The sequence below is a fragment of the Streptomyces desertarenae genome (assembly GCF_042681365.1).
Classification (GTDB): domain Bacteria; phylum Actinomycetota; class Actinomycetes; order Streptomycetales; family Streptomycetaceae; genus Streptomyces; species Streptomyces desertarenae.
The window spans coordinates 1-344574 of record NZ_JBHUFU010000007.1 but is presented as its reverse complement, the minus strand read 5'-3'; the positions used below and the strand labels follow the sequence as shown (position 1 = coordinate 344574).

Below are 344574 nucleotides of genomic sequence, written 5' to 3'. Positions count from 1 at the left end.
TGGCCCTCCGCGCGCAGCCGGTCGGCCAGCGCCCGGGCGATGGTGGTCTTGCCCGCGCTCGGCAGGCCGGTCAGCCAGATCGTGGCTCCGGTGGCCGTTTCGGGCGCCGTGCCGGTCGCGTCGGCGCCGGAGGCGGTGGCCCCGCTCATGTGCCGCTCCTCAACTGTCTGGACCCGTCCGGCCGGTGGCCTCCGGGCGGGATCCGGTCGGTGGGTTCTCCGTCAGCCGTGCAGTCCGCACTCGGTCTTGGACCGCCCGGCCCAGCGTCCGGCCCGGGCGTCCTCGCCCTCCAGCACCCGCCGGGTGCAGGGCGCGCAGCCGATGGAGGGGTAGCCGTCCATCAGCAGCGGGTTGGTGAGCACACCGTGCTCCGCGATGTAGCCGTCCACGTCGTCCTGCGTCCAGCGGGCGATGGGCGAGACCTTCACCTTGCCCCGCTTCTCGTCCCAGCCGACGACCGGAGTGCCCGCCCGGGTCGGCGACTCGTCGCGACGCAGGCCGGTGGCCCAGGCGTCGTACCCCTCCAGGCCCTCCCGGAGCGGCCCGACCTTGCGCAGGGCGCAGCACAGGTCGGGGTCGCGGTCGTGGAGGCGCGGGCCGTACTCGGCGTCCTGCTCGGCGACGGTCTGCCGGGGCGTGAGCGTGACGACGTTGACGTCCATCACGGCCGCCACGGCGTCGCGGGTGCCGATGGTCTCGGGGAAGTGGTAGCCGGTGTCCAGGAAGACGACGTCGATGCCGGGCGCCACGCGCGAGGCGAGGTGCGCGACCACGGCGTCCTCCATGGAGGAGGTCACGCAGAAGCGCGGCCCGAAGGTGTCGGCGGCCCAGCGCAGGATCTCCAGCGCCGGGGCCTCCTCCAGTTCGCGGCCCGCCTCCTCGGCGAGCCGGCGCAGCTCGTCGGCGTCCGGCCGCGGGGTGGACCGGGTCCGGGTGGTGTTCATCGTGTGGGGTCCCCCTCATCACCGGTACCGGGCCGCCGCACTCCGGCGGCCAGCAGTCCGAGGAACGACAGCGTGAAGGCGCGGTTGCAGGCGGCGCACTCCCAGGCGCCGCGGCCGCCCGCCTCGGACGGCCGCAGGTCCTCGTCGCCGCAGTAGGGGCAGTAGAACGGCGCGGCCCGCTCGCTCACTTCAGCGCCCCCTCGTCGGCGCGCGCCGCCCACTGGGCGAACCGCTCGCCGTCCTGCCGCTCGGCGCGGTAGCGGCCCAGGACGCGCTCGATGTAGTCGGGCAGCTCGGCGGCGGTGACCTTCAGGCCGCGGACCTTGCGGCCGAAGGCCGGGTCCAGGCCCAGGGAGCCGCCCAGGTGCACCTGGTAGCCCTCCACCTGGTTGCCGCTCGCGTCGGTGACCAGCTGGCCCTTGAGGCCGATGTCCGCGGTCTGGATGCGGGCGCAGGAGTTGGGGCAGCCGTTGACGTTGATGGTGACCGGCTCGTCGAAGTCCGGCAGGCGGCGTTCGAGCTCGTCGATGAGGGAGGAGGCCCGGCCCTTGGTCTCGACGATGGCCAGCTTGCAGAACTCGATGCCGGTGCAGGCCATGGTGCCGCGCCGGAAGACCGACGGCCGCACCGTCAGGTCCAGTGCCTCCAGGCCCTCCACCAGCGAGTCCACCCGGTCCTCGGCGACGTCGAGGACGATCATCTTCTGCTCGGGGGTGGTGCGCACCCGGCCCGAGCCGTGGGCCTCGGCCAGGTCGGCGATCTTGGTGAGGGTGGCGCCGTCGACGCGGCCCACGCGCGGCGCGAAGCCGACGTAGAAGCGGCCGTCCTTCTGCGGGTGCACGCCGATGTGGTCGCGCCAGCGCTGCGCGGGGAACTCCGGGGCCGGGCCGTCGGTCAGCTTCCGCTTCAGGTACTCGTCCTCCAGCACCTGCCGGAACCTCTCCGGGCCCCAGTCGGCGACGAGGAACTTCAGCCGGGCGCGGTTGCGCAGCCGGCGGTAGCCGTAGTCGCGGAAGATCGACACGACGCCCTCGTGGACGTCCGCGACCTCCTCCAGGGGGACCCAGGCGCCCAGCCGGACGCCGAACCTGGGGTTGGTGGACAGGCCGCCGCCCACCCACACGTCGAAGCCGGGACCCAGCTCGGGGTGGCGCACGCCGACGAAGGCCACGTCGTTGATCTCGTGGGCCACGTCCAGCAGCGGGGAGCCGGAGACGGCCGTCTTGAACTTCCGCGGCAGGTTCGAGTAGGCCGGGTTGCCGACGACGCGGCGGTTGATCTCCTCGATCGCGGGCGTGCCGTCGATGATCTCGTCGGCGGCGATGCCGGCCACCGGCGAGCCGAGGACGACGCGCGGGGTGTCGCCGCACGCCTCGGTGGTCGACAGGCCGACGGCCTCCAGACGGCGCCAGATCTCCGGCACGTCCTCGATCCGGATCCAGTGGAACTGGACGTTCTGCCGGTCGGTGACGTCCGCGGTGCCGCGGGCGAACTCCTGGGAGAGCTCCCCGATGACACGGAGCTGCCCGGTGGTCAGCCGCCCGCCGTCGATGCGGACGCGGAGCATGAAGTACTCGTCGTCCAGCTCCTCCGGTTCCAGGACGGCGGTCTTGCCGCCGTCGATCCCGGGCCTGCGCTGGGTGTACAGCCCCCACCAGCGCATCCGGCCGCGCAGGTCGCTGGGGTCGATGGAGTCGAAACCGGCGCGGGCGTAGATCGTCTCAATGCGTGTCCGCACGTTGAGACCGTCGTCGTCCTTCTTGAACTGCTCGTTGCCGTTGAGCGGGGTGAAGTGCCCGGCGGCCCACTGACCTTCGCCGCGGTGGCGGCCGGCCTTGCGGCGGGTCGGGGCAGCGCTGGCAGGCTTGGTGGTGTCGGCCATGACGGTGTTGACGTCCTTCACTGGACTCGGCTGCGCTGGAAGCGGCCCGGGTCCGCCCGTCCGCGCTGACGTGCGCGGATCCGGATGCGGACGCGGGACGGGGGCGCCTGCCCGCGACGACGGGGGCGGCGGATGTGCGGCGGTGCTGGGACTGTCAGCCCGCCGGACAGATGGCGCTGGACATGCGGCCGAGGTCGACGTGGCGCCGACTCACCAAGGCGATTCCAGCTCTGGACATGGCAGAAGCGTGGCATGCAGATCTCGCGACAGTCCACCGATGTCCGTGATGCGGACAAGACTGTCTCACGCGACGAGACGATGTGGTGCCGGTCACATCGCTTTCAGGTCAGTGGGCCGGCTCCCGGCCACGGCCCCGGCGCCGGGACGAGGGGCTCCTCGGCCGTCTCGGTGCGGAAGACCCGGAAGCCGCGCCGCTCGTAGTTGGCCAGCGCGTGGGGGCCGTCCTTGGAGCAGGTGTGCAGCCACACCCGCCGGGTCGGCTCCCGCCCCGGCCACCGCTCCGCCAGGTCCCAGGCGCGCGCCGTCCCGTACGACAGCAGGTGCCCGCCGATCCGCCGGCCGCGGAAGGCCGGCAGCAGCCCGAAGTAGACGATCTCCACCGCGCCCTCCGGCTGCGCCTCCAGCTCGACGTACCCGGCCGGAGTGCCGCGCTCCCAGGCCACCCACGTCTCCACCCCGGGCCGCTCCAGGAACTCCCGCCAGCGCGCGTACGACCAGCCCAGCCGGTCCGTCCAGGTGACGTCCCCGCCGACGGCGGTGTAGAGGAAGCGGCTGAACTCCGGACTGGCGACCTCCGCCCGGACGACCCGGACACCGGAGGCGGCGTCCGGGGCGCGGGCGGGGACCAGGTCCCGCGGCGAGGTCTGCTCCAGCGACCAGGTGGTGACGGTGACGGCTCCGCTCATGCCGGGCAGTCAAGCACGCCGCGCCCTCGCCCCCGCCCGCCGGGGCACCGGGGCGGGGGCGAAGGCGCTGGCCACGGTGTGAACCGCGCCGGGCGGGCCGGATACGTTGGAACCGTGCAACCGGCCCCGTCATCCCCGAAGCGCTCCCCGTCCGGCACCCTGCACAGGGCCCGCGCCCTGTACCGCGACGTCCCCAAGCGGAGACTCGCCTGGCTGCTGCTGAAGGACACCGTCAACTCCTGCATGGAGTACCGCGTCCTCGGGCTCGCGGCGGAGGCCGCGTTCTTCACCCTGCTGTCGCTGCCGCCGCTGCTGCTGGGCCTCATCGGCCTGCTCGGCTACCTCGACACCTGGATCGGCACCGACACCATCACCAGCGTCCGCGCCAACCTCCTGGAGGCGTCCGCCGCCGTCCTGTCCGACCGGGGCGTCACCCAGCTCGCCGAGCCGCTGATCGACGACGTGATCGAGGGCGGACGGCCCGACGTCATCTCCTTCGGCTTCGCGCTGGCCCTGTGGTCCGGATCGCGCGCGGTGAACGTCTTCATCGACACCATCACCGTGATGTACGGGCTCGACGGCCACCGCGGCATCGTGGCGACCCGGCTGCTGGCCTTCGGGCTCTACCTGGTGGCCCTGCCGCTGGGCGCGGTCGCCCTGCCGCTGATGATCGTCGGACCGGACGCGGTGGTCGGCTGGGTGCCGCAGGTGGAGCCGCTGGTCGCGATCTTCTACTGGCCCGTGGTGGTGGTGCTCTCCGTCGTCTTCCTCACCACGCTCTACCACGTCTCGGTGCCCGTCCGCTCCCCCTGGGTGGAGGACGTGCCCGGCTCGCTGGTCGCGCTGCTGATGTGGATCGTGGGCAGCTTCCTGCTCCGCTTCTACCTGGTCCGCACCGTCGAGGGCCCGTCGCTGTACGGGTCGCTGGCCGCGCCGGTGGCCGTGCTGCTGTGGATCGGCGTCTCCGCCTTCGCCGTGCTGGTCGGCGCGGCCGTCAACGCCGCCATCGACCACGTGTGGCCCTCGGTCACCACCGCCGCCGCCCGCCGCGCCAGCGAGCGGGCCCGGGAGCAGGCCGCCGCCGAGGTCGTCGCCGCGGCGGCGCGGCGCGCGATGCGGGAGGCGGAGAGCGGCGGCGAGGAGGCGGTGGAGCCCCCCGCGGAGTTCCCCGAGCGCTGGACGAAGTTCCTGCCCCCGGGGGACGTGCGCTCCCGGCTGCGGTCGCGCCACGGGAAGTGACGCGGACCCGGGGCGGACTCCGCCCCGGGCCTGCGCCGGCGGGCGGCGGCCGGGGTCACCCGCTCGTCTCCCCCTTCCGGTGCGCCCGGGCGCCCTTGCCGCCCCTCCTGCCGACGGCCAGGAGCGCCAGGCCGAGGAGGAAGAGGATCCCCCCGGTGATCACGTTGGTGAGGATCGTCCGGATGGTGTCCACGTTGCCCGTCACCAGCCAGGGGGACAGCACCGTCCAGGCGCCGATCGCGCACACGGCCATGCTCAGGCCGTAGGTCCGCTCGAACGCCACGGCGAGGGTCAGGCCGATCACCGCGAGGGCGATGCCGGTCACGAAGTTGTTGACGGTCAGCGCGTTGAACCGGGTGAACCCCACGATCCAGGGCGAGATCAGCAGGAAGACGCCGGCCAGCATGGTCAGCGCCTCCAGCCCCTGCGCCGTGGGCGTCGACGCCGCTCGCGCGTAGCGTGCGCGCATCTCCACCAGGTCGGGGTGCTCCTCGATGCGCGACGTGGGTGTGGCCATCTGCGCCACCTCCTCCGAGAGTCTCATCTCTATGACCTAGTTTTCACCCTTACGGCAGGTTCTGTCTCCTGTGGAAGTCCTCCTTCCTTCCAGACCCTCCCCCGCCCGCGCGGGGCCGCCGGCGGAGCGCGGGAAAACCGGTGGCGGCCGGCCGCCGCCCCGCCTACAGTCCGTTCCGCGAGGAGGGCGCCGCCCTCCTCCCGCCGCGCGGCCGAGGACCGGCCGGCGCCGGCCCACGACCGGAAGAGGACGAAGGGGAGGTGGACACGATGACCGTCGCTGTCGCCGTTGCCGCCGCGGGCGCGTCCCGCAGGCATCCGACCGTTCCCACCACCCCCGCGGCCTCCGGCTGAGACCGGCGTCCGGGCGGCGCCGCCGCGCGCCCGCCCGGACCGCCCCGCACCCGCCGGAGCCGCCCTCCCCGAGAGGTCCTTCCGCGTTGAGCCCCCTCGACGTCACCGGCGCGTCCGGCGCGCCCGCCCACCCGCTCGCCCCCTACGGCTGGGACGAGCACACCGCCGAGGCCTTCGCCCCCCACGGGCGGCAGGGCCTGGTGCCCGCCCGCGTGGTCCGCGTGGACCGCGGCCGCTGCGAGGCCGTCACCGCCGACGGGACCGTGCGGGCCGACACCGCGCCCGTCGCCGCCCCGGACCCGGTGCGCGCCGTCTGCACCGGCGACTGGGCCGCCCTCGGCCCCGGCCCCGGGCCGCTGCCCGAGGTGCGCGCCCTGCTGCCCCGGCGCACCGCCATCGTCCGCTCCACCTCCTCCAAACGCTCCCAGGGGCAGGTGCTGGCCGCCAACGTCGACCACGCCGTCGTCGCCGTCTCCCTGGCCGCCGAGCCCGACCCCGGGCGCCTGGAGCGCTTCCTCGCGCTGGCCTGGGAGAGCGGCGCCCGGCCGCTGGTCGTCCTCACCAAGACCGACCTCGCCCCCGACACCCACCACGCCGTCGCCGACGCCGAGGCCGTGGCGCCGGGCGTGACGGTGCTCGCCGTCAGCGCCGTGACCGGGGAGGGCCTGGACGTGCTCGCCGCCGTGCTCTCCGGCGGCACCGCCGTGGTGTTCGGCCAGTCCGGGGCCGGCAAGTCCACCCTCGTCAACGCGCTGATCGGGCAGGACGTCCTGACCGTGGCGGAGACCCGCGCCCGCGACGGCAAGGGGCGGCACACCACGACCACCCGGGAGCTGTTCGCCCTGCCCGGCGGCGGGGTCCTCATCGACACCCCCGGGTTGCGCGGCGTCGGACTGTGGGACGCCGAGGAGGGCCTCGGCCGGACGTTCGCGGACGTCGAGGACCTGGCGCGCGGCTGCCGCTTCCACGACTGCGCGCACGCCACCGAGCCGGGCTGCGCCGTCCTGGCCGCCGTCGACGACGGCGTCCTGCCCGAACGGCGGCTGGAGAGCTACCGCAAGCTGCTGCGCGAGAACCAGTACCTCGCGGCCCGCACCGACGCCCGGCTGCGGGCGGAGCTGCGGCGGGACTGGAAGCAGAAGCAGGCGCTGGGGCGCCACATGGTGGAGCGCAAGCGCGGCCCGCACCGGTAGGCCCCGGCGGCGGACGACCGTCCCGCCCCCGCCCCCGTCCGCGCCCTCCCGGCCGGACGGGGGCGGCTACCGTGGGCGGCGTGACGAACGACGCGCCCGCCCCGCCCCTGGGCCCCCGGCAGTTCCAGCTCGTCCTGCTGCGCCGGATGGCCGACTTCCAGCCCGAGAAGGTGCTGGACGCCCTGCGCGAGCTGGGCGCCGACCGGGCCGAGATGCGTGAGGCCAACCGCCGCTGGCAGGCCGCGGTCCGCTCGCCGCGCGCCCGCGGGGCCCTCGCCCGCTACCGCTCCGTGCTCGGCGAGCCCGAGGCCGCGGAGCCGCGCCGGGTGGGCGACCTGGACTGCCGGGCGCTGCGCTGGCCGGTCCCGCTCTGGCCCGACCTGCGCCTGGAGGTGCTGACCGCGCCCGGGGGCGCGGTCTGGAACGAGTGGCTGGTGCGCGCCCCGGACGCGCCCGGTCCCGTGCTGCGCACCGTCGAGGACCTGCTGCCCTGGAGCTGCACGGTGGACGAGGTCGCCCGCGCCTTCGCGCCCGCCCGTCCGATGGAGGGCTCCGCCCCCACCCGCTGGCGGCTGGCCTTCACCGCCCCCGACCGGGCGGGGACGCGGCACGAGGTGATCGCGGAGTTCGGCTGGGGACTGCTCCAGCGCCTCCCGGAGCGCTGATCCCGCAGCCCTCGGGGGCCTCCGCCGGCTCCCGGCCTTCCCGGCCTTCCCGGCCTTCCCGGCCGTCGCGCGCCGGACCGGGAGGACCGGCGGTCACGGCGACGCCACGCCGCGGCCGGAGTGGACCAGACGCAAGCCGGTCTCCACCAGGACCCAGCCGAGCCGGCGGCGCACGGTGGCCACCCGATGCGCGCCCGGCAGTGCCGGGCGCGGGGCGCGGACAGCGCGCGCCAGGCGCTCGCGAGCTGCTCGGCGCCGTAACTCGGCGGAGTGTGTCCGCAGGAGGACGAGGTGGATGTCGGGGTGGTGGTGCACGGGACTCTCCGGTGGGGTCGGGGCGGTCAGTCGTCGGCGCGGGGAAAGGCGTGCAGGTGGACGCGGAAGCGGGCGGTCTGCTCGCCCTCGGCGGCCCGCTCCCGGTAGCTCTCGACCAGCGCGTGGAGGCGTTCGTTCAGCTCCCTGGCGAGTTCGGGGGACAGCCGCAGGGTGAAGTCGCTGAGGGCGGAGGCCTGCCACCACTCCCCGGGCCGGTCGTGCACCGTGCTCAGCCAGGTGTGCAGTTCGCGGACGTGGGTGGTGGCCACCTCGTGCATGAGCAGCATCAGAGCGCCCCGCACCTCCGCGTCGGGGTGGCGGAAGAACTCCTCGACGTCGCCCGGTTCCGTCCCCTGCTGCGCGGCGCGCCACCAGCGCTCCCGCGCGGTGCCGCGCCCGGGTTCCTCCTCGATGAAGTGGTGAGCGGCCAACTGCCGCAGGTGGTAGCTCGTCGCCCCGCTGGACTCGTGGAGCCGCTCGGCCAGCCGGGAGGCGGTCGAGGGCCCGTACTCGCGCAACGCGCCGAGGATCCGGATGCGCAGCGGATGGGCCAGGGCGCGCAGGGAGCGGGGATCGAGGGTGCGGACCGAGTACGGGGGCGTCCGGAGGGATCGGCCATGGGGTGACCGCAGACATGCAAAGGAAGGTTTGCATGGGGTCGTTTGCAAAATACCCCTTGCATGTCGGGGCGGGCCGCCGGAGCCGCCCCACGACCGCGTCCCATTTCCGCCAGTGGCGGCCCCTCCCGCGGCGCACACTGGAACGCGTGATGGACGACGACACCAGGTACGAGGCGGTCCGCAGCCGGGACGAGCGGTTCGACGGCGTGTTCTTCACCGGTGTGCTGACCACCGGGATCTACTGCCGGCCCAGCTGCCCGGCCGTGACCCCTCTCCGGCGCAACGTGCGCTTCTTCCCCTCGGCCGCCGCGGCCCAGCGGGCCGGTCTGCGGGCCTGCCGCCGCTGCCGGCCGGACGCCGTGCCCGGCTCGGCCGAGTGGAACGCCCGGGCCGACGTCGTCGGCCGCGCGATGCGGATGATCGCCGACGGGGTCGTGGACCGCGAGGGCGTCGAGGGGCTCGCCCGGCGGCTGGGCTACAGCGTCCGCCAGGTCCGCCGCCAGCTCACCGCCGAACTGGGCGCCGGGCCCGTGGCGCTGGCCCGCGTGCAGCGGGCGCACACCGCCCGGGTGCTGCTCCAGACGACGGCGCTGCCGGTCACCCGGATCGCCTTCGCCTCCGGGTTCGCCAGCGTGCGGCAGTTCAACGACACGGTCCGCGAAACCTACGCGTGCACCCCGCGGGAGCTGCGGGCCCGCACCCGCGTCCGGCCCGAGGCGGTGCCCGCCGAGGGCGGGGGAGTGGCCCTGCGGCTCGCCCACCGGGAGCCGTACGACGCGGCGGGGGTCTTCGCCTTCCTCGCGGCGCGGGCCGTCCCCGGGGTCGAGGAGGTCACCGGGGAGCCCGGCGGGCGCGTCTACCGGCGCACCCTCGCCCTGCCCCACGGCCACGGCGTCGCGGAGGTCCGGGAGGACGGGGGCGGCGGCTGGCTGCCGTGCCGGCTGCACCTGGCCGACTTGCGGGACCTGACCACCGCCGTCCAGCGGATGCGGCGGCTGTTCGACCTGGACGCCGATCCCCGCGCCGTCACCGACCGCCTGGGCGGCGACCCGCACCTCGGCCCGCTGGTCCGCGGGCGGCCCGGACTGCGCTCGCCGGGCGCGGCCGATCCCCACGAGCAGGCGGTGCGCGCCGTGCTCGGCCAGCAGGTCACCGTCGGCGCGGCCCGCGCCCTGGCGGGCACGCTCACGGCGGCGTACGGCAAACCGCTGCCGGCCCCCGACGGCGCCCTCACCCACCTCTTCCCCGAACCCGCCACCCTCGCCGAGGCGCCCCTGGACGAGCTGCGGATGCCCGACGCCCGCCGCCGCGCCCTCCGCACGCTCGCCGCGGCCCTGGCCGACGGCACCGTCGTCCTGGACCCCGGCGCCGACCGGGACGAGGCCGAGCAGGCCCTGCTGGCGCTGCGCGGCATCGGCCCCTGGACGGCCGGCTACATACGGATGCGCGCGCTGGGCGACCCCGACGTCTTCCCGCCCGGCGACGCGGGTGCCCGGCACGGGCTGGAGCGGATCGGGGCCGGCACGGAACACGCCGAGGGCTGGCGGCCCTGGCGCTCCTACGCCCTGCACCACCTGTGGAGCGCGGTCGCGTGCCCCCCGCACCCGCCCCGCGCTCCCCGCACCCCTTCCAGGCACACGACACCGGAGACACCATGAGCACTCTCTACACCACCCACCCCAGCCCCCTGGGCGAACTGCTGCTCGCGGGGCCCGAACCGGGCGTCCTGGCCTCGGTCACCGTGCCCGGCCAGAAGGGCGGCGCCCGCGTCCTGCCCGACTGGCGGCGCGACGACGCCGCGTTCGCCGGTGTGGTGCGGCAGTTCGACGCCTACTTCGCCGGGGAGCTGAAGGAGTTCGACGTCCCGCTGGCGGTGCGCGGGTCGGAGTTCCGCAGGCGGGTCTGGTCGGCGCTGGAGCGCATCCCCCTCGGGGCGACCGTCACCTACGGCGAGCTGACCGCGATGGCGGGCCTGGGGCCGCGGGCGGTGCGCGCCGTCGGGGGAGCGGTGGGAGCCAACCCGCTGACGGTGGTGCGCCCCTGCCACCGCGTCATCGGCGCGAACGGGACGCTCACCGGGTACGCGGGCGGTCTGGAGCGCAAGCGGTGGCTGCTGACCCACGAGGGGGTGTTCTGAGAGGCGCGCGTCCGCAGACCGGGTCGTGACGCCCCGTCACAGGCGCGAGTGGCCGAACCGTGCGCCCCGTTCTTCGGGGTGTGGACAATGAGGGGATGAGCCAACAGGGTGAGCGTGCGGGCGGGCCCGACTGGTGGAGCCGGCTCTACGACGGCGACCCGCCGGACACCGGACGGGCGCCGGCGCGGGACAGCGTCGACGAGCGGTACGACTCGGCGGCCCGTGCGGTCGGCGGGCCCCCCTCGCCGGCGGCGCGGGGGGAGGAGCCCGGGGAGACCGGGGTCCCCGGAGGGACCGGTGGGCCGCGGCCACCGGGGGAGGGCGGGACGGTGCCGCCCGGCGGCTCACGGGACGCCTCGGAGCCCGCCCCCGGGTCCGGCGGCGGCCCCGCTCCCGGACCCGAGCCCGTGCCCGCCCCTCCGGCGGCCTCCGCAGTCCGGCCGGAGTCCGCGCCGGCCTCCCCGGCCCCCGGCCCGCCGGCCGCCGAGCCGTTCGCGCTGCCCGCCGCCGATCCCGCCGGACTGCCCCACCTGCCGTCCGACACCGCGCTCGACGGGGCGCGGTACGGCCCCTTCACCCTGCGTGCCGTCTCCACGCGCGGCGACGGGGCGCGCCGCCGGGGCGAGCCGCGCCGCGAGGCCCTCCTCACCGCCCGCTTCGGCGACGGGGACGAGGCCCTGGTGCTGGTGGCGCTCGCGGCCGGGACCGGGACGGGCACCGCGGCGCACCGGGCGGCGCGGGAACTCTGCCACCACATCGGCGCCTCCGTGGGGCGCAGCCACGCCCGGCTGTCGGAGGACATCCGGGAGGCCCGGCGCGGTGCCCTGAAGTCCGGACTGCACCGGCTGACCGGCCGCGCCTACGGCCGGCTGCGGGCCGACGCCGGCGCGCGCGGCGCCGAGGCGGGGGCCTCCACGGCCGCCGTGCGCTGTCTGCTGCTGCCCGTGGACCCCCGGTGCCGCATACGGGTGTTCTTCGGCGTGGGGGAGGGCGGCCTGTTCCGGCTCAGGGACGGCGCCTGGCAGGACATCGAACCCGGCGGCCACGGCACCCGTGCGCGCGAGGCGGCCGCCGCTCCGGGAGCGGAGGCGTCCGGGGCGGCCGGCGGGGACGGGGGGACCACCGCGGCGGGCCCGAGCCCGATGCCCGGCCCGTTCCGCTTCCGCGCCTCCCTGGCCCGCCCCGGCGACACCCTGCTGCTGTGCGGGGAGGGCCTGGCGGAGCCGGTGCTCGGCGCGGAGGGCTTCGCCGACCGGCTGGCCGGACGCTGGTCCGGTGCCCGGCCCCCGGGGCCGGCCGGCTTCCTGGCCGACGTCCGGCCGGATGCCGGGGAGCACGAGGAGGACCGGACGGCCGCCGCGGTCTGGGAGCACTGACCGCGGCGGCCGTCGGGCGCACGAGGGGGGCCGGCGTCCGGCCGGGCCGCCCGGCTCAGCCGAACTGCTTCTCGATCGCGGCGAGCTTGGCCTCCAGCGAGTCCAGCCGGGGGCTGGTCAGGCTCTCGTCCGCGCCGAGCGGGTCGGCGGGACGGGGCGGCTCCACCTTGCGCAGCCCCTCCGCCCCCAGCCCGCCGCCGGCGGCAGGGTCGTCGCCGGCGGGCCGGAGCGCGGCGCGCGGGCGGGCGGCCGGCTGCGGGGTACCCGCGCTGACCTCCAGCTCCAGCTGGGCGTCGCCGCCCCGGCGCCCCATCCGGCTGATCGCCTTCAGCCGGGCCCGCTCCAGCTTCTTCTGCTCGCGCCGGCGGTCGCGCTCCTGCTCCTTGCGCCGCCGGTCCTCGCGGACCTCGTCGACCGCCTCGTCCAGCGTCCGCACGCCCTCCAGCAGCATCAGCGACCAGGCCGCGTAGGTCTCGCGCGGCGCGCGCAGCCACCGCACGACGCGGATCTGCGGAAGCGGGCGGGGCACCAGGCCCTGCTCGCGCAGGGCGGCGCGGCGGGTCTGCTTCAGGGCGCGGTCGAAGAGGATGGCCGCCGCGATCGACATGCCGGCGAAGAACTGCGGGGCGCCGGCGTGCTCGTCACCGCGCGGCGCGTGCACCCAGTTGAACCACGCCGCGGCGCCCGCGAACAGCCACACCAGCAGCCGGGAGCCGAGGGAGGCGTCGCCGTGGCTGGCCTCGCGGACGGCGATGACGGCGGAGAACATGGCCGCGCCGTCCAGACCGAAGGGAACGAGGAACTCCCAGCCGCCCGAGAGCCCCAGGTTCTCCCGGCCGAAGCCGACCAGGCCGTGGAAGGAGAGCGCGGCGGCGACGCCCGCGCAGCAGAACAGCAGGACGTAGGAGGCGATGGCGTAGACCGTCTCCTTGCGCCGGCGCCGTTCCTCCATGCGCTCCCAGGAGTCCGAGTTCTGCTCCTCCTCGTTGCGGTGGCGGCCGCGCCCGCGGCCCATCAGCACGACCGCGGCCAGGGCGCCGACGAGCAGTACGGCACCCGTCAGTACCCAGTTCACAGATATCTCCGTCAGTCTCATCCGGGGGTGTCCCTTGCCTGGCGGCATGCCGGGGAAGGCTCCGCCGTGCTCGCGTTGGCTTCGTTGACGCGCAGCATCCTGGCGGAAAAAGGATTGTGGGGCAGGCGCTTTGCACCCGGAATACCGCCGATGGTGGCCAGAACGTGCGAACAGGAGTGTAGCGAGTCGGACTTGCTGTCGGCTCCCCGCCGGGCGATCGAAACCAAAGGGTGTCCGACCGTTCCCGGGCGGTCAGTTGACGGCGGTTCCGCTCAGACGCTCGATCCGGTCCGTGTCGCACGTCCGCGGGCAGGTGACGCAGGTGTCCTGGGGGCGCAGCGTGTAGAACAGGCAGCAGCTCGCCCGGTCCCGGGTGGAGTAGGTCTCGCCGCCGGGGCCGGACAGCTCGCGGAAGCCCGCCCCGGCCGGATACGGGGCGACGGAGCCCGGCAGCAGCAGCTCCGCCTCGGCCATCGCGCGCCGCTCCTCGCCCAGCAGGTGGCCGATGTACCACAGGCCCTCGGTGATCTCGTCCGTCACCATGCCCCACAGCGCGCGCGGTCCGCGGCGCATGCGCGGCCGGAAGCCGTCCAGGACCGGGCCGATGTGCTCGGCCACGGACTCCCGCACGGCCGCCCGCAGCTCCTCCTCGCCGGAGACGGTGCGGGCGCCGGGCAGCGCGGCGGCCGGGTCGTCCGGCAGGCAGGAGAACTCCTCGATCCGCACCGCCAGCCGGCCCGAGGAGCGGTCGAAGGAGGCCGCCCCGGCCGGGACGCGCGGCACCCGGCGGTGCAGGAACCAGGGGAGCGTCACCAGCAGGCAGGCCGACCAGGCGTAGCGGTGCAGGCCGAAGCTGGCGATCACGTCCGGCCGGGCGCGCTGCCCGTAGTCGCGCAGGGTCTGCTCGTCGTCCCAGGAGAGGAAGGCGTCCAGCGCCTCGCCGCCCCGGGCCAGCTCCGCGGCCCGCACCCAGCCGCCGCCGCGCGGCAGGTCGCCGTCGGCGGCCACCTCCAGGACGCGCAGGCCCGGGAAGACCTCGGCCAGCCGGTCGTACGCGGCCGAGAAGGGCGATGCGGCGGACGCCGTGGGCGCCGGAGCGAGGGTGCACATGGCCATGCGGGTACCACCGAATCGAGCGCTATAACAGGTAAGGCTTACCTTAGCCCAGATGATCGCCGGTGGCACCACGGATCCGCCGCAGGAGTGACGCGGGTCACGCGCCGGCCGCCCCCGTCCCGTCCGCTCCGCCCGCCGCGCTCCCCCCGCCGCCCTGCTCGTCCCGTCCGTCCTGCCCGCCGTCCCGTCCGCCCTGCCCGCCGTCCTGCCCGAGCCGGTCGGCCAGCCAGCTCGGCACTCCGCCCAGCAGGCGGAACAGGCGTCCGGCCTCCGCCCTCAGCCGCTCCGCCTCCGGCTCCGGCTGGACGTCCGCCAGGGAGACCAGGGCGGGGGCCATGCCGACCAGGAAGCCCAGTTCCTCGCGGATGCGCAGCGACTCGGTGAAACCGTGCCGTGCCTCGGCCAGGTCCCCGGCGCGCAGCGCCAGCCCGGCCAGGTGCCGCCAGGTGAAGGAGCACAGCAGGGCGTCGCCGTGCTCGGTGGCCGCGGCGTGCGCCCGGCGGTAGGCCGCCCGCGCCGCCTGCGGGCTGTCGCCGAAGTGCTCGGCCATCAGCCCGCGCCGGAAGTCCAGCAGCGCCCGCCGGCGGGAGGCGGGCGGCAGCAGCGCGGCCGCCCGGCCCAGCGCGGAGCGGGCCTCGTCGGCCCGGTCGCGCACGCCCAGCACCGCGGCGGCGTACGCCAGGTACCCCCGCTCGCAGGCGGCCGCGGCCCGCTCCTCGTCGGAGGAGGCCAGCGCCTCGGCCGTGCGCAGCGCCTCCTCGGCGCGCTCCCAGCCGCCGGCGGTGAACAGGCACTGCTCCACCAGCAGCCCGGCCCGCCGCAGCGCCGCCGGGGCGTCGTCCTGCGCCACGCGCGGCTCCAGCAGCGCCGCCGCGTCCTCCCAGCACCCCCGGGACCTCAGTCGCCACACCGCGTGGTCGAGCGGATCGCCGGCCACCTCACCCGTACCCCCCAGCCGTGCCGAACGTGACATGGCGGTCTCCGCCACAGTGCCCTCCCATGCGCGCCGCGAGCCGGATGTGAGCGAATCTCAGCACGAACCCGGGAGCCCGGCCAAGAGGAAAGTGTGAACCAATTCACAATCTTGGCGCTTTCTCGGGGGGCTTGTTCAAGGGGCGCTTGGTCCCCTCTTGTGCGCTCCCTTGTGCGCCCTTTCGGGCACCCCGGTGCGCCCCTGCTCCGGTCCGGTGCGGCCCGCCGGGGGCCGCCGTCAGCGCCCGGCGGGGTCCAGGTGCGCACCGTCGCCCGGCACCAGCAGCGCCAGCCGCCCGCCCTCGTCCAGCGCGGTCGGCAGGGCGATCCCGGCCCGCTCGGTGCCGCCCGCGGCGTCGATCAGGTGGACCTCGCCGTGCCCGCCGCGGGAGACGGCCACCCACGGCGCGCCCGGCGAGGCGGCCAGGGCCCGCCGCTGGACCCCGTCCCAGGGGGTGCCGCCGCGGCGCGGTGCGCCGTCCATCGGCGGCAGCGGCACCCGCGCGGTGACGGCGGGACGCCCCGTGCCGGAGGGGTCGGCGGCCAGGACGACCAGCTCGTCGCCGTCGGGGTGGCAGCGCGCGAACGCCACGTGGGCCGCGGCGACGGCCATGCGGAACACCAGGCCCTCGCCCAGCTCCACCCGGCCGGTGCGGCTGGTGTCGAGGTGGTGCCACCAGGCGTCGTTGGTCCAGGAGGGCCAGTCGGCCGGGTCCGGCGGCCCGCCACGCAGGCAGGACCACAGCAGCCGGCGCCGCGCGTCGATCCGCAGGAAGTAGCCGCGCCCGCCCGACCGGCCGTCCGCCGCCCAGGGCAGCGGGGGCTCGGCGGCCAGGCCGCGGTCCGACCGCCGCGCCCGGTGCACTCCGGAGCCGGTGGCGGCGAACAGCCGCCCGGTGGCCGGGTCGTGGGCGTCCCCGTGCCCGTCGCCGGGGAGGGGCAGCTCCGCGAGCGGGGCGGGGGCGGGCGGGCAGCCGGGGCCGGCCGCCAGCAGGTCGGCGTGGCGGTACGCGGCCAGGGAGCCGGGCTCGCGGTGCCGCAGGACGACCAGCGGCCCGCCGCCGGCGCGGTCCCCGCCGGGCGCGCCGTCCAGGACGGTCGCCCCCGGTTCGCCCGGCCGCACCCGCACCCGCACCGCGTACGGGCCGCCGGGCGCCTCCAGGTCCACGGCGGTCAGCAGGTCGCTCCACGGCTCCTCGTTGCGGCCCAGCCCGGTGGTGACGACCAGGCGCCGCCCGTCCGGGGAGGCGGCCAGGTGCTCGGCGGGGGCGGCGACGGGCACCGTGGCGGCGACCGGGTCCCCGCCGCGCACCGCCTCGAAGGGCGCGAGCACCACCAGTTCCCCGGCCCGGTCGTCCACGAAGGCCACCCGGTCCCCGGGCAGTGCCAGGAAACCGGCGTGCTCGCTGACGTGGCGCCCCGTCAGCGAGGCCAGGAGCGCGCCGCCGGGCAGGGCCAGCAGGTGGACGGCGCCGGCGACGTGGTCGGCGGCCAGCAGCAGGGGCGGCGGGGGCGGTGCGGTGGCCATGCGGAACCTCCGGAGGGGTGGACCCGGTAGATGAATCTGATAATGATTATCGTGTTTTACCGGCGGACGGGTGACCCGGGGGGCCCGCACCGTGTCCGGCCCCCTTCCGCGCCCCCGGACCAGGAAGAACCGGGAGTCGCCCATGACGCGCCCACCGACGCGCGCCGCCCGCCTGCTCGCCGCCACCGCCGCACTGGGAGTCCTGCTCGCCGGGTGCGGCACCGGCACCGGCCCGGAGACGTCCTCGGCCGGGGACGGAACGGACCGCGGGCCGGGGGTCGAGACCACGGTCGAGCCCATCGAGCCCGCCCGGAAGGTCACCGGCCCCGACGGCGCCTCCGTCGCCACCGACGCCGAACCCCGGCGCATCGTCTGCCTGGTGGCCCTGTGCGACGACATGCTGACCGAGCTGGGCATCACACCGGTGGCCACCAACTCCGCCCTGCTGGCCCACCCGGACTTCCTGGGACCGCGGAAGGCCAAGGAGGTCCCCGTGGTCCCCGGCGGCTTCCTGGCCCCCGAGGTCGAGGCGATCCTCTCCCACAAGCCCGACCTGGTGATCGGCCTGGGCGACACCCACGGAAAACTCGCCCCCGCCCTCGAGGGCGCCACCGTCTTCTGGCCCGTCCAGCCCGAGAGCTGGCAGGACAGTGTCGGCTACCTGCGGGCCCTGGCCGCCCTGACCGGGCGCACCGAGCAGGGCGAGGCCGCCGAGAAGCGCTTCCGCACCACCCTGGCGGAGGCCCGGAGGCAGCGCAGCGACAAGACCGCGCTGATCATCTTCGGCAGCGACGAGAACTTCGGCGTCGCCACCCCCGGCACCGACGTCGCCGCCGGGCTCTTCCCCGGCCTGGCGCACTACCCGTGGCAGTCCCGCGGCGTGGAGGGGAGCTACAGCATGGAGGAGATCCTCGCCCGCGACGTCGACGTGCTCTTCGTGGAGACCCTCTCCTTCGGCGGGGGCGGCGGGAAGCTCTCGGAGAAGCTGGCCGACAACCCCCTGTGGTCGAAGATCCCCGCCGTGCGCAACGGCGACGTGCACGAGGTGGACCCCGAGGTGTGGGCCAAGGGCCGCGGCACCCGGTCCCTCGGCATCGTCGTCGACGAGGCCACGGCCGCGCTGCGGTGAGCGCCGCGGTGCAGTGGACGGGCGTCGCCCTCCTGCTGGCGGCGGCCTCGGCGGCCGCCCTGTGCCTGGGCACCCCCGCCCTGCCGCCCTGGGAGCTGCCCGCCGTGCTGGCGGGCGGCGGGGACGGCGGCGCGGGCGGCCTCGCGGGCGTGGTCGTCACCGAACTGCGGCTGCCCCGGCTGGTGCTGGGCCTGGTCGCGGGGGTCTGCCTGGGCGCGGCCGGACTGGTGCTCCAGGAGGCCCTGCGCAACCCCCTGGCCGTCCCCGAGATGCTCGGCGTCTCCTCCGGGGCGGCCCTGGGGACGGCCGCGCCGCTGGTGCTCGGCCTGGCCGTGCCCGCGCTCCTGCAGCCGGTGCTCGCACTGGCCGGAGCGGCACTCGGCGGCATGCTGACGCTGCTGGCGGCCGGGTTCGGGCGCAGCCCCTCGGCGGTGCTGCTCACCGGGGCGGCCGTCGCGGCCGCCCTGCAGGCCGCCCTGCTGGTGCTGATGGTGATGGCCGACCAGCTCGACCTCCAGCTGATCTACCGCTACCTGCTGGGCAGCCTGTCCGCCCGCACCTGGGGCGACGTGGCGGGCCTGGGGCCGTGGCTGCTGCTCGCACTCCCCGCGCTGGTCGTCTGCGCGCCGGTGCTCGCCGTGCTGCGGCTGGGCGACGACGACGCGCTCGCCCTGGGGGTGCGGGTGCGCCGGGCCCGGCTGGCCGCGCTGGCCGTCGCCGTGGTGCTGATCGCCCCGGTGGTGGCGGTGTGCGGACCGGTCGCCTGGGTCGGTTTCCTCGCCCCGCACCTGGCCCGGCGGATGCTGCCGGACGCCGGCGCGGTGCGGTGGCTGCCGGCCTCGGCCGCCCTCGGCGCGGTGACCGTCGTCTGCGCCGACCTGCCGGCGCGGCTGGCCCTGGCCCCGGTCGAGACCCCGGTGGGCGCCTGGACCGCGCTGCTGGGCGTACCGGTGGGCGTGGTGCTGCTGCGCACCGGCCGGCGGACGGGGGCGGCCGGCGCCGCGGGCGCCCCGCCGGCCGCGCAGGCGCCGCGCGGCGCGCGGGCGGCCGTGCCCGCGCCGCGGTCGGGGAAGGGGGCGGTCCGGTGAGCGCGCCGCACGAGGCGGCCGGGGCACCCGCGGGGGAGCGGCGCCCGGCGGCCCGGCCGGTGCTCCGGCTGGCCCTGCTCCTGGTGCTGGTGGCCGCGGCCGCGTGCGCCGCGCTCCTGGCCGGCCGGGCCGTGCCGCCCGACCGGGTGGCGGAGGTGCTGGCGGGCGGCGGCGACCCCACCGCCCGCCACGTCGTCCTCCGGCTGCGCCTGCCCCGGCTGCTGGTGGCACTGGTCGCCGGGGCCTGCCTGGGGACGGCCGGACTGGTGCTGCAGTCCGCCCTGCGCAACCCCCTGGCGGGCCCCGAGGTCACCGGCGTCACGCCGGGGGCCGTCCTCGGCGCCGTGACCGCGACCGGGCTCGGGCTGGCGGGCTGGGACTCGCCCGCCGCCGTGGTGGCGGCCGCGTGCCTGGGCGGTTTCGCCGGGGCGGGCCTGCTGTGGCTGCTGACGGGGAAGGACCGGGGCGACCCGGCCGCGACCGCCGTGAACGGCGTGCTCGTCTCGGCGGTCCTGTCGGGGCTCACCGCGATGGTCCTGCTCGTCGCCCCCGGGGAGCTGGGCAGCGTCGTGCAGTGGCTGGTCGGCACCACCGAGGGGCGGGTGTGGGAGCACTGGCACCTGCTGTGGCCCTGGGCGCTGGCCTGGGGCGCGGCGGCCTGGCTGCTGGCCGCCCCGCTGACGCTGCTGCGCTGCGGCGACGAACAGGCCGCGGCGGCCGGGCTGGCCGTCGGACGGGCCCGCGCGGCCGCCCTGGTCTGCGCGGTGGCGCTGACCGCCGGCGCGGTCTCGGCCGTGGGGGCGCTGGGGTTCGTCGGGCTGCTGGTGCCGCACCTGGCCACCGCCCTGACCGGCGCGGACCTGCGGCTGTCGCTGCCGGGCGCCGCGCTCACCGGCGCCGCCGTGGTCTGCGGCGCGGACGCCGCCGCGCAGCTCCTCTCCCGGCCGGCGGCGGCGGTGCTGGGGGCCGACCGGCTCGCCCTGCCCGTCGGCGCGCTCACCACCTGCCTGGGCGCCGTCCTGCTGCTGTTCGTGGTGCGCCGTGCGCCGGGGCGGACGTACTGACGCCGGGCGTGGGCGTGCGGGCCGACGCGGCGCGCCGAGGCACGGGCACCGAAGCGTGCCGCGCGGGCGGCGCGGACGCACGACGGAACAAGGAGACGAAGGACATGACCGATCCCGCACTCCGGGGCGGCCCCGGAACCCCGCACACCCCCCGGCCGCGGCCGGCGCCGCCGTCCCCGCCGGCCCCCCTCGGCGAGGGGGGCGCCGAACTCGCCGTCGAGGGGGTCGGCTTCGGCTACCCCGGACGGCCGGTGCTGCGCGGGGTGGACCTGCGGATCGCGCCGGGGGAGCTGGTGGCGCTGGTCGGCCTCAACGGCTGCGGCAAGTCCACGCTGCTGAGGCTGGCCGCGGGGCTGCTGCGCCCCTCGGCCGGCCGGGTGCTGCTGGGCGGCGACGACCTCGCCCGCCTCCCGCGCCGGGCGGTGGCCCGGCGGGTGGCGCTGCTCCACCAGTCCGCGCCCGCCGTGCCGGGCATGACGGTGCGCCAGCTGGTGCGGCAGGGCCGGTACGCGGCCCGCGGCCCGCTCGGCATGCTCCGCGAGGGCGACGACGCGGTCTGCCGCCGGGCGATGGCCGACGTCGGGGTGGCCGGCTGGGCCGACCGCCCGGTCGACTCCCTCTCCGGCGGCGAGCGGCAGCGGGTGCGGCTGGCGATGGCGCTCGCCCAGGACACCCGCGTCCTGCTGCTGGACGAGCCCACCACCTACCTCGACCTGCGCCACCAGCTGGAGGTGCTCCGGACGGTCGTCCGGCTGCGCGCGGAGCGGGGTCTGACGGTGGTGATGGTCCTGCACGACCTCGCCCACGCGGCCCGGTTCGCCGAGCGGCTGGTGGCCCTGCGCGAGGGCCGGGTGGCCGCCGACGGCCCGCCCGCCGAGGTCGTCACGCCCGGTCTGCTCGCGGACGTGCTGGGCGTCGCGGGGCGGGTGGGCCGGGATCCCGAGGGCGGCTGGCCGGTCTGCTACCCGGATCATCCGATCACCCTTGAGTCTGATAATCATTTTCATTAGAGTGTGCGTGCGGCGTTCGAACGGATGCCGCACCATCCGACGATTCCCCAGGAGGCTTCCGTCATGGAGCACATGGAGCAGGAGAAGGTCTTCACCCCCATCGCCGACCCGGGCCAGCTCGCCCACGCCTCGGCCACCCACTCCAACGCCCTCGTCGAGAACCCCTTCGACGACGGCGAGGAGTAAGCACCACCCCAGGGCCCGCCCGGTTCCCGCCACCACCGGGCCGGGCGGGCCCGCCCCGCCGACCGCTCCCGCACCGCCTCCAGGAGGAACCGTGACCCGCAGCCGGCTCGCCCCCGGCGTCGCCGTCGTGACCGTCCCCGGCCGGGGCCCGGCCGTCCGCACCGCCGACGGGGAGTTCCTGCACGTGGCCACCGGTGAAGTGCCCGAGCCGGTCCTGCTGGAGCACCTGGCGGACGCGGACGCCCCCGCCCCCGACGACACCGGGGCCCGCGCGGTACCCGGACTCGGCGCGCTGCTCGGCGCGTTCGCCGCCGCCGGATACACCGTCCCCGAGCACCACGGCCGTCCTGCGGACCTGGACCCCCCGGGCTCCCGCACCGTGTGGCTGCTCGGGGACGGCCTCCTCACCGCCCCGCTGGCGGACCGGCTGCGCGAGGCCGGGGCCGAGCCCCGCGCGGCCGCCCCGGAGGAGGTCACCGCCCTGGTGCGGTCCGACGCGGGGAGGACGGGATCCGCCGGCGGGCGGCCCGCAGCCGTGGTGTGGTGCCTGGACGGGCCGGTGCCGCCGGGGCTGTGGGACGACGCCGACCGGCTGCCCGCCCTCGGCACCGCCTGGCTGCGCTGCCACCGGGAGGGCTGGCAGGTCTGGGTGGAGCCGCCCGCGCTGACCGCGGGCGACGTCACCTCCGCCCACGTACGGCTGCGGCGGCTGGCCGCCACCCCCGCCCACCGCGAACTGGCCGCCTACTGGAGCGGCGGAGGCGTCGCCGGCGACGACCGGCTGACCTCCCCGGCCGCGGCCGCCCTGGTCACCGCGCTGCTCGCCGACGACCTCACCGGTCTCACCGGTCTCACCGGTCTCACCGGCCTCGCCGGCTCCGCCGCCCGGGCCGCCGCGGGGCCCGCCCCCGGAGCGCTGCCCGCGCGGCGCCGGCTGCGCCGGGTCGACCTGCGCGGCCTGACCGTCACCGAGCACCCCGTCCTGCCCGTGCCCGACGTCGCGCCCCTGCCGCCGCCGCGGGACGCCGCATGACCTCCCCCGGCCGCACGGCCCCGCCCGCCCGCCCGGCTCGCACCGTCCGCACCACCCTCGTCCCCGCGCCCGACGGCACCGCGCTGGCCACCGACCACTGCCTGCCCGACGGCGACGGTCCCTTCCCGGCCGTGCTGCTGCGCACCCCCTACGGCCGCCGCCGGCACCACGCGGAACTGCGCGCCTGGGCCCGGCACGGCTTCGCGGCCGCCGCCCAGGACGTCCGCGGCCGGCACGGCTCGCAGGGGCGGTGGCAGCCCTACCGGCACGAGGCGCGCGACGGCGCCGCCACCGCCCGCTGGGTGCGCCGGCAGCCCTGGAGCGACGGCACCCTCGTCGCCTGCGGCGCCTCCTACGCCGCCCACTGCGCCCTGGAACTCGCCCTCGCCGCCGGCCCGGAGGCGCGCGCCGACGCGGTGATCGCCGCCGTGCCCGCCCTCGGCCTCGCCGAGACCGCCCGGGAACCCTCCGGCTGCGAACGGCTGCTGGCCCGCGCCGGATGGTGGGCCGCCCACGGCGACCGCCGCGACAGCGACGAGGACGCCCTGGCGCGCGCCCTCGGCCGCGACCCGGACCTCCTCGGCCACCTGCCCGTGGTGGAGCTGCCCCGGCGGCTGGGCCGCGACCTGCCCTCCTGGCCGGAGGTGTGGCAGGCCCGGCGCGCAGCGGACGGCTCCCGGCTCCCGAGCGGCCTCCCCGCCGCAGCCGGGGCGGCACGGGTCCCGCTGCTCGCCGTCGGCGGCACCCACGACCCCTTCGCCGCCGACACCGTGGAGCTGTGGCGCCGCTGGGGCGGCCGGGCGCGGCTGCTGCTGGGCCCGTGGGGGCACCGGCTGACGGCCGGACCCGGACCCGACGCCTCCCCGGCCGCCCACCGGCCCGACCTGGGGCGGCTGTACGTGCGCTGGGCCCGCGCCGCCGTCTCGGGCCGCCTGGCGCCCGGACGTGCCGGGGCGGTGGCCCTGGGCGGCAGCGACCTGTGGCTGCCGGCGGACGCCCTCGCCGCCCCGCACGGGGGCGTCCCGTACCGCTTCCTCGGCCCGGACGCCCCGGAACCGGCGGACGCGGCCCTGCGGCTGCTGCGGGGAGCGGAGTTCACCGCCGATCCGCGGCGCCCGGTGCGCTCCGACGACCTGTCCGTCCCCGCCGACGGCGCCCCCGACCGCTGCCTGCTGGTCTCCCCGCCCCTGCCCCGCCCGCTGGACCTGCTGGGCGACGCCGTGGTGCGGCTGGCCGCCACCGCCGACACCCCCGACGCCGACTGGGCCGTCCGCCTGGTCGCCCTCGCCCCCGGCGGGACGGCCGCCCCGCTCGCCGCCGGCGTCGAGCGCGTCCGCACCGCCCCCGGGCGGGAGGCGGAGGTCCGCGTCCTCCTCGGCCCCCTGGCCAGGCGGCTGCCCGCCGGGACCCGGCTGCGGCTGGAGATCGCCGGACACCACTTCCCCGCCCACGCCCGCAACCCGCACACCGGCGAGGACCCCGTCACCGCCACCGTGCTGCGCCCCTCCCGCAGGACCGTGCGGCCGGACGGCAGCGTCCTGCTGCTGCCGGCGGCCGAACCCGGTCCGGCCCCCGCCGACCCCCTTACGGAGATCTGCCGTTGAGCACCCCGACGCACCCGGCCCCGGCCCCCGAGACCGCCCCGGCCGCCGCCCCCGGGACCACCCCGGTACCGCCCCTGCCGCTCGACGCCCTCGTCGACCCCGTGTGCGGCATCGTCCGCGCGGTCGCACCCGTCGAGCACCCCGAGGGGGCGCCGCCCCGCTACACCGCCGTGACCGCCGAGGTCTCCGACGCCCGGCGGCTGGGGGCCTGGCCCGCCGACCGCGTCGCGCTCGGCACGACCTTCGGGGACGCCGACGGCGCCCGGACCGCCGCCGTCGCCGAGGCGGTCGAGCGCTACTGCGGCAACCGCGTCCCGCCGCCCGGCCACCCCGGCGCCCCGCTGCGCGCCACCGCGCGGGAACTGGCGGAGCGGGGGCTGCGGCTGTACGGGCCCGACGACGTGCCGCGGTACGCCGACTGGCAGTACGCCCGCCCCGGCTTCCCCTACCGCCCCCTCACCCCCGACACCCCCGCGCTGTGGACGCGCGGCCGGGAGACCGCGGGCGAGGGCGCCGCCGGGGAGCGGGAGTGCTGGGCGCCGGTGTCGCTCACCCACCTCAACTGGCGGCAGGGCGAACTGCGTTCGCTGCCCCGCACCCACCACCTCAACTACGCCGGGATCGCCACCGGCCAGGGCCTGGCCGACGCCGCCGAGCGCGCCCTGCTGGAGGTCGTCGAACGCGACGCCCTGGAGCTGTGGTGGCACCTGGACGGGCCCGCGCTCGGCATCGACCCCGACAGCGTCCCCGGGCTCACCGCCGACCTGGCCGGCTCCGGCCTGGAGACGTGGATCGTGCAGATGCCCTCGGAGTTCGCACCCTGCATGGCGGCGCTTGTCCGCGACCCGCGGCGCGGCATCCACGCCGCCGGGTTCGCCTGCCGCTTCGATCCGGCCGAGGCCGCCCGCAAGGCCGTGCTGGAGGCCGTCCACACCTGGGTGTTCACCCTCGGCCTCACCGACGCCGACGGCTGGGTGTTCCGCGCGATCGACGCCGGGCTCCTCGCCCGCGGCCTCTACCTGGACCACCGCCCCGACGGCCGCTACCTCGACGACTGCGGGACGGACTTCGCCGCCGTGCGCGACCTGGGGGCGCACGTCCAGGTGTGGCTGGACGACCGCACGGCGCCGCTGGCCGAGCGCTTCACCCGCCCGGCGCTGGGCACCGCCGGCATCGGCGAGGTGCCCCCCGGCAGCCGGGCCGACCTGGACGCCCGCCTGCGCGAGGGCGGCCACCGCACCGTCACCGTCGACCTGACCACGGAGGACGTGGCCCAGACGCCGCTGCGCGTGGCGCGCGTCCTGGTCTCCGGGCTCGTTCCCAACGCGCCCGCCGCCTTCGCCTACTACGGCTGCCCCCGCTTCGCCGAGGCCGCGCTCGCCCGCGGCTGGCGCACCACGGTCCCCGGCGCGCCGGACGACTTCACCCTCGCCCCGCCGCCGCACATGTGAGGCACGAGAAGAGATGACGGAAGAACAGAACGGGCCCGCGCGCCGGCTGGTGGCGGCCGCGCTGGAGCGGGCGCGCTCGGCCGAGGAGCCCGGACCCGACCGCGACCCCGGCCCCCTCGTCCCCGAGCGGCCCGGACCGGCGCTGCCCGTCCCGCCGGCCGCCCCCGGGGAGGTCGCCCTGGAGGCCGTGCTGCGGCTCTCCCTGGCCGCCGCCCCCGGCACCGGCCGGCGGGGCGGCGGACACGGCGGCAGACTGCGGCCCCACGCCTCGGCGGGCGGCTGCCACCCCGTCGGCGCCCACCTCCTGGTCGGGCCCGGCTGCCCCCTGCCGCCCGGCCGCTACGCCTACGACCCCCTCACCCACCGGGTGCACGCCCGCGGCCCGGCACCCGGCGACGCACCGGCCGGCGCGGTCGCCGTCCTGGCCGTCACCCCGCGGCGGACCGCCGCCCACTACGGCCACCGGGCCGTTCCGCTGCTCCTGCTGGACGCCGGGCACGCGGCGGCGTCGCTCGTCCTGGCCGCCCGGGCCACCGGAGCGGACGGCCGGGGCGGGGAGGTGGACGCGGCCGTCGCCCCGGACGCGGCCGGACCGCTCCTGGCCGCCGCGGCCGGCCTGGACCGCCCCGGCCGGGAGGAGGACGAGCACCCCCTGCTCGCGGTGCGGCTGGCACCGCCCGGCACCCGCCCCCGGCCGGACGACCTGCGGCGCTGGGCGGCCGGGGCCGCCGGCGGCCCCTGGCCCCTCGACGGCGAGGACGCCGGCGCCGTCCTGCGGGCGCTCACCGCCCCGTCGCCGGACGCGCCGGCCGAAGGGGGCTGGTGGACGCCGCCCCCGGCCCGGCCCGCCCCCTCCGCCCGCGACCTGCCGGCCCGGCGCAGCGCCGCTCCGCCCCTGGCGGACGCCGTGGACGGCACCGCGCTGGCGACCGTCCTCGCCGCGGCCGCCGGCGCCGGCTCCGGCCCCGGCGGTCTGGCGTGGTGCGCGGCCGTCGGCGGCCCCCGGCCCGGACTGCTGGAACCCGCCCCGCGGCCCGGCGGGACCGGCGGCCTGCGGCGGCTGGCCGCGGGGGAGGCCCGCCCCACCCTCGCCGCCTGGGCCGCCCGCCAGGGCTGGATCGCCGGGGCCGGAGCCGTCCTGCTCGCCCGCGGCTGCCCCGCGGGAGCCCCGCCGCGCCGGGTGCGGACCGCGCACCTGGCCGCCGGGTACGCCGTCGGGACGGCCCAGGCCGTCGCCACCCGGCTCGGGCTGCGCTCGCGGCCCGTCGGCTCGTGGCAGGGCGCGGACCTCGGCGCCGCGCTCGGGGGGCCGCCCGGCCGGGACCGGGTGGTGCACGGGCTGGCGCTGTCCGGCTCCGGGGGCGCCGAGTCGGACGGGCGGGAGGGGGAACGGGCATGATGCTCCACCGGGAACTGCTCGCCGCCGCCCGCCCCGCGCGGGGCCCGCTGGCGGGCGCCACCGCCCTGCTCGTCGCCGTCGCCGCCTGCCACCTGGCGCAGGCCGTCCTGCTCGCCCACGCCCTGGCCGCCCTCGCACGGGGCGCGGCGGACGGGGTGGCACCGCTGCTGGCCGCCGTCCTGGGCACCGTCGCGGTGCGCGCGGTACTGGGGTGGTGGCAGCGGCGCACCGCCACCCGGGCCGGGGCACTGGTGCGCGTGGAGCTGCGCGACGCGCTGCTGGAGCACCTCGGGCGGCTGGGACCGGCCCACCTCGCCTCCGCCCGGGCGGGCGGGGTGCGGGCCACGGTGGTGGACGGGGTGGAGGGCGTGGACGCCTACGTCTCGCGCTACCTGCCCCAGCTGGCCGCCACCTGCCTGCTGCCCCTGCCGCTGCTGGCCGCCGTCGCGGCCGTCGAACCGTACGCCGTGGCCGCGCTGGTGCCCGCCCTGCTGCTCGCGCTGCTGGTGCCGCGCTGGTGGGACCGGCTGCTGGCCCGGCGCGGCACCGAGCACTGGGACACCTACGAGGCCCTGGGCGCCGACTACCTGGAGGCCCTCCAGGGCATGCCCGCGCTGCGCGCGGCCGGTGCCGTGGGGCGGGTCCGGGCACGCCTGGAGCGGCGGTCGGCCGCCCTGCACCGGGCCACGGTCGCCAAACTGCGGGTGTCGCTGGTGGACACCGCCCTGACCGACCTCGCCGTCCAGGGCGGCACGGTCGCCGCCGCCCTGCTGGCCTGCGCCTCGGCCGCCTCCGGACGCACCACCGCCACCGGCACCTACCTGGTGCTCCTGCTCGCCTCGGAGTGCTTCCGGCCGGTGCGCGACCTGGCCCGGGAGTGGCACGCCGGCTACCTCGGGGTCTCGGCGGCCGACGGCATCGCCGCCCTGCGCACCGCGCGGCCGCCGGTCGCCGGCGGGTCGCACGCGCCCGCGTGGCCGGGGCCGCCCGAGATCCGCTTCGAGGACGTCCACCTGACCCACCCCGGCGCCGCCCGGCCCGCCCTGCGGGGGGTGACCTTCACCGCCGAGGCCGGACGCACCACGGCCGTCGTCGGCCCGTCCGGCGCGGGCAAGTCCACGCTGCTGGCGCTGCTGCTGCGGCACCGCGACCCGGACCGGGGCCGGATCACCCTCGACGGCGTGCCCACCACCGACCACGCGCTGGAGGCGCTGCGGCGCGGCATCGCGGTCGTCTCGCAGGAGACCTACCTTTTCCCCGCGAGCGTCGCCGAGAACCTGCGGCTGGCCCGTCCGGACGCGAGCGACGCGGAGCTGGAGGGCGCGGCGCGGGCCGCGGGCGTCCACGAGGAGATCGCGGCCCTGCCCGACGGGTACGCCACGGTCCTCGGCGAGCGCGGCGCCACCCTCTCGGGCGGGCAGCGGCAGCGGCTGGCCCTGGCCCGCGCGCTGCTGGCCGACGCACCCGTCCTCGTCCTGGACGAGGCGACCAGCGCCGTCGACGAGCGCCGCGAGGCCGCCGTCACCGCGGGACTGCTGCGCGCCGGGCGCGGCCGCACGCTGCTGGTGGTCGCCCACCGGCTGCGGTCGGTGCGGCACGCGGACCGCATCGTCGTCCTGGACGGCGGGCGGGTCGAGGCGGTCGGCGACCACGGCGGACTGCTGGCCCGGGGCGGGACGTACGGCGAACTGGTCGCCGCCGGGGCGACGGAGGGCCCGCCGGCCGCGGCGGCCGCGGCCGGACCCGACGGGCCGGCCGGCGACGGGAAGAGGGGGCGGGCCGCGTGAGCACCGCATCGACGAGCGCACCGACGAGCGCACCGGCGAGCGTGCCGGCCGCCTGCCGGCCCCCCGGCGCCGCCCCGCCCCGCGGCGCCCTGCGCGCCCTGCTGCCCGCCCTCGCCGGGCACCGGGCCATGGCCCTGCGCACCTGCGCGGCGGCCGTGGCCGACCACGCGGCCCTGGTCGCTCTGGTCACCCTGGCCGCGCACACCACCGGCACCGCCGTGCTGGAGCGGGCCGCCCCGCACCCGGCCGCGGTGGCCGCCCTGGCCGCCCTGGTGCTGGTGCGGGCGGTGGCCACCTGGCGCGAGATGGACCTCTCCCACGACCTGGCCTACCGGGTGCTGGCCGCGCTGCGGGTCCGCGTCCTCGACGGCCTGGCCCGCAGCGCGCCCGCGCGGATCGCCGGACGCCGCAGCGGCGACCTGGCGGCCACGGCGATGGCCGACGTGGAGGCGCTGGAGTTCCTGTACGCCCACACCGCCGCCACCGTCCTGGCCTCCGGCACCGTCCTGGCCGCCGGAACGGCCCTCCTGGCGGCCGTGGAGCCGTGGCTGGCGGCCGTGGTCGTCCCCGCGGCCGCCGCGCTGGTGCTGCTCCCCCCGGCCGACCTGCGGGTGCGGGCCGAGCGCGGGGCGCGCACCCGGCGGGAGGCGGCACGGCTGTCGGCGGAGGCCGTGGAGACGGTGGACGGACTGCGCGAACTGCTGGCCTTCGGGGCACTGGACCGCCGGCGCGCCCGGCTGGCGGAGCGCGGCCGGACCCTGGGCGCCGCGCAGCGCGCCGAGGCGTCCTGGGAGGCGGCCGCGGCGGCGGTGCGGGAGGCGCTGGTGACGGCGGCCGTGGTCGCCACCGTCGCGGTGGCCGCCTGGTCCGCCGGGGCCGGGCGGCTGACCGGCGCCTGGGCGCCGGCGGCGGTGGCCCTGGCACTGGGCGTCCTGGCGCCGGTCGCCGAAGCGGCCGCCGCGCTGGGGCGCGCGGGAGGGCTGCGGGCCGCCGCCGCCCGGGTGGGCGCGGCGATCGGGGCTCCGGCCCTCGCCCCGCCGCCGTCCGCCCCGCGCCCGGTGCCCGACGGCCCCCTCGGGATACGGATGAGGGGAGTCCGTTTCGACTACGGCGGCGCGCCCGTCCTCGACGGCGTCGACCTGACCGTCCCGGCCGGGCGCACCACCGCCCTGGCGGGTGCCTCGGGAGCGGGCAAGTCCACCTGCGCCCACCTGCTGGCCCGCTTCTGGGACCCCTCCGGGGGCGCGGTCGAACTCCTGCCCGCCGGGGGGCCGCCGCTGGACCTCCGCGAGGTCGGCGACGCCGAGCTGCGGCGCACCGTCGCCGTCGTCGGCCAGGACGCCCCCCTCTTCCACGGCACCCTCGCCGACAACCTCCGGCTGGCCGCGCCCGGCGCCTCCGACGCCGAGGTGGCGGAGGCCGCCCGCACCTGCGGGGTGGACCGGATCGCCGCCGCCCTGCCCGACGGCATGGAGACCCTCGTCGGGGAGCGCGGCGCCACCCTCTCCGGCGGCCAGCGCGCCCGGGTGGCCCTGGCCCGCGCCCTGCTGGCCCGCCCCCGGGTGCTGGTGCTGGACGAGACCACCGCGCACCTGGACACCGCCTCCGACGCCGAACTGGCCGCGGCCCTGGCGCGGGACGCCCCGCACCGGGCCACCCTGGCGATCGCCCACCGGGCCGCCACCGTCCGCCGCGCCGACCGCGTCGCGGTCCTGGAGGGCGGGCGGATCGCGGCGGAGGGCACCTGGGAGGAGCTCACCGCGCCCGGCGGGGCCCTGCTGCGGGTGATGCCGGGCGCGGGGAGCGGAGACCGGGACGGCTGACGACGCGCGGGGCGCGGGCGGGGAGGCGGGAGACGGGCCCGCCCCCGCCGCGGGCCGCCCGGCGGGGGGGCGCCCGGTGCGGGCCGCCTACCGCGGGCCGCTCCCGCCCCACCGGCGGTCGTCCTCGTCCCACCGGCGGTCGTCCGGCTCGCGGCGGTTGGCGACGACCGCCGCGACCGGCGGGATGACCATGGCCACCAGGCACATCCCGATCGCCAGCGGCACCGACCACAGGCGCACGAAGGCCCCGGCGCCGACGAACAGGAGCAGGCAGAGCCCCATCAGCGCGAAGTAGCGGCGACGCCTGCGCGCGTACACACCCCCAGGGTAGGTCCGGGGCCGGGACGGCGGCGGTCAGCCCATCCGCAGGGCCAGGAAGAAGTCCACCTTGTCCTCCAGCCGGGACAGGTCCCGGCCCGTCAGCTGCTCGATGCGGCCCACCCGGTAGCGCAGCGTGTTGACGTGCAGGTGGAGGCGGGCCGCGCAGCGCGTCCAGGAACCGTCGCAGTCCAGGAACGCCTCCAGGGTGGGGACCAGCTCGGCCCGGTGGCGGCGGTCGTAGGCGCGCAGCGGGTCCAGCAGCCGGGCGGTGAAGGCGCGGCGCACGTCGTCGGGGACGAACGGCAGCAGCAGCACGTGGGAGGCCAGCTCGTCATGGCCCGCCGCGCACACCCGCCCCGGCCGGGCGGCGGCCACGCGCCGGGCGTGACGCGCCTCCTCCAGGGCGCCGTGCAGCCCCTCGGCGGAGTGGACGGGGGCGCTGACACCCAGGGTCAGCCGTCCGCCGGTGCCGTCCTCCGGGCCGCCGGCGCCCCCGTCGCCGCCCAGCCCCCGCTCCAGCGGGGCGCGCAGGAAGCGCAGCAGGGCGGCGGCGTCCAGCGCGGCGTCCCCGGCGGTCCCGTCGCCCCCCGTCTCCTCCGCTCCGTCCGCTCCCTCCGTCCCGTCCCCGGCGTCCGCCCCCTCGGAGCCGGAGCCGCCGCTCCCGGCCCCGGCCGGGAGCGGGACGAGCGCCACGGCCTCGCCGTCCACCGCCGCCACCGCGATCCGGTCCGACGGCTGCTCCCGCCCGCCGCCCCCCGGCCCGCCGGGACCGGCCAGCGCCTCCTCCAGCAGGGCTCCGGCGGCCCGGGCCCGCTCGGCCCCGGCGCCGTCCCGGTCGTCCTCCCACTCCAGGCGGGCGACGACCACCTGCCACAGCGGCGCGGTCCCCGGTCCGGGCAGCAGCACGGGAGCGGTGACGCGCAGCCGGGCGGCGATCTCCGCCGCCGGGGCCCCGGTGCGGACCAGCTCCAGCACCTCCTGGGCGAGCCGGCGCGCCACCGTGCGGGAGGCGTCGCGGCGGTCGCGTTCGACCGCGATCAGCTGGGTGACGCCGTGCAGCAGGTCCAGCCGCTCGGCCGGCCAGTCGCCCGCGTCGGCCTCCACGGCCAGCAACCAGCCCGGCAGCGCCGACAGCACGGCACGCCGCGGGTCCCGCCCGCCGGTGCCGTCCTCCGGGCCGGACGGCACCGGGAACAGCGAGTAGACGGTCCCCTCCGCCGCCACGCGGTGCGGTCCGCCGCGTCCGGCCCGTGCCGCCGCCAGGAACTCCCCGGCCAGCGCGGTGCGCACCGCGGCGGACAGCCGGCCCACCCCCGGCCCGGCGACCGGGCGGCCGGTGGAGGACAGCACCCACGCCCGCAGGTCCAGGTCGGTGCCGAGCAGGTCGAGCACCACGTCCGGGCCCCCGCCCGCCGGACCGGAGGACATCAGCCGGCGGTGCCGCTCCACCACGGCGGCCAGGTCTCCGGCGCGCTCGCCGGAGACCTGCCGCACCACGTGCTCGGTGATGGTGGCGAAGGCGACGTCCTCGTCCACCGAGAACAGCGGCAGCCGGTGCCGCGCGCAGGCCGACACCAGGTCGTCGGGGACCGGTCCCAGCTCCGCCTCGCCGGCCGCCAGCCCGGCCACCCCGGCGGAGGTGAGGATGCGCACGAACGGTTCGGAGTCCTCGGGGGAGCGCCGCCAGGCCAGTCCGGTGAGGACCAGTTCGCCGCCCGACAGGTAGCGGCTGGGGTCGCGCAGGTCGGTGGTCATCACGCCCCGCACCGGCCGGTCCAGCTCGTCCGCGCCGCTCAGCAGGCGCAGACCGAGGGAACCCGTCTCCAGCAGCGCGCGCAACCGCATTCTCGTCGTCCGCCGATCTCTCGTACCGCTCGTGTGGGGTGCCGGGGCGCACCCCGGGCCTTGTTCGAATCTACAAGACCGGGGTGCGCGGCCGGCGGCCGCTTCCCGCCGGCCGCGGCGGGGAGCCGCCCCGCCGGCTCCGGCCCCGAGGACCCCCGGCGGATCGAGCGGCGCGGGATCGTGCGGACCGGCCTCCGGCGCTCCGCCGTCACCGCCCGCGGCTGCCCGGCCCCGCGCCCCGCGCCCCGGACGCCGGCCGGGCGTGTGCGCCCGCCTCCCGGGCGGAGGAAGATCCGTTCCCGTCCGTCCGGGCCCTTCCCCGCCCGGCCTCCGCAGTGATGGGATCGGTGCAGACACCACACAAGGTCGCGCGGGACCGTACGACGGGGTGCGGTTCCGGGCGGCGAGGAGGACGCATGACGGCACCCGCCCCTGAGGAAGCGACTGCGGCCCCGGCCCCGGCCCCGGCCGAGGCCTTCCGCGCCGCGCGCGACGTCCTGCTGCGGCACCGCGAGGACCCCGCCGCGGCGCGCGCGGAGTTCCGCTGGCCCGCGCTCGAGCACTTCAACTGGGCCCTGGACTGGTTCGACCGGATCGCGGAGGGCAACGGCCGCACCGCCCTGCGCATCGTCGAGGAGGACGGCACCGAACTGGCCGTCTCCTTCGAGGAGATGCGCGTCCGCTCCAACCGCGTCGCCAACCGGCTGCGGGAGCTGGGGGTGCGCGCGGGCGACCGGATCCTGGTGATGCTGGGCAACCAGGTCGAGCTGTGGGAGACGCTGCTGGCCGCGATGAAGCTGCGGGCCGTCGTCATCCCCGCCACCCCGCTGCTGGGCCCCGCCGACCTGGCCGACCGCATCGAGCGGGGCCGGGCCGCGCACGTGGTCGCACGGGCCGCCGACGCCCCCAAGTTCGACGGCGTGCCCGGCGACTACACCCGCACGGCCGTCGGGGGGACCGGCGGTGCGGCACCGGGCTGGCTGGAGTACGCCGAGGCCCACGGCGCGTCGGCGGAGTTCGAGCCGGACGGGCCGACCCGTGCCGACGACACCCTGCTGCTCTACTTCACCTCCGGCACCACCGCCCGGCCCAAGCTCGTCGAGCACACCCACGCCTCGTACCCGGTCGGGCACCTGTCGACGATGTACTGGATCGGCCTCCGGCCGGGCGACGTCCACCTCAACATCTCCTCGCCGGGCTGGGCCAAGCACGCCTGGAGCAGCTTCTTCGCGCCCTGGTCGGCCGAGGCCACGGTCTTCGTGCACAACTACACCCGCTTCGACGCCGCCCGGCTGATGGCGGAGATGGACCGGGTGGGCGTGGACACCTTCTGCGCCCCGCCGACGGTGTGGCGCATGCTCATCCAGGCGGACCTGACGCAGCTGCGCACCCCGCCGCGCGAGGCCGTGGCCGCCGGCGAGCCCCTCAACCCGGAGGTCGTCGAGCGGGTGCGCGAGGCGTGGGGCGTGACCGTCCGGGACGGGTTCGGCCAGACCGAGACCACCCTCCAGATCGGCAACTTCCCCGGGCAGCCGCTGAAGCCCGGCTCCATGGGCCTGCCCGCCCCCGGCTACACCGTGGAACTGGTGGACCCGGTGACCGGTGAGGCGGGTGTGGACGAGGGCGAGATCTGCCTCGACCTCGCCCACCGGCCCGCGGCGCTGATGGCCGGCTACCACGGCGACCCCGAGCGCACCGCCGAGGTGATGGCGGGCGGCTACTACCGCACCGGCGACATCGGCGCGCGCGACGCGGACGGCCGGCTCACCTACGTCGGGCGCGCCGACGACGTCTTCAAGGCGTCGGACTACAAGATCTCGCCGTTCGAGCTGGAGAGCGCCCTGCTGGAGCACGAGGCCGTGGCCGAGGCCGCCGTCGTGCCCTCGCCCGACCCGGTGCGGCTGGCCGTGCCCAAGGCCTACGTGGTTCTCGCCGACGGGTGGCAGCCGGGGCCGGAGGCGGCGGAGGCGATCTTCGCGCACTCGCGGGCCGTCCTGGCGCCCTACAAGCGGATCCGGGTGATCGAGTTCGCGGAGCTGCCCAAGACCGTCTCCGGCAAGATCCGCCGCGTCGTGCTGCGCGAGCACGCGGCGCGCGCCGCCGCCGGCACGGACGGCGGGGGCGAGGCGGGAACCGAGTACCGCGAGCGGGGCCGCTGACCGTCCCGGGCGGGGAGGTGCGGCGGGCGGGCCGGGCCGGGCGGGAGATGGACGCGCCGCCGGCGGGCACCCGCAGGGGAGGCCGGACCCGGCCCCCGGACCGGATGCCCCCGCGGGCATCCGGAAGGGGGACGGCCGCGTCCGGCCCGCCCGCCGCACCGCCGAGCACCGAGAGGGGACGACACCGCCCATGGCCGCTCCGTCCGCCGCCCGCACCGTCATCGAGAACTGCGCCGTCGCCACCGTGGACGCGGACGGCACCGAGTACGCCCGGGGCCACGTCGTCGTGGCGGGGGAGACGATCGAGTCGGTGGGGGCCGGCCCCGCGCCGGCCGGTCTGCGGGACGTGGTCCGGCGGGTGGACGGCACCGGCCACCTGCTCACCCCGGGCCTGGTCAACACCCACCACCACGTCCACCAGTGGCTCACGCGCGGATGGGCCCTGGACGGCGACCTGGCCGGCTGGCTGTCCGTCCTCTACCCGGTCTGGGTCCACCTGGACGAGGACATGGTGCACGCCGCCGCCGGGGCCTCCCTGGCGGCGCTGGCCCTGGGCGGGGTGACGTGCGCCGCCGACCACCACTACATGTTCCCGCGCGGCTCCGGCGACGTGCTGGGGGCCGTGGTCCGGGCCGCGGGGGAGGTGGGCCTGCGCCTGACCGCCGCGCGCGGCTCGATGGACCTGGGGGAGTCCCGCGGCGGTCTGCCGCCGGACGCGGCGGTGGAGTCCACCGACGAGGCGCTGGAGGGCACCGAGCGGGCGATCGACGCCTACCACGACCCCTCCTTCGGGTCGATGCTCCAGGTGGCGGTCGCCCCCTCCGCGCCCTTCGCCGTCTCCGGCGAACTGATGAGGGAGGCCGCCGCGCTGGCCCGCCGCCGGGGGGTGCGGCTGCACACCCACGGCCTGGAGACGGCGGACGAGGAGGGGATCTGCCGGGAGCGGTTCGGGATGGGCCCCGTCGAGTACTTCGAGTCCGCCGGGTGGCTGGGCGAGGACGTGTGGATGGCGCACTGCGTCCACCTGGACGGCCCGGGCGTCGCCGCCTTCGCCCGCACCGGGACGGGCGTGGCCCACTGCCCCTCCTCCAACGCCCGGCTGGGCGCCGGGCGCGCTCCGGTCCCCGGTCTGCTGGAGGCCGGCGTGCCGGTGGGGCTCGGAGTGGACGGCGCCGCCTCCAACGAGGCCGGGGACCTGCGGACCGAGCTGCGCAACGCCCTGCTGGTGGCCCGGCTCGGACCGCGCCGCCAGCAGGCCCTGACGGTCCGCCGGGCGCTGCGCATGGGCACCCGCGAGGGCGCGCGGGTGCTGGGCCGCGCCGGGGAGATCGGCTCGCTGGAGCCGGGCGGGCTCGCCGACCTGGTGCTGTGGCGGCTCGACGGGCTGGGCCACTCCACGATCGCCGACCCGGTGGCGGCTCTGGTGCTGGGCCCGCCGGCCCCCGTGGCGCTGTCGCTGGTGGGCGGCCGCCCGGTGGTGGAGGACGGCAGGCTGGTCGGCGTGGACGAGGAGGGCGTGGCGCGCCGGGCCCGCGAGCAGGCCCGGCGGCTCGCCCGGCGCGCCGGGGCGGAGTGAGCCGGGCGTCCGCCGCAGGAGGGCCCGGAGGGCTTCGGAGGAGCGGTGGGGGAGCGGTGGAGGCCCGGCCGGGCGAGGCTCGGGTCCGCACCCTCCGGCATGCCCGGAGGATCAACTTCCGGTCATTCTCGGAATCAGCGCCTCCGTTCCGTCGCCGCCACCGGTCCGGCCGGGCCGGCGGCGGCGACGCGGACGGCGGGAGGGGAAGGCGGGGGCGGAGCGGAGCCCCGCACGCGCCGCCACGGGGGTCCCGTCCCCGCGGTGGAGGCTCCGGGAACGCCGGTTCGAATGGCCTGAATCCCGCCCTGAGTTTCGCCCTCTGTGTAGCGCACGGTGCGGAGAGTGGCGTTTACTGTGCGGACCGCTTCCCGCCGCACGGCGCCGGAAGGGGAGTCCGCCGCGGCGGCCCGGTGGAGACGGGCGGCCGGTGGGGAGGCGGCGGGGGCCGGAACGACGGCGGGAACCAAGGCGGAAACGACACCGGCACAGCATCCGTGTGGGGGGAGCTGCGTTGCGAAAGGAAGCCACAGGACGCCGTACGGTCGTCCACGGCCAGGAGGATCCCCGGATCATCGGGCTGCAGCGGGCCGTCACCCGCTTGCGCCGCGAACTCGCGGGCCACCGTGCGAAGCTGGCCGACCGGCAGATAGCCGAGGAGGAGCTGGCCGCCGTGGACGCGATGGCCCGGGCGGGCGTTCCGGAGATATCCCGGCTGCGCGGATCGTTGCTGCTGATTGCCGGAGCGATCGGTTCGGTGAGCGCGCTCGCCGGGGCGCTGGCCGAGGTGCGCAAGGCCGTGGAGCTGTTCGGCGGTCCGCCGGGCTGAGCGGTCCGCCGCGGACGGCGCGCCGGCGCGCACCACGGGGGTGCGGCGCGTCCGCCGGTGCGCGGCCCGGTCCGCGCGAGCCGGGCGGATGTCGGCCAGGCCCGCGGGGTTCCGGCGGATCTGCCGGAACCCGGCGCAACTCCCGCCCTGCGGACGGGCGTTGCTCCGCGCTGTCCGCGCGGGGCGCCCTGTCCCGGGCGCGGCCCGGCACCTAGGATCGGCCGGTGACGGCCCGGCGACGCGATGGGGAGGCGTGGCGATGAGCACCAGCGCACTGGAGAGCGAGCCGACGGACGGAGCGGCCGGCGCTCCGCCCGGTGCCTCCGCCGACGGGCCCGAGCCCATCGACCTGGCGGCCCTGGGCGAGGGCTTCGTCCGCGACCCCTACCCGTTCTACGCCGAGCTGCGCGCCCGCGGCCCGGTCCACCGGGTGCGCCTCCCCGAGGGGCCCGTGGCGTGGCTGGTCGTCGGGTACGAGGAGGCGCGGGCGGCCCTGGCCGACCGGCGGCTGTCCAAACAGTGGGCGAACGCCTCGCCCGCCCTGGGCATGGAGTCGGTGGCGTCCGGGCTCAGCATGCTCAGCACCGACCCGCCGGACCACACGCGGCTGCGCAAGCTGGTCGCCCGCGCGTTCACCGCGCGCCGGGTGGAGTCCCTGGCGCCCCGGGTGAGGGAGATCGCCGACGGCCTGCTGGACGGGATGCTCCGCGCCCCCGGGCGGCGGGCCGATCTGATCGACGCCTACGCCTTCCCGCTGCCCATCACGGTCATCTGCGAGCTGCTGGGCGTGCCCTTCCTGGACCAGGACGCCTTCCGCGCCTGGACGGCCACCGTCGTCGGCGACGCCCCCATGGGCGAGAAGGCGACGGCCCGGAACGCCGCCACCGAGTACCTCGTCGGGCTGCTGGAGCACAAGCGCAGGGAGCCGGGCGAGGACCTGGTGAGCGCCCTGCTGCACACCGCCGACGAGGACGGGGACCGGCTGTCGGCCGAGGAGCTGCTCGGCATGGCCTGGCTGCTGCTCGTCGCCGGCCACGAGACCACCGTCAACCTCATCGCCAACGGCACCCTCGCCCTGCTCACCCACCCCGACCAGATGGAGCTGCTGCGCTCGGACCCCTCCCTGGCCGAGGGGGCCGTCGAGGAGATGCTGCGCTACGACGGCCCGGTCGAGACCCCCACCCACCGCTTCACCACCGAGCCCCTGGAGATCGGCGGGACGGTGATCCCCGGCGGCGGGGAGCTGGTGCTGGCCGTCCTGGCCGACGCCGACCGCGACCCGTCCCGCTTCCCGGAGCCGGACCGCTTCGACATCCGCCGCGACGCGCGCGGGCACCTCGCCTTCGGGCACGGCGTCCACCACTGCCTGGGCGCCCCGCTGGCCCGGCTGGAGGGCCGGATCGCCGTCACCGCCCTCCTGGAGCGGCTGCCCCACCTCGCCCTGGACGCGCACCCCGCGGCCCTCACCTGGCGGCAGGGGATGCTCATCCGCGGCCCCCAGCGCCTGCCGGTCCGCTTCTGACCCGGCCGCCCCCTCCGTCCCGGACCCGTACCGGAATCCCACTCGGCACCCCTGATACCTCCGCGAGCTGCGGTGACGGATACTTGTGCGTCCGGGGCCGGAACACATCCGCGCCCCGGACGCATGAAGCAGGGCAGTCGTCGGTGAGAGGGCGGATACCGCGTGGTCACGTCAGGAGGAACCCGCACGGGCATACGGAGGGGTGTGCGCAGGACGGGCGCGGTGCTGGCGGCGGCCCTCGTCCTGGTGCTGGCCGCGTGCAGCAGCACCGGCGGCAAGCGGGCCGAGGAGGAGCGCGAGCGCGCCGGCGGGCGGCCCGCGGTGGACACCCCCCGCTGGACGATCGCCATGGTCACCCACTCCGGGGACGGCGACACCTACTGGGACATCGTCCAAAGCGGCGCGGAGCAGGCCGCCGCCAAGGACAACGTGGAGTTCCTCTACTCCCACGACGAGGAGGCCGGCCGCCAGGCCCAGCTCGTCCAGACCGCCGTCGACCAGAAGGTGGACGGCCTGATCGTCACCCTGGCCAAGCCCGAGGCCATGGAGGCGGCGGTGCGCAGGGCCGTGAAGGCCGGGATCCCGGTGGTCACCATCAACTCGGGCCAGGACCGGTCGGCCGGGCTCGGCGCCCTGGCGCACATAGGGCAGGACGAGACCGTCGCCGGCGAGGCCGTCGGACGGGAGCTGGAGGCGCGCGGCCACTCCAAGGCCCTGTGCGTCCTGCACGAGCAGGGCAACGTCGGCCACGAGGAGCGCTGCGCCGGAGTGCGCAAGGGCTTCGGCGGCGAGGTGGAGAACCTCTACGTGGACGGCACCAACATGCCCGGTGTGGAGTCCTCCATCGAGGCCAGGATCCAGTCCGACCCGGACGTGGACGCCGTCGTCACCCTCGGCGCGCCCTTCGCCCCCACCGCGGCCAAGGCGGTGAAGCAGGCCGGCAGCGACGCCGAGGTCGACACCTTCGACCTCAACGCCCAGGTCGCCCGCGGCCTGAAGGACGGCAGCATCGGCTTCGCCGTCGACCAGCAGCCCTACCTCCAGGGGTACGAGGCCGTCGACCTGCTCTGGCTCCACCTGTACAACGGCAACATGCTCGGCGGCGGGCAGCCGGTCCTCACCGGCCCGCAGCTGGTCACCGGGGACGACGCCGCGGACCTGGAGAAGTACACGGACCGGGGGACCCGATGACCGCCACCCCCGCCGCCCTGTCGAAGCGGACCGCCGCCCGCGGCCCGGTCGCGCGGCGCCTGCTCATCCGGCCCGAGCTGGGCGCGCTGGTCGGTGCCGTCGCCGTGTTCGCCTTCTTCGCCGTGGCCGCCGACAGCTTCCTGCGCGCCTCCAGCCTCTCCACCGTCCTGTACGCCTCCTCCACCATCGGCATCATGGCCGTCCCCGTGGCCCTGCTGATGATCGGCGGCGAGTTCGACCTCTCGGCGGGCGTCATGGTCACCAGCTCCGCCCTGGTGTCCTCGATGTTCAGCTACCAGATGACGGCCAACGTGTGGGTGGGCGTGGCGGTGTCCTTGCTGGTCACCCTCGCCATCGGCTTCTTCAACGGCTGGATGCTCACCCGCACCCGGCTGCCGAGCTTCATCATCACCCTGGGCACCTTCCTGATGCTCACCGGCCTCAACCTGGGCCTGACCAAGCTGATCAGCGAGACCGTCTCCACCAAGGCCGTCGGCGACATGGAGGGCTTCCCCGCCGCCCGCGCGGTCTTCGCCTCCCACCTGGACCTCGGCGGCGTCCGGCTCCAGATCACCGTCGTGTGGTGGCTCGCGCTGATCGCCGCGGCCACCTGGATCCTGCTGCGCACCAGGGCGGGCAACTGGATCTACGCCGTCGGCGGCAACGCCGACGCCGCCCGCGCCGTGGGCGTCCCCGTGGACCGGGTCCGCATCGGCCTCTACACGGGCGTGGCCCTGGCCGCCTGGATCTCCGGCCAGCACCTGCTGTTCAACTACGACGTCGTGCAGTCCGGCGAGGGCGTGGGCAACGAGCTGATCTACATCGCCGCCGCCGTCATCGGCGGCTGCCTGCTCACCGGCGGGCACGGCTCGGCGGCCGGTGCCGCCGTCGGCGCGCTGATCTTCGGCATGACCAGCAAGGGCATCGTCTACGCCCAGTGGAACCCGGACTGGTTCAAGTTCTTCCTCGGAGCGATGCTGCTGCTCGCCACACTGCTCAACGCATGGATCCGCAAGAGGGCGGAGGCACCGGCATGACCAGGGACGACCGGACGACCGGCGAGGCGCGGCCCGGCGGGGCCCCCGGGGCGCGGCGGACCGCACCGGACGCGGCCGGCGCGGCACCCCCGCTGGTCGAACTGGAGGACGTCGGCAAGGACTACGGCACCGTCCGCGCCCTCGACGGGGTCTCCCTCACCGTCCGCGCCGGGGAGATCACCTGCGTGCTGGGCGACAACGGCGCCGGCAAGTCCACGCTCATCAAGATCGTCTCCGGTCTGCACCAGCACGACGGCGGCACCTTCCGCATCGACGGCGAGGAGGTCCGCCTCACCTCGCCCCGCCAGGCCCTGGACCGGGGCATCGCCACCGTCTACCAGGACCTGGCCGTCGTCCCGCTGATGCCGGTGTGGCGGAACTTCTTCCTCGGTTCCGAGCCCGTCCGCGGCCGCGGCCCCCTGCGCCGCCTGGACACCGCCGCCATGCGCCGCACCACCCGCGAGGCGCTGCTGCGCATGGGCATCGACCTGCGCGACGTCGACCAGCCCATCGGCACCCTCTCCGGCGGCGAGCGCCAGTCGGTGGCCATCGCCCGCGCCGTCCACTTCGGCGCCCGGGTGCTCGTCCTGGACGAGCCGACCGCCGCGCTGGGCGTCAAGCAGGCCGGGGTGGTCCTGCGGTACGTCGCCGCCGCCCGCGACCGGGGCCTGGGCGTCGTCCTGATCACCCACAACCCCCACCACGCCCACCTCGTCGGCGACCGGTTCGTCCTGCTCAAGCGCGGCACCATGGCCGGCAGCCACACCCGCGACCGGATCACCCTGGACGAGCTGACCCGGCAGATGGCCGGCGGCAGCGAACTGGAACAGCTCGGTCACGAACTGGCCCGCACCCCGGCGCCGGGACCGGGCGACGGCGAGGGGTAAGGCACAATCGACCCGATGAGTACCTACCGCGAACGGGCGCACCGGGGCACCGCCAGGGCGACGGTGCTCAGGACCGTCGCCACCCGCGAGCGGCGCTCGTACGCCTCGGCGCCGCGCGTGCCCACGGTCGGCATCGACATCGGCGGCACGAAGGTGATGGCAGGCGTCGTCGACGCCGACGGCAACATCCTGGAGAAGGTCCGGGCCGAGACCCCCGACAAGTCCAAGAGCCCCAAGGTCGTCGAGGACACCATCGCCGAGCTGGTGCTGGACCTCTCCGACCGCCACGACGTGCACGCCGTCGGCATCGGGGCGGCCGGCTGGGTCGACGCCGACCGCTCCCGGGTGCTGTTCGCCCCCCACCTGGCCTGGCGCGACGAGCCGCTGCGCGACGCCCTGACCACCCGCCTCGCCGTCCCCGTCATGGTCGACAACGACGCCAACACCGCCGCCTGGGGCGAGTGGCGCTTCGGTGCCGGCCGCGGCGAGGACCACCTGGTGATGATCACCCTGGGCACCGGCATCGGCGGCGCCATACTGGAGAACGGGCAGGTCAAGCGGGGCAAGTACGGAGTCGCCGGCGAGTTCGGCCACATGCAGGTCGTGCCCGGCGGGCACCGCTGCCCGTGCGGCAACCGCGGCTGCTGGGAGCAGTACAGCTCCGGCAACGCCCTGGTCCGCGAGGCCCGCGAACTGGCCGCCGCCGAGTCGCCCGTCGCCTACGGGATCATCGACCGCGTCGGCGGCCGCATCCCCGACATCACCGGTCCGCTCATCACCGAGCTGGCCCGCGAGGGCGACGCGATGTGCACCGAGCTCCTCCAGGAGATCGGCCAGTGGCTCGGCGTCGGCATCGCCAACCTGGCCGCCGCGCTGGACCCCTCCTGCTTCGTCGTCGGCGGCGGGGTCAGCGCCGCCGACGAGCTGCTCATCGGACCGGCCCGGGACGCCTTCCGCCGCCACCTCACCGGCCGCGGCTACCGCCCCGAGGCCCGCATCGTCCGCGCCCAGCTCGGCCCCGAGGCCGGCATGGTCGGCGCCGCCGACCTCGCCCGGCTGGTCGCCCGCCGCTTCCGCCGCGCCAACCGCCGCCGTGTGGAGCGGTACGAGCGCGCCGGCACGGGCCTGCTGCCGCCGCGCGCCTGGGGGGTGGGACGGTGACCGCCGGACCGCCCCTCCCGCCGCACTCCGGCCGGCCGCCGCACCGCCCCAAGCACCGCTGGCTGGCCGCGGTCGTGGTGGTGCTGCTGATCGCCGTCCCGGCGGGCTACCTGGTGCTCTCGGCCCACCAGAGCCGCGACAGCGGCAAGGACAAGCAGCGGGCGGCCGCCGCCACCGGACTGGTGTGGCAGTGGCCCAGCAAGCTGGAGCGCCGCATCTACGAGGTGCCCGTCCCCAGCGGGTCGAGCTACGTCGCCCACTACGAGGCCAACAGCTGGCAGCGCAGCTCGTTCTACGTGCAGTTCCGCACCTCGCAGCGGGGCCTGGAGACCTTCCTGGAGAAGGCCGGCGGCGACCCGGGCGCGCTGCGCGAGGGCGGTGCCGGGGTCGCCGAGCGGCAGGCCGACGTGGTCGGCTGGGAGCTGGACCTGCCCGGCCGCCGGTACGCGAGCACCCGGATCGACCGTCCCGGCGACCGGCCCGACCTGGCCGTCACCGTGGATGTCACCAGCGCCGAGCGCCCGCGGGTCTACGCGGTCTCCACCGTCGAGTTCTGAGCCGTCGCGCCCGGCGGGCGCCGGAGAGGGCACCCCGCCCTCCGCCGGCGGAAGGCGGAGAGCGGGAGCGGCACCGCACGGGCACCGCGGCCGGCCGCCGCGGCGCCGGGGACGACCGGGGTGAAAGGACGTCATCCATGTGGCACGGCTGCACGCCGCTCCTCGGCGAGGAACCCGGCCGGTCCGGGCGGGAGATCTCGGGCTGGCTCGTCCCGGGCGTCGGCGAGCTCGACATCGAGTCGGAGGGCTTCGGGCTCACGGTGCTGCCCGCCGGGGAGACCCTGCGGGTGGAGCTGGAGTTCGCCGCCGCCTACACCGAGTCGGAGACGGAGCCCTACCGCGCGCTCGGACCTGTGAGGCTGTCCCTGGAGGGCGTGCTGTCCGTCTCGCTCGAAAACCCCGGCGCGCCCGCCGGTCCGCTGTGGAGGAGGGCGCTGGAGGGGGATCCGCGCGACGAGGTCCTGCGGATGGAATGGGAGGAGGCGGCCGACGTCCTCCACGTACGGGACGCCGGTGCCGCCCTGTCCTGCCGGGGCGGCACCTGGCGCTGGGTGCTCTGAGGCCCGGCCCGCGGGGGAGGCGCGGTACGGCCGGGAGCGCACGGGGAGGGGGCGGCGCCCCGGTCCGCGCCCCGCTTGTCCGGAGGAGGGGTGCGGGCTCCGTGAACCCCGGGGAGCGGCCGGCGATGCCGGTCTCCGGCCGCCCGGCGGCCGCGGCCGAAGCCCTCGCGTGCGCGGCCCTGGCCGGAATGTGCATCGCCGTGCCCTGGCAGGGGACCACCTCGCGTGGCTGCACGGCTTCGGCAGCCTGAGCTTCGCCCGGGACCTGCGGCGCAGGCTCGGCGGGGCGGAGGCCGGTGCCGCCCCGGCGGGGCGGCACCGGCCGCTGACCCCCTCCGGCGGGATGTGGGAGCGTGAGCGGGTGAGCGAGACGAACACCGAAACCCTGCAGTACCGCGTCGACGGGCCGGAGCGGGCCCCGGTCCTGGTCCTGGGCCCCGCGCTCGGCGCCACGTGGCACATGTGGGACCGCCAGGTCCCCGAACTCGCCCGCCACTGGCGGGTCCTCCGCTACGACCTGCCCGGCCACGGAGGCGCCCCCGCCCGCCCCGCCGCCGGCGTCCCCGAGCTGGCCGCCCGGCTGCTGGCCACCGTCGACTCCCTGGGGGCGGACCGCTTCGCCTACGCGGGCTGCTCCCTGGGCGGAGCCGTCGGCGCGCAGCTCGCCCTGACCGCACCGGACCGCCTCACCTCCCTGGCGCTGATCTCCTCCGCGCCCCGCTACGCCACCCCCGACTCCTGGCGGCAGCGCGGCGTCGTCGTCCGCACCAACGGGCTGGACCCCATCGCCCGCTCCACTCCCGAGCGCTGGTTCACGCCCGGCTTCGCCGCCGCCCAGCCCGCCATCGTCGACTGGGCCGTCCAGATGGTCCGCACCACCGACCCCGGCTGCCACATAGCCGCCTGCGAGGCCCTGGCCGCCTTCGACATCCGCCCGGAGCTGGGCCGCATCGGCGTGCCGACCCTCGTCGTCGCGGGAGCCGACGACACCTCCACCCCGCCCGCCGACGCCCGCGCCCTGGTCGCCGGCATCCCCGACGCCCGGCTCGCCCTCGTCCCCGACGCCTGCCACATGGTGCCCGTGGAACGGCCCGCCGAGGTCACCGAGCTGCTGGTGCGGCACTTCTCCACCGCGCCCGCCCCCGCCCGCCACGACCTCCCCGCCGCCGTCCCGGCCGTCCCGGCCGCCCCCGCGGGCGGGCCGGACGCCCCGCCGCGGGGCGCGGCCGTCGCCGCCCTGCCCGCCGGCGGGGACCGCCCCTCCGGGCCCGGTGCCCTGTACGGCACCGGCGACCGGCTCCGCCGCGAGATCCTCGGCGAGGCCCACGTGGAGCGGGCCGCGGCGGAGACCGACGCCTTCACCGAGGACTTCCAGGACCTCCTCACCCGCTACGCCTGGGGGGAGGTGTGGTCCCGCCCCGGCATCGACCGCCGCACCCGCTCCGTGGTCACCCTCACGGCCCTGACCGCGGGCGGCCACCTGGACCAGCTCGCCGTCCACACCCGCGCCGCCCTCCGCAACGGCCTCACCCCGCAGGAGATCAAGGAGGTCCTGCTGCACGCGGCCGTCTACTGCGGGATGCCGGCCGCGCACGCGGCGTTCGCCGTCGCCCGGCGTGTCGTCCGCGAGGAGACCACACCGCGCGACTAGGCACGCCACCGGCGCCCCACGCAGCACAATGACCCCATGGAACTCACCAAGAAGGGCCATGCCTGTGTCCGCCTGCACCGCGACGGACGCACCCTCGTCATCGATCCGGGCGGCTTCAGCGAGGAGGACGCCGCGGTCGGTGCCGACGCGATCCTGGTCACCCACGAGCACCCCGACCACTTCGACGAGGGCCGGCTGCGCGCCGCGCTGGAGGCCGACCCGGCCGTGCAGGTGTGGACCCTGCGCAGCGTCGCCGAGCGGATGGCCGCGGCCTTCCCCGGGCGCGTCCACACCGTCGGCGAGGGCGACACCTTCACCGCCGCCGGGTTCGAGGTGGAGGTCCACGGCCGGCTGCACGCCGTGATCCACCCCGACATCCCGCGCGTCACCAACGTCGGCTACGCCGTCGAGTGCGGGGGCCGCACGGTCTTCCACCCCGGTGACGCGCTGACCGTCCCCGGACGCCCGGTCGACACCCTCCTGCTGCCCGTGCACGCCCCCTGGAGCAAGGCCGCCGAGATCGTCGACTACCTCCGCGAGGTGCGGCCGCGGGTGGCGTACGACGTCCACGACGGACTGCTGTCGGACCTCGCGCACCCGATCTACGGTCGGCTGCTCGGCCCGGACGGACCCGGGGTCGGCGGCGCCGAGCACGTCCGCCTGGAGCCGGGGCGGAGCGTCACCCTCTGAGGGGGGCGCCGGGCCCGAGGGGGCGCCGGCGGACGGGGAAGCGGCCCGCCGTCCCCCCGCCGTCGGCGCCGGGCGGTAGATTCGCTGCCATGCGCATCGCCACCTGGAACGTCAACTCGATCACCTCCCGGCTGCCGCGTCTGCTGGCCTGGCTGGAGAGCACCGGCACCGACGTGCTGTGCCTGCAGGAGCTGAAGTGCACGGCGGAGGCGTTCCCGGCCGGGCCGCTGCGCGAGCTGGGCTACGAGGCGGCCGTCGCCGCCACCGGGCGCTGGAACGGAGTGGCGGTCCTCTCCCGGGTCGGCCTGGAGGAGGCGGTGGCCGGCCTGCCCGGCGCCCCGCAGTACGAGGGCGCCACCGAGCCGCGTGCGGTCGGCGCCACCTGCGGCGGGGTCCGCCTGTGGTCGGTGTACGTGCCCAACGGCCGCGAGGTGGACCACCCGCACTTCGCGTACAAGCTCCAGTGGTTCGCCGCGCTCAGGGAGCTGGTGGTGCGGGAGTCGGGGGAGCGGCCCTTCGCCGTCCTGGGCGACTACAACGTCGCGCCCACCGACGAGGACGTCTTCGACCCGGCCGTCTTCGAGGGCGCCACGCACGTCACCCCGGCCGAGCGCCGGGCGCTGGCCGACCTGCGGGAGGCGGGCCTGGCCGACGTCGTGCCGCGCCCGCTGAAGTACGACCGCCCCTACACCTACTGGGACTACCGCCAGCTCGCCTTCCCCAAGAACCGGGGCATGCGCATCGACCTGGTCTACGGCAACCCGGCCTTCGAGTCGGCCGTGAAGGACGCCTACGTCGACCGCGAGGAGCGCAAGGGCAAGGGCGCCTCCGACCACGCCCCGGTCGTCGTGGACCTCGACCTCTGACCGCGGGGGCGGCACGGCTCCGCGCGCCTGTGGCGTTCGTCACGCCCGTGATGTCACGCTGGAGGGCATGAACATCCCCTTCCTGGACAACTGGCGCAGACGGCACGGCATGTCCCGCGGGGTGGCGGTCATGATGCCGGCCTCCTCGGACACCGAGGGGGTGGCGCAGCTGCTCTCCGAGTGCGAGCTGCTGCGCGGGCAGGCGCGGGCGGCGGGGTTCGAACTGGAGGACACCCCCGCGTCCCTGGCCGCCCTCGACCAGCTCATGCCGCTCTGGCGCGACGGCGACCCCGAGGTGCTCGCCCGGCTGGGCAACGACGCGGGCCTGTACCTGGGCACGGTCGTGGTCCGCACCGTGCCCGGCGCCCGCTGGCAGGTGTGGCCGAACGGCCGGCCGGTGGTGCGGCTCGCCTCCGGCCGGGAGATCGACGTGGTGGCCGCCGGCCGGGACTGGGTGTTCGACGGCGCTCCGGAGCTGTCCCAGGTGTACGCGGAGGCCTCCGAGGCGTGACGGCCGCCCGGGGGCGCGCGGCCGGCGGTGTCCGGGCGCCGGGGCGTCAGCCGGGGAAGGAGATACGGTACTCCAGCCGCCAGCGGTCCGTCCGCACCACGATGTCCGAGGTCTCCACGGCCCGGCCGTCCGCCGCGTGGTGCGTGCGCTCGACGACCGTCACGCACTGCCCCGGCGAGCAGCCCAGCGCCTCCGTCTCCAGCGTGGTCGCCGGACGCGAGCCCACCAGCTCGGTCGCCCCCGTCACCCGGACCCCGATGGCCGCGAACCGCGCGCGCACTCCGCGCCGGGCGTACGGGCCGCGCTCGGGGAAGACGACGTCGGTGCCCTCGGTCAGCGCCAGCGGCTCCCAGCTGGTGGCGAGCTGGAGCGGGCGGCGGTCGGCCAGGTACTCGTACTGCGTGCACATCACGCGGTCGCCCGGGGCGATCCCCAGCCGCTCGGCGACGCGCGGCGGGGCGGCCGTGGCGGTGGAGGTGGCCTCCCACAGCAGCGGCGCCGGCGGGCCGCCGGCGCTGATGCGGGCCGCGAGCGGGGAGTCCACCGGCTCCCCGGTGCGCAGCAGGCTCCCGATGGGGCTGCGGTCGGTGACGAACACCCCGCGCCCGAACTGGCCCTCCGCGTACCCGGCGGCCTTCAGGACGCGCACCGCGCGGTCCACGGTCTGGTCGCTGGCGGCGTAGGTGCGCTTCAGCTCCGAGCGCGACGGTATCCGGGTGCCCACGGCCAGCAGCCCTTCGTCGATCTGCTGCCGCAGGTCGTCGGCGATCCGCTGGTAGACCGGTCTGCTGTCGCCCATTCGGGACTCCTCTCCGTGCTGCCGTCCGACACCGGGTACGGGGAGCGGTCCGCCACACCTGGACCAGTACCTGGGTCAACAGGGTAGAAGGACGCTCCCAGGTGTGTGGGACACCGCGGACGACGGCGGCGCCCGCACCGCGGGGACGACCGGGGCCGGTCCGGCGGGGCCGCCCCCGTCCACCGCGGCCCGCGGTCCGGCGCTGCCGGCGTCACCCCGCCGCGGGCACGGGCGGCGCGCCGGTGGCCGCCTGGGTGACGTCCCCCACCAGCTCCACCACGTCGGGCCCGTACGCCTGGGAGTTGACCACCCTCAGCAGCAGGCAGAAGTCGCCGTCCGGACCGTACCTGCGGGCCAGCTCCGCGTGGTGGCGGGCCAGGTAGCGCACGGCGGCCTGGTTGGTGACGCCCCGCTGGCCGCAGGCGAGGAAGACCGGCCGGGAGGCCTCGCCCGCGGTGAGCCGGGCGAGCAGCACGTGCTCCACCGAGCCGCGCTCCATCCGGTAGCACTCGCCGCCGACGGTGAACGCCGCCTGGTCCGGCCCCGGTTCGGCGGAGGCGTCCACGTGCACCCCCGGCAGCAGGGAGCGCAGGTGGGCCGCCGTGCGCCGGTTCGACACCGGGCCCCCGATGCAGAACTCGGTCACCTCGCCGAACCCCTGGCGGACCGCGTCGTGGAACGTCACCTGCACGTGCGCCCCGCACTCCTTGGCCAGGGCGGAGAGCTCCAGCAGCGCGAGGACGTCGCCGCGGGAGACCGTTCCCTCGCCCGCGCCGGGCTTGCGGCCCACCACCAGCAGGCACGCGGAGTGGTTCGGCAGCCCGAGGAACCGCTGCCTGCGGCGGAGCGCGCGGCGCCACAGGTACGTCCGGGCGAACCAGCCGAGCGACGCGGTGAGCCCGGCCGCCAGCACGCCCAGCACGATCTCGCGCAGGTTGTCGTCCATGGGCCGGAAGCGTAGCGCCGCCAACGGCGCGGTGGTCGGCGGGCGTTGGGAGGGGAGGAGGGAGGAGGGGAGGAGAGGGGGGAGAGGGGGGAGGGAGGGGGTGGAAGGGGGCCGGGCTGTGAAAAACGTTCGTAGCACCGCGGTCACACCCGTCGAAACACAGGTGGTGTGGCATGGCCCCATGCCAGTGCCGCAGATTCCCGGCGGTGTCCGCGGCGCGCCCGCCGGAGCGGACGTGCCCGAGGTGGCCGAGTTCGCCGCCGCGCTGACCGCCCTCACCGACGCCCTCGACCCCGCCACGGGCTGGTACGGGGTCTTCGTCCGGCGCGACCCCGAGGGCCTGGCGGCCTGCCTGGCGGGCCGCCGGCTGCCTCCCTGGGACGTGGTCGCCTCGCTGCTGGACGACCTCACCGCGCGCTGCGGTCCCCGGCGGGCCCGGCCCCGGGCGGCGTGGCTGCGGGCCCTGCACCGGGTGGCGGTCGCGGCGTACGACGAGGCGGCGGACGATCCGGGCGGGCTGCGGGCCCGGTTGGAGGAGATGCTGCGCGAGCAGCGGCACGCCGCCCACCGGGAGCAGGCCCTGGCCCGGGCCCTGGCGGCGGGCCCGGTGCCGGGCGGCGCGGACCGCCTCGCCACCGGCCTCGCGTGGGCACGGGACGACCGGGCCCGCGCCGCGGCCCGCTGCCGGGAGCTGCGCGAGCGGCTGGCCGTGCTGGAGAGCAGGCGGACCGGGGACGGCGAGCGGCTCCCGGACACGGCCGGCCCGGCACCCGCGGGTCCCGGCGCCGGGCCGCCGCGGGAGGCCGGGCACCGCCCCGCGCCTCCCCGGCCGGCCCCGCGCGGCGCCCGGTTCGCCGGGGCGGAGGAGGCCGGACCGCAGGGCGCCCCCGCCCCCGCGGCGGGCCCGCCCCCCGCCCCCGACGCGGTGCCCGCGCCCGTGCCCGCCCCGCGCGGCGCCCGGTTCGCCGGGGCGGAGGAGGGCCCGGGGGCGCCGGGGCACCGGGCCGCCGGGCCCGGGCCGCGGGACGGCGAGGAGGCGGTCCGGGCGCGCCGGGAGTGCGACGCGCTCGTCGCGCGCCTGGCCGGGCTGCGGGCCCGGGGCCGCACCGGTGAGGCCCACGCCCTGCTCTGCGAGGCCGCGCACCTGCCCGCCCGCCGGCTGCCCGTGCTGGTCGCGCGCCTGGAGGACGCGGGGATGGCCGACGACGTGGCCACCCTGCTGTGGGAGGCGGCCTCGCTGCCGCCCGCACCGCTCGCGGCCGCCGCGGGCGCCCTGGCCGCCGCGGGACGCGGCGAGGAGTGCGGGCGGCTGCTGCGCCAGGGGGCCGCCGGCCCGGCGCGGGAGGTGGCCGCCACCGCGCTCGCCCTGCACGGGGCCGGGCGCGGCCCGGAGGCCGTCGAACTGCTGTCGGCCGTGGTGCGGGCCAGGCCCCCGGAGGAGGCGGCCGAGGTGGCGTCCGCCGACCCCGCGGCCCTGACCCCGCTGCTGCTCGCCGCGGCGGCGCGGGTCTCCGACCGGCGGCGCGGGGACGTCGAGCGGCTGCTGGCCCGCGGAGGGACCGCCGCCGGGCGGTGACGCCCCCGGCACCGCCCCGGCCGGACGCTCCCCGCGCTTGCCGGGGGGCGGGGCCGGGCTTACGGTCGCACTCGGGGCGCCGTCCGCCCCGCCCGGCCGGCAACCGGGGCACCCGCACCCGGCCGGGCCGAGTCCCGCGAGGAGCACCGATGGCCGAGGCACCCGCGTCCGGCCGCACGACGACCCCGCCCCGGGCCCCGGCGCGCACCGGCAGGGGCGCTCCGGCATGAGCGGCGGCCGCACGCTCGTCCGCGGCGGGCTGGTCGTCACCGCCGCCGAGGAGCTGTACGCCGACGTCCTGGTGGAGGGCTCCCGCATCGCCGCCCTGGCCGCCCACGGCAGCGCCTGCGCCGCGGGCTGGACGGCCGACCGCACCATCGACGCCACCGGCCGCTACGTCGTCCCCGGCGGGGTCGACGTCCACACCCACCTCGACCTGCCCTTCGCCGGCAGCTTCTCCGCCGACACCTTCGCCGGCGGCACCCGCGCCGCCGCCTGGGGCGGCACCACCACCGTCGTCGACTTCGCCGTGCAGACCCGCGGCCGCCCCCTGCGCGAGGGGCTGGACCTGTGGCACGCCAGGGCCGACGGGCGGTGCGCCGTCGACTACTCCTTCCACATGGTCCTCACCGACGTGCGCGACGCGACGCTCGCCGAGATGGACCTGCTGGTCGAGGAGGGCATCACCTCCTTCCGCACGTACATGACCCACCCGGAGGCCCTCCACTGCGACGACGGGCAGATCCTGCGGGCCATGCAGCGCACCGCCGCCGACGGGGCGCTGCTCATGGTGCACGCCGAGAACGGCCCCGCCGTGGACGTCCTCACCGCCCGGGCCCTCGCCGAGGGCCGCACCGCGCCGCGCCACCACGCCGGGGTCCGCCCCCCGGAGCTGGAGGCCGAGGCCGTCCACCGGGCGGTGCGGCTCGCCGAGGTCGCCGGGGCGCCGCTGTACGTGGTGCACGTCTCGGCCCGGCAGGCCGCGGAGGAGGTGGCGGCGGCCCGCGGCCGGGGCCTGCCGGTGTACGGCGAGACCTGTCCGCAGTACCTCCACCTGACCTCGGAGGAGCTGGACCGGCCCGGCTTCGAGGGCGCCAAGTACGTCTGCACCGCCCCGCTGCGGCCCCCGGGCCACCAGGAGGCCCTGTGGCGGGCGCTGCGCACCGGCGACCTCCAGGTGGTCTCCAGCGACCACTGCCCGTTCGACTTCGCGGGCCAGAAGGAGATGGGGCGCGGCGACTTCTCGCGGATCCCCGCCGGGCTGCCCGGCGTCGAGCACCGGCTGGACCTGCTCCACCAGGGCGTCGTGGAGGGCCGCATCTCCCGCCGCCGCTGGATCGAGCTGGCCTGCGCCGCCCCGGCCCGGATGTTCGGCCTGGCGGGACGGAAGGGCACCCTCGCGCCCGGCGCGGACGCCGACGTGGTCGTCTACGACCCGTCCGCCCGGCACACCCTCTCGGCCGCGGCCCACCACATGGACGTCGACTACTCCGCCTACGAGGGCCTGCGCGTCACCGGCCGGGCCGAGACCGTGCTGCTGCGCGGCGAGCCGGTCGTCCGAGGCGGCGAGTACACCGGCCGGGCCGGGCAGGGCCGCTTCCTGCCGCGCGGCGCCTCGCCGTGCCCGCACTGACCCGCCGTGCCCGCGCCGGCTCCCCGGTCCGCCGGGTCAGTCCTCCGGGCCCGCCGCGGCCAGCTCCTCCAGCAGGGCGGGCAGCGCCCGCCCGATGGGGTCGCGGACCACCCGGTCGGCCAGGGCGTCGTACGGCGTCGGCTCGGCGTTGACGATCACCAGCCGCGCCCCGTGCCCGGCGGCGATCCCCGCCAGCGAGGCGGCGGGCTGCACCTGGAGGCTGGTGCCCACCGCGACGAACACCCCGCACGCCTTGGCGATGCCCACCGCCTCGCCCAGCACCACGGGGTCCAGCGCCTCCCCGAACATCACGGTGGCCGACTTCAGGATGCCGCCGCACCGGTGGCACGCCGGGTCCGCCACCCCGGCCCGCACCCGCTCCAGCGCCTCCGCCATCCCGGAGCGGGCATGGCAGCGGGTGCACACCACGCTCCGCGCGGTGCCGTGCAGCTCCAGCACCTTCCGGTCGGGCATCCCGGCCATCTGGTGCAGCCCGTCCACGTTCTGCGTGATCACCCGCACCGGGACCCCGGACCGCTCCAGCCGCACCACCGCCTCGTGCGCGGCGTTGGGCCTGGCCCCCAGCACCGGGCCGGTCAGCCGCATCTGCCAGGAGCGGCGGCGGATCTCCGGATCCGACATGTAGGACGAGTAGGTGACGAGCTTCTCGGCCTCGGGGTCCTTGCGCCACACCCCGTCCGGGCCGCGGTAGTCGGGGATCCCGGAGTCGGTGGAGACGCCCGCGCCGCTGAGGATCGCCACCAGCGGGCGCCGTCCGCGTCCCTGCTCCGTGCCGTCGGTGCTCATACGACGAGCCTAGGCGGACCGCGCCCCGGGCCACGACCGCGTCCGCGCGCGGAGCCGGCCGTCCTCCGCCGACGGGGACCGTTCACGCCGCCGCCGCCCGCCGTCCGCACGGAGGGACCGGCGGCGTGGTTCCATGGGAGGATGATCAGTGACGCTTTGGTGACAGGAGTCGAGGAGGCGGTCCGCAAGGCCGCGGCCGCCGAGGTCATGCCCCGCTGGCGGCAGCTGGCCGCGGACGAGGTGACCGAGAAGACCGGCCCGCACGATCTGGTCACCATCGCCGACCGGCGCGCCGAGGAGCAGCTGACGGCCGCCCTGACCGGGCTGCTGCCCGGGTCGGCCGTCGTCGGCGAGGAGGCGGTGCACGCCAACCCGGCGGCGTACCGGGCGCTGGAGGGCGACGCCCCGGTGTGGATCGTGGACCCGGTGGACGGCACCCGCCAGTTCGTGCACGGCGAGGCGGGCTTCTGCACCCTGGTGGCCCTCGCCCACCGCGGCGAGGTACTGGCCTCCTGGACGTACGCGCCCGCCCGCGACGAGATGGCCGTCGCCCTGCGCGGCGCCGGCGCGCACCTCAACGGCGAGGCGGTCCGCTCCGGCGCGCCCGGGCCGGGCGCGGTGCTGGAGGTGGCCCACTCCCACCCGGACTTCACCACCGACGAGCAGAAGCGGGCCCTGCGCGGCCTGAGCGCGCAGGGGGTCGCGCCCCGGCCGTGCGGCTCGGCCGGACTGGAGTACCTGAACGTGGCGCGCGGCGCCCTGGACGCCGTCGCCTTCTCCTGGGAGAGCGCCTGGGACCACGCCGCCGGCCTGCTGCTGGTGGCCGAGGCGGGCGGCGGCCACGCCACGCTCACCGGCGAACCGTTCCGCCTCGCGGGCGGCAACGCCCTGCCGTTCACCGCGGCCCGGGACGCGGCGACGGTGCGTCGTATCCTCTCCCTGCTGGCCGACGCCAGTTGACCTCACCGACGAGGGGAGCGCCGAGGGTGCCGTCGATGCGTGACGCGGTCGTGGTGGGAGCCGGGCCGAACGGGCTGACCGCCGCGGTCGAGCTGGCCCGGCGCGGCCTGTCCGTCGAGCTGTTCGAGGCGATGGGGACGGTCGGGGGAGGAGCCCGCACCGAGGAGCTGACCCTCCCCGGCTTCCGGCACGACCCCTGTTCGGCCGTCCACCCGCTGGGCGTCGGCTCGCCCGCCTTCTCCGCCATGCCGCTGACCGAGCGGTACGGGCTGGAGTGGCTCCACCCCGAGCTGCCCCTGGCCCACCCCTTCCCCGACGGCACCGCCGTGACCCTGGCCCGCTCGGCGGCCGAGACGGCCGCCTCGTTCGGGCCGCGCGACGCGGGGGCGTACCGCCGGCTGGTGGCGCCCTTCCTCGGCCGCTGGGCGACGCTGGTCGGCGACTTCTTCAAGGTGCCCTGGGACGGGCTGCCGCGCGACCCGGTCACCCTGGCGCGCTTCGGGCTGCTGGGCCTGCAGCCGGTGGACTGGCTGGTGCGGCGCTTCCGCGACGACAGGGCCCGCGCCCTGATGTTCGGGCTGGCCGCCCACGCCATCGGACCGACCACCTCGCCCGCCACCGGCGGCATCGCGCTGGTCTTCGCGCTGGCCGCGCACGAGGTCGGCTGGCCGGTGCCGCGCGGCGGGTCGCAGTCCCTCTCCGACGCGCTCGCCGCCTACCTGCGCGACCTGGGCGGCACGGTCCACACCGGGGTGGAGGTCAGGCGGCTGGACGAACTGCCGCCCGCCCGCGCCTACGTCTTCGACACCTCGCCCACCGCCCTGGCCAGGATCGCCGGGCTGGGCGACGCCTACCGGCACTTCCGCTACGGCCCCGGCGTCTTCAAGATCGACTACGCTCTGGACGGCCCCGTCCCGTGGACCTCCGCCGACGCCCGCCGGGCCGGGACCGTCCATCTGGGCCCCTCCAGCGGCGAGATCGCCGCCGCGCTGCGCTCGGCCGTGGACGGCGCCCAGCCCAGGCCCCCGTTCCTGATCACCGCGCAGCCCAGCCTGCTGGACCCCTCGCGGGCCCCCCGGGGCAAGCACGTCTTCTGGGCGTACGGCCACGTGCCGCGCGGCTGGAGCGGGGACGCCACCGAGGAGATCGAGCGGCAGATCGAGCGCTTCGCGCCCGGCTTCCGGGACCTGGTGCTGGCCCGGGCCACGGCGGGCCCGCCCGAACTGGCCCTCCGCAACGCCAACTACGTCGGCGGCGACATCGCCTGCGGCGCCTTCAGCGGGCTCCAGACGCTGCTGCGCCCCAAGCTCGCCCGCGTTCCGTACGCCACCGCCCACCCGGCCGTCTTCCTGTGCTCCTCGGCCACCTGGCCGGGGCCGGGCGTGCACGGGATGTCGGGGCACAACGCGGCAAAGGCGGTCTGGCGCCGGCTGCGCGCCGCGGGCTGAGGCGCGGGCCCCCCGCGCCGGCGCGGCCGGTCACGCCGCGCGGCGCGGGTCCGCGAGGGCGCGGGCGCGCGTGGCCCGCGGGTCCGGGCCGAACCGGGCGAGCAGGTGGCGGGTGGGCCGGTCGCCGGAGCACGGCGGCCGCCCGCACTCCCGCGCGGGGGTCGCGGTCCAGGGCGGTCCGCGCGGTGCCGACCGCATCCCCTGTGCCCGGCCCGGCCGTGCCTGTCAGTATGGCGGTCCGAGTGCGCCGACCGCGGTCGGCGCAGGGGAAGGGAGGGGTCGTCATGGCGAAGGTGGAGGTCACGCTCGACGCGGAGCTGGTGGTCGAGGTGATGGTGCTGAGCGGGATCGGCAACCCGCGCGACGCGGTCGAGGCGGTCGTACGCGACTACGTCGCCCGCGGCCACCGCACGGAGGCGCGCACGGGCGGGACGGACGCACGGCTGCGGGAGATCGCGGGCGAGCCCAAGGTCGAGGAGGGCTGACGGCCCCCGGGGCCGCCCGAGCGGCCCCGGGGGCCTGCGCGGGCGCGACCCCCGGCTGCGCGTCCCGGCGGCGCGGCGCCCGGCCCGGGAGAGCCTCCCCCCGCGGGCACCGCGCGTCCCGGGCGGGACGGTGCCTCAGCGCGTGTCGGAGCCGCCCTCACCGCCCTTGTCCCGCGTGGCCGACTCGGCGGCCCGGCGCAGCCTGGGGTGACGGGTGGTCTGCTCGCCGATGGCCTCGCCGACCATCGCCCGGACGGCGTCGCGCATCCCGTGCAGGGGGTGGTGGCGGGGCGGGCCGGCGCCCGGGTCCGCGCGCAGCTCCTTCAGCAGCGCCCAGCACAGGGCGATCATCACCAGCGTGAAGGGGAGCGCGACCAGGATCGTCCCCGTCTTCAGGCCGTCCAGGCCGCCGGCGAGCAGCAGCACGGCGGCCACCGCCGCCATCAGCACGCCCCAGGTGACCACCAGCCAGTTGCGCGGGTGCAGGGCGCCGCCGGAGGTCAGCGAGCCCATCACCAGGGAGGCGGAGTCGGCGCTGGTGATGAAGTAGGTCATCACCAGGATCATCGCGATCACCGAGGTGACCGTGCCCAGCGGCAGCGCGTCCAGCAGTCCGAACAGCGAGGCCTCCACGCCCCCTTCGAGCTTCCCGGCCATGTCGGCCTCACCGGTGGCGTCCAGGCGCATGGCGCTGCCGCCCATCACGCAGAACCACACGATCGTCGCGCCGCTGGGCACCAGCAGCACACCGGCCAGGAACTCGCGGATGGTGCGGCCGCGGGAGATGCGGGCGATGAAGGTGCCCACGAACGGTGCCCACGACAGCCACCACGCCCAGTAGAAGATCGTCCAGGCGCCCAGCCACTCCTTGTTGCCGAAGGCGCCGGTCCGGGAGGAGAGCGTGACCAGGTCCTGGAGGTAGGCGCCGAGCCCGGCGGGGATCGCGTCCAGGATGAACACCGTCGGGCCGAGCAGGAAGACGAAGAGCATCAGCAGCGCGGCGAGCACGACGTTGAGGTTGCTGAGCCACTTGATGCCCCGGTGCAGGCCGGTGAAGGCCGAGGCGACGAACGCGGCCGACAGCACCACGATGACCGTCAGCTCCAGCTCGCGGGTGTCCTCCCAGCCTGCCGTCAGGTTCAGGCCCTTGGCCACCTGGAGGGCGCCCAGGCCCAGACTGGTGGCGGTGCCGAACACGGTGGCGAAGACGGCCAGCAGGTCGATGGCCCGGCCCGGCCAGCCGCTCGCGCCGCGCTCGCCGAGCAGCGGGACGAACACCGAACTGATGCGGTTGCCGCGGCCCTTGCGGAAGGTCGCGTAGGCCAGGGCGAGACCGGCCACGCCGTAGATGGCCCAGGGGTGGAGCGTCCAGTGGAAGAAGGAGTACTCCAGGGCGGTGCGCTCGGCGGCGCCGGAACCGCTCTCGATGTTGCCGAAGGGCGGCGGATCCGTGTAGTACGTCAGCGGCTCGCCGACGCCGTAGAACATCAGGCCGATGCCCATGCCGGCGCTGAACATCATCGCGATCCAGGCCAGGTTGCCGAACTCCGGCTCGTCGGTGTCCCTTCCGAGCCTGATCCGGCCGAAGCGGCTGACCGCGAGGACCGCGCACAGCACCAGGAAGAGGTTGGCCGCCAGCGAGAACAGCCAGCCGAAGTTCTCCAGCACCCAGTCCAGCGCGGTGGTGGACACCGAGGAGAAGTGGTCCGTTCCGATCGCCGCCCAGGCGACCACGGCCAGCACCGCCACCACGCCGACGGCGATGACCTTGGCGTCCGGTGGCGGGTCCTCGCGCTGGTGCTGTGGTGCCGGTTCCTGGGGGGGTGTGGTCACATCGGTGCTCATATTGCCCAACTATGGAGTGGTTCTACCTTTTCTTCGTACGGGCACGCCGGATCGGCCGGCGGCCTCCGGCAGTGTGCCGTGGTGCCACCTGCCCGGTATCGGTAGGGTCTAGACGGCGCGACAGCCTGTTCGAGACACAAGAGAGACCACGTGGACACATCACACATCGACACAGGCCGCGTGCTGATCGCCGCGGACAAGTTCAAGGGCTCCCTCACCGCGGTGGAGGTCGCCGAGCACGTCACCGCCGGACTCCGCCGGGCCCGCCCCGGGCTGGAGGTCGAGGCGCTGCCCGTGGCGGACGGCGGCGACGGCACCGTCGCGGCGGCGGCCGCCGCGGGCTTCGCCCTGCGGCAGACGGCGGTCACCGGGCCGCTGGGCAAGGCGGTCACCGCCTCCTACGCGCTGCGCGAGGGCACCGCCGTGGTGGAGATGGCCCAGGCCTCCGGCCTCCAGAAACTGCCGGCCGGAGTCCTCGCCCCGCTGTCGGCCACCACCTACGGCACCGGCGAGCTGATCCAGGCGGCCCTCGACGCGGGCGCCCGCACCATCGTCCTCGGCGTCGGCGGCTCGGCCACCACCGACGGCGGGGCCGGCATGCTCACCGCGCTCGGCGCCCGGCTGCTGGACGCCGGCGGCGCGCCCGTCGGCCCCGGCGGCGGCGCGCTGCGGAACCTGGCGGCGGCCGACCTCACCGGGCTGGACCCGAGGCTGGCGCGGACCGAGATCGTCCTCGCCTCCGACGTGGACAACCCGCTCACCGGGCCGGCGGGCGCCGCCGCCGTCTACGGCCCCCAGAAGGGCGCGAACGGGGCGGACGTCGCCGCCCTGGACGCCGCCCTCGCCCACTACGCCGCCGTGCTGGAGACCGCCGTCGGCCCGCGCGCCGCCGAGTGCGCGCGCCGACCGGGGGCGGGCGCGGCGGGCGGCGTCGGCTACGGCGCCCTGGTCGGCCTGGGCGCCTCCTTCCGGCCCGGCATCGAGGTGATGCTGGAGGTGCTGGGCTTCGCGGAGGCCGTGGCGCGCGCCGGCCTGGTCGTCACCGGCGAGGGCTCGCTCGACGCCCAGACCCTCCACGGCAAGGCCCCGGCCGGGGTGGCCGCCGCCGCGCGCCGCGCCGGCAAGCGCACCGTCGCGGTGTGCGGGCGCCTGGAGGTCGGCCCGGCGCAGCTGCGGCAGGCCGGCATCGAGGCGGCCTACGCGCTCACCGACCTGGAGCCGGACCCGGCCGTCTGCATGGCGCAGGCCGGTCCGCTGCTGGAGCGGACCGCCGAGCGGCTGGCGGCCGAGCGGCTGGGGTAGCGGACGGCCGCGCGGCACCGCCCGCGCAGGAGAGCCGGGAGCCCGGACCACCCGAAGGCGGCGGTCCGGGCTCCCGCGCGTCCCGCGCCGCGGCCCTCCCGCCGCCCCGCCCCGCACCACCACCGCCGCGGAGGCCGCGGGTCCGCTGTGCCCGCGCACAGTCCCGCCCCCGCTCCCGTTGGTCACCGGCAGCGGATCGGCCCGCCGCCCGTGGACGGGCGCCCCGGCCGGTGCTGGGGTGAGCGCCATCCCCGGCGGAGTCGGCCGGGGAGCAGGACGCACAGAGAGGGAGGGCCGATGACGGCCGCTTCGCTGGAGGTCCGGGAGGTGTCCGTGGGCTACGGCCCGGTACGGGCGCTGAACCGGGTCTCCGTGGACGTACCCGAGGGCGCGGTGGTCGCCGTCCTCGGCGGCAACGGCGCCGGCAAGACCACCTTGCTGCGCGCCGTCTCGCGCACCCTGCGCTTCCACGGCGGGACGATCTCCTCGGGGACGATCACCTTCGCCGGGCAGCGCCTGGACGGCCTCACCCCCGACCGGGTGGTCGCCGCCGGGGTGGTGCAGGTACCCGAGGGACGGCAGGTGTTCGCCCGGATGACCGTGGCCGACAACCTCCGCGCCGGAGCCCTGGGCGCACGCGGCGCGCACCGGGGGCGCCGCGCGGCGGCCGAGGCCCGGGAGCGGGTGCACGAGCTGTTCCCGGTCCTGGCGAAGCGGGCGCACCAGCGGGCCGGCCTGCTCTCCGGGGGCGAGCAGCAGATGCTGGCCATGGGGCGCGCCCTGATGGCCCGCCCCAGGCTGCTGCTCCTGGACGAGCCCTCCCTCGGCCTGGCCCCGCAGATGGCCGACCGCATCGCCGAGACCGTCCGGGAGATCAACGCCCGGGGCACCTCGGTGCTGCTGGTCGAGCAGAACGCGGCCATCGCCCTGCGGCTGGCCTCCTCGGCCGTCGTCCTGGAGGTGGGCGAGGTCGCCCTGTCCGGGCCGGCGGGCGAACTCGCCGCCTCCGACGAGGTGCGCCGCCGCTACCTGGGCGTCGCCGACGACACCGCTCCCGCCGACGACGCCCCCGCCCCGCCCCGGCCCGTCCTGAGCCGGTGGCCGGGATGACGGCCCCCGAGCCCCGCCGGGCCGCGCCCGGCGTCCCGCCGCTGCGGGTGAGCGACCTGACCGTCCGCTTCGCCGGCCTCACCGCCCTGGACGGCGTCTCCTTCACCGTCGAGCCGGGCAGCGTGCACGCGGTCATCGGCCCCAACGGCGCGGGCAAGTCCACCACGTTCAACGTCCTGTCCGGCGTCTACCAGGCGACCTCCGGCAGCGTCCGCCTCGGCGACGAGGAGCTGACCGGTCTGCCCCCGCACCGGATCGCCGCCCTCGGAGTGGCCCGCACCTTCCAGAACCTCGCGCTCTCCGCACGGACCACGGTCTTCGACAGCCTGATGCTGGGACGCCACCGGCTGACCCGCACCGGCTTCCTCTCCGCCGGGCTCCACCTGCCCGGCGCCGCACGCGAGGCGGCCCGGCACCGCGAACGGGTCCGCGAGATCGCCGCCTTCACCGGTCTGGAGGCGCACCTGGACCAGCCCGCCGGATCGCTGCCCTACGGACTCCAGAAGCTGGTGGAGCTCGGCCGCGCCCTGTGCACCGAGCCCCGGCTGCTGCTGCTCGACGAGCCGGTGGCCGGCATGACCGCCCCCGAGCGCCGCCGCACCGCCGAGGTCGTCGCGGCCGTCCGCGAGGGGCTGGGCATCTCGGTCGTCCTGGTGGAGCACGACATGGGGGTGGTGATGCGGCTCGCCGACGCGGTGACCGTCCTGGACTTCGGCCGCCGGATCGCCGACGGCCCGCCCGAGGCCGTGCAGCGCGACCCGGCGGTCGTCCGTGCCTACCTGGGACAGGAGGCGGCGGCATGACGACCTTCCTGGAACTGCTGCTGAGCGGGCTGTCCATCGGCTCGGTCTACGCGCTGATCGCCCTGGGCTTCGTGGTCGTCTTCCGGGCGACCGAGGTGGTGAACTTCGCCCACGCCTCCCTGCTCCTGGCCGGCGGCTACCTCACGGCCGTGCTGGCGGACGACATCGGCTTCCTCCCCGCCCTGCTCGCGGGCGCGGCGGGCGCGGCCGCGGTGGGCGCCCTGGTGGAGTTCGCCGTGATCCGCCGCTACCGCGGCCGCGACCACAGCGTGCTGGCCATCGTCACCATCGGCGTCGACATCGTCCTGCTCACCGAGCTGACCCGGCAGATCGGCACCCGCGTGTACCCCATGGGCGACCCGTGGGGCGGCGAGGTGCTCGCCTTCGGCGGGATCAGCGTCCCGCAGACCCGGGTGGCCGCGTTCGTCACCGCGAGCCTGGTCATCGGGGCCTTCCTGCTGGCCTTCCGCCTCACCTCCTGGGGTGTGGCGACGCGCGCGGCCGCCGAGCACCCCGAGACCGCCGCGCTGATGGGCGTCCGGCTGGGCCGGGTGTCGACGTCGGCCTGGGCGGTGGCGGGCGCGCTGGCCGCGGTGGCCGCCCTGTTCCTGGCCGTCTTCCCCACCCCCGGTCTGGAGCGCGGCACCGCAACGGCGGCCCTGAAGGCCTTCCCCGCCGCGATCCTGGGCGGTCTGGACTCCACCACCGGGGCCCTGGTGGGCGGACTGGTCGTCGGCGTCACCCAGTCCCTGGCCACCGGCTACCAGAGCGAACTGACGTTCCTAGGCCGCGGCATCGGCGACCTGGCGCCCTACCTGGTGATGCTCCTGGTCCTGCTGGTGCGCCCGGCGGGCCTGTTCGGAACGAGGGAGCTGTCCCGTGTCTGAACCCACCGCGCCCGGAACCACCGCGCCCGGAACCACCGCGCCCGGGGCTCCCGCGCCCCCGGAGAGGCCCGCCGCGGCCCGCCGCGCCCTGTACGGGTGGGCGGCGGGAGGGGCGCTGCTGCTGGCCCTGCCCTTCTACCTGGACCGCTTCTGGCTCCAGGCCGGGCTGCTGGCGATGGCCGCCGCCATCGGGGCCATCGGCCTCAACCTGCTGACCGGCGCCACGGGCCAGCTCTCCCTGGGGCACTCCTTCTTCCTCGCCGTCGGCGCCTACGGCTACTGCGTGCTGGCCGGCGAGGGGGACGGGGAACTGACCGGGCTGGGGCTGCCGAGCTGGCTGGCGGTCGTGCTCGCGGTGCTGCTGGCGGGCGCCGCGGGCGGGCTGTTCAGCCCGATCTCGGGGCGGCTGCGCGGCGCCTACCTGGGCATCGCCACCCTGGCGCTGGTCTTCGTCGGCCAGCACCTGCTGTTCAACGCCCACGACCTGACGGGCGGTTACAACGGCCGGCCCGTCCCGCCGCTGTCCCTGTTCGGCCTCACCTTCGACGACACCGAGACCGTGGTGGCCGCCGTGCCGTTCCAGGCGATGGAGAAGCTCTGGTACGCCGGCGTCCTCCTGCTGGCCTGCTGCGCCCTCTTCGCCCGCGGGGTGCTGCGGGGCCGTCCCGGGCGGGCGATGAACGCCATCCGCGACCACCGGATCGCAGCCGGGGTGATGGGCGTGCCCGTCGCCCGCTACCGGGCGGGCGTGTTCGTGCTGTCCTCGATGTACGCGGGTCTGGCCGGTGTCCTGCTGGCACTGGCCTTCCAGCAGACGGTGCCCGAGTACTTCGGCATCGCCCTGGCCCTGGAGTACCTGGCGATGATCGTCATCGGCGGTCTGGGCTCGGTCGCCGGCGCGGTCGCCGGAGCCGTCTTCGTCACCCTGCTGCCCCAGGTCCTGACCCGCTACAGCGAGTCCCTGCCCCTGGTCTCCGCCCCCGGCACCGGCGGGGTCGCGCCCGGGGAGGCCTCCCGCTACCTGTACGGCGCCGCGATCGTCGCCGTCGTGCTGTTCCTGCCCGGCGGTCTGGTGCGGCTCGCCGCCCGCCGCGCACCCCGTGAGAAAGCCGAGGGACGAAGACCATGAAGACGCGCACCGTGAAGACGCGCACCCCCCGCACCGCCGCCGCGGCCGCCGCGGCCGTCCTCGCCCTCGTGGCCGGCGCCGGATGCAGCGGCAAGGCCGGCGGCGGCGCCTCCGGAGGCACGGACGACAAGGGGGTGCGGACCGACAAGGGGGTGACCGGCGAGGTCATCCGCATCGGCGCCCTCACCGACATGACCGGGGTCTACGCCTCCCTGGGCAAGAGCGTCACCCAGGCCCAGCAGCTCTACGTCGACCGGATCAACGAGGACGGCGGCATCTGCGGCCGCCGCCTGGAGCTGGTGGTCCGCGACCACGGCTACGACGCGGGCAAGGCGATCCCCGCCTACAACGACCTCCAGTCCCAGGTCGTCGGCTTCGCGCAGTTCCTGGGCTCCCCGTTCGTCAGTGCGGTCAAGGAGCGCATCGAGACCCGGCACAAGCTGCTGGTGCTGCCGCAGGCGTGGTCGGCCGACCTGCTGGGCAGCCCCTACGTGCGCACCATCGGCGCCACCTACGACGTGGAGACGGTCAACGCGGTGGACTTCCTGCTGGAGGAGGGCATGATCGCCGAGGGCGACACGATCGGCCACGTCTACTTCGAGGGCGACTACGGGGAGAACGCCCTGGAGGGCTCCCGGTACGCGGCGCAGAAGGCCGGGCTGAGGCTCGTCGAGCAGAAGATCAAGCCGACCGACGAGGACATGTCCGCCCAGGTCGCCGCGTTCCGCAAGGCCGGGGTGAAGGCCGTCGTGGTCAGCGCCGGACCCCGCCAGGCCGCCTCCCTGGTCGGCGTCGCGGCGGCCGGCGGCCTGGACGTGCCGGTGATCGGCAACAACTCGGCGTTCGCGCCGCAGTTGCTGGACACCCAGGCGGGCCCGGTCCTGCAGAAGAACTACTACGTGGCGGCCTCCACTCTGCCCATCGGGGCCGAGGAGCCCGTCCCGGCCAAGCTGGCGAAGGAGTACGCCGCCGCCTACCCCGACGACGTCCTGGACAACGGCGTGGCCGCCGGCTGGAGCGCGGCCACGGCCTTCGGCGCGGCCCTGAAGGCCGCGTGCGACGACAAGGACCTCACCCGGGAGGGCGTGGTGAAGGCGCTGCGGTCCCTGAACACCTACGAGGCGGGCTTCGGGATCACCCACGACTTCTCCGACCCGGCGCTGCCCTCGACGCGGGAGAGCTTCGTCCTCAAGCCCGACGCGAAGGCCACGGGCGGGCTGACGGTGCACCGCGAGGCGGCGGTGTCGCAGAACGCCGAGGAGTTCCCCTTCGGGGAGTGAGCCGGCCGGGCGCGGGCCGTGTGCGGTCCGCGCCCGGGAGCCGGGGGCCGCACGTCCGCGGGCCCGGACCGGACGGTCCGGGCCCGCGGACGTGCCCGGGCGCGGCGGGGAGGGCGGCAGGGGGAGGGGCCGGGCGCACGGCGGCCGCCCGGACGGTGCCGCGGGCTCCGGGAGCCGGGCACGCGCCCGGCCCGGGGCGCTCCCCGGACGGCTCCGAGGGTCCCGCGCATCGGCAGGTGTGCCGTCCCCCGTCCGGGGCAGGGGGGAAAGCGGACGAGAAGGCCCCGGGCGCTGCCGGGATCCGATCGGATCCCGGCAGCGCCCGGGGCGGGAGAGTCCTCCGCGGCGGACCGGGGCGGCTAGGGCTGCGCCGCCGCCCGCGCCTCGCGCCGGTGGTCGCGGAAGGCGTTGACCCGGCGCGCCGTCGCGAACAGCGGGATCACCGCGCCCAGCACCAGCTGGAGGGCGCAGCCGCTCTGCAGCAGCAGCTCGCCGCCGGGGGCGTCGAAGGCCCAGGCCGTCAGCAGCCCCATGCTCAGCGCGATCCAGCCCAGCATCGCCACGGCCAGGAGGCCGCGCGGCTTGGGGTACTCCACCCGGCTGACCATCAGCCAGGCCACCCCGACGATCGCCAGCAGCGTGGGCACGAACGGCAGCTCCAGCAGCACGATCGAGACCACCGTCAGCGCCCCGAAGGGGCTGGGCATGCCCTGAAAGACCCCGTTGGGCAGGGTGAGGCAGGAGAACCGCGCCAGGCGCAGCACCACCGCCAGCAGCACCACGATCCCGGTGAGCGCCGAGACCCCCTGGTGGGCGTCGTTGGCGACCATCCCCCAGACCAGCACGAAGTAGGCGGGCGCCAGTCCGAAGCTGATCAGGTCGGAGAGGTTGTCCAGCTCCGCCCCCATCGCCGAGCTGCGCAGCTTGCGCGCCACCAGCCCGTCGAAGAGGTCGAACACCGACGCCAGCAGCATCAGCATCACGGCGGTCGCGGCGCTGTGCCGCGCCATGCCGCCGTCGCCGTTGCCGGTCAGGTGCGGGATGAGCACGCCGGTGGTGGTGAAGTACACCGCCAGGAAGCCGCAGGTGGCGTTGCCCAGGGTGAGCGCGTCGGCTATCGACAGCCGCATGGACAGCGGCATGTCGCCCATCTCGTCGGTGTCGTCCTCGAGCTCCGCCTCGGGGACCCACTCGGCCTTGGGGTCAATCACGGTCAAGGCGAGTCACCCCCGCGGTCGTGGGCTGGCCGACCTCGACGGCGACCTCGACGCCCTCCGGGAGGTAGAGGTCCACGCGGGAGCCGAACCGGATCAGGCCGATCCGCTCGCCCTGCTCGACCTTGGTGCCCTGCTCGACGTACGGCACGATCCGCCGGGCCACGGCGCCGGCGATCTGGACCATCTCGATGTCGCCCAGCTCGGTGTCGAAGTGCCAGACGACCCGCTCGTTGTTCTCGCTCTCCTTGTTGAACGCCGGGACGAAACCGCCGGGCACGTGCTCGACGGACGTCACGGTGCCGGCCAGGGGGGCGCGGTTGACGTGGACGTTCAGCGGGCTCATGAAGATGGCGACGCGGGTGCGCCCGTCCTTCCAGGGCATGATGCTCTGCACCACGCCGTCGGCCGGGGAGATGACGCGGCCCTGGGCGATCTCCCGCTCGGGGTCGCGGAAGAACCACAGCATGCCCGCCGCCAGGGCGGTGGCGGGCACGGCCGTCACCGCCGCACCCCGGGAGCGTCTGGCGCGGGCCAGGCTGAGGGCGGCGGTGGCGACGGTCGGGAGGAGCCACGGCGATGCTCCGCGCGCGAGACGGATTCGGCCGCGTGGTGCAGAGGATGAGCTGTGGGGCATGGATGACCTTCGTAGCGGAGGGTGCCGCGTATACACGGGGGACGGCGGCTTTCCCGGGATGCTATCGGTTACCGGTGGCAACTGGGCAAGCCAGAGCACCAGTCGGGATCGGGAACCCCCCGGAAAGCCTCGGTTCGGAGCGCTGTCCCAGTCTGCGGAAAAACACCCCGAAGAAGACATTCTACCCCTGGATCCGGTATTCCTCCAGGAGGCGGCGTCCCACGATCATCTTCTGGATCTCGGCGGTGCCTTCGCCGATCAGGAGCATCGGGGCCTCGCGGTAGAGCCGCTCGATCTCGTACTCCTTCGAGAAACCGTAGCCGCCGTGGATCCGGAAGGCGTCCTCGACGACCTCCTTGCAGTACTCCGAGGCGAGGTATTTGGCCATGCCCGCCTCCAGGTCGTTGCGCTGCCCGGAGTCCTTCTTGCGGGCGGCGCCGACCATCAGGGCGTGCGCTGCCTCCACCTTGGTGGCCATTTCAGCCAACTTGAACTGAATCGCCTGGTGCTGGGCGATGGGCCTGCCGAAGGTGTGGCGCTGCTGGGCGTAGGCGATGCCCAGCTCGAAGGCGCGCAGGGCCACGCCGCAGCCGCGCGCGGCCACGTTCACCCGGCCGACCTCGACGCCGTCCATCATCTGGTAGAAGCCGCGGCCGGTCTCGCCCCCCAGCACCCGGTCGGCCGGGACGCGCAGGCCGTCCAGGACCAGCTCGGTGGTGTCGACGCCCTTGTACCCCATCTTGTCGATCTTGCCGGGGATCGTCAGGCCCGGCTTGACCTGGCCGAACCCGGGTTCCTTATCGATCAGGAAGGTGGTCATCGACTTGTGCGGCGGGGTGCCCTCGGGGTGGCCCTCGTCGGTCCGGCACAGCACCGCCACCAGCGAGGAGGTGCCGCCGTTGGTCAGCCACATCTTCTGGCCGGTCAGGACGTACCCGTCCCCGTCGCGCACGCCCTTGGTGGTGATGGCCGACACGTCCGAGCCCAGGCCCGGCTCGGACATCGAGAAGGCGCCGCGGACCTCGCCGGCCGCCATCTTCGGCAGGAAGTACTCCTTCTGCTCGTCGGTGCCGTGCTGCTTGAGCATGTACGCGACGATGAAGTGCGTGTTGATGATGCCGGACACGCTCATCCAGCCGCGGGCGATCTCCTCCACGCACAGCGCGTAGGTGAGCAGCGACTCCCCGAGGCCGCCGTACTCCTCGGGGATCATCAGGCCGAAGACCCCCAGGTCCTTCAGGCCCTCGACGATCCGGACCGGGTACTCGTCCCGGTGCTCCAGCTCGGTGGCGACCGGGAGGATCTCCTTGTCGACGAAGTCGCGGACGGTGGAGACGATCTCCCTCTGGACCTCCGTCAGCCCCTCGGTCTGCGCCAGGCGCCCCATCTCACTCGCCGCCCTTCTTCTCGGTTCGGGCCGGTTCGGGCCGGCCGGGCTGCTCGCCCCCGCGCTTCTCGACGTACTCGGCGGTGGGCACCATCACCTTGCGGCGGAAGACGCACACCAGGGTGCCGTCCTGCTTGTAGCCCCTCGTCTCGACGTGGACGACGCCGCGGTCGGGCCTGGACTTCGACGGGGTCTTGTCCAGGACGGTCGTCTCGCCGTAGACCGTGTCGCCGTGGAAGGTCGGCGCCACGTGCCGCAGCGACTCGACCTCCAGGTTGGCGATCGCCTTGCCGGAGACGTCCGGCACGGACATGCCCAGCAGCAGGGAGTAGACGTAGTTGCCGACCACCACGTTGCGGCCGAAGTCCGTCGCGCCCTCGGCGTAGTGGGCGTCCATGTGGAGCGGGTGGTGGTTCATCGTCAGCAGGCAGAAGAGGTGGTCGTCGTACTCGGTGACCGTCTTGCCGGGCCAGTGCTTGTAGACGGCACCGACCTCGAACTCCTCGTAGGTGCGGCCGAACTGCATGGTGTGACTCTCCGGTGGTGTGGCGGTCCCGCCGAACCGGGCGGGACCGGGGCCTGGGTGGGCGTGCGGGGGCGTGGCGCACGCGGCGGCGGACGGGTCCGCCCGCCGGGCCGGTGCGCCCGGGGCGGGGCGCACCGGCGGACCGGCCGCAGCGCGGGGCCGTCAGGCGGCCGGCGGCTCGAACACCGAGGTCCGCCTCATACCGGCGGCCCGCCCCTTGCCCGCGATGACCAGCGCCATCTTCCGGCTGGCCTCGTCGATCATCTCGTCGCCGAGCATCGCCGACCCCTTCTTCCCGCCCTCCTCGGAGGTGAAGTACTCGTAGGCGTCGAGGATCAGCTCGGCGTGGTCGTAGTCCTCCTGGGAGGGGGAGAAGATCTCGTTCGACGCCTCGATCTGGCCGGGGTGCAGCACCCACTTGCCGTCGAAGCCGAGCGCGGCGGCGCGCCGGGCCACCTCGCGGTAGCCGTCCACGTTGCGGATCTGCAGGTAGGGCCCGTCGATCGCCTGGAGGTCGTGGGCGCGGGCCGCCATCAGGATGCGCATCAGGATGTAGTGGTAGGCGTCGGCCGGGTACCCCGGCGGCTGCTCGCCCACGACCAGGGACTTCATGTTGATGGAGGCCATGAAGTCGGCCGGGCCGAAGATGATGGTCTCCAGGCGCGGCGAGGCCGCCGCGATCTCGTCGACGTTCACCAGGCCCCGGGCGTTCTCGATCTGCGCCTCGATGCCGATGCGGCCGACCTCGAAGCCCATCGTCTTCTCGATCTGGGTCAGCAGCAGGTCCAGCGCCTGCACCTGGGAGGCGTCCTGCACCTTCGGCAGCATGATGCAGTCCAGGTTGGGCCCCGCCCCCTCGACCACCGTGACCACGTCGCGGTACGTCCAGTGCGTCGTCCAGTCGTTCACCCGCACGACCCGGGTCTTGCCCGTCCAGTCGCCCTCGTTGAGGAACTTCACGACGGTGTGCCGGGCCTCGGGCTTGGCCAGCGGCGCGCAGGCGTCCTCCAGGTCGAGGAAGACCTGGTCGGCGGGGAGGCCCTGGGCCTTCTCCAGGAAGCGCGGATTGCTTCCGGGGACGGCGAGGCAGGAGCGGCGCGGGCGCAGCCGGTCGTAGCCGGCGCCGACGGTCCGGGCGGAACGGTCGGTGGTCATGCGGGGACCTCCAGGGGGTCGAGCTCGTTGGCCTTGCGGATCTCGTCGACGATACGGCCGATGATCTCCGTGATGCCGAAGTCCTTCGGGGTGAAGACCGCGGCGACTCCGGCGGAGCGCAGCGCCTCGGCGTCGGCGCGCGGGATGATGCCGCCGACGACGACGGGCAGGCCCGCCGCGCCCGCGCGGCGCAGCCGGTCCAGCACGTCGGGCACCAGCTCGGCGTGCGAGCCGGAGAGGATCGACAGCCCGACGCAGTGCACGTCCTCGGCGACGGCCGCCGAGACGATCTGCTCGGGGGTGAGCCGGATGCCCTGGTAGACCACCTCGAAGCCCGCGTCGCGGGCCCGTACGGCGATCTGCTCGGCCCCGTTGCTGTGCCCGTCCAGGCCGGGCTTGCCCACCAGCAGGCGCAGCCTGCCGCAGCCCAGCTCGGCGGCGGTCGCCTCCACCTTGCGGCGCACCCCGGCCAGGGCGGAGCCCGCCTCGGCGGGGGCCGCCACGGGCGCCGAGCTCACCCCGGTGGGGGCCCGGTACTCGCCGAAGACGTCCCGCAGCGCCCAGGCCCACTCCCCGGTGGTCACCCCGGCGCGGGCGCACTCGACGGTGGCCGGCACCAGGTTGCCGTCCCCCGCGGCGACCCGCTTCAGCTCGGCCAGCGCCCGGTGGGCGCGGGCCTCGTCCCGCTCGTCCCGCCACCGCTGGAGCGCGGCGACGACCTCCCGCTCCACCGCCGGGTCCACGGTCGTGATCGCCGCGTCCAGGTCGGCGGTGAGCGGGCTGGGCTCGGTGGTCTCGAAGCAGTTGACCCCGACGATCTTCTCCTCGCCGGACTCGATGCGCGCGCGCCGCTCGGCGTGCGAGGCCACCAGCTGCGACTTCAGGTAGCCGGACTCCACCGCGGCCAGGGCGCCACCCATCTCCTGGATGCGCTCGATCTCGGCGAGCGCGCCCTCGGCCAGCTCGGCGGTCCTGGCCTCCACCACGTGCGACCCGGCGAACAGGTCGTCGTACTCCAGCAGGTCGCTCTCGTGGGCGAGGACCTGCTGGATGCGCAGCGACCACTGCTGGTCCCAGGGCCGGGGCAGGCCGAGGGCCTCGTTCCAGGCGGGCAGCTGCACGGCGCGGGCGCGGGCGTCCTTGGAGAGGGTGACGGCCAGCATCTCCAGCACGATCCGCTGGACGTTGTTCTCCGGCTGCGCCTCGGTCAGCCCCAGGGAGTTGACCTGGACGCCGTAGCGGAAGCGCCGCTGCCGGGGGTCCTCGATCCCGTACCGCTCGCGGGCGATCCGGTCCCAGATGCGGGTGAAGGCCCGCATCTTGCACATCTCCTCGACGAAGCGGACGCCCGCGTTGACGAAGAAGGAGATGCGGGCGACGACGTCGCCGAACCGCTCCGGCGGCACCTGCCCGGAGCCGCGCACGGCGTCCAGGACCGCCATGGCCGTCGACATCGCGTACGCGATCTCCTGCACCGGAGTGGCCCCGGCCTCCTGCAGGTGGTAGCTGCAGATGTTGATCGGGTTCCACCGGGGCGCGTTCGCCACGGTATAGGCGATCACGTCGGTGGTCAGGCGCAGGGAGGGGCCCGGCGGGAAGACGTGCGTCCCGCGCGAGAGGTACTCCTTGACGATGTCGTTCTGCGTCGTCCCCGAGAGCCGGGAGACGTCCGCGCCCTGCTCCTCGGCGACCACCTGGTAGAGCGCCAGCAGCCACATGGCGGTGGCGTTGATGGTCATCGAGGTGTTCGTCCGCTCCAGGGGGATGCCCCGGAACAGCCGCCGCATGTCGCCCAGGTGGGAGACCGGCACCCCGACCCGGCCGACCTCGCCGCGGGCGAGGACGTGGTCGGGGTCGTACCCCGTCTGGGTGGGCAGGTCGAACGCGACCGACAGGCCGGTCTGGCCCTTGGCGAGGTTGCGCCGGTACAGCTCGTTGGACGCCTCGGCGGTGGAGTGCCCGGCGTACGTCCGCATCAGCCACGGACGGTCCTTCTGGCGCTCTGCCACGGCGGCCTCAGACGTTCCGGAAGCGGTTGATGGCGGGGAGGTGCTTCTCGCGCGTCTCCCGGTCGCGCACGCCCATGCCCTCCCGCGGGGCCAGGCAGAGCACGCCGACCTTGCCCTGGTGCAGGTTGCGGTGCACGTCGTAGGCGGCCTGGCCGGTCTCCTCCAGGGAGTACGTCCGCGACAGCGTGGGGTGGATCTTCCCCTTGGCGATGAGGCGGTTGGCCTCCCACGCCTCGCGGTAGTTGGCGAAGTGGGAGCCGATGATCCTCTTCAGGGACATCCACAGGTAGCGGTTGTCGTAGCTGTGCATGTAGCCGGAGGTCGAGGCGCAGGTGACGATCGTGCCGCCCTTGCGGGTGACGTAGACGGAGGCGCCGAAGGTCTCCCGCCCCGGGTGCTCGAAGACGATGTCCACGTCCTCGCCGCCGGTCAGTTCGCGGATGCGCTTGCCGAAGCGCTTCCACTCCTTCGGGTCCTGGGTGTTCTCGTCCTTCCAGAACCGGTAGTCCTCGGCGGTGCGGTCGATGACCGCCTCGGCGCCCATGGAGCGGCAGATCTCGGCCTTCTGCGGGGAGGAGACCACGCAGATGGGGGTGGCGCCGCCGGCCAGGGCGAACTGGGTGGCGTAGGAGCCCAGGCCGCCGCTGGCGCCCCAGATCAGGACGTTGTCGCCCTGCTTCATCCCGGCGCCGTTGCGGGAGACCAGCTGCCGGTAGGCGGTGGAGTTCACCAGGCCCGGGGCCGCGGCCTCCTCCCAGGACAGGTGCTTGGGCTTGGGCATGAGCTGGTTGGACTTCACCAGCGCGATCTCGGCCAGGCCGCCGAAGTTGGTCTCGAAGCCCCAGATGCGCTGCTCGGGGTCGAGCATGGTGTCGTCGTGGCCGTCGGCGCTCTCCAGTTCCACCGACAGGCAGTGGGCGACGACCTCGTCGCCGGGCCGCCAGGCGTTGACGCCGGGGCCGGTGCGCAGCACCACGCCCGCCAGGTCGGAGCCGATGACGTGGTAGGGCAGGTCGTGGCGCTTGGCCAGCGGCGAGGTGCGGCCGTAGCGCTCCAGGAAGCCGAAGGTCGACAACGGCTCGAAGATCGAGGTCCACACCGAGTTGTAGTTCACGGAGCTGGCCATCACCGCCACCAGCGCCTCGCCCGGGCCCAGTTCGGGCACCGGCACCTCGTCCAGGTGGAGCGACTTGCGGGGGTCCTTCTCCCGGGTGGGCAGGCCGTCGAACATCTCGACCTCGTCCTTGTGCACGGTCACCGCGCGGTAGGACTCGGGCAGGGCGAGGTGGGCGAAGTCTGCGGGCGTGCTGTCCGACGCGAGGATCGCGTCCAGGATTTCCTTCACGTGGGCCTCCGGCGAGCGTGTAGACGCTTGAGGGATCGCTGGGGTCTTGAACGGTGTGAGCTGCTGGTGCCGTCGGTTCGGCGGTGGTGCTGCGGCTCGGCGCGGTAGCGCTGAAGGCCTGTGACGCAGGCGTCCGGACACGCGGCAGTGACCGCGGGGACAGTGCCCGGACACCGAGCACGTTATGGCACTGCGTGCCAGCGCACAAGGCACTACGTGCCAACAATTTCCCTCATCTGTCGCCACGGCTGCACGCATGAGCGAGCGCGGCCGCTTCCCTGGGGAAGCGGCCGCGCTCGCTCGTGCCGTCCGCGGTGCCGTCCGCCGCCCCTCGGGGCGGGCGGAGGCGGGGGCGCCCGGAGATCACCCCTTGCGCAGGGCCTCCTCGATGGTGCGCATCACCTGCTCCAGCGGCGCGTCCGTGCGCGCCACCGCCACCAGCACCGCGTCGTCCCCGCCGGCGCGGCCGAGCGCCGCCGCGGGCTCCGGGGCGGCGGCCACCGCCCGGCCGGCCGTGAAGCCCGTGCCGAAGGTCCGCCGCACCGTGGCGAAGGCCCGGTCGAGCTGGGCCTCCACGTCGCCCCGGCCGCCGGCGCGCAGCCAGCGCCGCAGCACGTGGTTGTGCGCGGTGACCACCGCCGAGGCGGCCACCTCGGCCAGCAGCGGCTCGTCCAGGCCCGGGTCGTCGCCGTCCCGGTGGGAGACGGCGGTCTCGTCGAAGTGGCCCAGCAGATAGCGCGTGAACAGCCGCTCGTAACGGGCCACCGAGGCGATCTCCCGCTCCCGCAGGGTGGGCACCTTGCGGGTGAGCTTGTACCGCTCGACCGAGACCGCCGGGGAGGCCGCGTACATCTTCATGACCTCCTTGATGCCCCGGCACACGGTGTCCAGCGGGTTCTCGTGCGGGGGCGCGGCGTCCAGCACCGCCCGGGCGCGCTCCAGGGTGTCGTCGTGGTCCGGGAAGATCGCTTCTTCCTTGGAGCGGAAGTGCCGGAAGAAGGTGCGCCGGGCCACGCCGGCCGCCGCGGCGATCTCGTCGACCGTGGTCTCCTCGTATCCCTTGGTGGCGAAGAGTTCCATCGCGGCGGCGGCCAGCTCACGGCGCATCTTCAGACGCTGGTTGGGCGCCTGCGGGCGGGCGGGCTTCACGGTCTGGGACATGTGGGGAACGTTACACGGCGGGCCGCCGCGGACGGGCGGGCCGCCGGGGGCCGGCAGCCCGCCCCGCCCGGGCCCGCGCACGGCGGGAGCGCCCGGTCCGCCGGGCTCACCGCCTGGCGTACTCGCGGAAGCCGCGGCCGCTCTTGCGGCCCGTGCACCCCGCCGCCACCAGGTGCTCCAGCAGCGGCGCGGGAGCCAGGCCCGGCTCGCGGAACTCCCGGTGCAGCACCCGCTCGATCGCCAGCGACACGTCCAGGCCGACCACGTCCAGCAGCTCGAACGGCCCCATCGGGTAGCCGCCGCCGAGCCTCATGGCCGTGTCGATGTCGTCCATGCTCGCGTAGTGCTCCTGCACCATCTTGACCGCGTTGTTCAGGTACGGGAACAGCAGGGCGTTGACGACGAAGCCCGCCCGGTCGCCGCAGTCCACCGGGTGCTTGCCGATCTCCGCGCACACCCCGCGCACGGTGGCGTGCACGTCGTCGCCGGTCAGCACGGTGCGGACCACCTCGACCAGCTTCATCGCGGGCGCGGGGTTGAAGAAGTGCATCCCGACGACGTCCTGCGGCCGCGAGGTGGCGCGGGCGCAGGCGACCACGGGCAGCGAGGAGGTGGTGGTGGCCAGCACGGCGCCCGGCCTGCACACCCCGTCCAACGCCGCGAACAGGTCCTTCTTGACCTCCAGGTCCTCGGCCACCGCCTCGACCGCCAGGTCGACGCCGGACAGCGCGGACAGCTCCCCGGCCGGGGCGATCCGGGCCAGGGCCTCCTCGCGGTCCCCGGCCGTCATCCGCCCCTTCCGCACCGACCGCTCCAGCGAGGAGGCGATGCGGGACACGGCCCGTTCGGCCTTCTCCGCGCCGCGGGCGGCCACCACCACCTCGTAGCCCGCCCGGGCGAACACCTCGGCGATGCCGCAGGCCATGGTGCCCGAGCCCACCACGCCGACCGAGCGCACCGCGCGCGGCGTCCCGGTCGTGCCGTCCTCCCGCGGGGTCAGCGCGTCCGGCACGACGGCCGCCGACCCCGGCGCCTCGTAGGTGTAGAAGCCGCGTCCGGCCTTGCGGCCCGTCAGACCGGCGGCGGCGAGCTGGCCCAGGATCGGCGCGGGCGCGTGCAGCCGGTCGCGGGACGCGGCGTACATCGCCTCCAGGACGGTGCGGGCGGTGTCGACGCCGATCAGGTCCAGCAGGGCCAGCGGGCCCATCGGCAGGCCGCAGCCCAGCCGCATCGCGGCGTCGATGTCCTCGCGGGTGGCGTACTTCGCCTCGTACATCGCCGCGGCCTGGTTGAGGTAGCCGAACAGCAGCCCGTCGGCGACGAACCCGGGCCGGTCGCCGACCGCGACCGGCTCCTTGCCCAGGTCGTGGGCGAGGTCGGTGACCGCGGCGACCGCCTCGGGGGCGGTCAGCACGCTCGAGACGACCTCGACCAGCTTCATCGCGGGCGCGGGGTTGAAGAAGTGCATGCCCAGCACCCGCTCGGGGTGCGCGGAGTCGGCGGCCAGCCGGGTGACCGAGAGCGCGTTGGTGCCGGTGGCGATGACGGCCGACGGTCTGACGATGCCGTCCAGTTCGGCGATCACCCGGTGCTTGGTCCGGTAGTCCTCGGGCACGACCTCGACGACCAGGTCGGCCCCGGCGGCCGCCCGGAGGTCGCCGGAGGTGCGGAAGCGGGCGAGCGCGTCCCGCCGCTCCCGCTCGGTGATCCGCCCGCGCTCCACGGCGCGCGCGGTGGACGCCTCCAGGGCCGCGGCGGCCCGGCGGGCGGCGTTCTCGTCGGTGTCGATGCCGATGACCTCGCGGCCGGCGCGGGCCAGGACCTCGGCGATGCCGGTGCCCATGGTGCCCAGGCCGACCACGGCGACGGTGGAGAGGGTGGGACGGTCCATCACGGGACTCCAGATGAGGAGGGGGAACGGTGACGACGGGAGGGAGGCGGGGGAGCCCTGGGCGCCCGGGGGCGCGGGGCGGGCGCGACCGCGCCGCCGTGTGCGGCGGGCGACGAGCCGGACGGCCCTGTCCCGGGGCCGCGCTCGTCCTGTCTGCGTGCGTGCTGAACCGACTGCACCGCGGACGGCTGCGTCACCAGGCCGTCCGGTCGAGCGGGGGTACCGCTTGGACGAGGAGGCTAACTTGTGGGTAACAAGACCACCAGAGGGTAGACCGCTTCCAGGGGTGTGGCACATACCACAGGGAGGTGGCGTGCCGGTGGAAGCTGCGGGGAACGCCGTGGAGAGGGTGGACGGCGAGCTGGTGGAACGGCTGCGGGCCGAGGCCGAACCGGCCGCGTACGAACGGCTGCTGGCCCTGGCCCGGCGGGGCGCCCCCGGCGACCGCGACGCGCTCGCCGCCGAACTCACCGCTCCCGGGCGGCCGTTGTGGGCGCGGGAGCTGGCCGCCTGCTCGCTGGGCCGGGCCGGCGACCGGCGCGCCTTCGAGACGCTGGTGTTCCTGCTCAACCACCGCGACCCGGCCCGCTGCGCGGCCGCCGCCCGCGCCCTGCTGGCCCTGGGTGACCCGCGCACCGCACGGGCCGCCGCGGCGCTGGCCGACAACGAACTGCGCGTCTCCTACGCCCTCCACGCCGTCAGACTGCTGGCCGCGCTGCGCTCGCCGCTGTCCGCGCCCACCCTCATCCGCGTGCTGGACCGGCTGCTGGCGAGTCCCTGCCGCCCCTGGCCGGTGGCGCGGGCCTGCGTGGAGGGGCTGGGGGAGCTGGGCGACGCGCGGGCCCGCCTGGTGCTGCTCGCCGCCCGGGAGCGCGAGGAACTGCGCGCCGCGGCGGACGGGGCGCTGCGCCGGCTGTGAACCGGGCGCCGACCGTGAACCGGGCGCCGGCTGTGAACCGGGCGGCGCGCGGGCGTCAGCCCGCCGCCCGCACCACCCGGCCCAGGGCGGCCACCGCCTCGCGGATCTCGCCCGGTGTCCGGGCGGCGTAGCCCAGGACGAGCCCCGGCGGGCCGGGCCGCTGCGCGTGCCAGGACAGCGGCTGGGTCTTCACGCCCCGCTCGAGCGCGGCGGCGGCCAGGTCGGTGTCGCGGAAGGCGGCGTCGAAGACGACCGTCAGGTGCAGCCCCGCCGCCGCGCCCCGCACCACCGCGCCCGGCAGCCGCTCCCGGACCGCGGCGGCCATCGCGTCCCGGCGGCGGCGGTGGCGGACGCGCAGCAGACGCAGGTGGCGTTCCAGCTCGCCCGAGTCCATCAGCCGCGCCAGGGTCAGCTGCGGCAGCGCGGCACTGCCCAGGTCGGCGTACCGCCTGGCCTCCACCAGCGCCTCCCGGTGGCGCGGCGGCGCCACCGCCCAGCCCAGCCGCAGGGCGGGGGCCAGCAGTTTGGAGACGCTGCCGCAGTGCAGGACGCGGTCCGGCAGCACCGACCGCAGCGCGGGGACCGGGGGCCGGTCGTAGCGGTGCTCGGCGTCGTAGTCGTCCTCCACGACCAGCCCGCCTCCGGCGGCCCACCGCATCAGCGCGCGGCGCCGCCCGCCGCCGAGCACCACACCGGTGGGGAACTGGTGGGCGGGCGTGAGCAGGACGACCGGGGCGCCCGTGGCGCGCAGCACGTCGACGCGGACCCCCTCCTCGTCCACCGGGACCGGCGGGGTGGCCAGCCCGCGGGCGTTCAGGTGCATCCGGGCCCCCAGCGCCCCGGGGTCCTCCACCGCCACCTCCCGCACCCCGCCGTCGTGGAGGACCTGCCCGAACAGGGTGAGCGTCTGGGCGGTGCCGGAGGTGATCAGCACCTCGTCCGGGTCCACCCGCAGCCCCCGGTTGCGGGCCAGCCAGCCGGCGACGGCCGACCGCAGGGCGGGCGCCCCGCGGGGGTCCCCGTAGCCCAGCTGGGAGGAGGCCGCGCCGTCCAGGACGCGGCGCTCGGCGCGCAGCCAGGCCGCCCGGGGGAAGGCGGACAGGTCCGGTGTGCCGGGGGTCAGGTCGATCCGCGCCGGCACCGCCCGCAGCAGGTCGAAGACGTCCGGTCCGGGCTCGGCGGCGAACACCTCCGCGGGCGGGGGCGGTGCGGCGGGTGCGGAGGGCGGCGGGGGAGCGCAGGGCCGCACGGGCGCGGCGGCGACCACTGTCCCGGCCCGCCCCCGTCCCGCGACGAGGCCGTCCTCGCCCAGCCGCCGGTAGGCGTCGGTGACCACGCCCCGGGACACGCGCAGCTCCGCCGCCAGCGTGCGGGTGGCGGGCAGCCGGGTGCCCACCGGAAGGCTGCCGTCGAGGACGGCGGCCCGCAGCCGGCGGGCCAGCCAGTCGGCCAGTCCGCCGGGTGGGGCCTGGCGGGGGTCGAGCTGGAGGAAGTCCGCTCCGGCGGCGCCGGCCCGCCCCGGTCCGCGTGTCGTCTCCCCGGTCCCGCCGGTCCCGCCGGCGCCCGGCCCGCTGGTCCTCTCCACGGTGCCATTGTGGGCCGGGCGGGCGGGTGCCCGCGGCCGGGTCCGTCCGCGGGCTCCGCCGCCACCGGCGCGGCGCGGCGCCGCGCCGGACGGGGTGCGCGGGCCCGGGGCCGGTGCACCGCCGGGGACGGGCGAACCTACCGCGATGTAAGAGTTGGGAGCGCCCGACAGCCTGGGAATCGCAGGCGCGGACTTTCCGCTTCCTGTGATTCACGGCACACGGGCCGGTGATCCCGGTCCGGAGGCTCCGATGGGCGCGGCGGCGCGGCGGCCCGGGGCGGGGGACCGGGGGGAGGAGGGCTCAGTACCGCCACCAGCGGCCCTCGACGGGCTGCGGGATCCAGGTGTAGATGCCGCTCTCGGCCGGGCCGCGCCGGTAGACGGCCGCCACCTTCTCGGCCGGGTACTCCTCCAGGCAACCCCACACGCCCAGGGAGTCGGTGTCCTCGATGACGATCTGGCCGTCGGCGGTGCGTCCCGCCCGGCCGGCCTCGATCAGTCTCTCCCGGCCATCTGTGAGTCGCAGCTTGAAGACGGCCATCGTCGTGTGCCTTTCTCCCGTGGGCCCCGCGGGGGGCGGTCGTTCAGGGGCGAGGTGTGCCGGGGCGGCCACCCCCGAGGCTCCGGACGACGACGGAGCGGTGGCCCCGGAGGTGGCGTGGAAGCAGGCCGATCATGTCGGCGAGCAGCCCCACTCTAACGCAGTGGGAGGGTTGCGGCAGCCGCTCGAGCCCGGACGGAGGCGTCCGTACGGGGGTGGGGAGAACCGGTGAACGGGCGGATTCCGGCGCGTGTACGGAAGGCGGCCGCGGCGCGGGCGGTGCCGCGGCCGCGGGGACGGGGGGCCGTCCGGGGCGCGAGGGGTGCCCGGAGCCGGGGCCCGCCGCGCGGGAGGGGGCGTCTCACAGGAGGGTGAGCTGGGTCGGGCCCGGTTCCGGCCCCGGCTCCGGTCCGGGGGCGCGGCGCGGGGGAGCGGCGCCCCGGTGCGCGTCCGGCCGGGAGGGGCCGATGCCGTACTCCTCGGCCAGTTCGTGCACCTGGCGGGTGATCTGGCGCTGGTACCACCGGGGGGCGTAGGCGCCCTCGGAGTACAGCGCCTCGTAGGGGCGCACCAGGCCGGGGTGGTTGCGGGCGAGCCAGGCCGTGAACCACTCGCGGGCGCCGGGGCGCAGGTGCAGGGCGAGCGGGGTGACGGAGGTGGCGCCCGCCGCGGCTATCGCCCGCACCGTCGCGCGCAGCTGGGCGGGGCTGTCGGAGAGGAACGGGATCACCGGGGCCATCAGCACCCCGCAGCCGATGCCGTGCTCGCCGAGGGCGCGCACCACCTCCAGCCGCCGCCCGGGGGCCGGGGCCCCGGGCTCGACGGCGCGCCACAGCTCCTCGTCGAGGAAGGCGACCGACACCGACACCCCCACCTCCGCCACGGCGCAGGCCGAGCGCAGCAGGTCCAGGTCGCGCAGGATCAGGGTGCCCTTGGTGAGGAGGGAGAAGGGGTTCGCGTGGTCGCGCAGGGCGGCCAGGATCTCCGGCATCAGCCGGTAGCGGCCCTCGGCGCGCTGGTAGCAGTCGACGTTCGTCCCCATCGCGATGTGCCGGCCCGGCCAGCGGGGCGAGGACAGCTCGCGGCGCAGCAGCCGGCCCGCGTTGGTCTTCACCACGATCTGCGTGTCGAAGCCGATGCCGGTGTCCAGGTCCAGGTAGGCGTGGCTGCGGCGGGCGAAGCAGTACACACAGGCGTGGGAGCAGCCCCGGTAGGGGTTGACGGTCCACTCGAACGGCAGCCGGGAGGCGCCGGGCACCCGGTTGATGATCGAACGGGCCCTCACCTCGTGGAAGGTGATGCCCCGGAACTCGGGGGCGTCGAACGTGCGGGTCACCGCGCCGGCGCCGAAGAGGGCGGCCGTGGTGCCGCCCGCGTCCGGTCCGTCGCTGCCGTCGCCCAGCCTCTCCCAGCGCATGCGGCCTCCTCGCTCTGCCGTCAAAGAATAGAACACCTGTTCCCTTCGTGGGGTCAACCCGGCCCGTCCCGGTGCGCCGCGGGGTGGTTGGCTTGCCGTGCGGACCCCGCGGCACGGGCGCGGGGCGCGGGACGGAGGGAGACCAGGGCCGTGGCGTGGTTCGAGTCCACCGTGCAGTGCGAGATCGGGGCCGGGGCGGACGAGGTCTTCGCCGCGCTCGCGGACTACGCCGGCACCCGCGGCGGGCTGCTGCCCGCCCGGTGCGGCGGATACGAGGTGCACGCGGGCGGCGACGGCGCCGGCACGCTCGTGCGCTGGGAGGCGGCGGGTCCCCCCGGGGGCGGGCGGTCCTTCCTGCTGGAGGTGGACGAGCCGATGCCGGGGCAGCTGGTCGAACGCGACCGGTGCTCCTCCCTGGTCACCACCTGGACCGTCACCCCGGCCGCGGGCGCGGGCACGGCACGGGTCACCGTCACCGCCGTCTGGGAGGAGCCGCGCGCCGGCGCCCTGCTGAGGGCGGGCGGCCGGCGCCTGGCCCGCCGCCTGGGGCGGGACCACCGGGAGGTGCTCGGCAACCTCGCCGCCCGCCTCGCCGCCCCGCCGCCCCGGCGGACGGCTCCCTGAACGGCCCGGACCGGCCCCCCGAGCGGGCCCCCGCCCCCCGGAGCCCCGGCTCGGTCCCCGCGCCGGGCGGGCCGCGAAGACGCCGGGACGGGGAGGCACGAACGGAGCCGAACGGGGTAGGCGGGTCTCCCGGCGGCCGCACCCCGGCGGCCCGCCGAGCACGACAGCGAAAGAGGAGAGACCCGTGAGCGCCACCCCGCGAACCGGCGGCGACACCTGGGAAGGCGCGTGGAGCACCGATCCCGCGATCACGGCCGCCGTCCACCTGCCGATCTTCGAGGAGTACTTCGACCCCGGCCTTCCGCTGGTCGACGTCGACTGCGGCAGCGGCGCCCGGACGGTCTTCCTGGCCGGCCGCTTCCACCCGTGCGTGGGCACCGACCGGTCCGCCGAGGCGCTGGAGCGCGCCCGGACCGTGGTGGGGGAGGGAGCGGGAGGCCGCTCCGCCCCCGACTTCCGGCAGCTCGACGCCGCCGACCCCGGCGCCATGCGCCGCCTCCACGACGAGCTGGGCGACGCCAACGTCTACCTGCGCGGCGTCCTGCAGCGCAGCGAGCCCGGCGACCGCCCGCGCGTCGCGGAGTCCGTCGCGGCCCTCGTCGGCGAGCGCGGCCGCGCCTTCGTGGTGGAGGCCGCCCCGGCGGCCCGGGAGGCCCTGGCCCGGGGAGCCGGGGCCGAGAGCGCCGGGGACCTCCCCGGGCCCCTGGACTCGCCCGGCCTGACCGACCTCTCCCGCCTCTCCGAGGCGCCCGGCCCGGTCGGCGGCCGGGAGGAGGGGCGGGACGCCGGCGGGGCGCCGGCCGGGACCGCCGCCCCGTTCGAGGCCGCCGGGCTGCGGGTCGTCGCCGACGGCGCGCTCCCGCTGTCCACCACGGACTTCGAACCGGACGGCTCACGGCTGGACCTGCCGGCGACCTGGCTGGTGGTCGGCCGCTGAACCGGCGCCCGCCCGCCCCGGCGGCCGGACCCGCCCCGCCCCGGTGGACGTCACCGGTATGGTCCACCGGCGGTGCCGCGGGGGTCTTTGACCGCGGGCGGGCGGCGCGTAACGTGACCTGCCATGACGAAGATCCTGATCAGCGCCGACATGGAGGGCGCCACGGGGGTGACCTGGCCCGCCGACGTCCTGCCCGGGACGCCGCAGTGGGAGCGCTGCCGCCCGATGTTCACCTCCGACGTCAACGCGGCGATCGCCGGGTTCCTGGCCGGCGGCGCCGACGAGGTGCTGGTCAACGAGGCCCACTGGACCATGCGGAACCTGCTGCTGGAACGGCTCGACGACCGGGCGCAGATGATCACCGGCCGCCACAAGTCCCTCAGCATGCTCGAAGGCATCCAGCACGGGGACGTGGACGGCGTCGCCTTCGTCGGATACCACACGGGCGCCGGTGAGGAGGGCGTCCTCGCCCACACCTACCTCGCCAACTCCGTCACCGGCGTCTGGCTGGACGGCGAACGCGCCGGCGAGGGACGGCTCAACGCCGCGGTGGCCGCCGAGTACGGCGTGCCCGTCGTCCTCGTCACCGGCGACGACCGCACCTGCGCCGACGCCGGCGGCTACGCGCCCGGCGCGCGCACGGTCGCCGTCAAGGACTGCGTCTCCCGCTACGCGGCCGTCTGCCGCACCCCCGCCCGCACCGCCGCCGACATCCGCGCCGCGGCGGAAGAGGCGGCGGCGCTGGCCGTCCGCCACGAGCCCGCCGCGCGCCGGCCCCGCACCGTGGAGCTGGAGTTCGACGCCGAGCACCTGGCCGGCGCGGCGACCGTCGTGCCCGGCGTGGAGCGCACCGGCGAGCGCCGCGTGGCCTACACCTCACCCGACATGTACGAGGGGATCCGCACCTTCAAGGCGGTCACCACCGTCGTCTCTGCCGCAGTGGAGGAGCAGTATGGCTGAGCAGCACGGCGAGGGCGCCGGCGGCGGCCTCGCGCCGGACGCCGGACGGATCGACCGGCAGGCGCTCGACGAGGCGGTCGCCTTCACCTCCGAACTGATCCACATCGACTCCGTCAACCTCGGCAACGGCGACGGCACGGAGCGGAAGGCCGCCGAGTACGTCGCGGAGAAGCTGGCCGAGGCCGGCATCGAGCCCGCGCTGCTGGAGAAGGTACCCGGCCGCACCAACGTCGTCGCCCGCATCGAGGGCACCGACCCGGGCGCCGACGCGCTGCTCGTCCACGGCCACCTGGACGTGGTGCCGGCCGAACCCTCCGACTGGACGGTCCACCCCTTCTCCGGCGAGGTCCGCGACGGCGTGGTCTGGGGCCGCGGCGCGGTCGACATGAAGAACGCCGACGCGATGGTGCTCTCCGTGGTCCGTGCCTGGCGGCGGGCCGGGGTGCGCCCCCGCCGCGACATCGTCCTCGCCTTCACCGCCGACGAGGAGGACACCGGCCAGTACGGCGCCGACTTCCTCGCCCGCGAGCACCCCGAGCTGTTCGAGGGCTGCACCGAGGGCATCAGCGAGTCCGGCGCCTACACCTTCCACGCCGGCGGCGGGCTGCAGCTGTACCCGATCGCGACGGGCGAGCGCGGCACCGCCTGGATGGAGCTCACCGCCACCGGCCGCGCCGGGCACGGCTCCAAGGTCAACCGCGCCAACGCCGTCAGCCGGCTGGCCGCCGCGGTGCACCGCGTCGGCGAGCACACCTGGCCCGTGCGGCTCTCGGAGACGGTGCGCGCCGCCCTGACCGAGCTGTCCCGGCTGGCCGGGCTGGACGAACCGGACTTCGACGCGCCCGACTTCGACGTGGACGACCTGCTGCCCAAGCTGGGCCCGGCCGCCAAGCTGGTCGAGGCGACCGTGCGCAACAGCTCCGCCCCCACCGGGCTCAAGGCCGGCTACAAGATCAACGTCATCCCCGGTGCCGCCACGGCGTACGTGGACGGGCGGATGCTCCCCGGCACCGAGGAGGAGTTCGTCGCCACCATGGACGAGCTGACCGGCCCGGACGTGGAGTGGGAGTTCTACCACCGCGGCCCGGCCCTCCAGGCCCCGGTCGACTCGCGCACCTTCGCCGTGCTGCGCGAGTCCCTGGAGCACTTCGACCCCGACGCCCACGTCATCCCGTTCTGCATGACCGGCGGCACCGACGCCAAGCAGTTCGCGCCGCTGGGCGTCACCGGCTACGGCTTCACCCCGCTCAGGCTCCCCGAGGGACTGGACTACCAGGCGATGTTCCACGGCGTGGACGAACGCGTCCCCGTCGACGCCCTGCACTTCGGCGTGCGCGTCATGGACCGCGCCCTGTTCTCCCTCTGACCCCGCTCCCCGCCCCGCACCGGTCCGCGACGCCCCGAGGAGCCGCACCGATGATCCCCGTCACCGCCCCCTACGGCACCTGGGAGTCCCCGATCGACGCCCGCCTGGTCGCCGCGCACGACGGCCGGCCCGAGTACGTGGGCGCGGTCGGGCAGGAGGTGTGGTGGACCGAGCCCCGCCCCACCGAGGACGGGCGCCGCACCCTGATGCGGCTGCGCCCGGACGCCACCGGGCCGGCCGAGTCCGTGCTGCCCGCCCCGTGGAACGTCCGCAACCGGGTGATCGAGTACGGGGGCCGCCCCTGGGCCGGGGCCGAACGCGCCGCGGGCGGGCCGCTGATCGTCTTCACCCACCACGCCGACCAGCGGCTCCACGCCCTCGAACCCGACGCGCCCGGCGCCGTCCCCCGCCCGCTCACCCCCCTGTCCCCGGTCGGCGGCGGCCTGCGCTGGGCCGACCCGGTGGTGCTGCCCGGCCGGGGCGAGGTGTGGTGCGTGCTGGAGGAGTCCACCGGCCCGGCCCCCACCGACGTGCGCCGCGTGCTCGCCGCCGTCCCCCTGGACGGCTCGGCCGCCGAGGACCGCACCCGGGTGCGGGAGCTGACCGACGGCACCGACCGCTTCGTCACCGGCCCCCGGCTCTCCCCGGACGGGCGGCACGTGGCGTGGCTGGCCTGGGACCATCCGCGGATGCCCTGGGACGGCACGGTCGTCCGCCTCGCCGACGTCACCGCGGAGGGCGCCCTGGAGGCCGTGCGGCCCGTCGCCGGGGGGACCGGCGAGTCGGTCGCCCAGGCCGGCTGGAGCGCGGACGGCTCGCTGCTGTTCACCGGCGACCTCGGCGGCTGGTGGAACCTCCGGCGCATCGCCCCCGACCTGCTTGCGCCCGGCGTCCCGCGCGAGGCCGCCGCCGGCACCGGCCTGTGCCCCCGGCAGGAGGAGTTCGGCGGGCCGCTGTGGAAGATCGGCCACCAGTGGTTCGAGCCGCTGGAGAACGGCCTGGTCGCCGTCCTCCACGGGGTGGGCGCCCAGCGCCTGGGCATCCTCGACCCCGCCACCGGCGAACTGGCCGACGCCCCCGGCCCCTGGACGGAGTGGACCCCGACGCTGGCGGCCGCCGGCACCCGGGTCGTCGGTGTGGCCGCCGGCCCCCACCGCGGCCACGAGGTCGTGGAGCTGGACACCTGCACCGGCCACGCCCTCGTCGTCGGCGCCGGGCACACCGACCCCGTGGACCCCGCCTACTACCCCGACCCGCGGGCGCGCGTCGTCCGGGGCCCCGGCGGACGCGAGATCCACGCCCACCTCCACCCGCCGCGCAACCCCGCCCACCGGGCCCCCGACGGCGAACTACCGCCGTACGTGGTGTGGGCCCACGGAGGGCCCACCGGGCGCGCCCCGCTCGTCCTGGACCTGGAGATCGCCTACTTCACCTCGCGCGGCATCGGCGTCGTGGAGGTCAATTACGGCGGCTCGACCGGCTACGGGCGCGCCTACCGGGAGCGGCTGCGGGAGCAGTGGGGCGTGGTCGACGTCGAGGACTGCGCCGCCGTCGCCCGAGCGCTGGCCGACGAGGGCACCGCCGACCCCGCCCGGCTGGCCATACGCGGCGGCAGCGCCGGCGGCTGGACCACCGCCGTCTCCCTCACCTCGCCGCTCACCGAGGGCCTGTACGCCTGCGGCACGATCCTCTACCCGGTCCTGGACCTGGAGGACTGGGCGGCCGGCGGCACCCACGACTTCGAGTCGCAGTACCTGGTCTCCCTGGTCGGCAGCCCCCGGGAGCACCCCGAGCGCTACCGCGACCGCTCGCCCCTGCGCCACGCCGACCGCGTCACCGTGCCGTTCCTGCTGCTCCAGGGCCTGGACGACGCGATCTGCCCGCCCGCCCAGTGCGAGCGCTTCCTCGCCGCGGTCGCCGGGCGCGGAGTGCCGCACGCCTACCTCGCCTTCGAGGGGGAGGGCCACGGCTTCCGCAGGGCCGGGACCATCGCCCGCGCCGTCGAGGCCGAACTCTCCCTCTACTCCCGGGTGTTCGGCTTCGACCGGCCGGACGTGCCCCGCCTGGAGCTGGACGGATGACCCCCGCCGGCCCCGCCGGGCCCAGGCGCGGCCTCCTGCGGCCCCGGCGGCTGCGTCCCGGCGACCGGGTGGCGATCGTGGCGCCCAGCGGCCCGGTCCCCCGCGAGCTGCTCGACGCGGGCCTGGACATCCTGCGCGGCTGGGACCTGGACCCGCAGGTCATGCCGCACGTCCTCGACGTCCACCCGCGCCTGGACCACCTCGCCGGCACCGACGCCGACCGGGCCCGCGACCTGACCGACGCCTGGTGCGACCCCGCCGTCGCGGCGGTCCTGGCCGCACGGGGCGGCTACGGCGCCCAGCGGACGGTGGACCTGCTGGACTGGGAGGCGCTGCGGGCGGCCGGCCCCAAGGCGTTCGTCGGCTACAGCGACATCACCGCGCTCCACGGGGCCGTCGCCGCCCGGCTGGGCCAGGCCACCGTGCACGGCCCGATGCCCGCCACCGCCTCCTTCCTCAAGGACGCCGCGACCCAGGACCACCTGCGCCGCACCCTCCTGGCACCGGAGACGGTCACCGGGATCGCCCCGGCCGGTGCGCGCACCCTGGTGCCCGGCCGCGCCCGCGGCACCACCTTCGGCGGCTGCCTGTCCCTGCTGGCCGGCGAATCCGGCGTCCGCGGGCGGCGGCCCGCCTGCCCGGACGGCGGCGGCATCCTGCTGCTGGAGGACGTCGGGGAGAAGCCGTACCGCATCGACGGGTACCTCACCCACCTGCTGCGCTCCGGCGAGCTGGACGGCGTGACGGGGATCGCGCTGGGCTCCTGGCACGACTGCGGCCCCTACGAGGAGGTCCGCGCGGTGCTGCTGGACCGGCTCGCCCCGCTGGGCGTCCCCGTGGTGGAGGAGCTGGGCTTCGGGCACGGCCCGGCGACCCTGACCCTCCCCCTCGGCGTGCCCGCCGTCCTGGACGCCGACGCGTGCGTCCTCACCCTGGAGGAGACAGCCCTGGCATGACCGGACCGACCGCGGAGACCCCGCTGCCCGAGCCCCCGCCCGACACCCCGCCCGACGCGCACCGCCTGCTGCTCGCCTACCTCGACTACTACCGCGACACCGTGCTGCGGAAGCTCGCCGGGCTCCCCGAGGCCGAGCTGCGCGGCAGCCGCCTGCCGTCGGGCTGGACCCCGCTGGAGCTCCTGCGGCACCTGGCCTGCGTCGAACGCCGGTGGATGCGGTGGGGCTTCCTGGCCGAGCCGGTCGAGGACCCCTGGGCGGACCGGGACGACGGCGGCCGCTGGCACGTCCCCGACGGCACGGCGGTGGAGGAGGTCGTGGCCCACTTCCGCGCCGAGTGCGCCCGCTCCCGCGAGATCGCCGCCTCCGCCGCCCTCACCGACCGCGCCGCGCCCGGGGGCCGCTTCGCCACGCGGGAGGAGGCGCCCACCCTGGCCTGGATCCTCTTCCACCTGCTGCAGGAGTACGCGCGCCACGCCGGGCACCTCGACGTCGTCCGCGAGCTGGCCGACGGCGAGGTGGGGGAGTGAGGCCGGGGGGCTACAGGCCCGCCAGGTCCGCCAGCGTCCGCACCTGATCCATCACCGCGGCGCCGCCCTCCAGGTCGCCCTGCTCGGCCACGGTCCACAGCGCCGACTCCACGCGCCGCGCCACCGCCCACGCCCGGAGCCGCGCCGCGTCCTCGCCGAGCGCGTCGGCGACGAGCGCGGTCCGCGCGGCGGCCACCGGCCGCGGCACCGGGTGCCCGAAGGGGGCGTCGATCTGCTCGATCAGCGGCCACGGGTCGTACAGCGGATCGCCCACCATCGGCTTGGCGTCGATCGCCAGCCACGGCTCGCGCTCGGCGGCCAGCACGTTGCCGGGGTTGGCGTCGCCGTGCACCACGACCTCGCGGCCGGCCGTCGCGGGCAGCTCGCGCAGCAGCCGCACCCCCAGCGCCACCAGGACGGGGTCGAAGCCGGGGGGCCGCAGGCGGTCCATGCGCTCCTCGGCGGTCCCCGCCCACCCGGCGGTCACGTCCGCCATCCGCTCCAGGCCCGTGTCCGGCGGCACGGGCGCGCTCCACAGCCCGCGCAGCAGCCCGGCCCCGATCACCAGCCGCTCCTCGGCGGGCAGTCCGTCCGCGTCCCCGAGTCCGGTGCCGGGCGCGCAGCGCTCCAGCAGCAGGGCGTACCGCTCGGTGTCGTGTTCGTACACCCGCACCGCGCCCCGGCCGTCCCACAGCCGCAGCGCCTCGCCCTCCCCGGCCGCCTCCGGGTGCGGCCAGCCCACCTTGAGCACGGCCCGGGAGCCGTCCGCCCGCCGCGCCGGCGCCACCCACGAGCAACTGCCCCCGGCGTACGGCTCCCCGAGCACCAGCCCCCAGCGCTCGCCCAACTCGCCGACGAGGCCGGGGAGCCGGTCCAGCCACGCCCCGCCGCCGGGGAGGCGGGAGACGGTGCGGACGACGGGGAGACCGGGCGGCACGGGCTCTGCGGGGGCCATGGCCCCGAGCCTAGGGGCCACGGGCGCGGGACACCCGATGCGATGTCCGAATGCCGCCGGACTCCGAGGCCGCACCGCACGAGGATCGACTCATGCCCAGGACAATCACCGACACAGCCGACATGAACGACATGAACGACCTGTACGGCAAGGCGGCCCTGGTGACCGGCGGCAGCCGCGGCATCGGCGAGGCCGTGGCGCTGCGGCTCGCCCGGGCCGGGATGGGGCGGAACCGCGCGCGATGGCCGGGAAGCACGGCCGCTCGACGCACCCGGCCCCGGCGAGGACGCCGTCGGGCAACCCGCCTGGCGGCGGCCGACGGCCGAACACGGCGCCCGGCCGGCGGAGGTCGTGGACGGGCGCGGCCGGCCGTGCGCCGACCCGGCCGCATGGACGGACGGCGTGCCGAGGCCGGCATCGCGCCCTCCGCCGGGACCACGGCCCGCCACGCGCCCGGCCGGTCCGGAAAAACGGTGGGCGGCCCGGCGGCGGCCGTGCCACGATCGGCCGCATGACCGACGCACCGGGCACCCCGTCCACCATCCCCGGGTCCTGGACGATCGACGAGTCGGCGCACGCCGGCCCCGAGCACCTGGATCCCGCCTTCGTGGCGGGGTTCGACCGCAAGCAGGGGTATCCCGACCCCGCACCGGACGTCGCCGCGCTGCGCCGCCGCGGCGTGGGGGAGGACGCCGCCGTGGTCGACCTGGGCGCCGGAACAGGACGGTTCGCCCTGGCGGCGGCGCGGGAGTTCGCCCGGGTGGTGGCCGTGGACGTCTCGCCCGCGATGCTGGAGCACCTGCGGGCCCGGGCCGCCGAGGAGGGGGCGGTGAACCTGGAGTGCGTACGGGCCGGCTTCCTCGGCTACGAGCACTGCGGTCCGCCCGCCGACGCCGTGCACACCCGCCACGCCCTCCACCAACTGCCCGACTTCTGGAAGGCGGTGGCCCTGGACCGGATCGCCCGCCTGCTGCGGCCCGGCGGGGTGCTGCGCCTGCGCGACCTCGTCTTCGACTTCCGGCCGGCCGAGGCCGGGGCCGTCCTGGAGGAGTGGATGGCGGGCGCGGCCGGCGACCCCGCGCGGGGATACACCCGGCAGGACTACGCCGAGCACCTGCGCACCGAGTACAGCACCTTCCGATGGCTGCTGGAGCCGATGCTGGACGCGGCCGGGTTCGAGATAGTGGAGACGGAGTACAAGGGACGCCTCTTCGGCACCTACACCTGCCTCCGGCGCCCCTGAACCGTCCGAGCCGTCCCGCCGCGCCCTGGAGGAGACCGTTGAAGCTGCACGTACTGCGGGTGTCCGAGCACGCGGCCGACGTACGCGACGGCGCGGTGCTGTCGGAGGAGGAGCGGGCCCGGTGCGCCTCCTTCGTCCGCGAGGAGGACCGCGACCGCTACCGGGTCGCCCACACGGCCCTGCGCCGCGAACTCGCCGTCCTGCTGGACACCGACCCGGCCGCCGTGCCCCTGACCCGCGAGGCGTGCCCGCTGTGCGGCGGGCCGCACGGCCGCCCCGCGGTCCCCGGCACCCCGGTGCACTTCTCGCTGTCGCACGCCGGCGACCTGGTGGTGCTGGCCTTCGACGACGCCCCCGTCGGCGTCGACGTCGAGGAGTACCCCACGGCCACCGTCGTCGCCGAGGCGGCCGCCGCCCTCCACCCGCGCGAGCGCGCCGAGCTCGGCAGCCTGCCGGCGGCCGACCGGCCGGCCGCGTTCGCCCGCTGCTGGACGCGGAAGGAGGCGTACCTCAAGGGCACCGGCACCGGTCTGGGGGAGGACCCGTCGGTGACCTACGTCGGCAGCCTGGCGGTGCCCGCGGAGGTGCCCGGCTGGTCGATCGGCGACGTGGAGGTCCCGGAGGGCCACGCGGCGGCCGTCGCCGTCCGCGTCCCCCGCCCGGCCGGCCGGGCGGCCGTCCCGGGCCCGCCCCCTCCGGTGCCCCGCCCGGACCCCGCCCGGCGGCGGCAGGAATGAACGAGCCGGGCGGGGAAGTTGTGCCGGGCATGAAGGCAATCGCTCTGAACAAGTACGGCGGCCCCGGCGACCTGGAGCTGATGGACCTGCCCGAGCCCAGGCTCGGCCCGGACTCGGTCCTGGTGCGGGTGAAGGCCGCCGGGGTGAACCCGGTGGACTGGAAGGTCGGGGCGGGCTACCTCGACCCGGTCCTCGACGCGCACTTCCCGCTGGTCCCGGGCTGGGACGTGGCGGGCGTGGTGGAGAGGACCGGCCCGGACGCGGGGGAGTTCTCCCCCGGGGACGAGGTGATCGGGTACGTCCGCAAGGACTGGGCGCAGAACGGCACCTACGCCGAGCTCGTCGCCGCCCCGGTGCGCACCCTGGCCCGCAAGCCCGCCGCGCTGGACTGGCACCAGGCGGCCGGACTGCCGCTGGTGGGCCTCACCGCCTACCAGTCGCTGGAGCGGCTGGGCGTGGGCGAGGGCCAGACGGTGCTGGTCCACGCCGCGGCCGGCGGCGTGGGCTCGCTGGCCGTGCAGATCGCCGCCGCCCGCGGCGCCCGCGTCATCGGCACCGCCAGCGAGCGCAACCACGACTTCCTGCGGACGCTGGGCGCCGAGCCGGTGGTGTACGGGGAGGGGCTGGCCGACCGGGTCCGCGAGCTGGCCCCCGACGGCGTGGACGCGGCGTTCGACTTCGTCGGCGGCGACGCGGTGGACGTCTCGCAGCAGGTGCTGCGCGACCGCTCGCGGGTGCTGTCGATCGTCGACCACGACGTGGCGGCCAAGGGCGGGCACTACCTGTTCGTGCGGCCCGACCCCGAGGACCTGGCCGCCCTCGCCGACCTCGCGGACGCGGGGAAGCTGACGGTCGAGGTGGACCGGGTGGTGCCGCTGGCCGAGACCGCCGAGGCGTGGCGGCACAGCCAGTCCGGGCGCACCCGCGGCAAGGTCGTGATCGAGGTCTCCTGACGGACGGCCGGGCGCCTGCCGGGCGCCCGGCCCCGGCCCGCCACCGCCGGCCCGCCACCGCCGGCCCGCCACCGCCGGCCCGCTACCGCCGGCCCGCCTCCCCGCGGTCGACGTACTCGAAGACCGAGCCGTCGGGGTGGCGGGCCATCAGGCTGCCTCCGATCGGGGTGGCCTGGGGCCCGGCGATGATCTCGGCGCCCACCTCCCGCAGGGCGGCCGCGGCCTCGTGCACGTCCCGTACCGCCAGGGTGGCGGTGACCTTGCTCAGGATCTCCATCGGGCCCGGCGGGCCGCTCATCAGCAGGAAGGGGCCGACCGCCGCCGCCGAGACCGGCCCCTGGGCGAACCGCACGGCCCGTGCGCCGGTGAGGCGCTCGTACACGTCCACCGCCGCGTCCAGGTCGTCGACACACACGCGCAGCGAAGTCCCCAGAATCTCCATGCCGGCGAGCCTAGTTGGGGGCGTGACCGGTGTCAGGCGCGCCGGGCGGGGAGCAGGCCGCGCCCCGCGGCCGCATCCCCTGTCCCGCGTCCCGCCGGCCGCACGGGACTCACGCCGTCGGCGCCTGCCCCCCGGCCGAGCCCTCCGCGGGGGGACCGCCGTACGGCCAGCGCAGCAGCGCGCCGAGCCCGCCCACCGGCAGCCCGTCGGGGGTCCCGGCCTCGTCCGCGACCGGCTGCACGGAGACCACCTCGGCCCCGCTCGCCACCGCCGCCCGCAGCAGCGCGTCGTCGGCCCGGGCGCTGACGGGGTGGGTGTCGCCCAGGTACTGGACGTCGTTGCGGCGCACCGCCACCTGGTCCGGGCCGCCGCCCACCCACACCTCGCGGTGCAGGTCGGGCCCGTCGGGACGGACCAGCAGCGCGGCGACGCGGTGCTCGCGGAGCGCGTCGACGAGGGCGGGGACGCCCTCGGCGGCGCCCACCCGCCCGTCGTCGGTCGGCACCCGCCACGCCTGGAAGCGCTCCATGACCTCGGCGGCGTGACGGCGCACGTACTCGGTGCGGGCCGCCTCCACCTCCCGGTCGAGCCGCCGCTCGCTCTCGGCCTGGTTGCGGCCCGCGCCCCGCACCCCGTGCTCGGCGAGGACGCACGCCTCCCTCAGCTCGGGGGTCAGCCGCTCCCGGACGGAGCGGCACTCGCGCCCGTCGCCGGCCAGCACCACCAGTTCGGCTCCGGTCTCGGCGCGGCGTTCGCGCAACGCCTCGGCGATGACCGAGGCGTTGCGCTCCCAGGTGTTCTCCACCGAGTTCTGGAAGTGCCGCTCGTGCCAGGAGGCGGAGGGGGTCACGTGCAGCGGGTGGTCCTCGCCCTGCACCTGGCCCAGGTCGCGCCTCCCCTCCGGACCGCGCAGCTCCAGGTCCGCGCCGGTGCGGTCGATGCGGGCCACCAGGCAGGAGGGCGCCGCGTCCATCAGGTCCAGCAGGGGAGTGATGTGCGGCAGCGGCTGCCAGACGGCCTGCTGCCCGCCGGGCGGCGGCGAGGCCAGCGGCTCGTCGAGCACCACCTCGCCCCCGGCGGCGAACAGCGCACGGCCCGGCGTGCGCGACTCGCGGGGCAGGGCCGTCAGCGCGTCGTAGACCGCGCCGCAGGTAGCCTCGTCTGCGCCCTGCTCCTTCAACTGGTCGCGGACCCGGCGGGCGCTCAGCTCGCGGCGGGCCGCCGCGTCCTCGGTGATCCAGGTGGTGTCGAAGTAGACCGACGCCCACGGGCCGGGCCGGTCGATGATCGGACTGAGGAATCCGAGTTCCATGGCTCCCTCCTAGATGGCGTGGTCCGCACGCGGGTACCCGGACCGGTACGAAGAACACGGAGTGACCGGAGCCGGATCCCGGGGAACCGGATCGGGGTGACACCGGAAGGACGACGACCGATGACCGAGGAGGCCACCGGAATGGGCATGGGGATCGACCCGGAGAAGCTGACGGAGAACGAGCTGATCGAGGAGCTGGAGTCCCTCCACCGCACCCGGCACGACACGCTGCTGCACGGCTCGTCCGACGCGCTGGCCGCCCACACCCGGCGCACCGCGGAGCTGGAGGGCGAGTACCTGCGGCGCCACCCCGACCGCGCGGTCTCGCCGGGCCGCACCCGCGACGGCGCCCGGGCGCGCACGCAGTGACGCGGTGAGGGCACGGCCCGCCCGGCGGCGGTCCGGCCGCGGCCGTCCGGTGGATCGGGACGGGGCCGGGGTGTTTGCCCCCGGGGGGTCAGGGCACCCGGACCGCGGCCGAGCGAGCGGCCTGTGGGGGAGCGGAAGGCTCCGGGCACGGTGGTCAGGGACCGTGCCCGGAGCCTCCCTTCCGTCCGCGCCTCCCCGCCGGCCCGGTTGGCACCGGGCGTCCCCGGGTAGGCGGGCCCCATGAGCGAGACGAACGGCGAGACGAACGAGCGGAGCACCGGAAGCGGCGCCGGGAGCCTCGTCCCGGGGCGGGGACCCGAGCAGCCCGCGACCCCGCCGAAGGTGCCGCCGACCGGCCCCTACGGGGGGAAGCGGGAGCGCACCGAGGACGGCGACCGCGACCGCGACGGCGACCGCAGCGGCGGACACGGCGGCGCGGACGGGGACGCACCCCCGCGCTGACCGGCCGCGGCGGCCCGCGAGCGGCGCCGCGCCAGGGGTGCGCCCGGAAAACCGGGTGCGCCCCTTTGCCGTGCCGCAGCAGAGTGGGGACATGACCGACACGCCCCCCGAACCCCCTCCCGCGCCCGCCGCGGTCCTCCTGGAACCCGGCACCGAGGTGACGGTCGTCCTGGTCAAGTCCCGCGGCCGGCAGGTGACCTATCCGGCGGTGGTGGAGCGCGACGACGGCGTCCACGCCGTGGTCCGCGCTCCCTGGGCCGGGCCGCCGGTACGGGACTTCGGCTTCGTGCGCTTCGAGTCCGGTGACGTCTTCACCGAGCACTACTGGCGCGACCGCTGGTTCTCGGTGAAGGAGGTGCGCGGCGCCGGCGGGGCCCTCAAGGGGTGGTACTGCGACATCACCCGCCCGGCGGTCGCCGGGGAGGGCACCCTGACCACCTGGGACCTGGAACTGGACCTGTGGGTGTCGCCCGACCGGTCCACCGTGCTCCGCCTGGACGAGGACGAGTTCGACGAGAGCGGGCTGCCCGAGCGGGAGCCGGAGGCGGCCGGGCGCGCCCGGCGGGCGCTGGACGAGCTGGAACACCTGGCCCGGAGCGGGGACTTCGCCGCCCTGCTGGCCTGACGGACCCCTCCGGCGCGGCCGCGCGGGGGGGAGCCGCGCGGTGCGGGGGGACACGGATGAGGGGGTGTGGAGAGCCGCACCCTCTCCACACCCCCGTCCGCGGGCGGCGCGGAGTCCTCCGCGCCGCGCGCCCTGCCGCCCGCGCCTCACTCGCGCAGGCGCGGCAGGACGCTCGTCCGGTAGAAGTCGAAGAACCCCTGCAGATCCGGTCCGATCTGGTTGACGTGGACCACGTCGAAGCCGGCGTCGGCGAACTCGCGCAGGGCCTGGACGTGCTCCTCGGGGTCGTCCCCGCACACCGGCCCGGAGCGGGCCACCTGCTCCACGGTCACCAGCTGCGACGCCTGCTCGAAGTGGGCCGGGGTGGGCAGGATCTGCCCCAGCTCGCCGGGGAGAAACATGTTCGGCCAGCGGTGGTGGACGGTGCGCACGGCCGCGTCGCGGTCGGTGCCGTAGCAGACCTTCGTCCCGGCGAAGGCCGGTCCCTGCCCGGAGCCCCGCCCGCCGCCGCTGCGGCGGAACCGCTCCAGCCCCTCCACGTCCGGCATCGTGGTGATGAACCCGTCGCCGATCCGCCCGGCCAGCTCGATCGCCGCCGGGCCGAAGCCGGAGACGTCGATCGGCACCGGCCGCCCGGGGACGTCGTACAGCCGGGCGTTCTCCACGGTGTAGTGCTTCCCGTGGTGGCTGACCTCCTCGCCGGTCAGCAGCCGCCGGATGATGCCGATGGCCTCCTCCAGCATCTCCATCCGCACCGCCGCCTGCGGCCAGGGGCCGCCCAGGATGTGCTCGTTCAGAGCCTCCCCGGTGCCCACGCCCAGCCGGAAGCGGCCCTCCAGCAGCACCGCGCTGGTGGCCGCGGCCTGGGCGACGACCGCCGGGTGGAGGCGCACGGTGGGGCAGGTGACCGCGGTCTGCACCGGCAGTGAGGTGGCCTGGGAGACCGCCGCGATGACGGACCACACGAACGGGCTGTGGCCCTGGACGCCGTTCCACGGGTGGTAGTGGTCGGAGATCCACAGGGAGGTGAAGCCCGCCTGCTCGGCCATCCTGGCCTGCTCGACCAGCTCCTTCGGCCCGTGGTCCTCGCAGGCGAGGAAATAGCCGTACTCGGTCATCGTCGGGTGCCCTTCCGCACGCCGGGTGATCCGGGCACCGGGTAACCGGGTCCCGGTGTGAAAAACATCGTTTGAAGGGATTGGCCCAGGGCATCCGAACCCTCGTGCTTCGGACCGCAGGCACATCCGCGGGAGCGGCCCGGTCGGCGCGGACTCGCGCGACCCTCCGCCCCGGGTGCTCACGCCCGGTCCGGCCTGCGCCCTCTCCCGCGGTAGTTCCCCCACAGCCCACAGTCCACAGTCCGGGAGAGACCGCACATGACCCCCGTACGAGCACGAGCACAGCACGCGCGGCACCCGCACGACGACGCCCCTGACACCACCGCCGAATTCCAGCGCATCGCCGAGCTCCCCGACGGACCGGAGCGCGACGAGCTGCGGCAGAAGGTCGTGCAGGCGTGGATGCCCATGGCCGAGCGGCTGGCCCGGCACTTCCGCAACCGCGGCGAGTCCCTGGAGGACCTGGAGCAGGTGGCCGCCCTCGGTCTGGTGAAGGCGGTCACCCGCTACGACCCCTCGCGCGGCTGCGCCTTCGAGAGCTTCGCCGTGCCGACCATCGTCGGCGAGATCAAGCGGCACTTCCGCGACCACATGTGGGGTCTGCACGTGCCGCGCCGGGTGCAGGAGCTGCGCAACCGCGTCCGCGCCTCCGCCCGCCAGCTCAGCCACTCCCTCGACGGCCGCACCCCCGGGGTCAAGGAGATAGCGGAGCACAGCGGCCTGACGGAGGAGGAGGTCCGCATCGGCTCCGAGGCGCTGGAGAGCTACAGCACCCTGTCGCTGGACGCCGAACTGCCCGGCGCCGACGACGGCTACGCCCTGGTGGACACCCTCGGCAGCTCCGAGCCCGGCTTCGACCTGGTCGTCTACCGCGAGTCGCTCAAGCCCCGGCTGCGCAAGCTGCCCGAGCGCGAGCGCAAGATCCTGTACCTGCGCTTCTTCTGCGACATGACGCAGAGCCGCATCGCCGAGCAGCTCGGCATCTCCCAGATGCACGTCTCCCGGCTGATCAGCCGCACCTGCAACCGCCTCCACGCCGAGGTCGAGGCCGACCAGGAGCGGGAGAGCCAGGAGCGGGAGGAGAAGGCCTACGCCGGCTCGCACGCCGCCTGACCGGGAGGGCGCCCGCGTCCGTCCGCACGCGGCCCCCGTACCGCGCCGTCCGCGCACGGCCGTACGGGGGCCGCGCCGTCGTCTTCCGCCGCCTGCCCGCCCCGGCCCGAAGCGCTCCCGGCGCCGCCCCCGGCGGTCACATGCCGCGCATGGCCAGGGCCATGTGCCGGGCGATCCGGTCCACCGCGGCGGCCTCCGCCAGCTCGAAGGCCCGGCGCCCGCCGGCGCGCAGCAGCGTCAGCGCGCCGAGCGCGGGCCCGCCGGCGCCGTCCGCCAGCGGCACGCACAGCAGGGAGCCGATCTCGGCCCGGGCCAGGACGGGAGCGCCGGCCGGGTCCCGGCCCAGCAGCCCGGGGTCCTCGGGGCGCACCTGCAGGAACGGTTCACCGCGCCGTACGGCCTCGGCCACCGGCGACCACGACAGGGGGTCCTGCGCGGCGACCGCGTCCCGCAGCCGCCCGGCCGGGGCGAGCACCGCCGCCCGCCGGAGCACGCCGCCGGGCACGGCGACGTCGACGACCACCCAGTCCGCGAACCGCCCGTAGAGGACCTCGGCCGCCCGCTGCGGCACGTCCTTGGGGGAGTCCGCCAGGAGCAGCGCCTCCGTCATCCCGTCCATCAGATCCATCAGCTCCGCGCTGCGGGCGGGCTCGTCCGGGCCGGGTCCGGCGCCCGGGAGCGCCCGCGGGGGCTCCCCGGCCGCGTCCGGGCCGAAGACCGCGAGCACCACCGAGCGCGGCTCGTGCGGCGGGCGCAGCGCGGTCAGGGTCGCCCGCAGCCCGCCGCCGGCGCCCGTCCCGGCCCCCTCCGCGGGGCCGCCCCCGGGCTCGGGCGGGTGGAGCGGGCGGACCACCAGGCTGCGGTCCCCGCCGCCCCGGGCCACGGCGGCCACCTGGGAGCGGAAGACCGCCCGCGACTCGTGCGCCAGGGAACCGGTCAGGGCGCGTCCCGTGGCGTACCCGGCCCGCACCCCGAACAGCCGGGCGGCGGCCGGGTTGAGCCGCCGCACCACGCCGTCGCGGTCCAGCAGGGCCACCGCGACCGGCAGCCGCTGGAACAGGACGCGCAGCAGCCGGTGCTCGTGGTGCTCCTCCCGGGCGCCCCGGTGGCGCTCGGCGCCCGCCAGCTCCTCGTAGCGCGGCCACAGCACCCCCGCCGCGTGCTCCAGCTCCAGGAGGGCGGCGTCCAAGGCGGCCTCCAGGGCGGGGGGCCGGCCGGCCCCGGGCAGGGCGCGCGCCGACCGCAGCTCCTCCACCCGCCGGCGGAAGTCCGCCAGCTCGGCCCCGAACTCCTCAGCCTGCGCCATGCGCTCAACGTAACCCGGCGGACGCCGCAGGTCTCGTTGGTCGTACGGAAGCGCATGACTCGTCACCCTTCGCCGGGAAGGCGAAGATGTGAGGGAGGCGGGGCGCGGAACAGGGCGCGGGGAGGCCGGAGGGCACCGGCCCGCACGCCCCGGACCGCTCCGCCCGCGCAGAACCACCGCGCCGTTTCCCGGCCGTCGCCCGGGGCAGCCGATCCCTCGGGACCGGGAGCCCGGTGCCCGGCCCGCAGACGGGGAAAGGACCGAACCAGCCGCCATGCCGGACCGATGCGAAGCGCTTCCGTTCGAGCCCGCCCCGGCCCAGCCGGAGCCGGCGCTCGACGCCGCCTCGTCCGCCCGGAGCCTCGCCCGGCTGGCCGAGCAGGCCGTCCGGTGCACCCCCGGCTGCTGCGGAGCCGCCGCCACCGTCCACACCGGGGAGGCGGAGGACGAGGCCACCACCGCCGTCACCCATCCGGACCTGTCCGCGCTGCTGTCCCTCCAGTGGGAGGAGGGGGACGGACCGGTTCCCCAGGCGCTGCGCACCGGACGCCCCGCCGGCTCCGGCGACCTGCTGCTGGAGGACCGCTGGCCGCGCTACCGGGCCCGGGCCCTGGAGATGGGCCTGCGCTCGGGCGTCACCCTGCCCTACCGCCGCGACGGCCTGACCCTCACCGTCACCACCTACGGCTTCCGCCCGCGCCCCCTGGCGGAGGCCGCGCGCTCGCCGGCGGCCCTGCTGGGCGACCTGGCGGCCACCGGCCTGGCCCGCGACCTGCGCTACCGGGAGGCGCTGGCGGAGGTGGAGCAGCTGGAGGGGGCGCTGCGCAGCAGACCCGTCGTCGACCAGGCGTGCGGGATCGTGATGTACGTGCTGGGCTGCGACGCCGAGGAGGCGTTCGCCCTGCTCCGCAGGATCTCCCAGCACACCAACCGCAAGCTGTCGGACCTGGCGCGGGCGCTGGTGCGCACCCGCGGCCGGGGCATAGAGCAGGAACTCCAGCGGTTCCGGCAGCGACCCTGACCGGCCGTGCCCTCCGCCCGCCGGGCGGCGGGCACGGCGGGCACCGACACGGACCGGCAGGCCGGCGGACCGGCCGAGGACCAGCGGAGGCACGGATGCAGCAGACCCGACCGGAGGACCCCGCGTCCGCGGTGCCCCCCGGGGCCGCCCCCGGGGAGCGGGACGCCGTGGCCGAGGCGGCCCGCGGCTACTGGCGGCGGCGCGGTCTGCCCACCGGACCCGAACAGGTCGTCACGGCCCCCACCGCCCCCCTGCTGCTCGCGGCGCTGCTCGCGGCCGCCTGCGCGGACGGCGCCCGCGGCCCCGGCGGGGTGGTGCTGCCCCGGCCCGGCCCCGCCTGGCACGCCGACCAGGTCCGGCTGCTCGGCCTGCCGTCGCACCCGGTGCCCGTGCCGGCCGACTGCGGCGGGGCGCCCGACCCCTTCGCGCTGCTGGAGGCGGTGGGCCGGGCCCGCGCGGCCGGCGGCGACCCCCGGGTGCTGCTGCTGTCCGTGGCGGACGGCCTGACGGGGACGGCCGCGCCCCCCGAGCTGCTGCACGAGGTGTGCGAGGCGGCCGAGCAGGAGGGGCTGCTGGTCGTCAGCGACGAGAGCTGGCGCGACACCGCCCACGACCCCCGCGGCACCGTCCTGGCCGGACCGGCCGAGATCCTGCACTGCTCCGTGCCGTACACGGCCCGCGGCACCCGTCCCGGCCCCGGGCCCCTCGCCGTCGCCCACCCCCGCCCGCTCGGCGGCGGCAACGACTCCGTCGTGGTGCTCGTCGACCCCGGCACCGCCCTGGACGCCGCCCCGGGCACCGCCCTGGCCGCCGCTCCGGCCGCCGCCCGCCTCCCCGCCGGGGACCGGGGGCGGCACCTCGGCGCCGGGACGCGCGCCGCCCTGGCCGCGCTCCACGCCCGCCCCCGCGGACCCGCCGCCGCCGCCGCGGCGGAGGCGTGCGGCGAACCGGAGGGGCTGCGCGGGCGCCGCGCCGCCGCCAACCGCCTCCACGGGGCGCTCGCCGCCGCCCTCCACCGCGCCCTCACCGCGGCCGGCGCGGTCTGCCGCCGGCCGGGCGCCGGCCGGCACCTGTACCCCGACTTCGAGCCGCTGCGCCCGGCCCTGGCCGCCCGCGGCATCACCGACGCACCCGGCCTGGAGGCCGAGCTGGTGCGCAGGCTCGGCCCGTACGCGGCGGGCGGCCACCGCTTCGGCGACGACCCGCGCGCCCTGCGGGTGCGGCTCTCGACCGGCCTGCTGGCCCGCGGCGCCCCCGCGGGCGCGGCGCCCCCCGGCCCCGGCGCCGGCCCGTCCGGGCCGCCGGACCCCCCGTCCCCCGGCGACCGCGCCCCCGGCGTCCCCGGGCACCCGGGGACGGCCGCCGCGCTGGCCGCGCTGGCGACGGCCCTCGACGAGATGGCGGCCGGCGGCCCGGGTGCCGCGGCCCCGGCGAAGTCCCCGGACACCGATGGGAGCCCCGTATGACGGAACAGACGCACGAGCCCTCCCCCGCCGTCCTCGACGCCCCCGGGGCTCCGGGCGCGCAGGGCCTGCGCACCCGCCCCGGCCCTCCCGGGGCGGCCGGGGCCGCCGCGCCGGCCGCGCCCCGGTCCGTCCTCCGCCCGGTCGGCGAGCGCCGCACCTGGCCCCGCTCCTTCGCCGACCGGCTCACCGAACCGCTGCCCGGCATCCGCTCCCTGGCGCGCATAGCCCGCGAGGGCAGCACGCGCCCCGACCCCGCGTCGCTGGACGACGTCCCCCTGCTGCCCTGCGAGCCCGGCCCGCTGCCCGAGGCCGCGCCCGGCACCGTCGCTGTCACCTGGGCCGGGCACGCCAGCTGGGTGGTGCGCACCGGAGGGCTGACCGTGCTGACCGACCCCGTCTGGTCCCGCCGGATCCTGGGCACCCCGGCCCGCGTGACCCCGGTCGGCGTCCCCTGGGAGGACCTGCCCCGCGTCGACGCGGTCGTGATCTCGCACAACCACTACGACCACCTCGACGCCCCCACCCTGAAGCGCCTGCCCCGCGACACCCCGCTGTTCGTCCCCGCCGGGCTCGGCCCCTGGTGCCGGCGCCGCCGCTTCACCTCCGTCACCGAACTGGACTGGTGGGAGGCGGCCGAGCTGCCCTCGCCGGACGGCGGCACCGTGCGGTTCGACTTCGTCCCCGCCCACCACTGGTCCCGGCGCGGCCTGACCGACACCTGCCGCTCCCTGTGGGGCGGCTGGGTGCTCACCGACCGCTGCGGACGGCGGGTGTACTTCGCGGGCGACACCGGCTACGGCCACTGGTTCGCCGAGATCGGACGCCGCCACCCCGGCATCGACCTCGCCCTGCTGCCGATCGGCGCCTACGCGCCGCGCCGGATGCTCCGCCCCGTGCACACCGACCCCGAGGAGGCCGTCGCAGCCTTCCTCGACCTCGGGGCCCGCCGCATGGCCCCCATGCACTGGGCCACCTTCCTGCTGTCGGCCGAGCCGCCCCTGGAGCCGCTGACCCGGGTGCGGGCCGCCTGGGCCGCCGCCGGGCTGCCGCGCGAGGACCTGTGGGACCTGCCGGTCGGCGGCTCCGGGACGCTGGGCCCGCAGCAGTAGGCGCGGGCGCGGGGACGCCCGGAAGCGGCGGCGGGACGGCCGGCCGCCGCCGCTTCCGGACGTGCGGCCCCTACCCGGCGGACCGCGCGGAACGCAGCCGGCGCCACACCGGGGGCACCCCGCCGACCAGCAGCGTCAGCCCCACCGCGGCGGCCACCCCCTGCCACGGCTCGGGGAACAGCGACCCGCCCAGCACACCGATCAGCTGGTAGGTCGCCGTCCACGCCAGGCAGGCCGGCAGGTCGCCGCGGACGAAGGAGCGCACCGGCAGCCGCGCCAGCAGGCAGGCCACCATCACCGGGAGGCGCCCGGCCGGCAGCAGCCGGGAGAGCACCAGCACCGCCACCCCGTGCTCGTCCAGCTTCCGGCGGGCGGCCTCCAGCCGGTCCGGCGCCGCCCGCTCCCGCATCCGCTCCAGCCAGCGCGAGCCGCTCCGCGACCGGCCGCCGCGCTGCCCCAGCCAGTACAGCGCCAGGTCGCCGAGGAACGCCGCCAGCGCCGCCACCCCGAACACCAGCACCAGGGGCAGCGCCGGCGGGCTGCTGTGGAAGGCCACCGCGGCCGCCCCGCTCACCACCGCCCCCGTCGGGACCACCGGGACCAGGGAGCCGAGCACGACCAGCAGGAACAGCGACGGATAGCCCACCGCACCGGCCGGCGCCGCCTGCGCCGGTATCTCCCGCACCGCGGCGAGCAGCGCCTCGATCACCCGGCCGCCTCCAGCCGCACGCTCTCGCCGTGGCCCAGCCGGCGCACCGTCGCGCCCGGCGCCGCCCGCGCCGCCAGCCGCACGAACTCGTCGCCGGGGGAGTGGAACTCGTGGGGCCGCACCGCGTCCAGGCCGATCGGCCAGTACGTGCCGTAGTGCACCGGGACCGCCAGGGCCGCCCGCAGCCGGGCCAGCGCCTCCGCCGCCCGGCGCGCGTTCATGTGGCCCTCGCCCAGCCGGGGCCCCCACCCGCCGACCGGCAGCAGTGCCGCGTCGATCCGGCCGACCTCCTCGGCCATGGAGTCGAACAGGCCGGTGTCGCCCGCGAAGTAGGTCCTGGCCTCGCCCTCCACCACGTAGCCCAGCGCGGGCGCCAGCCGCGGCCCGTACGGCAGCCGGCGGCCGTCGTGCAGTGCGGGCACCGCCCGGACGGTCACCTCACCGATCCGCACCCGGTCGCCCACGCCGACCTCCTCGATCCGCAGCCGGTCCGACAGCCGCCGCAGCCCCCGCACCGAGGCGAGCGCGCCGCGCGGCACCACCACGCGGGTGCCGGGCGCGAGCCGGGCCAGGGAGGGCGGGTGCAGGTGGTCGGCGTGCAGGTGGGAGACCACCACCGCGTCCACCCGCGCCAGCGACTCCGGCGGCAGGGCGCCGCGCCTCCTGCGCAGGTGCACCAGCCGCCGGGCGAACAGCGGGTCGGTGAGCACGGTGACGCCGCGGTCGCGCACCGTCGCCGTCGCATGGCCCCACCACGTGATCTCCACCGGCACCAGGTCCTCCTCCCGCCGGACGCCACCGGGTCCTCCGGATCCCTTCATCCTGCCCGCTCCCCGCCGCCTTCCCGCAGGGTTTCGCGGTTCCGCCCCGGCCGCCTGCCCACGCCCCGGCGCCCGTCCGCCCGCCTGCGCACGCCCCCAGCGGGCGGACGGAGTGTGGAAAGGTGGAACGTGCCGCCGGACCCGGGTGTTCTCCGGCCGCGGAACGACAGCCGCGGAGCGGCGGTGAGCGGCCCCGGGGAGGAGTCCGGCCGGGGTCCGGGGGACACAAGAGGGCGGGAGCGGCGGAAGGGACCGGAGGGAGGCGGAACGGCGTGCGGCTGGCACCCTGGCGCAGGGCGGGAGCGGCGGTGCTGCGCATCCTGGTCGTGTGGGCGGTGAGCACCCTCACCCTGCTCGTCCTGGCCGGCGCGCTGCCCGACTTCCGGCTCCAGTCCGAGCACGGCGACACCGCCACCCGCATCGGGATCACCGCCGCCCTCGGCGCCGGCGCCTTCGGCCTGCTCAGCGCGCTGGTGTGGCCCCTGCTGGTCAGAGCCCTGCTGCTGGTGCCCGCCCTGGTGCTGGGCCTGCTGGTGTTCTTCCTCAACGGCTCGCTGCTGTGGCTCGCCCTCGCCCTCGTGCCCGACGGCCGGGGGGAGGCCGACCCCCGCACGGCCGTGGTGGTCGCCGCCGTGATGTCCGCCGCCTCCTCGGCCGCCAGCACCTTCCTCGCCGTCCGCGACGACGACGCCTACCGGCGCCGGCTGGCCCGGCTCGCCGACCGCCGCCGGCTCCGCGCGGGCGGCCCCGGAGTGACCGGCGCCCCCGGCACCGTCTTCCTCCAGCTCGACGGCCTCGGCCACGACGTGCTGTGCGACGCGATCGCCCCCGGCGAGGACGGCGAGCCGCTGATGCCCACCCTCGCCGCCATGTGCCGCGACACCCACCGCCTCACCGTCTGGCACACCGACTGGTCCAGCCAGACCGGTGCCAGCCAGCTCGGCATCCTGCACGGCTCCAACGAGGACGTGCCCGCCTTCCGCTGGTACGAGAAGGAGACCGGCGAGGTGGTCGTCAGCAACCGGCCCAGCAGCGCCGCCACGCTCCAGCGCCGCGCCGCGGAGCGGGCCGGGCACCCCGGGCTCCTCGCCGACGACGGCGCCAGCCGCGGCAACCTCTTCAGCGGCGGCGCCGCCCAGGTGGCCCTGGTGCTCTCCGTCTCCGCCCGGCGCGGCCGGCACAACCGGTCCCGCGCCGGGTACTTCGCCTACTTCTCCGACCCGGCCAACGCCACCCGCACCGCCGTCTCCTTCACCGCCGAGGTCGTCCGCGAGGTCGTCCAGTCCACCCGCGCCCGGCTGCGCGGGGAGCGGCCGCGGGTCTCGCGCGGCGGCCTCTACCCCTTCATCCGCGCCTTCGCCACCGTCGTCCAGCGGGACGTGGTGGTCGCCGCCGTCCTCGGCGACATCCTCAACGGCCGCACCGCCGTCTACGCCGACCTCGTCGCCTACGACGAGGTGGCCCACCACTCCGGGCCGCGCGGCCGCGACACCCGCCAGGTGCTGCGGCGGCTGGACCGCTCCGTCGCGCTGATCGCCAAGGTCGCCGCACGGGCCCCCCGGCCCTACCGCCTGGTGCTCCTCTCCGACCACGGGCAGAGCCCCGGCGAGACCTTCGCCGCGCGCTACGGGCTGACCCTGGAGGACCTCGTCCACGCGGGGTGCGGCCTGCCCGTCTCCCGCCGCGCCCGGCGCTCCGCCAGCGGCGCCGAGGCCCGCGCCGCCGCCCGCGCCGCCCTCCACCGGCCCGAAGACGGGCACGGCGCCGAACCCCACCGGCCCGCCCGGACGAGCGAGCCGGTGGTGCTGGGCTCGGGCAACCTCGGCCTGGTCTCCTTCCCCGACATCCCCGGCCGCGCCTCGCGCCAGGAGATCGACCGCCGCCACCCCGCCCTGCTGCCCACCCTCGCCAACCACCCCGGCATCGGCTTCCTGCTCGTCCTGGACGAGTTCCACGGGCCGGTGGTGCTCGGCCCCGACGGCGGCGAGAGGCGGCTGGAGACGGGCCGGGTCGTGGGGAAGGACCCGCTGGAGCCCTACGGGCCGCTCGCCGCGGACGCCGTGCGGCGCACCGCCGGCTTCCCCCACGCCGCCGACATCATGGTCAACTCCGCCCTGGACCCCGCCACCGGCGCCGTCCACGCCTTCGAGGAGCAGATCGGCTCCCACGGCGGCCTCGGCGGGGAGCAGTCCCGCGCCTTCCTCCTCCACCCCCGGCTGCTGTCCCCGCCCGACGCGGACGGCGAGCTGGTCGGCGCCGAGCAGGTCCACCGGGTGCTGCGGCGCTGGCTGGAGGAGGCGCGGGCCGTCTCGGCGCCGCCCGGCGGGCTGCCCGTCCGGGCCCGCCTGCGCTGAGCGCCGCGCCCCGGCACGGCTCTGCCGCGGCCCACGGAGCCCCGCCGCCCGCGTCCATCCCACTGGGGCGGCGGAAAAATACGGTGCCAAGCACCACGCGGCAGGCCCCGGGCCATGACCTGGCCGGTCATCGACGGGAGGGAAGGCGTCCGGGCAGGGTGGGACCACCGGGTCCCGGGCGGCGCACTCCGTCCGGGGTCCGGCTCCGACCAGTGCCCGCGCGGCCCGGCACGCCCGCCGCGCACCCGACCGACGGAGGGTGATCCACCATGTCCGCGACCCCGCTCGGCCTGTCCACCGCGCCCGCCGCCCCCGGAACCGCCCCCGGGGCGCTGCGGCTGCTGCGCCGCCTGCTGGCCCTGGACGCGGCCGTCACCGCCGCCAACGCCCTGGCCTACCTCGCCCTGCCCGGCACCCTGGGACGGCTGCTCGGGGTGGACGCCGGGCTGCTGACGGGGGCCGGCCTGTTCCTGCTGGTGTACGGCGCCGCGGTCGGCCTGCTGGCCTCCCGGCCGAGTCCGCCGCCCGCCGGGGTGGGCGCGGTGGTGGAGGGGAACCTGCTGTGGGCGCTGGCGGGGGCCGCCGCCCTGGCCGCCGGAGTGCTGGAGCCCACCACCGCCGGCCGGGTGTGGATCCCGCTCCAGGCCGCGGTGGTGGCGGCACTGGCGGCGGCCCAGTACCTGGCGCTGCGCGCGGTGCGCCGCGCGGGCTGACGGGCCGCGGCCGGCCGGGGCGGCTACCGGCTGTCCCGGCCGACCACCTCCGGCAGCAGGGCGGCCGTCTCCGGATCGGCCGGGACGAACGTCTCGATGGCCAGCTCCGAGACGGTCACGTCCATGGGGGTGTTGAAGGTGGCCATGGTGGAGAAGAACGACAGGACCCGCCCTTGGTGCTCGATCACCAGCGGCAGGGCGAAGGGCCCCTCGGTGCCGCGCCGTTCGGTGCCGCCCGCGGGCAGCGGGTAGCCGGCGACCTCCTCGTACAGCTCGCGCAGGGGCTGCGAGCGCAGCAGCGCGAGCTGCCGCTGCATCTGCTCCAGCAGGTGCTCGCGCCACTCCAGGAAGTTGCGGATGCGGGGGGCCAGCCCGTCGGGGTGGAGGGTGATGCGCATGGCGTTCGGGGGAGCCTGCAGCAGGTGTCCGGCCACGCCCTCCAGCAGCGCGGCGAGCCCCCGGTTGGCGGCCACCACCCGGTAGCGGCCGTCGACCACCAGGGCCGGGTAGGGCTCGTAGGCGGCCAGCATCCGCTCCAGCCCGCCGCGCAGGGGGGCCAGCGAGGGGGCGTCGAGGGGGGTCTCGGGGTAGTGGGGCGCGTACCCGGCGGCCACCAGCAGCGCGTTGCGCTCGCGCACGGGGACGTCGAGGTGCTCGGCCAGCCTCAGCACCATCTCGCGGCTGGGGCGGGTGCGGCCGGTTTCGACGAAGCTGATGTGGCGGGCCGAGGAGTCGGCCCGCAGCGCCAGTTCGAGCTGGCTGAGGCCGGCGCGTTCGCGCCAGTGCCGCAGGAGGGGGCCCACTCCGCCGGCCCTGGTGTCCGCGTCGGCGACCGATGATCCCATGCGGCGACCCTAGGCTGGGAGGGTCGTCTACCGGAAGTGGGTTTCTGCCATGGCACCTCGACCGCTGTCCCGCGAGGAGATCGACGCCGCGCTGGCGGAGCTGTCCGGCTGGGAGCTGGACGGCGACCGGCTGAGGAGGACGTACTCCTTCGCCCGGCACCTGCAGGCGGCGGCGATGGTCGTCCACGTGGCGCGGATCCAGGACGAGCTGGACCACCACGCCGACCTGCTGCTGGGCTACAACACCCTGGCGGTGTCGGTGAACACCCACAGCGCGGGTGGGAAGGTCACCGGGCTGGACGTGGAGCTGGCGCGCCGGATCGAGGCGGTCGCCCCGGCGCACGACGCCCGCCCCTGACCCCGCAGCCCCCGGGCCCGGTCGGGTCCGGGGGCGGGGGAGGGGGGAGGGGTCAGCCCATCTCGTCCGGGTCCGGGCCCAGGCGGGTGCCGTTGTCCAGGGTGGCCAGGCCCGTCATGTCGTCGTCGTCCAGGGTGAAGGAGAAGACGTCGATGTTCTCCTCGATCCGGGCCGGGGTGACGGACTTGGGGATCACCACGTTGCCGAGCTGGAGGTGCCAGCGCAGCACGACCTGGGCGGGGGTGCGGCCGTGCTTGCGGGCGACGGTGCCGACGACCGGGTCCTCCAGCAGCCCCTTGCCCTGGCCCAGCGGCGACCACGCCTCGGTGGCGATGCCGTGCTCGGAGTGGAAGGCGCGCGACTCGGCCTGCGGGAAGTTGGGGTGCAGCTCGATCTGGTTGACCGCCGGGACGATCTCGGTCTCCTCCATCAGCCGCCGCAGGTGGGTGGGCTTGAAGTTGGAGACGCCGATGGCCTTGACGCGGCCGGCGGCGTACAGCTCCTCGAACGCCTTCCAGGTCTCGACGTAGCGGTCCTGCTTGGGCGCGGGCCAGTGGATGAGGTAGAGGTCGACGTAGTCCAGGCCCAGCCGCTCCAGGGAGGCGTCGAAGGCGCGCAGGGTGGCGTCACGGCCGTGGTGGTTGTTCCAGACCTTGGTGGTGACGAAGAGTTCCTCGCGCGGCACCCCGGACTCGGCGATGGCCTTGCCGGTGCCCTTCTCGTTCTCGTAGATCGCGGCGGTGTCGATGCTGCGGTAGCCCGAGGCGAGCGCGTGCCCGACGGCGGCGGTGGCCTCCTCGTCCGGCACCTGCCACACGCCGAAGCCGAGCTGCGGCATCCGGACGCCGTTGTTGAGGATGATGCTGGGAACGTTGCTCACGGGATCGGTCCTTAAGTGAAGTCGGTTGGCCAGACGTGTACCCGGGGACACAACGATCATCGCAACGTTGTCATTCCCGCTCCGGAGGAATTCCGCCTGTGGACCGCTCCGGCCGCGAACGGGTGCGCTCTCGCCGTCCCGGTCCAGGTCAGGTCTGGTAGAGAGCCTCGATCTCCATGGCGTACATCTTCTCGATCGCCTTCCGCTTCAGCTTCAGGGAGGGTGTGAGCAACCCGTCCTCCTCGGTGAACTGCGAGCCCAGTATCCGGAAGGTGCGGATGGACTCGGCCTGGGAGACCAGGGTGTTCGCGGCCACCACCGACCGTCTGATCTCGGACTCCAGGTCGGGGTCGCGGACGAGCTCGGCCGGGCCCATCTCGGGCTTGTTCCGCATGGTCAGCCAGTGGTGCACGGCGTCGGGGTCGAGGGTGACGAGCGCGGCGACGTAGGGGCGGTCGTTGCCGACGACGATGCACTGCGCCACCAGCGGGTGCGCCCGCACCCGGTCCTCCAGCGGGGTCGGGGAGACGCTCTTGCCGCTGGAGGTCACCAGGATGTCCTTCTTGCGCCCGGTGATCGTCAGGTAGCCGTCCCCGTCCAGGGAGCCGAGGTCGCCGGTGGCCAGCCAGCCGTTGTGCAGGACCTCCCGGGTGGCCCGGTGGTCGCCCAGGTAGCCGGTGAAGACCTGGCCGCCGCGCAGCCACACCTCGCCGTCCTCGGCGATGCGCACCGCGGTGCCGGGAATGGGCACCCCGACGGTGCCGAAGCGGGTCCGCTCGGGCGGGTTGGCGGTGGCCGCGGCGGTGGACTCCGTCAGGCCGTACCCCTCGATGATCCGGATGCCGGCGCCGTCGTAGAAGAGCCCCAGCCGCCGCTGCATCGCCGAACCGCCCGACATGGCGTACCGGCAGCGTCCGCCCAGGGCGGCGCGGAGCCGGGAGAAGACGAGCCGGTCGAAGAACCGGTGCTGCACCCGCAGGGCCGCGCCGGGCCCCGGACCGGTGCCGAAGGCCTTCTGCTCCACGGCCTCGGCGTAGCGGACGGCGACCTCCACCGCCCGGTCGAACGGTTCGAGCCGGCCCTCGGCCTCGGCCCGGCGCCGGGCGGCGTGGAAGATCCGCTCGAAGATGTAGGGCACGGCCAGGACGAAGGTGGGGCGGAACGCCTCCAGGTCGGGCAGGAGCGCGGCGGCGGACAGGTCGGGCTGGTGGCCGAGCCGGACCCCGGAGCGGATCGCCCCGACCTCGATCATCCGTCCGAAGACGTGGGCGAGGGGGAGGAAGAGGAGGGTGGAGGCCTGCTCGCCGGACCGGGAGGGGAACACGGTCTCGTAGCGGCGGACGACGTTGTCGCACTCGGCCATGAAGTTGCCGTGGGTGAGCACGCAGCCCTTGGGACGGCCGGTGGTGCCGGAGGTGTAGATCACGGTCGCGGGGGTGTCCGGGGTCAGCGCGAGCCGGTGCCGGTGGACGACCTCGGTGTCGATGTCCGCCCCGGCGGCCGCGAGCCGGTCCTCGGCGCCGGCGTCGAGCTGCCACAGCCGCCTCAGGCGCGGCAGCCGGTCGATGACCGAGCCGACGGTCATGGCGTGGTCCTCGTGCTCCACGACGGCGGCGGTCACCTCCGCGTCGTGCAGTATCCAGTGGACCTGCTCGGCCGAGGAGGTGGGGTAGACCGGCACCGGCTGGGCGCCCACGGACCACAGGGCGAAGTCGAACAGGGTCCACTCGTAGCGGGTGCGGGACATGACGGCGACCCGGTCGCCGAACCGCACGCCCTGGGCCAGGAGCCCCTTGGCCAGGGCCAGCACCTGGTCGCGGAACTCGGCCGCGGTCACGTCCCGCCAGACGCCGGAGGGATCCCTGCGCGCCAGGACGACGTGGTCCGGGGCCTTCTCGGCGCGCTCGAACACGACGTCGGCCAGTCCTCCTGCCGGAGGGGTCGTGACCAGGGCCGGGACGGTGGACTCGCGCAATTGCCGCTCCTCGGTGCACTGTGCGGGGGGTCACAGCGGGGCGACCGTATCCGATCCGCGAGGCGCCGGGGAAGGAGAGACGGCGGCGCGCGCCGGGGCAAACGGGGGCGCTTCGGAACGGGCGCACGGGGCCGTCACCGTTCGGCCCGGAAATCCGCACGGAACGTCCCGGCGACGGCCGGTTCCGGCGGCACCGCTTCCGGCCGGGCCTGCCCGGGGGCGCCTGCGGAGGGGCGTCAGCCGCGCGCGCCGGCCAGGGCCAGCCGGTGCTCGCCGGAGTAGACGTTCATCGAGGTGCCGCGCAGGAAGCCCACCAGGGTCAGCCCGGTCTCGGCGGCCAGGTCCACGGCGAGGGAGGACGGCGCGGAGACGGCGGCCAGCACGGGCACGCCCGCCATCACGGCCTTCTGCGCCAGCTCGAACGAGGCCCGGCCCGAGACCAGCAGCACCGACCGCGACAGCGGCAGCCGGCCCTCGGTCAGGGCGCGCCCGACGAGCTTGTCGACGGCGTTGTGGCGCCCCACGTCCTCGCGCAGGTCCAGCAGTTCGCCCTCCGGGGAGAACAGCGCGGCCGCGTGCAGGCCCCCGGTGCGGTCGAACACCTTCTGGGCGGCCCGGAGCCGGTCGGGGAGCGCGGCCAGGACGGCGGGGTCGATCCTCAGCGGCCCCCGGCCGCCGGGCCCGCCGCCGTCCCCGACGGGCCAGCGGGCGGTGGTGCGCACCGCGTCCAGGCTCGCCTTGCCGCACAGCCCGCACGAGGAGGTGGTGTAGACGTTGCGCTCCAGGGTGATGTCGGGGACGGGCACGCCGGGGGCCAGGCGCACGTCGACGACGTTGTAGCTGTTGCGGACGGTGCCGTCGGCCTGCTCGGTGGCGCCGGCGCAGTAGACGATGTTCGCCAGCTCCTCCGGCCGGCCCAGCACGCCCTCGCTGACCAGGAAGCCGGCCGCCAGGGCGAAGTCGTCGCCGGGCGTGCGCATGGTGACCGCCAGTGGCCTGCCGTTGAGGCGGATCTCCAGCGGCTCCTCGGCCACCAGGGTGTCGGGGCGCTCGCTCACCGCGCCGTCGCGGACGCGGACGACACGGCGGCGCTCGGTGACTCGGCCCATGGATCGGTTCCCGCCTCGCTCGGTGCCGGCTGGTGCTCGTTCGGTGGTCGTGCCGCGCGCCCGCGGGGCGGCGACCGTCCCATTGTGCTGGTACCCCTCCTGGATACCCGGGCGCGGCCCGCCCAAGGCACCGGGCGGCTCCGCCCTCCTCGCCCCGGCCCCTCCCCGTCCATCCCCGCACCCTGCCGGACCACGGCTTATGCGGGTGAGAGCCACCCCGAAACCTTGGTATGGTGTTCCCCGTCGCCGCGGCCGGAAGGCCGCGAGTCGCACACCGGTCCGGGTGGCGGAATGGCAGACGCGCTAGCTTGAGGTGCTAGTGCCCTTTATCGGGCGTGGGGGTTCAAGTCCCCCCTCGGACACAACCACTCACCAACGGGGTGCGGGTCGGGATCGGTCTCGGCCCGCATTCTGCGTTGTCCGGGCCCGTGGGGCGCGTACAGCCCGAACTCCCGGCGCAGGCGGTCCTCTCCGCCGCCTGCCGGCGTCGCGGAGCGCCCCGGCGACGTCCTGCACCGCGCCGACGACCCCGGCTGTCCGTCCGCGCGAGGGGACGGTCCGCCTGCGCGGCCCCGCCGGGCCGTGGCGGCGGCCCGGCGTGCGGAACCCGTGCCGGGCGCGTACGGCCCGTGGCGGCCGACCGGAGGACGCCCGAGCGGCCGGTCACTCGGGAAGCCCCCTCCGAGGGCCCGCCACCGGCCCCGAGCGGCAGGACGGCAGGCAGTTGCCGGACGAGAGGCACCAGCCGGTCTTCTGTCGTGAAGAAAGCTGCGGGACGCCTTCCGGCGACCTGATCGTCCACCAGGACCACCGGTTCGACCACCAGAAGCCGGGGGAGCCCGGCCATCAGCCGCCCCCTGTACGCGTGGGGCCGTTCGACGCCCTGCGGAACGGCCGGATTCCCGGTTGGTGAGGAACACTGTTGCCATGAACCGAAACTGGGGCGAATGCGTCAGGAATGTCGACAAGTTGAACGAGTTCTATCCCGGCGGCATCCCCTCAGGGCCCGTGGTCGTTCGTTCAGTGAACCTCAACCGGCGAGGGCCCGCTGTCGTCATGCGCCTTGACCTGGCGGAGTTCCCCGCCTTCCCGCGCCCGGAGTGGGCCGAGGTCGGCTGCGACCGCATCCAGTGTCACGTCGTCTTCCTCGATGTGGCGGACTTCCGTCTGGAGCGGTGGTCCGGTGCAGGCGAGGTGGAACTTGCGGTGACCTCCCTGGAGCCGCGGCGACTGCGCGTCCTTGCGGAGGGGACGACCGTACGGTGCGGTTTCACGAGTAGCGACGCGCTCACGGTCAGGCACGTGAGCGCCTATGACTCGACCGGAGAGCAGGAGAAGCAGTTCTTCGCCGGCCCGTTGGACCGCAGGAAGTTCACCAACCGACTTCCGTGGATCGATGAGAGGACGTTCTATGGATGACGGGGACTGGCGTACTGCCTTCGAAGGAGCGGAAGAAGTCGGAAACACCTTCGCATCTCCCCCCGTTCTGAGCGGAAGGAACCTTTCGCGCCTGCATGTCGATGACCGTGGCGGGAATGTCGCCGTGGCGATGGGGTTCGACTTCCGGGTCTCCTCCGAGGACGCCCCTCAGGAGTGGGTCGAGCAGCAGTTCAACGCGTTCGAGGTCTCACTCGAGTTCACACGCGTACAAGACCTCAGGATCGACGGATGGGCGGGGGAGCCGGACTGCCGCGTCGCATTCTCGAAGAACCCGCGAGGCTCCGTCGATGTGCGAATGTCCGGGACCGGCGAGCACATCTCGTTCACCGCCGAACGAGCCCGCATCTCGCGCTTCCGGGCGTACCGGGCATCGGCGGCCGGGCACTGAGAGGACGAGTGCGGCTTGGGCGACGGCTCCGATGCGGTTGGGGCTGAGGGCGACGTGCCGCAGTGCTCGTCGGAGTCGGGCGGGCGGCAGGAGGGAAGCGCGGGAGACGGGGCGTGCTCGGCGAGCCGGTCGGCTGCGGGCGCGGCGCCGGCCGGACGCCGGATGCCGACCGAGGTGGACGCGATGTCCGGCCCCGAGTCGAGGAACCGGTGGCCGAGCTGTGCCGCGGGGACGGCTGCGCGGAGGTCCGGTGCGTGGGCGGCTCCCACGGCAGCGGTGCGGACGTGGTCGGCCGGCGCCGGACGGCCGGGCGATGGTCGTCCGCCGCGCGGAGCGGTGCCGAGCGGGGGCCGCCTCCGCCCTGGACATCCGGCCCCGGCGAGCCCTGCCCCCGCACGACGTAACATCACGGTGACAAGCACGTCCGGAGGCCCGCGCCGCCCGACGGCGACCCGGCCTTCCGGCACCGGACGACACTGGTGGGGGAATCCAGGACATGACGGCCGAGACGTTCGAGTTCCAGGTGGAGGCGCGGCAGCTCCTCCAGATGATGGTCCACTCGATCTACTCGAACAAGGACGTGTTCCTCCGGGAGCTCGTCTCCAACGCCTCCGACGCGCTCGACAAGCTCCGCATCGAGGCACTGCGCGACGACGCACTGGACGTCGATGTCTCCGACCTGCACATCGAGATCGAGGCGGACAAGGACGCCCGCACCCTGACCATCCGCGACAACGGCATCGGGATGTCGCGCGAGGAGGTCGTGGGGCTCATCGGGACGATCGCCAAGTCCGGCACCGCGGAGTTCCTCCAGAAGCTCAAGGAGGCCCAGAGCGCCCGGGACGCCGGCGCCGCGGAAGGGCTCATCGGGCAGTTCGGCGTCGGTTTCTACTCCGCCTTCATGGTGGCCGACGAGGTCACGCTGCTGACCCGCCGCGCCGGTGAGGCCGCGGGCACCCGGTGGACCTCCACCGGCGAGGGCACGTACACCGTCGAGACGGTCGACGACGCGCCCCAGGGCACGTCGGTCACCCTGCGGCTCAAGCCGGTGGACAACGACAACCGGCTCTTCGACTACACCTCCCCCTGGAAGATCAAGGAGATCGTCAAGCGCTACTCGGACTTCATCACCTGGCCGATCCGGCTGGTCACGGCGACCGGTGAGAAGAAGGACGAGGACGGCAAGGACGGCGAGGAGCCCGAGCCGGAGACGATCAACTCCCGGCAGGCCCTGTGGGCGCGGCCCAGGAACGAGGTCTCCGACGAGGAGTACCACGAGCTCTACAGGCACCTCAGCCACGACTGGACCGACCCGCTGGAGACCATCCGCATCCACGCGGAGGGCACCTTCGAGTACCAGGCGCTGCTCTTCCTCCCCGCGCAGCCGCCGCGCGAGATGTTCTCGTCGGGCAGGCGCGGTGTGCAGCTCTACGTGAAGCGCGTGCTGATCATGGAGGACTGCGAGGAGCTGGTCCCGACCTACCTGCGCTTCGTCAAGGGCGTCGTCGACGCCCAGGACCTGTCGCTCAACATCTCCCGCGAGATCCTCCAGCAGGACCGGCACATCCAGATGATGCGCCGGCGGCTGGCGAAGAAGGTGCTGTCCACCGTCAAGGAGATGAGGGCCAAGCAGCCCGAGAAGTACACGGCGTTCTGGCGGGAGTTCGGCCCGGTCCTCAAGGAGGGGCTGCTCAACGACGCCGAGAACCGCGACGCGATCCTCGCGGCCTGCTCGTTCGCCACCACCCGCGACGCGGAGGAGACGGCGACCCTCCAGGAGTACGTCGAGCGCATGAAGGAGGGGCAGGAGCACATCTACTACATGACCGGCCCGTCCCGCGCCGCCGTCGAGAACTCGCCGCACATGGAGGCCTACCGGGACAAGGGCCTGGAGGTGCTCGTCCTGACCGACCCCGTCGACGAGCTGTGGGTCGACGCGGTGCCCGAGTTCCAGGGGAAGAAGCTGCGCTCCATCGCCAAGGGGGAGGCCGACCTCGGCACCGACGAGGAGAAGGAGGAGGCCAAGGCGGAGCGGGAGCAGAAGCAGCAGGAGTACGGCGAGCTGCTGGCATGGCTGGGCGAGCAGCTCGGCGACGAGGTGAAGGAGGTGCGGCTGTCCTCCCGCCTCACCACCTCGCCGGCGTGCGTGGTCTCTGACTCCGACGACGTGACGCCCGGCCTGCGCAGCATGCTCCGCGCCATGGGCCAGGAGATGCCCGAGAGCAAGCGCATCCTCGAACTCAACCCCGGCCACCCCCTGGTCGAGGGGATGCGCAAGGCCCACGCCGCCGACGCCTCCGCCCCGGAGCTGGCGGGCATGGCGGAGATCGTCCACGGGATGGCGCTCCTCGCCGAGGGCGGCCGCCTCGACGACCCGTCCCGCTTCACCAGGCTCCTCGCGGAACGCCTGGAGCGCACCCTGTGACGGGCTGAGCGCCGCGCCCGGGGCGGGAGGTGCGGTCCGGCCGCGCCTCCCGCCCCGGTCCGGCGCACCGGGGCACCCCGGGTGTCAGTCCTCCGGGGGGAGGAAGGGGATCGTGCGCCAGGGGCTGGACGGCTCGGTGGTCAGCAGGCGGTGCGGACCGACGGCGGAGGCGTACATGTGGCCGAAGTCGCCGTCGTCGAAGCGCAGGGCGCGGCCGAGGACGTAGGCGGCGGAGAAGTCGGATCAGTCGACGTACACCTCGCGGCAGAGCCGGCCGGCCAGGACGATGGACTCCTCGACCTCCTCCCGCTCCGCCAGGCGGGCGCCGAGGCCCCAGCGGGCGAAGCTGACGGCCCGCCCGTAGTCGTAGGCGCGGGCGGAGAGGACGAAGTCGTCCCCGGCCAGCAGCCCGTCGGCCCGCATGCGGGCCTCGTAGCGGAAGATGCGGTCCGACAGGTGCAGGAGCGGCAGGATCTCGTCCCGCTCCAGGCCGTCCTTGCGCAGGAGCTCCTCCAGGACGGCCCCGAACACCTCCGGGTCCCCGGCGTACTCCGGGAAGTGCTCCCACACCTGCCGGCGTTCGGTCAGCACCGCCTCGGGCTCCGGGGGGCTGTTGCGGGCCTCCAGCAGGTGCGTCAGCTGCTCCAGCCACTGCTCCCGCGTGGTGACGCCCCAGGAGTCCCGCAGGCTTCCGACGTCGCCGGGGAAGTCCCGGAAGCCGTCCGTGAGGTCGTTCCAGGGCACCTGGTTGTGCACGGCCAGGTGCGCGCCGCAGGCCAGGCCGTGGGCGAGGTCGCCGGTCAGGGGGCCGGTGGCCAGGGTGACCAGGGCGTCGTCGCCGTGCCCGGCGTGCGGCAGGGTGGGCCGCAGCCCGCTCCACAGGGACTCCACGGCCGCCAGGTCGTGGAAGACCGCCTCGGCCGGTGTGCCGGGATTGACGATCAGGCCGTGCAGGGGCTCGCCGGGTTCGGTGTCGGCGGGCAGGGGCAGGTCGACCGCGCAGGGCACGACGTCCGGGCGGCGGGGGAGGAGCGCGCCGCGGGTGTGGACGGGGAGGTACGCCCGGCCGTCCGGCATGCGGTGCAGGACCCAGCCCCCCGGCGCGTCGTCGCGTTCGGCGCCGTCCAGCACGGCGTACGCCATCGTGTCGGTGCCGAGCAGCACCATCGTGTAGGTGTCCCAGTCCCCGCGGGCGACCGCATCGGCCAGCACCCGCTCCACGTCCGTGCCCGGCACCCAGCCGGTGCCCGCCCCCGCGTTCGGCGTCCCCATGCCGGTGATCCTAGAGGGAGGGGGTTCGGCGGCGGGCGGGGACCGGGGCGCAGTGCGGGCCTCCTCCGCGCCCGCTGGGGAGGGGGAGCGGTGGGTCCGGACACGCCTGTGTCCGCGGTGCGGGGGCCGGTGCACCACCCTTGACCCCCTGAATGAAACGTTGCAATACTGACGTGCTCATGAAAGCGCTTGCCGCTGTTCTCCGCCCCCGAGGCGCTCCCGTCCCCCCACCCTCCCCCTGGTAGCACTCCGGGACGCCTCCGGCCGCCGCGGCGGGCGTCCCCCCACGAAGGGAGAACAGGGATGGGAAGCGAAACCGCCGAATCCCCCAGGAGGCGCCGGGCCGCCGCCGTCGCGGCCGGAGTGCTGTCCGCCGCGCTGCTGGCGACGGCGGCGACCACGGCCGGGGCCGCGGAGCCCGGCACCGGACCGCAGCAGTCCCGGCAGGCCGCCGCCGTCCGCGACGCCCGCGCCGCGGGCACGGTGTCCATGGCGGCCTGCGGCGAGGGCGCCTACCACGCGGAGGCGGTGCTCAGCGGCGGCACCTGGACCGCGCGCCGGGGCGGCAGCACCGTCTACACCGGCGGCAGCATGCGCGACGCGATGCAGGCGGCCGTCAACAGCCTGACGCCGAACCGCGGTTCCAAGGAGCGGGTGGTCGTGCGCGGTTCGGGTTCGATCAGCGCCGGCACCCGGGTGTCGCTGCCCAGCAACACCGCGATCGACGTGTGCGGCACCGTCAACGTCACCGGATCCGGCTCCGGCGACCAGGCGCCGATCTACTCCCGCGGCACCTCGAACGTGGAGGTCGGGCACCTGACCGTCACCGGTACCCCGCGGTACGGGATCTTCCTGCGCAACGTGAGCAACGTGGTGCTCGGGCAGATCGAGATGCGGCTGTCGGGCGGCCTGGGGATCCGGATCGACAACCACGGCGACCGGTCGGTGCGCTCGCGCGCCGTCCGCATCGACGACGTCTTCATCTCCGGGGCCGGCGACCAGGGCGTGGAGACCTACGGGGTCGACGGGCTGACGGTCGGCACGGTCACCACCCGCGACGTCGCCTACTCGGGCCTGCTGCTGAACGACACCGTCAACGCCACCGTGGGCAGGGTCGACGCCGAGGACACCGGGACCGGCACCGGCTACGCGGCCTTCCGCATGGCCAACCGCAACGGCCGGATCGGCGGCGGCTACCCGGTCAACATCCGCGTCGGCGAGGTGGTCGCGCGCGGCGGCGGGCGCGGGGTGTTCTGCGTCTCCGAGAGCGGCGGCGCCGTCATCGACCGGGTGACGCTGACGAACACCGGCGGCAACGCCATCCTGATCGAGAACTGCTACAACGTCACCGTCGCCGGCCTGAGCGGCACGGTCAGCGGCGGCGGGGAGGTCCGGCTGGCGGCCCGCAGCGAGTTCCCCGGCAACCGGGACATCACCCTGCAGAACCTGACGCTGTCCAACACCGCGCTGCGGGAGAGCCCCTGCGGCACCAACATCACCTACCGCAACCTGACCCTGCACAACACCAGCCGCAGCACCTGCTGAACCGCGCGGCGCGCGCGGGTGCGTGAACCGCGCGGCGCGCGCGGGTGCGTGAACCGCGCGGCGCGGGCGGACGCGGGGAGGACCGGAAGGCCCCTCCCCACCCGGTGGACGGGTGGGGAGGGGCCTTCCCGCCGGTGCGCGCCCGCCCCTGCCGTCAGCGGTCGGCCGCGCCGCCCCGCACGACGCAGGACCGGTCGCCCTCCCGGCCCCGGCCCCAGCCGTCGCCGCCGGGGTCGGAGGTGCCGCCGCCGACGCGGTACGGGTAGCCGTTCGGTGCGGTTCCGCCGCTTCCGCCGCCCCGCGTTCCCCCAGGTCGGGCCCACCGTTCCCCGCGGCGGGGCAGCCGGCCCGCACCGGCCCGCACCGGCCCGGCCGGGGCGGGCGCGGCGTGTAACGTTGCGACCGCCGGGGCGCCGGCCCTCACGCACGCCCAGTACCCCTCCGGAGGAGCACCATGACCTACCTCGCCGCAGAAGGGCGCTACGACACCATGCCCTACCGCCGGGTCGGCCGCAGCGGGCTGAAGCTGCCGGCGATCTCGCTGGGGCTGTGGCACAACTTCGGCGACGACCGCCCGCTGGAGACCCAGCAGGCGATCCTGCGCCGCGCCTTCGACCTGGGCGTCACCCACTTCGACCTGGCCAACAACTACGGCCCGCCGCCCGGGGCCGCCGAGGCCAACTTCGGCCGCCACTTCGCCCGGGACTTCCGCCCCTACCGCGACGAGATCGTGGTCTCCACCAAGGCGGGCTACCTCATGTGGCCCGGCCCGTACGGCGAGTGGGGCTCCCGCAAGAGCCTCCTGGCCAGCCTCGACCAGAGCCTGAGCCGCATGGGCCTGGAGTACGTCGACGTCTTCTACTCCCACCGCCCCGACCCGGACACGCCCCTGGAGGAGACCATGGGCGCCCTCCACTCCGCCGTCCGGCAGGGCAAGGCGCTGTACGTCGGCGTCTCCAACTACAGCCCCGAGCAGACCCGCGAGGCCGCCCGCATCCTGGCCGACCTGGGCACTCCGCTGCTGATCCACCAGCCGTCGTACTCGATGTTCAACCGCTGGGTGGAGGACGGGCTGCTCGACGTCCTGGACGAGGCGGGCGCAGGCTCGATCGCCTACTCCCCGCTGGCCCAGGGCCTGCTGACCGACCGCTACCTGTCCGGCATCCCCGCCGACTCGCGGGCCGCCGGCGCCAGCCCGTTCCTGACCGCCGAGGGCATCACGGAGGAGACCCTCGCCAAGGTCCGCGCGCTGAACGGGATCGCGCAGCGGCGCGGCCAGACCCTGGCGCAGATGGCCCTGGCCTGGGTGCTGCGGGGCGAGCGGGTGACCTCCGCGCTCATCGGGGCCAGCAGCGTGAAGCAACTGGAGGACAACGTCGCGGCCGCCGCCGGCCTCGACTTCACCGACGAGGAACTGGCCGAGATCGACCGGTACGCCACCCGCTAGCTCCGCAGGGGCGCCCGCCGCCCCGGCGCGCGGCGGCGGGCGTGCCCGGTGCTCGGCGGGCGGGGCCGTCTCGCGGAGGAACCGCGTCGGCACGCCGGCCACCGCGCCGGGCCGTTCCAGGCTCGGCAGGTGGCCGGCCCAGGGCGGCTCCAGGTGGCGGGCGCCGGGGATCCGCTCCGCCGGGCGGGCGGCGATCCCGCGGAAGTCCGCCGGGTCGTGCGCGCCCGACACGGCCGGGCAGGGCGCCCCCGATCCGCGGGGGATCGACCGGAGCCTCGGCCGGAGCGAACTCCTCCGTCGCCGCCGACCGCACCGTGAGGGCGTGCCGCCGCATCCGGCGGACCCGCCGCCGCACCGCGCCGCCGGCCTCCGGCCCCAGCCGCGTCCCCGCGTTCAGCTCGACGGCCCCGGTGGGACCGCCGGCCCCGGGCAGCGCCTCCTCCCGCCCGTCGAAGGAGCGCGGCGCGGCCCCGGGTGCGTGCCCGGGCATTCCGGAGCAGAGCGGCACCAGGGCCGTGACCGCCTCCGGGCGGGGTCAGCCGCCGGCCGCCAGCCGGCCCGAGGCCAGGCCGTCGCTGAGGTCGCGCACCAGGCGGGAGCCCAGGTCCTCCAGCCGGGCGCGGTGCTCCTCGAAGGCGGTGAGCCGGCGGAACACCTCGCCGTAGCGCTGCTGCTCGTCCGGCGGGAGCTGGAGCACCTGGAGCCTGCGGACGTCCACCCGGGAGGCGCTGGAGGCGTGGGTTCCCGCCTGCCGTCCGTTGGCGGGCGCCCGCAGGCAGCCGGCCAGGAACCAGGCGTCCAGCTTCCCGGGGTCCACGCGCAGGGAGTGCAGCTGGGCGCCGAGGGCGGTGGGCGGCCCCTGGTGGACCCAGGCGGTGAAGGCGCGGGCCACCCCGGCCACCACCACGTCGCCCGGTTCGGCCACCAGCAGCCCGCGTGCGGCGGCCTCCGCCCGGCTCAGCCGGCCCGTCGGGCCGCCCGCCCGGAGCAGGTCCGGCACGGTCAGCAGGGGCAGGACGTCCTCCTGCGGCGCGCCGGGCGGGGCGAGCGCCTCGTCCGGCGGCTGCCGGCCGGCGCGCAGCACCAGGGCCCCGGCGCGGACGAGCTCGCCCACGGTCGTCGACGGGGGCCTGCGCCCGCCCGCGGGGACGGGCTCCAGGGCCTCCAGCGCCCGGCCGGCCTCGCGCAGCCCGTCGACGGTCCCGGTGAACTCCCGCCAGGTGTCCGCGAGACGGAGCCCCCCGTCCTCGGCCGCCGGGGAGACGTGCCGTCCAGGGGTGAGGTCGACCTCCTCGTCCAGCAGGTCGATGGCGGGCGTCAGGCGGGCGCCGTCGGGCGGTCCGCCCTCCCCGCCGCAGGCGGCCGCCACCGCCGAGCGCACGAAACCGTCCAGGGCCTCCCAGTCCACCCCGCCCTCCCGGGACGCCGCGTGCTGCGAGGCCGCCGCGTCGGCCAGCAGCACCCCGGAGCCCCCGGAGGGGGGCGCCCCGGCGTCGGGGGAGCGCAGCAGCCACAGGTGCAGGGAGACGCTGTGCGGCTGGGCGCAGCCGGGGGGCAGGGCGATCACGCCGCGCAGCAGTCCGGCGCGCAGCAGCGCCCCGCGAATCCTGCGGCCGGCCCGGCGGGAGGCGACGGCCGGCGGCAGCAGCAGGACGGCGGTGCCGCCGGGGCGCAGCCGGGCCAGGCAGTGCTGGACCCAGGCGAGTTCGGACTCGGTGCGCGGCGGCAGCCCGTGCACCCAGCGCTGGTCGGTGGAGAGCTCCTCGTAGCCCCAGTCGCGCTCGTTGAACGGCGGATTGCACAGGACGACGTCCGCGGTGACCGCGGCGTGCGGATCGGCGCGCAGGGAGTCCCCCTCGCGCACGTCCGCCGTCACCCGGCCGTCCCCGTGCCCGTCCTCGCCCCCGTGCCCGTCCTCGCCCCCGTCCTCGTCCCCGCTGCCGCCCTCGTCCTGGGTGAACGCCAGCCGGGCGGCGGCCAGGGCGGCCAGGGCCGGGTCGATCTCGCAGCCCAGCAGCGAGACCGGCCGGGCGCCCGCCTCCACGGCGGCGCGGGCGGCGGCGTCCAGGACGTGGGCCGCGCCGCAGGCCGGGTCCAGGACGGTCAGCGGGGCGCCGGGCGGGGGCGGCCGGAGGGCGAGGGCGACCCGGGCCATCAGGACGGCCAGGGGGCGCGGGCTGGCGCTGACCTGGCGGACGTGGACGTCCAGCCAGCGCTGCAGCAGGAACTCGAAGGTCTCCCGGGCGCCTTCGCGCTCCCCCAGGGCCACCGCCTCCGCGGCCAGTTTCCGGGCCCGTTCCGACAGGTGCGGACCGGACGGGCGGGCCCGGCCCCCGCGCATCCGCCGTCCGGCCTCGGCGATGGCCATGCCCGCCTCGTCCCGGCTGCCGAGCGCCTCGAAGCCGGGCCACAGCAGTTCGCGGCCGCCGCCGTCCCCGAGCTTGCCGTTGGCGCGCAGCCACGCCTCGACCTCGGCGAGGGAGAACTGGGGGCTGGTGTCGGTGCCGCCGATCCGGGCGGGGAACGAGTCGTGCCGCCGCCGCCAGTTGCTGACGGCGGCCCGGCCCACCCCGGCGATCCGCGCGATCTCCGCCAGTGTGACCGGGACTGCGCGTGTGGGGGGCATGGGCGTCTCCGGGTCGTCTGCGGGGCACCGCGGGGGCTGTTCGAACGCGGGGCCGTGGGGAGCCCCTCGAATCGAACAGGCGGTGTCATGGGCAGCGTACTACGTTCGTTGACTGCGTTCACGATGCCGTTCTCCGCGCTCGGCCGCGGGAGCGGCCCGTCCGGTCCCCGCCCGGCTCCTCCCGGGACTCACCCGCGGCCGCGCACCTCGGCGAGCACCTCCTCGGCGGCGCGCCGCCCGACGGCGGCGAGCGCGGCGTCGGTGGCGATCCCGTCGGCGTGCATCCTGGCGGCGGGCACGGACCGGCTCCTTCCGGGGGGCGGAGGGGATGTCAGGACAGCAGCCCGGGCCGCCTTGCGTCCACCGTTTTCCACCGCCCCGCTGTCCCGCCCCCGCTGTCCCGCCCGCCCGGCCCTCAGCCGCGCTCGGGGAGCGGGTCGGCGAGGTGCCACCCGCGGGCCAGGAGGTCGTCGACGGCCGCCACGGCGGCGCGCAGCCGCTCCCGGTGGGCTCCGGTGACGAGGAGGTGGGGCAGGCCGCGCCGGGACAGCTCCGCGCGGAAGCGGCCGGTCATCCAGGCGCGCAGGTGCTCGCCGTCGCGCAGTCCGTCGTCCTCGAACGGCACCCCGGTGTGGTCGGTGAGCAGCCACAGGTCGTGCCGCGCGCCGGCGGCGACCGCCTCCACCGCCGCGCTGCGGCCGCCGACGTAGCGCTCGTACCACACGGTGGTGGCCAGCGGGTCGGTGTCGCAGAACAGCACCGGCGAGCCGACCCGGGCGGCGGCCTCCTCGGCGGCGAGCTGGCGCCGTGCGATCAGCTCGAACTCGTGCGGCTCCCACACCACGTCGCCGAAGGCCGCGCCGGGCCGCTCCGCCCGCAGCCGCGCGTACTTCTCCGCGCTGTGCCGGCGCCCGTACTCGGGCACCCAGCCGGTCTCCCCCCACACCCCGCCGCGCGCCCGGTAGTGCCCGGCCAGGGCGCGGGCCAGGGTGGTCGTCCCGGTGGACTCCGCGCCCAGCACCACCACCCGCCGGGCCAGCGCCGCCCGCACCGGCCCGGCCAGGTACGGCCAGCAGCCGACCGGATCCTTGCGGACGGCGGTGCCGGAGACGGGGTGCGCGGTGCGGTCGGCGTCGACGGTGACCGCCGCCGCGCCGAAGCGGCGCCCCAGCTCCGCGCCGTAGGCCTCGGAGGTGAACACGGCGTCGACCGGCCCGGGGACGGCGGCGCGGAAGACGGCCATGTGGGCGTCCCAGACGGCGGGGTCGGAGTAGTCGACGGGGACGTCGTCCACCGTGCCGACGACGTCGACGTGCCCGTCGGGGTGGACCTCGCGCATCCAGGCGACCCGGTCCTCCAGGGGGATCGACTCCACGGACGAGGCGCACACCAGCACCGTCAGCCGCCGGCAGCGGGCGGCGGCGGTGCGCACCAGGTGGTGGTGGCCGGCGTGCGGCGGGTAGAACTTGCCCAGCACCAGCCCGTGCCCGAACTCCCGGCCCGGCCCGCCCGCGGTCCCGCTCACGCCGCGGCTCCCACCGGGGGCGCCGGGGGCCGGCCGGTGTCCGCGCGCCCGTCCAACTCGCGCCGCCAGCCGCGCAGTCCGGCCACGCACAGGGCCATGAAGCCGACGTAGAGCAGCGAGGTGAGGTACAGCTCCTTGTAGGCGTACAGGGGGACGTAGACGACGTCGGCGGCGATCCACAGGTACCAGCACTCCACCTTCTTGCGGCACTGGCCGTAGGTGGCGGCCAGCGACAGCGCGGTGGTCAGGGCGTCCCAGAAGGGGACGTCGGAGTCGGTGGCCCGGTCCAGGAACAGCGTCAGGGCGGCGGTGGCGACCGCGGCGGCGGAGAGCAGCACCCACCAGGTGCGGGCACCGGTGCGGCTGACCGGCAGCCGCCCGGCGGCGGCCTCCGGACCGCCGGCGACCCACGCCCGCCAGCCGTAGAGGGCCAACGCGATGTAGACGACCTGGAGTCCGGCGTCCGCGTACAGGCCGGCGGTGCCGAACAGCAGGATGAAGAACAGGTTGTTGGCGATGCCGATCGGCCAGTTGGCGATGTGCTGCCGGGCGACGAGCCACACGCACAGCGCGCCGCTGCCGAAACCGAGGACCTCCGTCCAGGAGACGGGGGTGTCCAGCAGGGTGAACAGGGGCTGCTGGAGGGGGGCGAGCAGGTCCGCGACGTCGTCCACGCGACGACCTCCTTAAATGTCAAAGTGACGATAACGGGGGCCGTCCGGTGGCGGCAAGGGGGGTCCGCCCGTTCGCCGGGCGGGCCGGGCCGGAACGCCCGCCCGCCGGGGCGGCCCTACCGGGCCCGCGGGTAGCCGATGGCCGCGATGTGCCCGGCCAGCCCGGCGAGCGTGGCCGCGGGGTTCAGGGCGGCGACCGCCTCGTCGGTCAGCGGACGCAGGGCCAGCACGTGGCGGACGGCCGCCGGGTCCACCGGCCTGCCGTAGTAGTCCCGGGCGAAGTCCGCGAACGCCTCCGGCGAGCGGTCCACCAGCAGGCCGAACAGGTACGCGGAGCCGTCCGGGTCGTCCGCGCCCTCGGGGAAGGCGATCGTCCCCGCCCGCCAGGCGCCGTCCCCCCGCTCCCGCCACAGGCAGGCCGTGACGTGGGGGAGCCCGTCCTCGCCGCGGAACGCCGGCTCCCCGACGTACCGCCGGAAGACCTCCGGGACCTCGTCGAGCACGCCCGGCCACGGCCGGTCGTCCACGTAGGGGCTCATGGGCGACTCGTGGTCGAATCCGCGCACCCAGGCGCCGGCCGGTGAGAAGACGACCGAGTACTCGTCCCCCGAACCGGTCTCCATCGAGGCCAGCTCCTCCGTGCGGGACCAGTGGGCGGCGAAGTGGTGGCGGCGGTAGGACCCCTCCGGCTCCAGGACGGCCTCGGCCATGGCCAGGGCGCGGCAGTGGTCGCGCAGCGCGGCGATGTCCGGCAGGCGCCGGGCGATGTCGTGGACGGTCATGCGCCCATCCAAGCGGACACCGCCGACAACCGGACGGCCCCCGCCCCGGCCCCGGCCCCGGTCGGCCCGGTACCACCGCCGCGCGGTCACGGACCGCCCGGCAGCCCGGCCGCCGCCAGGAGCGCCTGCGCGGAGGCGAAGGCGGCGGCGCCCGGCGCGGTGCAGGCGTGGGCCCCGGCCACCGCGCCCAGGCGGGCGCACTCCGGCACGTCCCGGCCGGTGAGCCTGCCGTACAGGAAGCCGGCGGCGAAGGCGTCGCCCGCGCCGTTGGAGTCCACCACCGGCCCGGGCGGGACGGCGGCCGGGACGTGGCGCGGTTCGGGGCCGCCGTCCCGGGTGAGCACGTGGGCGCCGTCCGCACCCGCCGTGGCGACCACCGTCTGCGCCCGGCCCTCGCGCAGGATCTCCCGCATCAGCTCCGGCGTGCGCTCGCCCGCGCCCGCCGCGCTGAGGAAGACCGGGTCGGAGCGGAGGGCGAACTCCCGGTGGTGGTCGGCCACCCCGTCCCAGTCGTGCAGGTCGGTGGAGACGGGGACGCCGAGTCCGGCGAGGTCGTTGTGGAGGAAGCGGGCGAAGTGCGGGATGCACAGGTGGACGTGGCGGGCGCGCCGCAGGTGGGGGAGGTGGAACTCCCGGGGCATGCGCAGGCCGGCCGGGTCGCGGCCGTCGTAGAAGGACGTGCGGCGGCCGGCGGGACGGGCAGGGAGGCGACGCGGACGACGGTGTCGACCCCGCTGCCCCCGACCACCAGGACGTCGTACGGCCCGTTCCCCCCGGGCACCGCCTCGGGCACCACCGCGCCTCCCCGCCTTCGCCGTCGCCCCAGTACGGGGTGCGGCCGGGCGGGGCGCCGCACCGCGCCCGCGGCGGCGGATCAGGGCGCCGCTGAGGCGGCCGCCAGACCCGTGGGGCACACCACCGGAGTGCCGTGGACGGGATCGGTGAGGATGGTGCTCTCCACCCCGTACAGGGTGCGCACCAGGTCGGGCGTCATGACGTCCGCCGGGGCGCCCCGCGCCACGATCCGCCCGTCCAGCATCGCCAGCACGTGGTCGGCGTACCGGCAGGCCGTGGTCAGGTCGTGCAGCACCAGCACCACCGTGCGCCCCCGGGCGGCCAGGGAGCGCACCATCTCCAGCACCTCCAGCTGGTGGCCGATGTCGAGGGCGGAGGTCGGCTCGTCCAGCATCAGGATGTCGGTGTCCTGCGCCACGGCCATCGCGATCCAGGCGCGCTGCCGCTGCCCTCCGGAGAGCGTCTCCAGCGGACGGTCCGCCAGCTCCCGCAGGTCCGCCGCGTCCAGCGCCGCCTCCACCGCCTCGGCGTCCGCCCGCGACCACTGGCGCAGCAGCCCCTGGTGGGGGCGGCGGCCGTGGCGCACCAGGTCGCGCACCGTCAGCCCGTCCGGCGCCGCGGCCGACTGCGGCAGCAGGCCGATCGTGCGGGCCACCTCCCGGGTGGGGATCGAGGCGAGCGCCCGGCCGTCCAGCAGCACCGAGCCGCCGCGCGGCGCGAGGAGCCGCGCGAGTCCGCCGAGCAGCGTCGACTTGCCGCAGCCGTTGGGGCCGACGATCGCGGTGACCCGGCGCGGCGGCAGCTCGACGTCCAGCTCCCGCACCACGGGGGTGCGGCCGTGGGCGAGGGTCAGGGACCTGGTCTGGAGCCGGGAAGCCTCGGCCACGGTGTTCACGGTGTCCTCCTGGTACGGGTGGTGAGCAGCAGCCACAGCAGGTACGGGCCCCCGACGACGGCGGTGACCAGACCCGCGGGGATCTCCAGCGGCGCCAGCACCGTCCGGCCGACCAGGTCGGCCGAGAGCGTCAGGACGGCTCCGGCGAGCGCGGAGGCCAGCACGGGCACGGGCCCGGGGCCGGTCAGGCGGCGGGCGGCCTCGGGCGCGGCCAGGGCGATCATGCCGAGCGGACCGGCGACGGCCACGGCCAGTCCGGCGCAGACGACGGAGGTGAGCAGCACCGCCGCGCGCAGGGGGCGCACCCGCTCGCCCAGGGCGGTGGCGACGGCGTCGGAGAAGCGGAGGGCGTTGAGCCGGCGGCCCAGGACCACCGCGAGCGGCAGGCAGACCAGCAGCCCGGCCTGGAGCACCGTCACCGCCGTCTGGGAGCGGGCGTTGAGGGTGCCGACGGTCCAGGCGAACGCCGCGTTCGCGGCGTCGATCTCCGCCCGGGCCAGGATCAGGTTCGCCACCGCGCCGAAGACCGCGCCGACGCCCAGCCCCACCACGAGGAAGCGGTAGCCGCGCTGCCCGGCCCCTCCGCTGAGGACGAGGGTGAGCACGGCGGCCGTGGCCGCACCGGTCAGGGCCGTCGCCGACGGCAGCAGGCTCGCGGGGGCGGCGACGATCCCGGCGACGGCGAACGCGGTCGCGCCGTTGTTCAGCCCCACGGTGTCCGGGGTGGCCAGCCGGTTCCCCGAGAGGGTCTGCATCAGGCAGCCGGCCGCCCCCAGGGCCGCGCCGACCGCGATCCCGGCCTCGACGCGGGGCATGCGCAGCTCCTCCACCACCAGCAGGTCGCGCGGGCTGCCGGTGCCCAGCACCGCCGCGCGCAGCGCGTCCGGCGGCGCCACGGCGATCTCGCCCACGGACAGGCACACCGCCGCCACCGCGGTCAGGACGGCCGCGAGCGCGGCGCCGGCGAGCAGCGGACGGCGGGGGACGAGGACGGACAGGCCCCCCGCGGCCAGCCGGAACGTGCCCGGCGGCGCGGCGGGCACGGGCGGCGCGGCCGGTCCGCGCGGCGGGCGCGGCCGCGGGACGGATCCCCTGCCGGCCGCCGGGCCGTGCGGCGCGGCGGGCGGCCCCGGCGGGGTCTTCGGCGGAGTCTTCACAGTGCGGGCATCCTCGAGGAGCGGACGACGGCGACCAGGACCGGTGCGCCGAACAGCGCGGTCATCACGCCCAGGGGCATCTCGTAGGGGCGGACGACCAGCCGCGAGACGACGTCGGCGAGCAGGACCACGGCCGGCCCCAGCAGCACCGACACCGCCAGCAGCCGCCGCAGGCCCGGGCCGACCAGGGCGCGGGCGGCGAAGGGCACGACCAGGCCGACGAAGGCGATCGGACCGGCGACGGCGGTGGCCCCGCCGACCAGCAGGGCGACGGAGGAGACGGCCACCGCGCGCACCCGGCGCGGGCGGTGGCCCAGCCCGGTGGCCACGTCGTCCCCCAGGGCCAGCGCCGACAGGGCGGGGCTCACCGCGGCGGCCGCGGCCAGACCGGCGGCCAGCACGGGCAGGACGGCGAGGAACTCCTCGGTGCCGCGCCCGGCGACCGACCCCACGGTCCAGAACCGGATCTCGTCCGCGGCCCGCTGGTCGACCAGGAGCAGCACGGAGGAGGCCGCGCCCACCATCCCGCTGAACGCCGCGCCGGCCAGGACCAGCCGGACCGGGTCGTCGCCCGCCCCGCGCAGCCGGGCGGCCCCCAGGGCGAGCAGGCAGCCGGCCGCCGCGCCGAGCACGGCGACGTAGGGGCCCACGGTCGCGGCGCTCGCGCCGAGCACGATCGCCAGGACGACGGCGAAGGACGCTCCGGCGTTCACCCCGAGCAGCCCGGGCTCGGCCAGCGGGTTGCGCGCGGTGGCCTGCAGGACGGCGCCCGCCGCCCCGAGCGCGGCGCCGACCGCGACCGCCACGGCGGTGCGCGGCAGCCGCAGCTGGAGCACGGTGAAGCGGGCGTCCGCGTCGCCGCCGCCGAGGAGCACGGAGGCGGCCCGGGCGGGCCCGACGTCCCCGGCGCCGACGAGCAGGCCGGCCACCGCGGTGACCAGCAGGGCGCCGGCGGCCGGGAGCAGGCCGCGCAGCAGGAGCTTACGGAACGTCACAGGAACCTCTTGATGGTCGATGCATCGGTTAGGTTAGCCTAAGCTCCATCGCTGGCACCATCCCCGCCCCAGGAGGCGCATCATGCCCGGCTTCGCCCTGCCCGGAATCAATCGTTCCGCCCCCGCTTTGGCGGCTTCGGCCCTGATCATGGCGGTGAGCGCCTGCGGAGGTTCCGCTTCCGGTGACGAGGGCGCGGACGGCGGCGCGCAGGCCGGCCGCACGGTGCAGACCGCCTACGGGGCGGTGGAGGTCCCGGCCGACCCCCAGCGCGTCATCACCCTCAGTGACACGTCGTTGGACACCGCCCTCTACCTCGGCGTCGAACCGGTCGGCACGAGCAGCGCCCGCGGCGGCAACAGCGCCCCCGGCTACCTGGGGGAGAAGGCGCGGTCCGTCCCCCTGGTCGCCACCGTGCGGGAGCCGAACATCGAGGCCGTCCTCAAGGCCGAGCCCGACCTGATCCTCGCCGCACCGAACCTGGAGAAGTCCCAGTACGAGGCCCTCAAGGCCGTGGCGCCCACCGTCGTCCCGAAGAACGACGGCTGGCGGCAGCCGCTGGAGACCTACGCCGAGGCCCTGGGCGAGAAGGAGTCCTTCGAGGAGAAGTTCGACGCCCTCCTGGACCGCGCCGCCGGGGCCGCCGGCGGGGGCGACCCCGGCACGGCCGTGGTGGTCCGCTGGATGCCCTCCGGCCCGCTGGTGATGAACGCCGCCAACATGCCCAGCGACCTGCTGAAGGAGGCGGGGGTCACGATCATGCCGATAGCGCGGGAGCTGGAGGCGCCCCACTCCGACCCGCTCTCCCTGGAGAACCTCGACCGGATCGACGCCGACCGCATCTTCGTCGCCACCCTCAACGCCGAGGGCGAGAAGGCCCTGGAGGCCGCGGAGAAGCAGGAGTCGTTCACCCGCCTGAAGGCGGTGGAGAGCGGCCGGGTCAGCGGCGTCGACGGCCAGGTGTGGAGCAGCAGCTCCGGTCCGTACGCGATGGAGAAGGTCCTGGAGGACATCGAGGCCGCCTACCGCGGGTGAGCCCGGCGGGGCCGACGGCCCGGAAACCGTCGGCCCCGCATCGCAAACGCTTGTGCGCAACCCCGCGACATGACGGCTCGTCACCGCCTGGGACACCGGGGAATCTCTGTGAAAGCCCTTGCTCGCAAGGCGTCCCCCCACTAGGTTCCACCGCGACCTTCCCGCCCCCGCGTCCACCGGTTCCCGGCCCCCTCCGGCGTCCGGACCGGTGGGCGGGGGCGGCCCCCCGGCCGAGGGACACGCGCATGGCACGGATCAGGAGAAGGGCCTTCACCGCCCTGGCGGCGCTCGCACCGGCGTACCTGCGGCCCGGCCCGGCCGCCGCGGAACCGCCCCCGCCCACCGGGCCGGACGCCGGGCCGTCCACCGGGCCGGACGCCGCCGGCTTCGAGTCCCCGGGCCTGGCCGGCGACCACCTCCCCGCCTTCCACCGGCGGCTCCGGGACGAGCTGGCCTTCCCCCTGGCCTGGGGCACCTCCCCGATCCGGGACTTCCCCACCTGGCGCCGCACCGCCCGCGCCACGGTCGAGGAGCACCTCGTCCACCCGGCCGACGACACCCCGTTCGACGCGGAGGTCGTCGACGAGCGGCCGGGCGGGGGCTGCCGCCGCCGGATCGTGCTCTTCAACGTGACGCGGTACAGCCGGGTGCGGGCGACGATGCTGCTGCCGAAGGGCAGGGGTCCCTTCCCGGCGGTGCTCCTGCTCCACGACCACGGCGCGAGGTTCGACATCGGCAAGGAGAAGCTCGTCCGGCCCTGGTACGACGAGGCGAGGCTCCCCTCGGCCCTCGCCTGGGCGGACCGGCACTTCGGCGGGCGCTTCGTGGGCGACGAACTCGCCCGGCGCGGTTGGGCCGTGCTCGCCGTCGACGCCCTGGGCTGGGGCGACCGCTTCGGGCTGGCCTACGAGGGGCAGCAGGCCCTGGCGAGCAACCTGTTCAACCTCGGCTCCTCACCGGCCGGCCTGATGGCCCGCGAGGACCAGCGGGCCGCGGCCCTCCTCGCCTCCCTGCCCGAGGTGGACGGCGACCGGATCGCGGCGCTGGGCTTTTCCATGGGGGCGTACCGGGCCTGGCAGGTGGCCGCCCTCTCCGACCACGTCCGCGCCGCGGTCTCCGCCTGCTGGATGACGGGCCTGAAGGAGATGATGGTGCCGGGCAACAACACCCTGCGCGGCCAGTCCGCCTACTTCATGCTCCACCCCGGCCTCCCGCGCCACCTGGACATCCCCGATGTGGCGAGCATCGCCGCCCCCAAGCCGATGTACTTCACCGACGGCGAGGACGACCCGCTGTTCACCGCCGCCGGAGTCGAGACGGCCTACCGGAAGATGCGGGCCGTCTGGCGCTCCCAGGGCGCCGGGGACCGTCTCCACACCGAGGTCCGGCCCGGCCTGGGCCACACCTTCACGCCCGCGATGCAGGACGACGCCTTCGCCTGGCTGGACCGCTGGGCGGGCGGCCGCTCCCGCCGCTGAGGCCCGCCCCTCCCTCCGGCGTCGTCACCCGGACCGCGCCGCCCCCGCCGGTCCTCCTGGCGGGGCGGCGCGGTGGGAGGCGGCGCCGGGGAGTCAGCACCCCTCGTGCGGGCCTTCCCCCCGGGTGAACCGGGCGTCCCCCCACGCCCCGTACCCGCCCTTCGGGACCTCCCCCGCCTCGATCGTCTCGGTCACGAGCTTCAGCTGGCTCCCTCCCGCCACCGGGACATCGATCTCCACCGCCTCCCGGTCGGACAGTTCGCGGACCGCGGCCTGCCGGTCGTCCACGTACACGGTGAAGCGCATCCGGTTGCCGGAGGGCGGGGCCGTGTCGATCCCGGCGACGGCCCGGAAGGTGTCCCAGTCCGGTTCGATCGCGTACTCCAGGGACTTGGTCCTCTGGAAGAGGTGGGCCGCGATCATGAGGCTGTTGGGGCACCGGCGCTGCCGGCCCTCGTGCACGAGCGTGGCGCTCTTGTGGCGCGTGCCCTCGATGTCGCCGAGGTACCGCACCGTCGGCGGTTCCGCCTCCGCCGGGGGCGGGTCCGCCGGGCCGGACCCGCGCTCGGAGCGCCCGTCCCCACCGCTGCCTCCGCCGCCGCCCCCGTCCGCCGGCTCACCGGACCGGGTGTCGCTCGGAGCGGGCTCGGGGGTGGGGGACGGCTCCTGGCCGGGCACCGGCTCCGGGGAGGGGGCGGCCGACGCCGGGGGCGGGGCGGAGTCGGACTTCTTGTCGCCGCCCCCGAGTTGCGCCGAGGCGATCTGGAACACGCCGGCGATGAGCGCTCCCACCACGGCGGCCGAGATCGTCCCGATCGCACCGAGTTTCGCGGCCTTCAATGCGTCCGCTGCCATACCATCCCCCCGGAACCGGCCAAAAATGATCAATATGACGAACCGTCACGTAGTCGGCAGATGCTACACGTCTCCGGCGAGCGGCGCCCGGAGTCGGAGTTCGGCCCAGACGGTCTTGCCCGACGGCGGGCGCGGTTCGGTGCCCCAGGCGGTGGCGAGGGCGGCGACCAGGTGCAGGCCGCGCCCCGACTCCCCGTCCTCCGCCGCCTCGGCGAGGACCGGCAGCCGCTCGCCCCGCGCGTCGGAGACGGCGATGCGCAGCACGTCGCCCTCCAGCGTCAGCCGCACCTCGAAGTCCCGGCCCGGTACGCGCCCGTGCACCACCGCGTTCGCGGCCAGTTCGGCCACGACCAGTGCCGCGGCCTCTGCGGGCCCGCTGCCGTACGGGACGCCCCAGGCGTCGAGCTGCTCGGCGGTGAGGAGGCGGGCGAGGCGTGCGCCGCGGTGGGTGGAGCTGAACCGCACCGCGAACACGTCTCCGGCGAGCGGCACCCCGGTGCCCGCGGTATCCGCGGCGCTCACGGTGTCCACGGCGTCTGCTGAATGCGTCATGCGCCCACCGTGGCGGGGCCGCCGCACCGCACGCCATGACCGCGGCCCGCCCGGGGCGCTCCGTACGAGTTAGGCCCCCGCAGCGTACGAGCACCCCGGTCCCCCCGGCTCGTTGAGCCGTGCGACGAGTCAGGCAGGCGCGATGAGGGGGTCGCCCATGGCGAGCAGCAGTACCGAACCGGGGACGTCCGACAGCCTCAAGGTCTTCGGGGCCGTTCTGAAGGCCTTCCGCGAGCGGGCATCGCTCACCCAGGAGCAACTCGCGCCGCTGGTCTGCTACTCACCGCACTTCGTCGCCTCGGTCGAACAGGGCCGGCGGCTGCCGCCGGACGACCTCGTGGAGCGCGCGGAGGAGGCCCTGGACGCCTTTGGCGTGCTGCGGGCGGCGGCGCGGCACATCGCGCGGCAACCGGGGCTGGCGTCGTGGTTCCGGCTGTGGGCGCAACTGGAGGCGACGGCGGTGAGCCTGTGCACGTACGAGTGCCGGGTGGTGCCCGGTCTGCTCCAGACGGAGGCGTACGCGCGGGCGGTGATGCTCAACGTCCCGCCCCCGCCCACCGAGGAGGAGCTGGCGGAGCGGATCGCGGCGCGGCTGGAGCGGCAGGAGCTGCTGCGGCGCGAGCCGCCGATCGCGTTCAGCTTCATCGTCGAGGAGGCGGTGCTGCTGCGCCGCACGGGCGGCGACGCGGTCACGCGCGAGCAGCTCGACCACCTGCTGGAGTGCACGGAGTTGTGGAACGTGGAACTCCAGGTCATGCCGCTGTGCCAGCCCCACCACGCCGGCTCCGACGGACCGATGCAGCTCCTGGAGACGCAGGACCACAAGTGGCTCGGCTACTCGGAGGGTCAGAAGACCGGCCAACTGGTCACCGGGCCGAAAGAGGTCAGCACCATGCAGATGCGCTATGCCAAGATGCGTTCCCAGGCCCTGTCCCCGGCGGACTCGGCCGACCTGCTGGAGCGGATGCGAGGAGCGCCATGAACGGCACCGGCGACGAGCTGAACTGGTTCAAGAGCAGCCACAGCGGCTCCGAGGGGGACAGTTGCGTGGAGGTCGCGCTGTCCTGGCGGAAGTCCACCCACAGCGGCTCCCAGGGGGACGACTGCGTGGAGGTCGCGTACCGGCCGGAGACCGTGTACGTCCGCGACTCCAAGGAGCAGGACGGCCCTATCCTCCCCGTCTCCCCGGCCGCCTGGACGAACTTCCTCACCCACACCGCCCGCTGAAGTCCGCCGACGCAGGGGTTCGCGGAGAGAGCCGGCCCTCCCCGCGGATCCCGTCCGCGCTTGTTCACTCTTTGTCAGATCATCAACTAGCATGATTCGGGGGCGCGTTGGCCTGCCCACGGTGAGTGACCGCCGGCAGGCCGAGCGAGCGGATCGACAGGCGGGGACGGCACATGCGGGAAGGCCGGTGGGTCACGGTCACCGAGTCCGAGTTCGATCACGAACGACGCGGCTTGGAGGCGATCCGGGAACGGTTACCGGACGCCGACCCCTGGCGGGCCTGGTCCAACTTCACCTTCACCGCGAACACCGGTCACGTCCGCGAGGTCGACCTGCTGGTCGTCGCGCCCGGCGGCGTGTGCATGGTCGAGCTGAAGGACTGGCACGGCTCGGTCACCTCCGAGAACGGCACCTGGGTGCAGACCACGCCCGGCGGCCGGCGCCGCACCCACGGCAACCCGCTGCACCTGGTCAACCGCAAGGCCAAGGAGCTGGCCGGCCTGCTCGCGCAGACCAGCGGCAGGCGGGTGTGGGTCGCCGAGGCCGTCTGCTTCACGGACGACGGCCTGCGCGTACGGCTGCCCGCCCACGACCAGAACGGTGTGTACACCGTCGACGAGCTGGTCGAGATGCTCAGGCAGCCCCCGCGCGACGAGCGCCGCCGCATCACCGCGACCGGTTCCCGCGAGATCAAGGCCGCCCTGGACAGGGTCGGCGTGCGGCCCAGCGACGCCCAGTACAAGGTCGGCCCCTACGAGCTGGAGCGGAAGTCCTTCGACTCCGGCCCCACCTGGGCGGACTACCTCGCCCGCCACAGCGACCTGCCCGAGGCCGTCCGCGTCCGCATCTACCTCAGCGAACGCGGTTCCGACGCCTCCCTGCGCCGCTCCGTCGAGAACGCCGCCCGGCGCGAGGCCGCCGTGCTGGGCCGCTTCCGGCACCCGGGCGCCGTCCAGCTCAAGCAGTACTTCCCCTCCGGCCACGCCGCCGGCCCCGCGCTGATCTTCGACTACCACCCGCGCACGCTGAAGCTGGACGAGTACCTGGTCCAGTACGGCGAGAAGCTGGACATCCTCGGCCGGATGGCACTGGTGCGCCAGCTCGCGGAGACCGTCCGCTCCGCGCACGCCAGCCGCATCCACCACCGGGCGCTCGCCGCCCGCTCCGTGCTCGTCGTCCCCCGGCCGCCCGGCGGCAAGGGCCGGGCCGTCGGGGAGGAGGCCGCCTGGCTCGCCCCGCAACTGCAGATCTCCGACTGGCAGATCGCCACCCAGCGCAGCGGCGACTCCTCGCAGGGCCAGGGCGTGACACGGTTCGCGCCCACCGCGCTGTCCGCGATGCACCTGGCCGACGACGCCGACCCCTACCTCGCGCCCGAGCTCACCGCCCTCAACCCCGACCCGGTCTACCTCGACGTGTACGGGCTCGGCGTCCTCACCTACCTGCTGGTGACCGGCAAGGCGCCGGCCGCCGGCCAGGCCGAGCTGCTGGCCCGTCTGGAGGCGGGGGAGGGCCTGCGCCCCAGCTCCCTGGTGGACGGCCTCTCCGAGGACGTGGACGAGCTGGTGCAGGCCGCCACCGCCTACCGGCCCGGCCAGCGCCTCTCCAGCGTCGACGAGTTCCTGGAGCTGCTGGAGGTCGTCGAGGACTCCCTGACCGCCCCTGCCACGGCCACCGGCCCCGACGGGCCGGGCGAGGAGGATGCAGCCGCCGCCGACAAGGACCCGCTGGAGGCCGTCGCCGGCGACGTGCTCGCCGGCCGCTGGGAGGTCCGCCGCCGCCTGGGCACCGGTTCCACCAGCCGCGCCTTCCTCGTCCGCGACCTTCAGGCCGAGGCCCGCAGGACCCGCCCGCTGGCCGTGCTGAAGGTGGCCCTCTCCGACAGCCGCGGCGAGATCCTCGTCCGTGAGGCCGAGGCCATGCGCCGCCTGCGCCCCCACTCCGGCATCATCCGCCTGGTCGAGCCCGAGCCGCTGCACATCGGCGGCCGCACCGTCCTGGCACTGGAGTACGTCGGCGACGAGCGCGACGACGCAGGCCAGGGCACCGAGGGCGCGGGCCGCCCGCGCCGCCGCGAGGAGACCGTCGCCCGCCAGCTCCGCGAGCACGGCCGCCTCCCGGTCGACCAGCTGGAGGCCTACGGCGACTACCTCTTCGGCGCCGTCGACTTCCTGGAGGGCGAGGGCATCTGGCACCGCGACATCAAGCCGGACAACATCGCCGTCCGCATCCGCCCCAACCGCACCCGCGAACTCGTCCTCATCGACTTCTCGCTCGCCGGCTACCCGGCGAAGAACACCGACGCGGGCACCGAGGGCTACCTCGACCCCTTCGTCGACGTCATCACGCGCGGCTCCTACGACTCGCACGCCGAGCGGTACGCCGTCGCCGTCACCCTGCACCAGATGGCCTCCGGCGAGCTGCCCAAGTGGGGCGACGGCAGCGTCCCGCCCCGCATGACCGATGCGAAGGAGTGGCCGTACCCGACCATAGCGGCCGAGGCCTTCGACCCGGCCGTGCGGGACGGGCTCGTCGCCTTCTTCCAGAAGGCCCTGCACCGCGACGCGGCCAAGCGGTACCCCGAGCTGAAGCCGATGCGGGACGCCTGGCGCAAGGTCTTCCTCGACGCCTCGCAGACCGTCCCCTCCAGCCACCGCACCCGCCACCCGGCCGTCGCGGACACCGGGCAGGGGGCGCCCGCCGAGGGCACTGCCGCGGGGATCGCGGACGCCGAGCCGGAGACCGCCGAGCAGCAGCGCGACCGCCTCGCCGCCGAGGCCGCCCTCGGCACCCCGCTGACCGTCTCCGGCCTCACCCCGGCCGCCCAGTCCTTCCTCTACGGCCTGGGCATCACCACGGTCGGCGAACTGCTCGACTACAGCCGCCGCAAGCTCGTCAACGCCCCCGGCCTCGGCGCCAAGACCCGCAACGAGGTCCAGCGGCGGCAGCGCGAGTGGGGCGAGCGGCTGCGCGAGGCCCCCGTCTCACCGCTCACCCCGCAGGGGCGGGCGGAGGCCAAGGAGGAGCTGGAGCAGCTCACGGCCGCCGAGTCGGCCCTCGTCGGGCAGCTCACGACGGGCGGGCCGGCGGGCGCGCTGTCCGCCCGCACCCTGCGCTCGGTCAGCCTCGACACCCTCGCCACCGTCTTCGTGCCCGCCGTCAACAACAACGGCTCCAACCGCAACAAGGCGGAGATGGTGCGGCTGCTGCTGCGCCTGCCCGACGAGCACGGCGTTCTGCCCGACATCGGGGTCTGGCCGAAGCAGAAGGACGTCGCCGAAGCGCTCGGCCTCAGCCACGGCCGCATCCCGCAGATGCTCAAGGAGGAGCGCAGGCGCTGGAAGGCGGAGCCCGCCGTCCAGGCGCTGCGCGAGGAGATCATCGGCCTGCTGGTGAGCATGGGGCGCGTCGCCTCCGCCGTGGAGATCGCCGACGCCCTCGCCGTCCGGCGCGGCACCCACCTCGCCGGACGCGAGCAGCGGCGCGCGATGGCCCTGGCGGCGGTGCGGGCCGTCGTCGAGGCCGAGCAACTGGTGCCGCAGGAGGCGGAGTTCCAGCACCAGCCGAACCGCAAGGCGACCGACGAGTCGCTGGGCGCCGGCCTGCTCGCCCTCGACGTGCGCGAGACCGACGGCCCGGACACCCCGACCGCCCCCGGCCTGCTGGAGTACGCGACCCGCCTCGGCAGGACGGCCGACCGGCTCGCCCGGTTGGACACCCTGCCGACGGCGGCCACCGTGCTGGCCGAGCTGGGCGCGCTGACCGTGCCGCCCGGCACGATCGACTGGGACGAGCGGCGCATGGTGGAGCTGGCAGCCGCTGCGTCCGCGAACGCCGCCGCCACCCCGCGCCTGGAGATCTACCCGCGCGACCTGCCGCTCGTCCGCGCGCTGCGTCTCACCCAGGCCGGCCTCGTCCGCTGGATCCCGGGCGTGCCCGAGGGCCGGCAGCCCGGCCTGACCGCCGAGGACATCCACGAACGGGTCCGCGTCCGCTTCCCCGAACTGGTCGTCCCGGACGGGCGCGGCGGCACCACCCACGAGCTGCCCACCGGCGGCCCGCTCACCAAGGCGCTGCGCGACGCGGGCTTCGAGCTGTCGCTCGGCACGCGCGAGGACACGGGCACGCTGCGCTACCTGCCGGCGCGGGTGGACGACGCTTCCAGCTACCTCACGACGGGCGTGTGGCGGCAGTCGACGCGCACGGGCGCGGTGACCCGGTACGCCGACGACCCGCAGCTCGCGGGCGCGGTGCGCGCGGAGGAACGGCTCCTCGCCTCGGCCCGCCGGGACGGGTTCCGGGTGCTGACGGTGGGGCAGCGGTCGGTGCGGGAGGCCGTGAACGGGCTGCGGAGCGAGCGCCTGGGAGCGGAGGTGGTCTCGGTGACCGAACTGTTCCTCGACGCCCTGCGCGCACAGGTCACGCCCGGCACCAAGCCCACCTGGGAGACCCTGCTCAAGGCGGACGCCGCCGAGCCGGGCTCGAAGGGCGCGGTGCGGTTCGCGGAGTACGCGCGCACGGCGTGGGGCTCGGTCGAGCCCCGGATCGCCGAGCTGCTGGGCAACGGCGGCAGCGGTCCCGTCCTGCTGACGGAGGCCGGGGCGTTCGCCCGGTACGACGCGATGGGCGTCCTGGACCGGCTGGCGTCGGCGGCCCGGCAAGGCGGGCGGGGGCTGTGGCTCCTGGTCCCGCAGAGCGACCCCTCGCGCGAGCCGAGGCTCGGGCAGGTGGCCGTGCCGTACCAGGCCGGCCTGGGGGAGTGGATCCAGCTTCCGGACACGTGGGTGGGCAACCGCCACCGCGGGTCCGGCGAGAACGTGGCAAGTGGTGTCGAGGGAGACGCGAAGTGATCGACCGCAAGGCTCTGTTAAACGACCTGAAGCAGCAGGTCAAGGCGGTCGAGGCCGACCTGGGCAAGCAGGTGAAGGCGCTTGGTGAGGTCGGCGTCCGGTTGCGGACCGAGTACGACCGGGCCCGCAAGCTCGGGCGTACGGCGGCGACGTGGAACTCGTGGCTGGACGAGCGGGTCACGCAGGTCGCGGTGGCGTGGGTGCTGGGGACGGTCTTCGTGCGGTTCTGCGAGGACAACCGGCTGATCCCCGAGCCGTACCTGACCGGGCCGGACGGCGACCGGCGGGAGCTGGCGGAGGCCCGGTACGACGCGTACGTGGAGACGGACGAGGATCCGACGTACCGCGGCTGGCTGGAGAAGGCGTTCGATGAGCTGGGCCAGGGTCAGGCGGGCCGGCTCCTCTTCGACAAGCGGCACAACCCGCTGTACCAGATCCCGCTCTCCCACGACGGTGCACGCGAGCTGGTCGAGTTCTGGCGGCAGCGGGATGAGGCTGGCGTCCTCGTCCACGACTTCACCGATCCGTTGAACGAGGACGGCACCGAGGGCTGGGACACGCGGTTCCTGGGCGACCTGTACCAGGACCTGAGCGAGTCCGCCCGGAAGACGTACGCGCTGCTCCAGACACCGGAGTTCGTGGAGGAGTTCATCCTCGACCGGACGATGAACCCGGCGGTGCGGGAGTTCGGGTACGAGGAACTGAAGATGATCGACCCCACGTGCGGGTCGGGGCACTTCGTGCTGGGGGCGTTCCGGCGGCTGGTGCGGCTGTGGGCCGAAGGGCAGCCGGGGCGCGATGCGCATGAGCGGGTGCGGAAAGCGCTGAACTCGGTGCACGGCGTGGACATCAACCCGTTCGCGGTGGCCATTGCCCGGTTCCGACTGCTGGTTGCAGCTATGGCGGCGAGCGGGGTGCGAACGCTGGAGGAGGCGGCGCGGTACGAGTGGCCGGTTCACCTGGCGGTGGGCGACTCGCTGATCAAGGCGCGGCAACTGGGTCTCTTCGATGGTGTTGACGGCGAGGACGAGCTGGCGGAGTTTACGTACACAACGGAAGACGTGCACGAGCGTCCAGGAATTCTACAACAAGGGCGCTATCACGTGGTGGTGGGAAACCCGCCGTACATCACGGTCAAAGACAAGAAGCTGAACGACCTGTACCGAGAGCTGTACGACGCCTGTGGCGGAACATACGCACTCTCGGTGCCATTTGCTCAGCGATTTTTCGAGCTCGCCAGATGCGGTAATTCCGAGGGGCGAGGGTACGGCATCGTCGGGCAGATTACAGCTAGCTCGTTCATGAAGCGTGAGTTCGGCACAAAGCTCATCGAGGGGTACTTCCGTGACCGAGTTGAGTTGACGGAAGTCATCGATACTTCGGGTGCCTACATTCCCGGACATGGAACCCCGACCGTCATCCTGGTAGGCAAGAGGCGGGAAGGTAGCAAGCGTTCGGCGACCATTCGAACGGTGCGAAGCGTTCAAGGAGAGCCTACTGCCCCGGAGAATGGCGAGAATGGCTTGGTGTGGAGCGCCATCGTGGACCAGATTGACAAGCCTGGCTCAGTGAGCCAGTGGGTCTCTGTGGATGACCTAGAGCGGGGTCGGTACTTCGGTAAGCAGCCATGGATTCTCGCAGATGGTGGTCTCGAAATGGTCGAGCAACTCCAGTCTGCCAGCCGACAACTTATGAAGGTTGTGATTGATCCGCCCATTGGGCGTGCCATCCGTGCTGGTGCTGATGAAGCTTACATTCGTCCACTCCGTGACACCTACCGGACCATGGGTGACCGAAAGGGGCTTAGGCCCCTAATGATTGGCGAAATCATCCGTGACTGGAGCGCGACACCTGAAGAAGCGATTTGGTTCCCTTACGCGAAGGAACTTCAGCCGGGTGATCTAAAGGGTGACCTGTGGCCATTGCGGCGCGTGCTTGAAGTGCGGCGCACCTTTCAGGGGGATATGGCAGACGCTGGTCTGCGCTGGTGGGACTACATGCAGTTCACATCCTCTGCTTATGAGACGGAACTATCTATCGCGTTTGCGTTTGTAGCCACGCATAACCATTTTGTGCTGGACCGGGGTGGGAAGGTGTTCAAACAGTCCGCGCCGGTGATCAAGCTGCGGGAGGGGGCGAGCGAGGAGGAGCACCTGCGGTTGCTCGGGCTGCTCAACAGTTCCACCGCTGGTTTCTGGCTTCGGCAGGTCAGTCATGACAAGGGGCGCCCCGGCGCGGATGTGGCGGGCGCCGACGAACCGTGGGAGCACCGTTTCGAGTTCACCGGAACCAAGCTCGAAGAATTCCCGATCCCGGCCGAATTCCCTGCAGAGCTCGGCGCCTCACTGGATGGCCTTGCCCAAAAACTTGCCTCTACTGCTCCTTCCGCCATCGTGTCCGTTGCTGTACCCACTGTGGCTGCCTTGCGCGCTGGGCGCGAGAAGTGGGAATCCACCCGAGCACGGATGATCGCGTTGCAGGAGGAGCTGGACTGGCAGGTCTATGCCCTCTACGGACTCTTGGACGAGGAGATCACAGCACCCGTCGAGGAGATCCCGGAGATCGCTCCCGCTGAGCGTGCCTTCGCGATCGTGCTGGCACGCAAAATTGAACGCGGCGAGGTCACCACAACCTGGTTCGAGCACTACAATCACCGGTTCACCCCTGTCACCGAGATCCCCGCTCACTGGCCCGCCCCCTACCGGGAGATCGTTCAGAAGCGCATCGACGCCATCGAGTCGAACCGTGCCATCAACATGGTCGAGCGGCCCGAGTACAAGCGACGCTGGGCCACCGAGGGCTGGGACGCCCTTCAGGAGAAGGCCCTGCGCTCCTGGCTGCTCGACCGCATGGAGAAGCGCGACCTCTGGTTCGACGAGAACGACCAGCCCACCATCCTCACCTTGGCCCGCCTCACCGACGCCCTCTCCCGTGACGAGGACTTCGTCTCCGTCGCCAAGCTTTACGCGCCCCGCAAGGACCTGCCCAAGGTCGTCGCCGAGTTGATCACCAACGAGCACGTGCCGTTCCTCGCCGCCCTGCGCTACAAGCCCTCCGGTCTGAAGAAGCGCGCCGACTGGGAGCACGTGTGGGACCTCCAGCGCAAGGAGGACGCCGAGCCCGACGAGCTGGTCAAGCGGAAGATCCGGGACTCCATACCCGTGCCGCCGAAGTACACCTCGGCCGACTTCCTCCGCCCCTCCTACTGGAGGGCGCGCGGCAAGCTGGACGTGCCCAAGGAGCGGTTCATCTCCTACGGGCAGACCAACGCCGCCACCCCGGACCTCTACGGCTGGGCCGGCTGGGACCACAAGGAGCAGGCGCAGGCGCTGGCGACGTACTTCACCAACACCGCGCTGTCCACCGAGGAGATCACCCCGTTCCTCGCCGGCCTGCTGGAACTCCAGCCGTGGCTGTACCAGTGGCACAACGAGTTCGACATGCTCTACAGCGGCTCCCCGGCGGACTTCTTCGCCGGTTACCGCCAGCAGATGCAGGGCGAGCACGGACTCACCGACGACGACCTCCGCGTCTGGCGGCCCCCGGCCGCGACCCGGGGACGTCGCGCAGCAGTGAAACAGTAGCCAGGAGTAGATCGACATCCGTCGGTTCAGGGGCCACCCGGTGCGTCAGCGAGTGGCCCTGGTGCTGCACGCGCAACTCCGCCCACACGGTCTCGCCCGGGGCGGCCCGGCGGGGGCTGACGCCCCAGTCGTCCGCGAGGGTGGCGACCAGAAGCATGCCCCGGCCGGACTCGGAAAGCGAGTCGGTGGCCGGGGGGTTGGCCGGAGGCTGTTTCTCGGCGCGGGTGTCGGTCACCTCGATACGGAAGGTGCTCCCGGCCAGGGTGAGCTGGACGTGGAAGTCCCGGCCGGGGACGTGGCCGTGGCGTACGGCGTTGGCGGTGAGTTCCACCGTGATGAGGGTGAGCGTCTCGTTGACCGGGGTCGTGTAATCGTGGCCCCAGTCGTTCAGGCGGTGCCTGGCCGTAGAGCCCACGGCTTGGGCCGCCTTCGCAGGGTTCGCGGCACGCTGACAGAAATGGCGCCGATCGCGGAGCCCCTCCGGCGGGCGTGTTCCTGTCGAGGGGCCCTGCGCATGTCCGCTCCCGCAACACCTTCAGCAACCCTGGCACGTTGCTCGCCGAATGCCCGCGCCGCAGGCTGCCACGCCAGTCAACGTCCGCCACAGCCGCTCGCCTCCCGACGACCGCGATCGCCTTGGCGGGTGGCGACCGGCAGCGTGGCGGACCCGGCCCGCACGCCACCGGCCCGCACCCGACGGGGCGTCACCGCAGTTGACTCGGACCGGCCCGGGGAACGCGGAGCTGTTGTAGGTTCCTGCCATGAAACCGGGCAAAGACATCGAGAATCCCGAGTCGCGCTTCTTCGCGGTGCTGGTGGCGGCGGCCAAGCTCCCCGGTGTGCGTATCCACCGGGAGGCGTACCTCCGGACGGCGCTGGCGCGCCACTGCACCGAGGACGAGATACGCCGGGCGATCGAAGAGACCCCCGCGGCGGCGGGTATCGCCGTCGACGTTCTGGAGAAAGCGGCCAACGACTCCATCCACTACGAGACGGCCAAGGTCAGCGCACTCTCCGCCGCCGCAGGGATACCCGGCATCCTCGCCCTTCCCGCCACGGTGCCCGCCGACACGGCCCAGTACGTCGGCCACATGCTGCGCATCGCCCAGAAGCTCGCCTACCTCTACAGCTGGCCCGAGCTGTTCTCCGACGAGGGCGGTGACGTCGATGACGCGACCAAGGGGATGCTCACGCTGTTCTTCGGCGTGATGTTCGGCACCCAGTCGGCGAACGCTGCCGTGGGGAAGGTCGCGGGGATGCTCGCGGAGCAGGTCGCCAAGGAGCTGCCCAAGAAGGCGCTCACCCATGGGGTCGTCTACCCCATGGTGAAGAAGGTCGCGAAGTACCTCGGCGTCAAGATGACGACGCATTCCTTCGCCAAGGGTGTCTCCAAAGCCATCCCCGTCATCGGGGCCGTCGTGTCCGGCGGGCTGACTCTCTCGACCTACCTTCCGATGGCCAAGAGGCTCAAGAAGCACCTCGCTGGCCTGCCCCTGGCGGACCCGTCACACCGAGCATCGGAGGGAGACGTCGTGGACGGCGAAGTCGTGGAAGAACACGAGACGTTCGCCCCGGCGGACGCTGAACTGCACGACGCGGACACCACTGCCGTTAAGCTGGAGCAACCCAGGCCCTGACGCCGCGAGTGCCCTCCTGGCTGCCTGAGGGAGCGGCCTTCCGCCTTCGACGGAGGTACGGGCCCGGGTTCGCCGGCGCCACGCCTGCTCGTGACGCGTTCTGTCCCGGACACACGCCCGCAATGCCGTCACCGCGGGTTCAGGGACCGGTGGGCCGAGGTGATGAGGTTGTGGGCACCGGCCCCGTACACCGCCGACTCGCTGAGGGTCTTCCAGACCTTCTTGTACAAGGCGATGTTGTCGGCGTCGTCCAGCCACAGCTCGGCGTGCCAGTCCTCGGCGACGACCAGCCGGTCGTCGAGCACCCAGAAGCCGTTGGCGGGCACGATCTTGACGGATGCCGTGAAGGGGATGACACCCAGCTCGACCGTGTCCATACCGATCATGCCGTTGAGGCGGTCGTCCTCTCCGGCTTCCTGGATCTGGTGCCCGACCCGCGAGGCGTCCGCGACCGCCGAAGACCCCTGACCGCCCTCGGTCTCACCGGATGAATCCGGACGGATCTCGATCGTGCGAGAGGCCCTGGGTGGTACCGGGGAGTTGTTTCAGCCTTGCCGGGCTTCGCCGGCAGGACCGGCTGTGCGGATTGCTGGTGAAGGCGCCCCTTGGGGCAGGAAACCGAGTGTCACGCAGGCACAATGACGGCTCGTCACGCGGGAAGGCATGCCTGTGCGAATCCGGATCACTGGCCGGAAATCACCCTCTCTGGATCCGATCACAGATGTAAGAATGTCTGTTCGATTACCGTCCCGTGCAATGGGGCCGAATCGCAGGGGGGGAGAGTGGCTGGACGCCGTCCAGGACTCATTGGTAGAACCGGCGTGGCGTTCGCGTTGGCCGCATCGCTCGCTGTCGCCGGGGGCAACGCACAGGCCGGCACGAGCGCAATACCGATATGTCCGACCACGGATGAGTTATCGGTATACGAATTGCCGGCTGGTCTGAACGTGCACACCTGCGATGTGGAGGGGCTCGTCGTCACCTATGACGGCACCGGAATAGAGATGCCGGAGGCCGACATCGCGGTAAGCATCGACATGCTGGCCGAAGACGGTACGGAGCACGGATTCACGCTGATCGTCACCTCGGACGGCAAGGTCTCCTATGACCTGTCCGAGGCCAACACGGAGTCGCCCACCGCAGGCGAGGACCGTGCCGACGTCGTGAGCCCGCGGCTGACGGCGGGTGACCTGACAGAGGAATCGGACTCACCGGTGTCCGAGCCGCCCGCACCCGACGGCCTCGAAGTGGCCGAGGTGGACGCCGCGAGCTCCCCCGGCGAGTGCCAGGACGGCGCCTACTCGACACTGGACCGGAAAGAGTACGGCATCTACAACTGGTACCTGGGGGACGGGGCCTACCCCGCAGGCATGACACGCTCTCAAGCGCTGGAGTATTTCGAAGGCTCGATCGGACGGATCACGGCCAGCACCAACAACTGTGGCCTGACCGACCAGGTACCCGCCAAGAGTCACTACGCGGGTACGACCACGTATGAAGCGGACGTGAGCGCCAAGGGGACGTGCACCGCCCGGGACGGCAAGAGCACGTGGGACGCCGGTGACCTGGCCGCCGGGGCCGTCGCCTCGACATGCGCGTGGACATGGCCCAACCCGGCTGGCAAGAACGACCTCCGGGAAGCGGACGTGAGGTTCAACATCGCGGACTTCGACTTCACGAGGAATCCGACGAGTACCTGCAACGGCGGGTACCACGATGTACTCAACACCGGCACGCACGAGGCCGGTCACGTCTTCGGGCTGGGCCACGTGGGTTCCGGGCACTCGAATCTCACCATGTACACCAAAGCGGACCGCTGCGAGGTGAAGAAGAGGACACTCGGTAAGGGTGACGTCATGGGGCTTCGCAGCATCTATTAGGAGGACTCCGTGAGCTGGGTCGGATCACGTGCGATTGCGGTGGGATTGGCAGCCGTGGCGTTCACCGCGGTCGGGTGTGGATCAAAGGGGTCCGAAGGTGCCGGCGCGAACAGCGAGAGTGTGTGCGCGAGCGACGTCGTCTACGAAGGTCGCACGTATATAAGGCTCTCGAATGTCGAGTTCAAGGCCGGACGGAAGCTCGGTACCGCCACGAGTCCGCCGTGCCGTGACACCAATGACGAAGGCGCCGAAGTGCCGGAGACCTCGGAGAACGCCTATGCGGTGAGCGGCATCTCTCCGGACCTGGCCATAGCGATCGGCTCATCTCCTGAACAGGCGGAAGCCTTCAGGGTCCTCCGCTCCGACAAGAAGATTCCCCCCGAGGTGCAAGAGTTGATCGACGGATCGTGAGGTGAGGCGTGGAAACGGGCTTCGCCCGGCCCGCGCCTCCCTGTCACGGCTCCCCCATGAAGAGCGCCAAGCCGACCTCCACAACGACGCCGGAACCTGTCCCGGCGCGCGCTAACCGATGAGTTGATGTGAAGCCCCGGGGCGAGTGCCCCGGGGCTTTCCGCTGTGCGGCGTGCATCTTCCTCACCCGCACTCACCGCTGGACGCGGTGGAGTCCTGCCGGAAACGCTGCTGGAGGAAGGACCGGGTGGTCGAGCTCGACATCGAGAAGTCCTGGCGGTCGGACGGCGGTGGAGGCGCGATCCCCTGTGTGGTCAGCCGTGTCATCACACCGCGTAAGGCATACCTCAGGCGTAGGGAGTGCTCCCCCTGTAGGCGGATGGAGGTCGTTCCGACAGTTGATGTCGCGCTGCTGCGGTCGATGCGAGGGTCGGTGCATGGTCGGTGCGACAGGGACGACGAGGGCGCCTTGGCACACATGGTGGCAACGGTGGCCGTGCTGGGTGGGACGGGCCACGACGGCGTGGGCGGTGGTGTACGCCGGTTTCGGCCTGGCATGCGCGCTGAGCGGGAAGCCGCCGCTCTACCTGGGCAGCGCCCCGGGGCCCTCGACGCTGGGCTGGGGGGTCGCGGGGGTGGGAGCAGTGGCGGCCTTGGCCTGTGGTGCGGTGACGCGGTACGGACTGCGGCCGGCGTCGCGGGTGCTGCTGTGGGTGGTCTGCGCGCTGGCCGGGATCGCCGCGTTCGGTCTGCTGATGGACGTCATCACCCTGGTGTTCGGCCAGGGGGTGGACAACGGCGTGGCCGCGGCACACCACGCGCTGGCGGCGACCGGGGTTCCGCTGCTCGCGGCCACTGCCCGGTCCGGCCGCCGCCCGCCCGCCGCGCCCGTCGCGCAGGCCCCTTCCGCCGCACCCGGACCGGTCCAGCTCGCCGCCTGCGCCGGTACTGCGGCCTTTCTCCCCTACGCGGCGATGAAGCTCCTCTGGGCATCCGGCGGCACCTTCGCCGGGATGACCGGAGAGGAGATGCTCGCGATCTCCCAGCGCAACGGTGCGTCGGGAATCTGGCTCACCCTGGAGTCCTGGGGCCTGGACGGCACCGTGCTGCTGGCCGCGCTCGGCGTCTTCCTGCTGTGGGGCCTGGTCCGCCCGTGGGGCCAGGTCTTCCCGCGCTGGACGCCGTGGCTGCGCGGCCGGCGCGTCCCCCGCTGGCTCCCTCTGGCCCCGGCCTTGATCGGCGCCGCCACGCTGGCTCCGTACGGGGTGTTCGGCGTCGGCTACGTGACCCTGGCGACGGCCGGCGTGGTGACGATGCGGCGAGGCGACTTCCACTCCTCGAGCGACGCACTGCTGGTCGCCTGGATCGGCATGGTCGCATTCGCCGTCTACGGAGTCGCGCTGATCGTCGCTGCCCGCTCGTACTGGCTCCGGACCCGTTCCACCCGCCGGACCCACGTCGACGCGGAGTGACCGTTCGCGGCCGGTACGGGCGGTGCGCGAGGGGATAAGGCACGGGGCCGGTGGGAGTGCCGATGTAGGGTGCTGTGCGCAGGCCGTACGGGTGATGTTCGGTACGAGGGGGACGAGGACTGCAGACGCCGCGAACCCGTTTGACCCGAACCGGCCGACGCCGTGAGCGTCGTTCCCGTCCGGTCGCCGCACGACCGGATCCGTTCTCGCCGCCGGCGAGAACGGCCGGCCCACCGCACCGGCCATCCCTACCTCCGAGCCCCGTCCCACCCCCGGACCGGCTTCGGGCCCGGGCGGCGGATCCGGCACGACACCGTGTACGAGCAGCAGCACCGACCACCGTCAGGGAGAGCGAGAACCTGCAATGGCCCAGCAGCCCCTCCTCCGCGATGTCATCGACATCAAGGAGTCCATCTCCACCTCGGACTTCGTGCTGTCCCTCGCCGAGGCCACGACGCCCGAGGGCGCTCAGCACGCGCTCAAGGACTACGTCGTCACCGAGCGGCTGCTGGAGAACTTCGACGAGGCGCTGGCCCTCATCAAGTCCGCCCTGGACGGGCACCGCTCCAAGGCGGCGTACCTGCACGGCTCGTTCGGTTCCGGTAAGTCGCACTTCATGGCCGTGCTGTACGCGCTGCTCAGCGGCCACCAGGCCGCCCGCGCCCGCACCGAGTTCGACCCGGTGCTGACCAAGCACGAGTGGCTGCAGTCGGACGGCAAGAGGTTCCTGCTCGTGCCGTACCACATGCTCGGCGCGAAGGCCCTGGAGCAGCGCGTCCTCGGCGGGTACGTGCACCACGTCAAGAAGCTGCACCCGGAGGCCCCGACCCCGCAGGTGTACCGGACCGACTCCCTCTTCGACGACATCCGCGCGCTCCGCGCCAGCACAGGCGACGAGGCCGTCATCCGCGGCCTGGGCGGCAGCGACGCGGACGACGGAGAAGAGGACGAGTGGGGCGAGGGCTTCGCCTGGACCCCGCAGCTCCTCGATACCGCGCTCGCCGCCGAGGAGAACCACGAGGCGGACGTCCCGCTCAACCTCACCAACCCCTCCACCCCGGCCGAACTGCGCGCCAAGCTGGTCAACGACGCCAGCACGAACCTCCTGCCCGGCTTCGCCAGGAACGCCGCCGAGGACGAGCACGGCTTCATCTCCCTGGACGCCGGTCTGTCCGTGATCGCCGAGCACGCCAAGTCGCTCGGCTACGACGGGCTGATCCTGTTCATGGACGAGCTGATCCTGTGGCTGGCCACCCTCATCCACGACCAGAAGTTCGTGGCGCGCGAGGCCAGCAAGATCACGAACTTCGTGGAGGGCGGCGACGCCCGCCGCGCCATCCCCGTCGTGTCCTTCATCGCCCGCCAGCGCGACCTGCGCGAACTGGTCGGCGAGGAGGTGTCCGGCGCGGCCGAGTCGTCCATCCAGGACACCCTGAACCTGGCCTCCGGCCGGTTCGACAAGATCACCCTGGAGGACCGCAACCTCCCGCAGATCGCCCACGCCCGCCTCCTCAAGCCCAAGGACGCCGAGGCGGAACGGCTCGTCGACGCGGCCTTCGAGCAGACCAAGCGGGTCGGCACCCAGGTCTGGGACACCCTGCTCGGCTCCGAGAAGGGCACCACCGGCGCGGACGCGGAGTCGTTCCGTCTGACGTACCCGTTCTCGCCGGCGTTCATGGACACCCTCGTCCACATATCCTCCGCCCTCCAGCGCTCCCGCACCGGTCTGAAGCTGATGGGCCAGCTCCTCGCCGACCACCGCAACGAGATACGCCTCGGCCAGCTCATCCCCGTCGGCGACCTCTACCCGGTGATCGCGCAAGGCGGCGACAAGCCGTTCACCGACAGCCTGAAGGTCGTCTTCGAGGCCGCCGACAAGCTCTACCGGACCAAGCTGAGGCCGTATCTGCTCAGCTCGTACGACGTCACCGAAGACGACATCGAGCAGTACCGCAACCGGCCCGAGTCCATCACCGACCCCAAGCGGCTCAACGGCTGCCGCATGTTCGTCGGCGACAACCGGCTCGTGTGCACCCTGCTGCTGTCCGCGCTCGCGCCCAGCGTGCCCGCCCTGTCCGACCTGACCATCCGGCGGCTCGGTGCCCTCAACCACGGATCGGTCCTCGCCCCCATCCCGGGCGCCGAGGTCGGCATCATCAAGAACAAGGTCGCCGAGTGGGCCGCCCGGTTCCCCGAGATCAAGGAGACCGGGACCGACGCCAACCCGGGCGTGCGGCTGGAGCTGTCCGGCGTCGACGTGGACTCCGTCATCGCCAACGCCCAGGTCAACGACAACCCCGGCAACCGCGTCGCGCTCGCCCGCCGTCTGCTGTCGGAGGAGCTGGGCGTCGAACACGGCCAGTTGAGCGACCAGCTCCACTTCACCTGGCGCGGCACCGCCCGCACCGCGGAGATCGTCTTCGGCAACGTCGCCGACGAGGACGAACTGCCCGACCACGACCTGATGCCGCAGGAGGAGGGCCGCTGGCGCATCGCCATAGACCTCCCCTTCGACGAGGGCGAGTGGGGCCCGGTCGAGGACGCCAACCGGATCCAGCGGCTGCGCGAGCGCCAGCAGGGCGAGCGGTCCCGCACCGTCGCCTGGCTGCCCGCCCACCTGTCCGCGCAGCGCTTCGCCGACTTCCGGCGCCTCGTCGTCATCGACAAGGCGCTCGCCGACGAGCACCGCTTCGACACCCAGTACGCCGGCCACCTCAACGCCGACAACCGCAGCCGCGCCAAGGGCCTGCTGGAGACCCAGCGCGAGGCGCTGCTCAAGCAGGTCAAGGGCGCCTTCAAGCAGGCGTACGGCCTCGCGCAGAAGCAGGCCGCCGACGTCGTGCCCGACTTCGACGACCACCTCGTCGCGCTGCCCGACGTCGACGGCCTCACCCTGTCCTTCGGCCAGAGCCTGCGCGACGGCCTCCGGCACATCGCGGGCACGCTGCTCGCCCACCAGTACCCGGCCCACCCCGACCTCGACCCCGACGCCACCGGCACCGCCGTCAGGCCCGCCGACGCCAAGAAGGTGTTCACCCACGTCCGGGCCGCCGCCGAAGCCCGCGACGGCCGGGTGGAGATTCCGGCCGGCGACCGCAGGCTCATGCAGCGCATCGCCGGGCCGCTGCGCCTCGGGCAGCAGAAGGAGGCCTACTTCGAGCTGTCCCGCTACTGGGCCGACCACTTCCGCCGGCAGGCCAGCTCCCAGGGCGTCACCGGAGACCTGTCCCTGATCACGCTCACCGACTGGACGGACGAGCCCGACCCGCGCGGCCTGCCCGACTTCCTCGCCCGGCTCGTCGTCGCCTCCTTCGCCGAGATGGACGACCGGGTGTGGGTGCGCGGCGGCACCGTCCTCGACCCGGCCCCCGAACTGTCCGCGATCAGGGACCACGACGCGCTGCGCAGCCAGCCGCTGCCCGCCGAGTCCGACTGGGACACCGCACGGCAGCGCTTCGAGGTGATCTTCGGGGAGAAGCCGCCCGCGCTGCGGCGCGGCCGGATGGTCAACCAGTTCGCCCGCCAGATCATCGAGGCCGCCCGCGCCCACCGGGAGCACGCGGCCGACCTGGTGCACCAACTGGAGACCCACGCCTCCTTCCTCGGCCTCGACCAGACCGCCGACACCGGCCGGCTCGCCCTCGCCCGCCGCTGTCTGCACCTGCTGGACACGCTCACGGCGGAGGCCGGCAAGGGCGCGGCCGGAGCGAAGAAGACCGTGGAGGCCCTCGCCGCCTTCGACCTGGGCGAGACCAGCGCCGACCGGTACGGCACCTCCATCAAGAAGGCCCGTACCGTCGCGGAGGCCATCGCCTCCGCGCCCTGGAGCACCCTGGAACTGGCCGCGGGGCTCGGCCCCGAGGGCGAGGCGCTGCTCGACTCGCTGCGCGGCATCGCCCGCGACGACCAGCGCACCGCCGACCTGCGCGACGCCCTCGCCCGCGCCCAGCGCGAGGTCGTCGCCCTGGTCAAGCGCAGCCAGACCGCGGTCGCCCCGCAGCCCACGCCCGCCGGGTCCCAGGACAGGGCCGACGACCAGTCCCTGAGCACCCCGTCCAGCGACCCGCGGATCTCGTACACCCAGACGCAGGAGAAGCCCTCGCCCTCCCCGGCGAGCGGTGGCACGGCGCGGACGTCCGGACGCCGCAGTACGACCGCGGCGCGGGCCATCGTGGACCTCCAGGCGGAACTGTCCGAACTGGCGACCCGCCACCCCGACGCGACCATCGAGATCACCTGGCAGGTCGTCGAATGACGGACACCGCCACCGCCGCACCGGGCGCGGTCCGGCTGAACACCGCGACCGTCACCCAGTACCTGTCCTCCCAGACGCACCTCGCCGCCTCCCTGACAAGGGACGGCGGGGGCAGGCGCCGGGTCGTGCTGCTGCGGTCCGCACCCCGGTGGGACGGCCCCGCCGAACCCGTCTGGGGCGAGGGCCGCACGGCCGGCGTCGCGGTGGCGCCGTCCCCGCTCGCCGTCCACGAACTCGTCCTCGACCACCTGGCGGGCCGCCGCCCCGGCCCCGCCGTGCTGGTCGTCCTCACCGATCGCGAGCAGCACGAACTCGACCCGGCGATCCTCGCCCGCGTCCACAAACTGCGCATCGACACGGTCGACAGCTGGGAGGTCGTCGGTGAGGCGTTCGGCGCCCGGCAGATCGACCCCCGGCTCAAGGACGTCAACTGGGCCGCCGAGGCCCTGCTCGACGCCACTCCGCCCGGCGGCTGGCCGTCCGTGCCCGGCGGCTGGCTGTCGAGGCAGTACGCCCTCACCGCACTCGCCCAGCGCCGCCTGCGCCTCGGCCGCCACGACACCGAGGGCGGCACCCACCGACCCGGCGACGACCGGCTCGACGCGCAGGCCCTGCTGCACTGGTCGACCCGCCCCGGCGCCCCCGAACGGCTGCTGGGCCTGCGCGGCCCCGAACGCGCCGGACTGACCGCCTTCCTCGGCGAGGAGGACCAGGCGGGCCTCGCCGGACGCGCCCTGCTCGCCCTCGTCGACGCCGAGCGCGGCGCGGACGCCGCCGCCTTCGGCCTGGTGTGCGCGGCCCTGTGGCAGCACGCCGAGCCCGCCCCGGAGACGTACCGGGCGCGGGGCCGCGCCGAGCGCTACTTCGGCGACCGGCCCCCGGCGCTCGGCGACCGGCTCGACGCCCTGGTGACCGTCTTCGGCCGGGCCGCCGAGGAGTACGTCACCACACTGCTGGCGGCCGGGCACCGCACCGGCGGCGCCGACGCCGACCGGGCCCGCGAGGCACGCCGCACCACCGGCACCGTGCTCGACCGGGCCGCCACGCTGGCCCGCCAGTTCGGCGCCGAGCAGGCCGCCGCGGCCAGCCCCGTCCTGCGCGGCGGACTGGAGGCCCGGTTCACCGCCGTCGGCCGCGCCCTCGCCGCCGGCGACCCGGCCGCGGCGGCGGACGCCGTACGGAGACTGGAGGACCACCGGCTCGCCGCCGATCCGGAGGAGTCCGCCCGCATCGAACGCGCCCGCATGGGGCAGCGCCTCGCCCGCTGGCTCGCCACCGACCCGCCCGCCGACACGCCCACCGTCGCCGACGCCCTGCAGCGGCACATCGCCGAGACCGGCTGGGCCGACCTCGCCCTGGAGCACATCGAGGCCGGCGGCGACCCGGACCCCGTCCTCAAGGCCGCCTACGACACCCTCGGCACCCGCGCCAGGGACCGGCGCCGGCAGATCGACGCCTCCTTCGCCCGCTCCCTGGCCGCCTGGACGGAGGCCGGCACCCAGCCCGGCTCCATGCTCACCGTCGAGACCTTCCTCGACCGCGTGGTCGGGCCGATCGTCCGGCGCGGCGAGGAACGGCGGGTGCTGCTGCTCGTGCTCGACGGCATGAGCGCGGCCATCGCGAACGAGCTCGGCGAGGAACTGCGCCACTCCTGGGCGGAGTTCGACCCGCTGCCCGAAGGCGGCGCCCCGCGCCGGCGGGCGATGGCCGCCGCCCTGCCCACCGTGACGTCCGTGTCCCGCACCTCGCTCCTCACGGGCACCCTGACGAAGGGCGCCCAAGCCGACGAGAAGCGGCTCTTCCCCACGCTGAAGCTGTGGGGCGGGGCCCCGGCCGCCGTGTTCCACAAGGACGACCTGCGCACCGAGACCGCGGGCGACACCTTCGGCCCGGCGCTCACGGAGGCCCTCACCGACGGCCGGACCCACGTCGCCGTCGTCCTCAACGCCATCGACGACCGGCTCGCCAAGGAGCAGAAGCTCGGCGACGGCGCCTGGCGGGTCGACGACGTACCCGGACTGCGCGACCTGCTGCGGGTGGCGGCGGCCCAGGGCATGGCCGTCCTCCTCACCAGCGACCACGGCCACGTCGTGGACCGGCACGGCACCAGGGTCGACCCTGCCGCCGAACCCGCCTCCGCCCGTCACCGCCTGCCCGGCGGCGGACCGCTCGCCGAACGGGAGATCGCCCTCACCGGGCCGCGCGTGGTGTGGCCCGAGCCCGGCGCGTCCATCGTCGCCCTGTGGGACGCCGACTCCCGCTACACCGCCCTCAAGGCCGGCTACCACGGCGGTGCCTCCCTCGCCGAATTCACCATCCCGGTCCTCGCCTTCCTGCCGTTCGGGGCGGAACCCCCCAGGGGCTGGCGGGAACTGGGCGACCAGCGGCCGGCCTGGTGGGCACCGGAGGAGGCCGGAAGGACACCGCTGCCGAGTGGGCGCACCGCCCAGCCGGTGGCCGACGCGACTCCTGCCGCTCCCAGGAAGCCGGCGGGGAAGCCCCAGAAGAAGCAGGCGGAACTCGCGCGGACGCACGAAGCGCTCTTCGAGGTGGAGCTGACCGCCGGGGGAGACGACGCCCTGCTCACGCCGACGGTCGTCTCACGGGCCGAAGCGCTCGTGAAGGCGCTGCTCGACTCGGAGACGTACCGGGCGCAGCTCGGCGGACTGGCCCGCAAGCCGCAGCAGGAGCAGGTCCACAAGGCGCTTGCCGCGCTGCTCGACGCCGGCGGCACCCTGCCCGTCACCGCGCTCGCCCAGCGCGCGGGCATGCCCACCAGCCGGGGCGACGGTTTCGCCGCCGTCCTGCGGCAACTGCTCAACTACGACGGCGTGCAGGTCCTGGAGACCCTGCCGGACGGCCGCACCCTGCGGCTCCACGAGGCGCTGCTGCGCGAGCAGTTCGCCCTCGGAGCGGACTGACGACACGATTCGGGGTGCCCCGGGCCCTGGTCCTGGGGCACCCCGACTGGTCCGTCGTCAGACGGTGATCTCACGGGCGTAGGCGGTGAACGCGGCCCACTGCTCCCGGTGGAAGGCCGGCACCGCTTCCGCCTGTGCCTTCGAGCCCCGGGCATGGACGGCGCCGGACGCGAGGGCGACCTCCACGCGGCCACCACCTGACCCGCTGTGGCTGCTCTTGCGCCACCTGAGCTCGATCTCGCCGTGGTCGGCGTTCCGATCGACGATCATGTGGCTTCTGGTCTGAGCCGAGGTCGCATGCCCGCACCGACGAGTCCCGCCCCACTGTCCCGGGCCCCTCACGGTGCGAACGCCCGCAGCACCTTCGCGAAGGTCGTCAGCTCGTCGAGCATCTCCTGCGGAAGCGGCTTCTCATCGAAGTGGGCGATCCGGTTGCGGATGTCCTTCACCCGCTTCAGCAGGCCGATGAACTGCTCCCGGGGCATGTTGGGCCACTTCAGAGCCTCCCAGTTGCGGTCGGCCCGTTCGGCGAGGGACTGTTTCGTCTGGTCACCGTCCAGGAGCTTCAGGTAGTCGCCGAACATCAGGTCCGACACCTGGCCGCTGCGCTGCTCCGGCTTCCTGTTCGTCTGGACCGCCCTGATGGCCTCCCCGTCCAGTGCGGCGCCCAGGCAGCGGCGCAGCAGCGACTCGATCTCCCCGACGATGAAGAAGGGACGCGCCGCCCCCTCGAAGCGCTCCGTGACGTCCGCGGCGGTGACGATGCCGGACAGGCAGCCGTCGTCGCCGCGGACGAGCAGGTAGCCGTGCTCGCGGATGACCGGGAGGGCGGTGAAGAACTCCTGGCGGGCGTCGGCGACGGGCAGCGAGTCCTTCTCCATCGCGTTGTCCAGCGTGGCCGGCTTTCCCGCCTCGTACATCTTGGCTACGGACCCCCAGGTGACGACCCCGTGGACCTGTGCCATGCCGGTGGTCACCGGTACCTGGGAGAGGCCCTTCGTACGCATGAGGAAGGTCGTCTGGGACAGGGGTGTGCCGGGGCCCACGGACAGCAGGCCGCGTCGCGCCGAAGGAATGTCGCCGAGCAGCAGTCGCTGAGGCAGGGCGTGCGAGGGCAGTGCATCGTCGGTTTCGTCGTCCGCCTCTACGGACGTGCGCTGCGCGGGAACGGACGCCAGCGGCACGACCTCGACGGTGCTGCGCAGGCCGCAGACGGCGAAGTCCGGCAGTGTGGTCAGTCCGGCGTCCGCCAGCGCCTGCGAGATCCGGTGCACGGAGCGGTGGTCGCGGACCCTGACCTGGAACAGGTCGAGGATCTCCCGCACGGACACGGTCCTGCCCTTGAGCGAGGCGACGTCCCGCTCGTCCGGCCTGGTCGTCATCGGACGTCGCCCTCCGGCAGGTCGCGGAGCATCGTCCTCTTGCCCATGGCGGAGTGCACCAGGTCCTGCAACTGCTTGGAGCGGTCGCGGTAGAAGCGCTCGTAGTCGTTCTCCCGCAACGCGCCCGGATCGATCAGGTGGGTCGACAGGACGTCGTCGAACCACTCGGGCCGCATGTCGGACGCGGCGATCATCGTGGACAGGTACGACGACGGCGCCCCCGTCATGTCCATCGCGGCACGGTAGGACAGGGGCGTCTTGTTCACGATCGAACTCGTCGGCAGGCCGTGGCTGTCACCCCGCCGGAACCACGTCCTGGGGAAGATCTGCCGCACGTCCACGCCGTACTCGTCCAGCCTGCCGGGACTGAGCGGGGCGTCCGTGTAGTGCCAGTCCACCGCGCCCTGCTTGATCAGCAGGGCATAGATGCCCTTGTAGGCGGCGCTGTTGCGGGTGGTGAGGGTGTCGAGGCGGTCGTTGAAGAAGAACGCCTCCGTGACCGTCTCGGGTGCCCTCTCGTCCTGTTCGATCCAGGGGACGAGCTGCTCGACGTCCTTGGTGAAGCGCGTCTCCGTGGAACCGCCGTACATTTCCCCCAGCACGCCGCACCAGTACCACTGCTCGACCTTCTCCTGCGCCCCCATGCCGTCGATCGCCGTGCCGAGGATGGCGCGGACGGCCGCGAGCGGAATGAGCTGTGTCCGGTACGGCAGGTCGGCCGGGCGGACGATGCACTGCCGCTCCAGGAAGTCGCCCACCCACGCGAAGGCATCGGCCAGCTTGGGCGCCAGCCGGACGAAATCGGCCAGGGGGAGGTCCAGCAGATCACGGCGCTTGCAGGACACCGTCGCCCCGGTGCCCGTCTGCTTCCGCTCCCAGGTGCGCACCAGCGCGATGGCCTGCAGGAAGTCGATGCTGCTCAGCCCGTTTTCGAGGCCGCTCTCCAGGCGGCCGAAGACCGGGTACTTGTTCGCCAGCCCCTGCTTGATCTCCCGCCACACCTCCGGAAGTTGGTAGTAGTCCCCGTTCTGCTCGACGTAGTCGCGGTCCCCGGCATAGGTCGCGGTGAGCAGTTCGAAGACGTTCAGGGGCACACCGCCCGTGTTGACCCGCTCGAACACCGCGCAGACGGCGTCCATGGAGGTGGAGGCGGCCAGCCGGATCATCGGCACCTGGAAGGCGCGGACCTGCTGGAGGACCGCCTCGTCGAACTGGCCCCACAGGTCCCAGTTCCGGTCCTCGTCGGCCTTGATGTACGCCCTCTTCCACTCGTTCACGCGCTGCGCGTCGAAGACGAGGTGCAGGGGGAAGAGGCCGGCCGCGCACTCGGCCTCGGTGGTGCGCAGATCCAGCACCACGGTGCGGTTGAAGTCCGTCCGCAGCACCTTGTCGGCCGGGACGGACACGATGGCCTCGTCGCGGTCCGCGGACGGCCCGACGGCCTTGGAGATGTCGACGTAGTACCACCGCTGGATGGGCTTGCCCCGGGCGTCCGCCGTCTCCACCGGGGCGTCCAGCCACAGGGACTGGAAGAGGGAGGTGAGGCGCTGCTGCCCGTCCAGCAGCAGGAGGTCGGCCTCCGGGTCCCCGTCCGGCCGCGCGCCGGTGAGGGTCCGGGAGCGGAACCGGGTGGCACCGCCGGTCTGCAGCGTCATCACCACGCCGAGCGGGTAGTCCAGTGTGACCGTCGCGATGATCGCTCGGATCCGGTCGTCGTCCCACTTCCAGTTCCGCTGGAAGTCGGGCAGTTGTAAGGAGCCCGAGGCGACGTCCGCCAGTACGTCCCTCAGCTTCACGTTGTCGAGCGCCGCCATGTGACTCCACTTTCGATCCTGTTGCCTGTACGGAGAGTGATTCCAGCAGCGCTCTCCGGCGGTCGTCAACCGATTCACCGAAGCACGGCTGCGCGGGCCGTGACGCGACACACGGCCGTGAAACGGCTCGAGGTCCACCGGCCCCGCACGGCAGCGCCCGGGGAATGGAAGACTGGTTCCCGTGAGCACCACCGGATCCACGCGCCCCACTCACGTCAGTGCCGCCCGCCGCCGCACCGTCATCGACGCGCTGCGGCGCGGCGCCGTGCCCGAGAGCGGACTCGACCTGCTGGCCACCGGACTCGACCGTTTCGAGGCGGCGCTCGACGCGGAACTGGAGGCCGTCGCGTCGGGAGCCTCGGTGTTCAAGGCGGTGCGAGGCGAGTACGGGTCCGGCAAGACCTTCTTCACCCGCTGGCTGGGGGAGCGGGCCAAGCGGCGCAACTTCGCCGTGGCCGAGATCCAGGTCTCGGAGAACGAGACCCCGCTGCACAGGCTGGAGACCGTCTACCGGCGGCTCACCGAGCGCCTCACCACCTCCAGCTTCCCGCCCAGCGCCCTGCGCCCGGTGGTCGACGCCTGGTTCTACGCACTGGAGGAGGACGCCCTCGCCGCCGGCGCGACCGAGGAGGAACTGCCCGGCGAGGTGGAGGAACTGCTCGTCGCACGCCTCGCGGAGGTGTCCCGGCACGCCCCCTCCTTCGCCACCGCCCTGCGCGGCTACCGGGCCGCCCTCGCCGCCGGCGACGAGGCGACCGCCGCGGCCGTCCTGGCGTGGCTCGGCGGCCAGCCGCACGTCGCGGCCTCCGCCCGCAGAGCCGCCGGGGTGCGCGGCGACCTCGACCACTTCGGAGCGCTGGGCTTCCTCCAGGGACTGCTCACCGTGCTGCGCGACTCCGGGCACGCCGGTCTCTTCGTCGTCCTCGACGAGGTGGAGACGCTGCAGCGGGTCCGTTCCGATGCCCGCGACAAGGCGCTCAACGCGCTGCGGCAGCTCATCGACGAGGTGCACTCCGGGCGCTTCCCCGGCCTGTACCTGGTGATCACCGGCACGCCGGCCTTCTACGACGGGCAGCAGGGTGTCCAGCGCCTGGCTCCGCTCGCCCAGCGGCTCGCCACCGACTTCACCACCGACCCGCGTTTCGACAACCCCCGCGCGGTGCAGATCCGGTTGCCCGGATTCGACCAGGAGTCCCTGGTCGGCCTCGGCGTCACCATCCGCGACCTGTACGCGGCGGGAGCCGCGGCGTCGGAGCGGATCGGGGCGGTCGTCGACGACGCCTACGTCGCCGACCTCGCGCGGGCCGTCGGCGGGGCGCTGGGCGGGAAGGTCGGGGTGGCGCCCCGGCTGTTCCTGAAGAAGCTCGTCGGTGACGTCCTCGACCGCGTCGACCAGTTCGACGACTTCGATCCGCGGCAGCACTACCGTCTGACCGTCGCGAGCCGGGAACTCACCGATGTCGAGCGGAACCTGGCGTCAGGCACCTCGTCCGCCGACGACGTCGACCTGGAGCTGTGATGACGGCGGCCGGCGGTACCGCCGACCCGGTGGAGCGGCTCGATCCCGTCGTGCTGCACCACATCGTCAACACCCTCGGCTGGCCCGACCTACGGCCTTTACAGAAGGCGGCGATCTCGCCGTTGGTGGACGGCGAGGACGCCGTCCTGCTGGCCCCGACCGCCGGCGGCAAGACCGAGGCGGTCTGCTTCCCGCTGCTGTCCGCGATGGCGGAGAAGAAGTGGACCGGCACCTCGGTGCTGTATCTGTGTCCGCTCAAGGCACTGCTCAACAACCTCGTCACCCGCATCGACTCCTACGCGCAGTGGGTGGGACGGCGCGCCGTCCTCTGGCACGGCGACACCAGGGAGTCCCAGCGGCAGCGCATCCGCACCGAGGCGCCGGACATCCTGCTCACCACACCCGAATCGCTCGAAGCGATGCTGATCGGCGTCAAGACCGATCACGCGCGGCTGCTGGGGAGCGTACGGGCCGTCGTCGTCGACGAGGTGCACGCCTTCGCCGGCGACGACCGCGGCTGGCACCTGCTCGCCGTACTGGAGCGGCTGGAGCGGATCACCGGACGAGCCGTCCAGCGCGTCGGGCTGTCGGCCACGGTCGGCAACCCGCACCACCTGCTGGAGTGGCTGCAGGGATCGGGCAGGGGGACGCGCCCTGGCCGGGTCGTCGCCCCCGAGGCTCCGGCCGCCCCCGGCGGGTCGCGGCCCGCCGGCGAGGTCGAGCTGGACTACGTGGGATCGCTGGAGAACGCGGCCAAACTGATCTCCGCACTCCACCGGGGCGAGAAGCGACTGGTCTTCTGCGACTCGCGCAGCCAGGTCGAACAGCTCGGAGCGGCCCTGCGGGCGCGCGAGGTGACCGTCTTCCTCTCCCACGCCTCCCTCTCCGTCGACGAACGCACCCGCTCGGAGCGGGCGTTCGCCGAAGCGCGGGACTGCGTCATCGTCTCCACCTCCACCCTGGAACTCGGCATCGACGTCGGCGACCTGGACCGCGTCATCCAGATCGACTCGCCCGCCACCGTGGCGTCCTTCCTCCAGCGCATCGGACGCACCGGCCGCCGCGCCGACACCGTGCGCAACTGCCTGTTCCTGGCCACGCGCGAGGAGACCCTGCTCCAAGCCGCGGGACTGCTGCTGCTGTGGGGGCGCGGCTGGGTCGAACCGGTGACCGCGCCGCCCGAGCCGAGCCACCTCGTCGCCCAACAGCTCCTCGCCGTCACCCTGCAGCAGCACAGGCTCGGCGACCGGCTCTGGTCCGAGCAGTGGAACGGTCTCGCTCCCTTCGACCGATCGGCCGCCCCCGTCCTGCGGCACCTGCTGGAGGAGGGCTACCTCGACCGGGACGGCGGGATGCTGTTCGTCGGACCGGAGGCCGAACGACGCTTCGGGCGACGGCACTTCATGGAGCTGACCGCCTCCTTCACCGCGCCGCCGCAGTTCACCGTGCTCTCCGGGCGCCAGGAGATCGGCCGGACCGACCCGTCCGTCCTGACCGAGGAACGCCCCGGACCCAGGCGGCTGCTGCTGGCCGGGCGGAGCTGGCAGGTCACCTTCGTCGACTGGAAACGCAGGCGGGTCTTCGTCGAACCCGCCGACGGCGGCGGCGTCGCCAAGTGGACGGGCGGCGGTATCGCCGGACTCTCGTACGAACTGACACGGGCCATGCGCGAGGTGCTGCTCGGCGCCGACCCGCCGGTGTCGCTGACCCGTCGCGCCGAGGCCCGGCTGTCCGAGGCGCGCGAGGCCGACGCCCCGGACAGGGTGCACCCGGGCGGAACGCTGGTCACCCGGGCCGGAAACGACGTGCGCTGGTGGACCTGGGCCGGATACCGGGCCAACGCCACCCTGGCCGCCACCCTCCCGTCGATCGCCGATCCGGTGCAGCGGCCGGACGACCGAAGCGTCCGACTGCGGGAGGACCTGACCCCCGAGATGTGGCGCGCGGCCTTCGACAGTGTGGGCGAGCACCTCGTCTTGCCCGACGTGGACCGCCGCGCCGTGCGCGGACTGAAGTTCTCCGCCGCCCTCCCCGAACGCCTCGCCGTCGCCACGGTCGCCGGCCGCCTGGCGGACTTCGACGGTGCCCGGGCGGTGCTCGCCGAGCCGGTGCGCTTCCACCACATGGGCTGAGCCCGTCGGAGGCCGTGCGCGTCCGTGACTCCAAGGCGGGGGTCGGCTCGGCCTTCCCCATCCCCACGGCCGCCCGGGCGGACTTCCCCGTCCGCACCGCTCGTCGAGCCGCACCGGGCCGGGACATGCGTGGTCCGTGCGTCGAAACTCCGCCGCACGGACCACATGCGCTTCCCCCGTTCACTTCTCCGTCGTGAAGGGTGTCGCGAGGCGCGTGGCACGGCTGCTCCGTGGCGCTCGGCGCTCACGCGACGGCTCGGGCAATGGGTCGGTGATGTTCCCGAACGGCAGGAGACCGTACCTTCGGTTCACCGACTCCGCTCCGGACGGTGAGACCATCCACCTGCGCGAATGAGTGTTGCCCTGACTCCTCTGTCGAAATCCTGCCGGGCCGGCAGGTGTGTCACAGCCCCTTCCAGGGGAGCCGTACCGGACGGCGGTGCCACCACCAGCCTTTGTTCACCATGGAGATGGGGGAGGTGCCCAGGGACGCCGCCAGGGCTTTTCCCCCATCCCCCTGCGTGGCCTCCCTGAAACGCTCGTCCAACCGATTCACCGAATTTCGAAAAGTTTCACGGATTTCCTGTGGCAGGCCGTGGAGCAGTTCGTCGATCTCGTCCCGAACGTGGAGGTCCTCGGCGTACATGTCCACCGGGTAGCGGCCACCGGGCTGCCAGTCGTTCTCGACGCGGTGCACGCTTTTTTCCCACGCGCCCAGGCTGTTCCTGGCGTACCAGAGAGAGCTGCCGGGTTCCAGGGCGGAGGGTTCCGTTCCCTTCCCCTCCCGGCTCCGGGCCTCCCACCACGCCTCGACGGCTGCGGAGAAGCCCTCGGCGATCGGGACCGGAACAGGCTGCTCCCTGATGACTTCCCGCATCAACTCGACGCGCACGTCGGGGAGCTGGGGAACCGGATCCTCCACCGCGTCGATGGTGTGGAAAGGCTCGTCGTCGTCCGATTCGAGCAGTCTGGCGCGGGTGACGAGCCCGTCCGGTGTCACGAGCCAGTAGGCGCTGGGGCGCATCGCCCCGCCGGACGGGTAGAGGACCACGCACCGCAGTTTCTCGGCCAGTAGGCGCGCCAGCTCCGACTCGTCGGGATGTTCGACCACTGTTTCCCGGGCGTAGATGTCCAAGGCCCACGAGACATGGCCCAGAACGGCTGTGTACTCGCAGGAGACGAGCGCGTCCCAGCTCCGTTCCTCCGGGCTCGCCTCCTCGGCAACCACCTCGACAACCTCCGGAGGTGTCCGGAAAATCTCGGCGAGGGCGATCGAAAGACGATCGGTACGCAACTCCCCCGTCATGAATAGATTGCACATCACTGGTAGGTCCCGTTGTAGACGGCGATGGCTTTCTGTACCGCTTCGGGGTTGTTCGCGAACCTCGGATCCATCGTCAGTCGCTTCTCGATGGAGGCCATGTCGCCCTTCGCCTTGGAGATGAGACTCAGGGCAGCGTATTCGTTTCTGTCCAACTTGACGATTCCCGGCCCGGAGTCCGGATATATGGTTCCGCCGGATTCCACGCCGTAGGAGCGGCCGTTTATCTCATACCGGTCGGTTTCTTTGTTGTATCTGGCGTTCCCCTTGGCTATCTCTTCTATATCCTTTTTGACCTCCCCTTCTTTCCCCTTCAGGATCACGCTGTTCTCTTCACGGAAATTTTTGTTCCTGCCTGCTCCGGATATCGTATGACGAGGGTTGTACGAACGGAGGTCTTTCCCCGCCGCCGGGCCGCGTATGTCATCCGAGGCTTTCCAGCTCTCCCTGAACAGCGGCTGCCCGGAGGGGCCGACAGGAACGGTGACACCAGGCATCGCCGGGCGTAGGCCGCCGAAACCGGGGGCGAAGGCGAAGCCGTCGACGATGTTGCGGATGCCGCCCGCGTCGTTGATTCCGCGGGCGCCGCTTCCCACCGCGCCGACTCCGGCTCCGAAGAAGGCGCCATGCCTTCCAGCCTCTTGGGCCTGGTTGAGGTTGAAGCCGTCCTGGAGACCGGCGTGGATGCGCATGGGCTGGGCGACGGCGAGGTTGACCGCGACGGATTCCACACCGCCGAAGGCGGCGCCGGTCAGAGTGGTGGCGGCGATCCGGGCGGCGGTGGTGGAGACGGCCACGCCCAGGGAAGCGGCGAGCCTGGTGATGGTCGCCGCGGCGGCCACCGCCGCGCCCGAGGCGGCTCCGGCGGTGACGACGGCCAGACCGATGCCGGCGGCGATGGTCGCCGCGGAGATCGCGATCTGGGTGTCGATCTCGTCCTTGACGTCCTCGATGTCGTTCGCGAAGTCGTCCAGGGCGGTGGCCAGGTCGCGGGCGGCCTGCTCCAGGTCGTTCAGCCAGCCGCTGCCGCCGTGGCAGTAGCGGTGCCAGAAGACCTCGAAGGCGTCGATCGCCTCGCCGGAGTTGTTCTCGATGAGGGGGCCGGCCTTGCCGTTGGTGGCCTGGCGCACGTCCTGGACGGCGTCGGCGAAGTCCCGCCAGGCGGTCGCGGCGTCGCGCAGCTTGCCCTCGTCGGCGTCGGGCCACCACATGCCCATCGTCTCGACGAGCCACTCCTTGGCCTCCTCGAACGCGCCCATCAGGGCATTTCCCGTCCTGGCCCCTGATGGCGGTCGGAGGGTTGCGGGGCGGGCGGCGCGTAGGGGCCGTAAGGCTGCTGGTCGGCGGGAGGCTGAGGCGGGAAGGGGCCGTACGGGGCGGGAGCTTTGGTGAACATGCCCTCGATGGCGGCCTCGTTGTCCACGTGTCCGTCGGCCATGTCCTCCATCGCCTGATGGATGCTGGCCAATCCGGCAACCAGGATGCCCACGGAGCGTTCGATGGTGGCGCGGTGCGGTTCGTAGGAGTCCCCGAACGTCCGGCCCTGTTCGTCCGCACCCCAGGGGGCGCCCAGCGCATCCAGCTTCTCCTTCAGCGTGGACACGGCCTGGCGTAACTTCTCGCTCTGGGTGTGGAAGGCCGGCGCGGACGCCTTCAGATCCGCCGTCGATATGTCCAGTACCCTCTTACCGTCGCTCACGGAATCCCTCCCCCGGACCGAAGTCGCAGTCGACGTCACACTAGCGGCCGGAAACGGCAAACCGTCCGGAGCCGGCCGGCCGGGCCGAAGAACCGACACCCGGACCCCCACCACGACCGTCGGACGGCCCCGCCACCGGTCGGTCCCCCATACGCCCCACCTTCCACAGATCCGGGACCGAGCCTCGACGCACGGGGTGAACCGCGGCCTCAGCGCGGGGGAAACCGCGCGAGGTGCTGGTCCCACTCCTGTGCTGCCCGCATCAGTTCGGCCCGGTCCGTCTCGACCTCGATCGCGTACGGGCAGGGATCCGGGTTCTCGTCGTGCCGGTGTCGCGGAGGCGCGACCTCTGCGAGGGGTGGACTCGCAGCACTCCCGCGCCGTCGCGCCACCGGACCCGGTTGAAAGCGAGGGCCGGTTCGAGGAAGGAAAGGTCCGGGTCGAGGTGCCCCTCCGGGTCAGGCTTCGCGTCCGGCCTCCGCCCGTCCGCGACAGCGCGCAACCATGCGGACAGCTCGCGAGCCTTGTCGACCAGCAGGCACGAGTCCGCGAAGGACCAACTGGTCGCCGGTGTGGTGACGTCGGCCCCGATGACGAGTCAGTTGTCGTCCCAACGGTCGCCCCTGGCCACCGGGAACCGGTAACGGAGCGGCCGCAGGACGATGCCGCCTGCTCGGTCGGTGAGTCGCATGGCCGGAGGATGCCACGCACCGCAGGTCCCCCGGAGAGTGAAAGGCAAGCCGAAAGGCGCGGGTTGAGGTCATCGGTGCTCGCCGTCGGGCCGCGGCCCCCGGTCCGTCCCACCGTCCAGCAGAGGTCACGCAGCCAGGCCGCGGGGCGGGACACGCCCGGCGGACGGAACCCTGCTGCGGACGGGGCGGAGGGGTGGGAGGGTGGAGATCACGCCGGAGTGGCCGGGGAACGACCGTTGTCCGGAAGGGGAGAACCGCCTCCGGGCGGGAGTGCCGTGGGGCGCGCGGGGCCGTGTCGCCGCGCGTTGATCGGATGTTGATGGTTCGTTGATCCGTGCTGGGCAGGGTTGCCCGCATGGCAATCGATTACTCCGGCCCGGTGCGGCAGACGACCGGTTGGTGGGACCGCGCGCTGTGCGCGCAGATCGGCTCCGAGCCCTTCTTCCCGGATCCGGGGAGAACGCCCGTGGAGGCCAAGCGGATCTGCCAGTCGTGCGAGGGGCGTGTCGAGTGCCTGGAGTACGCCCTCGCCCACGACGAGCGCTACGGCGTGTGGGGCGGGCTCTCCGAGGAGGAGCGGCGCAGGCTCAAGCGCAGCGCCTGACGGTCCGCCGGGCCCACGGGGGGTGCCCGGCGGCCCCGCTCGGTCGCAGGGCTCGCCGCCGACGTGGAACGTGCCGTCGCGGTGGCGGGGGACCGGTCGACCTGGAGGCGGTGGGTGGTGTCCTTGCTCGCCTCGCCGCCCAGACCGGCCGTCGCCCTCGCGCTGCGCGGCCGTCAGGTCCGCGCGGATCTGACGGATCACGTCGGCCGGTCCTCTCCGTCTCCCCGGCCGCCTGGACGGATTTCCCCACCCGCGCCGCCCGCTGAGGCCGACCGGAGCTGCGGGAGTTCCAGCCACGTACATGCCCGCGGGGAGGGCATCGTCCGCCGGTTCCGCAACGGCTCGCCCGGCCGCGATCGGCAGGGCGAGCCGTGCCCCCGCTTCCAGGAGCCGGATGACCTCGTCGAACACCCCTCCGCCGTAGAGATCGACGGGTTGCTTGCAACCTCCGGCAGCGGTGTGCCCGGTTCGGCTTCCACGGTGCCGCGCCCCTGCCGAGGGCCGCGGCCCTGGAGAGGCGGTGTCTTACGGCCCTGCCGGGAATTCCCCGTCCGTCTCCGTGCCGCCGATGCGTTTGCGGATCCCTTCGGGCAACGGGTACGGGACCTCCCGGGGAAACCTGGACGCCGCCTCGTCGGGACGCCCGGCCCCGACGTCTCGGTGAACCGTCCGGGCGAGGTCGGTGACGTCCGAGATCCGGACGATCCAGTCCTCGACGCACCGCCCCACGGCCTCCCCCGAGAGGCCGACCTGAAGGGCGCGGTGGGGCAGGGGTTGGAGCGTGACCGAACGCTTTGGATCCCACTGGACCCGCACGGGGCTGGTCCGCAGCTGCGCCTTCCAGGCGTCGGCGTCCGTGTGGACCGTCGGCGCGTAACGACCGGGACTCGCGTGGGCGAGTGCCCACTCGAACCCCTGCCGCGTCGTTTCGATGGCGAGGACCCTCTCCTACCCGGGCTTGGTGGCCCACCCGGAGCGGTACATCATCCACAGGAACGACGGTTTGATCCAGGTCATCCGCTCGCGCCTGAAAGGCGCCACGAACGTACCAGCGGCGAGTGCGGCGTCGGCCATCGCCGGCGTGTACGCCTGGTACACCGTGATGGCCTCCTCCGTGAAACGTGCCCTCACCTGCCGGTCCGCCACGAGCCGCGACGCGTCCGTCGCCGTCATGCCGGCCTCTCTCCCGCCCAGACGCCAAGGTTCCAGACGGCGGGCCCGTCGACGTACAGGGCACCGGCGGTGTACGCGGCCCAGCGCAGCTCCTGGCAGCCGAAGAAGGACTCCCCCCGGCTGTCCACCCAGATCCGTACCCGGGACGGTCCGACCCGGGTGATGTCCCACCACTGCCACCCCCGGGAGTCGTCGTCGGGGTCGAACCGGTGGAGCCAGTTCCGGAGCGACCACGGCCGGCTTTCCGTGTGGGCCTGGTACGCGGCGCGGCCGTTCCTCGCGAAGTCGGGCGCCCCGCCCCCGTCCGGAGAGCAGACCGCGACGAACCAGTCCGGTACGCCGTCGGTGGGCAGGTCGTCCCGGGCGAAATCCGCGGTGATCCCCAGGTCCACCGCGGCCGAGAGCACCGGGCGCAGGCGCTCGGCGTACGGTTCCGGGGCACCGGGGAGGTCCACCGTGAACTCGCAGAGGACCGGTGGAGCCGATTCGGCGGCCGGGCGGCGTCGCAGGCGGTCGAACTCCGCTGCCAGGCTTTCCTCGCTGTGCATCATCGTGTGGGAGATCATCCTTCGTGGATGACGCAACCCGATCCGGGGGTGATCGCGTCCTTGAGGTGGCCGAGCAGCCTACCCGGGATTCCGTAGAGGTCCGGGCTCTTGGCGGGGTCCGGGATCTCGGGGTACTCCTTGAGCAGTTGCTTCCATTCCTGCCGGGTGAACGCGGAGCCGTCGGGGTGGTCGTCCTTGTCCTGGGGCAGGGCGGCTTCCCTGAGGGCATCGCGGTATGCCCGGGGATGTCGAAGGCGACGATCTGCCCGCTGTCGCCACGGAACTCGGTGGTGTGCTTGATGCCTCCGCTCATGTTCACGTGGAGCTTTCCGTTTCCCGCGATCGTCACCTCGCCGTTCCCTCCGATGTGCACACGCCGACTCAGCGGGTGTCGGGTCTGTTTGCGGTAGACGGTCACGACGTCCTCGTCACCGCACTTGGGCGCCGGGCCGCGGCGACCCGGGTCGGTGGCTCCCGGACACCGGTGATCAGGAGGTGCGTCGCTGCCACGGGGCAACCCTGACGCGGCGGGCCGCAGCGTCAGGCAGAGCCGTTGCCCGCAGGAGACGCGACCGGTAGGAAGGCCGCATGACTGCTCTCGGTGTGGTGTTCCGGCCCCAACTGCCCCCCGAACGGCTGCGGGGCGTGGCCCGCGCGGCCGACGAGGCCGGGCTGGAGGAGCTGTGGCTGTGGGAGGACTGCTTCCTGGAGAGCGGCGTCGCCAGCGCCGCCGCTGCCCTGGCCTGGACGGAGCGGCTGCGCGTCGGGATCGGCCTGCTGCCGGTGCCCCTGCGGAACGTCGCGCTGACCGCGATGGAGGCCGCCACCTTGCACCGCATGTTCCCGGAGCGCTTCGCCCTGGGTGTCGGGCACGGCGTGCAGAGCTGGATGGGGCAGGTCGGCGCGCGGGCCGAGTCGCCCGTCACGCTGCTGCGCGAGTACCTGGAGGCGCTGCGGGCGCTGCTGCGGGGCGAGAAGGTCACCACCGGGGGCCGCTACGTCAGGCTCGACGGCGTCGCCCTCGACTGGCCGCCGCCGACGCCGCCCGCCGTGCTCGCGGGGGCGGCCGGACCGCGCACGCTGCGGCTGACCGGTGAGGCCGCCGACGGCACCATCCTCGACGCCAGTGCCTCGCTCGACGCGGTGCGCCGGGCCCGCCGGGCCGTCGACGAAGGGCGCGCGGCGGCCGGTCGCACCGGCCGTCACGAGCTGGTCGTCTACCTCCACACGGCGACCGGGCCGGACGCGTCCGAGCGCCTGGCGGCGGAACTCGGACGCTGGGGTGGCACCCCGGCACCGGACCTCGGGGTGGCCGGGGACGCGGAGGCGGTCGCGGAGGCCGTCCGGCGGCTGGCGGAGGCGGGGGCCGACACCGTGGTCCTCCAGCCCACCGCCGACGAGCCGGACATCGAGGGCTTCGTGCGCTTCGCCGCCGGGGAGGTCCGCCCGCTCGTCCCCTGAACGGGGCCCTCGCCCGGAGGGCGCGGGGGCGGCGGTCCGGTCCGTGAACGGCGGGCCGTGCCCGGTCCGCCGGCCGGGACCCGGCACGAAGGCCCCGGCCCGGCCGGGGTCCGCCCCGTCAGTCGCAGGGCTCGCCGCCGACGTGGAACGTGCCGTCGCGGTGGCGGGGGACCAGTTCGACCTGGATGCGGTGGGTGGTGTCCTTGCTCGCCCCGCCGCCCAGATCGGCCGTGACCACGCCGATGCGCAGGCCCGTACGGCCGCTGCCCTCCTTGCGGACCTGGACGGCCACCTCCAGGCACACCCGCTCCACGGTGAAGCGCAGGCCGCCCTCGCGGCCGTCGCCCTCGCGCTGCGCGGCCGTCAGGTCCGCGCGGACCTGACGGATCACGTCGGCCAGTCCGATCCCGCCGTCGTCGGTGGCGTCGCGTGCGTCGGCCATGGCTTCCCCCTGCCCGTCTACGAATCGACACCGAGAGGTTACAGAGAGAAGCGGTTCGCGCGTATGCTGCGGGCCCATGGGGGACGGTGTCACAGGGGGAATTTCGGACACCACGAGCCGCGCCGCGCGAGGGGCGTGGCGTGTCCGCGTACGGTCCCGAGGGTCGCGCCGGGTCATCGGGTCGGGTGTGCTGCTCGGCGGTGACACGGTCCTGACCTGCGCTCACGTACTGGGGAGCCGGGTGTCTCCCGTCACCGTCGACTTCCCCGAGATCGAGGGGGCCGAGAGCTCCACCGCGACCGTCATCGACGGCTGCTGGGTCCCGCCGCAGGGGGAGGACCGCGGGGACGTGGCCCTGCTGCGCCTGCACCGGCCGCCGCCCGGCCGCCACTCCGCCCCCCTGCTGCGGGCCGTGGCGGTCCGGGGCACGCGGGTGGACCTGTGCGGGTACGCCGACTCGCTCCGCGGCGCCCTGGGCGTGGCGCTGACGGCCACCGTGAACCTGTCGTTCGGCGAGCGCGTCCAGTTGGACCTGCCGCCCTCGCACCTGCCGCGGCGCGGCTTCAGCGGCGGCCCGGTGCTCGACATGGACGACCCGCCCAGCGTGCTGGGCATCACCGTCGCCCGGTACCTGAACGCCTCCGAACCGGAACCGCTGGCCATGGCGCACATGATCCCGGTGGAGACCATCGCCAGGTACCTGCCGGGCGTGCGGCCCTGGGTCGGGGGGCTCCCGGCCGTGCAGCGGTCCCTGACCGCCTCCGCCTCCTCGGGGCGGGCGACCGACTTCGGCTACGCCGAACGGCTCGCCGCCTGGTTCGGGGGCCGGAACCCCGCGCCGGTCTACGTCACCGAGGTGGAGCGCGGCTCCGGACGCGACCGCACCCTCCAGCGCGCCCTGGCCCTGGCCGACCGCGAACTGTCCGTCGACGCTCCCGCCGTGCTCTCCACCGACCCCGCCGGGACCGTGCCCCCGGTCGGCAGCCTCGACCTGGCCGTCGGCGCGCGGGGCGCGACGGCCGACGAGGTGGTCGTGCAGGTCGCCGAGCGCATGAACCTCAAGGAGCCGGACCCGGCGCGGGCGCGGAAACGGCTGCGCGCCGGCCGCGTGCCGCTGACCGTCGCGGTGCTGGGCGTGAACGAGTCCGCCGAACCGGACCGGCTGCTCGGACTGTGCGGCGAGTTCGCCGAACGCGGCTGCCGTCTGCTGCTGGTCTTCCACGGCCGGAACACCCGCGTCGACCAGGCGACCGAGGAGGACCTGGCACTGCGGCACCGCATGGGCGCACTGGCCGAACGCCTCGACGCGCTCGACGGGCGACTGCGCCGGCTGGCACCGGCCAAGGCCCGGCTGGCCGGCGTGGAGCCGCCGGACGACGCCGTGACGGACCTCCACATGAACCTCTCCCTGCTGCGGCACGCCCACGGCGCCGACGGGAGCCCGGCGACCGGGTGGACGCGGACCGCCCAGGACCGCCTGGACCGCCTGGACCGCCGCACGCGGCGGGCGGAGCGGGACACGGCCGCCGCGGAGGAGGCGGCCCGCAGGGGGTACGAGCGGCGGACGGAGCTCCGCGGGGAACTGCGGGCCTACCGCCAGATGGCCGTCCGGCACGGCCGGATCGAGGACGTCGAACTCGACGGGGTGTACCGCGCGGCCCACGAGGCCCTGTACCGGGGGCGGTTCGCGGCGGAGAGCGCGGCGGAGGCGGTCGCCGGCTACGTGGACGCCGTCCGCCACGCGCTCGGCTGGCCGCCGCAGGACCGCGCCGGGCACGGGGAGCCGGGTGCGCACGGGGGAGCGGGGGAACCGGAGGGGGAGCGGTGAGCGGCCGGCGCACGGCGCACGGCACGGGACCGGAACCCGCCGGGGAGGGCCGCGCGCTGCTGGACCTCCCCGAGGTGCCCCCGCCCGACGCCCCCGAGGCCCTCGTCCTGGCCGACCCCGTCCCACCCCGCCAGGGCCGCCCCTGCGGGAACCGCAGGTGCCGCCGACCGGTCGGCACGCCCTACCCGGGGACACCCGTCCGGTACGAGGGCTACTGCCCGCACTGCGGCACCCGCTACTCGCTGCTGCCCCAGCTCAGGCGCGGGGAGCCGCTCGACGGCGGCCGCTACGAGGTGCGCGGCCCGCTGGCGCACGGCGGTCTGGGCTGGGTCTACCTGGCGGTCGACACCCGGCTGCGCAACCGCCCGATCGTCCTCAAGGGCGTGCTCAACCCCCACGACCCCGAGGCGCGGGAGCGGATGCTGGAGGAGCGGAACCAGATGATCGCCATCGGCCACGAGTCGATCGTCCGCATCTTCGACTACGTGCCCCACCGGCCCGACGACGGCAGGACCCCGGCCGACTACATCGTGATGGAGTACGTCGGCGGCAGGTCGCTGCGGGGGATCCTGGAGGCCGCCGGGCGGGAGGCCGGCCCGTTCGGCTCCGGCGAGCCCCTCACCCTGGAGCACGTCGCCCGCTACGGCTGCCAGATCCTGGGCGCCCTGGCGGTCCTGCACGACCGCGGCCTGGTCTACTCCGACATGAAGCCCGACAACGTCATCCACCGCGGCGACCGGGTGGTCCTCATCGACCTGGGCGGGGTGCAGCGGCCCGACGACCCCGACCGCGCGCCCGTCACGACCAAGGGCTACGCGGCGCCCGAGGTCGAGGACGGCGGGGGACCGACCGTCGCGCACGACGTCCACACCGTCGGCAGGACGCTGGCGGAGCTGGCCGGGGCCGCCGCGGACGGCGGGCCCGGCGCCGCCGGCACCGGCCTGGGCCACGACTCCTTCCACCGGCTGGTGGATCGCGCCACCCACGCCAGGCCGGAGCGGCGGTTCTCCTCCGCCGCGGAGATGTCCGGCCAACTGGAGGGCGTCCTGCGGGAGTTGGTCTCGCTGCGGACGGGGCGGCAGTACACCCGGCCCTCCGACGTCTTCGCCCCCACCCACGCCCTGCTGGACGCCGGGCTCGGCGCCGTCCCCGACCTCGGACGGTGGCGGGGCCGCCGCGCCAGGGCGTACCGCGGGACCGTCGCCGCCCCCCTCCTGGACCCCGGCCGCCCCACCCCCTCCCGGGTCGCCGCGGGGCTGCCGGTTCCGCTGCCGCGCCGCGACGACCCGGCCGGCGTCCAACTGCGCCTGCCCGCGCCGCAGGACCCCCGCGCGGTCGTGCGGCAGATGGAGAGCTTCCTGGACGGGGACGAGGACGGATACCGGCCCAGCGTGGAGGTCCGGCTGCGGCTGTGCCGCGCCCACCTGGAGGTGCACGGCCACCTGCCGCCGGGGGACCGGGAACGGGACGGGAGGCTGCGCGAGGCGGAGGACCGCCTGAGGGAGGCGGAGGAGATCCTCGGCCTGCCCTCGGGGCGGGACTCCGTCCCCGACTGGCGCATCGCCTGGCACCGCGGCCTGGTCCGTCTCGCCCGGGACGAGGTGGAGGCCGCCGAGGAGCACTTCGCGGAGGTCCACGGGGCGCTGCCGGGGGAGTACGCGCCCAAGCTGGCCCTGGGGTACTGCGCCGAGCACCGCGGCGACCTGGACCGGGCCGAGCGCTTCCACCACGCGGTGTGGCGGCGCAACACCCAGCAGGGCAGCGCCGCCTTCGGCCTGGCCCGCGTCCACCTGGCCCGGGGCGAGCGCGAACGGGCCGCCGGCGTACTCGAACGGGTGCCGCCGATGTCGCGGCACTACGACGCCGCCCGGATCGCCGCCGTGCGGATCCGGGCCGCCCGGCTCTCCCCCGGACGCGACGGCCTGCCCGACCGGCGCGGCCTGGCGGCCGTCCGGCGGGAACTGCCCCGCCTGGTCCTCGACGCCGGGGAACGCGCCCGGCTGGAGGCCGAGATCCGGGAATGGGCGCTGGACTGGCTCCAGCGGGCCGCCGCGGCGGGCGGGACGGAGACCGGGGACACGGCGGAGCCGGCGGAGGCGGACGGCGCGCACCCGGCGGAGCTGGGCGGTGACCTGTTCGGCGGAGGCCCGGGGGAGCCGCCCACCGAGCGCGGCCTGCGCACGCTGCTGGCGCGCTCCTTCCGCGACCTGGCCCACCAGCCCGGCGTCACCCGGAGCCGGAGCGAGCACCTCGTGGACTGCTCCAACGCCGTCCTTCCCCGCACCTGGTTCGTCCGACCGGCCGAGGAGCCGACCCGATGACCGATCCCGCGGCCGACCGCGCCGCCCGCCCCGCACCCGGCACCCCCGGCCCGCCGGCGGCCGGCGCGGACCCCGGGCGGCCCCGCGTCCACATGACCGTGGAGCACGCCCGGGAGCAGTACCTTCCCGGCGGCGGTCCCGGGGCCCACGAGGTGCACGTGCCCGTGCGGATCCGGGTGGAGGGCCTGGAGGCCGCCGCGCCGCGCCGCCCCCCGCAGCGGTCCGAGGTCGTCATCATCGACTGCTCCGGCTCCATGGCCCACCCCACGCCCCGCAAGATCGCCGCCGCCCGGAAGGCCGCCGCGGCGGCGATCGCGGGGCTCCCGGACGGCATCCACTTCGCCCTCGTCGCGGGAACGGACACCGCCCGGCTCGCCTACCCGACCCGGGAGCGGCTCGGGAACCCGGCCGAGCCCGCCACCATCGCCGCCACCAGGGCCTCCCGCGAGGAGGGCAGCCGCACCGCCCGCACCCTGGAGGCCCACGGCGGCACCCGGATCTCCGCCTGGCTCTCCCTGGCCCGGCGGCTGCTCACCGCACGCCCCGACGCCCCCTTCCGGCACGCCCTGCTGCTCACCGACGGCAGGGACGAGCACGGCCGGGCCGACGAGCTGGAGCGCGTCCTGGACGCCTGCGCGGGCGAGTTCACCTGCGACGCGCTGGGCATCGGCGAGGACTGGGACGCCGCGCAGCTCCAGCGGATCGCCGACCGGCTGCACGGCCGGGCGGAGGCGGTCGTCGAGGACGGCGCGGAGGAGTTCGAGAGGCGGCTCACCGGGCTGTTCCACACCCTGCTCGGAGCCTCCACCCGCCGGACGCTGCCGCGGCTCGCCCTGGGCGTGCGCACCGCGCCGTACCTGTCGGTCACCCTCTTCCGGCAGGTCTACCCGACCGTCCTGGACCTGACGGACACCGCCGTCGGCGAGGGCGACCGCACGTTCTTCCCGACCGGGGCCTGGGGCGACGGGACCCGCTGGTACGAGTTGAGGATGCGGGTCGACCCCGGCCACCCCGACCACCCCGGCGACCGGGAGCCGCACGCCGCGCGGATCGCCTCCGTGCGGCTGGAGGCCCGCGACACCGGGGACGTGGTGCTGCCCGCGGAGGAGCACGTCACGGTCCGGTGGGCCGGCAGGGAGTCGTCGCCGACCGACCTGGGCACCGCGGGGTGGCACTTCGCCCGCCAGGACGAACTGCGGGAGGCCTGCCGCGCGGGCGCCGCGGCCCTCTACCGGGGCGGGACCGCCGAGGCCGAGCGGGAGCTCGGCCGGGCGGTGCGCCTGGCGTACGAGCTCGGGGACGAGACCCGCCTCGCGCAACTGCGCGACCTGGTGACCGTCGAGCAGGCGGCCCGGGGGGAGGTGCGGATCCGCGACGACATCACCCCCGGACGCGTCCAGGCGCTGATCGTCTTCAGCGGCCACACCTCGGCCCCGCCGGGCGGGGACGGCGGGGACGGGGGCCCGCCGCCCAGCGGAGGCCGGCCGCTGCGCTGCGCCCGGTGCACCGAACAGGTGCGGCCGGGGCGGTTCTGCGAGAACTGCGGGCATCCCCTGCAGGCCCGCTCCGGCACCCCCGGCACGGGAGGGCGGTGATGGGCACCCGACGTCTGCTGCGGCTCCAGCTCGGCGTGCTGCTGGCCCTGACCGCGGTCGCCTCGGTGGCCCTGTCCGTCGCCTACGACGACACTCACCGCCGCCCCGGTGCCGTCCGGGACCGGACCGCGCCGGCGATCCTGAAGGTCGCCGCCGCCCGCAGCGCGCTGATGAGCGCCCACCTGGCCGCGCGCGACCACATGGACTCCGGGTTGACCGACGAGGCCGGCACCGACGAGACGTACCGCACCCAGATCGCGGCGGCCGCCCAGAGCCTGTCGCAGATCTCCGACCAGCAGGTCGCCGGCGAGGCCGGCGAGCGCACGCTGAGCACCGTCATCTCCCTGCTCGACGTCTACCGGGAGGCGATCGTGCAGGCGGTGCGGCACGCCGAGCGGGGCGCCCTGGGCAGGGCGTGGTTCCACAGCGCCGACACCATCCTCAACCGCGGGGAGACCGGCGTCCTCTCCCGGCTCGACGAGCTCCAGGACGACCAGCTCCGGGAGCTGTCCGGGCAGACGGTGTTCACCGGCTCCCGGCGGGCGGCCTGGCAGGTGGCGGTGGCGGCCCTGATCGCGCTCGCGGTGGCGCTGGTCGCCGTGCAGTGGCAGTTGGGCGGGCGCTTCCCGCAGCGGCTGAACCCCTGCCTGCTGGCGGCGTGCCCGATCCTCCTCGCCTCGGTGTGGCCCGTGACGTGGGCGCAGGGCACCCAGCGGCTGCTGGAGGAGGCCCGCGGGGAGCTGGCGGGGGTCGTCGAGCGGCAGAGCGGGGTGCGGGCCGGCCGGGGTCTGCCGGAGGGGGAGCCGGACGCGGCGGGGGCCGTCATCGCCGGGGCGCCGGAGGCGGTGACGCGCGCCATGGACGCCACGGCCGACCGGGGGACGGGCGTCGCGGTCATCGTCGCCGGCGGGCTCGCCGTCGCGGCGCTGTCCCTGGCCGGACTGCAGCGCCACCTGAGCCAGTACAGGTTCCCGTCGTGAGCCGGCCGGGACGCGCGGGCCCCGCGCGACGGGCCGTGCTCGGCCTGCTGTGCCTGCTGCTCGCGGCGGGACCGGCAGGCTGCGCCCGGCAGCCCGACGCGTCCCGCCACGTCCTGACGGTCCTGGGCCCCTGGACGGGGCGGGAGGCGGAGTCCTTCGGGGAGCTACTGGACCGCTTCGAGGAGTCGAACGAGGGCGTCCGCGTGGACTACCAGGGCACCACCGCCACCCGCGAGGTGCTGCTCTCCGGAGTGCTGGCGGGCGACCCGCCGGACGTCGCGGTGCTGCCCGTCCTCGGGGACCTGGCCGACTACGTCCAACGGGACCGGCTGCGGCGGCTGGACGAGGACGTCGTCGACGACGGCGACTACGCCGGCCCCTGGCTGTCCCGGCCGGCCGGGATGTCCGAGCGCTACTGGCTGCCGGTCAAGGTCGACCTCAAGAGCATCGTCTGGTACGAGAAGGGGAACCCGCCCGACGCGTCCGCCCGGGAGGACGTGACCCGCTGGTGCGTCGGCATGGGCTCCGACGCCACCTCCGGCTGGCCCGGCAGCGACTGGATCGAGGACATCCTGCTCCAGCGGTCCGGCGCCGCCGCCTACGACGCCTGGGCCACCGGCGAGATGGAGTGGACCGCCGACCCCGTGGTGGACGCCTGGCGCGTCTGGGGGACGTTCATGGCCGGCGACGACCGGGCGGCCGAGACCGCGCTGACCACCGACCACCGCGGGCCGGGCGGCGGGAACGGGCTGCTCTTCGACCCCGGCCGCGCCTGCGACCTGGAGCACCAGGGCAGCTTCGCCCGCAGCCTGTACGGCGACGACGCCCCGCGCGCCGACTTCGCGCCCTCCTCGGCGCTGCTGCCCGGAACGGACGGCCGCGGCGACGCCCGCGAGGTGTCCGGGGACTTCGCGGCGATGTTCGCCGAGAGCGAGCAGGCCAGGGCGCTGATGCGCTTCCTGGCCTCCCTGGACGCCCAGCGGGCCTGGGCCACCGGCGTCGACCCGCCCTTCTTCTCCGCGCACCGGGGCGTCACCCAGGAGGCGTACCCCGAGGACGACACCGTCAGCCGGCGCATCGTACGGGAGTTCCGGCAGGCCGAGCGGCTGTGCCTGGACGCCTCGGACGTCATGCCGCCCACGATCCGCAGGATCTTCCACGAGAAGGTCCTGGAGTTCCTCGCCGCCCCCCGGCAGGACCCCGTCCGGCTGCTGGAGCAGATCCAGCGGGTCAAGGAGGGGCTGCCCGGCGACACCCCCTGGCTGGAGGAGGCGTGCGGCTGACGCGGGACGCCGTGCCCCGCGCCGCTCACTCCGGTTCGGCCGTCCGCACCGACCGCAGCGCCCGCGACAGCGACACCAGCTGCCGCACGTCGGCGTCCAGGTCGCCCTCGTCCGGCACGACGACGGGGACGGCGGCCGTGGCCACGGGACGGCCCTCGGCGTGCGCCCGCAGCGCCTCCCGCAGCCGCAGCGCCAGCTCTCCGGGCGACGCGCCGGACAGGCCGCCGCCGGCGGCGGTGTCCGCGCCCCCGCCGAGCGCCGCCAGGTAGGGGCTGACGCGCACCAGGCCGTCCCGGCACTCGATGACCCGGCGGTAGTAGCGGCGGTGCACCCCGCGCAGGCTCAGGGCGTCGCGCCAGGGGCGCGCCGGAACCCGGTGGAGCGCGTCCTCGGGGAAGTGCCGGTGCAGCGCCGTCCACAGCGGCTCCAGCCGCCGGTAGGCCCTCAGGTGCCGCCACCACACGCGCAGCGCGGCCAGCCGCATCACCGCGGCCGGGTAGGTGACGCCGACCAGGATCAGCACGATGCCCGGCAGGAGGAAGAACACCGCGCCGAACCAGCCCAGGGTGGTCTCGGCGGCCCCGGCGGTGTCCAGCGACTCGTCGGCCCGGCCGCCGCCGGCCCAGCGCATCAGCACCGCGGGCACGAACAGGGCGTCGGCCACCACGATCGCCGCCATGCCGAAGGAGGTGATCCGCAGCCCGCGCGCCAGCCGGGGCTCGGCGATGCGCGCGTAGCGCCGGGTCCACAGCCAGCCCAGGGCGAACCCGGCGGCCAGGTAGAGGTCGGCCGTCACGTAGAACGCGGCCACGCTGGTGACGGTGTGGTCCCGGGTGCGGACCCCGTCGGGCGTCGCGGCCGTCGCGGCGGTCAGCGCGGCCACCCCGGCCAGCAGCGCCAGGCCGTACCAGGCGGCGCGGTTGCGGGCCCGGTGGGGCTCCAGCGTGGAGAAGAGGTAGAAGGAGACCATGCAGTTGACCGCGGCCAGCACCAGGACGTGCTGGACCAGCCGGGAGGTCATGGGGGCCAGCTCCAGGAACACCTCGTTCCGGTCGGCCGCCAGGCCGAAGGGGTAGGCCGCGGCCCAGCAGGCGATCAGCCCGGTGACCGACCACAGCGGCACGTCGCGCGGCGCCCGCACCAGCCGGTGGGCCATCCACGCCAGCACCAGGAGGGAACCCGCGCCGTACAGGGTCAGCAGCAGGCTCACAGCCACCCCAGCCGGTCGCCCAGCGAGGCCCCCATGCGGTCCGCCGCCGCGTCGGCCGAGGACCGGGGCGCCACGTGGTCCAGCACCGAGGCCCACTCCAGGATGATCGTGGCCACCGTCTCCGCCTCCCGCTCCTGCTCGCTGTCGTAGGCCGTGCGCCGCAGGGCCCGCCGTACGGCGCCCGGATCGATGCCGAGCCCGGCCGGTCCGCCCGGCGGGCCGTCCCCGCTGCCGCGGCGCATCCGGGTCAGCAGCTCGTCGTCGAGGTCCCCGCTGCGGTGGTCGGCCAGGATGTGGCCCAGCTCGTGCAGGACGATGTGCCGCTGGTGGGCGCGGCTGGTCTCCTTCTGGAAGACGATGTAGTCGGCCGTGGGCGCACCCACCCACATGCCGAACGGCCCCGGGACGGGAATGGGGTAGGGCACCAGCCGCAGGGGCCTGCCGCGCCGGAGCTCCACCCGCCGGCACAGCTCGGCCACGTCCAGGGGCGGCCGGATGTCCAGTTCCTTGAGGAGACGCCGGCAGCGGCGGCGCAGCTCGCGCTCCCTCACGGTGCCCGCCCCCCTTCACCCCCGGGCCCGTCCCCGCCTCCGGCCGGGCCCCTGCCGTGCCGGCTGTCCAGCTCCAGGACGTGCTCGACGATCTCCGTGGCCGCGGCCAGGGCCTCGGGGGAGAGCTCCAGGGCGCGCAGCGCCAGGTTGCGGACGCCCATGTTCTCCGCCACGCGGGCCAGTTCGGCCTCCGCGCCCCGGGCGGCCCCCGCGCCGGGTCCGCCGTCCAGCAGGGAGGAGGCCGGGACGCCGAAGAAGCGCGCCAGGGCTCCCAGCAGCTCCGTGGACGGGTTGCGCTTGGTGCCCTTGCGCAGGGCCGAGAGGTAGGCGCCGCCCACGCGCACGCCCGGATTCGCCCCCCGGACCGCCGCGGCCACCTCCTCGTTGGTGTACCGGCGTCCCCCCGGGCCGTCCGGGCGCACCTGGTCGAAGAGCCGGTCGAGTCTCTCGGCCAGCGTCGCCGGGCCTCCTGCCTCGGGCACCGATCCCACCTCCACAGCACGAACCCGGCCGGGGCGCGCTGTCCCTCCCGAGCCCCAACGGCCTTGACAGGAACAGAGGTTTGCAGGAGCCAGGGTGTGAGTCCAGTCGTACGGGCCGGTGGGGGCGCGGGAGGGACAGCGCCGGGGACGGGGGAGGCAGCGGGGCGGCGCTACGCGGTGCGGGCGCGCTCCAGGATCGCCGCGAGGTCCGTTCCGGGCGGGAGGGTGCCGAAGGCGCGGCCCCACGCGCCGCCCAGCCGGGAGGCGCAGAAGGCGTCGGCGACGGCCGGGTGGCCGTACCGCACCAGCAGACTGCCCTGGAGGACGAGGGCCAGCCGCTCGGCGAGCTCCCGGGCGCGCAGCTGCGCGCCCACCGGGTCCTTCAGCTCCGGCAGGACGGCCCGCACGCCGGCGGCGGCCGCGTCCAGCCGGGCGTCGGCGCCCGCGGCGGCGTCCACCTCGGCCAGGACGGCGTCCAGGGAGGCGGGCTCCCGCTCCAGGGCGCGCAGGACGTCGAGGGCGGCGACGTTGCCCGAGCCCTCCCAGATCGACAGCAGCGGCGCCTCGCGGTACAGGCGCGGCATGCCCGACTCCTCGACGTAGCCGTTGCCGCCCAGGCACTCCAGGGCCTCGGCCGCGTGGGTGCTGCCGCGCTTGCACACCCAGTACTTGGCCACCGCCAGCGCCAGGCGCCGGAAGGCCGCCTCCCGCTCGTCACCCGCGTGGGCGGCGTCCACGGCCGCGGCCAGCCGCAGCCCGAGGGTGGTGGCCGCCTCCGACTCGACCGCCAGGTCCGCCAGGACCTGGCGCATCAGCGGCTGGTCGGCCAGCGCGGCGCCGAACGCCCGCCGGTGGGCGGCGTGGTGCAGGGCCTGCCGCAGACCGGCGCGCATGCCAGCGGCCGTGCCCAGGACGCAGTCCAGGCGGGTCATGCCGACCATCTCCACGATGGTGCGCACCCCGCGTCCGGGCTCGCCGACCGGCCAGGCCACGGCGCCGTCGTACTCCACCTCGGAGGAGGCGTTGGAACGGTTGCCCAGCTTGTCCTTGAGCCGCTGGAGGTGCATCGCGTTGCGGGTGCCGTCGGGCAGCACGCGCGGCAGCAGGAAGCAGCTCGGCCCCTCGGGGGCCTGGGCCAGGACCAGGAAGACGTCGCTCATCGGCGCGGAGGTGAACCACTTGTGGCCGGTGAGCCGGTGGCTGCCGTCGCCGGCCGGGACGGCCCGGGTGGTGTTGGCCCGCACGTCCGAGCCGCCCTGCTTCTCCGTCATCGACATGCCGGCGATCAGGCCGGCCTTCTCGAGCGGGGGCCGCAGCCCGGCGTCGTAGGCGCGGGCGGCCAGCAGCGGCTCGTAGACGGCGGCCAGCTCCGGCTGGGCGCGCAGCGCGGGGACGGCGGCGTAGGTCATCGAGACCGGGCAGCCGTGCCCGGCCTCGGCCTGCGACCACAGGTAGAACTTGGCGGCCCGCACCAGATGGGCGCCGGGGCGGTGGTCGGCCCAGGGCGCGGCGTGCAGCCCGTGCTCCACGGCGGTGGCCATCAGGCGGTGCCAGGCGGGGTGGAACTCCACCTCGTCCACGCGGTGGCCCCAGCGGTCGTGGGTGCGCAGCCTCGGCGGGGACTCCTCGGCCATCCGGGCCCACTCCTGCACCTCCGGGGAGCCGGCGAGGCCGCCCAGCTCCCGCACCTCGGCCAGTCCCCACTCCGCGCCGTGGCGGCGCAGCGCCTCGGTCACGGCGGGGTCGTCGGCCGCGGTGAAGGGCGCCAGGGGCGGGGGCTGGTTGATCACTTCGTGGGTGGCGCTCATGGCGGCGACCTCCGGCGGTGGGGGCGGGACCGCGCGGGTCCCGTACCCTGACATTACATATCCGGCGCACGCGGCGGAAGACTGTAACGGGACGGTTGGGATCGTGCCCCTCGGAGACGGCGGAGGCGGTGTGGACGGCACGGACGGCACGGACGGCACGCGGCGCGGGGAGGCGTCCCCGCGGGGGCCGCAGGAGACCGGGCTGCGGCCCCTGACGGCCCGGTCGATCGTGCTGAGCACCCTCCTCGGCCACCATCCGCCGGCCCTGCCCGTCAGGGCCCTGGTCCGGGTGGGCGAGCTGTTCGGGATCGCGGAGGGCACGGTCCGGGTGGCGCTGTCGCGGATGGCCGCGGCCGGTGACCTCCTCCAGCGCCCGGACGGCTCCTACGCCCTCACCGAGCGCCTGCTCGCCCGCCAGGCGCGGCAGGACGACAGCCGCTCGCCGAGCACCCGCGACTGGCACGGGCAGTGGGAGATCGCCGTCGTCACCGCCGAACGCCGCGCCGCCGCCGACCGGGGCGCCCTGCGCCAGGCCATGGCCGCCCTGCGCCTGGCCGAGCTGCGCGAGGGCACCTGGCTGCGCCCCGCCAACCTCGTCCGCGTCCGCCCGGCCGTCGTCACCGGGCAGTGCACCCTGCTCACCGGAGTCCCCGAGGGCGATCCGGCGGCGCTGGCCGCCGCCCTGTGGGACCTGGACGGCTGGGCGCAGCGCGCCCGCGCCCTGACGGCGGCGGCCGACGCCGCCGAGGAGGCCGGCGACCTGGCCCGGCGCTTCACCGTCGCGGCCGCCGCGCTGCGCCACCTGCTCGCCGACCCCCTGCTGCCGGACGAACTGCTGCCCGGCGGCTGGCCGGGCGCCGCCCTGCGCGACCGCTACGCCGCCTTCGAGGCCGACCTGCGGGCCGTCCTGCGGCACCACACCGCGCTCTGACACCGCGCCGCGGCCGCCGCGCCGCGCGCCGTCACCGGGCGGGGGCGAGCACCACCCACACCGGCCCCTCGGCGAAGTCCACCGGATCCCCCTGCGGGGTGGTGAACTCCGTGCCGTCCTCCGCAGCCGGCCGCGACCATCGGGCCTCGTACGCCCGGCCGCCGCGCAGCACCGTCGCCTCGCCGGAACCGGTGGTCTCGGAGTAGGGGGTGATGTTGCCGCCCCGGTCGCCGAAGCGGGAGTCGCGGATCGTCACCCGCTGGACGACGACCGTCGGGGCACCCAGCCGGTCGCCGCCGGAGGTGGTGGCGGCCCTGCCGTCCATGGACACCAGCCAGCGGTCCTCCCCGCCGGACCAGGTGAAGGAGACGGCGGCGTTCGGGAAGCGGACGGTCTCCCCGGTGTCGGGCCGGCCGCCCTTCGGCGCGGCACCGAAGCGGAACCCGATGTCGCCGGCGCCGCCGACCCCGTCGGGTGCGGCCTCCAGCGCGGCCCCGGGATCCAGGTACATGTTGTGCGGCGCGGGGCGCTCCCGGTCGCGGGAGTACGCCTCCGGCGCCTCACCGGGCGGCAGCAGGTGCACCGGGGAGTCCTCCAGGACGGGGACCAGCTTCGACTGCGCTCCGGAGTAGGCCAGTGCGGGCTCGCCGAACTGCCGCAGCAGTTCGAGGTCGGACTCCCGGGCGCTGCGCACCGGGCCGACCGAGGGCGGCAGGTCGGAGGAGTAGACGGCCACCAGCCGGGTCAGGCCCGCCTCGACCTGCTCCACGTACACGATGTCGGCCCGCTCCAGGCCCGTGGGGGGACGCGCGGCCGGCACGTTGTCGACCTTCACCGCCAGCACCGGCGCCGACGGGTCCGCGACGCGCTCCCCGGTGAACGGCGAGCGGTCCGCCCCGCCGCCGTCCCCGCCCTGGCAGCCCGCCAGCACGACGGCCGGCACCGCCAGCGACGCCAGCGCCCTCGCGACCCGCCCCGGCCTCCGTCCGCTTCCCATCGCTCGCCGTCCCTCCGGCCGGGCGCGCCCACGCGCCGCCTGGATCCTCTCCTCATTCCTGACCGGCACGGGCGCTTTTCATGTCCGTTTCGTCCCCCGAGCTCGCCGGGGCGCCTCCCGCCCCGGGGCGGGGCGGGCAGGCCACGGGGCGTGTGTTCAGCAGGCGCACACCCCGGCTCCCCGCAACGGTCACGCCGAGTCCGCCCGGCGCGGCCATGAAGGAGGGGAGCCGGGCCGTCCCAGCGGCGGCCGGGCGAACCGTCCGCCGTCCGGACCAGGAGGACCTGCCGTGTCCGTCCCCACCGCACCCGTCCCCGCCGGATCCGTCGCACCCGCCGGATCCCCCGCACCCGTCCCGGCCGTCCCCCGGCCCGCACCCGTACCGGCCGCCGAGCGGGGCGCCACCGCCTACACCGTCCACCTCGCCCGCGACGAGGCCGACGTGCGGGCCGCGCAGCGCCTGCGCCACGAGGTCTTCGCCGGGGAGATGGGCGCCCGGCTCACCGGCCCCGAACCGGACCTGGACACCGACGCCTTCGACGCCCACTGCGACCACCTGCTGGTCCGGGAGCGCGCGAGCGGACGGGTGGTGGGCACCTACCGGCTGCTGCCGCCGGAGCGGGCCCGCGCCGCCGGGGGGCTGTACTCCGAGGGCGAGTTCGAGATGGACGGGCTGCTGGACGGCGCCGGCCTGCGCTCCGAGCTGGTCGAGGCGGGGCGCTCCTGCGTCCACCCCGGGCACCGCGACGGCGCCGTCATCGCCCTGATGTGGGCGGGCATCGCCCGCTACCTGGCGGACACCGGGCACAACTGGCTCGGCGGCTGCTGCTCCCTGCCGCTGGCCGACGGCGGGACGACGGCCGCGGGGGTGTGGGACACCGTCGCCCGGCGGCACCTCGCGCCCGCCGAGCACCGGGTGCGGCCCCGGCGGCCGTGGCGCCACGAGGAGGTGCGGCGCCCGGCCCGCACCGTGCTCCCGCCGCTGCTGCGCGGTTACCTGCGGCTGGGGGCCAAGGTCTGCGGGGAGCCCGCGCACGACCCGGAGTTCGGCGTCGCCGACCTGTACGTGCTGCTGTCGCTGCGCGACACCGATCCCCGCTACCTCCGCCACTTCCTCTCGCTCGTCCCGCGGTGACGGTGACGGTGACCGCCGCGGCGGCGGCCCCGGCGGCGGAGGCGGCGGTCCCCGCGGGGCACGGCGGCGGCCGGGCGGGGACGGCGGCGGCGGGCGGCACTCCGTGGCTCCCCTTCTCGGCGTGCACCGTCACCGGCTGCCTGCCGCGCCGCCCGCCCGCGGTGGGGCCGCTGCGGCGGGTGTGGCGCTGGACGGCCCTGGCCGCCGTGCTGTCGGCCGGGGTGGTGCTGTCGCCCGTGGTGCGCCGGCTCGCCCCGGCCCGCCGCGGGAGGCTGGTGCGGCACTGGGCGGGCGCGGTCGTCGCGGCGCTCGGCGTGCGGGCCCGCGTCACCGGCGCGCCCGTGACCGGACCGGCGCTGGTGGTGGCCGACCACGTCTCCTGGCTGGACGTCCCGCTGCTGGCCTCCGTCACGCCCGGCCGGATGCTGGCCAAGCGGGAGATCGGGCAGTACCCGGTGCTGGGACGGCTGGCCGCCCGTGGCGGCACCCTGTTCATCGACCGGGAGCGGCTGCGGGCCCTGCCGGCGACGGTCGGGGAGATCACCGCGGCCCTGCGCGCCGGGTCGACCGTGGTCGCCTTCCCCGAGGGCAGCACCTGGTGCGGCAGGGAGCGGGGCGCCTTCCGGCGCGCGGTGTTCCAGGCCGCCCTGGACGCCGGGGTGCCCGTCCAGCCGGTGGCGATCCGCTACCGGACGGACGGCGGGCGGCGCGCCCCGGACGGGCCCGGGGGGAGGGGGGCGGAGGCCACTCCGGCGGCCTTCGTCGGCGACGACACGCTGGCGGCCTCGCTGCGCAGGGTGGTCGCCGCCCGCGGGCTGGCCGCCGAGGTGACCGTCCTGCCGCCGCTGCGGCACGGGGCCTGCCTCGACCGCCCCGGGTCGCCCGGCCGCCGCGTGCTGGCGCGCGCGGCCCAGGAGGCGGTGGAGGCGGTGCGGCCGGGGGAGGCGGCGGGGACCGCGGACGGCGGTGGGGGCGGGCACCCGCCCGCCCCCACCGGACCCGCCCCGGCCGCCCCCTCCCCGGCCGGACCCGCGGGCCCCCGCCCCGCGGCCCGTCAGCCCTCGGCGGCCTGACGGGTGAGCCGGATGGTGTCCCGGTACCACAGGCCGCTGTCCTTCACCGTCCGGCGCTGCGTGGCGTAGTCGACGTGGACCAGCCCGAACCGCTTGGCGTACCCGTAGGCCCACTCGAAGTTGTCCATCAGCGACCAGGCGAAGTAGCCGCGCACGTCGGCGCCGGCGGCGCGGGCCGCCGCCACCGCGCGGATGTGGTCGGCCAGGTAGGCGGTGCGGTCGGCGTCGTGCACCGCCCCGTCGCCGGCCACCGTGTCGTCGAAGGCCGCACCGTTCTCGGTGATCACCATGGGCAGGCCGTAGTCCCGCTCCAGCCGGACCAGCAGCTCGGTCAGGCACTCGGGCACGATCTCCCAGTCCATCGCGGTGCGCGGCCTGCCCCGGGGCACGACGCGGGTCACCGGCAGGCCGTCCTCGCCGGTGGGCGAGCCGTCCTCGGTGGTGCCGGAGAAGACGTGCCCCGAGTAGAAGTTGACGCCGAGCACGTCCAGCGGTGTGGAGATCACCTCCAGGTCGCCGTCCTCCACGGGCAGGGCCGCCCCCCTGGCGGACAGGTCCTCCAGCACGTCCTGGGGGTAGCGGCCGTGCACCAGCGGGTCCAGGTAGAGCCGGGTGCCCATGCCGTCGGCGCGGCGGGCGGCGGCCCGGTCGGCCTCGCTGTCGCTCGCCGGGGTGGCGGTGCCCAGGTTCAGGGTGATGCCCAGCTCCTCGGGCGCGTGGCGGGCGGCCCGCAGCCGCTGCGCGGCCAGCCCGTGGCCCAGCAGCAGGTGGTGGACGGCCCGCATGGCGTCGCCGACGTCGCGGCGCCCGGGCGCGTGCACCCCCTGCTCGTAGCCGAGCACCGCCGAGCACCACGGCTCGTTCAGCGTCGTCCAGTGCCGGACGCGGTCGCCGAGGGCCTCGTGGGCGATCTCGGCGTAGTCGGCGAACCGGAGCGCGGTGTCGCGCGCCGGCCAGCCCCCGGCGTCCTCCAGCTCCTGGGGCAGGTCCCAGTGGTAGAGGGTGACCCACGGGGTGATGCCGTGCTCCAGCAGCTCGTCGACGAGCCGGTCGTAGAAGGCGATGCCGCGCGGGTTGCCCGTGCCGCGCCCGCCCGGCTGGATGCGCGGCCACGCCAGGGAGAAGCGGTAGGTGTCGACGCCGAGGGAGGCGATCAGCTCCACGTCCTGCGGCATCCGGTGGTAGTGGTCGCAGGCGGTGTCGCCGTTCTCGCCCCCCACCACGGCGCCGGGGACGCGGCAGAAGGTGTCCCAGATGGAGGGGGTGCGGCCGTCCTCGGCGGTGGCTCCCTCGATCTGGTACGAGGAGGTGGCCACGCCCCAGCGGAAGTCCGCGGGCAGCCCGGGGATCGGCTCGGCGGCGGGGGCGGTCAGGGGGGACGCGGATGCGGTGGTCATGCTTCTCCAGGTCGGCGGTCGTCGTTGAGCCAGCAGGCGACGCTGCGGCCGGTGTCCGAGTCGGCGGGCGCCAGGTGGGGCGTTCGCCGGTCGCAGGGGTCGAAGGCCTTCGGGCAGCGGGGGTGGAAGGCGCAGCCGGGCGGCATGGCCCTCAGGTCGGGCGGCGAGCCGGGTATGCCGGTCAGCTCCCGGCGCGGGCCGCGCAGCGCCGGGAAGGAGTGCAGCAGCCCGTCGCTGTAGGGGTGGCGGGGGTCGCGGTAGATGTCGGCGGCCCCGGCCTGCTCCACGATCCGGCCGCCGTACATGATGGCGATCCGGTCGGAGAACTCGATCAGCAGCGAGATGTCGTGGGTGATGAAGACGACCGAGAAGCCCAGCTCCTCGCGGAGCCGCACCAGCTGCCGCAGGATCTGCCGCTGCATCACCACGTCCAGCGCGGTGGTGGGCTCGTCCATGACCACGATCTCCGGCTCCAGGGCCAGCGCCATCGCGATCATCACCCGCTGCCGCATCCCGCCCGAGAGCTGGTGCGGGTAGGCGCCCAGCCGGTCGGCGGAGATCCCCACCAGCGCCAGCAGCTCCTCCGCCCGCGCGGTGCGCGCGGCGCGGGACATGCCCGGCCGGTGGGCCCTGAGCACGTCGGTGAGCTGGGTGCGGACGGTGTGCACGGGGTTGAGGGAGTTCATCGCCCCCTGGAAGACGATGGAGATCTCCTGCCAGCGGAAGGCGCGCAGCTCCCGCGGCGTCATGGCCAGCACGTCCACCGGACCGCCCTCGCGGGGGTGGTAGCGGACGTCCCCGCCGGTGATCACCCCGGGCGGGGAGAGCAGCCGGGTGACGGCGTAGGCCAGGGTGGACTTGCCCGAGCCGGACTCGCCGGCCAGTCCCAGCACCTCGCCGCGGCGCAGGGTCAGATCGACGTCGTGCAGGGCGCGCACGGCGCCGTCCCCGACGCCGTAGTCCACGGACAGGGAGCTGATCTCCAGCACGGGCGGCGCCGCGGTGGCGGGCGCGGCCACGGCCGGGGTGGCGGACGTGCTCATGCGGGGGTGTCCTCCGTCTTCTCCGTGGCCGGCCGCGCTCCGGCGGCCTCCTCCGTCTGCCTCCCGGGCGTGCCCGCCTCCTCCCGCCGCCCCGGCCCGCCCGGTCCGGCCGCGCGCTCGCGGGGAGCGCGGACGACGGGGGTGAAGCCGACCCGCATCCGGGCCGCGCCGCGGACGCGGGCGGTGGTGCGCAGGCGGGGGTTGACGAACTCGTCGATGCCGAAGTTGATCAGCGACAGCGCCGTGCCCAGCAGGGCGATGCACAGCCCGGCGGGCACGAACCACCACCACGCCCCCTGGCCGAGGGCCTGGTTGCTCTGTGCCCAGAACAGGATCGTCCCCCAGTTCCAGTGGGAGATGTCGGCCACGCCGATGAAGGCGAGGGTGATCTCCGAGAGCACGGCGAAGATCACCGTGCCGATGAAGCCGGAGGTGATGACGGCGGTCAGGTTCGGCAGGATCTCGAAGACGATGATCCGCCACGTGGACTCGCCGGTGGCGCGCGCGGCCTGGACGTAGTCCCGGTTGCGCAGCGACATCGTCTGGGCGCGCAGCACCCGGGCCCCCCACGCCCACGCGGTGAGGCTGATGACCACCGCGATCACCACGTCGCCGGAGTCCGGCAGGAAGCTGGCGATGATGATGATCAGCGGCAGCCCGGGGATGACCAGGAAGATGTTGCTGAGCACGGAGAGCAACTCGTCGGCGATCCCGCCGAGGAAGCCCGAGCTCACCCCGACCAGCACCGACAGCAGCGTGGCGAAGAAGCCCGCCGTGAAGCCCACCACCAGCACGCCCCGGGTGCCCACCAGCACCTGGGAGAAGATGTCCTGCCCGGTCTGGGTGGTGCCGAACGGGTGCTCCGCGGACGGCGGCTGGAGGATGTCGTCGCTCATCGCGGACGGGTCGTGGGGTGCCAGCCACTCCCCGGCGACGGCGAGCAGGACGAACAGGCCCAGGATCGCCAGCCCCGTCGCGGTCTTGCCGTTGCGCAGGAAGCGCAGTCTGTCGCGGCGGGCCGCGGGCGGTGCGGCGGCGCCGACGACGGCGCTCTCGGTCGCCTGTACGGCCATCGGTCAGCCCTCCTTCCGGGTACGCGGGTCGAGGAGCATGTAGAGGAGGTCGGCCAGGAGGTTGGCGGCCAGCACGGCGAGGGTGATGATCAGGAACACGCCCTGCATCAGCGGGTAGTCCTTGGCGTTCACGCCCTGGAAGAGGACGTAGCCGATGCCGGGGTAGGAGAAGACCATCTCCACCAGGAGCGTGCCGCCGACGATGAAGCCCAGGGAGAGGGCGAAGCCGGAGACGTTCGGCAGGATCGCGTTGCGGGCGGCGTAGGAGAACATCACCCGGCGCTCGGACAGGCCCTTGGCGTGGGCGACCGTCACGTAGTCCTCGGAGGAGACGGTCACCATCATGTTGCGCATCCCCAGGATCCAGCCCGCCATCGCGCTGAGCACGATGGTCGTGCCGGGCAGCACCGCGTGGTACAGGGCGCTGCCGGCGAACTCGGCGCTGAGCCCGGGGACGAGGGAGGTGTCGTAGCCGCCCGCGGCGGGGAAGAGCGGCCACTGCACGGCGAACAGCGCGATGGCGATCAGGCCCAGCCAGAAGTACGGGATGGCGGAGATGAACGTGGTCACCGGCAGCAGCCCGTCCAGCCAGGAGCCGCGCTTCCAGCCGGCGAGGATGCCGACGCCGGTGCCGACCAGGAAGCTGATCAGGGTGGTGGTGCCGACCAGGGCCAGGGTCCACGGCAGGCTCTGCGCCATCACCTCCGAGACGGGGGTGGGGAAGAAGGTGAACGACAGCCCCAGGTCGCCGCGGGCGAGGTTGGCCCAGTAGTCCAGGTACTGCTGCCACAGCGAGCTGTCCCGGTCGAGGCCGAAGAGGGTCTCCAGGGAGGCGATGGACTTGCTGGAGAGCTGCCCCTGGTAGCGGGCGATCAGCGACTGCACCGGGTCGCCCGGCATCAGGCGCGGGATCAGGAAGTTGATGGTGATGGCCGCCCAGGCGGTCAGCAGGTAGAAGGACAGGCGCTGGAGGACGAACTTCACGACGCCGCCTCCGATCCGGCGCCGGGGCCGCCGGGGCCCCGCGACGCTCCGGGGGCCCCGGCCGTCCGCACGGTGCCGGCAGTGTCGGCGGCGTCCGCGGCGTCCGGGGTGTCGTACAGCCAGCAGGCCGCCCACTGCCCGCCGTCGAGGTCGAAGCGCGGCGGGGTCTGGGTGCGGCAGCGCTCCATCGCCAGCGGGCAGCGGGGGTGGAAGCGGCAGCCGGGCGGGGGCGAGATCAGGCTCGGCGGCTCCACGGAGGACGGGTCGGCGTCCGCGGGGAGCGCCTCGTCGTCCCGGCCGTCCGCGCCGCCGCCGGTGCCCTCGACCCGGTCCGGGTCGGGCGCGGAGGACAGCAGCAGCCGGGTGTAGGGGTGGGCGGGGCGCTGGGTGACGGTCTCGCTGTCGCCGCCCTCCACCATCCGGCCCGCGTACATCACCAGCGTCTCGTCGGCGAAGTAGCGGGCGGAGGCGATGTCGTGGGTGATGTAGAGGACCGCCAGGTCCAGCCGCTCCTTGAGGTCGCGCAGCAGGTTCAGCACGCCCAGCCGGATGGAGACGTCCAGCATCGACACCGGCTCGTCGGCCAGCAGCACCCGGGGGGAGGCGGCCATGGCGCGGGCGATGGCCACCCGCTGCCGCTGGCCGCCGGACAGCTCGTGCGGGAAGGAGTCCAGGTAGCGGCCGGCCGGGGTGAGCTGCACCTGGCCCAGCAGTTCCGCCAGCGCCCGCTCCAGCTCCTGCCGGCCGTCGCCGGCCCGGCCGTGGATGCGCAGCGCGCGTGTCAGGTGGTAGCGGACGGTGTGCACGGGGTTGAGCGAGGCGAAGGGGTCCTGGAAGACCATCTGCACGTGCCGGCAGTACGCGCGCAGCGCCCGACCCCGGCCCGCCCGCACGGGCCGGCCGTCCAGCAGGATCTCGCCGGACGTCACCGGGTACAGCTGGGCGAGGAGCCGGGCCACGGTGGACTTGCCGGAGCCGGACTCGCCCACCAGCGCGGTGACGGAGCCGCGGCGCAGCCGCAGCGAGACGTCGTCCACGGCGTGGACGGCACGGCGGGGGCCGCCGCCCAGCAGCGACCGCGCGCCGCGCCGCAGGGGGAAGTGCTTGCTCACGGCGCGGGCCTCCAGCACCACGCGCTCGTCGTGCCCGCCTCCGGCGCCGGGGCCGGGCCCGGGGGGCGGTGGTGGTGCGGTGTGTTCTTCGGGCATGGCTGTTCCTGTCATCCCTGTCGGGTCGTCCCCGGCGTTCCCGCCGGGCCCTGCGCGGGGGCCGGGCCGGGCGGGCCCGCCGCGTGCCGGACGGGCCCGCCGGCGGGCTCGGGTGGATCGGGTGGTCGGTCGGTTCCTCGCGGGTCCGCGGTGCCCGCCCCGCCGCTGCGGCGGGGACCGTCTCGGTGGTGCGGCGGGGCGGGCGGTCGGCGGGCGGGCCGTCAGGAGGCGGGCCGCAGGTGCAGGACGACGTCCAGCGAGTTGGGCTGGGTGGGCTGCGGGGGCGCGTACGGGTCGCTCTCGGTCGGCCAGCCGACCCAGTTGCGGGTGCTGTACTCGGCGCCGATCGGGGCGGCGGCGGTGGCCACCAGCGGCACCTCCTCGACCATGATCCGCTGGAGCTCGTGGAGCGCCTTGGTGCGGGTGGCCTCGTCCTCCGCGTTCGCGTACTCCTTCAGGGCCTTCGTGGCGTCCTCGTTGCGGAAGCGGCCGAAGTTGCCGCCCGGGGAGGCCTTGCCCAGCGGCTGGTACAGCTCCCCGTCCATGACGTGCTGGTACATGTCGTAGGGGGTGGCGCCGCTGTTGGTCCAGTGCAGGGTGGCGTCGAAGTCGCCCTCGTTGACGGCGGTGGTCCAGGCGTCCACCGTCTGGGTCCTGACCTTGGCCTCGATGCCGATCTTCTTGACGTTGTCCTTGATGATCGACAGTCCGGTGAGGTAGTCGGACCAGCCCGCCGGGTCGGTGAGGGTCATCGTCACCGGCTTGCCCGAGGGGTCCTTCAGGACGCCGCCGGACAGGGTGTAGCCGGCCTCCTCCAGCTCCTTCTTGGCCGCCTCGACGTCCACCTCCTGCTTCTTGCCCTTGTACTCGGGCGCGATGAAGGACTCGCCGGCCGGCAGCGGGATGCCGGTGACGCTCTCGATCTCCGGGTAGAGCGTGGCCTGCGCCCGCACGTGGATGGCCTCGCGGTCGACCACGTGGTTGATCGCGCGGCGCAGCGCCGGGTCGTCGAAGGGCTTCTTGGCGGTGTTGAACCACAGCCCGTGGACGCCCAGGCCGGAGGGGAACCAGAGCTTGTTGTGCTCGGGGTCCTTGGCGACGTAGATCTTCTTGTAGTCGGGGGTGAAGACGAAGGACCACTCGCAGGTGCCGTTGGCCAGGGCGGTGGTCTGCGCGTTGTTGTCGTTGTAGGAGGTGTAGCGCAACTCCCTGACCTTGGGCTCCTCCTGCCAGTAGGTGTCGCGGGCGGTGAGCGTGATGGTCTGCGGGGTGAAGCTCTTGAGCGTGAACGGACCCGTGCCCACCGGCTCCTTGTTGGGCCAGGTCTCCGGGTTCTCCACCTTCGACCAGATGTGCTCGGGCACGACGAAGGTGCTCAGGATCTTGCTCTGGTTGACGAACTGCGATTCGGGGAAGGACAGTTCGACCGTGTCGCCCTTGCGGCTGATGTCACCGAAGGGGATGGCGTTGGTGTTCAGCGCCTGGTTCTTCTTGATCAGCTCGAAGGTGAACTCCACGTCCTCGGCGGTGAACTTCTCGCCGTCGGACCAGGTGGGTCCGGACTGCACGGTGAGCCGGAGCTTCGTGTAGTTGTCCGACCACGTCCACTCGCTGGCCAGCCAGGGCGTTCCCTTGTCGGCGGGACGGACGCCGTTCACCATCACCAGCGGCTCGTAGATCATGTGCCGGTAGCCCAGGGAGGCGCCCGCGGAGGTGCCCAGGAACGGGTTGCTGTTGTTGGTCTGCGGGCCGTTGGGCATGCCGACGGTCAGCACGCCCTCGTCGCCCCCGGGCTGCGAACCGCCCGCTCCGGGGGCGCCGGCGGTGCAGCCGGCGAGCAGGACGGTGGTGCCCAGGGCCGCCGCGGCGGCGGCTCTGGTGCGGGGCCGGACTCTCATGGTGTCTCTCCTCCGTGGGTCTTTCCGGGTGTCGCGGTGGGTGAGGGAGGGGCCGGGAGTTCTGAGAGCGCTCTCACGCTCGTGAGAGCGCTCTCACGACGGTTCCGCGGCGGTGTGGGGCTCGGGGTGGGGCTCGGGGTGGGGCGGGGTGGCGGCCGGTCAGGGGACGGGGGCGGGTGCCGAGTCCCGGACCACCAGCTCGGTGGGCAGGACCACGGGCTCCGCGGGCGGCGGCTTCCCGTCCAGCCGGGAGAGCAGCAGGTCCGCCGCCGCCGCGCCCAGCTCGCGCAGGGGTTGGCGGACGGTGGTCAGGGGCGGATCGGTGCAGGCGGCGAGCGGCACGTCGTCGAAGCCGACCACGGCGACGTCCTCGGGCACCCGCCGCCCGGCGGCGCGCAGGGCCTGCAGGGCGCCGGCCGCGCCGAGGTCGTTGTGGGCGAAGACGGCGTCCAGGTCCTGGCCGTCGGCCAGCAGCTTCTCCACCGCCTCCGCGCCGGAGCGCACCGTGAAGTCGCCCTCCACGGTGCGCCGCGGGTCGTGCTCCACGCCGTGCGCCTCCAGGGTGCGGACGAAGCCGTCCAGCCGGTCGCGCACGGAACCGAACCGCTGCGGCCCGGTGACCACCAGCGGTGCGCGGCGCCCCAGGGCGAGCAGGTGGCGCGCGGCCAGCTCGCCGCCGAGGGCGTTGGTGGTGGCCACGCAGGGGAAGGACGGGTGGCGGGCCCGGTCGTCGACCAGCACCACGGGCAGGCCCGTGCGGTGCAGCGTGGCGGCGGCCTCGATCTGCCACTCCGGCTCGACCACCAGCAGGCCGTCGAAGGCGCTGGCCGACACCTGCCCGGCGAACCGGGCCATCGACTCCCGGCCGCGGCCCCGGGTGAACAGCAGCAGCCCGTAGCCGGCGGCCTCGACGGCGTCCACCGCGCCCTGGAGCACCTCGGCCGCCCAGGGCCAGGAGAGCGACGGGGTGAGCACGGCGAGGGTGCGGCCGCGGCCCCGGGCCAGCCCGACGGCGCGCGAGCTGGGCACGTACCCCAGCCGGTCGATGACGTGGCGCACCCGCCGGGCGGTGCGGGCGTCGACCTCGCCCTTGGAGTTGAGCACCCGGGAGACCGTCGACTTGCTGACGCCGGCGGCGCGGGCGACGTCGGCGATGGTGACGCGCATGGCACTCCTCGGCGGTTCGGCGGGATCCGGTGGTTCTGCGGGGGCCCGGCGGCCGGTCCGGCAGGGCGCGCGGGCGGGGCCGGGCAGGAGCGGCGGCACCGGTTCCGGGACCGGTGCCGGGCATGGGCAGGGAGTCAAACGGCAGTTGGACCAGTCGTCAAGACTTCACACCAAGATTGATGAGGAATGTGTGAGAGCGCTCTCAAGAGCGCTCTCTTGTTCATTTCTTGAAGACGGATTGGTCTCGTCCAAGGGCTTGACGCCGTGCTTCCCCCGGGAGTTGACTCACGCCCCGAAGCAAGCCCGGAGAGCGGGCATCCGGTGTGCCGAGAGCCGTCCGCCCGCCCTCGCCGACCCGGTGCCCCCGTCCCGCACGAGCTGACCCCGCGCCCCGCGGCGGTTCCCCGGCTCCTCCCGCCCCACCCGGGGAGACGGCCGCCGCGGCGGACCCGCGCGGACGGGGGCGCCACCCGACCACCGAAACCTTTCGACGACAGACGGAAGCGATGTGGCCATGAACCCCACCCCCCACACCCCCGGCACCGCCGAGGCGCCGCCGCGGCCCGGCCGCGGCAGACGCCGGACCCGCCCCTGGGCCTCGGCGGCGGCGCTGCTGGGCCTGGCCCTGACCCTGGCCGTCACCGGGACGGCGACGGCCGGACCGGCGGACGGCGCAGCGTCCGCGGCGACGGCGGAGCGGAGCGCCGGCCCCGCCGAGGCGGCCGGCGCCGCGCCCATGGCCGTGCTCTTCGAGGACACCTTCGACGGGCCGGCCGGAGCGGCCGTCGACGGCTCCAAGTGGCAGCTGGAGACCGGCGACAACAGCGGCAACAACCACGAGCGGCAGTACTACACCCCGGGCAACGCCAACGCCGCCCTCGACGGCGGCGGCAACCTGGTGATCACCGCCCGCAAGGAGAACCCCCGCAACTACCAGTGCTGGTACGGCCGGTGCGAGTACACCTCCGCCCGGATGAACACCGCGGGGAAGTTCACCACCACCTACGGGCACATCGAGGCCCGCATCAAGATCCCGCGCGGCCAGGGCATGTGGCCGGCGTTCTGGATGCTGGGCGCGGACATCAACAACCCCGGCGTCGGCTGGCCCAACAGCGGTGAGATCGACGTCATGGAGAACGTCGGCTACGAGCCGGGCACGGTGCACGGCACCCTCCACGGCCCCGGCTACTCCGGCGGCGAGGGCATCGGGGCCTCCTACACCCTGCCGGGCGGCCGGGCGTTCGCCGACGACTTCCACACCTTCGCCGTCGACTGGGCGCCGAACTCCATCACCTGGTCGGTGGACGGCCAGGTCTACCAGCGCCGCACCCCGGCCGACCTGGGCGGCGACCGGTGGGTCTTCGACAAGCCGTTCTTCCTGATCCTCAACCTCGCCGTGGGCGGCGACTGGCCCGGCCTCCCCGACGGCAGCACCGTCTTCCCGCAGCGGATGGTCGTCGACTACGTCCGCGTCACCGGTGGCGACAGCGGCGGCGGCGGGGGACGCACCGGTACGATCACGGGCCTGGCCGGCAAGTGCCTGGACGTGGCCTGGGCGGACAGCACCAACGGCACCCCGGTGCAGATCCACGACTGCAACGGCAACGCCGCGCAGCAGTGGACCGTGGGCGCGGACGGCACCATCCGGGCGCTGGGCAAGTGCCTGGACGTCTCCGGCGCCGGGACGGCGGACGGCACGCCCGTCCAGATCTGGGACTGCAACGGCACGGCCGCCCAGCAGTGGGTGGTCACCCCGGCCCGGGACATCGTCAACCCCCGCGCCGACAAGTGCCTGGACGTGAGGGACCACAACTCCGCCAACGGCACCAAGACGCAGATCTGGACCTGCACGGGAGCCGCCAACCAGAAGTGGAACACCCCGTGAGCGCGGCCCGGGCCGCCCGGCGGCCCGGGGACTGACCCGCACCGCCCGGCCGGTGGGCGCGCGCCGCCGCGCGGCCACCGGCCGGGCCCTGTCACCCCCGTCCGCCGGCGGCGCCGGTGCCGGGCTCCCCGGCCACCAGGTCCCGGTACTCGGGGTTCAGCGCGAGCCACTGCTCCACGAAGGCGCAGGCGGGCCTGATCCGCAGGCCGCGCCGCCGGGCGTCCTCCACGGCGGTCCGCACGAGCCGGTCGCCGATGCCCTGCCCGAGGAAGGGCCGGGACACCACGACCCGCGGGTAGGACACCAGGTCGCCGGCGCGCACGTAGTCGGCGAAACCGGTGAGTGTCGTGCCGATCCGCGCCTCGAACCGGCTGTGGGCCGGTGCGTCGGTGATCGACACCGGACGGTTGGTGGCTGCCGTGGGCATGCTGCATTCCTCCCGGAACGACCGGAGAACGGCCGGAATGTCGAGACTTCCGGACGTCCGAGTGCCACGCCACGGCGTTCCTACCCCTCCCGTCCCCCCCGACCGGGCGGCGGGGACGGCGGACCCGCCGCGGCGGAGCCGCCGGGGGCCGGGAGGGACGGGCCGTACCGCGCGGTTCCGGGGGAGCGCGGGGCCCGCGGACTACTGCCCCTCCTCCAGGCGGAAACCGACCTTCAGACAGACCTGGTAGTGCTCGACCGCACCGTCCGCGATGTTGCCCCGGACCTGCGTCACCTCGAACCAGTCCAGGTGCCGCAGGGTCTGCGAGGCGCGCTCGAGCCCGTTGCGGATCGCCTGGTCGACGCCCTCGTGCGAGGTGCCGACGATCTCGGTCACCCGGTAGGTGTGGTCGCTCATGGTGGCCTCCTGCGGTGGGTGGGGGCGCGTTCGGTTCTCGTTCCACCGTGCCTCAGGGCCGGGCCGCGCGCGAGTGCTAGGCTCGGCGGCGGGCCGTGACTGGCGCATTCGGATGGAACCGACCATCGGGGAGCGGCCCTCGCCGCGGACCGTCCCGCACGCGAAGAAGAGCCGCGCGCCTGGGCCGCCCGGACCGTCGTCGAGGACGTCAAGGAGAGGGCCCATGGCCACCGACCCCACCCCGAGCACCGCAGCGACCGCCTCCACGGCCTTCGGCAGCGCCCTGGACGTGATCCGCGCGGTCGAACCGCGCGTCGCCGACGCCATCGGCGCCGAGATCGCCGACCAGCGCGCCTCCCTCAAGCTGATCGCCAGCGAGAACTACGCCTCCCCGGCGGTGCTGCTGGCCATGGGCAACTGGCTCAGCGACAAGTACGCCGAGGGCACCGTCGGCCGCCGCTTCTACGCCGGATGCCGCAACGTCGACACCGTCGAGGCACTCGCCGCCGAGCACGCCCGCGAACTGTTCGGCGCCCCCCACGCCTACGTCCAGCCGCACTCCGGCATCGACGCCAACCTCGTCGCCTTCTGGGCCGTCCTCGCCCAGCGCGTGGAGAGCCCGGCCCTGGAGCGCGCCGGGGCCAGGCACGTCAACGACCTGACCGACGAGGACTGGGAGGCGCTGCGGCGCGAACTGGGCGGGCAGCGGATGCTGGGCATGTCCCTGGACGCCGGCGGCCACCTCACCCACGGCTTCCGCCCCAACATCTCGGGCAAGATGTTCGAGCAGCGCAGCTACGGCACCGATCCGGCCACCGGCCTGCTCGACTACGACGCGGTGCGCGCCGCCGCCCGCGAGTTCCGCCCGCTGGTCCTGATCGCCGGCTACTCCGCCTACCCCCGCAAGGTGAACTTCCGGATCATGCGGGAGATCGCCGACGAGGTCGGCGCCACCTTGATGGTCGACATGGCCCACTTCGCCGGCCTCGTCGCGGGCAAGGTCTTCACCGGCGACTTCGACCCCGTGCCGCACGCCAACATCGTCACCACCACCACCCACAAGTCCCTGCGGGGCCCGCGCGGCGGCATGGTGCTGTGCGACGAGGCGCTGGCCGAGCACGTCGACCGCGGCTGCCCCATGGTGCTCGGCGGCCCGCTGCCCAACGTCATGGCCGCCAAGGCCGTGGCCCTGGCCGAGGCCCGGCGGCCCGACTTCCGCGCCTACGCCCGCCAGGTGGTGGACAACGCCGCCGCGCTCGCCGAGGGCCTGATGCGCCGCGGCGCCACCCTCGTCACCGGCGGCACCGACAACCACCTGGCCCTGGTGGACGTCTCCGGCTACGGCCTCACCGGGCGCCAGGCCGAGGACGCCCTGCTGGCCGCCGGCATCGTCACCAACCGCAACGCCGTGCCGCGCGACCCCAACGGCGCCTGGTACACCTCCGGCATCCGCATCGGCACCCCGGCGCTGACCACGCGCGGTCTGGGCACGGCGGAGATGGACGAGGTCGCCGACCTGATCCACACCGTCCTCACCGCCGCCGAGCCCGGCACCACCGCGGCCGGCGCCCCCTCCAGGGCCCGGTACGAGCTGGAGCCCAAGGTCGCCGAGTCCGTCGCCGGACGCGCCGCCGACCTGCTGGCCGGTCACCCGCTCTACCCGGGCATCGACCTGGCCTGACCGGCGGCCGGAACGGGTCCGCTCCGGCCGGTTCCGGAGCGGACCCGGCCGGTAGCCTGCCGCCATGACCGAAGACCTGCCCGAGATGAGGGCCTCCGACGCCGACCGGGAACGTGTGGCCGAGGTACTGCGCGAGGCGGTGGCCGAGGGCCGCCTCGACATGGAGGAGTTCCAGGAGCGGCTGGACTCCGCCTACACCGCCCGCACCCAGGGCGAGCTGGCGCCGCTGGTGAGGGACCTGCCCCGGACCACCGCGCCGACCACGCCGGCCGAGCCCGCGGGGGGCCGCCGCGGCTGGGCCGATCGCTTCGGCGGCAAGCCCACCTCCCGCAGCGGAGTGGCGGTCATGGGCGGCTTCGTGCGCAGGGGGGCGTGGACCGCTCCCCGCCGCTTCACCGGCTTCGCCTTCTGGGGCGGCGGGGAGATCGACCTGCGCGAGGCGTACTTCGAGGACCGCGAGGTGGAGATCCGCTGCTTCGCGATCATGGGCGGCATCCACGTGGTCGTCCCGGACGAGGCCGAGGTCGACGTGCGCGGCATCGGCGTCATGGGCGGCTTCGACCACAGGGCCGCGGGCCGGGGCGAGCCCGGCGCACCCCGGGTGGTGGTCAGCGGCTTCGCCTTCTGGGGCGGCGTCGGGGTGGAGCGCAAGGGGCAGCGCGAGGAGCGCAAGCGGCTGGAGCGCGAGCGCGGTCACGGCCACGGTCACGGCCACGATCACGGCCACGGCAGGCGGCCGGGCGGCGGGGACGACTGACCCGCCCGCCCTCACACCCACACGGGCCCGTCCGCGCCCGGACGCCCCGGCGGGCGCCTCCAGCCGCGGGGGCCGCCCTCGTACACCACCGGCGGGACGGCGTGGCGCAGCCGCCCCAGGGGGCTGTCGGCCTCGGCGAGCCAGTCGGCCGGGTCGTACGGCTCCCGCGGCCCGTCCGCCGCTCCGGGCTCGGTCTCCAGTTCGTGCAGCAGCCAGTGCGCGGTGCGGGCCAGGGACAGGCGCACGCGCCGGGTGCCGCCGCCGTCCGGTCCGCCGTCGCGCTGGTCGGTGAGGGAGCGCAGCACGGCGGCGGCCAGCAGGTAGCCCGTGCCGTGGTCCAGGGCCTGTGCGGGCAGCACGCCCGGCCGGCCGTCGGAGTGCCCCTCCGCCACCGCGATGCCGCTCGCCGCCTGCACCAGGCTGTCGAACCCGCGCCGCCCGCCCCACGGTCCCGCCCCGGCGCCGCCCCAGGCGCTCAGCTCCGCGACCACCGCGCCGGGCCGCCGCTCGGCCAGCTCCCGGGCCGACAGCCCGAAGCGGTCCAGCGCGCCGGGCCGGTAGCCGGCGACCACGACGTGGGCCTGCGCCAGCAGCTCCCCGAAGGCCCTGCGGCCGGAGCGGGAGGAGAGGTCCAGCAGCACCGAGCGCTTGCCGAAGCCGGTGTCGGCGTGGGCGTCCGCGCTCTCGGGCAGGCCGGGCGGGTCGATCCGCAGCACGTCGGCGCCCAGCAGCGCCAGCGTGCGGGTGGCCACCGGCCCGGCGATGACCCGGGTGAGGTCCAGCACACGGGGCCCGGACGGCGGCAGCGGCGGCGCGGGCGCGTCGTCCAGCCGCTCGCGCCCCACCAGCGGGAGCCCGGCCACGGCCGCGCCCTGGGCGTGGGCCGCCCACGCCCTCGGCGTGCGGACGGCGACGGCGAGGCCGCCCGCCGCGTACACCGCCTCCTCGACCTCCTCGGCGCGGCGGCCCGCGAGTTCGGCGGCGACCGCCTCCACCGGCGCCCCGCCGCCGTCGGGGACGCCGAGCGCGGCCAGCAGCCGGGCGCGGTGGTGGGGGTAGTTGGCGTGGGTGCGCACCCAGCCGTCCGCGGTGCGCCAGAAGCGGGAGAGCGGCGCGAACGTAGCGGCCGGACGGCCGTCGATCCGCAGATGGCGCTCGCTGGTGAACGCGGTGGCCACCGCGCCGTCGTCGACCCGCACCCGGGGGACGGCGCCGCCGGAGCGCCGGGCCGCCGCCTCGGCCGCGGCCAGGGCGCACACCGCGACCGCGGCCCGCGCCGACTCCCGCACCGGCAGCCGTGCGGGCAGGACGGGCGCGGGGGTGCCGCGCCGGACGAGGCGGACGCGCTCGGCCAGGGCCGGGTCGCCGCCCAGCTCGGCCCACAACCGGTCCCAGGGTCGCTGCTCCATGCCCGCATTGTGCCGTGCCGCGGGGCCGTCCGGCCGGAGGGCCGCTGTCGGTACCGGCAACTACGGTGATCACCAACGGAACTGAGTACCCGTACGGATGTTTGGACCCCGTCGTGGACGGCAGGCTGAAGGCATGGATCGGATCATGGAACGCACGCACCGCACCCCGGAACTGACCCCCACCCTGGCCTCGGACCTCGGGCGCGGCCCCGCCCTGGCGTTCGGCCTGGCCGGGACGCTCGCCCTGGGCTGGGTGGTCGCCATGGTCTACGTCATAACCTCCTGGGCGACCGGGGCCTGACGGCCGTCAGGCCCTGCCCTCCGCCCCTCCGCGCCCGGTTCCGCCCTCCGTGCCGGCTCCGTGCGTCCCGGCGCGGGCGCCCCTCAGGAGCGCTCCGAGGAGAAGGCCACCCGGAAGGAGATCCCGGCCCGCACCAGGCGCTCGGTCAGGGCGTCTCCCATGGCGACCGCCGTGGTGACCTGCCCCGAGGTCTCGGGCAGTTCGTCCAGGGCCAGGCACAGCGCCGACTCGGCCAGCATCTTCGCCGTCTCCCCGTACCCCGGGTCGCCGCCGGAGACCTCGGTGACCACGCGCCGGCCCCCGCCCTCGCCGAAGAAGCGGACCGAGAACCAGCTCTTCGCCCGCCGCTCCGGATCCGGCCCGTCGCCCGGCGCCAGCCGGGCCGACAGCGCCCGGCGGGCGGAGGGGACGTGGGCGAGTGCGTAGAGCGCGCCGACCCCGGCGATGCCGCCCACCGCGGCGGGCAGCCGGCGGACGGCCGCGTAGTGGCGGTAGCGGAAGTCCGGCCCGTAGCGGTCCAGCGCGGCGGCCGAGCGGGCGACGATCTGCGGGTCGAGGGTGGGCAGCGGCACCGCCCACGCCCCCGCCTTGCCGCTGCGGCGCGGCCGGTCCAGCGGGGTGCTGATCCGGCGCCCGGCCGGACGGGGCTCCACCCGCCGCCGCTCCCACGCCGCGGTCTGCGTCTCCCGCCGCCGGGAGAACGCCGTCAGCGCGGAGGCGAACGTGCCGCCGGAGAAGGCGCCGCGGGCGCGGACGTAGCCGTCGACCCGCAGCGGCACGCCCTCGGGGAGCTGCTTGACGGTGAAGAGCACACCCAGGTCGTACGGCACGGAGTCGAACCCGCAGGCGTGCACCAGCCGCGCCCCGCGCTCGCGGGCCCGCCCGTGGTGGCGCAGGTACATCCGGTCGACGAACTCCGGTTCGCCGGCCAGGTCCACGTAGTCCGTCCCGGCCTCGGCGCACGCGGCCACCAGGGGCTCGCCGTGGTGGACGTAGGGGCCGACGGTGGTGGCGACCGCGCGGGTGCTCTCCGCGACCGCGCGCAGCGAGCCCGCGTCGCCGACGTCGGCGTGCAGCAGCGGCAGTCCGGCGCAGGCCGGGTTGATCCCGGCCAGCCGCTCGCGGAGCCCCAGCAGCTTGTCGCGGCTGCGCCCCGCCAGGGCCCAGCGGCAGCCGTCGGGGGCGTGGGCGGCCAGGTACTCGGCGGTCAGCCGGCCGGTGAAACCGGTCGCGCCGAACAGCACCACGTCATGCTCGCGATCGTTCCGGGGCACTCTGCGCCTCCTGGGGGTGAGAAGGGAAGCGGACGGAAACCTCTGTCGGTGTCCGACCCTACGGTGGGGGCATGGACGAGCGTGCGAAGAGGCGCGGCGACGCGCGGCGGGAGCGGGTGCGGGAGTTCGCCCTCGAACTGCCCGGCGCGTACGAGGACTTCCCCTGGGGCGAGTCCGTGGTCAAGGTCAACCGGAAGATCTTCGTCTTCCTCTTCCTCGGCCACCTCGTCGCCGGACAGGGCGACTCCCCGCCCACCGTCACCGTCAAACTCACCGATCCCGAGGCCCACGCCCACGCGATGTCCGCCCCCGGCGCCGTACCCACCGGCTACGGGCTCGGCCGGGCGGGCTGGGTGACGGTCCCGCTGGGCGAACCGGGCGCGCCGGACGCGGAGCTGCTGTGCGACTGGGTGGAGGAGAGCTACCGCACCATCGCGCCCAGGCGGCTGGTGGCCCGACTCGACGCCGGCTGACGGCCGCCGCCGCAACGAACCGAGCGCCTCGCACCGGACGCGGTCCGGTGCGGGGCACCCGGTTGCGCGAGAGGTCAGCCCCGGGCCGCGTGGGTGAGGAAGTCGCTCCACGCCTCCGGGGCGACGGCGAGCTGCGCGCCGTCCTTTGCAACAGCTGACCAAGCGGCTGCTGGAGTCCGCCCTGGAAGGTGAGATCACCGACCACCTCGGCTATGACGAGCACGATCCGGCGGGCAGGAACGGCGGCAACTCCCGTAACGGCACCCGCTCCAAGACCGTGCTGACCGGCGTCGGGCCAGTGGAGACAACCGTGCCCCGCGACCGGGACGGCTCCTTCGAACCGAAGATCGTCAAGAAGCGGCAGAAGCGCCTGACCGGTGTCGACGAGATGGTCATCTCGCTGGCCGCCAAGGGTCTGACCACCGGAGAGGTCCAGGCCCACCTGGCCGAGGTCTACGGCGCCGACGTCTCCCGCCAGACCATCTCCACCATCACCGGCAAGGTCCTCGAGGGCATGGCCGAAGGGCAGAGCCGACCCCTCGGCCCGGTCCATCCGGTCGTCTTCATCGACGCCATCCACGTGAAGATTCGCGACGGTGCGGTGGCCAACCGGCCTAGCTGTGTCGCCCTGGCCGTCACGGTCGAGGGCCGGCGGGAGATCCCGGGCCTGTGGGCCGGTGACGGCGGCGAGGGCGCCAAGCACTGGCCGCACATCCTCACCGGGATCAAGAACCGCGGCGTGGGCGACGTGCTGATGCTGGTCTGCGGCGGGCTCAAGGGCCCCGCCCGAGGCAGGGGACGCGGTCCGGCCGAAGACGATCGTGCAGACCTGCGTGGTGCACCTGCTGCGGAACCCCTTCCGCTATGCCGCCCATCAGGACTGGGACAAGATCGCCAAGCTCCTCAAGCCCGTCTCTCCCCCGCAAGCGGGAGGTACCCCCACCGCACCGACCGAGGAGGCCGCCCTGGACCGGTTCGCCGAGTTCGCCGACGCCTGGGGCCGGAAGTATCCGGCGATCGTGAAGCTGTGGGGAAACGCCTGGGTGGGGGTGCCCCCGGACAGAATCTGGGGGAGAGTTCACTCCGTTCCTGCAGTTCGATGCCGAGATCCGCCGCATCGTCTGCACCACCAACGCGATCGAGTCGGTGAACGCGCGGATCCGGCGGGCGGTCAAGGCCCGCGGACACTTTCCCAACGAGCAGGCCGCCCCGAAGTGCGTCCACATGGCGATCATGTCCCTCGACCCCGCCGGCAAGGGCCAGGCCCGCTGGACCATGCGCTGGAAGACCGCGCTGAACGCCTTCGACATCACCTTCGACGGCCGCCTGCCGGCGGCCCGTCAGTAACCTCGACCACCCCAATTGCACCGAACGTTTGACAGACCCCTGATCCGGAGAGGAACAAAGTGCCAACCGGGAAAACAGAAAGCCTGTTGGTTCCGTTGCTTGTGATCGTGCTGTTCACCGCTCTGACAGCCGGTCTTTTCCTGGGCTCAAATCACCCGGCCCTGCGTGTTGCCGGTACGGTCGTGGCAGGGTTGGCGGCACTTGCTTTGATAGCGCTTCGGGTGACCACTCGCCACAAACCATGACGTCATAGCGTTCCACCACCGAGGGGGGCCTGTTCGGCGACGAGGAACGGTCACTGGAGTGATCCGTGAGCCGACGCGCGGCCGGGTGGGCGCACCGCCTGCCTGGCCGCCCAGACCACCGCCGGCGCCGACACCGGATTCGTCCGCGAACCGTCGGGCACCCTCAACTCCATGAGGACCGGGGGGAAGAGCCACTACTGCCTCACCGACGCGCTCGGCTCGGTCATGGGACTGGTCGACGCCGACGGCCAGCGCACCCACACCTACGACTACGGGCCCACCGGCCTGCCCCGCACCACCCCGACCGAGACGGTGCCCCAGCCCTACCGCTTCACCGGCACCTACCTCGACCCGACGGGGCTGTACAAGATGGGCGCCCGCTACTACGACCCCCACCTGGGCCGCTTCACCCAGCCCGACCCCTCGGGCCAGGAGACCAACCCCTGCCTCTACGCGAGTGGCGACCCCGTCAACTGCACCGATCCCCAGGGAACGTCGGCACCGGGATGCGTCGGAGGCGCGCTCTCAGTGGTCGGCGGAGCACTCTCCTTCGGGGCCGGAGTTGCCCCAGTGTTCGGCTCGGGAGGTCTTTCCACGCCGGCTTCGCTGGGTGCCACTGGTGCCGGCTTGGATTCGCCGGTGCCGGACTCGGAATGATCGATGCGTGTATGTCATGAATAAATCTGTGCTGGCTACCCTTATCCGGATCGGTCTCGGGCTTGGAGTGATGGGCGTGCTCCTGTTCGCCGTTGACCGGCTGTGAGGTTGCCGCCGGCCGCACAAGCAGGGGCCGACAGTGAGATCGAGGATCTCCAGCCGACGAGACGCCCTGGTGGGACCCTGACGTCACCGGGGCCTCACCGGCCCGCCTCGCCCCGCCCCGGACGAGGCGGTGTACCGGTGCGCGGAGCGGCAGCAGCCCTCGTCCCCTCCCGGGGCAGCGGAACCGGAGATCAGAGCTTCCGGGTGGCGGCCTCTCCGGGCTGCTGCCCGGAAGCTGCAACCGATGGGCACTGTACTTCGCACGTGTGCATCGCAGGGAACGTGTGGATCCGGAGAAGGAGGGCATCGTGTCGATCAGCCCGGTCGGGAAACTGGTGTGGTTCGTGGTGGTGGGGACGTTGTTCGGCTTGTTCTGCGTCGTCCTGGGCGCTCGGATCCGGAACCATGCGCTTCTGGCGGCCGGGGTGCTTGCGACTGCCGGCGGGCTCTCCCTGACTCCGACGGCCGTCATGCGCCGTGGCTCGAGAAGGTGAAAGGGCCGGTGCTGCGCATCCGGGGGCTCGCGTCGGACAGGTGTCCCGCCCCGCCGTGCGGCGGGCCGGCCCGCGCGAGCGCGCCCCGGCCGCGGCCGGGGCGTCACGGTCCTCCGCCACCGGAGCCCCGCTCCCGGCCCTGGCGGCTGCCCTCGTCCGGGTGGGCGCCGGGGCCCTCCAGCCGTCCGGTGAGCGGGGTGGGCGAGAGGTCGGTGGGCTCCTCCCCGGGCTCCAGGAGGGTGTGGGCGGCGCCGGCGATGAGGGGGTCCGGCGTGCCGACGGCCGCCTCGTCCTTGTTGGCGTAGTCGACGCGCCACAGCAGGCTGCGCATGGCTTCGAGGCGGCCGCGCTTCTTGTCGTTGTTCTTCACCACCGTCCAGGGCGCGTACGGCGTGTCGGTGGCGCGGAACATGTCGACCTTGGCGGCGGTGTAGGCGTCCCACAGGTCCAGGGAGGCCAGGTCGGTGGGGGACAGCTTCCACTGGCGGACGGGGTCGATCTGCCGTATCGCGAAACGGGTGCGCTGCTCGGCCTGCGAGACGGAGAACCAGAACTTCACCAGCAGGACGCCGTCCTCGACGAGCAGCCGCTCGAAGACGGGGGCCTGGTGCAGGAAGTGCCGGTACTCGTCCGGGGTGCAGAACCCCATGACCCGCTCGACGCCGGCCCGGTTGTACCAGGACCGGTCGAAGAAGACGATCTCCCCCGGGGAGGGCAGGTGCGCCACGTACCGCTGGAAGTACCACTGCCCGGCCTCGCGCTCCGTGGGCTTCTCCAGCGCCACCACCCGGGCGCCGCGCGGGTTGAGGCGCTCGGTGAAGCGCTGGATGGTGCCGCCCTTGCCGGCCGCGTCCCGGCCCTCGCACACCACGACCACGCGCTGCCCGGTCTCCTTCACCCAGCGCTGGAACTTGAGCAGCTCGATCTGCAGGATGCGCTTGGTGCGCTCGTACTCCCGGCGCGGCATCTTGCGGTCGTAGGGGTAGTTCTCCCGCCAGGTCTCCAGCGGCCGCCCGTCGCCGTCGAGCAGGACCGGCTGCTCGGGCCGCCGGTCGTTGACGGTCAGTCCCTCCAGCAGGTCCTCGCCGCCGTCCTCAGGGGTCATGGGTGCCTCCGTGGTGACATGGGGAGGCAGGGGAGCCGGCCTCCGTGCGGTGCGTGCGCACGGCTCGGACGCGCCGGCCCGGACTCCGGTGCCGCGCCGGCGGGAGGCGAGGGAGGCCGTGCGCCGCCCATGGCTCCGCCTACCCGGTTCGCCCCGCACCGTGTGCGGTTTCCAGGGCGACATCGGGTGAACACCCGGTTGACCCACCACGCTCCGCAGCGGGTCCGGTGAGCCGGGCGGGAAGGGCCGGAAGGCCCCCGCGGGTGCGGGGCGCCCGCCCCGCCCGGCCCCGGGCGGTCACCCGCGGGCGGGGGAGAGGCGCAGCACGGCCGTGTCGCCCTCGATCGCCAGGACCTCCACGTGGGTCTCGTTGAGCTTGGAGGGGCCGCCCTGGCCGGGGCTCTGGCCCCCGAGCCGCAACATCACCCCGTCCCCCCGGGCCGTCATGTCGACGCCCGACGGGCCGACCGCGTCGATGCGCAGGTCCGGCAGCCGCACGCCGGCCCCGAACGGGATGACGGTGCCTTCCCGGACCTCGACCGTGCAGGCGCCGTCGCGGCAGGTGCCCAGGTCCTTCGTCGCCCGGTGCGCCGGCGGGGGCGAGGAGGCGGGCGGCGACGGGCGGCCGGGCGAGGCAGACGAGGCAGGTGAGGCAGGTGAGGCAGACGGGGCAGACACGGCGGGTGAGGAGGGCGAGGCGGGGGCGGTGGGCGACGACGGCGGTGCGGCCGGCCTCCCCGTGCCGCCGGCCGCACCGCCGCCGTCCGGGGAGCCGCATCCGGCTCCCAGCAGGACCGTCAGGCACGCCGCGACGGCGGCCCCCGGACCGTGCCGCCGGATGCGGGCGGCGGGACGTCGGGGGACCGCCGCGGTCCCCGTGTGCACGTGCATGGTCTCTCCCTGCGGTGATCGGGATCCTGTGCCGCCATCCCAGCGGCCGCGCGGTTGTTCAGCGACCCGGAACGGGCTGCTGAACAATCCCCGCGCGGCGCCGGTTTCGGCTCACCGCCCGACCAGCGGCCCGAAGGCGGCGCGCACGTCGGCGTCGGACGGGCTGACGTACTGGTCCGGCGGTCCGGAGTCGTGGTCGCCGACGGTGTAGTACGTGATGACCGCCGGGCAGCTCGTGCCGCCGATCTCCAGCGTGCGGTCGGCCACGGGCTTCCCGGTCCGCAGCTCGTAGGCCCTCACGGGAACCGCGATCTTGTGGAACGTCACGTTCCTGGTGCTGCCGGAGGGCTCGCGCTCGTAGGGGCAGGTCCGCACGGGGGTGCCGAACTCGGGCTGTTCCACGCAGACCACCAGCACGGCGTCGGCGGGGGCGGCGGTCTGCCACTCGTCGGGGAGCCGGTCCGTGTACTCGGTGGGGCCGCTGAACAGCGCGCGGTTGGCCCTACCCTTGCGGTAGGGGGCGGCGCCGCTGTACTTCGCCGGTGCGGAGCAGTACTCGGACTGCTCGTCGCCCGGTCCCGCGAGGAGCCTCGTGACGTTCGCCAGTTCGATGGCCCTGGTGGCCCGGGCCACTCCCTTCCGGGCCCGGTCCGCGTGTTCGTCGCCGGGGTACCGGTCGAGCAGCCGCCGGTAGTGGTTCCGGGCCTCCTCCCACTGCCCGGCGTCCGCGAGGTCGTCACCGCATCCGGCGAGCGCCGCGGGTGCCGTCCGCGCGACGGCCCGCTCGACGGCGCCGGCGTACCGGTCCAGCGCCTCCTGGCCCGGGTGCCTCCCGCGGAGCCAGTCGGTGACCGTGACGGTGCGGCAGTGGCCGTCGGCGGGCAGGGCGCCGAGGAATCGCTCCAGGGTCGCCCGGACGGCCTTCTCGTTGCCGGGTTCGGCGAGGGCCGAGGCGAGGACGTCGAAGCTCTCCTTGAGGTTGCGGGCGACCTTGGCGGCCTCGGTGGTGTCGGCGGCGCGCGTCCCGTCGTCCAGCTCCAGGCCGAGCCGGGCCCCGGCCCCCTCCAGCCGGTCGCAGACCTCGGCGAGTCCGTCGCCGCGGGCGGTCAGCGGGGCGCCGGCCACGCGGTGGGGGAGGCGCACCGCGTCCTGGGCGGCCAGCACCCGCGAGCAGTCGCCCCTCCCGTGGGCCTCGGCGACGTCCCGCTCGATCCCGGCGGCGTCGAACCGCCAGAACCCCGCGGGCAGCAGCACCAGGCACGCGGCGCCGAGCGCGGCCGCCCGCCGCCCGCGCGCCGCACCCCCTCCGCCCCGCCCGCCTCTTCCGCCCCGTCCGCCCGCCAGGAACCAACCGTGCGCGGTGACGGCCACCCACCACAGGAGCAGGACGGCCTCGCACCACGGCCGGGCGACCCGGAAGAGGACGCAGACGAGCACGGCGGTGACCGCCGCGGCGGCGACGGCGAGTCTGCGCCGCCCCAGCAGCAGGTAGCCGACGCCGAGCAGGGAGGCGTTGCCGAGGGCGGCGGCCGGCGGGTCGTGCGGCCGGGGCCCGGGCGGTCCGGATTCCGGTGCGGCGTGTGTCGGGTGAGCCATGTCGATCCTTTCCCGGCCCCGGAACGGCCGTGGCCGTTCCGGGCCGTTCGCCCCGTCCGCGGAGACGAGGTCCGGGGACGGGTGCCGATGACGCGGGGAAGGCGCTCGTGCCGCGGCCGCGCAGAGCGGGCGCACGGTGCCTCCCCGCGGTGGTTCCGAGTGCGTGTCCGCACTCCAGCAGCCGTGCGGTTGTTCAGCGACCCGGAGCGGGCCGTGAACAATCCCGCCTCCTGCGGCCCCGTCCGCCGCCGCCGCGCCCGCTGCCGGTCCGGCCGCGCGCGCCGGCCGGAGAATCGTTTCGCTTGCCGAGCCGCCCCTCCGTTGCCTACCGTCATCGGCGTTGCACGGACGGCTACGGGGGTGGGCATGGGGCGCCGCGAGGCCGAACTCGACCCGAACGCGGGACCGGTGGAGCGGTTCGCGCTCGCACTGCGCGCACTGCGCCGGGAGGCCGGTGGGCCCACCTACCGCGTGATGGCCCGGCAGGCCGGCTACTCGGTCACCGCCCTCTCCCAGGCCGCGGCCGGGAGCAGTCTGCCGACGCTGCCGGTCACGCTCGCCTACGTACGGGCCTGCGGCGGGGACGTCGCCGAATGGGAGCGGCGGTGGCGGGAGGCGGAACGGGAGGCGGCGGGCTGCCCGCAGGACGGCGGCGGGGACGGGGCGCAGCCGCCGTACCGCGGCCTGGCGCGGTTCGAACCGGACGACGCGCCCCTGTTCTTCGGCCGCGACCGCCTCGCCGACCGGCTCGCCGGCCTCACCCGGCGCCACCGGTTCACCGCCGTCTTCGGGCCCTCCGGCAGCGGCAAGTCCTCACTGCTGCGCGCCGGGCTGATCCCCCGGCTGCGACGGGCCGGGGACGGCGGACCGCCCCCGGCGACCGTGCGGATCATCACCCCGGGCGCCGACCCCCTCGCCGTCCACGGGGCCCGGCTCGAACCCCGGCCCGACGCCGACGGCGACACCTGGCTGATCGTCGACCAGTTCGAGGAGCTGTACACGGTCTGCCGGGACCCCGCCGTACGGGCGGCCTTCATCGACCGGCTGCTGGCGGCGCGGGACGACGGCAGCCGGCTGCGCGTGGTCGTCGCGGTGCGGGCCGACTTCCTGGGGCGGTGCGCCGAGCACGCCGGGCTCACCGCCGCCCTGCAGGACGCCACCTTGCTGACCGGCCCGATGAGCCGCGACGAACTGCGGGAGGCGATCGTCAGGCCCGCGGCCGCCGTCGGACTCCAGGTGGAGCGCTCCTTGACGGCCCGCCTCCTGGACGAGGCCGAGAACGAGCCGGGCGCGCTGCCGCTGCTCTCCCACGCGCTGCTGGAGACCTGGCGGCACCGCCGGGGCCGCATGCTGACGCAGGCGGCGTACGACACGGCGGGCGGCCTGCACGGGGCCGCCGCCCGCACCGCCGAGGAGGTCTTCGCCCGCCTGACCGAGGCCCAGGCCGACCTCGCCCGCCGGCTGCTGCTGCGCCTGGTCGCGCCCGGTGACGGCACGCCCGACACCCGCCGCCCCGCCGACCGCGCCGAGCTGGACCTCGGCGACCCGCGCGACGTCTCCACCGTCGTGGAGCGCCTGGCCGGGGCCCGTCTGATCACCCTCGCCGACGGCACGGTCGACCTCGCCCACGAGGCCCTCATCGACGCCTGGCCGAGGCTGCGCGGGTGGATCGACGCCGAGCGCGACAAGCTGCGCGTCCACCGCCGGCTCACCGAGGCCGCCCGCGGCTGGGAGGACCTCGACCGCGACCCCGGGGCCCTCTACCAGGGCAGCCGGCTCGCCATGGCGGGCGAGGTGTTCCCCGAGACCGACCGCCACCGCGAACTCACGCCGCTGGAGCGGGAGTTCCTCGCCGCCTCGGTGCGGCAGCGGCGCCGAGCCGTGGCGCGGCGCCGGACGGTGACCGCCGTCCTGACCGCCCTGCTCCTGCTGGTCTCGGGCACCGCCGTCGTCGCGTTCCAGCAACGGGCCACCGCCCGGGCCGAGCGCAACGCCGCGGTCTTCCACCAGATCACCGCGAAGTCCGAGGAGCTGCGCGGTGCGCAGTCCTCGCTCTCCGCCCGGCTCAACCTCGCCGCCCACCGCATGCGGCGGACCCCCGAGGGCCTCACCAGGCTGATCTCCGACGCCCACACCACGCTGTCCGCCCCCCTGACCGGGCACACCGGCACCGTCACCGCGGTGGCGTTCAGTCCGGACGGCGCCACCCTGGCCAGCGCCGGGTTCGACGCGGCGGTGCGGCTGTGGGACGTCGGCGGACCGGGCCGCCCCCGGCCGCTGGGCGGGCCGCTGACCGGACACGAGGGGCGCGTCCGCTCGGTGGCGTTCAGTCCGGACGGCGCCACCCTGGCCACCACGGGGATCGACCGCACGGTGCGGCTGTGGGACGTCCGCCGCCCGGAGCGCCCCCGGCCGCTGGGCGGACCCCTGACCGGACACGCGGAGCACGTCGTCTCCGTCTCGTTCAGCCCGGACGGGACGGTCCTGGCCAGCGCCGGCGACGACGCGGCGGTGCGGCTGTGGGACGTCGGAGACCCGGTCCGTCCCCGACCCCTGGGCACGATCCCGGACGCCCACACCGACAGCGTGCGGTCGGTGGCGTTCAGTCCGGACGGCGCCACCCTGGCCAGCGCCGGGTTCGACGCGGCGGTGCGGCTGTGGGACGTCCGCCGCCCCGGGCGCCCCCGTCCCCTGGGCGGGTCCCTGACCGGGCACGGCGCCCCCGTCTGGTCGGTGGCGTTCGCCCCGGACGGGGCGGTCCTGGCCAGCGCCGGCCAGGACGGCGCGGTGCGGCTGTGGGACACGCGCGACCCCGGGCGCCCCCGTCCCCTGGGCGAGCCCCTGACCGGGCACGGCGCCCCCGTCGACTCCGTGGCGTTCGGCCCGGACGGGACCGTTCTGGCCAGCGCCGGCCAGGACGACGCGGTGCGGCTGTGGAACGTCGCCAATCCCGCCTACCCCCAGCCCCTGGGCGAACCGCTGACCGACCACACCGGCGGCGTCTGGTCGGTGGCGTTCGGCCCGGACGGGACCGTTCTGGCCAGCGCCGGCCAGGACGGCGCGGTGCGGCTGTGGCGCCGGTCGGCCGGCCTGCTGGACGGCCACACCAACCCCGTGAACTCCGTCGCGTTCGGTCCGCGGGGCCGCCTGCTGGCGAGCGGCAGCAGCGACGACCACATGGTGCGGCTGTGGGACACGCGCGACCCCGCGCGTCCGACGCTGATCGGCGAACCGCTGGAGGCCCACCGCGACGACGTCACCTCGGTGGCCTTCGCGCCGCGGGGGCGGGTCATGGCCACCGCGAGCGAGGACCGCACGGTGCGGCTGTGGGACGTCGGCGACCCGGAGCGCCCCCGACCTCTGGGCGGGCCGCTGGACGGCCGGAGCGGCGCCCTCCTGTCGGTGGCCTTCTCCTCCGACGGGCGCCTCCTCGCCGGTGCCGGGAAGGAGGGCGCGGTGCGGCTGTGGGACGTCGGCGACCCGGAGCGGCCGCGGCCCCTGGGCGGGCCGCTGGAGGCCCACCGCGACGACGTCACCTCGGTGGCCTTCGCGCCGCGGGGGCGGGTCATGGCCACCGCGGGCGCCGACAACGCGGTGCGGCTGTGGGACGTCGGCGACCCGGAGCGGCCGCGGCCTCTGGGCGGTCCGCTGGACGGCCACACCGACATCGCGACCTCGGTGGCCTTCTCCCCCGGCGGGGAGGTCCTGGCCAGTGCGGGCGAGGACCGCGCGGTGCGGCTGTGGGACGTCGGCGACCCGGAGCGGCCGCGGCCCCTGGGCGGGCCGCTGACCGGACACAAGGGGCCCGTCCACGCGGTGGCGTTCGGCCCGGACGGGACCACCCTGGCCAGCGGGTCCGGTGACCGCACGGTGCGGCTGTGGGACGTCGGCGACCCGGAGCGCCCCGAGCCGTTGGGCGACTCCCTGACCGGTCACACCGGCACCGTCACCGCGGTGGCGTTCGGCCCGGACGGCGCCACCCTGGCCAGCGGGAGCTACGACGTCACGGCGCGGGTGTGGCGGCTGGACGCACAGCAGGCGGCCCGGCGCGTCTGCGCCGCCACGGGGGACTCCCTGACCCGGCGGCAGTGGGAGCGGCACGTGCCGCAGGTGCCCTTCTCCCCCTCCTGCGGATGAGCCCCCGCCCGGTGCCGGGCGGGGGCGGAGGCGCGGCCGCGGGGTCCCGCCCCGGCGGTGGACGCGGTGCCGGGGCGGGACGGCCGGAGGAGGGGAGGGGTCAGGGGCCGGTGCAGGTGACGGCGCCGGGCGCCGTCGAGGAGCTGCCGGTGGCGGTGAAGCCGAAGGCGGCGGTGCCCCCGGGCGCGAGGGTGCCGTTCCAGGCGGCGTTGCGCACCGTGACGGTCCCGCTGGTCCCGGTGTTCCGGCCGTTCCAGATGCTGGCGATGGCCTGGCCGGGGGCCAGGGTCATGCCGACGGTCCAGCCGTCGAGTGTGCCGGTGCCGTTGTTGCGGACCGTCACCTCGCCCTGGAAGCCGCCGGACCAGGTGGCGACGGTGCGGTAGCCGGCGGTGCAGGCGCCGTCCGTGCCGCCGGTGCTCCCCCCGGTGGTGCCGGTGGTCGTGCCGGTCGTCGTGCCGGTGGTCGTGCCGGTGGTGGTGCCCTCCGCGGTGCCGCCGGAGGTGCCGTCGTCGGTGAGGGCGGGGGTCTGCCAGTTCCGCCACTCGGACAGGTTGCCGGACTTGGAGGGGGCGATCCGGAACGTGCCGGCGGCGTTGCCCGTCTTCAGCAGGAACTTCTGGATGTTCTGCTGCAGCGGCGCCCTCCACTCGGACCTGACGGCGCAGTGGGTGCCGTCCCGGACGTCGGACCAGTAGGAGATGTTGCCCCCCGCGCCGAGCGCCTTGTAGACCTCCGCCCCGCCCAGCGCCGCCACGCTCCCGGACCGGGCGCCCAGCCAGTCGATGTGGGGGTTGTCCATGACGAGCAGTCCCCGCGGCGCGATCATGCCCACGATCTCGTGCGTGTCCACCGGCAGGCCGCTCGGGTTGCCGGTGAAGGAGCCGAACGCGTCACCCAGCCACGGCTGCTCCGAGTAGGCGCTGCTCAGGGGCTGGGCGCCGCTCTCCCCGGCGATCGAGCGGAAGGCGCCCACGCCGCCGCTGCCGGACTCGATCGGCATGGTCAGGGCGATGCGCTGGTCGAACGCGCCGGCCACGAAGGCGCCCTTGCCGTACCGGGAGCACCCCGTGACGCCGGTCGCGTCCGCCGTGAGGACGGTGCCGCCGGACTGCTCGACGACGTCGATGATCCGGCTCACGCCCCAGGCCCAGGCCGCCAGCAGCCCCGTGCTGCTCTGGGAGCCGTAGACGCTGTAGAACGCCCCCTGCTTGTTGTTGCGGGCGGTGCCCTCCCTGCCGACCGCGAAGGGGTCGTAGCTGATGACGGCGGCGCCGGCGGCCTTGATCGTGGACGTGTCCGCCCCGAGGCCCCCGTAGACGACGACCGCCGGGAAGGGCCCGGAGCCGCTCGGCAGTTCGACGCCCGCCGTGAAGCTGGAGCTCCTGCCCTGGTGCGTCACGTTCACGGTGATGCCGGTCCGGGAGACCGTCCCCGTGACGCTGTCGGGCTTTCCGGGCTTCTGGCCGTAGACGGACCTCTCCGCCAGCTCCCTGATCTCCGCCCGCCGGCACCGCCAGTCGGACGTGGTGGAGACGCGTGTGCCGTCCAGCTTGGTGAAGGGGTCCGGAAGCAGGGAGGTGGAGGCCGGACGTGCGTCGGGTACCGGGCAGCCGGCGCCGTCGTCCTCGCCGACGGGCGCGGCCTGCGCGGCGGGCACGAGCTCGTCGGTGGTGCCTGCCTGCGCGCCGAGGGTGGTGGCGACCAGGCCCGCGGCGGTCACGAGGACCGCGGCTGCCCACGTCCGGGGCCGATGTCGGGGAAAGCGCATGGGAGACCTCCAGGAGGAGGCACGCGGCCGGCGGCCACGGGACCGCGCCGGGCGGCGGGGAGCCGTGTACCCGCCGGTGCGTACCGGATGGCGGGATGTGCGCCGGTCCGGCCGGGCAGGGGGCGCCGCCGCGGGCACGGTGGCCGGGACGGAGTGCGGGCTTCCCGGTGGATGGTGCGCGGGGCGCCGAAACCAGACTTGGGAGCGCTCCCAGGCTAGGAAGGGGGGGTGGGGCGTAGCAACAGGTGGGACGCGACCCCTCCAGGTTGGCCGTTTCCGTCCTCCCGCCGGCGGCCGCGGCGCCCGCCATATCCGGCTGGGACGGGGGAAAACGCCCGCCCGCTCCACCGCCCCCGCCTGGCTGCGGCGAAAATTCCGGCCAGCTTCCGGTATGAAGATGGTTGGTTTCCGGAAAGTGGTGGGCGGGCGTGGGCCGGGGACGGCGGTCCCCCCGGTGGACCGGGCCGTGTCCGGCCCGGTCCACCGGCCCTCACCGGTCGGCGGGTCCGGGGGAGCGCCGCAGGCCGGCCGCGGCCAGGGCCGCGCCCAGGACGCACAGCGCGGCGGTGACGAGCACGGCCGTGTGGACGCCGTTCATGAACGCGTTGCCGCTGCCCTCCACGACGGCCGTCCGCAACTGCTCGGACATACCCGGCGAGACGGGCGCGACGCCCATCGACACCGCGTCCGCGGCCTCCTGGAAGCCGCGCGCCGCGGAGGCCGGGACCCCGGCGCCGGTCAGCTCGCCGGTGAGGGAGGAGCCCACCCGGGCGGCGATCAGGGAGATCAGCACGGAGGTGCCCAGCGCCCCGCCGATCTGCAGCGCCGTGGCCTGCAGGCCCCCCGCCACGCCGCCGTCCGCCCGGGGCGCGTTGCCGACGATCGCCTCGGAGGAGGCGGACATCACCATGCCGACACCCAGGCCCAGAGCGAGGAACGGCGGCCACATGGCGGCGTACGGGGAGTCTGCGTCCCAGGTCAGCATCCACACGGACGCGGCCGCCTGGAGCAGCATGCCGACCGGCATGGACAGGCGTGCGCCGAACCGGTCGGTCAGGGCCGCGCCCAGGGGTGAGGCGACCACGGTGGCCAGGCTCAGCGGCAGGGTACGTACGCCCGCCTCGACGGGGGTGAGACCGCGCACGTTCTGCAGGTACAGCATCAGGAAGAAGATCACGCCGAGCAGCACGAAGAAGTTGACCGCGGTGACGGCCGTGCCGATGGCCAGCGACGGGTTGCGGAACAGCCGCATCGGCAGCAGCGGGTGGGCCACGCGGGTCTCGTACCGGCAGAAGGCCGCCAGGACGGCGAGGCCCGCGGCGAGGGCGCCCAGCGTCCCCGCGGAGGTCCAGCCCCAGGTCTCGCCCTTGACCACGCCGAAGATCAGGGCCACCAGGCCGAGTGCGAGCAGGACCACGCCGGGGAGGTCGAAGCGGTGGCGGCCGCCGGCGTCCTTGCTCGCGGGCAGCACCAGCAGGCTCATGGCGAGGGCGAACAGGCCGATGGGGGCGTTGATGTAGAAGACGGACTCCCAGCCGACGTGCGCGATCAGCAGCCCGCCGGCGATCGGCCCGAGGGCGGTGGAGCAGGACGCCACCATGGCCCAGATGCCCACCGCCATGCCGAACCTCCTCGGCGGGAAGACCGCGCGCAGCAGCCCGAGCGTGTTCGGGATCAGCAGGGCGGCGAAGACGCCCTGCACCGCGCGGAAGGCGATGACGCCCCCGATCGTCCCCGACAGGCCGATGGCGACCGAGGCGGCGGTGAAGCCCGCGGTGCCGATCATGTAGTACGTGTGCCGCCCGAAGCGGTCGCCGAGCTTGCCGCCCAGGATCAGGAGGGCGGCCATCGCGATGAGGTAGGAGTTGGTGACCCACTGCAGGTCGGCGGTGGACGCGTGCAGGTCCCGGCCGATCTCGGGGTTGGCGATCGCGACCACGGAGGCGTCGAGGTTGACCATGAACAGGCCGATCGCGACGGCGACCAGCGTCAGCCAGGGGTTGGCGCGCCGGCCCTGGGGGGTGTCCGGCGGGGCGGGTGCGGGCAGGGCGGAGTGCTCCCGGGTGGCGGAGGACATGGAGGTGCCTTGTCTGTGATGGGGGACTGCGAAGGGGGCGGCCGGGCCGTGGCGCGGCGGTGGGCGCGCGGCGGTGTCCGGCCGTGCCGGACGCGCGCACCGGCCGCGCGTCCGGACGGGCCGCCGGGGCCGGGCGGGGTCAGCCGGCGGCGGAGCGGAGGTGGCGGGCCAGTGACGTCAGGGCGCCCAGGGCCGAACCGAGGGCGTCCAGTTCTCCGTCGGTGAGGGCGCGCAGCGCGCGCGTCATGTGGGCTTCCTTGAGCCGCCGGGCCTCGGCGAGCCGCTGCCGGGCCGTGTCCGTCGGGTACAGGTGGGCGATCCGCCGGTCGACGGCGTCCTGCCTGCGCTCCAGCAGCCCCTGCTCGGTGAGCCGGGAGACGAGGGCGCTGACGTTGTTCGGCTTCATCAGCAGGGCGTCGGCGGCCTCGCGGACCGTGATCCCCTCGTGCTCCTCGACGAGCCACAGCAGCCAGAGCCGGCCCTCGGGGAGCCGGGGGTGCGGGAACTCGCGGTCGATCCGCCGCTCAAGGGCCCGGTACAGCGCGGGCAGGGCCGCCGTGAGCACGGCGGCCGCGCGGTCGGTGTCCCGGTCGGGCACGCCGGAGGAGGGCATGGGGACAGGTTAGGTATCAAAAAATACCTATGTCAAAAGAGGTGTTTCGCCACCGGGCCGCGCGGCCGGCCGGGGCGGGAGCGGGGCGGCGGCCCCGCGGGGCTTGTGGAAAGGGGGAGGCGTTCCTAGCATCGCCAGTGTTACATCACTGATGTCATAGGACGGCGCCGTACGGCCCGGGACGTTGGGAGTCCACATGACGGCGGCAGGCGGCGGTCCCGGCCCGCTCGCCGGGGTGCGGGTGGTGGAGCTGGCGGGCATCGGCCCCGGCCCGTTCGCCGCGATGCTCCTGGGCGACCTCGGCGCCGACGTCGTCCGCGTCGACCGCCCCGGCGGCCCGGCGCTGGGCATCGACCCGGCCCTGGACGTCACCGGCCGCAACAAGCGCTCGGTGGTGGTCGACCTCAAGGCCGGGAGCGGACCGGCCGCCGTACTGGACCTCGCCGAGCGCGCCGACGTGCTGATCGAGGGCTACCGGCCCGGCGTCGCCGAGCGCCTCGGTGTCGGCCCCGCGGAGTGCCTGGCCCGCAACCCGGCACTGGTCTACGGGCGGATGACCGGCTGGGGCCAGGACGGTCCCCTCGCCCGCAGCGCCGGGCACGACATCGGCTACACCGCCGTCACCGGTGCGCTGGGCATGATCGGCCCGGCCGGCGGACCGCCCGCGGTCCCCGCCAACCTGCTCGGCGACTACGCCGGCGGCTCCCTCTACCTCGTCGTCGGGATCCTCGCCGCCCTCCACCACGCCCGTACCGGGGGCGGCCGGGGGCAGATTGTTGACGCCGCGGTCGTCGACGGCACCAGCCACCTGACCGCCATGATCCACGGCATGCTGGCCGCCGGGGCCTGGCAGGACCGCCGCGGGGTCAACCTGCTGGACGGCGGCTGCCCCTTCTACGGCGTCTACGAGACCGCCGACGGCGGTTGGATGGCCGTCGGCGCGCTGGAGCGGCCCTTCTACGACGAGTTCGCCCGGCTGCTGGGGCTGGACGCGGACGCGCCCGGCCGCGACGACCCCGCCCGCTGGAACGAGCTGCGCGAGGCGGTCGCCGCCCGCTTCCGCACCCGCACCCGCCGGGAGTGGACGGAGGTCTTCGACGGCACCGACGCCTGCGTCGCCCCCGTGCTGTCGCTGCGCGAGGCCCCCGCCCACCCGCACCTGGCCGCCCGCTCCACCTACACCGAGCACGCCGGGACCGTCCAGCCCGCCCCGGCCCCCCGCTTCTCCGCCACCCCCGGCGCGCTGCGCCGCCCGCCCGCCGTGCCCGGCGCGGACGCCGCCGGGGTGGCCCGTGACTGGGACCTGCCCCCCTCCTTCCCCGCCCCCGCCCCGCGGCGGAAAGGCCCGCGATGAGGCGGCGGGCCCGCACGGGAGGACCACGGGGCGTTCCGCTGCGGGGCCCGCGCCTTCCCGGAGCGGGCGGGCGCGCCGGGCCCGGCGACCGACCGGCCCCCACCCCGTGCTCCGGCGCGTACGCTTCGAAGTGGCGCACACGGCCGCCGAACACGCCGCCACCCGTACCTCCGCCGACCGCCGCGCGGGGGACGGCGTCCGCGGGAACCGGACGCCGTCCGCACCCGGGCGGCCGGGCGGCGGACGGCAGAACCGCACGAGCGCGTCGCCGCGGCGGCACCACCGCGACCACGAAGGAGACCACCGGCCGCCCGCCGCCCCGGCCCGCCCCCGACCGCCGTCCCGAAGAAGCTCCCGAAAGGCCCTTGCGACCGTGACCACCGACGCGTACATCTACGACGCCATCCGCACCCCGCGCGGGCGCGGGAAAGCCGGCGGCGCCCTGCACGGCACCAAGCCGATCGACCTCGTCGTCGGCCTGATCCACGAGCTGCGCCGCCGCTTCCCTGGCCTGGACCCGGCGGCGATCGACGACATCGTGCTCGGCGTCGTCACCCCGATCGGCGACCAGGGCTCCGACATCGCCAGGGTCGCCGCCCTCGCCGCCGGACTGCCCGACACCGTGGCCGGCGTCCAGGAGAACCGCTTCTGCGCCTCGGGCCTGGAGGCCGTCAACCTGGCCGCCGCCAAGATCCGCTCCGGCTGGGAGGACCTCGTCCTGGCCGGCGGCGTGGAGTCGATGTCGCGGGTGCCGATGGGCTCCGACGGCGGCGCCTGGGCCATGGACCCGATGACCAGCTTCGAGACCGGCTTCGTCCCGCAGGGCATCGGCGCCGACCTCATCGCCACCCTCGAGGGCTTCAGCCGCCGCGACGTGGACGAGTACGCCGCCCTGTCCCAGGAGCGCGCCGCCGGGGCGTGGAAGGAGGGGCGCTTCGACCGCTCGGTCGTCCCCGTCACCGACCGCAGCGGCCTGGTCGTCCTCGACCGCGACGAGCACATGCGTCCCGGCACCACCGCCGACTCCCTCGCCTCCCTCAAACCCTCCTTCGCCGCCATCGGCGAGGCGGGCGGCTTCGACGCGGTGGCGCTGCAGAAGTACCACTGGGTGGAGCGGATCGACCACGTCCACCACGCGGGCAACTCCTCCGGCATCGTGGACGGCGCCGCGCTGGTGGCCGTCGGCAGCCGCGAGGTCGGGGAGCACTACGGGCTCACCCCGCGCGCCCGGATCGTCTCGGCCGCCGTCTCCGGCTCCGACCCGACCATCATGCTCACCGGCCCGGCCCCGGCCTCCCGCAAGGCGCTCGCCAAGGCGGGGCTCACCGTCGACGACCTCGACCTGGTGGAGATCAACGAGGCGTTCGCGGCCGTCGTCCTGCGCTTCGTGCGCGACATGGGCCTGCCTCTGGACAAGGTCAACGTCAACGGCGGCGCCATCGCCATGGGGCACCCGCTCGGTGCCACCGGCGCGATGATCCTGGGCACCCTCGTCGACGAGCTGGAGCGCCGCGAGAAGCGGTACGGCCTGGCCACCCTCTGCGTCGGCGGCGGCATGGGCATCGCCACCGTCGTGGAGCGGATCTGACCCGCCCCGGCGGCACCCACCCCGACCTTCCCGACGCAGCAACCACCGACGGAGACCGAGAACCCACCATGGCAGCCCCCTCCACCATCCGCTGGGAGCAGGACGACACCGGTGTCGTCACCCTCACCCTGGACGACCCGGACCAGTCCGCCAACACCATGAACGCGGCGTTCGCCGCCTCGCTCGCGGCCGTCGCCGACCGCCTGGAGGCCGAGCGCGACGGTGTCCGCGGCGTCATCGTCACCTCCGCCAAGAAGACCTTCTTCGCCGGCGGCGACCTGCACGACCTGCTCGCCGTGCGGCCCGAGCAGGCCCGGGAGCTCTTCGACCGCGGCATGGCGATGAAGCGGAACCTGCGCCGCATCGAGACCCTCGGCAAGCCCGTCGTGGCCGCGATCAACGGCGCGGCCCTCGGCGGCGGCCTGGAGATCGCGCTCGCCTGCCACCACCGCGTCGCCCTCGACGCCCCGGGGTCGAGGATCGGCCTGCCCGAGGTCACCCTCGGACTGCTGCCCGGCGGCGGGGGAGTGGTCCGCACCGTCCGGCTGCTGGGCATCACCGGCGCCCTGCTGGACGTCCTGCTCCAGGGCCGGCGGTACGCCCCGCGCGCCGCCCTGGAGAAGGGCCTGGTCCACGAGGTCGTGGACACCCCCGAGGAGATGCTGGCCCGGGCGCGCGCGTTCGTCGACGCCCACCCCGAGTCCGCGCAGCCCTGGGACGTCCGGGGGTACAGGATCCCCGGCGGCACCCCCGCCGACCCGAAGTTCGCCGCCGACCTCCCGGCGTTCCCCGCCAACCTCGCCAAGCAGCTCGGCGGCGCCCCCTACCCGGCCCAGCGCAACATCCTGGCCGCGGCCGTCGAGAGCGCCCAGGTCGACTTCGAGACCGCCCAGGCGGTCGAGTCGCGCTACTTCACCGAACTGGCGGTCGGGCAGACGGCGAAGAACATGATCCAGGCGTTCTTCTTCGACCTCCAGGCCGTCAACTCCGGCCGCAGCCGCCCCGGGGGGATCCCGCCGCGGACGGTGCGGAAGGTCGGCGTGCTGGGCGCCGGAATGATGGGCGCGGGCATCGCCTACGCCTGTGCCAGGGCCGGCATCGAGGTCGTCCTGAAGGACGTGAGCGCGGAGGCCGCCGAGAAGGGCAAGGCCCACTCCGCCGGGCTGCTGGACAAGGCGCAGGCCAAGGGCCGTACCACCCCCGGGGAGCGCGACGCGCTGCTGGCCCGCATCACCCCCACCGCCGATCCGCGGGACCTGGCCGGGTGCGACGCGGTGATCGAGGCCGTCTTCGAGGACACCGCCCTCAAGCACAAGGTCTTCCAGGAGATCCAGGACCTCGTCGAGCCCGACGCGCTGCTGTGCTCCAACACCTCCACCCTCCCGATCACCTCGCTGGCCGAGGGCGTCACACGGCAGCAGGACTTCATCGGCCTGCACTTCTTCTCACCGGTCGACAGGATGCCGCTGGTGGAGATCGTCCGGGGTGAGCGCACCGGCGACGAGGCGACCGCCCGCGCCTTCGACCTGGTGCGGCAGATCGGCAAGACCCCGATCGTGGTGGGCGACTCCCGCGGCTTCTTCACCTCGCGCGTGATCGGCCGGTTCATCAACGAGGGCGTGGCGCTGGTGGCCGAGGGCGTCGACCCGGCCTCCGTCGAGCAGGCCGCCGCCCAGGCCGGCTACCCGGCCAAGGTGCTGGCGCTGATGGACGAGCTGACCCTGACCCTGCCGCGCAGGATCCGCGACGAGGCGCGGCGCGCGGTGGAGGCCGCGGGCGGCACCTGGGAGCCGCACCCGGCCGACGCGGTCCTCGACCGGATGGTCGAGGAGTTCGGCCGCACCGGCCGCAGCGGCGGCGCGGGCTTCTACGACTACGACGCCGACGGGCGGCGCGCGGGCCTGTGGCCGGGGCTGCGCGAGCACTTCACCCGCTCCGACGCCTCCGTCCCCTTCGCGGACATGAAGGAGCGGATGCTCTTCGCCGAGGCGCTCGACAGCGTCCGCTGCCTGGAGGAGGGCGTGCTGACCTCGGTCGCCGACGCCAACATCGGCTCCCTCCTGGGCATCGGCTTCCCCGGCTGGACCGGCGGCGTGCTCCAGTACGTCAACGGCTACCCCGGCGGCCTGCCCGGCTTCGTGGCGCGCGCCCGCGAGCTCCAGGCGCTCTACGGCGACCGGTTCGCGCCGCCCGCCCTGCTGGTGGAGAAGGCCGGGAGGGGCGAGACCTTCACCGACGGGTGACCGCGGTGACCGCGGTGCGCGGGGAGCCGCGTGCCCCTCACCCCTCCTCGGGGAAGGAGGCCCGCAGCTCCTCGCGCATCGACCGCTGGAACGCCGTCACCAGGGCCTGCACGATCAGCGGCTGCATGTGCGCCGACAGCGTCCTCATGGCCTCCACCTGCTCCGGGTCCTCCTCCCGCCGCCGGTAGGGCTCCCAGACCTCCTCCTTGAACATCCTGCTCAGCTCGCGGGCCGTCCGGCGGCTGTGCTCCAGGACGACCGCGCGCGCCGCCAGCAGCGTCTCCAGCGGGACGGGCACGTCCAGCAGCCGCACCCCCAGGTGCAGGATGCCGGGGTCGACGCGGAAGACGTCCGGGTCACCGGTCCGGGTCAGGACGTTCATCGCCTCCAGCCGGTCGACGTCCTCCTCCGTCAGCTCCCGCCCGGCGCGCCGCCGGAGCGCCTCCCGGGAGGTCTCCTCCTCGGCGTCCGGTGCCCAGGAGGCCACCAGCGCGCGGTGCAGGGCCAGGGCCTCGGGGCTGAGGTCGGGGGGGAGCTGCCGCAGGTAGCGCTCGATGGCGGCCAGGGTCATGCCCTGGTGCTGGAGCTCCTCGATCAGCGCCAGCCGGGACAGGTGCCCGGGCCCGTACCGGCCGACACGCCGGGGTCCGATCTCGGGCGGCGGCAGCAATCCCCGGGTGGAGTAGAAGCGGATGGTGCGGACGGTCACGCCGGCGCGCGCGGCCAGTTCGTCGACGGTCAGGGAGGCAGCCGGGTCCATTGGGACAGTATTGCTGTCCCACCGGTGGGGTGAAACCTTCCGGCCGGCCCTCACCGGTGGCGGGCGCCCCCCGGCGCCCGGGACCCGGCCGGCGGCTCCTCGGCCCCCCGCCGTCCCCTTGGGGGCCCGGGCGGCGCAGGCCGCACGCCGTCCCCCTGCGCACCGGCGGGCCCGGCCGGGTCGGGGCGCCCGGCGACCAGGTCGGACAGCCGGTCCCACCGCCGCATCAGCGGCTCCCGCACCCGCCGCTCGCGCCGGGCCGACCGCTCCCGCAGGCGCGCCGCCCGGGCCCCGGGACCGCCGTAGCGCCACCGGGCCCAGGGCGCGCCCGGCCGGGAGAGCCGCACCGCGCCCACCAGCAGGAGCACCGGGAAGAACAGCCCGAGGAAGCCCGTCCAGAACTTGCCCTTGAACAACGTCACCGCGGCCAGGGCGAAGTTGACCGCGGCCAGGCCGAGGCCGGCGGCCCACCCCGCGGCGCCCCCCTCGCCGAGGGCGTCCGCGACGTCGCTCACGAAGACCGGGCGCTCCCCGACCAGCAGCAGCCCCAGGAGCGCGAGCGCCACGAAGACCGCCTCGACCGACAGCCGCCCCTCCTGCGTCCAGTAGACGTCCCGCAACCGCAGGACCAGGGCGAACTCGTCGAGGACCAGGGCCGATCCGACACCGAACAGGCCCGCCGCCGCGGCCCGCCAGCCCGGCAGGTCCACGGGCACGGCGAACCCGACGGTCCCGCCGAGCAGCATCATCACCACACCGAACACCACGTGGTGGACGTGCAGGCCGCCGCGCTCGACGTTCCCCGGCCACCAGCGCACCCGCGCCCTGATCATCCGCGTGGAGAAGCGGATGAACGCGAAGCCGGCGAGCACGCCGCAGAAGAAGCAGAACAGGGGCAGGCGGCCGGTCTCCACGACGGTCTGCCGGAACCACTCGTCCATCTCGGCCTCGCTCGCACGCCGTGCCGGCGCGCCGGGCGGGACCGCGTGCGCCCGCGGTCCGCGGACCGCGGCCGCCCCGGGCGCGCCGGGGGACCCCTCCCAGCCTACGCCGCCGGGCGCGCGGTACGGCCGCGGCGGGAAGCCGCCGCACGGCGCGACGGGCGGTGCGGGGGCCGCACCGGCTCCCGCACCGCCCGTCCCACCGGACCGCCGCGGCGGGTCACATCGGGTCCACGTCCGCCAGCTCGCCGTCCAGCACCAGCCTGCGGGTGATCCCGATCTCCCGCAGGAACGGCAGGTCGTGGCTGGCGACCACCAGCGCGCCCCGGTAGCCCTCCAGCGCGGAGACCAGCTGGCGGACGCTCGCCATGTCCAGGTTGTTCGTCGGCTCGTCCAGCATCAGCAGCTGCGGCGCGGGCTCGGCCAGCATCAGCGCCGCCAGCGTCGCCCGGAAGCGCTCACCGCCCGAGAGCGTCCCGGCCGGCTGGTCCGCCCGCGCGCCCCGGAACAGGAAGCGGGCCAGCCGCGCCCGGATCCGGTTGCCGGTGGCCTCCGGCGCGAACCGGGCCACGTTCGCCGCCACGGACAGCCCGTCGTCCAGGACGTCCAGCCGCTGCGGCAGGTACCGCATCGGCACGTGCGCCACCACCTCGCCCGCGGCCGGCTCCAACTCGCCGGCGACCGTGCGCAGCAGCGTGGTCTTGCCCGCGCCGTTCCGCCCGACCAGCGCGACGCGCTCGGGGCCGTGCAGCTCCAGGTCGGCGCGGGCGCCGCAGCGCAGCTCCACCCCGCGCAGGGACAGGACCGTCCGGCCGCGCGGTACGGCCGTGTACGGCAGGTCGACGCGGATCTCGTCGTCGTCCCGGACGGCCTCGGCCGCCTCGTCGAGCCGGTCCCTCGCCTCCTTCAGCCTCTCCTCGTGCATGATGCGGTGCTTGCCCGCGGCCTCCTGCGCCGTCCGCTTGCGCGAGCGCATCACGATCCTCGGCTCGCGTTTGGTGGCGTACATCTTGTTCCCGTAGCGCACCCGCTTGGCGAGCTTCTCGTGCGCCTCGGCCAGTTCGCGCTTCTGCCGCCTGAGGTCGGCCTCGGCCACGCGGACCATCCGCTCGGCCGCCTCCTGCTCCACGGAGAGCGCCTCCTCGTAGTCGTCGATGGTGCCGCCGTACCAGCGGACCTCGCCGTCGCGCAGATCGGCGATCCGGTCGACGTGGCGCAGCAGCCCGCGGTCGTGGCTGACCACCACCAGCACCCCGTTCCAGGAGCGGACGGCGTCGTAGAGCCGCTCGCGCGCGGAGATGTCGAGGTTGTTGGTGGGCTCGTCCAGCAGCAGGATCTCCGGACGGGCCAGCAGCAGCGCCGCCAGCCGCAGCAGCACGGCCTCGCCGCCCGAGACCTCGCCGATGGTGCGGTCCAGGCCGATGTGCTCCAGGCCGAGCCGGTCCAGGGCGGCGCGGGCGCGCTCCTCCACGTCCCAGTCGTCGCCGACCGCCGTGAAGTTCTCCTCGCTCGCGTCCCCGGCCTCGATGGCGTGCAGCGCGGCCCTGGTCCCCGCGATGCCCAGGGCCTCGTCCACCCGCAGGCCGGTGTCCAACTGCACGGTCTGCGGCAGGTACCCGACCTCGCCGGCGGTGTGCACCGACCCCTTCGCCGGGGCCAGCTCGCCCGCCACCAGCTTCAGCAGGGTGGACTTCCCGGATCCGTTGAGCCCCACCAGGCCGGTGCGGCCGGGGCCGACGGTGAGGTCGAAGTCCTCCAGGACGGGCGTGCCGTCGGGCCAGGAGAAGTGCACCCCGGTGCAGACGACGGACGCGGTGGACGGTGCGGAGAGTGTCATAGGGGCCTCCGGTTGCTCTCGGGGAAGGAAGATGGGCAACACGTGGAGGCACCGGGAAAGGCGCCGTACGGCGACGGAGGTGGGGCGCGGATGCGCGGAAGAGGGAAAGCCCTGGGCCGGACGGAATCCGTCCGAGGCGGCTCGCAGCCCGAGGTCGTCGCACACGGGGAACCTCGCGGGGGAACGACCACCCGCGGTCCGGTGCCTCATGACCTCAGAGGAGCAACGCCTTCTCCGATCGACGACTACAGAGCCACCAAAGACTCTAAGGCGGCCGGGGAACGGTCGCAATCGGTTTTCGGCCCGATGCCCGCACCGTGCACCGCGCGGGAGTGCCACCGCCCCGGCGCGCCCGCCGGGGCGGCGGCGGGCGCCGCGCCGCCGCCCGCGGACCGCCGCGGGACCCCGGCCCGGGCGGTGCGGCCGTGACACCGCCGCTCCGCGGCTCCTTCGAGCCGATCACCCCGGACCGCCTGGCCGGCGCGCTCGCCGACCGGATCACCGCCACCGCGCCGTCCGACGGATCGCCGTGGCTGCGGGTGGCGGTCGACGGCGCCGACGCCGCCCGCCCCGGCCGGCTGGCCGACGGCCTGGCCGGGGCGCTGCGGCTGCGCGGCCGCCCGGTCCACCGGGTGAGCGCGTCCGGATTCCTGCGCCCGGCCTCGCTGCGGCTGGAGTACGGGCACGAGGATCCGGACGCCTACCACGACCTGTGGCTGGACACCGGCGCCCTGTGGCGCGAGGTGTTCGGCCCCCTCGGGCCGGACGGCACCGGCCGGGTGCTGCCGGACCTGTGGGACCCGGTCGCCGACCGCGCCACCCGCAGCCCGTACACCACCCTTCCGCCCGGCGGGGTGCTGCTGCTGGACGGTCCGCTGCTGCTCGGCCGCGGTTTCCCGCTGGACCTCGCCGTCCACCTGCGGCTCACCCCGGCCGCCCTGGCCCGCCGCACCCCCGCGGAGGAGCGCTGGACGCTGCCGGCCTTCTCCCGCTACGAGGAGGAGACGCGGCCGGCGGAGACCGCCGACGTGGTGGTCCGCGCCGACGACCCCCGCCACCCGGCCTGGAGCGTCTGACGGGGCCTCACCGGACCCCGCGCCGCCGCTGCCGCTCCAGCCGCGCGATGCTCCCCCCGGCCGCCGGAGCCGAGCGGGCGCGGTCGGCGGCGGTGTCCGGGCGCACGCCCGCCGGCGCGTCGGCGGTGCCGCCGACGATCCCCCGGAAGCCCGCCTGCCCCGGTCCCTTCCCACCGGGCCCGCTCCGCGCTCCCGTTCCTCCGCCGCCACGGCCCGCCCGCCGTTCGGGCCGGCCCGGCTCCTCACCCCCTGTGCCAACGGGCCAGGGCGAAGAGGAACACCCCGTACAGCACCAGGCCGACGGCCACCGCCGCCAGCAGCCAGGGACCCGCCGGGGTGCCGGCGAGGGCGCGCAGCGAGTCGTCCAGCCCCCTGGCCTCGTCCGGGTCGTACCGCACGGCCGCCGAGACCGCGAAGGCGCCCGCCACCGCGAAGACCAGACCGCGCGAGACGCCGCCCGCCACCCCCAGCACGTCCACGGTGCGCCGCAGGCGCGGGGGGACCGGGCCCACCTCCCGGCGGAACTCGTGCCGCAGGGCCCGCACCACGCTCCACACCCCGACGCCCACCACCGCCAGCCCCAGCGCGCCGACCAGCCAGCGGCCCGCCGGCAGGTCCAGCAGCCGGGAGGTGAGGTCGCGGGACTGCTCGTCGCTGGAGCCGCCGTCACCGGACCCGGCCGCGACGGCGATCGCCGAGGCCGCCAGCACGGCCAGCACCGCGGCCCGCGCGGCCGACCGCAGCCGCTCCTTCGGCCGGTGGCCGTCCGGGCGGGCCGCGCCCAGCAGGGCCTCCGAGAGCCGCCACAGGGCCAGCCCGGCCAGCCCCGCGCCCGCGGCCCACACCAGGGCCTGCCCGAACGGCTGCCGGGCCAACTCCCGCAGCGCACCGCCACTGTCCGCCTGGCGGCCGCGGTCGCCGGAGGCCACCTGCAGGGCCAGCGCGCCGATCAGCAGGTAGACCACTCCGTAGGCGACCAGGCCCCAGCGGGCCGCGGCCCGTACGGCGGGGCCGTCCGCGGTGCGTCCGGCCCTGCCGCGTACCGATGTCCTCGTCCTCATGGGCCGCGTCTGCCCCCGGACGGCGCGGCGACGCCCCGCCCGGTGCGGGGCGCGCGGACCGCGGGAGCCCGCGCCCGCCGCGCGGTGCCCCGGCGGTGCGCCGGCCTGCTCCGGTGCCCGGCGGAGGGCGCGTCCGCCCGTCGTGCGGCGGTAGCCTGGAAGTGCCGCGTTGTTCTACGGCGTGCTACGGCGGGAGGCGGCATCATGACGTTCATCCAGGTCATCGACTGCAGGACCCACCGGGCCGACGAGCTGGACCGGCTGATGGACGACTGGGTCAGGGCGACCCGCGGCAAGCGCACGGCCACCCACTCGGTCGTCGGCAGGGACCGGTCGGACTCCGCGCACGTGGTGGAGATCGTGGAGTTCCCCTCCTACGAGGAGGCGGTGAGGAACTCGCACCTGCCCGAGACCGACCGGGCCTTCCGGGAGATGGTGCGGGTCTGCGACACGGAGCCCACCTTCACCGACCTGGAGGTCTCCAGGGACGAGCAGTTCAACACCGGCGTGGTCCGCACCTTCGTCGAGGAGGTGATCAACGGAAGGAACCTCGGCGCCGCGGACGGACTGTGCACCGGCGACTACCTGGAGCACGACCCCTCCCTCTCCTCGCACACCGTCAGGCTCGCGCAGGCCAAGGAGGAGAACCAGGAGATCATGGAGGCGTTCCAGCCGGTGATGACCATCGAGAGCCTGATCGCCGAAGGCGACCTGGTGTGCGCGCGGCTCTCCTACACGGGCCGCCACACCGGCGCCTACCGGGGACTGGAGCCCACGGGCCGGGAGGTCTCGGGAACCGGGCACGCCACCTTCCGCTGCGTGGACGGGCGGATCGCGGAGAGCTGGTGGAACTGGGACGACCTGGGGCTGCTGCGGCAGATCGGGGCCGTCGGGCTGTGACGCCGCCGCGCCGACCGCGGGGTGCGCGGCCGGAACCGGGCACGGCGTCCGTGCCCGGCTCGGCCGCCGGCGTCAGCAGTGCGGGACGTAGAGCCTCCACCTGTCCCCGGAGCCCGGCGTGCCGTTGCCCGAGGAGTTGACGTACGCGGCGGAGGCGTAGCCGTAGACCCCGGTCGTGGCGTTGCGGCCGCGCACCCACACCGTCGTGCCGTTCACGCTGGTGCCGTCGGTCCAGCAGTCCACCTGGAAGGTCTGGAGCCTCTGCCCCTGCCCGACGATCGTGCAGGAGGTGTAGGCGCAGGATCGGATGTTCACGCCGTCGGCGAGGAAGAAGCCGTTCGTCGCCGCCTGGGCGGTGCCCGTGAGGGCGAGGGCGCCGAACGCCAGTGTGGCGGTGCCGACGACGGCTGCGCGGATCCGGTTCTTCACGTGGCCCCCTGTGGTCCTGCGGCGCCGGCCGTTCCGGCACACCGGGCGACTCAACCAGATGTCACCGTGCGCGCGGAAGGGCGCACGGAGAGTGCGGGGGTCGGTCGCGCCGTCGTCCGCGGCGCTGCGCGGTGCCGGACGCTCCCGCAGACGCCCCTTCACGCCGTCCGGATCCGGCCGACCGCGGTCCGTCCGCGGCCCGTGAACGGGCCGCGGACGGACCGCGGGGATCAGCGGGGGAGCGTGGTGGAGTCGACGTACGCGGAGACGGCCGCCTGCGGCTGCGCGTGCGCCGGGCCGTCCAGCGGGTCCCAGGCGTCGGTGTGCCAGACGTTCTGCATGAAGAGCGACGGCTTGTCCGGGATGCGGGAGGACGGTCCGCGGTACTCCCACAGCACGTTCCTGCGGCCGCTGTCGTCGTAGCCCCAGAAGGTCACCGAGTCCGGCTGCCAGTCGAACATGAAGGTGCGGAACTGGGTGGAGGAGTCGAAGCGGGGGACGGGCGTGACGCTCGCGGGACTGTTCTCGCCCGGCTGCTCCGGCTGGCAGGCCCCGCCGAGCACGTGCATGTAGCAGTTGTGGAGGACCTTCCCGGAGCGCATGTCGATCGCGCGGGAGATCTTGCGGACGGCGCCGGTGCGCCCGTCGTAGTCGGTCCAGATGGTCAGCCAGACGACGTGGGGCTGGGCGCAGAGCACCTCGATGTCGATCTCGTGGTTGTCCGGCAGCCCGTTGCCGTTGTCGTCGCCGTGGTCGGTGGAGTAGGTGAAGGTCCCGGTGACGACGCCCACGCGGCCCAGGCCGGTGCAGTCGGCCGTCCTGATCCGGGTCCCGTAGGTCCCGTAGCGGTAGGTGTCGTCGTTGCTGGCGATCTCCACGCCGTTGCCCGGCCCGGCGCCGGGCCGGGCGTCGAGCGTGAGCCGCAGCGCCCGGCCGTCGCCGGGGCCGCTCATCGACACCACGCCGGCGCTGCCGCCGGACGCGGAGGTCTGCGAGAAGTAGGGCGAGTCGCCGGTCCAGTGCTCGGTGACGGGTGCGGCCACGGCCGAGTCGACGACCAGGAGGCCGGCGGCCGCGGCCGCGGCGAAGGCCGTGAGCCACCGCAGCCGCCGCAGGCGGCGGCGGGGCGGAGGGGGCTGGTGCGGGGGGTGGGGCACGGTCTCTCCCTCGGGGGGCGGGGTCGTGTCGGACACCCTGCGCGCGGCCTTCCCGGCGGCGCGCCAGGCGTCGGCGGAAGCCTCGGAACGCGCGCAGAGAGCGCTCTCAGGATTGGCCGCGCCGAAGGGCCTGTCAATGGTCCGTACCGGCCGTCCCGGAGTCGAGCCGCCGTCCGCACGGCCGCTCCGCGACCGGAACCGGCCCCCGGAGGCGGTCCTCACGGGGCGTACGGTGCGGACCACTCCAGGGCCGTGGCGTACGCGGTGGTGCCCGCCGCCCCCGGCGCGTCCGCCCCCCGGGCCGCGGCGAGAGCCACCTCCACCGCCCGGTCGACGGCGGCCCGGAACAGCAGCGAGCCGGTGCTGATGCGGGCCACACCCAGCTCCGCGAGCCGCTCCGGCACCGTCCGGCCCGGGAGGTGGAGGACGGTGAGCGGACGGGGGAACTCCACGGCGACGGACCTGATCGCCCCTTCCTCCACCAGCCCCGGCACGAACAGGCCGTCCGCCCCGGCCGCCACGTACGCGGCCAGCCGCCGCCCGGTCTGCTCCCGGTGGCCGGGCAGCCAGTGGGTGTCGGTGCGGGCGTTGACGAAGAGGTGGGGGGCCGCGTCCTTCACCGCGCGGATCAGCTCCCCCTGGGCGGCCGGATCAGCGAGCGTACCGTCCGGCCGCCTGTCCTCGATGTTGATCCCGGCCACCCCGGCGGCGTCGAGCCGAGCGGCGAGACGGGCGACCTCCTGCGGACCGCCGCCGGAACCGGCCTCGACGTCCACCGTGACCGGCACCGGCAGCCGGGCCAGCGAACGCGCCGGCCGGAGGGTCTCCTCCCGTGCCGCGCCGGCGTCGGGCAGGCCCGCGGCGCAGGCGACCCCGAGGCTGGTCGTGCCGAGCGCGGGGAACCCCGCCGCGACGAGTGCGGCGGCCGAGGCGCAGTCCCAGGCGTTCGGCAGGACGAAGGGCTCGCCGGGGCGGTGCAGGGCGCGGAACCGCTCGCGGAGGTCCGCGGGGCGCGCCGCGCCCTCCGGGCGGGAGGCGCCCGGCGCAGTGGAGGGGATCGTCATGGGCCGAGGGTGGGGCGCCGGTCCTTCGGCGCTCACCGAAGCGTGCCGGCCTCGATGCCGAGCAGGCCGCCCAGGGCCCGTCCACCCTCGGCCGTGACCCCGACGGCGCGCTCGGTGCCGATCCGCACGCACCACCGGGCCTCCAGCGCCCGGCGGCACAGGGCCGCCCCGGCGGCGCCCGCCAGGTGCAGCCTGCGCTCCGTCCAGTCCACGCACCCGCGCGCCACGGGCCGCCTGCCGCCGCCGTCCAGGGGCATGCCCTGGTCCGCGAACCAGCGCAGGCCGGCGTCGGTGAGCGTGAGCCCCGGATGCTGCCGCAGCAGTCCGCGGGCCGCCATCGCCTCCGCGATCGCGACGCCCAGGCGTCCCGCGAGGTGGTCGTAGCAGGTGCGCCCCCGGGCCATCGCGCTGCTCGCGCTCGCCGAGCGCAGCGTGCGCGGCGGGTCCGGCACCTGTGCGACGTGCGCCGCGAGGTCCTCCACGAGGCGGGCCGCCCGGGGGCCGGCCAAGCGGACGTACCGGTGCCGGCCCTGCCGTTCCTGGGCGAGCAGCCCGCCCTCGACGAGCCGGTTCAGGTGCTCGCCGGCGGTCGAACCGGCCACGCCCGCACACCGCGCGAGCTCACCGGCCGTCCACGCGCGCCCGTCGAGCAGGGCCAGGCAGATCCGGGCGCGGGTCTCGTCGGCGAGCAGGGCGGCCAGGGCGGCCAGGGCGGCGAGGCGCGGTGCGACGCGGTCGGTGGCGGGCATGGCACCAGGACGCCCCGCCGGTCCTCCGGCGGCGGCCGAACCGTCGCCGAAGGGGAGCAGCCGGGCGGAGCGGGTGGGACCGGGGTTCAGGAGCCGGACGCCTCGCGCGCGGCGCGGCGGGCGCGGCGGGCGGCCAGGCGCTCGTCGAACTTGCGGGCCTCGCCCTCCAGGCCCTCCAGGTACATCCCCAGCTCGTCCTGGGCGCGCAGCCCCTCGGGGCCCAGGCCGTCGATCTCCAGCACCCGCAGGAAGCGCAGCACCGGCTGGAGCACGTCGTCGTGGTGGATGCGCAGGTTGTAGATCCCGCCGAGCGCCATCTGCGCGGCGGCCCGCTCGAAACCGGGCATGCCGTGGCCGGGCATCCGGAAGTTCACCACCACGTCGCGCACGGCCTGCATCGTCTGGTCCGGGGCGAGGTCGAAGGCCGCCCGCAGGAGGTTGCGGTAGAAGACCATGTGCAGGTTCTCGTCGGTGGCGATGCGGGCCAGCATCCGGTCGCAGACCGGATCGCCGGACTGGTGCCCGGTGTTGCGGTGGGAGATGCGGGTGGCCAGCTCCTGGAAGGCGACGTAGGCGACCGAGTGGAGCATCGAGTGCCGGTTGTCGGACTCGAAGCCCTCCGACATGTGGGCCATGCGGAACTCCTCCAGCTTCACCGGGTCCACGGCGCGGGAGGTCAGCAGGTAGTCGCGCATCACGATGCCGTGGCGCCCCTCCTCGGCGGTCCAGCGGTGGACCCAGGTGCCCCAGGCGCCGTCACGGCCGAAGAGGGTGGCGATCTCGTGGTGGTAGCTGGGGAGGTTGTCCTCGGTCAGCAGGTTCACCACCAGGGCGATGCGGCCGATGTCGGTGACCTTGGACTGCTCGGGGGCCCAGGGCTCGCCGTCCAGCGGGCCGTCGAAGTTGCGGCCGTCGCTCCAGGGGACGTACTCGTGCGGCATCCAGTCCTTGGCGACCTTCAGATGACGGTCGAGTTCCTTCGCCACCACCTCCTCCAGGGCGTAGAGCAGACGGGCGTCCGTCCACTGCTCCGAGCCGGAGATGCGAGGGGGGGTGAAGGTCATGGAGGCTCCAGGGGGAGGAGGAATGGGAAGGCTTCGCCTACGGAACCGTAGGTTACGAAACCGTAGGTTACGGGTGCGGTGCGGGGCAAGGCCGGTCGGGTGACGAGTGTCAACGGTGCGTGTGCGGCGGGCGGCGCGGAGCGGCCGCAGCCCGCGGAACGGCGGCCGGAACCGGCTCGGGGCAGGAGCGCGCGCGGCGGCGCGGAGGAGGGCGCGGGCGCCGACCCGGCCCGGCGTCACCGCGCGGGCCGGGCCGGCCGGCGCGGCGGCGGACCCCGTCCGGGTCCGCCGCCGCGGGAGCCCCCGAGGGGAGGGCTTCAGAGCAGGCCCGCGCGGCGCAGGGCCTCGGCCATCTCGCTGTTGGCCGGGGCGGAGTCGCGGCGCTGCCCGCCGCCCTCCCGGCCGCCGCCGTCCCGCCGGCCCCCGCCGCCGCGCCGGTCGCCGGTGCGCTGGCGCGGCGCTCCGCCGCGCTGCCCGCGCGCGGGACGGCCCTCGCGCCCCCCGCCCGCTGCCGGAGCGGCCTCGTCGTCCAGCCGCAGCGTCAGCGAGATCCGCTTGCGCGGCACGTCCACGTCCAGCACCTTGACCCTCACGATGTCACCGGACTTGACCACCTCGCGCGGGTCCTTCACGAACGCCTTGGACATCGCCGAGACGTGGATCAGGCCGTCCTGGTGGACGCCGATGTCGACGAAGGCGCCGAACGCGGCGACGTTGGTGACCACGCCCTCCAGCACCATCCCCGGCTCCAGGTCCCCGATCCTCTCCACGCCCTCCTTGAAGACGGCCGTGCGGAAGGCCGGACGCGGGTCGCGCCCGGGCTTCTCCAGCTCCCTGAGGATGTCGGTGACCGTGGGCAGGCCGAAGGTGTCGTCCACGAACTCCTGCGGGCGCAGCGAACGCAGCACCCGGGTGTTGCCGATGAGCGCCGCCACCTCCTCGCCCGTCGCCTTCACCATCCGGCGCACCACCGGGTACGCCTCGGGGTGCACGGCGGAGGCGTCCAGCGGATCGTCGCCGCCGCGGATGCGCAGGAAGCCCGCGCACTGCTCGTACGCCTTGGGGCCGAGCCGGGGGACGTCCCGCAGGGCCCTGCGGCTGCGGAAGGGGCCGTTGGCGTCGCGGTGGGCGACGATGTTCTCGGCCAGGCCCGGTCCGATGCCCGACACCCGCGACAGCAGCGGCACCGAGGCGGTGTTGACGTCCACGCCGACACCGTTCACGCAGTCCTCGACGACCGCGTCCAGCGAGCGCGACAACTTCACCTCGGAGACGTCGTGCTGGTACTGCCCGACGCCGATCGACTTGGGGTCGATCTTGACCAGTTCGGCCAGCGGGTCCTGCAGGCGGCGGGCGATGGAGACCGCTCCGCGCAGCGAGACGTCCAGGTCCGGCAGCTCCCGGGAGGCGAAGGCGGAGGCGGAGTACACCGAGGCCCCCGCCTCGGAGACCACCACCTTGGTCAGCTTCAGCTCCGGGTGCGCCGCGCACAGTTCGGCCGCGAGCCGGTCCGTCTCGCGCGAGGCGGTGCCGTTGCCGATGGCGATCAGCTCCACGCGGTGCTCCCGCGCCAGCCGCGCCAGGGTCGCCAGCGACTCCTTCCAGCGGTTCTGCGGGACGTGCGGGTGGATCGTGTCGGTGGCGGCGACCTTGCCGGTGGCGTCGACCACGGCGACCTTCACGCCCGTGCGGTAGCCCGGGTCCAGGCCCATCGTGGCGCGGGTGCCGGCCGGCGCGGCCAGCAGCAGGTCGCGCAGGTTGGCGGCGAACACCGCCACCGCGTCGTCCTCGGCGGCGGTGCGCAGCCGCAGCCGCAGGTCGATGCCCAGGTGGACCAGGAGGCGGGTGCGCCAGGCCCAGCGCACGGTGTCGGCCAGCCACCGGTCGGCGGGACGGCCCCGGTCCTCGATGCCGAACCGGCGGGCGATGGCGCGCTCGTACACCGACGGACCGGCCGGAGCGTCCCCGGCGTCCTGCGGCTCCGGGTCCAAGGTGAGGTCGAGGACCTCCTCCTTCTCGCCGCGGAGCATCGCCAGCACCCGGTGCGAGGGCAGTTCGGTGAAGGGCTCGGAGAAGTCGAAGTAGTCGGCGAACTTGGCGCCCTGCTCCTCCTTGCCCTCCCGCACCCTGGCCACGAACCGGCCGCGCCGCCACATCGTCTCGCGCAGTTCGCCGATGAGGTCGGCGTCCTCGCCGAAGCGCTCGGTGAGGATCGCGCGGGCGCCCTCGAGCGCGGCGGAGGCGTCCGCGACGCCCCGGTCCGGGTCGACGAACGGCGCCGCGGCGGCGGACGGTTCCGCGGACGGGTCGGTCAGCAGGCCGTCGGCCAGCGGCTCCAGCCCCGCCTCGCGGGCGATCTGCGCCTTGGTGCGCCGCTTGGGCTTGTACGGCAGGTAGATGTCCTCCAGGCGCGCCTTGGAGTCGGCGGCCGCGATGCGCGCCTCCAGTTCGGCGTCGAGCCTGCCCTGGGCGCGCACGGACTCGAGGATCGCCGTCCGCCGCTCCTCCAGCTCCCGCAGGTAGCGCAGCCGCTCCTCCAGGGTGCGCAGCTGGGCGTCGTCCAGGCCGCCGGTGGCCTCCTTGCGGTAGCGCGCGACGAACGGCACGGTCGAGCCGCCGTCGAGCAGTTCGACGGCGGCTCTGACCTGCCGTTCCCGTACGCCGAGTTCCTCGGCGATCCTGCCCTCGACGGAGACCGCGCCGGCCTTGCCGGCCGACGCCGTTCCCTCGACGGGCACCTCTCCGATGGACTGTGTCACGATCCGTTCCGCCTTCTCGGTGCTGGGTCTCCCCCGATAGCCCGCATTCTGGCAGGCCGCACCGGTGGCGGGGCGGTCAGACGCGGCGGCCGGCGTGCGACGCGCCGCCGAAGAGGCGGGCGAGAAGGCGGAAGGGCAGCGTCACCACGGTCGCGATGGCGCCGCCGACGGTACGGAGTGCGTCTGCTATGGCTCGGAACATGTGGTATCGGATGACCGCTGACGTTCCGGGCAAACCTCCTGCGGCCGGACCGAGTTCACACAGCGGCCCGGATCGGCCGGCGGGTCAGCCCTTCCCGAAGGCGTCCGCGGGGAAGGCGCCCGCGCCCAGGGCCGCGGTGGTGTAGCCCCGGCACAGCTCGGTCAGCCGTTCGGTGCCCGCCGCGCCCAGGTGCTCGTACGGGGCGGAGTCGAGCCGGTCGGTCTCCTCCTCCAATTCCTCGCGCAGGGCGGCGCCGGCGCCGGTCAGCTCGCCGCCGCCGTCCAGCAGGCCGCGCCCGCGCAGCCGCTCCTGGGCCTCCTCCCAGTCCCGGCGGCCCCAGCCGCGGGTGGACAGCACCCAGGCGGGGCTCATCCCGCGGCCGCCGGCGGTGTGGCTGACCAGCGCCTCCAGGGGGTCCAGCCCGGCGTGCAGCAGGACGGCCACGTGGGCGTCGCCGCGGTGCTCGCGCAGCATCGAGGCCGCGTGCCACAGGGCCAGGTGCGGTGCGTCGGGCACCGGCAGGTCGGCCAGGGAGGCGTACAGCGGGCGCCCCGGCCGGGTGCACGCCTCGGCGGCGCGCAGGGCCAGTTCCGCGGCCTCGGCCATCTCCGCGGACCCCACCGCCTCCTCGCCCAGCAGCCGCCGCAGCATGGAGTCGGCGGCGCGCAGCCGCGCCTCCAGCACCGCCTCGGGCGGGGCCGACTCCCACACGCCCGGCAGGTGGCGGGCGACGAGGTCGGGACTGAAGTTGTAGAAGGCGGCGGTGACGGCCCCCGGGCCGACCCGGCCCAGGGGCGCGGCGCGTCCCGCGAAGTAGACCGCGGCCGGGTCCTCGATGCCGTACGGGGCCAGTTCCCGGGCCAGGTCGGGGGTGAAGTAGATGGCCGAGTGGAGCGGGTTGACGACGTTGTGGCAGCGTCGTCCGGCGCGTGCGGGAAGGGACGTCATATCCGCACGCTACCGGCCGGTAAGGGGCCAGGTGAAGGCCGGGGCGCGTCGCTCCAGGAAGGCGGCGACCCCCTCGGCGGCCTCGCCGCTCTCCCGCGCCTGCCGGTCCCAGTGGGCGATCCGCTCCGGGTCGGCCGGGCCGCGGGCGGAGCCGTCCGCGAACTCCTTGGCGGCGGCCTGGGTGAGCTGCGAGCGCGAGGCCAGCAGGCGGGCGAACTCCGCCACCCGGCCGCCGAGGCCGTCGCCCGGGTGCACCTCGTCGACCAGGCCGGTGCGCAGGGCTCGTTCGGCGCCGATCAACTCGCCGGAGAACAGCAGGTACTTGGCGGTGGCCGGGCCGGTGAGGGAGACCAGCCGCCGGGTGGCGGAGGCCGGGTAGACGATGCCGAGCTTCGCGGGAGTGACGCCGAAGAGGGCGTCCCCGGCGGCGAAGCGGAGGTCGCAGGCGACGGCGAGCTGGCACCCGCCGCCCACGCAGTGGCCGCGCACGGCCGCCAGGGTGGGCCGGGGGAAGGCCGCGAGCGCCTCCTCGGCCGCCACCGCCAGCCCCCGCGACTCCTGCTCGCCGCCGCGCAGGGCGGAGATGTCCGCGCCCGCGCAGAAGGTGCCGCCCCCACCGGTGAGGACGAGGACCCGTACGGCCGGGTCGGCGGCCAGGTCCTCCAGCAGCTCGGGCACCCGGCGCCACATCGCGGGCGTCATGGCGTTGCGCTTGGCCGGGTTGCGGATGGTGAGGGTGGCCACGCCGTCCTCGACGGCGGCGAGCACGGCCGGCCCGGTGTCCTGGGGCATGGGCTCCTGGGGCATGGGCCGGATCGTAACGGGCCCTCCGCGCGGTGCGGCCGGCCGGTGGCGGCCGCACGCGCGGGGAGCAGCAGAATCGATCGTGCAAGCTCGGTCACGGGTGCGAATGGCGCGAAAGGCTTCTGTCAATTGCCATCGATAAGTGCCGACTTGCAGTCACCCCCTGGGAGAGCCCGCCCCGCGGGCCAACACTCGACGGAAGAACCGGTCCGGGACCGGGTCGGGCGGAACGGCCGGCGAGAGCCGAGGACGGGGTGCGGCAGATGGAGATCCGCGGGGGCGCCTCCCCGGAACAGGCGGGACGGGTGGCGGCGCCGGGCCGGCAGGCCGCGCGGTCCAGGCCCTACGAGGGCACCTGGCGGTTCACCGCCCCGGTGCACGAGGCCTCCGTGCCCCGGGTGCGCCACGCCGTGCGCGACCTCCTGCTGCACCGGCACGTCCCCGTCTCCGGGGAGGTCCTCCAGGCACTGATGCTGATCCTGTCGGAGCTGGTCACCAACTCCGTGCGGCACGCGGCCCTGCTGACGGCCGAGATCGGCGTCGAGGTGTCCGTCGGCGCGGACTGGGTGCGCGTCGGCGTCGAGGACGGCCACCCCTACCGTCCCGCCACGCCGGCCTTCGACCCCTCGCAGGAGCACCTCGGGGGACGCGGGCTGCTCCTGGTCGGGGCGACCGTCGCCGAGGCGGGCGGGATCTGCGAGGTCGAGCGGACCGCGTCCGGCGGGAAGGTGGTGCGGGCCGTGCTGCCCCTGCTGCCGCCCGCGCCCCCGGCCGCCCCCGGGCTGTCGCTGCGGGCGGGCTGAGGCCGGGCACCGGGCGGAAGGCCGCCGCCGCGGCCCGCGCTCACCAGCCCGAGGAGGCCCCGGCCACCTCGCGGATGCCGCCGCGGGCGGCGTCCAGCACCGTCATGAACCAGGCCGAGAACGGCTCCGCCTCGTGCCGCTTGAGCAACTCCTCGGGCGTCACGAAAGCCGTCTCGGCGATCTCCGCCGGGTCCGGGCGCGGGGCGTCCCGCACCAGACCCGCGAAGAGGTGGTTGTACTCCTGCTCCACCAGGCCGGAGGCCGGATCCGGGTGGTTGTAGCGCACCGTGCCCGCCTCGCGCATCAGCCAGGGCGCCACGCCCAGCTCCTCGCCCACCCGGCGCGCGGCGGCCGCGAAGGGCGGTTCGCCGGGGTAGGGATGGCCGCAGCAGGTGTTGGACCACACACCGGGGGAGTGGTACTTCCCCAGCGCCCTGCGCTGGAGCAGCAGCCGGCCGGTGTCGTCGAACAGGAAGACGGAGAAGGCCCGGTGCAGCCGTCCGGGGGCCCGGTGGGCGGACAGCTTCTCCGCGGTCCCGATCGTCGTGCCGTCCTCGTCGACCAGTTCGAGCATGATCGGGTCCGTCGTGCCGTTCGTCATGTCCGCCCTTCACCAGGATGCGCCGGAACGGTGTCTCCCCGGCGTTCCGGCCTTGCGCACCAGTGTGCCGCACGCCGCGCGGCGCCGCTCACCGGCACCGCGCGGGTCAGTGGCACAGCCGGCCCTCGCGCGCCGCGTGCCCGTGCGGCTCCAGCTGGAAGGTGCAGTGCTCGACGTCGAAGTGCCGGCCCAGGCACCGGTGGAGGTCGTGCAGGATGCGGTCGTGGCCGGCCGGCTCCAGCGCCTCGCGGTCCACCACCACGTGCGCGGAGAGCACCGGCATGCCGGAGGTGATCGTCCACACGTGCAGGTCGTGCAGGTCCTCCACACCGGGGACGCCCAGGATGTGCGCCCGCACCTCGGCCAGGTCCACGTTCCGGGGAGCGGCCTCCAGCAGGACCTCGAGCGCCTCCCGCGCCAGTTTCACCGTGCGGGGCACGATCAGCACCGCGATCAGCAGCGAGGCGATCGGGTCGGCCTGCTTCCACCCGGTGACGAGGATCACCAGCGCCGCCACGATCACCGCCAGGGAGCCCAGGGCGTCCGCCGCCACCTCCAGGAAGGCGCCGCGCACGTTCAGGCTCTCGCGCTGGCCGCGCATCAGCAGCGCCATGGACAGTCCGTTGAGGGCCAGGCCCACCACGCCGAAGGCCACGGTCAGGCCGCCCGGCACCTCGGCCGGGTGCCGCAGTCGGTCGACGGCCTCCACCAGGATGTAGCCGCCCACGCCGAGCAGCAGCAGGCAGTTCAGCAGCGCGGCGAGTATCTCGGCCCGCGCCAGGCCGAAGGTGCGCCGCCCGCTGCCGGGCCGGTTGGCGATGTGGATGGCCAGCAGCGCCATCCCCACCCCGATCGCGTCGGTGGCCACGTGCCCGGCGTCCGCCAGCAGCGCCAGCGAGCCGGTCAGCGCCGCGCCCACGGCCTGGGAGACCAGCAGGACGACCGCGATGGCCAGCGCGGCGCGCAGCCGCCCCCGGTACGCGGCTCCGGCCGTTCCGGACCCGGCGGGACGCGGCCCGCCGTGGTTGTGCCCTGCGCCCATCGGTGATGCCTCCAGCGTCGCGGTCGGCCGTGCGGACGCCCCCAGTGAACTACGGGAGGGGGGTATCGGGCAACGCGGCACTGAACACCGTTGTCATCCTCGTGACCTGCGGTTTTTTCAGGCCTCGGGTCGGTTCTGCCCGGTCGCCGCGCCACCGGCCGCACCACCGCGGGAGCGGCGCGCCAGCCACCCCTCCCAGGCCGACGCCACCATCTGAGGTACCCCGTACCGGGGGGCCCAGCCCAGTTCCCGGCCGATCCGCTCGGCGGAGGCGACGACTCGGGCCGGGTCGCCCGGCCGGCGCGGCACCACCACCGGCGCCGGCTCGCGGATGCCGGTGATCCCGACCACCAGGTCGGCCAGCTCCCGCACCGACACGCCCTCGCCGGTGCCCACGTTCACGGTCAGGTCCGTGCCGGCCGGCCGCGCGGCCAGGTGGCGGGCGGCGGCCAGGTGGGCCTCGGCCAGGTCGGCGACGTGGATGTAGTCGCGCACGCAGGTGCCGTCGGGTGTGGGGTAGTCGTCGCCGAAGATCCGCGGCGCCTCGCCGCGCGTGAGGGCGTCGAAGAACATCGGGATGACGTTGAACACCCCGACGTCGGCCAGCTCCGGCCGCTCCGCCCCCGCCACGTTGAAGTAGCGCAGGCACGCCGTGGAGATCCCGTGCGCCCTCCCGGCGGCGCGCACCAGCCACTCGCCCGCCAGCTTCGTCTCGCCGTACGGGCTCAGCGGCGCGCACGGGGTGTCCTCCGCCACCAGCTCCACCTCCGGCGTGCCGTAGACGGCGGCGGACGAGGAGAACAAAAAGCGCCCGATCCCGGCCGCGGCCACCGCCTCCAGCAGCACCGTCAGCCCGTACACGTTCTCCCGGTAGTACGTCAGCGGGTGCTCGACGGACTCGCCGACCTGCTTCCTCGCCGCCAGGTGCACCACACCGGTGACGCCGTGGCCGGCGATGGTGCGGTCCAGCAGCCCGCGGTCCGAGACGCCGCCGCGGACCAGCGGGACGCCCGGCGGCAGCCGCTCGGGCAGGCCGCTGGAGAGGTCGTCGAGGACGACGACCCCCTCCCCGGCCCCGTCCAGGGCCCGCACCACGTGCGCCCCGATGTATCCGGCTCCTCCGGTGACCAGCCATGTCATGGGGGCAGCCTAACCACCCGCCGTCCCGCGCCCGCGCCGCTCGGCGGCCCGGCCGCGGGACGGGCGGGACGGGCAGGACGGGCGGGGGCGGTCCTTGTGCGGGCCCGGCGGATCGAGGATGCTGGGCAGCGGTCCGCGGCGGTTTGCGGTGGTCCGTGATGGCCGGACGGCCCCGCCCCGGTGAATGAGGGGTGAACTGCCTCTTCCCCTGATCCGATAACCTCTGGCCACGTGCCGCCCGCCCCGAACGGGTGATGGCGCACGGTGACCGCTGCCCGGACGCCGCCCCGAGGTCCGCGCCGCGGACAGCCCGGCCTTCCAAGGAGTGAGTTCGTTCTTGTCGACCGCCATTCTCACCGGTCCGCCGGCCGCGGGGTCCTCCCTGGAGGGCGATCTGCGGACGCTGGGGTTCGACGTGCGGGTGGTGGACGACGCCGCCGGAGCGCAGGAGGCGCTGGCCGCCGTCCCGGCGGGTGAGCGCGTCGCCCTCGTCGACCCCCGTTTCGTCGGGCACCTGCACAGCCTGCGGCTGGCCCTGACCGACCCCCGCTTCCCCGCGGCCGCGGTGCCGGGCGCCGTCATCGCCCGGCCCGAGGCCCGCGCCGCCCTGGTGCGGGCCGTGGCGGCCGCCGCGCGGGAGAGCGTGCCGCCGGTCGCCGCCGGGCGGGCCGGGGCCGCCGCCGGGGAAGAGGCGCCCCCGGTGCCGGCGGGGCTGCCCGACCGGGTGGCCGCCGCCCTGGAGGAGGACGCGGGCGCCCCCGCCGTCCACCGCCCCGAGCTGGGCGTGCTCGTCGCCGCCGTGCCCGGCGGCGAGGCGGCCCGCGAGGAGGCCCGGCGGGCCGTGGCGGCCGTGGACGAGGAGTCCGTGCGGCTGCGCTCGGCGGTGAAGTCCCGCGACGGCTTCTTCACCACCTTCTTCATCAGCCCTTACTCCCGCTACCTCGCCCGCTGGTGCGCCCGGCGCGGCCTCACCCCCAACCAGGTCACCACCGCCTCGCTGCTCACCGCGCTGGTCGCGGCCGCCTGCGCCGCCACCGGCACCCGCGGCGGCTTCGTCGCCGCCGGCGTGCTGCTGATCGCCTCGTTCGTGCTGGACTGCGCCGACGGGCAGCTCGCCCGCTACGCGCTGAAGTACTCCACGCTCGGCGCCTGGCTGGACGCCACCTTCGACCGGGCCAAGGAGTACGCCTACTACGCGGGCCTGGCCCTCGGCGCGGCCCGGGGCGGCGACGACGTGTGGGCGCTCGCACTGGCCGCGATGGTCCTCCAGACTTGCCGGCACGTGGTGGACTTCTCCTTCACCGAGGCCAACCACGACGCCACCGGCAACACCAGCCCCACCGCCGCCCTCTCCGGACGGCTCGACAGCGTCGGCTGGACGGTCTGGGTGCGCCGCATGATCGTGCTGCCGATCGGCGAGCGCTGGGCGCTGATCGCCGTCCTCACCGCCCTCACCACCCCCCGCACCACCTTCACCGTGCTGCTGGCCGGCTGCGCGTTCGCCGCCTGCTACACCACCGCCGGGCGGGTGCTGCGCTCGCTCACCCGGAAGGCCGCCCGCACCGACCGGGCCGCCCGCGCCCTGGCCGACCTGGCCGACTCCGGCCCCCTCGCCGCGGGCGCGGCCGCGCTCCTGCGCGGTGCACGGCTGCCGGCGTTCGCCGCCCCCGCCCTGGCCCTGCTCGGCTCGGCGGGCCTGGTGGCCTGCGCGCTGTGGACGCCCCGGGGCGGCCCGTGGCCCCTCGCGGCCGCGCTCGGCTACGCCCTCCTGGCCGGGGCCGCCGTCGCCCGGCCGCTGACGGGGGCGCTGGACTGGCTGGTGCCGCCCCTCTTCCGCGCGGCGGAGTACACGGCGGTGCTGGTGCTGGCCGCCCGCTCCGGTGCCGAGGGCGCGCTGCCCGCCGCATTCGGGCTGGTGGCGGCCGTCGCCTACCATCACTACGACACGGTGTACCGCATCCGCGGTGGCACCGGCGCCCCTCCGCACCGGCTGGTGCGGGCGATCGGCGGGCACGAGGGACGCGTCGCGGTGGTCACGGCCGCCGCCGCCCTGTGGGCCGCGGGGCAGGGCTTCACGATCGCGCTCACGGTCCTGGCCGGGGCCCTGGCGCTCACGGTCGTCACCGAGAGCGTCCGCTTCTGGGTGTCCTCGCAAGCACCCGCCGTACACGACGAAACAGGAGAACCCGCATGATCGGCCTCGTGCTGGCGGCCGGCGCCGGACGGCGTCTGCGCCCCTACACCGACACCCTCCCCAAGGCACTGGTGCCGGTGGACCCGGCCGGCGAGGGCACGACCACCGTGCTCGACCTGACCCTCGGCAACTTCCGCGAGGTCGGCCTCACCGACGTCGCCGTGGTCGTCGGGTACCGCAAGGAGGCCGTGTACGAGCGCAAGGCCGCCCTGGAGAAGAAGTACGGCGTCACGCTCCACCTGGTGGAGAACGACAAGGCCGAGGAGTGGAACAACGCCTACTCCCTGTGGTGCGCCCGCGAGGCCGTCGCCGAGGGCGTCATCCTGGCCAACGGCGACACCGTCCACCCCGTCTCCGTCGAGCAGACCCTCCTGGACGCCCGCGGCGACGGGCGGCGGGTCATCCTCGCCCTCGACACGGTCAAGAAGCTGGCCGAGGAGGAGATGAAGGTCGTCACCGAGCCCGGCAGGGGCGTGCGCCGCATCACCAAGCTGATGGACCCCGCCGACGCCACCGGCGAGTACATCGGCGTGACCCTCATCGAGGGCGAGGCCGCCGCCGACCTGGCCGACGCCCTGAAGGCCACCTACGAGCGCGACCCGCAGCTGTACTACGAGGACGGCTACCAGGAGATGGTGGACCGCGGCCTCACCGTCGACGTCGCCCCGATCGGCGAGGTCGCGTGGGTCGAGATCGACAACCACGACGACCTGGCCAAGGCGCGGGGGATCGCGTGCCAGTACTGACCCGGCTCATCCCCTCGCCGGTCGTCGTCGACATCAGGCCCGGCGCGCTGGACGACCTGGCGGCCCTCCTGGTCGACCAGCGCATCTCGGCCTCGGGCAAGCTCGCCATCGCCATCAGCGGCGGCTCGGGCGCGGCCCTGCGCGAGCGCTTCGCGCCCGCGCTGCCGGGCGCCGACTGGTACGAGGTCGGCGGCGGCACCCTGGACGACGCGATCAAACTGGCCGACGCCATGAAGGCGGGCCACTACGACGCGGTCGTCGGCATGGGCGGCGGAAAGATCATCGACTGCGCCAAGTTCGCCGCGGCGCGCATCGGCCTGCCGCTGGTCGCCGTCGCCACCAACCTCAGCCACGACGGGCTGTGCTCCCCGGTCGCCACGCTCGACAACGACGCCGGCCGCGGCTCGTACGGCGTGCCGAACCCGATCGCGATCGTCATCGACCTCGACGTCATCCGCGAGGCCCCGATCCGCTTCGTCCGCTCGGGCGTCGGCGACGTGATCTCCAACATCTCCGCCGTCGCCGACTGGGAGCTCTCCCACCGGGAGACCGGCGAGGCGATCGACGGCCTGGCCGCCGCCATGGCCCGCCAGGCGGGCGAGGCGGTGCTGCGCCACCCGGGCGGCTGCGGCGACGACGAGTTCCTCACCGTGCTGGCCGAGGGGCTGGTGCTGACCGGCATCTCCATGTCGGTGGCCGGCGACAGCCGCCCGGCCTCGGGCGCCTGCCACGAGATCAACCACGCCTTCGACCTCCTCTACCCCAAGCGCGCCGCCGCCCACGGCGAGCAGTGCGGACTCGGCGCCGCCTTCGCGATGCACCTGCGCGGAGCCGAGGAGCAGACGGCGCTGATCGTCGACGTGCTGCGGCGGCACGGCCTGCCCGTGCTGCCCGGCGAGATCGGCTTCAGCGACGAGGAGTTCGTGCGGGCAGTGGAGTACGCGCCCCAGACCCGGCCCGGGCGCTACACGATCATCGAGCACCTGGACCTGTCCACCGACCAGATCAGGGACGCGTACGCCGACTATGTCAAAGCCATCAGTAGCTGAACTCCGCCCGGTCGTGCACCCCGCCGGGGTGAAGGACCGGCGCAGCGGCGAGCACTGGGCCGGGCGCCTGTACATGCGGGAGATCTCCCTGCGCTGGACCCGGCACCTGGTCGGCACCCGGATCACGCCCAACCAGCTCACCTACCTGATGGTCGTCGCCGGCGTCGCCGCCGGCGCGGTGCTGCTGGTGCCGGGCCCGGCCGGGGCGGTCCTCGCGGCCCTCCTCATCCAGTTCTACCTGCTGCTGGACTGCGTGGACGGCGAGGTCGCCCGCTGGCGCAAGCAGACCTCCATCACCGGCGTCTACCTCGACCGGGTGGGCCACTACCTGGCCGAGGCCGCCCTCCTGGTCGGCTTCGGCGTGCGGGCGGCGGACGTCTTCCGCGTCGAGGGCGCCTCCGCGAACTGGCTGTGGGCCTTCCTGGGCACGGTGGCCGCCCTGGGCGCGATCCTGATCAAGGCCGAGACGGACCTGGTGGACGTGGCCCGCTCCCGCAGCGGCCTGCCGGCCGTCCGGGACGAGGCGGCGGTGCCCCGGTCCTCCGGGCTGGCGCTGGCCCGCCGGGCCGCGGCGGCGCTGAAGTTCCACCGGCTGGTCGGCGGGGTCGAGGCGTCCCTGGTCATCCTGGCGGTGGCCGTGGCGGACGCGGTGCGCGGCGACCTGTTCTTCACCCGCCTGGGCGTCGCGGTCCTGGCGGCCATCGCCGTCCTGCAGACGCTGCTGCACCTGGTGTCCATCCTGGCCTCGAGCCGGCTGAAGTGAGGGGCGGTGAGTGAGATGGCGCGGACGGACGGGACGCACGGCGGGCCCGGAACGGACGGGCACGCCGTGCGGGGCGCCCCGGGCGGCCCCCGCACGTCCCCGACCCTGGGCGCCGTCATCCTGACCATGGGCAACCGCCCCGAGGAGCTGCGCGCCCTGCTGGACTCGGTCGCCAAGCAGGACGGCGATCCGATCCGGGTCGTGGTCGTCGGCAACGGCGCCCCGCTGCCGGAGCTGCCGGACCTGCCGGGCGGAGTGCGGGCGGTGGAGCTGCCGGAGAACCTCGGCATCCCCGGGGGCCGCAACGTCGGCATCGAGGCGTTCGGGCCGGGCGGGAGCGAGGTGGACGTCCTGCTCTTCCTCGACGACGACGGGCTGCTGCCCGACACCGGCACCGCCGAGCTGGTCAGGAAGGCCTTCGCGGCCGACCCGGAGCTGGGCATCGTCAGCTTCCGCATCGCCGACCCGGACACCGGCGCCACCCAGCGCCGCCACGTGCCCCGGCTGCGGGCGTCGGACCCGATGCGCTCCTCGCGGGTGACGACCTTCCTCGGCGGCGCCAACGCGGTGCGCACCAAGGTCTTCCAAGAGGTCGGCGGGCTGCCGGACGAGTTCTTCTACGCCCACGAGGAGACCGACCTGGCCTGGCGGGCCCTGGACGCCGGCTGGATGATCGACTACCGCGCCGACATGGTGCTCCACCACCCCACCACCCTCCCCAGCCGCCACGCGGTCTACCACCGGATGGTCGCCCGCAACCGGGTCTGGCTGGCCCGCCGCAACCTCCCCGCCCCGCTGATCCCGCTCTACCTGGGCGTCTGGCTGCTGCTGACCCTCGCCCGGCGTCCCTCGCGTCCGGCGCTGCGCGCCTGGCTGGGGGGCTTCAGGGAGGGCTGGACCACCCCGTGCGGTCCGCGCCGTCCGATGAAGTGGCGTACGGTGTGGCGTCTGACCCGACTCGGTCGGCCGCCCGTCATCTGAATCTGACAAGCTCTGCCTTGAGGGCGTCGGGTCCGGTGACGGGGCCGGGCCCGCTGCACTCATCCGAACCCGGCTGTGCACTGTGAGGACGAAAGTTTCAACGTGAGCGAGACAACGCACGGCGGTGCGATCGCGACGAGCGAGTCCCCGCGTTCACCCGACGACGGCCTGTCCCCGGCCGAGCTGGCCGCCAAGTACGGCCTGACGGTGAGCGGGGCGCGGCCCTCCCTGGTGGGGTACGTCCGGCAGCTGTGGGAGCGCCGGCACTTCATCCTCGCCTTCTCGCGGGCCAAGCTGCACGCCCAGTACAGCCAGGCCAAACTCGGCCAGCTGTGGCAGGTCCTGACCCCCCTGCTGAACGCGGCCGTCTACTACTTCATCTTCGGCCTGCTGCTCCAGGGGCGCGGCGGGATGCAGAACGACGAGTACGTGCCCTTCCTGGTGACGGGCGTGTTCGTCTTCACCTTCACCCAGACCTCGGTGATGTCCGGGGTGCGCTCCATCTCCGGCAACCTGGGGCTGGTGCGGGCCCTGCACTTCCCCCGGGCCTCGCTGCCCGTCTCCTTCTGCCTCCAGCAGCTCCAGCAGCTGCTGTACTCGATGGTCGTGCTGATCGTCGTCCTGCTGGCCTTCGGCCACTACCCGGGCCCGCTGTGGCTGCTGGTGGTCCCCGCCCTGGCCCTGCAGTTCCTCTTCAACACCGGCCTGGCGATGGTCATGGCCCGGCTGGGCAGCAGCACCCCCGACCTGGCGCAGCTGATGCCGTTCGTGCTGCGCACCTGGATGTACGCCTCCGGCGTGATGTTCCCGCTGGCGTACATGCTGGAGAAGGCGCACGCCCCGGACTGGCTGGCCGTCGTGCTGGAGGCCAACCCGGCGGCGGTCTACATGGAGCTGATGCGCTACGCGCTGATCGACGGCCCCCACCACCAGAGCCTGGGCGGTCACGTGTGGGTGCTGGGCGCGGCCTGGGCGCTGGTGATCGGGATCGGCGGGTTCGTGTACTTCTGGAAGGCGGAGGAGCGTTATGGCCGTGGCTGAGAAGAGCCCCGAGAAGAGCGCCGCCGCCGGGCAGGGCGGCGCCGCCGCCGAGGAACGCCGCCCGACCGTCATCGCCGAGGACCTGCACGTCGTCTACCGGGTCAACGGCGGGGCCCGCGGCAGGGGCAGCGCCACCGCGGCGCTCAGCCGCATCCTGCGCCGCAGGCCCCCGGCGGGCATGCGCGAGGTGCACGCGGTCAAGGGCGTGAGCTTCGTCGCCTACCGGGGCGAGGCGATCGGCCTGATCGGCTCCAACGGCTCGGGCAAGTCCACCCTGCTCAAGGCCATCGCGGGCCTGCTGCCGGCCGAGCGCGGCAAGGTCTACACCGACGGCCAGCCCTCGCTGCTGGGCGTCAACGCGGCCCTGATGAACGACCTGACCGGCGAGCGCAACGTCATACTGGGCGGGCTGGCGATGGGCATGACCAAGGCCCAGATCGAGGAGCGCTACCAGGACATCGTCGACTTCTCCGGCATCAACGAGAAGGGCGACTTCATCAGCCTGCCGATGCGGACGTACTCCTCGGGCATGGCGGCCCGGCTGCGGTTCTCCATCGCCGCGGCCAAGGACCACGACGTGCTGATGATCGACGAGGCGCTGGCCACCGGCGACAAGAAGTTCCAGAAGCGCTCGGAGGCCCGCATCCGCGAGCTGCGCAAGGAGGCCGGGACGGTCTTCCTGGTCAGCCACAACAACAAGTCCATCCGGGACACCTGCGACCGGGTGCTGTGGCTGGAGCGCGGCGAGCTGAGGATGGACGGCCCCACCGAGACCGTGATGAAGGCCTACGAGGAGTTCGCCGGCAAGTAGGGGAGCGGCGCCACGCCGTGCGCGCGGCCCCCGCCGCCCGGAGGACGGGCGGCGGGGGCCGCGCCGTGCCCGTGCGGGCGCGGCGGTGCCGCCCGGGCGCTCCCGGGGTGCCCGAGTGACGGGGTGGACTGGCGTACGACGTAAGCTGAGCCGGTGCAGACGGCGGTCGTCCGGCGCGCCGGGAGGCCCCCCGGCCGGACGATCAGCGGATCATCTTCCGGGTGAGCCCGAAATAGGATGGTTCGCGCCGCCGGTACTCCGGTGACGCCCCGGGACGAGGGCACCGCCGCGCCGTGGACGCCCGGTGCCGCGGGCCGTCCGGATCCCCGGCTGCCGCGGGCGCGTCCGGCGGCACGAGCGCCGGGGCGCCGCGGGAGCCGCGGACGCCACCGGTCGAGAGGGACGGACTGTCGGTTGGAGAGACGCAGAGATGACGGCGATGGACGCGGGCGGTCCCCGGTGACCCCGCCGCCGGACGCGGGGGCGCGGGCCGTCCTCGACAAGGCCGCCCGTGAGAACTTCCCCGTGGCGCCCCGCTTCCTGCCCCGCGCCTGGCGCGACGACCTCATGGCCGTGTACGGCTGCGTCCGCCTCCTGGACGACATCGGCGACGGCGACCTCGCCCCCGGCGGGCGGGACGCCGAGCTGCTCGGCGCCGCCTGCGCGGCCCCCGGCGACCGCACCGCCCTGCTCGACGCCTTCGAGGCCGACCTCCACCGCGCCTTCCGCGCCGCCGGCGGCGGCGCGGGGGCGGGGGAGTCCCGCCCCCGCCACCCCCTGCTGCGCGCCCTGGTGCCGACCGTGCGCCGCCACGCGCTGGCCCCCGACCCGTTCCTCGCCCTGGTCGAGGCCAACCGGCGGGACCAGGAGGTGCACCGGTACGGCACCTGGGAGGAGCTGCTGGGCTACTGCGAGCTGTCCGCCAACCCCGTCGGCCGCCTCGTCCTGGCCGTCACCGGCACCACCTCCCCCGAACGCGTCCGCCGCTCGGACGCCGTCTGCACCGCCCTGCAGATCATCGAACACCTCCAGGACGTCGCCGAGGACCTGGCGCTGCGCGACCGCGTCTACCTCCCCGCCGAGGACCTGGAGCGCTTCCGCGTCACCGAGGCGGACCTCGCCGCCCCCGCGGCGAACGCCTCGGTGCGCGCGCTGGTCGCCTGGGAGGCCGGGCGCGCACACGACCTGCTGAACGAAGGAGTCCCGCTGGTGGCGAGCGTCCCCGGGATACTGAAGGTCCTCCTCGCCGGGTTCGTCGGCGGCGGACGGGCGGCCCTGCGCGCCGTCCGCTCCGCCCGGTACGACGTCCTGGCCCCGGCCCCGCGCCCCAGCCGCACCGGCGTGCTGCGCGAGACGGCCGCGGTCCTGGGGAGGGCGAGGTGATCCGCGCGGCGCGCCCGGCGGCGCGGCCGGCACCCCTGACCCCGCAGACCTTCGCCGCCTACCGCTACTGCGAGGCCGTCACCGCGGGGCAGGCCCGCAACTTCGCCTACGGCATCCGGCTGCTGCCGGCCGACCGCCGCCGCGCGATGTCCGCCCTCTACGCCTTCTCCCGGCGCGTCGACGACATCGGCGACGGCACGCTGGAGCCGGCCGCCAAACGGGCCCGGCTGGAGGAGACCCGCGACCTGCTCGACCTCGTCCGCGCGGGCAAGGTCCCCGACGACGCCACCGACCCGGTCGCCGTCGCCCTCTCCGACGCCGCGCGCCGCTTCCCCATCCCCCTCGACGGGCTCGACGAGCTGATCGACGGCGTCCTGATGGACGTCCGCGGCCGCACCTACGAGACCTGGGAGGAGCTGAAGGAGTACTGCCGCTGCGTCGCGGGCGCCATCGGCCGCCTCTCCCTCGGCGTCTTCGGCACCGTGCCGGACGCGCCCGGCGCCGACCGGGCCCCGCACTACGCCGACACCCTGGGCCTGGCCCTCCAGCTGACCAACATCCTGCGCGACGTGCGCGAGGACGCCTCCGGCGGCCGGGTGTACCTCCCCCGTGAGGAGCTGGCCGCGTTCGGCTGCACCGGCGGCCTCGACCGCGGCGTGCCCGAGCCGGGCGCCGACTTCGCCGGCCTGGTCCGCTTCGAGGTGCGGCGCGCCCGCGAGCTGTTCGCCGAGGGGCTCAAGCTGCTGCCGCTGCTCGACCGCCGCTCGGCGGCCTGCACGGCGGCCATGGCGGGGATCTACCACCGGCTGCTGTCCCGCATCGCCCGGGATCCGGCCGCGGTGCTGCGCGGCCGGGTCTCGCTGCCGGCCCGGGAGAAGGCGTACGTCGCCCTGCGCGGCCTGACCGGGCTCGACACCCACCGGGCCGCCCGGCCCGCCGCCGGCCGGGGGGAGGCGCGGTGAGCGCCCGGGAGGAGGCTCTCGCCGGGGAGGAGGCCCGCTCCCGCGCCGTCGTCGTCGGCGGCGGGCTGGCGGGCATCACCGCGGCGCTGCGGCTGGCCGACGCCGGGATCGCCACCACCCTGGTGGAGACCAGGCCCAGGCTCGGCGGACTGGCCTTCTCCTTCCGCCGCGCCGGCGGGGCGGGGGAGCTGACCGCCGACAACGGCCACCACGTCCACCTGCGCTGCTGCACCGCCTACCGGTGGTTCCTGGAGCGCATCGGCGCGCACGACCTCGCCCCGCTCCAGCGCCGCCTGGACATCCCCGTCTACGACGCCGCCCGCCGCAGGCTGGGCAGGCTGCGGCGGGCGGCCCTGCCCGTCCCCCTGCACCTGGCGGCCTCCCTGGCGCGCTACCCGCACCTGTCCCCGGCCGAGCGGGTCGGGGTCGGCCGCGCCGCGCTCGCCCTCCGGCGCCTGGGCCGGGTCGACCCGGCCGATCCCGGGCTGGACGGGCAGGACTTCGCGGGCTGGCTGCGCCGCCACGGGCAGTCGCCGCGCGCGGTGCGGGCGCTGTGGGACCTCGTCGGTGTCGCCACCCTCAACGCCCGCGCCCCCGACGTCTCGCTCGGACTGGCCGCGATGGTCCTCACCACCGGTCTGCTCGGCTCCCCCGGCGCCGCCGACATCGGCTGGTCCCGCGTCCCGCTGGGCCACCTGCACGACACGCTCGCCGGCGCGGTCCTGGACAAGGCCGGGGTGCGCGTCGTGCGGCAGGGGCGCGCCAGGGCGCTGCGCCCGGAGCCGGACGGCACCTGGCGCGTCGAGGTGGAGACGGGGGCGCGCCGCTCCGCGGGCGGCGGTGAGGCGCTCACGGCCGGCACGGTCGTCCTCGCCGTCCCCCAGAAGGAGGCGCACCGGCTGCTGCCCGGGGGCGCGCTGGAGGAGCCGGACCGGCTGCTGCGCATCGGCACCGCGCCCATCCTGGGCCTCCACGTGGTCTACGACCGCAGGGTGCTGCACCGTCCCTTCCTGGCCGCGCTCGGCACTCCCGTCCAGTGGGTCTTCGACCGCACCGAGGCGTCCGGGTTGGGAGCGGCGGGGGACGGGAGCCAGTACCTGACGGTGTCCCAGTCCGCCGCGGGGGAGGAGATCGGCCTGCCGGCCGCCGTCCTGCGGGAGCGCTACCTTCCCGAACTGGCCCGCCTGATGCCCGCTGCCCGGGGCGCCGTGGTGCGCGACTTCTTCGTCACCAGGGAGCGCAGCGCGACCTTCGCGCCCGCGCCCGGTGTCGGACGCCTGCGCCCCCCGGCTCGCACCGGTGCGCCCGGGGTGTGGCTGGCCGGGGCGTGGACCGCCACCGGGTGGCCCGCGACGATGGAGGGCGCCGTGCGCAGCGGGTTGACCGCCGCCCGGGAGGCGCTGACCGCTCTCGGGCGCCCGCAGGACGACGTCTCCCCGGAGACGGCGTGAGCACGACAACAAACGCAGAGGAGACCCCGTGACCCCGGCCCCGAGGACCCTGACGGAAGCGGCCACCGACACCGCCGGTGTCATCGCGCTGCTGGAGCGCGGCCGCACGCTCGCCACGCCGGGGCTGCGCTCCGCCGTGGCCCGGCTCGCCCCGCCCATGGACACCGTCGCCGCCTACCACTTCGGCTGGATCGACGCGCAGGGCCGCCCGGCCGCCGGCGACGGCGGCAAGGCGGTGCGCCCCGCCCTCGCACTGCTGTCGGCCGAGGCGGCGGGGGCCGCGCCGGAGACCGGGGTCCCCGGCGCGGTCGCCGTCGAGCTGGTCCACAACTTCTCCCTGCTCCACGACGACCTCATGGACGGCGACGAGCAGCGGCGGCACCGCGACACCGTCTGGAAGGTGCACGGCCCCGCGCAGGCCATCCTCGTCGGCGACGCCCTGTTCGCGCTGGCCGGCGAGGTGCTGCTGGAGCCGGGCACCGCCGAGGCCGCGCGGGCCGCCCGGCGCCTGACCCTGGCCAGCCGCAAGCTCATCGACGGGCAGGCCCAGGACATCTCCTACGAGCACCGCGAGAAGGTCACCGTCGCCGAGTGCCTGGAGATGGAGGGCAACAAGACCGGCGCGCTGCTGGCCTGCGCCAGCTCCATCGGCGCCGTCCTGGGCGGCGCCGACGACGCCGCCGCGGACGCCCTGGAGGCGTACGGCTACCACCTGGGCCTGGCGTTCCAGGCCGTCGACGACCTGCTGGGCATCTGGGGCGACCCGGAGGCCACCGGCAAGCGGACCTGGAGCGACCTGCGGCAGCGCAAGAAGTCCCTCCCGGTCGTGGCCGCCCTGGCCGGCGGCGGGCCGGCCTCCCGGCGACTGGCGGAGCTGCTGGCCGCGGACGCCGCCAAGAGCCAGCGGGAGTTCGAGGACTTCAGCGAGGAGGAGTTCGCCGCCCGGGCCGCCCTGATCGAGGAGGCCGGGGGCCGCGAGTGGACCGCGCAGGAGGCCCGCCGCCGGCACGCCACCGCGCTGGAGGCGCTGGAGGGCGTGGACATGCCCGCCGGCGTGCGGGAACGGTTCGCCGCGCTCGCGGACTTCGTCGTCGTGCGCGAGGGCTGAGGCGGCCCCGGCCGCCTCGGCCGGCCCCCGTCCGTCCCGTGCGCCCGTGCCCCGGCGGGTGCGGGACGGGGGCGCACGCGGGCGTCAGGACTCCAGGAAGCGGTCCCGCAGCCGCTCGCGGAGCTCCGGGGTGAGGCCGAGCCCCTCGGTCAGGTAGGTGTCCGTCCCGCCCCAGGTGCGCTCGATGGTGTCGAACGCGGCGTGCAGGTAGGCCGGACGGACCTCGAACAGGGGCCCTATCAGCTCCATGACCTCCGGCGACAGCCCCTCGGCCGCGTCGGGGGAGCGGTGGATGCGGTAGCGGTGCTGCGGGGAGTTGGACTCCAGGTAGTCGGCCTCGATCGCGTCCCGCTCCACCCCCAGGGCCAGCAGCGTCACGGCGACCGACAGCCCGGCCCGGTCCTTCCCCGCCGCGCAGTGCATCAGCGCGGGGACGCTGCCGAGGGCCAGCTCGCGCAGCACCCGGCCGTGCTCGGCGGTGCGCTCCGCGACCATCAGGCGGTAGGTGGCGACCATCCGGCCCGCCGCCTGCCCGTCGCCGAGCGCGGCGCGCAGCTGCGCCAGGTCGCCCTCGCGGACCATCGTCCAGAACTCCGCGCCCTCGGCCGGGTCCGACAGCGGGATGTTCAGGTTCCGCACGCCCGGCAGCTCCACGTCGGGGCCCTCCAGGGCCTGGTCGGCGGAGTTGCGGAAGTCGAAGACCGTGTGCAGGCCGAGCCGGGAGAGGAACGCGGCGTCCTCCTCGGTGGCGTGCGCCAGGTGCCCGCTGCGGTAGAGCAGGCCCCGCCGCACCCGGCGCCCGTCGACGGTCGGCGCTCCGCCGACGTCGCGGAAGTTGCGCACTCCGGTCAGGACGGGTTCGACGGTCTCGGACGTCACGGGCACTCCCGGCTCTCGGCGGTCTCGGCGGTCCCGGTGCGGGACCCGCGGCGGACGGGTCCGGACCGGTTCCTGCGACGATACGACATCGGCGCCCGGACGGACCGCCCCGCCGGAACCCCTCCGCGGAGCCGGAGCGGACGTCCGCGCGGACGCCGGATCGGTGGGAGAGCCGAGAGCGGAGGGCCGGCCATGGGGACCGTGGGAAGACGCGGCGGCGGAACGGGAGGAAGCGGGCCGGACGAGGGCGGGGGCGACGGCCTCTTCCGGCTCCCGGCCCCGGCGGCCGGGCCGGCGCCGGGGGCGGTCCACCTGCCCGGCCACCTGGGGCCGGCCGGGCAGCGCGCGCTGCTGGCGGCCTGCCGGGAGTGGGCCCGCCCGCCCGCCGGGCTGCGCACCGTGCGGATGCCCCGGGGCGGCGAGATGTCGGTGCGGCAGGTCTGCCTCGGCTGGCACTGGTACCCCTACGGCTACGCCCCCACGGTGGTGGACGGCGACGGGGCACCGGTCAAGCCGTTCCCCGCGTGGCTGGGCGAGTGGGCGCGGCGGGCGGTGGCGGAGGCGTACGGGGAGCCGTGCGGCGTGCGCTACGACATCGCGCTGGTCAACTTCTACGGGCCCGGGGCCCGGATGGGGATGCACCGCGACGCCGACGAGGAGACGGACGCCCCGGTGGTCTCGTTCAGCCTCGGCGACGCCTGCGTCTTCCGGTTCGGCACCGCCGAAGGGCGCGGGCGGCCCTGGACGGACGTCGGGCTGCGCAGCGGCGACGCCTTCGTCTTCGGCGGCCCGTCCCGGCTCGCCTACCACGGCGTCCCCCGCACCCGGCCCGGCACGGCGCCGCCGGAGCTGGGGCTGCGCGGCCGGGTCAGCGTGACGGTCCGGGCGCGGTGAGGGCCGGCGCTCACCCCGCCCGGCACGGAGCCGCCGCGCCCCGCGCCCCGCGCCGCGGGGTCCGGCGAGCGGCTCCGGTGCCCGCGGAGCCCCGCGGGCACCGCGGGAGGAGCTCAGCCGGCCGCCGCGCCGGGACCGGCGGCCCCCGCGGCGGCGGCCGCCGCCGCCGCGGAGAGCAGCTGGGCGTCCAGGAGACCGCCGTCGGCCAGCCGCCCGCCCCGGGAGTAGGCGCCGAGCACCTGCTTGGCCAGCGGCAGCGCGCCGGGGGGACGGCGCAGCAGCGGGCCGGTCCACCCGTCCACGGCCGCGTCCAGCTCGTCGGCCGGCACGACCTTGTGGAGGAGGGACATCCGCTCGGCCCGCGCCGCGTCGAAGGAGGCGCAGGTCAAGATGAGCTCCCGGACCGCCGCCGCGCCCGCCTCGTTCAGCAGCCGGGGCAGGACGCCGCCCCATGCCGGCGCCACCCCCAGGGCGACCTCGGGGAGGCGGAAGCGGCAGGTGTCGGCCCCGACCCGCAGGTCGCAGAAGACCGCGAGGGCGAGGCCGGCGCCGGTGACCCGGCCGTGCAGGCGCGCGACGGTGACCGCGTTCGCGGTGTCCAGGGCCTCGCAGACCCGCCGGGCGCGGTCCACGATCACCCGCAGGCCGGCCCCCGTGGGGTCGGCCCCCAGCGACGCCGCGAACTCCTCGCGGTCCGCCCCCAGGCAGAAGTCGTCGCCCTCCCCCGACAGCACGACCACCCGTATCTCCGGACGGTCGTTGAGCGGGGCCAGGACGGCCAGGAGTTCCTCCAGCATGTCGGCCGTGAGGGTGTTGCCCGTCTCCGGGCTGTTCAGCCGGACCCGCAGGACGGGGCCCTCCAGGTCGGCGCGGACCGTCTTGAGGCGGTCCTGGGTGAAGGCGGTCACGGGAATCCTCTGCAAGGTGGGGTACGGCCCCGGAGGTCAGGGCCGGTCGGTCACGGGCAGGGCCAGCACGCGGCGGAAGGCCACGCGCGGGGCCCACTCGGGCCGCCCGGCGAGGCGGAGCCCGGGGAGGCGGCGGATCAGGGCGTCGAGCAGCACGGTGGCCTCCAGCCGGGCGAGAGGGGCGCCCAGGCAGTAGTGGATGCCGCCGCTGAAGCTCAGGTGGGTCGCCCGGCGGCGCACGTCGAACACCTCGGGATCGGCGTGGTGGGCCGGGTCCCGGTTGGCGGCGCCCACCATCAGGTGCACCATCTCGTCCTTGCGGACCTCGACGCCGGCGACGCTGGTGTCCCGGCTCGCCACCCGGCTCACCACGTGGGTGGGGGCGTCGTAGCGCAGGACCTCCTCGACCGCCGCGGGCACCTGCTCGGGGTTGGCGCGGAGCCAGGCCCACTGCCGGGGGTGCTCCAGGAGGAGCCGCACCGCGGTGGTCAGCAGGGTCGAGGTGGTCTCCAGGGCGGCCAGCAGGACGAACAGGGAGAGGTAGTAGACGGCCTCGTCGGCGGCCTCCCGGTCGGACTCCAGGCCGTCCCAGACGCGGATCCACCCCGAGACGGGGTCGTCGCCGGGGTTGCGGCGCCGCTCCCGCACCAGGGCGGTGAAGTACGCGCGCAGCTCGGCCGTCGCGGCGTCGGACAGGGCCAGCTGGCTGGCGGAGGGGAGCAGCTCCTGCGCGAACACCTGGTCGTGTGTCAGTTCGCGCAGCCGGGGGTAGTCGGCGGAGGGCAGGCCCATCCACCGGCCGATGGCGAGCACCGGCAGCTCCTCGCTGACCAGCTCGCCGAAGTCCGCCCCCCCGTCCGCCGCCAGACGGCCGGTGAGGCGGTCGAGCAGCTCCTCGGTGACCGAGGCGACCGTCCGCCGGATGTCCTCCAGGGACCTGCGGTCGAACATGTTGCCCGCGGCCCTGCGGACGCGGGTGTGCTCCGGAGGATTGAGCCCTGGCAGCGTCCTGCTCATCTCACGCGAGGAGGCCGCGCTCCAGCGGGTGGCCGCGCCCTGGCGGGCACGCCATCCGCTGTCGGGGACCAGCCACTCCCTGCTGCGCAGTAAACGGTCGCACAGCGCGAAGGAGGTGATGAGGTGCCCGCCCCAGGGCGCCGGCACCACCTCCCCCATCGACCGCAGTTCCGCGTAGTAGGGGAAAGGATTCGCCTGCCCTGCCGACGTACGCAGCCGGGACAGGAGCGATACCACGGCACGCCGCCGGTCGACGGGCAGGGTTATCGCAGGCTCCACGGTGGAGGCTCCTTCGCAGTTGCATGATCGATCGGAGTCAACTCGACGTGACTACCCATGCGTTCATGTGCACATGCGATCAGAACTGGTCACCTGGTGTTGCGTCCGTCACATGCCTTTCAGCCATGCCAGGAAGGTGCTCCAGCGGTTCCCCTTCCCCGGCTGTGCCGTGCCCCGGGAGGGCTCGGCGCTGCCGCCGCCCGGGCCGGAGCCGGTGGCGGAACCGGGACCGGAGGCCGTGCCGCGGCCGGCGGGGCGGCGGGCGGCGGGTGAGACCGGGGTGAAGCGGACGGGCAGCGCGGCCAGCGTCCGGCTCCAGGGGGTCGGCTGCCAGGCCAGGTCGGCGAAGTCGACGGCCAGGTCGATGTCGGTCACGCGGTTGAGCAGGCGCTCGATGGCCGCGACGGAGATCAGCACCGCCGGGTCCTTGGCCGGGCAGACGTGCGGGCCCGCCCCGAACGCCAGGTGCGCCCGCCCCCGGAGGGCGGAGGTGTCGTCGGCCAGGGCGGGGTCGGTGTTGGCCGCGGCGAAGCTGATCACCACCGGCTGGTCGGCCTCCAGCAGCCTGCCGTCCAGGTCCACGTCCTGCACCGGGTAGTGGACGGCGTAGTTGGCGATGGGGGCGTACTTCCACAGCACCTCGTTGACCGCGTCCTCCACCAGCAGCCCGGTGGTGTACTGGGTCCCCGAGTACTTCTCGTCGCCGAGCATCAGCGCGGCCCCGGTGCTGATCAGGGACATCAGCGGGGCCGTCCCGCCCGAGAGCAGCGTGACGAGCTGGTTGACCATCTCGTCGTCGTCGAGCCCGGCCGGGTGCTGCATCATGCGGGAGGTGAGGTCGTCACCGGGGGTGGACCGCTTGAGCGTCACCAGCTCGTACAGGGCGCCCGCCAGGACCTCGTTGGCCTTCTCGGCGTCGACGCCCTCGAAGATGCCCGAGATGCCGAAGATCACCCGGTCGCCGATGTCGGCGGGGCAGCCGAACAGGTTGCTGTAGACCAGCAGCGGAAGCTGCTGCGCGTAGTCCGTCACCAGGTCGGCCCGGCCCCCGGGCCGGTCGGCGAACCGGCCTATGAGGTAGTCGGCGACCTGCTCGACGTGGCGGCTGAGCCGGTGCGGGTCCACGGTGGCCAGACTGTCGGTCACCGCCTGCCGCAGCCGGGCGTGGTCGGCGCCGTCGGAGAACAGGGCGTTGGGCCGGTAGGCCATCATCGGCAGGGCGGGGCTGTCGGACGGCACCCTGCCCTCCCGCAGGGCGCGCCAGCGCCGCGCGTCGCGGACGAAGGTGCCGGGGTCCTGCAGGATCCGCAGGGCGGCCGAGTAGCTCGTCACCAGCTCGGCCTCCACCCCGGGCGCCATCTCCACCGGCGCGCTGGAGCCGAACTGCCGCAGATGGGCGTAGTGGCTCTCCGGATCGGCTCCGAACTCCGCGGTGTACAGGGGGACTCTGCCGTGCGCGGGGCAGCCCGGCGGGGGAGCCGGGCTTCCTGCGTGCTGCTGCATCTGTGCGCTCCTAGTCGAGGCGGGAATGGAGGTGGCCCACGAGGGTGATCAGCGCGTCGGCCGCGGACTTCTGGTCGCGGACGTCGCAGGGGACGACGGGCGTGTCCCCGGAGAGGTTGAGGGCTTCCCGGATCTCCGTCATGGAGTAGGACCGCGCCCCCTCGAAGCGGTTCACGGCCACCGCGTACGGCAGCCCGTACTGCTCCACCAGGTCCAGTACCGGGAAGGACTCGTCGAGCCGCTCCGGGTCGACGAGCACGAGCGCGCCCAGGGCGCCGAGGGAGAGGTCCTCCCACAGCTGCTTGAAGCGCTCCTGGCCGGGGGTGCCGAACAGGTACAGGACCAGCGTCTCGCTCAGGGTCAGGCGCCCGAAGTCCATGGCGACCGTGGTCGTGGTCTTCTCCGGGGTGCTCGACAGGTCGTCGATGCCCACGCTGGCCTGTGTGATCAGCTCCTCCGTGCGCAGCGGCGGAATTTCGGAGATGTTGCCGACGAACGTCGTCTTCCCCACTCCGAAATGCCCGACCACGAGGATTTTCACCGCGGTCTGTACCGAAGCCCCCACATACAGGTTGTCATGCGAAACGAGTTCGGAGGCCATTCAGCACATCCTCAAGGAGTTTCCTGTCGGCGCGCTCGGCGATGGGCACCGGCGCGCGGGTGTGGACGAGTCCGCTTTCCGCGAGGTCGGTGAGGAGGACACGGACCACCCCCAGTGGAAGACCGGTGTGGCCGGCGATCTCCACGACCGAGAGGAATCCCCCCGAGCACAGTTCCAGGATCGTGCGGCTCTCCGGTTCCAGGATCCGGCTCTCGAGAGCCTCCTCGGACGCGGTCACCAGCGTCGTCACCGAGAACTCGCGGTCGGGTGGGAGTTCTCGGCCGCTCGTCAGCACGTATGGCCGGACTAATTCGCCGACCATTTCGAAATCCGGCTCTTCGGTCACTTCTCGTCGGCAATCTCGCGAGGCGGTGAGGTCAGTTCCCTGCCGAGCCGCTGCACCAGCTGCTGCATGCGGAACGTGATGTCCCCCATGTCGACGTCGGCCGCCGCGGACACGGCCAGGTAGGCGCCCTCGCCGGCGGCGATGAGGAAGACCCAGCCGTGCGAGAACTCCACCACCGTCTGGCGCCACTGCGCCGGCTGCTCGGGGCCGGCGAACTCGGCCGTGGTGCGGCTGAGGGACTGCAGCGCGCTCATCGCGGCGGACACGGTGTCGGCGAGGTCGGGGCTGACGTTCTCCGTCTTCCCCCTGCGCAGCCCGTCGGCGGAGAGGAGGATCGCGTGGCGCGCTCCGGGGACGTTGAGGACGTCCTCAAGCATCCATGACAGATCCTGGGTGATCATCACGATTCTGTTCCTTCGTGATTCGCGGTGGCGGGCTGCCGACCGGTCTGCGTGCCCCTCTGGAACGCGGCCATCCGGGCGGCGGCCGCCTGGCTGTCCTGCTGCTCGCCGGCGCCGGGAGCGCCCCGGCCCTCCGTCGTGCGCACGACGGCTATCGGGGTCTGGCGGGCGGCCCTCTTGGGCAGGCCGTTGGCGGTGCGGCCGGAGGCCCGGGGGCCGTCGCCCGCGGCCTGGGGGGTGGCGGTCACGGCGGGGCTGCTCCTCCGCTCGGTGTTCTCCGTGGTCAGGAGTTCTTCGGGGAGGCGCACGACCGCTCGCACGCCGCCGTAGGGGGAGGTGGAGCTGACGTCCACGCTGAAGCCGAAGCGGCTCGCCAGCTCGGCGACCACGGGGAAGCCGAACTGCGGGGGGTTGCCCAGGTCGGAGAGGTCGGGCTTGTAGACGCCGGAGAACAGTTCGGCGGCCCGGCGCTTCTCCTCCTCGCTCATGCCGACGCCCGCGTCGTCGACGATGATGCACAGCCCGCGGGGGACGGGCTGGAGGTTGACCTCGATGGTGGTCCCGGGGGGCGAGTAGCTCGCGGCGTTGGCCAGCAGCTCGGCGACGGCCAGCGCCACACCGCTGACGGCCCCGGGCACGACGGCGAAGCTGCTCTGGGAGCGGATCTTGACCCGCTCGAAGTGACGGATCTGGCCCTGGGCGCTGCGCACCACGTCGTAGACGGAGGCGGGCTCCTTGCGGCGCCCGGAGAACCCGCCGCAGAGCACGGCGATGCCCTGGGCGCGCCGGGCGAACTGCGCGTTGGCGTGGTTGACGTCCAGCAGCGACTGCAGGATCCGGTGCCCGCCGTACTCGCGCTGGAGGTCGTCGAGGATGACCTGCTGCTCACCGGCGAGGCCCTGGAGGGTCCGCATGGCGGACTTCAGCACGGCGGCGGTCCTGGCGTCGGCGCCCTCCAGGGCTTCCCGGACCTCCTCGTCCCGGCGCTGCTCCAGCTCCGCGCAGCGGGTCTGCAGTTCCCTTAACTCGCCGCTGCGCCGTGCGGCCTTCCGTCTGTCGAGGACGATTACCACTGAGGCTGCGAGCGCTACAGTGACCAGGATCCAGAAAACGGGGTCCTGCAAGTGCTGTGTCATGAGCTCTCTTCTGACGGGGGGCTACGGGAGGACCGGACGGCAGCCGCACGCGGGAGACATGGAGGGCATGCGGGCTACGGTGGCCGATCACGCTCCTCGTTCCGGATGCTACTAGGAATGACGAGTCGGCGGGCCCCTCGTTTGCATATTACCGGCGAATGTGCTGACGCGTCCGCTTTCCGGCGGGCGGGCCACCGCACTGTGGGCGCGGTGATCTTAACACCAGGCTTTGGCCTGTGTTTGACGCGGCGGAGCGGGTGATCTGTCCGGAATCTTGTTTGTCGGGCTCTTTCTGCCGCGCGGAGTTTTTGTCGCCATTCGGTTGATACCGCATTGATTGCGGACCAATCGGGAACGGCGTGCGGAGGAATGGAGGGGGATCGTCGACGGGGATTCAACTACGCGGCCGTGATTTTCACGCAGGATTCTTCCGGCGCGTCGCGGCCGGCCGCGCACGGCCCGTCAGCCGGCGCGGCCCGTGAAGGCGGTGATCCGCTCCCGCAGCGAGCGCGGGTCCAGGCCGTGGGCCGCCAGGTGCTCGGCGGTCGTCCCGTAGCGGCGCAGCTCGGCCCGCGCGGTGCCCAGCCCCAGGATCCGGTGGGGCACGTCGGCGAGCGCCTCGGAGGCCGCGGCCGTGGAGGTCCCCGCCAGGTACGGCTCGACGAGGACGGCCTCCGCCGTGCCCCCGGCGGCCGCCCGCAGCGCCGCGCCGTCGAAGGGCCGGACGGTGGCGGCGTACAGCACCGTGGCGTCCAGCCCCGAGGTGGCCGCGAGCACGGCGTCCAGCAGCGGGCCGACCGCCACCACCACGGGCGCGCCGGGCCGCCCGTGCCGCACCGCCGTGAAGCCGGAGCCGGTGACCGGCAGGGAGCGGGAGTTGCCCTGCGCCGACAGCCGCACGTACACCCTGTCGTCGCCGGCGGCGCAGGCGTGCCGCAGCAGGACCTCGGCCTCGTCGGGATGGCCGGGCACGTGGACGGTCCAGCCGTCCAGGGTGTCCAGCAGCGCCACGTCGCCGGGCGCCATGTGGGTGAAGCCCCCGGCGGGCCAGTCGTAGGAGCCCCCGGCGCTCACCAGCACCCCGCCCGTCCCCTGGTGGCCGAAGTCCAGCTTCACCTGCTCGAAGGGGCGCTCGATCAGGAAGGAGGCGAAGGTGTGCAGCACCGGGCGCAGCCCGGCCAGGGCCAGGCCGCCGCCCACCCCGACCAGCAGCTGCTCCCGGATGCCGACGTTGACCACCCGGTCGGGGTGGCGCTCGGCGGCCCGGCGGAAGCCGTCCGCGCCGATGTCGGCGAGGACCACCGCCAGTCGGGGGTCCTCGTCCAGCAGTCGGGAGGCGGTCGAGGCGAAGCGTTCGCGCATGGTGTCCACGGAGGGGGCCTTTCGGTTGGCGGGGGGCGGGCGGTCGGTCGGGCGGTCGGATCCGGGGAGGCGGCGGGCCGTCAGGCGCCGTCGCCGGCCGGGGAGGCGGGAGGGGAGGGGGCGGCCGCGGGGCGGTGGGCGCCGGACTTGGGCTCGACACGGGCCACCACCACGCGCGGCCGGCCGGGATGCGGCCGGGTGTACGCCGCGTACAGCGCCTCGTGGTCGCGTCCGTCCGCCGTCCCCACCGACCAGCCCGCCGCCTCGAAGCGTGCCGCGGGGCCGCCGGGCGCGGTGTGGGTGGCCGAGGCGTTGTCGACCACCACCACGTGCAGCCGGTCGAGGCCGGCGGCGGCGGCGAAGTCGACGGCCTCGTGGTTGCTGCCCTCGTCCAGTTCGGCGTCGCCGGTCAGCACCCACACCCGCGCCTCCGCCAGGCCCTGGGCGCGCAGCCCCAGGGCGGTCCCCACGGCCAGCGGCAGCCCGTGCCCGAGCGAGCCGCTGCCGATCTCGGCGCCGGGCACCAGTGTGCGGTCCGGGTGGTGGCCCAGCGGGGAGGCGTAGGAGCCGAAGCCGGGCAGCCAGGCGACGGGCAGGAAGCCCTTGGCGGCGAGCACGGCGTAGTACGCCATCGGGCCGTGCCCCTTGGAGAGCAGGAAGCGGTCCCGGCCGGGATCGTCGGCGCCGGCCGGGGAGACGCGCAGCACCCGGTCGTAGAGGACCCACAGGGCGTCCAGGGTGGAGGTGGCGGCCGGGCCGTGCTTCTCGTCGCCGGTCATCAGCGACATCAGGGCGGGCAGGTCGGCGTGTCCGTAGCGGCCCCCGGGCCCGGACGGGGCGGGGAGGCGGGAGGGCGTCGTGGGCGTCGTGGACGTCATGGGAGAGAGGCTGCAACGTCAAGTCCGCTTGAGGTCAACCGGTATGCTCGGCGCCATGACCGACCGAGACGGACGACTCGCCATCGGGGAGCTGGCCGCCCGCTCCGGCCTCGCCCCCTCCGCCCTGCGGTACTACGAGGAGCTGGGGCTGATCCACTCCGAGCGGACCGCGGGGAACCAGCGCCGCTACCCCCGCACGGCGCTGCGCCGGGTCGCCTTCGTGAGGGCCGCCCAGCGGGTGGGCCTCTCGCTGGAGGAGGCCCGCGCCGCCCTGGACCGGCTGCCTGTGGACCGGGCGCCCAGCGCCACCGAGTGGAACGCGGTGGCCCGTACCTGGCAGCGGCGGATCGACCGGCAGATCGAGGACCTGGAGCGGCTCAGGCAGCGGCTGACCGGCTGCATCGGCTGCGGCTGCCTCAGCCTGCGCAAGTGCGGCCTGTACAACCCGGACGACGCCGCGGGCGCCCACGGCCCCGGGGCCCGCTACCTGCTGGAGGAGGAGTACCCGGAGCCCGAGGGGGTCGGCAGGGCCGCCTTGTGAGCGGGAGGACGGGAGCGCCGGCCCGCCCGGGGCCGCGCCGCCCGCGCCCGCCCGGCGGCCGGGGGTTTCCCCGGCCGCCGGGCGGGCACTCGCGCGGACGGCATCCGCAGGTCAGACCGGAGGACGAACGATGGCCGACATCCCCGAGCCGGAACTGGACGCCCTGTGGGAGGAGTTCCACGGCGTGGTCAACATGACGTCGAACGAGCTGGAGTCCTGGCTCAGGGCGAGCACGGCGGGGGAGCGCAGCGAGGACCTGCCCGGGGAGGCGGGGGACGAACGGGGACGGCACGTGCTGGCCGTCCTGCGCAAGCGCCGCGTGGACCTCACCGACGCCGACGTCGCGCTGATGCGCGAGGTCGTGGACACCGTGAGCGCCGAGCGCGAGCGGGTACGGGTCGCCGACGCGGTGCAGGACCCCGACTGGCGGCACCGGATGATGTCCCTGGGGCACGACCCGGTCAAGGCGACCTGACCGGCCCGGCGCGGCGGGGCGTCACTGCCCCGCCGCCAGCGGCATCGTGGAGCCCGACAGGTGCTCGGGCGGGCCGGGCCGGGCGTAGTACCAGCCCTGGGCGGAGTCGCAGCCCAGCTTCCGCAGCTGCTCCGCCTGGGCGGCGGTCTCCACGCCCTCCACCGTCACGCTCAGCCCCAGGGCGTGGGCCAGTGAGACGATGCCCTCCACGACCTTGAGGTCGACGGGGTCGGCCGGCTCCTGCTGGAGGCCGCGGGTGAAGGAGCGGTCCAGCTTCAGCGTGCCGGCCGGCAGCCTGCGCAGGCTGGCCAGGTTGGAGTAGCCCGTGCCGAAGTCGTCCAGGGCGATGTGCACCCCCAGGTCGGCGAGCTGCCGTAAAGGCTTCAGCTCGGCGTCGTCGGCGCGGATCAGGGCGCTCTCGGTGACCTCCAGGCAGAGCGAGGACGGGTCCAGACCGGCCTCCCGGAGCACCGCCACCGTCTCGGAGACCAGCTCCGGGTGGCGCAGCTGCCGCGGCGAGAGGTTGACGTTCACCCGCAGCGGCCGGGCCCCGCCGATGCCCCGCACCTGCCACTCGCAGGCCTGCCGCACCGCCTGCTCCAGCACCCAGCGGCCCAGCGGCACGATCAGCCCGGTGTGCTCGGCGAGCGGGATGAAGCGGTCCGGGCCGAGCACCCCGTGGCGGGGGTGCGCCCAGCGCACCAGCGCCTCGGCGCCCTCCACGCTGCCGTCCTCCATCCGCACCAGCGGCTGGTACTCGATGAAGAACTCCTCGCCCTCCAGCGCGGCGGGCAGGTGGGTGGTCAGCATGTGGCGGCTGATGGTCAGGGCGTCGGAGTCGGGGTCGGCCAGCTCGTAGCGGTTGCCGCCCAGGGCCTTGGCCCGGTACATGGTGATGTCGGCGCTGCGCAGCACCTCCGCCGGGGTCAGCTCCGCCACCGGGCCCTCGACGATGCCGATGCTGGCGCGCACCGACAGCTCGCGTCCGGCCAGCGGGACGGGGGCGGCCAGCGCGTCCAGCGCCCGCTGGGCCAGGTCCGTCACCTCCGAGCGCGACACCGGGTCGCTGACCAGGGCCACGAACTCGTCGCCGCCGATCCGCGCCACCATGTGCCGCTGGGAGGTCACACAGCCCTGCAGCCGCTCGGCCACGCTCACCAGCAGCCGGTCGCCCACGGCGTGGCCCAGGCTGTCGTTGACGGTCTTGAAGCCGTCCACGTCCAGGTAGCACAGCCCGATCCGGGAGGTGCCCGACGAGGGGGAGAGGACGTGCTCCAGGCGCTCGAAGAACAGCGTGCGGTTGGGCAGGTCCGTCAGGGCGTCGTGGGTGGCCTCGTAGCGCAGCCGCAGGTTCAGCAGCCGGCGCTCGGTGATGTCCTCGATCAACGCCAGCATGTAGCGGGGCTCGCCGGAGGGGTCGCGCAGCAGCGAGACGGTCAGGTTGGTCCACAGCACGGTGCCGTCGCTGCGGGTGTACGGCTTCTCCACCCGGTAGTGGTCGCGCTCGCCGCGCACCAGCTCCTCGTGGGTCCGCCAGACGCCCGGCGCGTCGTCGGGGTGCACCCACTCCGAGACCCGGCGGCTGCGCACGTGGTGCTCGGAGCCGCCGAACATCCGGGCCAGCGCGTTGTTGACGTCGAGGATGTTGCCGTCCATGTCCGCGATCCCGATGCCGATCGCGGCCTCCTCGAACACCGCGCGGAAGCGGGTCTCGCTCTCGTGGAGGGCCTTCTCGGCGATGTCGCGCGCGGCGAGCGCGGCCCGGGAGAGGGCCTCCTGCTCGCAACGGGTGCGCTCCTGGAGCGCGCGGGCGAAGCCGGCCGCGACGGCGTGCTGGAGCCGCGCGCAGCGGGCCCGGCCCTCCTCGACGGGCAGGACCGCCGGATCGCTGCAGTACAGCAGCAGATAGGCGTCCACCACGCCCAGCACCTGCGGCAGCGCCTCGGGGGCCGTGCAGTGCGCCTCGACGAGCGCCGCCCCCACCCGGCGTCCGGGCGAGGGGTCGAAGGGACGGGCGTGCAGCGCCTCGGCCAGCTCCCGCACCCGGGGGACGAGGTACTCCTCGAACTCGGCGCGGGTCATGGAAGTGGCGGTGGCGGGGTAGACCGCGCGGCTCCAGATCCGGGCGAAGCGGCGGTGGCCGTCACCCCCCTCGCCGGGGCGTTCACCGGTGCCCTCCGCGGCGGGGGCAGGGCCGGAGGGGGAGGACCCCTGGGGCGACGGAGTCACGCCTTGCGCCCCACCCCGGCGAACCCGGTGAAGACCACCGGGTCCTCCTGGTCCACCGGGCCCTCGGGGCGCCAGCTCGGCATGGGCACCAGGCCGGGCTCGACCAGCTCGAACCCGTCGAAGAAGCGCTCCACCTCGCGGCGGGAGCGCAGGACCAGGGGCGAGCCGATGTTGCGGTAGACCCCCTCCACCTCGGCACCCTCCTCGGGTCTGCGCGGACCGCCCTCGACCGAGGCGTGGGTGAGGACCAGCAGGCTGCCGGGGGCGAGGGCGTCGCGCAGCTCGGCCACCTTCCCCCACGGGTCGTCGCCGTCCTCCAGGAAGTGCAGCAGCGCCACCAGCAGCAGGGCCACCGGGCGGTCCGGGTCCAGCAGCCGGCGGACCTCCCCGCTGCCGAGGATGTCCGCGGGGGAGCGGAGGTCGGCGGAGACGACGCCGGTGCGGTGCTCCTCGCCCTCCAGCACGGCCCGGCTGTGGGCGACGGCGACGGGGTCGTTGTCGACGTAGACCACCTTCGCCTCCGGGGCGGCCGCGTGCGCGACCTCGTGGACGTTGCCGAAGGTGGGTATGCCCGATCCGACGTCCAGGAACTGGGTGACGCCCTGCTCCACGGCCCAGCGGACCGCCCGGCGCATGAACGCCCGGTTGGCCTGCATGATCTTCGGCAGCCCCGGGAAGACGTCCATGGCGCGCCGGGCCGCCTCGCGGTCGGCCTCGAAGTTGTGCGATCCGCCCAGGTAGTAGTCGTAGATGCGGGAAACGCTGGGCACGGACAGGTCGATGCCCTGCGGAGCCCAGGCGGGACGCTCCATCACAGTCTCCAACGGGTCGCTGAATATGACACTGGGACTCCTGAGGCTACTGATGCCGGGCGAACAGGTACACGGATGCGGGACACCGGCCTTGCGGCGGCAACCCGCTACGTATAGCTTGCCCCGGTTCCTCCGTCCGGATAATCGCGGCGAGGGCCGCGTTTTCCGGTCTTCGATGCGGAAACCCGAGGGGAATGAGCACCAGCGACCACAGCGAACTCCCACTGCCCGACTACGACCATCTGTCCGTGGGCGAACTGGAGCACCGCATCCGGTCCCTTTCGCACGAGGCTCTGGAACAGCTGCTCCGGTACGAGCACGAGCACGCGGACCGCACCCACGTGACCGCGCTGCTGACGGCCCGCCTCCGCCAACTGGAGGAGGGCAGCCCCCGGTCGCCCGGCAGCAGCGTGCCGCCCTCCGGGCCCAAGGGCGAGCCCGGCGGCTCCCCCGTCAGCCCGGCCACCTCCCCGGAACCGTACAACCCGCCGCCGCACGGAACCCCCGACCAGCCCGCCAAGCCGGTGGGCAACCGCTTCCGCTGACGGCCGCCCCCGCGCGGCAGCCGGCCCCCGGAGCCCTGGTCCGCTCCGGGGGCCGGCTGCCGCGCGCCCGCGGGGCCGGGGCCGGTCCCGCCTCAGGCCTCCTCGGCCCGGGCGGAGGGCAGCAGCTCGCGGATGTCCGGCGGCAGGACGTGGCCCACCTTGGTCATCAGCTCGGGGGAGACGGCCGCGTCCAGCACCTCCAGCACGGCCGCCGCCTCCCGCACGGCCACGTCCTCCGAGGCCCGGGAGCGCCAGGCCACCCGCCCGGCGAAGGTGGTCAGGTCGAAGGGCTCGCCGCGGGTGCGCGCGTGCTCGCGCTGCCGCGGCGAGGCCTCGTGCCCGGACACCACCCGGCGCAGCGACTCGGCGGCTTCGCCGGGCAGTTGGGCGGCCAGGTGGTCGGCCACCCCGTCGGGTACGCGCTCGGCCAGGGTCTCCAGCGTGGCCCGCAGGGCCCGCTCCGCCGCCTGCCGGTCGGGCAGGTCGGCGTGTGACTGGATCCGGCCGGTCAGTTCCTCGTAGCGCATGGTCGGCACCTCTCGTCGGTTCCTCGGGCCCCGGGCCGCTTCCGGGCGCGGGGAGCCCCTGGGACGGGTGACCCGGGCACCGGGCGCCGACACCTGCCGCCTCCGCCGGCCCCGCCGCCCCGGGGCGCCACCGTCCGCCGTTCCCGTTCCCGTTTCCGCGACGCAGAGCGGGGCATCCGTTACGGATCCGACCATTCGGAGGTGAGTGACGTGCCAGGACGGAAGGAGCTCCCCTCGACCCTGGAGCGCTCCCCCAAGGAGGCGCAGCGCACCTGGATCAAGGCCCACGACTCCGCCGTCGAGGAGTACGGGGAGGGGCGCCGCGCCCACCAGACGGCCTTCAGCGCCCTCAAGCACAAGTTCGAGAAGGTGGGCGACCACTGGGAGCGCAAGGAGGGCGGCCGCAAGGGCCCCTCGGACTCCCGGGCGGCGAGCCCGCGCGGCAGGGGCGGACGCAGCGGCGAGGGCGTCGACGAGAACGCCAGCAAGGAGCACCTGTACTCGGTCGCCCGGCGGCTGGAGATCGACGGCCGCTCCCGGATGACCAAGGACGAGCTGCTGCGGGCCATCCGCAAGGCGAACCGCTCCAGGACCCGCCGGGCGCGCTCCTGACCCCGGTGCGGTGCCCGCCGGAAGGCCGGCGGGCACCGCACCGGAGGCCCGCGCTTCCGGCGTCGGCGCGGGCCCCGGCAGCGCCGCCCCGCCGCCTCAGCCGACGTACCGGCGGGCGGTGGAGCGGCGCTGCTCCGCTTCCAGCAGCCGCAGCCGCTCCTCCACCCCGGACGGCACCACGCGCCGCTCGCGCAGCACCCACGGCAGCCCCGCGAGGGCACGCCCGAACGCCCGCGCCGACACCGCGTCGTGCGGCACCGTGCGGGCCAGGTGCCAGGTGCGGCGCAGCGCGGCGGGCAGCGGGCGGCGCAGCCAGCCGAACCACAGGGTGTTGCGCAGCCCGTCCTCCCGCCGCCCGGTGGCGTCCCGGGCCGCCGGGGCGTGGTGGACCGTCAGCTCCTCCGCGTACGCCAGCCACCAGCCGCGCACCATCAGGTCGGTGGCCATCAGCTCCTCCTCGCCGCCCAGCCACAGCCGCGGCGAGAAGCCGCCCACCGAGCGGAAGGCGTCCGTGCGCAGCACCGTCGCCGCAGCGAGGAACGACCCCAGCGGTGGGCCGGGCAGCCAGTCGGGGCCGGTCAGCGGCGAGTGGCGCAGCTCGGCCACGATCGGGTCCTCGGTGCCGCCGGGCTCCACCACGATCCGTGCGGTGACCGCCGCCAGTCCCGGGCACGCGTCCAGCAGGTCGGCCGCCGCGCCCAGGGAGCCCGGCTCCCACCACGAGTCGTCGTCGCAGAAGGCCACGTACGGCGTGGTGACGCGCTCCACCGCGACGTTGCGCCCCACCGCCCCCAGGTTCCGCTCCGCGCGCAGCAGCCGCACCCGGGGGTGGGCGCGGGCGACCGCGGCGGAGGTGCCGTCCGACGAGGCGTTGTCGACGACGAACACGGGCGGGCGCTCGGGCAGCTCGGCCAGCCGGCCGAGGGTGTGCAGCAGCTCCTCCCGGCGGTCGCGGGTGATCACCACGACCGACACCCTCGGGTCGGGGTCCCCGGCCCCCCGGAAGGCGGGGGCGGACTCGGCGGGCACGGACTCAGCGGTCACGGCGTTCCTGTCCTTCCAGCCGGCGTGCGGCTTCCTCGACGTACGGCGGCAGCGGCCGGCGGGCGCGCAGCGCGGCGGGCAGCCGGGCCAGCGCGCCCAGCAGCGCACCGCGGGCGACCGGGTCGCGCGGCGCCTCGGCGGCCAGCGCACGGGTGCGGCCGAGCGCCACCGGCAGCGGGCGGCGCAGCCAGACGGTGAGCAGCTCGTTGCGGCTCTGCCGGGCGGAGCGGCCGCTGCGGCCCGCGACGGCATCCGGATGGTGGTGCGCCACCACCTCCGGGCAGTGGCTGACCCCCCAGCCCCGGGCTGACAGGTCGTAGGCCAGCAGGGTCTCCTCGGCGCTGAAGAACAGCAGCGGATGGAAGCCCCCGACCTCCAGGAAGGCCGAGCGCCGCACCACCGACGCGCAGGCCAGGAACCCCAGGACCTGCGGTCCGGGCAGGTCGCCGGCCAGGCCCAGCGGAGAGGCGGCCATGACCTCGTTGAGCGGATCGGGCTCCTCCCCGGGGCCCACCAGGGTGCGTGCGGCGATCAGCCCCAGCCGGGGGTGCCGCTCCATCAGCGCGGTGGCGCGGGCCAGGGAGCCCGGCTCCCACCAGGAGTCGTCGTCGCAGAAGGCGACGTAGGGCGTCTCCAGCGCCGACGCCCCCAGGTTGCGGGCGAGCGCCCCGCGGTTCTCCGGCAGCGGCAGCAGGGCCACCTGCGGGAAGAGGGTGCGCACCATGGTGCGGGTGTGGTCGGTCGAGGCGTTGTCGACGACCAGGACCGGCGGCCGCTCGGGCAGGTCCGTCAGCCGGCGCAGGGTCCGGGCGAGGCTGTCGGCGCGGTTGCGGGTGGCTATGACCACTCCCGTCGGCGCGGAGGTCATGCGGGGGGCACCTCCGGCAGGCGCGACAGCGCGTCCAGCACCTCCTTCGGCCGGATGCGCACCAGCAGCGGGTCGGGGCTGCGCCCGTGGGGGTCGCCGGGCGGGCCCGGGTGCCACAGCACCCGGTGGCGCTCCAGCGGCGGCGGGCCCCACCGGCTCGGCGGGACCGGGCCGAAGAGGGTGACCGACGGGGTCCCGCAGGCCACCGCCAGGTGGGCCACGCCGGTGTCGCCGCTCACCACGGCCGAGGCGCCGGCCACCAGCGCGGCCAGCCGCTCCAGCGGCGGGGAGCCGTACACGTCGGAGTCGGGCAGGCGGGCGAGTTTGGCCAGCCGCGCCAGCAGCTCGTACTCCCGGGGGCCGCCGGTGGCCACCACGTGCCGCCCGGCGCGCCGCAGTTCGGCGGCCACGGCCGCGTACCGCTCCACGGGCCAGCACCGCGCCGGGGAGCCCGCCCCGGGGTGGACGACCACCGCGCCGGGGGCGGGCGACGGCACGGCGGGCGGCGGCAGCCGCAGGTCCCCGGGGTCGGCGGGGATGCCGTACCAGGTGAGGAACCGGCACCAGCGGTCCCGCTCGTGCTCCTCGGCGTACCACTCGGGGCCGTCGGGCGCGGCGAAGGCCAGCAGCCGGTCCGGGCCCAGCGCCTCCAGGGCGCGCATGCTCTCCGGGCCCTTGCCGTGCAGGTCGACGGCGACCTGCGGCGGCGGGCCCTGCCAGCCGGTGATCTCGGGGACGGCCCGGCCGGGCGCGGAGGCGGGCAGCAGGGCGTCGACGGCGCCGCTCAGCTCGGCGGGGACGGCCAGCTCGCGGGGAGCGGCCAGCACGATCTCGTGCCGCGGGAACCCCCGGCGCAGCGCCCGCAGGGCCGGCACCCCCGCCAGCAGGTCGCCCAGGCCCAGCGCCCGCAGCACCAGCACCCGGGGCAGCCGGGGGGCGCCCGCCGACCCGTTCACCGGCACGCTCGCCGCACCGGGCGCGCCCGCCCGCACGCCCCCGTCCCCTCCCGGTGCGCGCCCGCTCACCGCACACCGCCCCGGGCCGCGGAGACCGACACCGCCGCACGGGCGGCGATCCGGCTGCTGGACCGGCCGTCCAGGTAGGGCAGCAGCACCGCCTGGCCGCCCCAGCTCTCCACCAGCGACGCCTCGGGCAGGTCGGCCAGCGCGTAGTCGCCTCCCTTGACCCACACGTCCGGACGCAGCCGCTTCAGCAGCTCCTCGGGGGTGTCCTCGTCGAACACCGCCACCGCGTCCACGCACTCCAGGGCGCGCAGCACCCGGACGCGGTCGGCCAGCGGGTTGATGGGACGGCCCGGGCCCTTGCGGCGGCGCACGGAGGCGTCGGAGTTGAGGCAGACCACCAGGCAGTCACCGGTGCGCCGGGCGGCCTGGAGCAGCCCGACGTGCCCGGCGTGCAGCAGGTCGAAGCAGCCGCCGGTGGCCACCACCGTCCCGCCCGCCGCCCGCACCCGGGCCACCAGCTGCTCGGCGTCCTCACCGTCCGGCGGCGACGGCGGAGGGGCACCCCGGTCGGGGAAGGCCAGGGCCGCCGCGCCCCCGGCCGCCACGTACCCGGTGGCGGCCGCCACCGCGCCCCGCACGGCCGTCTCCGGCAGCGCCCCGTCGGCGAGCAGGCCGGCGGCGCTGGCCGCGAACTGGTCGCCGGCGCCGCAGGAGTCGCCGCTGTGCCGGGCCGGGGCGGGCACCAGCAGCGGGTGGTCGCCGTAGGAGAGCAGGGCGCCGCGCTCGCCGAGGGTGACGGCCACCGAGGCCGCCCCCCAGGCGTCGGCCAGCTCCCGCGCGAGCCGGGCCGCCGTGTGCAGGTTCTCCGGCTCCGCCGGGGACGGGCCGGCCGCGGAGCCGGCCCCGCGGCCGGCCGCCCGGTCGGCGAAGAGGCGGGCCTCCTTCGCCGTCGGCGTGGCCAGCCTGGTGCCCGGCACCGGCTCCCGGCCGCGCGGGTGCGGGTCCCACACCAGCGGCACCCGCAGGGCCCGCTCGGCCAGCAGGCCGCGCACGGCGTCCGCGGTGCCCCGGCCGTAGTCGGAGACCAGCAGGGCGCGGGCCGAGCCGATCGCCTCCCGGACCTCCCCGGACGGCTCCCCGGCGGGTCCGGCCGCGGCCCGGCCGTCCCCGCGGTCCATGCGGACCACCGGCCGGCCCCCGGCCAGCACCCTGGTCTTCTCCGGCAGGGCGCCGTGGAGCGGCAGCGCGACCACGGTGACCCAGGGGGCCAGCAGCTCGCGCAGCCGGACACTGGCCGGATCGCCGCCCAGGGCGGTCACCAGGGTGACCCGGCGGCCGCCCAGCGCCGCCACGTAGGCGGTCAGGGCGGCGCCGCCCGGACGCAGCAGCTCCTCGCAGTCGTCCAGCACCGGCACGGGGGCGTCGGGGGCGAGCCGCTCGGCGTGGCCGACCAGGTCGCGGTCGAGCAGGGCGTCCCCGACCACCACCAGCGGGGCGGGGCCGGAGCGCGGGGGCCGGCCGTCGGGGCCCGGCCCCGGGGCGGGGGAGGGCGGCCGGGCCGGCGGGGTCGGCGGCGTCATCCGGCGTCCCCCTTCCGGGCGGCGCGCCGGCGGGCGCCCGCGGCCGCAGCGCGCCGTCCACCGGCCGCAGCGGCCCGCCCACCGGCCGCAGCGGCCCGTCCACCGGCCGCAGCGCGCCGTCCACCGGCCGCAGCGGCCTCCAGAGCCGCGTCGAAGGCGGCGCACACCATGTGCACCGCGACCAGATGGAGCTCCTGGACCGTCGCGGTGGAGGCGGCGCGGACGCACAGCGCCTCGTCGCTGCCGGCCGCCAGCGGGTTGGGGGCGGGGCCGGTCAGCGCCCACACCGCCATGCCCGCCTCGCGTCCGGCCTCGGCGGCCGACAGCAGGTTGGCACTGGCCCCGCTGGTCGACAGCAGCATCAGCACGTCCCCCTCGCGGCCGTGGGCCCGCACCTGGCGGGCGAACAGCTCGTCCACGCCGTAGTCGTTGGCGATGGCGGTGGTCGAGGAGGTGTCGGCGTGCAGGGCGATGGCGGAGAACGGCGGCCGGTCGTCGCGGTAGCGGCCCACCAGCTCGGCCGTCAGGTGCTGGGCCTGGGCGGCGCTCCCGCCGTTCCCGGCCGCCAGCAGCCGCCCGCCGCCCGACAGGGCCCGGGCCAGGCGCTCACCCCAGTGCTGGGCGGTGTCCGCCTGGTCGCGGAAGGGCGCCAGCGCGCGCAGCAGCTCGTCGCAGTGGCCGGCGACGGTGCCCGGCGGCAGGAGGGCCGCGGCCCCCCGGAGCGCGGGGCCGGCACCGCTGCCGGCGGGGGCCCCGGAGGTGGTCTGGGAAGCGGTCTTGGGAGTCGTCATCGGGCAGCCCCCGTGGGAACGCGGTGGCCGGAGACCACCTGGGTGTACACCTGTTCGGCGCCGTCGGCGACCCGTTCCCAGGAGAAGCGGGCCAGGGCGCGTTCACGTCCGGCCTCGCCGTAGCGCCGCAGCAGCTCCGGCGAGCCGGACAGCTCCCGCACGGCGCGGGCGAGCGCGCCGGGGTCCCCGGGCGGCACCAGACGGCCGGTCACCCGGTCGGCCACCGAGTCCAGGTGGCCGCCCACCCCGGTGGCGACGACCGGCACCCCGCAGGCCATGGCCTCCAGCGGGACGATGCCGAACGGCTCGTACCGGGGCGTGGACAGCACCAGGTCCGCGCCCCGGATCAGCGCGGGCATCCGCTCGTGCGGCACGGCGCCCAGCAGCCGCACCCGGTCGGCGACGCCCAGCTCGCGCGCCAGCCGCCGCAGCCGCCGGGCCTCGGGGTCGGCGTCCAGCAGGGCGGGGTCGGGCCCGCCGGCGACCTGCAGTTCGGCGCCGGGGACCGCGGCCAGGGCCGCGACGGCCTGGTCGAACCCCTTGCGCGGCACCAGCCGCCCGATGGCCAGCAGCCGGGGGCGGCCCCCCAAGGCCCCGCGCGGCCTGTGCCGCCCCGCCGCCCGGGCCGGCCCGGGGCTGAACTCCTCGGTGTCCACGCCGCACGGCACCACCGCCGCGCGCTCCGGCGGCACCCCCATGGCGCCCAGTTCGAACACCTCGTCCGAGCAGGTCGCCAGGATCCGGTCGCACGCCAGGGCGATCCGCCGCTCCGCCGCGATCCGCTCGGACGGGCTGGTGTCGTCCGCGCCCTGGTGGCGCCGCTTGACGGTGCCCAGCGCGTGGAAGGTCTGCACGACCGGGACGCCCGTCCCGCGCGCACCGGCCAGCGCCGCCAGGCCCGACATCCAGAAGTGCGCGTGCGCCACGTGCGGCCGCCGCCCCGCCCACCGCCGCGCCAGGTGGGCGCCGAACGCGGGCATGTACTCCAGCAGGCCGTCCTTGGGCACCGCGCGCGGCGGACCGGCGGGCACGTGCTCGACGGTGACGCCCGGCACGAGGGGCACCCGGTCGGGTGGGTCGGGGGAGTCGCGCCGGGTGTAGACGGTGACCTCGTGGCCGCGGCGGGCCAGCTCCTTCGACAACTGCGCGACGTACACGTTCTGGCCCCCCGCGTCGGGGCCGCCGAGTTCGGCGAGCGGGCTCGCGTGCTCGGACACCATGGCGATCCTCATCGGGCCACCTCCTTGATCAGCCGCTCCCAGTCGTCCAGGAAGCGCGGCAGCCCGTAGCGGGCCAGTGCCGCCCTCCGCGCCCGCTCGCCGACCCGGCGCGCGTGGGCGGGGTCGGCGACGAAACCGCGGACGGCGTCGGTCAGTACGTCGAGCCGGTTGGAGAGCACCCCGGCTCCCTCGGGCACGGCCTCGGACGCCTCGGTGGTGTCGAGGGCGACCACGGGCATGCCCAGGTGCATGGCCTCCAGCAGGGACAGGCCGAGCGAGGTCCAGCGGACCGGGTGCACGTACACCCGGCACCGGGCCATGGCCCGGTGCATCTCCCGCTGGGGGAGTTCCCGGCAGCGGCAGCGCTCCGGGGGGATGCCGAGCCGCTCGGCGAGCCGCTCGGTCCGCATGCCGAAGACGTCCAGCGGCGCGGCCCCGGCGAAGCGGGGCAGCAGGTCGGTGCCGGTGGTGCGGCCGCGCCGCAGCGGCTCGTTGACCACCACCGCGGCCCGCTCCAGCTCGCCCGTCCACAGCGGCCCGGGGTCGACGATCCCGTGCTCGATGACGGTGGTGGGCGTCCGGCCGCAGTCCCAGAACAGCCGGTTGAAGTGGGTGACGTGGACGACCGTCAGATCCGTGCGGTCGGCCATCGGGTGGCGGGTGTCGGGCACGTTCCCGTCCGGCGCGTTGTGCTCCAGGTAGACGGCGGGCACGTCGCGCCCCGGCCGCCTGCCGCCCAGCCACCGCTCGGCGAGCGCGAGTTCGTGGGGGCGCTGGAGCACCACCAGGTCCACCTCGGTCTCCCGCAGCTGCTCCGGCGTCACCTCCACCACGCCGCCGGGCCAGTCGAAGGTGACGGCGCGGCCGAGGCCGTCGGGTCCCCGGTCGGGCGTGGCGGGCACCAGGTAGGTGTGCGGCCCCTGGACGAAGGCGGTGGTCCACGAGCCGTGCACGTGCCACAGCAGGATCCTCATGCGGCTCCCTCCCGGCGGTCTGCGGCGGCCGCGTCGTACCGGCCGCCCTCGGCGGTGACCTTCTCCACGGCGGCGACGACGTCCTCGGGCGTGACGTGGTCCAGGCAGGGGTGGCCGGGGACGGGGCAGGCGCGGGCCCTGGTGCCCGCGCACGGCGCCTCCTGGTCGCCCAGCAGCACCAGCGGCACCCGAAAGGGCGCCCAGCGCCCGGCGGGCACCACGGGGGAGAAGAGCGAGACCACCGGCGCCCCGACGGCGGCGGCCAGATGGGCCGGTCCGGTGTTGCCCGTGACCACGGCCCTCGCCCCGGCCAGCACCCCGGCCAGCAGCTCCGGCGAGGTGCGCCCGCCCAGGTCCAGCGCGTCCCGGCCGGCCACGTACGCGGTCAGCTCCCGCTCCTCGGGCACCCCGGTGACCACCACCCGGTGCCCGGCGGCGGCCAGGGCGGCCACCGCCTCGGCCGACCGCTCCGGGCTCCAGCGCCGGGCCGGCACGCTCGCCCCCGGATGCAGCACGACGTAGCCCGGCGGACCGGCGACCTCGCGGGCGTCCGGCGGCGGCAGCACCCGCAGCCGCCCGTCGTCGCCGGCCGGCAGGGCGAACCCCGCCGCCTCGGCCAGGGCGAGGGCGGCCTCGGCCTCGTGCGCGCGCGGATCCCGCCGGTGGCGGACGTCCAGCAGGGAACCGGGGTAGTGGACGCTGTCGGCGGCGACGCGCGCCACGCCCGCCATCCGCAGCACCAGCGCGGTCGGCAGCGGGCTCTGGTGGGCCGAGGCCAGCACCAGCGCGGTGTCGCAGCGCCGGGCCGCGATCCGCCCGACGGCCTCCTCGATCCCGGCCCGGTCGGTGGGGGGCGGGTCGAAGCCCACCCAGGGGGCGTCCCAGACCAGGACCTCGTCCACGCCGGGCAGCATCCGGCCGGCGGGCGCGCCGCGCGGTCCGCACAGCAGCGTCACGTGGTCGGCCCGTGCGGCCACGGCCCGTACCGCCGGGCCGGCCAGCAGCACGTCGCCGAAGCTGTCCAGGCGTGCCACCAGTGCTCTCACGACGGCCTCCGGGCGGTTGTGCGGACGGGCGGGGGATCGGCGGGGGCGGACACCGGCGCCCGGCGCCGCCCGGGGCCGCGGACCGGTCCGCGGACCGGTTGCGGCGGGGCAGGGCCGCCGCCCGGCGGCCACGGCCCGTCCAGGGCGACCCGCACGGCGGTGAGGAGGTCCGGGGCGACGGCGGGCGCCTCCTCGACCTCCTCCGGGAGCGTCACGGGGGTGGGGACGAGCACGCCGCGGGCGCCGGCGGCCCGCGCGGCGCCCATGTCGGAGCCGATGTCCCCGACGACCACGCACTCGGCGGGGGCCACGCCCAGCCGCCGGGCGGCGTCCAGCACCAGTCCCGGGGCGGGTTTGCGGCAGCCGCAGCCGTCGTCCGGGCCGTGCGGGCAGACGGCCCAGACGTCCACCGGGCCGAGCAGCTCGTCGATCCGGGCGTGCACCCGGCCCATGTCGTCCCAGCCGATCAGCCCGCGGGCGATGCCGGACTGGTTGGTGACCACGGCGACCGGCACGCCCCGGGAGCGCAGCAGCTCCATCGCCTCGGCCGCCCCCGGCATCGGGCGGACCAGGGCGGGGTCGCCGTTGTAGGGGACGTCCTCCACGAGGGTGCCGTCCCGGTCCAGGAGCACCGCGCGGACCGCCGCCGCACCCGCCGTCATGTGCCGCCTCCCCGGCTCGCGGAGCCGCCGCTCCCGGCCCCGCTCCCGGCCCGGTACCCGGTGCCGGGGCCCTCACCGGGCCCGCCCCCCGGGCCGGCGGCGGGCGCGCGGGCGCCCTCCCAGGGGCCGGCGCCGCGGTGGCGCAGCGTCCCGGCCAGCCGGTGGTACACCGCCAGCGGCGGTATCAGCACGCTCGTCGCCAGCATGGTGGTGACCTCCTCGCGGGTCCGGGGGCCGGGCGAGATCCGGGCCCGGGCGAACTCGGCCGTGCCCAGCAGCCACCCCGCCCCGGCCAGCGCGGCGGCCCCGCGCCGCCCCGCCGCGGCCAGGACGAGGGCCGCCGCCGCGGCGGCGGTGACGGCGGCGTGGCGGCGGATGCGGCCCCTGGGCGCGGCGGCCCGCCGCCACCAGGCGGGGCCGTGCAGCCGCAGCATCAGCGCGTCGTCGGCGTTGCCGCGCTGCATCCGCAGCGACACCCAGCGGTCGGCGGGGCGCACGGGGTGGACCGTCAGCCGGCTGCCGCGCCGGATGCGCCAGCCGTCGTCCAGCACCCGCAGCGCCAGGTCGGCGTCCTCGCGGAAGGCGCGGGGGAACCGCTCGTCGAAGCCGCCGACGGCCTTGAGCACCTCGGTGCGGTAGGCCATGTCGGCCGTCGCCCAGCGGGCGCGGGCCAGCCCGGCGGTGTTGCGCTCCCAGTCGGTGGCCCGCCGGCCGGCGGGCAGCGGCACGTCCAGCACGCCCTGCACCCCCGCGACGGTGGGGTCGGCCCCGGCCAGGTCGCGCACCAGGGACTCGCGCCAGCGGGCACCGACGCGCACGTCGTCGTCGAGGAAGGCCACCCACGGGGCGGTGACCAGGCGCCAGCCGATGTTGCGGGCACCGGCCGGGCCGCGGCCGCCGGTCTGCACCACGGTGGCGCGCTCGCGCAGCGGCCCCAGCTCCTCCAGCGACAGCTCGTCGCGGAGCGGTTCGGGTTGCGGGCGGTCGTCGACGACCACGATCTCGCGGGGTTCGGGCCCGATCGAGGAGGCCAGTGCCGCCAGGCAGTCGGCCAGGCAGGGGCGGCCGACGGTGGGTATGACCACCGAGTAGCCGGTGGCGGCCGTGTGCGGGACGCTCATGCGAACGCCCTCCCGCGCCGGACGGCGAACGGGCCGATGGCCAGCAGGTCCACGGGTGAGGAGCCGAAGCACTCCAGCGCGTCGCGCGGGGAGTCCACCATCGGACGCCCGGCGGTGTTGAGGCTGGTGTTGACCACCACCGGCAGCCCGGTGCGGCGCTCGAAGGCGTCCAGCATCCGCGCCACCAGCGGCTCGCTGCCGGGGTCCACCGTCTGGATGCGCGCGGTGCCGTCGACGTGCACCACGGCCGGGATGCGGTCCCTCCACTCGCGGGCCACGTCGTGCACGAACAGCATGTACGGGCTGGGCACCGGCCCGTCGAAGATGTCCGCGGCGCGGCGCTCGGCGACCATCGGCGCCACCGGGCGGAACTCCTCGCGCCCCTTGACCCGGTTGAGCCGTTCCAGGTTCTCCGCCCGGCCGGGGTGGGCCAGCAGCGAGCGGTGGCCCAGCGCCCGGGGACCGTACTCGCTGCGGCCCTGGAACCAGGCCACGATGCCGTCGTCGGCCAGCGTCCCGGCGACCGCCTCGGCGATGTCGGCGGGGCGGTCGTAGGGGACGGCGGCCTCCTTCAGGAAGGCCTCGATCTCCCCGTCCGTCCAGCCCCGCCCCAGGTCGGCGCCGGGCATCGGCTGCGGCGACTCGTCGTGCGCGGCGGCCAGGTGGAGGGCCGCGCCCAGCGCGGTGCCCGCGTCACCGGCCGCGGGCTGCACCCACACCCGCTCGTAGGGGCCCTCGGCGGCGATCCTGGAGTTGGCCACGCAGTTGAGCGCGACGCCGCCGGCCATGGTCAGCTCGCGTCCGCCGGTCTCGGCGTGCAGCCAGCCGACGAGGTCGAGCAGGGTCTCCTCCAGCACGGCCTGGGCGCTGGCGGCCAGGTCGGCGTGGTCCTGGGTCCAGTCGGTGCCCGGCCGGCGGGCCGGGGCCAGCGCCGTCCACTCCACGCCGTGGGCGGCGAAGCCGCCCTTCCCGTCGCTGTGCACCCACTGCCGCAGCTCGGGCAGGAAGCGCGGCTTGCCGTAGGAGGCGAGCGCCATCACCTTGTACTCGTCGCTGGAGCGCAGGAAGCCCAGGTGCTCGGTCAGCTCCTCGTAGACCAGCCCCAGGGAGTGCGGCAGCCGCTGTGCGGCCAGCACCTCCAGCCGGTCGCCGTGGTAGCGGCCGGACAGGTGCGAGGCGGACTCGCCGCGCCCGTCGAGGACCAGCACGGCGGTGTCGCGGTGGGGTCCGGCGATCCCGGCGGAGGCGGCGTGCGCCATGTGGTGGGGCACGAAGCGGACGATGGAGGGGTCCAGGCCCGGGAGCGCCTCGGCCAGGAAGGAGGGGGCGCGGCGGGCGTACTCCTGGCGCAGGTGGTCCCAGGGGTCGTCCAGGCCCAGGGAGTCGGCCGGAGCCGCCAGGCCGGGGTCGAAGGAGTAGGCGACGGCGTCCAGGTCGGCGGGGGAGAGGCCCGCCTGCGCCAGGCACCAGGCCGCCGACAGCTCGGGCATCTCCCACGCGGAGAAGGGGACCGGCCGCTTGCCGTGCTTGCGCCTGCTGAACCGTTCCTCTTCGGCGGCCGCGACCGTGCGGCCGTCGATCACGAGCGCCGCCGCCGGGTCGTGGAAGACGGCGTTGATGCCCAGGATCCGCATGAAGGGTGCCTCCGTCGTGTTGGCCCCGATGGCAGGGGGACGCTGTGGCCCCCGGGGTTGCCCTGGGCAGCGGAATCAAACGTGCTCGGTCGACTCTTTGCGGGGGAAGTGACTCCTGTGGGTGACCGGACGGGCCCCGGCCGGCCCCGGGGAGCCGGATCTCCCCGGCCCGCGTCCGGGGCCGGGAGGAGGTCAGGCGGCGGCGCGGCGGGCGAACCACTCGATGGTCCGCTCCAGCCCCTCCTGCCACCCCACCCGCGGCTTCCAGCCCAGCCTCTCCCGGGCCAGGGTGGTGTCCGGGCAGCGCCGGGCGGGGTCGTCCCCGGGCCGCTCGACGAACGTGATCGGCGAGGACGAGCCGGTCAGCTTCACGATCCGGCGGGCGATGTCCAAGACGGTGGTCTCCTCCTCGCCGCCGATGTTCACCGGGCCGGGCAGATCGCTCTGCGCGAGCGCCACGATGCCCGCCACGGTGTCGTCGACGTAGCACAGCGACCGGGTCTGGCTGCCGTCCCCGGCCACCGTCAGCGGCTCGCCCGCCAGGGCCTGCCGCACGAAGGTGGGCACCGCCCGGCCGTCGCCGGCCCGCATCCGGGGGCCGTAGGAGTTGAAGATCCGCACGATCGCGGTGTCGGTGCCGTGCACCTGCCGGTACGCGGTGACCAGCGCCTCCGCGTACCGCTTGGACTCGTCGTAGACGCTGCGCGGGCCGACGGGGTTGACGTGCCCCCAGTAGTCCTCGCGCTGCGGGTGGACCTGCGGGTCGCCGTACACCTCGGAGGTGGAGGCCAGCACCATCCGGGCACCGTCGCGGGCCGCCAGCTCCAGGGCGTTGCGCGTGCCGCCGCTGCCGGTCTCCAGCGTCTCCAGCGGCATCCGCAGGTAGTCGGCCGGGGAGGCGGGGCAGGCCAGGTGGAAGACCAGGTCGAAGGGACCGCCCGGCAGGTCCGCCAGGGCGCCCGGAGCGGACGCGTCCCGCCGCACGAAGGCGAAGCCCGGCCGGCTAAGCAGGTGGGCGACGTTGCTCTCGGCGCCCGAGAGGAGGTTGTCCACGACCAGCACCTCGCAGCCGTCCGCCAGCAGCCGCTCGCACAGGTGCGAGCCCACGAAACCGGCCCCGCCGGTCACCACGGCCCGCCGCCGCTCACGTTCACCCGTCATCAGCGACCTTCTTCCTTCGGTTCCCTCTGGTTGGTGTAAGGAGGCGGTCCGCTGCGTACTCGAAGACCATGAACGAAACGCACCCGGACCCCGACCCCCGCCAGACCCCCGGCCTGGAGGGAGGCAACTCGGTACCGCCGGGCGAGACGCCGCCCGGCGAGAGCAGCACCCCCGCGGGGGCCCCGGACCAGAACGCCAACACGCCGAGCGGCTGGGGGCCGGCACCGGTGATCGTGCTGCTGGTCCTGGGCGTCCTCATCGCAGGGTTCTTCCTCGCCTACGCAGTGGCACTGTGAGCCCGAGTCCCCGCAGGGAGGTGCCGAAAACACCGGCGCCACCGATGGACGAGGCCGGGGTCCGGGCGCCGGGTGCGGAACCCCGGGCGGACCCGGGCGCGGCGGGCGCCCCGCGGGGGCCCACCGCGCCCAGGGCGCTGCTCACCGGCTGGTTCAGCTTCCTGCACGGCGAGGCCACCGCCGGCGACGTGCTGGCGCTGCACCGCCTCCAGGAGGTGCTGGACGCCTCCGGCATCCCCCACGACACCGCCTGGAGCCCCGGCTTCCGGCCGGACGGCCTCTGCCTGGAGGAGGCCGATCCGGCGCGCTACACCCACGTGGTCTTCGTCTGCGGCCCCCTGCACGGACCCCAGGTCGCCGCCCTGCACGAGCGCTACGCCCACTGCCTGCGCATCGCCGTCGGCGTGTCCGTCATCGACCCCGGCGACCCGGCCGTGCGCGGCTTCCACCGGGTGCTGCCGCGCGACGCGCACGGCGTGCGCCCCACCCCCGACCTGGCCGCCGCCGCCCCGCCCCTGCCCGCCACCCCGGTGGCCGGGGTGGTGCTCACCCACGGGCAGGGGGAGTACGGCGGCCGCCGCCGCCACGAGGAGGTCGCCGAACGGGTGACCGGATGGCTGGCCGGCACCGACTGCGCCCGGGTGGAGCTCGACACCCGGCTGGCCCGCGGTGACTGGCGGCTGTGCGCCACCCCCGCCCAGCTCCAGTCCGTCCTGGCCCGGCTCGACGTGGTGGTCACCGACCGGCTGCACGGCCTGGTGCTGGCCCTGCGCGCGGGGGTCCCGGCGCTGGCCGTCGACCCGGTGGCCGGCGGCGCGAAGGTGACGGCCCAGGCCCGCGTGTACCGGTGGCCGGCCCTGGTGCCCGCCGAGCGGCTGACGGAACGGGAACTGGACCGCTGGTGGCGGTGGTGCCTGGTCTCCGGCCGGGCGGCGGCCCGGCGCCGCCGGCACGCCTTCCGGCACGCCCCGGGGCGGGATCCGGAGCGGGCCCTGGTGGAGGCCCTGCGGGCGGTGCCGGACGGCACCGCGCCGGAGCGGTTCCCCCCGCGGGGGTGACGCCCCGGCGGGAGCCGGGCCGCGATCGGCGCGGTGCGCCGCCGGCCGGTGGCCGGACCCGCCCCGGGCCCGTCCGGTTCAGGGCCGTCCGCCCACCCCCGTGGCCACCTCGTGCGCCCGCCCGCCGCCGACGGCGGCCGCCAGCGGCGGGGTCGGCCCGCCCGCTCCCTCGCGCAGGCCGCGCAGCAGCTCCCGCAGTGCCTCGTCCGACGAGTGGCGCGGTGCCCAGCCCAGCTCCCGCTCGGCCCGGCCCCGGTCCATCAGCGGCAGCCGGAGGAAGGCGTCCAGCAGCTGCGGGGGCACGGGCACCAGCCGCAGCCGCCACGCGGCCGCCACCGCCGACCGCACCGGCCCCAGCGGCAGCCGCGCCACCCGGGCGCCCAGCACCCCGGCCAGCAGGGAGGCGTCCACCACCGGGTCGGCGGTCAGGTTGAAGGCGCCGTACACCGGCCGGACCACCGCCAGCCGGTAGGCCTCGGCGGCGTCCTCGGTGCGGAGCGCCTGGAAGCGCAGCCCCGGCAGGTCCGGCACGACGGGCACCGCGCCGGGACGGACCAGCCGCTGCGGTACGAACGGGCCGCCGAACAGCCGCCGCTGCTCGCTCGCCGCCTCCCGCCGGAAGAGGAAGCCCGGCCGCATCCGCACCACCCGCACCTGCGGGTGGTCGTGCTCGAAGCCGTCCAGCAGCCGTTCCACGTACGCCTTCTCCCGGCAGTACGCGACGTCCGGCCGGCCGCCGTGGGTCGGCCACGACTCGTCCACGCCGCGGTCCTGCGGGCCGGGGGAGTAGGCGCCCACCGACGAGGCGTACACCAGGGCGGGCACCTCGGCCGCCGTCACCGCCCGCAGCACCCGCAGCGTGCCCAGTACGTTGGTGCGCCAGGTGGCCGGCGGATCGCGCATGGGCTGCACCAGCCAGGCCAGGTGGACCACGGCGTCGGCGCCCCGGAACAGGTCGGTCAGCCGCTCCTCGGCGGCCCGCCCGGCCGGTTCCTCGCCGCCGTCGCCGCCCGGCGTGCCCGCGCCGCCGCCCCCGATGTCGGCACCCGCCCACTCGGTCTTCGGCGGCGACCAGGACGGGACGCGCCGGGCGACGCCGACCACCGAGGCGATCTGCGGGTCGTCGCCCAGCGCGCGCACCACCGCGGTGCCGACGTTGCCGGTGGCGCCCAGCACCACCACCCGCAGCCCCTGCCGCGCGGCCCCGCCGCCCGCCGCGGCGCTCACCGCCGGCCTCCCGGCGCCGTGCGGCGGGCCCGCCCCGCCGGCACCGCCCGCCCCGCCGGCACCGCCCGCGCGGGCGGTGCCGTGCCGGCGTCCGGCCTCCGCGTTCCCTCGTTCCGCCGCTCCGCCAGTGCCACCGCGTCCTCCTCGCCGCCGGTGCCGGGCACCGCGCCGTCCGGTCCGCTCCGCACGGCGCGGCTCGGCCCCCTCCGTGCCTCCGTCCGGAGCACGGGCGGGCGCGGAGGGGCGACGCGCGGAGTACCCGCGCGGTCGGTGGGAAAACGGTTCAGCGCAGGCCCGGACGCGGTCGGGCGGCGGCTCGCGCGGCCGCGGCGCCCCCGCCGCCGAGCCGCCGGAACCCCCGGGACAGCGGTGTTTCCGCACCCGGCCGGGGGGTACTGCGCGAGATGCGGAAGGAGGAACGGTGCGGCATGCTGGTCGGTTTCCCGGTCCCGCCGTCGGGCTCACCGGGCTGCCTGGCCGCCGCCCCGGTGACCGCCCGGGTGGCGTACGGCACGGAGCGCGCCCGGACCACCGGGGTGGAACGCGACCGGCACGCCGACGAGGACCCGGCCGAACGGCTCGGCGCCCGCATCCGCGAGCCGGAGGAGCCGCCGGGGCCGGGGGGGCCGTGTGCCGGACGAGAACGGACCGCTGTCATGAACTGCTACGAGTGCCACTCCCAGGGCAGCGCCACCGCGGCCGTCGCGGTGTGCTCGCGCTGCCACGTCGGGCTGTGCCCGGCCCATCTGCGGATCGAGGCGCGGACGGTCACCGAACCCCGGGGGATGGGGCGGGTGACCCAGGAGGCGGAGGCCCGCCGGGCGCTGTGCGAGGTGTGCGCGCGGGCGGAGGGCTGAACGCCGCCGGACGCCTCCCCGGGGACGGCGACGCCGCACCGCCCCCGGCCCGCCGCCCCGACGCCGCACCCCCGGCCGGCTGACCCGCCGCCGGCCGGCCCGTACCCGCCCCCACGACCCACCACCCCGGCGAGGCCGCGCCGTGGACGGACCTCCGGCCACGCGGCATACGTACCGTTATGTACGCTCTGTTCGCTTATGCGTGGCCAACCCAGGAGTGCCCGTGCTGGTTCTGATCGCCGTCCACGCCGTCGTGGCCGCAGTCCTGCCCGCCCTCGCGCCCCGCCTCGGCCGCGCCGTGTGGCCGGTCGCCGCGGCGGTGCCCCTGGCCACGCTGGTCTGGGCGGCAGCGCTCGCCCCCGCCGTCCTGGACGGCGGGGAGGCCGTCGAGCGCTTCGACTGGGCACCCTCCCTGGGCCTGGAGGTCGTCCTGCGCCTGGACTCCCTCTCGCTGCTGATGACCGGCATCGTCAGCGGCGTCGGCGCCGCCGTCCTGTGCTACGGCGCCCGCTACACCGAGGAGGGCCACGGCCGCGAGTCCGCGCTGCTGCTCGCCTTCGCCGGGGCGATGCTGGGCCTGGTCACCGCCGACAACCTGCTGGTGCTGTACGTGTTCTGGGAACTGACCACGGTGGTGTCGTTCCTGCTCATCGCGGGCCGCGGCCGGACCGGGGAGCACCGCGAAGCCGCCCAGCAGGCCCTGATCACCACCACCGGCGGCGGACTGGCGATGCTGCTCGGCTTCGTCATGCTGGGCGAGGCCGCCGGCACCTACCGCATCTCGGAGCTGGTCGCCGACCCGCCGGCGGGCGGCCACGCGTCCGCGGCGGTGGTGCTCGTCCTGGTCGGCGTCCTCACCAAGTCGGCCCAGATGCCCCTGCACGGCTGGCTGCCCGCCGCGATGGTCGCCCCGACCACGGTGAGCGCCTACCTCCACGCGGCGGCCATGGTGAAGGCGGGCGTCTACCTGACGGCCCGGCTGGCCCCCGGCTTCGCCGAGGCCGCCCCCTGGCGGCCGGTGCTCCTCGCCTTCGGCCTGGTCTCACTGCTGCTCGGCGCCTGGCGCGCGCTGTGGGAGACCGACCTCAAACGCATCCTGGCCTACGGCACCGTCAGCGAACTGGGCCTGCTGCTGGTGCTGTTCGGCTACGGGTCCCGCAACGCCGCGCTCGCCGGCGAGGTGATGCTGCTGGCGCACGCCACCTTCAAGGCCGCGCTGTTCATGGTCACCGGACTGGTCGAGCACCACACCGGCACCCGGGACACCGGACGGCTGGCCGGGCTGGGCCGCCGCAGACCGGTCCTGCTGGTCCTGGCCGCGCTCGCCGCCGCCTCCATGGCCGGACTGCCGCCGCTGGCCGGATACCTGGGCCACGAGGCCTACTTCGACACCTTCTGGGAGGCGGCCCGCCACGGCGCCGGAACCGGCGAGGAGTGGGTCCTGGCCGCCCTGGCCGCGGGCTCGGCGCTCACCGTCGCCTACGCCGCCCGGTACCTGTGGGGCGCCTTCGGCGACCGGCCCGGGGCAGCGCCCTCCCCGGCCGGCGACCCCTCCCGGGACCGGGCCCTGGGCATGGCGGCGCCGATCGCGGTCCTGGTGGCGGCCACCTTGGCGCTGGGCGTGTGGTACCCCGGCACCGAGGCCCTCACCGAGCCCTACGCCCAACGGCTGCCGCTCCAGGGCGAGAAGCCCTACCACCTCGCCCTCTGGCACGGCCCGACCCCCGCCCTCGCGCTCTCGGCCGCCGCCCTGGCCGCCGGCCTCGCCCTGTACCGGGCGCGTCCCGCCCTGGCCGCACTGCGCGACCGGGCGCCCCGCGCCCCCGACGCCCAGGAGGGGTACCGGAGGCTGAGCGGCGGACTGGAGGAGGCGGCGGTGCGCTTCACCCGCCGCACCCAGGTCGGCTCCCTGCCCGCCTACCTCACCGTGCTGCTCGTGGCGGTCCTGGTGGTGCCCGGCACCGCCCTGCTGCTGCGCGACGCACCGCTGCCCGCCCCGCCGCTGTGGGCCTCGGCCGTCCAGGTGCCGCTGGGCGTGGTCGTGCTGGCCGCGGCGGTCGTCCTGGCCCGGGTGAGGCGCAGGCTGTCGGCCGCCCTGCTGGCCGGAGCGGTCGGCTACGGGGTCGCCGGGTTCTTCCTGGTGCAGGGGGCGCCCGACCTGGCGCTCGCCCAGTTCCTCGTCGAGACGCTGACGCTGGTGGTCATCGTGCTGGTGCTGCGCGGCCTGCCCGCCCGGTTCGGCGCCCGCCCCGGGTCGCCGCGCACGCGCCGGATGCGGCTGGCGCTGTCCCTGGCCGGCGGGGCGCTCTTCGGCCTGCTCGCCATGGTCGCCTCGGCCGCCCGGCGGGACCCGGCGGTGTCGGCGTACTACACCGGGCACGTCAAGGAGGCGGGCTCCCACAACGTCGTCAACGCGATCATCGTCGACTTCCGCGCCATGGACACCGTCGTCGAGATCGCCGTGCTGCTGGTGACGGCCGTCGGGGTGGCCGCCCTCATCGCCCTGCCGAGCGGGGAGTTCGGCGAGGGAGCCGGCGGAGTGCGGCCCAGGCCGCCCGCCGCCGACCGGTACCCGGACACCGCCCGCTGGGGCGTGCCCCGGGAGCGGTGGCTGCCGGAGGCGGAGGACATGCCGCCCCACGACCGCTCGATCCTGCTGGAGGTCGTCACCCGGGTGCTGTTCCCGGCCGTCCTGGTGCTCTCGGTCTACCTGCTCTACTCGGGCCACCTGCGGCCCGGGGGCGGTTTCGCCGGGGGGCTGGTGGCCGGTCAGGCCTTCGCCCTGCGCTACCTGGTGGGCGGCCGGGCCGACACCGCCTTCGCCGGACCGGTCGACCCCCGCGTCATCGCCGGGGCCGGCCTGGCCCTGGCGGCGGCCGCCGGCCTGGCCCCGGCCGTCTTCGGGGGGCCGCCGCTGGCCGCCGCGGTGCTGAGCTGGGACCTGCCGGTGCTCGGCCACGGCGAGATGGCCACCAGCGTGGTCTTCGACACCGGCGTCTACCTGCTGGTTGTCGGGGTCTGCCTGAAGCTGCTGTCCGCGGTGGGGCCGGCGCAGGCGTCCGTCGAGGAGGCCCTCCGGGGAGGCGGCGGCACCGGCGGGAGCACCGCGGCGGCCGGAACGGCGGCCGGCCCCTCCGGCGGCCCGGCACCCACCACCTCCGACGACCACGGGAGCGACCACCGATGACGACACCGGACCTGACGACGGCCGTGGTGGTGGGCGGGCTGTTCGCCACCGGCTTCCACCTGCTGCTGCAGCGCTCCCTGACCCGTCTGCTGTTCGGCTTCCTCGTCCTGGGGCACGGCGCCAACCTGCTGGTGCTGCTGGCCGCCGGACCGCCGGGCGAGCCGCCGATCACCGGGGAGGGGAAGGAACCGGGGGCGTTCGCCGACCCGCTGCCCCAGGCCATGGCCCTGACCGCCATCGTCATCACCTTCGGCGTCACCGTCCTGCTGCTCGCCATGGTCTACCGGAGCTGGCGGCTGCTGGGGGACGACGAGGTCCGCGACGACGTCGACGACCGCAGGCTGGGCGAGGAGGCGGAGCGGTGACGACCGACTGGCTGCTGATCGCCCCCGTCCTGCTGCCCGTCCTGGCGGCCGGCCTCTCCCTGGCCGTGTGGCGCAGCGCCCGGGCCCAGCGGCTGCTGGGCGTCGGGGTGCTCACCGCGGTGCTGCTGGACGCCGCCGTCCTGCTGGTGCTCACCGACCGGCGCGGCCCGCTGGCCCTCGACGTCGGCGGCTGGCCGGCCCCGGCGGGCGTGACCGTGGTGGCCGACCGGCTCTCCGCGCTGCTGCTGACGGTGGCCCTGGCGGTGGCCCTGGCCGTCCTGCTCTTCGCCGTCGGACAGGGCGCGGCCGAGGGAGGCGGCACCGACCACGCGCCCTTCCACCCGTCCTACCTGCTGCTGGCAGCGGGGGTCTCCCTGGCGTTCCTCGCCGGCGACCTGTTCAACCTCTTCGTGGCCTTCGAGCTGATGCTCGCCGCCTCCTACGTGCTGATCAACCTGGACGCCGACGAGAACCGCATCCGGGCCGGGATGACGTACACCATCACCAGCCTGCTCTCCTCCATGCTCTTCCTCAGCGCCGTCGGGCTGGTCTACGGGGCCGCCGGCACGGTCAACCTGGCCGACCTGGGCGACCGGATGCCCGCCCTCCCCGAGGGCCTGCGGACGGTGTTCAGCCTGCTGCTGCTGATCGTGTTCGGCATCAAGGCCGCCATGGTGCCGCTGCACTTCTGGCTGCCCGACAGCTATCCCACGGCCCCGGCCCCCATCACCGCCGTGCTCGCCGCCCTGCTGACCAAGGTCGGCCTGTACGCGATGGTGCGCACCCAGACCCTGCTCTTCCCGCGCACCGAGCCCTGGACGCCGCTGCTGGTGGCGGCCGCGGTCACCCTGCTGGTGGGGGCCGTGGGCGCGATCGCCCAGCAGGACCTCAACCGGCTGCTCTCCTTCGTCCTGGTCGGCCACATCGGCTACATGCTCTTCGGGCTCTCCCTGTACTCCGTCGCCGGGCTGTCCGGCACCGTCCTGTACGCCATGCACCACATCGCCGTCCAGGCCGCGCTGTTCCTGATCGCCGGGCTGGTGGCGGGCTGGAGCGGCAGCGCGAGACTGCCGAGGCTGGCACGGGCCGCGCCGCCGCCCGGCTGGCTGGCGGGAGTGTTCCTGGTCGCCGCGCTCAGCCTGTCCGGCATCCCGCCGCTGTCCGGGTTCGTCGCCAAGCTCGCCCTGCTCCAGGCCGGCGTGGAGCAGGGCGGGGCGGCCGCCTTCGTCCTGCTGGCCGCCGCCCTGGTCACCAGCCTGCTGACGCTGTACGCCATGGCCCGGGTGTGGCGGGCGGCGTTCGCCACCGGCTCCGGCCGCCCGCCCGCGGTGCGGCCGCGCGGGGCGGGAGTGCGGCTGACGGTCGGCGCCACCGTCGGGTCGGTGCTGATCGGTGTGCTGGTGGCGGTGGGCGCCGGGCCGGTGGCCCGGGTCAGCGAGCGCGCGGCGCGGGACCTGGTCGAGCGCGACGCCTACCGGGAAGCCGTGCTCGGGCCGCGGTCCGGCGACGGGAGCGGGGAAGGGGCCGGTACCGGCCGCGAGGGGCGGGAGGGCCGATGACTCCTGCACGGACCCCCGACGGCCGCGCCCCGGCGGACGGCCTGCTGCGGCAGGCCGCCCGCCGGTGGCCGGTGCTCGTCTGGCTGTGGCTGCTGTGGATCGTGCTGTGGGGCTCGGTCGGCCCGGTCGTGCTGATCGGCGGGGCGGTGGTGGCGGCGCTGGTGGTCGCGCTCTTCCCGCTGCCGGCGATCACCCACCGGATGACCGTCCGCCCGCTGTGGGTGGTCGCGCTGGCCGGGCACCTGCTGGTGGACCTGGCCGTCTCGGCCCTCACCGTCGCCCGGGAGGCGCTGCTGCGCGGGCCGAGGGTGCGCGCCGCGGTGCTGGAGGCGCGGCTGGAGGTCGACACCGACCTGCTGATCACCGCCGCGGCCCACCTGACCACGCTGACGCCGGGCACGCTGGTGGTGGAGATCGACCGCGGCCGGCGGCGGTTCTACGTCCACTCCCTGCCGGTGCGCGACGCGGCGGAGGCCGGGAAGCGGCGCCGCGAGATCGCGGACGCCGAACGCTGGGTGGTGCGGGCCTACGGCTCCGCCGCGGTGCGGGAGGCGCTGCTCGGCCGGAAGCGCCCGGCCGGGCGGGCGGACGGCGGACCGGACGTGCCCGGAAGCGGAAACGGAGAAGGAGAGGAGGAGCGCCGGTGAACGCTGTGGGCGTCGTCGCCCTGGCCCTGCTGTCGGCCGCCGCCGTGCTGGTCCTGGTCCGCCTGGCGCGCGGCCCGCGCGCCCTGGACCGGATCGTGGCCGTGGAGGTCCTGGTGACGCTGGTCGTCGCCGGGACCTGCGTGTCCATCGCGGTGTGGCGGTACACCACGTTCGTGCCGGTGCTGATCGTGCTGGCGCTGCTCGGCTTCATCGGGGCGATGACGGCGGCCCGGCTCGTCGAGGAGAGGGAGGACCTGCGGTGAGGGCCGCGGTGGACACCGCCGCGGAGGTGCTCTCGGCCGTCCTGCTCCTGACCGGCGCCGTCTTCTGCCTGCTGGGGGCGGTGGGGCTGCTGCGCTTCCCCGACATCCTCACCCGGCTCCACGCCTCGTCCAAGGCGCAGACCCTCGGGGTGCTGCTCGCCCTGCTCGGCGCGGCCGTGCGGGTGCCGTTCCCCTACGCCGGGCTGCTGCTGCTCATCGCCCTGTTCCAGCTGTTCACCGCGCCCGTCACCGGACAGATCGTCGGCCGGGTCGCCTACCGCACCGGCGCGGTCGACCGCTCCACCCTCACCGCCGACGAGCTGGCCGGGCGGCTGGCGCCCCCGGACCCCGAGGCGTCCGCGGAACCGGACGACTCCGCCGGTCCGGACGGCTCCGGCGGGGACGGGAGCGGGGGAGCGGGCGGGAGGCGCACCGGCTGACGCCGCGCCCGGCGGCCCGCCCGGCGGCCCCGACGCCCGGGCGCGGTCGGGCCCCGGCGGCCCCGGAAGCGCCTCCGGGGCCGCCGGGCGGGTGTGCGGCGGGGCGCGTCAGCGCGCGGGGCGCAGCACCATCGCCGAGCCCCCGCCGCGCCGTTCGGGCTCGGCGACGGCCAGCACCCGCCCGTCGTCCAGCACCTCCAGCGCGGCGACCGCCCCGATCTCCGGTGCCGGCGTGAAGGCGCCGGGGGGCAGGACGAACCGGTGCCCCAGCCGCTCCAGCGCGGCCCGCTCGGGCGCCGTCTCCATGAACTCCGGCTCCGCCTGCGTGGTCGCGGTGTTGCGCTGCGACAGCCGCGGCGCGGCCACCGCCCGGGGCAGCGTCATCCCCAGGTCCAGCCGGTTCACCAGGGTCTGGAGGACGGTGGTGATGATGGTGGAGCCGCCCGGCGAGCCCAGTGCCAGCAGCGGACGGCCGTCCTGGAGCACGATCGTGGGCGCCATGCTGCTGCGCGGCCGCTTGCCCGGGCCGGGCAGGTTGGGGCCGTCCACCTCCTTCGACAGCGGCGTGAAGTCGAAGTCCGTCAGCTCGTTGTTGAGCAGGAAGCCCCGGCCGGGCACGGTGATGGCCGAGCCGCCGGTCTGCTCGATGGTCAGGGTGTACGACACCACGTTGCCCCAGCGGTCCGCGGTCACCAGATGCGTGGTGGACGGGCCCTCGTACGGCTCGCCGCCGCCCTCGGCCGCCGTGCACTCCCAGGAGGCCGGGTCGCGCGGATCGGCCGCGGCGACCGGTCCGGCCATGGCGCGGCCGGGGTCGATCAGGCAGGCCCGCTCCCCGGCGAAGCGCTGCGACAGCAGCTCCCGCGCCGGGACGTCGGAGAAGGCCGGGTCGCCCACCCACCGGTTGCGGTCGGCGTAGGCCAGGCGGCTCGCCTCCAGGTAGTGGTGGAGGGCCTGGGAGCGGTCCATGCCGGCCAGGTCGAACTCCTCCAGGATGTTCAGGGCCTCGCCGACGGTGGTGCCGCCGGAGGAGGAGGGGGCCATGGAGTACACCTCCACGCCCCGGTACTCCACCCGCGTCGGCTTCCGGTGCAGAGCGCGGTACCGGTCCAGGTCGGAGGCGGTCATCAGGCCCGGCCGCACCGTGCGGCCGGCGTCCGGCGCCACGGGCGGGCGCCGGACCGTGCGGACGACCTCGCGCCCCAGCCGCCCCCCGTAGAGCGCGCCGGTGCCCTCCCGGGCCAGCAGCCGGTAGGTGCCGGCCAGGTCGGGGTTGCGGAACACCGAGCCCACCTCGGGGAGTTCGCCGCCGGGCAGGAACAGCTCGGCGGTGGGCGTGAAGTCCCGGAAGCGCTCCTCGTTCTGCGCCGTCTGCGCGCGGAACTCCTCGTCGACGGTGAAGCCCTGCCGGGCGAGCCGGGTCGCCGGCCGGAGCGCCTCGGCCAGGGAGACGCTGCCCCACTCCTCCAGGGCCTTCTCCCAGGTCGCCGGGGTGCCGGGCACGCCCACCGACAGACCGGAGTTGACGGCCTCGTCGAAGGGGATCGGCCTGCCGGTGGCGGGGTCGGTGAAGGAGTCCGGGCGCATCGCGGCGGGCGCGGTCTCGCGTCCGTCGATCGTGTGCGTCCGGCCGGTGCGCGCGTCGTGGAAGACGAGGTAGCCGCCGCCCCCGATCCCCGCCGAGTAGGGCTCGGTGACGCCGAGGGCCGCCGCGGTGGCCACGGCCGCGTCCACGGCGTTGCCACCCGCGCGCAGCACCTCCAGGCCGGCGCGGGAGGCGTACGGGTCGACGCTGGCGACCGCCCCGCCGTGGCCGGCGGCGACGGGGGACGCGGCGGGCGGCTCCCGCCCCGGACCGGAGTCGGCGGCGGCCGGCGGCGCCACCAGCAGGGACAGCAGCAGCGGCGGGACGGCGGCCGCGACGGCGGCGCGGCGGCGGGCGGGACGGCGGGAGCGGGGGGGACGAGGGGTTCGGGCGGGCATGGAGCCTCCGTGGTATCCCGGGGACGCTCAGACGCCGAAACACTGTCAGCCGCCCGCACCCGGGGCAACGGTGCCGCGCCGCGCCGTGCCGGAGCGGGCCGGGGCCGGGGCGGGGCCTCCGGCGCGGCGGCATGACGGGCGCCGCACCGGGTACCCGGCCCGGCCCGCCCAGCGGAGGTGTGACATGCGTATCCCCGGCCGGTCGCGCACCGGCACCGAACCCGTGACGGCCCGCAGCGCCCTCGGGCTGCGGCTGCTGCTCTCGGCCGTGTACGCCCCGGTGTTCCTCGCCGGAACGGTGTTCTTCGCCGCCTGGACGGCGCGCTCCGGACCGGGCGACAGCCCCGGCCCGGACTCCCTGCGCACCCTGACCTGGATCTGCGCGGCGCTCACCGTGCTCGCCCTGGCCGACCTGCTCGTCGTCCTGGCCCGCGTCCGGCGCGAGCGCGCCGGGCGGCGGGACGGAGGGGCGGCACGGGCGGAGGACCGCGAGGAGGGGTGGCGCGGGCACTGAGGGTCCGGTCGGCCCGCGCCACCCCGTCCGGGGGCGGGCCGGGAGGGGACGCCCCCGGCCCGGAGGGGCGGCCCGGCTCAGGGTCGCAGGACGACCTTCACCGCGCCGTCGGCCTTCTTCTGGAACATCTCGTAGGCCTCCGGGGCCTTCTCCAGCGGCACGTGGTGGGTGGCGAAGTCGTCCACGCCCAGCACGTCCTCGTCCGTCAGCAGCGGCAGGATCTCCGGCACCCAGCGCCGCACGTTGGCCTGGCCCATGCGCAGCTGGATCTGCTTGTCGAACAGGGTGAGCATCGGCAGCGGATCGGTCATCCCGCCGTAGACGCCGCTGATCGAGACGGTGCCGCCGCGCCGCACGGCGTCGATGGCCAGCTGGAGGGCCGCCAGCCGGTCCACTCCGGCGGTCGTCATCAACTTCTCGGCCAGCTTCTTCGGCAGCAGCCCGGTCGACTTCTGCGCCAGGGAGGCGACCGCGCTGCCGTGCGCCTCCATGCCCACCGCGTCGATCACCGCGTCGGTGCCGCGGCCGCCGGTCTTCTCGCGGACGACCTCGGCGACGTCGTCGTGCTCGGTCAGGTCCAGCACGTCCACACCGCGCGCCCGGGCCCGCTCCAGGCGTTCCGGCACCAGGTCGACCCCGATCACCTGCTCCACGCCCCGGTGCAGCGCGATCCGGCACGCCATGTCGCCGATGGGGCCCAGCCCCAGCACGGTCAGCGAGCCGCCCCGCGGGACCGCCGCGTACGCCACGGCCTGCCAGGCGGTCGGCAGCACGTCCGACAGGTACAGGAAGCGGTCGTCCGCGGGCCCCTCGGGCACCTTGATCGGGTTGTACTGCGCCTGCGGCACCCGCAGGTACTGGGCCTGCCCGCCGGGCACCGCCCCGTAGAGCTTGGTGTAGCCGAAGATCGCGGCACCGCTGCCGTGCTCGCGGACCTGGGTGGTCTCGCACTGGGTCTGGAGGTCCTGCGCGCACATGAAGCAGGTGCCGCAGGCGATCTGGAACGGGATCACCACCCGGTCGCCGGGCGACAGGTTCGTCACCTCGGGGCCGACCTCCTCGACCACGCCCATCGGCTCGTGCCCGAGGATGTCGCCCTCGGTCATGAACGGCGTCAGCACGTCGTACAGGTGCAGGTCCGAACCGCACAGCCCGGACGAGGTGATCCGCACCACCGCGTCCGTCGGCTCGCGCACCGCCGGGTCGGGGACCTCCTCCACCCGCACGTCGCGCCGCCCGTGCCAGACCACTGCCTTCATCTGTCTCCACCTCCTGCCGGGGGAGAACGGGTACCCGGATGCGGATCCGCTAGTCGGGGTGCCCGGGAGGGCGCGGGACGTTAGGGATGCGGAAGAAGAGGTATCCGGTGTCCATGTTGTTGCTCAGGCCCCCCGGGGTTTACGCGCCGCAGGACGACACCTGGCTGCTGCGGCAGGCACTGAGGGACGCCGCCCTGGCCCGCGGCGCCCGCGTCCTGGATCTCTGCACCGGCACCGGAGTGCTGGCCATGGCGGCCCTGCAGCTGGGGGCGGACGAAGCCGTGGCACTGGATGCCTCGCCCCGTGCCGTACTGGCCGCGCGCTGCAACGCGTGGCTGCACCGGCTGCCGCTGACGGTGCGGCGCGGCGACCTCGCCGACGCCGTCGCCGAGGCCCGCGGCGGCCGCGGCTTCGACGTGGTGCTCGCCAACCCCCCGTACGTGCCCTCCCCCGAGCGCGAGCTGCCCCGCCGCGGGGCGGCGATGTGCTGGGACGGCGGCCCGGACGGGCGCGCGGTGCTGGACCGGCTGTGCGCGTGCGCCCCGGAGCTGCTGGCGCCGGGCGGCACCCTGCTGATGGTCCACTCCGAGCTGTGCGGCACCCGGGCGACGCTGGAGCTGCTGCGCGCGGAGGGCCTGAAGTCCTCGGTGGTGGCCCGCACCACCATCCCGTTCGGCCCGGTGCTGCACTCGCGCGCCGCCTGGCTGGAGGAGCGGGGCCTGATAACCCCCGGACAGCGCACCGAGGAGCTGGTGGTGATCCGTGCGGACCGGCCCTGACCTTCCCGGCGGCACCCCGGACGGCGCTGCGGGCGGACCCGGCGGCCCGGCGGGCGGCGTGGAGGGCCGCCCGCCCCGCCGTGTGGTCCTCGACCCCGAGGGACCGGTGCTGATCGAGGGGCCGGTGGAGGTCGACCTCCCCGACGGCCGCACCGCCCGCTCCGACCGCTTCCTGGTCGCCGTCTGCACCTGCCGCCGCAGCCGGCGCTTCCCCTGGTGCGACACCAGCCACCGCCGCAAGGAGCGCCGTCCCCGGACTCCCGGCACGGACGGGGACTGACTGCAGGCGCCCTCCCGCGCCCCGGCCGCACGCGCCCGGACCTCCGCCGCCCGGCGGAGGTCCGGGCGCGTGCGGGGCCTGCCGGGGTCCGTTCGGAAGGGGACCCCGCGGGGCCGGTCAGGGGGCCGGCGGGCGCCGCAGCGAGGTCGTGCCGCGGCGCCAGGCGCCCAGCAGGTGGTCCCCCAGCCGCCCCTCCAGCAGTTCCGTGGCGCGGATCCCGAACACCACGTCGGCGGCGAGCTCCGGCTCGCGCGCCAGCAGGTCCCCGATGACGTCCCGGCGCATCACCTGCTCGTGGACGGCGTCCGCCTCGATGTGCTCGGTGAAGAACAGCACGCACCGCGGTCCGGCGCCCATCCGCTCCAGCGCCCTGGCCATCTTCCGGGCGCTGGGCGCGGTGCTGATCTCGGCCGCCGCGAAGTGCCCGACCAGGGCGCCGCGCAGCGAGCGGTGCAGCCCGCACAGCGACATCAGGTTCACCGTGGCCAGGATCGGCGCCGGCACGTCGTCGAGGTAGTGGAGGTAGGACGGGTCCAGGCCGGCGTCCGCCAGCAGGTCGGCGAAGAGCTGCGCGTGCACCCGCTCGCCGCGCCCCCCGCCGAACTCGTCGTACTCCACCGCCACCAGCGACGCCTTGGCCTGGCCGTCCAGGCGGGGGATGACCCAGGCGTGCGGGTCGGCCTCCTTGAGGTGGTAGATCGAGCGGTGCACGAAGTACTCGCGCATCTGCCACCACTCGCCCTCGCGCAGCAGGAAGTCCGAGACCCCGCCGCCCTCGGCGGGCTCCACCAGCAGCGGCTCCAGGGCGGCGGCCACGTCCGTGTCGGAGTCGGTGCCGGTGGCGGTGTCGCGGCGCAGGGCCGCCAGGAAGACCCGCTCCAACCCGGCGCGCAGCCGCAGCAGCCCCGGATCCCACTCCCAGGCGTCCGACACGCCCGCGAAACCCCGGTAGTGCAGCTCGTAGCAGACGTGCAGCGCCAGCTGGAGGTCGTCACCGTAGGGGTCCGCGTCCGCCGGCACCGCGTCCGGGACGGGCGGCAGGAGGCCGGGCGGGCCGGCCAGCGCCTCCAGCACCGCGGCGCTCAACCCGCCGCGCGGCTGCGGGAGGCGGGCGGTGACAGGGCCGGGTGCCGTGCCGGAGATGGTCGTCATATTCCCTCGTGCTCCCTCGCGTCGGTCTGGGCGGCCAGCAGTTCCACCACGGCCCGCGGCCCGCCCCGCTCCCAGGCGCGCCGCTGCCGGTCGGCCCCGGTGCCCTCCTCGCGCACCGCGGCCATCAGCCGCCGCACGGTCCCGGTGTCGCCGGTCTCCTCCAGGGCCGGCGCGGCGTACCGCAGCAGCTCGTCGACCAGGGCGCCGGCCGGCTTGCGGGCGCGGGTGACCGGGTCGATGCCGTAGCCGCGCAGTCCGTACCGCGCGGCGGCCCACACCGCGGCCCTGGCGGCCCGCTCGTCCAGCTCCGGCTCCGGCACCCCCGCCTCCAGATCGGCCAGCGTCCGGCGCACCAGGGCGCGCCCGAGCGCGGCCTGGAGCACCGCGTCGTCGACGGTGGCCGCCGCGTCCGCGACCCGGAACTCGACCGTGGGCAGCCAGGGGGAGGGGCGCATCAGCCAGAAGCTCATCCGGTCGTCGATCAGCGAGCCGTACTCCACCAGCCGTGCCACCTCGGCGTCGTGGGCCGCCGCGTCGGGGAACCGGGGCGGGATCCCCGAGGCGGGGAAGCGCATCTGCTCCATCATCCGCCAGCTGGCGTAGCCGCGGTCGCGCCCCTCGCAGAAGGGCGAGTTCGCCGAGAGCGCCAGCAGCGTCGGCAGCCAGCGGCGCACCCGGTTGACCACGGCCACCGCGGTCTCCCGGTCGGGGACGCCCACGTGGACGTGGCAGCCGCAGACCTGGTAGCCGTCGACGATGTCGGCGAAGAGTTCCGAGATGCGCCGGAAGCGGTCGCCCTCGGTGACCGGGGGCCGCCCGTCGCTCAGCACGGCCGCCCCCGACGACAGCAGGAGCAGGCCCTCCTCCCGGGCGGAGTCCGCCAGCCGCGCGCGGTCCCGGGCGAGGTCCTCGCGCAGCTCCTCGAGGGTGGTGCACACCGCGGTCGCCGACTCCACCTGGCTCGCGAGGAACTCCGCCTTGAAGCCGGAGCCGTCGACGCCGGACGCCTCGTGGTGGGCACGGCGCAGGACCGCCTGGGCGGCGGGCACGGTGCATGCGGTCTCCGGGTCGGCCAGGAGGAACTCCTCCTCGACCCCCATGGTCACGCCCCCGGCGGCTCCATCCCTGGTCACGGCAGTGTGGGTACCCGCGACCCGCCCGGTGAAACGGCGCGGGGGTTTTCCCGGCGGGAGCACGGGTACCGCGAGCGACCGCACCGAGGGCCACCGCGCGGACACCGGGCGGCACCGCCGGCGGCGCGGCGCCACCCGGCACCGGCACGGCGGTCCGGCGGCCACGGCCCGGGTGCGGCACACGGGACGGCTCACGGAAAGGACCCACATGGCGGAAGAACGCGAGACGGCGGGCGGGATCAGCGGTGACGACAACGTGGTGGCGCTGCTCATGCGGCAGCACGGCGAGATCCGCAACCTCTTCGACGAGGTGGAGGCGGCCGAGGGCGACGCGCGGCGGGACGCCTTCCACCGCCTGGTGAGGATGCTGGCGGTGCACGAGACCGCCGAGGAGGAGGTGGTCCACCCCTACGCCCGGCGCAGCGTCGACGGGGGCGAGAGCGTGGTGGAGGACCGCCTGGCGGAGGAGCGGGAGGCCAAGGAGGTCCTGAAGGAGATGGAGGGCATGGATCCGGCCGACCCGCGGTTCATGCCCCGGCTGGAGGCCCTGCGGTACGCCGTGGAGTCGCACGCCCGCGCCGAGGAGCGGTACGAGTTCGTCCACATCGAGCGCAACGCCGGCCCCGAGCGGCTGCGCACCATGGCGCGGGCGCTGAGGGCGGCGGAGGCGACCGCGCCCACCCGCCCGCACCCGGGGGCGGAGACCGCCGCGGAGAACCTGGCCGTCGGACCGTTGGCCGCCGTGGCCGACCGCGCCCGCGACGCCGTGCGCCAGGTGATGGGCAGGGGGTGAGAGGGACCGCGGGGCCCGTCCGGACGCTCCGGGCGGGCCCCGCGCCTGCGCCGGGCCGCCGTCCCGCAGCGGGGGCGGCGGCCCGGTCCGCGCCGGGGTGCGGGGTCAGGCCCGCTCGTGCTCGCGCAGCGACGCGTCCGGGTGCTCCCCCTCGGTGTTCAGCCGGTACTCGCGGCCGAACATCCCCCGGTGCTCGTCGATGACGCGCTCGCTCGGCGGCGCCTCACCGCCGTGGATCTGCTCCTGCATCCGCTCGAAGCGCTCGTGGGCCTCGCGCACGTACCCTGCCCCCAGCGTCGTCAGGTCCAGCTGGGTGGCGAGCAGTTCGCGGACGTAGGCCTTGTTGGGCTCGAACGTCAGCACGTTGGGCAGCTCCGGCGCCAGCACCTCCTCCGGCTCGCGGCCGTCGTGCCGCCGCATCAGGTCGCAGGCGATGTGCAGGTGTTCCAGCTCCATGTTCAGGTGCAGCTCCCACAGGGCCTTCACCTTCGGGTCGCTCTCCTGCTGCATGAACGAGTAGTACAGGTAGCACTCGTTGTACTCGTGGTTGACCAGCCGCTCCCACCAGGTCTCGCCCGGGTCGACCAGCGACTCGTAGTGGGTGACGTGCTCCTCCTCGATGAGCCCGATCTCCTGGTAGAGCTGGCGGGCGATCGGCTCCATGTACTGGGGGCCGACGTTCATGTAGAAGTTCATCGTCTGCTGCTCGGCCGACATGATCGTCAGCGCGTGCAGCTTGGAGAGCGGGTTCGTCCGGTCCTTGTCGTAGGGGTCGCGGACGTTGTCGGCCGGGTGGCGGTGGTGGTACTTGGTGGGCCGGCCCGGAATGACCTCGGTGAGCTGGTCGACGATCTTCTCCGCCTTGCGGTGCTCGATCATCTCGTACAGGTTCGAGTACCGGTACAGGTGGTCGAAGTCCTCCAGGACGCCGAACTGGTACGCCTGCTTCAGGTACGGGTCCGGTTCCATCCGGGCGACCCAGGCGGTGAGGTCGACGGCCACCTGCTCGTAGGCGATGGTCGTCTCCAGGACCGAGGAGAGGCCGGGGAGCAGCCAGTTGACGGCCTTCTGCTGCTGCTGCTCGGTGTACCGCACCTCGGCGAGCTTCCGCTTCACCTCCATGTCGGGGCACACCCGGGCGAAGTGGTGGCTGAACATGATCGCCTCCACCTCGATGCCGTTCATCGTGATGATCCGGCAGCGGGTGTAGGGATCGGCGTGGTTGGGGTCGATGGGCTCGACGTCCAGCTCGCGCCAGTTGCGGATCTGCCTCTCCAGCGGGATGCCGCGCTGTTCCAGGGGGTTGAAGGTCACCTGGGTCCTCCTGATCGTGCCGCTCGGGACGTGCCGTGGGCGCGCGCCCGGTGCGGGGAGCGGGGCCGCCGTCTGCCGTCCGGCCCCGCCCGGCGCCGGGCGCGGGGCGCCGGGGTACCCGTGCCCGGCGCCCCGAAACCGTCTCCCCGGCGGGCGGCCGCGGCACACGGTCGCGTTTCCGCCCGGTGGCGGCGGGTACCGGCGGGGCGATGAGAACCGACCGGACCGCCGACGTGTGCGTCCCCCCGACCGACACGGCCGGCGCCGGGACCCGGAGGGAGAGCGACCATGGCTGACGAGAGGCCCGACCGGAGCCGTCCCGCCGGAGCGGACGACAGCAGGCCCGACCTGGTGGGCGAAGGCGCCACCGTCAACGACGACGAGACCCCCGGGCTGCCCCCCGAGGGCGAGCCCGCCACCGGGCCCAGCCCCGGCGACTCGGCGCTGGACGGCGGGGACGACCCGGGCGGCAGGCCGGAGGACGAGGGCATCCCGGACCTCCAGGACGGCTCGCCCGAGCAGGAGTGGATGAACGACCCGCAGCAGATGCCCGTCCCCGGGGAGCGCCCGGTGGCCGCCGAGGAGTGGGGCACCACCTACTCCGAGCAGGTCGAGGGCAAGCCCCTGGCCGACCGACTGGCCGAGGAGGTGCCCGACGTGGGGGAGACCTCCGACGCCGTCGGCCCCCCGGAGGACCAGACCGGGCAGCTCAGCGACGACCCGCTGGACGACCGGCCGGCCAACCAGGACGTCTTCTCCCACGAGTCGCCCGCCGAGGGGCTGGGCCCGGAGGAGGCGGCCGTCCACACCGTCGAGGAGGGCCGCGACATCGGCCAGCTCAGGGGTGAGGACGACCTGGACCAGACCGGGCCGCCCGAGGGCGTGGGCGAGGTCGGGGAGTCCGGCGAGGGCGAGGGGACGGGCGTGCGCCCGGAGGGGGACGGGCGCCCGTGAGCGAACTCCCCTCCGACCACGAGTCGTACTGGCTGGCCACCGTCCCCGTCACCCCCGCCGTCTCCCATCCGCCGCTGGAGCCCGGCAGCGCGGCCGACACCGACGTGGTGGTCGTCGGCGGCGGCATCGCGGGGCTGAGCACCGCCTGGGAGATCGCCCGCGCCGGGCACCGGGTCACCGTCGTGGAGGCCGACCGGATCGCCGCCGGGGTGACGGGCCACACCACCGCCAAGGTGACCGCCCAGCACGCCCTGATCTACGACGACCTGCGGCGCCTGCACGGCGCCGACGGCGCCCGGATGTACGCCCTCTCCCAGCAGGACGCCATCGGGCACCTGGTGGCCACCGCCGGGGAGCTGGGGGTCGACTGCGAGCTGGAGCGCGTCCCGGCCTACACCTGGGCCGAGTCCGAGGAGCAGGAGGCCAGGGTCCGCGCCGAGGCCGAGGCCGCCGCCGAGGCCGGGCTGCCCGCCTCCTACGTCACCGAGACCGGGCTGCCCTTCCCGGTGCGCGGCGCGGTGCGCGTGGAGGACCAGCTCCAGTTCCACCCGCGCAAGTACCTGCTGGCCCTCGCCGCGGACCTGGTGCGGCGCGGCGGGCGGATCGCCGAACGCACCCGCGTGGTCGGCCTGGAGGAGGGCGAGCCGTGCACGGTGACGGCCGAGAACGGCGCGACGGTCACCGCGCGCGCCGTCGTCGTCGCCACCCACTACCCGGTCTTCGACCGCGCGCTGCTGTTCTCCCGGCTGGAGCCGCACCGCGAACTGGTCATCGCCGCCGCCATCCCGGCCGACCGGGATCCGGCGGGGATGTACATCACCCCCGAGGACAACACCCGCTCGGTGCGCACCGCGCCCTACGGGGACGGGCAGCGGCTGCTCATCGTCACCGGTGAGAGCTTCCTGCCCGGCACCGCCGACGTCCCCGAGCGCTTCGCGCGGCTGGCCGCCTGGGTGGCCGAGCGCTTCCCCGGCGCCCGCGTCGTGCACCGCTGGGCCACCCAGGACAACAGCACCACCGACCGCGTCCCCTACATCGGCCCCTTCCACCCCGGAGCACGGCACACCTACGTCGCCGCCGGCTTCGGCGGCTGGGGGATGAGCAGCGGGGTGCTCGCCGGCCGGCTGCTGGCCCGGTACGCCACCGGCGGCGAACTCCCGGCCTGGGCCAAGCTGTACGACCCGCGGCGGGCGCCCGGCCTCCGTGAGGCGCCCTCGCTGCTGGGGCTCCAGGCCACCGTGGCCAAGCACTTCGTCGGCGACCGGCTGCGCCCCTCCCACGCCGACTCCACCGACGACATCGACCCCGGCAGCGGCGCGGTCGTGCGGATCGGCGGACGCCGCTGCGCCGTCCACCGGGACGACGAGGGGCGGCTGCACGCCGTCTCCGCCCGCTGCACCCACCTGGGCTGCCTGGTCCACTTCAACCACGCGGAGCGGGCCTGGGAGTGTCCGTGCCACGGTTCGCGCTTCGCCCCGGACGGCACGGTGATCCAGGGCCCGGCGACCCGCCCGCTGGAGCGGCGCGACCTCGAGTGAGCGCCGCGGCGGCCGCGGCAACTCGTCCGGGAGACGGGCGCCGAACGCTGGAGCGGGACGGCCGCCGGGTCCGGCTCACCCCCGCCGCCCGCGTCCCGCTCGACCACGCCGACGCCCTGCCCGAGCGCTGGGAGCCGGCCCGGTGTGCTTGAAGTCGTTCGGAGATGCGCAGCGGGGTCCACCGGGTGTCTTGTGGATCGGGCCCGGCGATTGCGCGGGGCGGAGTTCACACATGAGCCGCACGTGGGAACGGCCCCGCCCTCTACTCTGTGAGTGACGAGCTGCACGAAGGAAGGGCGGAGCCATGTCCTTTACCGATGCTGCCCCGGAACCCATTGCCTTTGGGGAGCGTCTGCGTATTCTGCGGGTCCGCCGCGGCATGAGCCGACCGGTGCTGGCCGGGCTCCTGGGCCGTTCCCCGAGCTGGCTCAAGCAGGTCGAGCGCGGGGAGATTCACACCCCCCCGTTGCCGATGGTTCTGCGGATTGCCGAGGTGCTGAGGGTCCGTAACCTGTCCGACCTGACCGGGGACCAGTCCATGCCCGTCGACCTGTTCGTCGGCCCTGGCCACCCTCGGCTCCCCGAGGTCCGCGCCGCCGTCGACGCCTTCCCGGTCGCCGGCACCGACCGCCAGGCACCGGACGCCGCGCACCTGCGTGCTCGTCTGGCCCGTGCCTGGTCCGCCCGCCACTCCGCCCCCAACCATCGCGAAGTCGTCGGCTCCATGCTGCCCGACCTGATCCGTGATGCGCAGCTCGCCGTGGGGCAGGCCGACACCGGACCTGAGCGGCGCGCGGCCCACGCCGTCCTCGCCGAGGTCTACTCCCTCTCGCAGTTCTTCCTTGCGTACCAGCCGGACGGGGCGCTGCTGTGGCGTGTTGCCGAGCGCGGCATGGTCGCGGCCCAGGAGTCAGAGGACCCGCACACGCTGGGTATGGCGGCCTGGCTGGCGGCCGAAGCGCACCGTGACGCCGGGCACTATGACGGCGCCGATGCGGTGACTCTGGAGTGCCTGCGCCACCTCGAACCCCATCTTGCCGACGGCGGCGACGACGTCTTGGCCATGGCCGGCGCGCTGCGCGTCGCTGCCGGCTACACCGCGGCCCGCCGTGGTGACACCGGCGCGGCGTGGGGCTGGTGGGACAAGGCTGACCGCATCGCCCAAGCGCTGCCCGCCGACTACTACCACCCCGTCACGTCCTTCTCCCGTGCTGTCATGGGTGCACACGCGGTGACCCTCGCCGTCGAGCTGCACTCGGGCGGGGAGAGCGTGCGGCAGGCCGCCCGGGCGGACGCCCGCTGTATCCCCTCCCGCCCCCGGCGGGCCCGGCACCGGATCGAGGAGGCCCGCGGCTACCAGCTCGACGGGCAGTCCGACACCGCGCTGGCCACGCTGGAGAAGGCGCATGAGAACGCGCCTGAGACGATCCGCTACAACGGCTATGCGCGGCGAATCATCCTGGAGGAGACCGAGGCGAAATCACCGGAGCGGCGGCGCCGCGCCTCGGAGTTGGCCATGAAGGTGGGCGTGCTCGCCGTCTGAACGCCTGTACGAGGGGCAGGAATCCTGCCCCTTCGCGTTCCACGGGGGTCCTACCGTCGGTGACGAAGCGATCACCGATTCTCTTCGGGGGCTCCAGTGCAGACCGCACCCACCATGCCGCCTACGACGGACGCCGCAATCGACGCGGCTGTCGTCCAGCCGGCCGTCGGCCGTGCCCTGGCCATCGGGCCGGGGCTGCCCCGGTACGAGGAACTGAACGACCTCGTGGCCGAGCTCCGCGGCCACCTGCAAGTGCTGTTGTCCGTCATCCGTGCCGGCCGCCAGGCACGGGCCGCGACCGCCCGCGGTGAGCTGGAGCGTGGCCCTGCCCTCCTGCCGTGCGACTCGATCTTCGCGGCGGTCCGTATGCCCGGAGACGTGGTGCGGGCCGCGGCCGGGACGAGCCGGACCGGGGAGGTGGACGCCTTCCTCCGCGAAGCCCTGGACGGTCCCGTGTTCGTGGACTGCTACTCGCAGCTCCACTACGCCCTCGTGCCGACGAGCGTGGCGTGGGGGTGGGCCGGGCGGGCCCTGCCGGGCGTGACGTGCCTGGGGCGGGACCACTACCCGGGCGTCCCGGCGGTGCACCGGACGGAGCCGCGAGGCCGCTCCTGGTGGTGCGTGCCGATGGACACCCCCGGGAAGCTGTGTGACCCGGCCTCCGTGAGGGAGCTGGTGAGCTTCGGCCCCGACCGGCAGGGCGGGACGGAGCAGGGGGCGTGACCGCCTGGACGTCCGGGCCGGCGTGCTGGTGGTGCGCGCAGGACTCGGACCCGGTCCTGTGGGTGGGTGACGCCCGGGCCTCCGCCGGCGCGTACGCCGCTCCCCTCTACGCCTGCCCGCGCTGCCTGGAGGACCTGGAGGGCCGCATCCGACGGTCCGACGCGGCGTGCTGGTGGTGCGACCGGGAGGGAAGGGCCCGCTGGTCGGGGGACGCCCGGATCGCCTCCGCCCGCTCCTGCGCCCCCGTCTGCGTCTGCCCGTGCTGCCTGGACGACCTCGAGGAGCGCATCCACCAGCACGTGGGGATGCGAGACCGCGTAGCCCGCTGACTCCGTCCCGGGCCCGGCGTCCCCCGTGGTGAGGACGACCGCGCCGCGCTCGGGGCGGCCGGTCCAGCGCCCGCCTGCGCTGCGGGGCGCCGGACCATCCACCGCACGCCCCCGGCCGGGCGTGCGCGGCGCCCGGCAGACCCCCGGGATTCGGGGGGTTCGCTCCCAACCCGTCGAGCGGGCCGCCGTCCTGACGGGCCCGCCAGTGCTCCCCTCTTCTGCCGACTCCCGTAGTGAAAGGTGCCTCCCATGCAGTCCCCGCCCGTGGTTCCCTACATCACCGCGCACGAGAACGAGCCGACGCTGTTGCCGCCCGTACTCCGACGGCACGGACCTGAAGGGCCGTTCCTGGGGTTCGTGGACGAGGCGTCGTACGACCGGGACGGGTGGGGTGCGCTGTGGACGCGCCAGGCCCTGGTGCCGGCGGGGCGGCGCGGCCGGCCGCGACTGGAGCGGGTCCACGCCCTGCGGCAGCGCCGGGCCATGTGGGACGCGCTGTGCCAGGTGTGCGGGAAGTCCCTCGGCAACGAGGACCGGTACCTGTTCCTGATGCGGGATGCCGGCCGGCCGATCGGGGAGAGAGAGCGGACCACGAGTCCGCCGGTGTGCGTGCCGTGCGCCCGGATCTCGCTGGAGGCGTGCCCGCACCTGCGGAAGGGGGCGGTCGCGGCGTGGGTGAACGACTTCCCGGTGTGGGGAGTCGCCGGCGTCGCCTACGACCCGGAGACGCTGGAGGTGATCCCGGGGGACGACCTGGTGGACGTGCGGTACGACTCCGAGGAGCTGCGGTGGGTGGTGGCGGCCAGGCGGATCGTCTCCCTGCACGGCGTGGAGCCGGTGGACCTCGGCAAGCTGCACGCCGCCTGACGCACGTCCCCTCCACGGTCCTGCCGGCCGCCGCGGGGCAGCCCGGCGCCGTCTCGGCGGGTGCCGACCTGCGGCGCCGGGGAAGCCGCGAACGGCCGCCGGCGGCGGAGGCGCCGCAGACCCTGGAGGGGCGCGGGGTCAGATCTGGACGCCCTTGCCCCGCAGGTAGGCCAGGGGGTCGATGTCGGAGCCGTAGCCGGGGCCGGTGCGGACCTCGAAGTGCAGGTGCGGACCGGTGCTGTTGCCGGTGGAGCCCGACCGCCCGATCCGCTGGCCGGCGTTGACCTGCTGGCCCGAGCGCACCGAGATCGCCGACAGGTGGGCGTACTGGCTGTAGCGGCCGTCGGAGTGCCGGATGACGACCTGGTATCCGTACGCGCCGCCCCAGCCGGCCGAGACCACCTGCCCGCGGCTGACCGCCTTCACCGAGGTGCCGGTGGAGACGGGGAAGTCGACGCCCGTGTGGTAGCCGCTGGACCAGCTGCCGCCCGACTGCCGGTACGCGGTGCTGGGCCCGACGCCGCTGACGGGCGCGGAGTAGGACGGTGCGGCCGCCGCCTTCTCCTGCGGCCGGGCTTCGGGCTTCGGCTGCGGCTTCGGCCGGCTGTCGGCCTGGGCGCGGATCTTCTCGCGCGCCTCGGAGGCCTCCTGAGCCTTGGGCTCGGCCTGCTGCGCCGGTCTCTCCTGCGCCTTGGGCTCGGCCTGCTGCGCCGGCCTCTCCTGCGCCTTGGGCTTCGCCCCGCTTCCCGGCCCGGCCTCGGCCCGGGGCTTCTGCTCCGGTCCGGACCCCTTCTCCGCCCTCGGGGCGGCCGGTCGGTCCGGGGCCACTCGCGCGGCTCCGCCGTCCTGGACCCGGAGGCGCTGGCCGGGGAAGATCAGGTCCGGGTCGTCGCCGACGACGGTGCGGTTGCGCTCGTACAGCGTCTGCCAGCCGCCGCGGAGGTCGTAGTCGTCGGCGATGCCGGAGAGCGTGTCGCCGCCGGCCACCACGTGCGTCCGGACCGAACCGCCCGGCCCGGCCTTCCCGTTCGGCGCCGTCCCGCTCGGTCCGTCCGCGGCCGGCGCGGCGCCCTTCCCGGTGTCCTGCCCGGGGGCCTCCCCGGTGCGGGGGGCGTCGGTGCGCTCGGTGGTCCGGGGAGCGGCGTGCGCCCCGGTGCCCTGGTGCTTCCAGGTCAGCCCCGCCTGGCCGGAGCACACCGGCCAGGCGGTGGGGCCCTGTCCGTCCAGGACCCGTTCGGCGACGGCTATCTGCTCGGCCCTGGTGGCGAGGTCGGCGCGCGGGGCGTACTGCGTGCCGCCGAATTCCCGCCAGGTGCTCTGCTTGAACTGCAATCCGCCGTAGAAACCGTTCCCGGTGTTGGTATTCCAGTTGCCGCTGCTCTCGCAGGCCGCGACCTTGTTCCAGATCTCCTCCGGCGTGGCGTGGGCGGCGCCGGCTCCGATGAGCGGGATGGCTATACCGGCCCCTCCCGCGGTGACGGACAGCGATGCGCGCGAGACCGCGTTGGGTTTGTAGCGGCGATGACGTCCTCGTCCGGCCACGGCCGTTCCCTCCCCTTACGCCGTCGAGCCGGCGCTCCGTCAGTTGAGCCTTCAGCGAATTCCGTTGGCGGGCGCGCCAAAGATAGACGTGCCCGTCACATTCCGGCAAGAGCCGTCCTTTGCCGCCCGCAGCGGGAACCGGAGTGCGGCGCACCCCGGCGCACGGAGGCGCACAAAGGCGTGAAAGGACCGGGAACACCGCCGGAAGCTGCGGAAACGAAGCGAAGGGTAAAAGGAATTCAAGATTCCGGCACGGCGGCGATCACGTCGCCGGCCGCCTCGCGGGCGGCGCGCACCCGGACCCGCGCCGCCCGCACCCCGTCCGGTGCCCCCGGCGCCGGTTCACCGCCGCCCGCGCGCCGGTTCACCGCCGCGTCACCCCAGCAGCGCCTCCATGGCCTCGGCCGCGGAGACCGCGGCGTCGCCGCAGCAGTTGTTGAACAGCACGTGGACCTGCTCGGTCCGCTCCGCCAGCGCCCGTATCCGCGGAACCCATCCGGCCAGTTCCTCCTCGGTGTAGCGGTGCCGGTAGGCGTCCTCCTTGCCTCCCGTGCCCCAGTGCGGGCTGCGCCCGTGGAACCGGACGACCGCCAGCTCCGGCACGGTCGCGACGGCCACCGGGGGCACGGAGGACGGCAGGCCCCCGGCGGTGTCCACCGCCACCAGCGCGGCCCCGTGCCGTCCGGCGAGGGAGGCCGTGCCGGCGCACTGCTCCGGCGCGTACCACCGGGGGTCGCGGAACTCCACCGCCGTGCGCCAGCCGAGTGCCCCCGCGCGTTCCAGGCACTCCGCCACGAACCCCTCCGCCTCCGGGCCGGGGCGCAGCGACGGCGGGAACTGCATCAGCACCGCGCCGAGCCGTCCCGCCGCCCGCAGCGGCTCCAGCGCGTCCGAGAAGCGCCGCCACACCTCCTCCACGGTGTCCGGCGGCAGCGCGCCGGCCCGCACCCGGGCCCCTGCCGCACCCGGCGGGCGCAGCGACGCGGGCAGCGAGCCGATCCGGGTCGGATGGCCGGTGAGCAGGGAGAATGCCTTGACGTCGAAGACGAAACCGGGCGGCGTCCGCGCCGCCCACAGCTCGCTGTTGCGTCTGCTGGGCAGCCCGTAGTAGGTGGCGTCGACCTCCACCAGGCCGAACCGCCCGGCGTAGTGCCGCAGTCGGCCCTCGGCGTCCTTGGCGGAGGACGGGTACCAGCCGCCGGCCACCAGGGCCGGGTCCGTCCACGAGCAGGTCCCCACCAGAATGTTTCCCATGTCCAGGGGGTACCCGCGCGACGTCGCCGGATCCGTCCCGGATCGCCGGTGGCGGTGCCCCGGGGCGCTCGGAGGATCCCGGGGCCGGAGGCACTCACGAGAGGAGCGCGGCCATGGCCGGAGACGACAGCACCGCGGACGGCGGCACCGACAGGGAGCGGCGGGCCCGCGAGATCGCGGAGGAGGCCGAGCGGACCCGGAACCCCGGCAACCCCGGGGGCGGCGGGGAGGCCGGAGCGTCCCAAAGCGGCGAGGAGCCGGGCACCGGCCTGCGCCACTGGGAGCCCGGCGAAGGGCCCGGCGGGGAGGGGGACGAGGCCCGTCCGTCCCCGCAGGGCAAGGGCCGGGTCCGGGGGGTGGCCGCCAGTGACGTCGAGCAGCCGGAGATCGCCGGCGGAGGACCGGTGCCGGGCCTCCAGCCGGGCGAGAAGGTGGAGCGCGGCCCCTGGATCCCTCCGGTGGAGGTGGATCCGCCCGCGGACGAGAACCTGCCCCGCGACGCGGCGGGCGAGCCGGATGCGGTGCGCAGGCAGAAGGAGGAGGGCGGTCCCTGACCGGCCTTCCGGCCCGCGTCCGCGCGGCGCCGGGACGGCCGGCCGAGGGGCGCCGGGACGGAGCCGGGGCCGGCGGAGAGCTTCTCCGCCGGCCCCGGCTCCGTCTCCCGCCCGGGAGGGCCGGGGGAGGCCGGTCCCCGCCGCCCCGGGCGGGCACGGGTCAGTCGTTGATGCAGACGTTCCCGAAGGCCGGGTTCAGCGCACCGATGACGTTGACGCTGTTGCCGCAGACGTTGACCGGGATGTGGACCGGAACCTGGACCAGGTTGCCGCTCAGCACGCCCGGGGAGCCGGCGACCACGCCCTTGGCGGTGCTGTCGGCCGACGCGACCCCCGCGCTGCTCAGGACCATGGTGCAGCCGACGGCGGCGAGGGCGGCGGCCTTGGCGATACGGCTCATCGCCGTTCTCCTTTCGATCGTGGATGGATCGCCCTGTCCAACGACGGCGCCGGAGACGGGATGCGCATGATCACTCGATAGGCTTATCTGCATCACCGTCACGGCACTCCCGCTGAGCCGGACGGCCCCGCGCCGGTGGCGTTCCGCCCCCGCGTCCCCTTCCCGGTCACACGCTCGGCGCAACCCCCCGCGCGTCTCCTGCGGACAAAGGTCGCGCGTCTGTCATGGTTTGCTCCGGTTTGGTTGGCATCGATCGGAGAAGATCCATGCGTGTTTCCCTGGGGCTCACCGGCCGAGGAGTGCTGTGCGCACTGGCGTCAGCGGCCCTGGCGATGGCGCTGCCGCCGACCGCGGCCGCGCCGGCTCCCGGTGAGGCGCCGCGCGTCCCGTTCGCCGAGCGCTACCGCGTCACCCTGCACGGCGGCATCGCACGCGCCGCCAACACCGCCGCCACCTGTCTGGAGCCCGCCACCGCCGCCGCGCCCTCCTGCGCCGCCGCCCGCGGCGGTGCGGCGGGGGACAACGGCGACTACGAGATGACGTACGTCGACGTCGACGACGACCCGAACACCTACAACTCCAGCCGCGCCGAGCTGCGCCTGCCCGCCGGTGCACGGGTCACCTACGCCCGGCTGTACTGGGGCGGCAACCTCCGGGTCGGCGAGCAGAAGCCCCCCGAGGACAACGGGCGGGTGCTGCTCGCCGAGGAGGGCGGGCAGTACAAGGAGGTCCTCGCCGACACCGTCGTCGGGCACCGCCGCACCGACGTCATGGACGGCTACACCGCCTCGGCCGACGTCACCCGCATCGTCGCGGGCTCCGGCAGCGGCACCTACACCGTCGGCCAGCTCAACGTCGCCAAGGGCCACAGCCCCGCGGGCGCCTGGGGCGGCTGGACACTGGTGGCCGCCTACGCGCACCCGAACGAGCCCCTGCGGCACGTGGTGTTCATGGACGGCTACGAGCCGCTCCACTCCGCCCGGCGGGCGGTCGACGTGACCGTGCGCGGACTCCCCGTCGCCCCCGGGGCCGCGGGGTCCGCGGGCGTGGTGGCCTACGACGGCGACCGCGGCCGGAGCGGCGAGGCGATGACGGTGCGGGCCGGGACCTCCCCGGCGTACCGGGTGCGCGACGCGGCCAACCCCGCCGACGGCCTCTTCAACTCCACGATCACCGACCACGGGCGCCACGTCGCCGGCCGCCGGCCGTCGTACCCCAACACCCTGGGCTACGACTCCGACGTCCACGGCGTCACGCCCGCGTTCGCGCGCGGCGGCGACTCGGTGACGTTCCGGTTCACCACCGGCCGCAGCGAGGGCTACCAGCTGGGCGCCCTCTTCCTCCAGGTCGACGCGCGCCGCTGAGCGACCCCGCGCGGGGCCGCACCGGCGGCCCCGCACGGGGTCCGGGCGCGAGAGCAGGCCGTTTCGCGTGTTGGTTCACAGGGGAGTTCCGCGTGCCTCGAAACGAGGAGAAGGCGTGTCCCGCAACGGTGCTGCACCTGTCGCAGCCCGTCGAGGGAGGCGTCGCCAGGGTCGTCACCGACCTGGTGAGGGCCCAGACCGAGGCCGGGATCCGTGCCGTGGTGGCCTGCCCGCCCGGCGGGGTGCTGGGCCGCGACGCCGCCGCGGCCGGGGCCGAGGTGGTCGACTGGCCGGCGCGGCGGGAGCCGGGGCCGGGCCTGTACGGCGAGACCGTCCGCGCCGCCCGGCTGGTCCGGCGGATCGGGCCCGACCTGGTGCACACCCACAGCGCCAAGGCCGGGCTGGCCGTCCGGCTCGCCCTGCGCGGCGGAGTGCCCACCGTCCACCAGCCCCACGCCTGGTCCTTCGACGCCGTCGGCGGGGCCACCGCACGGCTCGCCCGGCGCTGGGAGCGGCTGGGGGCCCGCTGGGCGGACCGTGTCCTGTGCGTCGCCGAGGACGAGCGCCTCCGCGGCGTGCGGGCCGGCGTGCGCGCCCGCTGGGCAGTGGTCCGCAACGGCGTGGACGTCGAACGCTTCCGCCCGGCGGACGAGGCTGCCCGCGCCCGCGCCCGCGCCACTCTCCCCGCGCTCGCGGGAGTGCCCCCGCACGCCCCCGTGGCCGTCTGCGTCGGACGGCTGTGCCGGCAGAAGGGGCAGGACGTGCTGCTGCGGGCCTGGCCGGCGGTCGCCGCCCGCGTCCCCGGCGCCCGGCTGGTCCTCGTCGGCGACGGTCCCTGGCGGCGTGACCTGGGCGCCGCGGCCGGCGACCGGGTGCTGTTCGCCGGAGCGGCCGGGGACACCGCGCCCTGGTACGCGGCGGCCGACGCGGTCGTGCTGCCCTCCCGCTGGGAGGGCATGGCCCTGGTGCCGCTGGAGGCGATGGCCTGCGGCCGCCCCGTGGTGGTCACCTCGGTGACCGGCGCGGCCGAGAGCCTCCCCGCAGGCCGCGCCGCCGACTTCGCGGTGCCGCCGGAGGACCCCGCCGCGCTGGCCCGCGCGCTGACCGCCCTGCTCACCGACCCGCCGCTGCGGCGCGAACTGGGGCTGCGGTCCCGCGAACACGTCGTGGCCGCCCACGACGTGCGGCGGACGGCGCAGCGGATCGCGGAGCTGTACGCCGAGGTGCTGGCCGAACGGGCCGCGCCCGCGGGCGGCCCCCTCACCGCGCCCTTCCACCTCCCCCTCCACCCCTCCACCCACCAGTCCGTCCTTCCTCACCCCGATGCCAGGGAGTGCACCAGGCGATGACCACGGAGAACGCCGGGACAGCCAAGACGAGTCAGGTCCTGCCGCCACCGGAATCCAGAGACCGCCCGGCCCCCCACGTCGGCCCGCCGCGCGGCCCGGCCGCCCGCCTCATGCCGCCGCGCCCGGGGAACGTGCACCGCCGCCGCGCCGCGGGGACGCTGGCGGCCTCCGACTGCCTCGTGGCGCTCGCGGTGGCGGTCCCGGCGGCCACCCCGTCCGGCGGCGGAGGCCCCAGCCTCCTCCCGCTGGCGCTGTTCTCCCTGCTCCTGCCGGCCGTCCTGCTGCCGCTCAACGCGCGCGGCGGCCTGTACCGCACCGCCCTGACCGCCTCCGCGCTCGACGAACTGCCCGCCCTGCTCGGCCGCGTCGCGGCCGCCTGGTGCGCGGCGGCGGCGGTGCTCGCGGCCCTCCACCCCGGCGACGCCCTGGGGTGGGCCACCCTGCCGGCCGTGGTGGCCGCCCACGCGCTGCTGGCGTGCGCCGCCCGCGGGGCGGTCCACTCCGGACGGCGGCTGGCGGGCCGGCGCCGGCCGCGTTCGGCCCTGGTGATCGGCGCCGGCCCGGCCGGACGCCGGATCACCGCCGCCCTCCAGGAGCACCCCGAGTACGGGCTGCGCCCGGTCGGGATGGTCGACCCCGGCGGCCCCGCCCCCGGTACGGACGAGGGGGACGGGGCAGCCGGGGACGCCCCCATCCCCCTCCCGGTGCTCACCCGGGACGAGGAGATCGTCCGCGCCGCCATCCAGAACTCCGTGCGGGACGCGGTGTTCACCTGCGACCCCGCCTCCGACCCGGAGACCGCGGCGCTCGTGCCGCTCTTCGGGGAACTGGACTGCACGGTCTGGCTCGTCGGCGAGGCGGCCCGGACCGCCGTCCCCGCCGCCGGCCCCCGCTTCCGCGGAGGCGACCACCTGTGGGGCTTCGCCTGCCGCCGCCTGGACCCCGCCCCCCGGCGCCGCCCGGCCGGACTGCGCCGCAAGCGGGCCCTGGACGTCGTGGTCGCGGCCGTGGCGCTGGCGGCCGCCGCACCCGTCCTGCTGGCCTGCGCCCTGGCCGTCCGGATCGCCGACGGCCCGGGGGTGATCTTCCGCCAGGAGCGGATCGGAGGGGACGGACGGCCCTTCACGGTGCTGAAGTTCCGCACCCTGCGGCCGCGCGACGAGCACGAGTCGGCGACGCGCTGGAACGTCGCCGACGACCGGCGGATGAGCGCGGTCGGCCATGTGCTGCGCCGCACCTCGCTGGACGAGCTGCCGCAGCTGTGGAACGTCCTGCGCGGCGACATGAGCCTGGTCGGCCCGCGCCCCGAGCGCCCCTACTTCGTCCAGCGCTTCAGCCAGCTCCACCCCGGCTACGCGGCCCGCCACCGGATGCCCGCCGGGATCACCGGGCTGGCCCAGGTGCACGGGTTGCGCGGCGACACCTCCATCGAGGACCGGGCGCGGTTCGACAACCACTACATCGACACCTGGACCCTGTGGCGGGACGTCCGCATCCTGCTCCACACCGCCGGCTCCCTCCTGCGGCCCGGGGGAAGCTGAGGTGTCCGAGGTCACCACGGCGGCCGCCGCTCCCCGCGCCCCGCACCCCGCGCCGCCGCTCCCGGCGGGGCGGCGCACGGCCCGGGGAGCGGGCCGGAGGGCCGCCGCGCGGCTCCGCGGGTGGGTGGCGGAGAACCGGTCGGCGCTGCCGGCCCTCGCCACCGCCCTGCTGGTGTGCGTGCCCGTCCCCGCCCGCACCCCCGACGACGTGGTCGGCGGCGGGGGCGCCACCGTCGCCGACGCCGCCTCGGTGCTCCTGGTCGCCTGCGCCGCCGTGCCGGCGCTGCGCGCGCTGCGCACCCGGACGCGCCCGCTGGACGCCGTGGCGGCCGCCGTGCTGGCGGCCCCCGCCGTGGCGCTGGCCCTGGCCACCGTCGCCTCCCGCGACCCGGCCGCCTCGCTCGCCGGGTTCGCCCGGCTGCTCCAGGTCTTCGTCCTGGTCCCGGCCGCCGTGGTGCTCACGCTGCGCTCGCGGCGGCACCTGCGGCTGCTGGCCGCCGCCCTGGTGGCGGTCGCGCTGCTCCAGGGCGCGGTCGGCGTCCACCAGTTCCTCACCGGGACCGGCGCCTCCTACCAGGGGGAGGACATCCGGGCCGTGGGCACCTTCGGCCCGCTGGACGTCATGGGGATGTCCACGGCGGTCTCCTGCGGCATCGTGATCGCCCTGGCGGCGGGGCTGGCCCCGCCGCCCGGCACCTCCCGCAGACGGCGGGCCGCGGCCCTGGCCGCCGCGGCCGTCCTGGTGGTTCCGCTGGCCCTCTCCTTCAGCCGCGGGGCGTGGATCTCCACCGCGGCGGCCTGCACCGCGGTGCTGTTCCTGGCCGGCGTGCGGACGGCGCTGCGCACCCTGGCCGCGCTGGCGGCCGCCGCCGTCGTCCTGGTCGGCGGAGCCGGGGTGGGCGGCGAGCTCGTCGCCGAACGGGCGAGCAGCATCACACAGGTCGCCGAGGCGCCCGACCAGTCGGTGACCGACCGGTACGCCATGTGGGCCGCCGCCCTGGCGATGTGGCGCGAGGACCCGGTCACCGGAGTGGGCCCCAAGGGCTTCCCCGACCACCGCGACACCCACGCCTCCCTCGCCCTCTCCGCGGCGAGCGACACCGCCGGAGCGGGCCACGACTTCCACCGCCAGCCGCTGCTCTCGCCGCACAACATGTACCTGCTCCTCCTGGCCGAGCAGGGCACGGTGGGCGCCCTGGCGTTCACCGGCTGCTGGGCGGCGCTGCTGGTCCTGGGCGTACGGCGGCTGCGCGCCGCGCGCGGCACCGGTCCCGGCACCGGCCGGCGCCGGGACCGCGGGGCGGACTGCGGGCTGGCCGCCGTCGGCCTGCTCGTCCTGACCTGCGTCGACTTCCTCTACGCCGACATCGGCGGCCCCTCCACCGTCCTGACCGCCCTGGTCCTCGGGCTGGCCGCCCGGTGGGCCCTGCCGCCCGCGGCGGCGGGGGAGCCCACCACGTCCCGGCGGAGGGAGGTGTGCCGACGGTGAGCACCGCACCCGCCGCGCCCCCCACGCCCCCGCCGGCGGGCCCCGGGGCCCCCGCCCGCGCCGGGACCCGGAAGAGTCCCGCCCCCGGCGGACGGTTCGTCGCCCGCGCCGCGGCCGTCACCGCCGTCCTGACCGCGGCGGGCTCCTTCCTCGGACTCGTGCGCGACCAGACCGTCGCCCACCTCTTCGGGGCGGGCAGCGACACCGACGCCTTCCTGGTCGCCTGGACGATCCCGGAGTTCGCCGCGACGCTCCTGATCGAGGACGCCATGGCGCTGGTGCTGGTGCCGGCGTTCAGCCTCGCGCTCTCCCGGCGCGCCGCGGCGGCCGGCGGCCCCGGCGGACCGAAGGGCCCGGAGGCGGCCGGCGACCCCGTCCGAGCCCTGCTGGCGGCCACCCTTCCGCGGCTGCTGCTGGCCCTGGCGTGCGCCGCGGGGGCCGCCGCCCTCCTCGCGCCCCACCTGGTGGACGCCCTCGCCCCCGGACTCGCGGACCCCGCCCTGGCGGTGGACTGCACCCGGCTGACCGCCCTGACGGTGCTCGGCTTCGGCACGGCCGGCTACTTCAGCGCCGCCCTGCGCGCCCACCGCAGCTTCGTGCCGCCCGCGACGATCTACCTCTCCTACAACCTCGTCATCATCACCGCCACGCTGGCCCTGTACGCGCGGTGGGGCGTGCGCGCCGCAGCGTTCGGGGTGGCGGCGGGAAGCCTGGCGATGGTCCTCGTCCAGCTCCCGGCCTTCTGGCGGCACATGACCGCGCGCGCCGTCCCCGCCGTCCGCGCGCCCCGCCCGCGCGCCCGGACGCGGGGGAGCGGGGGCGCGGTGCGCGGCAGCGGCCGCTCCGGTCCGCGCGCCGCGGCCCTGGTGGGCGGGGCCGTGCTCGCGCCCGTGGCCGTCTTCGCCGTCTTCCGCCAGTCCCAGGTGCTCGTCGAGCGCTTCCTGGCCTCCGAGCTGCCACCCGGGGCCATCTCGCACCTGAACTACGCGCAGAAGATCGCCCAACTTCCCATGACGTTCTCCCTGCTGCTGTGCACGGTCACCTTCCCGCTGGTCGCCCGCGCCATGGCGGACGGCCGCCCCGAGCAGGCCAGGCAGCGGGTGGAGCGCGACCTGGTGCTGGCCGCCGTGGTGGTGCTGCTCGGTGCCGCGTACGTCGTCGCCTACGCCCCCCAGATCGTCGAACTGCTCTTCCAGCGCGGCGCGTTCGCCGCCGGCGACACCGAGGCCACCGCCTCGGTCATGCGCGTCTACGCCCTCGGACTGCTCGGCCACACCCTGGCCGGCGCCCTGGTGCGGCCGTTCTTCTCCACCTCCCGGCCCACCTGGTACCCGGCCGGCGCGATGGCCGCCGGACTGCTGCTCACCGTCGCGGCCGGCGCACTGGCCGCGCCCCGCTGGGGCGTCCACGGCATCGCGGCCGCCAACGCGGCCGGGATCACCACCACCGCGCTGCTGCTCCTGGGCGGCCTGCGCACCCGGATCCTGCCCATCCGGGCGGGCGCGGTGACCGCCGGCCTGGGCCGCCTGGCCGCGGCCGCGGCCGTCGCCGGCGCGGCCGGCTGGGCCGCCGCTCCGCTGCTGCCCTCACCGCTGCCCACCGCCCTGGCCGGGGGCGTGGTCGTCCCGGCCGCCTTCGCGGGCGCGGCGCTCGCCGTCCGCGCCCCGGAGGTACCGCAGTTGCTCACCGCCCTCACACGAAGGTTCCGCCATGTCCGCTGACCCGGCACACGCCCCCGCGCCCGCCGCCCCCGGCACCGCGACCGCATCGCTGCCCCGGCACCGCCCGGTGCGCCCCTGGGTGCTGATGTACCACTCGGTGGCCCGGCACACCGAGGACCCCTACGACATCACCGTCTCCCCGGGCCGGCTGGACCGCCAGCTGCGCTGGCTGCGCCGGCGCGGGCTGCGCGGCGTGGGCGTGGCCGAGCTGCTGCGCGAGCGCGCCGCCGGCCGGGGCGCCCGCCTGGTGGGCCTGACCTTCGACGACGGCTACGCCGACTTCATCGAGGAGGCCGTGCCCCTGCTGCGCCACCACGGCTGCACCGCGACCGTGTTCGTCCTGCCCGGCAGGCTCGGCGGCACCAACGCGTGGGACCCGCAAGGTCCCCGCAAGCCGCTGCTGACCGAGGCCGGGATCCGCGCCGCCCTCGGCGCCGGGATGGAGATCGGCTCCCACGGGATGCTCCACCTCGACCTCACCGGCACCGACGACGACACCCTGCGCCGGGAGACCGAGGGCAGCCGCCTGCTGCTGGAGGAGGTCACGGGCCGCTCCGTGCGGGGCTTCTGCTACCCCTACGGCACGATCGACCACCGCGCGGTGGGAGCCGTGCGCGCGGCGGGCTACGAGTACGCCTGCGCCATCGACCCCGGCCCGCTGACGTCGGTGCACGCCCTGCCCCGCGTCCACGTCGGCGAGTCCGACGACTCCCTGCGGCTGCACGCCAAGCGGCTGCTGCACCCGCTGCGCCGGCGGGCCCTGCCCAGCGGCCCCACCGCCCCGGCCGCCGGCGCCCCCCGCACCGGAGCCGGACGGTGAGCCCGGTCCGCCCGGCCCCCGCGGGGACTTCGGCGGGCCCCGCCGCGGCACCGGCGGCGGGGGAGGGCCGGTGAGGATCCTGCACGTCATCACCGGCCTCGGGGCCGGCGGGGCCGAGCAGCAGCTCCGGCTGCTGCTGCGCCACCTGCCGCTGTGCTGCGACGTCGTCACCCTCACCAACCCCGGCGCGGTCGCCGACGGCATCGAGGCGGACGGAACGGCCGTCACCCACCTGGGGATGCGCGGCAACCGCGACCTGTCGGCCCTGCCCCGGCTGGCGGACCTCATCCGGGCCGGACGCTACGACATCGTCCACACCCACCTGTACCGGGCCTGCGTCTACGGCCGGATCGCCGCCAGGATGGCCGGGACGCGGACCGTGGTCGCCACCGAGCACTCCATCGGCGAGCGCATGATCGAGGGCCGCCCGCTCACCCCGGGCAACCGCGCCCTGTACCTGGCCACCGAACGCCTGGGCTCGGCGACGGTGGCGGTCTCCACCACCGTCGCCGCCCGGCTGCGCCGCTGGGGCGTCCCCGGCTCCCGCCTCCGTGTGATCCCCAACGGCATCGACGCCGCCCGGTTCCGCTTCGATCCGGTGGTGCGCGCGTCCGTGCGCACCCGCCTGGGCCTGCCCGCCCACGCCCTGGTGGTCGGCGGGGTGGGCCGGCTGGTGCCCGGCAAGCGCTTCGACGTCGCGGTGCGGGCGGTCGCCCAGCTGCCCGGCGCCCACCTGGTCCTGGCCGGCGACGGCCCGGAGCGGGAGCGGCTGCGCGAACTGGCCGCCGGGCTCGGGGCGGCCGACCGCGTCCGGCTGCTGGGGGAGTGCGGCGGCGCGGCGGGGGACGGCCCCGGCGGCGCCCCGGACATCCCCGGGCTGCTCAGCGCCATGGACGTGTTCGTCTCCCCGTCGGCCGAGGAGTCCTTCGGCCTGGCGGTGCTGGAGGCACTGGCCGCCGGGCTGCCCGTGCTCCACGTGACCTGCCCGGCGGTCGACGAGCTGCCGCCCGGCCACGCGCCCGGCGCGCGCCGGGTCGCACCGGGGGTGCGGAGCCTGGTGACCGCGCTGCGGGAGCCGTCGTCGGTGCCGGCCGGCAGGCGCCGCGCCCCCGTGTGCGAGGCCGTGCGCCGCTACGACGTCGGCCGCAGCGCCGACCGGCTCATGTCCCTGTACGAGGAACTCCACGAGCGTGCCGCCGCGCGCACCGCCCGCACGACGGCGCGCGCCGTCCGGCCCGCACGCCCCGTGCCCCTGCCGTCCCCGTCCTCTCCGGCATCCGCCCCGACCACGAAGAGGTGAGCTCCCGTGACCCAGTCGCTCACGACCCGCCCCCCCGCGTCCCCCGCCCGCCCGCAGGACCGCTCTCCCCGCCTTCCGGGCCTGGCGCGGCTCCGCAGCCTCGGACGGCTCCCGCGGTGGGCCTCCCCCCTGCCCTCCTGGGGGCCCCCGGCCCTGGGCGTCCTGCTGGGCCTGGCCGGCGGGGCGGCCTACGGCCTGCTCGCCGCGCCCCAGTACACCGCGACCGGCTACGTGGCCGTGGTGCCGGGCGCCGGGACGGACTCCGCCACGGCGCTCGGGTTCGCCCAGGCGTACGGGCGCATCGCCACCGACACCGCCGTCCTGGTCGAGGCGCGGGGCGCGACCGGGGCGACCGTGGACGACCTGCGCGACGGCGTGCGGGCGGCCACCTCCCCGGACGCCCCCATGGTGGAGGTCACCGGCACCGCGTCGAGCCCCGGCGAGGCCGCGGACGTCGCCAACGCGGTCGCCGACGCCCTGGTCCGGGTCGGCAACCGGACCGTCACCAGCACCGGGGTGCAGCTGTCGCTGTTCTCCCCGGCGCTGGCGCCCACCGAGCCGACCTCGCCCTCGCTCCCGCTCGCCGCCGCCGTGGGCGCCTGCGCCGGAGGGCTCACCGGCGGCCTCGTGCTCCTGGCGTCCCCGCGCGGGCGCCGCGAGGACCCGGCCTTCCCCGGCGTCGTGCCCGCGCCCGCGGGCAGCGCCGAGGGCACGGGGAGCGGCGGGGGGTCCGGGGAGGCCGAACCCGACCCGGTGCCGGCGGGCCCCGCCGCCCGGACCACCACCGCGGACCGGAGGCGGGACGACCGCCACCGCGGTGACCGGAGGCCCCCGCGGTGACGGCCACCGGACCGGTGCCGCGGGGGCGGGCCGCCCGGCACCGCCGGCCGCCCCGCCCTCCGGTGCCGTGCGCGCCGGAGGGCACACCCGTCCACCGGGAGGAGTCCGCGCCGGCGCGGACTCCGGCGCGGCTAGGGCCTGCGTCCCCAGGAGAAGGAGACGCACACCCGGCGGTCGCGGAACCAGCCGCCGAGCCAGTCGCCCAGGTCCACGCAGAACCCGGGGAAGCGCCCGGGCCGGCCCCCGTCCGCCGACATCACCGCCCGGAAGACGGCGGAGGACCTCGGGTTCTCCGAACACCGCCAGACGCCGTGCGGGCAGTAGTCGCTGATGGTGTGGTAGAGCGGTTTCCGCCGCGCGATCCACTCCAGCATCCGCCGCATGTACTCGGCGTTGTCGCCCCTGCGGAACAGCCCCCATTCGGGGTAGGAAAAGGGCTTTCCGCGCTCGGCCGCGAAATCCACCTGGTGTTTCAGTCCGTAGGGCTGGTTCACCTGGTCGTCGAACGTCTCGCCCGGCGCCTGGTCGTAGGAGTCCATTCCGATGATGTCCACCACGTCGTCACCCGGGTAGCACTCCGTCCAGGGAATCGCGTCCCGTCCGCGGTTGGGTGCGAAATCAAAGCGGAATTCCTGGCCGGGAGCCGATCGCATGGCGGCGACGATGCGCCTCCAGTACGTCTTCCACGCCTGCGGGTCGGGCGCGCAGCGGTGGGTGTAGGTGGTGCCGTTCATCTCCCAGCCCAGCACGATCACCGCGTCGGTCAGCCCCTCGGCGACCAGGTGCCCGGCCAGTTCCCGGAAGTGGTGGTCGAAGTGCCCCTCCGCGCCCCGGGAGAGCAGTCCGCGCACCTCGTCGTCGGAGAGGCCGGCCTCGTTGCGCGCCTGCATCGGCACGTTCAGCACGAACAGGCGATCGGGGGCGGCGCGCCGCCACTCGGCCCAGGGACGCAGGAAGTAGCGGTCGCTCTCGATGCGCTCCCAGGTGTCGCCGGGCAGGTAGGTGTGGGCCACCCGCACGTTCGCGCCGCCGAGCCACCGGCTCAGGCCGGCGATCCGCCGCACCCCGTCCGAGCCCGAACCCAGGAAGGCGCCCATGGCCACGCCGCGCGTCGACGGCCGGGGGTGCGCCGGCTGCGCGCCGTCGGTGAACACGTCGGTCGCCACGGCCCCGCCGGCGACGAGCGCCCCGGCCGTGACCGCCCCCACGCACGCGGCCGTCAGCCTGCGGCGGCGCCCCGGTGGTGCCGGCCTGCGGTGCCGGCTGCCTCCGGCCGGTCTGCGGTGTCGTCCGGGCACTGTGCCTCCTCGACTGCGTCGCCGGAACGGTCCGCCCGCCTCCCCGGCCCTGCTCCAGTTCTCACCGACACTAATCGGAGAATCTCTCGAATGAGCCGCCCGACTGCTTTCTGATAACCCGTTCGCGATTTTCCTCGCTCGCTCGGACCAATGGTGCGGGGGAAATGCTCGGATGGTTGGGGAGCCAATGAGTCGATACCCGTCGAGGCCGACGGCAAGACCTCAGAGAAAACCAACGGAAAAACCGAGGACCGCTGACATGCCGCCACCGTTCGACACCGATGTGCCCGCACTGCTGTTCCGGATCGACCGGAATCCCTTCCACCACGGCACGCTGGGGGCCGTCAGGTCCCTGGGGCGCGCCGGGATCGAGGTCCACGCCGTCGTCGAGTCCCCGCTGAGCCCCATCGGCCGCTCCCGGTACCTGTACCGGGGCCACCACCTGCCCGCCGACGGCGTGTTCGGCGCGCACCGCACGGGCGAGACGGCCGGTGCCGACGGGGCGTCGGACGAGCGGCTGGAGCGGACGCTGCGCCAGATCTCCGACCGCATCGGGCGTCCCGCCGTGCTGATCCCCATGGACGACCTGGGCGCCATCGCCGCGGCCCGCCTCTCCGGCCGCCTCTCCGGCCGCTTCCTGCTGCCGGCCCAGCCGCCCGGGCTGCCGCTGCGGGTGGCAGACAAGGCGGAACTGGCCGCGCTCTGCCGGGAGCTGGACGTCCCGCACCCGCCGACGGTGATCCCGCACAGCACCGCCGACGTGGACGCGGCGGTGCGGGAACTGGGGCTCCCGGTGGTCGCCAAGTGGAGCCGGCCCTGGCTGCTGCCCCAGGGCGGGGGGCTGCGCAGCACCACCGTCGTGGACTCGGCCGAGGAGGCGCGCGCCCTGTACGCGCGCGCCGGGGAGGCGGGCAGCCCGCTGCTGCTCCAGCGCCGCGTACCCGGCGGCCCGGGGACCGACTGGTTCTTCCACGGCTGCTACGCCGACGGGGCCGCCTGCCTGGCCGGCGGCGCGGGGCGCAAGGAGCGCTCCTGGCCGGTGGGCGCCGGGCTGACGGCCGTCGGGCGCTGGCTGCCCAACCCCGATCTGGAGGAGGCCGCCCACCGGCTGGCCAAGCACCTGGACTACCGGGGCATCCTCGACCTGGACTTCCGGTACGACACCGGCAGCGGCACCTACCAGCTGCTGGACTTCAACCCCCGCCCCGGGGCGCAGTTCAGGCTCTTCACCGACCGCTCGGGGCTGGACGTCGTGCGGGCCCTGCACCTGGACCTCACCGGGCGCACCACCGCTCCGTCCGAACCGGTCCTCGGCCGGCTCTTCCGCGCCGAGAACTACGCCCTGGCCTCCTCGCTGGCCGCGCTGCCCTCCCTCCCGCTGCCGTTCACCGCCGCCCGGCGCGCCCGCGCCGCGTCCGGGCACCGGCCGGACACCGGGGACGCCGGGGGCTCCCGGTGGAAGGGGCGGAGCACCGAGAACGCCTGGTTCGCCGCCGACGACCCGGGGCCCTTCCTGGCCATGGCGGCCACCTGGCTCGGGCAGGGCGGGCGGAAGGCGCTGCGGCGCACCCGGCAGCGGACGCCGCACGCCGGGCCCGGGACCGTGCCCCCCGCACAACCCGCGCGCGCCGGCGGCGCCGACCAGACCGGCGCCTGCGGACATCCCGGCGGCGCGACGACCCCACGACGATAGAGAGCGGGAACCGACCATGTACGACCTGGTAGTGGTGGGCGCAGGCCCCTACGGACTGTCGATCGCCTCCCACGCGGCGGCGGCCGGGCTCAGGCTGCGGACGTTCGGCAGGCCGATGGCCTCCTGGCGCGACCACATGCCCGGGGGGATGTTCCTGAAGTCCGAGCCGTGGGCGTCCAACCTCTCCGACCCCTCCGGCGAGCACACCCTGGCCGCCTGGTGCGCTTCCCGGGGGCTGCGGGCCGAACACGGCACGCCGCTGCCGATCGGCGCCTTCACCGAGTACGGGCTGTGGTTCGGGCGGACGGCCGTGCCGGCGGTCGAGGAGGAGAGGATCACCGCCGTACGGCCGCGGTCCGAGGGCTTCCTGGTGGAGACCGAGGGCGGCGAACTGGTCGCGGCGCGGACCGTGGCCCTGGCGATCGGCGTGATGCCGTTCGTCCACCGCCCCGAGCCGCTGCGCGCGCTCCCCCGGGGCCTGGTCTCGCACAGCAGCCACCACCGGGACCTGTCGGGCTTCCGGGGCCGGGACGTCACGGTGATCGGCGCCGGGCAGGCCGCCCTGGAGACCGCCGCGCTGCTGGCCGAGTGCGGCGCCCACCCCCGGGTGGTGGCCCGCGCCGGGCACGTCAGCTGGAACACCCCGCCGCAGCCCCTGAAGCGCCCCCTGCTGCACGCGCTGCGCGATCCGCACGGCGGGCTGGGGACGGGCTGGTCGAGCTGGGTGTGGGCCGAGGCCCCCTGGGCGGTGCGCCGGCTGCCCGGCTCCCTGCGGGCGAGGATCGCGGCCACGGCGCTGGGCCCGGCCGGCGCCTGGTGGCTGCGCGACCGGGTGGAGAGCAGGATCCCGGTCCTGCTCGGGCACCGGCTGCGGGCGGCCGTCCCCTCGGGCGGCGGTGTGCGGCTGACCCTGGAGAACACGCGGGGGTCGACCACCCTGGACACCGACCACGTGGTGGCCGCCACCGGTTTCGTCCCGGACGTGGCACGGCTGGACCTGCTGGACCCCTCCGTCCGCAACCACCTGAGGCTGGCGGGGACCAGCCGGGCCCCGGAGGTGGACGGCCGCTTCGAGTCCTCCGTGCCGGGCCTGTTCTTCGCGGGACTCCTCACGGCCCCGTCGTTCGGGCCGTCGATGCGGTTCGTCTACGGGGCCGCGTTCACCGCGGAGCGGCTGGTGCGCGGTGTGCTGCGCCGGACGGCCGGACGCCGCCCGACCACGGTGCCCCGCAGCCGGCGGGCCTCCCGCGCCACCGCCTCCCTGGGGTGAGCCCGGTCGGCGCGCGGGCCGGGGCGGGCGTTCCCGGAGCGCGTCCGCGGGTGAGGTGAAAGGTTCCGCCACGTGTCGGCCGCGCGGCGGAACCCGGCCGTCCGGCGGCCCGCGCCGGGCGGGCCGCCGGGGACGCGGCACACGCCCCGGGGGCGGTCCGCTCCCGACGCAGCGCGCGGGGAGCGGCTGTTGGTGCCGTCGCACGTCTTGACGCTTCCTGTCATGCACCCCACGATGCATGGGAGCGCTCCCAGACGATTGCCGGAGCGCCGCAGCCGCATGCCGTCGCGTCGTCCCCACCCGATCCATCCCGCCGGAAGGACCGAACAGTGACACCTCATCCGCCCCACCAGCCACAGGCGCCGGGCCGCTCCCGCCGCGGCAGACGGCGCGCGCTGGGCGCGCTGGCCGCAGCCGGACTGCTGGCCGGGGCCCTGTCCGCACCCGTCTTCGCGGCGGAGTCCGCCGACGGCCCCGAACTGATAGCCAACGGCGACTTCTCGGCAGGCACCACCGGCTGGTGGTGGACGGAGAACAGCCCCGGCTCGGTCGTGGACGGCCGCCTGTGCGCCGAGGTGCCCGCGGGCACCGAGAACCCCTGGGACGCCATCGTCGGGCAGAACGGCATCCCGCTCGCCGCGGGCGAGGGCTACGAGCTGAGCTTCACCGCCAGCGCCACGGTGCCGATCACCGTCCGCACCAACGTGCAGATGGCCACCGAGCCGTGGACCACCGAGCACTCCTCGGCCGACCAGGTCACCGAGGAGGCCACCACCTTCACCCACGTGTTCACCTCGGGCGGCGACCACGAGGCCGCCCAGCTCGCCTTCCAGATCGGCGGCAGCGAGGAGGCGTACACCTTCTGCGTGGACGACGTCTCGCTGACCGGCGGCGCCGAACCTCCCGTGTACGAGCCCGACACCGGCTCGCCCGTCCGCGTCAACCAGGTCGGCTACCTCACCGAGGGCCCCAAGAGCGGTACCTTCGTCACCGAGAAGACCACCGCCCTGACCTGGACGCTCCAGGACGCCGACGGCAACCGGAAGGCGTCCGGCACCACCACCCCGAAGGGCGTCGACCCGACCTCGCGGCAGAACGTCCACACCTTCGACTTCGGCAGCTTCACCGAGGCCGGCGAGGGCTACACCGTCACCATCGACGGCGAGACCAGCGAACCCTTCGCCATCGGCGACGACCTGTACGACTCGCTGCGCTCGGACGCGCTCGCGTACTTCTACCACAACCGCAGCGGCATCGAGATCGACGCCGACCTCGTCGGGGAGGAGTACGCCCGTCCCGCCGGCCACGTGGGCGTCGCGCCCAACCAGGGCGACACCGAGGTGCCCTGCCAGGAGGGCGTGTGCGACTACACCCTCGACGTCTCCGGCGGCTGGTACGACGCCGGCGACCACGGCAAGTACGTCGTCAACGGCGGCATCTCCGCCGCCCAGGTGATGTCCGTCTACGAGCGCACCCTGACCGCCGAGGGCGCCGACGGCGCCGAGCTCGGCGACGGCGAGCTGCGGGTGCCCGAGCGCGGCAACGGCGTTCCGGACGTCCTGGACGAGGCGCGCTGGCAGATGGACTTCCTGATGCGGATGATGGTGCCCGAGGGCGAGGAGCTCGCCGGCATGGCGCACCACAAGATCCACGACCGCGCGTGGACCGGTCTGCCGCTCCGCCCCGACCAGGACCCGCAGCCCCGCGAGCTGCACCCGCCGTCCACCGCCGCCACCTTGAACGTGGCCGCCACCGCCGCCCAGTGCGCCCGCCTCTTCGAGGACCACGACGCGGACTTCGCCGCCCGCTGCCTGGAGGCGGCCGAGACCGCGTGGGCCGCCGCCAAGGCGCACCCGGACGTGCTCGCCGACCCGAACGACGGCGTCGGCGGCGGCGCCTACAGCGACAACGACGTGCGGGACGAGTTCTACTGGGCCGCGGCCGAGCTGTTCGTCACCACCGGCAAGGACACCTACCGCCAGGAGGTCCTGAACTCCCCGCTGCACGGCGACACCGACGCGGTCTTCCCGCGCGGCGGCCTCTCCTGGGGCGCCACCGCCGGCCTGGGGGCGCTCAGCCTGGCCACCGTCCCCAACGACCTGACCGACAGCCAGGCGCGGACCGTGCGGGACATGGTCACCGAGGCCGCCGACGGCTACGCCGCCGACTCCCGCGGCGCCGCCTACGGCGTGCCCTACGCGCCGGAGGGCAACCACTACGTGTGGGGCTCCAACAGCCAGGTGCTGAACAACATGGTCGTCCTGGCCACCGCCCACGACCTGACCGGTGAGACCGCCTACCGCGACGCGGTGCTGCGCGGCCTGGACTACCTGCTGGGCCGCAACCCGCTCAACCAGTCCTACGTCACCGGCTACGGCGAGCGCGACTCCCGCAACCAGCACCACCGGTTCTGGGCGAACCAGCTCGACCCGGACCTGCCCAACCCCGCCCCGGGCTCGGTCGCGGGCGGCCCGAACGTCGACATCCAGGACCCGATCGCCCAGGACAGGCTCCAGGGCTGCGCCCCGGCGATGTGCTACATCGACCACATCGAGTCCTGGGCCACCAACGAGATCACCATCAACTGGAACGCCCCGCTGGCCTGGATCGCCTCCTACGCGGACGACCTCGGCGCGGGCGGCGGCGACGGAGGCCCGGGCGAGGAGCCGGGCGAGGACGCCTCCTGCGAGGTCACCTACACCTCGCACCGGTGGAACAGCGGCTTCACCAGCAACGTGACGGTGAAGAACACCGGCACCGCCGCGCTCGGCGGCTGGGAGCTGACCTGGGCCTTCCCCGACGACCAGAAGATCACCCAGGTCTGGAACGCCCGGATCACCCAGACGGGCCGGAACGTCGTCGCCAAACCCGTCCAGTGGAACGGCACCATTCCGGTCAACGGCACCGTGAACTTCGGCTTCAACGGCACCTCCAGCGGACAGGCGGCCAACCCGACCGCCGTCTCCCTGAACGGGAACAGGTGCACGGTCAAGTGATCTGACGCACGGCCGTCCGCACGGTTCCCACCCGGGGCCGGGGCACTCCACGGGAGCGCCCCGGCCCCGCTGCGGTCGGCCGCGGCCGCACACCCGGCCCGGTGATCCGCCGCGCATGGATTCCCCCACCCGGGTAAGCGTCGGCCCATGGGAACCGAGGCACGCGAACCGGGAGCGGAGACACGCCACCACCACCTGCGGCGCGCCGTCAGACGGCGCCGGAACCCGCCGCTGCGGCGCAGCGACATCACCGTCACCGAGCAGGGCCTGGTGCGGCGCGCGGTCAAGGCGGCGGCCCTCGGCAACGCCATGGAGTGGTTCGACTTCGGCATCTACGCCTACCTCGCCGTCACGCTCGGCAAGGTGTTCTTCCCCGGGGGCAGCGACACCGCCCAGCTCCTGTCGTCCTTCGCCGCCTTCGCGGTGGCCTTCCTGGTGCGGCCGCTCGGTGGGTTCTTCTTCGGGCCGCTGGGCGACCGGGTGGGCCGCAAGAAGGTCCTCGCGCTGACCATGGTCCTGATGGCGCTGGGCACCTTCTGCATCGGCCTCATCCCGAGCTACGCCGCCATCGGGCTGTGGGCGCCGGTGCTGCTGCTGGTCTTCCGGCTGGTGCAGGGCTTCTCCACCGGCGGCGAGTACGGCGGTGCCTCCACCTTCATCGCCGAGTACGCACCCGACCGCAAGCGCGGCTACTACGGCAGCTACCTGGAGTTCGGCACCCTGGGCGGCTACATCGCCGCGGCGGGCCTGGTCACCGTGCTGGAACTGCTGCTCAGCGACGCCGAGATGACCAGCTGGGGCTGGCGCATCCCCTTCCTGGTCGCCGGACCCCTCGGCCTCGTCGGCGTCTACCTGCGGGTCAGGCTGGAGGAGACCCCGGCCTTCCGGAAGGCCGCCGACCGGCAGGGCACCGCGGCGGAGGACGGCGGGCCCCGGCCGGCCGGGAGCACCCCGCGGGGCGAGGTGAAGCGGATCTTCGCCGAGCAGTGGCGGATGCTGCTGCTGGGCATCGGGCTGGTCGCGGCGTACAACATCACCAACTACGCCCTGCTGACCTACATGCCCACCTACCTCACCGACGAGATGGGCTACGACGAGTCGCACGGACTGCTGGTCCTGCTGGGCACGATGGCGGTGATGATGGCCGTCATCAGCCGGGTCGGCCACCTCAACGACCGCTTCGGCCGCAAGCCGCTGCTGATGGCCGGGATGCTCGGCTTCCTCTTCCTCTCCCTCCCGGCGTTCCTGCTGGTCAAGCAGGGCAGCATGGCCGCGGTCATCGGCGGCATGCTGATGCTGGGCCTGTCCCTGGTGTGCCTGCTGGGCACGATGTCCGCCTCGCTGCCGGCCCTGTTCCCCACCCCGGTGCGCTACGGGGCGCTGGCGATCTCCTACAACCTGTCGGTCTCGCTCTTCGGCGGCACCACGCCGCTGATCGTCACCGCGCTGATCGACCGCACGGGCAACGACCTGATGCCCGCCTACTACACCATGGCCGCCGCGCTCGTCGGCGTCGTCGCTGTCTCGCTGATGAAGGAGACGGCCCGCAGGCCGCTCAAGGGCTCGCCGCCGTCGGTGGCCACCCACGAGGAGGCGCGCAGGCTGGCCGCCGAGCAGTACGAGGGCCAGCGGTCCCGGCACTGACCCCGTCCCGCCGCGCCCCCTCCGCCCGGTCCCGGGTCACCGCCCCGGGACCGGGCGGACGCCGGTGACGACGGTCGCCTCCAGCTCCTCGCGGACGGCCACCTCCGGCACCAGCCCGGCGCGGGCGACCGCGTCCGCCGTCAGCGGCGCCTGCCGCCGTCCCGTCTCCACCAGCAGCACCCCGTCCGGCGCCAGCCACCGCGGCGCCCCGGCGGCCACCCGGCGCTGAACGTCCAGCCCGTCCGGACCGCCGTCGAGCGCGACCGCCGGCTCGTGGTCGCGGGCCTCCGGCGGCAGCAGGCCGATCTCCCCGGTGGGCACGTAGGGCGCGTTGACGGCCAGGACGTCGACACGGCCGCGCAGCGCGGCGGGCAGCGGCCCGTACAGGTCGCCCTCGTACACCCGCCCGCCGCCCGCGGCGGCGACGTTGCGGCGCGCGCAGCGCACCGCGGCGGGATCGACGTCGGCGGCGTGCAGTTCCACGGGGGAGCCCGCCTCCCGCACGGCCGCGGCGACCGCCGCGCCCACCGCGCCCGTGCCGCAGCACAGGTCGACGACCACCGGCGGCCGCCCCCGGCCGCGCCGCACCGCGCCGAGGGCGGCCGCCACCGCCCGCTCGGCGAGGAACTCGGTGCGGCGGCGCGGCACGAACACCCCGGCGCCGACGGAGATCCGCAGCCCCCGGAACTCCGCCCAGCCCAGGACGTGCTCCAGCGGCAGGCCGGCCGAGCGCCGCTCCACCAGGGCGGCCAGTTCGTCCGGGGTGCGGGCGGCGGAGAGGATCAGCCGCGCCTCGTCCTCGGCGAAGACGCAGCCGGCGGCCCGCAGCCGGGCGGCGACGTCGGGGAGGGGCGGGAGGGCGGGCACGGGGGAGGATGCGGGGGTGGGGGAAGCGGAGAGCGACATGGGAGCCTTCCGGAGGAACCGAAGGGCGCTCCCGCGGTCATCCGCGCCGCGGAACCGGCGGCCTCGCGGGACCGTGGGACGGGAGCACCCGAACCGACCTGGCGTTGATCGTTCCCACCCCCTCACGGCACCGTCTCGGAGTGGCCACCCTACACGACGGGTGACGGACGGTCACCGGACCGGTGGGCCTTGTCCTCCCGACGTTCTCCCGAAGTCCCCCCGAAGCCGCGGCGGGGTGACAAGCGGCCTCCGTGGCGGATCCGGGGTGTGCCGGGCGGCGTCTCCGGTCTCCTGCGGCTGCCTCGCCGGCGCCGACCGACGGCCCTGTCCCCGCTGTTCCGGGCCCACGCCGACCCCTGCGGCCGGTTCGGACCCGGCATGAGCCCCGCCTCGACCTCGCCGCCGCGGCGGTCGCGGTGTCCGTGCACCGGCTGGCCATGCGCCGTGTCGCGCGGCGCTCGACGCCGGAGACCGCCCGGCGGGGGCCGGCCGGGAGGCGCTGCTGGGCGGTGCGATCGGCCTGGGCTTCGTTCTGGTGTCCGCCGCACTGATCACGGCGTTCGGGGGCCACTCGTTCTCCTTCCTGGGCGGGCCACGGCTTCATGGCGGTCGTCTGGTCCGCGGCCGTGGTGCAGATCGGCGCCGCGGTCACCGAGGAGTTGCTGTTGCGCGGTCTCGCGCTGCAGGCTCTGGAGCAGCTGCTCGGCATCCCGGTCCCCGGGCACGCCTCCGAGGGCCTGTTCACCGTCGACGTGCACGGCTCCGCCGTGCTGACCGCCGCACGGCGCGGCGGCTGCCCGGCGGCTCAGCGGCGCGTGACGCGGGCGACGAGGTCGAGCCAGCCCGCCTCCAGGCGGTCCAGCGGCATGCCGCGCTGCTCGGTGAGGTGGTGCAGGAGCGCCACGTCCAGGTAGCCGGCGAGGGTCTGGGCGAGCAGTTCGGTGTCGCCGTCCGCGTCCGCCTCGCGCAGCAGGGCGGCGATGTGGGTGAGGCGGACGCGGAGGGGAGGGGAGAGGAACCGCTTGCACGCTTCCGGTTCGGCCTCCAGCAGCAGGCCGCGGTGGGCGGCCAGGTGCCTGAGCGTGGCCGGGCCGAACGCCTCCAGCCGCTCCACCGGGGGCGCTCCGGGACCCAGCGGCGGGGGACCGGTGAGGAAGGACTCCTGGTAGAGGCGCTCGGAGTGGTCGAGCAGGGCCATGAGCAGACCGCTGCGGTCGCCGAAGCGGCGGAAGACCGTCCCCTTGCCGACCGAGGCCGCGGCGGCGACCGCCTCCATCGTCAGCTGCTCCGGGCCGTGCTCGGCCACCAGGCGGGCGGCGGCCTCCAGCAGGCGGGTCCGGTTGCGGGCCGCGTCCGCGCGCATGGGGGGCGCCTGGCCGGCCAGGGACAGGGCCGCGGGCTGCCGGACCGGTGCCCGTCCCTGCTCGTCGTCGGGCGGCGCGATGGAAGTCACGTCCACCAGACTACCCCCGCCGGAAGAAAGTGGACCAGAGTCCGGTTAGGGTGCTAGAAAGCATTCGGACCACGGTCCGTTTGCTCCCCCAGTTGTTTCCGACCCTTCCCTGGAGACCTCCATGTCCGTCCGCATCCTCGGCCTCGTCGGCAGCCTCCGCTCCGGTTCGCACAACCGCCAGCTCGCCGAGGCCGCCGTGAAGCACGCCCCCGACGGGGTGGACATCGTCCTGTACGAGGGCCTGGCCGACGTGCCCTTCTACAACGAGGACATCGACGTCGAGGGCTCCGTGCCCGCCGCCGCCCTGCGGCTGCGCGAGGCGGCGACCGCCGCCGACGCGTTCCTGCTGTTCTCGCCCGAGTACAACGGCACCATTCCGGCCGTGCTGAAGAACGCGATCGACTGGCTCTCCCGCCCCTACGGCGCCGGCGCGCTGACGGGCAAGCCGGTGGCCGTCGTCGGCACCGCCCTGGGCCAGTACGGCGGTGTGTGGGCGCAGGACGAGAGCCGCAAGGCCGCCGGCATCGCGGGCGGCGCCGTGCTGGAGGACGTCAAGCTGTCCATCCCGAACTCCGCCGGGCGCTTCGCCGAGGTCCACCCGGCCGACGACGCCGAGGTGAGCGCGCAGCTCGCCGAGGTCCTCGGCAAGGTCGCGGCCGCCGCGGCGCCCGCCGCCTGACCGTCCCCGCGCTCCCGCGCGGACCGCACGCAAGGGCGGGGCGCCCCGGTGCTTTCCGGGGCGCCCCGCCGCAGTGCGTCCACGGGACCACCTCCTCGGGGCGTGAGGGCCCGCGGTGCTCCTCTCCTGCCGCGCGCCTAGCCGGCCCTGGCGTAGCTCTCCGCCATGCCGCCGGCGAAGTCGTACACCACGGCCGCCTCGTCGCCGACGACCCAGGCGTCGTGCCCCGGCGGGCAGACGAACACGTCGCCCGGCCCGACCTCGGCCTCCTGGCCGTCGTCCATGCGCACGTGCATCCGCCCCCGCACCACGTAGCCGTTGTGGTGGATCCGGCAGCTGTCCGTTCCGGCGATCGGCCCCACCGACTCCGACCAGCGCCAGCCGGGCTCGAACGTGGCCACGGCGAAGTCCAGCCCGGTGAGGTGGAGGGCTTCGAGGTGGCCGCGGGGGAAGTCGCGCCGTTCGTCGGGCTTGTCGGTGGTCTTGACCTCCATCATGGCGTCGCCTCCTTCTTGCGCCGCAGTTCCATCATGCGCGCACGGCGCCCGGCGGTGAAGACCCGGCCGGGGGGCGGCAGGATTCGGAGCGCAGCGTCCCCGGCCACGTGCGGGACGTGCTCGCGCGGTGGGGCCGCCGGTCCCTCACCAGGGCAGGAAGGCGTGGATCTCCTTGCCCTCCGGCAGGGGCTGCGCCTGGAGGCGTTCGGCGATGCGTTCGACGATGGACCAGCCGAAGCCGCCCGTGCCGCTGGTCAGGTCGGCCCGGCGCGGCTGCGGCATGGTGGTGCTGGTGTCGCGGACGGTGACCTGCACCCGGCCGGAGGTGAACGCCAGGCACAGGGTGAGCGGTCCGGGAGCGTGGCGGACGGCGTTGGTGACCAGTTCGGAGACGACCAGGAGCACGTCGTCGCGGGAGCGCTCGCGGCCGGGCGGCACGGAGCGGGCCAGGGAGGTCAGGAAGGCGTCGGCGGCGTCCCGGGCCAGGGCGATGGTGCCGGAGTGGCCGTCGAAGTCGGCGCGCACATGGGGAGCCCCCAGACCTTCGCTCAACAGTTCCATCGCCGGTCCCCCAGTCAGCACAGCGGTGTCCATGGTGCGTCTTCCCGCTGGTGTGACCACCATACGCCGCCGTGCTGACGCCGCGCCGACATCCCGGCCGGTCAACGGCGGACGGCGAAGAACCCGGCCAGCCCCACCAGGTCCAGCAGCCGGGCGGGCTGCGCACCGACACCCGTCAGGACCAGGCGGACGCCCCGGTCCCGGCAGTGGTGCTCCAGGGAGATGAGGGCGTGCAGTCCGGCGGAGTCCATGAAGGACACCCGGGACAGGTCCACGGACAGCCCCCGCAGCGGCTGGTCCAGTTCCGCCAGGACGTCGGTCAGGGTGTGCGCGCTGTCGTGGTCCACGTCGCCGTGGGGGCGCAGGATGACGGTGTCCGCCCTGCGGACGACGGCTACGGACAGGGCGTGCATGGGGCCTTCGACCCCCTTCCGGGGTGGATCGGCCCGTCCCGGCCGGGTCGCTCCGGTGCCGTGGGGCGGGGGAGCGGGCGGCGGCCGGCGCGGGAGTGCAGGGCGCGCCCCGGCCGGGCGGCGGGGCGACTCCCCCCACGGTCACACACCTGCGTCCGCGGCGCCACCGTCCACGCCTCCCAATTCCCTCCCGCGGGCGCCCCGTCAGCCGCGGCCGCCGCTTCCGGCACCCTCCCCGCCCCCCTGCGCGAACGCGGGGTGGCGGGCCAGGCAGTCGGCGGCGTCGGGGGCGGTGGGCAGCAGCCCGGCCAGCCCGGTCATGCGCACCAGCCGCATCAGCGGCTCGGGGACGGCGCACAGGAACAGGGACCCGCCGGCCGCCCGGGTGTGGTGCCACAGGCCGATCAGCACGCTCAGGCCGGAGGAGTCGCAGAAGGTCACCCCCGACACGTCCAGCACCAGATGGGGGTGGCCGCCCTCGGTCAGGGCCAGGGCCTCCGAATGCAGCCTGGGAGAGCTGTGGTAGTCGATCTCGCCGGTGACGGCCACCAGGGCGACGGGGCCGTCGAGCCGCTCGACGGTGAACCGCAGGTCGTCGATCACCGGGCCGGCACCTCCCCGCCGGGGCGGGCGGGCGGCCGGGCGGAGCGGCCGGACGGGGGCGCTCCCGCGGCCGTCGTGGACGCTGCGTCCTGCTGTGTCATTCGGCTCCCCACTTCTCGCGCGCGGCGGTGTCCCGGCAACCGCAGGTCTTCCGCAGTCAGGCGGCTGCCCGGGAGGAGCCGGGGGAAACGGCACCCGGGCCGGGCGGCCCGGGACGGGGGCGGGCCGCACCGGGCGGGAATCCGGGGCGCCGACCTACTTGTCATGTCCCCGAAAAAGTTCTAGAGTCCGCCGCGCAGTGGAATGGGAGCGCTCCCAAGCGTCTCCGCACCGCTCCTGTCGAAAGGGACCACCATGACGACACCCCCACGGGCCCTGTCCCGGCTGCACGCGGCCCTGCTGGCCCTGCTGATGGCCGCGGGTGTGCTGACGGCCCTGGCGGCATCGGCTCCGCCCGCCAGCGCCGACCAGCAGATCTGCGACCAGTACGGCACCGCCACCATCCAGAACCGGTACGTGGCGCAGAACAACCGCTGGGGCACCAGCGCCACCCAGTGCATCAACGTGACCGGCACCGGGTTCCAGCTGACCCGGGCCGACGGCTCCGTCCCCACCAACGGGGCGCCCAAGTCGTACCCGTCGGTCTACTACGGCTGCCACTACTCCAACTGCTCGCCCGGCACCAACCTGCCGATGCAGATCGGCTCGATCGGCAGTGCGCCGAGCAGCATCTCCTACACCTACGTGAGCAACGCCGTCTACAACGCCTCGTACGACATCTGGCTGGACCCGCAGCCCAAGCGCGACGGGGTCAACCGCACCGAGATCATGATCTGGCTGAACCGGGTGGGCCCGATCCAGCCCATCGGCTCGCGGGTCGGCACCGCCTCCGTCGGCGGCCGCACCTGGGAGGTGTGGACCGGCTCCAACGGCTCCAACGACGTCATCTCCTTCATCGCCCCGTCGGCCATCGGCAGCATGACCTTCGACGTCATGGACTTCGTCGACGAGACGGTCGCCCGCGGCATGGCCCAGCGCTCGTGGTACCTCACCAGCGTCCAGGCCGGCTTCGAGCCCTGGCAGAACGGCGCGGGCCTGGCCGTGAACTCCTTCTCGGCCTCCGTGAACACCGGCGGCGGGGGTGACGGCGGCAGCCAGGAGCCCCCGCCCGGCGGGGAGCCCGGCAGCTGCGAGGTCGCGTACACCGCCACCTCCTGGCCGGGCGGCTTCACGGCCGACGTCACCGTCCGCAACACCGGCACCACCGCGATCGACGGCTGGCAGCTGACCTTCGCCCTGCCCGGGGGCCAGGCGGTCACCAACGCCTGGAACGCGACGGTCACCTCCTCCGGGGGGACGGTGACGGCCCGCCCGGCGGCGCACAACGGCCGCATCGCCGCGGGCGGCACCCAGTCCTTCGGGTTCCAGGGCACCCACACGGGCGGCACGTTCGGCGAGCCGACCCGGTTCAGCCTCAACGGGACCGACTGCGCGGTGAGGTGACCCGCACACGGAGGCCCCCGCGGCGGTGAGCCGCGCGCGGGACCGCCGGGGCCCGGGCCGCGCCGCGCGGTCCGGGCCCGAACCGCCGGACGGCGGGCCTACCCGAGCCGCGCCGCCACCTCGCCGCGCAGCCTCGGCAGCATGTCGTGCAGGACCCCGGGGCACAGGGTGTCGCCGAAGTCCTTGTGCCCCCACAGCTGCGTCGGCCGGACGCCGTAGCGCTCGCACGCGTACGCGCACAGCACCACCAGCACCTCCCACTGCGCCTGTGGCGGCACGGCGCCCGCGTGGTAGGAGCCCTCGCAGGCGATGCCGAGCGCCTGCTCGTTCTGCCCGGCGGTGTGGGCGCCGAGCACGAGCCCGTTCCCGGCGGACAGCGCCCGCAGGCTGCCGTGCCGCCCCTCGGTGATCCAGCCGCCCCGGCTGACGAGGAAGTGGTAGCCGGTGTCGATCCAGCCGTTGTCGTCCATGTGCAGGTCCTGGACCCAGTGGGCGTGCGCGTGGGCCTGGGCGCGGGAGGGGTCGGAGGTGTTCCCGCCCGCCGTGTGGTGGACGACGATCCGGCTCGGCCGGCGGTCCAGGACGGTCACGCGCCCGGAGGGCGGCCGCGCGCCCCACACCCCGGTCCCGTCGATGTCGGGTTCGACGGCCGCGGCGGTGGCGGCCCGCGCGGTGCCGGGCAGGGCGGCCGCCGCGGCGGCGAGTCCGGCCGCCCCGGCGAGCAGCAGGCGGCGGCGGAGGGGGTCATGGCCGGTCACGGTCACTCCTCGGGGGGCCGTACGGGCAGAGGGCGCGGTGGGGGCGGCGGGGGACCGGGGGAGGGGAGGGCGCCGCGTCCGGGTGGGGCCCCGCCCGGACGCGGCGCGGTGGTCCCCCGCCGCTCCGCGTCAGGGCGTGTTGTTGGCCAGGGCGAGCAGCCGGTCCCTGGAGCCGTTGAACTTGTTGCGGTCGACGTTCCCGGAGACCCCGGGGACCGAGCCGGTGCTGGTGTACTGCCACACCGTCCAGGTGGGGAAGCCGCTGGGGATGGTCGGGCTCGCGCTGGAGGTCCAGTGCGCCACCCACAGCGGGCTCTTGGAGTACATGCCGGTCCAGTTGCCGGTGCAGGTGTTCCACCAGCTCGCGGTCGTGTAGATCACCACGTCGCGCCCGGTGCGCGCCTTGTAGGCGGTGTGGAAGTCGTTGATCCAGGTGCGCATCTGCGTGGTGGACAGGCCGTAGCACATCGCGCCGTAGGGGTTGTGCTCGATGTCCAGGACGCCCGGCAGGGTCAGGTTGTCCCGGGACCAGGCGCCGCCGTTGGAGGCGAAGAAGTCGGCCTGGACGGCGCCGCCGGAGGCGTTGGGGAGCGCGAAGTGGTACGCGCCGCGGATGACGCCGGCGTGGTAGGCGCCCGTGTAGTTGGCGCCGAACCGCGCGTCCTCGTAGCCGGTGCCCTCGGTCGCCTTGATCCAGGCGAACTGGATGCCTGCGTTCCGTACCGAGGTCCAGTTGATGGAGCCCTGCCAGTGCGAGACGTCGATGCCCTGCACGCCGGTGGTGGGCGACAGCGCGCCCAGCGACGGGCCGTCCTCCGCGGCCGGTCCCCCGTGGACGCGCTGGCCCGCGCCCATGTACGCGGTGCCGGGCTTGAGGCGCTCCCCGGCGGGCGGGGGCGCCGCGGCGGCGGTGCCCGCCGCGCCGGCCAGCAGCGCCAGCACCGCGCCGAGCACACCGGCCAGGAAGGCCCCCTTCGGGCGGCGGCGGGGGGACGGGGATCTGTGCGAGAGCATGGCTCCTCCAGGCACGGGGTGAGGAATGGGGGGAGTGCTGGGTGGGGCTGCCGTCCGGACGACGGATTTGACGTGCACGCGCCATCAGTGACGCACGGGGTGGAAGCGGTGTAAAGACCCGCCGGTGACTCCCCGTGGTCTGGTCCGTTGGCGGGAAGGGGGAACTGGGCATACGGAGTCCGTCCCGCGGAAACTTTCAGCGGAGGAAACCACGGGCCGCCCCGGGGCGCCGGGGCGGAATCCGGCAGGGCGCGCAGGGGGCGGACCGGAGCGGACGAGGACGGGCGGGTGCGCCGGAGCGCGCCCGAGGGCACCGGGCGGAGCGCCCGGAGGAGGAGGGGGCGCGGCGGATGCGCGTGCTGACGTGGAACCTGTGGTGGCGGTTCGGCCCGTGGGAGCGGCGCCGGGAGGCGATCCTCTCCGTGCTGCGCGCGGAGCGCCCCGACGTGGCCGGTCTGCAGGAGGTGTGGGCCCGCGGCGGGGAGAACCTCGCGCAGTGGCTGGCCGGCGAGCTCGGCATGCACTGGGCGTGGGCGCCCTCGGACACCCCCGAACCGTGGCGCCGGCGGGTCGGGGACCCGGCCGCCGACATCGGCAACGCCGTGCTCAGCCGGTGGCCCGTCACCGCGCAGGAGGCGGTGCGCCTGCCCGCCCCCCGGGACCGCGACGACGGCCGCCTGGCGCTGTACGCGCGGGTAGACGCCCCCTGCGGCCCGGTGCCGTTCTTCACCGCCCACCTCCACTCCGCGCCCGACGGCTCGGCGGTGCGCGTGGAGCAGGTGCGGGTGCTGGCCCGGTTCGTGGCCGCCCGCCGCGGCGGGACCGCCTTCCCGCCCGTGGTCACCGGCGACTTCAACGCCCGCCCGGACTCCGACGAACTCCGCCTGTTCGGCGGCCGCCTGACGGCCCCCGCCGTCCCCGGCCAGACGTTCGTGGACGCCTGGGAGTGCGCCGGCCCCGCGGCGCCCCCGGCGACCCGGGACCGGGCCAACCCCCACGTGGCGGCGACGTTCGAGCCGAACGCCCGCATCGACTACGTCCACGTCGGACCACCCGGCCCGGACGGACTCGGCCGCGTCACCGCCGTGCGGCGCGCGGGCGACGGGCCCGTCGGCGGGGTCTGGCCCTCCGACCACGCCGCCGTCGTCGCCGACCTGGCGTCCGGCGGGTCCGCCGCGGCGGCGCGGGGCGGCGGACAGGGCTGAGGGGGGCGGGCAGCGGGGGCGGCCGGTCCGTCGCCCCCTCCTCCCGCCGCCGCGGACATCCGCCGTTCGGGTGACGTCCTCCGCCGCGGCGCCGGGCCCGGGACAGAGGGGTTTGCCGGGTCCGTCCGGCCTCCGCGGGATCAAACGAAAAATCCTGCGGTGGTAGCCCGGGTGAGTCCGGAGTAGCTTTCCAGGAGTACCGGGAAGCACCGGACGCCACCGCGGCGGGAGCCGTGGGGACGGCGGCAGGCCCCCTCGGGCAGCGACCGCTCCACCGGAGCGCACCGAGGGAGACCGCGGGAGGAGAGCCTCCCGGCACGGCGGGTGACACCCCGTGAGAGAGGCGGTTCCCCGAACCGCGCGACCCGCGCCCGTCCGGGCCCGGCCCCCTCCCGCCCGCGGGACGGCGGGCCCCGGGCCCCGCACCGGGCGCGGTGGAGGTGACCCATGGCGACGCAGACCGAACCCCTGCTGGAACCCCCCGGTGTCGAGGACGGCGCCGCCGTGTGGCGGATCGCCCGCGACTGCCGGGTGCTCGACCTCAACTCCCCCTACAGCTACCTGCTGTGGTTCAGGGACTTCGCGGCCACCTCCGTGGTGGCCCGCGGAGCGCACGGCGCTCCGGTCGGCTTCACCACCGGCTACCTGCGCCCCGACCGGGCCGACACGGTGGTGGTCTGGCAGATCGCGGTGGACGGGGAGCACCGCGGGCGCGGCCTGGCCGCCGCCATGCTCGACCACCTGGCCCGCCGGCTGCGCCCCCGGGGCGTCCGGCACCTGGAGGCCACCGTCACACCCGGGAACACCGCCTCCGACCGGCTGTTCACCCTCTTCGCCCGGCGGCACGGCGCAGCCCTGGAGCAGAGGGTGCTGTTCGACGCCGCGCTGTTCCCCGAGGAGGGGCACGAACCCGAGGTGCTGTACCGCGTCGGACCGCTCGCCTGACTTCCCCGCCCGGCCGCCGGGCGGCCCACCGGTCCGCCCGGCACCCACCATCCACCGAGGAGCGCACCATGGCCACCATCCCAGTCGCCACATCCGTCTTCGACGCACTGGAGTCGGAGGTGCGCAGCTACTGCCGCACCTGGCCGGCTGTCTTCGAGACCGCGCGGGGCAGCCGGCTCCAGGACGAGGACGGCCGCACCTACCTCGACTTCTTCGCCGGGGCGGGGGCCTTGAACTACGGCCACAACAACCCGGTCCTCAAACGCGCCCTGCTGGACTACCTGGAGCGGGACGGCGTCACCCACGGC

At 75.4% G+C, this 344574-nt stretch carries 298 protein-coding genes, 1 tRNA gene, 7 pseudogenes and 1 riboswitch; of the genes and pseudogenes, 161 read left to right on the top strand and 145 right to left on the bottom strand.

The genetic code is table 11. The annotated features are described in order from the left end of the window. The 6 genes from ACFSJS_RS14630 to ACFSJS_RS14605 form a co-directional block, all read right to left on the bottom strand. Window positions 1-149, bottom strand: a 149-nt coding sequence (locus ACFSJS_RS14630; RefSeq protein ID WP_380900306.1) for an adenylyl-sulfate kinase, incomplete at its 3' end; no start/stop codon positions are given. Window positions 150-221: 72 nt separating this feature from the next. Beyond that, window positions 222-944, bottom strand: coding sequence for a phosphoadenylyl-sulfate reductase (locus ACFSJS_RS14625; protein WP_380900265.1), 723 nt, complete (start codon window positions 942-944; stop codon window positions 222-224). Then, the gene (locus ACFSJS_RS14620; protein WP_380900263.1) at window positions 941-1132 is read right to left on the bottom strand and encodes a hypothetical protein; all 192 of its coding nucleotides are present in this window, start codon (window positions 1130-1132) and stop codon (window positions 941-943) included. The genes ACFSJS_RS14625 and ACFSJS_RS14620 overlap by 4 nt, the downstream gene beginning before the upstream one ends. Then, the gene (locus ACFSJS_RS14615; protein ID WP_380900304.1) at window positions 1129-2826 is read right to left on the bottom strand and encodes a nitrite/sulfite reductase; all 1698 of its coding nucleotides are present in this window, start codon (window positions 2824-2826) and stop codon (window positions 1129-1131) included. The genes ACFSJS_RS14620 and ACFSJS_RS14615 overlap by 4 nt, the downstream gene beginning before the upstream one ends. Window positions 2827-2980: 154 nt before the next feature. Next, entirely contained in the window at window positions 2981-3064 is an 84-nt protein-coding gene (locus tag ACFSJS_RS14610) for a putative leader peptide (protein ID WP_309471194.1), read from the bottom strand. A 103-nt stretch (window positions 3065-3167) separates the two neighbouring features. Next, window positions 3168-3752: a GNAT family N-acetyltransferase gene (locus tag ACFSJS_RS14605; RefSeq protein WP_380900261.1), complete on the bottom strand. Its 585-nt coding sequence runs from the start codon at window positions 3750-3752 to the stop codon at window positions 3168-3170. 114 nt (window positions 3753-3866) lie between these two features. Here ACFSJS_RS14605 and ACFSJS_RS14600 point away from each other — a divergent pair, with 114 nt between their 5' ends. Then, window positions 3867-4991, top strand: coding sequence for a YihY/virulence factor BrkB family protein (locus ACFSJS_RS14600; protein WP_380900259.1), 1125 nt, complete (start codon window positions 3867-3869; stop codon window positions 4989-4991). Window positions 4992-5046: 55 nt separating this feature from the next. Here the strand turns inward: ACFSJS_RS14600 and ACFSJS_RS14595 are convergent, their stop codons facing one another. Then, window positions 5047-5508, bottom strand: coding sequence for an SPW repeat protein (locus tag ACFSJS_RS14595; RefSeq protein WP_380900257.1), 462 nt, complete (start codon window positions 5506-5508; stop codon window positions 5047-5049). A gap of 439 nt (window positions 5509-5947) precedes the next feature. Between ACFSJS_RS14595 and rsgA the strand changes: the two genes are divergently transcribed. Together rsgA and ACFSJS_RS14585 are read left to right on the top strand one after the other, a co-directional pair. Further along, on the top strand, window positions 5948-7054 hold the full coding sequence (gene rsgA / locus ACFSJS_RS14590) for a ribosome small subunit-dependent GTPase A (RefSeq protein WP_380900255.1): 1107 nt from the start codon (window positions 5948-5950) through the stop codon (window positions 7052-7054). An 80-nt stretch (window positions 7055-7134) separates the two neighbouring features. After that, window positions 7135-7719, top strand: coding sequence for a hypothetical protein (locus tag ACFSJS_RS14585; protein WP_380900253.1), 585 nt, complete (start codon window positions 7135-7137; stop codon window positions 7717-7719). A gap of 341 nt (window positions 7720-8060) precedes the next feature. Here the strand turns inward: ACFSJS_RS14585 and ACFSJS_RS14580 are convergent, their stop codons facing one another. Further along, window positions 8061-8702, bottom strand: a complete 642-nt coding sequence (locus tag ACFSJS_RS14580) for a helix-turn-helix domain-containing protein (RefSeq protein WP_380900251.1) — start codon at window positions 8700-8702, stop codon at window positions 8061-8063. A 101-nt stretch (window positions 8703-8803) separates the two neighbouring features. Here ACFSJS_RS14580 and ACFSJS_RS14575 point away from each other — a divergent pair, with 101 nt between their 5' ends. From ACFSJS_RS14575 to ACFSJS_RS14565, 3 genes are all read left to right on the top strand, one after another. Next, a complete protein-coding gene (locus tag ACFSJS_RS14575) occupies window positions 8804-10312 on the top strand; it encodes an AlkA N-terminal domain-containing protein (RefSeq protein ID WP_380900301.1) in 1509 nt (502 codons plus the stop codon). After that, window positions 10309-10791 (top strand): methylated-DNA--[protein]-cysteine S-methyltransferase, encoded by a 483-nt coding sequence (locus ACFSJS_RS14570; RefSeq protein ID WP_380900249.1) that lies wholly within the window; start codon window positions 10309-10311, stop codon window positions 10789-10791. The genes ACFSJS_RS14575 and ACFSJS_RS14570 overlap by 4 nt, the downstream gene beginning before the upstream one ends. 95 nt (window positions 10792-10886) lie before the next feature. Then, window positions 10887-12167 carry a protein phosphatase 2C domain-containing protein gene (locus ACFSJS_RS14565; RefSeq protein WP_380900247.1) on the top strand — a complete coding sequence of 427 codons (1281 nt, stop codon included), beginning with the start codon at window positions 10887-10889 and terminating at the stop codon, window positions 12165-12167. Window positions 12168-12222: 55 nt separating this feature from the next. Here the strand turns inward: ACFSJS_RS14565 and ACFSJS_RS14560 are convergent, their stop codons facing one another. The 4 genes from ACFSJS_RS14560 to ACFSJS_RS14545 all read right to left on the bottom strand — a co-directional run bounded on the left by ACFSJS_RS14560 (window position 12223) and on the right by ACFSJS_RS14545 (window position 16858). Further along, entirely contained in the window at window positions 12223-13263 is a 1041-nt protein-coding gene (locus ACFSJS_RS14560; protein ID WP_380900245.1) for a DUF2637 domain-containing protein, read from the bottom strand. Window positions 13264-13494: 231 nt separating this feature from the next. Continuing rightward, on the bottom strand, window positions 13495-14358 hold the full coding sequence (locus ACFSJS_RS14555) for a (2Fe-2S)-binding protein (RefSeq protein ID WP_380900243.1): 864 nt from the start codon (window positions 14356-14358) through the stop codon (window positions 13495-13497). A gap of 97 nt (window positions 14359-14455) precedes the next feature. Further along, window positions 14456-15346: a hypothetical protein gene (locus tag ACFSJS_RS14550; RefSeq protein ID WP_380900241.1), complete on the bottom strand. Its 891-nt coding sequence runs from the start codon at window positions 15344-15346 to the stop codon at window positions 14456-14458. A 222-nt stretch (window positions 15347-15568) separates the two neighbouring features. Further along, complete coding sequence (locus ACFSJS_RS14545) at window positions 15569-16858, bottom strand: hypothetical protein (RefSeq protein WP_380900239.1); 1290 nt, start codon at window positions 16856-16858, stop codon at window positions 15569-15571. 142 nt (window positions 16859-17000) lie between these two features. On the opposite strand from ACFSJS_RS14545, the gene ACFSJS_RS14540 reads away from it, so the two are divergent. The 11 genes from ACFSJS_RS14540 (at window position 17001) to ACFSJS_RS14490 (ending at window position 30432) form a co-directional block, all read left to right on the top strand. Continuing rightward, complete coding sequence (locus tag ACFSJS_RS14540) at window positions 17001-17987, top strand: ABC transporter substrate-binding protein (protein WP_380900237.1); 987 nt, start codon at window positions 17001-17003, stop codon at window positions 17985-17987. Then, window positions 17984-19075 (top strand): FecCD family ABC transporter permease, encoded by a 1092-nt coding sequence (locus ACFSJS_RS14535; protein ID WP_380900235.1) that lies wholly within the window; start codon window positions 17984-17986, stop codon window positions 19073-19075. The genes ACFSJS_RS14540 and ACFSJS_RS14535 overlap by 4 nt, the downstream gene beginning before the upstream one ends. 59 nt (window positions 19076-19134) lie before the next feature. Further along, window positions 19135-20139, top strand: coding sequence for a FecCD family ABC transporter permease (locus ACFSJS_RS14530; RefSeq protein ID WP_380900299.1), 1005 nt, complete (start codon window positions 19135-19137; stop codon window positions 20137-20139). A 104-nt stretch (window positions 20140-20243) separates the two neighbouring features. Continuing rightward, on the top strand, window positions 20244-21149 hold the full coding sequence (locus ACFSJS_RS14525; protein ID WP_380900233.1) for an ABC transporter ATP-binding protein: 906 nt from the start codon (window positions 20244-20246) through the stop codon (window positions 21147-21149). A gap of 72 nt (window positions 21150-21221) precedes the next feature. Then, window positions 21222-21335, top strand: a complete 114-nt coding sequence (gene amiA / locus ACFSJS_RS14520; RefSeq protein ID WP_344633263.1) for a streptamidine family RiPP — start codon at window positions 21222-21224, stop codon at window positions 21333-21335. A gap of 91 nt (window positions 21336-21426) precedes the next feature. Further along, on the top strand, window positions 21427-22368 hold the full coding sequence (locus ACFSJS_RS14515; protein ID WP_380900231.1) for a hypothetical protein: 942 nt from the start codon (window positions 21427-21429) through the stop codon (window positions 22366-22368). After that, window positions 22365-23972 (top strand): CocE/NonD family hydrolase, encoded by a 1608-nt coding sequence (locus ACFSJS_RS14510; protein WP_380900229.1) that lies wholly within the window; start codon window positions 22365-22367, stop codon window positions 23970-23972. The genes ACFSJS_RS14515 and ACFSJS_RS14510 overlap by 4 nt, the downstream gene beginning before the upstream one ends. Window positions 23973-24046: 74 nt before the next feature. Next, the gene (locus ACFSJS_RS14505; protein WP_380900297.1) at window positions 24047-25423 is read left to right on the top strand and encodes a YcaO-like family protein; all 1377 of its coding nucleotides are present in this window, start codon (window positions 24047-24049) and stop codon (window positions 25421-25423) included. Window positions 25424-25436: 13 nt separating this feature from the next. After that, on the top strand, window positions 25437-26822 hold the full coding sequence (locus tag ACFSJS_RS14500) for a hypothetical protein (protein WP_380900227.1): 1386 nt from the start codon (window positions 25437-25439) through the stop codon (window positions 26820-26822). Beyond that, window positions 26819-28609, top strand: a complete 1791-nt coding sequence (locus ACFSJS_RS14495; protein WP_380900225.1) for an ABC transporter ATP-binding protein/permease — start codon at window positions 26819-26821, stop codon at window positions 28607-28609. Before ACFSJS_RS14500 ends, ACFSJS_RS14495 begins: the two co-directional genes overlap by 4 nt. Continuing rightward, entirely contained in the window at window positions 28606-30432 is a 1827-nt protein-coding gene (locus ACFSJS_RS14490; protein WP_380900223.1) for an ABC transporter ATP-binding protein, read from the top strand. The genes ACFSJS_RS14495 and ACFSJS_RS14490 overlap by 4 nt, the downstream gene beginning before the upstream one ends. A gap of 87 nt (window positions 30433-30519) precedes the next feature. On the opposite strand, the gene ACFSJS_RS14485 is transcribed toward ACFSJS_RS14490, so the two are convergent. Next, the gene (locus ACFSJS_RS14485; RefSeq protein ID WP_380900220.1) at window positions 30520-30750 is read right to left on the bottom strand and encodes a DUF3099 domain-containing protein; all 231 of its coding nucleotides are present in this window, start codon (window positions 30748-30750) and stop codon (window positions 30520-30522) included. Between the two features lie 36 nt (window positions 30751-30786). After that, on the bottom strand, window positions 30787-32598 hold the full coding sequence (locus tag ACFSJS_RS14480) for a PucR family transcriptional regulator (protein ID WP_380900218.1): 1812 nt from the start codon (window positions 32596-32598) through the stop codon (window positions 30787-30789). 416 nt (window positions 32599-33014) lie between these two features. Between ACFSJS_RS14480 and ACFSJS_RS14475 the strand changes: the two genes are divergently transcribed. From ACFSJS_RS14475 to ACFSJS_RS14410, 14 genes are all read left to right on the top strand, one after another. Further along, window positions 33015-34757 carry an AMP-binding protein gene (locus ACFSJS_RS14475; RefSeq protein WP_380900216.1) on the top strand — a complete coding sequence of 581 codons (1743 nt, stop codon included), beginning with the start codon at window positions 33015-33017 and terminating at the stop codon, window positions 34755-34757. A 190-nt stretch (window positions 34758-34947) separates the two neighbouring features. Beyond that, window positions 34948-36333 carry an 8-oxoguanine deaminase gene (locus ACFSJS_RS14470; protein WP_380900214.1) on the top strand — a complete coding sequence of 462 codons (1386 nt, stop codon included), beginning with the start codon at window positions 34948-34950 and terminating at the stop codon, window positions 36331-36333. A gap of 511 nt (window positions 36334-36844) precedes the next feature. Next, window positions 36845-37159 (top strand): DUF5955 family protein, encoded by a 315-nt coding sequence (locus tag ACFSJS_RS14465; protein WP_380900212.1) that lies wholly within the window; start codon window positions 36845-36847, stop codon window positions 37157-37159. Window positions 37160-37418: 259 nt separating this feature from the next. After that, on the top strand, window positions 37419-38681 hold the full coding sequence (locus ACFSJS_RS14460) for a cytochrome P450 family protein (protein ID WP_380900210.1): 1263 nt from the start codon (window positions 37419-37421) through the stop codon (window positions 38679-38681). Between the two features lie 204 nt (window positions 38682-38885). Then, window positions 38886-39872 carry a sugar ABC transporter substrate-binding protein gene (locus ACFSJS_RS14455; protein WP_465269793.1) on the top strand — a complete coding sequence of 329 codons (987 nt, stop codon included), beginning with the start codon at window positions 38886-38888 and terminating at the stop codon, window positions 39870-39872. After that, window positions 39869-40909, top strand: coding sequence for an ABC transporter permease (locus tag ACFSJS_RS14450; protein WP_380900208.1), 1041 nt, complete (start codon window positions 39869-39871; stop codon window positions 40907-40909). Before ACFSJS_RS14455 ends, ACFSJS_RS14450 begins: the two co-directional genes overlap by 4 nt. Next, a complete protein-coding gene (locus ACFSJS_RS14445) occupies window positions 40906-41796 on the top strand; it encodes an ATP-binding cassette domain-containing protein (RefSeq protein WP_380900206.1) in 891 nt (296 codons plus the stop codon). The genes ACFSJS_RS14450 and ACFSJS_RS14445 overlap by 4 nt, the downstream gene beginning before the upstream one ends. A gap of 15 nt (window positions 41797-41811) precedes the next feature. Then, window positions 41812-42957 carry an ROK family glucokinase gene (locus tag ACFSJS_RS14440; RefSeq protein ID WP_380900204.1) on the top strand — a complete coding sequence of 382 codons (1146 nt, stop codon included), beginning with the start codon at window positions 41812-41814 and terminating at the stop codon, window positions 42955-42957. Next, on the top strand, window positions 42954-43514 hold the full coding sequence (locus tag ACFSJS_RS14435) for a hypothetical protein (RefSeq protein WP_380900202.1): 561 nt from the start codon (window positions 42954-42956) through the stop codon (window positions 43512-43514). The genes ACFSJS_RS14440 and ACFSJS_RS14435 overlap by 4 nt, the downstream gene beginning before the upstream one ends. A gap of 137 nt (window positions 43515-43651) precedes the next feature. After that, complete coding sequence (locus tag ACFSJS_RS14430; protein ID WP_380900200.1) at window positions 43652-44074, top strand: hypothetical protein; 423 nt, start codon at window positions 43652-43654, stop codon at window positions 44072-44074. Between the two features lie 361 nt (window positions 44075-44435). Beyond that, window positions 44436-45725: a bifunctional 3-oxoadipate enol-lactonase/4-carboxymuconolactone decarboxylase PcaDC gene (gene pcaDC, locus ACFSJS_RS14425; RefSeq protein ID WP_380900293.1), complete on the top strand. Its 1290-nt coding sequence runs from the start codon at window positions 44436-44438 to the stop codon at window positions 45723-45725. A gap of 36 nt (window positions 45726-45761) precedes the next feature. Next, entirely contained in the window at window positions 45762-46415 is a 654-nt protein-coding gene (locus ACFSJS_RS14420; RefSeq protein WP_380900198.1) for an MBL fold metallo-hydrolase, read from the top strand. Between the two features lie 89 nt (window positions 46416-46504). Then, entirely contained in the window at window positions 46505-47281 is a 777-nt protein-coding gene (locus ACFSJS_RS14415; protein ID WP_380900196.1) for an exodeoxyribonuclease III, read from the top strand. A gap of 67 nt (window positions 47282-47348) precedes the next feature. Beyond that, window positions 47349-47792 carry a DUF6278 family protein gene (locus ACFSJS_RS14410; protein WP_380900194.1) on the top strand — a complete coding sequence of 148 codons (444 nt, stop codon included), beginning with the start codon at window positions 47349-47351 and terminating at the stop codon, window positions 47790-47792. Between the two features lie 46 nt (window positions 47793-47838). Here the strand turns inward: ACFSJS_RS14410 and ACFSJS_RS14405 are convergent, their stop codons facing one another. Together ACFSJS_RS14405 and ACFSJS_RS14400 are read right to left on the bottom strand one after the other, a co-directional pair. Then, window positions 47839-48591 (bottom strand): GntR family transcriptional regulator, encoded by a 753-nt coding sequence (locus ACFSJS_RS14405; RefSeq protein WP_380900192.1) that lies wholly within the window; start codon window positions 48589-48591, stop codon window positions 47839-47841. 211 nt (window positions 48592-48802) lie between these two features. Next, on the bottom strand, window positions 48803-49537 hold the full coding sequence (locus tag ACFSJS_RS14400) for a hypothetical protein (protein WP_380900190.1): 735 nt from the start codon (window positions 49535-49537) through the stop codon (window positions 48803-48805). A 181-nt stretch (window positions 49538-49718) separates the two neighbouring features. Between ACFSJS_RS14400 and ACFSJS_RS14395 the strand changes: the two genes are divergently transcribed. Both ACFSJS_RS14395 and hydA read left to right on the top strand, forming a co-directional pair. Further along, window positions 49719-51113: a hypothetical protein gene (locus ACFSJS_RS14395; RefSeq protein ID WP_380900188.1), complete on the top strand. Its 1395-nt coding sequence runs from the start codon at window positions 49719-49721 to the stop codon at window positions 51111-51113. 226 nt (window positions 51114-51339) lie between these two features. Then, window positions 51340-52746, top strand: coding sequence for a dihydropyrimidinase (gene hydA / locus ACFSJS_RS14390; protein ID WP_380900186.1), 1407 nt, complete (start codon window positions 51340-51342; stop codon window positions 52744-52746). A 36-nt stretch (window positions 52747-52782) separates the two neighbouring features. On the opposite strand, the gene ACFSJS_RS14385 is transcribed toward hydA, so the two are convergent. Further along, window positions 52783-53553, bottom strand: coding sequence for an SIR2 family NAD-dependent protein deacylase (locus ACFSJS_RS14385; protein ID WP_380900184.1), 771 nt, complete (start codon window positions 53551-53553; stop codon window positions 52783-52785). A 141-nt stretch (window positions 53554-53694) separates the two neighbouring features. Here ACFSJS_RS14385 and ACFSJS_RS14380 point away from each other — a divergent pair, with 141 nt between their 5' ends. The 3 genes from ACFSJS_RS14380 to ACFSJS_RS14370 all read left to right on the top strand — a co-directional run bounded on the left by ACFSJS_RS14380 (window position 53695) and on the right by ACFSJS_RS14370 (window position 56446). Beyond that, complete coding sequence (locus ACFSJS_RS14380) at window positions 53695-54513, top strand: inositol monophosphatase family protein (protein WP_380900182.1); 819 nt, start codon at window positions 53695-53697, stop codon at window positions 54511-54513. 26 nt (window positions 54514-54539) lie between these two features. Beyond that, window positions 54540-55961, top strand: coding sequence for a phytoene desaturase family protein (locus ACFSJS_RS14375; RefSeq protein ID WP_380900180.1), 1422 nt, complete (start codon window positions 54540-54542; stop codon window positions 55959-55961). A 284-nt stretch (window positions 55962-56245) separates the two neighbouring features. Next, complete coding sequence (locus ACFSJS_RS14370; protein ID WP_380900178.1) at window positions 56246-56446, top strand: DUF2191 domain-containing protein; 201 nt, start codon at window positions 56246-56248, stop codon at window positions 56444-56446. Window positions 56447-56581: 135 nt separating this feature from the next. Here the strand turns inward: ACFSJS_RS14370 and ACFSJS_RS14365 are convergent, their stop codons facing one another. Then, entirely contained in the window at window positions 56582-58291 is a 1710-nt protein-coding gene (locus ACFSJS_RS14365; protein WP_380900176.1) for a BCCT family transporter, read from the bottom strand. A 150-nt stretch (window positions 58292-58441) separates the two neighbouring features. Here ACFSJS_RS14365 and ACFSJS_RS14360 point away from each other — a divergent pair, with 150 nt between their 5' ends. The 6 genes from ACFSJS_RS14360 (at window position 58442) to ACFSJS_RS14335 (ending at window position 64802) form a co-directional block, all read left to right on the top strand. After that, a complete protein-coding gene (locus tag ACFSJS_RS14360; protein ID WP_380900174.1) occupies window positions 58442-59593 on the top strand; it encodes a glycerate kinase in 1152 nt (383 codons plus the stop codon). Window positions 59594-59890: 297 nt separating this feature from the next. Continuing rightward, entirely contained in the window at window positions 59891-60703 is an 813-nt protein-coding gene (locus ACFSJS_RS14355; RefSeq protein WP_380900172.1) for an ABC transporter ATP-binding protein, read from the top strand. Further along, on the top strand, window positions 60700-61506 hold the full coding sequence (locus ACFSJS_RS14350) for an ABC transporter ATP-binding protein (RefSeq protein ID WP_380900170.1): 807 nt from the start codon (window positions 60700-60702) through the stop codon (window positions 61504-61506). The genes ACFSJS_RS14355 and ACFSJS_RS14350 overlap by 4 nt, the downstream gene beginning before the upstream one ends. Beyond that, on the top strand, window positions 61503-62393 hold the full coding sequence (locus ACFSJS_RS14345; RefSeq protein WP_380900168.1) for a branched-chain amino acid ABC transporter permease: 891 nt from the start codon (window positions 61503-61505) through the stop codon (window positions 62391-62393). Before ACFSJS_RS14350 ends, ACFSJS_RS14345 begins: the two co-directional genes overlap by 4 nt. After that, window positions 62386-63522 carry a branched-chain amino acid ABC transporter permease gene (locus tag ACFSJS_RS14340; protein ID WP_380900166.1) on the top strand — a complete coding sequence of 379 codons (1137 nt, stop codon included), beginning with the start codon at window positions 62386-62388 and terminating at the stop codon, window positions 63520-63522. Before ACFSJS_RS14345 ends, ACFSJS_RS14340 begins: the two co-directional genes overlap by 8 nt. Continuing rightward, window positions 63519-64802, top strand: coding sequence for an ABC transporter substrate-binding protein (locus ACFSJS_RS14335; RefSeq protein WP_380900164.1), 1284 nt, complete (start codon window positions 63519-63521; stop codon window positions 64800-64802). The genes ACFSJS_RS14340 and ACFSJS_RS14335 overlap by 4 nt, the downstream gene beginning before the upstream one ends. A 359-nt stretch (window positions 64803-65161) precedes the next feature. On the opposite strand, the gene pssA is transcribed toward ACFSJS_RS14335, so the two are convergent. The 9 genes from pssA to ACFSJS_RS14290 all read right to left on the bottom strand — a co-directional run bounded on the left by pssA (window position 65162) and on the right by ACFSJS_RS14290 (window position 76127). After that, a complete protein-coding gene (gene pssA / locus ACFSJS_RS14330; protein ID WP_380900162.1) occupies window positions 65162-66019 on the bottom strand; it encodes a CDP-diacylglycerol--serine O-phosphatidyltransferase in 858 nt (285 codons plus the stop codon). Then, entirely contained in the window at window positions 66006-66653 is a 648-nt protein-coding gene (locus tag ACFSJS_RS14325; RefSeq protein WP_380900160.1) for a phosphatidylserine decarboxylase, read from the bottom strand. The genes pssA and ACFSJS_RS14325 overlap by 14 nt, the downstream gene beginning before the upstream one ends. 181 nt (window positions 66654-66834) lie before the next feature. After that, entirely contained in the window at window positions 66835-68040 is a 1206-nt protein-coding gene (locus ACFSJS_RS14320; protein ID WP_380900158.1) for an acyl-CoA dehydrogenase family protein, read from the bottom strand. 1 nt (window position 68041) lies between these two features. Next, window positions 68042-68566, bottom strand: coding sequence for a MaoC family dehydratase (locus ACFSJS_RS14315; protein WP_380900156.1), 525 nt, complete (start codon window positions 68564-68566; stop codon window positions 68042-68044). Window positions 68567-68728: 162 nt separating this feature from the next. Next, entirely contained in the window at window positions 68729-69721 is a 993-nt protein-coding gene (locus tag ACFSJS_RS14310) for an HpcH/HpaI aldolase/citrate lyase family protein (protein WP_380900154.1), read from the bottom strand. Then, window positions 69718-71730 carry a protein meaA gene (locus ACFSJS_RS14305; protein WP_380900152.1) on the bottom strand — a complete coding sequence of 671 codons (2013 nt, stop codon included), beginning with the start codon at window positions 71728-71730 and terminating at the stop codon, window positions 69718-69720. Before ACFSJS_RS14305 ends, ACFSJS_RS14310 begins: the two co-directional genes overlap by 4 nt. Window positions 71731-71737: 7 nt before the next feature. Then, complete coding sequence (gene ccrA / locus ACFSJS_RS14300) at window positions 71738-73075, bottom strand: crotonyl-CoA carboxylase/reductase (protein WP_380900150.1); 1338 nt, start codon at window positions 73073-73075, stop codon at window positions 71738-71740. Between the two features lie 363 nt (window positions 73076-73438). Further along, complete coding sequence (locus ACFSJS_RS14295; protein ID WP_380900148.1) at window positions 73439-74236, bottom strand: TetR family transcriptional regulator; 798 nt, start codon at window positions 74234-74236, stop codon at window positions 73439-73441. 106 nt (window positions 74237-74342) lie between these two features. After that, window positions 74343-76127, bottom strand: coding sequence for a 3-hydroxyacyl-CoA dehydrogenase family protein (locus tag ACFSJS_RS14290; protein ID WP_380900146.1), 1785 nt, complete (start codon window positions 76125-76127; stop codon window positions 74343-74345). A gap of 313 nt (window positions 76128-76440) precedes the next feature. On the opposite strand from ACFSJS_RS14290, the gene ACFSJS_RS14285 reads away from it, so the two are divergent. Next, window positions 76441-77046 (top strand): HEAT repeat domain-containing protein, encoded by a 606-nt coding sequence (locus tag ACFSJS_RS14285; RefSeq protein WP_380900144.1) that lies wholly within the window; start codon window positions 76441-76443, stop codon window positions 77044-77046. A gap of 55 nt (window positions 77047-77101) precedes the next feature. Here the strand turns inward: ACFSJS_RS14285 and pdxR are convergent, their stop codons facing one another. The 3 genes from pdxR to ACFSJS_RS14270 form a co-directional block, all read right to left on the bottom strand. Beyond that, window positions 77102-78631 carry a MocR-like pyridoxine biosynthesis transcription factor PdxR gene (gene pdxR / locus ACFSJS_RS14280; protein WP_380900142.1) on the bottom strand — a complete coding sequence of 510 codons (1530 nt, stop codon included), beginning with the start codon at window positions 78629-78631 and terminating at the stop codon, window positions 77102-77104. Window positions 78632-78932: 301 nt separating this feature from the next. After that, entirely contained in the window at window positions 78933-79172 is a 240-nt protein-coding gene (locus ACFSJS_RS14275) for a hypothetical protein (protein ID WP_380900140.1), read from the bottom strand. Window positions 79173-79533: 361 nt separating this feature from the next. Further along, entirely contained in the window at window positions 79534-80589 is a 1056-nt protein-coding gene (locus ACFSJS_RS14270) for an Rv2578c family radical SAM protein (protein ID WP_380900138.1), read from the bottom strand. A 150-nt stretch (window positions 80590-80739) separates the two neighbouring features. On the opposite strand from ACFSJS_RS14270, the gene ACFSJS_RS14265 reads away from it, so the two are divergent. The 7 genes from ACFSJS_RS14265 to ACFSJS_RS14235 all read left to right on the top strand — a co-directional run bounded on the left by ACFSJS_RS14265 (window position 80740) and on the right by ACFSJS_RS14235 (window position 88043). Next, complete coding sequence (locus tag ACFSJS_RS14265) at window positions 80740-81213, top strand: SRPBCC family protein (protein WP_380900136.1); 474 nt, start codon at window positions 80740-80742, stop codon at window positions 81211-81213. A gap of 184 nt (window positions 81214-81397) precedes the next feature. Next, window positions 81398-82150 carry a class I SAM-dependent methyltransferase gene (locus ACFSJS_RS14260; RefSeq protein WP_380900134.1) on the top strand — a complete coding sequence of 251 codons (753 nt, stop codon included), beginning with the start codon at window positions 81398-81400 and terminating at the stop codon, window positions 82148-82150. A gap of 123 nt (window positions 82151-82273) precedes the next feature. Beyond that, a complete protein-coding gene (locus tag ACFSJS_RS14255) occupies window positions 82274-83110 on the top strand; it encodes a M55 family metallopeptidase (RefSeq protein WP_380900132.1) in 837 nt (278 codons plus the stop codon). Next, the gene (locus tag ACFSJS_RS14250) at window positions 83103-84476 is read left to right on the top strand and encodes a M20/M25/M40 family metallo-hydrolase (protein ID WP_380900130.1); all 1374 of its coding nucleotides are present in this window, start codon (window positions 83103-83105) and stop codon (window positions 84474-84476) included. The genes ACFSJS_RS14255 and ACFSJS_RS14250 overlap by 8 nt, the downstream gene beginning before the upstream one ends. Before the next feature lie 50 nt (window positions 84477-84526). Beyond that, window positions 84527-86557, top strand: coding sequence for a S9 family peptidase (locus ACFSJS_RS14245; protein WP_380900128.1), 2031 nt, complete (start codon window positions 84527-84529; stop codon window positions 86555-86557). Further along, the gene (locus ACFSJS_RS14240; protein WP_380900126.1) at window positions 86554-87513 is read left to right on the top strand and encodes a S66 peptidase family protein; all 960 of its coding nucleotides are present in this window, start codon (window positions 86554-86556) and stop codon (window positions 87511-87513) included. Before ACFSJS_RS14245 ends, ACFSJS_RS14240 begins: the two co-directional genes overlap by 4 nt. Then, entirely contained in the window at window positions 87510-88043 is a 534-nt protein-coding gene (locus ACFSJS_RS14235) for a DinB family protein (protein ID WP_380900124.1), read from the top strand. Before ACFSJS_RS14240 ends, ACFSJS_RS14235 begins: the two co-directional genes overlap by 4 nt. Window positions 88044-88053: 10 nt before the next feature. Here ACFSJS_RS14235 and ACFSJS_RS14230 read toward each other — a convergent pair whose 3' ends face one another. Next, a complete protein-coding gene (locus tag ACFSJS_RS14230) occupies window positions 88054-88998 on the bottom strand; it encodes an aminoglycoside phosphotransferase family protein (RefSeq protein ID WP_380900122.1) in 945 nt (314 codons plus the stop codon). A gap of 511 nt (window positions 88999-89509) precedes the next feature. Here ACFSJS_RS14230 and ACFSJS_RS14225 point away from each other — a divergent pair. From ACFSJS_RS14225 to ACFSJS_RS14215, 3 genes are read left to right on the top strand one after another with little or no spacing between them, the layout of a single operon-like run. Further along, the gene (locus ACFSJS_RS14225; protein ID WP_380900120.1) at window positions 89510-90241 is read left to right on the top strand and encodes a class I SAM-dependent methyltransferase; all 732 of its coding nucleotides are present in this window, start codon (window positions 89510-89512) and stop codon (window positions 90239-90241) included. Between the two features lie 44 nt (window positions 90242-90285). Then, the gene (locus tag ACFSJS_RS14220) at window positions 90286-90978 is read left to right on the top strand and encodes a 4'-phosphopantetheinyl transferase family protein (protein WP_380900291.1); all 693 of its coding nucleotides are present in this window, start codon (window positions 90286-90288) and stop codon (window positions 90976-90978) included. A gap of 29 nt (window positions 90979-91007) precedes the next feature. Beyond that, window positions 91008-91931 (top strand): NADP-dependent oxidoreductase, encoded by a 924-nt coding sequence (locus ACFSJS_RS14215; RefSeq protein WP_380900118.1) that lies wholly within the window; start codon window positions 91008-91010, stop codon window positions 91929-91931. A gap of 82 nt (window positions 91932-92013) precedes the next feature. Here ACFSJS_RS14215 and ACFSJS_RS14210 read toward each other — a convergent pair whose 3' ends face one another. Continuing rightward, window positions 92014-92373: a VOC family protein gene (locus ACFSJS_RS14210; RefSeq protein ID WP_380900116.1), complete on the bottom strand. Its 360-nt coding sequence runs from the start codon at window positions 92371-92373 to the stop codon at window positions 92014-92016. 109 nt (window positions 92374-92482) lie between these two features. Next, complete coding sequence (locus tag ACFSJS_RS14205; RefSeq protein ID WP_380900114.1) at window positions 92483-93685, bottom strand: baeRF2 domain-containing protein; 1203 nt, start codon at window positions 93683-93685, stop codon at window positions 92483-92485. A gap of 120 nt (window positions 93686-93805) precedes the next feature. Between ACFSJS_RS14205 and ACFSJS_RS14200 the strand changes: the two genes are divergently transcribed. The 3 genes from ACFSJS_RS14200 to ACFSJS_RS14190 all read left to right on the top strand — a co-directional run bounded on the left by ACFSJS_RS14200 (window position 93806) and on the right by ACFSJS_RS14190 (window position 95141). Continuing rightward, window positions 93806-94054, top strand: coding sequence for a DUF6158 family protein (locus ACFSJS_RS14200; protein WP_380900112.1), 249 nt, complete (start codon window positions 93806-93808; stop codon window positions 94052-94054). Window positions 94055-94294: 240 nt separating this feature from the next. After that, window positions 94295-94516, top strand: a complete 222-nt coding sequence (locus ACFSJS_RS14195; RefSeq protein WP_380900110.1) for a hypothetical protein — start codon at window positions 94295-94297, stop codon at window positions 94514-94516. Window positions 94517-94607: 91 nt separating this feature from the next. After that, window positions 94608-95141: a ribonuclease FAU-1 family protein gene (locus ACFSJS_RS14190; RefSeq protein WP_380900108.1), complete on the top strand. Its 534-nt coding sequence runs from the start codon at window positions 94608-94610 to the stop codon at window positions 95139-95141. Between the two features lie 146 nt (window positions 95142-95287). On the opposite strand, the gene ACFSJS_RS14185 is transcribed toward ACFSJS_RS14190, so the two are convergent. After that, window positions 95288-96259 (bottom strand): TIGR03557 family F420-dependent LLM class oxidoreductase, encoded by a 972-nt coding sequence (locus ACFSJS_RS14185; RefSeq protein WP_380900106.1) that lies wholly within the window; start codon window positions 96257-96259, stop codon window positions 95288-95290. Between the two features lie 258 nt (window positions 96260-96517). Between ACFSJS_RS14185 and ACFSJS_RS14180 the strand changes: the two genes are divergently transcribed. Next, the gene (locus tag ACFSJS_RS14180; protein ID WP_380900104.1) at window positions 96518-97372 is read left to right on the top strand and encodes a SigB/SigF/SigG family RNA polymerase sigma factor; all 855 of its coding nucleotides are present in this window, start codon (window positions 96518-96520) and stop codon (window positions 97370-97372) included. A gap of 136 nt (window positions 97373-97508) precedes the next feature. Here the strand turns inward: ACFSJS_RS14180 and ACFSJS_RS14175 are convergent, their stop codons facing one another. Next, on the bottom strand, window positions 97509-98678 hold the full coding sequence (locus tag ACFSJS_RS14175) for a PAS domain-containing protein (RefSeq protein ID WP_380900101.1): 1170 nt from the start codon (window positions 98676-98678) through the stop codon (window positions 97509-97511). Between the two features lie 274 nt (window positions 98679-98952). On the opposite strand from ACFSJS_RS14175, the gene ACFSJS_RS14170 reads away from it, so the two are divergent. The 3 genes from ACFSJS_RS14170 to ACFSJS_RS14160 all read left to right on the top strand — a co-directional run bounded on the left by ACFSJS_RS14170 (window position 98953) and on the right by ACFSJS_RS14160 (window position 102274). Further along, a complete protein-coding gene (locus tag ACFSJS_RS14170; RefSeq protein ID WP_380900099.1) occupies window positions 98953-99699 on the top strand; it encodes an ANTAR domain-containing protein in 747 nt (248 codons plus the stop codon). Between the two features lie 95 nt (window positions 99700-99794). Continuing rightward, window positions 99795-101165 carry an aminotransferase class I/II-fold pyridoxal phosphate-dependent enzyme gene (locus tag ACFSJS_RS14165; protein ID WP_380900097.1) on the top strand — a complete coding sequence of 457 codons (1371 nt, stop codon included), beginning with the start codon at window positions 99795-99797 and terminating at the stop codon, window positions 101163-101165. Then, complete coding sequence (locus tag ACFSJS_RS14160) at window positions 101162-102274, top strand: MBL fold metallo-hydrolase (protein ID WP_380900095.1); 1113 nt, start codon at window positions 101162-101164, stop codon at window positions 102272-102274. The genes ACFSJS_RS14165 and ACFSJS_RS14160 overlap by 4 nt, the downstream gene beginning before the upstream one ends. Before the next feature lie 70 nt (window positions 102275-102344). Here the strand turns inward: ACFSJS_RS14160 and ACFSJS_RS14155 are convergent, their stop codons facing one another. Then, complete coding sequence (locus tag ACFSJS_RS14155) at window positions 102345-102983, bottom strand: DedA family protein (RefSeq protein WP_380900093.1); 639 nt, start codon at window positions 102981-102983, stop codon at window positions 102345-102347. Then, window positions 102980-103756, bottom strand: coding sequence for an MBL fold metallo-hydrolase (locus ACFSJS_RS14150; RefSeq protein ID WP_380900289.1), 777 nt, complete (start codon window positions 103754-103756; stop codon window positions 102980-102982). Before ACFSJS_RS14150 ends, ACFSJS_RS14155 begins: the two co-directional genes overlap by 4 nt. A 320-nt stretch (window positions 103757-104076) precedes the next feature. Between ACFSJS_RS14150 and ACFSJS_RS14145 the strand changes: the two genes are divergently transcribed. Beyond that, window positions 104077-106158, top strand: a complete 2082-nt coding sequence (locus ACFSJS_RS14145) for a phage holin family protein (RefSeq protein WP_380900091.1) — start codon at window positions 104077-104079, stop codon at window positions 106156-106158. Window positions 106159-106427: 269 nt separating this feature from the next. Then, the gene (locus ACFSJS_RS14140; RefSeq protein WP_380900089.1) at window positions 106428-106871 is read left to right on the top strand and encodes a hypothetical protein; all 444 of its coding nucleotides are present in this window, start codon (window positions 106428-106430) and stop codon (window positions 106869-106871) included. A gap of 23 nt (window positions 106872-106894) precedes the next feature. On the opposite strand, the gene ACFSJS_RS14135 is transcribed toward ACFSJS_RS14140, so the two are convergent. After that, window positions 106895-107716 (bottom strand): helix-turn-helix domain-containing protein, encoded by an 822-nt coding sequence (locus ACFSJS_RS14135; RefSeq protein WP_380900087.1) that lies wholly within the window; start codon window positions 107714-107716, stop codon window positions 106895-106897. 49 nt (window positions 107717-107765) lie between these two features. On the opposite strand from ACFSJS_RS14135, the gene ACFSJS_RS14130 reads away from it, so the two are divergent. Further along, window positions 107766-108074, top strand: a complete 309-nt coding sequence (locus tag ACFSJS_RS14130; RefSeq protein ID WP_380900085.1) for a 4a-hydroxytetrahydrobiopterin dehydratase — start codon at window positions 107766-107768, stop codon at window positions 108072-108074. Between the two features lie 52 nt (window positions 108075-108126). On the opposite strand, the gene ACFSJS_RS14125 is transcribed toward ACFSJS_RS14130, so the two are convergent. The 3 genes from ACFSJS_RS14125 to fdhD all read right to left on the bottom strand — a co-directional run bounded on the left by ACFSJS_RS14125 (window position 108127) and on the right by fdhD (window position 112038). Next, window positions 108127-108954 carry an aldo/keto reductase gene (locus ACFSJS_RS14125; protein ID WP_380900083.1) on the bottom strand — a complete coding sequence of 276 codons (828 nt, stop codon included), beginning with the start codon at window positions 108952-108954 and terminating at the stop codon, window positions 108127-108129. Between the two features lie 148 nt (window positions 108955-109102). After that, the gene (locus ACFSJS_RS14120; RefSeq protein ID WP_380900081.1) at window positions 109103-110929 is read right to left on the bottom strand and encodes an AMP-dependent synthetase/ligase; all 1827 of its coding nucleotides are present in this window, start codon (window positions 110927-110929) and stop codon (window positions 109103-109105) included. Between the two features lie 236 nt (window positions 110930-111165). Beyond that, the gene (gene fdhD, locus ACFSJS_RS14115; RefSeq protein ID WP_380900079.1) at window positions 111166-112038 is read right to left on the bottom strand and encodes a formate dehydrogenase accessory sulfurtransferase FdhD; all 873 of its coding nucleotides are present in this window, start codon (window positions 112036-112038) and stop codon (window positions 111166-111168) included. A 277-nt stretch (window positions 112039-112315) separates the two neighbouring features. On the opposite strand from fdhD, the gene ACFSJS_RS14110 reads away from it, so the two are divergent. The 4 genes from ACFSJS_RS14110 to htpG all read left to right on the top strand — a co-directional run bounded on the left by ACFSJS_RS14110 (window position 112316) and on the right by htpG (window position 116291). Continuing rightward, window positions 112316-112400, top strand: a tRNA-Leu gene (locus ACFSJS_RS14110). 565 nt (window positions 112401-112965) lie between these two features. Then, window positions 112966-113457 (top strand): Imm50 family immunity protein, encoded by a 492-nt coding sequence (locus tag ACFSJS_RS14105; RefSeq protein ID WP_380900077.1) that lies wholly within the window; start codon window positions 112966-112968, stop codon window positions 113455-113457. Then, window positions 113450-113866 (top strand): Imm50 family immunity protein, encoded by a 417-nt coding sequence (locus ACFSJS_RS14100; RefSeq protein ID WP_380900075.1) that lies wholly within the window; start codon window positions 113450-113452, stop codon window positions 113864-113866. The genes ACFSJS_RS14105 and ACFSJS_RS14100 overlap by 8 nt, the downstream gene beginning before the upstream one ends. Window positions 113867-114362: 496 nt before the next feature. Further along, a complete protein-coding gene (gene htpG, locus ACFSJS_RS14095; protein ID WP_380900073.1) occupies window positions 114363-116291 on the top strand; it encodes a molecular chaperone HtpG in 1929 nt (642 codons plus the stop codon). Window positions 116292-116375: 84 nt separating this feature from the next. On the opposite strand, the pseudogene ACFSJS_RS14090 reads toward htpG, so the two are convergent. Next, window positions 116376-117368, bottom strand: a pseudogene (locus ACFSJS_RS14090) (DUF1266 domain-containing protein). Window positions 117369-117866: 498 nt separating this feature from the next. On the opposite strand from ACFSJS_RS14090, the gene ACFSJS_RS14085 reads away from it, so the two are divergent. Together ACFSJS_RS14085 and mgrA are read left to right on the top strand one after the other, a co-directional pair. Then, window positions 117867-119108 carry a right-handed parallel beta-helix repeat-containing protein gene (locus tag ACFSJS_RS14085; RefSeq protein WP_380900071.1) on the top strand — a complete coding sequence of 414 codons (1242 nt, stop codon included), beginning with the start codon at window positions 117867-117869 and terminating at the stop codon, window positions 119106-119108. 454 nt (window positions 119109-119562) lie between these two features. Beyond that, the gene (gene mgrA / locus ACFSJS_RS14080) at window positions 119563-120555 is read left to right on the top strand and encodes an L-glyceraldehyde 3-phosphate reductase (RefSeq protein ID WP_380900069.1); all 993 of its coding nucleotides are present in this window, start codon (window positions 119563-119565) and stop codon (window positions 120553-120555) included. Window positions 120556-121090: 535 nt separating this feature from the next. Here mgrA and ACFSJS_RS14075 read toward each other — a convergent pair. The 8 genes and pseudogenes from ACFSJS_RS14075 to ACFSJS_RS14040 form a co-directional block, all read right to left on the bottom strand. Beyond that, a complete protein-coding gene (locus ACFSJS_RS14075) occupies window positions 121091-123181 on the bottom strand; it encodes an N-6 DNA methylase (protein WP_380900067.1) in 2091 nt (696 codons plus the stop codon). Between the two features lie 415 nt (window positions 123182-123596). Further along, the gene (locus tag ACFSJS_RS14070; protein WP_380900065.1) at window positions 123597-124706 is read right to left on the bottom strand and encodes an AAA family ATPase; all 1110 of its coding nucleotides are present in this window, start codon (window positions 124704-124706) and stop codon (window positions 123597-123599) included. Beyond that, on the bottom strand, window positions 124703-125380 hold the full coding sequence (pnuC, locus tag ACFSJS_RS14065; protein WP_380900063.1) for a nicotinamide riboside transporter PnuC: 678 nt from the start codon (window positions 125378-125380) through the stop codon (window positions 124703-124705). Before pnuC ends, ACFSJS_RS14070 begins: the two co-directional genes overlap by 4 nt. Window positions 125381-125496: 116 nt before the next feature. Next, window positions 125497-126162, bottom strand: a complete 666-nt coding sequence (locus ACFSJS_RS14060; protein WP_380900061.1) for a hypothetical protein — start codon at window positions 126160-126162, stop codon at window positions 125497-125499. Window positions 126163-126248: 86 nt separating this feature from the next. Next, a pseudogene (locus tag ACFSJS_RS14055) lies at window positions 126249-126851 on the bottom strand (PfkB family carbohydrate kinase); the annotation flags it as partial. Window positions 126852-127036: 185 nt separating this feature from the next. After that, the gene (locus ACFSJS_RS14050; RefSeq protein ID WP_465269795.1) at window positions 127037-127843 is read right to left on the bottom strand and encodes an ABC transporter ATP-binding protein; all 807 of its coding nucleotides are present in this window, start codon (window positions 127841-127843) and stop codon (window positions 127037-127039) included. 5 nt (window positions 127844-127848) lie between these two features. Continuing rightward, window positions 127849-129009 (bottom strand): FecCD family ABC transporter permease, encoded by a 1161-nt coding sequence (locus ACFSJS_RS14045; protein WP_380900057.1) that lies wholly within the window; start codon window positions 129007-129009, stop codon window positions 127849-127851. Next, entirely contained in the window at window positions 129006-130004 is a 999-nt protein-coding gene (locus ACFSJS_RS14040; protein WP_380900055.1) for a FecCD family ABC transporter permease, read from the bottom strand. The genes ACFSJS_RS14045 and ACFSJS_RS14040 overlap by 4 nt, the downstream gene beginning before the upstream one ends. Before the next feature lie 82 nt (window positions 130005-130086). On the opposite strand from ACFSJS_RS14040, the gene ACFSJS_RS14035 reads away from it, so the two are divergent. Both ACFSJS_RS14035 and ACFSJS_RS14030 read left to right on the top strand, forming a co-directional pair. After that, window positions 130087-131037, top strand: coding sequence for an ABC transporter substrate-binding protein (locus tag ACFSJS_RS14035; RefSeq protein WP_380900053.1), 951 nt, complete (start codon window positions 130087-130089; stop codon window positions 131035-131037). A gap of 245 nt (window positions 131038-131282) precedes the next feature. Continuing rightward, window positions 131283-132515, top strand: a complete 1233-nt coding sequence (locus ACFSJS_RS14030) for a dienelactone hydrolase family protein (protein ID WP_380900051.1) — start codon at window positions 131283-131285, stop codon at window positions 132513-132515. Between the two features lie 93 nt (window positions 132516-132608). Here the strand turns inward: ACFSJS_RS14030 and ACFSJS_RS14025 are convergent, their stop codons facing one another. Beyond that, window positions 132609-133370 (bottom strand): NPCBM/NEW2 domain-containing protein, encoded by a 762-nt coding sequence (locus ACFSJS_RS14025; RefSeq protein WP_380900049.1) that lies wholly within the window; start codon window positions 133368-133370, stop codon window positions 132609-132611. Between the two features lie 63 nt (window positions 133371-133433). Further along, on the bottom strand, window positions 133434-133922 hold the full coding sequence (locus ACFSJS_RS14020; RefSeq protein ID WP_380900047.1) for an ATP-binding protein: 489 nt from the start codon (window positions 133920-133922) through the stop codon (window positions 133434-133436). A 157-nt stretch (window positions 133923-134079) separates the two neighbouring features. On the opposite strand from ACFSJS_RS14020, the gene ACFSJS_RS14015 reads away from it, so the two are divergent. From ACFSJS_RS14015 to pglX, 4 genes are all read left to right on the top strand, one after another. After that, on the top strand, window positions 134080-134904 hold the full coding sequence (locus ACFSJS_RS14015; protein WP_380900045.1) for a helix-turn-helix domain-containing protein: 825 nt from the start codon (window positions 134080-134082) through the stop codon (window positions 134902-134904). After that, on the top strand, window positions 134901-135149 hold the full coding sequence (locus ACFSJS_RS14010) for a DUF397 domain-containing protein (RefSeq protein ID WP_380900043.1): 249 nt from the start codon (window positions 134901-134903) through the stop codon (window positions 135147-135149). Before ACFSJS_RS14015 ends, ACFSJS_RS14010 begins: the two co-directional genes overlap by 4 nt. A gap of 173 nt (window positions 135150-135322) precedes the next feature. Further along, complete coding sequence (gene pglW, locus ACFSJS_RS14005; RefSeq protein WP_380900041.1) at window positions 135323-139999, top strand: BREX system serine/threonine kinase PglW; 4677 nt, start codon at window positions 135323-135325, stop codon at window positions 139997-139999. Then, window positions 139996-143583: a BREX-2 system adenine-specific DNA-methyltransferase PglX gene (pglX, locus tag ACFSJS_RS14000; protein WP_380900039.1), complete on the top strand. Its 3588-nt coding sequence runs from the start codon at window positions 139996-139998 to the stop codon at window positions 143581-143583. The genes pglW and pglX overlap by 4 nt, the downstream gene beginning before the upstream one ends. On the opposite strand, the gene ACFSJS_RS13995 is transcribed toward pglX, so the two are convergent. Beyond that, window positions 143510-143998: an ATP-binding protein gene (locus tag ACFSJS_RS13995; protein WP_380900037.1), complete on the bottom strand. Its 489-nt coding sequence runs from the start codon at window positions 143996-143998 to the stop codon at window positions 143510-143512. The two genes, pglX and ACFSJS_RS13995, sit on opposite strands and share 74 nt — an antisense overlap. 346 nt (window positions 143999-144344) lie before the next feature. Here ACFSJS_RS13995 and ACFSJS_RS13990 point away from each other — a divergent pair, with 346 nt between their 5' ends. Further along, window positions 144345-145220 (top strand): hypothetical protein, encoded by an 876-nt coding sequence (locus tag ACFSJS_RS13990; protein ID WP_380900035.1) that lies wholly within the window; start codon window positions 144345-144347, stop codon window positions 145218-145220. 128 nt (window positions 145221-145348) lie between these two features. Here the strand turns inward: ACFSJS_RS13990 and ACFSJS_RS13985 are convergent. Beyond that, window positions 145349-145633: pseudogene (locus ACFSJS_RS13985) on the bottom strand (Scr1 family TA system antitoxin-like transcriptional regulator); the annotation flags it as partial. A 408-nt stretch (window positions 145634-146041) separates the two neighbouring features. Here ACFSJS_RS13985 and ACFSJS_RS13980 point away from each other — a divergent pair. The 5 genes from ACFSJS_RS13980 to pglZ all read left to right on the top strand — a co-directional run bounded on the left by ACFSJS_RS13980 (window position 146042) and on the right by pglZ (window position 156159). Further along, window positions 146042-147100 carry a zinc metalloprotease gene (locus ACFSJS_RS13980; RefSeq protein WP_380900033.1) on the top strand — a complete coding sequence of 353 codons (1059 nt, stop codon included), beginning with the start codon at window positions 146042-146044 and terminating at the stop codon, window positions 147098-147100. 9 nt (window positions 147101-147109) lie between these two features. Continuing rightward, window positions 147110-147511 (top strand): DUF6281 family protein, encoded by a 402-nt coding sequence (locus ACFSJS_RS13975; protein ID WP_380900031.1) that lies wholly within the window; start codon window positions 147110-147112, stop codon window positions 147509-147511. 503 nt (window positions 147512-148014) lie between these two features. Then, window positions 148015-148983, top strand: a complete 969-nt coding sequence (locus tag ACFSJS_RS13970) for a hypothetical protein (RefSeq protein WP_380900029.1) — start codon at window positions 148015-148017, stop codon at window positions 148981-148983. 364 nt (window positions 148984-149347) lie between these two features. Continuing rightward, the gene (gene pglY / locus ACFSJS_RS13965) at window positions 149348-153238 is read left to right on the top strand and encodes a BREX-2 system ATPase PglY (protein ID WP_380900027.1); all 3891 of its coding nucleotides are present in this window, start codon (window positions 149348-149350) and stop codon (window positions 153236-153238) included. Then, window positions 153235-156159 (top strand): BREX-2 system phosphatase PglZ, encoded by a 2925-nt coding sequence (pglZ, locus tag ACFSJS_RS13960; RefSeq protein WP_380900025.1) that lies wholly within the window; start codon window positions 153235-153237, stop codon window positions 156157-156159. The genes pglY and pglZ overlap by 4 nt, the downstream gene beginning before the upstream one ends. Before the next feature lie 57 nt (window positions 156160-156216). Here pglZ and ACFSJS_RS13955 read toward each other — a convergent pair whose 3' ends face one another. From ACFSJS_RS13955 to ACFSJS_RS13945, 3 genes are all read right to left on the bottom strand, one after another. Further along, complete coding sequence (locus ACFSJS_RS13955) at window positions 156217-156429, bottom strand: DUF397 domain-containing protein (protein ID WP_380900023.1); 213 nt, start codon at window positions 156427-156429, stop codon at window positions 156217-156219. A gap of 68 nt (window positions 156430-156497) precedes the next feature. Continuing rightward, complete coding sequence (locus ACFSJS_RS13950) at window positions 156498-157541, bottom strand: CBS domain-containing protein (RefSeq protein WP_380900021.1); 1044 nt, start codon at window positions 157539-157541, stop codon at window positions 156498-156500. Next, window positions 157538-159355: a GmrSD restriction endonuclease domain-containing protein gene (locus ACFSJS_RS13945; RefSeq protein WP_380900019.1), complete on the bottom strand. Its 1818-nt coding sequence runs from the start codon at window positions 159353-159355 to the stop codon at window positions 157538-157540. Before ACFSJS_RS13945 ends, ACFSJS_RS13950 begins: the two co-directional genes overlap by 4 nt. 181 nt (window positions 159356-159536) lie before the next feature. Between ACFSJS_RS13945 and brxD the strand changes: the two genes are divergently transcribed. Next, window positions 159537-160874, top strand: a complete 1338-nt coding sequence (brxD, locus tag ACFSJS_RS13940) for a BREX system ATP-binding protein BrxD (RefSeq protein ID WP_380900017.1) — start codon at window positions 159537-159539, stop codon at window positions 160872-160874. Then, on the top strand, window positions 160874-163006 hold the full coding sequence (locus ACFSJS_RS13935) for a DEAD/DEAH box helicase (RefSeq protein ID WP_380900015.1): 2133 nt from the start codon (window positions 160874-160876) through the stop codon (window positions 163004-163006). The genes brxD and ACFSJS_RS13935 overlap by 1 nt, the downstream gene beginning before the upstream one ends. 403 nt (window positions 163007-163409) lie before the next feature. Here ACFSJS_RS13935 and ACFSJS_RS13930 read toward each other — a convergent pair whose 3' ends face one another. The 4 genes from ACFSJS_RS13930 to ACFSJS_RS28040 form a co-directional block, all read right to left on the bottom strand. After that, the gene (locus ACFSJS_RS13930) at window positions 163410-164312 is read right to left on the bottom strand and encodes a hypothetical protein (protein WP_380900013.1); all 903 of its coding nucleotides are present in this window, start codon (window positions 164310-164312) and stop codon (window positions 163410-163412) included. 14 nt (window positions 164313-164326) lie between these two features. Next, the gene (locus ACFSJS_RS13925; protein WP_380900011.1) at window positions 164327-165586 is read right to left on the bottom strand and encodes a WXG100 family type VII secretion target; all 1260 of its coding nucleotides are present in this window, start codon (window positions 165584-165586) and stop codon (window positions 164327-164329) included. Then, window positions 165586-166026: a hypothetical protein gene (locus tag ACFSJS_RS13920; protein ID WP_380900009.1), complete on the bottom strand. Its 441-nt coding sequence runs from the start codon at window positions 166024-166026 to the stop codon at window positions 165586-165588. Before ACFSJS_RS13920 ends, ACFSJS_RS13925 begins: the two co-directional genes overlap by 1 nt. Window positions 166027-166288: 262 nt before the next feature. Next, on the bottom strand, window positions 166289-166618 hold the full coding sequence (locus ACFSJS_RS28040; protein WP_465269794.1) for a WapI family immunity protein: 330 nt from the start codon (window positions 166616-166618) through the stop codon (window positions 166289-166291). A 455-nt stretch (window positions 166619-167073) separates the two neighbouring features. Between ACFSJS_RS28040 and ACFSJS_RS13915 the strand changes: the two genes are divergently transcribed. Further along, a complete protein-coding gene (locus ACFSJS_RS13915; protein WP_380900007.1) occupies window positions 167074-167322 on the top strand; it encodes a WhiB family transcriptional regulator in 249 nt (82 codons plus the stop codon). 525 nt (window positions 167323-167847) lie between these two features. On the opposite strand, the pseudogene ACFSJS_RS13910 reads toward ACFSJS_RS13915, so the two are convergent. Further along, window positions 167848-168495: pseudogene (locus tag ACFSJS_RS13910) on the bottom strand (DUF4291 domain-containing protein). After that, entirely contained in the window at window positions 168492-169061 is a 570-nt protein-coding gene (locus tag ACFSJS_RS13905) for a hypothetical protein (protein ID WP_380900005.1), read from the bottom strand. The pseudogene ACFSJS_RS13910 and the gene ACFSJS_RS13905 overlap by 4 nt, the downstream one beginning before the upstream one ends. 570 nt (window positions 169062-169631) lie before the next feature. Between ACFSJS_RS13905 and ACFSJS_RS13900 the strand changes: the two genes are divergently transcribed. Then, the gene (locus tag ACFSJS_RS13900; protein ID WP_380900003.1) at window positions 169632-170504 is read left to right on the top strand and encodes an LLM class flavin-dependent oxidoreductase; all 873 of its coding nucleotides are present in this window, start codon (window positions 169632-169634) and stop codon (window positions 170502-170504) included. A gap of 118 nt (window positions 170505-170622) precedes the next feature. Here ACFSJS_RS13900 and ACFSJS_RS13895 read toward each other — a convergent pair whose 3' ends face one another. Next, window positions 170623-170946 carry a trypco2 family protein gene (locus ACFSJS_RS13895; RefSeq protein ID WP_380900001.1) on the bottom strand — a complete coding sequence of 108 codons (324 nt, stop codon included), beginning with the start codon at window positions 170944-170946 and terminating at the stop codon, window positions 170623-170625. Between ACFSJS_RS13895 and ACFSJS_RS13890 the strand changes: the two genes are divergently transcribed. From ACFSJS_RS13890 to ACFSJS_RS13870, 5 genes are read left to right on the top strand one after another with little or no spacing between them, the layout of a single operon-like run. Then, a complete protein-coding gene (locus ACFSJS_RS13890; protein ID WP_380899999.1) occupies window positions 170945-172774 on the top strand; it encodes a trypsin-like peptidase domain-containing protein in 1830 nt (609 codons plus the stop codon). The genes ACFSJS_RS13895 and ACFSJS_RS13890 overlap by 2 nt on opposite strands. Then, window positions 172771-175095 carry a serine/threonine-protein kinase gene (locus tag ACFSJS_RS13885; protein WP_380899997.1) on the top strand — a complete coding sequence of 775 codons (2325 nt, stop codon included), beginning with the start codon at window positions 172771-172773 and terminating at the stop codon, window positions 175093-175095. Before ACFSJS_RS13890 ends, ACFSJS_RS13885 begins: the two co-directional genes overlap by 4 nt. After that, on the top strand, window positions 175092-176690 hold the full coding sequence (locus tag ACFSJS_RS13880; protein WP_380899995.1) for a vWA domain-containing protein: 1599 nt from the start codon (window positions 175092-175094) through the stop codon (window positions 176688-176690). The genes ACFSJS_RS13885 and ACFSJS_RS13880 overlap by 4 nt, the downstream gene beginning before the upstream one ends. Beyond that, window positions 176690-177670, top strand: a complete 981-nt coding sequence (locus ACFSJS_RS13875; RefSeq protein WP_380899993.1) for a hypothetical protein — start codon at window positions 176690-176692, stop codon at window positions 177668-177670. The genes ACFSJS_RS13880 and ACFSJS_RS13875 overlap by 1 nt, the downstream gene beginning before the upstream one ends. After that, window positions 177667-178953: an ABC transporter substrate-binding protein gene (locus ACFSJS_RS13870; protein WP_380899991.1), complete on the top strand. Its 1287-nt coding sequence runs from the start codon at window positions 177667-177669 to the stop codon at window positions 178951-178953. The genes ACFSJS_RS13875 and ACFSJS_RS13870 overlap by 4 nt, the downstream gene beginning before the upstream one ends. A gap of 25 nt (window positions 178954-178978) precedes the next feature. Here the strand turns inward: ACFSJS_RS13870 and ACFSJS_RS13865 are convergent, their stop codons facing one another. From ACFSJS_RS13865 to ACFSJS_RS13850, 4 genes are all read right to left on the bottom strand, one after another. Then, a complete protein-coding gene (locus ACFSJS_RS13865; protein ID WP_380899989.1) occupies window positions 178979-180163 on the bottom strand; it encodes an MAB_1171c family putative transporter in 1185 nt (394 codons plus the stop codon). Next, complete coding sequence (locus ACFSJS_RS13860) at window positions 180160-180714, bottom strand: hypothetical protein (RefSeq protein WP_380899987.1); 555 nt, start codon at window positions 180712-180714, stop codon at window positions 180160-180162. The genes ACFSJS_RS13865 and ACFSJS_RS13860 overlap by 4 nt, the downstream gene beginning before the upstream one ends. After that, window positions 180711-181196 carry an XRE family transcriptional regulator gene (locus tag ACFSJS_RS13855; RefSeq protein WP_380899985.1) on the bottom strand — a complete coding sequence of 162 codons (486 nt, stop codon included), beginning with the start codon at window positions 181194-181196 and terminating at the stop codon, window positions 180711-180713. Before ACFSJS_RS13855 ends, ACFSJS_RS13860 begins: the two co-directional genes overlap by 4 nt. A 170-nt stretch (window positions 181197-181366) precedes the next feature. Beyond that, window positions 181367-183004: an acyl-CoA dehydrogenase family protein gene (locus ACFSJS_RS13850; RefSeq protein ID WP_380899983.1), complete on the bottom strand. Its 1638-nt coding sequence runs from the start codon at window positions 183002-183004 to the stop codon at window positions 181367-181369. A gap of 202 nt (window positions 183005-183206) precedes the next feature. Here ACFSJS_RS13850 and ACFSJS_RS13845 point away from each other — a divergent pair, with 202 nt between their 5' ends. Continuing rightward, window positions 183207-183935: a PaaX family transcriptional regulator C-terminal domain-containing protein gene (locus tag ACFSJS_RS13845; protein WP_380900287.1), complete on the top strand. Its 729-nt coding sequence runs from the start codon at window positions 183207-183209 to the stop codon at window positions 183933-183935. A 31-nt stretch (window positions 183936-183966) separates the two neighbouring features. Here the strand turns inward: ACFSJS_RS13845 and ACFSJS_RS13840 are convergent, their stop codons facing one another. Beyond that, window positions 183967-184932, bottom strand: coding sequence for a DUF3048 domain-containing protein (locus ACFSJS_RS13840; RefSeq protein WP_380899981.1), 966 nt, complete (start codon window positions 184930-184932; stop codon window positions 183967-183969). Between the two features lie 289 nt (window positions 184933-185221). On the opposite strand from ACFSJS_RS13840, the gene ACFSJS_RS13835 reads away from it, so the two are divergent. After that, window positions 185222-186067, top strand: coding sequence for a GNAT family N-acetyltransferase (locus tag ACFSJS_RS13835; RefSeq protein ID WP_380899979.1), 846 nt, complete (start codon window positions 185222-185224; stop codon window positions 186065-186067). 140 nt (window positions 186068-186207) lie between these two features. After that, complete coding sequence (locus tag ACFSJS_RS13830; protein ID WP_417823813.1) at window positions 186208-187140, top strand: lysophospholipid acyltransferase family protein; 933 nt, start codon at window positions 186208-186210, stop codon at window positions 187138-187140. On the opposite strand, the gene ACFSJS_RS13825 is transcribed toward ACFSJS_RS13830, so the two are convergent. From ACFSJS_RS13825 to ACFSJS_RS13795, 7 genes are all read right to left on the bottom strand, one after another. Continuing rightward, the gene (locus ACFSJS_RS13825) at window positions 187122-188537 is read right to left on the bottom strand and encodes a GH1 family beta-glucosidase (RefSeq protein WP_380899975.1); all 1416 of its coding nucleotides are present in this window, start codon (window positions 188535-188537) and stop codon (window positions 187122-187124) included. The two genes, ACFSJS_RS13830 and ACFSJS_RS13825, sit on opposite strands and share 19 nt — an antisense overlap. After that, a complete protein-coding gene (locus tag ACFSJS_RS13820) occupies window positions 188534-189580 on the bottom strand; it encodes an ABC transporter ATP-binding protein (RefSeq protein WP_380899972.1) in 1047 nt (348 codons plus the stop codon). Before ACFSJS_RS13820 ends, ACFSJS_RS13825 begins: the two co-directional genes overlap by 4 nt. Then, complete coding sequence (locus tag ACFSJS_RS13815; protein ID WP_380899970.1) at window positions 189577-190653, bottom strand: ABC transporter permease; 1077 nt, start codon at window positions 190651-190653, stop codon at window positions 189577-189579. Before ACFSJS_RS13815 ends, ACFSJS_RS13820 begins: the two co-directional genes overlap by 4 nt. 3 nt (window positions 190654-190656) lie before the next feature. Further along, window positions 190657-191637 carry an ABC transporter permease gene (locus tag ACFSJS_RS13810; protein WP_380899968.1) on the bottom strand — a complete coding sequence of 327 codons (981 nt, stop codon included), beginning with the start codon at window positions 191635-191637 and terminating at the stop codon, window positions 190657-190659. Next, on the bottom strand, window positions 191634-192845 hold the full coding sequence (locus tag ACFSJS_RS13805) for an ABC transporter ATP-binding protein (protein ID WP_380899966.1): 1212 nt from the start codon (window positions 192843-192845) through the stop codon (window positions 191634-191636). Before ACFSJS_RS13805 ends, ACFSJS_RS13810 begins: the two co-directional genes overlap by 4 nt. A gap of 221 nt (window positions 192846-193066) precedes the next feature. After that, window positions 193067-194743 carry an ABC transporter substrate-binding protein gene (locus tag ACFSJS_RS13800; protein ID WP_380899964.1) on the bottom strand — a complete coding sequence of 559 codons (1677 nt, stop codon included), beginning with the start codon at window positions 194741-194743 and terminating at the stop codon, window positions 193067-193069. 159 nt (window positions 194744-194902) lie between these two features. Continuing rightward, window positions 194903-195910, bottom strand: a complete 1008-nt coding sequence (locus ACFSJS_RS13795; RefSeq protein WP_380899962.1) for a LacI family DNA-binding transcriptional regulator — start codon at window positions 195908-195910, stop codon at window positions 194903-194905. A gap of 514 nt (window positions 195911-196424) precedes the next feature. On the opposite strand from ACFSJS_RS13795, the gene ACFSJS_RS13790 reads away from it, so the two are divergent. After that, window positions 196425-197795, top strand: coding sequence for a ricin-type beta-trefoil lectin domain protein (locus ACFSJS_RS13790; RefSeq protein WP_380899960.1), 1371 nt, complete (start codon window positions 196425-196427; stop codon window positions 197793-197795). A 91-nt stretch (window positions 197796-197886) separates the two neighbouring features. On the opposite strand, the gene ACFSJS_RS13785 is transcribed toward ACFSJS_RS13790, so the two are convergent. Together ACFSJS_RS13785 and ACFSJS_RS13780 are read right to left on the bottom strand one after the other, a co-directional pair. Beyond that, window positions 197887-198222, bottom strand: a complete 336-nt coding sequence (locus ACFSJS_RS13785; RefSeq protein WP_380899958.1) for a GNAT family N-acetyltransferase — start codon at window positions 198220-198222, stop codon at window positions 197887-197889. A gap of 201 nt (window positions 198223-198423) precedes the next feature. Next, complete coding sequence (locus ACFSJS_RS13780) at window positions 198424-198639, bottom strand: dodecin (protein ID WP_380899956.1); 216 nt, start codon at window positions 198637-198639, stop codon at window positions 198424-198426. Window positions 198640-198724: 85 nt separating this feature from the next. Next, a riboswitch (ZMP/ZTP riboswitch) is annotated at window positions 198725-198831 on the top strand. A 31-nt stretch (window positions 198832-198862) separates the two neighbouring features. Here ACFSJS_RS13780 and ACFSJS_RS13775 point away from each other — a divergent pair. Both ACFSJS_RS13775 and ACFSJS_RS13770 read left to right on the top strand, forming a co-directional pair. Next, window positions 198863-200320, top strand: coding sequence for a glycine hydroxymethyltransferase (locus tag ACFSJS_RS13775; protein ID WP_380899954.1), 1458 nt, complete (start codon window positions 198863-198865; stop codon window positions 200318-200320). A 64-nt stretch (window positions 200321-200384) separates the two neighbouring features. Continuing rightward, the gene (locus ACFSJS_RS13770) at window positions 200385-201077 is read left to right on the top strand and encodes a DUF1707 SHOCT-like domain-containing protein (RefSeq protein WP_380899952.1); all 693 of its coding nucleotides are present in this window, start codon (window positions 200385-200387) and stop codon (window positions 201075-201077) included. 11 nt (window positions 201078-201088) lie between these two features. Here the strand turns inward: ACFSJS_RS13770 and ACFSJS_RS13765 are convergent, their stop codons facing one another. Next, the gene (locus ACFSJS_RS13765) at window positions 201089-202486 is read right to left on the bottom strand and encodes a CoA transferase (RefSeq protein ID WP_380899950.1); all 1398 of its coding nucleotides are present in this window, start codon (window positions 202484-202486) and stop codon (window positions 201089-201091) included. A 145-nt stretch (window positions 202487-202631) separates the two neighbouring features. Here ACFSJS_RS13765 and mmpA point away from each other — a divergent pair, with 145 nt between their 5' ends. Next, complete coding sequence (mmpA, locus tag ACFSJS_RS13760; protein WP_380899948.1) at window positions 202632-202787, top strand: morphogenic membrane protein MmpA; 156 nt, start codon at window positions 202632-202634, stop codon at window positions 202785-202787. 83 nt (window positions 202788-202870) lie between these two features. On the opposite strand, the gene ACFSJS_RS13755 is transcribed toward mmpA, so the two are convergent. Then, on the bottom strand, window positions 202871-204061 hold the full coding sequence (locus ACFSJS_RS13755) for a saccharopine dehydrogenase family protein (protein WP_380899946.1): 1191 nt from the start codon (window positions 204059-204061) through the stop codon (window positions 202871-202873). 71 nt (window positions 204062-204132) lie between these two features. On the opposite strand from ACFSJS_RS13755, the gene ACFSJS_RS13750 reads away from it, so the two are divergent. The 4 genes and pseudogenes from ACFSJS_RS13750 to ACFSJS_RS13735 all read left to right on the top strand — a co-directional run bounded on the left by ACFSJS_RS13750 (window position 204133) and on the right by ACFSJS_RS13735 (window position 207382). After that, window positions 204133-204534, top strand: coding sequence for an MmcQ/YjbR family DNA-binding protein (locus ACFSJS_RS13750; RefSeq protein WP_380899944.1), 402 nt, complete (start codon window positions 204133-204135; stop codon window positions 204532-204534). A 145-nt stretch (window positions 204535-204679) separates the two neighbouring features. Beyond that, window positions 204680-205881: pseudogene (locus ACFSJS_RS13745) on the top strand (IS256 family transposase); the annotation flags it as partial. Between the two features lie 347 nt (window positions 205882-206228). Then, window positions 206229-206783: pseudogene (locus tag ACFSJS_RS13740) on the top strand (RHS repeat-associated core domain-containing protein); the annotation flags it as partial. A gap of 413 nt (window positions 206784-207196) precedes the next feature. Next, window positions 207197-207382 carry a hypothetical protein gene (locus tag ACFSJS_RS13735; RefSeq protein ID WP_380899940.1) on the top strand — a complete coding sequence of 62 codons (186 nt, stop codon included), beginning with the start codon at window positions 207197-207199 and terminating at the stop codon, window positions 207380-207382. 103 nt (window positions 207383-207485) lie between these two features. Here ACFSJS_RS13735 and ppk2 read toward each other — a convergent pair whose 3' ends face one another. The 3 genes from ppk2 to ACFSJS_RS13720 form a co-directional block, all read right to left on the bottom strand. After that, window positions 207486-208487, bottom strand: a complete 1002-nt coding sequence (gene ppk2 / locus ACFSJS_RS13730) for a polyphosphate kinase 2 (protein WP_380899938.1) — start codon at window positions 208485-208487, stop codon at window positions 207486-207488. Between the two features lie 297 nt (window positions 208488-208784). Next, window positions 208785-209378, bottom strand: coding sequence for a hypothetical protein (locus tag ACFSJS_RS13725; protein ID WP_380899936.1), 594 nt, complete (start codon window positions 209376-209378; stop codon window positions 208785-208787). Between the two features lie 111 nt (window positions 209379-209489). Then, window positions 209490-210974: a tetratricopeptide repeat protein gene (locus ACFSJS_RS13720; protein ID WP_380899934.1), complete on the bottom strand. Its 1485-nt coding sequence runs from the start codon at window positions 210972-210974 to the stop codon at window positions 209490-209492. A gap of 366 nt (window positions 210975-211340) precedes the next feature. Between ACFSJS_RS13720 and ACFSJS_RS13715 the strand changes: the two genes are divergently transcribed. After that, the gene (locus ACFSJS_RS13715) at window positions 211341-215111 is read left to right on the top strand and encodes an nSTAND1 domain-containing NTPase (RefSeq protein WP_380899932.1); all 3771 of its coding nucleotides are present in this window, start codon (window positions 211341-211343) and stop codon (window positions 215109-215111) included. Window positions 215112-215211: 100 nt separating this feature from the next. Here the strand turns inward: ACFSJS_RS13715 and ACFSJS_RS13710 are convergent, their stop codons facing one another. From ACFSJS_RS13710 to ACFSJS_RS13700, 3 genes are all read right to left on the bottom strand, one after another. After that, window positions 215212-216834 (bottom strand): glucuronyl esterase domain-containing protein, encoded by a 1623-nt coding sequence (locus tag ACFSJS_RS13710; protein WP_380899930.1) that lies wholly within the window; start codon window positions 216832-216834, stop codon window positions 215212-215214. 538 nt (window positions 216835-217372) lie between these two features. After that, window positions 217373-218959: an MFS transporter gene (locus ACFSJS_RS13705; protein ID WP_380899928.1), complete on the bottom strand. Its 1587-nt coding sequence runs from the start codon at window positions 218957-218959 to the stop codon at window positions 217373-217375. 139 nt (window positions 218960-219098) lie between these two features. Beyond that, window positions 219099-219572: a MarR family winged helix-turn-helix transcriptional regulator gene (locus ACFSJS_RS13700; RefSeq protein ID WP_380899926.1), complete on the bottom strand. Its 474-nt coding sequence runs from the start codon at window positions 219570-219572 to the stop codon at window positions 219099-219101. Between the two features lie 196 nt (window positions 219573-219768). Between ACFSJS_RS13700 and ACFSJS_RS13695 the strand changes: the two genes are divergently transcribed. The 3 genes from ACFSJS_RS13695 (at window position 219769) to ACFSJS_RS13685 (ending at window position 224757) form a co-directional block, all read left to right on the top strand. Next, window positions 219769-220926: a CaiB/BaiF CoA transferase family protein gene (locus tag ACFSJS_RS13695; protein WP_380899924.1), complete on the top strand. Its 1158-nt coding sequence runs from the start codon at window positions 219769-219771 to the stop codon at window positions 220924-220926. A 373-nt stretch (window positions 220927-221299) separates the two neighbouring features. Further along, window positions 221300-222514: an acetyl-CoA C-acetyltransferase gene (locus ACFSJS_RS13690; RefSeq protein ID WP_380899922.1), complete on the top strand. Its 1215-nt coding sequence runs from the start codon at window positions 221300-221302 to the stop codon at window positions 222512-222514. Window positions 222515-222582: 68 nt separating this feature from the next. Continuing rightward, window positions 222583-224757: a 3-hydroxyacyl-CoA dehydrogenase NAD-binding domain-containing protein gene (locus ACFSJS_RS13685; protein ID WP_380899920.1), complete on the top strand. Its 2175-nt coding sequence runs from the start codon at window positions 222583-222585 to the stop codon at window positions 224755-224757. A 37-nt stretch (window positions 224758-224794) separates the two neighbouring features. Here ACFSJS_RS13685 and ACFSJS_RS13680 read toward each other — a convergent pair whose 3' ends face one another. The 3 genes from ACFSJS_RS13680 to ACFSJS_RS13670 all read right to left on the bottom strand — a co-directional run bounded on the left by ACFSJS_RS13680 (window position 224795) and on the right by ACFSJS_RS13670 (window position 228295). Next, window positions 224795-225517, bottom strand: coding sequence for a MerR family transcriptional regulator (locus tag ACFSJS_RS13680; protein WP_380899918.1), 723 nt, complete (start codon window positions 225515-225517; stop codon window positions 224795-224797). Window positions 225518-225567: 50 nt separating this feature from the next. After that, window positions 225568-226458 (bottom strand): hypothetical protein, encoded by an 891-nt coding sequence (locus ACFSJS_RS13675; RefSeq protein ID WP_380899916.1) that lies wholly within the window; start codon window positions 226456-226458, stop codon window positions 225568-225570. 220 nt (window positions 226459-226678) lie between these two features. Then, the gene (locus ACFSJS_RS13670; protein WP_380899914.1) at window positions 226679-228295 is read right to left on the bottom strand and encodes an ABC-F family ATP-binding cassette domain-containing protein; all 1617 of its coding nucleotides are present in this window, start codon (window positions 228293-228295) and stop codon (window positions 226679-226681) included. A 425-nt stretch (window positions 228296-228720) separates the two neighbouring features. Here ACFSJS_RS13670 and ACFSJS_RS13665 point away from each other — a divergent pair, with 425 nt between their 5' ends. Beyond that, window positions 228721-229371: a nucleoside/nucleotide kinase family protein gene (locus tag ACFSJS_RS13665; protein ID WP_380899912.1), complete on the top strand. Its 651-nt coding sequence runs from the start codon at window positions 228721-228723 to the stop codon at window positions 229369-229371. 242 nt (window positions 229372-229613) lie between these two features. On the opposite strand, the gene ACFSJS_RS13660 is transcribed toward ACFSJS_RS13665, so the two are convergent. Further along, the gene (locus ACFSJS_RS13660; protein WP_380899910.1) at window positions 229614-230432 is read right to left on the bottom strand and encodes a DUF1206 domain-containing protein; all 819 of its coding nucleotides are present in this window, start codon (window positions 230430-230432) and stop codon (window positions 229614-229616) included. 204 nt (window positions 230433-230636) lie between these two features. Between ACFSJS_RS13660 and ACFSJS_RS13655 the strand changes: the two genes are divergently transcribed. Then, window positions 230637-231332, top strand: coding sequence for an ester cyclase (locus tag ACFSJS_RS13655; RefSeq protein WP_380899908.1), 696 nt, complete (start codon window positions 230637-230639; stop codon window positions 231330-231332). A 72-nt stretch (window positions 231333-231404) separates the two neighbouring features. Here the strand turns inward: ACFSJS_RS13655 and ACFSJS_RS13650 are convergent, their stop codons facing one another. The 9 genes from ACFSJS_RS13650 to ACFSJS_RS13610 form a co-directional block, all read right to left on the bottom strand. Further along, window positions 231405-231761 (bottom strand): SH3 domain-containing protein, encoded by a 357-nt coding sequence (locus tag ACFSJS_RS13650; protein WP_380899906.1) that lies wholly within the window; start codon window positions 231759-231761, stop codon window positions 231405-231407. Between the two features lie 230 nt (window positions 231762-231991). Beyond that, on the bottom strand, window positions 231992-232918 hold the full coding sequence (locus tag ACFSJS_RS13645) for a glycoside hydrolase family 16 protein (RefSeq protein WP_380899904.1): 927 nt from the start codon (window positions 232916-232918) through the stop codon (window positions 231992-231994). A gap of 218 nt (window positions 232919-233136) precedes the next feature. Further along, window positions 233137-233982: an isocitrate lyase/PEP mutase family protein gene (locus ACFSJS_RS13640; RefSeq protein WP_380899902.1), complete on the bottom strand. Its 846-nt coding sequence runs from the start codon at window positions 233980-233982 to the stop codon at window positions 233137-233139. A 32-nt stretch (window positions 233983-234014) separates the two neighbouring features. After that, the gene (locus tag ACFSJS_RS13635) at window positions 234015-234731 is read right to left on the bottom strand and encodes an ArsR/SmtB family transcription factor (protein ID WP_380899900.1); all 717 of its coding nucleotides are present in this window, start codon (window positions 234729-234731) and stop codon (window positions 234015-234017) included. 86 nt (window positions 234732-234817) lie between these two features. Next, entirely contained in the window at window positions 234818-235795 is a 978-nt protein-coding gene (locus ACFSJS_RS13630; RefSeq protein ID WP_380899898.1) for an acyl-ACP desaturase, read from the bottom strand. 317 nt (window positions 235796-236112) lie between these two features. Then, window positions 236113-238533 carry a Tex family protein gene (locus ACFSJS_RS13625; protein ID WP_380900285.1) on the bottom strand — a complete coding sequence of 807 codons (2421 nt, stop codon included), beginning with the start codon at window positions 238531-238533 and terminating at the stop codon, window positions 236113-236115. Between the two features lie 97 nt (window positions 238534-238630). Continuing rightward, the gene (locus ACFSJS_RS13620) at window positions 238631-238756 is read right to left on the bottom strand and encodes an LPFR motif small protein (protein ID WP_269846161.1); all 126 of its coding nucleotides are present in this window, start codon (window positions 238754-238756) and stop codon (window positions 238631-238633) included. An 84-nt stretch (window positions 238757-238840) separates the two neighbouring features. Next, window positions 238841-239704: an SCO6745 family protein gene (locus tag ACFSJS_RS13615; protein WP_380899896.1), complete on the bottom strand. Its 864-nt coding sequence runs from the start codon at window positions 239702-239704 to the stop codon at window positions 238841-238843. A gap of 9 nt (window positions 239705-239713) precedes the next feature. Then, window positions 239714-240511: an enoyl-CoA hydratase/isomerase family protein gene (locus ACFSJS_RS13610; RefSeq protein ID WP_380899894.1), complete on the bottom strand. Its 798-nt coding sequence runs from the start codon at window positions 240509-240511 to the stop codon at window positions 239714-239716. A gap of 260 nt (window positions 240512-240771) precedes the next feature. On the opposite strand from ACFSJS_RS13610, the gene ACFSJS_RS13605 reads away from it, so the two are divergent. After that, window positions 240772-241311, top strand: coding sequence for an ATP-binding protein (locus tag ACFSJS_RS13605; protein WP_380899892.1), 540 nt, complete (start codon window positions 240772-240774; stop codon window positions 241309-241311). A gap of 40 nt (window positions 241312-241351) precedes the next feature. Here ACFSJS_RS13605 and idi read toward each other — a convergent pair whose 3' ends face one another. From idi to galE, 3 genes are all read right to left on the bottom strand, one after another. Continuing rightward, the gene (idi, locus tag ACFSJS_RS13600; protein WP_380899890.1) at window positions 241352-241912 is read right to left on the bottom strand and encodes an isopentenyl-diphosphate Delta-isomerase; all 561 of its coding nucleotides are present in this window, start codon (window positions 241910-241912) and stop codon (window positions 241352-241354) included. 106 nt (window positions 241913-242018) lie between these two features. Then, window positions 242019-242954 (bottom strand): cation diffusion facilitator family transporter, encoded by a 936-nt coding sequence (locus tag ACFSJS_RS13595; RefSeq protein ID WP_380899888.1) that lies wholly within the window; start codon window positions 242952-242954, stop codon window positions 242019-242021. Between the two features lie 117 nt (window positions 242955-243071). Then, window positions 243072-244094, bottom strand: a complete 1023-nt coding sequence (galE, locus tag ACFSJS_RS13590) for a UDP-glucose 4-epimerase GalE (RefSeq protein WP_380899886.1) — start codon at window positions 244092-244094, stop codon at window positions 243072-243074. A 337-nt stretch (window positions 244095-244431) separates the two neighbouring features. On the opposite strand from galE, the gene ACFSJS_RS13585 reads away from it, so the two are divergent. The 11 genes from ACFSJS_RS13585 (at window position 244432) to ACFSJS_RS13535 (ending at window position 256583) form a co-directional block, all read left to right on the top strand. Next, the gene (locus ACFSJS_RS13585) at window positions 244432-246288 is read left to right on the top strand and encodes a DUF5941 domain-containing protein (RefSeq protein ID WP_380899884.1); all 1857 of its coding nucleotides are present in this window, start codon (window positions 244432-244434) and stop codon (window positions 246286-246288) included. Beyond that, on the top strand, window positions 246285-247034 hold the full coding sequence (locus ACFSJS_RS13580; RefSeq protein ID WP_380899882.1) for a phosphocholine cytidylyltransferase family protein: 750 nt from the start codon (window positions 246285-246287) through the stop codon (window positions 247032-247034). The genes ACFSJS_RS13585 and ACFSJS_RS13580 overlap by 4 nt, the downstream gene beginning before the upstream one ends. Next, window positions 247022-248083, top strand: coding sequence for an iron-containing alcohol dehydrogenase family protein (locus tag ACFSJS_RS13575; protein WP_380899880.1), 1062 nt, complete (start codon window positions 247022-247024; stop codon window positions 248081-248083). Before ACFSJS_RS13580 ends, ACFSJS_RS13575 begins: the two co-directional genes overlap by 13 nt. After that, window positions 248061-248846: a CDP-alcohol phosphatidyltransferase family protein gene (locus ACFSJS_RS13570; protein ID WP_380899878.1), complete on the top strand. Its 786-nt coding sequence runs from the start codon at window positions 248061-248063 to the stop codon at window positions 248844-248846. The genes ACFSJS_RS13575 and ACFSJS_RS13570 overlap by 23 nt, the downstream gene beginning before the upstream one ends. Window positions 248847-248972: 126 nt before the next feature. Next, window positions 248973-249827 (top strand): glycosyltransferase family 2 protein, encoded by an 855-nt coding sequence (locus tag ACFSJS_RS13565; protein WP_380900283.1) that lies wholly within the window; start codon window positions 248973-248975, stop codon window positions 249825-249827. Between the two features lie 102 nt (window positions 249828-249929). After that, entirely contained in the window at window positions 249930-250868 is a 939-nt protein-coding gene (locus ACFSJS_RS13560) for an ABC transporter permease (RefSeq protein WP_380899876.1), read from the top strand. Continuing rightward, complete coding sequence (locus ACFSJS_RS13555) at window positions 250855-251679, top strand: ABC transporter ATP-binding protein (RefSeq protein WP_380899874.1); 825 nt, start codon at window positions 250855-250857, stop codon at window positions 251677-251679. The genes ACFSJS_RS13560 and ACFSJS_RS13555 overlap by 14 nt, the downstream gene beginning before the upstream one ends. Window positions 251680-252138: 459 nt before the next feature. After that, entirely contained in the window at window positions 252139-253062 is a 924-nt protein-coding gene (gene hpnC, locus ACFSJS_RS13550) for a squalene synthase HpnC (protein WP_380899872.1), read from the top strand. Next, window positions 253059-254024: a presqualene diphosphate synthase HpnD gene (gene hpnD / locus ACFSJS_RS13545; RefSeq protein ID WP_380899870.1), complete on the top strand. Its 966-nt coding sequence runs from the start codon at window positions 253059-253061 to the stop codon at window positions 254022-254024. The genes hpnC and hpnD overlap by 4 nt, the downstream gene beginning before the upstream one ends. After that, window positions 254021-255475, top strand: coding sequence for a hydroxysqualene dehydroxylase HpnE (gene hpnE / locus ACFSJS_RS13540; RefSeq protein WP_380899868.1), 1455 nt, complete (start codon window positions 254021-254023; stop codon window positions 255473-255475). The genes hpnD and hpnE overlap by 4 nt, the downstream gene beginning before the upstream one ends. A 28-nt stretch (window positions 255476-255503) precedes the next feature. Further along, window positions 255504-256583: a polyprenyl synthetase family protein gene (locus ACFSJS_RS13535; protein WP_380899866.1), complete on the top strand. Its 1080-nt coding sequence runs from the start codon at window positions 255504-255506 to the stop codon at window positions 256581-256583. 84 nt (window positions 256584-256667) lie between these two features. Here ACFSJS_RS13535 and ACFSJS_RS13530 read toward each other — a convergent pair whose 3' ends face one another. Next, window positions 256668-257462 (bottom strand): tyrosine-protein phosphatase, encoded by a 795-nt coding sequence (locus tag ACFSJS_RS13530; protein ID WP_380899864.1) that lies wholly within the window; start codon window positions 257460-257462, stop codon window positions 256668-256670. 192 nt (window positions 257463-257654) lie between these two features. Between ACFSJS_RS13530 and ACFSJS_RS13525 the strand changes: the two genes are divergently transcribed. Continuing rightward, window positions 257655-258356 (top strand): alpha-ketoglutarate-dependent dioxygenase AlkB family protein, encoded by a 702-nt coding sequence (locus ACFSJS_RS13525; RefSeq protein WP_380899862.1) that lies wholly within the window; start codon window positions 257655-257657, stop codon window positions 258354-258356. A gap of 113 nt (window positions 258357-258469) precedes the next feature. On the opposite strand, the gene ACFSJS_RS13520 is transcribed toward ACFSJS_RS13525, so the two are convergent. The 9 genes and pseudogenes from ACFSJS_RS13520 to ACFSJS_RS13480 all read right to left on the bottom strand — a co-directional run. Beyond that, complete coding sequence (locus ACFSJS_RS13520) at window positions 258470-259264, bottom strand: enoyl-CoA hydratase/isomerase family protein (RefSeq protein WP_380899860.1); 795 nt, start codon at window positions 259262-259264, stop codon at window positions 258470-258472. A 36-nt stretch (window positions 259265-259300) separates the two neighbouring features. Further along, window positions 259301-260560 (bottom strand): cytochrome P450, encoded by a 1260-nt coding sequence (locus ACFSJS_RS13515; protein WP_380899858.1) that lies wholly within the window; start codon window positions 260558-260560, stop codon window positions 259301-259303. A gap of 108 nt (window positions 260561-260668) precedes the next feature. Further along, window positions 260669-262063, bottom strand: coding sequence for a cytochrome P450 (locus tag ACFSJS_RS13510; protein ID WP_380899856.1), 1395 nt, complete (start codon window positions 262061-262063; stop codon window positions 260669-260671). 10 nt (window positions 262064-262073) lie between these two features. After that, a complete protein-coding gene (locus tag ACFSJS_RS13505) occupies window positions 262074-262664 on the bottom strand; it encodes a GTP-binding protein (RefSeq protein ID WP_380899854.1) in 591 nt (196 codons plus the stop codon). After that, window positions 262639-262986 (bottom strand): DUF742 domain-containing protein, encoded by a 348-nt coding sequence (locus tag ACFSJS_RS13500; protein ID WP_380900281.1) that lies wholly within the window; start codon window positions 262984-262986, stop codon window positions 262639-262641. Before ACFSJS_RS13500 ends, ACFSJS_RS13505 begins: the two co-directional genes overlap by 26 nt. 20 nt (window positions 262987-263006) lie before the next feature. Beyond that, window positions 263007-263408, bottom strand: a complete 402-nt coding sequence (locus ACFSJS_RS13495; RefSeq protein WP_380900279.1) for a roadblock/LC7 domain-containing protein — start codon at window positions 263406-263408, stop codon at window positions 263007-263009. Window positions 263409-263410: 2 nt separating this feature from the next. Then, a complete protein-coding gene (locus tag ACFSJS_RS13490; protein ID WP_380899852.1) occupies window positions 263411-264547 on the bottom strand; it encodes a sensor histidine kinase in 1137 nt (378 codons plus the stop codon). Between the two features lie 462 nt (window positions 264548-265009). Continuing rightward, a complete protein-coding gene (locus ACFSJS_RS13485) occupies window positions 265010-265918 on the bottom strand; it encodes a transketolase family protein (RefSeq protein WP_380899850.1) in 909 nt (302 codons plus the stop codon). A 134-nt stretch (window positions 265919-266052) separates the two neighbouring features. Next, window positions 266053-266787 (bottom strand): annotated as a pseudogene (locus ACFSJS_RS13480) (transketolase); the annotation flags it as partial. 55 nt (window positions 266788-266842) lie between these two features. Between ACFSJS_RS13480 and soxR the strand changes: the two are divergent. Further along, complete coding sequence (gene soxR / locus ACFSJS_RS13475; protein ID WP_380899848.1) at window positions 266843-267328, top strand: redox-sensitive transcriptional activator SoxR; 486 nt, start codon at window positions 266843-266845, stop codon at window positions 267326-267328. Window positions 267329-267458: 130 nt separating this feature from the next. Continuing rightward, window positions 267459-267803: a DUF3140 domain-containing protein gene (locus ACFSJS_RS13470; RefSeq protein ID WP_380899846.1), complete on the top strand. Its 345-nt coding sequence runs from the start codon at window positions 267459-267461 to the stop codon at window positions 267801-267803. A gap of 21 nt (window positions 267804-267824) precedes the next feature. Here the strand turns inward: ACFSJS_RS13470 and ACFSJS_RS13465 are convergent, their stop codons facing one another. Together ACFSJS_RS13465 and ACFSJS_RS13460 are read right to left on the bottom strand one after the other, a co-directional pair. Then, window positions 267825-270032, bottom strand: coding sequence for a putative bifunctional diguanylate cyclase/phosphodiesterase (locus ACFSJS_RS13465; protein WP_380899844.1), 2208 nt, complete (start codon window positions 270030-270032; stop codon window positions 267825-267827). Next, entirely contained in the window at window positions 270029-270844 is an 816-nt protein-coding gene (locus ACFSJS_RS13460; RefSeq protein WP_380899842.1) for an SAM-dependent methyltransferase, read from the bottom strand. The genes ACFSJS_RS13465 and ACFSJS_RS13460 overlap by 4 nt, the downstream gene beginning before the upstream one ends. A gap of 194 nt (window positions 270845-271038) precedes the next feature. On the opposite strand from ACFSJS_RS13460, the gene ACFSJS_RS13455 reads away from it, so the two are divergent. Then, window positions 271039-271389, top strand: a complete 351-nt coding sequence (locus tag ACFSJS_RS13455) for a DUF8129 domain-containing protein (protein WP_380899840.1) — start codon at window positions 271039-271041, stop codon at window positions 271387-271389. 92 nt (window positions 271390-271481) lie between these two features. Here ACFSJS_RS13455 and ACFSJS_RS13450 read toward each other — a convergent pair whose 3' ends face one another. Then, window positions 271482-271916 (bottom strand): DUF2267 domain-containing protein, encoded by a 435-nt coding sequence (locus ACFSJS_RS13450; protein WP_380899838.1) that lies wholly within the window; start codon window positions 271914-271916, stop codon window positions 271482-271484. A gap of 210 nt (window positions 271917-272126) precedes the next feature. Here ACFSJS_RS13450 and ACFSJS_RS13445 point away from each other — a divergent pair, with 210 nt between their 5' ends. Next, window positions 272127-272528 carry a ChaB family protein gene (locus ACFSJS_RS13445; RefSeq protein WP_380900277.1) on the top strand — a complete coding sequence of 134 codons (402 nt, stop codon included), beginning with the start codon at window positions 272127-272129 and terminating at the stop codon, window positions 272526-272528. 96 nt (window positions 272529-272624) lie between these two features. Here the strand turns inward: ACFSJS_RS13445 and ACFSJS_RS13440 are convergent, their stop codons facing one another. From ACFSJS_RS13440 to ACFSJS_RS13385, 12 genes are all read right to left on the bottom strand, one after another. Beyond that, window positions 272625-273572: a glycosyltransferase family 2 protein gene (locus ACFSJS_RS13440; protein ID WP_380899836.1), complete on the bottom strand. Its 948-nt coding sequence runs from the start codon at window positions 273570-273572 to the stop codon at window positions 272625-272627. Continuing rightward, window positions 273562-274440 carry a glycosyltransferase family 2 protein gene (locus ACFSJS_RS13435; RefSeq protein WP_380899834.1) on the bottom strand — a complete coding sequence of 293 codons (879 nt, stop codon included), beginning with the start codon at window positions 274438-274440 and terminating at the stop codon, window positions 273562-273564. Before ACFSJS_RS13435 ends, ACFSJS_RS13440 begins: the two co-directional genes overlap by 11 nt. Continuing rightward, a complete protein-coding gene (locus ACFSJS_RS13430; protein WP_380899832.1) occupies window positions 274437-275402 on the bottom strand; it encodes a glycosyltransferase family 9 protein in 966 nt (321 codons plus the stop codon). Before ACFSJS_RS13430 ends, ACFSJS_RS13435 begins: the two co-directional genes overlap by 4 nt. 59 nt (window positions 275403-275461) lie before the next feature. After that, on the bottom strand, window positions 275462-276985 hold the full coding sequence (gene rfaE2, locus ACFSJS_RS13425) for a D-glycero-beta-D-manno-heptose 1-phosphate adenylyltransferase (RefSeq protein ID WP_380899830.1): 1524 nt from the start codon (window positions 276983-276985) through the stop codon (window positions 275462-275464). Then, window positions 276982-277686, bottom strand: coding sequence for a D-sedoheptulose-7-phosphate isomerase (locus ACFSJS_RS13420; protein ID WP_380900275.1), 705 nt, complete (start codon window positions 277684-277686; stop codon window positions 276982-276984). Before ACFSJS_RS13420 ends, rfaE2 begins: the two co-directional genes overlap by 4 nt. Before the next feature lie 86 nt (window positions 277687-277772). Further along, window positions 277773-279008 (bottom strand): glycosyltransferase, encoded by a 1236-nt coding sequence (locus tag ACFSJS_RS13415; RefSeq protein WP_380899828.1) that lies wholly within the window; start codon window positions 279006-279008, stop codon window positions 277773-277775. Beyond that, window positions 279005-279970 (bottom strand): glycosyltransferase, encoded by a 966-nt coding sequence (locus ACFSJS_RS13410; protein ID WP_380899826.1) that lies wholly within the window; start codon window positions 279968-279970, stop codon window positions 279005-279007. The genes ACFSJS_RS13415 and ACFSJS_RS13410 overlap by 4 nt, the downstream gene beginning before the upstream one ends. After that, entirely contained in the window at window positions 279967-281016 is a 1050-nt protein-coding gene (locus ACFSJS_RS13405; RefSeq protein WP_380899824.1) for a glycosyltransferase family 9 protein, read from the bottom strand. The genes ACFSJS_RS13410 and ACFSJS_RS13405 overlap by 4 nt, the downstream gene beginning before the upstream one ends. Beyond that, entirely contained in the window at window positions 281013-281678 is a 666-nt protein-coding gene (locus tag ACFSJS_RS13400) for a D-glycero-alpha-D-manno-heptose-1,7-bisphosphate 7-phosphatase (RefSeq protein WP_380899822.1), read from the bottom strand. Before ACFSJS_RS13400 ends, ACFSJS_RS13405 begins: the two co-directional genes overlap by 4 nt. Then, window positions 281675-282799: a glycosyltransferase family 2 protein gene (locus tag ACFSJS_RS13395; RefSeq protein WP_380899820.1), complete on the bottom strand. Its 1125-nt coding sequence runs from the start codon at window positions 282797-282799 to the stop codon at window positions 281675-281677. The genes ACFSJS_RS13400 and ACFSJS_RS13395 overlap by 4 nt, the downstream gene beginning before the upstream one ends. Continuing rightward, window positions 282796-284433, bottom strand: a complete 1638-nt coding sequence (locus ACFSJS_RS13390) for a carbamoyltransferase family protein (protein WP_380899818.1) — start codon at window positions 284431-284433, stop codon at window positions 282796-282798. Before ACFSJS_RS13390 ends, ACFSJS_RS13395 begins: the two co-directional genes overlap by 4 nt. A 192-nt stretch (window positions 284434-284625) precedes the next feature. After that, window positions 284626-285594 carry a UDP-glucuronic acid decarboxylase family protein gene (locus tag ACFSJS_RS13385; protein WP_380899816.1) on the bottom strand — a complete coding sequence of 323 codons (969 nt, stop codon included), beginning with the start codon at window positions 285592-285594 and terminating at the stop codon, window positions 284626-284628. Between the two features lie 68 nt (window positions 285595-285662). Here ACFSJS_RS13385 and ACFSJS_RS13380 point away from each other — a divergent pair, with 68 nt between their 5' ends. Further along, window positions 285663-285890 carry a DUF6480 family protein gene (locus ACFSJS_RS13380; RefSeq protein ID WP_380899814.1) on the top strand — a complete coding sequence of 76 codons (228 nt, stop codon included), beginning with the start codon at window positions 285663-285665 and terminating at the stop codon, window positions 285888-285890. A 44-nt stretch (window positions 285891-285934) separates the two neighbouring features. After that, window positions 285935-286948, top strand: coding sequence for a polysaccharide pyruvyl transferase family protein (locus ACFSJS_RS13375; protein ID WP_380899812.1), 1014 nt, complete (start codon window positions 285935-285937; stop codon window positions 286946-286948). 78 nt (window positions 286949-287026) lie between these two features. On the opposite strand, the gene ACFSJS_RS13370 is transcribed toward ACFSJS_RS13375, so the two are convergent. Continuing rightward, on the bottom strand, window positions 287027-288175 hold the full coding sequence (locus ACFSJS_RS13370) for an NAD-dependent epimerase/dehydratase family protein (protein WP_380899810.1): 1149 nt from the start codon (window positions 288173-288175) through the stop codon (window positions 287027-287029). Window positions 288176-288603: 428 nt separating this feature from the next. On the opposite strand from ACFSJS_RS13370, the gene ACFSJS_RS13365 reads away from it, so the two are divergent. From ACFSJS_RS13365 to mnhG, 7 genes are all read left to right on the top strand, one after another. Then, window positions 288604-289032: a DUF2180 family protein gene (locus ACFSJS_RS13365; RefSeq protein WP_380899808.1), complete on the top strand. Its 429-nt coding sequence runs from the start codon at window positions 288604-288606 to the stop codon at window positions 289030-289032. A 223-nt stretch (window positions 289033-289255) separates the two neighbouring features. Further along, complete coding sequence (locus ACFSJS_RS13360; RefSeq protein ID WP_380899806.1) at window positions 289256-292219, top strand: Na+/H+ antiporter subunit A; 2964 nt, start codon at window positions 289256-289258, stop codon at window positions 292217-292219. After that, window positions 292216-292584 (top strand): Na(+)/H(+) antiporter subunit C, encoded by a 369-nt coding sequence (locus tag ACFSJS_RS13355; protein WP_380899804.1) that lies wholly within the window; start codon window positions 292216-292218, stop codon window positions 292582-292584. The genes ACFSJS_RS13360 and ACFSJS_RS13355 overlap by 4 nt, the downstream gene beginning before the upstream one ends. Next, window positions 292581-294143, top strand: a complete 1563-nt coding sequence (locus ACFSJS_RS13350) for a Na+/H+ antiporter subunit D (RefSeq protein WP_380899802.1) — start codon at window positions 292581-292583, stop codon at window positions 294141-294143. The genes ACFSJS_RS13355 and ACFSJS_RS13350 overlap by 4 nt, the downstream gene beginning before the upstream one ends. Beyond that, window positions 294140-294790, top strand: a complete 651-nt coding sequence (locus tag ACFSJS_RS13345; protein WP_380899800.1) for a Na+/H+ antiporter subunit E — start codon at window positions 294140-294142, stop codon at window positions 294788-294790. Before ACFSJS_RS13350 ends, ACFSJS_RS13345 begins: the two co-directional genes overlap by 4 nt. After that, window positions 294787-295053: an MrpF/PhaF family protein gene (locus ACFSJS_RS13340; RefSeq protein WP_380899798.1), complete on the top strand. Its 267-nt coding sequence runs from the start codon at window positions 294787-294789 to the stop codon at window positions 295051-295053. Before ACFSJS_RS13345 ends, ACFSJS_RS13340 begins: the two co-directional genes overlap by 4 nt. Next, window positions 295050-295493 carry a monovalent cation/H(+) antiporter subunit G gene (gene mnhG, locus ACFSJS_RS13335; RefSeq protein WP_380899796.1) on the top strand — a complete coding sequence of 148 codons (444 nt, stop codon included), beginning with the start codon at window positions 295050-295052 and terminating at the stop codon, window positions 295491-295493. Before ACFSJS_RS13340 ends, mnhG begins: the two co-directional genes overlap by 4 nt. A 108-nt stretch (window positions 295494-295601) precedes the next feature. Here the strand turns inward: mnhG and ggt are convergent, their stop codons facing one another. Then, a complete protein-coding gene (ggt, locus tag ACFSJS_RS13330) occupies window positions 295602-297476 on the bottom strand; it encodes a gamma-glutamyltransferase (RefSeq protein ID WP_380899794.1) in 1875 nt (624 codons plus the stop codon). 184 nt (window positions 297477-297660) lie between these two features. On the opposite strand from ggt, the gene ACFSJS_RS13325 reads away from it, so the two are divergent. Next, window positions 297661-297990, top strand: a complete 330-nt coding sequence (locus ACFSJS_RS13325; protein ID WP_380899792.1) for a DUF6343 family protein — start codon at window positions 297661-297663, stop codon at window positions 297988-297990. Between the two features lie 77 nt (window positions 297991-298067). Here the strand turns inward: ACFSJS_RS13325 and ACFSJS_RS13320 are convergent, their stop codons facing one another. Further along, entirely contained in the window at window positions 298068-299249 is a 1182-nt protein-coding gene (locus ACFSJS_RS13320) for a zinc-dependent alcohol dehydrogenase (RefSeq protein ID WP_380899790.1), read from the bottom strand. Between the two features lie 113 nt (window positions 299250-299362). Here ACFSJS_RS13320 and ACFSJS_RS13315 point away from each other — a divergent pair, with 113 nt between their 5' ends. Both ACFSJS_RS13315 and ACFSJS_RS13310 read left to right on the top strand, forming a co-directional pair. Beyond that, window positions 299363-300028, top strand: a complete 666-nt coding sequence (locus ACFSJS_RS13315) for a HemK2/MTQ2 family protein methyltransferase (protein WP_380900273.1) — start codon at window positions 299363-299365, stop codon at window positions 300026-300028. Further along, window positions 300012-300308 (top strand): CDGSH iron-sulfur domain-containing protein, encoded by a 297-nt coding sequence (locus tag ACFSJS_RS13310; protein ID WP_380899788.1) that lies wholly within the window; start codon window positions 300012-300014, stop codon window positions 300306-300308. Before ACFSJS_RS13315 ends, ACFSJS_RS13310 begins: the two co-directional genes overlap by 17 nt. A 117-nt stretch (window positions 300309-300425) precedes the next feature. Here the strand turns inward: ACFSJS_RS13310 and ACFSJS_RS13305 are convergent, their stop codons facing one another. Then, a complete protein-coding gene (locus ACFSJS_RS13305; RefSeq protein WP_380899786.1) occupies window positions 300426-301460 on the bottom strand; it encodes an iron-containing redox enzyme family protein in 1035 nt (344 codons plus the stop codon). Continuing rightward, window positions 301457-302593, bottom strand: a complete 1137-nt coding sequence (locus tag ACFSJS_RS13300; RefSeq protein WP_380899784.1) for a carboxylate-amine ligase — start codon at window positions 302591-302593, stop codon at window positions 301457-301459. Before ACFSJS_RS13300 ends, ACFSJS_RS13305 begins: the two co-directional genes overlap by 4 nt. A 208-nt stretch (window positions 302594-302801) precedes the next feature. Between ACFSJS_RS13300 and ACFSJS_RS13295 the strand changes: the two genes are divergently transcribed. Then, window positions 302802-303386: a hemerythrin domain-containing protein gene (locus ACFSJS_RS13295; RefSeq protein ID WP_380899782.1), complete on the top strand. Its 585-nt coding sequence runs from the start codon at window positions 302802-302804 to the stop codon at window positions 303384-303386. A gap of 105 nt (window positions 303387-303491) precedes the next feature. Here the strand turns inward: ACFSJS_RS13295 and ACFSJS_RS13290 are convergent, their stop codons facing one another. Then, entirely contained in the window at window positions 303492-304700 is a 1209-nt protein-coding gene (locus tag ACFSJS_RS13290; RefSeq protein WP_380899780.1) for a hypothetical protein, read from the bottom strand. 288 nt (window positions 304701-304988) lie between these two features. Between ACFSJS_RS13290 and ACFSJS_RS13285 the strand changes: the two genes are divergently transcribed. The 6 genes from ACFSJS_RS13285 (at window position 304989) to ACFSJS_RS13260 (ending at window position 310654) form a co-directional block, all read left to right on the top strand. Continuing rightward, complete coding sequence (locus ACFSJS_RS13285; RefSeq protein WP_380899778.1) at window positions 304989-305654, top strand: hypothetical protein; 666 nt, start codon at window positions 304989-304991, stop codon at window positions 305652-305654. Then, entirely contained in the window at window positions 305651-307192 is a 1542-nt protein-coding gene (locus tag ACFSJS_RS13280) for an FAD-dependent oxidoreductase (RefSeq protein ID WP_380899776.1), read from the top strand. The genes ACFSJS_RS13285 and ACFSJS_RS13280 overlap by 4 nt, the downstream gene beginning before the upstream one ends. Before the next feature lie 304 nt (window positions 307193-307496). After that, window positions 307497-308735 (top strand): helix-turn-helix domain-containing protein, encoded by a 1239-nt coding sequence (locus ACFSJS_RS13275; protein ID WP_380899774.1) that lies wholly within the window; start codon window positions 307497-307499, stop codon window positions 308733-308735. Between the two features lie 114 nt (window positions 308736-308849). Continuing rightward, on the top strand, window positions 308850-309458 hold the full coding sequence (locus tag ACFSJS_RS13270; protein ID WP_380899772.1) for a hypothetical protein: 609 nt from the start codon (window positions 308850-308852) through the stop codon (window positions 309456-309458). Beyond that, window positions 309455-309787 (top strand): hypothetical protein, encoded by a 333-nt coding sequence (locus ACFSJS_RS13265; protein WP_380899770.1) that lies wholly within the window; start codon window positions 309455-309457, stop codon window positions 309785-309787. The genes ACFSJS_RS13270 and ACFSJS_RS13265 overlap by 4 nt, the downstream gene beginning before the upstream one ends. A gap of 249 nt (window positions 309788-310036) precedes the next feature. Further along, entirely contained in the window at window positions 310037-310654 is a 618-nt protein-coding gene (locus ACFSJS_RS13260) for a hypothetical protein (RefSeq protein ID WP_380899768.1), read from the top strand. 138 nt (window positions 310655-310792) lie between these two features. Here the strand turns inward: ACFSJS_RS13260 and ACFSJS_RS13255 are convergent, their stop codons facing one another. Both ACFSJS_RS13255 and ACFSJS_RS13250 read right to left on the bottom strand, forming a co-directional pair. After that, complete coding sequence (locus tag ACFSJS_RS13255) at window positions 310793-312196, bottom strand: transglycosylase family protein (protein WP_380899766.1); 1404 nt, start codon at window positions 312194-312196, stop codon at window positions 310793-310795. Between the two features lie 375 nt (window positions 312197-312571). Next, complete coding sequence (locus tag ACFSJS_RS13250; RefSeq protein WP_380899764.1) at window positions 312572-313450, bottom strand: DUF72 domain-containing protein; 879 nt, start codon at window positions 313448-313450, stop codon at window positions 312572-312574. 113 nt (window positions 313451-313563) lie between these two features. Here ACFSJS_RS13250 and ACFSJS_RS13245 point away from each other — a divergent pair, with 113 nt between their 5' ends. After that, a complete protein-coding gene (locus ACFSJS_RS13245; protein ID WP_380899762.1) occupies window positions 313564-314004 on the top strand; it encodes a hypothetical protein in 441 nt (146 codons plus the stop codon). Window positions 314005-314164: 160 nt separating this feature from the next. Here ACFSJS_RS13245 and ACFSJS_RS13240 read toward each other — a convergent pair whose 3' ends face one another. Then, on the bottom strand, window positions 314165-314404 hold the full coding sequence (locus ACFSJS_RS13240; protein ID WP_380899760.1) for a chaplin: 240 nt from the start codon (window positions 314402-314404) through the stop codon (window positions 314165-314167). 266 nt (window positions 314405-314670) lie between these two features. On the opposite strand from ACFSJS_RS13240, the gene ACFSJS_RS13235 reads away from it, so the two are divergent. From ACFSJS_RS13235 to ACFSJS_RS13200, 8 genes are all read left to right on the top strand, one after another. Next, window positions 314671-315768: a DUF3344 domain-containing protein gene (locus ACFSJS_RS13235; protein ID WP_380899758.1), complete on the top strand. Its 1098-nt coding sequence runs from the start codon at window positions 314671-314673 to the stop codon at window positions 315766-315768. A gap of 92 nt (window positions 315769-315860) precedes the next feature. Continuing rightward, complete coding sequence (locus ACFSJS_RS13230; protein ID WP_380899756.1) at window positions 315861-317117, top strand: glycosyltransferase; 1257 nt, start codon at window positions 315861-315863, stop codon at window positions 317115-317117. Beyond that, the gene (locus ACFSJS_RS13225; RefSeq protein WP_380899754.1) at window positions 317114-318658 is read left to right on the top strand and encodes an exopolysaccharide biosynthesis polyprenyl glycosylphosphotransferase; all 1545 of its coding nucleotides are present in this window, start codon (window positions 317114-317116) and stop codon (window positions 318656-318658) included. The genes ACFSJS_RS13230 and ACFSJS_RS13225 overlap by 4 nt, the downstream gene beginning before the upstream one ends. 1 nt (window position 318659) lies before the next feature. Then, window positions 318660-320147, top strand: a complete 1488-nt coding sequence (locus ACFSJS_RS13220; protein WP_380899752.1) for an O-antigen ligase family protein — start codon at window positions 318660-318662, stop codon at window positions 320145-320147. Next, window positions 320135-321868 carry a lipid II flippase MurJ gene (locus tag ACFSJS_RS13215; protein WP_380899750.1) on the top strand — a complete coding sequence of 578 codons (1734 nt, stop codon included), beginning with the start codon at window positions 320135-320137 and terminating at the stop codon, window positions 321866-321868. The genes ACFSJS_RS13220 and ACFSJS_RS13215 overlap by 13 nt, the downstream gene beginning before the upstream one ends. Further along, entirely contained in the window at window positions 321858-322688 is an 831-nt protein-coding gene (locus ACFSJS_RS13210; protein WP_380899748.1) for a polysaccharide deacetylase family protein, read from the top strand. The genes ACFSJS_RS13215 and ACFSJS_RS13210 overlap by 11 nt, the downstream gene beginning before the upstream one ends. A 70-nt stretch (window positions 322689-322758) precedes the next feature. Continuing rightward, window positions 322759-323988: a glycosyltransferase gene (locus ACFSJS_RS13205; protein WP_380899746.1), complete on the top strand. Its 1230-nt coding sequence runs from the start codon at window positions 322759-322761 to the stop codon at window positions 323986-323988. A gap of 6 nt (window positions 323989-323994) precedes the next feature. Beyond that, complete coding sequence (locus ACFSJS_RS13200) at window positions 323995-324828, top strand: YveK family protein (RefSeq protein ID WP_380899744.1); 834 nt, start codon at window positions 323995-323997, stop codon at window positions 324826-324828. Window positions 324829-324959: 131 nt separating this feature from the next. On the opposite strand, the gene ACFSJS_RS13195 is transcribed toward ACFSJS_RS13200, so the two are convergent. Then, window positions 324960-326051 (bottom strand): glycoside hydrolase family 26 protein, encoded by a 1092-nt coding sequence (locus ACFSJS_RS13195; RefSeq protein WP_380900271.1) that lies wholly within the window; start codon window positions 326049-326051, stop codon window positions 324960-324962. 334 nt (window positions 326052-326385) lie between these two features. Here ACFSJS_RS13195 and ACFSJS_RS13190 point away from each other — a divergent pair, with 334 nt between their 5' ends. The 4 genes from ACFSJS_RS13190 to proP all read left to right on the top strand — a co-directional run bounded on the left by ACFSJS_RS13190 (window position 326386) and on the right by proP (window position 333729). Next, entirely contained in the window at window positions 326386-327819 is a 1434-nt protein-coding gene (locus tag ACFSJS_RS13190; RefSeq protein WP_380899742.1) for a carboxylate--amine ligase, read from the top strand. 16 nt (window positions 327820-327835) lie between these two features. Beyond that, window positions 327836-329089 carry an NAD(P)-binding domain-containing protein gene (locus tag ACFSJS_RS13185; RefSeq protein ID WP_380899740.1) on the top strand — a complete coding sequence of 418 codons (1254 nt, stop codon included), beginning with the start codon at window positions 327836-327838 and terminating at the stop codon, window positions 329087-329089. Between the two features lie 395 nt (window positions 329090-329484). Continuing rightward, the gene (locus tag ACFSJS_RS13180; RefSeq protein ID WP_380900269.1) at window positions 329485-332085 is read left to right on the top strand and encodes a glycoside hydrolase family 9 protein; all 2601 of its coding nucleotides are present in this window, start codon (window positions 329485-329487) and stop codon (window positions 332083-332085) included. Window positions 332086-332232: 147 nt separating this feature from the next. Further along, window positions 332233-333729 carry a glycine betaine/L-proline transporter ProP gene (gene proP, locus ACFSJS_RS13175; RefSeq protein WP_380899738.1) on the top strand — a complete coding sequence of 499 codons (1497 nt, stop codon included), beginning with the start codon at window positions 332233-332235 and terminating at the stop codon, window positions 333727-333729. A gap of 36 nt (window positions 333730-333765) precedes the next feature. Here the strand turns inward: proP and ACFSJS_RS13170 are convergent, their stop codons facing one another. Next, on the bottom strand, window positions 333766-334635 hold the full coding sequence (locus ACFSJS_RS13170; protein WP_380899736.1) for a putative protein N(5)-glutamine methyltransferase: 870 nt from the start codon (window positions 334633-334635) through the stop codon (window positions 333766-333768). A gap of 805 nt (window positions 334636-335440) precedes the next feature. Continuing rightward, the gene (locus ACFSJS_RS13165) at window positions 335441-336088 is read right to left on the bottom strand and encodes a TetR/AcrR family transcriptional regulator (RefSeq protein WP_380899734.1); all 648 of its coding nucleotides are present in this window, start codon (window positions 336086-336088) and stop codon (window positions 335441-335443) included. Window positions 336089-336209: 121 nt separating this feature from the next. Here ACFSJS_RS13165 and ACFSJS_RS13160 point away from each other — a divergent pair, with 121 nt between their 5' ends. Then, window positions 336210-336767, top strand: coding sequence for an NAD(P)H-dependent oxidoreductase (locus ACFSJS_RS13160; protein ID WP_380899732.1), 558 nt, complete (start codon window positions 336210-336212; stop codon window positions 336765-336767). A 137-nt stretch (window positions 336768-336904) separates the two neighbouring features. Here the strand turns inward: ACFSJS_RS13160 and ACFSJS_RS13155 are convergent, their stop codons facing one another. The 4 genes from ACFSJS_RS13155 to ACFSJS_RS13140 all read right to left on the bottom strand — a co-directional run bounded on the left by ACFSJS_RS13155 (window position 336905) and on the right by ACFSJS_RS13140 (window position 338841). Next, window positions 336905-337264 carry a cupin domain-containing protein gene (locus tag ACFSJS_RS13155; RefSeq protein ID WP_380899730.1) on the bottom strand — a complete coding sequence of 120 codons (360 nt, stop codon included), beginning with the start codon at window positions 337262-337264 and terminating at the stop codon, window positions 336905-336907. A gap of 144 nt (window positions 337265-337408) precedes the next feature. After that, the gene (locus ACFSJS_RS13150) at window positions 337409-337825 is read right to left on the bottom strand and encodes an ATP-binding protein (protein WP_380900267.1); all 417 of its coding nucleotides are present in this window, start codon (window positions 337823-337825) and stop codon (window positions 337409-337411) included. A gap of 101 nt (window positions 337826-337926) precedes the next feature. Then, window positions 337927-338238: an STAS domain-containing protein gene (locus tag ACFSJS_RS13145; protein WP_380899728.1), complete on the bottom strand. Its 312-nt coding sequence runs from the start codon at window positions 338236-338238 to the stop codon at window positions 337927-337929. 204 nt (window positions 338239-338442) lie between these two features. Then, complete coding sequence (locus ACFSJS_RS13140; protein ID WP_380899726.1) at window positions 338443-338841, bottom strand: STAS domain-containing protein; 399 nt, start codon at window positions 338839-338841, stop codon at window positions 338443-338445. 354 nt (window positions 338842-339195) lie between these two features. Here ACFSJS_RS13140 and ACFSJS_RS13135 point away from each other — a divergent pair, with 354 nt between their 5' ends. Then, complete coding sequence (locus ACFSJS_RS13135) at window positions 339196-340344, top strand: glycoside hydrolase family 12 protein (protein ID WP_380899724.1); 1149 nt, start codon at window positions 339196-339198, stop codon at window positions 340342-340344. Window positions 340345-340442: 98 nt separating this feature from the next. On the opposite strand, the gene ACFSJS_RS13130 is transcribed toward ACFSJS_RS13135, so the two are convergent. Continuing rightward, window positions 340443-341102 (bottom strand): peptidoglycan recognition protein family protein, encoded by a 660-nt coding sequence (locus ACFSJS_RS13130; RefSeq protein ID WP_380899722.1) that lies wholly within the window; start codon window positions 341100-341102, stop codon window positions 340443-340445. Between the two features lie 129 nt (window positions 341103-341231). After that, entirely contained in the window at window positions 341232-342116 is an 885-nt protein-coding gene (locus tag ACFSJS_RS13125; RefSeq protein ID WP_380899720.1) for a lysozyme, read from the bottom strand. Between the two features lie 350 nt (window positions 342117-342466). On the opposite strand from ACFSJS_RS13125, the gene ACFSJS_RS13120 reads away from it, so the two are divergent. From ACFSJS_RS13120 to ACFSJS_RS13110, 3 genes are all read left to right on the top strand, one after another. Then, the gene (locus tag ACFSJS_RS13120) at window positions 342467-343321 is read left to right on the top strand and encodes an endonuclease/exonuclease/phosphatase family protein (RefSeq protein ID WP_380899718.1); all 855 of its coding nucleotides are present in this window, start codon (window positions 342467-342469) and stop codon (window positions 343319-343321) included. A 447-nt stretch (window positions 343322-343768) separates the two neighbouring features. Then, the gene (gene ectA, locus ACFSJS_RS13115; RefSeq protein ID WP_380899716.1) at window positions 343769-344266 is read left to right on the top strand and encodes a diaminobutyrate acetyltransferase; all 498 of its coding nucleotides are present in this window, start codon (window positions 343769-343771) and stop codon (window positions 344264-344266) included. Between the two features lie 68 nt (window positions 344267-344334). After that, a partial coding sequence (locus tag ACFSJS_RS13110) for an aminotransferase class III-fold pyridoxal phosphate-dependent enzyme (protein WP_380899714.1) occupies window positions 344335-344574 on the top strand: 240 nt, incomplete at its 3' end.

Coding starts and splice junctions, on each gene's coding strand:
- ACFSJS_RS13225 (WP_380899754.1), top strand. CDS start 317,114: ATGACCACGGAGAACGCCGGGACAGCCAAGACGAGTCAGGTCCTGCCG.
- ACFSJS_RS13990 (WP_380900035.1), top strand. CDS start 144,345: ATGAAACCGGGCAAAGACATCGAGAATCCCGAGTCGCGCTTCTTCGCG.
- ACFSJS_RS14295 (WP_380900148.1), bottom strand. CDS start 74,236: ATGTCCCAGACCGTGAAGCCCGCCCGCCCGCAGGCGCCCAACCAGCGT.
- ACFSJS_RS13595 (WP_380899888.1), bottom strand. CDS start 242,954: ATGGGCGCAGGGCACAACCACGGCGGGCCGCGTCCCGCCGGGTCCGGA.
- ACFSJS_RS13470 (WP_380899846.1), top strand. CDS start 267,459: ATGGCCGACATCCCCGAGCCGGAACTGGACGCCCTGTGGGAGGAGTTC.
- ACFSJS_RS13775 (WP_380899954.1), top strand. CDS start 198,863: ATGGCCACCGACCCCACCCCGAGCACCGCAGCGACCGCCTCCACGGCC.
- soxR (WP_380899848.1), top strand. CDS start 266,843: ATGACCGACCGAGACGGACGACTCGCCATCGGGGAGCTGGCCGCCCGC.
- ACFSJS_RS14475 (WP_380900216.1), top strand. CDS start 33,015: ATGACGGCACCCGCCCCTGAGGAAGCGACTGCGGCCCCGGCCCCGGCC.
- ACFSJS_RS13925 (WP_380900011.1), bottom strand. CDS start 165,586: ATGGGCGCGTTCGAGGAGGCCAAGGAGTGGCTCGTCGAGACGATGGGC.
- ACFSJS_RS13375 (WP_380899812.1), top strand. CDS start 285,935: ATGGACGAGGCCGGGGTCCGGGCGCCGGGTGCGGAACCCCGGGCGGAC.
- ACFSJS_RS14460 (WP_380900210.1), top strand. CDS start 37,419: ATGAGCACCAGCGCACTGGAGAGCGAGCCGACGGACGGAGCGGCCGGC.
- ACFSJS_RS13635 (WP_380899900.1), bottom strand. CDS start 234,731: ATGCCCGCCACCGACCGCGTCGCACCGCGCCTCGCCGCCCTGGCCGCC.
- ACFSJS_RS14205 (WP_380900114.1), bottom strand. CDS start 93,685: ATGGAACTCGGATTCCTCAGTCCGATCATCGACCGGCCCGGCCCGTGG.
- ACFSJS_RS13125 (WP_380899720.1), bottom strand. CDS start 342,116: ATGCTCTCGCACAGATCCCCGTCCCCCCGCCGCCGCCCGAAGGGGGCC.
- ACFSJS_RS14270 (WP_380900138.1), bottom strand. CDS start 80,589: ATGCGCTGGGAGAGGCTGGGCGACGGCAGCGACGGACCGGACGCGGGC.
- ACFSJS_RS13615 (WP_380899896.1), bottom strand. CDS start 239,704: ATGACGTCCCTTCCCGCACGCGCCGGACGACGCTGCCACAACGTCGTC.
- ACFSJS_RS14440 (WP_380900204.1), top strand. CDS start 41,812: ATGAGTACCTACCGCGAACGGGCGCACCGGGGCACCGCCAGGGCGACG.
- ACFSJS_RS13245 (WP_380899762.1), top strand. CDS start 313,564: ATGGCCGGAGACGACAGCACCGCGGACGGCGGCACCGACAGGGAGCGG.
- ACFSJS_RS13325 (WP_380899792.1), top strand. CDS start 297,661: ATGCGTATCCCCGGCCGGTCGCGCACCGGCACCGAACCCGTGACGGCC.
- ACFSJS_RS13410 (WP_380899826.1), bottom strand. CDS start 279,970: ATGAGGATCCTGCTGTGGCACGTGCACGGCTCGTGGACCACCGCCTTC.
- ACFSJS_RS13765 (WP_380899950.1), bottom strand. CDS start 202,486: ATGGAGCAGCGACCCTGGGACCGGTTGTGGGCCGAGCTGGGCGGCGAC.
- ACFSJS_RS14555 (WP_380900243.1), bottom strand. CDS start 14,358: ATGGCCATGTGCACCCTCGCTCCGGCGCCCACGGCGTCCGCCGCATCG.
- ACFSJS_RS14605 (WP_380900261.1), bottom strand. CDS start 3,752: ATGAGCGGAGCCGTCACCGTCACCACCTGGTCGCTGGAGCAGACCTCG.
- ACFSJS_RS14380 (WP_380900182.1), top strand. CDS start 53,695: ATGATCAGTGACGCTTTGGTGACAGGAGTCGAGGAGGCGGTCCGCAAG.
- ACFSJS_RS13380 (WP_380899814.1), top strand. CDS start 285,663: ATGAACGAAACGCACCCGGACCCCGACCCCCGCCAGACCCCCGGCCTG.
- ACFSJS_RS13135 (WP_380899724.1), top strand. CDS start 339,196: ATGACGACACCCCCACGGGCCCTGTCCCGGCTGCACGCGGCCCTGCTG.
- ACFSJS_RS13390 (WP_380899818.1), bottom strand. CDS start 284,433: ATGCGGATCCTGGGCATCAACGCCGTCTTCCACGACCCGGCGGCGGCG.
- ACFSJS_RS13725 (WP_380899936.1), bottom strand. CDS start 209,378: ATGCACGTGCACACGGGGACCGCGGCGGTCCCCCGACGTCCCGCCGCC.
- ACFSJS_RS14395 (WP_380900188.1), top strand. CDS start 49,719: ATGCCAGTGCCGCAGATTCCCGGCGGTGTCCGCGGCGCGCCCGCCGGA.
- ACFSJS_RS14625 (WP_380900265.1), bottom strand. CDS start 944: ATGAACACCACCCGGACCCGGTCCACCCCGCGGCCGGACGCCGACGAG.
- fdhD (WP_380900079.1), bottom strand. CDS start 112,038: ATGGGCCGAGTCACCGAGCGCCGCCGTGTCGTCCGCGTCCGCGACGGC.
- ACFSJS_RS14615 (WP_380900304.1), bottom strand. CDS start 2,826: ATGGCCGACACCACCAAGCCTGCCAGCGCTGCCCCGACCCGCCGCAAG.
- ACFSJS_RS13525 (WP_380899862.1), top strand. CDS start 257,655: ATGGGGACCGTGGGAAGACGCGGCGGCGGAACGGGAGGAAGCGGGCCG.
- ACFSJS_RS13395 (WP_380899820.1), bottom strand. CDS start 282,799: ATGAGCGTCCCGCACACGGCCGCCACCGGCTACTCGGTGGTCATACCC.
- ACFSJS_RS13930 (WP_380900013.1), bottom strand. CDS start 164,312: ATGACGGGGGAGTTGCGTACCGATCGTCTTTCGATCGCCCTCGCCGAG.
- ACFSJS_RS14135 (WP_380900087.1), bottom strand. CDS start 107,716: ATGGGATCATCGGTCGCCGACGCGGACACCAGGGCCGGCGGAGTGGGC.
- ACFSJS_RS14180 (WP_380900104.1), top strand. CDS start 96,518: ATGACCCCCGTACGAGCACGAGCACAGCACGCGCGGCACCCGCACGAC.
- ACFSJS_RS14570 (WP_380900249.1), top strand. CDS start 10,309: ATGAGCACTCTCTACACCACCCACCCCAGCCCCCTGGGCGAACTGCTG.
- ACFSJS_RS13720 (WP_380899934.1), bottom strand. CDS start 210,974: ATGGCTCACCCGACACACGCCGCACCGGAATCCGGACCGCCCGGGCCC.
- ACFSJS_RS13450 (WP_380899838.1), bottom strand. CDS start 271,916: ATGCGCTACGAGGAACTGACCGGCCGGATCCAGTCACACGCCGACCTG.
- ACFSJS_RS14290 (WP_380900146.1), bottom strand. CDS start 76,127: ATGGACCGTCCCACCCTCTCCACCGTCGCCGTGGTCGGCCTGGGCACC.
- ACFSJS_RS13295 (WP_380899782.1), top strand. CDS start 302,802: ATGGCGGAAGAACGCGAGACGGCGGGCGGGATCAGCGGTGACGACAAC.
- ACFSJS_RS14170 (WP_380900099.1), top strand. CDS start 98,953: ATGCCGGACCGATGCGAAGCGCTTCCGTTCGAGCCCGCCCCGGCCCAG.
- ACFSJS_RS13275 (WP_380899774.1), top strand. CDS start 307,497: ATGTCCTTTACCGATGCTGCCCCGGAACCCATTGCCTTTGGGGAGCGT.
- ggt (WP_380899794.1), bottom strand. CDS start 297,476: ATGCCCGCCCGAACCCCTCGTCCCCCCCGCTCCCGCCGTCCCGCCCGC.
- ACFSJS_RS14320 (WP_380900158.1), bottom strand. CDS start 68,040: ATGGGGCGCCTGGCGCAGACCGAGGGGCTGACGGAGGTCCAGAGGGAG.
- ACFSJS_RS13620 (WP_269846161.1), bottom strand. CDS start 238,756: ATGTTCCGAGCCATAGCAGACGCACTCCGTACCGTCGGCGGCGCCATC.
- ACFSJS_RS13955 (WP_380900023.1), bottom strand. CDS start 156,429: ATGATCGTCGATCGGAACGCCGACCACGGCGAGATCGAGCTCAGGTGG.
- ACFSJS_RS14540 (WP_380900237.1), top strand. CDS start 17,001: ATGACGCGCCCACCGACGCGCGCCGCCCGCCTGCTCGCCGCCACCGCC.
- ACFSJS_RS14430 (WP_380900200.1), top strand. CDS start 43,652: ATGTGGCACGGCTGCACGCCGCTCCTCGGCGAGGAACCCGGCCGGTCC.
- ACFSJS_RS13385 (WP_380899816.1), bottom strand. CDS start 285,594: ATGACGGGTGAACGTGAGCGGCGGCGGGCCGTGGTGACCGGCGGGGCC.
- ACFSJS_RS13795 (WP_380899962.1), bottom strand. CDS start 195,910: ATGCGCGTCACCATCGCCGACGTCGCCCGCGCCGCCGGCGTCAGCAAG.
- ACFSJS_RS13610 (WP_380899894.1), bottom strand. CDS start 240,511: ATGCCCCAGGAGCCCATGCCCCAGGACACCGGGCCGGCCGTGCTCGCC.
- ACFSJS_RS14165 (WP_380900097.1), top strand. CDS start 99,795: ATGCAGCAGACCCGACCGGAGGACCCCGCGTCCGCGGTGCCCCCCGGG.
- ACFSJS_RS13270 (WP_380899772.1), top strand. CDS start 308,850: ATGCCGCCTACGACGGACGCCGCAATCGACGCGGCTGTCGTCCAGCCG.
- ACFSJS_RS14215 (WP_380900118.1), top strand. CDS start 91,008: ATGAAGGCAATCGCTCTGAACAAGTACGGCGGCCCCGGCGACCTGGAG.
- ACFSJS_RS13320 (WP_380899790.1), bottom strand. CDS start 299,249: ATGAAGGCAGTGGTCTGGCACGGGCGGCGCGACGTGCGGGTGGAGGAG.
- ACFSJS_RS13510 (WP_380899856.1), bottom strand. CDS start 262,063: ATGCAGCAGCACGCAGGAAGCCCGGCTCCCCCGCCGGGCTGCCCCGCG.
- ACFSJS_RS13500 (WP_380900281.1), bottom strand. CDS start 262,986: ATGGTCGGCGAATTAGTCCGGCCATACGTGCTGACGAGCGGCCGAGAA.
- ACFSJS_RS14610 (WP_309471194.1), bottom strand. CDS start 3,064: ATGTCCAGAGCTGGAATCGCCTTGGTGAGTCGGCGCCACGTCGACCTC.
- ACFSJS_RS13640 (WP_380899902.1), bottom strand. CDS start 233,982: ATGACGATCCCCTCCACTGCGCCGGGCGCCTCCCGCCCGGAGGGCGCG.
- ACFSJS_RS14405 (WP_380900192.1), bottom strand. CDS start 48,591: ATGGGCGACAGCAGACCGGTCTACCAGCGGATCGCCGACGACCTGCGG.
- ACFSJS_RS14030 (WP_380900051.1), top strand. CDS start 131,283: ATGGCACGGATCAGGAGAAGGGCCTTCACCGCCCTGGCGGCGCTCGCA.
- ACFSJS_RS14500 (WP_380900227.1), top strand. CDS start 25,437: ATGACGGAAGAACAGAACGGGCCCGCGCGCCGGCTGGTGGCGGCCGCG.
- ACFSJS_RS13850 (WP_380899983.1), bottom strand. CDS start 183,004: ATGAGCGCCACCCACGAAGTGATCAACCAGCCCCCGCCCCTGGCGCCC.
- ACFSJS_RS13880 (WP_380899995.1), top strand. CDS start 175,092: ATGACCGATCCCGCGGCCGACCGCGCCGCCCGCCCCGCACCCGGCACC.
- ACFSJS_RS14100 (WP_380900075.1), top strand. CDS start 113,450: ATGGATGACGGGGACTGGCGTACTGCCTTCGAAGGAGCGGAAGAAGTC.
- ACFSJS_RS14190 (WP_380900108.1), top strand. CDS start 94,608: ATGACCGACACGCCCCCCGAACCCCCTCCCGCGCCCGCCGCGGTCCTC.
- ACFSJS_RS14445 (WP_380900206.1), top strand. CDS start 40,906: ATGACCAGGGACGACCGGACGACCGGCGAGGCGCGGCCCGGCGGGGCC.
- ACFSJS_RS13770 (WP_380899952.1), top strand. CDS start 200,385: ATGACCGAAGACCTGCCCGAGATGAGGGCCTCCGACGCCGACCGGGAA.
- ACFSJS_RS13145 (WP_380899728.1), bottom strand. CDS start 338,238: ATGCACGCCCTGTCCGTAGCCGTCGTCCGCAGGGCGGACACCGTCATC.
- ppk2 (WP_380899938.1), bottom strand. CDS start 208,487: ATGACCCCTGAGGACGGCGGCGAGGACCTGCTGGAGGGACTGACCGTC.
- ACFSJS_RS13565 (WP_380900283.1), top strand. CDS start 248,973: ATGGGCAACCGCCCCGAGGAGCTGCGCGCCCTGCTGGACTCGGTCGCC.
- galE (WP_380899886.1), bottom strand. CDS start 244,094: ATGACATGGCTGGTCACCGGAGGAGCCGGATACATCGGGGCGCACGTG.
- ACFSJS_RS13825 (WP_380899975.1), bottom strand. CDS start 188,537: ATGACCACCGCATCCGCGTCCCCCCTGACCGCCCCCGCCGCCGAGCCG.
- ACFSJS_RS14350 (WP_380900170.1), top strand. CDS start 60,700: ATGACGGCCCCCGAGCCCCGCCGGGCCGCGCCCGGCGTCCCGCCGCTG.
- ACFSJS_RS14345 (WP_380900168.1), top strand. CDS start 61,503: ATGACGACCTTCCTGGAACTGCTGCTGAGCGGGCTGTCCATCGGCTCG.
- ACFSJS_RS14200 (WP_380900112.1), top strand. CDS start 93,806: ATGACCGAGGAGGCCACCGGAATGGGCATGGGGATCGACCCGGAGAAG.
- ACFSJS_RS14545 (WP_380900239.1), bottom strand. CDS start 16,858: ATGGCCACCGCACCGCCCCCGCCGCCCCTGCTGCTGGCCGCCGACCAC.
- ACFSJS_RS14510 (WP_380900229.1), top strand. CDS start 22,365: ATGACCTCCCCCGGCCGCACGGCCCCGCCCGCCCGCCCGGCTCGCACC.
- ACFSJS_RS13415 (WP_380899828.1), bottom strand. CDS start 279,008: ATGAGGATCGCCATGGTGTCCGAGCACGCGAGCCCGCTCGCCGAACTC.
- ACFSJS_RS14310 (WP_380900154.1), bottom strand. CDS start 69,721: ATGACCACCGACCGTTCCGCCCGGACCGTCGGCGCCGGCTACGACCGG.
- ACFSJS_RS13580 (WP_380899882.1), top strand. CDS start 246,285: ATGATCGGCCTCGTGCTGGCGGCCGGCGCCGGACGGCGTCTGCGCCCC.
- ACFSJS_RS13240 (WP_380899760.1), bottom strand. CDS start 314,404: ATGAGCCGTATCGCCAAGGCCGCCGCCCTCGCCGCCGTCGGCTGCACC.
- ACFSJS_RS13815 (WP_380899970.1), bottom strand. CDS start 190,653: ATGGCCGTACAGGCGACCGAGAGCGCCGTCGTCGGCGCCGCCGCACCG.
- ACFSJS_RS13780 (WP_380899956.1), bottom strand. CDS start 198,639: ATGAGCGACCACACCTACCGGGTGACCGAGATCGTCGGCACCTCGCAC.
- ACFSJS_RS14085 (WP_380900071.1), top strand. CDS start 117,867: ATGGGAAGCGAAACCGCCGAATCCCCCAGGAGGCGCCGGGCCGCCGCC.
- ACFSJS_RS13935 (WP_380900015.1), top strand. CDS start 160,874: ATGACGGCGGCCGGCGGTACCGCCGACCCGGTGGAGCGGCTCGATCCC.
- ACFSJS_RS14010 (WP_380900043.1), top strand. CDS start 134,901: ATGAACGGCACCGGCGACGAGCTGAACTGGTTCAAGAGCAGCCACAGC.
- ACFSJS_RS14400 (WP_380900190.1), bottom strand. CDS start 49,537: ATGGACGACAACCTGCGCGAGATCGTGCTGGGCGTGCTGGCGGCCGGG.
- ACFSJS_RS13305 (WP_380899786.1), bottom strand. CDS start 301,460: ATGACGACCATCTCCGGCACGGCACCCGGCCCTGTCACCGCCCGCCTC.
- ACFSJS_RS13695 (WP_380899924.1), top strand. CDS start 219,769: ATGACGGCGGCAGGCGGCGGTCCCGGCCCGCTCGCCGGGGTGCGGGTG.
- ACFSJS_RS14230 (WP_380900122.1), bottom strand. CDS start 88,998: ATGGCCCCCGCAGAGCCCGTGCCGCCCGGTCTCCCCGTCGTCCGCACC.
- ACFSJS_RS13790 (WP_380899960.1), top strand. CDS start 196,425: ATGAACCCCACCCCCCACACCCCCGGCACCGCCGAGGCGCCGCCGCGG.
- rfaE2 (WP_380899830.1), bottom strand. CDS start 276,985: ATGACGCCGCCGACCCCGCCGGCCCGGCCGCCCTCCCCCGCCCCGGGG.
- pglZ (WP_380900025.1), top strand. CDS start 153,235: ATGACGGACACCGCCACCGCCGCACCGGGCGCGGTCCGGCTGAACACC.
- ACFSJS_RS14160 (WP_380900095.1), top strand. CDS start 101,162: ATGACGGAACAGACGCACGAGCCCTCCCCCGCCGTCCTCGACGCCCCC.
- ACFSJS_RS14025 (WP_380900049.1), bottom strand. CDS start 133,370: ATGGCAGCGGACGCATTGAAGGCCGCGAAACTCGGTGCGATCGGGACG.
- ACFSJS_RS14370 (WP_380900178.1), top strand. CDS start 56,246: ATGGCGAAGGTGGAGGTCACGCTCGACGCGGAGCTGGTGGTCGAGGTG.
- ACFSJS_RS13900 (WP_380900003.1), top strand. CDS start 169,632: ATGACTGCTCTCGGTGTGGTGTTCCGGCCCCAACTGCCCCCCGAACGG.
- ACFSJS_RS13260 (WP_380899768.1), top strand. CDS start 310,037: ATGCAGTCCCCGCCCGTGGTTCCCTACATCACCGCGCACGAGAACGAG.
- ACFSJS_RS13315 (WP_380900273.1), top strand. CDS start 299,363: ATGTTGTTGCTCAGGCCCCCCGGGGTTTACGCGCCGCAGGACGACACC.
- ACFSJS_RS14365 (WP_380900176.1), bottom strand. CDS start 58,291: ATGAGCACCGATGTGACCACACCCCCCCAGGAACCGGCACCACAGCAC.
- ACFSJS_RS13285 (WP_380899778.1), top strand. CDS start 304,989: ATGGCTGACGAGAGGCCCGACCGGAGCCGTCCCGCCGGAGCGGACGAC.
- ACFSJS_RS14560 (WP_380900245.1), bottom strand. CDS start 13,263: ATGAGACTGACGGAGATATCTGTGAACTGGGTACTGACGGGTGCCGTA.
- ACFSJS_RS13785 (WP_380899958.1), bottom strand. CDS start 198,222: ATGCCCACGGCAGCCACCAACCGTCCGGTGTCGATCACCGACGCACCG.
- ACFSJS_RS13355 (WP_380899804.1), top strand. CDS start 292,216: ATGACGACACCGGACCTGACGACGGCCGTGGTGGTGGGCGGGCTGTTC.
- ACFSJS_RS14450 (WP_380900208.1), top strand. CDS start 39,869: ATGACCGCCACCCCCGCCGCCCTGTCGAAGCGGACCGCCGCCCGCGGC.
- ACFSJS_RS13670 (WP_380899914.1), bottom strand. CDS start 228,295: ATGACACTCTCCGCACCGTCCACCGCGTCCGTCGTCTGCACCGGGGTG.
- ACFSJS_RS13950 (WP_380900021.1), bottom strand. CDS start 157,541: ATGACGACCAGGCCGGACGAGCGGGACGTCGCCTCGCTCAAGGGCAGG.
- ACFSJS_RS14410 (WP_380900194.1), top strand. CDS start 47,349: ATGAACATCCCCTTCCTGGACAACTGGCGCAGACGGCACGGCATGTCC.
- ACFSJS_RS14195 (WP_380900110.1), top strand. CDS start 94,295: ATGAGCGAGACGAACGGCGAGACGAACGAGCGGAGCACCGGAAGCGGC.
- ACFSJS_RS14210 (WP_380900116.1), bottom strand. CDS start 92,373: ATGGAGATTCTGGGGACTTCGCTGCGCGTGTGTGTCGACGACCTGGAC.
- ACFSJS_RS14250 (WP_380900130.1), top strand. CDS start 83,103: ATGGCTGAGCAGCACGGCGAGGGCGCCGGCGGCGGCCTCGCGCCGGAC.
- mgrA (WP_380900069.1), top strand. CDS start 119,563: ATGACCTACCTCGCCGCAGAAGGGCGCTACGACACCATGCCCTACCGC.
- ACFSJS_RS14140 (WP_380900089.1), top strand. CDS start 106,428: ATGTCCGCGACCCCGCTCGGCCTGTCCACCGCGCCCGCCGCCCCCGGA.
- ACFSJS_RS14480 (WP_380900218.1), bottom strand. CDS start 32,598: ATGCGGTTGCGCGCGCTGCTGGAGACGGGTTCCCTCGGTCTGCGCCTG.
- ACFSJS_RS13675 (WP_380899916.1), bottom strand. CDS start 226,458: ATGGACGAGTGGTTCCGGCAGACCGTCGTGGAGACCGGCCGCCTGCCC.
- ectA (WP_380899716.1), top strand. CDS start 343,769: ATGGCGACGCAGACCGAACCCCTGCTGGAACCCCCCGGTGTCGAGGAC.
- ACFSJS_RS14575 (WP_380900301.1), top strand. CDS start 8,804: ATGGACGACGACACCAGGTACGAGGCGGTCCGCAGCCGGGACGAGCGG.
- ACFSJS_RS14245 (WP_380900128.1), top strand. CDS start 84,527: ATGATCCCCGTCACCGCCCCCTACGGCACCTGGGAGTCCCCGATCGAC.
- ACFSJS_RS13905 (WP_380900005.1), bottom strand. CDS start 169,061: ATGATCTCCCACACGATGATGCACAGCGAGGAAAGCCTGGCAGCGGAG.
- ACFSJS_RS13945 (WP_380900019.1), bottom strand. CDS start 159,355: ATGGCGGCGCTCGACAACGTGAAGCTGAGGGACGTACTGGCGGACGTC.
- ACFSJS_RS13655 (WP_380899908.1), top strand. CDS start 230,637: ATGACGTTCATCCAGGTCATCGACTGCAGGACCCACCGGGCCGACGAG.
- ACFSJS_RS13235 (WP_380899758.1), top strand. CDS start 314,671: ATGCGTGTTTCCCTGGGGCTCACCGGCCGAGGAGTGCTGTGCGCACTG.
- ACFSJS_RS13190 (WP_380899742.1), top strand. CDS start 326,386: ATGCCGCCACCGTTCGACACCGATGTGCCCGCACTGCTGTTCCGGATC.
- ACFSJS_RS13400 (WP_380899822.1), bottom strand. CDS start 281,678: ATGACGGCGGGTGCGGCGGCGGTCCGCGCGGTGCTCCTGGACCGGGAC.
- ACFSJS_RS14075 (WP_380900067.1), bottom strand. CDS start 123,181: ATGCCCCCCACACGCGCAGTCCCGGTCACACTGGCGGAGATCGCGCGG.
- ACFSJS_RS13435 (WP_380899834.1), bottom strand. CDS start 274,440: ATGACCTCCGCGCCGACGGGAGTGGTCATAGCCACCCGCAACCGCGCC.
- ACFSJS_RS14130 (WP_380900085.1), top strand. CDS start 107,766: ATGGCACCTCGACCGCTGTCCCGCGAGGAGATCGACGCCGCGCTGGCG.
- ACFSJS_RS13715 (WP_380899932.1), top strand. CDS start 211,341: ATGGGGCGCCGCGAGGCCGAACTCGACCCGAACGCGGGACCGGTGGAG.
- ACFSJS_RS14595 (WP_380900257.1), bottom strand. CDS start 5,508: ATGGCCACACCCACGTCGCGCATCGAGGAGCACCCCGACCTGGTGGAG.
- ACFSJS_RS13150 (WP_380900267.1), bottom strand. CDS start 337,825: ATGGAACTGTTGAGCGAAGGTCTGGGGGCTCCCCATGTGCGCGCCGAC.
- ACFSJS_RS14470 (WP_380900214.1), top strand. CDS start 34,948: ATGGCCGCTCCGTCCGCCGCCCGCACCGTCATCGAGAACTGCGCCGTC.
- ACFSJS_RS14185 (WP_380900106.1), bottom strand. CDS start 96,259: ATGACCGAGTACGGCTATTTCCTCGCCTGCGAGGACCACGGGCCGAAG.
- ACFSJS_RS13895 (WP_380900001.1), bottom strand. CDS start 170,946: ATGGCCGACGCACGCGACGCCACCGACGACGGCGGGATCGGACTGGCC.
- ACFSJS_RS14495 (WP_380900225.1), top strand. CDS start 26,819: ATGATGCTCCACCGGGAACTGCTCGCCGCCGCCCGCCCCGCGCGGGGC.
- ACFSJS_RS14225 (WP_380900120.1), top strand. CDS start 89,510: ATGACCGACGCACCGGGCACCCCGTCCACCATCCCCGGGTCCTGGACG.
- ACFSJS_RS13750 (WP_380899944.1), top strand. CDS start 204,133: ATGGACGAGCGTGCGAAGAGGCGCGGCGACGCGCGGCGGGAGCGGGTG.
- mmpA (WP_380899948.1), top strand. CDS start 202,632: ATGGAACGCACGCACCGCACCCCGGAACTGACCCCCACCCTGGCCTCG.
- ACFSJS_RS13820 (WP_380899972.1), bottom strand. CDS start 189,580: ATGAGCACGTCCGCCACCCCGGCCGTGGCCGCGCCCGCCACCGCGGCG.
- ACFSJS_RS13490 (WP_380899852.1), bottom strand. CDS start 264,547: ATGACACAGCACTTGCAGGACCCCGTTTTCTGGATCCTGGTCACTGTA.
- ACFSJS_RS14060 (WP_380900061.1), bottom strand. CDS start 126,162: ATGACCGTCCACGACATCGCCCGGCGCCTGCCGGACATCGCCGCGCTG.
- ACFSJS_RS13915 (WP_380900007.1), top strand. CDS start 167,074: ATGGCAATCGATTACTCCGGCCCGGTGCGGCAGACGACCGGTTGGTGG.
- ACFSJS_RS13680 (WP_380899918.1), bottom strand. CDS start 225,517: ATGGACCCGGCTGCCTCCCTGACCGTCGACGAACTGGCCGCGCGCGCC.
- ACFSJS_RS13365 (WP_380899808.1), top strand. CDS start 288,604: ATGCTGGTCGGTTTCCCGGTCCCGCCGTCGGGCTCACCGGGCTGCCTG.
- ACFSJS_RS13570 (WP_380899878.1), top strand. CDS start 248,061: ATGTCAAAGCCATCAGTAGCTGAACTCCGCCCGGTCGTGCACCCCGCC.
- ACFSJS_RS14325 (WP_380900160.1), bottom strand. CDS start 66,653: ATGCCCCACAGCTCATCCTCTGCACCACGCGGCCGAATCCGTCTCGCG.
- pglW (WP_380900041.1), top strand. CDS start 135,323: ATGCGGGAAGGCCGGTGGGTCACGGTCACCGAGTCCGAGTTCGATCAC.
- ACFSJS_RS14015 (WP_380900045.1), top strand. CDS start 134,080: ATGGCGAGCAGCAGTACCGAACCGGGGACGTCCGACAGCCTCAAGGTC.
- idi (WP_380899890.1), bottom strand. CDS start 241,912: ATGACGAACGGCACGACGGACCCGATCATGCTCGAACTGGTCGACGAG.
- ACFSJS_RS13890 (WP_380899999.1), top strand. CDS start 170,945: ATGGCTTCCCCCTGCCCGTCTACGAATCGACACCGAGAGGTTACAGAG.
- htpG (WP_380900073.1), top strand. CDS start 114,363: ATGACGGCCGAGACGTTCGAGTTCCAGGTGGAGGCGCGGCAGCTCCTC.
- ACFSJS_RS14565 (WP_380900247.1), top strand. CDS start 10,887: ATGAGCCAACAGGGTGAGCGTGCGGGCGGGCCCGACTGGTGGAGCCGG.
- ACFSJS_RS13185 (WP_380899740.1), top strand. CDS start 327,836: ATGTACGACCTGGTAGTGGTGGGCGCAGGCCCCTACGGACTGTCGATC.
- ACFSJS_RS13555 (WP_380899874.1), top strand. CDS start 250,855: ATGGCCGTGGCTGAGAAGAGCCCCGAGAAGAGCGCCGCCGCCGGGCAG.
- ACFSJS_RS13505 (WP_380899854.1), bottom strand. CDS start 262,664: ATGGCCTCCGAACTCGTTTCGCATGACAACCTGTATGTGGGGGCTTCG.
- ACFSJS_RS13605 (WP_380899892.1), top strand. CDS start 240,772: ATGGAGATCCGCGGGGGCGCCTCCCCGGAACAGGCGGGACGGGTGGCG.
- ACFSJS_RS14175 (WP_380900101.1), bottom strand. CDS start 98,678: ATGGCGCAGGCTGAGGAGTTCGGGGCCGAGCTGGCGGACTTCCGCCGG.
- ACFSJS_RS14420 (WP_380900198.1), top strand. CDS start 45,762: ATGGAACTCACCAAGAAGGGCCATGCCTGTGTCCGCCTGCACCGCGAC.
- amiA (WP_344633263.1), top strand. CDS start 21,222: ATGGAGCAGGAGAAGGTCTTCACCCCCATCGCCGACCCGGGCCAGCTC.
- ACFSJS_RS13630 (WP_380899898.1), bottom strand. CDS start 235,795: ATGACCTTCACCCCCCCTCGCATCTCCGGCTCGGAGCAGTGGACGGAC.
- ACFSJS_RS13345 (WP_380899800.1), top strand. CDS start 294,140: ATGACTCCTGCACGGACCCCCGACGGCCGCGCCCCGGCGGACGGCCTG.
- ACFSJS_RS13800 (WP_380899964.1), bottom strand. CDS start 194,743: ATGAGAGTCCGGCCCCGCACCAGAGCCGCCGCCGCGGCGGCCCTGGGC.
- ACFSJS_RS13460 (WP_380899842.1), bottom strand. CDS start 270,844: ATGGAGCGTCCCGCCTGGGCTCCGCAGGGCATCGACCTGTCCGTGCCC.
- ACFSJS_RS14385 (WP_380900184.1), bottom strand. CDS start 53,553: ATGAGCACCGACGGCACGGAGCAGGGACGCGGACGGCGCCCGCTGGTG.
- ACFSJS_RS13170 (WP_380899736.1), bottom strand. CDS start 334,635: ATGTCGCTCTCCGCTTCCCCCACCCCCGCATCCTCCCCCGTGCCCGCC.
- ACFSJS_RS13455 (WP_380899840.1), top strand. CDS start 271,039: ATGAGCACCAGCGACCACAGCGAACTCCCACTGCCCGACTACGACCAT.
- ACFSJS_RS14335 (WP_380900164.1), top strand. CDS start 63,519: ATGAAGACGCGCACCGTGAAGACGCGCACCCCCCGCACCGCCGCCGCG.
- ACFSJS_RS13660 (WP_380899910.1), bottom strand. CDS start 230,432: ATGAGGACGAGGACATCGGTACGCGGCAGGGCCGGACGCACCGCGGAC.
- ACFSJS_RS13700 (WP_380899926.1), bottom strand. CDS start 219,572: ATGCCCTCCTCCGGCGTGCCCGACCGGGACACCGACCGCGCGGCCGCC.
- ACFSJS_RS14035 (WP_380900053.1), top strand. CDS start 130,087: ATGCCCGGCTTCGCCCTGCCCGGAATCAATCGTTCCGCCCCCGCTTTG.
- ACFSJS_RS14525 (WP_380900233.1), top strand. CDS start 20,244: ATGACCGATCCCGCACTCCGGGGCGGCCCCGGAACCCCGCACACCCCC.
- ACFSJS_RS13210 (WP_380899748.1), top strand. CDS start 321,858: ATGTCCGCTGACCCGGCACACGCCCCCGCGCCCGCCGCCCCCGGCACC.
- ACFSJS_RS14240 (WP_380900126.1), top strand. CDS start 86,554: ATGACCCCCGCCGGCCCCGCCGGGCCCAGGCGCGGCCTCCTGCGGCCC.
- ACFSJS_RS13160 (WP_380899732.1), top strand. CDS start 336,210: ATGTCCGTCCGCATCCTCGGCCTCGTCGGCAGCCTCCGCTCCGGTTCG.
- ACFSJS_RS13685 (WP_380899920.1), top strand. CDS start 222,583: ATGGCAGCCCCCTCCACCATCCGCTGGGAGCAGGACGACACCGGTGTC.
- ACFSJS_RS13875 (WP_380899993.1), top strand. CDS start 176,690: ATGGGCACCCGACGTCTGCTGCGGCTCCAGCTCGGCGTGCTGCTGGCC.
- ACFSJS_RS13805 (WP_380899966.1), bottom strand. CDS start 192,845: ATGCCCGAAGAACACACCGCACCACCACCGCCCCCCGGGCCCGGCCCC.
- ACFSJS_RS14020 (WP_380900047.1), bottom strand. CDS start 133,922: ATGACGCATTCAGCAGACGCCGTGGACACCGTGAGCGCCGCGGATACC.
- ACFSJS_RS14315 (WP_380900156.1), bottom strand. CDS start 68,566: ATGCAGTTCGGCCGCACCTACGAGGAGTTCGAGGTCGGTGCCGTCTAC.
- ACFSJS_RS14255 (WP_380900132.1), top strand. CDS start 82,274: ATGACGAAGATCCTGATCAGCGCCGACATGGAGGGCGCCACGGGGGTG.
- ACFSJS_RS14275 (WP_380900140.1), bottom strand. CDS start 79,172: ATGGCCGTCTTCAAGCTGCGACTCACAGATGGCCGGGAGAGACTGATC.
- ACFSJS_RS14235 (WP_380900124.1), top strand. CDS start 87,510: ATGACCGGACCGACCGCGGAGACCCCGCTGCCCGAGCCCCCGCCCGAC.
- ACFSJS_RS13155 (WP_380899730.1), bottom strand. CDS start 337,264: ATGATGGAGGTCAAGACCACCGACAAGCCCGACGAACGGCGCGACTTC.
- ACFSJS_RS13840 (WP_380899981.1), bottom strand. CDS start 184,932: ATGGGAAGCGGACGGAGGCCGGGGCGGGTCGCGAGGGCGCTGGCGTCG.
- pglY (WP_380900027.1), top strand. CDS start 149,348: ATGGCCCAGCAGCCCCTCCTCCGCGATGTCATCGACATCAAGGAGTCC.
- hydA (WP_380900186.1), top strand. CDS start 51,340: ATGAGCGGCGGCCGCACGCTCGTCCGCGGCGGGCTGGTCGTCACCGCC.
- ACFSJS_RS13705 (WP_380899928.1), bottom strand. CDS start 218,959: ATGTCCTCCGCCACCCGGGAGCACTCCGCCCTGCCCGCACCCGCCCCG.
- ACFSJS_RS14105 (WP_380900077.1), top strand. CDS start 112,966: ATGAACCGAAACTGGGGCGAATGCGTCAGGAATGTCGACAAGTTGAAC.
- ACFSJS_RS14355 (WP_380900172.1), top strand. CDS start 59,891: ATGACGGCCGCTTCGCTGGAGGTCCGGGAGGTGTCCGTGGGCTACGGC.
- ACFSJS_RS13120 (WP_380899718.1), top strand. CDS start 342,467: ATGCGCGTGCTGACGTGGAACCTGTGGTGGCGGTTCGGCCCGTGGGAG.
- ACFSJS_RS13250 (WP_380899764.1), bottom strand. CDS start 313,450: ATGGGAAACATTCTGGTGGGGACCTGCTCGTGGACGGACCCGGCCCTG.
- proP (WP_380899738.1), top strand. CDS start 332,233: ATGGGAACCGAGGCACGCGAACCGGGAGCGGAGACACGCCACCACCAC.
- ACFSJS_RS14415 (WP_380900196.1), top strand. CDS start 46,505: ATGCGCATCGCCACCTGGAACGTCAACTCGATCACCTCCCGGCTGCCG.